Below are 455,458 nucleotides of genomic sequence, written 5' to 3' on the forward strand. Positions count from 1 at the left end.
GCCGGCGGCGGAGGCCCACGGGGTGCGGACGCCGTCGATGGTGACGCCGCCGCTCTCGGTGAGCCGCTGGCCGATGTTGTCCCAGTCGTCGTGGAAGGTGAGCCCCGGGCTGTCGGAGGGCACGATGGCGAAGATGTGCTGGTCGGTGCCTTCCAGGACGCCTTCGAGCACGGTCACGTCGGAGACCTTGCTGCCGGTGGAGAAGGTCTTGGCGCCGGTGAAGACGAGGTCGTCGCCGTCCTCGGTGACGACCACGTCGCTGTCGCGCGGGTTGACCGCGCCGCCGAAGAACCAGGTGTGCCGGACCGCTTCGGCCTCGACGTGCTCCCACTGCTCGCGGGTGCCGACGAGGCGGGCGGCCCAGTTCCAGAGGTAGTGGTAGCCGAGGAGCTGCCCGATCGAGCCGTCGGCCTTGGCCACCTCGCGGATCACCCGGTAGGCGGTCGTCCAGTCCTGTCCGCCGCCGCCGTGCTCGGCCGGGCCGAGCAGGGTGACGAGTCCGGAGTCCTTGAGCAGCTGGATCTCGGTGTACGGGGTGGCGCCCGCCCTGTCGCGGGCGGCGGCGTCGGTGGCGAGGAGCGCGGCGACCTCGGCCGCGCGCTCGATCCAGGCGTCGGGGCTGTCGGGGGACGGGAGGGTCTTCCACTGTGTGGGCGCTGCGGTGCTCATGACGAACCTTCCGACGACTGAGGGGTGGGGTGGTCCTTCGGCTCGTGCTCCTCCAGCTCCCGCACGAGCGGCAGGACGTTCTTGCCGAAGTACTCGACCTCCTCGTGGTAGTGGAGGAAGCCGAGGAGTAGCAGATCCACGCCGAGGCGCTTGTAGGCGACGATGCGTTCCGCGATCTGTTCCGGGGTGCCGATCAGCCCCGTACGGAAGCCGTCGTTGTACTGGACGAGGTCCTCGAAGGAGGAGTCCTGCCACATGCCCTTGCCGTCGGCGGTGGAGCTTCCGGCCTGTTTGACGGCCGAGCCGAAGCCGTGGACGGCCTCGGTGTCGGCCTTGGCGACGATCTCGCGCAGGGTGTCGCGGGCCTCGGCCTCGGTGTCGCGGGCGATGAGGAAGCCGTTGAGGCCGAAGCGCGGCGGGGTGCGTCCGGCGCTCTCGGCGGCGGTGCGGACGTCCCTGATCTGTTCGGTGACGCCGTCGAAGTCCTTGCCGTTGGAGAAGTACCAGTCGGAGACCCGGCCGGCCATCTGCCGGGCGGCGGTGGAGTTGCCGCCCTGGAAGATCTCCGGGTGCGGGCGGTCCGGTGAGGCGATCGGCTTGGGCTTCAGCGAGAAGTCGCGGATGCGGTAGAAGTCGCCGGCGAGTTCGGCGTGGTCCTCGGTCCAGACGGCGCGCAGGGCCCGGATGAACTCCTCGGAGCGGCGGTAGCGCTCGTCGTGTTCCAGCCACGGTTCGCCGAGCGCGGTGAACTCGTCCTTGAACCAGCCGCTGACCACGTTGACGGCGAAGCGTCCGTTGCTCAGGTGGTCGGCGGTGGCGCCGAGTTTGGCGAGGACGCCGGGGTGCCAGAGGCCGGGGTGGACGGCGGCGATGACCTTCAGCCGCTGGGTGGCGAGCAGCAGGGCGAGGCTGAAGGAGGTGGACTCGTGCTGGTACTCGGCGCCGTAGCTGGCCATGTAGCGGACCTGGCTGAGCGCGTAGTCGAAGCCGTTGTTCTCGGCGAGGACGGCGAGTTCGCGGTTGTAGTCGTAGCCCCAGTCGGTGCGCTGTTCGATCGTGCTGGTGACGAGGCCACCGCTGACGTTGGGGACCCAGTACGCGAAGCGCACCGGATCGGCGGAGGGCGGAGGGGACATGAGGTTCTCCCGGAGCAGGAAGGCGGGTCGGGCACGGTGGCGGGCACGGCGCGGCGGCCCCGGTGATCGTGAAACCCGATCAGGGGCGATGGGCGCGGCAGAAGAGTCGCGAGGGCGTGCACGGGCTCACACGGCCGGACATGGGCGTACGTGTGGGGGCGCGGGGGCGCGCAGGAGGGGCCGGGCCCTCGGACCTCGCGTCAGCGGGAACAACAGAAGGCGCTGGAAACGCGGCCGAGGTCGATGTGGCGGCGACGGGTCAAGCGGCGCACATCCCTCTCCTTTCGCGTTCCGCGGCGGGCGCCCGGTGGCTCACGGGGCGCCTTCGGGTTCCAGGGTAGGGCGCGGGAACGCTCCAGGTCGAGAAGGCATCGACGAAGGAGCGATAGGGTTCCCCTTCCACCTCCTCCGAAGATGAGGAAAGGCCATGCGGATCGAACAGCTGGAGTACATCGAGGCCGTCACCCGGCTGGGGTCGCTGCGCCGGGCGGCGGAGGAACTGCACCTGTCCCAGCCCGCGTTGAGCGAGACGGTCCGGAATCTGGAGCGCGAGCTGGGCGTCGTCGTGCTGGACCGGAAGCGGTCGGGGGCGACCATCAGCGAGGCGGGGCGCGAACTGCTGCCGCACATCATCGGGGTGCTGGACGCGGTCGACCGGCTGCGGCGGGCCGCCGACGAACAGCACCGCACCAGCCGCACGGTGCGGCTCGGCACGGTGTTCGCGGCGACGGTCCCGCTGCTGGTCCCGGCGATCCGCGCGTTCCGCGCGCTGCACTCGGCCACCGAGGTCGAGGTGATCGCGGCCCAGCAGTCCGTCATCCACCGCTCCCTGCTGGAGGGCGCGGTCGATCTCGGGCTGGTGAACTACCTGGAAGGCGACGACATCGCGCCGGACCTGGACACCACGGAGCTGATCCGGGGCCGCCCGGTCGTCTGCCTGCGGAAGGACAGCCCGCTGGCCGCGCTGGAGTCGGTCGGGGTGGACGATCTGCTGGGCGAGCCGCTGATCGTGATGCGTTCCGGCTATCTGATGCACCGCTTCACCCACCGGCTGCTGAAGGGCCGGGTGCCCTCGTTCTCGTACTCCGCCGACGGTGCGGAGATGGGCAAGCTGATGGTGGCGGAGGGGCTGGGGGTCACGGTGCTCCCGGACTACAGCGTCGTCGGGGATCCGCTGGAGCGGACCGGGGCGATCACCTGCCGGCCGCTGGCGGGCGATACCACCACGGTGCTGCTGGTGGTGCAGCGCAGCCGTACGGGTTCGGTGTCCCGGGCCGCCCGCGATCTGCACCGGATCTTCGTCGAGCGCTCGGAGGAACACCGTAGGGGCGGCCACGGGACCCCGGGGCCGCCCGGCGGCCGCTAGGGCATCCGCCCGATGCCCGCCGACCGCCTTACTCCGCACCATGAGCCGCACGGAGCGGGTGCGGAGCACGAGGCGGAGGAGGACGGGCGGCATGGGCGGCGCGGGCGGTTCGGCGGTGGGGCGGGTCCTGCGGGACCGGACGGCGGGGCGCTGTCTGGCGGGGGTGGTCGTCTCCGGGTTCGGTACGTCGGCGATGTGGCTCACGGCGGGCATCTGGGTCAAGTCGCTGACCGGGTCGAACAGTCTGGCGGCGCTGACGGTGTGCGCGATGTGGGCCCCGGTGCTCGCCGGGCCCGCGCTCGGCGCGCTCGCGGACCGGACGGACCGGCGGGCGCTGCTGGTCCGGGTCAATCCGGCGGTGGCCTGCCTGCTGGCCACGCTGGTGCTGGTCGACTCGGCCGGCACGGTCTGGCTGGTCTTCGTGGTGCTGGTGCTCTACGGGGCGGCCGGCGTGCTCCTCGACGCGGCGGAGGCGGCGCTCGTCGCCCGCACCGTGCCCGCCTCGCTGCTGGCGGACTTCAACGGGCTGCGGATGACGGCCAACGAGGGCATGAAACTGGTCGCCCCACTGGCGGGCGCGGGCCTGTACACCCGGTTCGGCGGCCCGGCGGTGGCCCTGCTGGACGCGGCGACCTGCGCCCTGGCCGCCCTGGTCTTCGCCCGTCTGCCGGTACGGAGCCCGCTTCGGGACCCGGCCCCGGCGGGGACCTGGCGCGGTGAACTCGCCGTCGGGCTGCGGCGGATACGCGCCTCGGCCGTGCTGCGCCCGCTGGTGGCGGCGGGGGCGGCGACGATGCTGCTGGCGGGGGTGAACGGGGCCGTGACGTTCGCGTACGTCGACGATGTGCTCGGCCGGGCGCCGGCGTACGCGGGGGTGCTGTACGCGGTACAGGGCGCCGGTTCGGTGGCGGTGGGGCTGTTGGTGGGGCCGTTGCTGCGCCGGCTGCCGGAGCGGGTGTTCGCGGCGGGCGGGATTGCGCTGTTCGCGCTGGGGGTGGGTGCGCGGACGGTGTCGCCGGACGGGGTGGCCCTGGCGGCGAGCGCGGCGATCGGTTTCGGACTGCCGTGTGTGCTGATCGCGGCGATGACGGCGGTGCAGCGGGAGACGCCGGACGCGGTACTGGGGCGGACGGCGGCGACGGCGGGTTCGCTGATGACGGCGCCCAACGCGGTGGCCCTGGCGCTGGGGGCGGGGCTGGTCGCGGTGGTGGACGTACGGGTGCTGACGGCGGTGGCCGGGGCGGCGGGGGTGCTGGCCGCGGCGGTGCTGGCGTCGGGGGCGCGACGACACCACCGCCGTACCCCCGCCTCACCCCAGCCGTGAAGCACGACACCGCCGTACCCCCGCCTCACCCCAGCCGTGAGAGTGCCGCGGTGACCGCTTCCAGGTCCGGGCCCGAGGCGAGTCCCGCGTGGTACAGGCGCAGTTGGTCCGCGCCGAGCGAGGCGGCGTGGGCCGCGTCGCGCTCCAGGGTGCGTGGGCTGCCGCCCATCCCGGTGACGATCCCGAAGTTGGCGGCGCGCACCCCGCCCCGCCCGGCGAACGGCCCGAGGACCGCCTCCCGGGCGGCGTCGGACCCGGTGCAGGGCAGCACCACGCCGTCGGCCACGGCGAGGATGTGCTCCGCCTCGACGCCGACGTTGGCGCCGGTGCGGTACGGGGCGGGGTCGGCGTGCAGCAGCACCGGGAAGCCGGGCGGGGCCTCGGCCCGCACCGCGGCGACGGCGGCTTCCTGGAACGCGCGGGCGACCCGGCCGCGCCACCGCAGCGTGGCGTCCGCGTGTTCGGGCCCGAGCAGCTTCCCGATGCCGTCCCGGCCCGACTCCGGGGAGCCCGCGCCGGACCAGGCCGGTTCCAGCGCGCGGCGTACGGCGGCGGCCAGTTCGCCGGGATCGGCGCCGGCCTCCTCGTACCCCTGACGGCACTCCGGGCAGAAGCACAGCGACATCAGATACTGCGCGGCGTCGCCGAGGCCCACCCCGGCGACCTTGTCGTGGGCGTGCAGATGGGCGAAGCCGTACCAGCCGCAGGACTCCAGTTCGGTGCCGTGCGTGCCGGGCCGGGCGGCGGCCTCCGCCGCGAGGTCGACGAGGTGGTCGCGCACGGCGGGGCGGGCGATGCAGGGGGCCCAGGGGTAGCGGTCCCCGTAGGCGTTGACCACGGAGGTGTCCGGGTGCTCCACGCCGAGCCGCGAGTTGTGCGCGAGGACCACCCAGCTGTGCACCTCCAGGCCCGCGGCGGTCAGCGCCTCGGCGGCCTCCCCGTACGGATCGTCGCCGGGTGTCCAGCTCTGGCGGTACGGGGCGAGGCCGCGTCCGGCCCAGCGGTCCGGGTCCGGCGGGTAGAGGACGGCGGCGTGCTCGGCGGTGACGACGCGGTGGGCGGGGTGGCGGGGGGTCAGGGCCCGGGTGGAGTGGTAGGCGGAGGCCAGGGTGACCTGCCGGACGCCGAGGTCCGCGATCCGGGCGGCCGCGTCCGGGTCGCCGACGACGTCCCACGGGTAGAGGAAGACGCCCGCCTTCACGCCCGGCCCCCCGAGGCGGTGTGCTCCTCCAACAGGGCGCGGCCGCTCGCGATGATCTCGATGAGGTCCTTGACGTGTGCGGCGGGCGGTTCGGTGAGCGGGGTGCGTACCTCGCCGACGTCCAGGCCCTGGAGCCGGACTCCGGCCTTGACCAGGGAGACGGCGTATCCGCGGCCCTTGGCGCGCAGTTCGACGAGCGGCCGGTAGAAGTGGTCGAGCAGTGCGTCGACCAGGGCGTCGTCGCCGGAGTCCAAGGCCCGGTAGAAGGCCAGGGCGATGTCCGGGGCGAAGGCGAAGACGGCGGAGGAGTAGAGGGTGACGCCGATGCCCCGGTAGGCGGGGCCGGTGAGTTCGGCGGTGGGCAGCCCGTTGAAGTAGAGGAAGTCGCCGTCGGGCCGGTGGGTGCGGACCGCGCTGACGATGCGCTGCATGAGGTCGAGGTCGCCGTGGCCGTCCTTGAGCCCGATGATGCCGGGGGTGCGGGCCAGGGCGACGACCGTCTCGGGGGTGAAGATCGCGTTGTCGCGCTGGTAGACGATCGTCTCCAGACCGGTGGCCGCCGCGAGCGCCGCGTAGTGGTTCAGCAGCCCTTCCTGGTCGGCGACGACGAGATAGGGCGGCATGGCGAGCAGCCCGTCCGCGCCTGCCTCCTCGGCGGCCCGCGCGAACCGGACGGCGAGCGCCGTGCCGTAGCCGGCCCCGGCGACGACCGGGATCTGTCCGGCGGTCTCCTCGACGGCGGCGGCGACCGCGAGGCGGAACTCCTCGGGGGTCAGCGCATGGAACTCGCCCGTGCCGCAGCAGGCGAACACCGCGGCGGCTCCGGCATCGATCCCGGCCCGCACATGGGCCCGGAAGACGTCGAGGTCGACGGCGCCGTCCGGCCCGAAGGCGGTCACGGGGAAGAAGAGCGGCCCGGCGACTTCGCTGAGCCGGGCGGCAAGGGGGGCTGAGGTCACGGGCGCTCCCTGAGCAGATTCAGGCGTGCACAATTCTGATCGGTGTCCATATTTCTGAACACCGTCACGCTAAGGCAGCTTCCGATGGCAGGTCAAGGTGGACGCAAGCTCTTGACGCACCTCTCCTCCCCTCCCTAACTTGTCCACGCATGTGAATGCCAGCCAGGATTGCGCACAGCGCGCCTCGCGTACGCCCCGAGGAGACCCCCGTATGACCGCTCCCCGTACCGTCCTGCTCACCGGCGCCGCGGGCGGCCTCGGCACCCTGATGCGGGGGCTGTTGCCCGCGTACGGCTACGACCTGCGCCTCCTCGACCTGGTCCCGGTGGACGGCGCGCCCGAGGCGATCACCGCCGACCTGAACGACCGGAAGGCGCTGCGCGAAGCCGTACGCGGAGTGGACGCGATCATCCACCTGGCCGGCATCTCCTTGGAATCCACGTTCGACAAGATCCTCCGCGCCAACATCCAGGGCACGCACGAGCTGTACGAGGCCGCCCGCGAGGAGGGCGTCCGCCGCATCGTGGCCGCCTCGTCCAACCACGTCATCGGTTACACCCCCCGCCCCGGTCCGGGCGATCCGCTCATCGCGCTGGACACCCCGCGCCGCCCCGACACCTTCTACGGCCTGTCGAAGTGCTTCGGCGAGGACCTGGCCCAGCTCTACTGGGACCGGTACGGAATGGAGACGGTCTCGGTGCGGATCGGATCCTGCTTCCCGGAGCCCACCTCGGTGCGGATGCTGTCGGTCTGGATGAGCCCCGCCGACGGCGCGCGGCTGTTCCACGCGGCCCTCACCGCCGTGGACGTCGGGCACACTGTCGTCCACGGCTCCTCCGCCAACACCCGCCTGTGGTGGGACCTGACCTCGGCCCGGGCCCTGGGCTACGCACCGCAGGACGACTCGGAACCGTACGCCGCGAAACTCATCGCCGAACAGGGCGAACTGGACCCGGACAATCCGGCGCACGCCTGCGTGGGCGGCCACTTCCTGACCGACCCGCCGATCTGGCCGCACTGAGCCCGGTCGGGCTGAGCCCGCCCGGAAATCCGGGCGACGCGGGAACGGCCGGGAGGGCAGGATACGGACATGCCGAGACCTTCCGGATTCCAGTACGAACAGCACGGCGACCAGAGCGTCACCATCACCCACCAAGGCCGCCCGGCGGGCACCCTGCGCGGCGGGCGGGCGGAGAAGTTCCTGGCCGAGGTGGTGTCGGGCGACGCGCAGTTGGTGATGGCGCGCTGGACGGGCGCGTACAAGCACGGCAACGAGCGCACCGCCCGCAACCACCCGCGCAACCGCCGCTGAGGCCCTGGCGGACGGCCGAAAAGCATCTGGTCGAAGGCGGCGAAGGTAAGGGAACGGCAAAGCCGGGTCGTTCGTTACCCCGTTCATGACCGCTATGACCCCCGGCTCGAACATTCCTCTCTCCGCCGCCCGCGTGGCGGTGGACGTCGCCGCTCCGGTGCGGCTCGACGTCTCGGGCCTGCTGCTCACCGCCGACGGCAAGGTGCGCTCCGACGACGACTTCATCTTCTACAACCAGCCCTCGGGCCCCGGTGTGACCTACCGCTCCGGCGGGGGCTCCGCACCGGACGCGATCGTGGTGGACACCGCGGCCGTCCCGCCGGGCGTCGAGAAGATCGTCGTCACCGCGAGCCCGGACGCCGCCGGCCAGACCTTCCAGGGCATCGAGCCCACCGCCACCGTGCGCAACGCGGACGACGGCAGCGCGCTCGCCACGTTCACCCCGCCGCAGCTGGGCGCCGAGACGGCGCTCGTGGTCATCGAGGTCTACCGGCGCAACGGCGCCTGGAAGGCCCGCGCGGTCGGCCAGGGCTACGCCGACGGGCTGGCCGGCATCGCCACGGACTTCGGCGTCTCGGTCGAGGAGCCCGCGGCCCCGGCCGCCCCGCCGGTGCCGGTGGCCCCCGCCCCGGTCGCGCCGCCCGCGCCGCCGGCCGCCGCCCCCGTCGACCCGCGGATCGCGCCGCCCGCGCCGCCCGCCCCGCCCGCTCCCCCGGTGGCCCCCGCCGCGCCCGTGGGCTCCGGGAAGATCAACCTGGACAAGGGCCGGGTCAGCCTCCAGAAGAACCAGACCGTGTCCCTCGTCAAGGGCGGCGCCCCGCTGCTCTCGCGGGTCAGGATGGGGCTGGGCTGGGAGCCCGCGTTCCGCGGCAAGGACATCGACCTGGACGCGTCGGTGATCGCGTACGGCCCCAACCGCAACCACCTGGACAGCTGCTACTTCGGCAAGCTGACCATCCTGAACGGGGCGATCAAGCACTCCGGCGACAACCTCACGGGGGAGGGCGCGGGCGACGACGAGACGATCGTCGTGGACCTGGGCCGGATCCCGGCCGAGGCGACGGGCCTGGTCTTCACGGTGAACTCGTTCACCGGCCAGAAGTTCAACGAGGTCGCCAAGGCGTACTGCCGGCTGATCGACGACGCGTCCGGCGAGGAGCTGGTCCGCTTCGATCTCACCGGCGCCGAGCCGCAGACCGGCGTGATGATGGCCAAGCTCATCAAGCAGTTCACCGGCGAGTGGGAGATGACCGCGATGGGCGATTTCGTGAAGTCGCGCACCGTGCGGGGCATGGTGAAGCCCGCCGCCCAGGCGCTGTAGCCACCGTGGGCCCTCCGCCCGGAGGGTCGCAACGGAGTCCGGGGCGCCTGAATCTCTTCAGGCGCCCCGGAACCGGAGAAGGCGGACGCTGCCCAGGAAGGGCACGGGACTCGTCCCGCGTCTCAGAGCTTGGTCAACTTGGAGTACGGGCTCAGGATCCTTCCCTGACGCCCCGAGAAGTCGATGAGGACTGCGTCGTTGTCGCCCTCGACAGCAAGAATCCTGCCGAGCCCGAACTGGTCGTGCGACACCCTGTCGCCCACATCGAAGCATTCGACCGGTGGGGCCTCCTGGGCCGGGCGGTTGAAGGGACTGGAAGGCAGGTGACGCCGGGATCCGGCTGACTGTTTCATTACGTCGAGTATGCGCCCTGTGAAGGCCCGACGCCATGCCCGTCGGTGCCCGGGGCCCCAGAAGTGCCGGATTCGTAATCAGCGCTCACCACGGCCAGTCAGCGCTTCCGCCCGCCTCCAGCAGCGGAACCATGCGGAACGCCGCGTCGGAAAGCCCCCCGAACGTGTGGCGGTTTCCCTCGCCGGACGGGGCGTGGCCGAGGCGGTATCCGGCCAGATTCCAGGTGTAGACGGGCACCGTGTCCGGAACGCTCCGGGTCGCGTCGCCACCCCGCGTGTACGCGGCCTGCTCGTCGGTGACGACGATCACCCGGTCGTGGTCCCGGTAGTGCCGCCGAACCGCCTCCGCCGTGTTCGTACCGCCCAGGTCGCCGAAGCGGTCCAGGACCCGCAGGACGGATTCGCCCCGACGGAAGGAGACCGGCGCGCTGGTCGTGCCGAACTGCACCAGGTCCGCGTCGGCGGCGCGCAGCGCCAGCGCCGCCCCGAAGACGGCCGCGGCGTCGGCCCGGTTCAGCCGCGAGCGCTCGGAGAGCGGCGCCCACATCGAACCGGAACGGTCGACCAGGACCAGGGTGCGGCCGGGCAGCGCGGGCACCTGGCCCAGCGAGTGTCCGAGGGCCCGCTCCAGCGGGTGGGCCCAGCGGAGCGACGGCGCGTGCCGGTACGCGGCGAGGTAGCGGAAGGGGAACTGCCGCGACGCGGCCACGGCCTCCGGGTCGCTGATCCGGGCCGCGGCGAGCGCGGCGACCTCGTCCCGTACGCCGGCCTCGTCGAAGTTCCGGAGGTTCCGGACGAGCGCCATCGTGCCCATCGACGGAATCACCGCCTCCCACACCGCCGCGTCCATCGGCCCCTGCAGCCAGCCCGCCAGCGCTTCCCAGGTCATCCCGGCCTCGGCCAGCCGCTCCGCGCCGCCGGGCCCGGTGACGACGGGGCGACGCTCGGCGACCGGCAGCTCCATCAGCTCCCGGTGGGCGCTCAGGGTGCGGTCGGCGGCGGGCGGCTCGGCGCTCTCCGGCCGGTGCCTGCGGTCCAGCGCGTACCGGAACAGCTCGCCCTGCCAGGGCTTGGCGGGGTCGGGCGCGGCGTGCACCAGGTTGAGCACATCGCCGAACCGGAAGCCCTTGGACGCGGTGTCGTACTTCAGCAGCGCGCGCCGGTGTAGAGGCGGCGCACGGCGTCGGCGATGCCCCGCTTCACGGGCTTCGGCAGGGCGCGCCCGTAGCGGGAGGTCCAGTAGCCGAGCAGTTCGCCCGGCTCGTCGGCGCGCAGCAGTACGGAGTCGATGACCTGCCGGTTCGTGGGCCCCTCGGTGCATCCGGCCGCCAGCCGCGCCGCCACGTACTCCGCGCCGCCGACCAGCGAGGCGGTCCGCATCTGCCCGTCGCGGCGCAGCCAGTGGAGCAGCCCCGCGGTCCACGCCGGGTCCTCCACGGCGAGCCGGCGCACGAGCGCGGCGAAGCGGTCGTCGCGCCGGTCCCCGCCCTCGTAGGCGGTGTCCTGGGCCACGAAGTTGGCGACGGCGAGCAGGAAGAGCTCGGAGCGGGCGTCGCGCTCCTGCCCGATGCCGCCCTGGTGGTTGGGCGCGAGCGTGCCGGTGGTCGTGACGGGCGAGGCGGCCCCGGACCGGGCGGACCGGGGCCGGTGGGTACGGAAATTGAAACGGGCCATGAGAAGAATTCCCCCGAATTCCTGGGGAAGGGCGCGGCGGCGGAACGGGGTGCCCGAGATCAGGAGTCGGCGACGGAGAACAGTCCGATGCTCTGACCGCTGAGCTACCGGCCGAAGCCGGGCGGGAATCGAACCCGCGCACCTCGGATCCAGAAGTATCCGTCGCCTGCGCACCGGGCACCCCGGCGCTCGCGCCTCCCGAGATCAGCAGTGGCTGCGGCACATTTCGTTGAAAGGAAGGAGCCGCCGCCTTCGCACCGGGAGGTGCATGTCCATGACCTTAGGGAACGGCCCGCCCGCACGCGACGGAATTTCGGGGTGCAACCGAACCGATGGGCGCGGGCGTCGCACAGAATGGTTCCGGGGTGATCGTCCCCGGCCCGGACCGGCGGCACGGAACATCGACACGGACCGGCGGCACGGACCAACGGCACGAGGGGGCGCACGGGATGGAGCAGGTCGCGCGGTACCGGCTCGTGGCGCTGCTCGGAGAAGGCGGTATGGGCCGGGTCCATCTGGCGCGTACGGCGTCGGGCCGGCTGGTGGCGGTGAAGACCGTCCATGAACACCTCGCCGCCGACCCGCAGTTCCGGGAGCGGTTCCGGCGCGAGACGCTCGCCGCGCGGGCGGTCTCCGGCCCCTTCACGGCGGCGGTGCTGGACGCCGACCCCGATGCCGTACGGCCGTGGCTGGCCACCGAGTTCTGCGCCGGTCCGACGCTCACCGAGACCGCCGGGGCGCTCGGGCCGCTGGACGCCGGGCCGCTGGCCGGGCTGGGGGCGGCGCTCGCGGAGGCGCTGGCGAGCATCCACCGGGCCGGGCTGGTCCACCGCGATCTGAAGCCGTCGAACGTGATCCTCACCCGGGGCGGCCCCAAGGTCCTGGACTTCGGCATCGCCCGGCGGGCGGCCGACGAGACCCTCACGGACACCGGGGAGGTGATCGGCTCCCCCGGGTTCATCGCCCCCGAACTGCTGACGGCCGACGACGAGCCGTCCCCCGCCGCCGATGTGTTCGCCCTCGCGGCCCTGCTCGCCCGGATGGCGACGGGCCGGGCCCCCTTCGGCTCCGGCCCCGCGCACCAGGTGCTGTACCGGACGGTGCGGGGCGAGGCCGATCTGGACGGGGCGCCGACGGACGAGTGGCGCGCGTTCCTCGCCTCCTGCCTGACGGGCGACCCGGCGGAGCGCCCCACGGTGGCGGAGGTGCTGAGCTGGTGCGCGCAGCGGTCACCGGCCGGCGCGTGGTGGGAGCGGGAGCCGGTGTCCGGCCTGGTCCGCGACCACGAGAACAGCGTCGCGGCACTGGTGGCGGGCGACGGGGTCGAAGCGCGCGACGAGCGGGACGAGCGCGACGGGGACAGCCGCAACGGCCCCCGGACGGAAGCGGCGACCGCCGCACCTGCTCCGGCCGCCGATGCCGATGCCCATGCCGGTTCCGGTGCCGACCCCACGGCCGTACCCGATCCAGGACCTGATCCGCCCCCCGCCGACGCGGCACCCGGCCCCGCAACGCCCGCGACCGCGACCACGACCGCGCCCACCCCGGCCGACGCCGTCCCGTACCGGACCCGTCCCGCCGTCCCGCCGCAGGACGCCGTCCCGTACGACAGAACGCCGGGCCGGGGCCCGACCAGGCGGCGGCTGCTCGCGTTCGGCGGGGCCGCGCTCGTGGCGGGCGGGGGCGTCGGCGGCGCGGCGCTGCTCCGGCTCACCGAGAAGGACGACCCGACCGGCTCGCGGCGGCCCGCACCGCCGCCGGGGACGCGCTGGACCCGGGGCCGTCCGCTGTGGACCAGGACCGTCGGCGAACTCGGCCACACCGGCCGAGTGCTGCGCCACGGCAGCGCGCTCCTGATCACGGACGAGGCCGCGGTGACCGCGCTCGACGCGGCCACCGGCGCGGTGCGCTGGCGGTATCCGGCCCGGGACGTCACGGCCGTCCGGCCGCTCGGCGAGCTGGTGCATCTGCTGCGCTCCGGGCTGCTTTTCGCACCGGAACTCCTCACGCTCGACGCCCGGACCGGCAACCGGCGCTGGTCGGCCGTGCCGGTCCGGCCGATCGCCGCCCGGACGTCGGACGCCCCCGACGGCCAGTCGGCGTTCTTCGCGGTCGACGGCGCGACGACGGCCCTGGTGACCTACGCCTCCGACGCGACCCGGTGGGAGAAGCGCACTCTGGGCGAACGCCCTTGGCGGGCCTACGGATTCGACTCGCGTACGGGAAAGGCTCGCTGGTTCCACGAGGGGACGCGGGCCGCGGTGACCGGCATCGACGCGGCGGGCGGGCGGCTGGCCGTCGGGCTCCGCCCGCCGACCCGTTCCGGTGCTCCCGCCGAGGAACCGTTGCTCGTGCTGCGGACCTCCGGCGCGACACCGGTGAGGGAGTCGGAGATACCCGGCGGCGCCGCGTACCCGCACGCCCACCCCGGCGCCTCGGGCACCCGGTACTACGCGAGCGGCGGCCGGGTCGTCCCGGTCGATCTGGCGACCCGGCGCACCGCCTGGCGCCGGAAGCTCGACGGATCGCCCACGGTCACGCCCATCGCGATCGGCGGTGCGGTGTACGCCGCGACGCCGGGCGGGGTCACCGCGCTGGACGCCCGGAGCGGCCGGATCCGCTGGAGCCGCACCGACATCGGGCGGCTCGACGGCGACGACGGCAGCAGCGTCGAGGCCGACGGGCCGCCGCTGGTGGCGGACGGCACGCTGTACGCCAGCGGGCCGCAGCCGGGCGGCGGCGAGAAGGCCGGGGAGGGCGCGCGCTGGGGTGTGCACGCCCTGGACGCGGCCCGGAACCGCCGGCTGTGGTCGGTGCCCGTCGAGGCGGACGGGGCGCTGCGGGCCGCCGCGGGCGGGGGCCTCCTCCATGTCTGCGTCGGCGGGACCGTGCAGACCTTCACCGGACCGGAGTCCGCGTGACGGGCCCCCTGCTCCCCGGCGACCCCGAACGGCTCGGCACCGTCCGGCTGCTGGGCCGGCTCGGCGCGGGCGGCATGGGCACCGTCTATCTGGGCCGGACGCCCGGCGGGCTGACGGTCGCGGTGAAGACGGTGCACGAACACCTGGCGGCCGATCCGCACTTCCGTGAACGGTTCCGCCGCGAGGCCGCCGCCGCCCGCGCGGTGACCGGTGCGCACACCGCGGCGGTGCTCGACGCGGATCCGGAGTCGTCGCGGCCGTGGCTGGCCACCGCGTATCTGCCGGGCGTCACGCTGCGGCACGCGGTGGCGGCGACCGGACCGCTGGAGCCCGCCGCCGTACGGTCCTTGGGCGCGGCGCTCGCCGAGGCGCTGGAGGCCGTCCACCGGGCGGGGCTCGTCCACCGCGACCTGAAGCCGTCGAACGTGCTGATCACCGCCGACGGGCCCCGGGTCATCGACTTCGGGATCGCCCGCGCGATCAGCGACCACGGGCTGACCGGGGCGGGCGACGTCATCGGCACTCCGGGGTTCATCGCCCCGGAACAGATCACCGGAACCGTCGTCACCGGGGCGGCCGATGTGTTCGCGCTCGGGGCGGTCCTGGTGTTCGCCGCCACCGGGGGCAGCCCGTTCGGTTCGGCGACCCCGGCGGTGCTGCTCTACCGGGCCGTCCATGAGGAGCCCGACCTCACCGACGTACCCGAGGGGGTACGGGAGGTGGTGACGGCCTGCCTGGCGAAGGACCCCGGCCGCCGTCCGACGGTGGGCCAGGTGCTGCGGGCCACCACGGATCCGCGTCCGCCGCTGTGGTGGCGCACGGATCCGCTGCGCGCGCTGGTCCTGGGCGAGGAGGCGGAGCACGCCCCCGGGAAGCCGGCCGAGGAGAGCGGCGGGCCCGACGCCGCCACCCCGGAAACGCAGCCCGCGACAAGGCCGACACAGCCGGCCCCCGCGCCCGCCCGCACCCGCCCCCTGCCCTCGCCGCCTCCCCCGGTCATCGGGGAGAGTCCGGCCACGCGGCGCAAGGAGCTGGCCCGGCGCGGTCTGCTGCTGGCCGGAGGAGGCGGACTCGCCTCGCTCCTCGCGTACGCCTTCCTGCGCGGCGGCGGCGAGGACGACCGGAAGCAGCAGGTGGCGGACCCGCTGCGGGTCCAACCGGGCAGCACCCGGCCAGGGGCGCTGCGCTGGACCCTGGCCCCCGAGGACGACCGCACCACCGTGGACGCGCTACGGGTGGCCGGGGGTGCGCTGCTGGTGCACGGCGTCGCCGCCCAGGACGTCGGCGGCGCGGGCGGCGGTGGCGGTTACGTCACCGCGCGGCGGGTCCGCGACGCCGGGCGCCGGTGGCTGGCCGACGCCGAGGAGACCGCGCCGACCCAGTGGGGCGTGTCCGGGTCCGTGCTGGCGGCGGCCGATGTGGGGCTGGACGCGGTCGACCTGGCGACGGGCGCGGCGCACGGCACACGGGCGGAGCGCCCGACTCCGCTGTGGTTCACCGTCGCCTCCGGAGTCCTGATCTCCGGTTCCGCGACGGTGAACGGCGACGGACCGACGCTGAACGCCGTGGACCTGCGCACCGGTGCGCGGCGCTGGACCGGGGGCACGACGGAGGCCCGGCCGCCCGCCGTGCTGGACCGGTCGGTGCTGCTGGCCGACGACGGCGGTGACGACATCCGGTGCGTGGACGCGGTCAGCGGTGAACTCCGCTGGACGTACGAGGGGTTCGAGGGCCCGGTGGCCGCACTGGCGGCGGTTCCGGAGGCGGGCTGTTTCGCGCTGCTGGGCGGCGGGGGCGCGCTGCACTTCGTCCGGGCGCGGGACGGCGGCCGTCTGGCCGCCGCCGTGCTGAAAGGCGGGGCGAGTTCCGGATCCAGTGCGCTGGCCGCCGTCGGCTCCACGGTGCTGGTGGCCACCGGGGGCCGGGTCCACGCCTACGCGCCCACCACCGGCCGCCCGCTCTGGTCGGCGGGCACAGTGGGCCTGGACACCAGCTGGCCCGCGGGCACGGGCGGCGTCCGGTCCCCGGTGACGGCCGGCGGATCGCTGCTGCACTGGGCGCGGGCGGGCGTCCTCCAGTGCCTCGACCTCCGCGGCGGCGAGGAGCGCTGGGCGGCGACGCTCGGCGGAGTCGGCCAGGTGCCGCCGGCCGTGGCCGGGGGCACGGTGTACGCGGCCACCGGCGAGCTGTGCCGGGCGCTGGAGGTGAACCGGGGTGCGGTGCAGCGCAGTTGGGCGGTGAGCGACATCAGGGACCTGGCGGCGGACAGCTCCGGCTGGTACGCCCGGATCGGCACGACGGCGATCCTGGCGTACCACCACACGGCTACGGCGCCACGGGGTTCCTGAGGCCCGGGGCTCTCAACCCCCCGCGCGCGAGCGGGCCTTGAACGCCGCCTTGCGGGCGTCCTTGGCGGCCTTCTTGTCGCTGTGCAGCCGGCCCATGGCCTCCAGCACATCGGCGGTGGCCGGGTGGTCGACCCGCCAGACCTCGTCGAAGAAGCCGCTGTGCTGCGCGGAGAGGCCCTCGACCAGGCCCTGGAGCTCGTCCAGTTCGCCGTCCGCGTCCAGTTGGGCGGCGATGGTGTCGATGGCCAGCCAGAAGATCATGTCCTCCGGCGGGGCGGGCACATCGGCCGCGCCGCGCTCCGCGAGCCAGACGCGGGCCAGGCCGCCGAGTTCCGGGTCGCCGAGCACCGCGCGTACGGCGGGCTCCGCCTCGGGGCCGGCCAGGGCGAGGGCCTGCTGACAGTGGAGGCGGCGCAGCGGCGCGCCCTCGTCCGTGCCGCGTGCGGCGGCCAGCAGCTCGGCCGCGGCCGCCACCGCGCCCTCGGCGCCGTACCCGTCGAGCCAGAGCTTGACCTCGGCGCGGGCGGCGGACTCCGGGTAGTGGGCGATGCCGTCGAGGAGGGCGTCGGCGCCCTTGCCCGTGAGGTCGCCGACGGCGGGGGCGTCCACCCCGGCCTCCAGCATCCGGGCCCGGATGCCGTACAGACCGAGGGGGGTGAGCTTGACCATGCCGTACCGGGTGACGTCCTCGTCGTCGGCCCCGGCGGCGTCCACCGGCGCCTCGCCCTCCTCGACCAGCAACGCCTCGTCGACCGGCCGGTAGGCGACGATCCCGATGGGTTCGAGGAGCCGGAACTGGTCGTCGAGGCGCATCATCGCCTCCGACACCTGCTCCAGGATGTCGTCGGTGGGCTCGCCCATGTCGTCGGGGACGATCATCGAGGCGGCGAGGGCGGGCAGCGGGACCGGGCCTTCGCCCGCGCCGTTGTCCGCGAGGGTCAGCAGGTAGAGGTTGCCGAGGACGCCGTCGAGGAATTCCGCCTCGGCCTCCGGGTCCCAGTCCAGCGCGTCGAAGTCGACCGAGCCGTCCTCGCCGACGAGGTCCGCGAAGTCGTCCAGGACGGGCGCGGTGGCGTCGGCGTGCACGGCGTCCAGGCCGTCGAGCCAGATGCCGAGGATGTCCTGCGGGGAGCCGGAGGTGAGCAGCGTCAGGTTCTCGCCCGCGGTGACGGTGCCCTCGCCGTCCGGATCCGCGCCGTCCTCGCCGTCCTCCTCCGGGTCGGTGACGTCGAGGAGGCCGGTGTCCACGGCGAGCCGCCAGGCCTCGCTGGCGTACGCGGCGCCGTCCTCGTCGTCCGCGAGTCCGAGGTGCTCGGCGGCCGCCGGGAGCTGCGCCTCGACGAGTTCGCCGCCCGCGCCGACCCGGGTGTCCGGTCCGGCCCAGCGGGCGAGCCTGACGGCGCGGACGAACAGCGGTGCGGCGAGCGCGTCCCGTGCCAGTTCGGCCTCGGAGTTCAGCCGCACCGGCGGCAGGGAGGGGCGCTCTGCGGACATCGGGGGTTCTCCTCGGTGCGGGCTCGGGGGCGTACGGGGTGCGTACGCGGTTCAGCCGCCCAAGCCTAGACGCAACGGGAGGTTTGCCGCCCGCCGCTTCACCGCATGCCGCCCGGCCGCGCGGCTATGCGCCCGCGCCCGGCGCCATGCTGAGCGCGGGGGTGTAGCGGTTCACGCCGCCTCCGGTCATGCCCGGGTACTTCTGGACGCGTTCCCAGAGCGGGGAGGGGGATCCGACGCCTTCTCCGGGTGCGGCGAGGGCCGCGATGTGGTGTTCGGCGCTCTCCCACTCGGCGTAGTTGAGGACCCGGGTGCCGTCGGTGCTCGTGTGGAAGTGCGCGGCGATGCCGCCGGCGGGCAGTTCGGCCTCTTCGCCGAGCGCCTCGAACACGGCGTCCACCCAGGCGCGTTGCCGGTCCGGGTCGGGCCCGTCGAACTCGACGTCGACGATGACGACGCAGCCGGTCTCCCGGGTGTCGCCCTCGGCCCGGAGTCCGGAGCGGTACAGCTCGTACGTGTGCAGGGCGAGGCGTTCGATGCCGGGGACGGCGGCGTCGATCTCGGCGTTGCGGCCGTCGCGGACCTCGCGTACGTACTCCTGGAAGGCCTGTTCGCCGGTCCACTGGGAGTAGTGGAGCAGGGTCGTGCCGTCCTCCCCGGCGTGGACGCTGTAGGAGAGCAGTCCGGGGTGCGGCCATTCCCGGCCCTCCCAGGTCTTCCGGATGGCGTCGACGGCTTCTCGTTGCCGTTGCGGCGTTCCGACGTTCCAGGTGCTGGCCTTGGCGATCCGGGCGTCGGTGCGGGCCGGGTCGGGGCGGTCGGTGAAGTGCGTGGTCATGGCGGTGCTCCCCTCGTCACGCGCGCCGGTCGGTGCGTCGTGGTCACCACCGTCACACCTCAAGTCCGGTCGAGGTCAAGGCCGTTCCCGTGGGTGCGCCCGCGTGTCCCGTTCGCCCACGGCGTGACCGGCCGCGGGTGCGCCCGGAGGCGGCCGGGGAAGGCTGGCCGGCATGACCCTTTCCGTGGCCCACCTGAGCGATCCGCATATCACCACGGGCCCCGGGGCGGCGGCCCCCGCGGCGGGGTTGCGGGCCGCCCTGCGCCGGGTGCTGGCCCTGGACCCGCTGCCGGACTGTGCCGTGATCACCGGTGATCTCACCGAGCGCGGGAAGCCGGGCGAGTACGCGGCGCTGCGCGAGGAGGTCGGCGCGTTCCCGCTGCCGCTGCACCTGGTGGCGGGCAATCACGATGCGCCACAGGCCCTGGTGGACGCGTTCGGCGGGACGCGGTTCCTGGGCGGGGGGACGCTCACGTCGTACGTGGTGGAGCACCCGGCGCTCACGGTCGTGGTCCTGGACTCGCGGGTGGCCGGTGCGCCCGGCGGGCGGCTGGGCGCCGGACAGCTGTCCCGGCTGGACCGGGCCCTCGCCCGGCGGCCCGGCGTACCGGCCCTCGTCTGTCTGCACCACCCGCCGGTCCCGGTCGGCATTCCGTTCCTGGACGCGATGGGTCTGGCGGACGGGCCCGCGCTGGCCGAGGTGGTCGCCGCGCACCCCCGGGTCGTCCGGGTGCTGGCGGGCCATGTGCACCGCCCGGTCACGGCGCCCTTCGTGGGCAGCACGGTGGCCGTCGCGCCGAGCACGTACCGGCAGAGCGGTCTGGTGCTGCGGGAGGGACTGCCGGGCTATCCCGACGAGCCCCCGGCCTTTCTGCTGCACCTGCGGCCCGGGGCTCCGCCGGGCGGGCCGCCCGGGTCATCACCAAGTGCGCCGCCCGGGGTTCCGCCGGGCGCGGCCTGGGTCACCCACACCGTTCCCACCGCCCCCGCCGCTCCACAGACCTGAAGTCCGCCGCTCAGCCGCCGAGTTCGGTGCGCCAGGCCGTGGTGTTGAGTTCGTCCATCAGCCGGATGTCATGGCCCTCCAGCGGGAAGACCCGCACCGGGAGGCCGGGGGCGGCGGAGATCGCCAGGGCGTCGCCCTCGATGAGGTCGCCGCCCTCGGGGGTGGAGACCCAGGCCAGGATCGACTTCACGGTGAGGCCGGGGTCCAGCAGCAGTTTCTTCGGGCCGGGGTCGCCGCCGAAGTACGAGCCGTCCTCGTTGACCTTGACGGGCAGGGGCCGGCCGTCCTCGCCGAGCGCCCGGACCCAGGGGTAGCCGTCGACGGCGTAGGGCTTGCGGCCGCAGTTGGTGAGGGTGAGCACGACGGCCCGGTGCATCATTCCGGTCTCCACCGGGCCCATGTCCACCACGACTCCGGAGGCGGGGCACTTGCCCGGCGGGGCGGAGGTCGGGCCGGTCTGCGCGGGAGCGCCGTAGCCGGGCGCGTCGGCCCCCGGTGTGGGGGTCGGGGGCAGTGTCTCGGCGTGGACGAGGCCGGGCCGGGAGGCGGAGACGGTCGGCGCGGGGTCCGGCTCCTCGCCCTCGCCGGCCGGGACCAGGAAGCCGGAGCAGCCGGTCAGCGCCGTCAGCGTGGCCGCCAGCAGGACGGCCGAGGCCCGTCTCCGTACCCGTACGCGCACACCCATGTCCCCCACCCCTCACCACGCGGCCCGGCACCGCGGGCCTGTCGTCCGTGCGTTCGATCATGTCAGACGCCGTCGCCCGTCACCGGAAACTCTTCAGTGTTCCTTGCCGGTCACCCCAAGAAGATCTAAGTGGACCTACGAGGTTCCAGGAGCCGACACTTCGGGCATGACCGCCACCGCACCGCGCCCCTTCGGCCGCGCACTCTGCGCCATGATCACGCCCTTCACCGCCACCGGCGCCCTGGCCCCGGACACCGCCCGTGCGCACGCCGCGCGCCTGGTGGCCGAGGGCTGCGACGGGATCGTCCTCAGCGGCACCACGGGCGAGTCGCCCACCACGACGGACGCCGAGAAGTCCGCACTGCTGCGGGCCGTCCGGGCGGAGGTCGGCGACGGGGTGCCGCTGCTCTCCGGTATCGGGAGCCCGGACACCGCGCACACCCTGCGCCTGGCGCGGGAGGCCGAGGAGGCGGGCGCGGACGGGCTGTTGGTGGTGCCGCCGTACTACAGCCGGCCGCCGCAGGCCGCCGTCGAGGCGTACTTCCTGCGGGTCGCGGAGTCCACCGGTCTGCCGCTGATGCTGTACGACATCCCCGGCCGCACCGGCGTCCGGATCGAGCCGGAGACCCTGCTGCGGCTGGCGGAGCACCCGCGGATCGTCGCGGTGAAGGACTGCTCCTACGATCTGCTCGGCGCGACGAAGGTGCTGGCCCGCACCTCACTGGCGTACTACTCGGGCTGCGAGGAGCTGAATCTGCCGCTGTACGCGGTGGGCGGCGCGGGTTACGTCAGTACGGTCGCCAACGTGGCCCCGCGCCAGGTGCGGGCGCCGCTGGACGCGTTCGACGCGGGCCGCGCCGACGAGGCGGCCCGGCTGAACGGGCTCACGGCCCGGCTCGTCGAGCTGATGATGGCGAGCGGGCTGCCCGGGACCGTCACGGCGAAGGCCCTGCTGGACGGCGGCCCGGTCCGGGAACCGCTGCAGCCCGCCGGGCGCGAGGCGGCCGACGGGCTGCGGAAGGCGTACGAGGAACTCCTCGCGGCCTGAAAAAGGCGAGCGGGTCAGTTGTGGGCGTGCAGGACCTCGTTCAGCCCGCCCCACACCGCGTTGTTCGGGCGGGCCTCGACGCTGCCGGTGACCGAGTTGCGGCGGAAGAGGATGTTCGAGGCGCCGGACAGCTCGCGGGCCTTGACGACCTGACCGTCCGGCAGCGTGACACGGGTGCCCGCGGTGACGTACAGACCGGCCTCGACGACGCACTCGTCGCCGAGCGCGATGCCGACGCCCGCCTCCGCGCCGATCAGGCAGCGCTCACCGATGACGATGCGGACGTTGCCGCCGCCGGAGAGGGTGCCCATGGTGGAGGCGCCGCCGCCGATGTCGGAGCCGTCGCCGACGACGACGCCCGCGGAGATCCGGCCCTCGACCATGGAGGTGCCGAGCGTGCCCGCGTTGAAGTTGACGAAGCCCTCGTGCATGACGGTGGTCCCGGCGGCGAGGTGCGCGCCGAGCCGGACCCGGTCGGCGTCGGCGATGCGTACGCCCTTGGGGGCGACGTAGTCCGTCATGCGCGGGAACTTGTCGACCGAGGTGACCTGGAGGTGCAGGCCCTCGGCGCGGGCGTTGAGGCGCACCCGCTCCAGGTCGTCGACGGCGACCGGGCCGAGCGAGGTCCAGGCGACGTTGGCCAGGAAGCCGAACTGCCCGTCCAGGTTCAGCCCGTGCGGCTTGACCAGGGTGTGGCTGAGCAGGTGCAGACGCAGGTAGACGTCGTGCGCGTCGAGCGGCTTGTCGTCGAGCGAGGAGATGACCGTGGACACGGCGACGATCTCGACGCCGCGCCGGGCGTCCACGCCGATCGCCTTGGCGGCGCCCTCGCCGAGCCGGTTGACGGCCTCGTCCGGGGAGAGCCGCGTCGTACCGGCCGGGCCGGGGTCGGAGGTCAGCTCGGGGGCGGGGAACCAGGTGTCGAGGACGGTGCCGTCACCGGCGACGGTGGCGAGGCCGGCGGCGACGGCGCCGGTGGTACGGGCAGAGCCCTGGGAAGTCGTGTCGGTCATGAACAGCAACCTAACCGGCCGGGGCCCGCTCGGGCGAACCGGTCTCAGCGTGCGGCCCCTTCCCCGCCACCCGCGCCCCCTCCCCCGGACCGAGCAGCCGCCGCGCCGCCAGCACCGCCGCTCCCGCGCCCGCCGCGAGCAGCGCACAGAGCGGCCAGAGCAGGGCGGGAGCGGCGGCGTACAGGGCGGCGCCCAGCGGCGGGGCGATCACCTGGCCGCTGATCGAGGCGCCGGCGTACAGGCTCTGGAAACGGCCCTGGGCGTGGCCGGGCGCCTGGTCGGCGACGTAGGCGGTGGCGGGGGTCTTGTACAGGATCTCGCCGAGGGTCAGCGAGACCATCATGGTGACGGCGAGGAGCACCCCCGCGCCGGGGATCAGGACGGCGTAGCCGAGCCCGACGAGCAGCATCCCGACGCCGACGAGGCCGAGCGGGGCGCGCCGGCGCAGGGCGTGGGCGGCGGGCAGTTCGAGACAGAGGATGACGCCGCCGTTGACGGCGAGGAGCCAGCCGTAGAGCTGGGTGGAGTGCCCGTGGTCGGCGAGGAAGACGGGCAGGGTCGAGTACTGCTGCCGGTAGACGAGGTCGATCACGACGATCGCGGCGAGCAGCACCAGGACGGCGGGCCTGGCCCGCAGTTCGCGCAGGAGGCCCGGGGCGTCCGGGTCGTGGGCGGGTGCGGAGTGGACGCTGCCGCGGGCGGGCAGGATCCGGGCGGCGTAGAGGGCGAAGAGCAGGGTGCCGACGCCGTCGGCGACGAAGAGCCAGTCGTACGAGAACCGGGTGGCGACCAGGGCGCCGAGCGGCGGGCCGACGGCGAAGCCGCCGTTGGCGGCGAAGCGGAAGAGGGCGAAGCTCTGGCGGCGGCTTCCGCCCTCGGGCACGGAGACCGCGACGAGGGCGGCGTTGGCGGCCCGGACGACGCCGGCCGCGTACTGGGCGACCGGAAGCACCGCGTACAGGGCGGCGACCGGCAGCGTGGGCAGGACGACGAGCGCCGCGCCGCTGACGCAGGCGCCGGTCAGCAGGGCGCGGCGATGGCCGACGCGGTCGCCGAACCAGCCGCCGGTGAAGTTCCCCGCGACCAGGCCGATGCCGCCCACGCCGCTGATCACTCCGGCCTGGGTGACGGTCAGTCCGCGCGGCCCGACGAGGTACACGAAGAGATAGACGAAGGTGAAGCTGACGACGGCGTTGAGGAACGCCCCGAGCGCCAGCAGCCGTACCGTCCTCGGCACCCCGCGCACCATGCCCATCCCCCGCCCCCTCCGTACGACTCCCGCACCCGCAGTGAGTTCCTTATGGGAACGGACTATGGCAGCATGATTGCATCGGGGTCAACCGAAAAGGACCCCGGGCGGGGCGGGGCGGACGGCGGCCACAACCGGAGGAACGACATGCCTCAGCGCACCAGCCTGGCCGACGCCGACTGCTCGATCGCCCAGGCGCTCGACGTCGTGGGCGACTGGTGGACCCTGCTGATCGTGCGGGACACCGCGCGCGGGGTGCACCGGTTCGACGCGCTCCAGCAGGAGTTGGGCGTCTCGCGCAAGGTGCTGACCGAGCGGCTGCGGCTGCTGGTCGACGCGGGGGTGCTGTCGCGGGAGCCGTACCAGGACCGCCCGGTCCGGTACGAGTACCGCCTCACCCCGCGCGGCCGGGCGCTGCTGCCCGTGCTGATCGCGCTCCAGGACTGGGGCGACACCTGGGTACTGGGGGAAGGGGAGACGATGGCGACGACGGCGGAGGCCTCACGGGAGGCGGCCCGGGTGCGGGCGCTGAAGGGGACACGGCTGCCGGAGCTGCTGCTGCCGGGGAACGACGGCCGGCTCCTCGACCCGGTCGCCGACACCCCGTACACCGTCCTGTACTGCTTTCCGAGCGCCTACGCCACCCGCGACGCCTATCCGCCGGGCTGGGCGGGGATCCCGGGGGCGAGCGGCTGCACCCTCGAATCGTGCACCTACCGCGACCAGCTGGCCGAGTTCACGGCGGCGGGCGCGACCGTGCACGGGGTGTCCGCGCAACGCCCGGACGAGCAGCGCGCGTTCGCGGAGAAGGAGGGGCTGCGCTTCCCGCTGCTCTCGGACGCGGACCTGGCGCTGACGGCGGCGCTGCGGCTGCCGACGTTCCGGGCGGCGGGCGTGAGCAGGCTCAAGCGGCTGACGCTGGTGGTGGACCGGGAGCGGACGATCCGCGAGGTGCTGTACCCGATCACGGACATCGGGGCGAGCGTGCACGAGGCCCTGGAAGCGGTCCGCCGCCCGGCGGAGTGAGCGGGGCGTCCTCGGGAGGCCGCTTCAGGCGCTGCCCTCGGCCCGGACGCCGCCGTCGACGATCCGGGCCAGCATCTCGCGGGTGCCGGACACGTCGAACGTGCCGCCGGTCAGCAGGACCTGGAGGCAGACGCCGTCCATCAGCGCGACGAGGGCCCGCGCGGTCCGCGGGTCGGTGCGGCGGGACAGCAGCTCGACGGCCTCCTCGGTCCACTCGGCGGCGACGGGGCGCAGCGCGGGGCGGCGCAGGGCCGCGAGGTAGAGCTCGTACTCCAGCTCGATCGCCCCGCGCTCGCCCGCGAACCACCTCTCCAGCAGCCGGGCCAGCTCCTCCGCGAGGCCGGCGGGCCCCGGGGGTATGGACCCCGGCGCGGCCAGCACCTCGCTGCCGCGCAGGGCCTGGACGAAGTTCTCGTTGCACCGGCGCAGGGCGGCGACCAGGAGTTCGTCGAGGGAGGCGAAGTGGTACGTGGTCGAGCCGAGCGGCACATCGGCCTCGGCGGCCACGGTGCGATGGCTGAGCCCGGCCATGCCGTCGGCCGCGATCACGCGCAGCGCCGCGTCGATGATCCGGGTGCGCCGCTCGGGGTCGTACCGCCGGGCCATCAGTGGGCCCCGCCCAGATTGAGGACGACGACCCCGGCCACGATCAGCGCGATGCCCGCGATCTTGACCAGGTTGCTGGACTCCCCCAGGAACAGGATCCCGATGAGGGCCACGGCCGCGGTGCCGACGCCGGCCCAGATGGCGTACGCGGTGCCCACGGAGAGGGTCTTGAGGGTCTGGGCGAGCAGGGTGAAGGCGATGAGGTAGCCCACCACGGTGCCGAGCGAGGGCCAGAGCCGGGTGAAGCCCTCGCTGTACTTCATGGCCGTCGTCCCGGCCACCTCCGCCGCGATGGCGGCGGCCAGCAGTCCGTATGCGTATCCCATGTGTACGACTGTACCCAACGTTGCGTACGGCCGTACATATCATCGGCCCACGCCAGGGGCGCTACGGTGTGCCGACCGACAACACGGCCCGGCGACGGGCCGACGACACGACGGAGACGCAGTGGCGCAGGACGCAGGGTGGGGCGGTGGCCCGTACGGGGGCGCGCCTCACGGTGGGGGACCCTTCGACGGAGGCGCGCCGGGACCGGCCGGTGGCTGGCACAGCGGATGGGCCGCACCGCCCAAGCCGGGGGTGATACCCCTGGCGCCGCTGAGGATCTCGGACATGCTCAGCGGTGCCTTCTCGACGCTCGGGCGGTACTGGAAGCCGCTGATCGGCATGGCGCTGGCGCTCTTCGGCGCGGCGACGCTCGTGATGATCGTCGCGCTGGTGGTGGCCGGATCCGCCGTCGCCTCGCACTGGGACGAGCTGACGGCCGGCTCCCCCGACGCTCCGGACGCGTCGGAACTGGTCCCGCTGGGCGTCGCGTTCGGCGTACTGATGATCATCGGCATGATCGTCTACCTGCTGGCTTCGGCCGTGGTGCAGGCGGCGGTGCCGGTGGTGCTCCAGGAGGCCGTCCTGGGCCGCCCGATCCGCTTCGGCGCCGTCTGGCGCCGCTCGTGGTCACGGGTCTGGTCGATCATCGGCACGGTGTTCCTGACCGGGCTGATCGCCGTCATCCCGATGGTGCTCTTCATGACCGCCTTCGCCGGGCTGATGATCTACATCGTCTCGCTGGGCGACGAGGACGGCATCCTGCCGCTGATGTGGTTCGGCATCATCGGCACGCTGCTCGTCGCCCCGGTGGCGATCTGGCTCTGGGTGCGGTTCTCCCTGGCCCCCACGGTCGTGGTCTTCGAGAACCAGCGCCCGGTCGCGGCCCTGCGCCGCTCGGCCCAGCTGGTACGCGACAGCTGGTGGCGGGTCTTCGGCGTCGGCCTGCTCGCCTACGCGATGGCGTCCATGATCGGCTACATGATCCAGATGCCGTTCCAGATGGCCGGCATGCTTCCGGGCCTGTTCGACCCCGCGGACATCGACGCCGACCCGAGCGGCGGACAGCTCATCGCCGTGTTCGGCGGGCTGATCGTGCTGTCGTTCGTCAGCCAGATGATCGCCCAGCTGTTCACGGCGATCTTCCCGCCGCTGGTCGTCGGCCTGCTGTACGTCGACCGCCGGATGCGCACGGAGAACCTGGGCCCGGTGCTGGCCCAGGCGGCGGGATCGGTGCTGCCCGAGCAGTACGGTCCGCCGCCCGCCCACGCCTGAGCGACCGGGAACGGCGAATGGCCGTGCCCACCGGAGATTTCCGGTGGGCACGGCCATTCGCTTCGTGCTCGGAATCGCGGGATCAGACGTTGAACCCCAGCGCGCGCAGCTGCTCGCGCCCGTCGTCGGTGATCTTGTCCGGGCCCCACGGCGGCATCCAGACCCAGTTGATCCGGAGCTCGTTGACGATGCCGTCCGTGGCGGACTTCGCCTGGTCCTCGATGACATCGGTCAGCGGGCAGGCCGCGGACGTCAGGGTCATGTCGAGGGTGGCGATGTTGGCGTCGTCGACGTGGATGCCGTAGATCAGGCCCAGGTTGACGACGTCGATGCCCAGCTCGGGGTCGACGACGTCGTAGAGCGCCTCGCGGACCTCCTCCTCGGAGGCCGGCTTCATGGTCACGGTCTCGTTGTCGCTCATGCGGTCTTCCCTTCGGACAGCGCCTTGGCCGTCGCGTCCTTCCACGCCATCCAGCTCAGCAGCGCGCACTTGACCCGGGCGGGGTACTTGGAGACGCCGGCGAACGCGACCGCGTCCTCCAGCACCTCCTCCATCGCGTCGTCCGGCTCCAGCTGGCCCTTGGACTGCATCAGCTCCAGGAAGGTGTCCTGGATCTTCTGCGCCTGGGACAGCTCCTTGCCGACGAGCAGATCGTTCAGCACGGAGGCGGAGGCCTGGCTGATGGAGCAGCCCTGGCCCTCGTAGCTCACGTCGGCGATGGTCTCGCCGTCGTACTTCACCCGGAGCGTGATCTCGTCACCGCACGTCGGATTGACGTGGTGCACCTCGGCGTCGCCGTCCCGCAGGCCGCGCCCGTGGGGGTGCTTGTAGTGGTCCAGGATCACTTCCTGGTACATGGATTCCAGCTTCACCAGTCAGCCCTCAGCCGAAGAAGTTCCGGACGTGCTCCAGGCCGTCCACCAGGGCGTCGACCTCGGCGGGCGTGGAGTACAGATAGAACGACGCTCGCGTCGTCGCGGGAATTCCGTACCGCAGGCAGACCGGACGCGCGCAGTGGTGGCCGACCCGGACGCAGATGCCCATCTCGTCGAGGACCTGACCCACGTCGTGCGGGTGGATGTCGCCGAGCGTGAAGGAGATCGTGGCGCCGCGGTCCTCGGCCGTCGCCGGACCGATGATCCGCAGGTCCGGGACCTCCAGGAGGCGCTTCACCGCGTACTCGGTGATCGCCTTCTCGTGCTGGTGGATCTTCTCCATGCCGATCGAGGAGAGGTAGTCCACGGCCGCGCCGAGGCCGACGGCCTGGGCGATCGGGGGCGTACCGGCCTCGAACTTGTGCGGCGCCGGGGCGTACGTCGACGAGTGCATCGACACGGTCTCGATCATCTCGCCGCCGCCGAGGAACGGAGGCAGGTCCTCCAGGAGCTCCTGCCGTCCCCACAGCACGCCGATGCCCGTCGGACCGACCATCTTGTGACCGGTGAAGGCCACGAAGTCGGCCTGGAGCGCCTGCACGTCGAGCACCATGTGCGGGGCCGCCTGCGAGGCGTCGATGCAGACCAGCGCGCCGACCTGCTGAGCGCGGCGGATGATCTGCTCGACCGGGTTGACGGTGCCGAGGATGTTGGAGACCAGCGTGAAGGAGACGATCTTCGTCTTCTCGGTGATGATCTCGTCGATGTTCGACAGGTCGAGGCGGCCGTCGTCGGTGATGCCGAACCACTTCAGCTTCGCGCCGGTGCGCTGCGAGAGCAGCTGCCACGGCACGATGTTGGAGTGGTGCTCCATCTCCGTGGTGACGATCTCGGTGTCGCGGTCCACCCGATAGGGCTCGTCCGCCCAGCCGAGCATGTTCGCCACGAGGTTCAGCGACTCCGAGGCGTTCTTCGTGAAGATCACCTCGTCGCGGCTGGGTGCGTTGATGAAGGCGGCGACCTTGTCGCGGGCGCCCTCGTACAGCGCGGTGGCCTCCTCGGCGATCGTGTAGACGCCGCGGTGCACGTTCGCGTTGTGCCGCTCGTAGTACTCGTTGAGCGCGTCGAGGACCTGACGCGGCTTCTGCGAGGTCGCCGCGGAGTCCAGGTAAACGATCTTCTTGCCGTCGTGGACCGTGCGGTCCAGGATCGGGAAGTCCTTGCGGATCGCCTCGGTGTCGAGGAGGCCGGTGAGCCCCTGTCGGGCGTCAGTCACGCGGAAGCGCCACCCTTCGTGTAGGCCTCGTAGCCCTCGTTCTCCAGCTGGTCGGCCAGCTCGGCGCCGCCGGACGCGGCGATGCGGCCGTTGGCGAAGACGTGCACGAAGTCGGGCTTGATGTACTTCAGGATGCGGGTGTAGTGCGTGATCAGCAGGGTGCCGACCTCGCCGGTCTCGCGGACCCGGTTGACACCCTCGGAGACGGTCTTGAGCGCGTCGACGTCCAGGCCGGAGTCGGTCTCGTCCAGGACGGCGATCTTCGGCTTGAGGAGCTCCAGCTGAAGGATCTCGTGGCGCTTCTTCTCACCGCCGGAGAAGCCCTCGTTGACGTTGCGCTCGGCGAAGGACGGGTCCATCTGGAGCTCGGCCATCGTCTCCTTGACCTCCTTGACCCACGTACGCAGCTTGGGGGCCTCGCCGCGGATCGCGGTGGCGGAGGTGCGCAGGAAGTTGGAGACCGAGACACCGGGGATCTCGACCGGGTACTGCATGGCGAGGAACAGGCCGGCGCGGGCCCGCTCGTCGACGGACATCTCCAGGACGTCCTCGCCGTCCAGGGTGACCGTGCCACCGGTGATCGTGTACTTGGGGTGACCCGCCAGCGAGTACGCGAGGGTGGACTTGCCGGACCCGTTGGGGCCCATGATGGCGTGGGTCTCGCCCTGCTTCACGGTCAGGTCGACGCCCTTGAGGATCTCCTTCGTGGCGTTGTCGGCCTCGACGGTGACGTGCAGGTCGCGGATTTCAAGCGTTGCCATGGGTGACTCAGGACTCCTGGGTGACGGAGACGAGCACATCGTCCCCTTCGATCTTTACGGGGTATACGGGGACGGGGCGCGTCGCGGGAAGGCCGGACGGCTTGCCGGTGCGGAGGTCGAACGACGATCCGTGCAGCCAGCACTCGATCGCGCAGTCCTCCACCTCGCCCTCCGAGAGGGAGACGTTCGCGTGCGAGCAGATGTCGTTGATCGCGAACACCTCGCCCTCGGTACGGACGACGGAGACCGGTGTGCCGTCGAGCTCCACCCGCTTGGGGGTGTCGTCCTCCAGCTCACTCAGCGCACAGGCTTTGACGAAGGACATCAGACGGACGCCTTCAGCTCGGTCTCGATCTTCTCGATGAGCCGCGCTTCGACGTCCGGCAGGCCGATCTGCTGGACCAGCTCGGCGAAGAAGCCGCGCACGACCAGACGGCGGGCCTCCTCGGCCGGGATACCGCGGGACTGGAGGTAGAAGAGCTGCTCGTCGTCGAAGCGGCCGGTCGCCGAGGCGTGTCCGGCGCCGACGATCTCGCCGGTCTCGATCTCCAGGTTGGGCACGGAGTCGACCCGGGCGCCGTCGGTGAGGACGAGGTTCCGGTTCATCTCGTAGGTGTCGGTGCCCTCGGCCGCGGCCTGGATGAGGACGTCGCCGATCCAGACGGCGTGCGCGCCGTCGCCCTGGAGGGCGCCCTTGTACACCGCGTTGGACTTGCAGTGCGGGGTGTTGTGGTCGACCAGGAGGCGGTGCTCCTGGTGCTGGCCCTTGTCGGTGAAGTACAGCCCGAAGAGCTCGGCCTCGCCGCCGGTGGCCGCGTACGCCACCCGGGGGTGCAGGCGCACGACGTCGCCGCCGAAGGTGACGACAATCGACTTGAAGGAGGCGTCCCGGCCGACCAGCGCGTTGTGCTGGCCGACGTGGACGGCCGTGTCGTCCCAGTCCTGGACGGAGACGACGGTCAGCTTGGCGCCGTCGCCCAGGACGTAGTCGACGTTGGCGGCGAGCACCGCGTCACCGGTGTGGTCGATGACGACGACGGCCTCGGCGAAGGCGCCCAGCTCGATGAGCTGGTGGCCGTAGGCGACACCGCCCTCGCCGTGCACGGCGATCCGGATCGGCTCGGTGAGCACGGCTTCCTTCGCGACCGTGACGACCGAGGCCTGCTCGAAGGAGCTGTACGCCTGGGCGGCGACCCGGTCCACCGGGGTGCCGGCCTTGCCGAGCCGGGAGTCGTCGCGGCCGACGGTCTCGACCGTGACGCCCTCGGGCGCCTCGATGGCGACCTTCACGCCGCCGCCGTTCGCGACCGCGGTGCCGTCGTGCAGCCCGCGCAGCCGCTCCAGCGGTGTGAAGCGCCACTCCTCCTCACGGCCGTGCGGGACGGGGAAGTCCGCGACGTCGAAGGACGGGGGTGCGCTCATGCGGGTGGCGACGGTCGACTCGGCGGCCACCGCGATGGAGCCGGCGGTGGTGGATCCCGCCGGAGTGTTCTGAGCCTCAGCCATGGCTGTCGTAGTGCTCGCTTTCTTAAGTCAAGAACTCGGGGGATTCGGTGGGGCGGGGACGGCCGCGAACGGCCGTCCCGGTGGTCCTCGGGGAAGGACCTAGCCGACCGAACCCTCCATCTGCAGCTCGATCAGCCGGTTGAGCTCCAGGGCGTACTCCATGGGCAGCTCCTTGGCGATCGGCTCGACGAAGCCGCGCACGATCATCGCCATGGCCTCGAACTCGGTGAGTCCGCGGCTCATGAGGTAGAAGAGCTGGTCCTCGGAGACCTTGGAGACGGTCGCCTCGTGGCCCATCGACACGTCGTCCTCGCGGACGTCGACGTAGGGGTAGGTGTCCGAGCGGGAGATCGTGTCGACGAGCAGAGCGTCGCAGAGGACGTTGGACTTCGCGCCCGGCGCGCCCTCGCCGATCTCGATCAGTCCGCGGTAGGACGTACGGCCGCCGCCTCGCGCCACCGACTTGGAGACGATGTTGGAGGAGGTGTTCGGCGCCATGTGGACCATCTTGGCGCCGGCGTCCTGGTGCTGGCCCTCGCCCGCGAAGGCGATGGACAGGGTCTCGCCCTTGGCGTGCTCGCCCATCAGGTAGACCGCCGGGTACTTCATGGTGACCTTGGAGCCGATGTTGCCGTCGACCCACTCCATGGTCGCGCCCTCGTAGGCCACGGCCCGCTTGGTGACCAGGTTGTAGACGTTGTTCGACCAGTTCTGGATGGTCGTGTAGCGGCAGCGGCCGCCCTTCTTCACGATGATCTCGACCACGGCGCTGTGCAGCGAGTCCGAGGAGTAGATCGGGGCGGTGCAGCCCTCGACGTAGTGGACGTAGGCGTCCTCGTCGACGATGATCAGCGTCCGCTCGAACTGGCCCATGTTCTCCGTGTTGATACGGAAGTAGGCCTGGAGCGGGATGTCCACGTGGACGCCCTTGGGCACGTAGATGAACGAGCCGCCGGACCACACGGCCGTGTTCAGCGAGGCGAACTTGTTGTCACCGACGGGGATGACGGTGCCGAAGTACTCCTTGAAGAGCTCCGGGTGCTCCTTCAGCGCGGTGTCGGTGTCCAGGAAGATGACGCCCTGCTCCTCCAGGTCCTCGCGGATCTGGTGGTAGACGACCTCGGACTCGTACTGCGCGGCGACACCGGCGACGAGGCGCTGCTTCTCCGCCTCGGGGATGCCGAGCTTGTCGTACGTGTTCTTGATGTCCTCGGGTAGGTCCTCCCAGGAGGCCGCCTGCTTCTCCGTGGACCGCACGAAGTACTTGATGTTGTCGAAGTCGATGCCCGACAGGTCGGAGCCCCAGTTCGGCATGGGCTTCTTGTCGAAGAGCCTGAGGCCCTTGAGCCGCAGCTTCAGCATCCACTCGGGCTCGTTCTTCTTCTCCGAGATGTCGCGGACGACAGCCTCGGACAGACCGCGCTTCGCCGCCGCGCCTGCCGCGTCGGAGTCGGCCCAGCCGAATTCGTACGTACCCAGACCCTCGAGCTCAGGGTGGGCAGTCTCCGTGGGGAGCGTCATGCGGGGTTCCTCCCGGCCGTGCTTGCAGATGCTGAATGAGTGGTCTGTGGGGGTGCGGCGTGGCCACTGCGTGGCACGTACGTCGTGCACACACCGTCGCCGTGGGCGAGGGTGGCCAGACGCTGCACATGGGTCCCGAGGAGGCTGGAGAAGAATTCCGTCTCCGCCTCGCACAGCTGTGGGAACTGCTCGGCGACATGCGCCACCGGGCAGTGGTGCTGGCACAGCTGCTCGCCCTGCTGCGGGCCCGGCGCGCTTCGCGCCATAGCAGCGTACCCGTCGGCCGACAGCGCCTTGGCGAGGGCCTCGGTGCGGCCTTCGGGCTCCGCGGCCTCGACCGCGGCGCGATACGCCTCGCCCATCGCGGCCATCCGGGCGCGGGCGAAGGCGAGGACCGCCTCGTCGCCCCCGGACTCGGCGATGAAGCGCAGGGCGTCGGCGGCCAGCTTGTCGTAGGACTGGTCGAAGGCGTCCCGGCCGCAGTCCGTCAAGGCGAACACCTTGGCGGGCCTGCCGCGGGTCCGCGCGCCGTAGACCCGCTGTTCGCGGGCTTCGACGACATCGTCGGAGACGAGGGCGTCCAGATGGCGGCGGACGGCGGCCTGGGTGAGGCCAACGCGCTTGGCGAGGTCCGCCGCGGTGGAGGGGCCGTGGTCCAGGATGGAGCGCGCGACCCGGTTGCGCGTCGAGCGCTCACCGGTCGCGAGTTCCTCCTGAGGAGCCCGTCCGTCGTATTTCACAACACCATTGTTGCGTAATTCATTCGACTCTGACAACCACGGTCCGGAACGATCAACGGTGTGGTTCGTCACTTAGGGTTACCTAATCTGGCCCCGGGAGCCGCCCTCTCCGGGACCCTGCCTAGACTTACGCGCCATGGAGAACGAGCCCGTCGTACAGGTCAAGGGCCTGGTGAAGCGGTACGGCACGAAGACCGCGGTGAACGGCCTCGATCTGGTCGTGGCATCGGGCGCGGTGACGGCCGTGCTCGGCCCGAACGGCGCCGGGAAGACCACCACGATCGAGACCTGCGAGGGCTACCGCCGCCCCGACGCGGGCACCGTACGGGTCCTCGGGCTCGACCCGGTCGCCGACGCGGAGCGGCTGCGCCCGCGGATCGGGGTGATGCTCCAGTCCGGCGGCGTCTACTCCGGCGCCCGCGCCGACGAGATGCTCCGCCACATGGCCAGGCTGCACGCCCACCCGCTCGACGTGGACGCCCTGATCGAGCGCCTCGGCCTCGGCGACTGCGGCCGCACCACCTACCGGCGGCTCTCCGGCGGCCAGCAGCAGCGCCTCTCGCTGGCCATGGCGGTCGTCGGCCGGCCCGAGCTGGTCTTCCTGGACGAGCCGACCGCCGGGCTCGACCCGCAGGCCCGCCGCTCCACCTGGGACCTGGTGCGCGAGCTGCGCGCCGACGGGGTGTCCGTCGTGCTCACCACCCACTTCATGGACGAGGCCGAGACCCTCGCCGACGACGTCGCGATCATCGACGCGGGCCGGGTCATCGCCCAGGGCAGCCCGGAACAGCTCTGCCGGGGCGGCGCGGAGAACACCCTGCGCTTCACCGGCCGCACCGGGCTGGACCTCGGCTCCCTCGTCAAGGCGCTGCCCGACGGCTCCGAGGCCGCCGAGCCGCTGCCGGGAACGTACCGGATCACCGGGGCCATCGACCCGCAGCTGCTGGCCACCGTGACCTCCTGGTGCGCCCAGCACGGCGTGATGCCCGAGGGCATCTCGGTGGAGCGGCACACCCTGGAGGACGTCTTCCTCGAACTGACCGGCAAGCAACTGACCGGCAAGGAGCTGCGCGCATGAGCGCCGGTACGTACACCCCGCGCCCCGGCGCCGCCCCGCTCCCCCGGATGATCGCCGCGCAGACCGCGCTGGAGACCCGGATGCTGCTGCGCAACGGCGAGCAACTGCTGCTGACGGTGATCATCCCGACGCTGCTGCTGGTGCTGTTCAGCGCGGTCGACATCGTGGACACCGGCTCGGGCGCGTCGGTCGACTTCCTGGCCCCGGGCGTCCTGGCGCTCGCCGTGATGTCCACGGCCTTCACCGGCCAGGCCATCGCCACCGGCTTCGAACGCCGTTACGGGGTCCTCAAGCGGCTCGGCGCCTCCCCGCTGCCCCGCTGGGCGCTGATGACCGCGAAGACACTGTCGGTGCTGGTCACCGAGGTGCTCCAGATCGTGCTGCTGACGGTCATCGCCTTCGCGCTCGGCTGGTCGCCGCACGGCAATCCGCTCGCCGTACTGCTGCTGCTCGTCCTCGGCACCGCCGCGTTCTCCGGGCTCGGGCTGCTGATGGCCGGGACGCTGAAGGCGGAGGCGACACTCGCCGCCGCCAACCTGGTCTTCCTGCTGCTGCTGGTCGGCGGCGGGGTCATCGTGCCGCTGGACAAGTTCCCGGACGCGGTGCAGTCGGTGCTGGGGCTGCTGCCCGTCTCGGCGCTCTCCGAGGGGCTGCGGGACGTCCTCCAGCACGGTGCGTCGATGCCGTGGGCCCAGGCCGGGATCCTCGCGGTGTGGGCGGTGCTGGGGCTCGGCGCGGCGGCGAAGTTCTTCCGCTGGGAGTAGCACGCGGCGGCTGGGATCTTCCCGGGCAAGCCGCCACGAACACCCCCTCGTGAAAACGCGCACAAGCCCCGTCCTACGATGGTCCGCGTGGAAACCCCCATCTCCCTCATCGCCAAGCGCTGGACGCCGTCCACCAAGGTGGTGAAGCGCGCCGCGCTCTCCGCCGTCCTGATGAGCGTCTTCATCATCATCACCGGCGGAGCCGTCCGGCTCACCGGTTCGGGCCTCGGCTGCGACACCTGGCCCAAGTGCACCGACGACAGCCTGTTCGCGACGCCCGAGCAGGGGCTGCACGGCGCGATCGAGTTCGGCAACCGGATGCTGACCTATGTGCTGTCGGCCGCGGTGGGCTGGGCGATCATCGCCGTCAGTTCGATGAAGCCGCGCCGCCGCAAGGTGACCCGGCTGGCCTGGCTGCAGTTCTGGATCGTGCTGGGCAACGCCGTGCTCGGCGGGATCACGGTCTGGGCGGGCCTCAACCCGTGGACGGTGGCCGGACACTTCCTGCTGGCCAACGTGCTCCTCGCGGTCGCCGTGATCACCTGGGTGCGGATCGGCGAGAGCGACGGCCCGCCGCGGCCCCGGGCCCCGCTGCCGGTGCGTCGGCTGGCCTGGGCGATCGTGGCGACGACGGTGGTGCTGATCGCGCTGGGCACCTCGGTGACCGGTTCCGGCAAGCACGCCGGCGACAGCAGCGACGTACCGCGCATGCCGTGGGACTGGTCGGCCGCCGCCCATGTCCACGCCATCGCCGCCTGGGTGGTCTGCGCCCTGGCCATCGCGATGTGGCTGGCCCTGCGGGTGGTCGACGCGCCCGCCGACACCCGGGCCCGCGCCCGTGACCTGCTGCTCGTCCTGCTCGCCCAGGGCGCGATCGGGTACGTGCAGTACTTCAGCGACGTCCCCGAGATCCTGGTCGGCGTCCACATGTTCGGCTCGGCCATCCTGTTGATCGCCGTGGTCAGGCTCGTCCTGAGCATGCGCGAGCGCGGCGACGACGCGCCCGCCCCGCTGCCCGGCCCGTCCGCCGAGCAGCCTCAGACGGCGCCGGCGACGGCCGTCTGAAACAGACACACGTACGGCGGGTGAGGGGCGGCGGGCCGGGGGGCCGCCGCCCCTCACCGCTGCTCACTCCAGCCCGTACACCCGGCGCGCGTTGCCCGACCCGATCATCGTGGCGACCCGGGCCGCGTCCTCACGGGTCCAGGCGCCGTCCGCGACCCAGTCGCCCAGCACCCGCCCGAGCGCCTCGCGGAACTGCCGCGCGCCCACCAGATGCAGCTCCGGCAGCGCCCGCGCCCCGCTGGAGAACAGCAGTTTGCCGAACGGCGCCAGCTCCATGATCTCCGCGAGCACGCCGGCCGCCCGCGCCCCGGTCCGCGCCGCCACGGCCCCGAGGTCCGCGTAGACATGCGGGTGCCGCCCGGCCAGCGCCGCGGTCTGCCGGTGGTACGGGTAACCGTGCAGGAGCACCAGATCGCAGCCGTGCCCCTCGGTCGCGGCGGCGAAGTCCGCGAGGCGGGCCGGATCCGCGGTGCCCAGGCGCAGTTGGAGCGGCAGCCCGCACGCCACCGCGGACCAGCGCAGATGGTCCAGCAGCTCCGGCTCGACGGACACCGGGCGGCGGTCCCGGTCCCCCGCGCCCCGGCGGGCGTCCCGGCGCTCCGCCTCCCGCCCGGCCAGCCACCGACCGGCCGCCGCCCGCACCCGGACCGGGCCCGGCGGCTCGGGGGCGGCGAAAGGGGCGGCGCAGGGGGCGTTGAAGGGGCCGCCGGTGCCGTCGGAGGTGAACGCGACGGCCGAGGAGGCGGCGGTGTGCACGGCCTCGCCCAGGTTGACGAGGAAGGCGTCGACGGTGCCGGAGGTGTCGGCGACCTGTTCGGCGAGGACTTCCAGCCGGACGATCTCCCGGCCCTGGGAGCCGGCCGCCGAGGCCAGCTCGGCCGGTCCCGTGAGGTCGCCGGCCGGTCCGGTGTCGACGAGGTGGGCGGAGACCCCGGAGGCGCGCAGCAGGCGGCGGGAGGTCTCGGCGACGCCCAGATCCCGGCGGCGGGCCAGGTAGTGGGCGGGCGGGCAGTGCGCTTCGAGGCCGAGCGGCGGCGGGCACCAGCGGCGCACCGCGAAGCCGGTCTGGGTGTCGAAGAAGGTGGTGCCGGGGGCGGGCGGGGCGCCGTCGGCGGCGGTGAGCTGGGCCTCGAAGGTGCCGAGGCCCAGCTCGGTGCGCAGGACGCCGTGGCAGTTCTGGTCGACCAGGTCGGCCACGGGCACGGGGTCGGTCATCCGGGGCTCCCTGGGACGGCGTGCGTATGCACGGCCTAACGGGTGAGCCCCCGGGCGGGACACCGTCCGGGGCGGAAGCCTCAGCGGTCGTTGGACGGGCCGCCGACCTGGATCCCGGCCATCCGGGACCATTCGTACGGGCCGGTGCGGACCTTGAGGGCGAACTCGCCGTCGAACTCCTCGTGCATCGTGATGCCGGACTTCGTGGCCGCGCTCTCGGCCACCGCGTAGGTCGGGGCCACCAGGTCGCCCCAGGCGCCGTCCTGGCCGACCAGGACGATGCGGGCGCCGGCCTCGCCGATGTAGGCGAGCTGCCCCTCCGCTCCGCCGTGTTCCTTGGCGAAGGCGCCGATCTGGTGGGCGAGCTTCGTCGCCCTGCGCTCCGCGCGCGCCGCCTTCCAGGCGTCCGTGCGCGAGGTCTGCCCGGTCTCTGCTGCGTCTGCTGCCGTCTCTGCCATGAACAGGATGCTACCGACGGGTAGATGAACTGGCGACGGGCGGGTCACGTGGCTTGTGCCACGCGACCCGCCCGTACGCCGGAAGCGGGGTGGTCAGGGACTGTCAGCGGAGGAAGGGGTCCACCGCGACGGCGAGGAAGAGGAGCGAGACATAGGTGATGGACCAGTGGAACAGCCGCATCTCCTTGAGCTTGGCCCCGGTCACCCCGGCCTTGGCCCGGTTCTGCAGGCCGTGCGCCTCCCAGAGCCAGGCGCCGCCGGACAGCAGCGCCACCGCGGTGTAGAACCAGCCCGTGTAACCGAGCGGGGTGAGCATCAGGGAGACCGCGACCATCACCCAGCTGTAGAGGACGATCTGCCTGGCGACCACCCGGTTGGTGGCGACGACCGGGAGCATCGGGACGCCGACCCGGGCGTAGTCGTCCTTGACCTTCATCGACAGCGGCCAGTAGTGCGGCGGCGTCCAGAAGAAGATGACGGCGAAGAGGATGACGGCGGCCCAGGAGACCGTGTTCGTCACGGCCGACCAGCCGATGAGGACCGGCATGCAGCCCGCGATGCCGCCCCAGACGATGTTCTGGGAGGTGCGGCGCTTCAGCAGCATCGTGTAGACGACGACGTAGAAGAGCAGCGCGCCGAGCGCCAGGGCGGCCGAGAGCCAGTTGACCAGCAGTCCGAACCAGAGCGTGGAGAACACCGCGAGGCCGATGCCGAAGGCCAGGCACTCGCGGGGGCTGACCATGCCCGTGACCAGCGGGCGCTGGGACGTACGGTCCATCAGCGCGTCGATGTCACGGTCGATGTACATGTTGAGCGCGTTGGCACCGCCCGCGGAGAGATATCCGCCGATGGTGGTCGTGAGAACGAGCCACAGGTCGGGTACGCCCTGGGCGGCGAGGAACATCACCGGAACGGTGGTGATGAGCAACAGCTCGATGATCCGTGGCTTGGTAAGCGCCACGAATGCCTTGACACGGGCCCCGAACGGGCGATGGCCCCCTGGGCTGGGAGTCAAGGCGACCCCTGCGGGTCGGGACTCGACGGCCGTCACGCACACCCCTGACAGAGAAATCCCAGCAAGCTCCGGGCGAGGAGGCCCGGTGAAGACTTGCGCGAACCCGACCACTGTAGACGTTGCGGATACACCGTCCTTCGCGGGGGTGGGGTCGTGTTGAGGGTGACTGTTCGCCGGATGGACGTTCCGTCGGGAGGCAAACTCCACCGGTCGCCCACACCCTGGAAAGTGCACGGAAAGCGTGTCCGGCAACGGGGGTAGGCTCGACAGCGCCCGGTGCGGTAACAGTCACCGGTTTACAACAGTGGAGAGGAGCCCTGACTCAGGGTGAGCATCAAGCCGACCACCACAGACCTCCAGTGGACCGATGTGGACCAGCGGGCCGTGGACACCGCCCGTGTTCTCGCCGCGGACGCCGTACAGAAAGTCGGAAACGGCCACCCGGGCACGGCCATGAGCCTCGCGCCTGCCGCGTACACCCTCTTCCAGAAGGTGATGCGGCACGACCCCGCGGACGCCGAGTGGACCGGCCGCGACCGGTTCGTCCTCTCCGCCGGCCACTCCAGCCTGACCCTCTACATCCAGCTCTACCTCGCCGGATACGGCCTGGAGCTGGACGACCTCAAGGCCTTCCGCACCTGGGGCTCGAAGACCCCGGGCCACCCGGAGTACGGCCACACCACCGGCGTCGAGACGACCACCGGCCCGCTGGGCCAGGGTGTCGCCAACGCGGTGGGCATGGCGATGGCCGCCCGCTACGAGCGCGGCCTGTTCGACCCCGAGGCGGCCCCCGGCACCTCCCCGTTCGACCACATGGTGTGGGTCGTCGCGGGTGACGGCTGCCTCCAGGAGGGGATCTCGGCCGAGGCGTCCTCGCTGGCCGGACACCAGAAGCTGGGCAACCTGGTCCTACTCTGGGACGACAACCACATCTCGATCGAGGGCGACACGGAGACCGCGGTCTCCGAGGACACCATCAAGCGGTACGAGGCGTACGGCTGGCACGTCCAGCGTGTCGACCAGCTGCCCAGCGGCGACCTGGACCCGGCGGGTCTGTACGCGGCGCTGCAGGCGGCCAAGGCCGAGACCGAGCGTCCGTCGTTCATCGCGGCCCGCTCGATCATCGCCTGGCCCGCCCCGAACGCCCAGAACACCGAGGCCGCGCACGGCTCGGCGCTCGGCGACGACGAGGTCGCGGCGACCAAGCGGGTCCTCGGCTTCGACCCGGAGCAGACCTTCGAGGTCTCCGACGAGGTCATCGGCCACACCCGCCAGGCCCTGGACCGCGGCCGCGAGGCCCGCGCCGAGTGGGACAAGTCGTTCGCCGCGTGGCGCACGGCCAACCCGGAGCGCGCCGCCTCCTTCGACCGGATCGCCGCGGGCGAGCTGCCCGAGGGCTGGGAGGAGAAGCTCCCGGTCTTCGAGCCCGGCAAGGGCCTGGCCACGCGTGCCGCGTCCGGCAAGGTGCTCCAGGCGCTCGGCGAGATCGTGCCCGAGCTGTGGGGCGGCTCCGCCGACCTCGCGGGCTCGAACAACACGACGATCGACAAGACGTCGTCGTTCCTCCCGGCGGGCAACCCGCTGCCGGAGGCCGACCCGTACGGCCGGACGATCCACTTCGGCATCCGTGAGCACGCGATGGCCGCCGCCATGAACGGCATCGCGCTGCACGGCAACACCCGCATCTACGGCGGCACCTTCCTGGTGTTCTCCGACTACATGCGCAACGCGGTGCGGCTCTCCGCGCTGATGCACCTGCCGGTGACGTACGTGTGGACGCACGACTCGATCGGCCTCGGCGAGGACGGTCCGACGCACCAGCCGGTCGAGCACCTGGCCGCGCTGCGCGCCATCCCGGGCCTGAACATCGTGCGCCCGGCCGACGCCAACGAGACCGCCATCGCCTGGCGCGAGATCCTGCGCCGCTACACCAAGGTGTTCGGCAAGGGCGCCCCGCACGGTCTGGCGCTGACCCGGCAGGGCGTGCCGACGTACGAGGCGAACGAGGACGCGGCCAAGGGCGGTTACGTCCTGTTCGAGGCCGAGAGGCCCTCCGGGCAGAGCACAGAGCCGCAGGTGCTGCTCATCGCGACCGGTTCCGAGGTCCATGTCGCCGTCGAGGCGCGCGAGCAGCTCCAGGCGGCCGGGGTGCCGACCCGGGTGGTCTCGATGCCGTCGGTCGAGTGGTTCGAGGAGCAGGACCAGGCGTACAAGGACAGCGTGCTGCCGCCGTCGGTCAAGGCGCGCGTCGCCGTCGAGGCGGGCATCGGCCTGACCTGGTACCGGTACGTGGGCGACGCCGGCCGGATCATCTCGCTGGAGCACTTCGGGGCCTCGGCGGACGCGAAGGTGCTGTTCCGCGAGTTCGGCTTCACCGCCGAGAACGTGGCCGCCGCCGCGCGGGAATCTCTCGCCGCCGCCACGCGCTGACGCCGGTATATACGACTAGTAGGAGATGCAACTCATGACAGACGCACTCAAGCGCCTCTCCGACGAGGGCGTGGCGATCTGGCTCGACGACCTGTCGCGCAAGCGGATCACGTCCGGCAATCTGGCCGAGCTGATCGACCAGAGCCATGTCGTCGGCGTCACCACCAACCCGTCGATCTTCCAGAAGGCGATCTCCTCCGGCGACGGTTACGAGCAGCAGCTCACCGACCTCGCCGCCCGCAAGGTCACCGTCGAGGAAGCGCTCCGCATGATCACGACGGCGGACGTCCGCGACGCCGCCGACATCCTGCGCCCGGTCTTCGACGCCACCGGCGGCCAGGACGGCCGGGTCTCCATCGAGGTGGACCCGCGTCTGGCGCACAACACCACCGCCACCACCGCCGAGGCCAAGCAGCTGGCCTGGCTGGTGGACCGGCCGAACACGCTCATCAAGATCCCGGCGACCAAGGCCGGTCTGCCGGCGATCACCGAGACGATCGGCCGGGGCATCAGCGTCAATGTGACGCTGATCTTCTCGCTGGAGCGCTACCGCGCGGTCATGGACGCCTACCTGGCGGGCCTGGAGAAGGCGAAGGCCGCGGGCCTGGACCTCTCCAAGATCCACTCGGTGGCCTCGTTCTTCGTGTCCCGGGTGGACACCGAGATCGACAAGCGTCTGGACGCCATCGGCTCGGACGAGGCGAAGGCGGCCAAGGGCAAGTCCGCGCTGGCCAACGCGCGGCTGGCCTACGAGGCGTACGAGGAGGTCTTCTCCTCCGACCGCTGGGCGGCCCTGGACAAGGCGCAGGCCAACAAGCAGCGTCCGCTGTGGGCCTCCACCGGCGTCAAGGACCCGGCGCTGAAGGACACGCTGTACGTCGACGAGCTGGTGGCGCCGAACACGGTGAACACCATGCCGGAGGCGACGCTGGACGCGGTGGCCGACCATGGCGAGATCACCGGTGACACCGTCTCCGGCGGCTACGACCAGGCGCGCGCCGACCTCGACGCGATCAAGAAGCTCGGCATCTCGTACGACGACGTCGTGCAGGTGCTGGAGGACGAGGGCGTCGAGAAGTTCGAGGCGTCCTGGAACGACCTGCTCAAGTCGACCGAGGCGGAGCTTTCGCGCCTCGCCCCCTCGGAGGGCTGACCACTTTGTCTGCTGTTCCCGGAGCCAACCCGCTCCGTGACGCACAGGACCGACGGCTCCCGCGTATCGCGGGGCCGTCGGGCCTGGTCATCTTTGGCGTCACGGGCGATTTGTCCCGTAAAAAGCTGATGCCTGCCGTCTACGACCTGGCCAATCGCGGCCTGCTTCCGCCGGGCTTCTCGCTCATCGGTTTCGCGCGCCGCGACTGGGAGGACGAGGACTTCGCGCAGGTCGTCCACGACGCCGTCAAGGAGCACGCCCGTACGCCGTTCCGCGAGGAGGTCTGGCAGCAGCTCATCCAGGGGATGCGCTTCGTCCAGGGCAACTTCGACGACGACGAGGCGTTCGAGACCCTCAAGGCGACCATCGAGGAGCTCGACAAGGCACAGGGGACGGGCGGCAACTTCGCCTTCTACCTCTCCGTGCCGCCGAAGTTCTTCCCCAAGGTCGTCCAGCAGCTGAAGAAGCACGGCCTGGCCGACCAGAAGGAGGGCTCCTGGCGGCGTGCCGTCATCGAGAAGCCGTTCGGTCACGACCTGGCCAGCGCGCAGGAGCTCAACCAGCTCGTGCACGACGTCTTCCCGCCCAACGAGGTCTTCCGGATCGACCACTACCTGGGGAAGGAGACGGTCCAGAACATCCTGGCGCTGCGGTTCGCCAACACGATGTGGGAGCCGATCTGGAACCGGTCCTACGTCGACCACGTACAGATCACGATGGCCGAGGACATCGGCATCGGCGGCCGGGCCGGCTACTACGACGGCATCGGCGCCGCCCGCGACGTCATCCAGAACCACCTGCTCCAGCTGCTGGCGCTGACCGCGATGGAGGAGCCCGGCTCCTTCCACCCGAAGGCCCTGGTCGCCGAGAAGCTCAAGGTGCTCACCGCCGTCGAGCTGCCCGAGGACCTCGGTGCGCACACCGTGCGCGCCCAGTACGAGCACGCCTGGCAGGGCGGCGAGGAGGTCCTCGGCTACTGCGAGGAGGACGGCATCGACCCCAAGTCGACGACCGACACCTACGCGGCGATCAAGCTGACGATCAACAACCGCCGCTGGGCGGGCGTGCCGTTCTACCTCCGGACCGGAAAGCGGCTCGGCCGCCGGGTCACGGAGATCGCGGTCGTCTTCAAGCGCGCCCCCTATCTGCCCTTCGAGTCGAGCGCGACCGAGGAGCTGGGCGGCAACGCGCTGGTCATCCGGGTCCAGCCGGACGAGGGCGTCACCGTGCGCTTCGGCTCCAAGGTGCCCGGCACCTCGATGGAGGTCCGGGACGTCACGATGGACTTCGCGTACGGCGAGTCGTTCACGGAGTCCAGCCCGGAGGCGTACGAGCGGCTCCTCCTGGACGTCCTGCTCGGCGACGCCAACCTCTTCCCCCGCCACCAGGAGGTCGAACTCTCCTGGACCATCCTCGACCCGATCGAGGAGTACTGGGAGAAGCACGGCAAGCCCGCGAAGTACGCGGCCGGCACCTGGGGTCCGGCCGAGGCCGACGAGATGCTCGCACGTGACGGACGGAGCTGGAGGCGGCCATGAAGATCGATCTCACGGAAACCACGTCCAGCAAGATCAACCAGGCGCTGGTCTCGGCCCGCCGGGCGATCGGCACCCCCGCCATCGGCATGGTGCTCACGCTGGTCATCGTCACCGACGAGGAGAACGCGTACGACGCGCTCAAGTCGGCCGGTGACGCCTCCCGCGAGCACCCCTCGCGGATCATCGCGGTGATCAAGCGGGTCAGCCGCTCGCCGCGGGCCCGCCGGGACGCCCGGCTCGACGCCGAGGTCCGGGTCGGCTCGGACGCCGGGACCGGCGAGACGGTCGTCCTGCGCCTCCACGGCGAGCTGGCCAACCACGCCCAGTCGGTGGTCCTGCCGCTGCTGCTGCCGGACGCCCCGGTCGTGGTGTGGTGGCCCGAGGACGCCCCCGCCGACCCGGCGAAGGACCCGCTCGGGGCGCTGGCCCAGCGCCGGATCACCGACACCTACTCCGCCGAGCACCCGATCGAGGAGCTGGCGGTGCGGGCGGCGACGTACAGCCCCGGCAGCACCGATCTGGCCTGGACCCGGATCACGCCGTGGCGCTCGATGCTGGCCGCCGCACTGGACCAGCAGCCGGCCGAGGTCATCGCCGCGACCGTCGAGGGCGAGAGCGACAACCCGAGCTGCGAGCTGCTGGCCATGTGGCTCGCGGACCGGCTCGGCGTCCCGGTGGAGCGCACGCTCTCCCAGGGCCCCGGCCTCACCGCGGTCCGGATGGAGACGAAGAGCGGCGTCATCGTCCTGGACCGGGCCGACGGCTCGCTGGCCACGCTCTCCATGCAGAACCAGCCGGACCGCGCGGTGGCGCTCAAGCGCCGGGACACCTCCGAGCTGCTGGCGGAGGAGCTGCGCCGGCTCGACCCGGACAACACCTACGCCTCGGCGGTGAAGTTCGGCGTCGACAAGCTGCACGCGGGCGGCGAGGTCACGGCCAAGCCGGTCGAAGGCGCCGCGGACAAGGCGGACAAGGCGGACCAGGCCGCCGAGCCCAAGGCTCCCGCCGCGAAGAAGGCCCCGGCCAAGAAGGCGGCCTCCAAGTGACACCTCCTCAACTGGTCGTCCACCGCGACAAGGAGCTGATGGCCCAGGCCGCGGCGGCCCGGCTGATCACGAGGATCGTGGACGCCCAGGCCTCCCGGGGCCATGCCTCGGTGGTGCTGACCGGCGGGCGCAACGGCAACGGCCTGCTGGCCGCGCTCGCCGCCGCGCCCGCCCGGGACGCGGTCGACTGGTCGCGGCTGGACCTGTGGTGGGGCGACGAGCGGTTCCTGCCCGAGGGCGACCCGGAGCGCAATGTCACCCAGGCCCGTGCGGCGCTGCTCGGCGCGGTGGATCTCGACCCGGCCCGGGTGCACGCGATGCCCGCGTCGGACGGCCCGTACGGCGACGACGCGGATGCCGCGGCGGCCGGTTACGCCGCCGAACTGGCCGCCGCCGCGGGTCCCGAGGACCACGGCCCGGTGCCCACGTTCGACGTGCTGATGCTGGGCGTCGGCCCGGACACGCATGTGGCCTCGCTCTTCCCGGAGCTGCCCGCGGTACGGGAGACCGAGCGCACCGTCGTCGGTGTGCACGGGGCTCCCAAGCCGCCGCCGGTGCGCGTCTCGCTCACGCTGCCGGCGATCCGCGCGGCGCGCGAGGTGTGGCTGCTGGCCGCCGGCGAGGACAAGGCGGAGGCCGCGGCCATCGCGCTGTCCGGGGCCGGGGAGATCCAGGCCCCGGCGGCGGGTGCGTACGGCCGCAGCCGCACGCTGTGGCTGCTCGACGCGGCGGCGGCCTCGCAGCTGCCGCGCGCACTGTATCCGCCCGCCTCCGCCTGAGCGTTCACCCCCGAAGGCCCGGTCCGCTTCTCCTTGGCGGTCCGGGCCTTCGTCGTGAAAGGCTCGCGCCATGGTGCATATCGGAACCGTGGTGATGGGTGCGACCGACGTGGGCAGGGCGGCCGCTTTCTGGAAGGCGGCGCTCACCTACACCGAGCGCGAACCGGGCACGGACGACTGGGTGGTGCTGGTCCCGGTCGAAGGGCCCGGCGTCGGCGTGTCGCTGGGGCGCTCCACCTCCCCCGTGCAGGAGGTCCCCCGGGTCCACCTCGATCTGTACTCCGACACCCAGGAGGCCGAGGTGGAGCGGCTGATCGGGCTCGGGGCGACCAGGGTCGCGTGGGAGCTCTATCCGCCGGACCCGGACTTCGTGGTGCTCGCGGACCCCGAGGGCAACCGCTTCTGCGTCATCGACACGACGCACGGCGGCTGACCTGCCTCAGACGTCCTTCGGCGGCCGCTCCAGGAAGGGCTCCAGCAGCCCGGGGACGGCCTCGGCGGCGAAGGTGAGGCCCTCGGCGGCGTCGGTGTCGTACGCCGTGTACGCGCCCCCTCCGGCGGCCGTGGTGGCCGTGATGGTCAGCAGTCCGGCCCGGCGCTGGAAGACCGACTGCTTGACCGTCCAGCCGATCACGCCGGCCCGCTCCAGAGCGGCCGTGGAGCGGCGGACCGTGCCGGAGCGGGTGACCAGATAGCGGCCGGAGAGCGTGTGTCCGAGCGCCCGGTACGCGTCCAGGGCGAGCACCACCGCCACCGGGACGGCCACCACCGCACAGCCGAGCGCGATCCACAGCAGCACCGGCGTGAGCAGCGCCCCGAGGAGCGTCAGGACCAGGACCGGGCCGAGGACCGCGGCGAGCGACCAGCGCAGCCGTCGGCCCCGGGCGGCGCGCGGGTGCGGGGTGAGCGCGGCGCCGGTCGGGGTGTCCGTCTCGCGCAGGACGTCGGCGGCGACGGCGTCGGCCCGGGTCCGGGGCGCGGCCGGGAGCAGGGTGTTGTGGTCGGCGTTCCTGGCCTCCTGGTCCTTGGCGAGGCCGGTGGTGATGGCGTCGAGGCGGGCCGCGCCGAGCAGCCGGACACCCAGCGGCTCGACCAGGTCGACGCCGCGCAGCCGGGCCTCCTCGACGGAGATGGACCGGGAGGTGAACAGTCCGCGCCGGACCCGCAGGGTGCCGCCCGGTTCGCGCTCCAGGCGGTAGTTCCACCACATCTCGATCCAGAGGCCGAGCGCTCCGACGACGCCCGCGACCAGGGCGGCCAGGACCAGGACGATGACCACCCAGAGCAGCGGGGTCTCCCGGAAGCGGTCGCCGACCCACTCGATGACCTGGCCCTGGGCCCCGACCCAGTCGCTGACCTGCATCACGGCCCCGGCGGCCGCCCCGCCGAGCATGGGGGCGACGAAGGAGACCGGGGCGTAACGGATCCAGCGGGGGTCCAGGACGGCCAGTTCGCCCTCGCGGTGGACGCCGGGCGGTGCGGTGGCGGCGCGCTCCAGGAGGAGGCGGCGCAGCCGTTCGCCCTCGGTGCGGGTCACCGGGTCCAGTTCGAGGGTGGACTCGGAGCCCTGTTCGCCGGTGCCGATCCTGACGGTGACCAGGCCCAGGAGGCGCAGCAGCAGGTTGGCGGTGAGGTCGACCGTACGGATGCGGCTGCGGGCCAGGGAGCGGCGCTTGACGAGCAGCAGGCCGGTGTGGAGGTCGACGCGCTCCTCGCCGATCCGGTAGCGGGTGCGGTGCCAGCGGACCCGGTCGGCGCCCGCCGCGGCCCCGACGACCAGGGCGGCTCCGGCGAGCACCTGGAGCACGGCGACGGGGAGGCTGAACCAGCGGGTGAGCCCGAGCGTGACGGGGATGGCCGCGCCCGCGACGACCCCCGCCACGACGAGGGCGGTGACCAGGACCGTACGGGGGTCGAGGCGGTGCCAGTCGGCGGGCGGGGCGACGGTGCTCATGTGGCGTCGCCGGGGGTGTCGCGGGTGATCCGGGTGAGCTGCCCGGCGAGGTCGGCGGCGACCTCGTGGTCCAGCCCGGCGATCCGTACCGCGCCCTTGGCGGAGGCGGTGGTGACCGTGACGGTGGCAAGCCGGAAGAGCTGCTCCAGCGGGCCGCGCACGGTGTCCACGGTCTGGATCCGGGACATCGGGGCGATCCGCCACTCCTGCCAGAAGAACCCGGTGCGGACGTACACCGCTTCCTCGGTGACCTCCCAGCGGTGCGTACGGAACCACCACAGGGGGAAGAGGACGGCGGCCGCCGTGCCCGCCACGGCCAGGACCGCGGCGGGCAGCAGCAGCCAGAAGCGGGCGGGCCCGATCAGCGCGCCCAGCACCGCGAGCGGAACGACGGGCACGGCCGTCAGCAGCAGCCACTGGACCCGCCACCAGCCGACGGCCCGCTCGTTCAGCGTGTTGCGCGGCGGCCGCAGCACCACCGCCGTCCCCTCCCCCTGTGGCATCGGCTCAGCGCCCGCGCAGCGTGCGGTAGGCGTCGACCAGGGCGGCGGTGGAGCTGTCGAGCTGCCCGGCGTCCGCGCCGCCGTCACCGGTCAGCAGCGGTTCGATCTTCTTGGCGAGGACCTTGCCCAGCTCGACGCCCCACTGGTCGAAGGAGTCGATGTTCCAGATGGCGCCCTGGACGAAGACCTTGTGCTCGTAGAGCGCGATGAGCTGGCCGAGGACCGAGGGGGTCAGCTTGTCGGCGAGGATCGTCGTCGTGGGGTGGTTGCCCCGGAACGTCTTGTGCGGGACCAGTTCCTCGGGCACGCCCTCCGCCCGGACCTCCTCGGGCGTCTTGCCGAAGGCCAGGGCCTGGGTCTGGGCGAAGAAGTTGGCCATCAGCAGGTCGTGCTGGGCGATCAGCCGGGCAGCAGGTCGTGGACCGGGGCGGCGAAGCCGATGAAGTCCGCCGGGATCAGCTTGGTGCCCTGGTGGATCAGCTGGTAGTACGCGTGCTGCCCGTTGGTGCCGGGCGTGCCCCAGACGACCGGCCCGGTCTGCCAGTCCACGGGGTTGCCGTCGCGGTCGACGGACTTGCCGTTGGACTCCATGTCGAGCTGCTGGAGATAGGCGGTGAACCGGGAGAGGTAGTGGCTGTAGGGCAGCACCGCGTGCGACTGGGCGTCGAAGAAGTTGCCGTACCAGACGCCGAGGAGGCCGAGGAGGAGCGGGGCGTTCTCCTCGGGCGGTGCGGTGCGGAAGTGCTCGTCGACGAGGTGGAAGCCGTCGAGCATCTCGCGGAAGCGGTCCGGGCCGATGGCGACCATCAGCGAGAGGCCGATCGCCGAGTCGAAGGAGTAGCGGCCGCCGACCCAGTCCCAGAACTCGAACATGTTGGCCGTGTCGATGCCGAACTCCTCGACCTTCTCGGCATTGGTCGACAGGGCCACGAAGTGCCGGGCGACGGCGTCCTGACCGGCCTTCAGCTCGGTCAGCAGCCAGTCCCGGGCGGAGGTGGCGTTGGTGATGGTCTCGATCGTCGTGAACGTCTTCGAGGCGATGACGAACAGCGTCTCGGCCGGGTCGAGGTCGCGGACGGCCTCGTGCAGGTCGGCGCCGTCGACGTTGGAGACGAAGCGGACGGTGAGCGCGCGGTCCGTGAAGGAGCGCAGCACCTCGTACGCCATGGCGGGGCCGAGGTCGGAGCCGCCGATGCCGATGTTGACGATGTTCTTGATCGGCTTGCCGGTGTGGCCGGTCCACTGCCCGGAGCGGATCTTCTCGGCGAAGCCGGCCATCCTGTCCAGGACGGCGTGCACGGCGGGGACGACATTCTCACCGTCGACCTCGATCACCGCCTCGCGCGGGGCGCGGAGCGCGGTGTGCAGGACCGCCCGGTCCTCAGTGGTGTTGATCTTCTCGCCGCGGAACATCGCGTCCCGCAGCTCCGCGACCCCGGTGGCGGCGGCGAGCTCGCGCAGCAGGCGCAGCGTCTCGTCGGTGACCAGGTGCTTGGAGTAGTCGAGGTGGAGGTCGCCGACCCGGAGGGTGTAGGCGGTGCCGCGGTCCGGCTGCCGTGCGAACAACTCGCGCAGCTGGGGGGCGCCGAGCCCCTCACGGTGCTCGGCGAGAGCCGTCCACTCGGGCGTCTGGTTGAGCTTGGTTCGGCTTGCTGCGTTCATCCGGGATATCAGCCCACTTCTCACTCGTCATCAGCATCCCCGCTGCCCCACAAACCTAATTGATCGAGGAGCCGGACGGCGTGGAGGAGGGCGGTGGCGCGGAACGCGATACGGCCGGACACCCGTGAGGTGTCCGGCCGGTGAAACGACTGGGTGGTCCGTGGAGCCGTACCGCGGTGGGGTCTCAGATCTCGCCGCGGAGCTTGGCCAGCGCCTCGGCGAGGATCGCCTCGCCGTCCTCGTCGCTGCGCCGCTCGCGTACGTACGCCAGATGCGTCTTGTACGGCTCGGTGCGGGGCGGGTCGGGCGGGCTGTCCTTGTCCTGGCCTGCCGGGAAGCCGCAGCGCGGGCAGTCCCAGATGTCCGGCACCTGCGCGTCATGGGCGAAGCTCGGCTGCGTCTCGTGCCCGTTCGAGCACCAGAAGGAGATGCGGGCGCGCGGCGCGGACTCGCCCCGCTCCGCCTCCCCCATCGGCCCCGCTCCGACCCGGCTTCCCCGGATCGCGTTGCCACTTGCCACGGTCGTAACTCCCTGCGTGAGTCGAGCGATGCCCCAGTCTACGTAAGGCCCAACGCGCGTCCAGTGGAAGGAGTTACACCGTCACCGGCAGGCGCGGACGACGGTCAGCTGTCCAGCTTGACGAGCAGACCGAGTACCACGACGCACGCGAACCAGACCAGACCGACCACGACGGTGATGCGGTCGAGGTTACGTTCCGCGACGGAGGAGCCACCGACGGAGGACTGCATTCCGCCACCGAACATGTCGGAGAGGCCGCCGCCCTTGCCCTTGTGCATGAGCACCAGCAGCATCAGCAGCAGGCTGAAGACGATCAGAGCGATCTGGAACGCCAAAACCACGGCTGGTCCCTACTTTCCGGAATTCTTGACTACTGCCTGTACGTACAGCGGGGGCCGCAGGGGTGGCAACCCCCTCGGCCCCCGCAAGGGTACGACGGATCGGCGCTACCGCATACTCACTGGTCGCGGAAGCGGACGATCTTGACGAACTCGTCGGCGTCCAGCGCGGCGCCGCCGATCAGTGCGCCGTCCACGTCGGGCTTGGCCATGATGGCCGCGACGTTGCCGGACTTCACCGAGCCGCCGTACTGGATACGGACGGCGTCGGCCAGTTCCTGCGAGTACAGCTCGGCCAGCCGGCCGCGGATCGCGCCGCAGACCTCCTGGGCGTCCTCGGGGGTGGCGACCTCGCCGGTCCCGATGGCCCAGACCGGCTCGTAGGCGATCACGATGGACTCGGCCTGCTCGGCCGGGATGTCCTTCAGGGCGCCGTCGAGCTGCGCGAGCGTGTAGGAGACCTGGTCACCGGCCTTGCGGATGTCCAGGCCCTCGCCGACGCAGAGGATCGGGGTCAGGCCGTGCTTGAAGGCGGCCTTCACCTTGGCGTTGCAGATCTCGTCGCTCTCGCCGTGGTACTGGCGGCGCTCGCTGTGGCCGACGGCCACGTAGGTGCAGCGCAGCTTGGCGAGCATGGGGCCGGAGATCTCACCGGTGTACGCGCCGGAGTCGTGCGCCGAGATGTCCTGGGCGCCGTACTTGATCTTCAGCTTGTCGCCGTCGACCAGGGTCTGCACGGTGCGCAGGTCGGTGAAGGGCGGCAGGACGGCGACCTCGACGTCCTCGAAGTCCTTGTCGGCCAGCGCGAAGGAGAGCTTCTGGAGGTGGGCGATGGCCTCGAGGTGGTTGAGGTTCATCTTCCAGTTGCCCGCCATCAGCGGGGTGCGGGTGGTCATGAAAGGTCAGTCCTCCAGTGCGGCGAGCCCGGGAAGCGTCTTGCCCTCGAGGTATTCGAGGCTCGCGCCGCCACCGGTCGAAATATGTCCGAAAGCATTCTCGTCGAAGCCCAGGATGCGGACGGCCGCGGCGGAGTCGCCACCGCCGACGACGCTGAAGGCCGGGGAGTCGACGAGCGCCTGGGCGACCGCGCGGGTGCCGTCGGCGAAGTCGGGGTGCTCGAAGACGCCCATCGGGCCGTTCCAGAAGACGGTGGCCGCGTCGGCGAGCTTCGAGGCGTAGAGCTTGTTGGTCTCCGGTCCGTTGTCCAGCCCCATCTGGCCGGCCGGAATGGCGTCGGCGGCGACGGTGGTGGGGTTGGCCGGGGCCTTGGTCCTCAGGTCGGGGAAGGCGGGGGCGACCACGACGTCGACGGGCAGGACGAACTCGACGCCCTTCTCCTCGGCGCGCCGCAGGTACTCCTGCACGGCCGGGATCTGGTCCTCCTGGAGCAGCGAGCTGCCGACCTCGTGGCCCTGGGCCTTGAGGAAGGTGTACGCCATGCCGCCGCCGATCAGGATGCGGTCGGCCCGCTCCAGCAGGTGGTCGATCACCCCGAGCTTGTCGGAGACCTTGGCGCCGCCGAGGACGACCGCGTACGGCCGCTTCACATCGGTGGTGAGCTTCTTCAGGACGCCGACCTCGGTGGCGATGAGGTAGCCCGCGTAGTGCGGCAGCCGGGCCGGGAGGTCGAAGACCGAGGCGTGCTTGCGGTGCACGGCGCCGAAGCCGTCGCCCACGTAGACGTCGGCGAGCTCGGCCAGCTGATCGGCGAAGGCGCCGCGCTCGGCGTCGTCCTTGGAGGTCTCGCCGGCGTTGAAGCGGAGGTTCTCGATGACGGCGACCTGGCCGTCGGCGAGGCCGGCGACCGTGGCGCGGGCGGACTCGCCGACCGTGTCGGTGGCGAAGGCGACGTCGGCGCCGAGGAGTTCGCCCAGGCGAGCGGCGGCGGGCGCCAGTGAGAAGGCCGGGTCCGGGGCGCCCTTGGGGCGGCCGAGGTGCGAGGCGACGACGACGCGCGCGCCGGCCTCGGCGAGCTTGGCGACCGTCGGGAGGACGGCGCGGATACGGCCGTCGTCGGTGATCGTGGTGCCGTCCAGCGGCACATTGAGGTCGGCGCGGACGAATACCCGCTTGCCCGCGACCCCTTCGGCGAGAAGTTCGTCGATCGTCTTCATCTGTTCCGTTTACTCCTTGGAAGGACCGATGAGCATGCTAAGGGGCTCGCCCGGCGCGTCGTTGCGCCGGGCGAGCCCCTCAGCTCACATCGATGTGCCTGCCGACCCGAGGATCAGAGCTGCTCGCCGACGAAGACCGTGAGGTCGACGAGGCGGTTGGAGTAGCCCCACTCGTTGTCGTACCAGCCGAGGATCTTCACCGAGTTCCCCTCCTGGACCATGGTCAGGGAGGAGTCGAAGGTGCAGGACGACGGGTCGCCGACGATGTCCGAGGAGACGATCGGGTCCTCGGTGTACGTCAGGAAGCCCTTGAGGGCGCCGTCGTCGGAGGCCTTCTTGAACGCGGCGTTGACCTCGTCCTTGGTGACCTCGCGCTGGAGGGTGACGACCAGGTCGGTGGCGGAGCCGGTCGGGACCGGGACGCGCATCGCGATGCCGTCGAGCTTGCCCTTGAGCTGCGGGAGGACCAGGGCGGTGGCCTTGGCGGCACCGGTGGTGGTCGGGATGATGTTCTCGGCGGCGGCGCGGGCACGGCGCAGGTCCGAGTGCGGGAAGTCCAGGATCCGCTGGTCGTTGGTGTACGCGTGGACCGTCGTCATCAGGCCCTTGACGATGCCGAAGTTCTCGTCGAGAACCTTGGCCATCGGCGCCACACAGTTGGTGGTGCAGGAGGCGTTGGAGATGACGTTGTGGTTGGCCGCGTCGTACTGGTCCTGGTTGACGCCCATCACGATGGTGATGTCCTCGTCCTTGGCCGGAGCCGAGATGAGGACCTTCTTGGCGCCGCCCGCGATGTGCTTCTCGGCGTCGGCCTTCTTGGTGAAGATGCCGGTCGACTCGATGACGATGTCGACGCCCAGCTCACCCCAGGGGATGTCGGCCGGGTTGCGCTCCGAGAGCACCTTGATGGTGTGACCATCGACGGTGATGGTGTCGGCGGTGTGGCTCACCTCTGCCTTGAGACGACCCAGAATGGTGTCGTACTTCAGCAGGTGGGCCGTGGTCGCAGTGTCACCCAGGTCGTTGACAGCCACGATCTCGATGTCCGCACCCTGCTCGAGCAGCGCGCGGAAGTAGTTGCGACCGATGCGGCCGAAGCCGTTGATGCCTACGCGGATCGTCACGAACCGATCTCCTCGTTAGGTACGCCGGTTTTCGACGCCGGCGAGTTGTATAGGGATGTCCCCGACCGCTTCCGACCCTACCTCTCCACGGGCTCGGGAGTGACATCGAGAGGGCCCTTGCGCGCCACCGGACACGGCCGGAGGCCCGTACTCGCCAGTAGGAGCACGGACCTCCGTCACGCCCGCCGGGACCTGGGTCCCGGCGGGTCCGGGACCAACGTCCCGCACTCGCCGCCGAGTCGGCAGGTCAGCCGACCAGGCCGTCGGCGAGCTCGTCGCTGAGCGTCGACTCGGTGCCGGGGATGCCCAGATCCTGGGCCCGCTTGTCGGCCATCGCCAGCAGCCGGCGGATCCGGCCGGCCACCGCGTCCTTGGTCAGCGGCGGGTCGGCGAGCGCGCCCAGCTCCTCCAGCGATGCCTGCTTGTGCTCCATGCGCAGCCGTCCGGCGGCGGCGAGGTGCTCGGGGACCTCCTCGCCGAGGATCTCCAGCGCCCGCCCGACCCGGGCCCCGGCGGCGACCGCCGCGCGGGCCGAGCGGCGCAGGTTCGCGTCGTCGAAGTTGGCGAGCCGGTTGGCCGTGGCGCGGACCTCGCGCCGCATCCGCCGCTCCTCCCAGGCGAGCACCGCGTCGTGCGCGCCGAGCCGGGTCAGCAGGGCGCCGATCGCGTCGCCGTCGCGGACCACCACCCGGTCCACGCCGCGCACCTCGCGGGCCTTGGCGGCGATGGAGAGCCGGCGGGCCGCGCCGACCAGCGCGAGGGCCGCCTCGGGGCCCGGGCAGGTGACCTCCAGCGAGGAGGAGCGGCCGGGCTCGGTGAGCGAACCGTGGGCGAGGAAGGCTCCGCGCCAGGCGGCCTCGGCGTCGCAGGTGGCCCCCGAGACCACCTGCGGGGGCAGCCCCCGGATCGGACGGCCGCGGCCGTCCACCAGACCGGTCTGGCGGGCCAGCTGGTCGCCGCCCGCCACCACCCGCACGACATAGCGCGAGCCGCGCCGCAGCCCGCCGGGGGCCATCACGATCAGCTCCGAGCTGTGCCCGAAGATCTCCAGGATGTCGCGCTTGAGGCGGCGGGCGGCGTTGCCGGTGTCCAGCTCCGCCTCGATCACAATCCGGCCGCTCACCAGGTGCAGCCCGCCCGCGAACCGAAGAATCGCCGAGACCTCTGCTTTCCTGCAGCAGGTCCGGGTGACGGGAAGATGAGAGATTTCGTTCTTCACCGCTGGCGTCATCGCCATGGGCCGATCCTTCCATGCATCCGAAAAATACGGTCGTACGCGGCGGCCAACAGCTCCTGATCATGGACCGGAACGCCGTCGGGCGATGCCACCGGCGCCAGCTCGACCGCGGCTCCGAGCCGTTCTGCGGCATCGGCGAGGGACTCACGGTCGGGCACGGCGGCCTCATCGGCCAGCACCACGTCCAAGGCGAGTTTAGGGGCGTGTCGTCCCAAAACCTCCAAATGACGCTGCGGTGAGAAGCCTTCTGTTTCACCGGGCTGGGGCGCGAGGTTCAGCGAGAGGACCTTGCGGGCCTTCGTGGTGACCAGCGCGTCGAGCAGTTCCGGCACGAGCAGGTGCGGGATCACGGAGGAGAACCAGGAGCCGGGACCGAGCACCACCCAGTCGGCGTCCAGGACCGCTTCCACGGCCTCCGGGACGGCCGGCGGGTCGGGCGGGACCACGTGCACGGACTGCACCTCGCCGGGCGTGAGCGCCACGGTGGCCTGGCCGCGCACGGTGACGATCGCGTCGGGCAGGTCGGGGTCGTGGCCCTTGACCAGCGCCTGGAGCTCCAGCGGGACGGCCGACATCGGCAGCACCCGCCCGTGCGCGCCGAGCAGCTTGCCGACCAGGTCGAGCGCCTGGACAGGGTCGCCGAGCTGTTCCCACAGGGCCACGATCAGCAGATTGCCGACCGCGTGTTCGTGGAGGTCGCCCTTGGACTCGAAGCGGTGCTGGATGACCCGGGACCAGGTGCGGCCCCAGTCATCGTCGCCGCACAGCGCGGCGAGCGCCTTGCGCAGGTCGCCGGGGGGCAGTACGCCCAGCTCCTCGCGCAGCCGGCCGCTGGAGCCGCCGTCGTCGGCGACGGTGACCACGGCCGTGAGGTCGCCGGTGATCCGGCGCAGCGCCGCCAGGGACGCCGAGAGACCCATACCGCCGCCGAGCGCGACGACCTTGGGCTGGGCACCGCGCTTGCGGCCCGAGAGCGCCGAGGTGGCGCGGCTCAGGCGCCGCATCCGCAGATTGCGTCCGGTCACTCTCGCCCCATGTCCCGGTGCACGAGGACGGTCTCGACGCCTTCGGCGGCGAGGCGGGCCGAGAGCTTCTCCGACATGGCGACGGAACGGTGCTTGCCGCCGGTGCAGCCCACCGCGATGGTGACGTAGCGCTTGCCCTCGCGGCGGTAGCCGGCGGCGATCAGCTGGAGCAGTTCGGTGTACTGGTTGAGGAATTCCTTGGCGCCCGGCTGGTCGAAGACATAGTCGGAGACCTCCGGGTTGACGCCGGTGAAGGGGCGCAGCTCGGGGACCCAGTGCGGGTTGGGCAGGAAGCGGCAGTCGACGACCAGGTCGGCGTCGACCGGCAGGCCGTACTTGTAGCCGAAGGACATCACCGTGGCCCGCAGCTCCGGCTCCGACTCGCCCGCGAACTGGGCGTCCATCTTGGCCCGCAGCTCGTGCACGTTGAGGCTGGAGGTGTCGATGACCAGGTCGGCGTCGCCGCGCAGCTCGCGCAGCAGGTCGCGCTCGGCGGCGATGCCGTCGACGATGCGCCCGTCGCCCTGGAGGGGGTGCGGGCGGCGGACGGACTCGAAGCGGCGCACGAGGGCGTCGTCGGAGGACTCCAGGAAGACGATCCGCCGGGTGACGTGCTTGGCCTCCAGGTCGGCGAGGGATTCGCGGAGGTTGTCGAAGAAGCGCCGGCCGCGCACGTCGACGACGACCGCGATCCGGGCCACGTTGCCCTGCGAGCGGGCGCCGAGCTCCACCATGGTGGGGATCAGCGCGGGCGGCAGGTTGTCGACGACGAACCAGCCGAGGTCCTCCAGACACTTGGCGGCGGTGCTGCGGCCGGCGCCCGACATCCCGGAGATGATCACCAGCTCGGGGATGGCCGCCTCACCCGTCTCGTTCGGGGTGTTCGTACTCACGTCTGCTGCTCCGTCTGCTCGGTCTGCGGTGTTCTGTGCGGTCTCGTGGCTGTTCTCGGTCATGAGCTGCCCCCGTCGTCCTCTTCAATGATCTCTCCTGTGGCCGTGTTCACGGCAGGCGCCGCGGGAGCGGTCGAGGCGAGGGCCACGGCCACCGATTCCGCCGTCCTTCGCCCTATCCCGGGAACCTCGCAGATCTCGTCGATTGTCGCCTGCCGGAGCTTCTTCACCGAGCCGAAATGCTTGATCAGCGCCTGCTTCCGGGTCTCGCCGAGGCCGGGGACGTCGTCGAGGGGGCTGGAGCGGATGCGCTTGGCGCGTTTGGCGCGCTGGTAGGTGATGGCGAAGCGGTGGGCCTCGTCCCGGACGCGCTGGAGGAGGTAGAGGCCCTCGCTGGAGCGGGGCAGGACCACGGGGTCGTCGTCACCGGGGAGCCAGACCTCTTCGAGGCGCTTGGCGAGTCCGCAGACGGCGATGTCGTCGATGCCCAGCTCGTCCAGGGCGCGCCGGGCGGCGGCGACCTGCGGCTGTCCGCCGTCGACGACGACGAGCTGCGGCGGGTAGGCGAACCGCTTGGGCCGGCCGTCGTCCTCCCGGGGCTCGCCGTCCTCGGCGGCCGGGGCGACGGCGGGGACGGGGCCGGTGGCGGCGGGCCCGGCGGCCGGGGCGTCCGCCGGTTGCTCCTCCCACTCCCCCGTGCGCTCCTTGTCCTGGAGGTAGCGCTTGAAGCGGCGGCCGATCACCTCGTGCATCGAGCGGACGTCGTCCTGGCCCTCGAAGCCCTTGATCTGGAAGCGGCGGTACTCGCTCTTGCGGGCGAGGCCGTCCTCGAAGACCACCATGGAGGCCACCACGTCGTCGCCCTGGAGGTGGGAGATGTCGTAGCACTCGATGCGCAGCGGGGCGGTGTCCAGGCCGAGCGCCTCGGCGATCTCCTCCAGGGCGCGGGAGCGGGTGGTCAGGTCGGAGGCGCGCTTGGTCTTGTGCAGCCCGAGCGCCTGCTGGGCGTTGCGCTGGACGGTGACCATGAGGTCCTTCTTGTCGCCGCGCTGCGGGATGCGCAGGCTGACCTGGGAGCCCCGGCGCTCGGCGAGCCACTGGGAGACCGCTTCGGTGTCCTCGGGCAGGGCGGGGACCAGGACCTCCTTGGGGACGGCGTCGCCGCGCTCCTCCCCGTACAGCTGCTGGAGGGCGTGCTCGACGAGGCCGGAGGTGTCGACCGCCTCGACCTTGTCGGTGACCCAGCCGCGCTGGCCGCGCACCCGGCCGCCGCGTACGTGGAAGATCTGGAGGGCGGCCTCCAGCTCGTCCTCGGCGACGGCGATCAGGTCGGCGTCGGTGGCGTCGGCCAGGACGACGGCGCTCTTCTCCATGGCCCGCTTGAGGGCCTCGGCGTCGTCGCGGAGGCGGGCGGCCCGCTCGTACTCCATCTCCTCGGCCGCCTGCATCATGTCCTTCTCCAGGCGGCGGATGTAGGTGCCGGTGCGCCCGGCCATGAAGTCGCAGAAGTCCTCGGCCAGCTCGCGGTGTTCCTCGGGGGTGACCCGGCCGACGCAGGGGGCCGAGCACTTGCCGATGTAGCCCAGCAGGCAGGGGCGGCCGGTGCGCGCGGCGTTCTTGAACACCCCGGCGGAGCAGGTGCGGACGGGGAAGACGCGGAGCATCAGGTCGACGGTCTCGCGGATCGCCCAGGCGTGGCCGTACGGACCGAAGTAGCGCACGCCCTTCTTCTTGGCGCCGCGCATGACCTGGACGCGGGGGAACTCCTCGTTGAGCGTGACCGCGAGATACGGATAGCTCTTGTCGTCGCGGTACTTGACGTTGAACCGGGGGTCGAACTCCTTGATCCAGGAGTACTCCAGCTGGAGCGCCTCGACCTCGGTGGAGACGACCGTCCATTCGACGGAGGCGGCGGTGGTGACCATCGTGCGCGTCCGCGGATGGAGGTTCGCCAGGTCCTGGAAGTAGTTGGCCACGCGCTGGCGCAGGTTCTGGCCTTCCCGACGTAGATCACCCGGCGGTGCTCGTCGCGGAATTTGTAGACCCCCGGGGAGTCGGGGATCTGTCCCGGCTTGGGGCGGTAGCTGGAGGGGTCTGCCATGTCTCACACCCTACTTGCGGGCGGTGACAGTGCGTCGTCCTCGGGTGGTGCCGGGGGTGGTGCCGCGCTCCGGGGTGCCGTGGGGTGTTCGCACCCCGGAGCGCGGGTCCGCGGGTCCGGTCGAGCCGCCGCTCAGGCGTCCGCGGCCGGGGATCGTCCGGTACGGCTCCGGCGGCGTACGGCGACCGCCCCGCACAGCGCCAGGGCGAGCAGCGCCCCGGCTCCGGCGGTGGTGGAGACGGCGGTCAGGGCCGTGTCCGGCGATCCGGACGCCGCTCCGGCGAGCGCGGGGCCGGCGGCGGTGTCCGGGGCCCGACCGGCGGCCGGGCCCTGGACCGGGCCGGGGGCGGGTGCGGGTGCCGGTCCGCCGGCCGCCTCGGGGCCGTAGCCGCCCGCCTTGCCGGAGCGGGCGTATCCGGAGCCGGGCAGCTTGTCGCCGTAGGCCTTCTGGACCCGGGTCCGGTAGGCGTCGAGCGTGGTGCCCTTCGCTCCGACGGCGGTCGTGGCGTCCTCGTCGAGCGGGAGGACCCGGGAGCCGTCGTGGACGTACCAGGCGTCGATCTGCGGTTCGCGGAACACGGTGCCGCCGGGCAGGGCGCGGGCCCCCTGGGCGGTGTAGCGGGCCTCGTCGTCGCCGGTGGCGATGTTCACCACCTGCCAGTCGCCGCCGCTGTCGGCTCCGGCCGGGACGGTCCACAGGGAGGCCTTCTGTCCGTCGGAGGAGACGGCGGTGGTGGCCAGGTAGTCCAGGGTGCTGGGGGCGGCCCCGGGCTTTCCGGCGACGAACGCGGCGGAGAGCGTACGGACGGGAACCGCCTTCCCCGTGATCCGGGGGGCCGCCTTCGCCCTGCTCACCGCGGACTCCCGGGCGAAGAACCGGGACAGGGTGTCCAGCGTCGCCGGCTCGGTCGCGGCCTCGTGAGCCGCTTCGAGGGTGGCCGCGGTGAGCTTCGGCGCGGCCGCCGGGCCGTCGTCGGCGAGGGCGGGGGCGGCGGCGGTGAACAGGACGGCGCCGGTGAGGGCGGTGGCGACGGCGATGCGCCGGGCGGTGGTGCTGGTGCGCCGGGCGGTGTCGGTGCGACGGGTGGTGGAGTTCATGTCCTCACGCCCCGATCCGGTAGAGCGAGTGGGTCCAGGAGAACTCGTTGTTGTTGACGTACCAGGCGTGCGAGGCCCAGTTGTAGCGGTTGCTGGAGGGCCATGGATCGCCCCAGTAGACCCAGCTGTTGGCGTCGTCGTACCCGTAGACGACATGCATGTGGCCGCCGCCGGACGACCATTGGATACGGGTCTCGATGGGGCGCCGGGCGGATATCTCGGCCTGCACGGTCGGGTAGCGCAGCCAGCCGGTGACGTAACTGCCGGGGCTGATCCCGGCCCAGGACAGACCGGTCTGGGCATTGCCGAGCGTGGCCTGCCAGTTGGGGCACTGGGTGTTCTGGCTGCGGTTGAAGGAGGCGTTGCAGAACTGGTTCTGGGAGTAGGTGCGGCCGAACCAGGAGGCGATGGTGTTGCCCGCGGCGGCCCAGCACCAGTTGGTCTGCTGCTGTGCCTGCATGGTGATGTCGAGCCGCTGGGCGGCGGCGACGGTGGAGCCGGCCCCGGCCGGCGACTGGGCCGCGGTGGCGGTGCCCGCGGGGACGGCGAGCAGGAGGGCGGCCAGAAGGGCGGTGAACGAGAACCTTCCGGGCCTGACTCTTCGGTTGCGCATGGCGTTCCTCCCAAGGCGGGGGGGTGGGGATCGGAGGAGCGCGTCCGGACGCTGACGATGAGCATCCGGCGTTGTCCGGAGCAGGTCAACACGCTTCAATGCGAGGTGACATCACGGTGTGAACGGCACGGCGTCCGTGTGAACGGCCCCGCCCCCGTCACCTGCTCCCCCGCATCCCCCGGGGGCGGTGTCGCCACTCCCCACGTGAACGTTCACCGGAGGCCCGCCATGCGGCAGACCGAGACCGAGCTGGCGCAGGTACTGCGGACCGGACCGTTCCATCTGGCGTTGCGCACCGCCCTGTCCGTACGCGGGCTGCCGCTCCAGCGGGTGCAGCACCATCTGGCGCACCGGGGCGTCAAACTCGGGGTGACCAGTCTCAGCTACTGGCAGCAGGGGGTGCGCCGCCCCCGGCGGGCCGAGTCGCTGCGGGCGGTGCGGGCGCTGGAGGAGGTCCTCGCGCTGCCGGACGACTCGCTGCTCCGGCTGCTGCGGGACGGCGACGCCCCGGCGGAGGGCGACCGTCCGGCGACCCGTTCGTACCGCTCGCTGATGGAGGCGTCGGGCTCGGTGGAGCGGCTGCTCGCGGCGATGGAGTCACCCGTGGACGGCGGGCTGCACACCGTGGGGCACCAGGAGCGGGTACGGATCGGGGCGCGGCGCGAGCTGGCGGGCCGCACGTCGCGGCATGTGGTGCGCGCGCACCGGGACGGCGTCGACCGCTATCTCGCGGTGCACCGGGGCGACCCCGGCTGCGATCCGTCGCGGATCGCGGTGCGGTCCCTGGAGAACTGCCGGACGGGCCGGGTCCGCTGGGACCGGGAGGCGGGGGTGCTGGTGGCGGAGCTGCTCTTCGACACCCGGCTGCGGTCCGGCGAGACGTATCTCTTCGGCTACGGCTTCGACGACGGTACGGGTGGGGCCAGCGGTGAGTATGTGCGCGGCTTCACCTTCGGGGGCGGCCAGTACGTGCTCCAGGTCGGCTTCGACGAGGGGGCGCTCCCGGTGCGGTGCCGCCGGTTCGCCCAGGCGTCGGCGGGGGCGGTGCGCGGGGCCCGCGGTGACCTCACGCTGACCGGCCGGCACCGGACCGTGCACCTGGTGGAGGAGGGCGTACGGCCGGGCCTGATCGGGATCGACTGGGACTGGGAGTGAGCGCCCCGGCGCGCGGGTCCCGGGCGTCGCGGCCCGTCAGGCGTCGGGGCCCGCGACGAGCTTTCCGCCCTCGGCGGTGACCGGGACGGCGGGCAGCGGCACGGTGGCCGGGCCCTTCACCGGCTGGCCGGTGGTCATGTCGAAGCGGCTGCCGTGGCAGGGGCAGTGGCCCTCGGTGCCCTCGACCTTGTCCAGGACGCAGCCGCCGTGGGTGCACTGGGCGGAGAACGCCTTGTACTCGCCCTTCGCCGGGCAGACGACGACCAGGCGCTGCTCGCGGTAGAGCTTGGCTCCGCCGACGGGCACCTCGGAGGCGGCGCCGAGGTCGACGGGTGCGGTGGGCGTGGGGTTCTTGGCGTGGCCGAGCTTGGAATCGGTGGAGCAGGCGGCCGCTCCCAGCCCTGCGGCACCGGCGAGCGCGGCACCCTTCAGCACGGTACGGCGGGCGGCGGGCAGACCGGGCATGCGGACTCCACGGGTCGTTGTTCGGGGTGGATCACGGCGGATCCCAGGGTGGATCGGGTCGCCGGACGGGCGGGGCGGCGACGGCGGCCCCGCGTGCCGGTGACAGAACCGACGATACCGGCGGGGACCGGATCCCCTGCGACCGGGCCGGACCGGGCCGGACCGCCTCCCGCCGACGCGCGACGGCGGCCCCCTTCGTCCTGCAGGGGCCGCCGTCGTCGCTCCTTCGCTCAGGCCTTGCGAGCGCGGGTGGTCTTCTTCGCGGCGGCCTTCTTGCCGGTGGCCGCCTTGGCCGTACCGGCCTTGGCGCCCGTGGCGTTCGCCTTGGCCGTCGTGGCCTTCTTGGCCGCGGCGGCCGCCTTCTTCGCCGGGGCGGTCTTGCGGGCGGCCGCCTTGCGGGCCGTCCCGCGTCCGGAGGGCACCGCCGCCTCGCTGATCCGGTCCGCGTCCAGGATGGACTGGAGGAACTTCCCGGTGTGGCTGGCGGGCACCGAGGCGACCTGCTCCGGCGTTCCCTCGGCGACCACCAGGCCACCGCCGTTGCCGCCCTCGGGGCCCATGTCGACGACCCAGTCGGCGGTCTTGATGACATCGAGGTTGTGCTCGATGACGATCACGGTGTTGCCCTTGTCCACCAGCCCGGAGAGCACGGTGATCAGCTTGCTGATGTCCTCGAAGTGCAGACCGGTGGTCGGCTCGTCCAGGACGTAGACCGTGCGGCCGGTGGAGCGCTTCTGGAGCTCGCTCGCCAGCTTGACGCGCTGGGCCTCACCGCCGGAGAGGGTCGGCGCGGACTGGCCCAGCCGCACATAGCCGAGGCCGACCTCGTTGAGCGTACGGAGGTGGCGGGCGATCGTCGGGACGGCCTCGAAGAACTCCAGGCCCTCCTCGATCGGCATGTCCAGCACCTCGGCGATGGACTTGCCCTTGTAGTGGACCTCCAGGGTCTCCCGGTTGTAGCGCGCTCCGTGGCAGACCTCGCACGGGACGTAGACATCCGGCAGGAAGTTCATCTCGATCTTGATGGTGCCGTCGCCGGAGCAGTTCTCGCAGCGGCCGCCCTTGACGTTGAAGGAGAAGCGGCCCGGCAGATAGCCGCGCACCTTCGCCTCCATCGTCTCGGCGAAGAGCCTGCGGACGTGGTCGAAGACTCCGGTGTACGTCGCCGGGTTGGACCGGGGCGTCCGGCCGATCGGCGACTGGTCGACGTGCACGACCTTGTCGACGAGGTCGTCGCCGTCGACCCGGGTGTGGCGGCCGGGGACCGACTTGGCGCCGTTCAGCTCGCGGGCCAGGTGGGTGTAGAGGATGTCGTTGACCAGGGTCGACTTCCCGGACCCGGAGACACCGGTGACGGCGGTGAGGACGCCGAGCGGGAAGGAGACGTCGATGTCCTGGAGGTTGTTCTCCCGGGCTCCGTGCACGGTGAGGCTGCGGGCCGGGTCGACCGGGCGGCGGATGTCCGGGGTCGGGATGGACCGCTTGCCCGCCAGATACTGGCCGGTGATCGACTCCTTGTTGGCCAGCAGTTCCTTGAGCGAGCCGGAGTGGACGACCTTGCCGCCGTGCTCGCCGGCGCCGGGGCCGATGTCGACGACCCAGTCGGCGACCTTGATGGTGTCCTCGTCGTGCTCGACGACGATGAGCGTGTTGCCCATGTCGCGGAGCCGGACCAGGGTCTCGATCAGCCGGTGGTTGTCGCGCTGGTGCAGGCCGATGGACGGCTCGTCCAGGACGTACAGCACGCCGACCAGGCCGGAGCCGATCTGGGTGGCGAGCCGGATGCGCTGGGCCTCGCCGCCGGACAGGGTGCCGGCCGCGCGGTTCAGCGACAGATAGTCCAGGCCGACGTCGACGAGGAACTTCAGCCGCTCGTTGACCTCCTTGAGCACCCGCTCGGCGATCTTCTTGTCGCGGGCGTTCAGCTTGAGGCGGCCCAGGAACTCGGCGCACTCGCTGATCGACATGGCGGCGACCTCGGCGATGGACTTCTCCATCACCGTCACCGCGAGGACGATCGGCTTGAGCCGGGTGCCCTCACAGGTCGGGCAGGGCACCTCGCGCATGTAGCCCTCGAAGCGCTCCCGGCTGGAGTCGCTCTCGGCCTCGGTGTGCCGCCGCTTGACGAACTGCACCGCGCCCTCGAAGGCGGGGGTGGTGTAGGCGCGCTCGCGCCCGTAGCGGTTGCGGTAGCGGACCTCGGTCTGGATCTTGTGGCCGAAGAGCAGGGCCTTCTTGGCCCGCTGCGGCAGCCCGGCCCAGGGGATGTCCGTACGGAAGCCGAGGGCTTCGGAGAGCGCGCCGATCAGGCGGCCGAAGTATTCCTTGGTGTGGCCGTGGGACCAGGGGTGGATGGCGCCCTCGTCGAGGGACTTCTCCTCGTCCGGGACGATCAGCTCCGGGTCGACCTCCATGCGGGTGCCGATGCCGGTGCAGTCGGGGCAGGCGCCGAAGGGCGAGTTGAAGGAGAAGGAGCGCGGCTCCAGCTCCTCGAAGGAGAGGTCGTCGTACGGGCAGTAGAGGTGTTCGGAATACATCCGCTCGCGCTCGGGGTCGTCCTCGGGGAGGTCGACGAAGTCGAGCACGACCATGCCGCCGGAGAGGCCGAGCGCGGTCTCGACCGAGTCGGTCAGCCGGCGCTTGGCGCTGTCCTTGACGGTGAGGCGGTCGACGACCACCTCGATGGTGTGCTTCTCCTGCTTCTTGAGCGTGGGCGGCTCGGCGAGCTGGATGGTCTCGCCGTCGACCCGGGCGCGGCTGTAGCCCTTGGTCTGGAGGTCGGCGAAGAGGTCGACGAACTCGCCCTTGCGCTCGCGCACCAGCGGCGAGAGGACCTGGAAGCGGCTGCCCTCGGGCAGGCCGAGGACCTTGTCGACGATGGCCTGCGGGGACTGGCGGGAGATGGGGCGGTGGCACTCGGGGCAGTGCGGCTTGCCGATCCGGGCGAAGAGCAGCCGGAGGTAGTCGTAGACCTCGGTGATGGTGCCGACCGTCGAGCGCGGGTTGCGCGAGGTCGACTTCTGGTCGATGGAGACCGCCGGGGAGAGGCCTTCGATGAAATCGACGTCCGGCTTGTCCATCTGGCCGAGGAACTGCCGGGCGTACGAGGAGAGCGACTCCACGTAGCGGCGCTGGCCCTCCGCGAAGATCGTGTCGAACGCGAGGGACGACTTGCCCGACCCGGAGAGCCCGGTGAAGACGATGAGGGAGTCGCGGGGCAGGTCGAGCGAGACGTTCTTCAGGTTGTGCTCGCGCGCGCCACGGACGATGAGACGGTCGGCCACGCCGGTCCGCACCTTTCTAGAGAGAAGCTGGGGGAACTGAGCCCCTCTCCCAGGGTATGGGGGGCGCCACAGCGGTGTAGGAAGCTTTCGATTCCGAGCGTATAGCACGCACATTCGATTTACGGCCGGCCTTCGACTCCTTCACCCGAATGAGTGGCGGAGCTAGGCTCGGTCGCATGATTGATCATGCGCACGACCTGGGAGCTGTACGCGGGGCGACCGAACGGCTGCTCGACGCAGTCGGCAAACTGGACAACGCCTCGGTCGCCGGGGCGTCACGGTTGCCCGGATGGAGTCGGGGCCATGTTCTGGCCCACCTGTCACGTAACGCCGACGCGCTCGGAAATGTTCTCCGGGGCCTCCCGATGTACGCGAGCAGCGAAACCCGGGACGCCGACATCGCCGACGGCGCCCCCCGCCCGGCGGACGAGCAGCTGGCCGACCTGCGGGAGAGCGCGGACGGCTTCCTGGCGGTCGCCGCCGAACCGGCCGACTGGTCCCGTACGGTCACCCTGCGCAACGGCGTGACGGACTCCGCGGCCCGGGTGCCCTTCCGGCGGCTGATCGAGGTGGAGATCCACCACGTCGACCTCGGCATCGGCTACGAGCTGGAGGACCTGCCCGCGGAGTTCGTGTCGCGGGAGATCGCGTTCCTGACGGACCGCTTCTCGGGCAACCAGGACGTGCCCGCGACCGCGCTGACCGATCAGGACGGCCGCACCTGGAGCACGGGCGGCGGACCGCCGAGCGCCCTGGTGACGGTGCAGGGGACCGCCGTCGAGCTGATGGGCTGGCTCTGCGGCCGCCGGGACGGCTCCGCCCTGACGGTGGCCGGAGGCCCGCTGCCCGCCCTGCCCCCGCTATAGGCTGAGCCGTATGACGTACAGCGGAGCGGTGAAGGTCGGCGGACCGGCGAGCGTGCACGAATTGACGGATCTGATGATCTCGAAGGTCGCCGTCGGCGGGATGAACAACAACGCCTATCTGCTGCGCTGCCGGGCGACCGGCGAGCAGCTGCTGATCGACGCCGCCGCCGAGCCGGAGACCCTGCTCGCGCTGATCGGTGACGACGGCATCGCGTCCGTCGTCACCACCCACCGGCACGGGGACCACTGGCAGGCGCTGGCCGAGGTGGTCGGGGCGACCGGCGCCCGGACGTACGCGGGCCGCTACGACGCCGAGGGCATCCCGGTCCCGACCGATGTCCTGGTCGAGGACGGCGGCACCGTCACCGTCGGCCGGGTCGAGCTGACCGCCCGCCATCTGACCGGTCACACCCCGGGCTCCATCGCGCTGGTCTACGACGACCCGCACGGCGCCCCGCATCTGTTCACCGGGGACTGCCTCTTCCCCGGCGGGGTCGGGAACACGCATGAGGACCCCGAGGCCTTCGCGAGCCTCCTGCACGACGTCGAGACGAAGCTGTTCGACCGGCTGCCCGACGAGACGTGGGTCTATCCGGGCCACGGGCACGACACGACGCTCGGCGCCGAGCGGCCCCAGTTGCCGGAGTGGCGCGCCCGCGGCTGGTAGCCCGCCGCGGTTCCTGGATCACGCGCAAGCGGCCGGGGTGGACGGCCTTCGCCGTTTCCGCCCCGGCCGCCGCCGTGGTGTCCCTGTGCCGCTCCGGGCAACCCCGGGTCAGCCGCTGATGCTCTTGCTCTCCTCGTCGGCCGGGCCGGCGGTCTCCGCCTTCGCGGCCTTCGCGGCCTCCTCCGCCTCGGCCGCCACCTGCTTCTTGCTGGCGATGAGGCTGGTGATCGTGGTGATCACCAGGACGCCGCCGATGACGCTGAGCGAGAAGGGGATGGAGATCTCGGGCGTGTTCACCCCGGACTCGTGCATGGCGTGCAGCACCAGCTTGACGCCGATGAAGCCGAGGATCACCGACAGGCCGTAGCTGAGGTGGACCAGCTTCTTCAGCAGACCGCCGATGAGGAAGTACAGCTGGCGCAGACCCATCAGCGCGAACGCGTTGGCCGTGAAGACGATGTACGGGTCCTGGGTCAGGCCGAAGATCGCCGGGATGGAGTCCAGCGCGAACAGCACGTCCGTCATACCGATGGCGAGCATGACCACCATCAGCGGGGTCAGGATGCGCTTGCCGTTCTTCCGGATGAAGAGCTTCGTGCCGTGGTACTGGTCGGCGACGCCGAAGCGGTGCTCGATCTTCTTGAGGAGGCGGTTCTCCTCCCAGTCGTCCTCGTCCTCGTCGGCCCGGGCCTCCTGGATGAGCTTCCAGGCGGTGTAGATCAGGAACGCGCCGAAGATGTAGAACACCCACGAGAAGTTCGCGATCACGGCGGCGCCGGCGGCGATGAAGATCGCCCGGAGCACCAGGGCGATGAGCACACCGATCAGCAGCACGCGCTGCTGGAGGTGTGAGGGCACCGAGAACTTCGCCATGATCAGGACGAAGACGAAGAGATTGTCGACGCTCAGCGACTTCTCGGTGATGAATCCCGCGAAGAACTCGCCGGAGGCCTGGCTCTCGCCGAAGACCATGAGGCCGACTCCGAAGAGGACGGCCAGCGCGATCCAGACGATCGTCCAGATTCCGGCTTCCTTGGTCGACACGTCATGGGGCTTGCGCCCGATGAAGAAGTCGACGGCGATCAGGGCCGACAGACCAAAGATGGTCAGGGCCCAAACGGTCCATGAAACGTCCACTGCGCCTCCGGCAGTTCGCTACGGCAACTGGATCAGCGTCGTCGCTGCCGGAGGTCTCTTCCATCCCTGCGCGCGGTGTGCGCGCCTGGACCGGCGCCCCGGGACCGAAGAACGGTCCGTATTGACGGGACGTCGCGTAAGGAGTACTCCCCTCCGTGCCCGGAACAGTACAGGAATCACCAAGAAAAGGTAAAGAGAAGAGTAAAGGACTCGTCAAAACCGCAGGTCAGGGCAGTTTGCTAGGAACGGCCGGCGGCTCGGCGGGCGGCGGCCACCGCCGCGAGGACCTGCTCCAGGACACGGCTGCCCGGCGGGATCGTCAACGGCTCGTACGTCCAGGCGTGCCCGACCCAGGGGTCGGCGAGATGACTGTCGGCGACCGGCGTGATCCGCAGCAGCGAACGCCACAGCGGGTCGAGGACCGGCCCGTACGCACTGGCCTCCTCCCGGTCCGCGACCATCAGGAGGTGCACCCCGACCGAGGGGCCCTCGTCGGCGAGATAGCGGAGCTGGGTGACGGCCCGGTCGTCGAAGCCGTGCGGGAAGTCGTTGACCACCAGGAGCTGTTCTCCGGTGTCCAGGTCGGGCGGCAGCGAGTCGGCCGCCCCGGCCCGCACCGCCATCTGCACCAGGTCCACCCGCCGGGTGAGGTGGGCGAGGACCGAGGCCACTCCCCCGGGTCCGGCGGCGGGCGGTCCGGCGAGGACGCCCGCCTCGACCAGCGGCGCGAGCGGACCGGCCGCCGAGCCCGCCGAGTCGATGACGTGCACCGCGAACTCCCCGGGCGGATACACCGCGAGCAGCCGCGCCGCGTGGGCGACCGCGGTCTCCATGGCCAGCCGGCGCAGCCGGTCCGTGTCGATCAGGGCGGCCGCCTCGGACGCCGCCCGGCCGCTGTCCACCCAGATCCCGCGCTCCAGCGGCAGCCGGACGAGCAGCGGGATGCGCAGGTCGGTGCGCTCGGGTAGATGGAGGTCGCCGATGCGCAGGGCCATCGGTATCTCCATGGGGATGCGGTGGGCGTGCCAGACGGGGTTGCCCCACCCGGCGTACGCGGCCGGCAGCGCGGGTTCGACGACGGCCGACTCGGCGGCCAGCTGGGCCAGATCGCGGTCGAGGGCCTCCCGGGCCCGGGAGGTCAGCTCGTCGCGCTTGGCGCGGGCCGTCTCGCGGGCGCGGTCGCCCGCGCCGCCGATCCGGTTGCGCGGGTCGGACAGGGCCCGGTCGAGCTCCTGGTCCATCCGGGACTCGGCGAAGTCGACGGCGCTGCGGTAGGCGGCGACGGCGCGGGCCAGGTCCTCGAACATGCCCCAGATCTGGTTGTAGAGGCGCTCGTCCATCGACCAGCCGGTGGCGTCGCCCGCGACCGGCTGCGCGGGCTGTCCGGGCTGGGCCGGGGGCGCGGTGGGCGGCGGCGTCGGAGGCGCGGCGTGCTGCCGCCCCGGGTGCGCGTAGTTGATGGGGCCGCCGCCGGAGGGCCCGGCGGCCGGTCCCGGGGCGGGGTGCGGCGGGGCGCTCTGCGCCGGTCCGGTGGTGGCCGGGTCGGTCAGCGGCTCGGGGGGCTCCGGGGCCGGGGGCGGCGTGGGCGGGCGGTGGTCGGCGGCGCCCGTCGGGTGCCGTACGCGGTCGCCTCCCGGGGTCCGGGGCGGTGGCGGGGCCACCGAGCGGGCCAGGCTCCGGGTGACGGCCTCCTGGATGGATCCGGCCAGCCCGGCGGCCTCGGCCACCCCCTGGTCGGCGAGCATCTCGGCGAGCCCGCCGGCGTACCCCTGGCCGACGGCACGGACCTTCCAGGTGTCCTGGCGGCGGTAGAGCTCCAGGGCGCTGACGGCGGACTCGGCGTCCAGGCCGGTCAGCGTGAAGGTGGCGATCTCCGCGCCGTCGAGACCGGTGACGGCGACGAAGGGGGCGGGGACGGCGCCGAACCGGGTCGGGCCGCCGACTCCGACGGGGAGCGCGAGCAGCACGGTGACCCGGTGGACGCCGTCGGGCAGGGCCTCCAGGTCGACGGCGAGCCGGTGGTCGGCCGCCGCCTGCTGGGAGACCTCCAGGCCGGGGAGCTGGGGCGAGCCGGGGTGGGCGATCCACTCGACGCCGCGCACCGTGCCCCGTTCGTCGCCGAGGGTGGCTCCGGCCACGACGGGCGTGCCCGCCGATACCCGGATCTCCAGACGGGTCTGGGGCAAGGTGTGGTTCTGCCCCCGGACCAGTTCGGCCGTCATTGCCCTGTCCCCCTCGACGATGGCCCGCGCGCCCGTGGGCGCGGTGCCGTGCGATGCCGCGTTCGTGCCGTACGCGTCGGTGCCGTGTGCGTTCGTACTGTCGCGTTCGTGTTGTGCCGTGCGTGGGGCAGCTCCCGGCGGCCGGTGCCGCCGGGAGCTGCTCCCGCCCGTTTCGGTGCCGGTCGTCGCCGACCGGTCCGGGTCCTACAGGTGCGGGAGGATCGACGGCATCAGGTCCTGGAAGGTGCGGCCGTTGGCCGGGTTCCCGAGGGCCGTCATCTGCCATCCGTTGCCCACGCGGTGCACCTTCGCCATGATCTGGGCGGTGTACTGGCCGCCGCCGTCGAGCGTGTACCGGGCGAGCTCCTGGCCGTTGGTCTCGTCGACGATGCGGCAGAAGGCGTTCTGGACCTCCTGGAACGTCTGCCCGGTGAAGGAGTTCACCGTGAAGACGATCTGGTCGATGTGGACCGGCACGCGCTGGAGGTCGACGAGGATCGCCTCGTCGTCGCCGCCGGAGCCCGCGCCGCCGACCAGGTTGTCACCGGTGTGCTTGACCGAGCCGTCGTCGCTGACGAGGTGGCGGAAGAACACGACGTCGACCGGCTGCTTGTCGGCGAAGAGCACCGCCGAGGCGTCCAGGTCGACCTCGCGGGTGCGCGAGCCGAACAGGCCGCGGCGCGGAGCCGCCTGCCAGCCGAGCCCCATCCGTACCGCGGTCAGGGTCCCCCCGTCGCTCTTCTGCAGGCTGATGGCCTGACCCTTGGTCATATTGACCGTCACGCGCTGTCCCCTCTCGGCATTGCCCCGCAACCATCCGTGTGCGGTTTCCCCGCACCCTACGCATTCCACCCCGGGCGGCAGCAGGCTCGGTCCGTTTTTGTGTCGGTCTTGCAACACACCGGGCGGGGCCCGCCCGGTGTGTTGGAAGCGGCGCCGGAACCCGTGCCGGGACCGGTGCGGGAATCGGCAGCGAAGCCTGCCGCGATGCCGGGAATCAGGCGAGGCCCGCTTCCTTCATCTGACGCAGTTCCTTCTTCAGTTCGCCGACCTCGTCGCGCAGCCGGGCGGCCACCTCGAACTGCAGGTCCGCCGCGGCGGCCCGCATCCGGTCGGTCATCTCCTCGATGATCCCGGCCAGTTCGGCGGCGGGCCGGTCGCTGACCACCGCGCCGGGCGAGGCCGCCCTGCCCTTCGCCCCGCTCTTGGCGGCCTTGGCGCCGAGCGTGGGCACCGGGGTCTTGGCCTCCTTGCCCTGCCGGTACCCGGTGCCGAGGAGCTGCTCGGTGTCGACCTCCTCGCGGGCGATGGTCGCGACGATGTCGTTGATCTTCTTGCGCAGCGGTTGCGGGTCGAGGCCGCGCTCGGTGTTGTAGGCGATCTGCTTCTCGCGGCGGCGGTTCGTCTCGTCGATCGCCTGCGCCATGGCCGGGGTGATCTTGTCGGCGTACATATGGACCTGGCCGGAGACGTTGCGCGCGGCGCGGCCGATGGTCTGGATGAGCGAGGTGCCGGAGCGCAGGAAGCCCTGCTTGTCGGCGTCGAGGATGGCCACCAGGGAGACCTCGGGGAGGTCGAGGCCCTCACGCAGGAGGTTGATGCCGACGAGCACGTCGTACTCGCCGGAGCGCAGCTCGCGCAGCAGCTCGATGCGGCGCAGGGTGTCGACGTCGCTGTGCAGATAGCGGACCTGGATGCCGAGCTCCAGGAAGTAGTCGGTGAGGTCCTCCGACATCTTCTTGGTGAGCGTGGTGACCAGGACCCGCTCGTCGCGCTCGGTGCGCTTGCGGATCTCGTGGACCAGGTCGTCGATCTGGCCCTCGGTGGGCTTGACCACGACCTCGGGGTCGACGAGGCCGGTGGGGCGGATGATCTGCTCGACGAACCCGTCGCCGCGCGAGAGCTCGTACTTGCCCGGGGTGGCGGAGAGGTAGACCGTCTGGTCGATCCGCTTCAGGAACTCCTCCCACTTCAGCGGCCGGTTGTCCATCGCGGACGGCAGCCGGAAGCCGTGGTCGACGAGGGTCCGCTTGCGGGAGGCGTCGCCCTCGTACATCGCGCCGATCTGCGGGACCGTGACGTGGGACTCGTCCAGGACGAGGAGGAAGTCGTCCGGGAAGTAGTCGAGGAGGGTGTTGGGGGCGGTGCCGGGGGCGCGGTCGTCGAAGTGCATCGAGTAGTTCTCGACGCCGGAGCAGGTGCCGATCTGGCGGAGCATCTCGATGTCGTACGTGGTGCGCATGCGCAGTCGCTGGGCCTCCAGCATCTTGCCCTGCTTCTCCAGCTCGGCCAGGCGCTGCTCCAGCTCCTGTTCGATGCCGCTGACGGCCTTCTCCATACGCTCGGGCCCGGCGACGTAGTGGCTGGCGGGGAAGACGTGGACCGTGGGGTCCTCGCTGATGATCTCGCCGGTCAGCGGGTGGAGCGTGGACAGGGCCTCGATCTCGTCACCGAACATCTCGATGCGGATGGCGAGCTCCTCGTAGACCGGGAAGATCTCGATGGTGTCGCCCCGGACCCGGAAGGTGCCGCGGGTGAACGCCAGGTCGTTGCGGCTGTACTGCATCTCGACGAAGCGGCGCAGCAGCTGGTCGCGGTCGATCTCCTCGCCGACCTTGAGCTGGACCATGCGGTCCACGTACTCCTGCGGCGTACCGAGGCCGTAGATGCAGGAGACGGAGGCTACCACGACGACGTCGCGCCGGGTGAGCAGCGAATTCGTCGCCGAGTGGCGCAGCCGTTCGACCTCCTCGTTGATGGAGGAGTCCTTCTCGATGTAGGTGTCCGACTGCGGGACGTACGCCTCGGGCTGGTAGTAGTCGTAGTACGAGACGAAATACTCCACCGCGTTGTTCGGCAGGAGCTCACGGAACTCGTTGGCCAGCTGGGCGGCGAGCGTCTTGTTCGGCGCCATCACCAGGGTGGGGCGCTGCAGCTTCTCGATCATCCAGGCGGTGGTCGCCGACTTGCCGGTGCCGGTCGCGCCGAGCAGGACGACGTCCTTCTCATCGGCGCGGATGCGCCGCTCCAGCTCGGCGATGGCCGCCGGCTGGTCGCCGCTGGGCTGGTAGGGACTGACGACCTCGAAAGGCGCCACCGAACGTTCGATCTTGGAAACGGGCCGCATGCAACCACCGTACGGCGCGCCACTGACAACGGCCCCGGATCAGCGGTACCGCGGCCCTCCCGCACCCTCGCGGACCATGCTCCGCGGGTGGTGTCCGGCCCGCGGGTACGGGTCGGGTTCGCCCGTCATGGCCCGGGGGTCGAACAGGAGCACGACGGCGGCGAGGAGCAGGAAGCAGGCGGGTCCGGCCAGCATCGGGCCGATGATCTCGGCGGGCCGGTCGCGGGGCAGGACGTCGGCCAGGTCGTTCGGCAGGGTGGGCGGCAGGTGCAGATGCACATCGAGCGCGGCCATGCCGGTGTAGTGCATACCGGTCACCGCGACGGCCATCAGAATGCTCGCGCCGAGGCCGGAGAGGGCTCCCCGCAGGCTGACGGCCGCCCACAGCGCGCCGGTGGCGGCGACGCCGGCGATCAGCACCGAGAGGACGACGAGGGTCGTGTCGTACGCGAACCGGGCGTCCATGCGCATGCCCGCCATGCCGAGATAGTGCATCGAGGCGATACCGAGGCCGGTGATGGTGCCCCCGGTGATCAACGCCATGCGGGTCGCGCCCCGGTACCCGACAATGAAGATGCCGATGCCGATCATCACCACGGCCACGGCCAGGCCGGAGAAGGTGAGGGGCTTGTCGTAGGAGATCGGAGCCTCCTGGACGGTGAAGCCCGTCATCGCGACGAAGTGCATGGTCCACACCCCGGAGCCGATGGACAGCGAGCCCAGCGCCAGCCAGCCGGCCCGGAAGGAGCGTGCGGTACGGAGGGACCGGGTGGTGCAGCGGAGTCCGAGGGCGGCTCCCAGGGCGGCCATGAGGAAGGCCGCGACCGGAGTCACCAGGCCGTAGGTGAATCCGTCGACTGTTCCCTGCATGCGTACACGCCCTTCGAGAATGCCCGGGGTCGAGGAGGGTCCCCAAGGGGCGAGTCCCGGCAGGCAGACAAAGAAAGCACATTTTATCGGCACGGTGTACTGCCGTGCTCCGCGGTGGTCCCCGGGACCGAAGGTTCCGTTCATTCCGCGGCCACCGCAGCCCCGCCGGGCGTTGGCGGGCCGCTGTCACTCTCTGCGTGTCCGCACACTCCCGACGTGAGGAGTCCCCGTGTTCGTCCGTACCGCAACCGCCTCCACCACGGCCGCCGCCCTGCTCGGCGCCGGCGCCCTGCTGCTGCCCGCCGAGCGGCCCGAGGCCCCGGAGCGGCAGACGGCCCCGGTCGTCGTGGCGCACCGGGGGGCATCGGGCTACGCGCCGGAGAACACCCTCGCCGCCGTCGACGCCTCGGACGCCCTCGGCGTCGACTGGGTCGAGAACGACGTCCAGCGCACCCGCGACGGCGAGCTCGTCGTGCTGCACGACACCGATCTGAAGCGCACGACGGACGCCGAGCAGGTCTTCCCCGACCGGGCGCCGTGGGCGGTCAAGGACTTCACCGCGGCGGAGCTGGCGAAGCTCGACGCGGGCAGCTGGTTCGGAGCGCAGTTCACCGGGGCCCGGATCCCGACCCTCACCCAGTTCCTGAACCGCCTGGAGCGCAACCGGCAGAAGCTGCTCCTGGAGATCAAGAGCCCGGCGACCTACCCGGGCATCGAACGCGACATCATCCGGGTGCTGGGCCGGTCGGGGTGGCTGGACCGTTCCCACCTACGGGACCGGCTGGTCATCCAGAGCTTCGGCGCCGACAGCGTGAAGCAGGTGCACACGCTGCGCCCGGACATCACGACCGGTTTCCTGGGCACCCCGGCGGTGGCCGACCTGCCCTCGTACGCGGCGTTCACCGATCAGATCAACCCCTCGTACGCGACGATCGGCGCCGACTACGTGGCGGCCGTCCAGCGGCTCAAGGGCCCGCACGGCAAGCGGCTGCGGGTGAACACCTGGACGGTCAACAAGGCGGCGGACGCGGTGAAGGCCCGTGACTTCGGGGTCGACGGGATCATCACCAACTTCCCCGACGTGGTGCGCGACGCCACGAGCTGACCCGCCGCTCCGGCGTCGCGTCGGTGGTCCCGGCGGTCCCGTTTCCGCCGCCGGACCGCCGCTGTCAGTGCCCGGTCGTACGGTGGTCGGCATGAACGATTACGGGACCGGCGACGGGCCGGCCGTCGAGTGGGCCGTCGTGGACAGCGGCATCGGCCCGCTGCTGCTCGCCGCGACCGCGACCGGCCTGGTGAGCGTGTCCTTCCACGCCCGTCCCGACGTACGGGACGCGATGCTCGGCCGGTTGCGGACCGGATTCGGCACGGAGCCGGTGGAGGCGCCCGGCTCGGCGCGGCTCGCCGAGCCCATACGCAGGCTCGCGGCGTATTTCGCGGGCGGGCGGGAGGACTTCGACCTGGCTCTGGACTGGTCGCTGACCTCGGGCTTCCACCGTGAGGTGCTGCGCGAGCTGGCGTCCGGGGTGCCTTACGGGACGGTCGTCGGGTACGGGGAGCTGGCGGCGCGGGTCGGCCGGCCGGAGGGCGCGCAGGCGGTGGGCGCGGCCATGGGGGCCAATTCGCTGCCGGTGGTGGTGCCGTGTCACCGGGTGGTGGAGAGCGACGGCGGCCTGGGCGGGTTCGGCGGCGGCCTGGAGACCAAGCGACAGCTGCTGGCGCTGGAGGGGGTCCTGCCGGAGCCGCTGTTCTAGGGGCCTGTCGTGCATGGCGTCGTGAGACGGACCGGAGGGCCGGACAGACTCTGGCCGGGCTTGTTTTCACTCTCCCGGGTGCACGGCGGCGGCCGGGCGGTGGCACACTGCGCCGGTGACGCGACCCCTCTCCCTCCCCCAGGTCCCGGCCGCCGGGCTGCCCGCGCTCCAGCGCCGGACGTCGGCCGTGCTCATCGTCAGCCAGATACTCGGTGGCCTCGGCGTGGCCATCGGTATCGCCCTGGCCCCGATGCTGGCCGTCGAGGTGAGCGGGTCCGAGGCGCTGTCCGGGCTGGCGCCGACCTCTTCGGTCGTCGGCACGGCGCTGCTGTCACTGCCGCTGGCCGCCCTGATGACCTCCCGGGGCCGCCGGTCCGGCCTGGTGCTCGCCTATCTGATCGGTGCGCTGGGCGGTGGGCTGGTGGTCCTGGCCACGATGCTGCCCAGCTTCCCGCTGCTGCTGCTCGGCATGGCCGGGTTCGGCGCGGGGTCGCTGGCCGGTCTCCAGGCCCGGTTCGCGGCGGCCGACTTGGTGGGGCCGGAGCGGCGCGGGCGGGCGATCTCCACCGTCGTCTGGGCCACCACGATCGGCTCGGTGCTGGGGCCCAACATCTCGGCCCCGGCGAGCCGGCTGTTCCGCGGTACGCCGGTGCCCGAGGCGGCGGGGCCGTTCCTCTGCTCGGCCGCGGTGTTCCTGCTCGCCGGGCTCGTCGTGGCGCTCGCGCTGCGCCCGGATCCGCTGCTCACCGCCCGGGCCCTGGCTCCGGAGGGCCCGGTGGGGCCGCCGAAGCGGTCGCTGCGCGCCGGGGTCGAGGCGGTGCGGGAGTCGCCGATGGCGCGGCTGGCCCTGGTGACGGTCACCGTGTCGCACACCGCCATGGTGTCGATCATGGTCATGACCCCGGTCGACCTGGGCCGGCACGGCGCCGGCCTCCAGCTGATCGGGCTCGTCATCAGCGGGCACATCGCCGGCATGTACGCGTTCTCGCCGGTGATGGGGTGGCTGGCCGACCGGTTCGGCCGGCCGGCCGTGATCGGGCTGGCCGTCGGGCTGCTGAGCCTCGCCGCGCTGCTCGCGGGCACCGCCGGGCCCCGGCACGGGCAGACCGCAGCGGGCCTGTTCGTGCTGGGTCTCGGCTGGTCGGCCGGGATGATCGCCGGTTCGGCGCTGCTCACCGACGCGGTGCCGCGGTCCGCCCAGGCGGCCGTGCAGGGGCTGTCGGACCTGACGATGAGCGCGGCGGCGGGCGTCGGCGGGGCGGCGGCCGGGGTGATCGTCGCCCAGTGGGGCTACGGCAGCCTGAACGCGATCGGCGCCGCCCTGTTGCTGCCGGTCGCCGCGCTCGCCCTGCGCCGGGGGCTGCGGCGGCCGGGAGACCTCAACGGCTCGGGAGACATCAGAGGCTGATGTGGTATGCCTTGCGGAGCGTCTCGTGAACGGTCCAGGTCGTCCGGTCGCCCTCGCGCAGGACGCACGCGTCCCCCGGGCCGATCTCCAGCGTCGCCCCGCCCTCGACCGCGACCGTCGCCCGGCCGCTGACGACCACGAACAGCTCGTTCGCCTCGGTGTCGGTGACCACGCCGGGCGTGATCTGCCAGATGCCGCGGATCTGCTTGCCGTCGGGCGATTCCCACAGCACCTTCCCCGTCACCACGGGATCGCCCGAGACGATCTGCGCCGGATCGAGAGGTTCCGGTACGAGCTCGGCGTCCGGGATGTGCACGGCGAAGGAGGCGGGGACCTGGTCGTTTGTCGTCATGGCCGGTCACCTTAGCGACCGCTTCCGGCCACCGGGTGGCCGGGCCCCGCCGGAGAACGTCCGCCCGTGGTTTGCGCCCCTTCCGCCCGCGACAGGGATGGGGCATGCCTCAGAACTCACCGGAACCCTACGAGCCGGTGCTCTCGGCGGAGGTGCGCGCCGCCCTGAGCGCCGGTCTGCCCGTCGTGGCGCTGGAGTCGACGATCATCGCGCACGGTCTGCCGCGCCCGCGCAACCTGTCCGTGGCCCTGGAGCTGGAAGGCCTCGTCCGGTCCGCCGGAGCGGTACCGGCGACCGTCGCCGTGCTGGACGGGGTGGCCCATGTCGGCCTGAGCGAGAGCCTGTTGGAGCGGGTCGCCGGTGATCCGGCGGTACGCAAGCTCGGGCACCGCGATCTCGCCCCGGCGCTCGCCTCCGGAGCGAGTGGGGCGACGACGGTGTCCGCAACGGCGTTCCTGGCGGCACGGGCGGGCATCGGCGTCTTCGCGACGGGCGGGCTCGGCGGCGTACACCGGGAATGGGCCGAGAACCAGGACGAGTCGGCCGATCTGCGGCTGCTCGCCCGCACCGGGATCACCGTGGTCTGCGCGGGCGTGAAGTCGATCCTCGACGTCCCGGCGACCCTCCAGCGGCTGGAGACCCTCGGCGTCGGCATCGTCGGCTACGGCACGGGCCACTTCCCCGGCTTCTACCTGAGCAGCTCCGGCGAACCCGTCGACTGGACGGTGCACAGCCCCGAGGAGGTGGTGGAGGTGATCCGGGCGAAGGAGGCGCTGGGCGGCCCGGCGGCCGCGCTGATCGTCGCCAACCCCGTACCGGAGCACGATCAGTTGGATCCGGCGCTGCACGACCGGGTGCTGGCGGAGGCGCTGGACGCGTGCCGGGAGCGGGGCATCTCGGGGCAGGGCGTCACACCGTTCCTGCTGGACCAGCTGATGCGGCGGACCGGGGGTGCGTCGCTGGAGGCGAACCTCGCGGCCGTACGCGGAAACGTGGCTCTCGCGGCGCGGATCGCCGTCGCGGCGGCGGGCGCCCGGTGAGCGCTGCGGCGGCGGGCGGTGGGCTGCTGGTGGTGGGTGACGTGGTCACGGACGTGGTGGCGCGGTACGGATCGGCGCTCGCCCACGGTACGGACACGGCGGCCCGGATCCGTACGGTGCCGGGCGGCGCGGGGGCCAATGTCGCCTGCTGGGCGGCGCGTTCGGGCTGTCCGGACGTCCGGCTGCTGGCCCGGGCGGGTGCGGAGTCCGCCGACTGGCACCGTCGGGCGCTGGAGCGGGCGGGGGTGCGGGCGTTCCTGGCGGTGGACGACGAGCTTCCGACGGCGACCGTCATCGCGCTGGTCGACGCGGCGGCCGAGCGTACGTTCCTGACGGACGGCGGGGCGGTGCTGCGGCTCGCCGCCGAGGACTTCGCGCCCTCGATGCTCGACGGCGTCGGGCGGCTGCATCTCTCCGGCTATCTCCTGTTCGCCGCGACGAGCCGGGCCGCCGCCCTTCTCGCCCTGCGCAGCGCCGTGGAACGGGGCGTTCCGGTGAGCGTGGATCCCGCGTCGGCCGGGTTCCTCGGTGAGCTGGGGCCGAAGCGGTTCCTGGAGTTCGCGGAGGGGGCGGAGCTGCTGCTGCCGAACGCGGACGAGGCCCGGCTCCTCACCGGGCTGCCCGGACCCGAGGCCGCGGCGGCGGAGTTGAGCCGGTGGTTCCCGCGCGTCGTCGTCACCCTGGGCGCGCGGGGTGCCGTGGTGGCCGCCCGGGGCGAGGTCATCGGCCGCGTCCCCGCCCCGCCGGTGCGCGAGCCGGTCGACTCGACGGGGGCGGGCGACGCGTTCACCGGCGGCTTCCTCGCGGCTCTGCTGGCCGGGGCGGACGACCTGACCGCGGCCGCCGAGGGCTGCCGGGCCGGTGCTGCGGCGGTGGCCACGGTGGGCGGGCGGCCACCGGTCCGCTGAGCGCGGGTGGCGCACCGCGCGTACGGCGAGAACCGCCGCCGGCCCGACCGCGCGGTTCACCCGCCCCCGGGCAGCCCCGACCAGGCCGGGTGCGACGGATCGTCCGCCCGGACCACCACGTCCGCCCGCTCCGAGGGCGCCACCTCCTCCTCGTACCGGGCGAAGGCGGGCAGGGTCCAGCGTTCCGACTCCTGCATACGCCGCCGCAACGCCCCCGGGGACAGCCGCAGATGGACGCTCAGCGCGAACGGGAACCAGTGGCCCAGCAGGAACGGGCCGTGCACGACGACGACGCCGCCCTCGGGCAGCGCGTGGTACGGGGTCCGGGTCGCCCGGTCGGTCGCCGGGTCCCACAGATCGGGCAGCACCCGGCCGGAGCCGCCCGCCTCCAGCGGCCCGAACACCTCGCGCCACAGCGCCCCGGTGTCGAACCAGCCGTCGACGTACGTGTCCGGGTCCTGCTTGCCGTACTCGAAGCGCAGGCTCGCCGGGCGCAGGAAGCCCTCGGTGGAGACGACGAGGACCGAGCGGCCGAGCAGCCGCAGCTCCTGGGCGACGCGTTCGGCGCACTCGCCGGTGCGGGCGGCCGGGGCGCCGTCGATGCCGAGGGCGAGCCAGGGCCCGCCGTCGGCCGCGGACAGTCCGTCGCCGTACCGGGCCAGCTCGCCGGCCAGCCGTTCCCAGGTGATCGCTTCGAGTCGCACGGCTCCATCATCGCCGGATCCGTGCGCGGCCGCTCCCGCGAGCGCTCCGGCCCCCGGAACCCGGCTCAGGCCCCCCGCAGTTCGGCGGCGAGCGGGCTCTCGCCGGACACCTCGACGCGGCCGTCCTTCACCGCTTCCGCGAGTCCCGCCCCGCCCTGCGCGAGCTCCAGGCAGACCCCGGCGTCGAGGACGATCCGGGCGTCGGGGCGGTCGGCGGGGCCGTATCCGTACACCGGTCCGTACGCCTCGGCGCCCGGCAGCACGCTCCCCGCTCCCCCGCCGACATGGAGGTGGAACTCGCCCTCGTCGAGCCGGACTTCGAGGACGCCCTCGTGGGCGAGTCCGGTGAGGGCGCCGAGCAGCGGCAGCGCGAACCAGTGGGCCCGCACCGCGTCGGTCGGGCGGCGCTCGGCGAGGGCGGGCGCGCCCCACGCGGCGAGGGCGGCGAGGACGGGCCGCAGACCGTGGCCGCGTTCGGTCAGCTCGTAGACCGACGCCGCCGAGGGGGGCGGCAGTTTGCGGCGCAGGGCCAGCCCGCTCTGCTCCATGTCCTTGAGGCGGGAGGCCAGCACGTCCGTGCTGACGCCGGGCAGATCGGCGTGCAGGTCCGTGTACCGGCGGGGGCCGCCCAGCAGTTCACGGACGATCAGCAGCGTCCACCGGTCGCCGACGGAGTCGAGGGCGCGGGCGGTGGCGTCGAACTGGTCGTAGCTCCGGCGACGGGCGGGGCGTGCTGCTGGCTGCTGCTGACGTGGCATGCGACGCAGTCTAGACATGTTGTTGGACTTTCCAAGCTGAAGCTTGGTAAAACCAAGTATCGCAATTCGGCTCGGGAGGCAGCGCATGGAGTTCCGGCAGTCCAGCAAGCTCAACGAGGTCTGCTACGAGATCCGGGGCCCGGTCATCGAGCACGCCAACGCCCTGGAGGAGGCGGGCCACAGCGTGCTCCGGCTCAACACGGGCAACCCCGCGCTCTTCGGTTTCGAGGCTCCCGAGGAGATCGTCCAGGACATGATCCGGATGCTGCCCCAGGCGCACGGCTACACCGATTCGCGCGGCATCCTCTCGGCCCGGCGGGCGGTCGTCCAGCGCTACCAGGCCATGGGGCTGACCGAGATCGGCGTGGACGACGTGTTCCTCGGCAACGGGGTCTCCGAGCTGATCTCGATGGCGGTGCAGGCGCTCCTGGAGGACGGCGACGAAGTGCTGATCCCGGCCCCGGACTTCCCGCTCTGGACGGCGGTGACCACGCTCGCGGGCGGCAAGGCCGTGCACTACGTCTGCGACGAGGAGTCCGACTGGAACCCGGACCTCGCCGACATGGCGTCGAAGATCACCGACCGGACCAAGGCCGTCGTGATCATCAACCCGAACAACCCCACGGGCGCTGTGTATCCGCGCGAGATCCTGGAAGGCATTCTGGATCTGGCCCGCCGGCACAACCTGATGGTGTTCGCCGACGAGATCTACGACCAGATCCTGTACGACGGGGCCGAGCACCACAGTGCGGCCGTCCTCGCCCCGGACCTGGTCTGCCTCACCTTCAGCGGGCTGTCGAAGACGTACCGGGTGGCCGGGTTCCGCTCCGGCTGGATGGTGGTGTCCGGTCCCCGCCAGCACGCCCGCAACTATCTGGAGGGCCTGACCATGCTGGCCTCCATGCGGCTGTGCCCCAACGCGCCCGCGCAGTACGCCATTCAGGCGGCGCTCGGGGGCCGGCAGTCCATCAAGGAACTGGTCGCTCCGGGCGGCAGGCTGCACGAGCAGCGCGACCGGGCCTGGGATCGGCTCAACGAGATCCCCGGCGTCTCGTGCGTGAAGCCGAAGGGCGCGCTGTACGCCTTCCCGCGCATCGATCCCAAGGTGCACCCCATCGTCGACGACGAGAAGTTCGTGCTGGATCTGCTGCTGCGGGAGAAGATCCAGGTGGTGCAGGGCACCGGCTTCAGCTGGCCGCGGCCGGACCACTTCCGCATCCTGACTCTTCCGTACGCTGATGATCTCGACGCGGCGATCAGCCGTATCGGCCGCTTCCTGAACGGATATCGCCAGTGACCTGTGCCCTCTGCCCCGTCCCCGTCCAGACCCAGTTCGTCACGCGGGAGCTGGTGCGGGCGATCGTGGAGGGCGGGATGGATCCGGCCGAGGACCCGGGCTGGGCGGAGTCGGGGGCGTCCTCGCCCGCCGAGTACGCGCGGTGGGCAGCTCATCTGTGCGGTATGACCTGTCTGCGCATGGCGCTCGGCGCCGACGCCCCCTCGCTGTTCGCCCTGCGCGACGGGGCGCTGAAGTACGGGGCGTACACGGAGGACGCGGACGGGACCATCCGGGGGCTGGTGTACGCCCCCTTCGCGGAGTACGTGAGCGAGGTGCACGGGCGCGAGGCCACGGTGCACCGGCACCTGGACGTGGCGGAGATCCCCGGGCTGCTGGACGCGGGCCGGACCGTGCTGGCCTCCGTCCACTACGGGATCCGGCACCCGGAGCGGCCCGCTCCGGGGCGGGGCGGGCATCTGGTGCTGGTGACCGCGCGGACGGCCGACGGGTTGGGCGTCCACTTCCACAACCCGTCGGGGACGGACGCCGGGACACGGGCGGCCGTGCTGCCGCTGCCGGAGTTCGAACGGTTCTTCGCGGGCCGGGGCGTGTCGCTGGGAGCAGCAGAGGCCTCGGAAACGGGAGCGGGCCCGGAGGCGTAGCCGGCCTCCGGGCCCTGTGAATGCCGCCCATCTGGCACGCCGGCACGTTTAAGGATCCGGGTCAGTCATGATGTCGTCGCGTCCTGCCTTTGGACCACCGCAGATCGGAGCTCTGCGGGCCGGACTTGAACCGGCATCTCGACGCGCGCGGGCCCGGGCCCGTTCGATCCGGCGATCGGCGGCGAATGCTGAGTCTGGAGCAAGAGTCTGAGATTGACGGCGGCTGCCTCTGCCAACTTGGGCTACTCCGGCCCGTGCCGGAGGGAGGAGTTGAACCTCCACTGGTACCGCGCCTTCACGACAAGCTTCAGTTTCAGCTTGCGCTCCTCGCGCACCCCGGCCCCCTTGATCGGCGGCCGGGGAATCCATGGTCGGTCACCCGAAGAGGTAACCGAATACCGCATCACCCACCCGCTGGTCGGTGACCTCCGCGCCGTTGGCCTCCTCGCGGGCGAACTTCACGGCCTGCTGGAGCTTCTCGATCCGGTCCAGCAGTTCGTTGACGCGCCGCGCGGGCAGCGCACCGGAGAACTTCACGGTCGTCCAGTACCCGACCGGGATGTCCTCGTAGTACACCTCGACCTGCGCCGGGTGCTTGTCGGTGGCCTCCGCCTTGACGTGGTTGCGGGGCACCTTCTTCGTACGGAGCGTGCGGACCGGCTCGGTCTTCCAGGAGTCGGTCGACGGGTCCTGCACCCAGGCCTCGGCGGCGTCCAGCACGGGAAGCTTGCGGATGAAGGTGTTCAGGTCGGTCAGCTGCTTCTCCAGGAAGAGCAGATACGACACCGGCACCTCGCTCACCAGCACCCGTCCTTCGACCTTCACATCGGCCCGGGCCGAGCAGTTCGCCCAGTCCTTCGTGGCGGTCACATCGAAGAGCCGGGTCAGCGTGGCCGCGGTGTCCCGCAGCACGTCCTCCGCCTTGACCTGGACCAGCGTCGACTCGGGCGGAAGCTGCTCGCCCTCCTCGTCCTTGGGCTGGTAGGTCCGGGAGATCCCGGCCAGCAACGCGGCCTTCTGGAGGCCGTGATGTGCCGCCGTCAGGTCCTGGTGTGCCTTGGACTTGACGCCCTTCTCCACTGCGATGATCTGATTGAGTTTCGCCACGTCGAGGACGCTAACAGGGACAACGCCCTGGTGGCCAAGGGTTTTACCGTACGTAGTGGGGGTCGTCGTCCCCGGCGGTGTCCGGGACGGAGTCACCGGCGAGCAGGGCTTCGACGGCGGACACCGGGTCGGGGTCCGGGGCGGCGCGCGGCCACCAGTCGTCGGCGCCGGGGTCGGACTCGTAGCCGTACCAGCGCATGTCCTGGCCGAAGCGGAGCTGGAGCGAACCGGCCGGGTGGGTCAGGTGGTTGCGCCAGGGCGTGAAGCGCGGGAACCCGGCGGCGGCGAGCGCGGGCCTGGCCCGGTCGAAGGGCCCGGCCGGCGGGTCCCAGGGCGTCTCCAGGACCGCGAGGCCCCCGGCAGCGCCCTGCCGCCAGGCGGCGACGGCGCGGGCGAGGTCGGTGGTGGTGCGGCCGGTGGCGTACGCCAGCTCGCGGTAGAGCGCGCGGGTGGTGGCGGTGAGCCCGGCCGTCGGTCGCGATGCGGCGAGGCGGACCGCGTCCTGCCAGGCGGTGAACCCGGCCAGCGGATCGCGGCCCGTGGTCAGCAGGGCGTGGGCGCGGGCGGCGGCGTCGGTGGCGAGGTGGTCCAGGCCCAACGGGTCGCGGGCGCCCGGCAGATCCGGGTACGAAGGCGGCTGGCCGGGGTGCGGCGGGACCGGGAGGGGCGCCGGGAGCGGGGGCAGGAAGCGTCCGGCGAACGCCTCCTCGGCTCCGACCGACGGCACGGCGGGGGCGGCGGGGCGCTCGCGGGCGGAGTGCTCGGCGTTGCGCCGGCCCAGCTCCTCCAGCAGTTCGCGCTCGCCCCGGCCGCGCATCAGCAGCAGGACGAACGGGTCGCTGTCGAGCAGCAGTGCCGTCTGGAAGCAGAGGGCGGCGACATGTTTGCAGGGCCGCCCGTGGTCGGGGCAGGTGCAGCTGGGGTCGAGGTCGTCGGCGGCGGGCAGCAGCCGGACACCGGCCTCCTCCGCCGTACGGGCCAGGGAGTGCGGCATCTCCTTGGCGAGCAGCGCGGACAGATGGCCGGGTTGTTCGGCGACCGCGTCGAGCAGTGCCTCCCAGCCCGGGTCGGCGAAGGTGCGCAGCCGCAGTTCGGCGCGGTAGGGGCGGGCCCGGCTGCCGTGCACATAGGCGACGACGCGGCCCGGGGTGACGGTGATCGCGGCGACCTGGCCGTCGGCGGCGTACGCACGGCCGCGGGCGAGCCGGGCCTCGTCCATCGACAGCGACTCCAGGGCGTCCACCCAGGCCCGGCCCCACCAGCTGTCCGCGAAGGGCTCGCCCTCGGCGGAGGTGCGGGCGGGCACCGCCTCGAAGGTACGCCGCAGATCGTCCGGGCCGATCCGGGCGCGCGGGGCGGACCTGCGGGCGGCGGGGCCGGTGGTCGGGCGCGGGGCCGGGCGCGGGCTCATCCGGGGACTCATGCGGGCCTCCGCAGCGATACGAGGTCGGCGAGGTCCCGGTCGCTCAGCTCGGTCAGGGCGCTCTCGCCGCTGCCGAGCACCGCGTCCGCCAAAGCCCGCTTGGACTCCAGCAGTTCGGCGATCCGGTCCTCCACCGTGCCCTCGGCGACGATCCGGTGGACCTGGACGGGCTGGGTCTGGCCGATGCGGTACGCCCGGTCGGTGGCCTGCTCCTCCACGGCCGGGTTCCACCAGCGGTCGAAGTGGACGACATGGGCGGCGCGGGTGAGATTCAGCCCGGTGCCGGCCGCCTTGAGGGAGAGCAGGAACACCGGGACCTCGGCGGCCTGGAAGCGGTCCACCATCCGCTCCCGCTCGGGCACCGGCGTACCGCCGTGCAGGAGTTGGGAGGGGATCGCGCGGGAGGCGAGGTGTGCGGAGAGGAGCTTCGCCATCGACACGTACTGGGTGAAGATCAGGACCGAACCGTCCTCGGACAGGATCGTGTCGAGCAGTTCGTCGAGGAGGGCGAGCTTGCCCGAGCGGCCCGCGAGGCGGGTGGGCTCCTCCTTCAGATACTGGGCGGGGTGGTTGCAGATCTGCTTGAGCGAGGTCAGCAGCTTCATGATCAGGCCCCGGCGGGCGATGCCCTCCGCCGCCTCGATCTGCGCCATCGTCTCGCGGACGGCCGCCTCGTAGAGCGTGGCCTGCTCACGGGTGAGCGGGACGGGGTGGTCGGTCTCCGTCTTGGGCGGCAGCTCGGGGGCGATGCCGGGGTCGGACTTCTTGCGCCGCAGGAGGAAGGGCCGCACCAGCCGGGACAGCCGCTCCACCGCCTCCTCGTTGCCCAGGCCCGCGGCGGTGTCGGTGTTCTCCACGATCCGGGCGTGCCGGGCCCGGAACGCCTTGAGCGGGCCGAGCAGTCCGGGAGTGGTCCAGTCGAGCAGCGCCCAGAGCTCGGAGAGGTTGTTCTCGACGGGGGTGCCGGTGAGGGCGACCCGGGCCGGGGCGGGGATGGTGCGCAGCGCCTTGGCGGTGGAGGAGTGCGGATTCTTGACGTGCTGCGCCTCGTCGGCGACGACCAGGCCCCAGCTCTGCTCGGCGAGCTGGGCGGCGCTGGAGCGCATGGTGCCGTACGTGGTGAGGACGAAGCCGCCGTCCGGATCGCTCAGGGTGCGGTCCGTGCCGTGGAAGCGGCGCACCGGGACGCCGGGCGCGAAGCGGTTGATCTCCCGGTGCCAGTTGCCGAGGAGGGAGGCGGGGCAGACCACCAGGGTGGGCGAGGGGTGCGCGCGGTGCAGGTGGAGGGCGATGAGGGTGATCGTCTTGCCGAGGCCCATGTCGTCGGCGAGGCAGCCGCCGAGCCCGAGCGAGGTCATCCGGTCCAGCCAGGCCAGACCGCGCAGTTGGTAGTCGCGCAGGGTCGCGTCGAGACCGGGCGGCGGCGCGATCGTCAGGTCCTGGCTGAGGATCCGCGTACGGAGGGCGGCCAGCGCCCCGGCGGGAACGGCGGCCACCCGCTCACCGTCCACCTCGGCGCTGCCGGTCAGCGCGACGGCCAGCGCGTCCACCGGATCCAGCAGCCCCAGCTCCCGCTTGCGCGCCTTGCGTACGAGGGCGGGGTCGACGACCACCCACTGGTCGCGCAGCCGCACCACCGGGCGGTGGGCCTCGGCCAGGAGGTCCATCTCGGCCTCGGTCAGCCGCTCGTCCCCCAGGGACAGCTGCCAGTCGAAGGCGAAGAGGTGCTCGGCGTCGAAGAAGGACGTGCCGTCGGTGGCCGATCCGGGCGCGGGCCGGACGACGGCGGCCGCGGTGAGCGAACGGGCCAGCTCGCGCGGCCAGCGGACCTCCACCCCGGCGGCGGCCAGCCGGGATCCGGCGTCGCTCAGCAGCTCGTACAGCTCGTCCTCGGTGATCGCGAGCACATCGGGGACGGGCTGCCCCAGGAGCCGTTCCAGCGGGGCCCAGACGCGGGCGGCCCGGCGCAGCGCCAGCACCGCGTCGACCTGGGCGCGCGGCCCGAACGGCTCGCCCGCCCCGCCGTTCCACAGGGCCGCCGCGTCCACCACGTACGTCGGGTCGGCGAGGCTGTGGACCTGCACGATCGCCGCGGCGGCGGGGCGGACCGCCGGGTCGTCCGGATGCTCGGGGCGGGCGGCCGCGTCGGCGGCCTCCGCCTCCTCGCGGGCGGCCGTGACCGCGTAGGTGTCGGCGGTGTCGAACAGCTCGTACGCGGAGAGGTCCAGGCGCAGCGAGACCCGCACGCCCGCGTCCAGGCCCGAGGCCACCTCGACGGCCCAGGCGGCGGCGTGCGGCAGATGCTGGGCCTCACGGGCGGCGAACGGGGCGCCCATCGCGAACGCGGCGGCGGGTGTGCGCGGCAGTGTGTCGGCGACGGCGTCCAGGAACGCCCCGATCAGGGCCTCGGGGTCGGGGAGCCGGGGCGGCGCGGAAGCGGGGACCGGCACCGCGTGCCCCTCGGGCGGCAGGGCGGCGGCGACCGCCCGCAGATGCGCGACGTCCTCGGCGTCCCTCGGGCCGGCCCGCCAGGCGTCGTGGCCGTCCCCCGTGAGCCCGGGGAGGAGCCGGCCGCGTGCGACGAGTTGGAGGGCGTGCAGCGCGGCCGCGCCCCAGCAGCGGGCGGCGGGATGGGCGGACGCCCGATGACGGGCACGGACGAGCACGGGCAGCGCGTCGGCCACGGACAGCAGAACCGCGGACACCTCGGCGGTGCGGACGCGCCCGGGGCCCGCCGCCGGGTCCGGCCGGACGACCGTGAGCCGGGTGGTGGTGCACGGGACGGAGTCGGGGCGGCCGGTGGCGTCCCCGTGCCCGGAGGGCGTGCCGCTCCTGCCCCGCGCACCGTCGTCGTGCCACGGGGCGTCGCCGTCCGCGACCCAGAACGCGATGCGGCCGTCCCTGGGCACCGGGCCGGGCAGGAAGACCGCCGCGCGGCGCAGCAGGCGGCCGATGTCGGCGGCGCCGGTCGCGCCCCCGGCGCCCCGCGCTCCGCCCTCATGGGCCCGTGCCGTCATGTCCGCCACCCCCTCCCGCCTGATCCACGGTCTCCGTCGGCACGGAATGTGCTGACTCCGCGAGTCTAGGCGGGAGGTCTGACACTGCGGACAGCCACGGTGTCTCCCCAGCTCAGCGACGTAGGGGCCGGTCGGTCACCGGTCTGGATCCGCGAGTGGACCCACCACGCTCAGTGATGGGCGAACGGCTGCTCCGGGACGGCCGGGTCCGGTGACGGTTGCTGCTGCGCGCGTTCCAGGAACCGGAGCAGCTCCACCGGGAAGGGCAGCACCAGCGTGGAGTTCTTCTCCGCCGCGACGGCCACCACGGTCTGCAACAGCCTCAGCTGGAGCGCGGCGGGCTGGGCGGACATCTCACCGGCCGCCTGCGCCAGCTTCTTCGATGCCTGGAGCTCCGCGTCGGCGTTGATCACCCGGGCACGCCGCTCACGGTCGGCCTCGGCCTGGCGGGCCATGGATCGCTTCATGGTCTCCGGCAGCGAGACGTCCTTGATCTCCACCCGGTCGATCTGCACACCCCAGCTGACCGCCGGGCTGTCGATCATGACCTCCAGCCCCTGGTTCAGCTTCTCGCGGTTGGACAGCAGATCGTCCAGATCGCTCTTGCCGATGATCGACCGGAGCGAGGTCTGGGCCATCTGCGAGACGGCGAACCGGTAGTCCTCCACCGCGATCACGGCGTTCGTCGGGTCGACCACCTTGAAGTAGATGACGGCGTCCACGCGGACGGTGACGTTGTCCCGGGTGATGCCGTCCTGGGCGGGCACCGGCATGGTGACGATCTGCATGTTGACCTTGCGCAGCCGGTCGATGCCCGGCACGACCATCGTGAAGCCCGGCCGCCGCACGTCCTCCCGCAGCCGGCCGAGCCGCAGCACGACGCCCCGCTCGTACTGGCGGATCACCCGCGCCGCCGAGGCCACGTACAGCGCCGCGGCGCAGAGCACCGCCACCAACGCGATCACCAGCTCCTGAGCCATGACGACCCCCTGAGAGGAAGGGAGCGGACACCCACGCGCCCACATAGCACCTTTTGTTATTTTATGCCCGCTATGAGCATCTGGTGAACTCTCGTCGCGTCTCTGGCGAACCGCGGCTCGCCCGGTCGGCCGCGCACAGGATGCCGGGGCTGCCCCGGGCGGGCAGGGTGGCCAGCGCCAGCACGTCTTCCCGACGTACCGATCGCCGGACGAGCACCGGACGAGCAGACGAGGACCCGCCCATGTCCGTGACCGCCACCGTTCACCGTCGACGCCGCCTCGGGATCGCCGCCGGCGCCACGCTCCTCGCTCTCGCCGCCACGGGCTGCTCCGGGCTCGGTCGCACCGCCGTGGGCCCGGTGACGTACACGACGGAGCGCGAAGCGGTGCTGCAGGTGAACAGCCCGTCGGTACGCGGCTGCCACCGGATCGCCCCGGCGGGAGCCCACGAGGTGGAGAACGGGACGCTGGTCGACGTGATCCTCTACCGCACGCGGAACTGCACGGGCGGCGGGACGACCTATGTGCCGACCAGGTTCAGCGATGTGACGGCGCCGGGCAGCGGCCCGTGGCGCAGCTACAGCTTCGTGCACTGAGGAGCGCCCGCACCGCGGAGCGCCACGGCCGGTCAGAGCGCGGGGCGGGCCAGCAGCCAGGTGCCGTCGTCGGTGAGGGTGCGGTCCACCGTCAGCCCGGCCGCCGCGAGATACCCGGCGAGGTCCTCGTCGGACAGCTCCCGCGACAGGAAGGTCTGCGTCCACCGCGCGTCGTCGAAGTGATACTCCGCGCGCACCGAGCGCACGCCGTCGCCCACCGGATCCGCGGAGACGATCCGGACCAGCCCGCCGGACGGGTCGGTCCGCTCCCACGGCAGCTCCGAGCGGTGCGCCACGCCCTCGCGCTGGACGAGGACGATCCCGTCGTCGCGCACATGGGCCCGGCAGACCCGCAGCATCCCGTCGCGCACCCGGTGCTCGCCCGCGTGGACCAGGAAGGACCCGAGCAGCACCACGTCGAACCGCTCGTCGCCCAGGTCCAGCGACTCGATCGGGCTGCGCACCGTGCGCGCCCCGACGATCTCCTCCAGCATCTCCGGCGACTCGTCCACCGCCGTCACGTCGAAGCCGCGCCGCACGAGCGGGTGCGTCACCCGGCCCGCCCCGCAGCCCAGTTCCAGGATGCTCCCACCGGCGGGGGCCACGCCCGCGATCACGTCCGGCTCCTCGCCGACGGCCAGCCGGCGGTACAGCTCCACCGCGCACCCGTCCGGCGTGATCGCTCCGGGACCGGTCCCCGCGTACCCCTCGCGTACCAGTGATTCGCCCATGCCGGACGAACGAGCCGTCGCCGGGCACGGTTCCCCGCCCCGCCGCTGTTCCGTCCGCCGCCGGGTGGGTCCATGCTGGTGAGTGAGGTGATCGCCATGCGTACGGGCAGTGAACCCGTGACCGCCCGCAGTCCGCTGCGGATGCGGCTCTGGCTGAGCCTGTGGGGAATGGCCTGGGCGCTCTTCGGCCTCGTGGCCTTCGCGCTGAACGGGCGGCCCGGCTGGGCTGCGGCCTGCGCGGTCGTGCTGCTGTTCGCGGTGGTGGACCTCGGCGTGATCACGTACCGCATGCGCCAGGGGCCGCACTACCAGCCGGGCCGTGACGTCCCGCCGTACGAACCGGACCACGGAGACGGCCGCCCGCGCAGGCCGGGTGGCGGCGCCGACGGCGGGCGGCCCTGACCCGCTCGGTTCAAGCCCGCTCGGCCCTGACCCGCTCGGTTCAGGCCCGCTCGTCGAACTTCGCGGCCCGCAGGTACTCCGGCTTCGGGTCGAGCGCCGCTGCCAGGCGGAAGTGCCGGGTCGCGCGCTCGGGGCGGCCGGCCCGCTCGAAGGTGCGGGCCAGCGCGAAGTGGGCGAACGCGTTGTCCGGCTCGCGCTCCAGCACCAGCTCGAACTCCAGCTCGGCGGGGCGCAGTTGGGCGGCGGCGAAGAAGGCGCGGGCCCTCAGCAGCCGGGCGGCGGTGTTCTCCGGGTGGGCGGCGATCACCGAGTCGAGGAGCTTGACGGCGCCCCGGGGGTCCCGGGCGTCGAGCAGGTGCTCGGCCGCGCGGAAGTCGATGACGTCGGTCTCCGGGTTCCTCTCGGGCACGGTCCGTCCTTCCTCTTCTCGCGTTCTCCTCGCGCGGGTCCGCCATCGCCTCCCCGCGCGTGTCCAACGCCCGCCCCGGCCACGGTATTCCGGCCGGGGCGCACGCGTACCCGGACTCAGCCGGCGGAGGCCCTGCGGACCAGCTCCTCCCAGACCTCGCGGACCTGCGCGTCCAGCGCCTCGCGCGGCCCGTCGTTGTCCACGATCAGGTCGGCCACGGCCCGGCGCTCCTCGCGGGTCGCCTGGGCGGCCATCCTGGCCCGGGCGTCGGACTCGGTCATGCCGCGCAGCGTCACGAGCCGGTGGAGCTGGGTCTCGGCGGAGGCGTCGACGACCACGACCAGGTCGTAGAAGGGGGCGAGCCCGTTCTCGGTGAGGAGGGGCACGTCGTGGACGACGACGGCGTCCTCGGGGGCCGCGCGTTCCAGCTCGGCGGCGCGGGCGCCGACCAAGGGGTGCACGATCGCGTTGAGCGCGGCCCGCCGTTCGTCGTCGGCGAAGACGAGCGCGCCCAGCGCCGGGCGGTCCAGGGCGCCTTCGGCGGTCAGGACGCCCGGCCCGAACTCCTCGACGACGGCCGCGAGTCCGGGCGTCCCGGGCTCGACCACCTCACGGGCGATCCGGTCGGAGTCGATCAGGACGGCTCCGTACGCGACGAGCATCCGCGACACTTCGCTCTTGCCGGCTCCGATGCCGCCGGTCAGGCCCACTTTCAGCATGGGCCGCAGCCTACGGGCCGGTTCCGGGCGCTCAGCCCTCGCCCTCCCGCTCGGCGAGGAAGCGCTCGAACTCGCGGCCGATCTCGTCGGCGGACGGCAGATCGACCGGCTCGGCGACGAGGTTGCCGCGCGTCTCGGAGCCGGCGACGGCGTCGTACTGGTGCTCAAGGCCCTCGACGAGGGAGACGAGCTCCTCGTCGCCCTGGCCGATCTGCCGGTCGATCTCGGTCTGGGTGCGGTGCGCCTCGGTGCGCAGGGAGTGCGCGAGGGCGGGCAGCACCAGACCGGTCGCGGCCGTGATGGCCTCCAGCGCGGTCAGCGCCGCGTCCGGGTAGGAGGACCGGGCGACGTAGTGCGGTACGTGGGTGGCGACGCCGAGGACGTCATGGCCGGACTCCATCAGCCGGTACTCGACGAGGGCCTCGGCGGATCCGGGCACCTGGGCCTCGTCGAAGGGGCTGCGGTGGCCGGGCATCAGGTCGGTGCGGTTGCCGTGCGGGGTGATGCCGACGGGGCGGGTGTGCGGGACGCCCATCGGGATGCCGTGGAAGTTCACCGCGAGCCGGACGCCGAGGCGCTCGACGATCTGCTCGACGGCGGCGGCGAACCGCTCCCACTCCACGTCCGGCTCCGGGCCCGACAGCAACAGGAAGGGCGCTCCGGTGGCGTCCTGGACCACCCGGACCTCCAGGGTCGGGGCCTCGAAGGACGTCCAGCGGTCGCGCCGGAAGGTGAGCAGGGGGCGCCGTGCGCGGTAGTCGACGAGCCGGTCGTGGTCGAAACGCGCGACGACCTGGTGCGGCAGCGTCTCCAGCAGGCCGTCGACGATCTGCTCGCCGGTCTCGCCCGCGTCGATGTAGCCGTCGAAGTGGTAGAGCATGACCAGGCCGGCCGACTCCTGCGCCAGCGCCATGTCGACGACGGCCAGGCCCTTCGGCTCCCATTCGTACAAACTCTGCGGATCAGGCACGGTTACCGCTCCTCCTCGTGTTCCTAGGAAAGAACGCGACCGGCGGCACGAGCATTCCCCGCAGGCGGACCTTTCCCCGGAACCGGCGGATGACGGCGCGTCAGCCGCCCACGCAGGGTGAGCGTTTCACCGCGCCGGGCAGCCGCCCGCCGATCCTGGTCCAGACCTTGACGCGTCCCGCCGCCATCCCTACCGTCACTGGGCAACACGTTCAGAAACACGTCCCATGTTCATGTACAGGAACATCCTGGACCCCTCCGACGGGAAGGCACCCCCATGCGCACCCGCTCCCCCCTCACCGTCCTGCTCGCCGCCGCCCTGGCCGCGGGCGGTCTCACCCTGGCCGGCGCCGGGCCCGCGAACGCCGCGGTCATCGATGTGAGCACCGCCGCCCAGCTCAAGGCGGCGCTCACCACCGTCTCCCCCGGCGACACGATCCGGCTCGCCGACGGCACGTACACCGGGAACTTCAAGGCCACCCGGCCGGGCACCTCCGGGGCCCGGATCACCCTCACCGGCTCCAGCGGCGCGGTCCTGACGGCGGGCGGCGGCTACGGGCTGCACCTCAACGGCGCCTCGTACTGGACCGTCCAGGGCGTCACGATCAAGGGCGGACAGAAGGGCATCATGGCCGACGCGGCGAACGGGGTCGTGATCGACTCGGTGACCGTGCACGACCTCGACATGGAGGGCGTCCACTTCCGTAAGTCCAGCAAGGACGGCGTCCTGAAGAACTCCCGGATCCACGACACCGGGCAGAACGGGCGCGGCATGGGCGAGGGGGTGTACGTCGGTTCGGCCGGCGATCTCTCCGACCGCAGCGACAACGTACAGATCCTGAACAACACCATCGGCCCGGACGTCGGCGGCGAGTCCATCGACATCAAGGAAGGCACGACCGGCGCGAGGATCATCGGCAACACCTTCGACGGCCACGGGCTGACGGGCGCCAACTACGACGACTCCTGGGTCGATGTGAAGGGCAACAACGTCCTGGTCGAGGGCAACAAGGGGTCCCGCACCACCAACAACGGCTACGAGACGCACACCCAGCAGAGCGGCTGGGGCTGCGGCACCGTCTTCCGGAACAACTCCTCGAACCTGACCGGGGCCACCGGCGACAAGCAGCTCGCCATCAACGTCACCAACAACAGCTCCAGTTGCCGCACCACCGTGTACGCCGACAACACCGTCACCGGCGGCAAGGGGCTGACCAACATCGCCGTCACGCCCTGAGCGTCCGGATACGCGAGTGAGGCCCGCCCCCCGAAGGGAACGGGCCTCACTCAACGCTCTACAGCTACTGCAGCCGATGAGCCGCCGGGGTCAGAGCGTCAGCTCTGGCCGCCCGCGAGCTTCTCGCGCAGCGCGGCAAGGGCCTCGTCCGACGCCAGGGCGCCGGAGTTGTCCGCCGACTCCGAGGAGTACGAACCGCCGCCGCCACCGCTGCCGCCGGAGGCGGCCGGAGCAGCGCCGGCCGGGGCGGCAGCGCCCTCGGCCGCAGCGGCCTCGTCGGCCTCGCGGGACTTGATGACCTGGGCCTGGTGCTGCTCGAAGCGCTGCTGCGCCTCGGCGTACTGGGTCTCCCAGACCTCGCGCTGCGCCTCGAAGCCCTCGAGCCAGTCGTTGGTCTCGGGGTCGAAGCCCTCGGGGTAGATGTAGTTGCCCTGGTCGTCGTACGACGCGGCCATGCCGTACAGCGTCGGGTCGAACTCGACCGAGGCCGGGTCGCCACCGAAGGACTCGTTGGCCTGCTTCAGCGAGAGGCTGATGCGGCGGCGCTCGAGGTCGATGTCGATGACCTTGACGAAGATCTCGTCGTTGACCTGGACGACCTGCTCCGGGATCTCCACGTGGCGCTCGGCCAGCTCGGAGATGTGGACCAGACCCTCGATGCCCTCGTCGACGCGCACGAACGCACCGAAGGGAACGAGCTTGGTGACCTTACCCGGGACGACCTGACCGATCTGGTGCGTCCGGGCGAACTGCTGCCACGGGTCTTCCTGCGTCGCCTTGAGCGACAGGGAGACGCGCTCGCGGTCCATGTCGACGTCGAGGACCTCGACGGTGACTTCCTGGCCGACCTCGACAACCTCGGAGGGGTGGTCGATGTGCTTCCAGGACAGCTCGGAGACGTGCACGAGACCGTCGACGCCACCCAGGTCCACGAAGGCACCGAAGTTGACGATCGAGGAGACGACGCCGGAGCGGACCTGACCCTTCTGCAGGGTCGTGAGGAACGTCTGGCGGACCTCGGACTGGGTCTGCTCGAGCCAGGCACGGCGGGACAGGACCACGTTGTTGCGGTTCTTGTCCAGCTCGATGATCTTGGCCTCGAGCTCCTTGCCCACGTAGGGCTGGAGGTCGCGGACACGACGCATCTCGACGAGCGACGCCGGGAGGAAGCCACGGAGGCCGATGTCGAGGATGAGACCACCCTTGACGACCTCGATGACGGTACCGGTGACGATGCCGTCCTCTTCCTTGATCTTCTCGATGGTGCCCCAGGCACGCTCGTACTGAGCGCGCTTCTTCGAGAGGATCAGGCGGCCTTCCTTGTCCTCCTTCTGGAGAACCAGGGCCTCGATCTCGTCGCCGACCTTGACGACCTCGTTCGGGTCGACGTCGTGCTTGATCGAGAGCTCGCGGCTCGGGATGACACCTTCGGTCTTGTAACCGATGTCGAGGAGAACCTCGTCCCGGTCAACCTTGACGATGACACCATCAACGATGTCGCCGTCGTTGAAGTACTTGATCGTCTCGTCGATCGCCGCGAGGAACGCGTCCGCGTCGCCGATGTCGTTGACCGCAACCTGCGGAGTGGTGGCGGTGGTCTCGGTGCTGCTCGTCATGTGGGAAAGGGCTCCGGTACGGACAGAGAGTCGTAGGTACTGCTACGCCGAAAGCCCGTATCGCCTCTGCAGAAGCCGGACAGCCTGGAAAGCGCCATCCGTTTCCGGAGAGACGCCTCGACAACCGAGGGGACATGCAACAGACGCGAGCGCGGCCTGCTAGGTCTGAGGCGCGCAGGCTCGCAGCGCAACTTGTAGCATACGGGGGCAGCCGGACAGGGTCAATGCGCGAAGGCGCACACCCGGGGCACATCGCCCCAATCCCGGCACAACTCATGTTCTCCGAGGCCAGATCGGGCCGAGAACACTACGGCACAGCGCCGCGGACGCACGTCCGTACCTCCGGGGTGCGCCCCCTGGTACGTACCGCGCGCGGCGGGTGAAGGCAAACTACAACGACGGGCACGATGAGCCAAGAGATCCACGGAACCTACTCCTCCGAACGCCCGGAACACCCGGTACGCCCGGGGCTCTCGGTACCCGAGGAGTCCGCAGAGCCCGAGGCCACCCGCCGCGCGGCGGACGACGCGGAGAGCAGCCGGGCCAGCCGCGGCTGGTGGGACCGGAACGCCGACGAGTACCAGTCGGACCACGGCGGCTTCCTGGGGGACGACCGTTTCGTCTGGGGTCCGGAAGGGCTGGACGAGGCGGAGGCCGCGCTGCTGGGGCCCGCCTCCGCCCTCAAGGGTCTCGACGTCCTGGAGATCGGGGCCGGGGCCGCCCAGTGTTCGCGCTGGCTGGCCGGCCAGGGCGCCCGCCCGGTCGCGCTCGACCTCTCGCACCGCCAGCTCCAGCACGCCCTGCGGATCGGCGAGGGCCTGCCGCTGGTCGAGGCGGACGCGGGCCGGCTCCCGTTCCGGGACGGCTCCTTCGACCTGGCCTGCTCCGCGTACGGGGCGGTGCCGTTCGTCGCCGACCCCGTCCAGGTCTTCCGTGAGGTCCACCGGGTGCTGCGGCCCGGCGGGCGCTGGGTGTTCTCCGTGACGCACCCGATCCGCTGGGCGTTCCCGGACGAGCCCGGCCCCGAGGGCCTTTCCGTCGCCGCCTCCTACTTCGACCGTGTCCCCTATGTGGAGCAGGACGAGAACGGCGACGCCGTCTATGTGGAACACCACCGCACGCTGGGCGACCGGGTCCGGGACGTGGTGGCGGGCGGTTTCCGGCTGGTCGATCTGGTGGAACCGGAATGGCCCGCCTGGAACGACCAGGAGTGGGGCGGCTGGTCCCCGCTGCGCGGCAATCTGATCCCGGGCACGGCGATCTTCGTCTGCGAGCGGGCCTGAGGCATGCGGGTGCGGGCGGGACCGACCGTCCGTACCCGATGCGCCCGTACGACACTGGGGGCGTGATCCGTACCGAAGCCCTGGACCGCCTCCCCGTCCGCACCGCCGTGCCTGCCCTGGAGCGTGCGCTCGACGACCGGGGCGTCGCCGTCCTGTGCGCCCCGCCCGGCACCGGCAAGACGACGCTGGTGCCGTTGGTGCTGGCCGGGCTGACCGGCCCGGGCCCGGTGCGCCGGGTCGTGGTCGCCGAGCCGCGCCGAATCGCCGCGCGGGCGGCGGCGCGGCGGATGGCCTGGCTGCTGGGCGAGCGGCCGGGCGAGCGGGTCGGGTTCACGGTGCGCGGCGAGCGTGTGGTGGGCCCGGGGACCGTGGTGGAGGTGGTGACCACGGGGGTGCTGCTCCAGCGGCTCCAGCGGGACCAGGAGCTGGCCGGGGTGGACGCGGTGATCATCGACGAGTGCCACGAGCGGCATCTGGACGCGGACACGGTGGCCGCGTTCCTCCTGGACGTACGGGAGGCGATCCGGCCCGATCTGCGGCTGGTGGCGGCGTCCGCGACGACGGACGCGGAGGGGTGGGCGCGGCTGCTGGGCGATGCCCCGGTGGTCGAGGCCGAGGGCGTCTCGTATCCGGTGGAAGTGGTCTGGGCGCCGCCCGCGCGGCCGGTGAAGCCGCCGCACGGGATGAGGGTCGATCCGGCGCTGCTGACGCATGTGGCGGCGACCGTGCGGCGGGCGCTGGCGGAGCGGGAGGGCGATGTGCTCTGTTTCCTGCCCGGGGTCGGCGAGATCGCGCGGGTGGCCGGGCAGCTCGCCGGGGTGGACGCGGAGGTGCTGCAGGTGCACGGGCGGGCTCCGGCCGCCGTGCAGGACGCGGTGCTGGCCGGTTCTTCCGAGGGGCGGCGGGTGGTGCTGGCGACCTCGGTGGCGGAGTCGTCCCTGACGGTGCCGGGTGTGCGGACCGTCGTCGACTCGGGTCTCGCGCGCGATCCCCGTACCGACCATGCCCGGGGCCTGAGCGCCCTGACGACCGTACGGGCCTCCCAGGCGGCCGGCCGGCAGCGTGCCGGGCGGGCGGGGCGGGAGGCTCCGGGGGCGGTGTACCGGTGCTGGGACCTGGCCGAGGACGGGCGGCTCGCGCGCTTCCCGTCGCCGGAGATCAAGGTCGCCGACCTCGCCGCGTTCGCGCTCCAGGCGGCGTGCTGGGGCGATCCGGGCGCTTCCTCGCTCGCGCTGCTGGACCCGCCGCCCGCCGGGGCGATGGGCGCGGCCCGTCAGGTGCTGGAGGCGATCGGCGCGGTGGACGGCGAGGGCCGGGTGACCGAGCGGGGCGTACGGATGTCCCGGCTCGGGCTGCACCCCCGGCTGGCGCGGGCCCTGCTGGACGGTGCGCGGGAGGTCGGGGCGCGGCGGGCCGCGGAGGTGGTGGCCCTGCTGAGCGAGGAGCCGCCGAGGGAGTACGGGGACGATCTGGCGGCGGCGCTGCGGATGGCCCGCCGGGGCCAGGACGGGTATGCGACGCGCTGGAAGCAGGAGGTGCGCCGGCTCTCGGCCCAGGTGAGCGGGGCGGGCACCGGCGAAGGCCGCACGGATGACGCCGTCGTGGGGCTCGTCGCCGCGCTGGCGTTTCCGGAGCGGGTGGCGCGGGCCCGGGGCGACGGGGCCTTCCTGATGGCGTCGGGCACGGGCGCGGAGCTGCGGGACGGGTCACGGCTGCGCAGCGCGCCCTGGCTGGCGGTGGCGGTCGCGGACCGGCCCTCCCACGCGGCCTCGGCGCGGGTCCGGCTGGCGGCGGTGGTCGACGAGTCCACCGCGCTGCTGGCCGCCGGGCATCTGCGGGTGCGGGGCGAGGAGGTCCGCTGGGTGGACGGCGAGGTGGTGGCCCGGTCGGTGGACCGGCTGGGGGCGGTGGAGCTGGCGGTACGGCCGCTGAAGCAGCCCGATCCGGAGCTGGTGCGCGGTGCCCTGGTGGAGGGGTTGCGGCGGGAGGGGCTCGGGTTGCTGCGGTGGACCCGGGACAGTGAGCAGCTGCGACTGCGGCTGGCGTTTCTGCACCGGGTGCTGGGGGCGCCGTGGCCGGACGTCTCGGACGAGGCGCTGCTCGCGGAGACCGGGGCGTGGCTGGAGCCGGAGCTGTCGCGGGCGCGGCGCCGCCCGGACCTGGGCCGGATCGACGCGGGCCAGGCGTTGCGGCGGCTGCTGCCGTGGGCGACCGGGGAGGGAGCCCGGCTGGACGAGCTGGCGCCGGAGCGGATCGAGGTGCCGAGCGGTTCGCGGATCCGGGTGGAGTACGGCGGTGAGCAGCCGGTGCTGGCGGTGAAGCTCCAGGAGCTGTTCGGGCTGGCCGAGACGCCGCAGGTGGCCGGGGTGCCGGTCCTGGTCCATCTGCTCTCCCCCGCCGGGCGGCCCGCGGCCGTGACGGCGGACCTGGCGTCGTTCTGGCGGGACGGCTACAAGGCCGTACGGGCGGAGCTGCGCGGCCGCTACCCGAAGCATCCGTGGCCGGAGGACCCCGCGACCGTACCGGCGACGCGGTTCACCTCGGCCCGGCTCAAGCGCTCGTAGGGCCCTGTGATGTGCGCGAGCGCGCCTCCAGCCACAGGGCGAGCGCGAACAGTCCGAGGCCGAGGCCGAGGAAGCCCCAGGGCAGGTACGAGGTGAGCAGGAGGACCAGGACGCGCTGGGACTTCACCAGGTCGACGGTGTCCACGATGTAGTCCTCGCGCATCTTCACATGGCCGGAGAACGCGGTGACGGTGTCCTCGGACATGCCCATCTTCTTGGCGTCGCGCAGCTCTTCCTCGTGGATCTCCTCGCCGTTGACGGGGGCTCCGGTGACCGGGTCGACCCAGAACATGCGCTTGGTGGTGTACCAGCGGGTCATGCCGGTCTGCGCGATCTGCTCGGCGGTGATGCCCGCGATGGGCATCTTCTTCGGCATCGGGACCTCGGTCCACGGGATGGTCTGCTCGAAGTAGTAGACCTCCAGGCCGCGGAAGGTGCGGGTGCCCTGGTAGTGGATGGGGGCGGTGGTGCGGCTCTGGGCGTCGAAGTACTCGTAGTCCCGTTTCTCGGTGAGGAAGGGCCACTTGAACTCGATGCCCTCGCGCCGGACGGGGTCGCCGTCGACCATCTCTCCGGTGGCGTTGACGGGGGCCTGGGTGTGGGCGTCGAAGATGTAGCGCTCGGGTATCTCGGAGACCATCTTGCCGTCGGGGCCCTGGATGTAGGAGAGCGCGTCCCAGACGACGACGTCGCGGCCGGCGCTGCGTTCGATCTTCTCGGACTCCTCGACGTTGCCCTTGAGCGTCTGGACGATGGTGACCTTGTCGACCTTCCTGGCCTTGAGGGTGGTGTAGTCGAGGAGGGTCGCGGGGGACGCCTCCAGAACGACTTCCTGGTACTGGCTCGGCGGGACCTTCGCCAGGCGCGGGAAGGCGTACCAGCGCAGCAGCGGTGACAGGGCGGCGAAGAACACGGCGAAGGCCAGGAGTACGAGACCGGCTCGGCGGCGCATGGTGGTGACCTCTCCCTCTGCGGCGGCTATCTCTTCGGGCCCGGGACGGTGGTCAGGAGGGGTTCGGGCGAGGTCTCCCCGGCCGGTGAGCCGACGGCGGAGAGGGTGAACACGAGCGCGAGGGCGGCGGCCAGTCCGATGGCGGCGGCGACGAGGGCACGCATGCTCGGCCTCCCGGGGCGGTGGTCCGACGACGGCGACCTGATGGGCCGTCAGGGCTGGGGCACCGTAGCAACCGGGGCGCGAGATGAGAACAGAGCGGACAGCCCCTCCACCGGGTGGTGGAGGGGCTGTGCGGCAGCGGTGCGGTGCGGCGGTCTCAGGCCTCGGGGGTTTCCGTCTTCCCCGGCGCCGGCTCCTGCGGGGCGGTCTCCTCGGGCGCGGTCTCCTCCGGGGCCTGGATGGTGAGCTCGATGACGACCGAGGCACCGCCCTCGGTGGTGAGGCGCAGTTTGAAGGTGCCCTCGGTGTCGTCGGCGAAGATCTCCGGGAGCCGGAGCACACCGTCGGCGTCCGTCGTCAGGGTGCTGAGGGTGCGGACCGGCTTGCCGTCCGCGTCCTTGAAGTACGGGCCCTTGTCGTTCTCGATGAGCCCCAGCGGGTCCTTGACCATCGTGGCGGTGACGGCCACTCCGGCCGCGGCGGCGTCCTGGTAGGTGGCCTTGACGGTGACGGCGTATCCGAACTTCTCGCCGGGCGCGGCGACGAGTTCCTTGTCGTCGGTGCGGGCGATCGCGTCGGCCTGGCGGGCGGTGACGGTCGCCGCGTAGGTCAGGGTGCGCGGCCTGCTCTCGCCGGCGACGGCGGTGACCGTGAACTCCCCGGCCTTCTCGCCTGCCTGGAGCGCCGGTGCGGTGGCGGTGCCGTCGGCCCCGGTCGTCACGGTGACGGTCTTCTTGCCGCCGGTGAAGAGCGTGCCGGTGTTCCCGGTGACGGTGAAGGTGACGGGGACCTTGGCGAGCGGGGCGCCGAGGGCGTTGCGGGCGCGGACGGAGACCCGCTCGTCGAACTCCTGGCCCGCGGTGGCGCGCAGCGGTCCGGTGCCCGCGTTCTCCAGGGAGCCGAAGGTCTCGGCCGGCGGCGTCGGCTTGGGGGTGGGCGGCTTCGGCGTCGGGCTGGTGGAGCCGCCGCCGGGCTTCGAGGGGCCGGGGCTCGGCTTTCCGCCCGGCTTGCCCGGGGAGGGCTTCGGGCTCGGGGTGGCGCTGGGGCCGGTGCTCGGGCCCGGGTTCGGGGAGGGGGTGCTCGGGGTGGTGGGCAGCGTTCCGGTGCCGTCGGGGATCTCGTGCGTACCGCGCTGGTAGTACGAGAACCAGGAGCGGACGGTCCGCAGATACTCCGTGGAGCGGTTGTAGCTCAGCACCGCCTTGTCGAGGTCGGCGGCGATGGCCAGATCGCGGTCGTTGGCGCAGAGGTAGCGGCCGGCGGCGAGCGCCGCGTCGTAGATGTTGTTGGGGTCCTTGCGGCCGTCGCCGTTGGCGTCCTGGCCCCAGGAGGCCCAGGTCGAGGGGATGAACTGCATCGGGCCGACCGCGCGGTCGTGGACCGCGTCGCCGTCGTACGCCCCGCCGTCGGTGTCCTTGATCAGCGCGAAGCCCTGGCCGTTGAGGGCCGGGCCGAGGATCGGGGAGGTGGTCGTGCCGTCGGCGTCGACCCGTCCGCCACGGGCCTGGCCGGACTCGACCTTGCCGATCGCCGCGAGGAGTTGCCAGGGCAGCCGGCAGTTCGGGTCGGTGGTCGCGACGGTCCGCTCGGCCTGCTTGTACGCGGCCAGGATCGAGGCCGGAATGCCCGCTTCCGCGCTGCCGGTGGCCGGGAGATTACTGGAGGATCCGGGCTTGTCGGGCGTGACCAAGGGCGGAAGGTCCGTGTAATAGGGCGAGTTGCCGGTCGCGGCGCCGTCGTTGTCGGCGCTCGCGGTGTCCTCGCCCGCCGCCTTGGGGTCACCGCTGCCCGCGGATCCGTCGGCCAGGGTCGCCGCGGGCGCCTGCGAGGCCGCGAGTGCCGCCACGGCGGCCGCCGCCACCGCGGTGGTCGTGGCCCCCTTGCGCAGACGTCGGCGAATGTGCGCTGCCATACGTTCCGGTCCCTCCCCCTCGAAGGCTGCTCGCGCTCCCCAGCGCGAGGACTCCAGCGACCCTACGGCAACTCGTGTCGCCCGGACACCGAGCCCTGACCGCTTCTTACGGTTTTCTCACGTTCTCATTCGCACGTTGTCCGGTCGGCCACGGAAGGGTGCCCTGACGGTCCCGCATACTTGCCGCCATGCCGTTCACGCTCAGTCATGCCGCCGCCGTGCTCCCGGCGATCCGCCGGAACGGGACGGCCCGGTGGCCGCTGTTCCCCTCGGCTCTCGTCGCCGGTTCGTTCGCGCCCGACATCACCTACTTCGCGGACACGGTGGTTCCCGGGGCGATGGAGTTCGGTTCGTTCACCCACACCTTCCTCGGGGTGGTCACGGTGAACGTGGCCATCGCCGCGGTGCTGGTGGCGGTGTGGGCGCTGCTGCGGGAGCCGCTGGTGGCGCTGTTGCCGGTACGGGTACGGGGCCGGGTGCACGCCTTCGTCCGGGGGCAGCGGTGGACGCGCGCCTCCTTCGGGCCGTCCGGCTGGCTGTGGTTCGCCGTCTCCGGCGCGCTGGGGGCGGCCACCCATGTGGTGTGGGACGCGTTCACCCACCACAGCCGGTGGGGGACGGAGCTGGTGCCGGTGCTCAGCCGCAGCGTCGGCGGCCACCCGGTGTTCCAGATCGTCCAGTACGGGAGTTCGGCCCTGGCCCTCGTGGTCATCGGCTGGTTCGCCGCCACCGGGCTGCGCCGCACCGCACCGGCCCCCGCGCCCGCCGAGGTGCCGGTGCTCGGCCGCCGGGAACGGTGGGGTGCGCTCGGGCTGCTGACTCTGTGCGTGCTGGCCGGCGTGGTGCACCGGTGCGTCCGCTGGTACGCCCACTTCGGCCGGGTCGATACCCCGCTCGACATCATCCCGACGGCCTGTTTCGGCGCGGGTGCCGGGCTGGCGGCCGGGTTGCTGCTGTACGGGGTGTGGATGCGGCTGCGGCTGCGCCGGGGAGCGCGGGGTCCGGGCCGGGCCGGGTCCGTACCGGAGGAGTCCCGTACCGGAGAGCCGGCCGGGCGGGTGCGGTAGCGGCAAGGAGCGGGCGGCGAGGAACAAGCGACGAGCGGCTTGAGGGGCGGCGCGTAAAAAGAGGTGGGCCCGGAACCGGGGCACGGTTCCGGGCCCACCCCGTGACGCGGGGGTGCCGGTGGCTCAGTGCGCGGCGGACTCCCAGTCCTTGCCGACGCCGACCGAGACGTCCAGCGGGGCGCGCAGCTCGACGGCGTTCGCCATCTCGTGGCGCAGGATCTCCTCGACCTGCTTCCGCTCGCCCTCGGCGATCTCCAGGACGATTTCGTCGTGGACCTGGAGCAGCATCCGCGAGGTCAGCTTCGCCTCGGTCAGCGCCTTGTCCACCCGCAGCATCGCCACCTTCACGATGTCCGCGGCGGTGCCCTGGATCGGGGCGTTGAGCGCCATCCGCTCGGCGGCCTCGCGGCGCTGGCGGTTGTCGCTGTTGAGGTCGGGGAGATAGCGGCGGCGGCCGAGGATCGTCTCCGTGTAGCCGGTGGCCCTGGCCTCCTCCACGACCCGGTGGAGGTAGTCCCGTACCCCGCCGAACCGCTCGAAGTAGGTGTCCATCAGCACCCGGGCCTCGGCGGGGTCGATGTTCAGCTGCTGGGAGAGGCCGAAGGCGGAGAGACCGTAGGCCAGGCCGTAGGACATGGCCTTGATCTTGCGGCGCATCTCCGCGTCGACCGCGTCCTTCCCGACGCCGAAGACCTGCGAGGCGACCGTGGTGTGCAGGTCCTCGCCGGAGGTGAACGCCTCGATGAGCCCGGCGTCCTCGGAGAGGTGCGCCATGACCCGCAGTTCGATCTGGCTGTAGTCCGCCGTCATCAGCGTCTCGAAGCCCTCACCGACGACGAACCCGCGGCGGATCGCCCGGCCCTCGTCGGTGCGGACCGGGATGTTCTGCAGGTTGGGGTCGGTGGAGGAGAGCCGGCCGGTCGCCGCGACCGTCTGGTTGAACGTGGTGTGGATGCGGCCGTCGGCGGCGATCGTCTTGATCAGGCCCTCGACGGTGACCCGCAGCTTGGCCTGTTCGCGGTGGCGCAGCATCAGGACCGGCAGCTCGTGCTCGGTCTGCGCGGCCAGCCAGGCCAGCGCGTCCGCGTCCGTGGTGTATCCCGTCTTGGTCTTCTTCGTCTTCGGCAGGCCCAGCTCGCCGAAGAGGATCTCCTGGAGCTGCTTGGGCGAACCGAGGTTGAACTCGCGGCCCACCGCGGCGTGCGCCTCCTTCACCGCCTGCTGCACGGTCCCGGCGAACTGCTGCTCCATGCCTTCGAGATGGGCCCGGTCCGCGGCGATCCCGTGCCGCTCCAGGCGGGCCAGCAGGATCGAGGTGGGCAGCTCCATGTCGTGCAGCAGCTCCGCCGCGCCCACCTCCTTGAGGCGGGTGGTGAACGCGTCGCCCAGGTCGAGCACGGCGCGGGCCTGCGCCATCAGGGCGTCCTGCTCGGCCCGGTCGTCCGCGCCGAAGGCCAGCTGTCCGTCGGATGCGGCGGCCGGGGCCAGCTCGCGGCCCAGATACTCCACGGCCAGCGCGTCCAGGGCGAACGAGCGGCGGCCCGGCTTCACCAGATACGCGGCGAGCGCGGTGTCCATGGTGACGCCTTCGAGCCGCCAGCCGTGCTCGGGCAGCACCCGCATCACGTTCTTCGCGTTGTGCAGGACCTTGGGGCGGGCCGGGTCGGACACCCAGGCGGCGAACGCCTGCTCGTCGGCCTCCTCCAGCTGCGTCGGGTCCAGCCAGGCGGCGGCCCCGTCGGCGGCGGCGAGCGCGATCTCGGTGACCGTGCCGGCCCCCAGCGACCAGGTGTCCACCGTCATCACGCCGAGCGGCTGCGCGCCGTGCTCCGCCAGCCACGGGGCGACCTCGCCGGAGCCGAGCACCGCCCCGTCCAGCTCGATCCCGGCGGCGGGCGCGGGCGGCTCGGCCTCCGCCGCACCCGGGTCGACGGCCAGCAGCCGCTCGCGCAGGCTCGGGTTACGGATCTCCAGTATGTCCAGGACGCCGGTGACCGCCGTGCGGTCGTACGGAGCGCGCTCCAGCTCGGCCGGGGTCTTCGGCAGCTCCACGTCCCGGACCATCTCGGTCAGCACGCGGTTCATCTTCACCGCGTCCAGGTGGTCGCGGAAATTCTGCCCGGCCTTGCCCTTGACCTCCTCGGCCCGCTCGACCAGCTCGGCGAAGGAACCGAACTGGTTGATCCACTTCGCGGCCGTCTTCTCACCGACCCCGGGGATGCCCGGGAGGTTGTCCGACGGGTCGCCGCGCAGGGCGGCGAAGTCCGGATACTGCTGCGGGGTGAGTCCGTACTTCTCGACGACCTTCTCCGGGGTGAACCGGGTCAGCTCGGAGACCCCCTTGGTGGGGTAGAGCACGGTCACGTTGTCCGTGATCAGCTGGAAGGAGTCCCGGTCGCCGGTGACGATCAGGACCTCGAACCCGGCCGCCTCGGCCTGGGTCGCCAGCGTCGCGATGACGTCGTCCGCCTCGAACCCGTCCACCGCGAACCGGTCCGCGTGCATCGCGTCCAGCAGCTCGCCGATCAGCTCGACCTGCCCCTTGAACTCGTCGGGGGTCTTGGAGCGGTTCGCCTTGTACTCCGGGAACTCCTGGGCACGCCAGGTCTTGCGGGACACGTCGAACGCGACCGCGAAGTGCGTGGGCGCCTCATCACGCAGGGTGTTCGCCAGCATCGACATGAAGCCGTACACGGCGTTCGTCGGCTGCCCCACCGCCGTCGTGAAATTCTCCGCGGGCAGGGCGAAGAACGCCCGGTACGCCAGGGAGTGCCCGTCCATGAGGAGCAGGCGCGGTCGGTTGTCTGCCGTCTTCTTCGATGCCGTCTCAGCCACGCCCCCGATCCTGCCACGGACCACTGACAATCCGGACCGGCACGACTTCCGCGGGGCCGTGACAGGATCGATGGTGAGGACATGAACATGAGTACGCCGTCACGTGGAAGAGCGCTCGAAGGGGAGCAGCATCATGGCCACCAAGCCGCCGACCGGTGACCCGGTCCAGGACGCCCCGCAGGTCGAGTCGGCCCAGCACGCCGCCGCCGGACTGCCTGCCGTCGCCCACTCCCTGCGCATCGCCCAGCAGCAGATGGGCGTGCGCCGCACCGCGCAGACCCTCCTCAAGGTCAACCAGAAGAACGGGTTCGACTGCCCCGGCTGCGCCTGGCCCGAAGGCGACAAGCGGCACACCGCCGAATTCTGCGAGAACGGCGCGAAGGCCGTCGCGGAGGAGGCGACGCTGCGCCGCGTCACCCCCGAATTCTTCGCCGCCCACCCGCTCGACGACCTCGCCGGGCGCAGCGGCTACTGGCTCGGCCAGCAGGGCAGGATCACTCACCCGGTGTACCTCCCGGAGGGCGCCGACCGGTACGAGGCCATCACCTGGGACCGGGCGTTCGCGATCATCGCCGAGGAGCTGACCGCGCTCGGCTCCCCCGACGAGGCCCTCTTCTACACCTCGGGCCGCACCAGCAACGAGGCCGCGTTCCTGCTCCAGCTCTTCGCCCGCGAGTTCGGCACCAACAATCTGCCGGACTGCTCCAACATGTGCCACGAGTCGTCCGGCTCGGCGCTCAACGAGACCATCGGCATCGGCAAGGGCAGCGTCTCGCTGGAGGACATCCACCAGGCCGACCTGATCATCGTCGCCGGCCAGAATCCCGGCACCAACCACCCCCGGATGCTCTCCGCCCTGGAGAAGGCCAAGAAATCCGGGGCGAAGATCATCTCGGTGAACCCGTTGCCCGAGGCCGGCATGGAGCGGTTCAAGAACCCCCAGACCCCGCAGGGCATGATCAAGGGCACTCCGCTCAACGATCTCTTCCTGCAGATCCGCATCGGCGGCGACCAGGCGCTCTTCCGCCTCCTCAACAAGCTGATCCTGGCCACCGAGGGCGGCGTCGACTCCGCGTTCGTCGCCGAACACACCCATGGTTACGAGGAGTTCGCGAAGGCCGCCGAAGCGGCCGACTGGGACGAGACGCTGAGGGCCACCGGCCTCACCCGCGCCGAGATCGAGCAGGCCCTCGCCCTGGTCCTCGCATCGGAGCGCACCATCGTCTGCTGGGCGATGGGCCTCACCCAGCACAAGCACTCCGTGCCCACCATCCGCGAAGTGGTCAACTTCCTTCTGCTGCGCGGAAACATCGGCCGCCCCGGCGCCGGGGTCTGCCCGGTGCGCGGCCACTCCAACGTCCAGGGCGACCGCACGATGGGCATCTTCGAGCGGCCCGCACCGGCCTTCCTCGACGCCCTCGACAAGGAGTTCGGCATCACCTCGCCCCGCCACCACGGGTACGACGTGGTGCGCTCCATCCAGGCGCTCCGCGACGGCGAGGCGAAGGTCTTCTTCGCCATGGGCGGCAACTTCGTCGCGGCCACCCCCGACACCGCCGTCACCGAGGCCGCGATGCGCCGCGCCCGCCTCACCGTCCACGTCTCGACCAAGCTCAATCGCTCGCACGCCGTCACCGGGACCCGTGCCCTGATCCTCCCGACGCTGGGCCGCACCGACAAGGACGTCCAGGCGGGCGGCAAGCAGTTCGTCACCGTCGAGGACTCCATGGGCATGGTCCACGCATCGCGGGGCAACCTCACCCCCGCGAGCCCCCATCTGCTCTCGGAGCCGGCCATCGTCGCCCGCCTCGCCCGCGCGGTCCTCGGCGCCCGCTCCCGTACCGACTGGGAAGCCTTCGAGCAGGACTACGCCACCATCCGCGACCGCATCTCCCGCGTCGTCGCCGGCTTCGAGGACTTCAACAGCCGCATCGCCGCCCACCCCGGCGGCTTCGCCCTTCCGCACGCCCCGCGCGACGAACGCCGCTTCCCCACCGCCACCGGCCGCGCCAACTTCACCGCCGCCCCCGTCGAGTACCCCGAACTCCCCGACGGCAGGCTCCTGTTGCAGACCCTGCGCTCCCACGACCAGTACAACACCACCATCTACGGCCTCGACGACCGCTACCGGGGCATCAAGGGCGGCCGCCGCATCGTCATGGTCAACCCCGAGGACGCCGCCGCCCTCGGCCTCGCCGACGGCGCGTACACCGACCTCGTCAGCGAGTGGAAGGACGGCGCCGAGCGCCGCGCGGAGGGCTTCCGCATCGTCCACTACCCCACCGCCCGGGGCTGCGCCGCCGCGTACTACCCCGAGACCAACGTCCTGGTCCCCCTGGACTCCACGGCCGACACCAGCAACACCCCGGCCAGCAAGTCGGTCGTCATCCGCTTCGAGGAGCCCCGGAGCACCCCCGGCGACGACTGAAAACCGCTACTCCCTAAGCGTCCGCTCAGCCGTCTGATAAGAACAGTGCAGACACCAACGAACCAGCGCAGCCGAACGGAGCCGGACCCATGGGCGAGCACACCGCACCCCTCTTCCCGCAGGAAGTCATCGACGAGTACGCGGCACTCGGCGTCGACCTGCCCGCCCTCTTCTCCGCCGGCCACCTCGGCGAGCGCATGGGCGTCACCATCGTCGAAGCCTCCGCCGACCGCGTCGTCGGCACCATGCCCGTCGAAGGCAACACCCAGCCCTACGGCCTCCTGCACGGAGGCGCCTCCGCCGTCCTCGCCGAGACCCTCGGATCCATCGGCTCCATGCTCCACGGCGGAGCCGCCAAGCTCGCCGTCGGCGTCGACCTCAACTGCACCCACCACCGGGGCGTCCGCAACGGCCTCGTCACCGGCGTCGCCACCCCCGTGCACCGGGGCCGCTCCACCGCCACGTACGAGATCGTCATCACCGACGAGCAGGACAAGCGGGTCTGCACCGCACGCCTCACCTGCCTGCTCCGCGACGTCCCCAAGCCCGAAGCGGGCTGAACCGCCGCAGCACACGAAACGGCCTGCCGACCGACGTCGGCAGGCCGTTCGTCGTACCGGCAGCGATTCCGCCACGCACGCCACCGACTCCGCCCTCAACCGACCACCCTCCGCGACCGCACCGCGACTCCGGCACACCCCCCACCACGACCACACCGCATTCCGGACCGCGCATTCCCATATCCGAAGCGCGTAGGGGAAGTTGATGGAAACCCACGGTCAACACCCTTGACGGCCGCCCCCGTTCCATGACCTGCTTCAACAGCGGCACCGACCCGGCAAGGCAACACACATATCCCACACATGTAACACTGAGTAATGTTTGTGCGGTACACGAAAAAACCCGCGCCCCCACCTCCGCACCCCCGGCCGGCCTCCCCCGCCGCCCTCGCGCCCCGACCCGCGCGACAGCACCAAGATCGCCTCAAGCCCCTTAGCAGAGCTGCGCGTTCTCACTATGTGGGCACTGCGCAGTCCAGGCGAAACCCGCACATCCCCTCACAGGAACCTCAAGCCTTGCTCAAGGGCATAACAAGAGAGTCACATCCGCAGCCGACCCATCCCGATGGCCCCCGGCTGCGCTTAGAGTCACGGCCAGTCACCGCGCCGCCGGGCGCGTCTGCTGCACGGCCCTGTACCAACCCAGTACGGCCCGGCGATGATCACGGCACCTCATGCCCGAGGAGCGCCGCGCCAGGGAAAGGACCCTCTCGTGCGACACCGTTCTTTGCTCATACTCACCGCAGTGCTCACCACCGGAGCACTGACGCTCACCGCCTGCGGGTCGCGCGACGAAGGCAGCAAGGACAGCGGAGACAGCGGTGGCAAGACCACCGTCGTCATCGGCGTGGACGCGCCCCTGACCGGCTCCCTCTCCGCGCTCGGCCAGGGCATCAAGAACTCCGTGGACCTCGCGGCCAAGACCGCGAACAAGAACAACGAGGTCCCCGGCATCGAGTTCAAGATCGAAGCCCTCGACGACCAGGCCGTCCCCGCCTCCGGACAGGCCAACGCCACCAAGCTCGTCGGCAACACCGATGTCCTCGGCGCCGTCGGCCCGCTGAACTCCGGCGTCGCCCAGTCCATGCAGGGCGTCTTCAACAAGGCAGACCTCGCCCAGGTCTCCCCCGCCAACACCAACCCCGCCCTCAGCCAGGGCGACAACTGGGCCAAGGGCGACATCAAGCGCCCCTTCAAGACCTACTTCCGCACCTGCGCCACCGACGTCGTCCAGGGCAAGTTCGCCGCCCAGTACCTCTTCAACGACGCCAAGAAGAAGAAGGTCTACGTCGTCGACGACAAGCAGACCTACGGCGCCGGCCTCGCCGCCATCTTCTCCGCGGAATTCAAGCGCCTCGGCGGCCAGGTCGTCGGCACCGACCACGTCACGGTCAAGGAGACCGACTTCTCCAGCACCGCCGACAAGGTCAAGAGCTCCGGCGCCGACTCCGTCTACTACGGCGGCCAGTACCCCGAGGGCGGCCTGCTCTCCGACCAGATCAAGAAGACCGGCGCCAAGATCCCCACCATGGGCGGCGACGGCATCTACGACCCCGCCTTCATCAGCGCCTCCGGCGAGGCCAACGACGGCGACTACGCCACCTCCATCGGCTACCCCGTCGAGGCCCTCCCGACCGCCAAGAAGTTCATCGAGGACTACAAGGCCGCCGGCTACAAGGACCCGTACGCGGCCTACGGCGGCTACTCCTACGACGCCGGATGGGCCATCATCCAGGCCGTCAAGACCGTCGTCGCCGACAACGACGGCAAGCTCCCCGACGACGCCCGCGCCAAGGTCGTCGAGGCCATGTCCAAGGTCTCCTTCGACGGTGTGACCGGCAAGGTCTCCTTCGACGAGAACGGCGACACCACCAACAAGCAGCTCACCGTCTACGAGGTCCAGAAGGGCGCCTGGAAGGACGTCAAGAGCGCCACGTTCGAAGACTGATCCCCCCAGCACAGCCCCGCCCCACCTGACCCCAGCCGCGCGAGGGCGCAAACAGCGCCCTCGCGCGGAGTCATATCCGACAAGCTCATCGGAGGCCCTGCGGTGCACGAACTGCCGCAACAGCTGGCCAACGGCCTTGCCCTCGGCGCCCTCTATGGCCTCATAGCCATCGGGTACACCATGGTGTACGGCATCGTCCAGCTCATCAACTTCGCCCACGGCGAGATCTTCATGATCGGGGGCTTCGGCGCCCTCACCACCTACATCATGCTCCCCAGCGGCACCACGCTCCTCGTGGCCATCCCGCTCATGATCATCGGTGGTGCCATCGCCTCCGTCGCCGTGGCCACCGCCGCGGAACGGTTCGCCTACCGGCCCCTGCGCGGCGCCCCCCGCCTCGCCCCGCTCATCACCGCGATCGGCCTCTCGATCGTGCTCCAGCAGCTCGTCTGGGGCTTCTACCCCGACGCCAAGAAGCCCCGCAGCTTCCCCGAATTCCAAGGCGAATCGTTCAAGCTGCTCGACAACCTCTACCTCCAGCGCGCCGACGCCTTCGTCCTCGTCCTCGCCCCGCTCTGCATGCTCGCCCTCGGCCTCTTCGTCGCCAAGAGCCGCAGCGGCCGCGCCATGCAGGCCACCGCCCAGGACCCCGACACGGCCAAGCTCATGGGCATCAACACCGACCGCATCATCGTGATGGCCTTCGCCATCGGCGCCGCCTTCGCAGCCGTCGCCTCGGTCGCCTACGGCCTCGACAAGGGCCAGATCAACTTCGAGATGGGCTTCGTCCTCGGACTCAAGGCCTTCACCGCCGCCGTCCTCGGCGGCATCGGCAACATCTACGGAGCCATGGTCGGCGGCGTCGTCCTCGGACTCGCCGAAGCCCTCTCCATCGCCTACATCGAAGAAATCCCCGGCATGCAGCAGCTCGGCGGCGGCGCCTGGGCCAACGTCTGGGCCTTCGTCCTCCTCATCGTCGTCCTCCTCGTCAGGCCACAAGGCCTACTCGGCGAGCGCGTCACGGATCGGGCGTGATACCGATGACCACCAAGACCAACCAGACCACGCCCGTCCTCGCCATCCCCGCAGCCCGCGCGATCACCGCAGCCGGAGCCGCACTCACCCTCGCCTCCACCTTCCTCGCCTGGACCTGGACCGCCGAATTCCCCGGCGACCTCACCGTCACCGGCTACCCCGGCGGCCTCCAGGTCCTCACCCTGGTCGGCGCAGCCATCACCCTGCTGTTCACCCTCTCCGGGTTCGGCATCAAGGGCCTCGGCTGGCTCACCCCCGGCGGCACCAACAGCCCCGTCCGACTCGCCGCCCTCGGCGTCCTCGGCACCATGGGCTTCACCTTCGCCGCCATCGCCATCGAACTCGGCGGCATCGTCAACCTGGAACCCGGAGCCTGGATCGGCCTCGTCGGCGCCATCATCACCGTCGCCGCCTCCCTCGGCCTCCCCCACGACCAGGACATCACCGACACCACCACCCCCACCCCCACCCCCCTCGAACGATTCCTCAACAGCCTCCGCGCCCCCGCGCCCGGACGCCCCAAGGAACTCCCCTCCTGGGCCGAGATCCTGATCATCGTCGCCGCCTTCGGCATCGGTCTCTACGTCGTCACCTACGGCATCGACACCGAATACCCCGAACTCTTCGTCGGCTACATGATCATCTCCGGCTTCGCGGTCACCGCGCTCTTCAAGGCCGGCCTCATGGCCCGCCTCTCCGCGCTCACCACCAAGTACCGCACCATCGCCGTCGCCGCCGCCTTCGTCGCGGCAGCCGCCTTCCCCTTCACCCAGACCACCGACCAGTTCACCCTCATCGCGGTCAACATCCTCATCTTCGCGACCGTCGCACTGGGCCTGAACATCGTCGTCGGCCTGGCCGGACTCCTCGACCTCGGATACGTCGCCTTCCTCGGCGTCGGCGCCTACACAGCCGCCCTCGTCTCCGGCACCACCGCATCCGCCTTCGGCGTCCAATTCCCCTTCTGGGCCTCCGTCCTCACCGGCGCCGCCGTCTCCCTCATCTTCGGCGTCGTCATCGGAGCACCCACCCTCCGCCTCCGCGGCGACTACCTCGCCATCGTCACCCTCGGCTTCGGCGAAATCTTCCGCATCGCCGTCGGCAACCTCGACGGCGTCTCCGGACCCCAGATCACCAACGGCCCCAACGGCGTACCGAACATCCCCGACCTCAACTTCTTCGGGTACAACTTCGGCGAATCCCACACCGTCCTGGGCTTCGAACTCGGCTCCTACGCCAACTACTACCTGCTCATGCTGCTCGCGATGATCCTCGTGGTCCTCGTCTTCAGCCGAGCCGGCAGCTCCCGCATCGGCCGCGCCTGGGTCGCCATCCGCGAGGACGAGACCGCCGCCACCGCCATGGGCATCAACGGCTTCCGCGTCAAGCTCATCGCCTTCGCCCTCGGCGCCACCCTCGCCGGCATCGCCGGCACCGTACAGGCCCACGTCCAGAGCACCGTCGTCCCCGAGATGTACGTCTTCGCCGGACCCGTGCCGCCCAACTCCGCCTTCCTCCTCGCCGCCGTCATCCTCGGCGGCATGGGAACCATCAGCGGACCCCTCATCGGCGCCACGCTCCTCTACATGATCCCGGCCAAGCTCCAGTTCCTCCAGGACTACCAGCTCCTCGGCTTCGGTCTCGCCCTCATCCTCCTCATGCGCTTCCGCCCGGAAGGCCTCATCGCCAACCGCCGCGCCAAGCTGGAGTACCACGAGACCGGACAGCTCGACGTACCGGACGAAACCCTGACCGGCACCACCTCCGGCACCACGAAGGCGGGGGCGTGAACACCATGACCACCACCACACCCGAAACCGCCACCACCGTGCTCGACGCGAGCGGCGTCACCATGCGCTTCGGCGGACTCACCGCCGTACGCGACGTCGACCTCACCGTCAACGCAGGCGAGATCGTCGGACTCATCGGCCCCAACGGCGCCGGCAAGACCACCTTCTTCAACTGCCTCACCGGCCTCTACGTCCCCACCGAGGGCAAGGTCAGCTACAAGGGCACCGTCCTGCCGCCCAAGCCCCACCTCGTCACCCAGGCAGGCATCGCCCGCACCTTCCAGAACATCCGGCTCTTCGCCAACATGACCGTCCTGGAAAACGTCCTCGTCGGACGCCACACCCGCACCAAAGAGGGCCTCTGGTCCGCCCTCCTGCGCGGACCCGGCTTCAAGAAGGCCGAAGCCGCCTCCCACGCACGCGCCATGGAACTCCTGGAGTTCATCGGCCTCCAGGACAAGGCCGACCACCTCGCGCGCAACCTCCCCTACGGAGACCAGCGCAAGCTGGAAATCGCCCGCGCACTCGCCAGCGACCCCGGCCTCCTCCTCCTGGACGAGCCCACCGCCGGCATGAACCCCCAAGAAACCCGCGTCACCGAAGAGCTCATCTTCGCGATCCGGGACATGGGCATCGCCGTACTCGTCATCGAGCACGACATGCGCTTCATCTTCAACCTCTGCGACCGCGTCGCCTGCCTCGTCCAGGGCGAAAAACTCGTCGAGGGCTCCCCCGGCGAGGTCCAGGCCGACGAACGCGTCGTCGCCGCCTACCTCGGCACCCCCTTCGAAGGCGCCCCCGGCGCCGACGAAGTCGCCGAGGTCGAAGCAGCAGAGGCGCACAGCACCACCCGCACGGAAGGGGAAACCCAGTGACCGCCCTGCTAGAGGTCGAAGACCTCCGCGTCGCCTACGGCAAGATCGAAGCCGTCAAGGGCATCTCCTTCACCGTCGAAGCCGGCCAGGTCGTCACCCTCATCGGCACCAACGGCGCGGGCAAGACCACCACACTGCGCACCCTCTCCGGGCTCCTCAAGCCCTCCGGCGGCCGCATCACCTTCGACGGGAAGCCCCTCGGCAACGTCCCCGCGCACAAGATCGTCGCGCTCGGACTCGCCCACTCCCCCGAAGGCCGCCACATCTTCCCCCGCCTCAGCATCGCGGAGAACCTCCAGCTCGGAGCCTTCCTCCGCACCGACAAGGCAGGCATCGAGAAGGACATCCAGCGCGCCTACGACCTCTTCCCCATCCTCGGGGAACGCCGGAAGCAGGCCGCGGGCACCCTCTCCGGCGGCGAACAGCAGATGCTCGCCATGGGACGCGCCCTCATGTCCCAGCCCAAGCTGCTCATGCTCGACGAGCCCTCCATGGGACTCTCCCCGATCATGATGCAGAAGATCATGGAGACCATCGTCGAGCTCAAGGCGGCGGGCACCACGATCCTGCTCGTCGAGCAGAACGCCCAGGCCGCCCTGTCCCTCGCGGACCAGGGTCACGTCATGGAGGTCGGCAAGATCGTCCTCTCCGGCCCCGGCTCGGACCTGCTCCACGACGAGTCGGTCCGCAAGGCGTACCTCGGCGAGGACTGACACCCCTGCCGTACGGAAGAGGCCCGCACCCGGTTCGTTCCGGGTGCGGGCCTCTCTCGTCGCGTACGCGTACGCCGTGTACGCGGCTACTCCGCCGACTTCTTCTTCTCCTCGGCGTCCTCGATCAGCGCCTCCGCCAGCTGCTGCATCGACATCCGGCGGTCCATCGACGTCTTCTGGATCCACCGGAACGCGGCCGGCTCGGAGAGCCCGTAATCCGTCTGCAGGATGCTCTTCGCCCGGTCCACCAGCTTCCGGGTCTCCAGCCGCTGCGAGAGGTCCGCGATCTCGCTCTCCAGCGCCTTCAGCTCCGCGAACCGGGAGACGGCCATCTCGATGGCCGGCACCACGTCGCTCTTGCTGAACGGCTTCACGAGGTACGCCATGGCCCCGGCGTCCCGGGCCCGCTCGACGAGGTCGCGCTGCGAGAAGGCGGTGAGCATCAGAACCGGGGCGATGGACTCCTCGGCGATCTTCTCGGCGGCGGAGATGCCGTCGAGGACCGGCATCTTCACGTCCAGGATGACGAGGTCCGGCTTGTGCTCCCGGGCCAGCTCGACGGCCTGCTGCCCGTCGCCCGCCTCACCGACGACGGAGTAGCCCTCCTCCTCCAGCATCTCCTTGAGGTCGAGGCGGATGAGGGCCTCGTCCTCGGCGATGACGACACGGGTCGTCAGCGGCGGGACGTGCGACTTGTCGTCGTCGACGGCGTCTACGGGCTGGGGCGACTCGGGGGTGGTCACGGGGCTCCTTGATTCAGGGCAGGCACTGCTGCGAAGCAGCCTACCTACCTGCTGCCGCCTTCTGTCACCAGGTACACTGCTGATCGGCTACCACGCCGGGTTGGCGCAATTGGTTGACGCGGAGGTCTCAAACACCTCTGTCCGAAAGGACATGTGGGTTCGAATCCCATACCCGGTACCACCCTGCGAAGCGGATGTTCACTTTCGCGTGAACATCCGCTTTTTGCTGCCCAGGGCCGCCCCCTCTACACCAAGGGTGGACGAATGAACACACACAGCACTGAGGTACGACAGAAGGCTCTCGCGCTTCTCCGGAACGGCACCAAGAACGCCGAAGTGGCCCGGCGGCTGAACGTGCCGTGCGGCACCGTCTCGTACTGGCTGCACATGGACCGCTCCAAGCGTGGTGAATGCCCCGGGACGCACAATCCGTCGTGCCACCGGTGCGACGGCACGGTGCTCGACGAGCCCGCCTACGCCTACCTGCTCGGGCTCTACCTGGGCGACGGCCACATCAGCCAATACTCGGCGCATCGAGCACCCAGCCTGATGATCACGCTGGACGATGCCTGGCCAGGAATCCAGGACGAGGCGGAGGCCGCGTTACGCAAGGTCTTCCCGCAGAACGCCACAGGCCGGGTCCGCCGGACCGGCTGCCACAACATCAAGGTGTACTCGAAGCACCTCGTCTGCTACTTCCCTCAGCACGGTCCGGGCAGGAAGCACGAGCGCGAGATCGTCCTGGAGCCCTGGCAGCAGAAAATCGTCGATGCGCATCCCTGGCAGCTCGTCCGGGGTCTCGTCCACTCCGACGGCTGTCGGCTCACCAACTGGACGACTCGCATGGTCAGTGGTGAACGTAAGCGCTACGAGTACCCCCGGTACTGGTTCACCAACGTCTCCGACGACATCCGCCGCCTCTACACCGACACCCTCGACGCGCTGGGGATCACCTGGACGCACTGCACCCGCGCGGGAAAGCCCTACAACATCTCCGTAGCCCGACGGGCATCCGTAGCCCTCATGGATGCGCACGTCGGGCCGAAATACTGAGCCGCCCTACTTCGGGCTGTCGTCCTCGCCGATGTGGTGGACGCGGACCAGGTTCGTGGAGCCCGCGACGCCGGGCGGTGAGCCGGCGGTGATGACCACGACGTCGCCCTTCTTGCAGCGGCCGATGCGCAGGAGTTCCTCGTCGACCTGGGCGACCATCGCGTCCGTGGAGTCGACCTTCGGGCCGAGGAAGGTCTCGACGCCCCAGGTGAGGTTGAGCTGGGCGCGGGTGGCTTCGTCGGGGGTGAAGGCGAGGAGCGGGATGGGTGAGCGGTAGCGGGAGAGGCGTTTCACCGTGTCGCCGCTCTGGGTGAAGGCTACGAGGAACTTGGCGCCGAGGAAGTCGCCCATTTCGGCGGCGGCCCGGGCGACGGCTCCGCCCTGGGTGCGGGGCTTGTTGCGTTCGGTGAGGGGCGGGAGGCCCTTGGCGAGGAGGTCTTCCTCGGCGGCTTCGACGATGCGGCTCATGGTGCGCACGGTCTCGATGGGGTATTTGCCGACGCTGGTCTCGCCGGAGAGCATCACCGCGTCGGTGCCGTCGATGATGGCGTTGGCGACGTCGGAGGCTTCGGCGCGGGTGGGGCGGGAGTTGTCGATCATCGAGTCGAGCATCTGGGTGGCGACGATGACCGGTTTGGCGTTGCGCTTGGCGAGCTTGATGGCGCGCTTCTGGACGATGGGGACTTGTTCCAGGGGCATTTCGACGCCGAGGTCGCCGCGGGCGACCATGATGCCGTCGAAGGCGGCGACGATGTCGTCGATGTTGTCGACGGCCTGGGGTTTTTCGACCTTGGCGATGACGGGGAGGCGGCGGCCTTCTTCGTCCATGATGCGGTGGACGTCGTCGATGTCGCGTCCGGTGCGGACGAAGGAGAGGGCGATGATGTCGGCGCCGGTGCGCAGGGCCCAGCGGAGGTCGTCGATGTCCTTCTCGGAGAGGGCGGGGACGGAGACGGCGACGCCGGGGAGGTTGAGGCCCTTGTTGTCGGAGACCATGCCGCCTTCGATGACGGTGGTGTGGACGCGGGGGCCGTCGACGTCGGTGACTTCGAGGGTGACGCGGCCGTCGTCGACGAGGATGCGTTCGCCGGTGGTGACGTCGGCGGCGAGGCCGTCGTAGGTGGTGCCGCAGATGTCGCCGGTGCCCTGGTTTTCGAGGGGTTCGACGGTGATGGTGAAGGTGTCGCCGCGTTCAAGGAGTACGGGGCCTTCGCGGAAGCGTCCGAGGCGGATCTTCGGGCCTTGAAGGTCGGCGAGGATGCCGACGCTGCGGCCGGTTTCCTCGGACGCCTTGCGGACGTGGTGGTAGCGCTCTTCGTGTTCGGCGTAGCTGCCGTGGCTGAGGTTGAAGCGGGCGATGTCCATTCCCGCTTCGACCAGGGCCTTGATCTGGTCGTACGAGTCGGTTGCGGGTCCCAGGGTACAAACGATTTTCGCTCGGCGCATGGTTCGAGACTAAACCTTACCTACGGGTAGGTATTTGGCTCTGCGTGACACCTCAACAACCTTTGAATGAAGGGTTATTGACAAGTGTTGAATTGTGCGGCGGGGTGCTCTGATGAGCGTTTATCCGAGGTTCGGCGGGATGAGGGTGAAGGCCGCTTCGACCTGGGCGTCGACGTTCTGGCGTACGGGTTCGAGGTCGACGGGGGGCGCTTCGGTGGCGGTTTCGGCGCGGGCGGAGCGGAAGGCTCCGGCGCCGCCGTAGGACGCGGTGGCGAAGGTGGCTCCGCCGACGGTGCCGGTGTCGCTGAGTTCGAGGAGGGCGCCGATGCGGGTGTCGAGGGCTTCGGCGTACTCGCGGGCGCGTTGGAGTGCTTCCTGGACGGCTTGGCGGCGGGCGGCGGCGTGGTGGGGGGAGGTGGGGCGCAGGGCCCACCAGGGGCCGTCGACGCGGATGAGTTCCTGGTCGGCGAGGCGCGCGACGAGTTCTCCGAGGATGGTGAAGTCGTTGAGGGTGGCGGCGAGTTGGAGGCTGCCGTGGTAGGCGCGGATGCGTTCGCCGCGGCCGTGGCGGGTGAGTTCGGGGCGGATGGTGAGGGTGCCGGTTTCGAGTTTCTCGACGGTGTCGCCGTGGCCCTTGATGAGGTCGAGGGTGGCCGTGTTGCGGCGGGTGAGGTCGTTCAGGGTGGTGCGGCGGTCGGTGTTGCGGGCGGTGATGGTGACGGTGATGCGGGCGATTTCGGGGTCGACTTCGAGGTGGGCTTCGCCGCGGACGGTGACACGGGGGGCGGTGGGGGTGCCGTGGGAGGGGTGGGGTGCGGGGGTGGGGGTTTCGGTCATGTGTTCACTGTGGCACGGCGGGTGTCACCTCGGGGTGTGTGCCGGGTGGTCATCAGATCGAAACCTGCGCGGGGTGTTGCGGGTGTGGGGTGCTGGGCCAGAATCTACGCGCGTTGCCCTACTGAACGAGGAGTGAAGAGATGCCGTTGAACCGTAGGACGTTTCTGGGCCGTTCGGCTGCCGCCGGTGCGGGTGTGGCGATGGCGGGCGGTGCGGTCGTGGGGTCGGCCGGTGCGGCGGAGGCGGCGGGGCATGGCCACGGGCACGGTCATGGGCGGCCTCCGAAGCGGTACTCGTTCACGGTGATGGGCACGACGGATCTGCACGGGAACGTCTTCAACTGGGACTACTTCACGGACAAGGAGTACGACGACTCGGCGCACAACGATGTCGGTCTGGCGAAGATCTCGACGCTGGTGGATCAGGTGCGCCGGGAGAAGGGCCGCCGGAACACGCTGCTGATCGATGCGGGTGACACGATCCAGGGCACGCAGTTGTCGTACTACTACGCGAAGGTGGATCCGATCACGGCGCGGCGTGGTCCGGTGCATCCGATGGCGCGGGCGATGAACGCGATCGGTTACGACGCGGCGGCGCTCGGGAATCACGAGTTCAATTACGGGATTCCGGTGCTGCGGAAATTCGAGGAGCAGTGCGATTTCCCGCTGCTGGGGGCGAATGCGCTGGATGCGAAGACGTTGCGGCCGGCGTTCGCTCCGTATGTCATCAAGCGGATGCACACGCCGTGCGGGCGTGATGTGCGGGTGGCGGTGCTGGGGCTGACGAACCCGGGTATCGCGATCTGGGACAAGGCGAATGTGGGCGGGAAGATGGTGTTCCCGGGTCTGGAGGAGCAGGCGGCGAAGTGGGTGCCGAAGCTGCGGTCGATGGGTGCGGACGTGGTGATCGTGTCGGCGCATTCGGGTTCTTCGGGGACGTCGTCGTGGGGTGATCAGCTGCCGTACGTGGAGAACGCGGCGGCGCTGGTGGCGGAGCAGGTGCCGGGGATCGACGCGATTCTGGTGGGGCACGCGCATGTGGAGATCGCCGAGCACTTCGTGACGAACAAGGAGACCGGGAAGCAGGTCGTGCTCTCGGAGCCGGCGAAGTGGGGGCAGCGGCTGACGCTGTTCGATTTCGATCTGGTGTGGGAGAAGGGCCGCTGGACGGTGGAGAAGGCCGGTTCGCGGGTGCTGAACTCCAATACCGTGCCGGAGGACCGGAAGGTGACGTCGCTGCTGCGGCGCGAGCACCGCAAGGTGGTGGAGTACGTCAATCAGGTGATCGGTACGTCGGTGGTGGCGATGTCGACGGCCGAGGCGCCGTGGAAGGACGAGCCGATCATCGATCTGATCAACCAGGTGCAGACGGAGACGGTGACGGCGGCGTTGGCGGGTGGCGAGCATGCGGCGCTGCCGGTGTTGTCGCAGGCTTCGTGTTTCTCGCGTACGGCGGGGGTTCCGGCCGGTGATGTGACGATCAAGGACGCGGCGGGGCTGTATCCGTTCGAGAACACGCTGGAGGCGCGGCTGATCACGGGCGCCCAGTTGAAGGACTATCTGGAGTACTCGGCGCGGTATTACGTGCAGACGGCGGCGGGTGGTCCGGTGGACACGGCGAAGCTGACGAACGCGGACGGGATTCCGGACTACAACTACGACGCGGTGTCGGGCGTGACGTACGAGATCGATATCGCGAAGCCGGCGGGTTCGCGGATCGTGGGGTTGTCGTTCGACGGGGCGGCGATCGATCCGGCGGCGCGGTTCGTGTTGGCGGTGAACAACTACCGGGCGAGTGGTGGGGGGAACTTCCCGCATGTGCCGGGTGCGCAGCAGCTGTGGGCGGATTCGGACGAGATCCGGAACACGATCATCGGGTGGGTGCGGGAGAAGGGTTCGGTGGATCCGGCGGCGTTCGCTGCGGTGGGGTGGCGGCTGACGCGTGAGGGGACGCCGGTGTTCCCGTGACTCCGGCGGTTCCACGAACGCCGGTGTTCCCGTAACTCCGGTTGGTGTGTTGTTCGTTCGGCCCGGGTCTCCTCTTCGGTGGGGGCCCGGGCCGTTCGTCGTCCTGGGGGTCAGAGGGTTTGGCTGAGGGGGACGAGGGCGGGGGCCTGGGCGGGGATGCCGGGGGGTTGGGGGGTGAGGCCGAAGGTGGTGAAGGCGGTGCGTTCGGGGAGGGGGTAGGGGTTGGCGCCGGTGAGGTTGTTGAGGATGGTGGCGCTGCGCCAGGCGGCCAGTCCGAGGTCGGGGGCGCCGACTCCGTGGGTGTGGCGTTCGGCGTTCTGTACGTAGACGTGTCCGGTGACGGTGGGGTCGAGGATCAGGCGGTACTGGTCGTCGATGCGGGGGCGGTGGGAGGCGTCGCGGCGGAGGTAGGGGTCGAGGCCGCCGAGGAGGGCGTCGAGGGGGCGTTCGCGGTAGCCGGTGGCGAGGATGACGGCGTCGGTGGTGAGGCGGGTGCGGGTGCCTTGCTGGGTGTGTTCGAGGTGGAGTTCGACGCGGGTGTTGGCGAGGCGTCCCGCGGTGCGGACGTGGACGCCGGGGGTGAGGGTGGCGTCGGGCCAGCCGCCGTGGAGGGTGCGGCGGTAGAGCTCGTCGTGGATGGCGGCGATGGTGTCGGCGTCGATGCCTTTGTGGAGCTGCCATTGGCGGGGGACGAGTTCGTCGCGGGCGGACTCGGGCAGGGCGTGGAAGTAGCGGCTGTAGTCGGGCGTGAAGTGTTCGAGGCCGAGCTTGGAGTACTCCATGGGGGCGAAGGCCTGGGTGCGGGCGAGCCAGTGGATGTTCTCGGCGCCTTCGGGGCGGGCGCGGAGGAGGTCGAGGAAGATCTCGGCGCCGGACTGGCCGGATCCGATGACGGTGATGTGTCCGGCGGCGAGGAGGCGTTCGCGGTGGCGGAGGTAGTCGGCTGAGTGGAGTACGGGGACGGCTTCGGCTTCGGCGAGGGGTTTGAGGGGTTCGGGGACGAAGGGTTCGGTGCCGATGCCGAGGGCGATGTGGCGGGCGTAGGCGCGGCCGAGGGCTTCGGCTTCGCCGTCGCGGTCGAGTTGGGTGAAGTCGACTTCGAAGAGGGCGCGGTCGGTGTTCCAGCGGACGGCGTCGACCTGGTGGCCGAAGTGGAGTCCGGGGAGTTGTTCGCTGACCCAGCGGCAGTAGGCGTCGTATTCGGCTCGTTGGATGTGGAAGCGCTCGGCGAAGTAGAAGGGGAAGAGCCGGTCGCGGGTGCGGAGGTAGTTGAGGAAGCTCCAGGGGTTGGCGGGGTCGGCGAGGGTGACGAGGTCGGCGAGGAAGGGGACTTGGAGGCTGGCGCCGTCGAGGAGGAGGCCGGGGTGCCAGTGGAAGGCGGGGCGTTGTTCGTAGAAGGTCGCGGCGAGGGGGCGGGGGTCGCCGGGGGTGGCGGGGATGTTGTGGGCGAGGGCGGCGAGGGAGAGGTTGAAGGGGCCGATGCCGATGCCGACGAGGTCGTGTGGCTGGTCGGGTTCGGGGGCGGGCCGGTCGGTCATCGCGGGGTGTCGCCTTCCGTGGGGTGAGGGGTGGGGTGGGTGGTGCCGGGGGTGGTGCCGTTCGGGGAGTCCGGGCCGGGGTCGGCCGGGGTGGCGGTGACGAGGTCGGCCGGGGTGGCCGCGGCGGGGCCGGTCAAGAGGTCGGTGGCCGTGACGGGGCCGGTCAGGAGGTCGGTGGTGGTGGCGGTGGCGAGGTCCAGGAGTGCTTGGAGGTCGTCGGGGGTGGTGTGGGGGTTGAGGAGGGTGGCCTTGAGCCAGAGGCGGCCTTCGGCGTGGGCGCGGCCGAGGACGGCGTGGCCGCGTTGGAGGAGGGTGCGTCGGACGGTGGCGACGGTGTGGTCGTCGGTTCCGGTGGGGCGGAAGAGGACGGTGCTGATGGTGGGGCGGTCGTAGAGGTCGAGGGTGGGGGTTTTGGCGATGAGGTCGGCGAGGTGGTGGGCGGTGGCGACGGTGCGGTCGATGAGGTCGGCGAGTCCGGTGCGGCCGAGGGCCTGGAGGGTGATGGCGATCTTGAGGGCGTCGGGGCGGCGGGTGGTGCGCAGGGAGCGGCCGAGGAGGTCGGGGAGGCCGGCTTCGGTGTCGTCGTCGGCGTTGAGGTAGGGGGCGTGGTGGTGGAGGGGGGTGAGGTGGTGGCGTTCGGGTACGGCGAGGAGGCCGGCGGATGCGGGTTGCCAGCCGAGTTTGTGCAGGTCGAGGGTGACGCTGTGGGCGCGGTCGAGGCCGTGGAGGAGGGTGCGGTGGGTGGGGCTGAGGAGGAGGGGTCCGCCGTAGGCGGCGTCGATGTGGAGTTCGGCGCCGTGGGTGGTGCAGAGGTCGGCGATGGCGTCGAGGGGGTCGATCTCGCCGGTGTCGGTGGTTCCGGCGGTGGCGACGACGAGGAGCGGGCGGTGGAGTTCGGTGAGGGCTTCGTCGAGGGCGGCGAGGTCGAGGGTGCCGGTGGGGGCGGGGACGACGACGGGTTCGGGGAGGCCGAGGAGCCAGGCGGCGCGGGCGACGCTGTGGTGGGCGTTGGCGCCGCAGACGGTCTGTACGGGGCCGTGGCGTTCGCGGGCGAGGAGGAGGGCGAGTTGGTTGGCCTCGGTGCCGCCGGTGGTGATGACGGCGTCGGGTGAGGGGGTGTGGGGGTAGATCTCGGCGGCGAGGGCGCTGGTGAGGTCGGCTTCGAGGGCGGAGGCGGCGGGGGCCTGGTCCCAGGAGTCCATGGAGGGGTTGAGGGCGCTGGCGGCGAGGTCGGCGGCGGCTGCCAGGGCGAGGGGCGGGGTGTGGAGGTGGGCGGCGCAGTGGGGGTGGGCGGGGTCGGCGGCGCCTGCGGCGAGGGCGGTGACGAAGGTGCGCAGGGCGTGGTGGGCGCCGGTGCCGTGGTCGGGGATGAGGGGGTGGGTGGCGGTGCGGGTGCGGGGGGTGACGGTGTCGGGTCCGCCGGCGGGGAGGGGGCCGCCGCGGAGGGTCGCGCCGTCGTGGAGTGCGGTGAGGACGGTGTCGATGAGGGGGCGCAGCGCGTCGGGGCCTGCGGTGCCTCCGGCGAGGGGCGGGGTGGGCATGGGTGGGGTGGTCCTTCGGGGTGCGCGGGGGTGGACATGCCAGCTTGTCCCGGGTTTCGGGTGGCGCGGCCGAAGAGGTCAACGATCTGAACTCGAAAGGGGTACTGGCGGTCGGTGTGGCCGGGCCGGCGGGGGTCGGGGTGGTATGGGTGTGCGGGTTCTGGATGGGTGTGCGGGCGGGGTGGTCCCGCGTGGTGTTGCTCAATGAGTGAATTGCGAAATTCTGCAATTCACTACATGCTGTGTGGGCCGTTCCGCCGTCGTGCGCGGACCGCGGCCCCCGCCCGGCTCTTCCGCCCGCGGTGGTGACGTACTGCCGAGGAGAGGTTCCGCCGTGCCGGTCCCCCTGTACCAGGCCAAGGCCGAGTTCTTCCGGATGCTCGGGCATCCGGTGCGTATCCGGGTCCTGGAGCTGCTCCAGGCGGGCCCGTTGCCGGTGCGGGATCTGCTGGCCGCGATCGAGGTGGAGCCCTCGGCGCTGTCGCAGCAGCTGGCGGTGTTGCGCCGGTCCGGCATCGTCACCGCGACCCGGGAGGGTTCCACGGTGGTGTACGAGCTGGCGGGCGGTGATGTCGCCGAGCTGATGCGGGCCGCGCGGCGGATCCTGACGGAGATGCTGTCCGACCGGGACAGCTTGCTCGCCGAGCTGCGGGAGGCCGAGGTGTCCGCGCCGTGAGCGGGTTTTCGGATGTGGCGGCGCGGGGCTGGGGGCGGGTGCGGGCGCTGCTGCCGGTGCGCGCCGACTTCGAGGCCATGACCCGTGCTCCGCGCCGTGATCTGCTGGCCGGTCTGACGGTGGCGATCGTGGCGTTGCCGCTCGCGCTCGGTTTCGGGGTGGCGTCGGGGCTGGGCGCGGAGGCGGGGCTCGCTACGGCGGTGGTGGCGGGGGCGCTGGCCGCGGTGTTCGGCGGGTCGAACCTGCAGGTGTCGGGGCCGACCGGGGCGATGACGGTGGTCCTGGTGCCGATCGTCGCGGAGTACGGTCCGGGCGGGGTGCTGACGGTCGGGCTGATGGCGGGGGGCCTGCTGATCGTGCTGGCGCTGCTGCGGGCGGGCCGGTCGATGCGGTACGTCCCGGCGCCGGTGGTCGAGGGGTTCACGTTCGGGATCGCGTGTGTGATCGCTCTCCAGCAGGTTCCGAACGCCCTGGGGGTGGCCGCCCCGGAGGGCGACAAGGTGCTGGTGGTGGCGTGGCGGGCGGTCGAGGAGTTCGTGGGCGGCCCGAACTGGACCGCGCTCGCGATCACCGTCGGGGTGGCGGGGCTGATGCTGGCGGGGGCGCGGCTGCGTCCGGGGGTGCCGTTCTCGGTGGTGGCGGTGGTCGCGGCGACGCTGGCGGCGCAGCTGTTCCACCTGGACGGGGCGACGCCGATCGGTGCGCTGCCCGCGGGTCTGCCGGCTCCTTCGCTCGGGTTCCTGGATCTGTCGGCGGTGGGTTCGCTGGTGGCTCCGGCGGTCGCGGTGGCGGCGCTGGCTGCGCTGGAGTCGCTGCTGTCGGCGACGGTGGCCGACGGGATGACGACGGGCCAGAAGCACGATCCGGACCGGGAGCTGTTCGGGCAGGGCATCGCGAATCTGGCCGCGCCGTTGTTCGGCGGGGTGCCCGCGACGGCGGCGATCGCGCGGACGGCGGTCAATGTCCGTACGGGCGCGGGTTCGCGGCTGGCGGCGCTGACGCATGCCGGGGTGCTGGCGGTGATCGTGTTCGCGGCGGCTCCGCTGGTGTCGCGGATCCCGCTCGCCGCGCTGGCCGGGGTGCTGCTGGCCACGGCGGTGCGGATGGTCGAGGTGGGGGCGTTGCGGGCGATGGCGCGGGCGACGCGCTCGGACGCGGTGGTGCTGGTGCTGACGGCGGCGGCGACCCTGGTGCTGGATCTGGTGCTGGCGGTCGTGATCGGGCTGGCGGTGGCCGGGCTGCTGGCCCTGCGCGCGGTCGCGGCCGAGGCGCGGTTGGACCGGGTGCATCCGTACGACGACGGCGTTCCGGAGCTGCCGGGCGCACAGACGTACGGCGACGGCGTGCCGGAGCTGCCGGGCACGGAATCGTACGAGGGTGGCGGCGGCGGTGACGGTGAGCTCGCCGGGACGGCCGGGCAGGTGGTGGCGTACCGGGTCGAGGGGCCGTTGTTCTTCGCCGGGGCGCACCGTTCGCTGCTGGAGCTCGGCGAGATCTCCGGCGTACGGGTGGTGATCCTGCGTATGTGCCGGGTGACCACGGTGGACGCCACCGGTGCGCTGGCGCTGAAGGACACCGTGCACCGGCTGAACGGGCGGGGCATCGTGGTGCTGGCCTCCGGGATCCGGCCGGGTCAGCGGCGGGCGCTGGAGTCGGTGGGGGCGCTGGAGCTGCTGCGGCGGGAGGGGCGTGAGTACGCCACGGCGTCCGAGGCGTTCGGCGCGGCCCGGGAGCGGCTGGCGGCGGCCGGGGTGGCGCGGGCCGACGGGGCGGCGGCGGCCGGGGTGGTGCCGGCCCGGGGCGGCCGGGACGTGCCGGTGGCGGCTCCGGCCGAGGAGGCGGCCCGATGATCACGCCTCCGGACACCTTGCCGTACCGGCATGTGCTGACGCTGCCCACCCTGGGTTCGGCCGTGCGCATCGCCCGGGAGACCGCCGAGCAGGTGCTGGCGGAGTGGGGGGTGGCGGCGCAGGATCCGTGCCGGGATCCGGCGCTGCTGATCGTCAGTGAGCTGGTGACCAACAGTGTGCGGCACGCGGCGGTGCTCTCGCCGAATGTGACGGTGGTGTTCGCGGGCGGCCCCGACACGTTCGCGTTCGGTGTGCACGACCGCCATCCGTACCGTCCTGCGCTGTTCGCGTCCGCCGGCATAGCGCCGGGTCGGGGGCTGGCGACCGTGATGGAGCTGACCCACGGTCTGGGCGGCAGCGCGGTGGTGCGGGGCGATGTCGACGAGGGCGGCAAGAGCATATGGATCACGCTGCCGCTGCGGCGGAACGGCCGGTCCCATGACCGTTGAGAGATGTCCGGTGCAAGAGCTGTACCGGGTGGAGAAGGGCAGGAACGCGCCATGAGCGACATCGTCGTGAAGGACAGCAACGGGACCGTGCTGGCGGACGGTGACTCCGTGACCACGGTCAAGGACTTGAAGGTGAAGGGCACGTCGGAGACGCTCAAGCGCGGCACGCTGGTGAAGAACATCCGGCTCACCGGGCGCGCCGGTGAGATCGAGTGCAACACGAAGAAGGTCAAGGGGCTCGTGCTGAGGACCGAGTTCCTGAAGAAGGCCTGACCCGGCCGGTCCCCGGGTTCATCCTCGTGGTGCGAAGGCGCGAGGATGAACCCATGGAGAAGAGTTCTGGTCAGGTGTGGTGCGGCGGTTTTCCGCCGTGCGGAACGGGGCCCCGCCGGTGAGTACGCCGCTGTACCGCTTGAAGGCGGAGTTCTTCAAGACGCTGGGGCACCCGGTGCGGATCAGGGTGCTCGAACTGCTCAGTGAACGCGAGCACGCGGTGTCGGAGATGCTGAACGAGGTGGGGGTCGAGGCCGCCCATCTGTCGCAGCAGTTGGCCGTGCTGCGCCGTGCGGGTCTGGTGACGGCCCGGCGGGAGGGCTCGGCGGTCCATTACACGCTGGCCGACCCGGGGGTGGCGGAGCTGCTGCGGGTGGCGCGGACGATTCTGACCGGGGTGCTGTCGGGTCAGGCGGAGCTGCTCGCCGACCTGCGGTCGGGGAGCGACGGCCCGGACGAGGGTCGTCCGGGCCGTGCGGATACGCCCTAACGGTCGGCCGACGTCCGTACGGCGAGGGCGCGGCGGAGGTCGTCGAGCTGGTCGACGAGCTTGCGGCGCAGGGCGGGGATGAGGGCCGGGTCCTCCAGGGCGCGGGTGCCGGTGGCGAGGCTTTCGGCGTCGACGGCGTACGCGGGGAAGGCGTAGCGTCCGGCGGCCTCGGCGATGGCGGGGCCGCGGCGGGCGGCGAGTGCGGTGGCTTCCGGGTAGAAGCGGGGCACGTAGTCGCCGGTCAGCTCTTCCTGGCCGGGCTGCCAGAAGCCCTGGGCGGTGGCGGTGAAGAGGTAGTTGGACAGGGTGTCGTCGGTGAACAGGGCGTCCCAGGCGGCTGCCTTGGCTTCGGGGGTGGGCAGGGCGGCGCGGCAGCGGGCGGCGCCTTCGCGGCCGGTGGCGCTGGGGTCGGCTTCGAGGGCTGCGGCGATGGTGGTCTCGTCGGTGGCGCCGAGGACGGCGAGCCGGGTGAGGATGCGCCAGCGCAGCTCGGGGTCGAGTTCGGGGCCGCCGTGGACGGTGTCCTCGTCGAGCCAGGTGCGCAGGGTGTCGGGCTGGGTGGCGGCGTCGATGAAGTGGCGTACGGCGATGAGGCGCAGGCCGGGGTTGGAGCCGTCCTCGGTGCGGCGGATGAGGTCGCGGCAGAGGTCGGTGAGGGTGGCGAGGGCGGCCGGGCGGTTCTCGGGGGCGGTGTAGCGGGCGGCGATCTGTCCGGCGGCGAAGGTGAGGACGCCCTGGACGAGGGCGAGGTCGCTCTCGTGCGGGAGGTGGGTGCGGGCGGTCGCGAGGTAGGTGGCCGGGTCGAGTTCGCCGTCGCGGACCATGTCGCGGGCGGTGTTCCAGAGGACGGCCCGGGTGAGGGCGTCGGGGATGCCGGAGAGGCCGGTCAGGACGGTGTCCCAGGAGGCGGTGTCCAGGCGGACCTTGGCGTAGGTGAGGTCGCCGTCGTTGAGGACGACGAGGGCGGGGCGGTGGCCGGGGCGGATCGTGGGGGTGCCGTCGCCGGGTACGTCGATCTCGAAGCGGTCGCGCAGCGCGAGGTGGCCGGGGCCGGCCTGGGTGCCCAGGGCGTGGTCGTAGGCGCCGACGGTGATGCGGTGGGGGCGGGAGCCGTCGCGGGTGACGGTGAGGGACCAGGACTGGCCGTTGCCGTTGCCGTTCGGTGCGGTGGGGGCGGCGGGCTCGGGGGTGCCGGTCTCGGCGGTGAGGGTGTCGATGCCGGTGGTGCGCAGCCACTGTTCGGCCCAGGCGTGGACGTCGCGGTCGGTGGCGGAGGCCAGGTTGTCGATGAAGTCGGCGAGGGTGGCGTTGGCGAACCGGTGGCGGGCGAAGTGGGCGTTGATGCCGGCCAGGAAGTCCTTCTCGCCGAGCCAGGCGACGAGTTGGCGCAGGGCGGAGGCGCCCTTGGCGTAGCTGATGCCGTCGAAGTTGAGGAGGGCGGACGCGGAGTCGGGGACGGCGTCGGGGTCGGGGGCGACGGGGTGGGTGGAGGGGCGCTGGTCGGCGTCGTAGCCCCAGCCCTTGCGGGCGACGCCGAAGTCGACCCAGGTGTCGGTGAAGCGCGTGGCCTCGGTGAGCGTCTGGTAGCCCATGTACTCGGCGAAGGACTCGTTCAGCCAGATGTCGTCCCACCAGGTGAGGGTGACGAGGTCGCCGAACCACATGTGGGCCATCTCGTGGGCGATGACCATGGCGCGGGTCTGGCGTTCGGTGTCGGTGACGGCGGAGCGGTAGACGAACTCGTCGCGGAAGGTGACGAGTCCGGGGTTCTCCATGGCGCCGGCGTTGAACTCGGGGACGAAGGCCTGGTCGTAGGAGTCGAACGGGTAGGGCTCGTCGAACTTCTCGTGGTAGCGGTCGTAGCAGGCGCGGGTGATGTCGAGGATCTCGTCGGCGTCGGCGTCGAGGTAGGGCGCCAGCGAGCGGCGGCAGTGGATGCCGAAGGGCAGTCCGGCGTGCTCGGTGGTGACCGAGTGCCAGGGGCCCGCGGCGATCGCGACGAGGTAGGTGGAGATGAGGGGGGTGGGGGCGATGGTCCAGCGCCCCTGTCCGGTGTGTTCGGCGACGCCGTTGCCGAGGACGGTCCAGCCTTCGGGGGCGGTGACGTCGATGGCGAAGACGGACTTGAGGTCGGGCTGGCAGAAGGCGGCGAAGACGCGCTGGATGTCCTCCATGAACAGCTGGGTGTAGAGGTAGGTCTCGCCGTCGGTGGGGTCGGTGAAGCGGTGCATGCCCTCGCCGGTGCGGGAGTAGTGCATCGCGGCGTCGACGCGCAGTTCGTGGGGGCCGGCGGTGAGTCCGGTGAGGGGGTAGCGGTTGCCGTCGAGGAGGGCGGGGTCCAGGGGGTGTCCGTCGAGGCTGATCGAGCGCAGGGTGGCGGGCTTGACCTCGACGAAGGTGTCTCCGGCCGCGCGGGCGGTGAACCGGATGGCGGTGACGGAGTCGAAGGTCTCCTCGCCGGTGGTGAGGTCGAGGGCGATCGTGTACCGCTCCACGTCGAGGATCTGGGCTCGGGTCTGCGCTTCGTCGCGCGTCAGTACGGACATGGCCCCATGCTGCCGTACGGGGGACGGCGGGCGCAGCGGGGTTCTCCCTGGGCGGACGGGCGGATCTCGGCCGGTCCGGGCGGACCGGCGGCCGGGCGGACGCGTTGCCGTGCGGACGGGGTCGGTCCGGGTGGCGCGCGGGTGCGGGTCTCGCGGGCGCGTCCGCCGTGCCCGGCGGTGGGCGGTCAGGCCCCGGCGCCGTTCCCCGCTTCGTCGGCGATGCGCTCGTGGTGGCGGATCACCTCGGCGATGATGAAGTTCAGCAGCTTCTCGGCGAACGCCGGGTCCAGGTTCGCGCTCTGCGCCAGCTGCCGGAGCCGGGCGATCTGACGGGTCTCGCGGGCCGGGTCGGCGGGCGGCAGCCTGTGGTCCGCCTTGAGGCGGCCGACCTGCTGGGTGGCCTTGAAGCGCTCGGCCAGCATGTGGACGACGGCGGCGTCGATGTTGTCGATGCTCTCGCGCAGCCGGTTCAGCTCGGCCTGGACGGACGGGTCGATTTCGCTCGTGCTCATGGTCAGCGAGCTTAGACGGCCGCCGTCAGGTCGTGATCGTCGGCGGGTCGTCCGGATCGGGCACCCGGTCGCTCCAGCCGCCGGGCACGCTGCGGCCCTGCTGTTCGCGGAAGCGGACGGGGGCGGTGCCGACCCGGCGGGCGAAGAGCCGGGAGAAGTAGGCGGGGTCGTCGTAGCCGACGCGGCGGGCCACGGCGGCGACCGGCAGGTCGGTGGCGGCGAGGAGTTCCTTGGCCCGGCCGAGGCGGATGCCGAGCAGATAGTCCTTGGGGCTGCAGCCGGCTCCGCGCCGTACGGCGGTGCGCAGTTCGGCGGGGGTCATACCGTGCCGGGCGGCGTGCTCGGCGACGGTGAGCGGCTGGTACGCGTCGCGGGCCAGCGCCTGGAGCACCGGGTCGCCGTCGGGCCCGATGTCGGCGCGGGCGCGGCGGAGCGAGACGAGGAGTTCGTGGACGGCGGCCCCGGTCTCCACCTCCAGGAGGGGGTTGCCGCGCCGGGCGGCGCGCACGATGCGGCCGACGGCGGCGCGCGGGGCGGCGGTGTCGGAGAGCGGGACGAGGGGGCGGTCGGGCTCGATGTAGCCGAGTTCGGTGTACGTGGCGGTGGCGGGGCCGGTGAAGTCGACGAAGCTCTCGTCCCAGCCGGTGCCGGGGTCGGCGCCGTAGTGGTGGGGGGTGCCGGGGGTCAGCCAGATCAGGCTGGGGCCGGTGACGGGGGTGCGGCGGCCGTCGGGGCCCTTGAACCAGCCGGTGCCGGAGTTGACGACCACAGCGACGTGGTGGTCGAGGGTGCGGGGTCCGACGGTGGGCAGCGCGCCGTGCTGGAGGCCGACGCCGAGGCAGACGAGGCCCAGCCGGTGGTGGAGCGGGCTCGGCGTGAAGAAGCGCATCCAGGTGTGGTAGGTCGGCATCCCGCTCCTCCTTCCCGCGCACGTCGTCCCGCGCGGCGCGTCCGATGTCCTGCGCGTTGTGTCCAATCAGCAGCGATCTTTGTCCATGGACCCGGTGCGCGCCAGAGGTGAAGGTGGTCGGACCAATTCACCGGAGGGCCGCGGGTGCGGCCGGGCACAGGAGCGTACGAGCGCGATGACCGACTTCACCGTGGGGGACGACGGCTTCCGGTTCGACGGGAAGCCCGTACGGCTGCTGTCGGGCGCCCTGCACTACTTCCGGGTGCACGAGGAGCAGTGGGGGCACCGGCTGGCGATGCTCGCCGCGATGGGGCTGAACTGCGTCGAGACGTACGTACCGTGGAATCTGCACGAGCCCCGGGAGGGCGAGGTCCGGGATGTGGGGGCGCTCGGCCGGTTCCTGGACGCGGTGGAGCGGGCGGGGCTGTGGGCGATCGTGCGGCCGGGGCCGTACATCTGCGCCGAGTGGGAGAACGGCGGTCTTCCGGTGTGGGTGACGGGCCGGTTCGGGCGGCGGGTGCGGACCCGGGACGCGGAGTACCGGGCGGTGGTGGAGCGGTGGTTCCGGCAGCTGCTGCCGCAGGTGGTGCGGCGGCAGACCGGCCGGGGCGGTCCGGTGATCCTCGTCCAGGCGGAGAACGAGTACGGGAGTTACGGCAGCGACGCGGCGTATCTGGAGTGGCTGGCGGGGCTGTTGCGGCAGTGCGGGGTGACGGTTCCGCTGTTCACGTCGGACGGCCCGGAGGACCACATGCTGACCGGTGGTTCGGTGCCGGGTCTCCTCGCGACGGCGAACTTCGGTTCGGGGGCGCGGGAGGGTTTCGAGGTGCTGCGCCGGCATCAGCCGAAGGGCCCGTTGATGTGCATGGAGTTCTGGTGCGGCTGGTTCGACCACTGGGGGGCCGAGCCCGTCGTACGGGATGCGGGGCAGGCGGCCGGGGCGCTGCGGGAGATCCTGGAGTGCGGGGCGTCGGTGAACATCTACATGGCGCACGGCGGGACGAACTTCGCGGGCTGGGCCGGGGCGAACCGCGGTGGCCCCTTGCAGGACGGGGCGTTCCAGCCGACGGTGACGTCGTACGACTACGACGCGCCGGTCGACGAGTACGGGCGGGCCACGGAGAAGTTCCGGCTGTTCCGGGAGGTCCTGGAGGGGTACGCCGAGGGGCCGTTGCCCGCGCTGCCGCCGGAGCCGGAGGGGCTGGCCGGGCCGGTACGGGTGGAGCTGGACGGGTGGGCCGGGCTCGGGGACGTACTGGAGGCGCTGGGCGATCCGGAGACGGCGGAGTCGGGGGTGCCGCCGACCTTCGAGGAGCTGGGCGTGGACCGGGGTCTGGTGCGCTACCGGGTGGCGGTGCCGGGGCCGCGCCAGGCGTATCCGCTGGGGGCCTCGGGGCTGCGGGACCGGGCGGTGGTGTACGTGGACGGGGTGCGGGCCGGGGTGCTGACCGAGGAGTCCGGGCCGCTGCCGGAGCCGGTGGCGGGTCCGGCGGAGGTCGAGCTGTGGGTGGAGTCGCTGGGCCGGGTCAACTACGGGCCGCGGCTGGGTGAGCCGAAGGGCGTCACGGGCGGGGTGCTGCACGAGCGGCAGTATCTGCACGGGGTACGGGCCCGGGCGCTGCGGCTGGACGCCTTCGAGGCGGCGGACGCGGTGGCGGCGGTCCCGTTCGGTCCGGTGGAGGCCGCCGCGGGGGCGGGCGATGCGGGGCGGACGGGCCTGTTCCGGGGGACGTTCACGGTCGGGGGCGCAGCGGGCGTCACGGGCGGCTCAGGCGGCTCAGGCGGCTCAGGCGGCTCAGGCGTGCCGGGTGTCGATCACGCCGGTCTCGAACTGCCGGGCTGGACGCGCGGGTTCGTGTGGGTGAACGGCTTCTGCCTGGGCCGGTACTGGTCGGCGGGCCCGCAGCGGACCCTGTACGTGCCGGGTCCGGTGCTCCGCGAGGGCGTCAACGAGGTGTGGGTGCTGGAGCTGGAGGACGCGGGCGAGCCGCGGGTGGAACTGGGTCCGGGAGCGCCCGTACGTACGGGCGCTCCCGGGGTGGTTCAGCCGTGATCACCGGCCGGACGTGCGGTGACCGGCGGCCGGGCTCCGAGCGAGGTCAGAGCGAGTCGGCCGCGGAGGCGATGTCACCGGCGAAGTGCGAGACCTGGGCGTAGACGCCCGGGTAGTCGGGGCGGGCGCAGCCCTGGCCCCAGCTGACGATGCCGACCTGGACCCACTCGTCGGAGTCGTCCTTGCGGAACATCGGGCCGCCGGAGTCGCCCTGGCAGCTGTCGACGCCGCCGGTGCCGAGGAGGCCGGCGCAGATCTCCTCGTCGGCGACGAGGTCGCCGCCGTAGGCGGACGAGCAGTCGGCGTCGGAGACGAACGGCACGTCGGCCTTCAGCAGGTGGCGCTGCTGGCTGCCGCCCTCGCGGTCGGCGCCCCAGCCCGCGACGGTGAAGGTGCCCTCGTCGTAGGTGTCGTCGGTGGCGATCTTGAGGGTGGGCTGGTCGATCGGCTGGGCGAGCTTGATCAGCGCCCAGTCCTTGCCGGTGCCGTTGTAGCCGGGGGCCTGCAGGACCTTGGTGGACTGGACCTCGACGGCGTCGGGCGACTGGAGGTCGGCGACACCGCCGGTGACGGTGATCGAGGTGTCGTCGCCCGAACCGTCCACGCAGTGGGCGGCGGTGAGGACGATGTCCTGGGCGTAGAGCGCACCGCCGCAGCCCATGGAGAGCCGGACCATGAAGGGGAACTCGCCCTGTTCGGCGCGTTCTCCGCCGACGATCGGCTGGGGGGCCGCGGCGGCGGGCTGGAGGCTGACGGTCGCGAGGGCGACGGCGGCTATGGCGACGGAACACCTTTTCAGCACGCTCAGAAGCTTCACGGAGGCCTTCTTTCGTGGGGGGATTTCGTGTGGGGGGTTGCTGTGGGAGGTTGCGCTGCTGCGTTGTGGTGCAGGAGTCCTGGTACGCGGGGTTTCCGGTACGCGGGATTCCGGTGCTGCTGTGGGGTTGCGCGGTCCGGCACGCACGTCCCGGCCGGGGTGACGACCTCCGGCACCGAAGCCGAATTAGTCATGTACCCGACAAGAACGATCCGATTATCGGTGCCGGGTGACCGCTGCCACAAGGCGCACTTTTCAGCCAAGATCATCGGCAGGTTTCCGCCCCGGCATACAGTGGAGGTCCGTCGACCGTCGCGGATGGGGGGTTCCGACGTGGCGAACAGCCCTCCGGGCGCACCCGTCGTCCATGGTTTTCCGCATCTGGACACGGTCCGCTCCGCCGTCACCGCGCTCTACCGCCGGCTCTCCGCGGACGGCGTCCACGCCTACGCCACCAGCCTCCCGCCCGCCGACGCCGCGTTCGCGGACCAGGACGATCTGCACCTGGGAGCCCAGCGGGTGGCGCGCTCACTGGTCCAGCACCTCCATCTGCCCGAGGCCCGCATGATCGTCGGCTTCCGGGCGATGGAGCACGCGGCGAGCGTGGAACTCACCGCGGGCCCCGAGTACTTCATCGAGCTCAACGACCGCTTCCGCACCCACCGCAGGGACATCGGGGCGGCGCTCGCGCACGAGGTCACCCATGTGCTGCTGCACCGGCTCGGCCTGGAGTTCCCCGGGACCCGCGCCAACGAGATCCTGACCGACACCACGACGGCCTACCTCGGCGCGGGCTGGCTGCTGCTGGACGCGTTCCGGGAGGACGCCACCTCCCGCCAGAAGCTGGGCTACCTCACCCCGGAGGAGTTCGGATACGTCCTGGCCAAGCGGGCGTTCGCCTTCGACGAGGACCCCTCGCCGTGGTTCACCAGCCCCCAGGCGTACACCGCGTACACCAAGGGCCGGGAGCGGGCGCTGCAGGATCTGCGCCGGCCGCCGCTGACCGCCGCGGGCTGGGCGGGCCGACGCCGCTACGCCAAGGACCGCCGGTACGCCCAGGACCACCCCGGCACCGCCCCGGACCCGAACGTTCCGTACGCCTTCGAGACCGGCGACGGCGGTCTGCGCGTCTCCTTCCCCTGCCCCACCTGCCACCAGCGCATCCGGGTCCCCGTCCGGGGCCGGTTCACCGCGCGCTGCGGGCTGTGCCGGACCGCTCTGGAGTGCGACACCTGAGCCGAGGCGTTGTCAGCGGCCCGCCGTAGGATCGAAGCATGACGAACGAGCCGATCAGGGACGAACCATGCCTGTTCGACGCGCTGTACGAGGACGAGAACGCGGTCGTACGGGCCCTGCGCGCGGGTGCGCCGGCCGAGTCGAGCGACGAGGAGGGCACGACGGCGCTCTATCTGGCGTCGGTCCAGGACCGCCTGGAAGCGGTACGCCTGCTGCTCGCCGCCGGGGCCGACCCCGACCGGGCGAGCGGGCCCGGGGCGAGCGACCTGCCGCTGTGCGGGGCGGCGTGCGGCGGGCACACCGCGGTGGTGGAGGCGCTGCTGTCCGCCGGGGCCCGGCCGGATCTGCGCGAGGAGTTCGGCTTCACGGCGCTGCGGTGGGCGGTCGGCCTGGGGCACTCCGCGACGGTGGAGCTGCTCCTCGCCCGTGGCGCGGACCCGCTGCTGCCGGGCCCGCGGGGGGAGTCGATGCTGGTGCTGGCGGCCCAGCGCGGATCCCTGCGCACGGTACGGGCGCTGCTCGCGCACGGCGCGGGCGCGCAGGGGCAGGAGTCCGCGGTCGCCCTGGCGCTGGCCGAGGCGCGGCGCATCGCCGGACTCGATCCGGAGCGGGAGCTGCTGCTGCGGCTGGAGGAGATGTACGGCTCCGGCATCGAGACGGTGACGCTCCACGACCGACGCGACGGCGAGGAGACGATAGCGGTGGAGCTGCTCCGGGACGGGGTGCCGTCGGCGGGCGTGGACCAGCACACGGGCCACGGCGAGATCGCGGCCCTGCTGGGCGCACCGGCGTAGTCACCGCCCGGACCGCCCCCGCCCCCTGCCGGCTCCCGGCTATCGGCTCCGCTCCCACGTCTCCCGGGTGAGTTCGTACTCCACGTCGCCGTGTTCGGAGCCCTCGATGACCTCCGGCCAGTCCTCGGTGTAGGCCCGGAGGAAGGTCAGCCCCGCCTTCTCCATCACGCGCCGGGATCCCGTGTTGACCGCCATGGTGTTGGCGGTGACCCGCTGGACCCCGAGGTCGGTGAACCCCTTGTCGACCAGGGCCCGCGCCCCCTCGGTGGCATGACCGCGGCCCCAGGCGGCCCGGTTCAGCCGGTAGCCGAGCTCGACGACGGCAGGGTCGTGGTCGTCCAGCGGCCGGAGCCCGAACCAGCCCAGAAAGGCCCCGGTGTCCTTCCGCACCGCGGCCCAGTAGCCGCGGGTCCCGGTGCACGGGTAGTGGTGGAGGAGCCTCGGCAGGGTCCGGTCCCGGATGTCCTCGGGGCTGGTGGGCCGGCCGCCGTTGATGTACCGCATGACGGCGGGGTCGTTGTCGAGGGCGAGCAGGTCGGGGGCGTCGGCGGCGGTGACCGGGCGCAGGACGAGCCGGTCGGTCTCCAGGAAGACGGGCATCCGGTCGTCCTCCTGGATCCGGAACGCCAGCCCTTCCGGGCTGCGCAGCCGCACGGCACGACGGCCGCCCTCCTCCCCGGGGAGGGTGGCGGGTTCCTGCCCATGGGCGCGGGCGCGCCGGATCACACCGTCCAGGTCGTCCACGCCGACGGCCAGCTCCCACCGGGGTGCGGAGTCGGGGGCGGCCGGGTCGGGGGCGGCGGTGCGGAAGTCGGCCCGGCCGAGGGGTGCGCCGATCACGGCGGCGTAGAACTGCCGGGCCCGCTCGGGGTCTTCGCAGGCCAGGACCGTACGGTGCGGGCCGGCGGCGACCGTGGCGGGCGCCGGCCACCCGGTGGGCTTCTGCCGCTGCCAGAGGGAGAAGACCGCGCCCACCGGGTCGATCAGCGTGGCGATCCGGCCCTGGTCCCCCGCGTCGAAGGGCGGGAGGACGATCCGCGCTCCGTTGCCGACCGCCACAGCCGTACGGTGGTCCACGTCGTCGGCCGCGAGGTAGTAGGCGATGTGCGGTGGCGTTCCGGGCGGGTACACCGGCTGGGCGAGGTCGCTCACCCCGCCGATCCGGGCGCCTCCGGCAGAGATCGTGACGGCCCGCCGCCGGTCCTCCTCGTCCACGGCGAAGTCCCAGCCCAGCACCGAGGAGAAGAAGGCGGCGGTGCCGGACGGGTCGTGGGTCTTGAGGTCCATCCAGCAGAACTCGTTCATCGGTTCGGGCCCTGTTCCTGTTCGTCGTGTGCTGCGAGGGTGTCCGGTACGGGACGGCCCCCGCAAGCGGGTTTCCCGGCCCGGACGACGGCCCCCGCGCCATGCCCCTCAGGACGCCCCGTAGACCCGCCCCGGCTCCGCCGCCTCCGCCAGCAGTCGGCGCGCCGTCTCGCCCGCCTCGGCCGGTGATCTGCGCGCGCCCCGGTCGTCGGTGGGGCCCGGGCGCCAGCCCTCCATGACGGTGATGCGGCCCGCCTCGGCCTCGAAGACGCGGCCCGTCACCCCGTCGCTCGAAGCGGACCCGAGCCAGACGACGAGGGGCGAGACGTTCTCGGGGGCCATCGCGTCGAACGCGCCCTCCCCCGGGGCCGCCATGGTCGCGGCGAAGGTCTGCTCGGTCATCCGGGTCCGGGCGGCCGGGGCGAGGGCGTTGACCTGGACTCCGTACCGGCCCAGTTCGGCCGCCGCGACCAGGGTCAGGGCGACGATTCCGGCCTTGGCCGCCGCGTAGTTGCCCTGGCCGACGCTGCCGAGGAGTCCGGCGCCGGAGCTGGTGTTGATCACCCGGGCGACCGGTGGGCGGCCCGCCCTGGCCTCGGCCCGCCAGTGGGCGGCGGCGTGCTTCAGGGGCAGGAAGTGACCTTTGAGGTGGACGCGCATCACCGCGTCCCAGTCGTCCTCGTCCAGGTTGACGAGCATCCGGTCCCGCAGGAAGCCCGCGTTGTTGACGAGGGTGTCGAAGCGGCCGAAGGTGTCCAGGGCGGTGGTGACGAGGGAGGCCGCGCCTGCGGCGGTGGCGATGTCGCCGCCGTGCACGACGGCCTCGCCGCCCGCCGCGACGATCTCCTCGACGACCTCACGGGCCGGTCCGCCGGAGCCCCCGCCCCCGCTGCCGTCCGGTCGGACGCCGAGGTCGTTGACGACGACCCGTGCCCCTTCGGCGGCGAAGGCCAGCGCGTGGGCCCGGCCGAGCCCCCGCCCGGCGCCGGTGACGGCGACGACCCGGCCCGCGCAGAGTCCGGCACGGTGTGCGGTGGGTGCGGTCATCTCATCTCCCGTGGAAGTGGTCCTGGTTGGCGGGCGGGGCGCCTGCTACCGTCCACCTAACAAATGTTTGGTGGAAAGGTAGCTGATCCTCCGATGACTGTCTCCACCGCGTCGCCCCCCGGGAACGACGGCGTCCGCGTCGTCACCGTCGACCGTCCGCCCGTCAACGCGCTGCCCGTGCGGGGCTGGTACGACCTGGCGGACGCCGTCCGGGCGGCGGGCCGTGACCCGGAGGTGCGCTGCGTCGTCCTGGCCGCCGCCGGGCGCGGCTTCAACGCGGGCGTCGACATCAAGGAGTTGCAGCGCGATCCGGGGCACGAGGCGCTGATCGGCGCCAACCGGGGCTGCGCCGAGGCGTTCGCGGCGGTGTACGCGTGCGAGGTCCCGGTCGTCGCGGCGGTGCGCGGCTTCTGTCTGGGCGGCGGTATCGGCCTCGTCGGGAACGCCGACGCGATCGTCGCGAGCGAGGACGCGGTCTTCGGCCTGCCGGAGCTGGACCGGGGCGCGCTCGGCGCCGCGACCCACCTCGCCCGGCTGGTGCCGCAGCACCTGATGCGCACGCTGTACTACACCTCGCGCACGGTCACCGCCGCCGAACTGCTCGCCCACGGCTCGGTCTGGCGGGTGGTCCCGGGCGGGCGGCTGATGGCCGCCGCACTGGAGTTGGCGGACGAGATCGCCGCCAAGGACGGCCATCTGCTGCGGCTGGCCAAGGCCGCCCTGAACGGCATCGACCCCGTCGACGTACAGCGCAGCTACCGCTTCGAGCAGGGGTTCACCTTCGAGGCGAACCTCGCCGGGACCGCCGCCCGGGTCCGCGACACCTTCGGCAAGGAGGCCCGACCGTGACCACTCCCCCGCAGGGGCGCGACAAGACGATGACGCCCGAGGAGGTCGTCGGCCGGCTGAGCAGCGGGATGACGATCGGGATCGGCGGCTGGGGCTCGCGCCGCAAGCCGATGGCGCTGGTCAGGGCGCTGCTGCGGTCATCGGTCACCGATCTCACGGTGATCTCCTACGGTGGCCCGGACGTCGGGCTGCTGGCGGCGGCGGGGCGGATCCGCCGTCTGGTCACGGCGTTCGTGACGCTCGACTCGATCCCGCTGGAGCCGCACTACCGGGCGGCCCGGCAGCGCGGGGCGTTCGCGCTGACGGAGATCGACGAGGCGATGTTCATGTGGGGGCTGCACGCGGCGGCGAACCGGCTGCCGTTCCTGCCGGTGCGGGCCGGGCTCGGCTCGGACGTGATGCGGGTCAACCCCGAGCTGCGCACGGTGACTTCACCGTACGAGGACGGCGAGGAGTTCGTGGCGGCGCCCGCCCTGCGGATGGACGCGGCGCTGGTCCACCTCAACCGGGCGGACCGGCTCGGCAACGGCCAGTACCTGGGCCCCGACCCGTACTTCGACGACCTGTTCTGCGAGGCGGCGGACGCGGCGTACGTCTCCTGCGAACGCCTGGTGGAGACCCGGGAGTTGACGGAGGGCGGGCGGCCGCTGGCGACCCTCCTCGTCCAACGGCACGCCGTCACCGGCGTCGTGGAGACGCCGGGCGGGGCGCACTTCACCTCCTGCGTCCCCGACCACCCGCGCGACGAGCCGTTCCAGAAGGCGTACGCGACGGCGGCGGCCGATCCCGCCGCCTGGGCCGAGTTCGCAGCCCGCTTCCTGCCGCCGGACGGCGACGAGAAGAGCTACCGGGAAGCCGTCCGCGTCTGGCACGAGGAGCAGAAATGAACGCGTCCGCCGTGGAGAGCGTCACCCGTGCCGAGTACTGCGTGATCGCCTGCGCGGAGGCCTGGCGGGGCGACGGGGAGATCCTGGCCAGTCCGATGGGCGCGGTGCCGGCGGTGGGGGCCCGGCTGGCGCGGCTGACCTTCGCGCCCGATCTGCTGCTCACGGACGGCGAGGCGAGGCTCGTCGGCCCGGACGGCGAGCCGGAGGGCTGGCTCCCCTACCGCAGACATCTGGCCCTGGTGACCGGGGGGCGGCGGCACGTGATGATGGGCGCGAGCCAGATCGACCGCTTCGGCAACCAGAACATCTCCTGCATCGGCGACTGGGAGCAACCGGCCCGCCAGCTCCTGGGCGTACGCGGAGCACCGGTCAACACCCTGAACAACCCGGTGAGTTACTGGATCCCCCGGCACTCGCCCCGGGTCTTCGTCGAGCGCGTCGACATGGTCTGCGGGGTCGGCCACGACCGGGCGGAGGCGGCGGGCCCCTCGGCCACGCGCTTCCACCGCATCCCCCGGGTCGTCAGCGATCTCGGGGTCTTCGACTTCGCGACGCCGGACCGTTCGATGCGGCTGGCCTCGGTCCACCCGGGCGTCACCGTGGAAAGGGTCCGCGAGGCGACGGGCTTCCCGCTCACGGTCCCCGCCGACGTCCCGTACACCCGCGCCCCCTCCTCCGCCGAACTCGCCCTGATCCGCGAGGTCATCGACCCGGCCCGCACCCGGGACCGGGAGGTCGGGGCCTGATGCGTACCGCCCTGACCGATCTCGTCGGCGTCCGGCACCCGATCGTGCAGACCGGCATGGGCTGGGTGGCGGGCCCCCGCCTGGTCACCGCGACCGCGCGGGCCGGGGCGCTGGGCATCCTGGCGTCGGCGACCATGACGCCGGACCAACTGCGTTCCGCCGTACGGGAGGTGAAGTCCCGCACGGACGCGCCGTTCGGGGTGAACCTGCGGGCGGACGCGGGGGACGCCCGGGAGCGGGTGGGCATCATCATCGAGGAGGGCGTGCGGGTGGCGTCGTTCGCGCTCGCCCCGTCGAGGGAGCTGATCGCGGAGCTGAAGGACGCGGGCGTGGTCGTCGTCCCGTCGGTGGGGGCCCGGCGGCACGCGGAGAAGGTCGCGGCGTGGGGTGCGGACGCGGTGATCGTGCAGGGCGGCGAGGGCGGCGGTCACACGGGGGAGGTCGCCACCACGGTGCTGCTGCCGCAGGTGGTCGACGCGGTGGACATCCCGGTGGTCGCGGCGGGCGGCTTCCACGACGGCCGGGGGCTGGTGGCGGCGCTGGCGTACGGGGCGGCGGGCGTCGCGATGGGCACCCGGTTCCTGCTGACCTCGGACTCCACGGTCCCGGACGCGGTGAAGGCACGCTATCTGGCGGCGGCCGCCCAGGACATCACGCTGACGCGGGCGGTGGACGGGCTGCCGCACCGGATGCTCCGTACGGAGATGGTGGCGGAGCTGGAGGACGCGGGCCGGCTGCGTTCGCTGTACGGGGCGGTGCGCCGGGCGTCCCGCTTCCGCCGGCTGTCCGGCCTGAGCCGGCGGGACATGGTCCGGGACGGACTGGCGATGCGGCACGGCAGGAAGCTGAGCTGGAGCCAGGTGCTGATGGCGGCGAACGCGCCGATGCTGCTGCGGGCGTCGATGGTGGAGGGCCGCACGGACCTCGGCATCATGGCCTCCGGCCAGGTGGCGGCCCTGATCGAGGATCTGCCGAGCGTGGCGGGTCTGGTGGAACGGATCCTGACGGAGGCGGAGGGGGCCTTGGCAGCCCTGGCCCCCACGCCCGACAACCGGGCGGCCACGCCCAGCCCGTCCGGCGCTTGAGGACAAGCCTCGGCCCACATCGGCCCGCACCCGGCGACAGACCGCCCTATCAAGCCCGTCCGGCGATTGAGGACAGTGCCCCGGCCCACCACCAGCCGTCCGGCGATTGAGGACAGTGCCCCGGCCCGGGGCTTTCGGGGCTCTGCCCCGGACCCCGGTCCTCAATCGCCGGACGGCTTGAAATGTGGCCCCGGTCCTCGCCCACCCGGCGGCTTGAAGTGTGGGCCTACGCCGCCCGGCGACCCCGGGCAGGCGCGCCCGAGCGGCCCGTGCCCCCGGAGCGGCCCGCGCCGCCACCGGAACGCGCACCCTGCGCACCCCCGGTCCCGCCGGTCCCGCCGGTCCCGCCGGCACCGCCGGCCCCGCGCCGGCCCCGTCCCCGGCTGCCGGAGCGCACCGCGCCGCCGCCGGAACCCGCCGAACCGCCCGACCGGGCCCTCTGCTTCGGCGGGGTCGGCTGCGGTACCTCGATCACGATCGCGACGCCCGACGGCTCACGCGCGCCCGTGATCCGGCCCAGCTCCGCGTCGCTGGAGGTGACCCGCGTGGTGCGCGGCGCGATGCCCGCGTCCTGCATCAGCCGGGTCATCTCGCGCTTCTCCTCGGGCAGCACCAGCGTGACGACGCTGCCGGACTCCCCGGCGCGCGCCGTGCGCCCGCCGCGGTGGAGGTAGTCCTTGTGATCGGTCGGCGGGTCCACGTTGACGACCAGGTCGAGGTCGTCCACGTGGATGCCGCGGGCCGCGACGTTCGTCGCGACGAGCGCGGTGACCTCACCGGTCTTGAACTGGTCGAGCGTCCGGTTGCGCTGCGGCTGGGAGCGCCCGCCGTGCAGGGCGGCCGCCCGTACACCGCTGGCGAGCAGCCGCTTGGCGAAGCGGTCGGCGGCGCGCTTGGTGTCGACGAACATGATCACCCGCCCGTCGCGGGCGGCGATCTTCGTGGCGACGGCCTTCTTGTCGGTCTCGTCCAGGACGTGGAGCACGTGGTGCTCCATCGTGGTGACCGCACCGGCGGACGGGTCGACGGAGTGCACGACCGGGTCGGTGAGGAACATCTTGACGAGCCGGTCGATGTTCTTGTCGAGGGTCGCGGAGAACAGCATGCGCTGCCCGTCCGCCTCGACCTGCTTGAGCAGGGCGACGACCTGCGGCATGAAGCCCATGTCGGCCATCTGGTCGGCCTCGTCGAGGACGGTGATGGAGACCTGGTCCAGCCGGCAGTCGCCACGCTCGATGAGGTCCTTGAGCCGACCCGGGGTGGCGACGAGGACTTCGGCGCCGCGCCGCAGGGTGGCGGACTGCTTGGTGATCGACATACCGCCGACGACGGTGGCCATCCGCAGGTTCACGGCGGTCGCGTACGGGGTCAGCGCGTCGGTGACCTGCTGGGCCAGCTCCCGGGTGGGGACGAGGACCATGGCCAGCGGGGCGCGCGGCTCGCTGCGGCGCCCGGCGGTGCGGGCCAGCAGGGCCAGGCCGAAGGCGAGGGTCTTGCCGGAGCCGGTGCGCCCGCGGCCGAGGATGTCGCGGCCGGCCAGCGAGTTCGGCAGGGTGGCGCCCTGGATCGGGAACGGCTCGGTGACACCCTGCGCGGCGAGGGTCTTCAGCAGCGCGGCGGGCATGTCCAGGTCGGCGAAGGCCTCGACGGACGGCAGCGCGGGGGTCACGGTCTCCGGCAGAGCGAACTCGGCGGGCTGTGCGACCGCGGGCTTGCGGCGGGCCGCGGGCTTGGAGCCGCCCTGGTTACGGGAGCGGGGTGCGCCGCCCCGGCCGTTCGAGGCGGCCTGGGGGGCCGCGCCCTGGCCGCGGCCTCGGCCACGGGCCGGACGGGAGCGGGGGGTGCGGTCCTGGCGTTCGGAGCTGGTCATACGGAATTGCCCTCCTGGGGGATTCCTGGGCAACTGCCGAATGGGTTTACTGCGATGTGCCGGCCCGGCCGTCCGGGTGCGCCCCCAGGATGTGCGCACAGAACGGGTTGTTGCGACGGGTGGTCGCTCGGACAGCACAAACCGGGGCCCGCACCTTCACGGTGCGGGCCCCGGTCAGCGAGGTACGCGTCCGGCAATTAGGCCGGGACGATGTTCTCCGCCTGCGGGCCCTTCTGGCCCTGCGTGACGTCGAAGGAGACCTTCTGGCCCTCCTGGAGCTCACGGAAGCCCGAGGTGGCGATGTTGGAGTAGTGGGCGAAGACGTCGGCGCCGCCGCCGTCCTGCTCGATGAAGCCGAAGCCCTTTTCCGAGTTGAACCACTTCACGGTTCCAGTAGCCATGTCATTCTCCTAAAAGAGGTGCAGTGCCGGAAATCCGCACTTTACGGATTCCAAGTCGCCGCATTGAGCCCCATCCGGAGAAAGCCGGAAAACAATAATGCGCCTGAGGAAGCATTCCCGTCAGGCGCACATAAAGTTCATGGGTACCAAAACTGCAACGGGAAACACCCTAGCACGTCCTCTCCTCCGGCGGTGGATCACGCCACGCCGCCGGAGGGAAAACTTGGCTGACCAGAAGGTGTATGCCGGGTGTCTCGGAGCCCGGGTGTCTCAGAGCCGCTCGACGATGGTGACGTTGGCCTGTCCGCCGCCCTCGCACATCGTCTGGAGCCCGTAGCGGCCGCCGGTGCGTTCCAGTTCGTGGAGCAGGGTGGTCATGAGCCGCGCGCCGGTCGCGCCGAGCGGGTGGCCCAGGGCGATGGCCCCGCCGTTGACGTTGACCCGCTCGGGGTCGGCGCCGGTCTCCTTCAGCCAGGCGAGGACGACCGGGGCGAACGCCTCGTTGATCTCGACGAGGTCGATGGCGTCGATGGTGAGGCCGGTCTTCTTCAGGGCGTACGCGGTGGCGGGGATCGGGGCGGAGAGCATCCGGATCGGGTCCTCGCCGCGTACGGACAGGTGGTGGATGCGGGCCCGTGGGGTGAGGCCGTGTGCGGCGACGGCCCGCTCGGAGGCGATGAGCAGGGCGGCGGCCCCGTCGGAGACCTGGGAGGAGCAGGCGGCGGTGATGGTGCCGCCCTCGACGACGGGCTTCAGGCCGGCCATCTTCTCCAGGGTGGTGTCACGGCGCGGCCCCTCGTCCGCGGTGACGTCCCCGTACGCGACGGTCTCGCGGGCGAAGCGGCCCTCGTCGACGGCGCGGACCGCCCGCCGGTGGGAGGTGAGGGCGAACTCCTCCATGTCGCGGCGGCCGATGCCCCACTTCTCGGCGATCAGCTGGGCGCCGTGGAACTGGTTGACGGGGGCGTCGCCGTAGCGGGCCCGCCAGCCCTCGCTGCCCGCGAAGGGCCCCTGGGTGAGGCCGAGGGGTTCGGCGGCCCGGCGGGAGGCGAAGGCGATGGGGATCTGGGTCATGTTCTGGGTGCCGCCCGCCACGACGAGGTCCTGGGTGCCGGAGAGGACGCCCTGGGCCGCGAAGTGGAGGGCCTGCTGGGAGGAGCCGCACTGCCGGTCGACGGTGACGCCGGGGACCTCCTCGGGCAGTCCGGCGGCGAGCCATGACGTACGGGCGATGTCGCCGGCCTGCGGTCCGACGGTGTCCAGGCAGCCGAAGACGACATCCTCGACGGCCGCCGGGTCGACGCCCGAGCGGCCGATCAGCTCGCGCAGCACATGGGCTCCGAGATCGGCGGGGTGGGCGGCCCCGAGGCCTCCTCCGCGCCGCCCGACGGGGGTGCGTACCGCTTCGACGATGTAGGCCTCGGTCATGGCTGCTGCTCCTCGGTCATCGAGAGGTGGCTAGATGCGCAGGGCGATGCCGTCCAGCACCATCGAGAGGTACTGGCGGGCGATCTCCTCGGGGCTGTGGTGTCCGCCGGGGCGGTACCAGGAGGCGGCGACCCAGACGGTGTCGCGGACGAAGCGGTAGGTGAGGCGGATGTCGAGGTCGTCGCGGAAGACGCCTTCGGCGACGCCGCGTTCCAGGGTGCCGAGCCAGGCCTTCTCGAACTTGGTCTGCGAGTCGACGAGGTAGGCGAAGCGCGGCTGGGTGGCGAGGTGCTTGGACTCCTTCTGGTAGATCGCGACGGCGGGGCGGTGCCGGTCGATCTCCCGGAAGGACTCGGTGACCAGGGCCTCGATGGTCTCGCGGGGGCCGAGGCCGGCCGCCAGGACCGCGTCGTAGCCCTGCCAGAGCTCGTCGAGGAAGGTGGAGAGGATCTCGTCGATCATCGATTCCTTGGAATCGAAGTGGTAGTAGAGGCTGCCCGCGAGCATCCCGGCCTCGTCCGCGATCCGGCGGACGGTGGTGGCGTTGTATCCCTGGGCGGCGAAGACCTCGGCGGCGGTGGCGAGCAGTTCTCGGCGTCGCTCCGGCGTGGGGGTCACCTGGGGCTTCTTCTTGGTAGGCACCCGCCCATTGTCCGCCCGTGGCCCAGGTGTTCACGCAGGTGCTCACGCATGCTGGCTGCTGACGGGGACGACCTCGCCGGTCATGTACGAGGAGTAGCCGCTGGCGAGGAAGACGATGACGTTGGCGACCTCCCAGGGTTCGGCGTACCGGCCGAAGGCCTCCTTCGCGGTGAGTTCGGCGAGGAGTTCGGCGGAGGTGACCTTGGCGAGGTGCGGGTGCATGGCGAGGCTGGGGGCGACGGCGTTGACGCGTACGCCGTAGTCGGCGGCCTCGACGGCGGCGCAGCGGGTGAGGGCCATGACCCCGGCCTTGGCTGCGGCGTAGTGGGCCTGGCCGCGCTGGGCGCGCCAGCCGACGACGGAGGCGTTGTTGACGAGGACGCCTCCGGTTCCGGCGGCCTTGAGGGAGCGCAGGGCGGCGCGGGTGCAGCGGAAGGTGCCGTTCAGGGTGACGTCGAGGATCCTGGTCCACTGGTCGTCGGTCATCTCGGTGAGTTCGGCGGTGCCGCCGAGGCCCGCGTTGTTGACGACGATGTCGAGGCCGCCGTGGCTCCGTTCGGCGTGTGAGAAGAGGGCGGCCACCTGCTCCTCGTCGGTGACGTCGCAGGTCAGATGGGTGACGCGGTCGGGTCCGAACGCGTCAGCGAGGGCGTGGGCGCTCTCCTTCAGCCGGCGGGCGTGGGCGTCGCTGATCACCACGCGCGCCCCCTCCTCCAGGAAGCGGCGGGCGGTGGCGCCGCCGATGCCGGCTCCGGCGGCGGCGGTGATCACGGCGGTGCGGCCGGCCAGCAGTCCGTGTCCCGGCAGGTACGGCGGTGCGTCCATGGCCCGTTCCCCCGACTTCTCGACGGTGCTTGAGCTGTACGTTAACCTACCAAACACTTGTTAGGGAACGGCCTTACGGAAGGCGGGCTCCATGGATCTGGCGCAGACAGCACGGACCGGGGCGCTGCGGGCCGAGGCCCGGGCCTGGCTCCGCGAGCACGTACCCGCCCGGCCGCTGCCCTCCCTGGAGACCGAGGAGGGGTTCGCCGCGCACCGGGCGTGGGAGGCGGAGCTGTACGAGGGCCGGTGGTCGGCGGTCTCCTGGCCCGAGGAGTACGGGGGCCGGGGCGCGGATCTCTTCGGCTGGCTGGCGTTCGAGGAGGAGTACTGGGCGGCGGGCGCGCCGGGCCGGGTCTCGCAGAACGGGGTCAGCCTCCTCGCCCCCACCCTCCTCGCCCACGGCACGGCGGAGCAGCGGGCCCGGGTGCTGCCCCCGATGGCGGGCGGCGAGGTGATCTGGGCGCAGGCCTGGTCGGAGCCGGAGGCCGGGTCGGACCTGGCGGCGCTGCGCTCGCGGGCGGTGCGGACGGAGGGCGGCTGGCTGCTGTCGGGGCAGAAGACCTGGTCATCGCGGGCGGCGTTCGCGGACCGGGCATTCGGGATCTTCCGTACGGACCCGGGGGCGGCGAAACCGCACCAGGGGCTCACGTACCTGATGTTCGGGCTGCGGGACCCCGGGGTCACGGTGCGTCCGATCGGCCGGCTGGACGGGAAGCCGGCGTTCGCCGAGATCTTCCTGGACGAGGTCTTCGTACCGGACGAGGACGTCATCGGGGAGCCGGGGCAGGGCTGGCGGATCGCGATGTCGGCCACGGGGGACGAACGCGGGCTCACGCTCCGCTCCCCCGGCCGCTTCCTGGCCGCCGCCGACCGGCTGACGGAGTTGTGGCGAGAGGTGGGCGACCCGGCGGACACCGCCGTACGGGACCGGGTGGCGGACGCGGTGATCGGGGCGCGGGCGTACCGGCTGTTCACGGCGGCCTCGGCGGCCCGGTTCGCGGCGGGGGCGTCGCTGGGTCCGGAGTCCAGCCTGAACAAGGTGTTCTGGTCGGACTACGACATCGCGCTGCACGAGACGGCGCTCGATCTGCTGGGCCCGGACGCGGAGCCGGCGGACACCGCGTGGGCGGAGGGGTACGTGTTCGCGCTCGCCGGTCCGATCTACGCCGGGACGAACGAGATCCAGCGCGACATCATCGCCGAGCGGCTGCTCGGCCTGCCGAAGGGACGGCGCTGATGCGTTTCCTGCTCACCGACGAGCAGCGCGAGTTCGGGCGTTCCCTGGACGCGCTGCTGACGGCGGCCGACACCCCGGCGGTCCTGCGGGCGTGGGCGGCCGGGGATCACGGGCCGGGGCGGGCCCTGTGGGGGCGGCTCGCGGACGCGGGGGTGTTCGCGCTGGCGGTTCCGGAGGCGTACGGGGGGCTGGGGCCGCTCCCCGTGGAGAGCGCCGTCGCCTGTGTGGAGCTGGGGCGGCACGCGGTGCCCGGTCCGGTGGCGGAGACCCTGGCGGCCGGGGTGCTGCTGGGCGCGGTGGGCGGCCCGGCGGCGAAGGAGTGGCTGCCGAGGATCGCGGCGGGTACGGCGGTGGTGTCGCTGCTGCTGGAAGGGCACGGGCCGTACGCGCTGGACGCGGACGCGGCGGACGCGGTGTTCACGGTGACCGGCGACGAACTGCGGCTCGCGCCGGGCCTGGGTTCACCGGCGGTCTCGGTGGATCCGGCGCGGCGGCTGTTCCGGCCGGAGCCGGGCGGCGAGGTGGTGGCGGCCGGGCCGGGGGTGCGCGAGGCGGCGCGGGCGGCGGGCGACCGGGCGGCGTTCGCGACGGCGGGCCTGGCCCTGGGCTGCGGGGAGGAGCTGCTGCGGGCGACGGTGGCGTACGTGAAGCAGCGCACCCAGTTCGGGGTGCCCGTCGGCTCCTTTCAGGCGGTCAAGCACCGGCTGGCCGACACCCTGCTCGGCCTGGAGTTCGCGCGCCCGCTGCTGTACGGGGCGGCGGTGGAGCTGGCCGAGGGGCCGTCCGGGGCCGGGGCGGCGGTCGCGGCGGCGAAGGTGACGGCGGGCGAGGCGGGATACGCGGCGGCCCGCACCGCGCTCCAGTCGCACGGCGCGATCGGCTACACCGAGGAGTTGGCCCTCGCCTGGTGGCTGCGCCGGGCCCGGCCGCTGCGGGACGCCTGGGGGACGCCGTCCGCGTGCCGGGCCCGGGTGCTGGCGGGGTGAGCGCCCTGCGGCCGGGCCCGGTCGCGGCCGCAGGGGCTCCCGTCACTTCCGGCGTACGGTGCGCAGCGGCTGCCCCGGCCGCCAGGACCGGATGACCAGCTCGTCGCCGTCGAGCCCGATGCGGACCACCTCGGTCAGCTCGGCCCGGAAGAGGTGGAAGGGCTCGGGCGGGGTGGCCTCCTCGATGAAGCGGGCGATCAGCTCCGGGTCCGTGATCTCCACGGCCCGGCCGCTGACCCGGACGTCGCCGTCGTTCATCTCGGCGTCGGGGCCCGGGTTGGCGTGGAGCGCGAAGCGCGGGTCGCGGCGCAGGTCCAGGGCCTTGAGCGAGTCCGGCATCATGCCGAGCAGCAGCTCACCGAAGCGGAAGTCGGCCTCCAGGCCGGTGACCCGGGGAGAGCCGTCCTTCCGCAGGGTGGCCAGGACGTGGTGCTTGTAGAGGCGGAAGCGGCGCTGGACGGTGTCGGCGAAGTCGGGTTCGGCAGCGGCGAAGCCGCCCCAGGAAAGGGGTGAAGAAGACGTCATGGGCGCCATGGAACACCGGATACCCGACATCCTCCGTCCGGATTCGCCGGGCGATCACACGTCCGAGAACGTGATCAGCACCGCCTGGCCCATCGTCCGCAGCACCCCGGGCGACGCCCCGGCGGCGAGCACCGCGTCGTAACGGTCCAGCCGGGCACCGCGCTCGCCGCCCGCCAGCTCCGCGCCGTCGTCGAGGGAGACGGCGAGCAGCGCACCGCCCTCCGGCGGCAGCAGCCGGACCGTGCCGCAGACGACGGCGGTCTCCGCCCGCGTACGGGCCCTGCGGTACATGACGTTGAGATTGACGACCGGGCCGCTCAGCAGGAAGCCCTCCGTGGGCAGATCGCCGGGGAAACCGTGCGGCCACAGGGGCTCGTCGACGATGTGGTGCTCCCCGCCGACGACGAGGTCCATGCCCGCGCCCTCGACGACGGTCAGGATGCGGTCCACACCGGGGAAGGCGGAGAAGGGCCCGTCGGCGGTGACGTCCGCGAGGCTGACACGCCAGTCGAAGGCGTCGGCCCCCGCGCCCTCGGGGCCGGTGGCGATCTCCCGGGTGAGCCCGCCGCCGTTCCTCCAGGGGGTGGGGGTGAGGTCGGCGGCGCGCAGGATCCGTACGGTCACCGGACGATCCCCTGCTCGCGGGCGGCGGCCAGCCAGAGCGGGAACTCGGCGACGAGCCGGTCGTACAGCTTGCGGTCCGGGACCTTCCGGGGGTCGAGGCCCGCGTGGAAGTACCCGGCGTTGTCGACGGTCCGCTTGGCGGGGACGGCCAGCTCGTCGAGCTTGCGCAGGAAGTCGAACTGGCTGCTCCGCGTGTTGCCGAAGCCGACGAACTGCCAGAACAGCGGCAGCTTCGCGGCCTTGCAGACGTAGCGTTCGGCGGCCAGTTTGCTGCTCGGCCCGCCGTCCGTCTGGAAGACGACCAGAGCCGGGTCTGTGGCCCCGCTCTCCAGGTAGTGGTCGATCACCGCATCCATCGCCACGTGGTAGTTGGTCCTGCCCATGTGCCCGAGATTCGCCACGATCTTATCGATGAGGCCCCGGTGGTTCTCCAGACCGATATCGGCGAAGCCGTCGATGTCCGTGGAGAAGAAGACGACCGGGACCCTGCCGTCGTCGTCGAGATGCGCAGACAGCCCGAGAACTCGCTCCGCCAGCGCCTGCACGCTGCCGTCCTTGTAGTACGTGCTCATCGAACCGGAGTAGTCGAGCACCAGGTAGACAGCCGCCCGTTGACCGCCGAGTCCGCGCTTCTCCAGCGAGGCCCCGGCGCTCTTGTAGAGGCTGACCAGGGCCGGAGCCGTCTCCTGGACCTTGGTCAGGCTGATGGCCGGGCCGCTCCCGCCCACGGCTGTGTCCGCACCGCGCATGACGGCTCCCCCGTTCGGTGTTCGGCAGACCTTGAGCCTAGGCCACCCCCGGACGCGCCACGGCGCCCGCTGGTGTCCGGTCGGGGACGGGCAGGCGCCGCGTTCAGTTCCGTACGCCGTTGTACGGGACGTCTTGTGGGGGCTCCCCCGGGCCGCGTGGCCCAGGGGGAACCCGGGTGGTGCTCAGACCAGCAGGGACCGGTCCGTCGGGCGGATCGGGGCCGGCAGGGCGCTGGTCCCGGTCAGGAAGCGGTCCACTCCGCGGGCGGCGGAGCGGCCCTCGGCGATGGCCCACACGATCAGCGACTGGCCGCGTCCCGCGTCACCGGCGACGTAGACGCCGTCGACGTTGGTCGCGTAGCTCTCGTCGCGGGCGACGTTGCCGCGCTGGTCGAGCTCCAGGCCGAACTGCTGGACCAGACCGTTGGACTGGTCGGTTCCGGTGAAGCCCATGGCCAGGGTGACGAGCTGCGCGGGGATGCGCCGCTCCGTGCCGGGCTTCTGCTCCAGCTTACCGTCCTTGAACTCGACCTCCACCAGGTGGAGGGCCTGGACATTGCCGTCCTCGTCGCCCTCGAAGTGGGTGGTGGAGACGGAGTAGACCCGCTCGCCGCCCTCCTCGTGCGCGGAGGTGACCTTGTAGAGCATCGGGAAGGTCGGCCACGGCTGGCCCGCGTTCCGTTCCTCGCCCGGCTTCGGCATGATCTCCAGCTGGGTGACGGAGGCCGCGCCCTGGCGGTGGGCGGTGCCCACGCAGTCGGCGCCGGTGTCGCCGCCGCCGATGACGACGACGTGCTTGCCGCCGGCGTGGATCGGGGCGACGGTCAGGTCGCCCTCCTGCACCTTGTTGGCGAGCGGCAGGTACTCCATCGCGAAGTGGACGCCGTTCAGCTCGCGGCCGGGGACCGGCAGGTCGCGGGAGACGGTGGCGCCGGCCGCGATGACGACCGCGTCGTAGCGGCGGCGGAGCTTGGCGGCGTCGATGTCCTGGCCGATCTCCACCCCCGTACGGAACTTGGTGCCCTCCAGGCGCATCTGCTCGATGCGGCGGTTGATGTGCGACTTCTCCATCTTGAACTCGGGGATGCCGTAGCGGAGGAGGCCCCCGATGCGGTCCGCGCGCTCGTAGACGACGACGGTGTGGCCGGCCCGGGTCAGCTGCTGGGCGGCGGCGAGTCCCGCCGGGCCCGAGCCGATGACCGCGACGGTCTTGCCGGAGAGGCGCTCGGGCGGCTGCGGGGTGACGTCGCCGCTGTCCCACGCCTTGTCGATGATGGAGACCTCGACGTTCTTGATGGTGACGGCGGGCTGGTTGATGCCGAGGACGCACGCCGACTCGCAGGGGGCCGGACACAGCCGCCCGGTGAACTCCGGGAAGTTGTTCGTGGCGTGCAGCCGCTCGGACGCGGCGGTCCAGTCCTCGCGGTAGGCGTAGTCGTTCCACTCGGGGATGAGGTTTCCGAGCGGGCAGCCGTTGTGGCAGAACGGGATGCCGCAGTCCATGCAGCGGCCGGCCTGCTTGCTGATGATCGGGAGCAGCGAGCCCGGAACGTAGACCTCGTTCCAGTCCTTGACGCGCTCGGCCACGGGGCGGGTCTTGGCGACCTCGCGTCCGGTGGTCAGGAAGCCCTTGGGGTCAGCCATGGGTCGCCGCCTCCATCATCTTCTCGGTGGTCTCCTGCTCGGAGAGACCGGCGAGCTCAGCGGCGTCCTTGGCGGCGAGCACTGCCTTGTACGTGGACGGGATGATCTTGCTGAAGCGGGTCACGGCGGTGTCCCACTCGGCGAGGAGCTTCTCGGCGACGGTGGAGCCGGTCTCCTCCTGGTGGCGGCGCACGACGTCGTGCAGCCACTGCTTGTCGGTGTCGTCCAGCTCCTCGACCGCGCCGAGGTTGCCGACGTTGACGTCGTCGCGGTTGAGGTCGATGACGTACGCGACACCGCCCGACATACCGGCGGCGAAGTTGCGGCCGGTCTCGCCGAGGACGACGGCCTGGCCGCCGGTCATGTACTCGCAGCCGTGGTCGCCGACGCCCTCGGAGACGACCAGCGCGCCGGAGTTGCGAACGCAGAAGCGTTCGCCGGTGCGGCCGCGCAGGAAGATCTCGCCGCCGGTGGCTCCGTAGCCGATGGTGTTGCCGGCGATGGTGGAGTACTCGGCGAGGTGGTCGGCGCCCCGGTCGGGCCGGACGATCACGCGGCCGCCGGAGAGGCCCTTGCCGACGTAGTCGTTGGCGTCGCCCTCCAGGCGCAGGGTGACCCCGCGCGGCACGAACGCGCCGAAGGACTGGCCGGCCGAGCCGGTGAAGGTGATGTCGATGGTGTTCTCGGGCAGGCCCGGGCCACCGAACTTCTTGGTCACCTCGTGGCCGAGCATGGTGCCGACGGTCCGGTTGATGTTGCGGATCGCGACCTGCGCGCGGACCGGCTGGGCGGCCTCGGCGCTCTCGGCGCCCAGCGCGTCGGCGGCCAGCTTGATCAGCTGGTTGTCGAGCGCCTTCGTCAGACCGTGGTCCTGCTCGACGATGCGGTGGCGGACCGCGCCCTCGGGCAGTTCGGGCACGTGGAAGAGCGGGGCGAGGTCGAGGCCCTGCGCCTTCCAGTGGGTGATCGCGCGGTCGGTGTCGAGGAGTTCGGCGTGGCCGACGGCCTCCTCGATGGTGCGGAAGCCCAGCTCGGCGAGGATCTCGCGGACCTCTTCGGCGATGAACTCGAAGAAGTTGACGATGTACTCGGCCTTGCCGGAGAACCGGTCGCGCAGGACCGGGTTCTGGGTGGCGATGCCGACCGGGCAGGTGTCCAGGTGGCAGACGCGCATCATGACGCAGCCGGAGACGACGAGCGGCGCGGTCGCGAAACCGAACTCCTCGGCGCCGAGCAGGGCGGCGATGACGACGTCGCGGCCGGTCTTGAGCTGGCCGTCGGTCTGCACGACGATGCGGTCGCGCAGGCCGTTGAGCAGCAGGGTCTGCTGGGTCTCGGCGAGGCCGAGCTCCCAGGGGCCGCCCGCGTGCTTGAGCGAGGTGAGCGGGGAGGCGCCCGTTCCGCCGTCGTGGCCGGAGATGAGGACGACGTCCGCGTGGGCCTTGGAGACACCGGCGGCGACCGTGCCGACGCCGACCTCGGAGACCAGCTTCACGTGGATGCGGGCCTGCGGGTTGGCGTTCTTGAGGTCGTGGATCAGCTGCGCGAGGTCTTCGATGGAGTAGATGTCGTGGTGCGGCGGCGGCGAGATGAGGCCGACGCCGGGGGTGGAGTGCCGGGTCTTGGCGACCCACGGGTAGACCTTGTGGCCGGGCAGCTGGCCGCCCTCGCCGGGCTTGGCGCCCTGGGCCATCTTGATCTGGATGTCGTCCGCGTTGACCAGGTATTCGCTGGTCACACCGAAGCGGCCGGAGGCGACCTGCTTGATGGAGGAGCGGCGCGCCGGGTCGTACAGGCGGTCGGGGTCCTCGCCGCCCTCGCCGGTGTTGGACTTGCCGCCGAGCTGGTTCATCGCGATGGCGAGCGTCTCGTGCGCCTCGCGGGAGATGGAGCCGTACGACATGGCGCCGGTGGAGAACCGCTTGACGATCTCGGAGGCGGGCTCGACCTCGTCGAGGGAGATCGGCTCGCGGCCGGAGTCGAAGCCGAAGAGGCCGCGGAGCGTCATGAGGCGCTCGGACTGCTCGTTCACCCGGTCCGTGTACTGCTTGAAGATGTCGTAGCGCCGGTTGCGGGTGGCGTGCTGGAGGCGGAAGACCGTCTCCGGGTCGAACAGGTGCGGTTCGCCCTCGCGCCGCCACTGGTACTCGCCGCCGATCTCCAGCGCGCGGTGCGAGGCCGCGATGCCGGATGCGGGGTACGCCTTGGTGTGCCGGGCGGCGACCTCCTTGGCGACGACGTCCAGGCCGGCGCCGCCGATCTTGGTGGCGGTGCCGTTGAAGTACGTCGCGACGAACTCCTCGTCGAGGCCGACGGCCTCGAAGACCTGGGCGCCGCGGTAGGAGGCGACGGTGGAGATGCCCATCTTGGACATGACCTTGAGGACGCCCTTGCCGAGCGCGTAGATCAGGTTCCGGATGGCCTGCTCGGCCTCGATGTTCTCGATGAAGGTGCCGGCGCGGACCAGGTCCTCGACGGACTCCATCGCGAGGTACGGGTTGACGGCGGCGGCGCCGTAGCCGATGAGCAGCGCGACGTGGTGGACCTCGCGGACGTCCCCGGCCTCGACCAGCAGACCCACCTGGGTGCGCTGCTTGGTGCGGATGAGGTGGTGGTGGACGGCGGAGGTGAGCAGCAGCGAGGGGATCGGTGCGTGCTCGGCGTCGGAGTGCCGGTCGGAGAGGACGATGAGGCGGGCGCCGTCCTCTATGGCGGCGTCGACCTCGGTACAGATCTCCTCGAGGCGTGCGGCGAGCGCGTCTCCGCCGCCGCCGACCCGGTAGAGACCGGCGAGCGTGGCGGACTTCATGCCCGGCATGTCGCCGTCGGCGTTGATGTGTATCAGCTTGGCGAGCTCGTCGTTGTCGATCACCGGGAAGGGCAGCGTGACGCTGCGGGCCGCGGCGGCGGTCGGTTCCAGGATGTTGCCCTGGGGGCCGAGCGAGGAGCGCAGCGAGGTGACCAGCTCCTCGCGGATGGCGTCCAGCGGCGGGTTGGTGACCTGGGCGAAGAGCTGGGTGAAGTAGTCGAAGAGCAGCCGGGGGCGCTCGGAGAGCGCGGCGATGGGCGAGTCGGTGCCCATGGAGCCGAGCGGCTCTCCGGCGGTGCGGGCCATCGGGGCGAGGATGACGCGGAGCTCTTCCTCGGTGTAGCCGAAGGTCTGCTGGCGGCGGGTGACCGAGGCGTGGGTGTGCACGATGTGCTCACGCTCGGGCAGGTCGCTCAGCTCGATCTCGCCGGTCTGCAGCCACTCCTGGTAGGGCTGCTCGGCGGCGAGGGACGCCTTGATCTCGTCGTCCTCGATGATGCGGTGCTCGGCGGTGTCGACGAGGAACATCTTGCCCGGCTGGAGGCGGCCCTTGCGGACGACCTTCGCCGGGTCGATGTCCAGGACGCCGACCTCGGAGGAGAGGACGACGAGACCGTCGTCGGTGACCCAGTAGCGGCCGGGGCGCAGACCGTTGCGGTCGAGGACCGCGCCGACCTGGACGCCGTCGGTGAAGGTGACGCAGGCCGGGCCGTCCCAGGGCTCCATCATCGCGGCGTGGTACTGGTAGAAGGCGCGCCGGGCCGGGTCCATCGAGTCGTGGTTCTCCCACGCCTCGGGGACCATCATCAGCACCGCGTGCGGCAGCGAGCGCCCGCCGAGGTGGAGCAGCTCCAGGACCTCGTCGAAGGAGGCGGAGTCGGAGGCGTCCGGGGTGCAGACGGGGAAGATCCGGTCGAGCTGCGCCTGGCCGAAGAGCTCGGAGGCGAGCTGGGACTCGCGGGCCTTCATCCAGTTGCGGTTGCCCTTGACCGTGTTGATCTCGCCGTTGTGCGCGACGAAGCGGTACGGGTGGGCCAGCGGCCAGCTCGGGAAGGTGTTGGTGGAGAAGCGGGAGTGGACCAGCGCGACCGTGGAGGCGAAGCGGCGGTCGGAGAGGTCCGGGAAGAACGGCTCCAGCTGCCCGGTGGTGAGCATGCCCTTGTAGACGATGGTGCGGGCGGAGAGCGAGGGGAAGTACACCCCGGCCTCACGCTCGGCACGCTTGCGCAGGACGAACGCCTTGCGGTCCAGGACGATGCCGGTGGACTCGCCGTCGGCGACGAAGACCTGGCGGAAGGTGGGCATGGTGGCGCGGGCGCCGTTGCCGAGAAGTGCGGGGGTGACCGGGACGTCGCGCCAGCCGAGGACCTTCAGGCCCTCCTGGGCGGCGATCTTCTCGATCGTGCGGACGGCCTCGGTGGAGTCGTCCGCGGGGAGGAAGGCGATGCCCACGGCGTACGAGCCGGCCTCGGGAAGTTCGAAAGGGGTCTCGGCGCGCAGGAAGGCGTCCGGGACCTGGCAGAGGATGCCGGCGCCGTCGCCGGAGTCGGGCTCGGAGCCGGTGGCGCCGCGGTGTTCGAGGTTGCGCAGTACGGTCAGCGCCTGCTCGACCAGCTCATGGCTGGCCACACCGGTCAGAGTGGCCACGAACCCGACGCCACAGGCGTCGTGCTCGTTACGGGGGTCGTACATCCCCTGCTGGGCGGGGCGACCGTCCATGGGCGACCAGGCGTCGATACGCATCGGCTCTCCCGTCGTCGTCGTGGCATTTGCGGTGCCGAGGGACGACGTTGGCCCTCTGCGAAATTTCGTGCAGGTTACATGATGGGGCGCTTCTCAAGAAGCGGAAGGCTTGTTCCAGCATGCGGACACCGTGGTGACCGGAAGTGACTGGGTGACCAGAGGTGACCGGCTCTACCAGCGGGTGGGTCGCAGTCGGAACGATCGGCGCCCGAGGAGTCGCAGAGAGCAGGCGTCGTTGCCTGCGGTGCTTACGGCTCTTGCCCGGCGGCACGGGAAACGAAACCACCGGGTAACGGCTACTTATGTGTAGCGCTGCATAGCGTCTCATTTTACGGCCGCGGAGCCTGTCGCGCCCAGTGGGCGGCGCCAAGACGTACGTCACACGCGTTGCCGGACGGTTGCGCCGTTCGGGCGGCCCGGTTACGCCGTCCGCCCGCCCGCTCCGGAATCAGCCGACCGCCACGCCGAACAGCGTGCCGAGCCCGTACGTCAGGGCCGCCGCCGTGCCGCCGAGGGCGAGCTGGCGCAGTCCGCTGAACCACCAGCTGCGGGCCGTCACCCGGGCCACCACCGCGCCGCAGCCGAAGAGGCCGAGCAGGGCGAGGAGCACCGAGGGCCACAGGGCGCTCGCCCCGAGGAGGTAGGGCAGGACGGGCAGCAGGGCGCCGAGCGCGAAGGCGCCGAACGAGGAGACGGCGGCCACCAGCGGCGAGGGCAGATCGCTCGGGTCGATGCCGAGCTCCTCGCGGGCGTGGATCTCCAGCGCCTGCTCCGGGTCGTGCGACAGCTGCCGGGCGACCTCGCGGGCCAGCGGGGCGTCCACACCGCGGGACTCGTAGAGCGCGGCCAGCTCCGCCATCTCGTCCTTGGGGTGCTTACGCAGTTCGCGGCGTTCGACGTCGAGCTCGGCCTCGACCAGTTCGCGCTGCGAGGCGACGGAGGTGTACTCGCCCGCCGCCATGGAGAAGGCCCCGGCCGCGAGCCCGGCCAGGCCGGTGATCACCAGGGTCTGCTGAGAGACCGCGCCGCCCGCGACCCCGGTCATCAGGGCGAGGTTGGAGACCAGACCGTCCATCGCACCGAAGACGGCGGGGCGCAGCCAGCCGCCGTTCACATCCCGGTGGGTGTGGTTGTCCCGGTGCGCCTCGTGCAGGACGGCGTCGGTCTCGATGATGGCCACGGTGCGCTTCTCCCCATTCCGTACAACTTTCGACAAAGTCCAATGTACGCCGGTCGGGCGACCGCCGCCAGCAAGGCTGGCCTGGCTTACCACCCCTCTGACCTGCGAAGAAAGGCCAGCCTCAGCTATCCGGCCGGGTCATCCGAGTGGCCCTTTTCCGGCCCGTTCCCGCCTCCGACCGCCCTCCGCGTGGCACAGATACGGACAGGGCCCGGATACGGACTCGCCGGACGAGCGGAAGGGCGACGCGATGGACACGGCCGTCGGCAATGACCGGGCCAGGGGTGCGCTGCTGGGACTGGCGGTCGGGGACGCGCTCGGCGCCCCGGCGGAGAATCTGCGGCCCTCCGAGATCCGCCGCCGCTGGGGGCGGATCGAGGGCTTCGTGAGCGATGACCCGGCGGGCACCGACGACACGGAGTACGCGATCTTCTCCGGGCTGCTGCTGGCCCGGCACGGCTCGGCGCTCGACGTCTCCCATGTGGAGCGGGCCTGGCACCACTGGATCGCCGATCTGGACGAGGGTCCGTTCCGGGGGGCCGGGTTCAGCGAGCGCGGCACGCTGGAGAATCTGCGCCGGGGCCTGGCCGCGCCCATCTCGGCCCAGCACCGGCACGCCTGGAGCGACGGGCTCGCGATGCGGGCGGCGCCCTTCGGGGTGTTCGCGGCGGGCCGCCCCGCCGAGGCGGCCCGGCTGGTCGCGGTGGACGGCCGGGTCAGCCATGAGGGCGAGGGGATCTACGGGGGCCAGGCGGTGGCGGCCGGGGTGGCCGCGGCGATGGTGGGCTCGGGCCTCGCCTCGGTGATCGCGGCCGCGCTCTCGGTGGTCCCGATGGACTCCTGGACCGCCCGGTCGCTGCGCCGGGCGGTGGCGGCGGCCCAGCGGCCCTACCCCGACCGGCTCACGATGGAGCGGGCGGTGCGCTCGGCGGTGGTGATCGCCGGTTACCCGTGGACGGACCTGGCGCCGGAGGCGGTGGGCCTGGCGTTCGGGGCGTTCACGGCGGCGCGCGGGGACTTCCGGACGGCGGTGCTCACGGCCGTCAACATGGGCCGCGACGCGGACACGACGGCGGCGGTGGCGGGCGCCCTGGCCGGGGCGCTGCACGGGGAGAGCTCGATCCCGCCGGACTGGGCGGCCGCGATCGGCCCGGTCCGGGGCAGCTGTCTGCCCTCGATGCGCGGCTACCACGTGCTGGACATCGCGGAGCTGCTGACCCCGGACGATCCGGGGGCGGCCGGGGCGGCGGAGCGCCCGCGGGAGCGGGGCGGCGGTCGCGAGCCGTCGGCCGTACGGGACATGGCGTCCGTGGCCGCCGGCTTCGCGCCCGTACGGGAGGAGCGGCGATGACCACAGCGCGCAAGGCGGCCGGGGCCCCGGCGGCGCCCACGACGGCCGCGCCCGGCGGAACGGTCAGGAGCCACCCGGCGACGACCCCCACGGAAGAGGCGGCGATGCCCGCGGCGCACCAGGCTGCCGGGGCCCCGGCGCCCACCCGCCGCGCCCGGATCGAAGGGCTGCTGCTCGGGCTGGCGGCGGGCGATGCCGCCGGGTGGCCCGCGGCCCGGCACCGGGCGGCCCGGATGCCCGAGTGGACCCGGCGGCTCACCCGGGAGCTGGACACCTTCGCCGAGCAGAACGCCACCACCACGCTCCCGGTGCCCATCGCCCTCAACCAGCCGCCCGAGCCGCTGCGGCTCGGGCCGTCCGACGACGCCGAGTGGGCCGCGTTCGCCGCCCGTACGGTGCTGGCTGCGGCGGCCGACGACGCGGCGGGCCTGGCCCCCGGCCGCCGGATGCGGGACGCGGTCGACCGGGCCTGGAACGCGCTGGCCGCCACCGTCGCCGCCGCCAGCGCCCGGGCCCCCGAGGTCGAGGCGGCGGTGCTTCCGCTGCGGGCCCGGATCTCGGTGCGGGCCGGGCTAGGCAACCTGGCCGCCGGGCTGCGGCCGCCCGCCACCGGGCACGACAACCCGCACTACTTCGACGACGCCGCGTGCGTCCGGGCCGCCGTGCTCGCCGTGGTCCACCCGGGCGATCCGGCGGAGGCGGCCGCGCTCGCCGAGTTCGACGCCCGCTACACCCAGGACGGCGACGGGGTGCACGGGGCGCGGGCCATGGCGGCGGCGGTCGCCGTGGCGCTGGCCGGGGCGGACGTCGACACCGTGGTGAACGCCGCCCTGGAGCAGCTCCCCGAGGGCACCGAGATCGCCCGCAACGCCGTGCACGCGGTCCGTCTGGCCCGGGAGTTCGCGGACGAGCCGGCCGGGGCGTTCGCCCTGGTCCCGGTGTTGGAGCACCAGATCGTGGACCACGTCTACAGCTACGGGATCGCGGCGGCGGAGACCGTCCCCGTCGCTCTGGCCCTCACCACCGCCGCCCGGGGCGAGATCGCTGAGGCGCTCCCGGCCGCCGCCTGCCTGTCCCGGGTGGCGGACTCCGCGCCCGCCCTGGCCGGGGCGCTGACCGGGGCGATCGGCTCGATCGCCGCCGTACCGGCCGGCTGGCGCGAGGCCTGCCGGACGCTGGCGGGCTGCGCGCTGCCCCGGCTCGCGGGCACGGACCTGATCGAACTCGCCGGGCTGCTGGCAGCCACGGAACCGGCCACCCTGGGTGGACAATTCCGGCATGACGCCCACAACGGCCATGGAAGCCGCCCCCTCGGCCCCGCACCCCTCCCCCACCACGCCCGGACTCGATGACCGGATCACCCGGGCCCTCGTCGGAGCCGCCGTCGGCGACGCGCTCGGCGGCCCGGTCGAGGGCTGGACCCCCGAGCAGATCACCGAGCGCCACGGCGGCCCGGTGACCGGGATCGTCGGCCCCTGGTACGGCGAGGACTGGCGCACCGCGCGCCCCATCGCGCCGTACCACAAGGGCGACGGACACGTCACCGACGACACCCTCATGACGCACGCGCTGATCCGGGTCTACGAGAAGGTCCGCGACCACCTCGACGCGTACGCCGTCGCGGACCATCTCGTACCGGATCTGCTCTCCCCGCGCTGGATCCCGGAGCTGGAGGCCGAGGCGCTGCCGCTCCAGCGGATCTTCCTGGCGGAGAAGTGGATCGTGGCCCGGCTGCACTACGGGCACATCGACCCGCGCGAGGCCGGTGCGGGCAACATCGTCAACTGCGGGGCGGCGATGTACATGGCCCCGGTCGGGCTGGTCAACGCCGGTCACCCGCGGGCCGCTTACGCCGAGGCGCTGGAGGTCGCGGCCCCGCACCAGTCCTCGTACGGGCGGGAGGCCGCCGGGGTCTTCGCGGCCGCCGTCGCCGCCGCCTGCCGCCCGGGCGCCACACCGGAGACGGTGGTCGACGCCGCGCTCGCCCTGGCGAAGGACGGCACCCGCTCCGCGATCGAGGCGGTCTGCGAAGTGGCCGCGCGCCACGACGACTTCGCCTCCGCGCTCGCCCCGCTGCGGGCGGCGGTGGAGCCCTTCGACACGGTCGGCCCCGACTACCGGGCCCCCTCGCTCGGCGCACGCCGCCCCTCCCGGCTGCACGCCATCGAGGAACTGCCCATCGCGCTCGGCATGTTGCTGGTCGGGGGCGGCGACTACCGGCGTACGGTGCTCGGTTCGGTGAACTACGGGCGGGACTGCGACTCCATCGCGACGATGAGCGGGGCGATCGCGGGCGCGCTCGGCGGTGAGGTCCCGGCCGACTGGGCGGCCACCGTCGCGGAGGCGAGCCGGCTGGACCTGCACTCCCCCGCCCGGACCCTGGCGGAGGTCGCCCGGGAGGTCTTCACCCGGGATCTGGAGCGCCGCCGGGCCCACGAGGAGACGTTCACCGCGCTGGCCGGTACGCGATGAACCTCCGCCTCACCTGGGTGCAGCCGGAGGACCTGGTCGGGCACGAACTGCGACAGGCCGCGCAGGACGGCCGGGACGCCCGGGAGATCGAGGAGCGGTGGTACGCGGCCGGGGGCGCCCCCGCACCGGAGCGCGCGGGCGCGTCCGAACCGCCCGCACCGCCGCGACTGCGCGCACTGGCCGGGCATCTCCTCGACGAACTCGCCCTGCTGGAATCGCCGTTGGCCGCCGACGAGCCCACCGACCTGGACGCGATCGTCGCCGCCTGCCCGCACTGGCCGGGCCCCGTGGACACGCCTTTCCCGGTCGGCCGGGACCGGCTGCACGCGGCCTGGCTGGGCCGGGCGGCGGGCTGTCTGCTCGGCAAGCCGGTGGAGAAGCTGCCGCTGACCGGCATCCGGGCGCTGGCCCGCGCCACCGGCAACTGGCCGCTGTCCACCTGGTTCACCGCACACGGCGTGCCCGCCGAACTGCTCGCCGCCCACCCCTGGAACCGCCGCTCGGCCCCCACCTCGCTCGCCGAGAACATCGACGGCATGCCGGAGGACGACGACCTCAACTACCCCTTGCTGACCCTGCTGTTGCTCCAGCGGCACGGGCGGTCCTTCACCACCGCCGACCTCGCCCGGCTCTGGCTGGACGAGCTGCCGGCCGGACGGACGTTCACCGCCGAGCGCATCGCGTACGGCAATCTCCTCGCGGGCGTCGAGCCGCCGGAGACCGCCCGCTTCCGCAACCCGTTCCGGGAGTGGATCGGCGCGCAGATCCGGGCCGACGTACACGGCTGGACCCACCCCGGCGACCCGGCCGGGGCCGCCGCCCGGGCCCACCGCGACGCGGTCCTCACCCACACCGGCAACGGGGTGTACGGCGCGATGTTCACCGCCGCCGCGCTGGCCGTGGCGGCGGGCGGCGAGAGCGATGTGCACGGCTGCCTGGCCGCCGGGCTGCGGGTGGTCCCGCCGCACTCGCGGTACGCCCGCGCGATCCGCCTCGGCATCGAAACCGCCCGTACGGAAGGGGAGTTCGACGTGGTGGTGGACCGGCTGCACGCCGCGTACGCCGACACCCACCACTGGGTGCACGTGCTGCCCAACGCCGCGCTGCTGGCCGCCGCCCTCACCCACGCCGACGGCGACTTCACCCGGTCGATCGGGTGCGCGGTCTCCGGCGGCTGGGACACCGACTCCAACGGGGCGACCGCCGGGTCCCTGGCCGGACTGCTGGCGGGCGGGCCGGACGCCCTGCCCGAGCGGTGGACGGCTCCGCTGAAGAACCGGCTCGCCACCTCCGTACCCGGCTTCGACCGGACCGGGTTCGACACCCTCGCCGCACTGACCCATCAGGAGGCTCTGCGCCCATGACCCGTATCGCGGTGCTCGGCAGCACCAATATGGACCTCGTCGCGTACACGGCCCGCGCCCCCGGCCGCGGCGAGACCGTCACCGGACGGGAGTTCCGGACGATCCCCGGCGGCAAGGGCGCCAACCAGGCCGTCGCCGCCGCCCGCGCGGGCGGCGAGGTCACGATGATCGGCGCGGTCGGCGACGACGTCTACGGGACCCTGCTGCGCGACGGCCTCGAACACGCGGGGGTGGACACCGATCTGCTGCACACCGCCGAGGGGCCCAGCGGCACCGCGCACATCGTGGTCGACGACACCGGGTCCAACGCGATCGTGGTGATCCCCGGCGCCAACGGCGTGGTGACCGCGCTCGGGCCCGGGGAGATCGCGGCGATCGCCGCCGCCGACCTGCTGCTGATGCAGCTCGAACTCCCGCTGTCCGCCGTCGTCGAAGGAGCCCGCGCGGCCCGCGCCCAGGGCGTCCGCACCATCCTCACCCCCGCCCCCGTGCAGCCCCTGCCCGACGAACTCCTCGACCACATCGACCTGTTGGTGCCCAACGAGCACGAGGCCGCCGAGCTGTCCGGGCAGGCCGAACCGCACGCCGCCGCCCAGATCCTGCTGCGTCGAGTGCCCGAGGTCATCGTCACGCTCGGCGCGAAGGGCTGCCTGTACGCGGCCCGGGGCGGCGAGCCGATGCTCTTCGAGGCGCCTTCGGTGAACGCCGTCGACACGACCGGCGCCGGGGACACCTTCGTCGGGTCGCTGGCGGTGGCGCTCGGCGAGGGGCGGCCGGTGGCGAAGGCGCTGGCCTTCGCCTCCGCGGCCGCCGCGCTCTGCGTCCAGAAACCCGGCGCGTCCACGTCCATGCCCTACCGGAGCGAGATCGAGGCGGAGACCGTATGAGCACGACAGCAGCAGGCCCTACGAGCACGACAGCGGCAGGACCGCTGACCGGGCTGAAGGTCATCGACCTGGCCACCCTCTTCGCCGGACCGCTCGCGGCCACCATGCTCGGGGACTTCGGCGCCGATGTGATCAAGGTCGAGCACCCCCGTAAGCCCGACCCCTCGCGCGGACACGGGCCCGCCAAGGACGGGGTGGGCCTGTGGTGGAAGCTGCTCGGCCGCAACAAGCGCGCCCTCACCCTCGATCTGTCCGCGCCCGGCGGCCGGGACGTACTGCTCCGGCTGGCCGCCGAGACGGACGTCATCGTCGAGAACTTCCGGCCCGGCACCCTGGAGCGCTGGGGGCTCGGCCCCGAGGAGCTGCACGCCGTCAACCCGCGTCTGGTACTGGCCCGGGTCACCGGCTTCGGCCAGTTCGGGCCGTACGCCCACCGCCCCGGTTTCGGGACGCTCGCCGAGGCGATGAGCGGGTTCGCCGCGATCACCGGGGAGCCGGACGGGCCGCCGACGCTGCCGCCGTTCGGGCTCGCCGACTCCATCGCGGCGCTGGCCACGGCGTACGCGGTGATGGCCGCGCTCGCCGGGCGGGAGAAGACCGGCGAGGGGCAGGTGGTGGACCTGGCGATCATCGAGCCGATCCTCACGGTGCTGGGCCCGCAGCCGCTCTGGTACGACCAGCTCGGCTACGTCCAGCCGCGCACCGGCAACCGCTCCCGCAACAACGCCCCGCGCAACACCTACCGCACCGCCGACGGCCACTGGGTCGCGGTCTCCACCTCCGCCCAGTCCGTCGCCGAGCGGGTGATGCGTCTCGTCGGCCGCCCGGACCTGATCGAGGAGCCCTGGTTCGGCGCGGGCACCACCCGGGCCGAGCACACCGAGGAGCTGGACGGGGCGGTCGGCCACTGGATCTCCCGCCACAGCCGCGAGGAGGTGATCAACGGCTTCGAGAAGGCGGAGGCGGCCGTCGCGCCGATCCATGACGTACGGGAGGTGATGGAGGACCCGCAGTACCGGGCGCTGGGCACCATCGCCGAGGTCGACGACCCGGAGCTGGGGCCGCTGCGGATGCAGAACGTCCTCTTCCGGCTCTCGGGGACGCCGGGCGGGATTCGCTGGGCGGGCCGCCCGCACGGCGCGGACACCGACGAGATCGTGGCCGGACTGGGTCTCTCGGAGAACCGGATCGCGGCGCTGCGGGACCAGGGGGCGCTGTGAGCGACTGCACGGCCGCCGCCGTCCCCCCGCTGCCGGAGGACGCTCCCGCGGCGGTCGGCCGGCCGCCGCTGACCTGGCTGTACGTGCCCGGGGACCGGCCGGAGGTGGTGGCCAAGGCGCTGGGCAGCGGGGCGGACGTGGTGATCGTCGACCTGGAGGACGCCGTCGCCCCGGAGCGCAAGGAGTACGCGCGCTCCGCCACCGCCGAACTCCTCGCGGACCCGGTGACCGCGTCGCCGGACGCCGTACCGGTCCATGTCCGGGTGCACGGCGAGGACGACATCCGGGCGCTGACGGGGCTGCCGGGGCTGTCCGGTCTGCGGCTGCCGAAGATCACCCACGCGGTCTCGGTGCACCATGTGGCGGCGGTGGCCCCCGGTGTACCGCTGTATCCGCTGCTGGAGTCGGCGCTCGCCATGGAGCACGCGTACTCGATCGCCACGGCCGACCCCGCGGTCCGGGGCATCGCGCTGGGCGAGGCGGACCTGCGGGCCGATCTGGGCGTACGGGAGGACCGCGGGCTCGACTGGTCGCGCAGCCGGCTGGTGGTGGCGGCCCGGGCTGCCGCGCTGCCGCCGCCCGCCCAGTCGGTGTTCCCGGACGTCCGGGACCTGGACGGGCTGTGGACCTCGTGCGGGCGGGGGCGGGCGCTCGGGATGCTGGGGCGGGCGGCGATCCACCCGCGCCAGCTGGAGGTGATCGAGCGGGCGTTCCGGCCGACGGCCGAGGAGATCGAGGCGGCGGAGGAGATCGTCGCGGCCTCGGCGGTGGAGGCGGGGGCGCTGGCGCTGCCGGACGGGCGGTTCGTGGACGCGGCGGTGGTGGCGTCCGCCCGCCGCACACTGGCGATCGCCGGGCGGTCCTGAGGTTTCCCAGGTCCGCCCGGCGATCGGGGCAGTGCGCGGTGCGCCGTGCGGGGCGCGGGCGGTCAGCTCTGGTCGGCCGCCTCGGGGGCGGAGTCCTTCCGGAGCCGGTCCTTCTTCAGCGGGTCCTCGTCCGCGCCGTCGGCCTCCGGCGCGTCCGCGTCCTCGGCGCCGTCCTTCTCGGTGGCGTCGGCGTCGGCGGTCTTCGCGTCCTCGGTGCTCTTCGTGGCGTCCGCGTCCCGGTCGGGCTCGACGATCTCCTCGCGTCCCGGGCGGATCTTCGCGGAGATCACGATGTAGGCGACGGCGAGGACGAAGACGACGATCGCGGTCCACACGTTCAGGCGGAGGCCCAGCACGTGGTGGGCCTCGTCGACCCGCATGTACTCGATCCAGCCGCGTCCCGCGCAGTAGGCCGCGACGTACAGCGCGAACGCCCGTCCGTGGCCGAGCCGGAAGCGGCGGTCGGCCCAGATGACCAGCAGCGCGACACCGATGCACCACAGCGACTCGTACAGGAAGGTCGGGTGGTACGTCCCGGCGACCCGGTTCGGGCCGTCGCTGATCTCCAGCGCCCAGGGCAGGTCGGTGGGCTTGCCGTAGAGCTCCTGGTTGAACCAGTTGCCCCAGCGGCCGATGGCCTGGGCGATGGCGATGCCCGGGGCCAGTGCGTCGGCCCAGGCGGGCAGCGGGATGCCCCGGCGGCGGCAGCCGATCCAGGCTCCTACGGCGCCGAACGCGATGGCGCCCCAGATGCCGAGGCCGCCCTCCCAGATCTTGAAGGCGTCGACCCAGTCCTCACCGTCGCTGAAGTACAGCTGGTAGTCGGTGATCACGTGGTAGAGCCGGCCGCCGACGAGACCGAAGGGCACGGCCCAGACGGCGATGTCGGCCACGGTGCCGGCTTTGCCGCCCCGGGCGATCCAGCGCTTGTTGCCGAACCAGACGGCGACGAAGACACCGATGATGATGCAGAACGCGTAGCCGCGGAGCGGGATCGGGCCGAGCTCGATCACGCCGGTCGACGGGCTGGGAATGAAGGCAAGGTTCATGGCGAGGTCGACGCTACCTTGCCGGGCGGTGGGTACGGCAAGCCACCCGGCAACGTCTGGGTAACGAGGACCGCGTCACGGGCGGGCGCGGGGACCGGTCAGGAACCGGGGGCGGACGACGGGGCGGCCGGGTCGGAGGAGCCGTCCGCCGGGGTGGCCGGGGCGTCGGTGCCGGGCTTCTTGCCCTTGTTGGCCGCGGCGACCCACTTCTTCAGATTCTCCGGGGAGATCTGCTCGTCGCCCTTGCTCGGGAAGACGGACTCCCCGTTGAGCAGCACCGTCGGCGTGCCCTGGAAGCCGCCCTCGCGGAACGCCGTGTCGGACTTCTTCACCCAGCTGTCGTGCTCGCCGTCCTCCACACAGCTGCGGAAGCCCGGGGTGTCGAGCCCCTCGACCTTCCCGGCCAGCTCGATCAGCCGGCTGTTCTTGCCGAAGGCGTCGTCCGGCTCGGGAGGCTGGTTGCTGAAGAGGACGTCGTGATACGGCGCGAACTTGCCGTCGTCCTGGGCGCAGGCGGCGGCGTTCGCGGCGCGCAGCGAGCCGGTGCCGCCGAGATTGCCGTCGATGATCGTGGCCAGGTGGTACTCCACCTTGACCTGGCCCTCGTCCGCCAGCTCCTTGATGGTGTCCCGGAAGGCGTTCTCGAACTGGGCGCAGACCGGGCAGCGGAAGTCCTCCCAGATGGTGAGGGTGGACGGGGCGTCGGCCGCGCCGACCGGGAGGGTCAGGGCGGCCTCGCCGGTCGCGCCCGACGGGGCGATGGCCGGGCCGGAGGCGGTGTCGCCGCCGTCGTCCTTGCCGGCGTTGGCCGCGATCAGGCCGACCACGGCGGCCAGGGCGAGCACCCCGACCACGGCCGAGGCGACGATCAGGGTCCGGCGGCGCTTCTCGCGCCCCTTCTCCCGCTCGCGCTGCTGGGCCAGGCGCTCACGCGCGCTTCTGTTTCCCTCAGGGATCTTGTCGCTCACACCCGGGGAACGAACCGGGGAGGCACCTCCGCGCCTCCCCGGTCCACAATCCACCCATTCGGGTGGTTCTCGGCTCAGCGCTTTCGAACACCTTCGGCCAGTTCGCCCGCCAGGGAGCGGACGGCGGCGAGGCCGGCGGCCTCGTCGGGGGCGTCCAGCATGGCCTTGACGAAGGCCGAGCCGACGATCACGCCGTCGGCGAACCCGGCGACCTCGGCGGCCTGCGCCGCGTTGGAGACGCCGAGGCCGACGCAGACCGGCAGATCGGTGGTGGCGCGGGTGCGTCCCACCAGGTCCTGGGCCTGGGCGCCGACGGAGGCGCGGGTGCCGGTGACGCCCATCAGCGACGCGGCGTAGACGAAGCCGCTGCCAGCCGCCGTGATGGTGGCGAGGCGGGCGTCCTGGCTGCTGGGGGCGACGACGAACACGGTGGCGAGACCGTGCTTCTCGGCGTGTTCCCGCCACAGCGCGGACTCCTGGACCGGCAGGTCGGGCAGGATGCACCCGGCGCCGCCCGCCTCGGCCAGCTCGGCGGTGAAGCGCTCGACGCCGTACCGGTCGATGGGGTTCCAGTACGTCATGACCAGGATCGGGACGCCGGTGGCCTCGTACGCCTCGCGGACCGTGCGCATCACGTCGGCGATCCGGACGCCGCCGCGCAGGGCGATGTCGTCGGCGGTCTGGATGACCGGCCCGTCGAGGACCGGGTCGCTGTGCGGCAGCCCGATCTCGACGACGTCCGCGCCGCCCGCGATGACGGCCTTGACCGCTTCGATGCCGCCGTCGACGGTCGGGAAGCCCGCCGGGAGGTAGGCGATGAGCGCCGCCCGGTCCGCCGCCCCGGCCTCGGCGAGGGTGGTGTTCAACAGCTCGATGTTGCCGCTCACTTGGCGTCCCCCTCGATCTCGGCGCGGTCGCTGTCGGCGTCCGCCTCGACGGCGGCGTCGGTGTCGTAGAGCCCGAAGTAGCGGGCGGCGGTGTCCATGTCCTTGTCGCCGCGGCCGGACAGGTTGACGAGGATCAGCCCGTCCTTGCCCAGCTCCTTGCCGAGGTCCAGCGCCCCGGCGAGCGCGTGGGCGCTCTCGATGGCCGGGATGATGCCCTCGGTGCGCGACAGCAGGCGCAGTGCCTGCATGGCCGCGTCGTCGGTGACCGCGCGGTACTCGCCGCGCCCGGTGTCCTTGAGGTAGGAGTGCTCCGGGCCGATGCCCGGGTAGTCCAGGCCCGCCGAGATGGAGTACGGCTCGGTGATCTGGCCCTCGTCGTCCTGGAGGACGTAGGAGCGCGAGCCGTGCAGGATGCCGGGCTCGCCCGCGGTGAGGGTCGCCGCGTGCTCGCCGGTCTCCACCCCGTGCCCGGCGGGCTCGCAGCCCACCAGGCGGACGTCGGCGTCGGGGATGAAGGCGTGGAAGAGGCCGATGGCGTTGGAGCCGCCGCCGACACAGGCGACCGCCGCGTCCGGGAGGCGGCCCGCGCGCTCCAGGATCTGGCGGCGGGCCTCGACGCCGATGACGCGGTGGAAGTCGCGGACCATCGCCGGGAAGGGGTGCGGGCCCGCGACCGTACCGAAGAGGTAGTGCGTGCGGTCCACGTTGGCGACCCAGTCGCGGAACGCCTCGTTGATGGCGTCCTTCAGGGTCCGCGAGCCGGACTTCACGGCGACGACCTCGGCGCCGAGCATCCGCATCCGGGCGACGTTCAGCGCCTGGCGCTGGGTGTCGATCTCGCCCATGTAGATGGTGCAGTCGAGGCCGAAGAGGGCGCAGGCGGTCGCGGTGGCGACGCCGTGTTGCCCGGCGCCGGTCTCGGCGATGACGCGGGTCTTGCCCATGCGCCTGGTGAGCAGCGCCTGGCCCAGCACGTTGTTGATCTTGTGCGAGCCGGTGTGGTTCAGGTCCTCGCGCTTGAGGAAGATCCGGGCGCCGCCCGCGTGCTCGGCGAAGCGCGGCACCTCGGTCAGCGCGCTGGGCCGGCCGGTGTAGTCGACCATCAGCTCGTTGAGCTCGGCGGCGAAGGCCGGGTCGGCCTTGGCCTTGTCGTACTCGACGGCGACCTCGTCCACGGCGGCGACGAGCGCCTCCGGGATGAACTTGCCGCCGTACGCGCCGAAATAGCCCTCGGCGCTGGGGATCAGACCCTCGGGGTCCGGAATGAAGAAGTCGGACGACATGCGACGTGCTCCTTGGCATGGCAACGGATGGATGCACCGTATGCGCAAAGGAGCGAGCGCCACCGCGACCGGCGTGCGGTCGGGGCGGTGCGGTCGTACGTACGGGGTGGGGCGGGTGCTGCGGTACGTCGGCCGGGGCTCGCTACTGCGCGGACCCCGGGCGCCATCGCATCCCGTTCACCTGGCCGGGCTCGTCGCCGATGACGTACCGCACGCGCCGTCCGTGCACGCGCCGGGCGGGAGCGCGGCAGCCGCGCGGCCTGCAGCCGCGCGCCAGCGGGGCGTGCGGGTCCCGGGCCGGGGTCCCGGCCGGGCCGAGGCCCGGCCGGGTGCGGGGCACGGGACGTCCGGTCATGGTCGCTGTCGTCCGTTCCCGGTCAGCCGCGGCCGTGGCGGAGTGCCGGGTGGGCGCCCGCGGCGACCAGGTCGGCGACGGCGGCGCGCGGGTCGCGGCCGGTGACCAGGGACTCGCCGACCAGGACCGCGTCGGCGCCGGCGTTGGCGTACGCGATCAGGTCGTGCGGACCGCGGACGCCGGACTCGGCGACCTTGACGATGTGGTCGGGGATCTCGGGGGCGACGCGCTCGAAGGTGGAGCGGTCGACCTTGAGGTCCTTCAGGTTGCGCGCGTTGACGCCGATGATCTTGGCTCCGGCGTCCACGGCGCGCTCCGCCTCCTCCTCGTCGTGCGCCTCGACGAGCGGGGTGAGCCCGATCGACTCGGCGCGCTCGATCAGGGAGACCAGGGCCTCCTGGTCGAGGGCGGCGACGATCAGCAGAGCGAGGTCGGCGCCGTACGCCCGGGCCTCCCACAGCTGGTACGAGGTGACGATGAAGTCCTTGCGCAGGACCGGGATGTCGACCTTGGCGCGGACGGCCTCCAGGTCGGCGAGCGAGCCGCCGAAGCGGCGCTCCTCGGTGAGGACCGAGATGACGGACGCGCCGCCCGCCTCGTAGTCCGCGGCGAGCGCGGCCGGGTCGGCGATGGCGGCCAGGGCCCCCTTGGAGGGGGACGAGCGCTTGACCTCGCAGATGACGGTCACGCCCTCGCCGCGCAGGGCGGCGACTCCGTCCTTGGCCTGGGGAGCGCGGGCCGCGCGCTCCTTCAGCTCGTCGAGGCTGACGCGCGCCTGCCGCTCCGCGAGGTCGGCGCGAACGCCGTCGATGATCTCGTCGAGCACACTCACGCGAGCGGCCCCCTTCCGAACGGTGATGAGGGAACAGGATCAGCCATACCGATGGTATCCGCAGGAGGGCCCGGGGCTCGCATCCGGCCACGCCGCGTCCCACTACCTGGGCATTCAGGGGGCCAGTGCCGAGCCGAACGGCAGGTTCCGGACCACGGTGAAGATCAGCAGGACGGCGCCCACGCCCCACCACCAGGCGGGGGCCAGGGCGATCCGCAGGGGCTGTCCGCGCCAGGCCCTGGTCAGCCAGAGGACCCAGACGGCGGCGAAGAGGAAGTAGCCGACGGTGGCGATCGCGTTGGCCGAGAGCGCCGTGCCGAGGTCGCCGGTGATGAAGGCGTGGGCGCTGCGGAGTCCGCCGCAGCCGGGGCAGAGGACGCCGGTCAGTCTGAGCAGGGGGCAGACGGGGTAGTGGCCGGGGTCGTTGGGGTCGACGGTGCCGACGTAGGTGAAGGCGGCTGTGACGGCGGCGAGAATCCCTACGGGCGTGCCAAGCCGACGCAACCGGCCCACCCGGGCCGCCGGGCGTTCGGCCGTGCCGACCCGGCCCGCCCGGTCCGTCTGACGGTCGGCCGTACCCACCCAGCCTGTCCGGTCCGCCTGGCGTCCGGCCGTACCCACCCAGCCCGTCCGGTCCGTCTGACGGTCGGCCGCGCCCAACCAGCCTGTCCGGCGTTTGAGGACGGAACCGGAGCCTTGGGGGGCGGGCACCTGCGAGGGCCCCTCGCCCGAGGGCGCTGAGAGCTCCGGGCCCATCCCGCCAAGGGTTCCGTCCTCAAACGCCGGACGGGCTGAAACAGCGGGTTCGGACTCACGCGGCGGGTGGGCTGGAGCAGTGGGTTCGGTCTCGGGGCGGGCCATGTCCGGGGTTGGGCAGACCGTCAGGGGCATGTTCCAGGGGCCGACGCCCTGCGGCTCGGTGGCCGGGCGGGCCGGGTCGTGCGCGGCGGAATCACGGTCCGGCGGCTGGGCTGCGGCGGGGGTAGGCGAGGCGTCCACCCGGTGATTGTCCCCCGACGACGCGAAAAGGCGCAGCCCCACCGGGGCTGCGCCTGTCTGCGTGTCGGTCGCCGGGACGGTCCGGCGTCCGGCTCAGTGGGAGATCTGCGCCCGCCCGGCGCGCTCCCGGGCCTCGATCAGCTCGGGCGACTCCTTCTGCATACCGAGACCGGCGGCCCGCATGGCGAGGCCCACGAGACCTCCGGCGAAGACGACGGCGATGCCGGCCCAGAAGCCGAGCGGGTTGGCCGCGACCATGAAGACGCCTGCGACACAGAACCCGATGAACGTGATGATGGCACCGGTCCAGGCGGCCGGGGTGTGTCCGTGGCTCGTGCCCGCCATGAGTTGCTCCTCGTTGGTGTTGCGCCGTGGGTGACGCTGTACGTGTGGCCGCCGCCCGCAGGACGGCTCGGCTCCATTGTCCCGTACGGGACAGCGAGAGGTGAGCGTGGGGTCACGCCTCGCGCGTCGGGTCCTCGCCGCGGTCCAGGGCCTTCCACAGGTCCTCGGGCCGGTCCGGGTCGGGGGCGGTGCGGGACGCCTTGCCGGGGCGGGGCGTGCCGTCGCGCTCGTACTTTCCGGACATGGCGGGCCAGCGGCTGCCGTAGCGCAGGGCGAGGAGCCCGGCCAGCAGGATCAGCAGGCCGCCGACGGCGGTGACGTAGGGCCAGGCGGTGTGGCTGAGGGCGTGGATGGTGGCCGCCGCGTCACCGGTGGTCCTGGCCGCCTCCTCGTCGAGGGCCGTGCTGTCGGAGGCGCCGGCCCAGGCGCTGAGGACGGCGCCGAGGCCGCTCAGGGCCAGGAGCGCGGCGACGATCCGGCGGCCAGCGCCGCGTACCGCGAAGACGGCGACGAGGGCGGCGAGACCGACGATGGCGAGGGCGGCGGGGACGCCCGTGACGTCCCGGCCGTCGGCGGTCAGCGGCAGTGCGCCGCCGCCGGTGGCCGCCTGGCCCTCGGCCCAGGTCTGCCCGGAGGCGAGCAGGACGACGGTCGCACCGGCCGCGCCGAGGAGCAGACCGGCCGCGAGGGAGCGACGGCTCCCTGCGGAGTCGGGCGCGGCGCCGGGCGCGGAGTCGGCGGTTCGGGCACGGGGCTGGGGTACGGGGACAGCACTCACGCCTTCCACTATCCCTTACCGGTTCAGCGGTCGTGGAGGCGGTTGGCCGTATGGACGGCGCGGAGCACGGCGGCCGCCTTGTTGCGGCATTCGGTGTCCTCGGCGACCGGGTCGGAGTCGGCGACGACCCCGGCTCCGGCCTGGACGTACGCGGTGCCGTCGCGGAGCAGGGCGGTACGGATGGCGATGGCGGTGTCGGAGTCCCCGGCGAAGTCGAGATAGCCGACGCAGCCCCCGTACAGACCTCGGCGGCTCGGCTCCAGCTCCTCGATGATCTGCATGGCGCGGGGCTTGGGGGCGCCGGAGAGGGTGCCGGCCGGGAAGCAGGCGGTGAGGACGTCGAAGGCGGTGCGGTCGTCGGTGACGCGGCCGGTGACGGTGGAGACGATGTGCATCACGTGGGAGTAGCGCTCGATCGACATGAAGTCGACGACCTCGACGCTGCCCGGTTCGCAGACCCGGCCCAGGTCGTTGCGGCCGAGGTCGACGAGCATCAGGTGCTCGGCGCGCTCCTTGGGGTCGGCGAGGAGTTCGTCGGCGAGGGCCTGGTCCTCCTGCGGGGTGACGCCCCGGTGCCGGGTCCCGGCGATCGGGTGGACCATGGCCCGGCCGTCCTCGACCTTGACGAGGGCTTCGGGGCTGGAGCCGACGACGTCGAACCCGTCGAAGCGGAAGAGGTACATGTACGGGGACGGGTTGGTGGCCCGCAGCACCCGGTAGACGTCCAGGGCGCTCGCCGTGCACGGGGTCTCGAAGCGCTGGGAGGGCACGACCTGGAAGGCCTCTCCGGCCCGGATGCGCTCCTTGATGTCGTCGACGGCCACCTGGTAGGCCTCGCCACCCCACAGCGCGGTGTACGGGGGCAGTTCGGACGGGGGCAGGACGGCGGGGGCGTTCTCGACCGGGCGACGCAGGTCGCGCTCCATCGCGTCGAGGCGGGCGACGGCGTCCGCGTGGGCCTCGTCGACGCCGGTGTCGAGGTCGTTGTGGTTGATCGCGTTGGCGATCAGCAGGACGGTGCCGTTCTGGTGGTCGAGGACGGCGAGGTCCGAGGTGAGGAGCATGGTCAGCTCGGGCAGCTTCAGGTCGTCGCCGCCGTGCTCGCCGATCTTCTCCAGGCGGCGGACGACGTCGTAGCCGAGGTAGCCGACCATGCCGCCGGTGAACGGCGGCAGACCCAGGTCGCTCACCAGGTCGCGCGGGGTGTGCAGGGTCTCGACGGTGGCGCGCAGGGCGTCCAGCGGGTCGCCGGTCTCCGGGACGCCGACGGGCGGGGTGCCGAGCCAGTGGGCCTGGCCGTCGCGGGCGGTGAGGGTGGCGTCGCTGCGGACGCCGATGAAGGAGTAGCGCGACCAGGTCCGGCCGTTCTCCGCGGACTCCAGCAGGAAGGTGCCGGTGCGCTCGGCGGCGAGCTTGCGATACAGGCCGACCGGGGTGTCGCCGTCCGCGAGGAGGCGGCGGCTGACGGGGACGACACGGCGGTCGACGGCCAGCTTGCGGAAGGTGTCGAGATCCATGGCCGGTGACCTTACTGGTCGAGGAGGGGGAGGACGTCGGCGTCGAAGCAGGTGCGGTCGCCGGTGTGGCAGGCGGCGCCGGTCTGGTCGACCTTGACCAGGACGGTGTCGGCGTCGCAGTCCAGGGCGACGGACTTCACGTGCTGGACGTGACCGGAGGTGTCGCCCTTGACCCAGTACTCCTGGCGGCTGCGCGACCAGTAGGTGCAGCGGCCCGTGGTGAGGGTGCGGTGCAGCGCCTCGTCGTCCATCCAGCCGAGCATCAGCACCTCGCCGGTGTCGTACTGCTGGGCGATGGCCGGGACCAGGCCGTCGGCGCCGCGCTTGAGGCGGGCGGCGATGGCCGGGTCGAGGCTGCTGGCGGGCGGCGTGGCGCCGGGCGTGCTGGTCATGGGCCCATTGTGCCGTGGCCGCGAGGGCTTTCCGGGCGGACGTCCACTGGGCGGACCCCGGGTGACGGTCGTACGCTGGCGGGCATGTCGACCCATGCGAAGCGTGAACGTCTTCTGCTCGCCGATCTGTTGGAAGCGGCCGGTCCCGAGGCCCCGACGCTGTGCGACGGCTGGAAGACCCGCGATCTGGCCGCCCATGTGGTGGTCCGCGAACGCCGCGCGGACGCGGCGGGCGGGCTGCTGGTGAGCGCGTTGAAGGCCCGGCTGGAGCGGGTGCAGGCGGAGTTCGCGGCGAAGCCGTACGAGGAACTGATCCAGCTGATCCGCACGGGCCCGCCCCGGTTCTCCCCGATGTCCCTCAAGCAGATCGACGAGGCGGCGAACACCGTCGAGTTCTTCGTCCACACGGAGGACGTGCGCCGGGCCCAGCCCGAGTGGTCGCGCCGTGAGCTGGACCCGGTCTTCGCCGATGTGCTGTGGTCCCGGACCGAGAAGACCGCCCGGCTGCTGGGCCGCCGGTCCCCGGTGGGGCTGGTGCTGCGCCGCCCGGACGGCCAGACGGCGGTGGCCCACAAGGGGACGCCGGTGGTGACGGTGACCGGGGAGCCCGCCGAGCTGCTGCTGTACGCGTTCGGCCGGCAGGACGCGGCGGACGTCGAGGTGGAGGGCGACCAGGCGGCGGTGGAGCGGCTGAAGTCGGCCGAGCTCGGGATGTAAGCCCGGGCCCTGCCGCACAGGTCCGCCCGGGTCGGGTCCGGTCGGGTCCGGTCGGGTCAGCGGGGCAGTTCGGCGCGGCGGAGCGTGGTGACGGCCAGGCCCATCACGCCGCCGGCCGCGCACACGGCCGCGCTGACCGCGAAGACCGGCCCGGTGCCCCAGAGGGCGACGGCGGCCCCGGTGACGGGGTAGCTCAGCGGGGCGATGGCGTAGGTGAAGAACGTCGATACGGAGGTGACCCGGCCCAGGTACGCCGGGTCGGCGGTGGTCTGGACGAGGGCTCCGCACAGCGCCCCGGCCAGGCCGGCCGTGAGGCCGACGAACGCGGCGATCGCGGCGGCGAGGACCACCGAGGGGACCTGCGCCAGGGCGGCGATGCCCGTGGCGCCGACGAGGGCCATCAGGCACATGACCGTACCGGCGCGCGGCACCCGGCCCCGGACGGCGAGGACGAGGGCGGACCCGGCCGCTCCGCCGGCGAATCCGGCGACGATCCAGCCCATGCCGGCCGCACCCCAGCCGCGCTGCTCGGAGAGCAGGATGAGGCCGAGGTTGAGCGGCCCGACGAAGCCGAGCTCGCTGAGGGCGATGACGAGCATGAGCGGGCCGAGCAGCGGGTGGCGGCGGATGTACCGGAGGCCGTCGACGAGGTCGTGCCAGGCGTTGGGGCTCTTCTCGGCGGCCGGCGCCTCGCCGGAGGTCTCCGGCTCGGGCAGCGGTCTGATCCGCAGCCGCAGGAGCAGCGGCAGGGACAGGGCGAAGAGCACTCCGGCGGCGGCGAAGGCGAGCGCGGGTCCGCCGGTGGCCACGGCGACCCCGCCCAGCGGCGCGCCGATGATCGAGGAGCCGCGTGCGGCCAGTGCGCGCAGGCCCTGGATCCGGGCGAGCTGGCCCGGGCCGCTGATCCGGGGCGGCAGCGCTCCGACGGCGGGCAGGAACAGGGCGTCGACCGCGCCGAAGAGCAGGGCGACGGCCACCAGGACGCCCACGGTGGGCGCGGTGAGGACCAGGGTGGCGGCGAGTCCGAGGACCAGGACCGCGCGGGCGGCGTCGCTGCCGATGACGACGCGGCGGGGCCCGAGCCGGTCGGCGAGCACTCCCCCGCCGAGCATCAGGAGGGCCCGGGGTAGGGACCCGGCGGCGAGGACGAGGCCGGTGCCGGAGGCGCTGCCGGTGCGGGCGGCGGCCCAGGCGAGGGCCATGAAGTAGACGCTGTCGCCGATCATCGACGCGGTGTACGCGCCGAGCCAGCGCAGGACGTTCGGGTCGCGGTGCGCGGGCCGTTCGGGGCATTCCACGGTGCCGGCGGTCATGGGTTCGTCCCTGAGTGAGTGAGGCGGTCCGGAAGGATCGGCGGGTTCACGGGCGGAAGGGGAACCCGTAGGTGTGCAGGGCGACGCTCTCCCTGCCCTCCGTGTCGCCCGCCTCGTCGCGGGCGCGGCCGGCTTCCTCGTAACGGTCGATCAGCGCGCCCATCTCCCGGCCGAGCGAGGCCAGTTCCTCGGCGGTGAGCCGGAGGAGGTTCTCCGAGCTCCAGGAGGCGCTGCGCCATTCCGTGTCCCAGGTGTGCCGGGAGTCCTGGTGGGCGCGGTAGAGCTCGACGTGCTGGTCGAAGGACATCCGGTTGGCGGCGGCGTAGACGGCCGCCTTGTCCGGCGCGTCGTCGAAGTCCTCGTCGCTGAAGGTCAGTCCGCGGGAGGACGGCTGCCACCAGCGTTCCCGGCCGTCGGTGCCCTGTCCTTCGGCGGGTTCGATCAGCCCGCTGTCGGCGAGCTTGCGCAGGTGGTAGCTGACGAGGGAGACCGCCTCGTCGACCAGTTCGGCGAGCTGGGAGGCGGTGGCGGTGCGCTTGATGTGCAGGGCGCGGTAGAGCTTCAGGCGCAGGGGGTGGCCGATCGCCTTGAGGGTGTCGAGGTCGGAGATACGACGTCGCTCTTCACTGGGCATGACACGACCGTAGACGCGCAGGAAAAGTTGCGCAAGAAGAATTGCGCAATATTTGTTGCGGAGTTTTCAGGTGGTGCCGAGCAGCCGTCGGGCGGCCAGCGCGAGCGAGACCTCCACCGCGTCCCGGGGCCGGGTCAGACAGCGGCCGGTGAGCTGTTCGAAGCGGCGGAGGCGGTTGAGGACGGTGTTGCGGTGGCAGTAGAGCCTCGCGCCCGCCCGCTGCGCGGAGCCGTCCGCGTCCAGCCAGGCGGTGAGGGTCTCCACGATGACGTCGCGGTCGGCGGGGTCCAGCCGGTCCAGCGGGCCCAGCACCCGGTCGGCGAGCGCTCCGGCGAGGGCCGGGGAGGAGACGACCAGGGCGTCCGGGAGGTGCTCGTCGAGCAGGACGGTGCCGCCGGACGCGGGGCAGGCGCGCAGCGCGGTCTCCGCCAGCCGGCGGGCGTCGCCGAGCGCGGCCAGGCCCTCGACGGCGGAGCCGATCCCGGCCCGGGTGCCGGCCGGTACGTCCAGCGCGGCGGCCAGCTCGCTCAGCTCGCCGGGCGGGCCCGCCAGCGGCAGGATCGCGAACTCGGCGTCCTGGCCCGGATGCCAGAGCACCACCGCCTCCGGGGCGGTGGGCAGCGTCAGCGCGGGACGGGCGGCGGAACCGGGCCCGCGCGGGTCGGTGGCCACCGCGAGCACGGCGTACCGGCCCTGCTCCGGCAGCCCCAGCATCGCGGCCGCATCGGCGAGGTCCGCGATCCGGGCGGTGCCGTCCAGCAGGGCGGCGACCATGAGCCGCTGCCGGTTCTCGCGCCGCCAGGTCAGCCGCCGCTCGGCCTGCCGGTAGGCGTCCGCGACGATCCCGCAGTGCTCGTCGACGAAGTTCCACACATCGGCGGCGACATGGACGAGCAGCCGTACGTCGTCGGGGTCGCGCCGGGCGGTCTCGTCCACGAGGTCCTGCCAGACCATCGCGCCGCCCATCCGGAAGGCGTGCAGGACGGCGTCGAGCGGTACCCCCTGCTCGGCGCGGATCTCGCCGATCCAGCGGGAGGTGCGGTGGGCGGACTCGCGGAACTCCCGGGGCTGGATCAGCGAGCCCACGTTGTGCCGCAGCGAGTGGTGGACCTCCTGCCAGACCTCGGCCCGGTCGGACTCGATCGCCGCCCGGTAGCCGGGCTCCTGGGCGTACAGGGCCTCGACGAGCCGGTCGGTGAGGGCCGGCAGCGAGGCGACGAGGACCCGGGCGGCCCGGTGCAGCACCTCCACGGCCTCGCGGTCGGCCAGCGAACGGAAGCGGTGCGGCAACGGTGTTGTCGGGGGCGGGCCGGTCAGGGCCCCGATCCGCGGACGTACGACCTGTGGCATGGCGGCCTCCACCGGGATACGGCCGGCCGCGCGCGCGGCGGGCCCGGCGCACCGGCCCGGGCGGGGCGCGAGCGCGGCGACACGATCCTGACGCCCGCAGAATGACATACCGCCCAGTCGGTACCTAGGGGTCTGCGCGGAACTCGTCATCACGGTCTCGCAACCTCCCGGCCTCGCGCGGGGGTCAGGGGCTCAGCAGCCGGGCCAGTTCGGTGCGGGAGCGGATGCCGAGGGCGGCGAAGACGTTACGGAGGTGGTGGTCGACCGTGCGCGGGCTGAGCGACAGCCGCAGCGCCACTTCGCGGTTGGTGGCGCCCTCGGCCACGCAGCGAGCGATGCGCCGCTGCTGGGGTGTGAGCGCCGCCAGCGGTTCGCCCGCCGCGTCCCGCCGCTCCGCGACCGGCTCCCCCGCCGCCCGCAGCTCCCCGGCCGCCCTTTCCGCCCAGGCGCGGGCCGAGCAGCGCTGGAAGGCGACCAGGGCGTCGCGCAGCGGGCCGCGGGCCTCGCGGGTACGCCGACGGCGGCGCAGCCACTGCCCGTACAGCAGATGGGTACGGGCCCGTTCGAAGTCGCCGCCGGCCCGGCCGTGGTGGTCCAGGGCCTCGGCGTAACGGGCGTCGGCCGCGTCGGCCGGGGCCAGCAGAGCCCGGCAGCGGGCCAGTTGGGCGGGCGCGCCCGGGTCGGCGGTCCGGGCGGTCCAGGACGCGAACTCGTCCACGGCGGCGTGGAGTTCGCCGGACTCCTCGGACAGCCGGCCGGCCAGCACGGCGGCCTCGACCCAGCAGGGCACGGCGAGCGTCCGGGCCGCGAAGTGGCCCCGGCCCGGGCCGGTCCCGACCAGCGGGGCCAGCCGGGCGGCCGCCTCGCCGGGCCGCCCGGAGGCCAGGTCCGCGCGGGCCCGGGCCCAGGTCGCGAGGGTGCCGGCCTGGGCCAGCCCGTGCGGCCCCGCCCCGGCCAGCGCGGCCTCGGCATGCGCGGCGCACGCCTCGGCGGGCCCTTCCACGGAGGCGGCGAGGGCGAGCACGGCGTGCAGATGGGCGGAGCTGTTGGGCTGCCCCGTACGGCGGGCGGCGTGCAGCCCCTCCAGCGCGTGGGCCCGCGCACCGGCGTGCCGACCGGCCCGCAGCTCGGCGTAGGCGAGGTGTTCGAGGGCCTGCGGCAGCAGCGCGTCGGGCCCTGCGGTCCGTACGGCGGCGAGCGCACGGGCCCCCGCGCGGCAGGCGGCGGTGACGTCCCCGAGGACCAGCGCCGCGACCCCGGCCCGCAGCAGCGCGGCCGGGGCGCCGGGGTCACCGGGGTCACGGGCGGGTTCGAGGCAGCGGCGGAGCAGGGCGTGGCCCTTGGCCGTACGCCCTTCGAGTACGGCGCACATGCCGGCCCGGTAGTGCTCCAGGTCCGGGTCCACCGGGAAGTGGGCGAGGCGGTTCATGGCGTCGAGGTGGCCGAGGGCGTCCCCCGCCGCCCAGGCGGCCTCGGCCGCGCCGAGGAGGGCGTCGAGGGCCCGGCGGGGATCGTGCGGTGCGAGCAGCCCGGCCGAGGCGAGCAACGCTTCGTGGGCGTCGGCCGCAGGCCCGGAGCGCAGGGCGAGCATGCCGTGCACGTAGGGCGCGAGGCCCGGCCCGGGATCGCCGCCCGGCCCCGCCGCGCCGACCGTACGCGGCCCGGCCCTGGCCAGCAGGGCGCGCGCCAGGCACGGGTCGCCCGCCAGCCCCGCCTGCTCGGCCGCCCCGGCGAACCGGGCCGCCCGCAGCGCCGGTTCGGTGGAGAGCAGGGCGGCACGGGCGAGGGCGGCGGAGCGCTCGGCGTGCGGGAAGGGGGCGATGGCGGCCGCCTCGATCCGGGCGGCCAGCACGGCGTCCGGCCCGGGCGCGGCACAGGCCCGCTGGACCAGGGCGGCCAGCGGGACGGGCGGGGCGGGGGTGGTGCCCGGAGGGGGCGCGGGGGCGGCCTCCGTCAGCAGGGTGGCCAGCAGTTCGTGGGCCGCGCGGCGGTGGGGCCAGGGGGCGCGGTGGAGTACGGCGCGGGCGACCAGGCGGTGGGTGAAGTGGACGCGGCTGCCCGCCCGTTGGAGGATGGAGCCGGTGACGCTCGTACCGAACAGGGCCCGGTCCAGGAAGGTGCGGGGCAGTCCGCTGCGGGTGCCCGCGCGCAGCAGGAGCAGGGCGTCCGCACCGGTGCCGTCCGGCTCGTGCTCCTGGGCCGCGGCGGCGAGCAGGAGCAGGGCGCGGGTCCGGTCCGGGAGGCCGTCGAGACGTTCGGCGTGGGCGGCCAGCACCACTTCACCGCCGGGCAGGGGGAAGGGCAACGGGGTACGGCCGGCGAGCTGGTCCGGGGTGAGGCGGCCGGCGAGTCCGGTGAGCAGGCGGGGGTTTCCGGCCGCCTCTCGGAGGAGTTCGGCGCGCACGACCGGGTCCAGCCCCTCCGTGCCGGAGGTCAGCCGGTCCAGGAGCGCCCCGGCGGCGACTTCGTCCAGGGGCGCCGGCTGAAGCACGGGCAGTCCGGCGAAGGCGGTGGCGTCCGCGGCTGTGAGCAGAACGACGATCCGGCTGCCCGGGCCCAGCCGGCGGGCCGCGAGAGCGAGGGTGGCACGGGATTCCGGATCCCAGGCGTGCGCGTCGTCCACACAGACCAACAGGGGCCGCCCGGCGCCGAGTTCACGCAGTCGGCCGAGCAGCGCGTCGGGGCTGACCACCGGGGGCGGGGCGGCGGACGGCGGGCCGGTGGCGGCGAGCGGACCGAACGGGGCGGAACCGGCCGCCCCCGACCCGAGCAGCGCACCCAACCCGCCCCCGGGCGCCGAGCGCATCGCCCCGGTGGCCGCGGCGTACAGCACCGGCCCCCGGTCGCGGTGCGCCTCCGCCGCCTCGCGCAGCAGCGCCGTACGGCCGAGACCGGGTGGTGCGGCCAGGACGAGCGCACCTCCGTCCCCTCGCCACAACTGCTCCAACAGGCTTGCCAGCACGGCGAGTTCAGCATCCCGGCCGTACAGCCGGAGCGGACTGCGCACGGTCGTCGATGGGGTCACACCGGCACCGTACGTTCGCCTCGGCGAGCAAGGAAGCGACGTGTGCGGGTCCCGTGCGGGGACGGGCCGGTGCGGTGCGGGCTCCCAGCCGGAGGCCCGCCGCGCTGTGCCGGAGCACAGCGCGGCGGGGTCCGGAACGTCGGGGCTACGCCGTGTGCGGGCAGTTGCCCCGGTACTCCGCGATGGTCGGGCTCGGCTGCGGGAGCGGGCAGAGGAACTGCTCGTAGCGGGTGTCGTTGTCGATGAATCGCTTCAGCCAGGAAATGCTGTACTTCGCGATCGTCGTGTTGGAGGTGTTCGGCGTGAAGTGCGAGGCACCGCGCAGCTCCAGGTAGGCCTTGTCCAGGGAGCCGGGCAGCGACGTGTAGAACGGCTTGGAGTGCGTGGCGACCGGCGCGACCGTGTCACCGTCCGCGCCGACCACCAGGGTGGGCGTGCGCAGTTCGGGCCAGGTCTTGTCGGTGTTCCAGCCGGTCAGCGGGATCGCCGCCTTCAACGACGTACGGCTCTTCGCCGCTTCCAGGGAGCCGCCACCGCCCATCGAGTGGCCCATCACGCCGAGCCGGGAGGCGTCGACCCGGGTCCGTACCGAGCTGCGCTGGGTCAGGTGGTCCAGCGCGGCGAGGAGTTGGCGGCCCCGGCTGTCGGGCTGGTCGAGCGTGGTGTTCGTGTCGATCGTGAAGACCACGAAGCCCTGGGAGGCCAGGCGCGGTCCGAGCCAGGCGATGGAGGACTCGTAGGCGGTGAAGCCGGGCGAGATGACCACCGCGCCGAAGGTGCCGTCGGCGGTGGAGGTCGGGTAGTAGATGGTGCCGCCGCCGAATCCGCTCGCGACGAGCGAGGAGACGGAGGTCTGGGAGACGGCGTACGAGCCTCGGCTCACCTCGATGGAGGCGTTGGTGGGGGCCGGGCCGCGCTCGTAGGGATTGGCGGCGACGGCCTGGGCGCCGGGCGCCAGACCGGTCAGCAGGAGGCCGGCCGTGGCCGCGGCGGCGGTCACCAGACCCGTCGACGTACGGGAACAGCCCAGGAACGTACCGGTGCGGCTCGGACGGGAAGGGCGCGGGGGGATGGTGCCGGAGGGGAGGTGCTGCTGCACGGGGGATCCTCTCGGTGGTGGCGGGGGGAACCACACCACGCGAGGCCCCTGAGCCCGTCGTCCGAGGGCTGTCGGGGTGCACCGCGTGGCCGCCGGCGTCGTTCGCCGGCGTTCGCCACTCTCACGGTGCGGCCCGTGGATACGCATCGGCGGTATCACCGGTCTCGGCGGACCGGTGATACCGCCTGGCACTGCGTACGGGATCAGCGGACCGGGTGGCCCGCTTCCCGCAGAGCGCCCTTGACCTCGGAGATCCGCAGGTCGCCGAAGTGGAAGACGGACGCGGCGAGCACCGCGTCGGCCCCCGCCTCGATCGCCGGGGCGAAGTCGGCGAGCCGGCCCGCGCCGCCGGAGGCGATGACGGGGACGGTGACGTGCTTGCGCACCGCCTCGATCATCTCGGTGTCGTAGCCGTCCTTGGTGCCGTCGGCGTCCATCGAGTTGAGCAGGATCTCGCCCGCGCCCAGCTCGGCGGCCCGGTGCGCCCACTCGACGGCGTCGATGCCGGTGCCCTTGCGGCCGCCGTGCGTGGTGACCTCGAAGGTGCCCTCCGGGGTGCGGCGGGCGTCGACGGAGAGCACCAGGACCTGGCGGCCGAAGCGTTCGGCGATCTCGCGGATGAGCTCGGGGCGGGCGATGGCGGCGGTGTTGACGCCCACCTTGTCCGCCCCGGCGCGCAGCAGCTTGTCGACGTCGTCCGGGGTGCGGACGCCGCCGCCGACGGTGAGCGGGATGAAGACCTGCTCGGCGGTGCGGCGGACCACGTCGTACGTCGTCTCGCGGTCGCCGCTGGAGGCGGTGATGTCGAGGAAGGTCAGCTCGTCGGCGCCCTCGGCGTCGTACAGCTTGGCCATCTCGACGGGGTCGCCCGCGTCGCGCAGGTTCTGGAAGTTGACGCCCTTGACGACCCGGCCGTTGTCGACGTCCAGGCAGGGGATGACCCGTACGGCGAGCGTCACTGCACGCCTCCTCGGTAGGCCTCGACCTCGACCTCGACGACCAGGCTCGGGTCCACGAAACCGGACACGATGATCATGGAGGCGGCGGGGCGTACGGCGTCGAACAGCTCCTTGTGGGCGCGGCCGACCTCGTCCACGTCCCGGGCGTGCGTGAGGTACATCCGAGTGCGGACGACGTCCTCGCGGGTCAGGCCCACCTGCTCCAGCGCCGCGAAGGCGACGTCGAAGGAGGTGATCGCCTGCTCGTACGGGGAGCCCGCGGAGATCTGGCCGTTGACGACGGAGGTGCAGCCGGCGACCAGGACGAGCCCGTTGGGGAGTTCGACGGCGCGCGAGTAGCCGAACTTCTCCTCCCAGGGGGCGCCGGTGGAGATCCGGCGTACAGAAGGGGCGGCATCGGTCATGCGGCGACCGCCTTGAGGGCCTCTTCCAGCGTGAACGCCTTCGCGTACAGCGCCTTTCCGACGATCGCGCCCTCGACGCCTTCGGGGACGAGGAGGGAGATCGCGCGGAGGTCGTCCAGGGACGAGACCCCGCCGGAGGCGACGACCGGGCGGTCGGTGGCGGCGCAGACGTCGCGCAGGAGGCCCAGGTTGGGTCCTTCCAGGGTGCCGTCCTTGGCGATGTCGGTCACCACGTAGCGGGCGCAGCCCTCGGAGTCGAGGCGGGCCAGCGTCTCGTAGAGGTCGCCGCCGTCGCGGGTCCAGCCGCGGCCGCGCAGGGTGGTGCCGCGGACGTCGAGGCCGACGGCGATCTTGTCGCCGTGCTCGGCGATGACCTTGGCGACCCACTCCGGGGTCTCCAGGGCGGCGGTGCCGAGGTTGACGCGGCGGCAGCCGGTGGCGAGTGCGGCCTCCAGCGAGGCGTCGTCGCGGATGCCGCCGGACAGCTCGACCTTGATGTCCATGGCCCCGGCGACCTCGGCGATCAGGGCGCGGTTGTCGCCCGTGCCGAAGGCGGCGTCCAGGTCGACGAGGTGCAGCCACTCGGCGCCGGCGGACTGCCAGGCGAGGGCGGCCTCCAGCGGGGAGCCGTAGGAGGTCTCGGAGCCGGACTCGCCGTGCACGAGGCGGACGGCCTGGCCGTCGCGGACGTCGACGGCGGGGAGCAGTTCAAGCTTCGGCATTACAGCGTCTCGATCCAGTTGGTCAGCAGCTGGGCGCCGGCATCGCCGGACTTCTCGGGGTGGAACTGGGTGGCCCACAGCGCGCCGTTCTCCACGGCCGCCACGAACCGTTCGCCGTGCGTGGCCCAGGTGACCTTGGGGGCACGGATCTTGGCGTTGGTGACTTCGAGGGACCAGTCGTGCGCCGCGTAGGAGTGCACGAAGTAGTACCGGGCCTCGGGGTCCAGGCCCGCGAAGAGCCGGGAGTCCTCGGGGGCCTCCACGGTGTTCCAGCCCATGTGCGGGACGATGTCGGCCTTCAGGGGGCCGACCGTACCGGGCCATTCGTCCAGGCCCTCGGTCTCCACGCCGTGCTCGATGCCGCGCTCGAAAAGGATCTGCATCCCGACGCAGATGCCCATCACCGGGCGGCCGCCGGAGAGCCTGCGGCCGACGATCCAGTCGCCGCGGGCCCGCTTCAGCCCGTCCATGCAGGCGGAGAACGCGCCGACGCCGGGGACGAGGAGCCCGTCGGCGTTCATCGCGCGGTCGTAGTCCCGGGTGATCTCGACGTCCGCGCCGACGCGGGCGAGGGCGCGCTCGGCGGAACGGACGTTGCCGAAGCCGTAGTCGAAGACGACGACCTTCTTCTGGTTCTCACTCATGACGTACCTGTCCTCAGTCCCACAGTCCCTGGATCCGCAGGATGCCCGCCACCAGGCACATCACGGAGCCGATCGACAGCAGCACGATGACGCCCTTGGGCATCCCCTGCTTGGCGAAGGAGTAGACGCCGCCGGCCAGGAAGAGGCCGACGACGATCAGGATGGTGTTGAGGCCGGTCACAGGGCGCCCTTCGTGGAGGGCAGGATGCCGGCGGCGCGCGGGTCGTGCTCGCTGGCGTACCGCAGGGCGCGGGCCAGCGCCTTGAACTGGCACTCGACGATGTGGTGGGCGTTGCGCCCGTACGGCACGTGGACGTGCAGGGCGATCTGCGCCTGGGCGACGAAGGACTCCAGGATGTGCCGGGTCATCGTCGTGTCGTACTCGCCGATCATCGGCGCCATCTTCTCGGGCTCGGTGTGCACGAGGTAGGGGCGGCCGGAGAGGTCGACGGTGACCTGGGCGAGCGACTCGTCCAGCGGGACGGTGCAGTTGCCGAAGCGGTAGATGCCGACCTTGTCGCCGAGGGCCTGCTTGAAGGCGGCGCCCAGGGCCAGGGCGGTGTCCTCGATGGTGTGGTGGCTGTCGATGTGCAGGTCGCCCTCGGTCTTGACCGTGAGGTCGAAGAGGCCGTGGCGGCCGAGCTGGTCGAGCATGTGGTCGTAGAAGCCGACCCCGGTGGCGACATCGACCTTTCCGGTGCCGTCGAGGTTGATCTCGACGAGCACGGACGTTTCCTTCGTGGTGCGTTCCACGCGGCCTACGCGGGGGCTCATGCGTCGTGCTCCTTCTTGAGTTCGCGTACCGCATCGAGGAACGCGTCGTTCTCTGCCGGGGTGCCCGCGGTGACCCGCAGCCATCCCGGTACGCCGTTGTCCCGGACCAGGACGCCCCGGTCGAGGATGCTCTGCCAGACGGCGTGGCTGTCGTCGAAGCGGCCGAACTGGACGAAGTTGGCGTCCGAGTCGGTGACCTCGTAGCCGATGGCGCGCAGCTCGGCCACCAGCCGGTCGCGTTCGCTCTTGAGCTGTGCGACGTACCCGAGCAGCGTATCGGTGTGCTCCAGGGCGGCGAGCGCGGTGGCCTGGGTGACGGAGGAGAGGTGGTACGGCAGCCGCACCAGCTGGACCGCGTCGACCACGGCCGGATCGGCGGCGAGGTAGCCCAGGCGCAGCCCGGCCGCGCCGAACGCCTTGGACATGGTCCGGGAGACGATCAGGTTGCGGCGGCCCTCGATCAGCGGGAGCAGCGAGGCATGGTGGCTGAACTCGCCGTACGCCTCGTCGACGACGACGATCGAAGGACCGGCGGCCTGGGCGGCGTCGTACAGCGCGAGGACGGTCTCGGCGTTCACCGCCGTGCCGGTGGGGTTGTTGGGCGAGGTGATGAAGACGACCTCGGGGCGGTGCTCGGCGATGGCGGCGCGGGCGGCGTCCACGTCGATGGTGAAGTCCTCGTTGCGCGGCCCGGAGATCCAGCCGGTGCCGGTTCCCCGGGAGATCAGGGCGTGCATGGAGTACGAGGGTTCGAAGCCGATCGCGGTGCGGCCGGGCCCGCCGAAGGTCTGCAGCAGCTGCTGGAGGACCTCGTTGGAGCCGTTGGCGGCCCAGACGTTGGCCGCCGTCACCGCGTGTCCGGCGGTCCGGGTGAGGTAGCGGGCCAGCTCGGTGCGGAGCTCGACGGCGTCCCGGTCGGGGTAGCGGTTGAGACCGCGGGCGGCCTCGCGGACCCGCTCGGCGATCCGCTCGACCAGGGCTTCGGGCAGCGGATACGGATTCTCGTTGGTGTTGAGGCGTACGGGGACGTCGAGCTGGGGCGCTCCGTACGGGGACTGGCCGCGCAGTTCGTCGCGGATGGGGAGCTCGTCCCAGGGGTTACGGGGGGTGGTGCTGCCGTTCGTCACTGCTGCGGAACCTTCCAGCCGAACCTTGCCTTGAGCGCTGCGCCGTGGGCGGGGAGGTCCTCCGCCTCGGCGAGGGTCACCACATGGTGGGTGACCTCGGCGAGCGCGTCGCGGCTGTAGTCGACGATGTGGATGCCGCGCAGGAAGGACTGCACGGAGAGGCCCGAGGAGTGGCAGGCGCAGCCGCCGGTGGGCAGGACGTGGTTGGAGCCGGCGCAGTAGTCGCCGAGCGAGACGGGCGACCAGGGGCCGACGAAGATCGCTCCGGCGTTGCGGACCCGGTCGGCGACGGCGGCGGCGTCGGCGGTCTGGATCTCCAGGTGCTCGGCGCCGTACGCGTCGACGACCTTGAGGCCGTCCTCGATCGAGGAGACCAGGACGATCGCGGACTGGCGGCCGGCGAGCGCGGGCTCGATGCGGTCCTTGATGTGCTTGGTCGCGGCGACCTGCGGAGCCAGCTCGGCCTCGGTGGCGGCGGCCAGCTCCGCGGAGTCGGTGACCAGGACGGCGGCGGCCATCGGGTCGTGCTCGGCCTGGCTGATCAGGTCGGCGGCGACGTGCACCGGGTCGGCGCCGGCGTCGGCCAGGATCGCGATCTCGGTGGGCCCGGCCTCGGCGTCGATGCCGATGCGGCCCTTGAGGAGGCGCTTGGCGGCGGCGACGTAGATGTTGCCGGGGCCGGTGACCAGGTTGACCGGGGAGCAGTCCTCGGTGCCGTACGCGAACATCGCGATGGCCTGGGCGCCACCGGCGGCGTACACCTCGTCGACGCCGAGCAGGGCGCAGGCGGCGAGGATCGTGGGGTGCGGCAGTCCGCCGAAGTCCTTCTGCGGCGGGGAGGCGACGGCGACGCCCTCGACGCCCGCCTCCTGGGCCGGGACGACGTTCATCACGACGGAGGAGGGGTAGACCGAGCGGCCGCCGGGGACGTAGAGCCCGACGCGCTCGACGGGCACCCACTTCTCGGTGACGGTGCCGCCGGGGACGACCTGGGTGGTGTGCGTGGTGCGGCGCTGCTCGCGGTGGACGAGGCGGGCGCGGCGGATCGACTCCTCCAGCGCGGCGCGGACGGCGGGGTCCAGTTCCTGAAGAGCCTTCGTCAGGGCCTCGGCGGGCACCCGGACCGACTCGATCCGGACACCGTCGAATTTCTCCCCCCACTCGATCACTGCCGCGGAGCCACGATGGCGTACGTCCTCGCAGATGGGCCGCACCGTCTCCAGGGCGGCTTCCACGTCGAACTCGGCACGGGGCAGCAGGTCGCGCAGGGCTCCACCCTCGGGGAGGGTGTCGCCGCGCAGATCGATTCGAGAGATCACACGGCAATTCTCTCAGACCGTCCGGAGCGTCCGGTCGCCCGTATCACTGGCTGATACCGGTCGCTCGCACCACTGGCCGATACGCGTCTCGGCCATGTCCGGCTGTCACTGCTGACCACTGGCTTCACGGCGTCACACCAGGGAATAACGGCACTACAGCATGTGTGCACGGAGGGAGCGGCCGTGACCGAGCCGCACGAAGGCGATATCCCGGACGGCCTCAGCGCAGCGGAGCTGGGCATGTGGCAGTCCTTCCGCAACGGGACCACCTATGACTTACGCAGTTACGACACGACCCACAACGATCCGTTCACCCCGCAGGTGTGGGGGCCCGAGCGGAGCGTCGGCGCGCGCACGGTGGCACGACTGCTGCTGAGCGGGCCGCCCGCCCGGCCCGGCCGGGTGGCGGCGCTGAAGCTCCGGGGGGTGCGGATCACCGGAAAGCTGGATCTGGCGGGCGGCCGGGTGGCTCCGTACGTGGAGCTGACCGGCTGCCGCTTCGAGCAGGAGGTGGTGCTCCCGGAGTGCCACTTCACGACCTTGCGGCTGGTGGGCTGCGCGCTGCCCCGGCTGGAGGCGGCGCGGCTGCAGACCGAGGGCGATCTGCATCTGCCGCGCTGCCGGATCGACCGGGGCATCCGGCTGACCGACGCCCAGATCGGCACGGACCTGCTGATCAACCAGCTCAGCGTCGGCCCGGACCGGCACGGGCGGGCCGTCGTCGGGGACGGCATGACCGTCGCGCAGGACCTCCAGGCCGAGATGATCGAGACGCTCGGCGAGCTGAGTCTGCGCGGGGCGAAGGTGGGCGGTTCGCTGAGTCTGCGCGGCAGCCGGCTGCGCGCCGCGGAGGACCGGCGCGCGCTGAACGCCCCGCAGCTGACGGTGGAGCGCACGCTCTACATGACCGAGGCGTGGGTGAGCGTCGACACGGGGAACCAGGGCACCACTCCCCCGTACGGCGTGGTCTACGCGCCGACCCCGGCGCGCGGCACCCGCTCGCAGATCTTCGAGTGCCGGGGCGGGGTGCGCCTGGACGACGGGCGGTTCGGGGACGCGGTGGACCTGCACAAGGCACGGTTCGTCATGACCCGGCAGGAGGAGTTGTCGCTGCGCCGGATCGTGACGCCGGAGCTGCGGTTCAACGCGGAGCGCCCGGAGGAGGGCCGGGTCGTCCTGAACGGCGCGAAGGTGGTGACCCTGATCGACCTGTCGACGAGCTGGCCGGGCCCCGGCGGTCTGGCGATGGGCGGCTTCGTCTACGAGAACCTCGTCCCCTACGGCCACTTCCCGCTCTCCCGGCGGCTGGAGTGGGTGCAGGCCGCGACGCCGGAGTACGTCCCCGAGCCGTACGAGCGGCTGGCCACGGTGATGCGCAGCAGCGGCGAGGACGCGGACGCGCGCGAGGTGCTGCTCGCCAAGCAGCGCCGCCGCCGCGAGACGCTGCCGCCGGCCGCGAAGGCCTGGGGGTATCTCCAGGACTGGACGGTGGCGTACGGCTACCGGCCGGGGCGGGCGGCGGTGTGGATGGCGGTGCTGTGGGCGGCGGGCACTGCGGCCTTCGCGCAGCACACCCCGCCCGCGGTCAAGGACGACGAGTCGCCGCTGTGGAATCCCGCGCTGTACGCGCTGGATCTGCTGATCCCGGTGATCAACCTCGGACAGGACGGCTACTGGCGGATGGAGGGCGCCTGGCAGTGGGCCGCGGCCGGTCTGGTGCTGGTGGGATGGGTTCTGGCCACCACGGTGGCGGCGGGGGCGTCCCGGATGCTGCGCAGGGGGTGACCTCGGGAGCGTTGCCGGGCGGCCGCGGGCGGTCGGGGCCGAGGTTCCGGCCGTCCACCCCGGGGGGCCACAGGGGCGGGCGGGCCGCACGGGAGAGCGCAATCAAGCCAATAGACGCCCATTCCTTTGCCTTTTCTTGACTCGGCCCGATACAACCCATTCACTCGGCACAGAAGCTTCACAGCACACCCCTGGCGCGGCCCCCACCAGGCCTTTTCAATGGTCTGCACCATGGCCTTCCTTCGCGCTCTGCTCAGTACCGCGCGCATGATCCGGCACAGCCCTCCGCTGTCCGCCGGACTGTCCGCGGATGACGCGGTGCTGCTCGACGCCCCCGACGAGCGGCTCTCTCCCGCGCTGGTCGCCGCTGCCCTGGGCGACCACGAACCGGCCGCCAAGCTGCTCGCCACCACCCGGGACGCCGCCGACTGGGAGAACCGGGACCGCTACCTCGGCCGGCTGGTCACCTTCGCCCGCAGCCGGGACGGCTGGCTCGACCAGTGGCTGGCCGCCGCCCCGCGCGATCCGGACGCCCTGCTGGTCAAGGCGGAGCTGGCGGTCCGCCGGGCCTGGGAGTCGCCCGCCCGCGCGGAACGGCTCCGCGAGGTCGGCCCGCTGATCACCGCAGCCGCCGACGCGGACCCGCGCGACCCCGTGCCGTGGCGGCTCGCCCTGGACCACGCGCGCGGCACCCACGCCACGCACACCTCCTTCGAGTCGCTGTGGGAGCAGGCCGTACGGCGCTCCGCGCACCACTACGGCTGCCATGTGGCGGCGCTGCGCTATCTGTCGGCCGCCTGGTACGGCTCGCACCGCGAGTGCTTCGACTTCGCCGAGCAGGCCGCGGCGGACGCGCGGCCCGACTCCCTGGTGCAGGCCCTGCCGGCCCGGGCGGCCTTCGCGCTGCTCCTGGACGCCCAGGCGATCGGCCGGACCACCTCCGTACTGGAGGAGCGGATCGACGCGGCGGCCGACCTGGCGATCGGGCTCTCCGCCGCCTACCGGCCCGGCGACCCGTGGCCGGCCGAGGTCCGCAACCTCCTCGCGTACGTCCTGCTCGCCCGGGGCCGCTGGGCGGAGGCGCTGCACCAGTTCAACCTGATCGGGCTGCACGCGACGTCGTTCCCGTGGTCGTCGGTGTCCGACGACGCGCTCGGCCGGTTCCTGGACGCGCGGGACGGCGCACGGCTCCAGGTGGCCTCGCTGACCCCGTTGCGCAACCGGGCCGACCACGGCCGCCCCCGGGGCCATTACGCTTGAGCGTTGTGACCACCGCCCGCCTTCCCCTTTTCCCGCTCAACGCGGTGCTGTTCCCCGGCCTGGTGCTGCCGCTCAACGTCTTCGAAGAGCGATATCGCGCCATGATGCGGGAGCTGCTGAAGAGCGACGAGGACGAACCTCGCCGCTTCGTCGTGGTCGCGATCCGCGACGGCCGCGAGATCGCCCCGACGGCCACCGGCATGCCGGACACGGTCGCGGCGGCCCCGCCCGCCGAGCGCGCCCCTGCGGAGGGCTTCGGCCCCGACCCGATCCAGACCTTCCACCGGGTCGGCTGCGTCGCCGACGCGGCGACGATCCGCGAGCGCGCCGACGGCAGCTTCGAGGTCCTGGCCACCGGCACCACCCGGGTCAGGCTGCTGTCGGTCGAGACGAGCGGCCCGTATCTGACCGCCGAGGTCGAGGACCTGGCCGAGGAGCCGCCCGGCGAGGACGAGGGCGACGAGGCCGGAGCCCTGGCGGAGGGCGTTCTGCGGGCTTTCCGCGCCTACCAGAAGCGGCTGGCCGGAGCGAGCGAACGCTCGCTGGCGACCGGCGCCGACCTCCCCGACGACCCGTCGGTGATCTCCTACCTGGTCGCGGCGGCCACGGTCCTGGACGTCCCCACCAAACAGCGCCTGCTCCAGGCCCCGGACACCGCGACCCGGCTGCGCGAGGAGCTGACGCTGCTGCGCAAGGAGACCGCGGTCATCCGGCACCTGCCCTCGCTGCCCGCGACGGACCTGACGCGGGCCCCCACCCACCCCAACTGACGAGGACCGGCCCGCGTTGGCGAAGAAGTCCAAGAAGCAGCAGTCGGGCGGCACCCCCGCCACGGTCGCCCTGACCGCGGCGGGCACCGCCTTCACGGTGCACGCCTACGACCACGACCCGGCGAGCCCGTCCTACGGCGAGGAGGCGGCCGAGGCCCTGGGCGTCTCTCCCGACCGGGTCTTCAAGACCCTGGTCGCGGACGTCGACGGCGCTCTGACGGTGGCGGTGGTCCCGGTGGCCGGCTCCCTGGACCTCAAGGCCCTGGCCGCGGCGGTGGGCGGCAAGCGGGCCGCGATGGCGGACCCGGCGGCCGCGGAACGCACCACGGGCTACGTCCGCGGCGGCATCTCCCCACTGGGCCAGCGCAAGCGCCTGCGCACGGTGCTGGACGCGTCGGCGCGCACGCACACCACGATCTGCGTGTCGGCGGGCCGCCGGGGCCTGGAGGTCGAGCTGGCGGCGACGGATCTGGCGGAGCTGACGGGGGCGACGTTCGCGGAGATCGCGCGCGCCTGAGGATGTTCTCGCGCGCCTGAAAGATGTCCTCAATCGCCGGACGGGCTGGATTTTCCAGCCCGTCCGGCGATTGAGGAGCGGGGTCCGGGGCGGCTGGATTTCCAGCCCCTCCGGCGATTGAGGAGCGGGGTCCGGGGCGGAGCCCCGGTTTCGGGAAGGGGCGGGTAGGGGAACAGGCCCGCCGCAGGCGCCCCTACGCCGGCCCACCGCCCCCAGCAGGCGACGACGGCGCCCCGGAATCCGGCTCCCCGTAATACTTCGCGTACCCCGACCCCGCCCAGTCCGGCTCCATATCCCGCGGCCCGAACGCCGCCGTGAGCAGCAGATGGATCCCCATCGCCGCGAACGGCCAGGCCAGCATCGCCACCCACACCGCGTGCAGCTCCAGCGGCGCGTCGAACGTGACGCCCTGGCCGGCCTCCCGGGCCCGGCCCACCACATCGGACGACGGCCCCAGCCAGATGCCGACCCGCCACGCCAGCAGCGAGCCGAGCACCGCGCCCAGCGCCAGACCCACGACCACGAGGACGCCCCCGCGGCGCAGCCGCCAGAAGACGGCGGCGGCGGAGAGCACGCCGAAGCCGATGGCCAGCAGGACGAACGTTCCGTCCGCGCCGATCGCCTCCTCGCCCTCGCTGTTCTTCAGGAAGACGGCCGTGTCGTCGGAGACCAGCGGAACACGCGGCGCGAGCCACAGCCACAGCAGCCCGAGCACGAGGCCCGCGAGCGCGACCAGGACCACGACGACGGCGGCCTGACGGAGCTCGGTGGCCGTGTCCGGGTCGTCCGGCGAGCCCGGGGAGAGCGCGAGGTGGGAGCCCGAGGGCGGGGCCTGCCACGGATCGTGGGGGCCGGGCTGGTGAGGCGGCGTCAGAGGTGCGGTCACCTTGCCATCGTGCCAGGCCACCCTGTGAGGCGCCTCACCGGCTACCGTACGGCGGCCCGCCGGTACGCCCACGTCGCCACCGCCAGCGAGAGAACCCCCACCACCGCGCAGATCCCGAGGAAGAACGCGATGATCCCCCAGTCCGGGCGGGCGTCGAAGGACCGGGCCAGCGCCTCGACCCCGTACGTCGAGGGCAGCAGATCGCGCGCCCACCCCACCGGCTCCGGCAGCCGCTCGGCGGGCAGCACCCCGAGCAGCAGGGCGGCCGACATGCCCAGCTGACCCAGCAGGGTCGCCAGCTCCGGGCGCGGGGCGAGCAGCCCGAGGGCCGCGCCGAGACCGGCCAGGGCGGCTCCGGAAAGCGGCACGACGGCCACCAGGACCCACAGATGGGTCAGCGGCAGCTGGAACAGCACGCTGCCGGTGATCGCGGTGAAGACCGTGCCGGGCACGGTGAAGGAGGCGTACGCGCCGGCCGCCCCGAGCACCACCGCGGCGGGCGGCACGGGCAGCGTGGCGTAGTGGTCGAGCCCGCCGGACGCCCGGAGCTGCCCGAAGTACTGGGCGAGCAGGTTGAGCGCGACGAACGCGACGACCAGGACGCTGGACCCCGCGACCACCGCGCGGGCCTCCGCGCCGCCGTCCACGACCCCCCGCATCAGGACCATGATCCCGACGGACTGGAAGGTCGCCACGAAGAGCAGCGGGATCCGGGCGACCCGCGCCCGGGAGAGCTGGGCGCGGTAGACGGCGGCCAGCGAGGGCAGCAGCCGGGCGCGCGGAGCGAGGGGCTCGGCGACGGTACGGGCGGGGGGCGCCGCGGAAGGGCCGGACGCGGGCCGGACGCGGGCCGGTACGGTCCTGGCCGGAATGATGCTCGTCACCTGAGGCCGCTCCCCTTAGACACGTCCACCACGTCAAACCCGTCCGGCACGTCCCACACGTCCGGACCGTCCACCCTGTCGAGTACGTCCGCCGCGTCCGCGGCGTTCACGTTCCCGACGCCTGTCCTGTCCCTCACGCCTTCACCAGCCCCTTGGTCGCATTGGCCGCGTCTCCCCCGAGCGCGAGATAGACATCTTCCAGGCTGGGTGTGGCCAGGGTGAAATCGTCGAGCGCGGCGAAGGCCGCGCCGCCCGTCACCGCGGCGACCGCGGCCCGCGCCTCGTCGGGGCTCAGCCGCAGCACCCAGCGCCGCCCGGACTCCTGGGCGGACGGTCGCAGCGCCGCCACCTCGGGGACGTCCAGCGGGGCCCGTTCGCGCCACATCAGCTCGACGCGCACCTCTCCGGCGACCTTCTCCTTGAGCCCGGCCGGGGTGTCGCAGGCGATGACCCGGCCGCGCTCCAGGACGGCGACCCGGTCGAGGACGGTCTCGGCCTCGATCACGTTGTGGGTGACCAGCAGGACCGTGGCCCCGCGCTCGGCGCGGCGGCGGTCGACGGCGGCCCAGACGGCGCGGCGGGCGACCGGGTCCATGCCGGTGGTCGGTTCGTCGAGGACCAGGACGGGCCGGTCGCCGACCAGGGTGGCGGCGAAGCAGGCGAGCCGGCGCTGACCGCCGGAGAGCTTCTTCAGGGGCCGCCCGGCGATCTCGGTGAGGCCCAGCTCCTCCAGGACGGCGTCGCGCTCGGCGCGGGCCTCCCGTACGGCGAGGCCGCGCAGCCGTCCGGTGGTCTCGGCGGCGAGGGAGACGGTCAGTTCGTCGAGGGCGGTGGATTCCTGCCCGAGGTAGCCGATCAGCCGGGACGCCCGCTCGGGGTGGCGTACGAGGTCGTGGCCCAGCACCTCGACGCTGCCGGAGTCGGGCCGCATCAGTCCGGTGAGCTGACGGACCAGGGTGGACTTGCCGGCGCCGTTGGGGCCGAGCAGTCCGAAGATCTCGCCGCGTTCGACGTCCAGGCTGATGCTGTCCGTGGCGCGGATCTCGGGGGTCGCGGGGGTGCCTCGGCGGCCCCGAACGGCGGGATAGGTCTTGACCAGATCGCGCACCGCGCACACGGTGCCGGTGTCCCTCTGCGCCTGTGCTGTGCCCGTACTCACGAGGTACGAGGGTACGGGGTCACCCGCCCCGGCTCGCGTCCGGGGCCACCCCGCGTCGCCTCCGGGGCGGACGGCGGCCGCCCCGCCTACTCCCCCGCCGGTACGTGCTCGGCGGCGGCCCGTACATCGATCTCCCGCCAGAAGCCGGCCCGGATCGCGTAGCGGTCGTGCTCGTCGATCTGGTCGTCCTTGTGGGCGAGGAGCCCGAAGCGGGCCGCGTACCGCAGGAGTTCGCCGTCGATCCGGTGCGGGATGCGCGGGTACATGGTGGAGAGCTTCTGCAGGTGGACCGTTTCCGGCAGCCGTTCCATCCAGCGGCGGGCGAAGACCTGGCCCACCTCGAAGGGGTCGCCGCCGACGGTGGTGATGTCCTCCTCCCGGTCCGCCCAGCGCTGTTCGGCGCTGGTGACCTGGGCGAGGGTCGGCAGGGACGCGGTCTCGGCGGGTTCGCCGAGGGGGCCGCCGCGCTCCACCCACCCTTTGTCGGAGGACCAGCGCAGGGTGGCGCCCGCGGGCTGGGGCGGGTGCTGGCGGTCGGGGTGGGTGGCGTGGGCGCGCAGCGCGGCCAGGTCCTTGGGGGTGGGGACGGTCTTGTGCCCGGGGGCCGACGGGGTGTCCGAGGAGGCGGCGGCGGGGGCGTTCTCGGCGGGGGCCTCGGAGCCGCTCCGGGCGGCGGCGGCCTGTGCCTCGGAGGCGCGTTCGGCGGAGGCGGCGAGGGCCGCCTCGGGCAGCGGTGCGGAGAGGATCGCGGCGATCTCGGGTCGCGGGGCGGGCGGCGGGGCGCAGCTGCCGCCGGTGTCCTTGGCCCGTACCGCCTTGGTGATCCAGGCCCGGTCGAGGACGCGGCGTTCGTCGGCCTCGGCGACCAGGTCCTCGGACTGGTTGTAGTCGCCGTCGGCGGCCTGGACGGCCCAGAGGTGGACGGCGACGCCGTGTTCCTTGGCGGACATCAGACCGGGCAGCAGATCGCCGTCGCCGGTCACCAGGACCACATCGGAGCAGGCCCGGTTCCTGGCCAGTTCGGTGAGCTCGGCGTGCATGGCGGCGTCGACGCCCTTCTGCGCCCAGCGTCCGTCGCTGCGGGTCAGGGCGCCCAGCCGTACGGTCACCCGGGGCATCACGCGGAGCCGGCGGTGCTCGGGCTGGGGCACCCGGTCGGGGGCGCCGTCGAACCAGTAGATGCGCAGCAGGGGCTGTTGGGTGTCGGCCTCGGCGCGCTCGCGGAGCCCCTGGATGAGGGCCGCGTGGTCGACGGTGATGCGGGAACGGGCGGGCTCTCCGGCCAGCAGACTCGCGGCTGCGCCCAGCAAGTAGCCGGCGTCCACCAGGACGACGCAACGGTCCACGCGTTCCACCCTCTTCCAGAATTCGGGAACGGTTCAGCGGCCCGCTCCTCGATGACCGGGTCCGCTTACCCAGGGTTTCCTTCGAGTCTGCCCGACCGCGGAGGGGTTGACGGCCGGAACTGGATCATCGGCGTGGCGGATCCGGAAAGGAATACGGGAAGAAGGCGAAAAGGCGGCGGAACAGCAGGCCACTGCGGAAACCGCTACGCACGGTAATGATCCAACATGCGGTGTTTGCGGCGCTATGTGAGTCTGACAGCGGTCCTGGCCCCCCAGGATTCCCCACAGGAGGCATTCACCATGGCCAAGAACAAGAACCGCAAGCAGGGCAGCCAGCACGACCGCGCGTCCGCGTCGGAGCGTAGTGCGGAGCAGGCCAAGTCGACGGCGTTCGAGTCCCAGAACCAGCCGCAGGCGCAGGCCCAGGGCAGCCCGTCCGACGTGGCGCGCAAGCATCAGCGACGCTTCGGCCACAACTGACCCGTCGGCCGCTCGCGGTAGAGACTGGCGTTGAGGACGGCGAGAGGGGCGCCCCGCACCGGCGGGACGCCCCTCTCGTCATGTCTGTCGTGTCGTGCCCGGGCTCAGCCGGCCAGGCAGGACGGGCCGAGCAGCACCTTCAGGTCGCCGAAGAGCGCCGAGTCGGCCTTGACCCGGTGCCGGTCCAGCCGCAGGACGGTGGTCTTGCGGGGGCCCTGGAGCTTGATGCGTACCTCGGTGTCGCCCCGGTGGTGGCTGAGCACCTCGCCGAGCCGGGTGACCATGGGCGGGGTGATCTTCACGGTGGGGATGGTGAGGACGACGGGGGCGTTGGTCCCGGCGTTGGAGATGTCGGGGACCTGCATCTCCATGGCGACCAGCCGGGGCACGTCCTCGCGCTTGTCGAGGCGTCCCTTGACGAAGACGACGGTGTCCTCGACGAGCTGGGTGGAGACCAGCTGGTAGGTGGCGGGGAAGAACATGCACTCGATGGAGCCGGCCAGGTCCTCCACGGTGGCGATGGCCCAGGCGTTGCCCTGCTTGGTCATCTTGCGCTGGAGGCCGGAGATGATGCCGCCGACGGTGACGACGGAGCCGTCGCTGTAGTCGCCGCCCATGAGCTGGGAGATCGAGGCGTCGGCCTTGTCGGACAGCACGTGCTCCAGGCCGAAGAGCGGGTGGTCGGAGACGTACAGGCCGAGCATCTCCCGCTCCTGGGCGAGCAGATAGGCCTTCTCCCACTCGATGTCGGAGAACTCCACGTCGAGCCCGAAGCCCGGCTCGTCGCTCTCCTCCTCGCCCATGCCGCCGAAGAGGTCGAACTGTCCCTCGGCCTCCTTGCGCTTGACCTGCACCACGTTGTCGATCATCGGCTCGTGGTGGGCGACGAGGCCCTTGCGGGTGTGTCCCATCTCGTCGAACGCGCCGGCCTTGATGAGCGATTCCACGGTGCGCTTGTTGCAGACGACCGCCTCGACCTTGTCCAGGAAGTCGGGGAAGGTGCTGTACTTCCCCTTCGCCTTGCGGGACCGGATGATCGAGTCGACGACGTTCTGGCCGACGTTGCGGATGGCGGTAAGGCCGAAGAGGATCACGTCGTCGCCCTGGGCGGCGAAGTTGGACAGCGACTCGTTGACGTTGGGCGGGAGCACCTTGATGCCCATGCGGCGGCACTCGTTGAGGTAGACCGCGGACTTGTCCTTGTCGTCCTTGACCGAGGTCAGCAGGGCGGCCATGTACTCGGCGGGGTAGTTCGCCTTGAGGTAGGCGGTCCAGTAGGTGACCAGGCCGTACGCCGAGGAGTGCGCCTTGTTGAACGCGTACCCGGCGAACGGCACCAGGACGTCCCACAGCGCCTTGATCGCCGCGTCGGAGAAGCCCTTCTCCTTGGCGCCCTTCTCGAAGAGCACGAAGTTCTTCGCCAGCTCCTCGGGCTTCTTCTTGCCCATCACGCGGCGCAGGATGTCGGCCTCGCCGAGCGAGTACCCGGCGACGATCTGGGCGGCCTTCTGGACCTGCTCCTGGTAGACGATCAGGCCGTAGGTGAGGCCGAGGACCTCCTTGAGGGGCTCCTCCAGCTCCGGGTGGATCGGGGTGATCTCCTGGCGGCCGTTCTTGCGCTCCGCGTAGTTCGTGTGCGAGTTCATGCCCATCGGGCCCGGCCGGTAGAGGGCCGAGACGGCGGAGATGTCCTCGAAGTTGTCGGGCTGCATCTGGCGGAGCAGGGAGCGCATGGGCCCGCCGTCGAACTGGAAGACGCCGAGCGTGTCACCGCGGCAGAGCAGTTCGTACGTCTTGGGGTCGTCCAGCGGCAGCGAGAGCATCTCCAGGTCGATGCCCTTGTTGGACTTCACCATCTTGATGGCGTCGTCCATGATCGTCAGGTTGCGCAGGCCGAGGAAGTCCATCTTCAGCAGGCCGAGCGACTCGCACTGCGGGTAGTCCCACTGCGTGATGGTGACGCCGTCGGTGTGCCGGACCCAGACGGGCGCGTGGTCGACGATCGGCTCGCTGGACATGATGACGCCGGCGGCGTGCACGCCCATCTGCCGCACCAGGCCCTCGACGCCCTTGGCGGTGTCGATGACCTTCTTGACGTCCGGCTCGCTCTCGTACATCCCCCGGATCTCGCCCGCCTCGCTGTAGCGCGGGTGCTTGGGGTCGGTGATGCCGTTGAGGTCGATGCCCTTGCCGAGGACGTCGGCGGGCATGGCCTTGGTGAGGCGGTCGCCCATCGCGTACGGGTAGCCCAGGACGCGCGCGGAGTCCTTGATGGCGTTCTTGGCCTTGATCTTGCCGTAGGTGCCGATCATGGCGACCTTGTCGGCCCCGTACTTCTCGGTCACGTACCGGATCACCTCGACGCGCCGACGCTCGTCGAAGTCGATGTCGACGTCGGGCATGGAGACGCGCTCGGGGTTGAGGAACCGCTCGAAGATCAGCCCGTGCTCGATCGGGTCGAGGTCGGTGATGCCCATCGCGTACGCCACGATCGAACCGGCGGCGGAGCCTCGGCCGGGGCCGACCGCGATGCCGTTGTTCTTGGCCCACATGATGAAGTCGGCGACGACCAGGAAGTACCCCGGGAACCCCATCTGGATGATGATGTCCATCTCGTACTCGACCTGCTTCTGCCGGTCGTCGGGGACCCCGTTCGGGAAGCGGCGGGCCATGCCGACCCGGACCTCCTCCTGGAACCAGGTGATCTCCGTGAAGCCCTCGGGGATCTCGAACTTCGGCATGAGGTTCTTCGCCTCGAACATGCCGGTGGTGTCGATCTGCTGGGCGACCAGGAGGGTGTTGGCACACCCTTCCTGCCAGGCGTCGGAGGAGTCGACGGCGTACATCTCGTCCGTCGTCTTCAGGTAGTAGCCGGTGCCGTCGAAGCGGAAGCGGTCGGGGTCCGAGAGGTTCTTGCCGGTCTGGATGCAGAGCAGGGCGTCGTGGGCGGTCGCCTCGTGCGCGTACGTGTAGTGGGAGTCGTTGGTGACGAGCGGCGGGATGTTCAGCTTCTTGCCGATCTCCAGCAGCCCGTCGCGGACCCGGCGCTCGATCTCGATGCCGTGGTCCATCAGCTCCAGGAAGTACTTGCCCTCGCCGAAGATGTCCTTGTAGTCGGAGGCCGCCTGGACCGCCTCGTCGAACTGGCCAAGCCGCAGCCGGGTCTGCACCTCGCCCGAGGGGCAGCCGGTGGAGGCGATGAGCCCCTCGGACCACTGGGAGATGGTCTCCTTGTCCATCCGGGGCCACTTCTGGAGCCAGCCCTCGGCGTACGCGTCGGAGGAGAGCCGGAAGAGGTTGTGCAGCCCGGTCTTGTTGGACGCCCAGATCGTCTTGTGGGTGTAACCACCGGATCCGGACACATCGTCGCGCTTCTGGTGCGGCTGTCCCCACTGCACCTTGCGCTTGTGCTTGCGCGACTCCGGGGCGACGTACGCCTCGATGCCGATGATCGGCGTGACGTTCGCCTTCTTCGCCGAGTGGAAGAAGTCGTACGCGCCGTGGAGGTTTCCGTGGTCGGTCATCGCGATGTGCGTCATGCCCATCTCGTTGGCCGCCTCGAACATGTCCTTGAGCCGCGCCGCACCGTCCAGCAGCGAGTACTGGGTATGAACGTGCAGGTGCGTGAAGGGCGGCTTGGTCACGGCGTCGGGCCTCCGGGAAGTCGGGCGATGACGGACGGGGGGACAGCGTGGAAGTCTACGACGTGACGGAGTCGAACGACGGGCACTCCCGGCTTCCGCCGAGCGTTGGAGAAGGCGGGACACGTGTCCGTTTTGTCATGCACTCGGTCACCTGGACCCGGGTCCGGCCAGAGACGCCAGCTACAGCAGGAGGCAGCAAGAGATGTCGGAAACGCAGACCGGCGCAGCGCAGCGCGGGGAGCAGATTCTCGCCGTTTTCGACACCGCCTTCGGGGAGCTGCTGGCCGCCGATCCGGCCGCCTTCCGGGTCAAGTTCCGCAAGATGGCGGGCTCGGCCTTCGCGTTCTACCGGGGCACGGCCTGCCTGTTCTACAGCGACCTGGAGCGGGAGCGGCACGGCGGCCCGTTCCTGGACGAGCGCACCGGCCGGGTGTGGATCCACGGCGATCTGCACGCGGAGAACTTCGGCACGTACATGGACGCCAACGGCCGCCTCGTCTTCAACGTCAACGACTTCGACGAGGCGTACGTGGGCCCCTTCACCTGGGACCTGAAGCGGTTCGCCGCCTCCGTGGCGCTGATCGGTTACGCGAAGGCGCTGGCCGACGAGCAGATCACCGAGCTGGTCCGGATCTTCGCCGCCTCCTACCGCGAGCGGATCCACGCGCTGGCGACGGGCGCGAAGAACGACGAGGTGCCGCCGTTCACGCTGGACACCGCGGACGGCCCACTGTTGGGCGCGCTGCGGGCCGCCCGCTCGCGCACGCGTTTCTCGCTGCTGGACTCGATGACGGTGATCCGGGACTTCGAGCGCCGGTTCGCGGACGGCGGCGGGGCGATCGACCTGGACGCCGCGACGCGCTACAAGGTGCTGGCCGCGTTCGACGGCTATCTGGAGACGCTGCCGGAGTCGAGCCTGACCCGGCCGGACTCCTACCGGGTCAAGGACGTGGTGGGCCGCCGGGGCATCGGCATCGGATCCGCCGGGCTGCCCTCGTACAACATCCTTCTGGAGGGCAACAGCGACGCCCTGGAGAACGATGTGGTGATCTACCTCAAGCAGGCGCAGACCCCGGCGGTCTCCCGGCACATCACGGACGCCGCCGTGCGGGAGTACTTCCAGCACGAGGGGCACCGCACGGTGATCTCGCAGCGCGCGCTCCAGGCCCACGCGGACCCGTGGCTGGGCTGGACCGAGCTGGACGGCTCCGGTCAGCTGGTCGCCGAGGTCTCGCCGTACGCGGTCGATCTGGACTGGTCCGACATCGACGAGGTGGACGAGATCGCGGCGGTCGTCGCGGACCTGGGCCGGGCGACGGCCACCATGCACGCGGCCGCCGACGACGAGAGCGGCCACTCGCTGGTGCCGTTCTCCACGGAGCGGGCGATCGACGCGGCCATCGCGGCCGACGAGGAGGGCTTCGCGCCGCTGCTGGTCGACTTCGCCCACAGCTACGGGGCACGGGCCCGGGCGGACCACCAGATCTTCGTGGACCTCTTCCGCAACGGCCGGATCCCGGGCCTGTAGGGCGTGAGAGTCCCCGGGCGGCCACGCCCCGGGGACTCTCAGCCTCTTTTAAGGTCCGCTTACCTCCACGCATGACACACTTTCCGGCGATGGACATCTCAGGGACGCAGCTCAGGGTCGCGCGCGCGGCGGTCTTCACCGCGCTCGTCGTCACCCTGTCCACGGCGTCCCATGTGCTGCTCTCCCGGGTTCCGCTGCCGCTGACCGCGGTCGCGCTGCTGGCCGCCGTCGTCTTCGCGGTGGCGTACGCGCTGGCCGGCCGGGAGCGCGGCTTCGGGGCGATCGCGGGGCTGCTGGTCCCGCTGGAGCTGGCCGCCGACACGCTCTTCACCACGGGCCAGCACCTCTGTTACGGGGCGGCCGGCGGCCCGGTCGCCGGTCCGCTGCGCGCGGTGGGCTTCGACGTCCTGTGCGGCGGCGGCGAGGTCGGCACGGGCGGGGCCCGGATCGCGGGCGTCGGCGCGGTGGGCACCCCGCTGGCCGATGTGGCCGGGGCGGGCGACCGTGCGGCGGCGCTGCTGGCGCAGCCCGGACCGGCCGTGCCGTGGCTGCTGCTCGTCGCCCATGTGGCGGTCGGGCTGCTGGCCGCGGCCTGGCTGCGGCGCGGCGAGGCGGCCCTGGCCGGGCTGGTGCGCGCGGCGGCCCTGCTGGCGTTCCGGCCGCTGCTGACCGCGGTCGCCGTGGTGCGCGCGGGCGTCCGGTCCGCGGCCCGGCGGGCCCGGCCCGCCGGGCGTCCGCACCCGCCGCTGACCGCCCGCTTCCTCGTGCACTGTGTGGGCCGCAGGGGCCCGCCGTCCGCGCTGTACGCCGCTGCCTGAGGGCACGGCGACGCGCGATACACGGCAGGCCCACTCCCCACACACGTACCCACGGAGAACGATCATGAGCAAGCGCAACACCCAGGCGAACAAGGCGGCGGCCCGCGAGCGGCTGCGGGCCGAGCGCGAGCGCCAGGCCAAGAAGGACAAGACCCGCAAGCAGCTCGTCGTGGCGGGCTCGGTCGTCGCCGCCCTCGCCGTGTTCGGCGGCATCGCCTACGGCGTGGCGCAGCTGAACAAGCCGGACGCCTGGGAGGCGGCCGCGGACGCGAAGAACGTCACCGCGCCGAAGAACACCTCGGGCAAGGACGGCACCACCGTGGTGGTCGGCGAGTCCGGCGCGAAGAAGACCCTGGAGCTGTACGAGGACTCGCGCTGCCCGGTCTGCGCCACGTTCGAGCAGGGCGTCGGCGAGACGGTCTCGAAGGACGTCGAGGCAGGCAAGTACAAGGTCAAGTACGTCGGCGCGACCTTCATCGACAACACCGACAACGGCGAGGGCTCCAAGAACGCCCTGAGCGCGCTCGGCGCTGCGCTGGACGTGAGCCCCGAGGCGTTCCTGGAGTACAAGGCCGCGCTGTACTCGGCGAAGTTCCACCCCGAGGAGAGCGACGACAAGTTCGCCAAGGACAGCTATCTGATCGAGGTCGCGGACTCGGTCGACGCGCTGAAGGGGAACAAGGACTTCCAGAAGAACGTGGAGGACGGCACCTTCGACGCCTGGGCGATGAAGATGTCCAAGACCTTCGACAAGAGCGGGGTGCAGGGCACGCCGACGCTGAAGATGGACGGCGAGAAGATCACCAGCGAGGGCAGCGACAACGCCCCCATGACGGCCGACGAGTTCACCAAGGCCATCGACAAGGCGCTCAAGGCGTAGCGCCTCCGGCGCGGTGTAACACCTCCGGCGCGGCGTAACGCCTCCGGACCTCGGCGGCCTCCGGGCGCTCCGGGGTCCGCCGGGCCACCGGCCGGCGACCGTTTCCCGACGGGCGGGCGAACTTCCTCTGTTCGCCCGCCCGTTCGCCGTACGCGCCCGTAGGGTGATCGGCCGTGACCAGTCGACACCTTTCCTCGCCGAGCCGCCGCACCGTCGTACGGGCCGCCGCCGCGAGCGCCGCCGCCGTCCCCGTGCTCGCCACCGCGTCCGTCACCTCCGCGACCCCCGCCCGGGCGGCCGCGGCCCCCGCCTTCCTGCACGGCGTCGCCTCCGGTGACCCGCTGCCCGACGGCGTCCTGCTGTGGACGCGCGTCACCCCCGAGCCCGGCGCGGAGCCCGGCTCGGGGCTCGGTGCGGACACCCCGGTGCGCTGGGAGGTCGCCGAGGACCGGGAGTTCACCCGGATATCCGCGACCGGCACGACGATCGCGTCGGCCGCCTCCGACCACACGGTGAAGGCCGACGTCCGGGGGCTGCGGGCGGCCACCGCGTACTGGTTCCGCTTCACGGCGGGCGACGACACCGCCGACGGCGTGGTCTCCCCCGTCGGCCGCACCCGCACCGCGCCCGCCACCGACGCCGCGGTGTCCGGCATCCGGTTCGGCGTGGTGTCCTGCGCCAACTGGGAGGCGGGCTGGTTCTCCGCGTACCGGCATCTCGCCGCCCGGCCCGACCTGGACGCGGTCGTGCATCTGGGCGACTACCTCTACGAGTACGGGACCGGCGAGTACGGCACCCGTGGCACGGCGCTGCGCGCGCACCGGCCCGCCCACGAGATCCTGGATCTCGCCGACTACCGCACCCGGCACGGGAACTACAAGACCGACGCCGATCTCCGGGCGCTGCACGCGGCGCACCCGGTGATCGCGATCTGGGACGACCACGAGTTCGCCAACGACGCCTGGTCGGGCGGGGCGGAGAACCACACGCCGGGTGCGGAGGGGGCCTGGGAGCAGCGGGTGGCGGCGGCCAAGCAGGCGTACTTCGAGTGGATGCCGGTGCGCGCCTCCACCGAGGGGACCGTCTACCGGCGGCTGCGGTTCGGGCGGCTCGCCGAGCTCCATCTGCTGGATCTGCGCAGCTTCCGCTCCGAGCAGGCGTCGGTCGGCAGCGGGGCGGTGGACGATCCGGAGCGCACGGTCACCGGCCGGGCCCAGCTGGACTGGCTGAAGGCGGGGCTGGCCGGTTCGGACGCGGCCTGGAAGCTGGTCGGCACCTCGGTGATGATCTCGCCGGTCGCCTTCGGCGCGCTCCCCGCGCATCTGCTGGAGCCGCTGGCCGGGCTGCTGGGGCTGCCGAAGGAGGGCCTGGCGGTCAACGTCGACCAGTGGGACGGCTACACCGACGACCGCAGGGAGCTGATCGCGCATCTGCGGGACCGGGGTGTCGCCGACACGGTGTTCCTGACCGGCGACATCCATATGGCCTGGGCCAACGACGTACCCGTGAAGGCGGCCACGTATCCGCTGTCGGCGTCGGCCGCCACGGAGTTCGTCGTCACGTCGGTGACCTCCGACAACCTCGACGACATCCTGCGGGTCGCGCCGGGGACCGTGTCCGTGGTCGCGGCGACGGCCGTGCGGGCGGCCAACCGCCATGTGAAGTGGGTGGACATGGACGCCCACGGTTACGGGGTGCTGGACGTCACCGCGGAGCGGGCGCAGATGGACTACTACACGCTGTCCGACAAGACGGACCCGGAGGCCACCACCGCCTGGACCCGCTCCTACCGCACCCGCCGGGGCACCCAGCGCGTCGAGCGGGCCGACCGTCCGGTGCGCTGAGCGGGCCGGACGCGCCCTAGAGGGTGGCCAGGAAGCCGAGCGCGACCTTCCAGGTCTGCTCGGCGGCCGCCTGGTCGTAGTCGTGCAGATCGGGGTCGGTGAACAGGTGCCCGGCCCCCGGGTAGCGGTAGACCTCCACGTCCGCACCGGTCCGCTGCATCTGGAGGTACCAGCTGTTCAGCCAGTCGTGGGATTCGAAGGGGTCCGGGTCCGCGACATGCAGCTGGACGGGCAGCTCGTCCACCGAGGCGTTCTCCGCGATGTCGGAGGTGCCGTGGAACAGCAGCAGCCCGCGGGCCTTCGCGTCGCCGAGCGCCAGGGTCTGCGCGGTCGCCGCGCCGAAGGAGAAACCGGCGTAGACGAGCCCCTGGTCGGAGTAGGGCGCGGCGGCCAGCACGGCGCGCCTGAGCAGCTCGTCCTTGCCGATCTCGTCCTTGTGGGCCATGCCCTCTTCCACCGTGTCGAAGGTGTGCCCCTCGAACAGATCGGGCACGCGCACCTCATGGCCGGCGTCCCTGAGGCGCGCGGCCGCGGCGTGCACGGCGGGCGTGAGCCCGTACGTCGAGTGGAAAAGCATGATGTTCATGAGGCCCATGGTGCCATTTGTGCCCTGAGGTCCGCCCTACAGCCAGGAGGACGAGGCAATGGAGAGCGTGCTGCGCCCGCTGATCGTCATCGGCGGTTCCGTGGTGATCACCCTGCTGATCGGCTGGCTGGTCGACCTGCTGCTGCGGCGGGCCGACAGCCGTCACCAGGAGACCCCGCTGTGGGGGCTGCTGCGGCGCTGCCGGCCTCCGTTGCAGGTGGTGGTCATCACGGCGCTGCTGCGCGGCAGCTACCGCCAGACGAGGATCGACTGGGTGTGGGACCACCGGGCCGGGATCGGCCAGGTGCTGACCCTGGTGCTGATCGGCGCGTCCGCCTGGCTGGTGGTGCGGATCGCGGCGACGGTCGTGGAGGCCAGCTACGCCCGGTACGCCACGGCCACCCGCGACCCGGCCCGGGTCCGCCGGGTCCGGACACAGGTGACGCTGATCCAGCGGGTGGTGATAGCGGTGGTGACCGTCGTCGCCATCGCGGCGATGCTGCTGACGTTCCCTCCGATGCGGGCGGTCGGCACGTCGATGCTCGCATCGGCCGGGCTGCTCGGCATCGTCGCGGGCGTCGCCGCCCAGTCGACGCTGGGCAATCTCTTCGCCGGGCTCCAGATCGCGTTCGGCGACATGGTGCGGATCGGCGACACCGTGGTGGTGGACGGCGAGTGGGGCACGATCGACGAGATCACCCTGACGTTCCTGGCGGTACGGACCTGGGACGAGCGGCGGATCACGATGCCGGTCTCGTACTTCACCAGCCAGCCGTTCGAGAACTGGTCGCGCGGCGGGGTGCAAATGACCGGCACGGTCTTCTTCCACCTGGACCACTCGGCCCCGGTCGCCGCGATGCGGGAGAAGCTGCGGGATCTGCTCGGCGACATCGCGGCCTGGGACGGCCGGGATTGGTCGCTGGCCGTCACCGACACGACGCCGTCCACGATCCAGGTGCGGGCGGTGGTCACGGCGAAGGACGCGAACGACATCTGGACAGTGCGCTGCGCGGTGCGCGAGCAGCTGATCGGCTGGCTGCGCGACCACCATCCGTACGCGCTGCCGCGGATCGCCACCGCGCCCGCCGTGCTGCCGCCCGGCGAGCAGTGGGCGGAACTGACCGGCTCCGGGGGCCGGCCCGCCCGCAACGGGGCGTCGCCACCCGTCGACCGGGGCGACTCCAAGGCCCCGCGCACGGGCCGCGGCTGAAGCCGCCGGCCCACGGGGAGCGGACGGGGCGGCTCAGCGCAGCGAGCGGAAGTCCAGATACCGCAGCACCCGGTCCACGACCTCCGGGTCGGAGCCGGGCTCGCTGCGCGCGGAGAGCACCTCGTGGCGGGCGGCCGACATCATCTCGCGCTGGACCCGGCTGACCGCCTTGAAGCGCTCGGCCCGCTTGGCGTAGGCCTCACGCCGTTCCTCGTCGACCATGTCCGGGCTGATCCGGGCCCCGATGTCGTACGCGGCGCGCTGGAGCCGCTCCACGACCTCCTCGGGGAAGTCCTCGACCTCCTGGATCTCCTTGAGGCGGTACTTGGCGGCCTTGGCGGCCCGGATGGCGAGGTCCCGCTCCAGCGCCTCCTCGGCGTCGGTGTCGGCCCGGACCCTCAGCTTCCGCACCAGCCAGGGCAGGGTGAGCCCCTGGAAGACCAGGGTGGCCATGATCACGGCGAACGCGATGAAGATGATCTCGTCGCGCCCGGGGAAGGGCTGCCCGTCGTCGGTCTCCAGCGGGATCGCCAGCGCCAGGGCGACCGAGGCCACCCCGCGCATCCCGGCCCACCACATCACGACGGTCTCCCGCCAGCTGGTGGGGATCTCCTCGCTGACGTCGCGTCGGGTGTGCAGCTTCTTGGCGAGCCAGGTCGCGGGCAGCAGCCACAGCAGCCGTACGCCGACGACGACGGCGACGATCGCGAGCCCCCAGCCGACCATCTCCAGGGCATGCCCGTCGGCGGTGCCGAACACGGTGTGCAGCTCCAGGCCGATGAGCCCGAACGCGACGCCGGTGACCAGGGTGTCGACGATGTCCCAGAAGGTACGTCCGGTGAGCCGGCCGAGCACGTCGTCGGCGTCGGCGGTGTGCTCGGCGAGGAACAGCGCGATGGTCAGGACGGCCAGCACGCCGGAGCCCATCAGCTCCTCCGCGAGGACGTACGCGACGAAGGGCACCAGCAGGGTCAGGCCGACCTGGAGGGTGGCGTCGCCGAGCAGGTTCATCAGCTTGATGGTGAGCCAGCCGAGCGCGAGGCCGACGGCGACCGCGACGACGGCGGAGAGGACCAGCAGTCCGAAGGCCTCGGGGAGCGAGAAGGTGCCGCTGACGGCGGCGGCGATGGCCACGTGGTAGAGCACGATGGCGGTCACGTCGTTGAAGAGCCCCTCGCCCTCCAGGATCGACACCAGCCGGCGAGGCAGCCCCACGGAGCCCGCCACGGCGGTGGCCGCGACCGGGTCGGGCGGGGCGACGAGCGCGCCGAGGGCGACGGCCGCGGCGATGGGCAGCCCCGGCACGATGGAGTTGGCGACCGCGGCGACGGCGGCCGTGGTGACGAAGACGAGGGCCACGGCCAGCAGGAAGATCGGGCGTCTGTTGGCGGCGAACTGCCGCCAGGAGGTGCGCTGCACGGTGGCGTAGAGCAGCGGCGGCAGCAGCGCGGGGAGGATGATCTCCGGCGGGACGTCGACGTTCGGCACGAACGGCATGAACGCCATCGCGATGCCGACGAGCGTCATCAGCACCGGTGCCGGCAGCCCCAGCCGTGCTCCGAGCGGCACCGTGACCACGGCTCCGAGCAACAGCAGGAGCAGCAGGGACATCTGTTCCACGAGGGGCCTTCCGGAGCGTGCGGGTCCGGCACGTCACGAGCGGCCGAACAAGAACTCCCACCCTGCCACGCGGCCTGCGCGATTCAGCCGATACCCCCCGCTCGATGCGTTCAGGCCGGGTGGATCTCCCGCCGCATCGCCCGGTGCGGCATGCCCGCGTCGGGGAACTCGGGGCCGTACGCGACATATCCGAGCCGCTCGTAGAAGCCGAGGGCATGGGTCTGGGCGTGCAGGTCGACGGCGGCCAGGCCCAGCTTCCGCGCCTCGTCCTCGATGGCCACGACGAGGGCCGCGCCGACCCCGAGACCGCGGGCGGAGCGGCTCACGGCGAGCCGGCCCAGCGAGCCGACGGCCGGGTCGCCGCCGGTCTTCGCGGCCGCGTCCGCACCGTGCAGCAGCCGGCCCGTGCCGAGCGCCGTACCGTCCGCGGCGACGGCCAGGACGTGCACCGCGGTCGCGTCGTAGGCGTCGTACTCCAGCTCCTCGGGCACGTTCTGCTCACCCACGAAGACGTCCTTGCGGACCTGGAAGCAGGCGGCGAGGTCGCTCTCCTCGACGGCCCTGCGGGTGCTGTACGGGGTGGGCCCGGCGGTCACTGGCTCTCCGCGGAGATGGTGTCGAGGGCGTGCTGGAGGTCGGCCGGGTAGGTGCTGGAGAACTCCACCCAGCTGCCGTCGCTCGGGTGCTCGAAGCCCAGGCGCACGGCGTGCAGCCACTGGCGGGTCAGCCCGAGGCGCTTGGCCAGCGTCGGGTCCGCGCCGTAGGTGAGGTCGCCGACGCAGGGGTGGCGGTGGGCGGACATGTGGACCCGGATCTGGTGGGTGCGGCCGGTCTCCAGCTTGATGTCGAGGAGGCTGGCGGCGCGGTAGGCCTCGATCAGGTCGTAGTGGGTCACCGACGGCTTGCCCTCGGCGGTGACCGCCCACTTGTAGTCGTGGTTGGGGTGGCGGCCGATGGGGGCGTCGATGGTGCCGCTCATCGGGTCCGGGTGGCCCTGGACGAGGGCGTGGTACTTCTTGTCGACGACCCGGTCCCGGAACTGGGCCTTGAGCAGGGTGTAGGCGCGCTCGGACTTGGCGACGACCATCAGGCCGGAGGTGCCGACGTCGAGGCGGTGCACGATGCCCTGGCGCTCGGCGGCGCCGGACGTGGAGATCCGGTAGCCGGCGGCGGCGAGGCCGCCGATGACGGTGGTGCCGGTCCAGCCGGGGCTGGGGTGGGCGGCGACGCCGACCGGCTTCATGATGACGACGATGTCGTCGTCGTCGTGGACGATCTCCATGCCCTCGACGGGCTCGGCGACGATCTGGACCGGGGCGGGCGCCCCCGGCATCTCCACTTCCAGCCAGGCGCCCCCGTGGACCCGCTCGGACTTCCCGGCCACCGAGCCGTCCACCTGGACCTTCCCGGCTGCGGCCAGCTCGGCGGCCTTGGTGCGGGAGAAACCGAACATCCTGGCGATGGCGGCGTCGACACGCTCGCCTTCCAGGCCGTCCGGTACGGGCAGGGTGCGGATCTCGGGGTGCGTACTCACCTGTCGAGTATGCCTTGCGCGGAAAGCTCTCCGCGCGGCCCGGCCCCGCTCAGCACCTGTGCACGGTCAGTCCTTGTGGACGGTCCCGTCGGGGTCGAGGCCCTTGAAGGAGAGGATCACGATGAGGATGCCGCCGCACACGATGGCGGAATCGGCGAGGTTGAAGACGGCGAAGTGCTTGGGGGCGATGAAGTCGACCACCGCGCCTTCGAACACACCGGGCGCCCGGAAGAGCCGGTCGGTGAGGTTGCCGAGCGCACCGCCCAGGAGGAGTCCCAGGGCGATGGCCCACGGCAGGCTGTAGAGCTTGCGGGCCAGCCGGACGATCACCACGATCACACCGGCGGCGATGATGGTGAAGATCACCGTGAACGCCTCGCCGAACCCGAAGGCGGCGCCCGCGTTCCGGATCGCCCGGAACTGCAGCCAGTCGCCGATGATGTCGATCGGCGGCTGGTGCTCCAGCTTCGCGACCACGATCATCTTGCTGACCAGGTCCAGGAGATAGGCCACGACGGCCACGCTCAGCAGAACGAGGACCTTCCGCTTGCCCCGGCCCGCGTTCACGACGGCGTCGGCGGCCGTGCTGCCGCCTTCGTCCGTGCCCTCGGCATCGGGATTTTCCGGCGTACCGATGATGCGCTCCGCCTCTGCCACGTGAATCCCTCGACCTAGGTGCCTGACTGAGGACGAGGGTACGACACACCTGTGCGGATCAGCCGCGCCGCTCCTGCTTCTGTTTGTCCTCGACGCACAGGGTGGCCCGGGGGAAGGCCTGCATCCGCGCCTTGCCGATCGGTTTGCCGCAGATCTCGCAGAGGCCGTACGTCCCCGCCTCCAGCCGGGCCAGCGCCCGCTCGGTCTGCTCCAGCATCTCCTGGGCGTTGGCGGCGAGCGACAGCTCGTGCTCGCGGGTGATGTTCTTGGTGCCGGTGTCGGCCTCGTCGTCGCCCGCACCGTCGCCGGAGTCCCGCATCAGCCCGGCGAGCGCAGCGCCGGAGGCCTCCAGCTCGCTGCGGAGCCGCAGGATCTCGCTGGTGAGCAGGGTGCGCGCCTCGGTGACCTCCTCGGGCGTCCAGGGGTCCTCCCCGGGCCGGACGGCCAGTTCGTCGGGGGCGGCGGCGCGGGCCGGTGGCACCGGGGCCGTGGCCTGTCCGCCTGCCGCGGGACGACTCGCGCTCTTCTTGGCTACCACCGTTGGGGCTCCCGTCTGCTCGGCGGCCGGGGCCGCCTCCGTGGCCGCCGTTGCGGCCTTTTCCGACGTCTTCCTGGCCGCGCTCTTCTTGGCGGCGGTCTTCTTGGCGGCGGTCTTCTCGCCGGCCGCCGTCTTCTTCGCCGCGGCCTTCTTGGCCACGGTCTTCTTCGCCGCCGTCTTCTTGGCCGCCGTCTTCCTGGCGGCGGCCTTCTTCGCCGTCCTCTTCGCGGGCGCGGCCTCCTGGCCGGCCGGTGGCTCGTGGGTGCCGTCGTGCTCGGCCGCGGTCTCTTCCGCCGTCTTCTTCGCCACCATGGCCGCGGCCCCTTCACATATTGTGATCTTGCTCGCGAATCGTGCTGGGACGATAAATCGACTCCAGCCCCGCGGCAACGGGGCACGCCGCCTTCTCGCCCCTCCCCGTATCCGGTCGTGGCGCGCCTGCCTCCGTTGTTCCCAGCTCCCCGCCCGGTAATCCGGCCACCGGCCCCCGCCGGGAAGTCCGCGCGCCCCGTCCCGCCACTCGGGTCACGCCCGCGCGCCGCCGATAACCGGTCGGCCGTCGCCCGTACGGGCCCGTACACTGGGCCCAGCGAGAGGCGTGGATGGGACGAGTAGCGTCGTACGCGGCCAGCAGCGACCCGGGGACGGTGGGAGCCCGGGGGCGAGCGCGACGTGAAGATCACCCCGGAGCCGCCGGAAGAACGCCTGGGACACGTGGGTCACGCCCACGGGCGCCAGGCCACTAGACCCGGCGTCGCGACCCCAATGAGGGGGCCAGGGGCACACGCCCAGGGCCAAGGAGGGTGGTACCGCGGGAGCAGATCCGGCTCTCGTCCCTCCGACGGAAGTGGAAAACGTCCGCCGGAGGAAGCCGCACATGACATCGCCGCAGTACCGCCAGGTACCCGCCCAGGTCGACCTGCCCGCGCTGGAGCACGCCGTGCTCGACTTCTGGCGCGAGAGCAAGGTCTTCGCCAAGAGCCTCGACCAGTCCGAGGGCCGCCCCGAGTGGGTCTTCTACGAGGGCCCGCCCACCGCCAACGGCATGCCGGGCGCGCACCACATCGAGGCCCGCGTCTTCAAGGACGTCTTCCCCCGCTTCCGCACCATGCAGGGCTACCACGTGGGCCGGAAGGCCGGCTGGGACTGTCACGGCCTGCCGGTCGAGCTGGCCGTGGAGAAGGAACTGGGCTTCAACGGCAAGAAGGACATCGAGGCGTTCGGCATCGCCGAGTTCAACGCCAAGTGCCGTGAGTCCGTGACCCGGCACACCGACGCCTTCGCCGAGCTGACGACCCGCATGGGCTACTGGGTCGACCTGGACGACGCGTACCGCACGATGGACCCGGAGTACGTGGACTCCGTGTGGTGGTCGCTCAAGGAGATCTTCAACAAGGACCTGCTGGTCCAGGACCACCGGGTCGCCCCCTGGTGCCCGCGGTGCGGCACCGGCCTGTCCGACCACGAGCTGGCCCAGGGCTACGAGACGGTCGTCGACCCCTCGGTCTTCGTCCGCTTCCCCCTGACCTCCGGCCCGCTGGCCGGCGAGGCGGCCCTGCTGGTCTGGACGACCACGCCGTGGACGCTGGTCTCCAACACGGCCGTCGCCGCGCACCCGGACGTCCGGTACGTCGTCGCGACGAACGGAGAGGAGAAGCTCGTCGTCGCCGAACCCCTCCTGGAGAAGGCGCTCGGCGAGGGCTGGGAGACGACCGGCCAGTCGTTCACGGGCGCCGAGATGGAGCGCTGGACCTACGAGCGCCCGTTCGCCCTGGTCGACTTCCCGGCCGAGGCGCACTATGTGGTCAACGCCGAGTACGTCACGACCGAGGACGGTACGGGTCTGGTCCACCAGTCCCCCGCGTTCGGCGCCGACGACCTCCTGGTCTGCCGCGCGTACGGCCTGCCGGTGGTCAACCCGGTCCGCCCCGACGGCACGTTCGAAGAAGACCTCCCGCTGGTCGGCGGCGTCTTCTTCAAGAAGGCCGACGAGGCGCTCACCGCGGACCTGGACGCACGCGGCAAGCTCTTCCGCCACGTTCCGTACGAGCACAGCTACCCGCACTGCTGGCGCTGCCACACGGCGCTGCTCTACTACGCACAGCCGTCCTGGTACATCCGTACGACCGCGATCAAGGACCGTCTCCTCCAGGAGAACGAGAAGACCAACTGGTTCCCGGACTCGGTCAAGAACGGCCGCTTCGGCGACTGGCTGAACAACAACGTGGACTGGGCGCTGTCCCGTAACCGCTATTGGGGCACGCCGCTGCCGATCTGGCGCTGCGAGGACAACCACCTGACGTGCGTGGGCTCAAGGGCGGAACTCACGGAACTCACGGGCACGGACCAGTCGTCGCTCGACCCCCACCGCCCGTTCATCGACGAGATCACCTTCACCTGCACACACGAGAACTGCCAGCTGGAGGCGTACCGCGTCCCGGAGGTCATCGACGCCTGGTACGACTCGGGTTCGATGCCGTTCGCGCAGTGGGGCTACCCGTACAAGAACAAGGAGATCTTCGAGAGCCGCTACCCGGCGCAGTTCATCTCGGAGGCCATCGACCAGACCCGCGGCTGGTTCTACACGCTGATGGCGGTAGGAACGCTGGTCTTCGACAAGTCGTCCTACGAGAACGTGGTCTGCCTGGGCCACATCCTCGCCGAGGACGGCCGCAAGATGTCCAAGCACCTGGGCAACATCCTCCAGCCGATCCCGCTGATGGACCAGCACGGGGCGGACGCGGTGCGGTGGTTCATGGCGGCGGGCGGCTCCCCGTGGGCGGCACGCCGGGTGGGCCACGGCACGATCCAGGAGGTAGTCCGCAAGACACTCCTGACGTACTGGAACACGGTGGCTTTCCAAGCCCTGTACGCACGTACCTCGTCCTGGGCCCCGTCGGCGGCGGACCCGGCCCCCGCGGACCGCACGGTCCTGGACCGCTGGCTGCTGAGCGAACTCAACGCGCTGGTCGACCAGATGACGGTGGCGATGGAGGGTTACGACACCCAGCGCGCCGGCAAGCTGCTCTCGGCGTTCGTGGACGACCTCTCCAACTGGTACGTACGCCGCTCGCGCCGCCGCTTCTGGCAGGGCGACAAGGCGGCGCTGCGCACACTGCACGAGGTGATCGAGACGGTCACCCGGCTGATGGCCCCGCTGGTCCCGTTCATCACGGAGCGGGTCTGGCAGGACCTGATCGCCCCGGTGACCCCGGACGCCCCGGAGTCGGTGCACCTGGCGTCGTGGCCGAAGCCGGACGCGTCGGCGATCGACCCGGCCCTCTCCTCCCAGATGGCGCTGGTGCGCCGCCTGGTGGAGCTGGGCCGGGCGACGCGCGCCGAGTCGGGCGTGAAGACGCGCCAGCCGCTGTCCCGGGCCCTGGTGGCGGCGAACGGCTTCGACACGCTGCCCGCCGACCTTCGGGCGCAGATCACGGAGGAGCTGAACGTCACATCGCTGGCCTCGCTCTCCGAGGTGGGCGGCTCGCTGGTCGACACGACGGCGAAGGCGAACTTCCGGGCGCTGGGCAAGCGGTTCGGCAAGGGCGTGCAGGCGGTGGCCAAGGCCGTGGCCGAGGCGGACGCGGCGGCGCTCTCCCTCGCCCTGCGCGAGGGTACGGCGACGGTGGAGGTGGAGGGCGAGCAGATCACCCTCGCCCCGGACGAGGTGATCATCACGGAGACCCCGCGCGAGGGCTGGTCGGTCGCCTCGGACTCGGGCGCGACGGTGGCCCTGGACCTGGAGATCACCCCGGAGCTCCGCCGCGCGGGCCTGGCCCGTGACGCGATCCGCCTGATCCAGGAGGCCCGCAAGAACAGCGGCCTGGACGTGGCGGACCGCATCGCCGTCCGCTGGACGACGACGTCCCCGGCCACGGCGGAGGCCCTCACGGAGCACACCCCCCTGATCTCCGAGGAGGTCCTGGCCGTGGACTACGCGGAGGGCGCGGCGGACGAGACGTACGGCGAGACGTTTGAGGACGAGGGCCTGGCGCTCACGTTCCGCCTGCGCAAGCAGTAGGGCAGCCCCGCCCGAAGAAGGCCCGCCGGAATCCGTTCCGGCGGGCCCTTCCGCGTACCCCTCAGGGGCTCCGCCCCCGAACCCCCGCGCCTCAAACGCCGGCGAGGCTGTCTCTCCTCAATCGCCGGAGGGGCTACAAGACGTCCTCAAACGCCGGACGGGCTGGATATGCCCCCGCACCGGCGGTCCGGACCATATCGGTCCCCTCCCGCACCCGAGAAGCGGAGCAGGGCTCGATCAAGCCCCTCCGGCGCCCGAGAAGCGGAACCGGGCCACATCCAACGCCTCCCACACCCCAGAACCCGGACCGGGCCACATCCAGCCCCTCCCACACCCCAGAACCCGGACCGGGCCACATCCAGCCCCTCCCACACCCCAGAACCCGGGCCGCGCCACATCCAGCCCCTCCCACACCCCAGAACCCGGGCCGCGCCACATCCAGCCCCTCCCACACCCCAGAACCCGGGCCGCGCCACATCCAGCCCCTCCTCCACCTCAAAAGCAGAGCCGGGCCACATCCAGCCCCTCCGGCGATTGAGGAGCGGGGTCCGGGGCGGAGCCCCGAAATCAGCCCGTCCGGCGCTTGAGGACAACCCGAGCCCGGCCCGGCTCGCCCCGCCCACGGCAAAGGGCCGGGCCCCGGGAAAACCCGGGGCCCGGCCCTTTGCCTGCCGACGGCTACGCGCTCAGCGAGCGCATACCGCTCAGTTGTCGTCCTCGTCGATCAGAAACCCACGCATCGGCGAAGGCGCCTGCTGCATCGGCTGCGGCGCCTGCGGCCGCACCGGCGCCATCGGCTGCGTCATCGCGGGCGACATCTGCTGCTGGCCGCCGTAGGACGGCGCACCGCCCATGGACTGGCCGCCACCCATCTGCTGGCCACCGTGGCCACCGTGGTTGGAGCCGCCCATGGAGTGACCCATCGCACCCGCACCGGCCGGAGCCAGCGAGGGCGACGGCGGCAGCGAAGCGGCGGCCGGCGTCCGCGGCGGGGCGAGCGAGTCGTCCGCCTGGGTCTCCAGCTGACGCAGCTGGCTCTCCAGGTAGGACTTCAGCCGCGTGCGGTACTCGCGCTCGAAGCCACGCAGGTCCTCGACCTTGCGCTCCAGCGTCGCGCGGGCCGACTCCAGCGAGCCCATCGCCACGCGGTGCTTCTCCTGCGCGTCCCGCTCCAGGGCGTCGGCCTTGGCGCGCGCGTCGCGCTCCAGGCCCTCGGCACGGCTACGGGCCTCGCCGACGATCTTGTTGGCCTCGGAACGGGCCTCCGCGATCGCCTGGTCGGCGGTCTGCTGCGCGAGCGAGAGGACACGGGCGGCGCTGTCGCCACCGGGGCCCTGCCCCTGCTGCTGCATCTGCGGCGGCTGCATCTGCTGCATCTGCTGCTGCTGGGGGTGCTGACCCATGGGGCCGCCCATCGGGCCACCCATGGGACCGCCCTGCATCGGGCCGGGGCCGTGCGGGCCCTGCGGACCGGGGCCGTGGCCGCCCTGGGGGCCGTGGCCACTGGGACCTGCGGGCAGCTGCGGCGCGCCACCGGGCAGCTGGGGCGGACCCATCTGCGGGGGCTGCTGCTGCTGCGGCGGTCCGGATATGGCGGCGGGAACGGGCGCACCGGGGCGGTCCTGCTGCTCCGGAGGCTTGCGCATGCCCTGCTGCTGTTGCTGCTGCTGGTTCTGCGCGGCGGCGCGCGTCGCGGCGGCCAGCTTGGCGCGCAGGTCCTCGTTCTCACGGAGCAGACGGGTCAGCTCCGATTCGACCTCGTCTAGAAAGGCATCGACCTCGTCCTCGTCATAGCCTTCTCGGAGGCGGACGGTCGTGAACTGCTTGTTCCGCACGTCCTCGGGGGTCAACGGCATCTCTTCTTCACCTCTACGTAGTCGTCGGCAGTCGGCAAGACCGTATCGCTCACAACCTGACCACAACGCTGATCAGGATGTAGACGATGATCATCAGAACGAAGAAGGACAGGTCGAGTGCCACGCCCCCGAGACGCAGCGGCGGGATGAATCGCCGCAGAAGCTTGAGCGGTGGATCGGTGACAGTGTAGGTGGCCTCAAGTACGACCACCATCGCCTTGCCGGGTTGCCATGAACGTGCGAACTGGAAGACATAGTCCATGACCAGCCGGAAGATCAGCACGATGAGGAAACACATCAGCGCGATATAGACCACATCCAGTGCGACGCCCATGTCCCGCGGTTCCCTCTCCCCTGGCTCTCGTAGCTCCGGCCTCGTGGCCGGCACCGGCCTCTCGGCCGGGTTGTTCCCGGTGTCGTGTTCTCAGCTCTGGTTGAAGAATCCGCCCTCTGCGATGCGGGCCTTGTCCTCCGCCGTGACATCGACGTTAGCAGGCGACAACAGGAACACCTTCTGCGTCACGCGTTCAATGCTGCCATGGAGACCGAAGACGAGTCCCGCGGCAAAGTCGACAAGTCGCTTTGCGTCCGTATCGTCCATCTCCGTGAGATTCATGATCACCGGAGTGCCCTCACGGAAGTGTTCCCCGATGGTACGGGCCTCGTTGTAGGTCCTGGGGTGCAGCGTGGTGATGCGGTACGGCTCCCGCTCGGACACGACCTTGGGCATGATCACCGGTGCGTTCTTCTCCATGTTCGGGCGTTCAGGTGTGATGGATGCCACGGGGGCGATTCGGGCGGGTCGCCCGCTTTCCGCGGGGAGCTGAACCGGCTCGCGCTGGGCGGGCGGTTGCACCACTCGTACCGGTTCGTCCCTTTCGCGCTCACGCTCGCGATCCCGCTCGCGTTCCCGCTCCACCTGGTGCGGGGGCTGGTGCCGCCGCCGGTCGCGCTCGGGCTCCGGCTCAGGTTCGAATTCGTCATCGGGGTCGAACCCCGGACCGTCGTACCCATCGTCCTCCACGAGGCCGAGGTAGACCGCCATCTTGCGCATCGCGCCGGCCATGCTCCGAGTCCTCCGCTCTGTGGTGGATCGGCATTCGTCACCAAGTGCCCGCGATCCACGGTGGTCTGTCCGCTATGAGCGGTAATGACCATATTTTCTGCTGTGGTCCGACTTGCTTCGCGACGTTACCCGAGCCGGGGTCGGACTCCGAGTACCGCCGTACCGACGCGTACATGTGTCGCTCCGGCCGCCACCGCGTCCTCCAGGTCCCCGCTCATACCTGCGGAGACCATGTTCGCAGCCGGATGACCGGCGCGCAGGCGGGATGAGATTTCCATCAGCCGGTCGAACGCGGCCCGTTGCCGGCCGGCGTACTCCCCGGCCAGCGGCGCCACGGTCATCAGTCCGTCGAGCCGGAGTCCGGGAGCCGCGTCGATCGCGGCCGCCAACTCCTCGACCCCGTCCGGCGCGACACCGCCGCGCTCACCGCGCTCGCCGCTCCCCGCGTCCAGGGCGACCTGGATCAGACAGCCGAGCTCGCGCTCCCCGCGCACCGCGGCGGCGGAGAGAGCGGTGACCAGCTTGGCGCGGTCCACCGACTGCACGACATCGGCATAACTGGTCACAGAACGAACCTTGTTCGTCTGCAATTGTCCGACAAAGTGCCATGTCAGCGAAAGATCCGCACAAGCGGTGGCTTTGGGGGCCGCGTCCTGGTCACGATTCTCCGCGACATGGCGCACACCGAGTTCATGCAGGATCCGCACATCGCTCGCGGGGTAGGTCTTGGTGACCACGATCAGGGTCACTTCCTCGCGCTTGCGACCGGCGGCGGCGCAGGAGGAGGCGATCCTTTCCTCCACCTGTGCCAGATTCGCGGCGAGTTGAGCCTTACGGTCCGTCATGCCCTATCAGTCCAACCAGACATATCCGGCGAGCCGCCCGGTGGTGCGGTCGCGGCGGTACGAGAAGTGGTCGCCCGATTCGAGGGTGCAGTACGGCGAGGAGTGCCGGTCCGTCACCCCGAGGGCGGCGAGCTGGGCGTGGACTCCGCCGGTGACGTCGACCGCCGGGGTGCCCCAGCTGGTCTCGGACCAGGTGCCGGGGACGGCCTCGGCGACCTCGGCCCGCATCGCCTCGGGCACTTCGTAGCACCGTCCGCAGACGGCCGGTCCGGTGTGCGCGGTGATCCGGGAGGGTAGTGCGCCGAGCGCGGCCATGGCCTCGACCACCGCCGGCACGACTCCGGCGACCAGCCCCGGCCGCCCGGCGTGCGCCGCCCCGACGACTCCGGCGACCGGGTCGGCGAGCAGGACGGGGGTGCAGTCGGCGGTGAGGACCGCGAGCGGCAGCCCGCGCCGGGCGGTCACCACCGCGTCCACGGCCGGGATCTCCGCGTCCGCGCCCCAGGGCCCGTCCACCACCGCGACGTCCCGGCCGTGCACCTGGTTCATCCAGACGACGCGGGCCGGGTCGATGCCGAGGTCGCGGGCCGCGCGCTCGCGATTCGCGCCGACGGCGGCGGGGTCGTCACCGACCGCGCCGCCGAGGTTGAGTTCACCGTACGGAGCGGCGCTCACTCCGCCCCACCGGTCGGTGAAGGCGAAATGAGCGCTGCCCGTGACGGATGCCGCCCGATGCTGACCTATCACTTCAAGAAGTCCGGTACGTCCAGCTCTTCGGCCTGGGTGTCCTGGTAGGGACGGGCCGGCGGGACGTGCGGCGGAGAGACCTGCGGCAGCGCGCTCTCGCTCGAAGCCGACGCGGGGGCGGGCTCGGCCGGGGCCGGGCTCTCCTCGCGCGGAGGTACGGAACCGAGTCCGCCCGTCGGACGTGCGGGCTCGACGGAGGACCTGACCGGGGCGGCCGGCTCCTCGCGCTTGTTGCTGTTGGCGCCGAGGACGTTCTCCCGGCGGGCCGGCGGCTGTCCGCCGTCGAAGCCCGCGGCGATCACGGTGACCCGCACCTCGTCGCCCAGGGCGTCGTCGATGACGGCGCCGAAGATGATGTTGGCCTCGGGGTGCGCCGCCTCGCTCACCAGCTGGGCGGCCTCGTTGATCTCGAAGAGACCGAGGTCGCTGCCGCCGGAGATGGAGAGCAGGACACCGCGGGCGCCGTCGATGGAGGCTTCCAGGAGGGGCGAGGAGATCGCCATCTCCGCGGCCGCCACCGCGCGGTCGTCGCCGCGCGCCGAGCCGATGCCCATGAGCGCCGATCCGGCCTCGGACATGACCGACTTGACGTCGGCGAAGTCGAGGTTGATCAGACCCGGGGTGGTGATGAGGTCGGTGATGCCCTGGACACCCGAGAGCAGCACCTGGTCGGCCGACTTGAACGCGTCGAGCACGCTGACCTGGCGGTCCGAGATGGACAGCAGGCGGTCGTTGGGAATGACGATGAGGGTGTCGACCTCTTCGCGGAGTTCGGCGATGCCGTCCTCCGCCTGGTTCGCGCGTCGCCGGCCCTCGAAGGTGAACGGGCGGGTGACCACGCCGATCGTCAGGGCGCCGAGCGAGCGCGCGATGTTGGCGACGACGGGTGCGCCGCCGGTGCCGGTGCCGCCGCCCTCTCCGGCGGTGACGAAGACCATGTCGGCCCCCTTGAGGACCTCCTCGATCTCCTCACGGTGGTCCTCTGCCGCCTTACGACCGACGGCCGGGTTCGCCCCGGCGCCGAGGCCCCGGGTGAGTTCGCGGCCGACGTCGAGCTTGACGTCGGCGTCGCTCATCAACAGGGCTTGTGCGTCCGTGTTGATCGCGATGAACTCGACGCCCTTGAGACCGACCTCGATCATTCGGTTGATGGCATTGACACCACCGCCGCCGACACCGATGACCTTGATGACTGCGAGGTAGTTCTGCGGTGCTGCCACGTCGAAGGCCTCTCGCCTCGAGTTACGTGTCGTCGCTCTGCGGTGGCCCCGCGGCGACGACTGATGTCGATGGGGACGGTCCGAACGCCGACCCAAACCCTAACGCTGAAGTTTAGGGTTACCAGTGTGTCTGCTTCCTGGACTCTTCCGAACAGGACACTAAGTCGACAAGTGGCGCACGTTCAACGAACACGCCGAACCTCCCGTTTTTCTTTTCACCCTATGTGATCACCCGTAGCGCTGACCAACCAGGGTGCTGGCCAGCACAAATACCCGTCAACTCGCCGATACCGCCGGGGCGGTGGGAGCGCTTACGTCGAAGTGTCCCGCTTTGGGGGCGGCTTTCATGAGCGCGCCGAGCACCCGTGCCTTCACCGGCCCGTCCTCGCCGCTCCCCCAGGTCACCACACGATCGCGGGTGAGCCGCAAGGAGATCGCGTCGTACGAGGTGACGCGGACGGCCTCGGTGTCCCGGGCGACGCCCGCCGGAAGGTCGCCGGCCACCCGCACCGCTTCCCGCAACAGACGGTCACCGCCGAAGCGGCGCAGGCTCGCGGACGGTTCGGGGGTCAGCTCCAGCAGGGGCACGCCCTTCGGCGCCTTGTCCACGGTGGCGAAGCGCACGCCCTCGGCATCCACTTCCACGAACTCGCCGTCCTTTTCGACGAGCAGGACCGGCTTCCGTTCGGTCACCTTAAGGCCGATGCCGTGCGGCCAGGACCGAACGACATCAACTGTGTCGATACGAGGCAACTTCTGGCGCAACCGGCGCTCCATGGCGTCGGTGTCCACGGAGACCAGTGGGGCGCCGATCGGAGCGGCGGCAACCGCTTCCACTTCTTCGCGGGTCAGGACCTCGACGCCGCTCGTGGTGACCTTCTCGACGCGGAGCCAGGAGGAGCCGTAGAGCACCCAGACCACGAACGCGGCGAGCAGGGCGGCCGCTACGCCGATCAGGATCAGCAGCAGACGGCGGCTGATCCGGGGCCCCTCGGGGCCGATGTGCGGCGGGCGGGCGGAGGTGTCCGCCCGCCCGGGTGCGCCGCGCTGGGCGGTCGTCGGTCCGGCCACGCTCGCTCCTTCGCCGGACCCGGGGCGCCCGCCCCGGGTCCGCACCGCATCGCGCCGTACGCCTAACGGCGTGCGGCGATCGCTTCGTACACCATGCCGACGAGCAGGTCGTCGGCATCGCGCCGGCCGAACTCGGCCGCGGCGCGGGACATTTCGTACAGCCGGTGGGGGTCCGACAGTACCGGCAGGACGTTGCCCTGCACCCATTCCGGGGTGAGCGCCGCGTCGTCCACCAGCAGGCCGCCGCCGGCGTTGACCACCGGCTGGGCGTTGAGCCGCTGTTCGCCGTTGCCGATGGGCAGCGGGACGTAGGCGGCGGGGAGCCCGACGGCGGAGAGTTCGGCGACGGTCATCGCGCCCGCGCGGCAGAGCATCATGTCGGCCGCGGCGTACGCGAGGTCCATCCGGTCCACGTACGGTACCGGGATGTAGGGCGGCATTCCGGGCATGTTGTCGATCCGCGGCAATTCGTTCTTCGGGCCGACCACATGGAGGATCTGGATCCCGGAGCGCTGGAGCAGCGGCGCGACCCGCTGGACGACCTCGTTGAGGTGGCGCGCGCCCTGCGAGCCGCCGGAGACCAGCAGCGTGGGCAGGTTGGGGTCGAGGCCGAAGGAGGCGCGGGCCTCCGGGCGGACCCGGGCGCGGTCCAGGGTGGCGATGGTGCGGCGCAGCGGGATGCCGATGTAGCGGGCGCCGCGCAGCTTGCTGTCCGGGGTGGAGACGGCGACCCCGTGGGCGTAGCGCGAGCCGATCTTGTTGGCCAGGCCCGGGCGGGCGTTGGCCTCGTGGACCACGATCGGCACACCGGCCCGCTTGGCGGCCAGATAGCCGGGCAGCGCGACGTAGCCGCCGAAGCCGACCACGCAGTCCGCCTTGGTGCGCTCCAGGATCTGCTCGGCCGCCTTGATGGTGCCGCGCAGCCGGCCCGGGACGGTGATCAGTTCGGGCGTGGGCTTACGGGGCAGCGGCACCGCGGGGATGAGCGCCAGCTCGTACCCCCGCTCGGGCACGAGCCTGGTCTCCAGTCCGCGTTCCGTGCCGAGGGCAGTGATTCCCACGGTCGGGTCCTGCCTGCGCAGGGCGTCTGCGAGGGCAAGCGCGGGCTCGATGTGTCCGGCGGTCCCCCCGCCGGCGAGTACGACATGCACCGAAATTCACCGCTCTCCGGACGAACGCTTCTTGACGCGCCGTCTCATCGTCTTCCATCTCACCCCGGGCCTCCGCATGGCCAGGGCCGCCTTCGCGGCGGGATCCTCCCGTGCGAAGGCGATCATCAGCCCGACCGCGAACATCGTCGGCAGCAGGGCCGACCCCCCGTAGGAGAACAGCGGGAGCGGAACCCCGGCGATCGGCAACAGGCCGAGCACCGCACCGATGTTGATCACGGCCTGGGCCGTGATCCACGTGGTCACGCCTCCCGCGGCATACCTCACGAAGGGGTCCTCCGTGCGTCCGGCCACGCGGATACCCGCATAGCCTAGAGCCGCGAACAGGGCGAGCACGGACAGCGTCCCTGCCAGACCCAGTTCCTCACCGGTGATCGCGAAGATGAAGTCGGTGTGGGGTTCCGGGAGTTGACCCCATTTTTCCACACTCGCACCCAGCCCGGAACCGAACCATCCGCCGGACGCCAGAGCATAGATTCCGTGGGCGGCCTGCCAGCAGCCGCCCTCCGGATCGGGTTCGCTCACGCCCATGCAGGCGAGCCGGGACATGCGGTTGGGGCTGGTTCTGATCAGCAGGAACGCGAGGACGGCGGCGAAGCCGAGGACTCCGGCGAAGAGCCGGGTGGGGGCGCCGGCCAGCCAGAGCAGACCGAACAGGATCGCCGTGAGAATGATCGCGGTTCCCATGTCGCCGCCGAGCATGATCAGTCCGAGCAGCATGAAGGCGACCGGGACGAGCGGCACGAGCATGTGCTTCCACTGCGTCAGCAACCGCTTGTCCTGCTTGCGGGCCAGCAGGTCGGCGCCCCACAGGATGAGGGCCAGCTTGCCGAACTCGCTGGGCTGGAGCTGGAACGGGCCGCCCAGGTAGAGCCAGTTCTGGTTGCCGTTGACCGACATCCCTATCCCCGGCACCTGGACCAGGATCATCAGGAAGACGGTGACCATCAGTATCGGGTAGGCCAGCGCCCGGTGGAGCTTCACGGGCATCCGGGCCGCGATCAGCATCAGCCCGCCGCCGATGACGGCGGCGAGGAACTGCTTGCCGAAGAAGTACGTCGCGGGCTTGCTGATGTCCAGCGCCTTGATCATCGAGGCGGAGTAGACCATCACCAGGCCCAGCACGGTGATCAGGAGGCTGGAGCCGAGGATCACGTAATAGGCGGTCAGCGGCCGGTCCCAGGCCCGCCGTGCCCGCTCGTAGGCCCGGCGCGGTCCACCGCCGCGCCCGGAGCGCGGGGTACGGGAGCCGGAGCCGCCGCGTCCGGAACCGCGCGGTGTCTCGGGGCGCCGGGCGCCGGTGGCGAGGCGGCCGCGCAGGGCGAGCCCGGGGGGCAGCGGTACGCCGGCGGGTGCGGGCGCCGCGAGGGGGCGGGGTACCGAGGCCCGTGCGCTCTCCCGCCGTACGGCGAATCTCTCGTCGGCCGGCATTGTCGCTGTCCCCTCCACTGCTCGTGCCCGGGGCCGGTGACCCCGGGCGCGGAGGCCCGGTCGGTCAGGCGCTCTCGTCGGCGCGTGCGCGGACCGCGTCCGCGAACGCCTCGCCCCGCTTGTTGTAGTTGGTGAACATGTCCATCGAGGCACAGGCCGGGGCCAGCAGTACCGTATCGCCCGGCCGGGCGAGCTCGGCGGCCCGCGCGACCGCTTCGGACATCGCCCCAGTGTCGGTCCGGTCGAGGTCGACCACCGGGACTTCGGGGGCGTGTCGCGTCAGGGCTTCGTGGATCAGCGCCCGGTCGGCGCCCATCAGTACGACACCGCGCAGCCGCTTCGCCGCGCCGATGACCAGTTCGTCGAAGGTGGCGCCCTTGGCCAGTCCGCCGGCGATCCAGACGATGGAGTCGTAGGCGGCCAGCGAGGCCTCGGTGGCGTGGGTGTTGGTGGCCTTGGAGTCGTCCACGTAGGCGACTTCGCCGATGTCCGCGACGTGTTCGATGCGGTGGGCGTCCGGCCGGAAGGCGCGCAGTCCGTCGCGTACGGCGGCCGGTTCCACGCCGAAGGCGCGGGCGAGGGCGGCGGCCGCGAGGGCGTTGGCGATGTTGTGCGGGGCCGGCGGGGTGACGTCGCTGACCTCGGCCAGCTCCTGGGCCTGCTTCTGGCGGTTGGCGACGAACGCCCGGTCGACGAGGATGCCGTCGACCACGCCGAGCTGTGAGGGGCCGGGGGCGCCGAGGGTGAAGCCGATGGCCCGGCAGCCCTCTTCGACGTCGGCCTCGCGGACCAGGTCCTCGGTGGCGGGGTCGGCCACGTTGTAGACGCAGGCCACGGTGTTGCCCTCGTAGACGCGGCCCTTGTCGGCGGCGTACGCCTCCATCGAGCCGTGCCAGTCGAGGTGGTCCGGCGCCAGGTTGAGGACGGCGGCGGAGTGGGCGCGCAGCGAGGGCGCCCAGTGCAGCTGGTAGCTGGAGAGTTCGACGGCGAGGACGTCGTACTCCGTATCGCCGAGGACCGCGTCCAGCAGCGATACGCCGATGTTGCCGACGGCCGCGGTGCGCAGGCCCGCCGCCTCCAGGATGGAGGCCAGCATGCGCACGGTGGTGGTCTTGCCGTTGGTGCCGGTGACCGCGAGCCAGGGCGCGGCCTTGCGGCCGTTGTCGCCGCGCAGGCGCCAGGCCAGTTCGACATCGCCCCAGACCGGGACGCCCGCCTCGGCGGCAGCCAGGAAGAGCGGCTTGTCCGGCTGCCAGCCGGGGGCGGTGACGACGAGTTCCGTGGACGGCGGCAGGGTCGCGCCGTCGCCGAGGCGCACGGCGATGCCGAGCGCCTCCAGTTCGGCCGCCTGCGCGCGGGCGCGTTCGTCGTCGCCGTCGTTGACTACGGTGACGAGCGCGCCGCGCTCGTGCAGGGCGCGGGCGGCGGGGATGCCGCTGACGCCGAGCCCGGCGACGGTGACGTGCTTGCCCTGCCAGTCCACGGTGCTCACTTCTTGGCTGCCCATCCCGCGTAGAAGAGGCCGAGGCCGACGATCACGCACATGCCCTGGATGATCCAGAAGCGGACCACGACAAGGACCTCGGACCACCCCTTGAGTTCGAAGTGGTGCTGGAGCGGCGCCATCCGGAAGACCCGCTTGCCGGTCATCTTGAACGAACCGACCTGGATGACCACGGACATGGTGATCATCACGAAGAGGCCGCCGAGGATGGCGAGCAGGAACTCGGTGCGGGACAGGATCGCGAGGCCCGCGAGGGCGCCGCCGAGGGCGAGCGAGCCGGTGTCGCCCATGAAGATCTTGGCGGGCGAGGTGTTCCACCACAGGAAGCCGAAACAGGCGCCCATCAGCGCGGCGGCGACGACGGCGAGGTCGAGCGGGTCGCGTACCTCGAAACAGGCGCTCGGGTTGGTCAGGTTGTCCGCGTTGGCGCAGGACTCCTGGAACTGCCAGAGGCCGATGAAGGTGTAGGCGCCGAAGACCATCACCGAGGCGCCGGTGGCCAGTCCGTCGAGGCCGTCGGTGAGGTTCACGCCGTTGGACATGGCGAGGATCATGAACAGCGCCCAGACGCAGAACAGCACCGGGCCGATCGACCAGCCGAAGTCCTCGACGAACGAGAGCCGGGTGGAGGCGGGGGTGTATTCCATGGAGTTGGGGAACTGGAGCGAGAGCACCGCGAAGGCGATGCCGACGATCAGCTGCCCGGCCATCTTCGCCTTGGCCCGCAGACCCAGCGAACGCTGCTTGACGATCTTGATGTAGTCGTCGAGGAAGCCGACGAGGCCCATCCCGGCCATGAGGAACAGCACGAGGAGGCCGGAGTAGCGGATGTCCTCACCCGTGATGACCTTCGCGAGAAGGTACGCGACGATCGTCGCCAGGATGAAGGCGATGCCGCCCATCGTGGGCGTGCCCTTCTTGCTGCCGTGCGTGCGCGGGCCGTCGTCCCGGATGAACTGGCCGTAGCCCTTGCGGGCCAGCAGCTTGATCAGCAGCGGAGTACCGACCAGGGTCAGAAAGAGCCCGATGGCCCCCGCGAAGAGGATCTGCCTCATCGGCCGGCGACCTCGCCCTCGGTCGAGTTCTCCAGCAGTGCCAGGGCGACCTTCTCCAGGCCGACCGACCGGGACGCCTTCACCAGCACGACGTCTCCCGGGCGCAGTTCACTGCGCAACAGGTCGACGGCCGCCTGTGCGTCGGACACGTGCACCGACTCCTCACCCCACGAACCCTCGTTATATGCGCCCAGTTGCAGCCAGGAGGCTTCTCTCCCCCCGACAGCGACGAGCTTGCTGACGTTGAGCCGGACGGCGAGCCGTCCGACCGCGTCGTGCTCGGCGAGCGACGCGTCACCGAGCTCGGCCATCTGACCGAGCACCGCCCAGGTGCGCCCCCCGTCGGCCCCTCGGGCCTGGCCCATGGCAGCCAGCGCACGCAGTGCGGCTCTCATGGATTCGGGGTTCGCGTTGTAGGCGTCGTTGACGACCGTCACACCGTCCCCGCGCTCGGTGACCTCCATGCGCCAGCGGGAGAGGGTGCCCGCCTCCGAGAGCGCCTCGGCGATCTCGGTCACGGACATGCCCAACTCATGGGCGACGGCGGCCGCGGCGAGCGCGTTCGACACGTGGTGCTCACCGTACAGGCGCATGGTCACGTCGCTGCACCCGGTGGGTGTGTGGAGCTCGAACGCGGGCCGTCCGTCGGGGGTCATCCTGACCTTCTCGCCCCGTACGTCCGCTTCCGGGGCTTCTCCGAAGAGCAGGACGCGGGCCTTGGTGCGCGAGGCCATGGCGCGGACGAGCGGGTCGTCCGCGTTGAGCACGGCGCAGCCGTCCTCGGGCAGCACCTCGACCAGCTCGCCCTTGGCCTGGGCGATGGCCTCCCGGCTGCCGAACTCGCCGAGGTGGGCGGAGCCGACGTTCAGGACGAGGCCGATCCGGGGCGGGGTGAGGTCGGCCAGGTAGTGGATGTGGCCGATGCCGCGGGCGCCCATCTCCAGGACCAGGTGCTCGGTCTCGGCGGTGGCCGTCAGCGCCGTGATGGGCAGTCCGATCTCGTTGTTGAGGGAGCCGGGCGTCCAGACGGTCGGGCCCTTGCGCTGGAGGAGCTGCGCGATCAGGTCCTTGGTGGACGTCTTGCCGGCGGAGCCGGTGAGGCCGACGACGGTGGTGCCGAGGCGTTCCACGACGGCGCGGGCGAGGGCTCCGAGCGCGCCGACGACGTCGTCCACGACGATCGCCGGAACGCCGACGGGACGGGCCGCCAGTACGGCTGCCGCGCCCGCCTCGACGGCGCGCTGGGCGTAGTCGTGGCCGTCGACCCGTTCGCCGGCGAACGCGGCGAACAGGCTGCCGGACACGACCTCGCGGGAGTCGATGACGACGGGTCCGGTCACGGTGACTGCCGGATCCGGTATGTCGTACGACTGCCCGCCGACGATTTCGGCGATCTCGGCGAGGGAAAGGGTGATCACTTGGTCATCCCTGACTGTTGTTCTCGTGGTGAGGGGCACGGTCCGCGGCGCCGGGGCGCGTCAGGGACCGCTCGATGGCTGCGTGCAGGACCTTGCGGTCGTCGAAGGGGCGTACCACCCCGTGGATGTCCTGGCCCTGTTCGTGCCCCTTGCCCGCGACGAGGACGGTGTCGCCGGGTTCGGCGCGGGCGACGGCGGCGGCGATGGCCGAGGCGCGGTCGGCGTCGACCAGCACGTCGCCGCGCTCGTGGACGGGCACTTCGGCGGCGCCGGAGAGCATCGCGGCGAGGATCGCGAGGGGGTCCTCGGAGCGGGGGTTGTCGGAGGTCAGTACGGCGGTGTCGGCGAGCCGGGCCGCGGCGGCGCCCATCGGGCCGCGTTTGGTGGTGTCGCGGTCGCCGCCGCAGCCGAGGACGATGTGCACCTTGCCCTCGGTGACCTTGCGCAGGGAGCGCAGGACGGACTCGACGGCGTCGGTCTTGTGCGCGTAGTCGACGACGGCGAGGTAGGGCTGTCCGGCGTCCACCCGCTCCAGCCGGCCCGGGACTCCGGGGACGGCGGCGACGCCGTCGGCGGCGATCTGCGGGTCGACGCCCGCGACGGCCAGCGTGACGATCGCGGCGAGGGTGTTGGCGACGTTGAACGGGCCGGGCAGCGGGGCGCGGGCGGTGATCCGCTCGCCCTTGGGGCCGACGGCGGTGAAGGTGCTGTCCTGCGGTCCGACCTCGACGTCCTCGGCGTGCCAGTCGGCGTCCGGGTGGCCCTCGGCGGAGAAGCTGGTGACCGGCACCCCGGACTCGGTGAGGAGCCTGCGGCCGTACTCGTCGTCGAAGTTCACGACGCCGCGGTGGCTGCGCTCGGGGGTGAAGAGCCGCGCCTTGGCCTGGAAGTAGTCCTCCATGCCGGAGTGGAACTCCATGTGCTCCGGGCTGAGGTTGTTGAAGACGGCGACGTCGAAGACGCAGCCGTCGACCCGGCCGAGCACCAGGGCGTGGCTGGAGACCTCCATCGCGACGGCCTCGACACCGCGTTCGCGCATGACGGCGAACAGCGCCTGGAGGTCGGTGGCTTCGGGGGTGGTGCGCTCGGACTTGATGCGCTCGTCGCCGATCCGCATCTCGACGGTGCCGATCAGCCCGGTGGGCCGTCCGGCGGCACGCAGTCCGCCCTCGACGAGGTACGCGGTGGTGGTCTTGCCGGAGGTTCCGGTGATGCCGATCTGGAGGAGGCCGATGCCGGGCCGCCCGTAGATGTCGGCGGCCAGCTCGCCCATCACGGCGCGCGGGTTCTCGGTGACCAGGACCGGCAGGCCGGTGGCGGCGGCGCGTTCGGCGCCGGCGGGGTCGGTGAGGACGGCGGCGGCGCCGAGGCCGGCGGCCTGGGCGGCGAAGTCGGCGCCGTGGAGGCGGGCGCCGGGCAGGGCCGCGTACACGTCGCCGGGGCGCACGGCCCGTGAGTCGTGCGTGATGCCGGTGATCTCACCGGACCCGGCCGTTTCGACGCCGAGCCGGCCGGCCAGCTCGCCGAGAGGGGTGGGCCGGAGCCGGTCCGGTCGGGGCGCTCCCGGGTAGGTCACAGGCGCGTCCTTCTGAGAGGTTTGGGACTGATCAGCGTGGGGCACGGCGGTGAGCGTACCGGGCCGGTGCGGGCTCTCGCGAAGCGAGGCACCCTGGTTCCGGCGGTTCTCGTTCCGGTTCCCGGGATCGGGGGTGATGGTTGTCACTGAGGGTTCCCTTGGAGGAGATGCTCGCGCATCCCCGTGTTCACTCGCCGGGCTTGAAGGACACCGGCAGCCGGGGCGGCTCGCTGCCGGACGGGGGGGTCTGGAGCGTCTTGAGCGCGAACTCCATGACCTGCTTGTAGATCGGGCCGCAGATCTGGCCGCCGAAGTAGCTGCCCTTGGTGGGGTTCTGGATCGCGCAGTAGACGGTGACCTGCGGATTGTCGGCGGGGGCGAAGCCCGCGAAGGAGGCGGTGTAGCCCTTGTAGACACCGCGGACGGGGTCGACCCGGTTGGCGGTGCCGGTCTTGCCCGCGACCCGGTAGCCGGGGATGGCGGCCTTGGTGCCGGTCCCCTCGGTGTCGTCGACCACGGACTCCAGCATGGTCGCCAGGGTCTTGGCGGTCTTCTCGCTGACCACCCGGTTCTCCTCGGGCGCCTCGGCCGGGGTGAAGCGGCCGTCGGAGCCCTTGGTTCCGCGTACGAGGGTGGGGGCGACCCGTACGCCTCCGTTGGCGACCGTGGAGTAGACCGAGGCGGCCTGGACGGCGTTGATGGAGAGGCCCTGGCCGAAGGGGATCGTGTACTGCTGCGAGGTCGACCAGTCCTTCGGGTGGGCCAGCAGGCCGGGCGACTCGCCGGGGTAGCCGAGCCCGGTCTTCTTGCCGAGGCCGAACTTCCGCAGGTAGTCGTAGAGGACCTGGTTCGACTCCGCCTGGGTCTTGCCGAGCTGACCGGTCGCCAGGATGGTGCCGATGTTGCTGGACTTGGCGAGGACCCCGTTGAGCGTGAGGTACCAGGTGGGGTGGTCGACGTCGTCCTTGAAGAGCCGGTCGCCGCGGTGCAGCCGGTTGGGGACGGTGACGTGGGTGCCGGGCGTGGCGGCCCCCTCCTCCAGCACGGCGGCCATGGACATGACCTTGCTGGTGGAGCCGGGCTCGTACACGTCCTGGAGGGCCGCGTTGCCGAGGGACGCCGAGGTGGCCTGGGAGAGGTCGTTGGGGTCGTAGCCGGGGGCGTTGGCCATGGCCAGCAGTTCGCCGGTCCTGGTGTTCTGCACGATGACGTAGCCGCGGTCGGCCTTGGACTTGGCGACCTGGTCGCTGATGGCCTTCTGGGCGGCCCACTGGATGTCACGGTCGATGGTCAGCTCGACGTCGGAGCCGGGGACGGCCGGGATCTCGCTGCTGCCCGCGGTGGGGACGCGGCGGCCGCCGGCCTGGGCGTAGCGGATCTTGCCGTCCTCGCCCGCCAGTTCCTTGTTGAGCTGTGACTCCAGGCCGCCGCCGCCCTTGCCGTCGTCGCTGACGAATCCCAGTATCCCGGCGGCGAGATCCCCGTTGGGGTAGACGCGCTTGGTGGTGGGCTCCTGGAGGACGCCGGCCAGCACGTTGGCTCCGGGGCCGCCGTTGAGCTTGTCCTCGGACGCCTTCTCGGCGAAGACGGTCTTGAGGTCCTTGATCTGCTTCCAGACCTGGGGCGTCTGCCGGTAGGCGAGGACGGTGTAGCGCGACTTGGGCGTCGAGAGCTTCTTGACCAGCTCGTCGACGTCCTTGCCGAGGATCGGGGCGAGCAGGGCGGCGGCCTGCTGGGGCGCGTCGGGGGCCTTGCTGTCCTCGGGCGTGAACATCTTCGGGTCGGCGGTGATGTTGTGCGCGTCCACGCTGGTGGCGAGGGCGACGCCCTTGCGGTCGGTGATCTCGCCGCGCTCGGCGGCGACCGTGTACTCCAGGTAGCGGTTCTTCTCGGCCTTGGCCGCGTACGCGCTGGCGTCGACGGCCTGGACCTGGAGCAGCCGGGCCACGAAGGCCAGCATGACCAGCGTCAGCCCGAGGCTGACGAGCCGCAGCCGGGGGCGCGGGCTGCCCAGGCGCAAGGAGCGCGGGGTACCTCCGCGCGCGGTGGTGCGCCCCGGGGCGGGGCGGGGGCGGCGGGCCGGTGGGCGTGCGCCGGAGCGGCCGGAGCCCTGTCCCGCGTTACGGGGGCGGGCCGGTCCGGGTACGCGGCGGCGCGGCGGTTCCTTGGGCGGCACTGCGTCACCTGCCGGGGCTCGTCGGGGGCGGGCTGTTCTCCGCCGAGGGGGCGGCTGCGGGGTCGGGGCCGGTCGCGGACACGGATCCGGAGGGCGACGGGGAGCCGGAGGTTCCGGCCGGGGCCCCGGCCGCGGGGGCGTCGGGGTCCGGGGTGGCGTCGGTGCTCGGGGTGGGGCTGGGGCTGGGGCTGGGCGACGGCGGGGCGGTGGCCTCGGCCGGGTCGCCGCGAACCGTGCCGTCGGGGTTCAGGAAGGCGGGGCTGCCGCCGGGGACCATGCCCAGCTCCCGGGCGCGCTTCTCCAGGGCGTCGGGCTGGGAGCGGCTGTCGACGTCGCGCTGGAGGGCCTGCTGCTCGTCGGTGAGCTCGGTGGTGTCCCGCTTCAGCTCGCTGAGCCTGAACGATCCTTCGTTGAGGGCGGAGTTCAGCAGGAGCAGGGTGATGAGCCCGCCGCCCAGGAGCAGGACGACCAGCAGGACGAAGGGCGTGCGGGCCGCGGTGCTGGGCCCGGTGGACGGCATCAGCCGGGCGAGCCGCGCGGCCCGTCCCTTCAGCGGTGCGGCCGGTTTGCTCACCCCTCGACTCCCCCGGTGCGGTGCCGGGCCCCGGTGGTCACCGCTCCTCCTCGCGGATGCGCTGGGCGCCGCGCAGCCGGGCGGGGGCGGCGCGCCGGTTCTCGGCGACCTCCTCCTCGGTGGGCAGCTCCGCGCCCCGGGTGAGCTGCTTGAGCCGGGGCTGGTAGCGCTCGGGGACGACGGGCAGTCCGGGGGGCGCGGTGTTGGCCGCGCCTGCCGCGAAGACCTGCTTGACCAGCCGGTCCTCCAGCGAGTGGTAGGAGAGCACCGCGATCCGGCCGCCGACGGCGAGGCTGTCGACGGCGGCCGGAATGGCCCGCTCCAGGACGCTCAGCTCGCCGTTGACCTCGATACGCAGGGCCTGGAAGGTCCGCTTGGCGGGGTTGCCGCCGGTGCGCTTGGCGGCCTGCGGCAGCGCGTCGCGGATCAGCTCGACGAGCCGGGCGCTGTTGCTGAACGGCTCCTTCTCGCGCTCGCGCACGACGGCCGAGACGATTCGCTTGGCCTGCTTCTCCTCGCCGTACGCGCGCAGGATCCGGACCAGCTCGCCGGGCGGGTAGGTGTTGAGGACCTCGGCGGCGCTCACGCCGGTGGACTGGTCCATGCGCATGTCGAGCGGGGCGTCCTGGGCGTACGCGAATCCGCGGTCGGCCTCGTCCAGTTGCATGGAGGAGACGCCGAGGTCGAACAGCACGCCCTGGACCTTCGGGACGCCGAGCCGTTCGAGGACCTCGGGGAGCTCGTCGTAGACCGCGTGGACGAGGGTGGCCCGGTCGCCGTAGGGGGCGAGCCGTTCGCCGGAGAGGCGCAGCGCCTCCTTGTCGCGGTCCAGGGCGATCAGCCGGGCGGTGGGGAAGGAGGCGAGCAATGCCTCGCTGTGACCGCCGAGGCCGAGGGTGCAGTCGACGACCACGGGCTCCGGGTGGGCCGGGTCCTGGAGAGCCGGGGCCAACAGGTCCAGACACCTCTGGAGCATCACCGGGACGTGTCGGGTCTGGCTCAATGCGCCCTCTCAGGCTCTGTCCCGCGCGGCCGGCACGTACGTCCTGGTCCCCGCCCGCTCTGAAGGGGAGGTCCGCCGGCGCCGGGGAAGTGGCGTCGGCCGACCGAGAGCGGGAGAGGGCCGGGTCGCACGTACGCCGCACATCACGGGGGAAATACGGAATATTGCAGGAGGTGCGGGGGGTGCCGTGGGGCAGTGGGTACGGAGGTGGATGGTGACTTCGCGTTACTTTAGTCCACCCTGCCATTCGATCGATGCGCGATCAACGAACCGCGCAGCGCGTCGCTCCACCCGTACGGATGCGCCGAACTCACTCGAACAGGCGCGTCCCCCCGAGTTCTGTGGGTTAGCTCACAACAAGCCGTGTTGACGTTCTTTGTCCGCTCTCACAGCACGCCTGTGCCAGGTGGGAACGCTAACGTCGTATCCATGTCGACTTCCGCTACCCCCGCCGCCGAGTCCGTGACGCCCTCCGCTTCGGCGGTCCGCGAAGGGGGCCAGGTCACCGACCGGCTCGTCGCGCTGAACGCCGGATACGCGCAGGACTTCCGCGATCCGGGCATGGACGCGCGCCCGGTCCTCCAGGTCGCCGTGGTCGCCTGCATGGACGCCCGTCTCGACCTGCACGCCGCGCTCGGCCTGGAGCTCGGTGACTGCCACACCATCCGTAACGCGGGCGGTGTGGTCACCGAGGACGTGATCCGTTCGCTGACCATCAGCCAGCGGGCGCTCGGCACCCGCAGCGTGGTCCTCATCCACCACACCAACTGCGGTCTGGAGTCCCTCACCGAGGACTTCCGGCAGGACCTGGAGCGCGAGGTGGGCCAGCGTCCGGCCTGGGCCGTGGAGGCCTACACGGACGCCGACCAGGACGTGCGCCAGTCGATGCAGCGGGTGCGCACCTCGCCGTTCCTGCTGCACACCGACGACGTGCGCGGGTTCGTGTTCGACGTGACCACCGGTCTGCTGCGCGAGATCGACTCCGTTTCCTGAACGCATCCCCCTCGTTTTCCGGCCCTCCGCCGCACCTCACGCACCCAACACCGTGGCTCACGGTGGCGAAATCGTGACAGAAGCTGACTTTTCGCACCCACTTATCCACAGGCGAGTGACACGAAGCGGTAACGGCAACAAGAATGCGGGTGTGACATCCCCCGGGCCTTCCGGAGGAGTGTCCGATTTTTCGGGGTGGGCCGCGCGGGTACGCGCGACGGCCCCTGCGCAAAAGGGCCGAGGAGGGCCGGGTGACGACCTATGACGATCGAGCGAGCCTCACGGATCTGACCACCACAGCAGAGCGGGTGCGCAGGTCGGTGGAGGGTGTGATCGAGGGCAAGCCCGAGGTCGTACGGCTCTCGCTGACCGTGCTGCTCGCCGAGGGGCATCTCCTCATCGAGGACGTCCCCGGGGTCGGCAAGACCATGCTGGCCAAGGCGCTGGCGCGGTCCATCGACTGTTCGGTGCGACGGATCCAGTTCACGCCGGACCTGCTGCCCTCGGACATCACCGGTGTGTCGATCTTCGACCAGCAGCGGCGGGAGTTCGAGTTCAAGCCGGGTGCGATCTTCGCCCAGATCGTGATCGGCGACGAGATCAACCGCGCCTCGCCGAAGACCCAGTCGGCACTGCTGGAGTCGATGGAGGAGCGCCAGGTCACCATCGACGGGCACAGCTACGAGCTGCCCGACCCGTTCATGGTGGTGGCCACCCAGAACCCGGTCGAGATGGAGGGCACCTACCCGCTGCCCGAGGCCCAGCGCGACCGGTTCATGGCCCGGGTCTCCATCGGCTACCCCAGCCCGGAGGCCGAGCTCCAGATGCTCGATGTGCACGGGGGGCTCTCCCCGCTGGACGACCTCCAGCCGGTGGCGCACGCCCACGACATCGTGAAGCTGATCGACGCCGTCCGTACGGTGCATGTCGCCGACGCCGTGCGGCGCTACGCCGTGGAGCTGGTCGGAGCCACCCGGAGCCACCCCGATCTCCGGCTCGGCGCCTCCCCGCGCGCGACGCTGCATCTGCTGCGCGCCGCGAAGGCGTCCGCCGCGCTCAGCGGGCGCGACTACGCCCTGCCGGACGACGTCCAGGCGCTGGCCACGCCGGTGCTCGCGCACCGGCTGCTGCCCACCGCCCAGGCGCAGCTGAACCGCCGCACGGCGGAGCAGGTGGTCCTGGAGATCATCCAGCGCACCCCGGTGCCGACCTCGGCCGGCGGCACCGCGCCGCCCTCGCCCGCCGGGCAGGAGCCGGGCCGCCCGCTGTACAACCAGCAGCACGGCGCACGGCGGCTGTGATGGCGGGCGGCGAGCCCGGCGCCGTGGAGGACGGCGACAGCAAGGGCGGTCTCCGGGCGGCCCTGGGCGGACTGACCACCCGGGGACGCTCCTTCCTGGCCGCCGGTCTGGCCGCCGCCGTCTGCGCGTACGTCCTGGGCCAGGGCGACCTGCTGCGGGTCGGGCTGCTGCTGGCCGTGCTGCCGCTGGTCTGCGTGACCGTGCTCTACCGCACCCGCTACCGGGTGACGGGCACCCGGCGGCTCTCGCCGTCCCGGGTGCCCGCCGGCTCGGAGGCCCGGGTGCACCTGCGCATGGACAACGTCTCCCGGCTGCCCACCGGTCTGCTGATGCTCCAGGACCGGGTTCCGTACGTGCTCGGTCCGCGCCCCCGCTTCGTCCTGGACCGGGTGGAGGCGGGCGGCCGCCGCGAGGTGTCCTACCGGGTCCGCTCCGACCTGCGCGGCCGCTATCCGCTGGGCCCGTTGCAGTTGCGGCTCAGCGACCCGTTCGGCATGTGCGAGCTGACCCGCTCCTTCAGCGCCTACGACACCCTCGTCGTCATTCCGCGTACGGTGCCGCTGCCCGCGCTGCGGCTGGCGGGCGAGGCCTCCGGGTACGGCGACGGGCGGCAGCGGTCGCTGGCGCTCGCCGGTGAGGACGACATCATTCCGCGCGGCTACCGGCACGGCGACGACCTGCGCCGGGTCCACTGGCGCTCCACCGCGCGCCACGGCGAGCTGATGGTGCGCCGCGAGGAACAGCCGCAGCGGGCCAGGTGCACGGTCCTGCTGGACACCCGGCAGATCGCCTACCAGGGCGCCGGGCCCGACTCGGCGTTCGAATGGGCGGTCTCGGGGGCGGCCTCCGCGCTGGTGCACATGCTGGAGCGCGGCTTCGCCGTCCGGCTCCTCACCGACGACGGCAACGCGGTGCCCGGCGAGGGGTCCGGCGGCTTCGCGGGCTCGACCCAGGAGTCCGCGGACTCGGCGGGGCTGATGCTCGACACGCTCGCGGTGGTCGGCCACTCCGACGGCGGGGGTCTCTCCCGCGCCCATGACGTGCTGCGCGGCGGCAACGAAGGGCTGCTCATCGCCTTCTTCGGCGATCTGGACGAGGAGCAGTCCGCGGTCGCGGCCCGGATGCGGCAGCGCGCCGGCGCGGGCGTCGCCTTCGTCCTGGACAGCGCCGCCTGGGCCGGCGAGGAGGCCGCACCGGATCGGACCGAGGAGCGGCTGCGACGGCTGCGCGAGTCGGGCTGGACGGTGGTGCCCGTCGAGCCGGGGGCCGAGCTGCCCGCGCTGTGGCAGCTGGCGGGCCGGATGCGCACGGATACGCCGTCCGCCCCGAGCGGCGGCACGACAGGTTTCGCGGGGGGATGGTCATGAGCGGGCGGGCCAGGCTGGCGCTGTGCGCCTATGCGGCGACACTGCTGGCGGCGGGGTCGCTGATCCCGCTGGTGGAGGGGGTCGGCTGGCTGGTGCAGGCGGCGGTGCTGCTCGGCGTCCAGAGCGGGGTCGGCGCCCTCGCGCGCCGGGTGCCGCTGGCCCGGACGCTGACCATCGCCCTCCAGACGCTGGTCACGCTGGTGCTGCTGACGCTGGTGTTCGCCCGGGACCACGCCCTGTTCGGGGTACTGCCGGGACCGGGGGCCGTGATGCGGCTCGGTGAGCTGCTGGTGGCGGGCGGGGAGGACGTCGGCACGTACTCCACCCCGGCCCCGCTGACCGACGGCATCAAGCTGATGGTGATCGGCGGGGTGGTGCTGATCGGCCTCGTGGTGGACGCCCTGGCGGTGACCTTCCGCAGCGCGGCCCCGGCCGGACTGCCGCTGCTCGCCCTGTATTCGGTCGCGGCCGGTCTCTCCGACGGCGGCGCGAGCTGGCTGTGGTTCCTGCTGGCCGCCTCCGGCTATCTGCTGCTCCTGCTGGCGGAGGGCCGGGACCGGCTCTCCCAGTGGGGGCGTGTCTTCGGCGGCGCCGCGCGGAATACGGGCGGTCTGTCCGACGGGCTGGCCGGGGTGGGCGGCGGCTCCTCCCCCGTCCGCACCGGCCGGCGGATCGGTGTGCTGGCGCTCGGCATCGCGCTGGTCGCCCCGTTGGCGCTGCCCGCGCTGGACAGCGGTCTGCTGGGCGGCAGCGGTCCGGGGAACGGCAGGGGCAGCGGCGGCGGCACCATCTCCGCGGTGAATCCGCTGGTCTCTCTCCAGAACAACCTCAACCAGCCGGACAACCGGGAGGTGATGACGTACCGCAGCAACATCGAGGACCCGCAGAGCCTCTATCTCCGGATCCTGGCCCTGGACGAGTTCAACGGCAGCGAGTGGCGTTCCTCCACCCGGCGGCTGACGGACGTTCCCGAACGTCTGCCGCAACCCACCGGGCTGAGCGGGGACGTCGCGGTCACCGAGGTCCGGACGAACATTTCCGCCTCGCGCTCCTACCAGCAGACCTATCTGCCGCTCCCCTACCCGGCGAGCGAGGTCCGCGTCGGCGGCCGCTGGCGGTACGAGCCCGAGGGCCGCACCTTGGTCGGCGACGACGGGCAGACGACGCGCGGCGCGCAGTACGAGGTCGGCAGCCTGGTCGTCGAGCCCACGGCGGACCAGCTCGCCGCCGCGGGCACACCGCCGGAGGAGCTGGTCCGTGAGTACACCCAGGTGCCCGGCTCGCTGCCGGGTGTGGTCGCCGACACCGCCGAGGAGGTCACCGAGGGCGCGGCCAACGCCTACGAGCAGGCGGTGAAGCTCCAGGACTGGTTCGCGTCCGACGGCGGCTTCACCTACGACACGACGGTCACCTCGGGGACCGGCTCGTCCGCCATCGCCCGGTTCCTCCGCGACAGGGAGGGCTTCTGCGTCCACTTCTCGTTCTCGATGGCGGCGATGGCCCGGACGCTGGGCATTCCGGCCCGGGTCGCGGTGGGCTTCACCCCGGGCACCATGAAGGCCAACGGAGCGACGTCGGTCGGGCTGCGTGACGCGCACGCCTGGCCCGAGCTGTATTTCGAGGGGGTCGGCTGGACCCGGTTCGAGCCCACCCCGAGCCGGGGCAGCGCTCCCTCGTACACCCGGCCCGAGGTCCCCACGGACAGCGCGAGCGACGTGGCCGAGCCCTCCGCGGACACCTCGGACGCACCGTCCGCCGCACCCTCCGCCGATGACAGCTGCCCGCCGCAGCTGCGCCAGGAAGGCGGGTGCGGGCCCTCGCAGGAGGCGGGAGCGGCGCTGCCGACCGACCGGGGCACCCCGGCCGGGACGGTGCTGCTGGTGGTCCTCGCGGCGGTCCTGGCGCTGGTGCTGCCGCTGTCACCGCTGCTGTGGCGGACCCGGACGCGCAACCGGCGGCTGGGCTCCGGGGGCCGGACGCCCGCGGACGCCGCGGCCCGGACCCTGGCCGCCTGGCGGGAGATCACCGATACGGCCTGGGACCACGGCATCGGTCCCGACGAGTCGCTGACACCGCGCAAGGCGGCGGCCAGGGTCGTGCGGCTGGGCCGGCTCGACACGGGCGCGGCCGAGGCCGTGCACCGGATCGCGGGCTCGGTGGAGCAGGTGCTGTACGCCCCCGAGCCGCGCCCCGCGGCCGGACTGGCCGAGGACGCGCTGGCGGTACGGGCGGGTCTGCGGGCGTCGGCGGGCCGGGGCGCCCGGCTGCGGGCGACGCTCCTGCCCCGCTCGTCCGTCCGGGTGGTGTGGGCCGTCGCGGAGCGCCGGACCGCGCTCGCCGAGCGCTGGGCGAACCGTCCGGGAGCCGGTCGCTGGACGGCCCGGCTGCGGCGCCTCTCGCGCCAGCACGGCTGAGGCGGGCACACCCGCACATGGGTGAGGGGCGGTCGCGAAAAGCGACCGCCCCTCACCCATCGGTGTACTGCGTCGTGCTGTGGCACGGCCCGGTGCGGGAACGGCACCGAGACGTTCGGCCGACTGTTACTGGCCCTGTTCGTCGCGGCGGCGCTGCCACCGCTGTTCGATGCGGTTCATCATCGACCGGCGTTGTCTCGGTCGGCGGCGTGCGCCGCTGTCCCCGCTGTCCGCGGCGGCCGGCTGTTGTTCACCGGGCTTGGGCGCTTTGCGCCATCCGGTGACCGCGAGCACGGCACAGCCGAGCATGACGAGGAACCCCACCACGCTGATCCAGATCTGCTGGGCGACCATTCCGGCCATGAGGAGCGCGATACCCACCAGGAAGCCAGCGACCGCCTGGTAGACCCTTTTCCGGGTGTACGTACGCAGTCCGCTTCCCTCGAGCGCTGTCGCGAACTTGGGATCTTCGGCGTACAGCGCTCGCTCCATCTGCTCGAGCATGCGCTGCTCGTGCTCCGAGAGCGGCACGGGATCCTCCTCGTCGTCGGCCGCGGGGGCGACCGGTATGCGGCCCTTCCAGGATAGGCAGGGATTCGCCCCCGTGAAACCCGCCCTCTAGCGTTCAGCCAGTCCGGACCGCTATGTCGGCTCGGCTGCTGAGGCGTAGATTCCCCGACGACCGATCCGCCATGCCGGATGGTGTCACCCGATCATACGGGGCGCACGCCCCTTACGGGGGTCCTGAGTCCCACTCCGTCCACAGCTGCGTTGCTGATCAGCGGCGCTTCTCGCCCAGAACGTGCAGCTGGGTGGCGACGGAATGGAACGCGGGCTGCTCGGCGACGGCCGCTTCCAGCTTGAGGAGCGCCTCCATGGCGCCGGGCTCGGTGTCCACCAGGACGCCCGGCACCAGGTCGGCGAAGACCCGGACGCCGTGCACCGCGGCGATCTCCAGGCCGGCATCGGAGACCAGGTCGGAGAGCTGCTCGGCGGTGAACCTGCGGGGCACCGGGTCGCCCTCGCCCCAGCGGCCGGCCGGGTCGGTGAGCGCCTGCCGGGCCTCGGTGAAGTGACCGGCGAGCGCGCGGGCCAGGACGGCTCCGCCCAGGCCGGCGGCGAGCAGGCTGAGCGCGCCGGAGGGGCGCAGCGCCTCGACCGCGTTGCGTACGCCCTCGGCGGGCTCGTCGACGTACTCCAGGACGCCGTGACAGAGCACCGCGTCGAAGCCGTCGCGCTCCACGACGTCGAACAGCCCGAGGATGTCGCCCTGGACGCCCCGGACCCGGTCGGCGACCCCGGCCTCGGCGGCGCGGCGCTCCAGCGCGAAGAGCGCGTTGGGGCTGGGGTCGACGACGGTGACCCGGTGGCCGAGCCGGGCCACGGGCACCGCGAAGTTACCGGTGCCGCCGCCGGTGTCCAGGACATCCAGGGCGTCCCTGCCGGTCGCCTTGACCTGACGGTCCAGAGCCTCCTTGAGGACCTCCCAGACCACGGCGGTACGGAGAGAGGCGCGGGGGCGCGGCTGGTCCGACACGGCAGATGACTCCTCGGCACGGTGCCGCCGGGGACGGCGGAGCGTGAACAGTGCGGGTGGTGATGTGAGCGGTCACCACCCTATTGCCTCGCACCGTTTCCGGATCACCCGCCGCCAGGGCGCTCCGGACGTGTCCGGGTCACCCGCCGCCGGGACGCTCCTGGCGGGGTTGCGGCAGGACCGGCTGGAGCACCAGCAGCCGTTCCACCAGGCGCAGGAACATGGCCGCGTCGCGGAGCAGATCGTCGGCGTCGCGCTCGCCGGCGGCTCCGGGCACTCCGGCCTCGGCGCGGGCCCGGCGGTCGGCGCCCGAGGCGAAGAGGGCGCTCCATTCGGTCAGTTCGGGCGCTGTTTCCGGGAGGACTTCCCAGGCGCTGCGGATGCGGTCGCGGCGGCGCTTGTTCGTCTCGGGGCGGCCGCGGGCGGCCAGCACGGCCGCCGCGGTGCGCAGGGCGGCGAGGTGGGCGGTGGCGTACCGCTCGTTGGGATCGTGGAGCACGGCGGCCTCGTCGAGGCCGGAGCGGGCCTTGGCGAGCAGTTCGAGAGCGGCGGGCGGCGCCGTGCTGCGGCGCAGCACGGGGTGGACATCGCCGGCCGGACCGGTCAGTGAGGGGGCAGGGCTGACTGCGCGGCGCCGCGGGGCGGCGGCTGCGGACGAGCTGGCCATGACGAACCTCCTGTCGTCGTGTGACGGCTCCGTGGCCGTCTGTGTCCATGGTGGCGGGCACCACTGACAATCGATCCGGGTACGGCCCTGACCTGCCGTTTTGCTTCGAGCGCGAGTTCGGACTACCTTTTTGCACTGACTGGTCAGTTCAATTAGGGGAGGGTCTCTGTGGAGAGCCCGCACGGCGCGGCTGTCAGCGCCGAGGACTTCGGACTGGAGGGACCGCGCGGCCGGGTCTTCCGGAACGTGACGTTCAGTGCCGAGCCAGGGGCGCTGGTGGCCATCGAGGGACCGTCGGGATCGGGCCGCACCTGCCTGCTGCTCGCCCTGACCGGCCGGATGCGCACCACCGAGGGCCATGCGGAGACCGGCGGCCTCCGGCTGCCCCGGCAGGCCGCCGCGGTCCGCAGGATCGCCGCCCTGGGCCCGGTGCCGGGCGTCAGCGAGCTGGACCCCGCCTTCACCGTCGCCGAGCACCTCGGCGAGCGCGCCCTCCTCCAGGGCCGCTACGGCACCTCCCTGCGCACCCTGCTGCGCCCGCGCGCCGAGCGCCGGGCCGCGGCCGAGGCCCGGGTCGACGAGGCCCTGGAGGCCGCGGGCCTCGACCCCGCCACGCTGCCCAAGTCGGGGCGCACCTCCGTACGGGATCTGGAGCGGCTGGAGGCGCTGCGGCTGTCCGTCGCGCTGGCGCTGATCGGCAAGCCGCGGCTGCTGGCCGTCGACGACACCGACCTCAAGCTGTCGGACGCCGAGCGCGACCAGGCCTGGGCGCTGCTGCGCTCCGTGGCCGACGCCGGGACGACCGTGCTCGCCGTGTGCAGCGAGGCCCCGGAGAACACCCAGGTCGTGCGCACCGCACCGGTCACCGGGGAAAGCGCCGCCGAAGAACCCGCCCCCGCACCCACCACCGACGAGGAGACGGCCGATGCGATCGCCGAAGCTGGCCGCGCTTGAGCTGAAGCGGTTCGGCAGGGGGAAGCTGCCGGCCGCCGCGCTGGTGGCCCTGCTGCTCCTGCCGCTGCTCTACGGCGCCCTGTACCTGTGCTCGTTCTGGGACCCGTACGGAAAGCTCGACAAGCTGCCCGTCGCGCTGGTCAACGAGGACAAGGGGGCCACCAGCGACGGCAAGCGCGTCACGGCCGGGGACGAGATCAGCGAGAAGCTGCTCGACTCCAAGGTCTTCGCCTGGCACGAGGTGAGCTCCGCCGAGGCCGAGAAGGGCGTCGAGGAGGGCACGTACTACCTCTCGCTGACGATGCCGTCCGACTTCAGCAGGAAGATCGCGTCCAGCGGCGGTGACTCCCCCGAGACCGGCGCGCTCCAGGTGCGGACGAACGACGCCAACAACTACATCGTCGGCCAGATCTCCAAGACGGTCTTCGGCGAGGTGCGCAACGCCGCCTCCACCAATGCCTCCCGGTCCTTCCTTGACCGCATCTTCATCAACTTCTCCGATCTGCACGACAAGACCGCCGAGGCGGCCAAGGGAGCCGACGACCTCAAGGGCGGCATCTCGAAGGCGAAGAAGGGTTCCAAGGACCTCGCGGACGGCCTCAAGGACTCCAAGGAGGGCAGCAAGAAGCTCTCCGACGGGATCGTCAAGCTGAACAAGGGCTCGCGCGACCTCGCCACGGGCTCCGCCCAGGTCGCCGGAGGCACCCAGGTCCTGGCCGACAAGGTCAACGGCATCGCCACCGACGTACGGCCCTTCTTCCAGGACAACGGGAAGTCCATCCGCGACACGGCACGTCTGGTCGCCGACACCTCCGCGGCCGTACGGCACAACCTCGACCTGCTCGTGAAGAGCGCGCCGACCGCCGCCGCCGGCGCCAAGAAGGCGGCCGACGAGCTGACCGAGATCCACCGCACCCAGTGCGAGGAGGCCGAGGAGCCCGACGCCACGGTCTGCCCGCCGCTGGAGCGCGCCCAGGTCACGGCCGTCGACGTCGCGAAGATCGCCGCCGATGTGAACACCCTGGTCACCAACCAGAACGGCGACCTGAAGAAGCTGAGCACCCAGCTGACCGCCTTCCAGAAGCAGGCCGAGGACCTCGCGAAGCGCGCACCGACGCTGGACGACGACCTGGCGTCGGCCGTATCCAAGGTCAACGAGCTCAACACCGGCGCCCACAAGGTCGCCAAGGGCGCGCAGGCGCTGCACACCGGACTCGGCGGCGCGCAGACCGGCTCCAGCGACCTGGACACCGGCGTCGGCAAGCTGAAGACCGGCGCGGAGAACCTGGACGGCGGGCTGTTCCGGCTCGGCGACGGTTCGGCCGAGCTGGCCCAGGGCCTCAACGACGGCGTGGACAAGATCCCGGACTACGACAAGAAGGACCGCGACGCGCGGACCGACGTCATGGCCGACCCCGTCCAGCTGGCCTCCAAGTCGCTGCACGCCGCACCCAACTACGGCACCGGCTTCGCCCCGTACTTCATCCCGCTGTCCCTGTGGGTCGGCGCGATGGTGGCGTACATGCTGATCCAGCCGATGAACCGGCGCGCCCTCGCCGCCGGGGCCTCCTCCTGGCGGATCGCGTTCGCCGGCTGGCTCCCGGTCGCCGCCATCGGCACGGCCCAGGTCGGCGCCCTGATGGCCGTCCTGCACTGGGGCCTCGGCCTCCAGATGGCCCACGCCGCCGGAACGATCGGCTTCCTGGCCCTGGTGACCTGCTGCTTCGCCGCGATCGTGCAGTGGCTGAACGCCTGCTTCGGCGCGGCCGGGCGGATCCTGGTGCTGGTGGTGCTGATGCTCCAGCTGACCTCGGCCGGGGGTACGTACCCCGTCCAGACCAGCCCCGGCTTCTTCGGCGCGATCCACCCGTACCTCCCGATGACGTACGTGGTCGAGGGGCTGCGCAGGCTGATCACCGGCGGGCCGCTCACCCCGGTCTGGCTGGGCTGCGCGGTGCTGGCGGCCTTCACGGTCGGCGCGCTCGCCCTGACCGCGTTCACCGCCCGCCGCAAGCAGGTGTGGAGCCTGAGCCGGCTGCACCCGGAGCTGAGCCTGTGAGCGCGCCGGGTGCCGGGCCGGTGAGTACGCCGGGGCCTGGAAGAATCGGGCTCATGGAAAGCAGTGGCACCACGCGCCGCCAGGCCACCCGGCAGAAGCTCTACGAGGCTGCGGTGACGCTCATCGCCGAGAAGGGCTTCTCGGCGACCACCGTCGACGAGATCGCCGAGCGGGCCGGGGTCGCCAAGGGCACGGTCTATTACAACTTCAAGAGCAAGACCGAGCTGTTCGAGGAGCTGCTCCGGCACGGCGTGGGGCTGCTCACGGCCTCGTTGCGGGCCGCCGCCGAGGAGTCCGCGGAGCGCGGCGGCACCCGGGTCGAGGCGCTGGACGCGATGATCCGGGCCGGGCTCGCCTTCATCGACCGCTACCCGGCCTTCACCCAGCTGTACGTGGCGGAGCTCTGGCGCACCAACCGCGCCTGGCAGTCCACGCTGCTGGTGGTGCGTCAGGAGGCCGTCGCGGTCGTCGAGGACGTGCTGCGCGAGGCGGTGCGCAGCGGAGAGCTGAGCGAGGAGATCGACATCCCGCTGACGGCCGCCGCGCTGGTCGGGATGGTGCTGGTGGCGGCGCTGGACTGGCAGGCGTTCCAGCCGGAGCGCTCGATCGACGAGGTCCACTCGGCGCTGTCGCTGCTGCTGCACGGGCGGGTCAGCGGGCACTGAGGCCGCACATCCGGTGAGCCACCGGGAAAGCCGAAGACGCCGGCCGCCGAAGTTCGCATCCCCCGCGAACTTCGTCGGACCGGCGTCTTCCGTGCTTGCCGGAAACCCGTTCCCCGTGACCCCGTATGTCCCCCGTGGTCCCCGGGCCTCCGTCGTGCACCCCCGTTGCGTCGGGGGAACCGCGCCGTTCCGCCGCCCCGTGCCGGCGGTCCTGGCGCAGCGCCCCTTCCGTGGTCATCACTCTGCCGTCCGCGCAGGTCGGGGCCTATCCGCGCAGCTACTCATCTGTGTTCCTGAGTACGGATACTCAGGGGTCCGCGCCGAACCCCACCCGGGTCCGGCGCGGGGTCGTTACGATCGCCTGCGTGTCCGTAATCCCCCTGGTGTTCACAAGCGGCTGGGCGAGCGGGATCAACGCGTATGCGGTGGTCCTGCTGCTCGGCCTGTTCGGCGCCACCGGCGTGTCCGACGAGGTGCCCGCCGCCCTGCAGCGCACCGACGTCCTGATCGTGGCCGGTGTGCTGTTCCTCTGCGAGGCGGTGGCGGACAAGATCCCGTACGTGGACTCGGTCTGGGACACGGCGCACACCGTGATCCGGCCGGTGACCGGGGCGGTGATCGCCGCGCTGCTGGCCGGGGAGAGCGGTTCGCTGCCGGAGCTGGCGGCCGGTGCGATCGGCGGGTCCACGGCGCTGATGAGCCATCTGGTCAAGGCGGGCACGCGGATGGCCGTCAACACCTCTCCGGAGCCCTTCAGCAACGTCGGGATGAGCATCGCGGAGGACCTCGGGGTCGCCGGGGTCGTCACGTTCGCCATATTCCATCCGGTGGCGGCCGCCGTCATCGCGGCCGTGCTGCTGGTGCTGGGCATCGTCATAGTGATCTTCCTCGCCTCGCGGATCCGCCGCTTCCTGCGCCGCCGGGCCCAGCGCCGCGAGGAGAAACGGCTGGCCGGAACGGGTGGGCCCTGGCCTCCCGGCTGAGGTGTCGGTGCCGGTCGATAAAGTCACCGGCATGGCACGAATTGCGGTGATCGGCGCCGGGACGGGCGCGATGGCGGCGGCCGCCCGGCTCGCCGTGGCGGGCAACAGGGTGACGGTGTACGAGCGGTCCGCGAGCTACGGCGGCTCGGTGGGCCGCCATGAGCACGAGGGCTTCGTCTTCGACACCGGGCCCGGCCTGCTGCACCTCCCCGCCGTCCAGCGCGATCTCTTCGTGAAGACCGGCAAGGAGTCGCTGGAGCAGTGCGTGACGCTGACCCAGGTCGATCCGGCGAGCCGTCATCTCTTCGCGGACGGCACGGCGGTGTCGCTGCCCAACGCCTCCCGGGCCGGGGTCGCCACCGCCCTGGACGGTGCGCTCGGCGCGGGCGCCGGGGCGCGCTGGAGCGCCTTCATGGACCGGGCCCGGGACAGCTGGGACCGGTCGCGGCGACCGCTTCTGGAGGAGCCCCTGTGGGCGGACCACCAGGTGCTGGGGCGTGATCCGTATCCGGCGGTGCGGCAGCGGCGTCTGCTGCGCGGGGCCCGGCAGGCGGGCACGGTCGCGGAGATCGGCGCGTGGGAGCTGGCGGACGACCGGCTCGCCGCCCTGCTCGACGGGTACGCGCTGTCCCACGGCCTCGACCCGCGCTCCGCCCCCGCGAGCGCCGCGCTGCTGCCGTACATGGAGCAGACCTTCGGCAGCTGGTACGTGCTGGGCGGGATGCGGGAGCTGGCGCGGGCGGTGTACGAGCGGTGCGTGGCCCGCCGGGTGGAGTTCGTCTTCGGGGCCGAGGTGGTCCGGGTCGTCGAGAAGGACGGCCGGGCGGCGGGCGTGGAGCTGGCGGGCGGTGAGGTGGCCGAGGCGGACCGGGTGGTGCTCGGGGTCCGGCCGCGCCCGGATCTGGTGCCGGGTCAGCAGCCGGGGGGCGCGGGCGATGTGCCGGTCCGGGCGGGCTCCGGCGCGGGCGCGGCGGGCCGGTTCATGGTGCTGCTGTCGCTGCGCGGGGCCCGGGAGGCTGACGCGGTGCACCGGACCGTGGTGCACAGCGCGCAGGGGGCGGCGGAGCAGGAGGCGGTGTTCGGGGGCCGGGTCGCCGGGCACCCCACGGTGACGGTGCTGCGCCCCGACGATCCGGCGACCCGGCCGGACGCGGAGCACGAGGCGGTGACGCTCACCGCGACGGTGGCCCCGCAGGGGCCGGTCGACTGGCGGGACGCGGCGGTGCGGAAGCGGTTCGCCGACGTCCTGGTGGAGCGGGCGGCGGCGGCCGTGCCCGGGCTGCGGGAGCGGGTCCTGCACACGGAGATCCGCACACCGGCGGAGACCGAGGCGGAGACGGGGGCCGAGGGCGGTGCGGTGCCGCCGCCCGCGCTGGCCGGGGCGGGCGGCGCGTATCTGCACCCGGGCAATCTCACCCGGCTGCCGGGGCTGTATCTCGCGGGCGGCTGGTCGCACCCCGGCGGCGGGCTCGCGCACGCCGGGATGTCGGGGACGCTGGTGGCCGGACTCGTCGTGGAGGGCGACGACTTCCGCGGCTCGCGCTGAGGGCGCCCGGCAGCCGGGGGCTCAGTAGCGGTACTGCTCGTTCTGGCCGGTGTCGTAGCCGTTGCCGTACGAGGCGGGCCCGGCGGGCTGCTCCGGCTCCATCGGGGGGTACTGCTCGGCGTCGCGCTGCTGCGGGACCCAGACGCCGCCGGGCGGGGTGTCCGTGCCGTACGTCTCCGCGCCGTAGCTCTGGGCGTAGGGGTCGGCGTAACTCTGCTGACCGCCCTGGCTGTCGTAGCCGTTGCCGTAGGCGTCGTAACCGCCGTAGGAGGGGGCTCCGTTGGTGGTGCCGATGTACGGGTCGGAGTAGGCGGCGTAGCTCTGCTGGCCGGTGCCGTAGTCGTACGTTCCGGCGTAGGGGTCCTGGGCGGGCTGCTGTTCGTAGCCGGTGTACGGGTCGTACGCGGCGTACTGCGGCTGTGCCGAGGGGTCGGCCCCGTGGCCCTGGTCCTGGTGGGCGTTGCCGTTCGTGTCGTAGCCGGTGTCCCCGTACACGCCGTACTGGCCGGTGTCGTCGGGCATCGGCTGCGTCTCGTAGACGGACGGCGCGGGCGGGGCGGACGGCACGGGCGGGACCTGGTCGTACCCGGGGTCGGCGACCTCCAGGTCCGAGACCTCCAGCGTGGGTTCCTTCACGGCGGCGCCCTCGCCGCCGCCCTTGCGACGCCGGCTCTCCCCCGGGCTGCCGCCTATGGCCCAGCCGGTGGAGAAGCCGCGCCGGAAGGACAGCGTCACAAAGGTCTGGCCGGTGGCGAAGGCGATCGTGCCGACGACGATGACCGGAACGGAGGCCAGCAGCACCCCGACCACCACGCCGAGGAAGCCGGCGAAGGCGAGGAGCCGCCAGCGCAGTCGTGCCTTGTACTGCAGCAGCACCTCGCCGAGCAGCCACAGGGCCACCAGACCGAATGCGATGTAGAGGACCGTCCAGCCCACGCCCGCCCCCTCCTTCGGCCGTAGCCGCATCGGCGGCGGGTACGACCGGTCACGACTGCTTGTGCAGTCCGAGTTTCTCGTAGATTTCGAGCGTAGCCGTCGAGTTGTTGAGCGTGATGAAGTGCAGTCCGGGCACACCCTCGGACAGCAGCTTCGCGCAGAACTCCGTCGCGAACTCGATGCCAATGGAGCGTACAGCGGCCGGATCGTCCTTGGCTGCGAGGATGCGCTCTTTCAACGACGCGGGCACGGTCGCGTTGCTGAGCTGGGAGAACTTTTCCAATTGCTTCACGCTGGTAAGGGGCATGACCTCGGGGATCACCGGCGTTTCGCAACCCGCAGCGACCACGCGGTCACGCATCCGCAGATAGTCCTCCGGGCGGAAGAACATCTGCGTGATCGCATAATCCGCGCCCGCCCGGCACTTGTCCACGAAATGGCCGATGTCCGTCTCCCAGTCGGTCGACCGGGGGTGCATTTCGGGAAATGCCGCGACGCCGACGCAGAAGTCGCCCGATTCCTTGATGAGCCGGACGAGGTCGGCGGCGTACTTCACGCCCTGCGGGTGCTCCACCCACGGGCCCATCGGGTCGCCCGGCGGGTCGCCGCGGACCGCGAGGATGTTCCTGATGCCCGCGTCGGCGTACTGCCCGACCATGTTGCGCAGCTCGGCGATCGAGTGGTTGACCGCGGTGAGGTGGGCGACGGGGGTGAGCGTGGAGTCCGCCGCGATCTCCTGGGTGGCTTTGACCGTCCCGGCGCGGGTGGAGCCGCCGGCTCCGTACGTCACGGAGACGAAGCTCGGGCGGACCGCCTCGACGCGGCGCAGCGCGTTCCAGAGGTTCCGCTCACCTTTTTCCGTCTTGGGCGCCCAGAACTCGAAGGAGTACGACGTTTTGCCGGTCGCCAGCAGATCACGCACCGTGCGGGCGTGATCCGTCCTGGTGGAAGGTGTGCCAAGGGCCATAAGGGGAGGTTAACCAGGGGGTGGACACTCACCCAACCAGAGCAGCAAACTTTGCGCCGATTTGTCGGTCTCTTGTCCATCCCTCGGACAGGAGACCGAGATATCCCCCATTCGCGTGAGCCGGAACACGTGGGCCGGACGGCCCGGAAGGTCAGAGCGCGTGTGCCCGGATGCGTCGGGCCAGGTCGGCGGTGGCGGCGGCCGGATCGTCGGCCTCGGTGATCGCCCGGACGACGACCGCACGGCGGGCCCCGGCGTCCAGCACCTGGTCCAGATTGCCCGCGTCGATCCCGCCGATCGCGAACCAGGGGCGCGGCTGGCCGAGGGAGGCCGCGTGCCGCACCAGGCCGAGGCCGGGGGCGTGACGGCCGGGCTTGGTGGGGGTGGGCCAGCAGGGGCCGGTGCAGAAATAGTCCACGCCGTCCTGGGCGACGGCCGCGTCGACCTCGGCCTCGGCGTGCGTGGAGCGGCCGATCAGCCGGTCGGCGCCGATGATCGCGCGGGCGGCGGGGACCGGCAGGTCGCCCTGTCCGAGGTGCAGGACGTCGGCGCCGATGGCGTGGGCGACGTCCGCGCGGTCGTTCACCGCGAGGAGCTTGCCGTGCCGGCGGCAGGCGTCGGCGAACACGGCGAGGTGTTCCAGCTCCTCGGCGGCCTCCATGCCCTTGTCCCGGAGCTGGACGATGTCGACCCCGGCGGCGAGCACCGCGTCCAGAAAGGCCGGAAGGTCGCCCTGGCGCTTACGGGCGTCCGTGCACAGATAGAGCCGGGCGTCGGACAGCTGCTCGCGAGGCGTGGACATGGCGGAACTCCCCCGTGGTCGTGACGGGGCACGGGCCGCACCGGGCGGCCCGTGCTCCGCTTTGAGTCGTATCGGTCAGACGGCGAGCGCCTGGGCTCGGCGCTTCACCTCCGTACCGCGATTCTCGCTCAGCGCCTGTGCGGGGGTGCCGGGCAGGGTCGGGTCGGGAGTGAAGAGCCACTCCAGCATCTCTTCGTCGGAATAGCCGTCGTCCTTCAGGAGGGTCAGGGTGCCGGAGAGGCCCTTGACCACCTTGTCGCCGTCGATGAAGGCGGCGGGCACCTGGAGCGTCCGGTTCTCACCACGGCGTACGGCGATGAGCTGGCCCTCCTTGACCAACTGCCGTACGCGCGTCACCTGGACATCGAGCATTTCCGCGATGTCGGGAAGGTGGAGCCAGGCGGGGACGAGAGCATCGGTCTTTGCGTCAATCTCGGTCACAAGGACAAGCGTGCCATCCCGGACTGACAGCCGGTAGCCGGGCCGACCGTACGGGGGTGTCCGCGGCGGCCCCGGGGCGCTCAGAGGGCGGCGGACTTCAGCGGTACGGCCGGGTCGGCCACCTTCTCCGGGTCGAGGACGGCCCCCGACTCGATGAGCCTGCGGCCCTGGGCGAGGTCCCGCGGGCGGCCCACGGCGAGTACGGCGACGAGCGCGCCGTCGCGCAGCCAGCACACCGACCAGGCCGCGTCCGACCCGTCGCCGCGCCACAGCAGGGTGTCGGCGTCCGCGTGGTGGCCGGCGTACTGCACGAAGCGGCCGAACTGCTCGGACCAGAAGTACGGGACGGGGTCGTAGACGGGGAGCGGTGCGCCGCTCTCCGCCGCCAGGATCGCGGCGGCCGCGGTGCGCGGGCCCTGGAGGGCGTTGTCCCAGTGGTGGACCAGCAGGCGGGTTCCGTAGCGGGCGGAGGGGAAGGAGGCGCAGTCGCCGACCGCGTACACATCGGGCAGCGAGGTGCGCAGCGCGCTGTCGGCGGTGACCGAGCCGTCCGGGCCGAGCTCGACCCCGGAGCCGGCCAGCCAGCCGGTGGCGGGGCGGGCGCCGATGCCGACGACCACGGCCCCGGCGGGCAGGGTACGGCCGTCCGTGAGGGCGACGGCCCCCTCCTCGACGCGGTCGACCCGGGCTCCGGTGAGGAGTTCGGCGCCGCTGTCGGCGTACCAGTCGGCCATCGGGGCGGCCACCTCGGCGGGCAGGGTGCCCGCGAGCGGGCGGGCGGCGGCCTCGACGACGGTGACCGCGCAGCCGGCGGCCCGGGCGGCGGTGGCGAACTCCGCGCCGATCCAGCCCGCCCCGACGACGACCACGTCGTGCTGCCGGTCCAGGACGGGCCGCAGCCGGGCGGCGTCGTCGAGGGTGCGCAGCAGATGGACGCCGGGCACGCCCTCGGCGCCGGGCAGGGTGACGGGCTCCGCGCCGGTCGCGAGGATGAGGGAGTCGTAGCGGACGGGGCCCTCGGCGGTGTCCAGCACATGGTCGGCGGCGCGCAGGGCGGTGACGTCCAGGCCGAGGCGCAGGGTGATGTCCAGCGCCTCGAAGTCGACGTCGAAGGCGGAGTGCTCGGCCTTGCCCAGCAGGACGGCCTTGGAGAGCGGCGGGCGGTCGTAGGGCTGATGGGGCTCCGCGCCGATCAGGGTGACGGGCCCGGCGAAGCCCGCCTCGCGCAGGGCCACGGCGCTCTGCACGCCCGCCATGCCCGCTCCGACGACCACGACGTTCCGGTCCGGACTCTTCTCCGTCTGCTGCTCGCTCACCTGTCCACCTTAATCACCTGACGGAGCGTCAGGAAGGCGGTCGGCGGAATGCCGGAACGGCGGCCGTCAGGAGCGCACTTCCTCCACCACGCTCGTCCCGCTGCCCTCCTGCGACTCCCACGCCCACCGCTCCTCCAGCCGCACCCGGCCGTCCGCGAGGTCGACGACGGTGGAGACGCAGTGTCCGGACGAGGTCGTTCCGTCCTGCTTGAGCTGGACGTAGCGGAAGTCCAGCGCGTCCCCGTCCCGGGTGCCGACGAGATGGCCGCGGACCACGTCGCCGCCCGTGTACTCGGCCCAGATCCGGCCGCCTTGCTCGTGGTATGTGAAGCGGGTGCGGGTGCCGACCTGGCCCGGGGCCTGGTCGGCGACGGGCGCGAGGACGAGTCCGTCGAGCGAACGGGCCACGGTGGCTGCTCCCCTACTGGGCGAAAGGCGGGTGGGTTTAGGCTGGCCAAGGTAGAACACTCGCGGGAGCCCGGACGCACCGGGCTGAGAGGGAGGCTGGCCGGCCTCCGACCGTACGAACCTGCTCCGGGTCATGCCGGCGAAGGGAGGGGCTGGACACCCATGCGCGCCTCGGGGAACACCTCAGGAGCCTCACGGAGAACCGCCGGATCCGACGTCCTCGTCATCGGGGGCGGCATCATCGGCCTGGTCACCGCGTGGCGGGCCGCCCAGCGGGGGCTGCGCGTCACGGTGGCGGACCCCGCACCGGGCGGCGCCGCCGCACAGGTCGCGGCGGGCATGCTGGCCGCCGTCACCGAACTGCACTACGGCGAGGAGATGCTGCTCGGGCTCAACCTCGCCTCCGCCGCCCGCTATCCGGCGTTCGTGGCCGAGCTGGAGGAGGCGAGCGGCCGGGACACCGGCTTCCGCACCTGCGGCACGCTCGCCGTCGCGCTGGACGCCGACGACCGCGCGCATCTGCGCGAACTGCACGCCCTTCAGGAGCGTTCGGGGCTGGAGTCGACCTGGCTGAGCGGCCGTGAGTGCCGCCGCCTGGAGCCGATGCTGGCCCCGGGCGTCCGGGGCGGCCTGCGGGTGGACGGCGACCACCAGGTGGATCCGCGCCGCCTCGCCGCGGCGCTGCTGGCCGCGTGCGAGCGGGCCGGGGTCGCGTTCCGCCGGACGACCGCCGAGCGGCTCACGGTCGCCGGGGGCCGGGCGGCCGGGGCGCTGCTCGGCGACGGTACGGAGTTCGCGGCCGATCAGGTCGTGCTCGCCGCGGGCAGCCTCAGCGGCCGGCTCGCGGGGCTTCCGCCGGAGCTCGTGCCGCCGGTCCGCCCGGTCAAGGGCCAGGTCCTGAGGCTCACCGTGCCACCGGCGTACGCCCCCTTCCTCAGCCGCACCGTGCGTGCCGTGGTCCGCGGCGGCCACCTCTACCTCGTGCCGCGCGAGAACGGCGAGCTGGTCGTCGGCGCCACCAGCGAGGAGCTGGGCTGGGACACCACGGTGACCGCCGGCGGGGTGTACGAGCTGCTGCGCGACGCCCATGAGCTGGTGCCCGGCATCACCGAGCTGCCGCTCACCGAGACCCTGGCCGGTCTGCGTCCCGCCTCGCCCGACAACGCCCCGCTGCTCGGCCCGACCGCCCTGCCCGGTCTGCTGCTCGCCACCGGCCACCACCGCAACGGCGTCCTGCTGACCCCGGTCACCGGGGACGCGATGGCCGACGCCCTGACCACCGGCGAGCTGCCCGAGACGGCCCGCCCCTTCGCCCCCGGCCGTTTCGCGGCGACCGCCCCCGCCGCCCCCGTACTCCAGGAGCAGCCCGTATGACCCAGCAGCCCGCCGTCCCGGAAGCCGCCGCCGCGTCGGAAACCGCCGCCGCTTCCGTACCGTCCGGAGCCACCGTTTCCGTCTCGGTGAACGGGGAAGCCCGTGCCGTGGTGGCCGGGACCGCCCTGGACGCCCTCGTCGCCACGGTGACCCCGGCCCGCTCCGGGATCGCCGTCGCCGTCAACGAGAGCGTCGTCCCGCGCGGCCGGTGGGCCGCCACGGCGCTCGGCGAGGGCGACCGTGTCGAGATCCTCACCGCCGTGCAGGGAGGCTGACCATGTCGGACGACGTCTTCTCGCTGGGGCCCGCCGCCTTCGGCTCCCGGCTGATCATGGGCACCGGCGGCGCCCCGAGCCTGGAGGTGCTGGAGCGCTCGCTGATCGCCTCCGGCACCGAGCTGACCACCGTGGCGATGCGTCGGCTGGACCCGACGGTGCGGGGTTCGGTGCTCTCGGTGCTGGAGCGGCTCTCCATCCAGGTGCTGCCGAACACCGCGGGCTGCTACACCGCCGGTGAGGCGGTGCTGACCGCCCGGCTGGCCCGGGAGGCGCTCGGCACCGACTGGGTGAAGCTGGAGGTGATCGCGGACGAGCGGACCCTGCTGCCGGACACCGTCGAGCTGCTGGACGCGGCGGAGACCCTGGTCGACGACGGGTTCGTCGTGCTGCCGTACACCAACGACGATCCGGTGCTGGCCCGGAAGCTGGAGGACGTGGGCTGCGCGGCGATCATGCCGCTCGGCTCCCCCATCGGCTCCGGCCTCGGCATCCGCAACCCGCACAACTTCGAGCTGATCGTCGAGCGGGCCGGGGTGCCGGTGATCCTCGACGCGGGCGCCGGGACGGCCTCGGACGCGGCGCAGGCGATGGAGCTGGGGTGCGCGGCCGTGATGCTGGCCTCTGCGGTGACCCGGGCCCAGGAGCCGGAGCTGATGGCGGGTGCGATGCGTCATGCGGTGGAGGGCGGGCGGCTCGCGTACCGGGCGGGGCGGATTCCGCGTCGCCACTTCGCCGAGGCGTCGTCCCCGGTGGCCGGGCGGGCGGCGTTCGATCCGGAGCGGCCCGCGTTCTGAGCCGGTGATCGTCGGGTGCGCTGCCCCCGAACCCCCGCTCCTCAATCGCCGGAGGGGCTGAAAACCTCCTTGTCACAGGTCGGTAAGGGAACGGCCCCGGGAGTGCCCCGGCCCGTCCGGGGTGTCGGTGGCGGCTCGTAGACTCTCGGGGTGGACACGACCCTCCAGGACCCTCTCGTCGGGCAGCTGCTCGACGGCCGGTATCGCATAGAGGCGCGCATCGCCGTCGGCGGGATGGCCACGGTCTACCGGGCCGTGGACACCCGCCTGGACCGGGTGCTCGCCCTCAAGGTGATGCACCCGGCGCTCGCCACCGACGTCTCGTTCGTCGAGCGCTTCATCCGTGAGGCCAAGTCGGTGGCGCGCCTGGCGCACCCCAATGTCGTCGCGGTCTTCGACCAGGGCGCCCAGGGTGCGTACGTCTATCTCGCGATGGAGTACGTGGCGGGCTGCACCCTGCGCGATGTGCTGCGCGAGCGCGGGGCCCTGCAGCCCCGGGCGGCCCTCGACATCCTGGAGCCGGTCCTCGCCGCACTCGGCGCCGCGCACCGGGCCGGGTTCGTGCACCGCGACATGAAGCCGGAGAACGTCCTGATAGGGGACGACGGCCGGGTGAAGGTCGCCGACTTCGGCCTGGTCAGGGCGGTCGGCACGGCCACCGACACCACCGGCTCGCTGCTGGGCACGGTGTCGTATCTGGCCCCCGAGCAGATCGAGCACGGCACCGCCGACACCCGCAGCGATGTGTACGCCTGCGGGGTCGTGCTGTACGAGATGCTGACCGGCGCCAAGCCGCACACCGGCGAGAACGCCGCCCAGGTCATCTACCAGCACCTCAACTCCGACGTCCCGGCCCCGTCCGCCGTGGTGCCGGGGCTCCCGGTCGCGCTGGACAGCCTGGTGGCGAGCGCGACCGCCCGCAATCCCGAGGTGCGCCCGCACGACGCGGTGCTGCTGCTGGCCGAGACCCGTGAGGCGCGCGCCGCGCTGACCGACGCCGAGCTGGACGCCGTACCGCCGCAGGCGCTGTCGGAGACGCACGACGGCGCGGACGACCGTACGAGCGTGATCCCGCGAGCCCTCCCGGCGGACGGTGACGGGGCCGGAGTGCACCGCACCAGCCGGCTGGAGATGCCGCCCGCGGGCCCCTCGGCCCCTCGGCGCGGGACCGCCCGGCGCGGCCCGTTCGGCGGGCCGCACCGCAAGCTGATCACGATCCTCACCGCCGTACTGCTGACGCTCGGCATCGGCACGGGCGTCTGGTACATCAACTCCGGTCAGTTCACCCAGGTCCCCTCGCTGCTCGGCCAGACCCAGAAGACCGCCGAGCAGCGGCTCTCCGACGAGGGGCTCGGGCTCAAGGGCGTGGACCGGGTCTTCAGCGACACCGTCGAGCGCGGCTCGGTCGTGAGCAGTGACCCTGCCTCGGGCGCGCGGATCCGGGGCAACGGCTCGGTGAAGCTCGTCGTCTCGCGCGGCCCGGAGATCGTGCGGGTGCCCGATGTCGTGGGCAGCTCGCTCGCGGACGCCCGGCGCGCCCTGAAGAAGGTGGGCCTGGCCCCCGGGATGGTGACCAAGGAGTTCAGCGAGGACGTGGCCCGCGGCGAGGTGATCCGTACGGATCCGCGCGCGGGCACGGACCGCAACCCGGACACGGCCGTGGCGCTCGTCGTCAGCAAGGGCGCCCCGGTGGAGGTCCCGGACGTCAGCGGTCTCTCGGTCGAGGACGCCACCGCCGAGCTGGAGGCCGAAGGGCTGAAGGCCGAGGTGCTGCCCGGCCGGGTGCACTCCGCCGAGGCCGAGGGCGATGTCGCCGAGCAGTCCCCCGGCGAGGGCACCGAGGCCGCCGAGGGCGACACGGTCCAGCTGACCGTCTCCAAGGGCCCCCGGATGCTGGACGTCCCGGACGTCACCGGCCGGGACGTCGACGAGGCGCGGAGCACCCTGGAGGAGGCGGGCTTCGAGGTGAAGGTGGAGCGGCCGTTCCTCTCCTTCAGCGACACGATCGCGAGTCAGTCCGTGGACGGCGGCGAGCAGGCCCCCGAGGGCTCCACGATCACGATCAAGACCAAGGGGTTCTAGAAACCAGATGGACGCACTGCGCAATCCGGTCGGCGGCCATGTCCCGGTGGCCGGCGGGCTCGCCAAGGTCGGCCTGGAGTACGCCCGTGAGCTGGCGGCGGAGACCGTGCAGGTCTTCGTGGCCAACCCGCGCGGCTGGGCGACGCCCGTCGGGAACCCGGCGCAGGACGAGCTGTTCCGCGCCGAGTGCGCGGCGGCCGCGATCCCGGCGTACGTCCACGCCCCGTATCTGATCAACTTCGGCTCGCACACCGAGGCGACGGTCGAGAAGTCCGTGGAGTCCCTGCGCCACTCGCTGCGGCGGGCCCGGGAGATCGGGGCGCTGGGCGTGGTGGTGCACACCGGTTCGGCGACCGGCGGGCGGCCGCGTGCCGAGGCGCTGGCCCAGGTGCGGACGCATATGCGCCCGCTGCTGGACGAGCTGACCCACGACGACGATCCGGATCTGCTGCTGGAGTCGACGGCCGGCCAGGGCTTCTCGCTCTGCTCGCGGACCTGGGACTTCGGGCCGTACTTCGAGGCGCTGGACTCCCACCCGAAGCTGGGCATCTGCCTGGACACCTGCCACATCTACGCGGCCGGGCATGATCTGGCCGGCCCGTCGGGGATGCGGCAGACGCTCGATCTGCTGGTGGAGACGGTCGGCGAGGGGCGGCTGAAGCTGATCCACGCCAACGACTCCAAGGACGTGGTGGGCGCCCACAAGGACCGGCACGAGAACATCGGCGCCGGTCACATCGGGGCGGAGCCCTTCCGGGGGCTGTTCACGCATCCGGCGACCGAGGGCGTACCGCTGATCATCGAGACGCCCGGCGGCAAGGAGGGGCACGCGGCGGACGTGGCCCGGCTGAAGGAACTGCGGGGCGCCCGCTAGCCGCTACAACTCGGGGCCGTCGCCCGGCCCCTCCTGGTAGGAGTAGCGCTGCTCGCTCCAGGGGTCGCCGATGTTGTGGTAGCCCCGTTCCTCCCAGAATCCGCGCCGGTCCGCCGTCATGTACTCGATGCCCCGGACCCACTTCGGGCCCTTCCAGGCGTACAGATGCGGGACGACGAGTCGCAGCGGGAAACCGTGCTCGGCGGTGAGGAGTTCGCCGTCCTTGTGGGTGGCGAAGAGGGTGCGTTCGGAGGCGAAGTCCTCCAGCCGCAGGTTCGAGGAGAAGCCGTACTCGGCCCAGACCATCACATGGGTGGTGTCGGGGGCGGGCGGCGCCAGTTCGAGGACCGTACGGGCGGGGATCCCGCCCCATTCGGCGCCGATCATGCTGAACTTCGTCACGCAGTGCAGATCGGCGACGACCGTGGAGAACGGCAGCGCCGAGAAATCCTGGTGGTTCCAGCAGTGCTTGTCGCCGTCGGCGGTGGCCCCGAAGACCCGGAACTCCCAGCGGTCGGGCTTGAACTTGGGAACGGGCCCGTAGTGGGTGACCGGCCATCCGCGTTGCAGTCGCTGTCCCGGCGGAAGCTCGGACTGCTCTGTTTCGCGATTTTCCCGGCTTTCCGGCTGACCCATGCCTCCATGGTGACAGACAGGCAGGGGTGGTCATGACCAGGGAGGACCTCATCCGGGCAACTCGTACTAAGCGTGCACTTACTGGACGGCCGCTGAGCGCGGTGCGAGGATCTGGCCAACTTGCCAGATCGATCACCGGTTGGAAGGAGCCTTTGCCATGCAGGGCGACCCCGAGGTCCTTGAGTTTCTCAATGAGCAGCTGACCGCCGAATTGACTGCCATCAACCAGTACTTCCTGCACGCCAAGATGCAGGACAACTTCGGGTGGACCAAGCTCGCCAAGTACACCCGGGCCGAGTCCTTCGACGAGATGAAGCACGCCGAGATCCTCACCGACCGGATCCTGTTCCTGGACGGGCTGCCGAACTATCAGCGACTTTTCCATGTCCGGGTGGGCCAGACGGTCACCGAGATGTTCCAGGCGGACCGCCAGGTCGAGGTGGAGGCGATCGACCGCCTCAAGCGCGGTATCGAGGTGATGCGCGGCAAGGGCGACATCACGTCCGCGAACATCTTCGAGTCGATCCTGGAGGACGAGGAGCACCACATCGACTATCTCGACACCCAGCTGGAGCTGGTCGAGAAGCTCGGTGAGCCGCTCTACATCGCCCAGCTGATCGAGCAGCCGGAGAGCTGACGCTCAGGCGGCGTCGGAGAGGACCGGGCGGGCGACGGCGGCGACCACGGGCTCCTGCCGCTGGTCGAGCAGCTCGCGGCGCGGGCAGTCGCCGCGTCCCAGCAGAGCCTGGATGCGGCGTACACAACCGCCGCAGTCCGTGCCGGCCTTGCAGGCCGAAGCTATCTGCCGGGGTGTGCAGGCACCGGCGTCCGCATGCTTCTTCACCTGCGCCTCGGTGACGCCGAAGCAGGAGCAGACGTACATGCGGTTCACCTCCCTGCGGGTCGGTCGCTGGTGCCGTCCCGGTCTTCGTCGGTGAGGCTAACCTAACCTTACCCGTCCCCCGGGCGGCGCAAAAGTCCTGGAACGACCTGTGGGGCACGGATCACATCGATCCGTGCCCCACAGGTGTGTCCGGCGGAGACTTCTACTGGTCGCGGTACATCTCGGCGACGAGGAACGCCAGGTCGAGCGACTGGCTGCGGTTGAGCCGGGGGTCGCAGGCCGTCTCGTAGCGCTGGTGCAGATCGTCCACGAAGATCTCGTGGCCGCCGCCCACGCACTCGGTGACATCGTCGCCGGTCAGCTCCACGTGGATGCCGCCCGGGTGGGTGCCGAGGCCCTTGTGCACCTCGAAGAAGCCCTTGACCTCGTCCAGGACGTCGTCGAAACGGCGCGTCTTGTGGCCGGAGGCGGCCTCGAAGGTGTTGCCGTGCATCGGGTCGGTCACCCAGGCGACGGTGGCGCCCGAGGCGGTGACCTTCTCGACCAGCTCGGGGAGCTTGTCGCGGACCTTGTCGGCGCCCATGCGGACGATGAAGGTCAGCCGGCCGGGCTCCCGGTCCGGGTCGAGGCGGTCGACGTAGCCGAGCGCCTCGTCCACGGTGGTCGTCGGGCCGAGCTTGATGCCGATCGGGTTGCGGACCTTCGAGGCGAACTCGATGTGCGCGCCGTCCATCTGGCGGGTGCGCTCACCGATCCAGACCATGTGGCCGGAGGTGTCGTACAGCTCGCCGGTGCGCGAGTCGGTGCGGGTCAGCGCCGTCTCGTAGTCCAGCAGCAGCGCCTCGTGCGAGGCGTAGAACTCGACCGCCTTGAACTCGGCCGGGTCGGTGCCGCACGCCTTCATGAAGTTCAGCGCGTTGTCGATCTCGCGGGCCAGGGCCTCGTAGCGCTGGCCGGCCGGCGACGACTTCACGAAGTCCTGGTTCCAGGCGTGGACCTGGCGCAGGTCGGCGTAACCGCCGGTGGTGAAGGCGCGCACCAGGTTCAGCGTGGAGGAGGACGCGTGGTACATCTGCTTCAGCCGCGCCGGGTCCGGGACCCGGGCCTCCTCGGTGAAGGCGAAGCCGTTCACCGAGTCGCCGCGGTAGGTCGGCAGGGTCACGCCGTCGCGGGTCTCGGTCGACTTGGAGCGCGGCTTGGAGTACTGGCCCGCGATCCGGCCGACCTTCACCACGGGCACGGAGGCCGCGTAGGTGAGGACAGCGCTCATCTGGAGCAGCGTCTTCAGCTTGGCCCGGATGTGCTCGGCGGACACGGCGTCGAAGGCCTCGGCGCAGTCGCCGCCCTGCAGCAGGAACGCCTCGCCCTTGGCGACGGCTCCCAGGCGGGCGCGCAGCTGGTCGCACTCGCCGGCGAAGACGAGCGGCGGATACGACGCGAGGTCCGCGAGTACATCGCGCAGGGCCTCGGAGTCGGGGTACTCGGGCTGCTGCGCCGCGGGAAGGTCTCGCCAGGTGTTGCCACCGGCGACGGAGGTATTGGCGTTCACGGTCACGTGGACAACATTACGGGGTCGCGGAGGGCGTCCATTCGAGCGCTCAATAGTTGAGACACCCGCTCCGATGCCCGGAACGTCCGCTAGGGTCGCAGCATGTCGACGCAACAGATCCAGATCTCGATCCAGAACTGGTGGTGGACCGCTCATCCGGCGGCCCGCTGATTCATCGCGCTGACACTTCGCGAAGGCCGCCCGAGGGGCGGCCTTTTCTGTGTTCAGGAGCCGTTCCTCTCCCTGTGAACCCCGTGCGGATCCCGTTGTGGACCCCGTACGGCCCGTCCGGAAGGAACCTGCTCCCATGTCCCAGACCTCGTCCCGGTCCGCCTCCGCCCTCATCGGCCGGCTGCTCGCCGACGACGCCCCGCCCTTCGCCCTGCTCCGCCGGCGTACGCCCGGCCGTGACCACGATCACGTCGAACTGCTGATCGGCGGGGTGCGGGAGGCGGAGCGGCTGGCCGATCTGCCGGTGGGCGCGTCGCCCGCGCTCGCCCTGGTGCCGTTCCGGCAGATCGCCGAGCGCGGCTTCGACGTACGCGACGACGGCACCCCGCTGAGCGTGCTGGTCGCCGAGGAGACGCATGAGCTGCAGCTCGCGGAGCTGCTGGCGGCGCTGCCCGCCCATGACGTGAGCGTGACGGACCACGGCTTCGACGTGCCGGACGAGGAGTACGCGGACATCGTGCGGCGGGTGATCCGGGACGAGATCGGGCAGGGCGAGGGCGCGAACTTCGTGATCCGGCGGACGTTCCGGGGCGAGATCCCCGGGTTCGGGCGGGCGGACGCGCTGGCGCTGTTCCGGCGGCTGCTGGCGGGCGAGCGGGGCGCGTACTGGACGTTCGTCGTCCACACCGGGGACAGGACGCTGGTCGGGGCGAGCCCCGAGGTGCATGTGCGGATGTCCGGCGGGACGGTCGTGATGAACCCGATCAGCGGGACGTACCGCTACCCGGACGGGGGGCCCACCGCGACGAGCCTGCTGGCGTTCCTCGGGGACCGCAAGGAGAGCGAGGAGCTGTCCATGGTGGTCGACGAGGAGCTGAAGATGATGTGCACGGTGGGCGACATGGGCGGGGTGGTGGTCGGGCCCCGGCTCAAGGAGATGGCCCACCTCGCGCACACCGAGTACGAGCTGCGCGGGAAGTCCTCGCTGGATGTGCGGGAGGTGCTGCGCGAGACGATGTTCGCGGCGACCGTGACCGGCTCCCCGGTGCAGAACGCGTGCCGGGTGATCGAGCGGTACGAGCCCGGGGGCCGCGGCTACTACGCGGGGGCGCTGGCCCTGCTCGGCCGGGACGCCAGTGGGGCGCAGACGCTGGACTCGCCGATCCTGATCCGTACCGCCGACATCGCCCCGGACGGCTCGTTCGGCGTGCCCGTCGGCGCCACGCTCGTACGCCATTCGGACCCGGAGAGCGAGGTCGCCGAGACGCACGCCAAGGCGGCCGGGGTGCTGGCCGCCCTCGGCGTGCGGCCGGGCCGCCCGACGGCGGAGGCGGACCGGCCGCGGCTGGCCTCCGACCCCCGGGTGCGGGCGGCGCTGGACGACCGGCGCGGCTCCCTCGCCCCGTTCTGGCTGCGGATGCAGGAGCGCGTCCGGGACCTGGCCGGGCACGCGCTGGTGGTGGACGGCGAGGACACGTTCACCGCGATGCTGGCCCATCTGCTGCGGGCCTCCGGTCTTGACGTCTCGGTGCGCCGCTACGACGAGCCGGGGCTGCGCGAGGTGGTCCGGGCGCACGAGGGTCCGGTGGTGCTGGGCCCCGGCCCGGGCGACCCGGGCGATCTCACCGACCCGAAGATGCGGCTGCTGCGCGGGATCACCGCCGAGCTGGTGCGGGACCACCGGCACGGGCTGCTGGGCGTCTGCCTCGGGCATGAGCTGATCGCGGCGGAGCTGGGTCTGGAGATCGTGCGCAAGACGGTGCCGTACCAGGGGGCGCAGACCCGGATCGAGCTGTTCGGGCGGCCGGAGACGGTGGGCTTCTACAACAGTTTCACCGCCCGGTGCGACGCTCCGGCCGCCGCCGAGCTGGCCGCGCACGGCATCGAGGTGAGCCGTGACGAGGAGAGCGGTGAGCTGCACGCGCTGCGCGGGCCGGGCTTCGCCTCGGTGCAGTTCCACCCGGAGTCGGTGCTGACCGTGCGGGGCTCGGCGATCGTGACGGAGCTGCTGGCGGGGCTGCCCGTGCCGAGCTGAGGCAGGACCCCCTAGGGGGTCCTGGGTACGAGGACGTTCTCGCTGTGGCGGCGGGCCAGGTAGTCGGTGACGTTCTGGACGGTCGCGTCGACGATCTGGCCCACCGCGTCCTCGGTGTAGTACGCCTGGTGGGAGGTGACGACGACGTTGGGGAAGGTCACCAGCCGGGCGAGGGTGTCGTCGTCGATGCCCTCCAGCGACTTGTCGAGGAAGAACAGCCCGGCCTCCGCCTCGTACACGTCGAGTCCGACGCCGAGGAAGCGGCCCGCGCGCAGTTCGGTGACCAGGGCGGCGGTGTCGATGAGGCCGCCGCGGCTGGAGTTGACGAGGATCGCGTCGTCCTTCATCGCCTTGAGGGCGGCCTCGTCGATGATGTGCTGGGTGCTGGGCAGCAGCGGTACGTGCAGGCTGATCAGGTCTGCCTCGGCGAACAGCCGGTCCTTGTCGACGTACTCCATGCCCAGTTCGACGCAGGCCGGGTTCCGGGCCACGTCCCAGCCGAGCAGCTTCATGCCGAATCCGTGGGCGATCCGGGTGAACGCCTCGCCGATCTTCCCGGTGCCGAGCACGCCGACGGTCCGGCCGCGCATGTCCCGGCCGAGCAGTCCGTCGAGGCGGAAGTCGAAGTCGCGGGTGCGGCTCGCGGCGCGGATGATGCGCCGGTTGACGGCCATGGCGAGCGTCCAGGCGAATTCGGCGACCGAGTACGGCGAGTAGTACGAGACCCGGGCGACGCGCAGGGCCAGGCGCTCGGCGACCTCCAGGTCGATGTTGTTGAAGCCGGTGGAGCGCTGGGCGATCATCTGCGTGCCGCCCGCGGCGAGCGTCTGGAGGACCGGGGAGCCGAGGTCGGCGTTGACGCTGGTGGAGATGATCTCGTGCCCGGCCGCGATGGGCGCGGTGTCCCGGTTCAGGAAGACGTCCAGGCAGCGGACCTCGTACAGCCCCTCGAAGGCCTTCTCGATCAGGGGCTTCTCGTCGGACTGCACACCGAAGGCCAGGATTTCCACGGGTTCTCCCGAGCTGTGTCTGGGGGCAGGACAGGGGCAACGCCGCACATACGCGAATATCGCGCATATTACGGCGCTGCCTCCGGACCCGCCGGATCAGACGTCGTCGAGGCCGCGCTCGATGGCGTAGCGCACGAGCTCCACCCGGTTGTGCAGCTGGAGCTTGCCGAGGGTGTTCTGCACATGGTTCTGCACGGTGCGGTGCGAGATGACCAGGCGTTCGGCGATCTGCTTGTACGAGAGCCCCTTGGCGACCAGCCGCAGCACCTCGGTCTCCCGGTCGGTGAGCTGCGGGGCCTTGGGCTCGTTCGACGCCACGGGTGCGGGGTCGGAGGCGAGCCTGCGGTACTCGCCGAGGACCAGCCCGGCCAGGCCCGGGGTGAAGACCGGGTCGCCGGCCGCGGTGGAGCGGACGGCGTCGGTCAGCTCCTGGGTGGAGGCGGACTTCAGCAGATAGCCGGTGGCCCCGGACTTCACCGCCTCCAGGACGTCGGCGTGCTCGCCGCTCGCGGAGAGGACCAGGACCCGCAGGCCCGGGTGGGAGCCGACGAGTTCCTTGCAGACCTGGACGCCGGGCATGCCGGGGAGGTTCAGGTCGAGGACCAGGACGTCCGGGCCCACGGCCTTGGCCCGGCGGACCGCCTGCGGGCCGTCCCCGGCGGTCGCGACGACGTCGAAGCCGGATTCGGCCAGGTCGCGGGCGACCGCGTCGCGCCACATGGGGTGGTCGTCGACGACCATGACCTTGATGGGCCGGTCCGCCGCCCCCTGCTCGCCCTGTGGTGTGTTCTGCGTGCTCATCGGGCCGATCCTGCCTTCCCCCGGGAAACCTTCGGTGCTTTCGGAACCTTCAACTCGACCTCGCAGCCCTGTCCGGGCACCGAGATCAGCTCTGCCGTGCCGCCCAGGTCGCGCAGCCGGCCGCGGATGGACAGCGCGACCCCGAGCCGGCCCTCCCCCTCCGCCTGGGCGAGCCGCCCCTCCGGGATGCCGGGGCCGTCGTCCCGGACGGTGACGATCACCTCGTCCGGCTCGTCCTCGACCAGGATCCACGCCTGGGCGTCCGGGCCGGCGTGCACCCGTACGTTGTCCAGGGCGGCGCTGACGGCGGCGGCCAGTTCCCGGGCGGACGCGGCGGGCAGCAGCACCGGGGCGCCCGGTTCGGCGAAGCTCGTACGGGATCCGGCGTGCGGGGCGAGCAGGGCCCGGAGGTCACAGGCGGCCCCGTCGCCGGAGCCCTCCGCCCCGTCCGGCTCGTCCACCTCGACCGTGCGGACCACGGCCCCCTCGGCGGCGTCCTCGGAGACCCGGGTCGGCGGGACCAGGCCGCTGGAGACCAGGGTGCGCAGGGCGACCTCCTGTTCCCCGGCCATCCGGCCCAGCTCGGCCGCCTCGCCGCCGATGGCGGTGCCCCGGCGCTGCACCATGGCGAGGACCTGGAGGACGCTGTCGTGGATGTCGCGGGCGAGCCGTTCGCGTTCGCGGGTGGTGGCCTCGATCTCCAGGGCGCGGGCGAGGGTGCGCTCACTGGCGCGGGCGACCTCGACGACGTACCCGATGGCGATGGAGGCGACCCAGACCAGCAGGACGTTGTGGTAGGTGTCCCGGCTGGGCTCGCCGCGCTGGATGATGTTGGCGGCGGCGACGAAGGTGGAGGCGAAGGCCGCCCACCGCCAGCCGCCCTTGATCGCGAAGGCGAGGACCGCGCCGGCCGTCCAGATCGACGGCAGCGTCGGGCCGTCGAAGGACTGGGAGTCGAAGTCGGCGAGCGGGGTGAGCAGGATGCCGGTCAGCGCGACGACCAGGTCCGCGACGAGGAAGCGCTTGGTGCAGCTCGCCGCCGAGCGGACCTTCGGCAGCGTGGCGAGCGTCCAGACGAAGAGGAACGCCAGATACGCGACGGCCACCCAGGGCCGCTCGAACCTCTGCTGGCCGGCGTTGTCCTTGCCGAAGATCGCGAGGAGCACCGCGTAGATCATCGTCAGGACGCGGTAGCCCGTCAGCGCACGCCACAGCGGCAGCTCGACCGACATCCGTACGACCCGCTCACGCTTGGCCATGGCCCACCCCCCGGACGGTGAACGACGCGGTTACGCGCCGGACCGTTCCGTTCCGTTCTCGTCGCTCGCGGCGGCCTGCTTCTGGGCCCGCTTCGTCTCTTCGGCCCTGGCCTTCGCCTCGTCGGCGATCTGGCGCTTGGCGGCGGTGGCGTAGATGTCCACGTACTCCTGGCCGGAGAGCTTCATGATCTCGTACATGACCTCGTCGGTCACCGAGCGCAGGATGAAGCGGTCGCCGTCCATGCCCTGGTAGCGGCTGAAGTCCAGCGGCTTGCCGATCCGGATGCCGGGGCGCATCAGCTTGGGCATCACCTGGCCGGGCGGCTGGATCTTCTCGGTGTCGATCATGGCGACCGGGATCACGGGAGCGCCGGTGGCCAGCGCGACCCGGGCCAGACCGCCGGGCTTGCCCCGGTAGAGGCGGCCGTCGGGCGAGCGGGTGCCCTCGGGGTAGATGCCGAAGAGGCCGCCGCTCTCGACGACCTGGATGCCCGCCCTGATCGCCGCCTCGCCCGCGCCGCGGGCTCCGGAGCGGTCGACGGGGAGCTGGCCGACGCCCTTGAAGAAGGCGGCGGTGAGCTTGCCCTTCACTCCGGGTGCGGTGAAGTACTCGGCCTTGGCGATGAACGTGACCTTGCGGTCCAGCACGGCCGGGAGGAAGAACGAGTCGGAGAACGACAGGTGGTTGCTCGCGAGGATCGCCGGACCGCGCTCGGGGATGTTCTCCAGGCCCTCCACCCACGGCCGGAAGGCGAGCTTCAGGGACCCGCCGATGGAGAACTTCATTGCGCCGTAGATCAACTCTTGTGCCTCCTGTGTGCTGTCGGTCAGACCTTAACCTGTGCGGCCGTCGCGGCCTTTGCCCGGCATGGGAGACCCGGCCGCGTACCCGGGCCGTGCGGGGCGGCCTCCGGGGGCGTGACGGCCCTGGTCGGTGTCGGTCCGGTCGCGTACGGTGAAGTCATCCGTCGAGCACTCCCCCAGGTGCCCCGCCCGCCCCCACCCCGTCCCACGAACAGGAGACCCTGGTGCCGGTCCTCCCTGGAGCCGAGCCGTTCCGCCACGAGGGCGGAGAGGTCGGCGTCCTCCTCTGCCACGGCTTCACCGGATCCCCGCAGTCGCTGCGCCCCTGGGCCGATCACCTCGCCGAGCGCGGGCTGACGGTCTCGCTGCCGCTGCTGCCCGGCCACGGCACCCGCTGGGAGGACATGGCGGTCACCGGCTGGCAGGACTGGTACGCGGAGGTCGACCGGGAGCTGCGGGTCCTCGCGGAGAAGTGCGAGCAGGTCTTCGTCTTCGGGCTGTCCATGGGCGGCGCGCTGAGCCTGCGGCTGGCGGCCAAGCACGGGGACACGATCAGCGGTCTGGTGCTGGTCAACCCGGCCAACAAGGTGCACGGCCTGTCCGCGTACGCGCTGCCCGTCGCCCGCCATCTGGTGCGGACCACGAAGGGCGTGGCCGACGACATCGCGCTGCCGGGCTCGCACGAGGTGGGCTACACCAAGGTGCCGCTGCACTCCGCGCACTCGCTGCGGAAGTTCCTCCGGCTGGTCGACGGGGAGCTGCCCCAGGTGACCCAGCCGGTGGTGCTGCTGCACAGCCCGCAGGACCATGTCGTGCCGCCCGCGGACAGCGCGCGGATCCTCGGCCGGATCTCCTCCACGGATGTTTCGGAGATCCTGCTGGAACAGAGCTACCACGTGGCGACGTTGGACCATGATGCGGAGCGGATCTTCGATGAGAGCTACCGGTTCATCGGCCGTCTCGCACCGAACGTCGGGATGAAGGGGAGCACGTCCGGTGGCTGAGCACGACGCGGAACGCACAGGCAGCGACGAGGAGCGCGAACCGCGCGCCACGGAGCCGGCGGCCGTCCCGGAGGGGACGAAGCCGGCCGGGGACGGGGGCGCGGAGCAGGAGCGGGCGATCGACGAGGACGCGGCATGGGCCGCGATCGTCGCGGGGTACGGGGAGGAGCCGCCGGACCCGCCGGGCGCCAAGCCGTTCAAGTCCATCGAGGACCTGGCCCTGCTGGAGGACGATCAGCGCAATGTGACGGGGCCGAACGACGGCTCCGCCGGTGATCCGGCGGACAAGGGGTCCGGCAAGACGCCCCCGAAGCCGCCGGAGAAGAAGCCGCTGGGCAGTTCCGTGGTCTTCGCGCCCGGTGTCACCGGTCCGCGGGACTACGAGCTGCCCGAGTCCAAGGACGACGGCATCGATGTGCCGGACGACGGGGACGAGGGCCATTTCGTGCCCCCGGAGCCGCCGCCGCTGCCGGAGGCCGACGTCACGGCGAAGTTCGCCTGGCTCGCGGTGATCGGCGGGCCGGTGCTGATGCTGATCGCGGTGCTGCTGCGGTGGGAGATGACGTGGTGGCTCACCACGCTCTGCATCGGCGGCTTCCTCGGCGGCTTCGCCACCCTGGTGGCCCGGATGCCGCACGACGACGATGACGACACCTACGGCGATCCGGGGCGCGGCGCGGTCGTGTAGGTCAGCTCGTGGCGGGGACCCTGAGGGCGGCCAGGACCGGCAGATGGTCCGTGGCCGCCCTCAGGTCGTCCTCGCTCACCCCGGGCAGCCCGGCCGGGACGCCGCAGCCGAGCACCTCGATGCCCGGGGTCGCGAACACCGCGTCGATGCGCTTACGGGGCTCGTCGGGCGGGAAGGTGAGCTCGCCGCCCCACGGGGCGACGGCCCGGCAGTCCTGGAGCGTCCCGGCCAGCCGCCGGAACGCCTTCCCGGTCGGTACGTCGTTGAGGTCGCCGCCCGCCACCGCGTGCTCCACGCCCATGGCCGCCAGCCGCTCCAGCAGCAGGTCCGCCTGGGCGAGACGTTCGTCGCGCTGGAGACTCAGATGGCAGCTCAGCACCCCGAGCCGGGCCCCGGCGATCCGCACCACGGCGGTGGCGAAGCCCCTGCGGTGCAGGCCGGGGGTGAGCGGCAGCAGGACGTCCTCGGTGCGCTCGACGGACGCCCGCAGCGAGCAGAGCAGCAGTGGCCCGGCGGCGGTGGCCCCGCCGCTCAGCACCACCAGATCGCTGCTCTTCGCGAGCCTGGCCGCGGCCTTGCGCCAGCGGAAGAAGCGCGGGGCCTCCTGGACGAGGACCAGGTCGGGCGCGCAGGCGCTGATCACCCGGGCCAGTGCGGCGGTGTCGTCGTGCAGGGAGCGGACGTTGTAGCTCAGCACCCGGATCACGGCCGAACCGTCCGGCTCGGTACGGGAGTCGGGCAGGGGCGTCAGGACCATGCGGGCCACGATACGACGGACGCCCGCCGCTGCCCCGGAGGGCGGCGACGGGCGTGCGTCGTGCTCGGATGCGACCGGGTCGGTCAGCCCTGGCGGGCCAGGTCGGCCGCGCCCACGAGCCCTGCCTTGCCGCCGAGTTGGGCGGCCAGCACCTGGGCGTGCGGGCGCCACTCGCCGCCGATCAGCCAGCGCCGGAACGACTTGCGGATCGGGTCGAGGACGAGCTCGCCCTCGTCCGAGACGCCGCCGCCGACGATGAACGCGGACGGGTCGAACAGCGAGGCGAGGTCGGCCAGTCCGGCGCCGGCCCAGCGGGCCAGCTCGCGGAAGGAGTCGATGGCCACCGGGTCGCCCTGGCGGGCGGCCTCGCTGATGTGCTTGCCCTCGATGCCGTCCACCGAGCCGTCGCCGAGACCGAGCAGCACGGCGGCGTTCTCGGGGGTGGCGTTGGCGCGCTGCTTGGCGTACCGGACGAGCGCGCGGCCGGAGGCGTACTGCTCCCAGCAGCCCTGGCTGCCGCAGCCGCACAGCAGTCCGTCCGGGACGACCCGGATGTGGCCGAACTCGGCGGCCACGCCGAAGCGTCCGCGGCGCAGCTTGTTGCCGATGATGATGCCGCCGCCGAGGCCGGTGCCGAGCGTGATGCAGATGACGTCGTCGTGGCCCTGGCCGGCCCCGAAGCGATACTCGCCCCAGGCCGCGGCGTTGGCGTCGTTCTCGACGACGACGGGCAGGCCGACACGCTGCTCGACCTTGTCCTTGAGCGGTTCGTGACGCCAGTTGATGTTCGGTGCGAACAGGACGGTGGCGCGCTTGTCGTCGACGTAACCGGCGGCGCCGATGCCGACGGCCTCCACGTCGTGGCCCTCGCTCGCCCCGGCCACCGCCGCGCAGATCGCGTCGACGATGCCTTCGGCCGTCGGCGGGGTCGCCACCTTGAACGTCGAGAGGATCCGGCCCTCTTCGTCGACCACTCCAGCCGCGATCTTCGTGCCGCCGATATCGACGCCGATGGTGAGTCCCATGAATCCCTCAGTTTCGGTCGAGCCCCGCTAGGGGCAACCGTACCCGAGGCCGCGCCCGGTACCGGCCGGAGCCGGTCAGTCCAGGTCGATGCGTTCGGTGCCGGAGGGGCCTTCGTCGCGGGGGTCGGACGGGTCCTCGGCGGCCTTCTTCGTGGGTCCCGCGGTGCCCGACGCGCCCTCGGTGGTGCGGGTCCAGCGGCTCTCCTGGCCCTCGACCGCGGAGCGGTAGGCGGCCAGCAGCTCGTTGCCCGCGGCGGCGAGGTGGTCGAAGAGCTCCGGGTTGCGCTCGATGACGGGTTCGACGGCGGACTTCGCCTGCCGGATGGCCTGCTGGACCGCGCCCTGGGCGGCGACGCCGAGCAGCGGGGTCTGGAGGGAGGAGACCTTGTCGGCGACCGCGTCGACCAGCTTGCGCAGCTCCTCGGCGGCCGAGCCGGGCTGCGGGCCGTACTGCGCGCGACGGCGGGCCTTCTCCTCCGCGAGGTCCTCGGCGCAGGCGTCGGCCCACGCGTCGCCGTCGACGGGACGATCGGTGGCTTCACTCATGGCGGACTCCTGCGACGCGGGCGGCCGACGGTCGGCCTGCGGTTCACGTACCACCGACGTTACCCGAATGGCCGCACGCCGTTCAGGAGGTGCGCGGCCACAGGGCCGGATCCGGGGTGAACCGCACCCGCAGCACCCCGTCGGCCAGGGCCGCGCCGGAGACGGTGCAGCGGCGCAGCGCGGAGGCGATCCGGACGATCCGGTGGAAGGGGCCGACGGTCAGGAGCAGTTCGTCGCCCCGGCGGACCAGGCGCAGGTCCTCCTTGACGGCCCCGGGCAGCGGCAGGCACCAGGTGAGGACCATCGGCGCTTCCTCGGCGCCGGGCTCCTCCTCGGTCCACCAGGGATCCTCGACGCGGCCGGGCGTGCGGTCGTCGGGGGCGGGGAGCGCCAGCGCGGCCAGATCGTCCGGGCCCCGCGGGTCGCGGCCCAGGTGGGCGGCCTCGTGCACGGGGACGTCCGGCGCCACGTCCTGGTGCCAGTGGTCCAGGCACTTCTCCTGCTGGGCGGCGAGCGCGGCGAACCAGGGGTCGGACGAGTGCCGGGGCAGTACCCGGGAGGCGACCAGCAGGTCGGCGCCGAGTCCGTGCAGGGCGAGGCCGGTCCGGGCGGTGCGCAGGGCGTCCTCGGCGGCCGGGCCCGGCTCCGCGACCAGCCGGAGCGTGGTGGACCCGTCCTCGATCAGGGCCTGGACGGCGGCCAGCTCCTCGTCCTTGCGGGCGGCGGCCTCGTACAGCCACTGCGCGGGCATCGGGACCCCGGCGAGCTGGGCGAGGACCGGGCGCAGGGCGCGGGCCGCCTGGCGTTCGGCGGGGAGCAGCCGGCGCAGATAGCGGCGCAGCTGCTGCGGCAGGGCGAGCAGGGCGAGGGCCTCGGTGAGCGGCGGGAGGTCGACGACGAGCGTGTCGTAGCCGGACCAGTCGCCCTCGGCGGCCCGGCGCAGGGTGTGCAGCAGGGCGAGCTGCGCGGAGCCGGGGAGTTCGGTGAGCTCCTCGCCCTCCAGCCGGCCGGCGCCGAGCAGGTCGAGGACGCCGGACGCGCGCTTCTGGAGTTCGGTGAGTTCGGCGCGGAAGTGCTCGCCGGAGTCGATACGGGCGTGGTCCAGGCGGTCGGCGACCCGGGTGGGTTCCGCACCGGCGGGGAGGCCGGGTATGACCTCGGCGGAGATCAGGAGGGTGCGGTCGCCCCGTGCGGCGGCGGCCAGTGCGGTGGCCGCGGCGACGGTGCTGCGGCCCGCGCCGCCGAGGCCGGTGACCAGTACCGTACGCACGGCTCTCAGGTCCCCGGGGCGGACTCGACGCGCTTCTTCAGACCGGCCAGGGCGCGGTCGATGATGACCTTCTCGGCCTTGCGCTTGATCATGCCGAGCAGCGGGATCTTGACGTCGACGGCGAGCCGGTAGGTGACCTCGGTGCGCTCGCCGCCGCCGATCGGGGCGAGCGCGTAGGTACCGTCCAGGGAGCGCAGCATCTGGGACTTGACCAGGCTCCAGCTGACTTCGTTCTCGCCGGTCCAGGTGTAGGAGAGGACGTGGTCGTCCTTGATCGCTCCGGCGTCCAGGACGAGGCGGACCTGTTCGGCGCGGCCCTGGTCGTCGGTGGAGAGGACCTCGGCCTCCTTGACCTCGCCGGTCCACTCCGGGTAGCGGGCGAAGTCGGCGATCACGCCCATGACGTCGGCCGGCGCCGCCTCGATCGTGATGCTCGAGCTGGTGTGTTCAGCCATCGCCGTGGCCCTCCAGTGCGGTGTTTCCGGTCGCGTTCGGCAGGAGCCTGCCGCTGTGCAGGCTATCGCGTGCCCGGGGCGCTCCGGTCCACGGCCCGGCCGCCCGCGGTCACCAGGTGAGCGCCCAGGGCTTTCCGGTCGAGGCGAAGTGGCCGACGTTGACGCATTCGGTGGTGCCGATCCGCATCCGGCGGACCAACGGCTGGTGAACATGGCCGAAAAGCGCGTACCGGGGGCGGGTGGCGCGGATCGCCTCCAGCAGGGCGTGGCTGCCGCGTTCGAAGCGGCGGGCGACGGTGTCGTACGTCAGCTCGGGGACCTCGGGCGGGATGTGCGAGCAGAGGACGTCGACCGGGCCGAGCGCCTCGACCTTGGCCGCGTACTCCTCGTCGCTGATCTCGTACGGGGTGTTCATCGGGGTCTTGAGGCCGCCGCCGACGAAGCCGAAGACCCGGCCGCCGATCTCGACGCGTTCGCCGTCCAGCACGGTGGTGCCGGGGCGGGCGTACTCCGGCCAGAGGCCGGGGACGTCGACGTTGCCGTAGGTGGCGTACGTCGGGGTGGGGAAGGCGGCGAAGAGTTCGGCGTACTGCTTGCGTACCGCGCCGAGGATCTCGGTGTTGCGGTCGCGGCCCGCCCACAGCTCGCGGCCGAAGGCGCGGGCCTCGTCGTAGCGGCGGGCGGTGCGCAGGGCGACGATGCGGGTGGCGTTCTCCTTGCCGAACAGGTCGGGGAAGATGCCGCGCGAGTGGTCGGCGTAGTCGAGGAAGAGCACCAGGTCACCGAGGCAGATCAGAGCGTCGGCGCCGTCCCCGGCGCGGGCCAGGGCCTCGGTGTTGCCGTGCACGTCGCTGACCACGTGTATCCGGGTGGACCGGGCGGCCGAGCCCCCGTTGTCCGGTTCGCTGCCTTGCATGGGATCACCCTAGAGTGCCCGTTCCACCGCTGGGTAGACCGTCCGGACCTGCGGTTACTTCCACGTCGGGACAGCGGTGGACTACTGTGCGCGAAAGGGCCATTTATATGTGTGATGCATAAGACATCTGGCCGGAACCCCCTATCCGGAACCGCGTACCGGTGGGTAACGTCCGGGCAGTCCAGTTGTGCTCACCCCGCTGAGCACCCGCCATTCTTGGACCGCAGCCGGTGCGTCACACAGAGCCGTGGCACCGGAGCCCGATGAGGAGCAGCAGTCTTGCGCGAGTTCAGCCTTCCGGCCCTGTACGAGGTCCCGACGGACGGCAACCTGACGGATCTCATCCGCCGCAATGCCGCTCAGCATCCCGATGTAGCGGTGATGAGCCGCAAGGTGGCCGGCGTCTGGACGGACGTCAGTGCCACCCAGTTCCTGGCCGAGGTGAGAGCCGCCGCCAAAGGGCTGATCGCCTCGGGCGTGCAGCCCGGCGACCGGGTCGCCCTGATGTCGCGCACCCGTTTCGAGTGGGTGCTGCTGGACTTCGCGATCTGGAGCGCGGGCGCGGTGACCGTGCCGGTGTACGAGACCAGCTCCGCCGAGCAGGTGCAGTGGATCCTCGGTGACTCCGGGGCGGTGGCGGTGCTCGTGGAGAGCGACGCGCACGCCGCCTCCGTGGCCTCGGTGCGGGACGCGCTGCCGGAGCTGGAGCATGTCTGGCAGATCGACGCGGGCGCCGTGGAGGCGCTCGGCAGGGCGGGGGCCGAGGTCTCGGACGAGACCATGGACCTGCGGATGGTCAGCGCCAAGGCGGACGACCCGGCGACGATCGTCTACACCTCGGGCACCACCGGCCGCCCCAAGGGCTGTGTGCTCACCCACCGCAGCTTCTTCGCGGAGTGCGGCAACGTGGTGGAGCGGCTGAAGCCGCTGTTCCGTACGGGCGAGTGCTCGGTGCTGCTGTTCCTGCCCGCCGCGCACGTCTTCGGCCGGCTGGTCGAGGTGGCCTCGGTGATGGCCCCGATCAAGCTCGGCTGCGTCCCGGACATCAAGAACCTCACCGACGAGCTGGCCTCGTTCCGGCCGACGCTGATCCTGGGTGTGCCCCGGGTCTTCGAGAAGGTCTACAACGCGGCCCGCGCCAAGGCGCAGGCGGACGGCAAGGGCAAGATCTTCGACCGGGCCGCCGACACGGCGATCGCCTACAGCCGGGCGCTGAGCACCCCGCAGGGTCCTTCGCTCGGTCTGAGGCTCAAGCACAAGCTCTTCGACAAGCTGGTCTTCGGCAAGCTGCGCGCGGTGCTCGGCGGCAAGGGCGAGTTCGCGATCTCCGGCGGCGCTCCGCTCGGTGAGCGGCTCGGCCACTTCTACCGGGGCATCGGCTTCACGGTCCTGGAAGGCTACGGCCTGACCGAGACCTGTGCGGCGACCGCGTTCAACCCGTGGGACCGGCAGAAGATCGGCACGGTCGGCCAGCCGCTGCCCGGTTCGGTCGTGCGGATCGCGGACGACGGCGAGGTACTGCTGCACGGCGAGCACCTGTTCACCGGGTACTGGAAGAACGAGGCCGCCTCGGTCGAGGCGCTGGCCGACGGCTGGTTCCACACCGGGGACATCGGCACGCTCGACGAGGACGGCTACCTCGCGATCACCGGCCGCAAGAAGGAGATCATCGTGACGGCGGGCGGCAAGAACGTCGCCCCGGCCGTCATCGAGGACCGCATCCGCGCGCACGCCCTGGTCGCCGAGTGCATGGTGGTCGGCGACGGCCGCCCGTTCGTCGGCGCGCTGGTCACCCTGGACGAGGAGTTCCTGGGCCGCTGGGCCGAGGAGCACGGCAAGCCCGCCGGTTCGACGGCCCTGTCGCTGCGCGAGGACGCGGAGCTGCTGGCCGAGGTGCAGCGGGCGGTGGACGACGGCAACGCGGCGGTCTCCAAGGCCGAGTCGGTGCGCAAGTTCCGTATCCTGCCCGCCCAGTTCACCGAGGAGGCGGGCCACATCACGCCGTCGCTGAAGCTGAAGCGCAACGTGGTGGCGAAGGACTTCGCGGACGAGGTGGAGTCGATCTACCGCGCCTGAGGGGTACGTCGGAGGGGCCCGCGCTTTGCGAAAAGCGCGGGCCCCTTCGCCGTACCGTCACAGCAGCATCTTGAGCTTCTCCGCCAGCAGGTCCCAGCGCCACTTCTCCTCGACCCAGGCGCGCCCCCGCTCCCCCATCCGCTGCCGCAGCTCCGGGTCGCCGAGCAGCGTCACGATCCGGTCCGCCGACTCCTCGGCGCTGCCGCCGCGCACCACCCACCCGGTCTCGCCGTCGAGCACCGCGTCCGGGGCGCCGCCCGAATCGCCGGCCACCACGGGCAGTCCGGTCGCGGACGCCTCCAGGTAGACGATGCCGAGGCCCTCCACGTCGAGCCCCCGCCGCCGGGTCCGGCACGGCATGGCGAAGACGTCACCGGCCCCGTAGTGCGCGGGCAGTTCGGCCCAGGGCACCGGCCCGGTGAAGCGCACCGAGTCCTGGACGCCGGTCTCCGCCGCGAGGCGCTTCAGGTCCTCGGCGTACGGTCCGCCGCCGACGATCAGCAGCACCGCGTCCGGGATCTGCGCCAGGATCGCGGGCATGGCCAGGATCAGGGTGTCCTGGCCCTTGCGCGGCACCAGGCGGGAGACGCAGACGACCACCGGGCGGTCGGAGAGCCCGAGCCGGGCCCGGACCCTGTCGCCGCCGGAGCCCGGGTGGAAGGTCTTCTCGTCGACGCCGGGCGGCAGTTGCACCATGCGGCCGGCCGCGTCCGGGGTGAGGGCGGCGGCGATCCGGGAGCGGGTGTACTCACCGAGATAGGTGATCGTGTCCGTGCCTTCGCCGATGCGGCGCAGCAGTTGCCGGGAGGCGGGCAGCTGCGCCCAGCCGGCCTCGTGCCCGTGGGTGGTGGCCACCAGCCGCCGGGCGCCCGCGCGGCGCAGCGCCGGGGCCATCAGGCCGAGCGGGGCGGCCGCGCCGAACCAGACGGAGGTGCAGCCGTGTTCGCGCAGCAGGGCGGTGGCCCGGCGGGTGACGCGCGGGGTCGGCAGCAGCATCGTCGTGCGGTCGCGGACCACGGTGAACGGCTGCTCGGCGTCGAAGGCGGCGGTGGCCGCCGCGCCCTCCTCGCCGCGCTTCCAGGTGGAGGCGTAGACGACGACCCGGTCGGGGTCCAGGCGCAGCGCCATGTTGTGCAGGAACGCCTGGATGCCACCGGGGCGGGGCGGGAAGTCATTGGTCACGATCAAGGTCTTGTCCATCGCCGCCGACAGTACCCAACGGCCGCGCTTCACCGCTGACGCGCACGGCCCCCGGCATCATGGGGCGCCGGGGGCCCGGCGGCGACGACGAAGGCGGACGGCGATGACGGGACGAGCATCCACCGGCGCGGGACCCTGGCCGTACGCGGTGTGGGCGCTGACCCGGGCCTGGCTGCTGGCCTGTGTGTTCAAGGTGGTCACGGTGCCCGGCCCGGACGTCACGGTGGATGTGTCGGTGATCTACCGGAGCTGGTACGAGGTGCTGCTGACGGGCACGTATCCGCTGGACGACGTCACCTGGCAGTACCCGCCCGGAGCGGCCCTGGCGGTCCTCTCCCCGGCCCTGCTGCCGTTCCTGGAGTACGCGGCGGCCTTCTTCGTCCTCGTCCTGCTCTGCGACGCGCTGACGCTGGGGCTGCTGCTGTACGTGGGGCGGCGGCCGGGGATAAGGGCGGCGGGGGCGTGGGTGTGGGTCGTGGGGGTGCCGCTGCTGGGGCCGACGGTGTACGCCCGGTACGACCTGATGGTGACGGCGGTGGCGGTGGCGGCGCTGCTGGCGGGGGTGCGTCAGCCACGGGCGCTGGGGGCGCTGGCGGCGTTCGGGGCGCTGCTGAAGGGGTGGCCGGCGCTGCTGCTGGTGGGGGTGCGGAAGGGGCGTCCGACACGGGTGGCCTGGGCGTCGGCGGCGCTGGCGGGGGCCGGTCTCGCGGTCTCCTTCGCGCTGTGGATGCCGGGGGCGTTCGCGTTCCTGGCCTTCCAGCGGGACCGGGGCACGGAGGTCGAGTCGCTGGGGGCGCTGGTCTTCCATGTGGCGCGGCAATTCGGCTGGGAGGGGCGGGTGGAGCTGCGCTACGGCTCGCTGGAGTTCGTCGGACCGCAGGTGGAGCTGGTGTCGACGCTGGCGCTGGGGCTCGGCGTCCTGGCGCTGGGCTGGCTGGTGCTGTGGCGGCTGCGGGCGGGGGCGTTCGCGGCGCACACCCCGGCCGAGGCGGCGTTCACCGCGGTGCTGCTGTTCACGGTGACCAGCCGGGTGATCAGCCCGCAGTACGTGGTGTGGCTGGTCGGGCTCGCGGCGGTGTGCCTGGCGTTCCGGGCGGCCGCGATGACGCTTCCGGCGGTCCTGGTGCTGGTGGCGGCGGGGGTGACCGTGCTGGAGTTCCCGATCGGCTTCGGCCATGTGGTGGCGAGCGACGCGTGGGGCGTGACGCTCCTGCTCGTACGGAACGGGCTGCTGGTGGCGGCCTCGCTGATCGCGGCGCGGCGGCTGTGGCGGTCGACGGTGCCGGGCGGGCCGCGTACGGACGCGGCCCCGCTCGCGGTCGACGGTCAGCCGAGCCGGGTGGCGAGGTAGTCGCGCCAGTCGGCGGTGAACTGCTCGGAGGTGGTGTCGAGCACCGCGTCCAGCGCCTGCTCCACCGCTCCCTCGCGCCCGTCGTGCGCTCCCACGGCCTCGTAGAAGGCGATCAGCTTCTCCTTGCCCCATCGCTCCGCGATCAGCTCGCAGGCCAGCCAGCCGCCCTCGTAGGCCCCCGCGAGCTTCGCCGGGTCGCCGTCGAAGCCGAAGTCCGGGTCGGCGGGGAGCTCGGCGGGGGTCCGGCCGTCGCGGACGGCCTCGGCCAGTTCGGGGGCGATCGTGTCGGCGGCGCGGTCCTCGCCCCGGTAGGCGGTCCAGTCGGCGAAGCCCTCGGAGAGCCAGACCGGGGTGGCGGTGGAGGTGCTGGTCCGGGTGGCGACATGGGTCGTCTCATGGGTCAGGACGATCCGCTGCCCGAAACTGCCCAGGGTGGCGTACGCCTGCGGGTTGACGATCACCCGGTCGGCGATGGCCGGGAGCTTGCCGGTGCCGCCGACCTCGCCGGTGGTGACGGCGGCGATGCCCCGGTAGCTGGCCTCCGGCGAGCCCAGCAGCCCCGCCATGTCCTCGACGGAGTCCGGGACGAGGACCACCACGCGGCGGGTCCAGGGCCGCGGCCAGGCGTCCGATACGGCCGGGACGGCGAGGTCCACGGTGTCGGCGATCTGCCGCAGCTCCTCCTCGCCCCGTCCGACGCCCAGGACGATGCTGTGCGCGCCCTCGACGACCGTCACGTCCCCCTGCTGCCAGAGCTGCCCGGAGGAGCCCTTGGCGGGCCGGTCGGCGGTGATGTACCAGCGCTCCCCGTCCCGCATCAGCTCCAGGACGCGGCGGGTGGCGACCGGGGCGGTGTCGTACCCGTCGATCCGGTAGCGCAGCTCCACGTCGGCGGTGGCCCACCGGCCGTCCTGCTTGGTGATGCCCTTGACGTCGTAGCTCCAGGACTTCAGGGGCACGTCGGCGAGATTGGCCAGTTCGGTGCGCTGGGCGGCCCGCAGCTTCGCGGCCTCCGGGGCGAGGGCGTCGAGATAGCCGGTCGTGTCGTGGGCGAGGACGGCCGCCGCACGGCCCGCCAGGGTGGCGTCGAGGGCGCCGGCGGTGAGGAAGGTGTCCGGGTCGTCGGGGGCCGTGCAGGCGGACGCGGTCAGGAGCGTGGCGAGCAGCAGGCCCGCCGCACGCCGCCGTCCCCGGGGGCCTCCCCCACGCGCGTCACGTCCTCGTACGGCCACCCTGCCGATCGTACGGTCAGATCCGGGTGACCGAGGAGACCGGCATCATGCCGACCGGATCGTAGCGGACCGGGGCGCCCGGGTAGGGGGCGTGGATGACCTGGCCGTTGCCGACGTACATGCCGATGTGGCTGGCGTCCGCGCGGTAGGCGACCAGGTCACCGGGGAGCGCCTGGGAGAGGGGCACCATGCGGCCCGCGTAGCGCTGGGCCTGGGAGGTGCGGGGCAGGCTCACCCCGGCCTGGGCGTAGGCCCACTGCATCAGGCCGGAACAGTCGAATCCGGAGGGCCCGTTGGCGCCCCAGACGTAGGGTCTGCCGAGCGCCTGGTGGACGGCGGCCACGGCGGACATCGCGCGGCCCGATCCGGGGGCGACGCCGGAGAGGTCGGGCAGTCCGTCGCGGCCGGTGCGCGAGGCCCGGTCGAAGGAGGCCCGGTCCTCGGGCGGCAGCGAGTCGAGCAGTCGGCGGGCCTCGCGGAGCTTCCCCTCGACGGCGCGCTTGTGGCGGGTGACGGCGGTCCGGTTGCGCTCCAGCTCGGTCAGGGCGCGGGTGGCCTCGGCGCGGGTCTGGGCGATCCTGCGCTGGGCGTGCCGGAGTTTGTCCAGGGTCATCGCCTGGCGGGCGCCGGCCCGGTCGAGGGCGGCGGCCTGCTCCAGATAGCTGTCCGGGTCGGCGGAGAGCAGCAGCGCGAGCGCCGGGTCGATGGAGCCGGTGCGGTACTGGGCGCCCGCCATGGCGCCGAGCGCGTTGCGCATCTGGTTGACGCGTTCCTGGCCCCGGGCCGTGGCGTCCTGGGCGCGGTCCGCCTCGCCGCGCAGCCGCTTCACGCGCTCCCCGGCCTCGTTGAACCGCTCGGTGGCCTGTTCGGCCTCCCCGTAGAGCCGGTCGACGGCGGCCTTGGCGCTCTCCCGGGTGTCCTTCGGGTCGGCGCTCGCCGGGGCCCCGGTCAGGGTCGCGGCCGCGGTGGCGGCGGCCGCCGAGATGACCGTGACCCGGACGCCTCGGTTGAAGCCGGACTGTGTGGAACGGCGATGGGACACCACAGGTAGCCGCACTCCCTTCCGCTGACGCGGTAGTGCGCGGCCCCTGCCGCCCGGGACGGGCGGATCGACGACCGGGAGCCGCACAGCAGCCAGACAGTAATCGGACGACTACGCACCGGCCAAAGACCGCGCCGGTGGCGGAAGGGGTACCCGAACGCCGCCGCCCCGCCGGTGACCTTGGTCTCCGGCGGGGCGGCGGCGTCAGCGTGGTGCGCGGCGATTCCCTCGTTCGGGCGTGCCGTGGCGTGCCGTTGGGCGCGGCACGGTCAGATGCGGACGCCGAACTGGAAGGTGCCCATGTAGTCCATCGACTCGTAGCGGACGACGGTGCCCGGCTTCGGGGCGTGCAGGATCTGGTTGTTGCCGGCGTAGAAGCCGACGTGCGACAGGCCGTTGAAGAAGACCAGGTCGCCCGGCTTGAGCTGGCTGCGGCCGATCCTCGTGCCGTCGTTCTGCTGGGTGTACGTGGTCCGGCTGATGCCGACACCGGCCTGGGCGAAGGCCCACTGCGTCAGCCCGGAGCAGTCGTAGGAGTTGGGGCCGGAGCCGCCGGAGACGTACGGCTTGCCGAGCTGGGTGGCGGCCGCGCTGAGGGCGGCGGCGCCACGGCCGGACGCGGGGGCCTCGTTGCCGAGTTCGACCCGGTCGCTGGCGGCGCGGCTGGCGCGCTGCTCCTCCTGCTGCATCTTGGCCCGCTCGGCCTGGGTCAGCGTGTTGAGGAGCTGCTGGGCGTCGGCCAGCTTGCCCTGGTACTTCTTCTTGTTCTCGCCGAGCGCCTTGCGGACGTCGGCGAGGTCGCCGAGCTTGTCCTGGGCTTCCTTGCGCTGCTGGGCGAGGGTGCGCTGCTTGGACTGGATCTTCTGCAGCGCTTCCGTCTGCTTGACCGTCAGCTGGTCCAGCGCGGAGGCCTGGTCGAGGAAGCTGTCCGGGTCCGAGGCGAGGAAGAGGGCCACCGAGGGGTCGATGCCGCCGGAGCGGTACTGCGCGGTGGCTATCGAACCGAGTTCGCCGCGCAGCGTGTTGAGCTCGGCCTGACCGCGGGCGACCTTGTCCTGGAGCGCGTCGACTTCCTTCTTCAGGTTGTCCTGCTGCTCCTTGGCCCCGTTGTACTTCTCGGTGGCCGCCTCGGCCTCGTGGTAGAGCTTGTCGACCTTCGCCTTGACTTCGCTCTTGCTCGGCTTGGGGTCGGCGTGGGCGGCCTGGGAGGTCAGGGCCACGGCCGCGGCGGCGGTCGCGGTGAGCACGGTCACGCGGGTGCGGCTCGGCTGCTTGGGACGACGGTGGGACGCCACGAAGGCGAGCTCCTTCTTCCTCAGAGCCGCCTACCGGGCTTGTGGGGGAAAGATTCCCCGGCTCCGTGCACATGACGGACTCGGCGGTTCCTTCGCCGTCACCCCCAATGGGTGATCAACCGTGCGAAGGTTCGAGGCCTGACCCTAGTGACCATCTTGTGATCAGTTCAAATCCTCACAGGATTTTTCTCGTCACACCAGGCACTTCTTTACTCTCACCCCACCGCGTGTAGCGGTGACTTGACGGTACGTTCCCAGAAATCCGGCATGTCACACATGCCGTGCAAATCTCTCTAGACGCGCGAAAGGCGCTTGAGGAGCATGACGGACGCGACCGGTCGCGCCCCAGCCTTCGCCACACCGTCCGCCACCTCGCGGTCGGTGGAGACGACGACCACGGGCCGCCCCGGCGGTTCCGCGCGGGCCAGTTGACGGATCACCTCGTCCGCCGTGACGCCGGGCTTGCTGAACAGCACCCGTACGCCTCTCGGCGGGGCGAGCAGCACCGGAGCGGCCAGTTCGGCCCCGTCGAAGACACAGGTCATCTCCGCGCCGGTCTGCGCCGCGAGCACCGAGAGACCGCCCAGCAGCCGCAACCGCTGCTTCTCCAGCGGCATCTGCGGATAGCCGGTCTTGGTGACGTTGTAGCCGTCCACGATGAGGTGCGCCTGCGGCAGCGCCAGCAGCTGGTCGAGAAGGGCCGGATCGGTCTCCGAAAGAGCGCGCGCGGCAATGTCCTTGGGCGACATCCGGCCCGGCTCCAGCGCGTCCACGGTGTCGGCGGGATGGGTGGTCGCCGGGGGCAGCGCCAGCTCGCGGCGCAGCCCCGAGGCCGCGTCCAGCACGGTGTCCAGGAGCAGCCGCAGCCGCATGTCCTCCACCGAGCGGCCCTCGCGGGCGGCCCGCCGGCTCGCCTCCAGGGCCGCCTCGGCCTCCCCCAGCCGCCCCTTGAGCCGCCGCGACTCGCTCTCCACGGCGGAGAGCTGGGCGGCCGCGTCGGCCCGTACGGTGTCGGTCTCGGCGGCGCTGCGGCGCAGGGCGGCCTCGCCGCGCTTCACCTCGCTGAGCGCGCTGCGCAGCTTGCGGTGCAGCGACTCGGCCTCCTTGCGGGCCGCCTCCAGCTCGGTGCGCAGTCGTTCGGTCTCGGTACGGGTGTGGGCGCGGGCCCGCTCCAGCTCCTCGCGCAGCTGCTCCAGTTCGCGCCGGGTCTCCTCGTCCGCCCGTTCCGCGTCGGCGCGCTGGACCTCCTCGCCGGCCGCCTCGACCAGCTTGACCCAGCCGGCCGGGCGCAGCACATAGGCGGCCGCGGCCACGTCGAGGGGATCGGCGGCAGCGGGCGGCGAACCCGCCTCCAGCGCGCCGGTCAGCTCGGGCTGGGACTGGGCCAGCCGTTCACCGATGCGCTGCCGGAAGAGGGCGTCGCTCTCCAGCGCTGCGGCCATCGCGTTCCCGGCGAACTTGGCCCGCCGGGTCGGGGTGAACCGGGCGTACTGCCGCAGCTGGGCGGGCAGTTCGGAGACGGTCAGTCCGCCGAAGGCGTCCGAGACCAGCGCGACGACCCGCCGTCGCACACCCTCGGGCAGCGGACGGCCGAGCGCCTCTGCACCGCCGTCGGCCTCATCGGCCGGTCCGGCGCCGCTGGTCGGCTGATCCACCGTCCGTCACCCCATAGATATGTCGAAGGGTGCGCTCCCTCAGGAAGCGGCACCCGGCCTGTCCACCAGTTCGATCTGATCCACCGCGTTGCACCAACGACAGCGGACCGACTCGATGGTCTCACTGACGACCTCCCGCTCCTCGACACTCGACTCACCGGCCAGGTCGAGGTGCACGTACTCCACGACCTTGGAGGAACGGGTCACGTCGAAGCGCGTGAGGTTGCCGCACAGGGTGCAGCGCCAGCGGGTCGAGTCGGTCGGCAGGGGAACCGTCGTCATCGTTGCGTCCTCTTTCGTCGTCTCCAGGAGCCCGCGCCGGGCGCGCCGCCGCGACTCCACCTGTCTACGTCAAGGATCTCGCGGTGCGCCGTCGAACTGCGGAAGTCCTGGCGTAACCCTACGGCCTCGCGTATAGGCATCGGCACGGCGAGGCGCTCCGTCCCGTTCTCCGCCGGTACGTCATGCTCTGTACATGATCGAGTGGCGGCAGGCCGACTGGCGGACCACGGCGGGGAGGATCCGGGACGCGGCGGCGTCGAGCGGCGCCCCGGTCACGTACGGACTGATCGGCGTCTGCGGCGTGGTCTTCCTGATCAGCCCGCTCTCCGGGTTCGGCGGCGCCGCCCACCGGAGCGAGGACGCGCTGCTCGCCGCGCAGGCCGGGTACTTCGAGCGGTGGGGGGTGATCCCGGCGGAGCTGTGGGAGGGCTCCGCGCACGCCCTGATCACGCCGTTCACCGCGCTGTTCGTGCACGGCAGCTGGCTGCACCTGCTGGGCAACCTGCTGTTCCTGTACGTGTTCGGCGCGATGGCCGAGGAGCGCATGGGCCGGGTGCAGTTCGCGCTGTTCTACGTGGGCTGCGGCTATGTGGCGCTGGTCTGCTACGCGGCGGCGCACGCGGACTCCGGGCAGACGCTGGTCGGGGCGTCCGGCGCGATCTCCGCGGTGCTCGGCGCGTTCCTCTACCTCTTCCCGAAGACCCGGGTGACCAGCCTGTTCCCGTTCCTCTTCTTCCTGCCGCTGCGCTTTCCCGCCTGGATCGTGCTGGTCTTCTGGTTCGCCCTCCAGTGGGCGGCGGCGCAGGGCGCGGACGCCGGGCCGGGAGTGGCGTATCTGGCCCATGTGGCCGGGTTCGCGGTCGGGTTCCTGTACGCGTGGGTGCGTTATGGGCGGAGAGCTAGAGTGAAGGTTCCAGCCACCGAGGGAGACAGTCAGCCGTGATCACCGCGATCGTGCTCATCAAGACCAGCGTGGACCGGATTCCGGAGATCGCCGAGGCCATCGCCGCGCTGGACAGCGTCAGCGAGGTCTTCTCCGTCACCGGCACCTACGACCTGATCGCCATGGTCCGGGTCGCCCGGCACGACGACCTCGCCGATGTCATCCCCGGCCGGATCAGCAAGATCCCGGGCGTCGAGGGCACCGACACCCATGTGGCGTTCCGTACGTACTCCCAGCACGACCTGGAAGCGGCCTTCGCCATCGGCCTCGACGCGTAGGGCCTCGGCACACTTCGGCCGGGGACGGGCTCGCTGCCCGTCCCCGGCCGAAGTGGTTTCCGGGCCTCAGACCTGCGCGGCCTCGCCGCGGTCCGGGACGCAGCGGCCGTCCTCGGTGCGGTACTTCCACTGGGCGCCCTCGCGGACCAGCTCGGTCACCGCGCGCAGGAACCGGTCGATGTGCTCGTCGGGCGTACCGGCGCCGAAGCTGACGCGGATCGCGTTGAGCGAGCGCTCGCCCGGCTCGGCCTCGGGGGCGCCGCACTCGCCCGGGTCCTGCGGGTCGCTGCCGAGCAGGGTGCGCACCAGCGGGTGGGCGCAGAACAGACCGTCGCGGACGCCGATGCCGTACTCGGCGGAGAGCGCGGCGGCGAAGTGCGAGCTGTTCCAGCCGCGCACCACGAAGGAGATGACGCCGACCCGGGGCGCGTCGTCGCCGAACAGCGAGAGCACCTGCACCTCGGGCACCGCGGCCAGACCCTCACGGACCCGGCCCACCAGCTCCTGCTCCCGGGCGACCAGGGAGTCGAAGCCCGCCTCGGTCAGGGCCTTGCAGGCGGAGGCGATGGAGTAGACGCCGATGACGTTGGGCGAACCGGCCTCGTGACGGGCGGCCGTGGTGTGCCAGTCGACGTCCACACCGCCGTCGGCGCGCCGGGCGACCTTGCGGGAGGCGCCGCCGCCGGCGAGGTACGGCTCGGCCGCCCGGAGCCAGTCGGCGCGGCCGGCCAGGACCCCGGAGCCGAAGGGCGCGTACAGCTTGTGGCCGGAGAACGCGACCCAGTCGACGTCCAGTTCGGCGATGTCCACCGGGTGGTGCGGGGCGAGCTGGGCGGCGTCCAGGACGATGCGGGCGCCGTGCGCGTGGGCGGCGGCGGCCAGTTCCCGCACCGGCCACAGCTCACCGGTCACATTGGAGGCGCCGGTGACGCAGACGAGGGCCGGGCCGTAGGGGTCGCGGGCGGCGAGCGCGCGCTCCAGCGTCTCGACGGCCTGGGCCGGAGTGCGGGGCGCGTTGAGGTAGGTGACCTGGGCGTCGCGCCAGGGCAGCAGGGAGGCGTGGTGCTCGGTCTCGTACACGAAGACCTGGCAGTCGGCGGGGATCGCGGCGGCCAGCAGATTGAGGGAGTCGGTGGTGGAGCGGGTGAAGACCACCTGGTCCTCGGCGCGGCAGCCGAGGAACTCCGCGACCGTGCGGCGGCTGTTCTCGAAGAGGTCGGTGGAGAGCTGCGAGAGGTAGCCGGCGCCGCGGTGGACGCTGCCGTAGTACGGGGCGTACGCGGCGACGTCGTCCCAGACCCGCTGGAGGGCCGGGGCGCTGGCGGCGTAGTCGAGCGCGGCGTAGGTGACCTCACCGCCGGTGACGAGCGGAACGGTGACGTCCTGCCCCAGAACGGGCAGCGGGGCACAAACCGACGGGTCGAGGGCAGCGGTGGAGACAGACATGGCGAACTCCCGTAACAGGCAGGCGAAATCCACGCGCCCGCGGATACGCGACGACGCGGAGAAGGAAGGAAAAAAGGTGCGCTGAAGAAGGGCGGTCAGCACAGGGCACGGAAAAGCCCTGGGACGAGCCCTAACGCATTCGCTTGCTCACAGAAGGCTCCCTAGGGACCAGGACCCCGGGGGCTGGCATCCGCTGGATGCCGAGGGGCCCGCGCTTGCCGCAGACCTCGCTGCCTACGGCCTGGTCTTCACCCGGGGCACCCCGCCACGGACGGAGGGTTGCCGGACAGCGGGCCGGGGCCGTAGTCGCTGTCACTCATGACCTGCGCAGCATCTTGCCATACCTGTGCACACGCGCAAGGGCGCAGTCCGGCATCCGGACTGCGCCCTGCGTCACACCGTGTCCGCCTGGGACTCCGCTCAGGCGTTGCTGGCCGCGATCCAGCGCTCCAGAGCACGCTTGGCGGCTCCGGAGTCGATGGCCTCGGCCGCCACCGCGATCTTCGCCGCCAGTTGCTCGGCCAGCGGGCCGGCGCCCGGGTCCAGGGCGACCAGGGCGGCCGCCGAGTTGAGCAGCACCGCCTCCCGTACCGCACCGCTCTCGCCGTCCAGCAGGCGGCGGGCCACATCGGCGTTGTACGAGGCGTCGGCGCCGCGCAGCGCCTCGACGGGCACGATGGGCAGCCCGACGTCGCGCGGGTCGAAGGCCTCCTCGCGGACCGCGCCGTCGCGGACCACCCAGACCCGGGAGGTGGCGGTGGTGGTCAGCTCGTCGAGCCCGTCGTCGCCGCGGAAGACCAGCGCGGAGTTGCCCCGGTCGGCGAGCACGCCCGCGACGATGGGCGCCATCCGGGCGTCGGCGACGCCGACCGCCTGGGCGCGCACCTGGGCCGGGTTGGTGAGGGGGCCCAGGATGTTGAACGTGGTCTGCGCGCCGAGCTCCTTGCGGGCCTTGGCGGCGTACCGCAGGGCGGGGTGGAACTTCACGGCGAAGCAGAAGGTGATGCCCGCCGCCTCGGCGACCTCGACGACCCGCTGCGGGGTCAGCTCCAGGTTGACGCCGAGCTTCTCCAGTACGTCGGAGGAGCCGCTCGCGGAGGAGGCCGCGCGGTTGCCGTGCTTGACGACCTTGGCGCCGGTGCCGGCGATGACGATCGCGGACATGGTCGAGATGTTGACCGTCTTGGCGAGGTCGCCGCCGGTGCCGACGATGTCGACGGTGCGGCCGGGCACCTGGATGGTGTTGGCGTGGGCGTACATCGCGCGGACGAGTCCGGTGACCTCGTCGACGGTCTCGCCCTTGGCCCGCAGCGCGACGGCGAACCCGGCGATCTGCGCGTCGGTGGCCTCGCCGCTCATGATGCGGTCCATGGCCCAGGCGGTCTCGTCGGAGCTGAGGTTCTCGCCGCGCAGCAGGGGGTTCAGCAGGCCGGGCCAGGAGTGGGCCGCCACGCTGTCGCCGCCGTTCGGGGTCACAACGTTCATGGTCCGCTCCAGGGTCCACAGCCGGTCAGAAGGATCGGCTCCACCCTATCCAGCCGGGAGGACCGCGAAGAGCCCCGTCCATCGAATGGACGGGGCTCTCGCGGTGGCGATCAGGTCAGCTGATCAGTGGTGGCTGTGGCTCTCGGTGATCTCCTTGTACTCCTCGGGGGTCGCCTTGGGGATCTGGTTCCCGTCGGCGAAGTACCCCTTGCTGAGCTTGGCGCGCAGCTTCTGTACCGGGGAGATCTTGCGCTTGACGCCGTTCTCGTCGACCGCGGGGCCGAGTTCGAGCGGCGTGTACTGCTCGTGCGCCGTGAGCGTGTGCAGCTGCCCCTGGCTGAGCGGCTCGTGGATCTCGACGAACTCACCGTGCGGCAGGCGCTTGATGATGCCGGTCTCGCGACCGTGCAGCACCTTCTCCTTGTCGCGGCGCTGGAGGCCGAGGCAGATCCGCTTGGTGACGATGAACGCGATGACCGGTCCGGCGAAGAAGAAGATCCGGACGAACCAGGTGATCGAGTTGATCGACAGGTGGAAGTGCGTGGCCCACAGGTCGTTTCCACCGCCGACGAGGCCGACGAAGTACGCCGTGATCCAGGCGACGCCGAACGCGGTACGCGTCGGGGCGTTGCGCGGGCGGTCCAGGATGTGGTGCTCGCGCTTGTCGCCGGTGATCCAGGACTCGATGAACGGGTAGAGCGCGATGACACCGAGCACCAGACCGAAGGCGACCAGCGGGATGAACACGCCCAGGACGAGCGTGTGGCCCCACAGGTTGATCTCCCAGCCCGGCATCACACGGACCAGACCCTCGGCGAAGCCCATGTACCAGTCGGGCTGGGCGCCGGTGGACACCTGGTCGACCCGGTACGGGCCGATCCCCCAGATCGGGTTGATCGTGGCGATGGCCGAGATGGCCGCGATGACGCCGAAGACGAGGAAGAAGAACCCTCCGGCCTTCGCCATGTACACGGGCAGCAGCGGCATGCCGACGACGTTCTTGTTGGTCCGGCCGGGACCCGCGAACTGCGTGTGCTTGTGGTAGAAGACCAGGATCAGGTGGGCCACCAGCAGGCCGAGCATGATGCCCGGCAGCAGCAGGATGTGGATCGAGTAGAACCGGGCCACGAAGTCGTGGCCGGGGAACTCGCCGCCGAACAGGAACATCGAGATGTACGTACCGACGATCGGCACGGACAGGATCGCGCCCTGGGTGAAGCGGACACCCGTACCGGAGAGCAGGTCGTCCGGGAGGGAGTAGCCGGTGAACCCGGTGAACATGCCGAGCACGAACAGCAGGAAGCCGAAGAGCCAGTTGATCTCGCGCGGCTTGCGGAAGGCGCCCGTGAAGAAGACGCGCATCATGTGCACGAACATGCCGGCCAGGAAGATCAGCGCGGCCCAGTGGTGGATCTGCCGGACGAGCAGACCGCCGCGGACCTCGAAGCTGATCTTCAGGGTCGAGGCGTAGGCCTCGGACATCCGGATGCCCTGCATGGGCTCGTACGGACCGTGGTAGACGATCTCGCCCATGCTCGGCTGGAAGAACAGCGTCAGATACACACCCGTGAGGATGATGATGATGAAGCTGTAGAGGCAGACCTCACCGAGCATGAAGGACCAGTGGTCCGGGAAGATCTTGCGCATGTTGGCCTTGGCCAGGCCGTAGATGCCCAGCCGGCCGTCCGCCCAGTCGGCCACCCGCTCGCCGGCCGGAGCCTTGCGCCCGCTCACCGGTTCGGCGCCGGAGGGGTTGTTTGTCGCAGTACTCATCCGCGCTCCCAGAAGGCAGCACCGACGGGCTCGTCGAAGTCGCCGAGCGCCTCGAGGTTGCCCTCGCTGTTGACACCGATCCGCAGCTGCGGAAGGGGGTGGCCGGCCGGACCGAAGATGACGCGAGCGCCGTCGGAGAGGTCGAAGGTGGACTGGTGGCACGGGCAGAGCACGTGGTGCGTCTGCTGCTCGTACAGGCTGATCGGGCAGCCGACGTGGGTGCAGATCTTGGAGAACGCGACGATGCCCTCGTGGGCCCAGTCACGCTGGCGCTTGTCCTTGATGTCGTCCGGCTCGATGCGGACGATCATCAGGGCGGCCTTGCCCATCTGCGTCTGGAAGTCGTGAGACTCCGGGTCGAGCCCCTCGGGCATGGCGAAGGCCAGCGACCCGACGGTGATGTGCTCGGGGCGCAGCGGCTTCATCGTGTTCATGTTGATGAGCTGCTTGCCCTCCGCCCAGAGGGTGTTGCGGAGCTTCTTCTCCGGCAGCGGACCGAGGTCGCGCAGCAGGACCACACCGGAGAGCGGCACCAGGGCCAGCGCACCGAACATGGTGTTGCGGATCAGCTTGCGACGGCCGATCGCGGACTCCTCGGCGCCGGCCGCGAAGTCGGCCATGACCTGGGCCTTGACCTCGGGCTCCGCCTCGATCGGGTGCCGGTCGGCGGCGACCTCGACGTCGGACATCAGGGTGCGCGCCCAGTGGACGGCGCCCGCTCCGATGAAGAAGAGCGCCGCGCCCAGGGTGAGACCCAGGGAGAAGTTGAGCGCGCTCACATGGCCGAAGGGCCAGATGTAGACGATCTTGTCCACCGGGAAGATGACGTAGGAGGCGATGAAGCCCACCGTCGCCAGCATCGAGAGGGTGAACATGAACGCGACGGCGCGCTCCGAGCGGTTCGCGGCGCGTTCGTCGAGGTCCTGGATGCGCGGCTGGTGGGCCGGCAGTCCCGGGTCGGCGAACGGGTCGTCCGTACCCTCGACCGCGCCGTGCGCGGTCTCCTGCACCACGGGCAGGCTGTCTTCTGGAATCTGTTGGCTACTCATGACTTCTTGGCCTTAGCGGTGTGGGCCGCGACCCAAACGGCGACTGCGACGAGCGCGCCGAGTCCGAAGATCCAGGCGAACAGACCTTCGCTGACCGGACCGAGACCGCCGAGGGCCAGGCCGCCGGGGCTCTCCGTCTCGTCACCGTTCACGGACTCGATGTACGCGATGATGTCCTTCTTCTCCTGCTCCGGCATCGTCGTGTCGGGGAAGGAGGGCATGCTCTGCGGGCCGGTCTGCATGGCCTCGTAGATGTGCTTCGGGCTCACGCCTTCGAGGTCGGGGGCGTACTTGCCCTCCGTCAGGGCCCCGCCCTTACCGGTGAAGTTGTGGCACTGGGCGCAGTTGGTGCGGAACAGCTCGCCACCGTTGGCGACGTTCGCGCCCGACGGGTCGACCTGCTTGTCGGTCGGCGTGACCGGACCGGCGCCGAGCGACGCGATGTACGCCGCCAGCTGGTCGATCTCCGCCTGGGTGTAGATGACCTTCTTCTTCGGTACCTGGGCGCCCGGCTGCTGCGCGGGCATACGGCCCGTACCGACCTGGAAGTCGACGGCGGCGGAGCCCACGCCCACGAGGGACGGCCCGTCGGTGGTGCCCTGACCGCCGGTTCCGTGGCAGCTGGCGCAGCCTACGGCGTAGAGCTTCTTGCCCTCTTCGATGGCGAGGGACTGGGCGGTTTCATCGGCCTGCGCCTTGCCCGCAGGCGCAAACGCGGCGTACAGCCCCCCGGTGGCCGCCAGCGCGAGGAGTAGTACGACGACCGCCGCCAGCGGATGGCGTCGTCGTGCGGAGAGCTTTTTCACGGATTACCCCGGTGTCAGGATCTTCTGCGTCGATGGTGGGCGGGTGCGAGCCCGGGTTACTTGATCATGTAGATCGTTGCGAACAGGCCGATCCATACGACATCGACGAAGTGCCAGTAGTAGGACACGACGATGGCGGCGGTGGCCTGATCGTGGGTGAACCTCTTGGCCGCGTACGTTCTGCCGAGGACCAGCAGGAAGGCGATGAGACCGCCTGTCACGTGCAGACCGTGGAAGCCGGTGGTCAGGTAGAACACCGAGCCGTAGGGGTCGGACGAGAGGGAGAGCCCCGCGTCCTTGACCAGCTCGGTGTACTCCAGGACCTGGCCGCCGATGAAGATCGCACCCATCACGAACGTGATGATGAACCAGGTGCGGAGCTTCTTCACATCGCCCCGCTCGGCGGCGAAGACGCCGAGCTGGCAGGTGAGTGAGGAGAGCACCAGGATCGTGGTGTTCGTCGCCGAGAACGGGAAGTTCAGATGGCCGGCCATCTCCTTCCAGTAATCGGGTCCCATCACCGATCGCAGGGTGAAGTACATCGCGAAGAGGGCCGCGAAGAACATCAGCTCGGAACTCAACCAGATGATGGTTCCGACGCTGGTGAGGTTCGGCCGATTGACCGACGGGTGCGCGTGCCCGGTTTCTACTGTCGTTGCTGTCGCCACGACCGACATTATGTCGGTCGCTTATCCCGCCCTCACCCCGGGGGGTGCCGTTCGGTGTGTCCGTACCGTCTGCAGGGGTCCTGCCCTGCGCCGAACGGCCCATCGAATCGTCGTCATTACCGGTGCTGACGGCCGGTCGGGCGGAGTACGATCCGCGCATCGGTTCATGCCCCGAGAGCCCCGACGACGTCGATGTCACGGAGGAACAATGCAGGCGACCGCCACGGTCCTGGTCTACAGCGACGACGCCAACATCCGCGAGCAGGTGAGGCTGGCAGCCGGTCGCAGGCCTGCCGCGGACGTTCCACCGGTGAAGTTCCTGGAGTGCGCGACGCTCCCGGCCGTCCTGAAGGCGCTGGACGGCGGCGGCGTCGACGTCTGCGTGCTGGACGGGGAGACGGCCCCCGTCGGCGGCATGGGCGTCTGCCGCCAGATCAAGGACGAGATCTTCCGCTGCCCGCCGGTGCTCCTGCTGATCGGCCGCCCGCAGGACGCGTGGCTGGCCACCTGGAGCCGTGCGGACGCCGCTGTGACGCTCCCGGTGGACCCGGTGGAGTTCGCCGACGCGCTGGCGGCGCTGCTGCGCCACCGGCTCGCCGTGGAGGCCTGAGCGGCCCCTGTGCCCCGCTGAGGGCCGTTCCGCGCAGCGGGGCACTATCCGGCCCGGGTCAGACGTGGGGACGCAGTCGGGCGGCCTGGAGGGTCTGCGGGCTGTCCGGCGCCCCTTCGTTCAGGGCGCTGCCCTTCTGCCACTTCTCCCAGGAGAGGTTCCAGTCGCCGAACCCGTTGCCGAACGGGTCCATGTCCTCGCCGGCGCTGCCGACGACCTTGACGATGTCGCCCTCGCGCACGGTGTCGAAGAACCACTCGGCGTTGCCGGTGCTCATGCCGGTGCAGCCGTGGCTGACGTTGGCGTTGCCCTGGGAGCCCGTGGACCAGGGGGCGGCGTGGACGTACTCGCCGCTCCAGGTCACCCGGGTGGCCCAGTAGACCGGCAGGTCGTACGACTCCGATGAGCCGGCCGCGATGCCGATGCTCTCGCCGCGCATACGGACGAACTGCTCCTTGGCGAGGACCACCTTGACCCCGTTGCGGGTGGAGAAGCCGGGCTTGCCGGTGGTGACCGGAATGGTGTTGATCACTTCTCCGTTGCGGTACACCGTCATGGAGTGGTCCGAGGCGTCGGTGACGGCCTCGATCCGGTCGCCCGTGGTGAGCTTCAGGGGCTTGGCCTCGGCGCCGTAGAGGGCGTTGGTCACCTTGATGCCCGCCAGGTTGGAGCGCACCTCGATGGTGGCGTTCGCGGGCCAGTACTCCTTCGGACGGAAGTGCAGTTTCTTGTCGTCGACCCAGTACCAGGAGCCGGTGACCGCCGGGGTGGAGCGGACCTTCAGGGCGCGCTCGACGGTGGCCCGGGCCGCCTTGTCGGTGATCGGAGCGCTGAGTTCCGCCGTGATGGGCTGTCCGACGCCGTAGGTGCCCGCCTCCGGGCCGAAGGCGACCTTCAGCAGCTTCTTGGGCGAGGAGGTGCCGAAGGAGAGCGTACGGACGCCTGGGGCGCCGTCGCTGTTCTCGGTGGAGACCCTGACGGTGTATCCGGTGCCGGCCGCGAGCGGGGCGGTGGAGCGCCAGCGCTTCCCGTCCGCGGAGAGCTCCCCCGCGAGGTGGCGGCCGCCGGTGTCCACGGCGCTGACGTCGGTGATGCGCCCGTCGTCACCCTTGACGGTGACTTCCAGGGGCTTGTCGGGGTCGGCCTTCTCCTTCTTGGAGGGGCCGTTGAAGGAGACCTGGTCGCCCGCGTCGTAAGGCTTCGTCGAGAGCGGGTGGCCGTCGGGTGAGCCACAGGCGGTCGCACCCGCGGCGAGGGTCACGACCAGCAGGGTGCAGCTCACTACGGTGCGGATGCGAGGCGTGTGGTTCATGCCGTCCACGCTATGAAGGTTCATCCGTTCCAGCGCGTTCAGTGACTCCGAACGAGCGAAAGGCCCGCGTCGCCTTCGGCGATGCGGGCCTTTCGTGGTGTAGCACATGTCACCGCCGGCGCGGTGGCACGGAGTGCGGTGTCACTGGGTGCGGTTCTCGCCCCGGTAGTACTCGAAGACCCAGCCGAAGAGGCCGATCAGGAGCAGGGGGGCGGAGAAGTACAGGAGCCACCAGCCGAAGACGACGCCCATGAAGGCGAAGGCTCCGCCGACCGCCAGGGAGAGCGGCTGCCAGCTGTGCGGGGAGAAGAACCCCAGCTCGCCCGCCTCGTCGGCGACGTCGGCCTCCTTGTTGTCCTGGGCCATCGCGTCGACCCGGTTGGCCGTGAAGGCCAGGTAGAAGCCGATCATGATGGACAGCCCGAAGGCCAGGAAGAGCGCCGTGGTGCCGACCGGCTCCTTCGACCACAGTCCGTACACGGCGGCCATGGCGAGGATGAAGACGCTCAGCCAGATGAACATCTGTCCCTGGATCTTCACTTGCCTGCCTCCTTGCCGCCGGCGAGGGCCTTGTCCGACTCGGAGAGGTGGTCGAACTGTTCGAGCGCCGTGATCTCCGGGTGGTGCAGGTCGAACGCCGGGGATTCGGAACGGATCCGCGGCAGGGTGAGGAAGTTGTGCCGCGGCGGCGGGCAGGAGGTCGCCCACTCCAGCGAACGGCCGTAACCCCACGGGTCGTCGACCTCGATCTTCTTGCCGTACTTGGCGGTCTTCCACACGTTGTAGAAGAACGGCAGCATCGACAGGCCGAGCAGGAAGGAGGAGATCGTCGAGATCGTGTTCAGCGCGGTGAAGCCGTCGGCGTCGAGATAGTCCGCGTAACGCCGCGGCATGCCCTCGGCACCGAGCCAGTGCTGCACCAGGAACGTGCCGTGGAAGCCCACGAACAGCGTCCAGAACGTGATCTTGCCGAGCCGCTCGTCCAGCATCTTGCCGGTGAACTTCGGCCACCAGAAGTGGAATCCGGAGAACATCGCGAAGACCACGGTGCCGAAGATGACGTAGTGGAAGTGCGCGACGACGAAGTACGAGTCCGAGACGTGGAAGTCCATCGGGGGCGAGGCGAGGATGACGCCGGTCAGACCACCGAAGGTGAAGGTGATCAGGAAGCCGACGGCCCAGAGCATCGGTGTCTCGAAGGACAACGACCCCTTCCACATCGTGCCGATCCAGTTGAAGAACTTCACGCCTGTCGGTACGGCGATGAGGAACGTCATGAAGGAGAAGAACGGCAACAGCACACCGCCCGTGACGTACATGTGGTGCGCCCACACCGTCACGGAAAGGCCGGCGATGGCGATCGTCGCGGAGATCAGACCGATGTAGCCGAACATCGGCTTGCGGCTGAATACCGGGATGACCTCGGAAATGATTCCGAAGAATGGCAACGCGATGATGTACACCTCTGGATGGCCGAAGAACCAGAAGAGGTGTTGCCAGAGCAATGCGCCGCCATTGGCCGCGTCGAATACATGCGCACCGAATTTACGGTCGGCCTCCAGCGCGAAGAGCGCGGCGGCGAGGACCGGGAAGGCCAGCAGGACCAGAACACCGGTCAGCAGGACGTTCCAGGTGAAGATCGGCATGCGGAACATCGTCATGCCGGGGGCGCGCATGCAGATGATCGTGGTGATGAAGTTGACCGAACCGAGGATCGTGCCGAAGCCGGAGAAGGCCAGACCCATGATCCACATGTCGGCGCCGACACCCGGCGAACGGACCGCGTCCGAGAGCGGGGAGTAGGCGAACCAGCCGAAGTCGGCCGCGCCCTGCGGGGTGAGGAAGCCCGCCACCGCGATGAGCGAACCGAAGAGGTACAGCCAGTACGCGAACATGTTCAGCCGCGGGAACGCCACATCGGGCGCGCCGATCTGCAGCGGCATGATCCAGTTCGCGAATCCGGCGAACAGCGGCGTCGCGAACATCAGCAGCATGATCGTGCCGTGCATCGTGAACGCCTGGTTGAACTGCTCGTTCGACATGATCTGCGTGCCCGGACGGGCCAGCTCGGCGCGCATGAAGAGCGCCATGAGTCCGCCGATGCAGAAGAACACGAACGAGGTGACCAGGTAGAGCGTACCGATCGTCTTGTGGTCGGTGGTGGTCAGCCACTTCACGACGATGTTTCCCGGCTGCTTGCGCCGCACGGGCAGTTCGTCCTCGTACGAGTCGTCTGCCGGAGCGGCACCCTGAGGTTCGTTGAGGATGCTCACAGTTGGCTCTTCTCCGCATTCCTGGCCGGGTCCGTCTGCGCGATGCCCGCCGGCACGTAGCCCGTCTGACCCTTCTCAGCGAGCTCCTTGAGGTGCTGCTGGTAACGCTCCGGGGAGACGACCTTGACGTTGAAGAGCATCCGGGAGTGGTCGACTCCGCAGAGCTCGGCGCACTTGCCCATGAAGGTGCCCTCACGGGTGGCAGTGACCTCGAACGCGTTGGTGTGGCCCGGGATGACGTCCTGCTTCATGAGGAACGGCACCACCCAGAAGGAGTGGATGACGTCACGCGAAGTGAGGACGAAGCGGACCTTCTCCCCCTTCGGCAGCCACAGGGTCGGACCCGGGTTGCCGTTCTGCGGGTTACGGGTCCCGGGGATGCCCACGTCGTAGACGCCGCCGGCGCCCTCGGGGAAGTCCTTGCGGAACCGGTCGGGGATGGCGTCGAGTTCCTTGGGGAGCTCGGGGCCCGCCGCGGGCTGGCCGTCCACCTTCTCGATGTAGTTGAAGCCCCAGCTCCACTGGTAGCCGACCACGTTGATGGTATGGGCGGGCTTGTCGGAGAGCTCGAGGAGCTTCGACTCATCACGCGCGGTGAAGTAGAAGAGCACCGAGACGATGATGAGGGGAACCACTGTGTACAACGCCTCGATGGGCAGGTTGTACCTGGTCTGCTGGGGTACCTCCACCTTGGTCCGGCTACGCCGGTGGAAGAAGACGCTCCAGAGGATCAGCCCCCAGACAAGGACACCCGTGACGAGCGCTGCCGCCCACGAGCCTTGCCAGAGGGAGAGGATCCGAGGGGCCTCTTCCGTTACCGGTGTGGGCATTCCGAGGCGGGGAAAATCCTCCCAGTTGTATGAACAACCGGAGGCTGTCGCCAGGACCAGGCCCGCAGTCAGCACCTGCGGCAGCTTCCGCCGCATCGGGCGCCGCGACGAGCGGTCGGAGCCGTTGGGACTCACGTAGCGCCTTCCCGAGAGTCTCGCCCGCACGGTCGGCGCGCCCGTATGTCTCTGGTCGGTCGCCGGCCCTGACGCGGGCAGGGGTTTGGATGTTTATGCGGACCAAACCCTACTGGACGCTATTTGGGGTCGCGCGGGGAGGGTGCCCAACGCGCCGCCCGACACCCCCTGGGGATGGAATCCGGCCCTCCGGCCCTCATCTGACGGCCACTCGCCCGTCCGGAAGGGGCGGCCCCCGCCGAGGTGGGGCCGGGTGCGGGCTAGCGTGGCGGGGTGCCCTACTTCGATGCCGCCTCCGCCGCCCCCCTGCACCCCGTCGCACGCCAGGCGCTGCTTGCCGCGCTCGACGAGGGCTGGGCCGATCCCGCCAGGCTGTACCGGGAGGGGCGGCGGGCCCGGCTGCTGCTGGACGCGGCCCGGGAGGCGGCGGCGGAGGCCGTCGGATGCCGCCCGGACGAGCTGGTCTTCACCTCCTCGGGGACGACGGCGGTGCACGCCGGAATTGCCGGGGCTCTTTCGGGGCGTCGGCGTGTCGGCCGCCATCTGGCCCTCTCCGCGGTCGAACACTCGTCGGTACTCCATTCGGCGGCGGCCCACGAGGCGGCGGGCGGCTCGTTCACCGAGGTCCCGGTGGAGCGGTCCGGTGCGGTGGACCCCGCGGTGTTCGGCGGGGCGCTGCGGGCGGACACCGCGCTGGCCTGTCTCCAGTCGGCCAACCACGAGGTGGGCACCGAGCAGCCGGTGGCCGAGGTCGCCGCGCTCTGTACGGAGGCCGGGGTGCCGCTGCTGGTGGACGCGGCCCAGTCGCTCGGCTGGGGGCCGGTCCCGGCGGGCTGGTCGCTGCTGACGGCGAGCGCGCACAAGTGGGGCGGTCCGGCCGGGGTCGGGCTGCTCGCGGTCCGCAAGGGGACGCGCTTCTCGCCCCAAGGACCGGCCGGGGAGCGGGAGTCGGGGCGGGCGCCGGGGTTCGAGAACCTGCCGGCGATCGTGGCGGCGGCCGCCTCGCTGCGCGCGGTACGGGACGAGGCGGCGGCGGAGGCGGTGCGGCTGCGGGCCCTGGTGGACCGGATCCGGTCGGTGGTGGCCGAGCGGGTGCCCGATGTCGAGGTGGTGGGCGATCCGGTGCGGCGGCTGCCGCATCTGGTCACCTTCTCCTGTCTCTATGTCGACGGGGAGACCCTGCTGCATGAGCTGGACCGTAGGGAATTTTCCGTATCGTCCGGTTCGTCCTGCACCAGCAGCACCCTGACACCGAGCCATGTGCTCAAGGCGATGGGGGTGCTCTCGGAGGGGAACATCCGGGTGTCGCTGCCGCCGGGCACGGCCGGGGCGGACGTGGACCGCTTCCTGGAGGTCCTGCCGGGGGTGGTGGCCGGGGTACGCGAGCGGCTCGGCGCCCCGGTCGCCCCGCGCTCGACGCCCCCCTCCCCCGGCCCCGCCGCGTCCCTGGTGGTCGACGCGCTGGGCCGGCGCTGCCCGATCCCGGTGATCGAACTCGCAAAGGTGATCGGAGAGGTAGCGGTGGGCGCCACGGTGACGGTGCTCGCCGACGACGAGGCGGCCCGGCTGGACATCCCGGCCTGGTGCGAGATGCGGGGCCAGGAGTACGTGGGCGAGGAGCCGACGGACCGGGGTTCGGCCTATGTGGTCCGCCGGCTCGGCTGATCAGGCCAGGTGCTGACGGACGTCGGCGGCGGCCTCGTGACCGTACGCCTTGGTGAAGCGGTCCATGAAGTGGGTGCGGCGCAGGGTGTACTCCTGGGTGCCGACCGTCTCGATCACCAGGGTGGCGAGCATGCAGCCGACCTGGGCGGCGCGCTCCAGGCCGACGCCCCAGGCGAGGCCGGAGAGGAAGCCGGCCCGGAAGGCGTCGCCGACGCCGGTGGGGTCGGCCTTGGTCTCCTCCTCGGGGCAGCCGACCTCGATGACCGGCTCGCCGACCCGCTCGATCCGGACACCGCGGGCGCCGAGGGTGGTGACACGGTGGCCGACCTTGGCGAGGATCTGCTCGTCGCTCCAGCCGGTCTTGGACTCGATGAGCCCCTTCTCGTACTCGTTGGAGAAGAGGTAGGTGGCGCCGTCGAGGAGGATGCGGATCTCGTCGCCGTCCATCCGCGCGATCTGCTGCGAGAAGTCGGCGGCGAACGGGATGTTCCGGGAGCGGCACTCCTCCGTGTGGCGGAGCATCGCCTCCGGGTCGTCGGCGCCGATGGAGACGAGGTCCAGGCCGCCGACGCGGTCGGCGACGCTCTTCAGCTCGATGAGACGGGCCTCGCTCATCGCGCCCGTGTAGAAGGAGCCGATCTGGTTGTGGTCGGAGTCGGTGGTGCAGACGAAGCGGGCGGTGTGCAGCACCTCGGAGATCCGGACCGAACCGGTCTCGACGCCGTGCCGGTCGAGCCAGGCGCGGTACTCGTCGAAGTCGGATCCGGCGGCGCCCACCAGGATCGGCTTGGTGCCGAGCAGGCCCATCCCGAAGCAGATGTTGGCGGCGACACCGCCCCGGCGCACATCGAGGTTGTCGACCAGGAAGGACAGGGAGACCGTGTGCAGCTGATCCGCGACCAGCTGGTCGGCGAAGCGGCCGGGGAAGGTCATGAGGTGGTCAGTGGCGATCGAGCCGGTGACTGCAATACGCACGGGGAGGCTACTCCTGCGGAAGGCGAAGGGCCGTGAGTGCGCCCTCCGGGACGACGTGACAGTTCACGCTACCGGGTGAGCCGACGGCCGGGAAAAGGGAAAACTACCCGATAGTAGGGCTTTCTACCTGAGCTCGACCGTGGTTACGGTGCGGATATGTCGAAGCACACCGCATTGCCCGAGTCGGAATTGAGCCTGGCCGCACTGCGCGGAGACTGCGCGCGGATGGCTCCGCACTGGACGGCGCCGGTGAAGAGCGCGCCGGTTCCGGTGAAGCCGTCCCTGATCAACGGGGTGACGGTGCCGCCCTCGTCGGCGCGGCTGATCGACGCGATGTCCGAGTACGGCGACTGAGGGCGGCCCCGGCCGGGCCGGACGACACCATGTTTCGGCCCTTTCGTTGCAGGTTCCGGCGAAAACCGTACGGCGCCCGCGTCCGGGCCGCCGCCGGCCGGGGGAACCGCACGCTCCTCCGTTCCGTCCCATCGGTGTCCCCGTCCGGGGGCACGCGGTAGGCACCGCGACGGCAACGCAGCCGAAGGAGCGATCCGGTGAGCACCGAGCGACCCGACAACGACGTGACCGGCCCCCGGCGGCGGCGTCCGCCGCTCGCGGTGGCCTCGGTGGCCGCGGCCGTGCTGCTGGCCGGGGGCGGCGGGGCGTACTGGGCCTCGACCGCTTCGGGCGACGGCGGCAGGACGGACAGCGGCGCGGCGGCGAAGGGCGAGGCCCCGCCGCTGGCCCTGGATGCCGCCGCGGACGGCCCGGACCGGGCCGCCTCGTCCTCCGACACCCCTCCCCCGGGCATCGCCCCCGGTGAACCGGATCCGGGCGGCCCGCCCGTGACCTACCGGGCCGACGGCGACCTCCCGGACGGCCCGGACGAGGCGGCCGTCCACCACGCGAAGGGCACGGTCGCGTCGGCCGATGTCGCCCGGCTGGCGAAGGCGCTGGGCATCCCGGGCTCGCCGCGTACCGAGGGCGCGTCCTGGGTGGTCGGCGACGACGACGGCCCCGGTGCGCTCCTGAAGGTGACGAAGCAGGCGCCGGGCACGTGGACGTTCGCCCGCACCACCCCCACCACACCGTGCGAGCCGGGGAAGATGTGCGCGAACGGGCCCACGGAGCCGGGCGGCGACCCGGTGAGCGAGAAGGCGGCGAAGGCGGCCGCGGTCCCGGTGCTCAAGGCGGCCGGGCAGGACGACGCGGCGCTGAACGCTGGCCAGCTGATGGGCGACGTCCGGGTGGTCAACGCCGATCCGAAGATCGACGGGCTGCCGACGTACGGCTGGTCGACCGGGGTCCAGGTGGGCCCGGACGGCAAGGTGACCGGCGGCAGCGGACATCTGAAGGCGCTGGAGAATGGCGCCACCTATCCGACGGTCGGCGCGGACGAGGCGCTGAAGCAGCTGAACGCGGCGAGCCGGGGCAAGGGCGACGCCTCCGGTGACATCGGCGGCTGCGCCACCCCCGTCCCGCTGGAGGGTGAGCAGAAGTCCCCGTCGGACCCGCAGTGCGTGCCGTCGAACGGCAAGCGGGCCCCGGTGACGCAGACGGTCGAGGACGCGGTGTTCGGCCTGGCGCTGAACTACGTGGACGGCCGGCAGACGCTGGTGCCGTCCTGGCTGTTCACGGTCCGGCAGGCGCCGGGCGGTCCCGAGCACACGGTCACGCAGGTCGCCGTGGACCCGAAGTTCATCGAGAAGCCTCAGACGCCGACGCCCTCCGGGGACCGGAAGGTGACCTCGTACGGCGCGGACGGGCGGACCCTCGATGTGACCTTCTGGGGCGGTGTGTGCAGTACGTACACGGCGAGCGCCCAGGAGAGCGCGGGCCAGGTCCGGATCTCGGTCACGGAGAAGCCGCAGGAGGGCAAGAAGGCCTGCATCATGATCGCCAAGGAGCTGACCCGGACGGTGACGCTGGAGAAGCCGCTGGGCGACCGTACGGTGATCGACGCGGCCTCGGGCGGTGCGGTGCCGCGCGGCTGACGCGGACGGCGGCCGACGCCTGCACGGCACACGTACGGCGGCGGCCCCGGGAGTGATTCCCGGGGCCGCCGCCGTATGCCGTGTGTCCCGCCCTCGGCGTTTAGCTGAAGGAGTCGCCGCAGGCGCAGGAGCCGGTGGCGTTCGGGTTGTCGATCGTGAAGCCCTGCTTCTCGATGGTGTCGACGAAGTCGATGGAGGCGCCGCCCAGGTACGGGGCGCTCATCCGGTCGGTGACGACCTTGACACCGTCGAAGTCCTTCACGACGTCACCGTCGAGCGAACGCTCGTCGAAGAAGAGCTGGTAGCGCAGGCCCGAGCAACCGCCGGGCTGAACGGCGACGCGCAGCGCCAGGTCCTCGCGGCCCTCCTGCTCCAGCAGGCCCTTGACCTTGGCGGCGGCGGCGTCGGACAGGAGGATGCCGTCGCTCACGGTGGTGGTCTCGTCCGATACGGACATCTGCTTCTCTCCCGGGTTGTACGGACTGCTTGCCGACGGTTCAACCGCCTCGGCCGCGGATTCATTCCGGGCCAAGCGCTTGTCTGTTCCTTTTCATGCTCGCACACCCGGTCGCCCGGGGGATGCGTCACATCGACGCTATCGGCATCGTCAAAGTGACACGAAGCGGCTATGATAGATAGCGTCAAATAGACGAAAAGGCGCGTTCGCAGAAGCGCAGAGCAGAACGCAGAGAAGAAAGGGTGCGTGACGTGACCACGGCCCAGCCCCTGGACGTACAGCCGACACCCCTCGCGCTGCTGCTGCTCGGCCGCGAGGCCGACCCGAGGAGCGAGCGCGGCGTCGAATGCCCCGGCGACCTCCCCTCCCCGTCCGACCCGGACCTGGTGGAGCGCGCCCGCGCCGCCAAGGAGAAGCTCGGGGACAAGGTGTTCGTCCTCGGCCACCACTACCAGCGCGACGAGGTCATCCAGTTCGCGGACGTCACCGGCGACTCGTTCAAGCTGGCCCGTGACGCGGCCGCGCGCCCGGAGGCGGAGTACATCGTCTTCTGCGGTGTGCACTTCATGGCCGAGTCCGCCGACATCCTGACCACGGACGACCAGGCGGTCGTGCTGCCCGACCTGGCGGCCGGCTGCTCGATGGCCGACATGGCCACCGCCGAGCAGGTCGCCGAGTGCTGGGACGTGCTGACGGAGGCCGGGGTCGCCGACCAGGTGGTGCCCGTCTCGTACATGAACTCCTCCGCCGACATCAAGGCCTTCACCGGCAAGCACGGCGGCACGATCTGTACGTCCTCGAACGCGAAACGAGCCCTGGAGTGGGCCTTCGAGCAGGGCGAGAAGATCCTCTTCCTCCCCGACCAGCACCTGGGCCGCAACACGGCGGTACGGGACATGGGGATGAGCCTGGAGGACTGCGTCCTCTACAACCCGCACAAGCCGAACGGCGGCCTCACCGCCGAGCAGCTGCGGAACGCGAAGATGATCCTGTGGCGCGGGCACTGCTCGGTCCACGGCCGCTTCTCGGTCGAGTCGGTCGAGGACGTCCGGGCCCGGATGCCCGGGGTCAACGTGCTGGTGCACCCGGAGTGCAAGCACGAGGTCGTCGCCGCCGCGGACTACGTGGGCTCGACGGAGTACATCATCAAGGCCCTGGAGGCGGCCCCGCGCGGCTCGAAGTGGGCCATCGGCACGGAGCTGAACCTGGTCCGCCGCCTGGCGAACCGTTTCGCCGCGGAGGACAAGGAGATCGTCTTCCTCGACAAGACGGTCTGCTTCTGCTCGACGATGAACCGCATCGACCTGCCGCACCTGGTCTGGACCCTGGAGTCGCTGGCCGAGGGCAAGCTGGTCAACCGGATCGAGGTCGACCCGGAGACGGAGAAGTACGCCAAGCTCGCCCTGGAGCGGATGCTGGCGCTGCCGTAACGCCGCGCCCGTTCCGGGAACGCCCGGGAGCCCCGGTATGCCGCTGGTCGGCGTACCGGGGCTTTCGCGTGCCGGGCTCCCGTGTGCCGGGGCTTTCCCGTGCCGGGCGCTCGCGGTCCGGTGAGTGGGCGGGTTCCGGTCCGGCCGGTTCCTCCATACGGCAGCCGATGACACCACCGCGTAACTACGCTGCTACTCACCGCAGCGAACTGCGCGCGGGTGAGAACGGCGAGAACGGTGGGGCGGGCATGAACGACCAGGACCGTGGGGCGGGCGTGGGCGACGAGGCGCGTGAAGCGGGTGCGGGCGACGAGGCGCGGGCGGAGGAAGCCGGCGCGTTGGCGCGGGCGGAGCAAGAGGTACGCGACCGGCGCGACGCCGCCGAGCAGGACCCCGCCACCGGTCTGCCCGCCCTGGCCGGAGCCCTGCACCGGCTGTCGAACCTGCTCTCCGCCACCGGGGACCGCGCCGGTGCGCTGGCCACGGCGAAGGAGGCCGCGCGGATCTACGCCGAGCTCGGTACGCGGCGCCCCGGGGACTTCCAGGCCGAACTCGCCCTGGCCATGGGCGCGCTGGGCGACCGCGTGGCCGACACCGGGGACCCGGCGGCCGCCGTGCCGTTCGTGAAGCAGTCCGTACGGCTCCAGCGCGAGCTGGTCGAGGAGGACCAGCCGGGCGCGTCCGTCCCGGCGCTCGCGGAGTATCTCCTGAACTACGCCGCGCGGCTGGCGGACGCCGGGGAGACCGTGGCGGCCGTGCCGCAGGCGGAGGAGGCGGTCGGGCTGCTCCGGGGGCTCGCCGAGGAGGATCCGGACGCCTTCCTTCCACGGCTCTCCGCGGCTCTCCACGCGCTCGGCCACCATCGCGCGGCCGTGAGCGACACCTCCGGGGCGGTCGAAGCGGCCCACGAGGCGCGCGGCCGCTTCCGTCTGCTCGCCGCCCGGCGGCCCGAGTTCCGTCCGGAGCTGGCCGCGGTCATGGACGGCTTCGCCGGTCACCTCAACCAGGAGGGCGACACCGGGGCGGGTCTCCGGGTGGCCCGGGAAGCCGTGGCCCTCCACCGCGAGCTGGTCGCGGAGCGACCCGAGGCCTTCCGCCCGGGCCTCGCCGCCGCGCTGCGCACCCTCGCCCGGAGCCTGGCCGGCGCCGAAGGGCCGAAGGAGGCCTCGGTCCCGGCGCGGGAGGCCGTCGAGCTCCTGCGGGAGCAGGGCGACGCCGTCCTGGGCGAGCTGGCCGCCTCCCTCCAGCTGCTCGGCGCCCACCTGGAGCGGAGCGGGGACGCCGAGGGGGCGGTGGAGGCGTTCCGGGAGGCGCTGGCCCTGCACCGGTCGGCGGCGCTGGAGTCCCCCGGCGGCCCCGACGCCTCGCTGGTCTCCGCGCTCGACGACCTGGCCCGGGCGCTCGCCCGTACCGGCGAACACGCGGCGGCGGTCGAGGAGTTCGACGAGACCGTCAAGGAGTTCGCCGATGCCGCCCCGGCGACCGCCCGGCGGCTCGGCGTCGAGCGGAGCGCCTTCCTGCTGCGCTGCCCCGACCCCCGGCCCACGACCGGGGTCACCGAGCTGGTGACCTGGCTCGACGAGGACGCGGAGTCGGCCGGTGGCGCGGACGCGGTGACCGTACGGGCCCGGCAGGCGCTGCGCGCGTACGGGGACGGCGCTGCGGTGCGCACGGCGTGGGAGGAGGAGACCTTCACACCCGTGCCGGACTGGCTCGTCCTGTCCACGGAGACCCTGGATGTCGTCAGCGCCTGGATGTTCGCGCCGAACTGGCCCCGGTCGCGCGACTTCTGGTCCCGCAACGCCGAAGTCCTCGGCGGTGAGGAGGCGGCGACGGCCCTGGACGAGCTGGCGATCCTGCATCCGCACGGCGCGCGCCAGCACGCGCTGCTCCGCGACGCGGTCCTCGCCCACGGGGTGACCGCCGCCTACGACCAGCTGATCCTGCGGGAGCAGCTGGCCCAGTGGCTGGAGTGCGCGGACTGGAAGGAGTCGCGGGCCTACCTGGAGGAGCACCCGCGGCTGCTGACCGTGCGGCCGCCCGACGCCACGCCGCTGGCCCATGTCGCGATGCTCGACATCGGCCGCACCGAGGGCCTGGACGCCGCGTACCGGCTCGTCGAGGACCGCGAGGCCCTCCAGGCGTACGTGGACCGGGCGTTGGCGGCCGGGGACGGCGTCGCGCTGATGCACGGCGGGGGCATCGAGGGCCAGGTGTTCGGCGACCGGCTCTCCTCGCTCACCCATGCGCAGGTGGCGCTGGTGCTCGCGGGGGCCACCGGCGGCTTCGAACCGGACGACCTGGCCGCGCTCCGGCACAGGGCCCCCGAGGAGACCCGCGCCCGGCTGGTGCGGGAGACGGTCGCCCTGAGCGTCCGGCTCCCCGAGCAGCACGGGAAGGCCTGGCACCGAATCATCCGGGCGCTGGGCGGGGACGCCTGAGATCTCCCCGTACGCCGAAGGGGCCTGCCCCACGCGGATGCGTGGAACAGGCCCCTCCCGGGTTGTGAGGTCAGGCCTGCGCGGGTTCGGCCTCGCGGGCCTCCTCCGGCTCCGGCTGGTCCGCCGTCCCCGCCTTGGCCGCGCGCTTGGCGGCCTTCTTCTTGGCGCGGCGCTCCTTGCGGAGCTCGACCATCGCGTAGAGCGTCGGCACGAGCAGCAGGGTCAGCAGGGTGGAGCTGATCAGACCGCCGATGACCACGATGCCCAGCGGCTGCGAGATGAAGCCGCCCTCGCCGGTGACGCCGAGCGCCATCGGGAGCAGGGCGAAGATGGTCGCGAGCGCCGTCATCAGGATCGGGCGGAAGCGGTGGCGGCCGCCCTCGATGACGGCTTCCATGATGCCGAGGCCCTGGGCGCGGTACTGGTTGATCAGGTCGATCAGCACGATCGCGTTGGTGACCACGATGCCGATGAGCATCAGCATGCCGATCATCGCGGGGATGCCCAGCGGGGTGCCCGTGATGAGCAGGAGGGCCAGGGCTCCGGTCGCCGCGAACGGCACGGAGACCAGCAGGATCAGCGGCTGGATCAGCGACCGGAAGGTGGCCACCAGCAGCATGAAGACGATCGCGATGGCCGCCAGCATGGCGAGACCGAGCTGGCCGAAGGCCTCGTTCTGGTCCTCGGTGACGCCGCCGATGGTGGCGGTGGCGCCCTCGGGGAGGTCCAGCGCGTCGATCTTCTCCGCGAGCTCGGTGCTGACCGCACCGGTGTTGTCGCTGACCGGCTTGGCGGTGATCGTCGCCGAGCGCTGTCCGTCGATCCGGGTCATCGAGACCGGGCCGGGGACGACCTTCACATCGGCGATGTCACCGAGCTTGACCGGTCCGAGCGGCAGGGCCTTCAGCTCGGCCATGGTGGCGGCCGGCTTCGAGGAGCGGATGACGACGTCGCGCTCGGTGTCGTCCAGCGTCGCGGTGCCGGCGGGCGTGCCGCGGACGGCTCCGGCGACGATCCCGCCGAGGGTGGCGGAGTCGAATCCGGCGGCGGCCGCCTTGTCGTTGGCGGTGACGGAGATGCGCGGGACGCTCTGCGCCAGGTCGCTCTGGACGTCGGTGACGTCCTTGACGGTGGCGACCTCGGTGCGGACGGCCTCGGCGGCCTTCTTCAGGACGTCGCCGTCGGCGGCCTTGACCACGACGCTCAGGTCCTGGGAGCCGAAGCCGTCGCCCGCGGCGATGGTGGTGTCGCCGATGCCGTCGAGCTTGCCGAGGGCCTCGTCGATACGGTCCTGGGCGTCCTCGTAGTCCGCGGCGTCCTTCAGGGTGACCTGGTAGGAGGCCTGGTTGGCGCCGGTGCCGCCGCCGAAGGCGGCCATGAAGCCGGAGGAGCCGACGGTGACCTGGTAGTCCTTGACGCCCTTGTCCTCCTGGAGGACCTTCTCGACCTTGCGGGCCGCCTCGTCGGCGGCTTCCAGGCTGGTGCCGGGGGCGAGTTCCTGCTTGACGCTCAGGACCTCCTGCTCACCGGCGTCGAAGAAGTTCGTCTTCAGCAGCGGGACCATCGCGAAGGTGCTGAGCAGCACGGCGACGGCGATGACGAGGCTGGTGATGCGGCGGCGGGTCGCGAAGCGCAGGACCGGGACGTAGATCCGCTGGAGCCGGCTGGCCGCTTCCTTCTCCTCGGCGAGACGGCGGGCTTCCGCCGCGTCCTCGGGGGTGCCCTTGGGGGCGCGCAGGAACCAGTACGACAGCACCGGCACGACGGTGAGCGAGACCAGCAGCGAAGCCAGCAGGGCCGCGGTGATGGTCAGCGAGAACGAGCCGAAGAGCTGGCCGACCATGCCGCCGACCAGACCGATGGGCAGGAAGACCGCGACGGTGGTGAGGGTGGCGGAGGTGACCGCTCCGGCGACCTCCTTGACCGCGGTGATGATCGCCGCGTGGCGCTCCTCGCCGTAGCCGAGGTGACGCTTGATGTTCTCCAGGACCACGATCGAGTCGTCGACGACCCGGCCGATGGCGATGGTGAGCGCGCCGAGGGTGAGCATGTTGAGCGACAGGTCGCGGGTCCAGAGCACGATCAGCGCGAGGACGATGGAGAGCGGGATGGAGACCGCGGTGACCAGCGTCGAGCGGATCGAGGCGAGGAAGACCAGGATCACGACGACCGCGAAGGCCAGGCCGAGCGCGCCCTCCGTGGTGAGGCCCGAGATCGACTTGGAGACGGCCGGGCCCTGGTCGGAGACGACCGTCAGTTCGGCGCCGGCGCCGAGGTCCTTGCGGAGGTCGGGGAGCTTGTCCTCGACGGCGTCCGAGATGGCGACGGCGCTGCCGTCCTTGTCCATCGTCGCCATCACGGCGAGGCTCGGCTTGCCGTTGGTGCGGGTGATGGAGACCGCCGTGGACGGCTCCTGCTTCACCTCGGCGACATCGCCGACGCGCACCGGCTTTCCGGGCTCGCCCGGGCCGGCCGCCGGGTCCTTGGCGACGACCTGGAGGTCCTCGATCTGCTTCAGCGAGGTGAAGGCGCCGCCGACCTGGATGGTGCGGCTCTTGCCGGACTCGGAGAAGGAACCGGCCGGCAGGGTGGCGCCGCCCGCCTGGAGGGCCTGGGAGAGCGTGCCCGCGTTCAGGCCGGCCGCGGCGAGCTTCCGGTCGTCGGGGACGACGGAGACCTGGAGGTCCCGCACGCCGTCCACGGTGACCTGGCCGACGCCCTCGATGTCCTGGAGGGCCGGGACGACCGTGGCATCGAGCTGGTCGGCCAGGATCTGCTGGTCCTTGTCGGAGGTGACGGCGAGGACCACGGTCGGGATGTCGTCGGTGGAACCGGCGATCACCTGCGGGTCGACGCCGTCGGGCAGCTGGGCGCGGGCGCGGTTCACCGCCTGCTGGATGTCCGCGACGAGCTGCTTGGTGCCTTCGTCGCCGAAGTCGAAGGTCGCCATGATGAGGGCGTTGCCCTCACTGGCGGTGGAGGTGATGCCCTCGACGCCGTCGACGGCCTTGAGGGAGTTCTCCAGGGGCTCGACGACCTGCTTCTCGACCACATCGGGAGACGCACCCTGGTAGGGCGCCAGCACCGAGACCATCGGCAGTTCGATGGTCGGCAGCAGCTGCTGCTTGAGCTGCGGGATCGCTATCGCGCCGAAGACCAGCGCGACAATCGAGATCAGCCCGATCAGGGCCCTTTGCGCGAGGCTGAATCTGGACAGCCAGGACATGGGTGGGTCTCTCTTCTGTGGCGTACGCGGCAGAGGGGCGGGGAGGGAAATAGCGGGACACCTCCAGCCCAGTCCTACGATCTCCGCTGCGCGTCGCCGAAACGTCGCCCCCCGGGCTGCTTTCTCACGCCGCGCATACCGCAGCTGGAGTACACCGGAGTACGCCGTACCGCCGTCCGGTCAGTCCGCGCGAGGACGCACCAGGCCCGATTCGTAGGCGATGACCACCAATTGGGCCCGGTCCCGGGCTCCCAGTTTCGCCATCGCCCGGTTCACATGGGTCTTGACGGTGAGCGGGCTGACCGCGAGCCGCTCGGCGATCTGGTCGTTGGAGTGGCCGCCCGCGACCTGCACCAGCACCTCGCGTTCGCGGCCGGTGAGTGCCGCCAGCCGCTCCGCGTACTCCGCGCTGTCCGGCCCCTCTCCCGCGTCGCCGCCCTGGGCCAGGAACGTGGCGATGAGCCCCTTGGTCGCCGCCGGGGAGAGCAGCGCCTCGCCGGCCGCGGCGATCCGGATGGCGTTGAGGAGTTCGTCCGGCTCCGCGCCCTTGCCGAGGAAGCCGGAGGCTCCGGCGCGCAGCGACTGGACCACGTACTCGTCGACCTCGAAGGTGGTGAGCATGACCACCCGCACCGCGGACAGCTCCGGGTCGGCGCTGATCATGCGGGTCGCGGCGAGTCCGTCGGTGCCCGGCATCCGGATGTCCATGAGCACCACGTCGGCGCCCGTGGTGCGGGCCAGCTCCACCGCCTGGGCCCCGTCGGCGGCCTCGCCGACCACCGCCATGTCCGGCTCGGAGTCCACCAGCACCCGGAACGCGCTGCGCAGCAGCGCCTGGTCGTCGGCGAGCAGCACCTTGATCGGCGCCGCCCCGGCTTCGGGCGTCGGCTGGGTCATCGGCAGAACCCCGTCCCGCCCGCTGTGCCCGGCCGCTCCGGTTCACCCGTGCGGGCCTCGACGGGAAGGATCGCATGGACCCGGAACCCGCCGCCGTAGCGAGGCCCGGCGGTGAGGGCGCCGCCGAGCGCGGTGACGCGTTCGCGCATGCCGACCAGGCCGTGGCCGCCGCTGTCCAGGCCGTCGTCGGCCGCGGTGCCGGCCACCCCGGAGCCCGGCTGCCTGCCGGCGCTCCCCCGGCCGTTGTCGAGCACGGTGACCTCGGCGGTGGCGCCCACCCGGACGACGCTCACCTCGGCCTTGGCCCCGGCGCCCGCGTGCTTGCGGACATTGGTCAGGGCCTCCTGGATGACCCGGTAGGCGGCCAGGTCGACGGCGGCGGGCAGCGGGTCGCGGTAGGCGCAGGCCACCTCGACGGGGAGCCCGGCGTTGCGGAAGGTGGTGACCAGTTCGCCGAGGACGGCGAGCCCGGGGGCCGGTTCGGTGGGCGCCTCCGGGTCGCCCTGCTGGCGCAGGAGGCCGACGGTGACCCGGAGTTCGTTGAGTGCGGAGCGGCTGGCGTCACGGACATGGGCGAGCGCTTCCTTGGCCTGGTCCGGGCGCTTGTCCATGACGTGGGCGGCGACCCCGGCCTGGACGTTGACCAGGGCGATGTGGTGGGCGACCACGTCGTGGAGGTCCCGGGCGATCCGCAGCCGCTCCTCGGCGACCCGGCGGCGGGCCTCCTCTTCGCGGGTGCGCTCGGCCCGCTCGGCGCGTTCCCGGATGGCGTCGACGAACGCGCGCCTGCTGCGTACGGCGTCCCCGGCGGCCCCGGCCAGTCCGGTCCAGGCGACGACGCCGAAGTTCTCCTGGCTGTACCAGGGGGTCGAGCCGAAGATCATCGCCGCCCCGGTGAGCCCGCCCACGGTGAGCAGTCCGACCCGCCAGGTGGTGGGGCGGTCGGTGCGCGAGGCGACGGTGTAGAGCGCGATGACCGCGCTCATCACGACCGGGGCCGGCGGGTCCATCAGGACGTACTCGGTGGCCGAGAGGAGCCCGGTGGCGGCGAGCACCGCCATCGGACGCCGTCGCCGCAGCACCAGGGCGAGGGCGGCGAGCACCATCAGGAGGACGCTGAGGGGTTCGGGGGTGCGGGTGCCGAAGGTCGGCCCGTGTCCGGTGCCCGGGTCGGCGAAGGAGCCGCCGATCATCGCGACGAGGGCGCCGAGGGCCAGGGTCGCGTCGAACGCCAGCGGATGGTCCCGGAGCCAGCGGCGGGCGCGCGCGAAGCCGGACGAGAGGGTGGTCACGTCCAGCAACGGTACGCGGCCGCTCCACGGGCCCGCCGGGGGCCGGCCCGTGGAATTCAGCTGGGAATGAGGCCGTCGTCGCTGAGCATGGCGCGTACGTCTTCGAGGGTGGCGTCGGGCGCCGGCAGGATCAGCTCGGACGGCTCCAGGGAGTCGTCCGGCAGCGGAGTGCCGAGCTCGCGCACCTTGTCCAGGAGCGCGTGGAGCGTCGTGCGAAAGCCTGGGCCGTCGCCGCTCTCCATCTCCTTGAGCAGGACGTCGTCGAGCTCGTTCAGTTCGACGAAGTGACTGTCGGCCAGCTTGACCTGGCCCTCCCCCATGATCCGTACGATCATGACGCTGCCCTCACTGCTTGTCGAACTTGTGCGGGGACGACTGCTGCGACTGCTGCGCGCTGTCCTGCGTGCCGCCCTCGATGGCCTGCTGCGAGGACGAGGAGCCGCCGGCCAGCTCGGCCTTCATGCGCTGCAGCTCCAGCTCCACGTCGCTGCCGCCGGAGATCCGGTCCAGCTCGGCGGCGATGTCGTCCTTCGCCGTGCCGGTCGGGTCGTCCAGGGCGCCGGAGGCGAGCAGCTCGTCGATGGCGCCGGCCCGCGCCTGGAGCTGCTGCGTCTTGTCCTCGGCCCGCTGGATCGCGAGACCGACGTCGCCCATCTCCTCGGAGATGCCGGAGAAGGCCTCGCCGATCCGGGTCTGGGCCTGCGCCGCCGTGTAGGTGGCCTTGATGGTCTCCTTCTTCGTGCGGAAGGCGTCCACCTTGGCCTGCAGCCGCTGGGCCGCGAGGGTGAGCTTCTCCTCCTCGCCCTGCAGCGTGGTGTGCTGCGTCTCCAGGTCGGTGACCTGCTGCTGGAGGGCGGCGCGCCGTGAGAGCGCCTCGCGCGCCAGGTCCTCACGGCCCAGCGCCAGCGCCTTGCGGCCCTGGTCCTCCAGCTTGGACGACTGGCCCTGCAGCTGGTTCAGCTGCAGCTCCAGGCGCTTGCGGGACGTCGCCACGTCGGCGACGCCGCGGCGCACCTTCTGAAGCAGCTCCAGCTGCTTCTGGTACGAGTAATCGAGGGTCTCGCGCGGATCCTCGGCCCGGTCAAGGGCCTTGTTTGCCTTCGCGCGGAAGATCATCCCCATACGCTTCATGACACCGCTCATGGGCTTCGCGCGCCCCCTTCTGACGGACTGAGCTCCAGCACTCCCGATAGAACCCACAGTACGGGCCCTGCCTCTATTACCGCACTGTTCGGACGCCGATGTGCTCCTCCCCAAGGACGACTGCACCCGCGGAACGCTCCCGCCCAGGGTGTAGGTGAGGCCCGGGGACCTCTCCGTGACGTACTCCGGAACGGGCGATCAACACCCGTATCCACCCGTCTCCACCCGCTTCCACCTGCCGGAACACTTCCGAGGACGCCGTCCGTTGCCGGATCGTTCCCGCCCGGGGCGACGGGCCCGCGCGAGAACCCCGTACCCTTGGGTTTTGTGTTCCGTAGCCGTGCCAAGACAGAGAAGGCCCCCACCGACAAGGTGACGGCGGACCTCTCCCAGCAGCCCCGCGACCCGCAGGCTCCCAAGGGTCGCCCCACCCCCAAGCGCAGTGAGGCCCAGTCGCAGCGCCGTCGTGCCGCGTCCAGCGCGCCGACCGACCGCAAGGCGGCCATGAAGCGCCAGCGCGAAGCGCGCCGGGCCGACCTGGCCCGGCAGCGTGAGGCGCTCGCGTCGGGCGACGAGCGCTACCTCCCGGTCCGTGACAAGGGCCCGGTGAGGCGCTTCGTCCGCGATTACGTGGACTCGCGCTTCTGCATCGCCGAGTGGTTCCTGCCGCTCGCCGTGATCATCCTGATCCTCAGCGTGATCCAGGTGCAGAACATCCAGAGCATCTCGCTGCTGCTCTGGCTCGGCGTGATCATCCTGATCGTGATCGACTCGATCGGTCTGTCGCTGCGCCTGAAGAAGCAGCTGCGCGAGCGCTTCCCGGACACCCCGAAGCGCGGAGCCGTGGCGTACGGCCTGATGCGCACGCTCCAGATGCGCCGACTGCGGCTTCCGAAGCCGCAGGTCAAGCGCGGAGAGCGGCCCTGAGCACGGAGACCTCCGGCACGACAGAGGTCTCCTCGGCGTGCCCGGCAGGTTCCGTCGGCGTACGCGACCGGGTCCGCCAGGAGCTCGTCGCACGGCAGCTGGACGAGCAGATAGCCGCCCGCTTCCCGGTGGGGCAGCGGCTGCGCGTCCTGGACGTCGGCATGGGCCGGGGCATCCAGGCGCTGCGCCTCGCGCGGGCCGGTCACTCGGTGACCGGCCTGGAGTCCGACGCCGGGCTGCTGACGGCGGCCCGCGCGGCCCTGGCGACCGAGCCGGAGGGCATCCGGGAGCGGGTCAGGCTGATCGAGGGCGACGGCCGGGACACCGGTGTGCACTTCCTGCCCGGCAGTTTCGACGTGGTGCTCTGCCACGGCGTCCTGATGTACGTCGAGGAGCCGGACCCGATGCTGGCCGGGCTCGCCCGGATGCTGGCCCCCGGCGGCCTGCTCTCCCTGCTCGTACGGAACGCGGACGCGCTCGCGATGCGCCCGGGGCTCGCCGGTGACTTCGGCGCGGCCCTGACCGCCTTCGACACCGCCACGTACACCGACCACCTCGGCACCACGGTGCGCGCGGACCGGCTCGACGCACTGCGGGCCACGCTCGCGGGCATCGCCGCGCCGCTGCACGCCTGGTACGGGGTGCGGGTCTTCACCGACGGCGTGGAGAGCGACGCGGAGCCGCCGGCCGAGGAGCTGGAGCGGATCCTGACCCTGGAGGACCGGGCCGGGCGGACCGACCCGTACCGGGGTGTGGCGGCGCTGCTGCATCTGTGCGGGGTACGCGGCTAGCAGCGCCACGGCCTCCCTTTCCGCGCGTACTCCTCGCCCCCCGGTGCTCCCGCCACTGGCGGGGGCCGCAGTCAGGGCGTCGGGACACCTCTGCACGGCCGCCTCCGCCGGGTCACCCTGGCGGTAGGCCGGTATCACGGGTGCACGAGGGGGAGCGAATGACCGTGTCATGCGACGAAGCCACGGCGGTACGGGACGCGGCGGAGGTCCCCGTGCGGTGGCCGGGCACAGCGCGGAGAGGCGGACGGGAGGAGGCGACCCGGGAGATGGCCGACGTGCTGTTCGCCTCCTTCGCCAGGAGCGACCAGCGGCGCAAGGGCGAGCAGTATCTGCGCGGCATGCTGAACACCCCCGGCCGCAAGTCCATCCGCAACATCGCCGCGCACGTCGGCGGTGCGGCGACCGAGCAGAGCCTGCACCACTTCATCTCCAGCTCCACGTGGGACTGGAGACCGGTCCGGCAGGCGCTGGCGGGATATCTCACCCGGATCGCGCCGCCCCGGGCCTGGGTGGTGCACCCGATGCCGATTCCCAAGGCCGGTGACCGGTCCGTCGGGGTCGACCAGGGTTTCGATCCGTGCCTCGGAGCCTTCCGCGGACAGCGGGCCTTCGGTGTCTGGTACGGATCGAGGACCCTCAACTCACCCGTCAACTGGCGGCTGTTCCTGTCCGGTTCCTGGGTTCAGGACCCGGTGCGACGGCGGCAGGCCGAGATTCCGGAAGGCACGCGGGAGGAGACGCTGGAGGAGTGCGCGGCGACCGCGGCGCTGGACGTCCTGGGCTCCTGGGACATGCCGTCGCGTCCGGTGGTGCTGAACACCCACATCGCCCACGCCGCCGCCACCATGGGCCGGTTCACCGAGGCGGGCATCCCGGTGATCGCCCGGATCGGCGGAACGGCGCGGCTCACCGTCCACGATCCCGCACTGCCCGGCCGGGGCGGCGCTCCGGTGCCGGCCGGGCTGATCGCCACGGCCGCGATGCGGTTGCGGCGCGGTGTGGAGTGGGCCGACGAGCCGGGCGCGTACCGCGAGTCGCGGGGAACGCTGACGGCGGCCGTCCGGGTGGGCGCGGAGGGCGGTGGGCGGGGCGGGGCCGATCCGTACCGCGGGGAGCTGTTGCTGCTCGGCGAGTGGGACGGGGCGGGGCACTCTCCGCAGGCCCTGTGGGTGACCAACATGACGTCGGCGCCCGCTCCGGCGCTGCTGCGGCTGACGCGGCTGGGCGGGAGGGCCTGCCGCGATCTCGCCGCCGTCGGGGAGGACGTGGGCCTCAAGGACTTCGAGGGCCGGTCGTTCAACGGCTGGCACCGTCACATCACCCTGGCCTCGGCCGCTCACGCCGTCGCCGCGCTGAGCGGGCCGCGGTCCGTGTCCGCCGGGCGCGGACCCCGGTCCGCCTGATCCGGCGCGGTCCCGGCTCAGGGACGCCGGACGGCCTCGCGGGCGCGTTGGAGACGGAGCGCGAGCTGGATCTCCAGCGCGGTCGCCGACTGCTGCCAGTCGGCCCCGAGGAGGTCGGTGATCCGCTCCAGGCGGCGCGCCACGGTATTGGTGTGCACATGCAGTTCGAGCGCGGCACGGCTGGGGCTGCCGCCGTTGGCGAAGTACGCGTCCAGCGTGCGGACCAGGTCGGTCGAGCGCTGCCGGTCGTAGTCGAGGACCGGGCCGATGGCGGAGGCGACGAAGGCGTCCACATCATGGTCGTCGGCGACCAGCAGACCGAGGAAGCCCAGGTCGCCGGCGGCCGCGACGCCGCCGCGGCCGCCGATCGCGATGAGTGTGTCCAGGCAGCGCACCGCTTCCCGGTAGGCCTTGTCCGCCGAGGCGAAGTCGTGGACCGGTCCGGCGGCGCCGGCCGACACGGCGTGGCCGAGCAGCCCCGTCAGTTCGTCGACCGCGCTCCTGGCCGCGGCCGAGGGGTCCGAGCCCGGCAGGAGCAGCACCAGGCACTCGCGGCGTACGGTCTTCAGACCGGCGTGCCGGTAGGCGTAGGAGGAGGCCCAGACCGCCGCCTCGCCCTGCTTGCCCTCGGGCCGCAGCACCACCATCACGTGGTCGGCCGCCGGGTCGAGTCCCAACCGGTGGGCCCGCTCGGCGAGATGGCGTGGAGCGCCGGAGGTGCCGGAGAGCAGATCGTCGAGGTAGTCGTCGCGGATCGGGCCGGCGGCGGTCGCCAGGTCGTGGCGCAGCAGCACGGTGGCGACGGTCTGCGCGGTGAAGTGCAGCAGGCGTCGCCGCTCCTCGCCGAACGCCTCCCCGGTCCGGCAGATGAGCAGTCCCGGGCCTTCCACGCCGGTGGTCACATGGGCGGCCCACAGGTCGTCCGCGAGTTTCACGGCGGAGGCGCTCTCCCGGGAGTCGACCATGCTGCGCACCATCGCGGCGGTGTCGGCCCGGGGCGGCTCGCCGGTGCCGGCCAGCACGCGTCCGGCCGCGTCGCTCACCGCCAGGTCGCCGCCCAGCATGCCCGCCGCGTACCGGACGATGTCCTGGAGGCTCCGGCCCTCCAGGCACATGCCGGAGAGCGTGGTCTGGGCCTCGGCCAGACGGCGGGCCGCGGCGAGTTCCTCGTCGAGGCGGGTGCTCTCGGCGAGCGCGCGGGTCAGTTCGGAGCGGACCCCGTCCATCCGCCTGGTCGCCTCGATCGCCGGCGCCGACAGGTCGGCCAGCAGACGCAGCAGGCTGACCTCGTCCGGTGAGAAGTGCCGGACCGCCCGGGACGCGCCGTACAGCGCTCCCACCATCCGGCCACCGCTCGACATCGGCACGGCGAGCACCGCGTGCAGGCCTTCGGAACGGACGACCTCGTCGATCTCCTCGGTGTGCGGAAAGCTGTCGTCCGCCAGGTAGTCGGCGGTCCAGTACGGGGCGCTGCGGTCCTGCGCCAGCTCCCCCAGACCGCGTCCCGGTCCATCTCCAGGCCGACGTTGAGGGCCGTGGTGTCACCGTCGGAGTTGTGGACGTAGCTGCCGCCGTCCGCGATCCGCAGGCTGACGTAGGCCATGTCGAGGCCCAGCAGCCGTCGTGCGTGCCGGGTCACGACGTCGAGGCGCTCGTCCAGGCCCTTGTGGCGGAAGATGTCCCGCCCGGTGTCGACCAGGGCCGCCAGGGCGGACTCGCGCCGGCGTTGCCGCTCGGCCGTGGCACGGATGTCCAGCGCCGTACGGACGGCGTGCTGGAGCCGGCTCATCGGGCCGGGTCCGAGGGGAAGCCCGTCGGCCCGGCGGAGCAGGCTCTCGAAGTCTCCGGGAGGGGCGTCCCTGGCCAGCAGGTCGAGAATCTCGCCGACTCCGAAATCGCTCTCCGTGTTCTCCGAGCTCTCTGAGGTCTGTGAGTTCTCTGATTCCGCTGAATCGTTCTCCGAGTCCACCGAATCCCCCCGGCCGAGAAGTCAAGATCGCCGCCGGAGCGTAATCGGCGCTCGCACGACGCGGCAAGCCGTGCCCGTCTTCCGGCGGCCGGCAGCCGCGGAACCGCCGGGTCCCACCGTCGACTTGACATAGTTTCGCGCGCGGCTTCGCTCAGCCGCCTTCGGGTCCGCACCATTTCTCCGCAGCCATCGGACAGCGAACACGGCTGCGCATCCACGCATCCGTTTGTCATGACGGGCGGTCACCACGGAAAGGGCGAAAACGCGATGAGCGCTGTTCGACCGAGCACCTCGCGACCTCAGCGACGACGGCGGTACCCCTCGCGAAAGCCCTCCAGCACGGTGATCGCCTGGCTGTCCTTCGTCACCATGTTCGTCATCGGAACCGACACCTTCCTGGTGGCGCCGATGCTCCCGACGCTGTCCGACGAGTTCGGCGTGACCACCAGCGTCTCCGGCTGGATGGTCAGTGCCTACGCCCTCGGCTTCGCCCTGTTCGCCCTCGTGGCGGGCCCGCTCTCGGACGGCCGCGACCGCCGCAGCGTGCTGCTGCTCGGCTTCGCCGGCTTCGCCGCGGCGACCGCGCTGTGCGGGGTGGCCCAGGGCTTCTGGAGCATGATCCTCTTCCGGGTGCTCGCCGGGATGTCGGCCGCGCTCGTCACTCCGCAGATCTGGGCCTCCATCCCCGTGCTGGTTCCCGGGAACGCGGTGGTCAAGACCATGGGATTCGCCGGCGCCGGAATGTCGATCTCCCAGGTCGTGGGCGTTCCGCTCGGCGGCTGGCTCGCCGCCAGCTCCTGGCACGTCCCGTTCTTCGCGGTGGCCGGTCTCTCCGCGGTGGCCTGGCTCGTCCTCTTCAGGGTCTTCCCCTCGGTCCAGGCCAGCCCCGCCACCGAGCGGACCGGCTTCTTCGCGACCTACGCGGGACTCTTCCGCTCCCGTATCTTCACCTGGTACCTGGTGGGCTATCTCGCCTACCAGACCGGGGTCTTCGAGACCATCTCCTTCATCGGCTCCTGGCTCTCGCGCGACTTCGGACTCGGAGTGAGCGCCATCGGCGCCGCCATGATGGCGCTCGGCGTCGGCATGGCGCTGACCTCGGTGTTCGGCAGTCATGTCATCAAGCGGCTCGGCGAACCGCGCACGCTCGCCTGCACGTTCGTCGCGCTCGTCCTGCTGTACGGCGCCGTTCCGTTCGCGCCGAACCTGGCCGTCGCCGTCACCCTGCTGGCCCTCGGCTCCGCGATGCTCGGCATCAACTACCCGATCTTCATGGCCATGCTGCTGTCCCGGACCACGGCTGCCAGGGGCACGGTCTCCTCGCTGGCGACCACGGCGCTGTACATCGGCACGACCATCGGCGGATTCGTCGGCGGCGTCCTGCTGACCGAGTTCGAGGGCTTCTACGGCGTGGCCGGGTTCACCGTGCTCTGCCTGCTCCTCGCCGCGGTGATCTTCGGCGGCGCGGGCGCCTTCAAGGCGCGGGACCACGCCGGCGACTTCCGCTGAGCAGTCCCGTTCGGCCCATCAGTACGGGCACCCGAACGGGCCGGCGACCAGACTCCGGATATGGACGCATCCCCCTCCCGCAGCCGGGCGCGCAGGCTGCTGATCCCCCTGTCCGCCGCCGTCTGCGCCCTAGCCCTGGCGGGCGGCTGTTCCGGTACGGCGCCGGCCCCGGCGCCCGAGGCCCCCGCGTCGGGCACGGCGCAGGGTGCGGTCAAGCGCGCCCCCGACGATCTGCAGGACGCCTACCAGGCCGTCATCAACGATGTGCTGCCGTCGGTGGTGCAGATCGACGCCTCGGACAGCCTCGGTTCCGGGGTGGTCTACGACGACCGGGGGCACATCGTCACCAATGCCCATGTGGTCGGCGACGAGAAGAAGTTCAAGGTCAGCGTGGCCACCGGGGAGGCGGTGCTGAACGCCTCGCTGGTCTCCTCCTACCCGGAGCAGGACCTGGCCGTGATCAAGCTCGACGACGTGCCGGACGGGCTGAAGCCCGCGAAGTTCGGCGACGCGGAGAGGGTCGAGGTGGGCCAGATCGTGCTGGCGATGGGCTCGCCGCTCGGTCTGTCCAGCAGCGTCACCCAGGGCATCGTCTCGGCGCTCGGCCGGACCGTGAGCGAGAGCCGGGCGGGCGGGGGCACGGGGGCGACGATCGCCAACATGGTGCAGACGTCCGCGGCGATCAATCCGGGCAACAGCGGTGGGGCGCTGGTCAATCTGGACAGCCAGGTGATCGGCATTCCGACCCTCGCGGCGACCGACCCGCAGATGGGCGACAGCGCGGCGCCGGGCATCGGTTTCGCGATCCCCGTCTCCATGGTGAAGACGGTCGCGGACCAGATCATCAAGGACGGCAAGGTCACCGACTCGGGCCGGGCCGCGCTGAACATCACCGGCCGTACGGTCGTCGACGACAACTACCGCCCGGCCGGGGTGGCGCTGGTCAGCGTGGACCGGGGCGGCGCGGCGGACAAGGCGGGGCTGAAGCCCGGCGACACGATCACGAAGATCGGGGACACCCCGGTCACCACGATCACCTCGCTCTCGGAGGCGCTGGCGGGTGACAAGCCGGGCCAGAAGGTGACGGTGACGTACACCCGCGACGGCGACAGCCGGACGGCGGAGGTCACGCTCGGGGAGATCTGATCCCCTGAAGGACCTGAAGGACCTGAAGACAGGGGCGGTACGGGGTTTCCCGTACCGCCCCTTCCCGTGGGCCGGGCGTCAGGCGCTGTCGGCCTGCAGGCTCATCGGGCCGTAGATCTTGGTGGTGTCCTCGAAGAGCGTCACCTGTGCGGCGCCGCCCTCCAGGAGCTCTTTCCAGTACTCACCGATCCAGGACTCCGCGTCGCCCTGGGTGGTGAACTCCTCCGGCTGCAGCGCCGGCTCCGTCTCCGTACCGTCGGACTTCTCGAACCGCCACGTCCACGCCATGCCAGCCTCCCGGGTCGCGTTGCTGCTCCGCAGCCTAGCCGGGCGCGCACCTGGCCGGGGGACGCGGGAGGATCAAGGTGTGGAACTGACTCTGCTCGGCACCGGAGCCCCCGAAGGGCTGCCGCGCCCCTCCTGCCCCTGCGCGGTCTGCGCCTCGGCCCGCGGTCCGTGGGCGCGGGCCGCGACGGCCCTGCTGGTCGACGACGCGCTGCTGCTGGACCTCACCCCCGGAGCGGTGTTCGCGGCCGCCCGCGCGGGGCACTCGCTGGCCGCGGTCCGGCAGGTGCTGCTGACCCATCCGCACGACGGGCCCGCCGTCGAGCTGCCCGCCCTGCTGCCGCCGGCCGCCCGGGTGCCGGACGGCCAGGTCCTGACGCTGATCAGCGGGCACCGGGTGCGGGCGGTGGCGATGGACGCGCCGGGGACCGGGTACGAGGTGACCGCGCCGGAGGGCGAGCGGCTGCTCTACCTGCCGCCGGGGGCCGCGCCCGCGGGGCTCGACGGGCGGGCGGAGCAGCACTACGACATGGTCGTCCTCGATGTGATCGCGCGGCCCGACGCGGTGGCCCGGCTGCGGTCGGCCGGTGCGGTCGGCCCGACGACCGAGGTGATCGCGGTCCACCTGGACCACGACGCCCCGCCGGGCGCGGCGCTGGAGCGGCGGCTCGCGGCGGCCGGGGCGCGGGCGGTGCCGGACGGGACGACGCTGGTGGTGGGCGAGTATCACGCGGTGCCGGACGTGCCGCGCCGGGTGCTGGTGACCGGGGGCGCGCGGTCGGGGAAGTCGCTGGAGGCGGAGCAGCGCCTGGAGACGTTCCCGGAGGTGGTGTACGTGGCGACCGGCGGCCGTCGCGACGGCGACCCGGAGTGGGCGGCCCGGGTCGGACTGCACCGGGAGCGCAGACCGGGCGCCTGGCGGACCGAGGAGACCTGTGAGCTCACGGAGCTGCTGCGGGCGGACGGGCCGCCGCTGCTGATCGACTGCCTGTCGCTGTGGCTGACCGACGCGATGGACCGGGTGGCGGCCTGGGAGGACGAGCGGTGGCACGACGGCGGCGAGAAGGCGTTGCGGGCGCGGGTCGCGGAGCTGGTCGCGGCGGTGCGCGGGACCCGGCGGCCGGTGGTGCTGGTGACCAACGAGGTGGGGTCGGGGGTGGTTCCGGCGACGTCGGCGGGGCGGCGGTTCCGGGACGAGCTGGGGCGGCTGAACGCGGCGGTGGCGGCCGAGTGCGAGCAGGTGCTGCTGGTGGTGGCGGGTCAGGTGCTGGTGCTGCGCGGGTGAGTCGGGCCGTGCCCTTCGGGGCCGGGCCCGCCCCGGGGGCCGACCGGTACTGTTCCGGGCAGGGCGGACACGCCCCAGGGGGCCCGCCGCCGGGTTCCCGCACCGGACCCGACGTGACGACCCGCGAGGCAGACCTCCGTGAACCTGGACGACTTCTCCGACCTGATCCAACGCCCCGACGGGGGTGTGCGGCGCGATGCCGAGGAGCGGCGCGAGCGGCTGACCGTACCGCCGGGGGCGCTCGGGCGGCTCGACGAGCTGGGCGAGTGGCTCAGCGCCGCGCAGCAGTCCGTGCCGGTCAGGGCCGTGGAGCAGCCGCGTCTGGTGCTCTTCGCCGGTGACCACGGGGTGGCGGAGCTGGGCGTCTCCGGCCGGCCGGCGGGAGGCGGGTACGAGCTGGTGCGCTCCGCCCTCGACGGGGCGAGCCCGGTCGCGGTGCTGGCGCGGCGCTTCTCGGTGCCGATGCGGATCGTGGACGTGTCGCTGGACTGCGATCCGGAGCTGCTGCCCGAGTCCGTGGTGCGGCACCGGGTGCGGCGGGGTTCGGGGCGGATCGACGTCGAGGACGCGATGAGCGCCGAGGAGGCCGAGCAGGCCGTCCGGCTGGGCATGGCCGTCGCCGACGAGGAGGCGGACTCCGGCACCGATCTGGTGGTGCTCGGCGACCTCAGCGTGGGCGGGACGACGGCCGCGGCCACCCTGGTCGCCGCGCTCTGCGGAACGGACGCCTCCGTGGTGACCGGGCGCGGTGGCGCGGGCATCGACGACCTGGCGTGGATGCGCAAGTGCGCGGCGATCCGGGACGCGCTGCGCCGGGCCCGGCCGGTGCTCGGCGACCAGCTGGAGCTGCTGGCCACCTCCGGCGGGGCGGACCTGGCGGCGATGACGGGCTTCCTGCTGCAGAGCGCGGTACGCCGGATGCCGGTGATCCTGGACGGGGTGGTCTCGGCGGCCTGTGCGCTGGTGGCGCAGCGGGCGGCGTTCCGGGCGCCGGACTGGTGGCTGGCGGGCCAGGTCAGCGGGGAGCCCGCGCAGACGAAGGCGCTGGACCGGATGGCGCTGACCCCGCTGCTGGACCACGGGGTGACGGTCGGCGAGGGCAGCGGCGCGCTGCTGGCCCTGCCGCTGGTGCAGGCCGCGGCGGCGCTGGCCGCCGAACTGCCGGAGCGCGAGCCGGAGAAGACCGCGGACGAGGACGAGGGTCCGGAGCAGCCGGAAGAGAGCGGGGCGCAGGCTCTCGACGCGACCTGACGGACGAGGTGCTCCGGGCGTCCCGTCGGGTCGCCCGGAAGGTACTAAAACCACATAAGTCCGTATTGGGCCATATGATCACCTCTCATGGGAGAGGTTCGAGCGGTCCAGGAATCAGCCCGGCACAGCACCACCCGGTCCAGGCGGAGCGCGGCGTTCGCCATCTGGTATCTGCGTGTCGTCTCGTTCATCAATTTCCTCAGCGCGATCTGGGTGACCTTCGGCCAGGACCTGCGGCGGCACAACTCCGAGAACTACGTCACGCCCTACCTGCTCACCGCCGGCTTCTCCTCCGGGGTGATCGCGCTGTTCCTGGCGGTCACCATGCGGCGACGCAAGCGGGCCGCCTGGATCGTCAACCTGGTGCTGAGCGGGCTGGTGCTGCTGCTCCTGGTCCTGGCGCTGTTCTTCGCCGAGTTCCGCCAGCACGCCCAGAACTGGATCTCGCTGGCGCTGACCGCCGCGTTCGTCGTGGCGCTGCTGCTGGGCCGGCGGGAGTTCTACGCCAAGGGCGACCGCTCCAACCCGAAGCTGGCGGCCCTGGTCGCCGTGGTGGGTCTGCTGGTCACCTCGCTCGTCGCCGCCGCCCTGGTGACGGTCACCAACACCGCCCACGACGAGTACCGCTCCACCTTCCTGGACCGCTGGCGCTACGGGGCGCTCCGACTGGTCTCGGTGGCCGCCGACGACTCCCGGTTCCCGGGGATCACCACCCCCGGCTGGGTCAACGTCGTCATCAACATCCTGTCCACCCTGCTGCTGATCGCCGTCGTGTACGCCGCCTTCCGCGCCCGCCGCGCGGTCGACCCGCTCTCCGCCGATGACGAGGCGCAGCTTCGGGTCCTGCTCGACAAGCACGGCGACCGGGACTCCCTCGGCTACTTCGCGCTGCGCCGCGAGAAGAGCGCCCTCTGGTCGCCGACCAGGAAGGCCGCCGTCGTCTACCGGGTCGTCGGCGGGGTGTCCCTGGCCTCCGGTGACCCGATCGGCGATCCGGAGGCCTGGCCCGGCGCGATCGACCCGTGGCTGGCCGAGGCCCGGGAGCACGGCTGGATCCCGGCCGTGATGGGCGCGAGCGAGGAGGCGGGCACCGTCTACGCCCGGCACGGCCTGGACGCACTGGAGCTGGGCGACGAGGCCATCGTGGAGACGGCGGAGTTCACGCTCGACGGGCGGGCGATGCGTACGGTCCGCCAGGCCTACAACCGGGTCAAGCGCGCCGGGTACGAGGTGACGATCCGGCGGCACGCGGACATTCCCGAGCAGGAGATGACCGACCTGGTACGGCGCGCCGACGATTGGCGTGACGGGGAGACCGAGCGCGGCTTCTCCATGGCGCTCGGCCGACTCGGTGACCCGGCCGACGGGCAGTGCGTGATGCTGGAGTGCCGCGACGCGGGCGAGGACGGGACCGCCGGCGAACTGCGCGCGCTCCTGAGCTTCGTGCCCTGGGGTCCGCACGGCCTCTCGCTCGACCTGATGCGCCGCGACCGGGACGCGGAGAACGGGCTGATGGAGTTCATGGTGATCCAGCTGCTCCAGCGCTCGGGCGAGATCGGGATCACTCAGGTGTCGCTCAACTTCGCGATGTTCCGGTCCGTCTTCGAGAGGGGATCGCGGCTCGGCGCGGGACCGGTGCTGAGGCTGTGGCGTTCGCTGCTGAGCTTCTTCTCGCGCTGGTGGCAGATCGAGTCGCTCTACCGGGCCAACGCCAAGTACCGACCGATCTGGGAGCCGCGTTTCATGCTGTTCGAGAAGAGCGCCGACCTGGCGCGCATCGCCCTCGCGGCCGGGCGCGCCGAAGGGTTCCTGGAAGCGCCGGGGCTGCCGAAGTGGCTGCACCGCTCGCACCTGGGCGCCCGTAGATGAGCCGTCTCCCGGCCCTGGGCCGGGCGGCGGTACGGGAGTGGGGCCCGCTGTGCGCGACCGTACGGCGGGGGCTCGCCGGACGGTGGGTGCGGGCGCTCGCGCTGACGCTGACCGCGGTGGCGCTGACGGCGACCGTCCAGGTGGTGCAGAACCAGGGGTGGGGCTACCGGCCGGTGCAGAACCTCGGTGCCGTACGGGCCGAGGACCCGCTCTGGCTCGCCCTGCTGCGGACGCCGCTGTCGCTGTTCGTGCCCGCGCTCGATCTGCCGGTGTGGGGCGCGCTGGCGCAGATCCTGCTGGTGTTCGGCATCGCGGAGGTGTGCCTGGGGCGGTGGCGCACGCTGGCCGTCGCGTACGTAGCGACGCTGGCGGGGACGCTGTACGCCCGGATCGGCGTCGCGCTCGGCCCCGGGACGTTCCCCGGGCTGCCCGCATCGGACGCGCAGGTGGTGGACACCGGCCCTTCGGCGGCGGTCGTGGGGCTCGCGGTGTACGTCTGCCACCGGCAACGCGCCTGGTTCACCGGGGCGCTGGTGGTCCTCGCGATGGTGGTGGAGGTCATCGTCAAGGACAACCTGGCGGGCCGCGAGCATCTGGCCGCCATCGCCGGCGTCCTGGTGGTGTGCGGCGTACGGGAGTGGCTCGGGCGGCGGAGCGGCGCTCGGGACCCGGGTGCGGGCGGCTCCGGGGCGCTTCAGGGTCTGGGCGACGGCGGCAGCGGGACCCGGTCCGGGGCGCCGCCGATGAGGTCCTGGAACTTCCGGCGCGGCCCGACCCAGCGCACGTCGTGGTGGTAGGCCCGCAGCAGCGCCCTGGAGCGGGCCCGGTGGCGGTGGCGGTAGAACCGCCTGGCCCAGGGCGAGGTGGGGCGGGCCAGCCGGATCGCGCCGACCAGCGCGACGAACGGGACGAGGGTGCCGAGCACCGCCATCCGCGTCTTGCCCTTGAACAGGGCGATCAGGACGAAGCAGAAGTTGATCACGTACGTGGTGATGACGCCGAAGCGGCCCTGCTGCTCCTCGTCGGTGACGTCGTCGACGCCGAGCGGGGAGAAGCCCGCCAGGACCAGCAGCACCAGCGCGGCGGTCAGCACGACCACCTCCACGCTCTGCCGGCCCTCCTCGGTCCAGTACACGTCGTCCAGATGCAGGATCAGCGCGAACTCGTCGAGCACCAGACCGGCCCCCACCCCGAAGATCACCGCGCAGACCCCGGCGGCCACGCCCTGCCGCCCGCTGGCCACCGCGCCGAACCCGCCGATCACCGAGAGCACGACCCCCGGCACCACGTGGTGGATGTGCACCCCGCCCGGGGTGATGTTGCGGAACGGGCCCTTCCCGGCCCGGATCATGCGGGTGATGGTGCGGGTGATCGCGAAGGTCAGGACGAAGGCGGCCAGCGCCAGGAGCAGCGGCAGCTTGCCCGGCTCCGTGATGTTGTCGTGCCACCAGTGACCCATGCCACCCACTCCCGATACATCCGGTTTCACCGCGATTTGCCGTGTTTCGGCCAATCTATCGGCGGGCGCCGGCGGTAGCCTGCGCGCGGTGACCTCCCTGAACAGCCACGGGCTGCGTTTCGCCTTCGGCACCCTGACCGTGCTCCCCGTCCGCGTGACCCGCTGGGACCGCGCGACCGCCCGCGCCGGGATGCTCTGCGCCCCGCTCGCCGGGCTCGTCGTGGGGCTGCTCGCCGCCGCCCTCGGCTCGCTGTCGCTGCTGGCCGGCCCGGGGCCGCTGCTCGCGGCGGTGGCCTCCGTCGCGGTGCCGGCCGCGCTCACCCGGGGGCTGCATCTGGACGGCCTGGCGGACACGGCGGACGGCCTCGGCAGCGGGAAGCCGGCCGAGGACGCGCTGCGGATCATGAAGCAGTCCGACATTGGGCCGTTCGGTGTCATCACGCTCCTGCTGGTCCTGCTGGCCCAGGTCGCGGTCCTCTTCGAGCTGTACGGGCAGGGCTGGGCGCACGGGGCGCTCGGGGCCGTCGTCGCGGCCGTCGCCGCCCGGCTCGCGCTGACCCTGGCGTCCCGTCAGGGCGTCCCGGCGGCCCGGCCGGAGGGGCTCGGGGCGACGGTGGCCGCCACGGTCCCGGCCGGGCGGGCGCTGCTCGCGGTGGTGGTGACGGTGGCGCTGTGCGCGGCGGCGGGCGCGCTGCTGGGCCCGTACGCGGCGCTGCGCCACGCGCTGGCGGTGCTCGGCGCGCTCGCCGCCGCCGAACTGCTGCTGCGGCACTGCGTACGGCGGTTCGGCGGGGTCACCGGGGACGTCTTCGGGGGCGTCGAGGAGACCGCGGCGACGGCGACCCTGGTGGTACTGACGCTCGGCACCTGACGGCACGGCACTTCGGGGCGATCCCCGGCCCGGCGGCAGGGAACGGCCCGCCGCCGTCACGGAGCAGGAACCGCGCGCGTAGGCTCATTCCCGGCACATCGTCGGGGCGTCTACGATGCGCCGGGCACGGTCGGCCCACCCCTCGACCGAACTCGAACTCAACGGAAGCGAGATTTCACCACCGTGACTGCTCTCACTCTCAGCACTGCCGGTGCGGCGACGCTGCGCGCCGACGCACTCGTCGTCGGCGTCGCCAAGGGCGTCAAGGGACCGGTCCTGGCGCCCGGTTCCGAGGCCGTGGACAAGGCGTTCGACGGAAAGCTCGCCGCCGTCCTCGAGACCCTGGGTGCCACCGGTGCCGAGGGCGAACTGACCAAGCTGCCCGCCGCGTCCGGCCTCAAGGCCCCGGTCGTCGTCGCGGTCGGTCTCGGTCCGGTCCCGGACAAGGAGGACGCGTACGACGCCGAGGCGCTGCGCCGCGCGGCGGGCACCGCCGCCCGTGCGCTGACCGGTTCCAAGAAGGCCGGCTTCGCGCTGCCCGCCGGCTCCGTCGAGGACGCCGCCGCCGTCGCCGAGGGCGCGCTCCTCGGCTCGTACGCCTTCACCGCCTACCAGGGCGGCGAGAACAAGCTGGCCCCCAAGGACGCGAAGTCCAAGGACAACGGCCCGAAGCTGCCGCTCGCCGAGGTGGCCCTGCTCGGCGCCAAGCCGCGCGACAAGGCCTACAAGGCCGCGGTCGAGCGCGCCCTCGCGCTGGTCGAGGAGATCAACCGGGCCCGCGACCTGATCAACACCCCGCCGAACGACCTGTACCCCGAGTCCTTCGCCGCCGTGGCCACCGCCGCGGGCAAGGAGCACGGCATCAAGGTCCAGGTCCTCGACGAGAAGGCGCTCGTCAAGGGCGGCTTCGGCGGTCTCCTGGGCGTCGGCCAGGGCTCCACGCACGGCCCGCGCCTGGTGAAGCTCGCCTACACGCACCCCAAGGCGGAGAAGGCCCTGGCCCTGGTGGGCAAGGGCATCACCTACGACTCCGGCGGCATCTCGCTCAAGCCGGCCGGCCACAACGAGACGATGAAGTGCGACATGAGCGGCGCCGCCGCCGTGTTCGCCGCCGTCGTCACGGCCGCCCGCCTGGGCCTGAAGGTCAACGTCACCGGCTGGCTGGCGCTGGCCGAGAACATGCCCTCCGGCAACGCCACCCGCCCCGGTGACGTGCTGCGCATGTACAGCGGCAAGACCGTCGAGGTCCTCAACACCGACGCCGAGGGCCGGCTCGTCCTGGCCGACGCGCTGACCCGCGCCTCGGAGGAGAAGCCGGACGCGATCGTCGACGTGGCGACCCTGACCGGTGCGATGGTGCTGGCGCTCGGCAACCGCACCTTCGGGATCATGGCCAACGACGACGCCTTCCGTACGTCGATCCACGAGATCGCCGAGGAGGTCGGCGAGCCCTCGTGGCCGATGCCGCTCCCCGCCGACCTGCGCAAGGGCATGGACTCCCCCACCGCCGACATCGCCAACATGGGCGAGCGGATGGGCGGCGGCCTGGTCGCCGGTCTGTTCCTGAAAGAGTTCGTGGGCGAGGGCATCGCCTGGGCGCACCTGGACATCGCCGGCCCGGCCTTCCACGAGGGCGCGCCGTACGGCTACACGCCCAAGGGCGGCACCGGCTCCGCGGTCCGCACCCTGGTGCGGCTCGCCGAGCGCACCGCCGACGGCGACCTCGGCTGAGCCGGACCCCGCCGATGACACGTACGGCCCCGGGCATAGGTCCGGGGCCGTACGTGTTGCCCGGGCGGGACCGTCCGGAGCGGAACCGGTGAGCGGAGACCGGGTTTCGCTCTCGACGAACACCGACCGAATCCGTAGGTATCTACGCAGCAGTAACCCTCCGGAACGGATGATCGTCCGTCCCGGACCCGGGCCCCGCGTCCCGCCCACCGTCGACAAGTGCGAAGATGGGTTCTCGGCAGGACAGGGCCCCCACCACAGGGCCGAAGACAAAAGCGGCCGCACACCAGCCGACCGGCCGGTCACACCCCAGCGACGGGGCCCGGCGTACGGCGCACATGCATGGAGGACGTGACGTGGCGAACGACGCCAGCACCGTTTTCGACCTAGTGATCCTCGGCGGTGGCAGTGGCGGTTACGCCGCGGCCCTGCGCGGAGCGCAGCTGGGCCTGGACGTCGCCCTGATCGAGAAGGGCAAGGTCGGCGGCACCTGCCTGCACAACGGCTGCATTCCCACGAAGGCACTGCTGCACGCGGGCGAGATCGCGGACCAGGCCCGCGAGTCGGCCCAGTTCGGCGTGAAGGCCACCTTCGAGGGCATCGACATGGAGGCCGTCAACAAGTACAAGGACGAGGTGATCTCGGGCCTGTACAAGGGTCTCCAGGGTCTCATCGCCTCGCGCAAGGTCCACTACATCGAGGGTGAGGGCAAGCTCTCCTCGCCCACCTCGGTGGACGTGAACGGCCAGCGCATCCAGGGCCGCCACGTGCTGCTGGCGACCGGCTCCGTGCCGAAGTCGCTGCCCGGCCTGGAGATCGACGGCAACCGGATCATCTCCTCGGACCACGCGCTGAAGCTGGACCGCGTGCCGAAGTCCGCGATCGTGCTCGGCGGCGGCGTCATCGGCGTCGAGTTCGCCTCGGCGTGGAAGTCGTTCGGCACCGAGGTCACCATCGTCGAGGGCCTCAAGCACCTCGTCCCGGTCGAGGACGAGAACAGCTCCAAGCTTCTTGAGCGCGCGTTCCGCAAGCGCGGCATCAAGTTCAACCTCGGCACCTTCTTCGACAAGGCCGAGTACACCCAGGACGGCGTCCGCGTGACGCTCGCCGACGGCAAGACCTTCGAGGCGGAGATCCTCCTCGTCGCGATCGGCCGCGGCCCGGTCTCGCAGGGCCTCGGTTACGAGGAGCAGGGCGTCGCGATGGACCGCGGCTATGTCCTGGTCGACGAGTACATGCAGACCAACGTGCCCACGATCTCGGCCGTCGGCGACCTCGTCCCGACCCTCCAGCTCGCCCACGTCGGCTTCGCCGAGGGCATCCTGGTGGCCGAGCGGCTGGCCGGTCTCAAGACCGTCCCGGTCGACTACGACGGCGTGCCCAAGGTGACGTACTGCCACCCCGAGGTCGCCTCCGTCGGCATCACCGAGGCCAAGGCCAAGGAGATCTACGGCGCGGACAAGGTCGTCGCCCTCAAGTACAACCTCGCGGGCAACGGCAAGAGCAAGATCCTGAAGACCGCGGGCGAGATCAAGCTCGTCCAGGTCAAGGACGGTGCCGTGGTCGGCGTCCACATGGTCGGCGACCGCATGGGCGAGCAGGTCGGCGAAGCCCAGCTGATCTACAACTGGGAGGCGCTGCCCGCCGAGGTCGCCCAGCTCATCCACGCACACCCGACGCAGAACGAGGCGATGGGCGAGGCTCACCTGGCGCTGGCCGGCAAGCCTCTCCACGCCCACGACTGATCCCCCGGTCCCGGGCGCGACGACCGACCACTTCCGCATTTTCGTAAGGAGCAACTGAAACCATGTCGGTTTCCGTAACCCTTCCGGCGCTCGGCGAGAGCGTCACCGAGGGCACTGTCACCCGTTGGCTGAAGGCCGAGGGCGAGCGCGTCGAGGCCGACGAGCCGTTGCTCGAGGTCTCGACCGACAAGGTCGACACCGAGATCCCCGCCCCCGCGTCCGGTGTGCTGGCTTCCATCAAGGTCGCCGAGGACGAGACCGTCGAGGTCGGCGCCGAGCTGGCCGTCATCGACGACGGCTCGGGCGCTCCGGCCGAGGCCGCGGCCCCCGCCGCCGCGGCCCCCGCCGCCGAGGCCCCCGCCGCTCCGGCCGAGGCTCCGGCCCCGGTCGCCGAGGCCCCCGCCGCTCCGGCTCCCGAGGCCCCGGCTCCGGCCGCCGCCCCGGCCGGTGGCGCGTCCGGCACCGACGTCACCCTCCCGGCGCTCGGCGAGAGCGTCACCGAGGGCACCGTCACCCGCTGGCTCAAGGAGGTCGGCGAGGAGGTGGCCGAGGACGAGCCGCTGCTGGAGGTCTCCACGGACAAGGTCGACACCGAGATCCCCGCCCCGGTCGCCGGTGTGCTGCTGGAGATCGTGGTCGGCGAGGACGAGACCGCCGAGGTCGGCGCCAAGCTCGCCGTCATCGGCGCCCCGGGCGCGGCTCCGGCCGCCGCTCCGGCGCAGCCCGCCGCCCCGGCCCAGGAGGCCCCCGCGGCTCCCGCCCCGGCACCGGCCGCCCCCGCCGCTCCGGCTCCGGCCGCCCCGGCACCGGCTCCGGCTCCGGCCCCGGTCCAGGCCCCGTCGGCGCCCGCCGCTCCGGCCCCGGCTCCGGCGCAGCCCGCCCCCGTCGCCCCGGCGCCGGCCGCCCCGGCCGCGCCCACCGGTGACGACGGCGCGTACGTCACGCCGCTGGTCCGCAAGCTCGCGTCCGAGAACAACGTGGACCTGAGCTCGGTCAAGGGCACCGGCGTCGGTGGCCGTATCCGCAAGCAGGACGTCGTCGCCGCCGCGGAGGCCGCCAAGGCCGCCGCCGCTGCCCCGGCTCCGGCTGCTGCTCCGGCGGCCGCCAAGGCGCCGAAGCTGGAGGCGTCCCCGCTGCGCGGTCAGACGGTCAAGATGACCCGCATGCGCAAGGTCATCGGCGAGAACATGATGAAGGCGCTGCACTCGCAGGCCCAGCTGACCTCGGTCCTCGAGGTCGACATCACCAAGCTGATGAAGCTGCGCAACCAGGCGAAGGCCTCCTTCGCCGCCCGTGAGGGCGTCAAGCTGTCCCCGATGCCGTTCTTCGTGAAGGCGGCGGCCCAGGCGCTGAAGGCCCACCCGGTCGTCAACGCCCGGATCAACGAGGACGAGGGCACCATCACGTACTTCGACTCGGAGAACATCGGCATCGCCGTGGACGCCGAGAAGGGTCTGATGACCCCGGTCATCAAGGGTGCGGGCGACCTGAACATCGCCGGTATCGCCAAGAAGACCGCGGAGCTCGCGGGCAAGGCGCGCGGTGGCGGCCTGACGCCGGACGACATGTCCGGCGCCACCTTCACCATCAGCAACACCGGTTCGCGCGGCGCCCTGTTCGACACGGTCATCGTGCCGCCGAACCAGGCCGCCATCCTGGGCATCGGCGCGACGGTCCGCCGTCCGGTGGTCATCGATCACCCGGACCTCGGCGAGACCATCGCGGTGCGCGACATGACGTACCTCTCGCTCTCCTACGACCACCGTCTGGTGGACGGCGCGGACGCCGCCCGTTACCTGACCTCGGTCAAGGCGATCCTGGAGGCCGGTGAGTTCGAGGTCGAGCTCGGCCTCTGAACGCCCCGCTGTAACCAGCCTCACCAGCGGCGCCCCCGTCCGGAACTCTTCCGGGCGGGGGCGCCGCCGTATTGTCTAAACAGCCCGGGAGGCCCACCGCCACCGTGATGATGTAGGCAGCACCGGTCTGCCCTGAAGGAGCACCTCATGACCCCGCCCGTCGTCCACTCGCTGCGCGAACAGATCCGCGAGCACATCGTGGAGGGGATCGTCAGCGGGCGCTGGAAGCCGGGCGAGCGGATCGTGGAGCGCCGGATCGCCACCGAGCTGGAGGTCAGCCAGACGCCCGTGCGCGAGGCGCTGCGCGAGCTGGAGACGCTCCGGCTGATCGAGTCGGCCCCCAACAAGGGCGTCCGGGTCCGCAATCTGACCGCCGCCGACCTGGAGGAGAGCTACCCGGTGCGGGCCGGCCTGGAGCAGATCGCGGCGGAGCTGGCGGCTCCTCGACTCGGCCAGGACTGCTCGGCGCTGGCCCCGCACGTGGCGGCGCTGTACGAGGCGGACCGGCTGGCCGACGGCGAGGCGCAGGTGCGGCACACGGTGGGCTTCCACCGGGAGCTGGTGCGCGCCGCCGGGAACGCGGTGCTGCTGCACACCTGGGAGGGGCTGGGCATCGAGGTGTTCACGGCCCTCTCCATCCGCTGGCTGGGCACGGTGCAGAAGTCGTACGCGGAGGAGCACCAGGCCCTCATCGACGCGTTCCTCGCCGAGGACCCGCAGATCGGGGCCCTGGTGAAGGCGCATGTGCTGGGCTGCGCGCCCCGCGCCTGACCCATCCGCGAGGCTCCGATCATCTGGCGCCCGACCTGCTCTTCCGTGCAGGTCAGCGCCCTATTTGCACGCTATTTCGCGTCACTGCGTGCCCTGTTTCGAGGCACCCCATGCCACTTTTCTTCGTATCGAGAAGTTTTGCCTTCAATCCTTTGATCGATCATCGATCAGCGCCTTACAGTTCACTTCGCGGGCCCACCGGCCCCATCGCTCTGTCCTGCCAGATAGAGCCTTCTCCACCCCCCTCCTCTCCGGAAGGCGGCGATCATGACCGACCCCGTAGGAAAGCTTCCGAGCGAGCTCGACCAGCTCCCGGACCGTGACCCCGAGGAGACCGCCGAATGGGCGGCCTCCCTGGACGCCGTCACCAAGGCTGCCGGCCCGCACCGCGCCGCGTACCTGATGCGCCGCTCGCTGCAGCACGCCGAGGGCGCCGGTCTCGCGCTGCCCAAGCTGCTGGAGACCGATTACGTCAACACCATCCCGACCGCCGCCGAGCCCGCGTTCGACGGCGACCTGGAGATGGAATCGAGGATCACCGCCTGGAACCGCTGGAACGCGGCCGCGATGGTGACCCGTGGTTCGCGGTTCGGGGTCGGCGGCCACATCGCCACCTTCGCCTCGGCGGCCTGGCTCTACGAGACCGGCTTCAACCACTTCTTCCGCGGCAAGGAGGGGGACGGCTCCGGGGACCAGCTCTACATCCAGGGCCACGCCTCCCCCGGCATCTACGCCCGCGCCTTCCTCGACGGCCGGCTCACCGAGCAGCACCTCGACAACTTCCGCCAGGAGGCGGGCGGCGAGGGTCTGCCCTCCTACCCGCACCCGCGGCGGCTGCCCTGGCTGTGGGAGTTCCCCACCGTGTCGATGGGCCTCGGCCCGCTCTCGGCCATCTACCAGGCGCGCTTCAACCGCTATCTGGCCAACCGCTCCATCAAGGACACCGCCAACTCGCACGTCTGGGCCTTCCTGGGCGACGGCGAGATGGACGAGCCCGAGTCGACCGCCGCCCTCGCCCTCGCGGCCCGTGAGCAGCTCGACAACCTGACCTTCGTCATCAACTGCAACCTGCAGCGCCTCGACGGCCCGGTCCGCGCCAACTTCCGCGTGGTCCAGGAGCTGGAGGCGCAGTTCCGCGGGGCCGGCTGGAACGTCGTCAAGACGCTCTGGGGCAACGCCTGGGACGAGCTGTTCCAGCTGGACACCCAGGGCGCGCTGCTGCGCCGGCTGCGCGAGGTCCCGGACGCGCAGTTCCAGACGTACGCCACCCGCGACGTCGCCTACATCCGCGAACACTTCTTCGGCGCCGAGCCCGCCCTCGTCGAGCTGGCGAAACTGCTCACCGACGCGAAGATCGCCGAGTGTTTCTACACCTCGCGCGGCGGCCACGAGGCCCGCAAGGTGTACGCGGCGTACAGGGCGGCCGTGGAGCACAAGGGCGCGCCGACCGTGATCCTGGCCCAGACGGTCAAGGGCTACACGCTCGGCAAGGGCTTCGAGTCCAAGAACGCCAACCACCAGATGAAGAAGCTGTCGATCGACGAGTTCAAGGGCATGCGCGAGCTGCTCGGCCTCCCGATCCCCGACAGCGCCTTCGAGGACGGTCTGGTCCCCTACGGCCACCCCGGCGCCGACTCCCCCGAGGTCCGCTACCTCCAGGAGCGCCGCGCGGCCCTCGGCGGTCCGGCCCCGGCCCGCCGGATACACGCCTCCGCGCCGCTGCCGCAGCCCGAGGAGCGCGCGTTCAAGGCCCTGTACAAGGGGTCCGGCAAGCAGGAGATGGCCACCACCATGGCGTTCGTCCGCCTGGTGAAGGACCTGATGCGGGACAAGGAGACCGGCAAGCGCTGGGTGCCGATCGTCCCGGACGAGGCCCGTACCTTCGGTATGGAGTCGCTCTTCCCGTCGGCCGGCATCTACTCGCCGCTGGGTCAGACGTACGACCCGGTCGACCGCGACCAGCTGATGTACTACAAGGAGGCCAAGGACGGCCAGATCCTCAACGAGGGGATCACCGAGGCCGGCGCCATGGCCGACTTCATCGCCGCCGCCACGTCGTACGCGACGCACGGCGAGACGATGATCCCGTTCTACATCTTCTACTCGATGTTCGGCTGGCAGCGGACCGGCGACCAGATGTGGCAGCTCGCCGACCAGCTCGGCAAGGGCTTCATCGTCGGCGCCACGGCGGGCCGTACGACCCTGACGGGCGAGGGCCTCCAGCACGCGGACGGCCACTCGCACCTGATCGCGGCCACCAACCCGGCCTCGCTCAACTACGACCCGGCGTTCGCGTACGAGGTCGCGGTGATCGTCAAGGACGGTCTGCGGCGGATGTACGGCCCCGACGCCGAGGACGTCTTCTACTACCTGACGGTCTACAACGAGCCGAAGCCCCAGCCCGCGATGCCCGAGGGCGTCGAGGAGGGCATCGTCAAGGGCCTGTACCGCTTCAAGGAGGGCACGCCCGCGAAGGCGGACGCGCCGCGCCTGCAGCTGCTCGCCTCCGGTACGGCGATCCACTGGGCCCTGGAGGCCCAGGAGCTGCTGGCCGCAGACTGGGGTGTCACGGCCGACGTCTGGTCCGCCACCTCGTGGGGCGAGCTGCGCCGCGACGCGCTGGCGGCCGACGAGGCGCTGCTCCGCGGTGAGCAGCAGGTGCCGTACGTGACCCAGGCGCTCGCCGGTGCGCCGGGCCCGGTGCTCGCGGTCAGCGACTGGATGCGCCAGGTCCCGGACCAGATCAGCCAGTGGGTGGAGCAGGACTGGTCCTCGCTCGGGACGGACGGCTTCGGCCTCTCCGACACCCGCGACGCGGCCCGCCGCCACTTCGGCGTCGACGCGCAGTCGATCGTGGTGGCCTCGCTGGCGCAGCTCGCCAGGCGCGGCGAGGTCCCGGCCTCGGCGGTCAAGGAGGCCCGGGAGCGTTACGGGATCTGAGCACCGCTCCCGCAGAACCCAGCCGAACCCCCGGTCACCGGGCGGGCGCGTCCGACAGCGCGCCTGCCCGGCGGCCGGGGGTTTCGCTGCGGTACGGGTCCGCCCTGCCGCCACAATGGGCCCATGCGTGCTGCCCGGCTGATCAAGATGGTGCTGCTCCTGCAGGCCCGCCCCGCGATGACCGCCGCCGAGCTGGCGGCCGAGCTGGAGGTGTCGGAGCGTACGGTCACCCGGGACGCGCAGGCGCTCTCCGACGCGGGCGTCCCGGTCTACGCGGAGCGCGGCCGGGCCGGCGGCTACCGGCTCGTCGGCGGCTACCGCACCCGGCTGACCGGCCTCGCCCGGGACGAGGCGGAGGCGCTCTTCCTCTCCGGACTGCCCGCGGCGCTGCGCGAGATGGGCCTGGAGGACGCGGCGTCGGCGGCCCGCCTCAAGGTGTCGGCCGCGCTGCTGCCCTCGCTGCGCGACGCCTCCTCCTCCGCCGCCCGCCGCTTCCACCTGGACGCGCCCTCCTGGTACCACGAGCCGGAGACCCCCGAACTGCTGCCCGCCATCGCCGACGCGGTCTGGGACGACCGGCTGCTGCGGGCCCGCTACCGCCGGGGCGGGGGCCGCGAGGCGGGCGACGGGGGTACGGAGGTGGCGCGGGAGCTCGCTCCGTACGGTCTCGTCCTCAAGGCCGGCGTCTGGTACCTCTGCGCCCGGGCGGGCGAGGACTTCCGGGTCTACCGGATCGACCGGTTCACCGCGGCGGAGCCCGCCGACGAGCGCTTCGAGCGGGACGAGACCTTTGATCTGCCCGGGTTCTGGGCGGAGCGGGCCGCCGGGTTCGCCCGGTCCCTGCTGCGGACCGAGGTGACCGTACGGGTGTCCGGGCGCGGGGCGCGGATGCTCGCGTACACCGGCGACCGGGCGGCGGCCGCGGCGGCGCTCGCGGAGGCCTCCGAACCGGACCCGGACGGCTGGCGCACGCTCACCTTGCCGGTGGAATCGCCGGATGTGGCGTACGGCCAGCTGCTGGCGCTGGGGCCCGAGTTGGAGGTGCTGGCGCCCGAGTCGCTGCGGCTCCGGTTCGCGGCGGCCGCCGAACGTCTGCGCGAGATGTATCGCTGAAAGGCTTCAATTCGGTGTCTGCGCGTGCGGGAGCCCCCGTCAGGCTGGATGCTGGACCCGTGATGGACGAAACGGAATTCTGGGAGATCATCGACAGCACCCGCGAGGCCGCCGAGGGCGACCCCGAGGACCACGCCGACCTGCTGGTGGAACGGCTGGTGCAGCTCGATCCCGATTCCGTGCTGGACTTCGCCCGGCACTTCGAGGCCCGCTACAACCGCGCCTACGCCTGGGATCTGTGGGGCGCGGCGGCCGTGCTGCTGGGCGGGGCGAGCGACGACGCGTTCGACTACTTCCGCTGCTGGCTGATCGGCCAGGGCCGGGAGGTCTTCGAGGGGGCGCTGCACGATCCGGACAGCCTGGCGGAGCTGCTGGAGGACTTCGACGAGGAGATCGACGGGGACGGCGAGGACCTGGGGTACGCGGCCGACGAGGCGTACGAGCAGCTCACCGGGGTGGTCGCGCCGGACCTGGGGCTGCCGCCGCAGACCACCGAGCCGCTGGGCTCCCCGGTCGACTTCGAGGACGAGGAGGCGCTCGCCGCCCGCTTCCCCGAGCTGTGGGACCGCTTCGGGCCGCAGTGACCTTCGCTGCTCAGGCGGGGCCGAGCGAGCGGCCCATGCAGACGTCGTCGACGTAACGCCCGTTCAGGAAGAACTCCCCGAGCAGCACCCCTTCGACGGCGAAGCCCTCGGAGGCGTACAGCGCGCGGGCCGGGTCGTTGTGCCCGAGGACCCGCAGGGTGATCCGGTTGGCGCCCTGGCGGCGGGCCTCGGCGAACGCGGCCCGCAGCAGGGTCCGCCCGACACCGACCCCGCGCGCCCAGTCCGCCACGGCCAGGCCGCGTATCTGGCGCACATGGGCGTTGGCGGCGAGCGGGGTGGGCGGGACGAGCCGGATGTACCCGGCGATGCCCGCCCGGCCGTCCGCCGTCTCCGCCTCCACCACGAGGAAGTCCTCCGGCGGGTGCCGCTCGCCGAAGAAGGGCTCGTACGGGGGCGTCGGCCGCGGCAGGACCGCGTGCAGCGTCGACCAGGTGGACCGGTCGAGCTCGGCGAGTTCGTCGTCGTCGGCGGGCACGGCGGGGCGGACGGGGCGGAGGGTGAGTGCGGCCATGGGGTCACTGTGCCACGCGGTGTTCCCGGTGTTCGAGGCGTTTCATGGGGCAGGATGGGCCCATGCCGAGCTCCCGTATCGCCGTCAGCGGATCGTCCGGACTCATCGGAGCGGCGCTGGTGCGCTCGCTGCGCGCCGACGGGCACGAGGTGGCCCGTCTGGTGCGCCGGCCCGCCAGAACCGGCGACGAGGTCGAGTGGGACCCCCAGCGGGGGTACGTGGACGTGGCCGGGCTCGTCGGCTGCGACGCCGTGGTGCATCTGGCCGGGGCCGGGGTGGGCGACCACCGCTGGACCGAGGCCTACAAGCGGGAGATCCGGGACAGCCGGGTCCTGGGCACGGCCGCCGTCGCCGAGGCCGTGGCCTCGCTCGACACCCCGCCCCGCGTCCTGCTCTCCGGGTCCGCCATCGGCTTCTACGGCGACACCGGGAACCGGCCGGTGGACGAGAGCGCGCCGGCCGGGGAGGGGTTCCTGCCCTCGGTCTGCGAGGAGTGGGAGGCGGCCACCGCCGCCGCCGAGGAGGCGGACATCCGTACGGTGCACGCGCGGACCGGCCTGGTCGTCGGCCGCGAGGGCGGGGCCTGGGGGCGGCTCTTCCCGCTGTTCAAGGCGGGTCTCGGCGGGAAGCTGGGCAACGGCCGGCAGTACTGGAGCTTCATCGCGCTGCACGACCACGTCGCGGCGCTGCGCCACATCCTGGACACCGAGTCGCTGACCGGGCCGGTGAACCTGACCGGCCCGGAGCCGGTCACCAACGCCGAGGTGACCGCCGCGATGGGCCGGGTGCTGCGCCGCCCGACGCTGTTCCCCGCGCCGGCGCCCGCGCTGCGGCTGGTGCTCGGGGAGTTCGCGGAGGATGTGCTGGGCAGTCAGCGGGTGCTCCCGGCGAAGCTGCTCGACTCCGGCTTCACCTTCGCCTTCCCCTGCATCGACGGGGCGATCCGCGCCGCGCGGCGCTGACCTTCGGCCGCCTTCGCGGCCCGCCCGGCGCGGCGTGTGCGACCCCGTGCCCCGGTGCTCCCCGGCGCGCGTCTGACCCAGTATCAGCCATCCTCCTAGCCTCGATGCGAACTCCGGCATTCCGGGGGCCTGTTGGGGGCAAGAGCCCCCCACCAGTCGCACCGACTCGGGGAGGGGCACGTGCGCAGCACGGCACACCACGCAGACGTGGTCATCATCGGGGCCGGAATCGCCGGCCTGTCAGCGGCCCACCTGCTCATCGGGGCGGGGCTCGGCGTCAGCGTCCTGGAGGCGGCGCCCCGGGTGGGCGGCCGGCTCGCCACCGACGAGGTGGACGGGTTCCGGCTGGACCGGCTCGGCCCGCTCCTCTGCACCTCCTGGCCCGAGCTGACCGGCACCCCGGGGCTCGGCGCCCCGGAGCTGCGGGAGTTCGCGCCGGGGCTCCTGGTCCACAGTGAGGGCCGCCGCCATCTCACCGGCGACATACGGAGCGCGAGGGGCGCACTCAAGGCAGTACGCACCCGTTCGAGCGCCCCCCGAGCGCCCCGCACGCCCTGGGCGGCGCAGAGCGCGTACGGGCACGAGCACGGCGCTCCGGCACGCGGCGGCGGCCGGGGCGGGGTGGTGACCGGGGCGATCGACCGGGCCCGGCTGGGCGCGGCGCTGTCCCGGCTGGCGGCCACCCCCCGGGCCCGGCTGCTGGCCCGCCCGGAGCGCACGGTCGCCGGAGCGCTGGCCGGCGTCGGGCTGCCCGCCCGTACCGTGGACGGCGTCCTGCGCCCGCTCCTCACCGCGCTGCTCAGCGACCCCGCCCTCACCACGTCGAGCCGGTGCGCCGATCTCGCGCTGCGGGACTACGCACGCGGCGGGCTGTGCGTACCGGCGGGCGGTTCGTCCGCGCTGCCGGAGCTGCTGGCGGCCTCGCTGCCGCCGGGCACGGTCCGGACCGGGGTGCATGTGACGGCCGCCGACATCACCTCCGTACGCACCAAGGAACACGGTGAGCTGGGGTGCCGTTCGCTGCTGCTGGCGACCGGCGCGGGGGCGGCGGCCGAGCTGCTGCCCGGTCTGCGGGTGCCGTCCTTCCACCCGGTGACGGTCCTTCACCACACCGCGCCCGCCCCGCCGCCGACGGGCAGGTCGCTGGTGCTGGACGGGGACCGGTCGGGCCCGGTGGCGTACACCGCGGTGATGAGCGAGGTCGATCCCTCGCGGGCGCCGGAGGGCCGGGCGCTGATCACCTCGACGGTGCTCGGCACCCCGCCGCCGGACCTGGACCGCTCGGTGCGGGCGCATCTGGCGTCGCTGTACGGCGTGCCGACGGACGGCTGGGAGCTGCTGGCGGCCCATCACGACCCGGAGGCGGTGCCCGCGATGGAGGCCCCGCACGATCCGCGCCGGCCGGTGCGGGTGCTGGCCGGGCTGTATGTGTGCGGCGACCACCGCGACACGAGCTCGGTCCAGGGCGCGCTGCACTCGGGCCGCCGGGCGGCGGAGGCGATCCTCACCGACCTGGCCGTGCCCGGCGCCCACGAGGGGAGCCTGCCCCGGGCCGCGTGAACCCCGGGCCGCCGTGTCCCGTGAGCCCCGGGCCGCCGCGTGCCGCGGGGCTCAGCCGAGGGCGGCGACCCGGTCGCGGTAGCCGCGTACGGCGACGGCGTCCCGGTAGGGCTCCAGGCTGCGCTCGAAGGCGCGTACGTACTCCGTGGCGCGCACCGAGCGCATCTCGGCCGCCTGCTGGGCCGCCTCCGCGCCCAGCTGGCAGGCCTGATCCAGCTCGCCCAGGCCGAGGCGGGCCGAGGCGAGGACCACCCGGCAGAACAGCCTGCTCCGGGCGTACGCCGGGGCGCGCAGCGCGAGCGACCGTTCGGCGTGCTGGGCGGCGGCCCGGTACTGCTGGAGGTCGCGGTGGCAGTGGCTCAGCTCGTCGGCGAGCTGCGCCTCGTCGAAGGTACGGGCCCAGTGCGGCACCTCGTCGCCGGGGCGGGCGGTCTCCAGGGCGTGTTCGGCCCGGGTCAGGGCGGCGGTGCAGGAGCGCGCCTCGCCGAGCACACCGTGGCCGCGCGCCTCGACCGCGTGCAGCAGTGCCTGGACGAGGGGCGGGGCGGACGAGCCGACCCCCTGCTGGGCGACCCGGGCGAGCTGGACGGCCTCCCGGCCGTGCCCGAGGTAGACCGCCTGCCGGCTCATCGTGATCAGCACATAGGCGCCGTATCCGCGGTCGCCGGCGGCCTGGGCGAGCCGCAGCGCCTGGACGAAGTACCGCTGGGCGAGGCCGTGGGCGGCGATGTCGTACGAGGTCCAGCCGGCCAGCCGGGTCAGATCGGCGACCGCGGCGAACAGCCGCCGCCCGGTGGCCTCGCCGTACGTGCCCCGGAGCATCGGCTCGGCCTCGTGCTCCAGATACCGCACGAGGGCCTGCCGGGCGTGGCCGCCGCCGTACGCGTGGTCGAGGGTGCGGAAGAGCTCGCCGACCGAGCGCAGCGCGGCGACGTCCCCGCTGCCGACCCGCAGCCCCGTGCCGCTGTTGGTCTGCCGCTGGCGCGGGACCACGGGCAGCGCCCCCGCGGTCGTCGGCGGGTGCGCGGCGGGCGGATGTGTGGTCGGCGGGCCCGGGGGTGTGGGCCGCAGCGGTCCGGCGGCCGGGCGCGGCAGGCCCCGGCCCTCGGTGCGCGGCGCCCCGTCCGTACGCCCGGCGGCACCGGCCTCTCCCCCGGCCCGGCGGGCGGCGCCGCCGTCCCGGGCCACCCACTCGTCGGCGCGGCCGATCAGCCAGTCCCGGCTGGGCACGACGAGTCCGGCGGGCGTGAAGGCGATCTTGCGCAGCTCCGTGTGCGTACCGGAGTCCTTGCGCCAGAGGCCGCTGACGATGTCGACCGCCTCGGTGGGCGTGGCCGCGAACTCCAGCCCCGCGTAGACGGGGGCGCAGGCGTCGAGCCCGAGATCCTGCGCGGAGAGCCGTCGCCCGAGCCGCCGGGTGAACACCTCGGCGATCAGCGCGGGCGTGGTGCCGCGCGGCTGCTGTCCCCGGAGCCAGCGGGTGACCGAGGTTTTGTCGTACCGCAGGTCGAGGCCGTGTTCGAGGCCGAGCTGATCGACCCGGCGGGCCAGGCCGGCGTGCGAGAACCCGGCTTCCGCGATCAGTGAGGCGAGTCGGCGGTTGGGCGTGCGCTGCGGGGGTCGTTCCGACATCAGCTGTACGGTCTCCTGCCTTCGGGGCCGGACGGGCAGCCCTCATGGGAACGGCGCGAATTTAGCGGCCGCCGGGGCGGTCACCGCCACCCTTTGCTCCACGTTCATCCGATCGTGTGAGGATTCCGGACAGAGCTGACGGAAACGTCCGACACATGAGTTCGGGGCCGCTACGCCTGTGAGATCCGGGCCGACGCGCTCGGGAGTGCGCGGCCGACGTGCCCACGCGTGCCGTACGGCGTGCCTCGGATGCGGCCGTTCCACCTGCCGGGGGGCCGTTCGGGCGACGGCCGTACAGTGGATGCGGGCGCGATCAGTGCAGGGCGCCGTCATCCCGGGGACACCCCTCCGGGCATGCGGGGCCCACCTAGGGAGGCATCGGTGAGCGAGCTGCGGTTCGTCCGTCTGGGCTTCGGCGAACAGGCCGTCGAATACACGGAGGCTTGGCAGAAGCAGCGGGAGGTGCACGCGGACCGGTTCGAGGACCGGGTGCCGGACACCTGTCTGCTCCTGGAACACCCGCCCGTCTACACCGCGGGACGCCGCACGGCGGACAGCGAGCGGCCGCTGGACGGCACCCCGGTCATCGATGTGGACCGCGGCGGGAAGATCACCTGGCACGGCCCCGGGCAGCTCGTCGGCTACCCGATCCAGAAGCTGCCGCGCCCGGTCGACGTCGTGGCGCACGTGCGTCGGCTGGAGGACGCGCTGATCCGCACGGCCGCCGACTTCGGCGTGGAGACCACCCGGGTCGAGGGCCGCAGCGGCGTCTGGGTGCTCGGCGACCCGGTCGAGCAGCGCCAGGCGCTGGGCGGCCTCTCGCTGGACTTCGACCCGCGACTCCAGGACGAGGAGTTCGACCCGCGGCTGAACGGCCCGGAGTACGCCCCGTCCAACGCCGGCCAGCGCCGCGAGGACCGCAAGCTGGCCGCGATCGGGATCCGGGTCGCCAAGGGCGTCACGATGCACGGCTTCGCGATCAACGTGAACCCGGACAACACCTGGTTCGACCGGATCGTGCCGTGCGGCATCCGCGACGCCGGGGTCACGTCCCTCTCCAACGAGCTGGGCCGGGAGATCACGATCGAGGAGGTGCTGCCGGTCGTCGAGAAGCACCTGCGGGCCGTCCTGGAGAACGCGGAGCTCGCTCCGCGGGCGGTGGAGCAGCCGAAGGCCGCGGCCCCGGCTCGGACGCCCGCCCCGGCGCCCGCGCCCGCCTAGGGCCGACCGGCCGTACCGGCCAGTAGCCCCGACCGCCGCCATCGGCCGGGGAATAGGCCCCGTCGGCCGCAGGTTGGGCAGGCGTAGGACCGTTTGATGTACGGGCGTACCCTGGTGTTCGCCAAAGAATCCAAAGCGCATCCGAACCGCGATTCGAACCGCGAAGCGAACCGCGAATCCAACGCAGCAGATAGCAAAGGGGAGCCGGAGTGTCCGCTGTCGCACCCGACGGGCGCAAGATGCTGCGCCTGGAGGTCCGAAACAGCCAGACCCCCATCGAGCGCAAGCCCGAGTGGATCAAAACGCGGGCGAAGATGGGCCCCGAGTACAAGCAGCTGCAACAGCTGGTGAAGGGCGAAGGGCTGCACACGGTCTGCCAGGAGGCGGGCTGTCCCAACATCTTCGAGTGCTGGGAGGACCGCGAGGCCACCTTCCTCATCGGCGGCGACCAGTGCACCCGGCGCTGCGACTTCTGCCAGATCGACACGGGCAAGCCGCAGGCGCTGGACCGTGACGAGCCCCGCCGTGTCGGCGAGTCGGTCGTCACGATGGACCTGAACTACGCCACCATCACCGGCGTCGCCCGCGACGACCTGGAGGACGGCGGAGCCTGGCTGTACGCCGAGACCGTCCGCCAGATCCACACGCTCACCGCGGAGCGGGAGGCCGGCGCGACCAAGGTCGAGCTGCTGATCCCCGACTTCAACGCGGAGCCCGAGCAGCTCGCCGAGGTCTTCTCCTCGCGCCCCGAGGTGCTCGCGCACAACGTGGAGACGGTGCCGCGGATCTTCAAGCGGATCCGCCCCGGCTTCCGTTACGAGCGTTCCCTGGAGGTCATCACCCGGGCCCGTGAGGCCGGTCTGATCACCAAGTCCAACCTGATCCTCGGCATGGGCGAGACCCGCGAGGAAGTCAGCGAGGCGCTCCAGGACCTGTACGACGCAGGTTGCGAGCTCATCACGATTACGCAGTACCTCCGCCCCTCCGTACGGCACCACCCGGTCGAGCGCTGGGTGAAGCCGATGGAGTTCGTCGAGCTGAAGGACGAGGCCGACGCGATCGGCTACTCCGGCGTGATGTCGGGTCCGCTGGTGCGGTCCTCGTACCGCGCGGGCCGTCTGTTCCAGCAGGCGATGGAGGCGCGCGGCGTCGCCGCCGGGAGCGTCCAGGCCGCACCGGCCGTGTGAATCCGCTCACGAGCGGCTACCGCGCCGTAACCGCGTGACCGAAGCGGTCCGGACGCTCCCCGCAGGTGGGGGACGCGTACGGACCGCTTCGGCGTGCGCGGCACCGGAATCAAGGCTTCATTGGTGTTTGACCGCCCGGTCACGCGCTGGTAACACCAAGCAGTGATCCTAGGTACACGTGCGGCAGCGACTCCGGCAGCCGCCGCCGTCACTGCTTCCCACACTCATCCGCGCCCCCGGGGCGCATCCTTCCGAGGGGGAACACCACGATGCAGGCCGCACCGGTCCGCGCCCACGCTCTTCCGTCCGTCACCACCGCCCTGCGCGCGGTCGAGTCGCTGCTGCTGAGCAGCGGCCAGCGCACCGCCCGCCGCAACGCCTGGACGGCCGTCCTGGAGGACCGCCGCCGCGCCAAGGACCGGGTGGAGGCCCAGCACGTGCTGGAAGCCGTGGCCGACCACCGTTCCTAGGTCGCTCCCACGTTCCTGGACCGCTCCCACGTTCCTGACTCGCTCCCTCGCCACGTAAACTTCGGTACATGGCGAGGAAGGCAAAAACTGAAGGCGCGGACAGCGCCGAGAACGCAGGGCGGCTCAAGCAGATCGCCCTGACCTACAAGATGACCAAGCGGACCGACAGCAAGATCGGTCTTGTCGTCGCGGGTGTCGGAATCCTCACGTTCGGTGTCCTCCTCGGCATCGGCTTCGCGATCGGCCACCCGGTCTATCTGGGCATCCTGGGCTTCGTCCTGGCCGTCCTCGCGATGGCGATCATCTTCGGCCGGCGCGCCGAGCGGGCGGCCTTCGGACAGATGGAGGGCCAGCCCGGAGCGGCGGCCGCCGTCCTGGACCGGATCGGACGCGGCTGGACCACCACCCCCGCGGTGGCGATGAACCGCAGCCAGGACGTCGTCCACCGGGCGGTCGGCAAGGCCGGCATCGTCCTGGTGGCCGAGGGCAACCCGAACCGGGTGAAGAGCCTGCTGGCGGCCGAGAAGAAGAAGATGGCCCGCATCGTGGTGGACGTGCCGGTGCACGACATCATCGTCGGCAACGGCGAGGGCCAGGTGCCCCTGAAGAAGGTCCGCACCAAGATGCTGAAGCTCCCCCGCGTCCTGACCGGCCCGCAGGTGACCTCCACCAACGACCGGCTGCGCGCGATGGGCGACCTGATGAGCAACATGCCGCTGCCGAAGGGCCCGATGCCCAAGGGCATGCGGATGCCGCGCGGCGGAAAGATGCGCTGACGGCGGCGGCCGACGTACGCACACGACGGGGCGGCCCCGGACCGGTGAACGGTCCCGGGGCCGCCCCGTTTCTCACGCCTCTGGGCGGTCCTCACGCTTCTGGGCGGTGGGGGGTCACATCCGCACCTGTACGGAACGCGACAGCCGGTCGTGCAGCCCGCGCCCGTCGCGGTCCCAGACCAGCGCGGGGATGACGAGCAGCAGCAGTACGGTCCGCACGGCCACGCGCACGAGCCCGAGCCGCCCGCCGCCCTCGGCGACCACCCGTACGCCCAGGAGGCGCTTGCCGGGCGTGCAGCCGATGGTCCCGACGGTCAGCAGGCTCATCACGAGGAAGATCCCGAGCGCCCAGTTCCCGGCCGCCTGCTGGTCACCGCGAGCGAACAGCCCGTATGCGATCACCATGCAGAGCGACCAGTCGATGAAGAGGGCCCCGAAGCGCCGCCCGAGCGGAGCGACCGAGCCGGGCCCCTCCTCGGGCAGCCCCAGCCCCTTGCCCCGGTAGCCGAAGTCGGCGCCCATCTGCTCGGCGGCCGCGCGGGGCCCCGAGAGCCACGATCCGATTGCTTGCCTGTTGTCCACCCGTCCACGGTACTGCGCCCATGTTTGCCCCCGGCCGGGCGGGGCACGGAAACAGCCGCGCGGAGACAGCCGCTGAGATGCCGCCCACCACCGCCCCGGTTAACTTGGGCGAAACAAATGGGTCACGCTTGAGAAATCACGCCTGCCTATGGTCGGGTCCAGCGTGCGCCACCGCACTGGCCGCACCACGAGCTACAACCCCGTCCCTCCCGGGCCGGGAGTAGGAGGAGTTGGATGTTCCAGAACGCCGACGAAGTGCAGAAGTACGTAGCGGACAACGACGTCAAGTTCATCGATGTCCGGTTCTGCGACCTGCCCGGGGTGATGCAGCACTTCACGATCCCGGCAGCGACCTTCGACCCGGCCGAGGAACTGGCCTTCGACGGTTCGTCGATCCGCGGCTTCCAGGCCATCCACGAGTCCGACATGGCGCTGCGCGCCGACCTGTCGACGGCCCGGGTGGACCCCTTCCGCCGCGACAAGACCGTCAACATCAACTTCTTCATCCACGACCCGATCACGGGCGAGCAGTACAGCCGTGACCCGCGCAACATCGCCAAGAAGGCCGAGGCCTACCTCGCCTCGACCGGCATCGCGGACACCGCGTACTTCGGCCCCGAGGCCGAGTTCTACGTCTTCGACAACGTCCGCTTCCAGACGTCGGCGAACGAGAGCTTCTACCACATCGACTCCGAGGCCGGCGCCTGGAACACCGGTGCGGTCGAGAACAACCGCGGCTACAAGGTCCGCTACAAGGGCGGCTACTTCCCGGCCCCGCCGGTGGACCACTTCGCCGACCTGCGTGCCGAGATCTCCCTGGAGCTGGACAAGAACGGCCTCCAGGTCGAGCGCCAGCACCACGAGGTCGGCACGGCCGGCCAGGCCGAGATCAACTACAAGTTCAACACGCTGCTCGCCGCGGCCGACGACCTGATGCTCTTCAAGTACATCGTGAAGAACGTCGCCTGGCGCAACGGCAAGACCGCGACCTTCATGCCGAAGCCGATCTTCGGCGACAACGGCTCGGGCATGCACGTGCACCAGTCGCTGTGGCAGGGCGGCTCGCCGCTCTTCTACGACGAGCAGGGTTACGCCGGCCTGTCGGACATGGCCCGCTACTACATCGGCGGCATCCTGAAGCACGCCCCGTCGCTGCTGGCCTTCACCAACCCGACGGTGAACTCCTACCACCGCCTGGTCCCCGGCTTCGAGGCCCCGGTCAACATGGTGTACTCGCAGCGGAACCGTTCCGCCGCGATGCGCATCCCGATCACCGGCTCGAACCCGAAGGCCAAGCGCGTCGAGTTCCGCGCCCCGGACCCGTCCTCCAACCCGTACCTCGCGTTCTCCGCGCTGCTGATGGCGGGCCTGGACGGCGTGAAGAACAAGATCGAGCCGGCCGAGCCGATCGACAAGGACCTCTACGAGCTGGCTCCCGAGGAGCACGCCAACGTCCAGCAGGTCCCGACCTCCCTCCCGGCCGTGCTCGACGCCCTGGAGGCGGACAACGAGTACCTCCAGGCGGGCGGCGTCTTCACGTCGGACCTGATCGAGACGTGGATCGACTACAAGCGCACGAACGAGATCGCCCCGATCCAGCTGCGGCCGCACCCGCACGAGTTCGAGCTTTACTTCGACATCTAGGACTGCCGCGGGTCGGAGGGGTTTCCCTTTCGCCCGGGCCGTCTGTGGACCGTCGGCCGTACCCCTCCGGGGGTACGGCCGACGGTCTTTTTGCTTCCGTCACACCGCGACGGGCACGGCACCGTTGTCATCGTCATTTTCGGCGGCCAGGCGGAACGCCGCGTCGATAATTTTGCGCGCCCGGTCCTGGCTGGGCACATGAGGTGGGTGTATGCCCTGAGCGTGAAGCCCGCCTCCGAGTGCCCGAGGTACTCGGAGAAAGAGCCCGAATGTTCTCCCCTGCGTCGAAGAGAACCGACGTGCACAGGTGCACCCTCAAGCTCCGGAAAGCAGCGAGCCATACATCTTATCTCGCCACTGTACGAAACTTTCCTTCCATGAAGGCTCGGTGGGGGCTACATCGCGGGAAAAATCTCGCATAAAGTTGCACCATTTCCCACGCTTCCTAAGTCCTTCCTCAGCAAGAACCATCAGGGTCGTACGCGGAAAAATTTTCCGCTTTTCCGTCAACCTATCCCAGCAATAGAGTGACAGCGAGAACGCGGCATCGAGGGCCTCCTCTGCCTCAGACCTCGTTGGACTATATCCGCCGTGAACAACTCGGTGACGCAACGTGTAGCACTTGTTAAACCAGTCCGCCACAGGGCCGTCCCCATCAAGCACCCATCGCCCACCGAGAAGTTCAGCAAAGTTGGATTTCACGCGCCGCGCTAGTCGCCCTTCAGCAAATACGCTTGCCGCAGCCCCAGGATTCTCCTTCAACTCCCAATACAGCAAACTTAGCAAGCCGTCAAGGAGAACCTCAGCGGCCGTATTACTAAGTGTCACTGCCGCACCGTAGCGGCCTTCCCGAAAGATCGAATTACGCGCCTCAATAAAACGTTCCTTCCACAGAAACAGAGGATTCCCGCGCTCTAGCATCTCCCTGAAATACTCAATTCGACCTTCATCGGAATTTCCCAACTCGACACCCGCAGGAAGGTCCAAAAAGTTGAAGTGCGCAAGAGTGAAAGCACCGCCACTATCCCACGCGGGCTCCATCAAACCGGATTCAATTCCGTCAACACAGACGGGAACAAGATCTCCGATCTCATACGGGATTACAGGACCGAGCTGCTCGTAGGTGGGGGCCACACAGAGAACCTCGAGAGACGCTCTGTAAGACCTGATGAACTTCGACAATTCGTCGACTCATCGATTAAACGGGTCGTACTGGATAGGGATTTCTTGCGGAGATGAGTAATCACCCGCCACAGCTTGATCACGGTCCTCGATCGTAGAGGCGATGACCGTTGTATACATTGCCTCAATTAGATCATCGTCACGGATATAATCTTCCGACTCTTCGCCCTTAATTCGATGCAAACAATCAATAGCAGCAGACAGCTGCCCCTTCTGCCGGGACACACCGCTCGACTGCATGAAGAACAAATGTACGAACTGGCCAATTCCATTGGGCTCAGGATCACCATAGGTTTTATGCCATGTATACCCGTCGGGAACAGCAATCGGCTCTGGCAACGTTATAACGAACCGAATCATGCGCATCTTTGCGCCTACTCTGCCCGATGAAAATCCCGCCAACTTGCATCGTTCCATAGCTCGTTCATCCCTGCGAGGATTTTTCGATCTGGCCTGGAGTACTCAAAAGATCAACTGGCCATCAGCTAGAGCGAACTGAGGCAGGCACAGCGATGGGCAAGCAAGGACCTCGACGCCTCCCCACCGAGCGTAAATGGCTCTGCCCGTCGCACCAGCGATCCCTGTGGGCCACCCCTGGAGCGTCCCGGGGGTGGCCCACAGGGATCGCTGGTGACTAATGCCTCCGGGTGACTAATGCCCTCCGCTCCCTCTCGGGTCATCGGGAACGCTCAGTCGAGAGCCCGAGGTGACGAAGAGGCATCATCAGTTCTTCGGAATCTAGGACCCCCGCGTGCTGGCTCGCACGCGCCTGAGAATCCGAGAGGCGTACGGTCAGCCGTCCCCGGCCCCGCTCCAGAAGAGCGAGCCTTGCCCAAGATTTCCTTGGTCTCGCCCCCATGGAGTGCCGCGTCGCTCAGCCGCCGGAACGCCTCCCGATAGAGGCCGAGTTCGGCCGGCTCAGTCACCTTCACGCTTGAGGAGACCAGCTCAAGGTGGACCGCGTCCCCGTGCAGGTTGAAGCCATGGGCTGGAAGCATGTTCACGGGCGCTGCGGCAGGGATGATGCCGAGAGTGAGTGAGGGCAGGTCGATGTCGCGGAGGATCCGGTCGATCTGCTCCACCATCACCTCGGACCCGCCGATGTTCGTGTAGAGGGCCTGCTCTCCGAGGACGACGTCGTAACGGTGCTCACCGTCGTACAGCACCTGCTGCCGCTCCATCCGCCGGGCCACACCTGCGGGCACGTCGTTGGGGACTCCGAGGAAGTCGACGACCTGCTCCAGGATCACAGTCGCGTACGCCTCCGTCTGAAGCGTCCCCCAGATCATGTCCGGCACATAAGCCTGGCCGTGGGGCGTCTCCTGGTACCAGCGGATCACTTCTTCCTGAACCGCTTCAGTGCCTGCGGACAAGCGCACCTGCCATGGAACAGAACTGGTCACTTGTATCTCCTCATCCTGATCCGGGGTGGGTCTGTTCGTTCCCGGAAAGCACACGAACGCATCAGCCTCTGCCCAGGGCAGCGCTGGAGGTCACGAGCGTTCGTAGGCCCAGGCCTGCCCGGTCTGCCGGTACTGCTCCACGGGGATGGGGGTGACTCCCGTGTTCATACGCGCGGTGTAGAGCAGCCCGCCGAGGTGATCGATCTCGTGATGGATGAGGCGGGCGAGGCCGCGTTCGTACGCAGTGGTCACGGTCTCGCCGGACTGGGTCGTGGTCTCGACAGTGATTGTCAGGGGGCGGGGTACTAGGCCCCGTACGTCGAAGAAGCTCAGGCAGCCTTCGTAGTGCTCGTCCGACTCTTTGCAGCTGTCAGTGATTCGAGGGTTGAGCAGAACGATGGAGGGCGCGTCGCCGGGCGGCTGGACGACGGCGGCGGCGCGGCTGATCCCGATTTGTGGAGCCGCGAGCCCCATGCCCTTGGCGAAGGGGTGCACCTGGCCGATGCGGTCCATGGCGGCGAACAACTCGTCCACGACCCGTTCTGCTTCGTCCCGTTCGGCGGGCAGGTCGAACGCGCGGGCCCGTTCGGTGAGGATGGCGGCACCCTGTTGGACGACTCCGAGGTCTCGCATCCGCTGGCTGGGCCGCACGTCCGTCACCTGAACTCTCCTTGGTTCGAATCGGGTTCGGGCTGTGCCCGGAACCGCCATTCCAGACGGTACCGAGCATGCAGCGCGGGTGTGGTCGTGATCCACGTGAACGTCCGCTGTTCACCGGCGTCGCTGCGGATGGGCGCGGTGCGCAACGGCGAGGCTTCGGCGGTCATGGATGTCTCGGTGCCCCAGACGACGGGGTCGAGAGAGGCCGGGAAGACCAGTTGGACTTCGAGTTGCTCGGTGGGCAGACGCACGGCTCGTTGGAACCAGTTGCCCCACTTCTCGTGGCCCACGGTGTAGGCGTACTCGATCCAGACCGATTCGCCCGGGTAGAGAGGAAAGCGGCCGTGCTCGTTGTCGAAGAGCAGCCAGACTTCCTTGAAGGCGTCGCGATCGTGCTTCGCCTGCCATCGCATCTTCTCGCCTCGACAGGTCGCAGTGAGATCAAGTTCCTCCCAGGTCAGGGGGTGCGCTCGGTAGTGAGCGTTGGAGCGCTCGGGGTCACCGGGGTAGCGGTCGACGGAGATACGGATCAGGTAGCGGGTCACCGGCTCGGTGCCGGTGTTGCGCAGTAATCGGCGCATGGTGAGTCGGTAGGAACGGCCGTCGTAGTGGAGGGAGGCGGCGTCGTGTTCGACGACGAGCGCCGAATCGGTTGCGTACGGCTGCTCGGGCCGGCGAGGAGCCGGCGGAGCTGATGGCGTGAGGCTGGTGCGTGCCCGTGCCTTCTCGTAGGTGCACCACCGCCGCCAGATGGACTTTCCCGCGTTCAGGGCCTCTTCGGCGAGCCGAGCAAAGTCCTCGCTGGGCTTGTGGCGGCCCGACTCCACGTGGCTCACGTAGGACGGGTCGAAGCGCATCGCCCGTGCCAAAGCCCGCTTCGACATGCCGCGCACCTCGCGCCAGCGTGCCACTTCCGCCGCGAAGTCCTCGGCCGCCTGGTCGACGGTGATCTCTTCGCCTTGCGCGTCCATCGAACGACCCGCCCCCGCGTGATGGTCAGTGAGCATGAATGAACCGTGAGTGATCACAGTTCATCATCCCGTCACGGCCCACGTCACCGGTTTCCTTCCCTCATCACCCCGGACCGACCAATCCGGGCACCTGAGGAAGAGGAAGCTCGATGCACATCTTGTACCTGCTCAACATCTCCAACCCTGATCGTCTGTCCGCTGATTCGGGATGGATCTTCGCGGACCTGCTCGCCCCTGCCCTGGTGGACGCCGGAGCGAGCGTGACAGTAGCCGCGCCGGCGGCAGTCGGGGACGAGCGTTGCGGCTTCTACCTGACCGGGGTGCCGGAAACGAAGTACCGGGCGCGGTTTTCTTCCGATCTCGACGAGTTGGTGGAACTGGTCCGGGAAGAGCGGCCGGACGTGGTGGTGGCGAACCAGATCGAGGAGGCCGCCGCACTACGCATCGCTCTGATGGAGGCCGGATCGAACGCGCTGCTGGTCGGCTACTGCCACTACCTTCCGTTCTCGTTCACTGCCGAAGGGCAGCTTCTGCTCGACCCCGCCATGAACGACGCCGGAATGGGCCGGCCCGTGCTGCTGGCGTTCGCCGCCGGGTTGGCCGCCTGCGACCGGGTGCTGGTCCACTCAGGCGTGGCCGCGTCATGGGTATCTGACGCTGCCGCGCGGATGACGGTGAATCTCGATGACAAGCTGCGCGTCGTACCCGCTCCCCGGGACGAACGGCTCGTCCGAGACCCCGCCCACGCCAGGCCCGAATACAGCGCTGGTTCGATCGGTGTCTACAACCACCGGCTGTACGCGCACTACGGCACTGAGCAGTTCGTGGATCTCGCACGGCAACTCGCCGCATCCGGGACGGTCCGGCTGCGGGTCATGGATCTCTTCGGGCCACGTCGGGCGGGGCGGAAGAGCCTGGACGACAGCCCAGAACGAATGCGCGACCAGCTCGCCGCCTTGCCGCACGTGCAGCTCGTGTCCGACCGAGGTGACCGGCTCCGCTACAAGAACCTCCTGGACGGCGCCCGCTTCGGGATCGCCCCGTTCCGCCCCGGCTGTCCCTGGTCGATGAGCGTGATCGACTGCCAGGGCATGGGCCTGCCGGTCATCGCACCCCGACTGGGCTGGCTCGCCGAGCACATCGATCCCGAGCTCTGCTTCTCCACGGCGGCTGAAGCCGTCGGCCTCGCCGAACGCCTCGCCGATGACGACGAGTTCCACGCCCTGCACGCCAAGCGTGCTTACGCCTCCACCGCTGACTTCACGCCCGCACTGGTCGCGGCACGCTACTTGGAGGCCATGTCGTGACGATCTTCGACGCCGTTCTCCTGTCGTACGACGAGCCCATGGCCGACGCTCTGTACTCGCGGCTGCAGCGAACTCTTGGGGGTTCCGTCAAACGGCTGCACGGGGTGCACGGGATGCGCAGGGCCTACCGGCTGTGCGCCGAGGTCGTGGACCGCGAACAGTTCCTTCTGGCCGACGGGGACTTCGCCATTGCCGCCGACTTCGATGTGGCTGCAGTCGAGCCGCTCGAAGAGGAGGTGTCCATGCGGGTGTGGCAGGCGGTCAACCCGGTCAACGGCCTGGCTTACGGATACGGCGGGCTCAAGCTCATCCGCCGCAGCGCCCTGCGTGAGATGGGCGAGGCCGTGGACGTGCTCGCTGCCCTGCCGGGCCGGATCGAGTTCGCCCAGCAGATCGCGGGGATCACAAGGTTCAACCAGAGCCCCTTCCACGCTTGGAAGGCCGGCTTCCGAGAGTGCGCGATGCTTGCTCGCGGCAGCGAGTACGGCATGGCCGACGATGGCTCCCGCCAGAGAGTGGAGGCGTGGGCCAACAGCCGCAACGGCGAGTTCGCCCCGTACGTCGCCGCCGGAGCTCGCGAAGGGGTCGCCTTTGCAGTGGAGTGCGCGCGCGCCTCCGGACGGTTCGACCACCTGAACGACCCCACGTGGCTGCGGGCTCGGTTTGCCGCCGCTCACGGGGACCAGGCGGTGGCGGGGTGACCGGTCCCCTCGTCCTGATCGAGCCGTACGCCGACCGCCTGGGCGGGCACCACCAGCGCACGCTGGTAGCCCTCGCTCAGGCACGGCCCGGCAGCCTGGTCATTACCCCGCGCGGGATCGCCCGCGACACGGTGACGGCGCTTCGCGAGGCGGACGCCCGGTTGGTGACCTCACCATCCGGGCCCTTCGCAGCCGCACTGCTGGCAGCCTCCCACCTTGCGGCCGGGTTTTCCTCCACTGGACTGCGGGCCTTCCGCTCACGCCGCTGGCCACGCTTCCTGCGGCGGTTTCCGCATCAGGTCACCCTCATCGCCCGGTGCCTTGCGGAGGCGTCGGCCTTGCGGACCGCCCGTCGACTGGAGCCCGGCACTGGAGCGGTGGTGATCCTGAGCGCGAGCGAGGGCCTGCACGGCGGCGCTGCTCTCCTCGGTGGGCTACCGCACCTGCGGTTCGTCCACGAGCAAGTCACCACTGAGGATGCCGCCGTACGGCTTCTCGGTCGGCTCACCCGACGTGGCGAGAGGCAGACCGTAGCGGTCTGCCCGACCCAGGCTGTGGGTGATCAGCTCATGGCTTCCTTCCCGGGCATGCCCATGGTGGTTCGGGCCTTCGCGGTCGACGACGGTAGACGCCTCACCGACACCGAACGCGTCGGCGGCCGTACTGCCTTCGACATCCCCACCGGCGAACCCGCGGTGTGCCTGGTCGGCGGCTGGTGGCCGTACAAGGACATCGGCATCGTCGACGCCGCCCTGATTCGGCTGAAGCGGCCGCTGCACCTGGTGGTCACTGGCACCCCTCTCGATGAAGCCGTGCTCGCCCGATGGCGTGATCTGTCGAACGTACGCCTTCACCGCGTGCCCGGGCCGGTCGGCGAAGCAGTACTACGGCTGGTCTATGCCGCCGTCGATGCCGCTCTGGTCGCTCGCCACCCCGGCATCGGCAAGGAGTCCGGGCTCGTGATGGATGCCGCCCGTCTCGGCGTCCCTCTGGTTGTCTCCGATCACCACCCCGATCTCACCGCCCTCCTCAACGGCAGGCCCTGGGCGCTGACCTTCACCGTCAGCACCCCGGACGCCCTCGCCGAGGCTCTGCACGAAGTCATCCGTCGGCCGCCCGAGCGGCCCGGGCCGGAGGTGCCCTGCCTGCTGGGCATGTGGTCGGCCGCCGGGCAGGCCGACTTCCTCACCCGCACCTTCGCCTCACTGCGTACGAAGGACTGCTGATGCTGAGCACCCCTCCCGCGCTGATCGCCGTCGTCGGCCCTGTCGAACCCCCGCTGCTGGCCGCCTGGCTCCGCCACTACCGGTGGTTGGGCATCGAACGGTTCTTGATCGCCTTCCACTTCCCCGAGCATGTGCCCGTCCAGCAGCGGCACGAACTCCAGGCCACCAGCCGCGAACTGGGCATCGTTCCCACCGGTACCAGCTTGGGCCCATGGCACGAGCACACCAACACTCTGCTCCGTGACGCACTGCGGCATCAGGCCGGCTCGGGCTGGCACCTACTTGCCGACGCCGACGAGTTCCAGCGGTACCCGGTCCCACTGAATGAGGTGATCGCTCAAGCCGAGGACTCAGGCCGTCGGGTGGTTGGCGGATTGATGCTCGACCGGATCGCCGCGAGTGGGCGCCTCGCCGACTGGGCGCCTCATGGCGACTTGGACATCGCCTATCCGTTCGGCGGGCACCTCACCCACCGGCTCCTGCACGGAGACCCTCGCAAGATCGTGCTCGCTCGCCACGATGTGGCCGTGTCGAGTGGCAACCACAGAGCCCCCGGACTGCGTCCGGACGCAGATAGTGTCTGCGCGGTTCACCACTTCAAGTGGCGTTCGGGCGTCCTGGACGACCTCCGTCGGCGAGTGCGGCACTTCTCGACCGGCACATGGCAGGAACAGACTCCGGCTGTACGCGATGAGGCCAGCCGGCTCCTGTCGCACGTCGACCAGCATGGCGGCTTGATCAACACAAGCGATCAGCGATTCGCCTTCCGCCGGGTAAGCCTGGACCGTCAGCCGTACAACTGGTCCGACGAGGCCCGCAGCATCTTCACGACGTGGCGACCGCACGTCGGACACCAACCAGGATTCGAGACAATGAAAGCGCCCACGCACAGCTCCTCGCGGAAGGATTGACGCGTGCCCCTCGCCGTTCTCCTGGTGGGCATCACCGGCTCCGGCAAGACAACCGTCGCGCAAGCCCTGGCCGACCATGGCTACACACGGCTGTCCGTGGACGAAGAGGTGCATCGTCTCCACGGCCGATACGGAGTGGACTACCCCGAGCACACCTACTTCGAGCGCCAACGGCCCGTGGTCGATGCGATCCGGGCACGGCTCGTCAAAGAGCTGGAGGCGGGGAACGATGTCGTTCTGGACCACGGTCTGTGGCGACGCACAGAACGCGACTCCTGGCAGCAAGCCGTCCGCGAAGCGGGCGGCCGCCCGGTCCTGGTCCACCTCCCTGCCGACCGGGAAGAACTACTGAGACGTCTCGCCGAACGCAACCAGCGCGAGGACGCCAATGCCCTCACCGTCACCCCCGAAGCCCTCGACGACTTCTTCGCCCGATATGACTCTCCGGCCAACGACGAAGAAGTCATCGTCTATACCGGAGACCTGGCCGCACTCGTGGCGGCGTTGTCTGTGGTCGGGCGTGGGCGAAGCTAGAGCAGACCCTCTGATCGCCCTCTTGGTATCAGCAGGTACTCAAAGCCCTGTCGTTCTCGACAAAGACGGCGGGGCCAATTCACGTCCAATACCTTGTATGTGCTCAGCGTGTCGCTCGCACGATCAGAGTGCCGATGTGTCCTGTTCTCGGGGCATCGAGGACGCGGGCTTCTGCCTGGCGGAAACCTGATCTGTGGAGAAGATTCCGCCATCGGCGAGGCGTATAGCTGTAGCGGTAGGTGAACAGGGCGGGCCCGGCGAAGCCGCCCTTGTACATGCCCTGGGGTCCGTAGGCGCCGGGGATCGCCGGCGGGTGGGAGAAGGCGAAGACGCCGCCCGGGTTGAGGCTCTGGGCGACGAGAGGGAAGAGCTTGGCCGGGTCGGTGAACCAGGCGGCGCCGAAGACCGAGTAGATCGCGTCGTAGGTGTCGTCGTGGTCGGCCAGGAATGCGAGGACTTCGGCGCACTCGAACCGCGCCCCTGTCTCCTTCCAGCGTTCTCGGATCTTGCCCACCATGACCGGGGACAGGTCGACGCCCGTGGCCTTGATGCCGCGCTCGGCGAGATGAGCCAGGGCACGGCCCGTGCCACAGCCGATCTCCAGGACCGAGGCGGGCACGCCGAGGAGTTCGGGGCCCGGACCGTGGCCGGTGTACTGGGTCCAGCAGAAGGAGGGCTCCGCGTCCGGCTTGAAGGCGCTGTCGGCGTAGGTGTCCCAGAGTTCACGTTCGGCGGCGATGTCGTGCTGTGCGGGCAACGGTTTCCTCCGCGCGGCGTTGGGCTGGCAGTCTGTCTGCCCCATGGCGGGACGTCGGTCCGGGTGGCTGACGCGGTCCGCGGTTCCGCCCTGGGGTGTCCGAGGGTGGAGTCAGTGGGAATCAGGCACCTTGTTGTCGCCGGGCATGACCGCATAGCCCGGCACGGACGGCCAGCGGACCGTCAGGACCACCGACTCCTCCTCCGCGAACCATGAGTGATCGACTCCGCGCCCCCACACGACGTAGTCGCCCTGCTCCGCCAGCAGGACGTCACGGCCCGGCAGTTCGACGCGGAAGCGGCCACTGATGAGAACCAGGAGAGCCGTGCGTTCCTCGCCCCTCACCCACTGCGCTCGCCTGTCGGCACGGGGGTGTACGCCCCATTTGATCTCCACGGCCTCGCTGTGGCGCGGGTCGTCGGCGTCCTTGAAGTGCCCGAGGAGCCATCCTCGGTCCAGTGCCGCGTCCTTGCCCGCGTTGCCCACGTACACGCTGTCGTTCACGTGGGGGAACGCTAGCAGCGCCGGTCATGCGGCGGCGCGGCATCGACGTTCCACTCCTCGGGCAGATCGCTGCCGCAGAAGACACAGACGAAGTCGTCCTCACGCACGATGGTGCACTCGTGGCAGCCGGGACAGCGCCGGAACACCACTTGGTGGGTGAAGTGGGATGGGCGCTCAAGCTCGATAGCGTCCAGCGCGCGGGCGACGGCCGGCCAGGAGACGATGTCCGGGCAGTATCCGGTCGACTGGTTGCTGACGTCGCCCACCACCCAGCGGTCCGCCTCGCGGGAGAAACTGATTTCTCCGGCGCTCAGGACGTTCTCTCCGTCGGCGCATGCCACGTGTTCGCTCCGTCGGGGGGCCAACCTGAGCGCGCCGTCCATGCCGACCACGAAGGTGAACGGTTCGACCAGGTCCACCGCCGTCCGTTCAGCGGCCCAGGCACCGAAGTCGGCCGCCGAGCCGATCCGGCGGCCGCCGCCCGGCCGGACCGCGCGGTTCGCCGGAAGGGCCGGTCTGATCAGGAGGCGTACGACCCTGTCGACTTGGCGTCGCTCCGGAAGTGGAACTGGTACTGCGTGTTGTCCTTGACGTTCGTGGCGATCACTTTCCAGCTGCCCGCCTTCGCGAGCTTGTAGTCGGCCTGGCAGCTCCTGCCACCACTCTGCGGGAGGAAGCAGACCTTCACGTAACGGTCCGTGCCGGTCTTGATGTTGATGTCGGCGCAGCTGCTCGTCGTCTTGAGGTAGTTGAACGTGGGGTAGTTCGGGTAGATCTGCGTGCCCGTCGCCTTCGTGTAGGTCTTGGCGTTGCCGTAGCAGGACTGGGCGACCACCTCCCCCGGGGTGGCCGCGGTGGCGCTGCCGGTGGCGAGCAGGCCACCGCCGATGAGTGCGCCGGTCATGACGACGGTGGCGAACCGCTTGTGGAGGTTCATGGAGGGCCCTTCCCCGTCGGGTGTGCTGACGTGCGTCTCCCGCCACTGTGGCGGGCGTGCGGAGCGGGCCGTACCTACAACATTCCAGGTACCGCGCCCGGGTGCGACCCGCCATCGTGGTCGCCAGTGGTCTTCGGCCCGGTTCAACGGGGGTTGGGTCGCAGGCATCGACAACACGGGGGTTTCTCATGCAGATCCGCAAGCGTTTCCTCGCCGTCGCCATGACCGGCGCGCTCGCCGGGGCCGGTCTCGTCGGCGGTACCGCCGGCGCGGCCGGTGCGGCAGCCCAGGGCGATGTGGGTGCCCAGTCCTGCTACGGCAACGCATGGAGCTACAGCAAGCCGTCGGGCGCCTACCTCCAGCCGCAGAGCGCCACGTACTTCACTACCGGCAACTGCGCCGACATCAACATCAAGACCGGCACCAGCCGCCAGGTGAGGGTCTGCTTCTACAGCAAGAGCGGCGGCCTCAACTACTGCCAGAGCGCCTACAAGACCACCACGGCGGGCCAGTGGAAGGTCATCGCCAGCGACGTACTGGACGGCACCAACTTCAAGTTCGAGTTCAAGAGCTCCGCGGCCTCGACGGGGCAGCGAGCTCACTGATCGCCAGGGGCCTGTACGGGTGGTGTGGGCGCGGCGTCAGCGCAGCGAGGGCCGTGCCCGCCCCGCCCAGTACTCGTCCGCCGTGATGCCCAGCAGGACCACGTCGTGGTACGCGCCCGCGAAGAACTCGTGCTGGCGCAGGCGGCCCTCCTCCACGAAGCCGAGTGTGCGGTAGAGGGCCAGCGAGGCGTCGTTGAAGGCGTAGACCTCCACCTCGCACTTGTGGCAGCGCTGTTCGGCGAACATGTAGGTGAGGATCAGTTCGGTGGCCTCGGCCGCGTAGCCCTGGCGGCGGTGTTCGCGGGTGACCTCGATGCCCGTACGGAAGCGGCCCGCCCTCGCGTCCGTCTCGCCGACCGACACCGCGCCCACGAAGGCGTGCTCGAAGCGGGTCTCGATGACCAGTTGGTACGAGGCCGGGTTCGGGGTGCGGCCGGCGCGTTCGGTGGCCCAGGCGCGGAAGCTCTCGTCCGAGCGCGGGGGTTCGACCACGTCGGCGTTGCGGGCGTCCACGGTGTGCAGGGCCAGGGCCCGGAAGCCCTCCCAGTCCTGCGGTTCGATGCCCCGCAGGCGTACCCTCTCGCCGGTCCACAGGTCGCTCATCGGGCTCCAGACTGGTGTGTGTATGCAGGGGGGGGGCGGTCAGGTCGGTCGGGCGGGTCAGGTTACGTGGCGTGCGATCGTTCTCGCGACGGTCAGGGACTCCGTGTGCGTGGTGTCCACCTCCAGGTCGTACGCCACGCCCCGGTGGACCGTCTCCGCCTGTGCCGCGGCCATGCCCTTCGGGCGGTCGCCCCGGGCGATCTCGCGGGCCTCCGCGACCGCGCCCTCGCAGTGGACGCCCACCCACAGGACGTTCAGGCCCGTCAGCGCCTTTCGCCATGGTTCCTGGGAGGCCGGGCCGCCGAGGAACACGTCGTCGATGATGACCTTCGCTCCCGCCCGGGCCATCGCGGCCACGCCCTCGCGCCAGGCCGCCTCCAGCCTGCGGAACTCCTCGCCGACCGCCACGCCGCCGTCCTCCGCGAACTCGATGCCCTCGCCGCCCGACCTCAGGGACGCGGGCAGCGCGTCGACGAACGTGTCGATCGCGGCGGCGAGCCACGGGGTCGGCAGCTCCGCCTGGAGGCAGCGGACGATGCCGGACTTGCCGGAGCTGGAGCCGCCGTTCAGCACGATCACCTGGGTTGTCACCCGGTCACAGTAGAGGCAACCCGTGCGGTGTTCGACGCGTTTTCGGGCCGCCGCACGCTAGGCGGGCCTGATCGTGGCCAGTTGCGCGAGCAGCAGGATCAGCCGGTACGCCGTCGCGTAGTCGGGGGCCGTGAACGTGACTGTACGGGCGCCGCCGGTGCGCGAGACGCCCGGTACGAGGGTCGCCAGGTCGACCGTGTGCGCGCCCGCGAGGTCGACCTCCACGTCCAGCGGTGCGCGGGCGAGCGTCAGGGGCGGGATCTCCGCGCGGCGCGTGATCGCGTCCGCCGCCGCCCGGCGCAGCCGGTCCCGGGCCTCCTCCGGGTGCAGGGTCACGGCGGCCGCCGCGCCCAGCGCCTCCTTGACCGGGACGGTGACCGCCGCCGGGACCAGCTCGGTCAGCTCGGCGCAGGCCGCGTCGTCGCCGCTGAGCAGGACGACCGGTACGCCGAGGTGGCCGGCCATGGCGGCGTTGAGCCCGATCTCGCCCAGCGAGCGGCCCGCCACCCGTACGTCGAGGATCTCGCCGTTCATCGTGTGCGCCAGCACGCCCGGGCCCTCCCCCGCGCGGACGTGATAGCCGACGAACAGCGCCGCGTCGGTCTCCGCGTCGAGCCCGGCGAGCATGTTCAGCGCGCGCGGCTTGCCCCGTACCAGACGGGCGCGGCGGTCGAGTTGCTCCGGCAGGAGGTTGCGGAAGGTGCCGTGCGCGTCCGCCACCAGGACGTCGGCCGTGGGGTCGGCGTCCAGGACGCCCGCGATCACCGCGTTCGCGTCGGCCGTCATCAGCTCCCGGCCGCGCTGGTAGTCGTAACGCTCGGGGTTCGTCTCGGCCGGGTGGACGATGCCCGAGACGCCTTCCATGTCGACCGAGATCAGCAGCTTCATGGGCCTGGGAGCCTACCTCGCGGACGCGCGGCCGGTCAGGGGCCGGCGAGGCTCGCCCGTGCCGCGTTCATGAACGCGGTCTTGGCCTCCTCCAGGTGCTCGTTGACCTCGACGTCCCCGATATCGCGCCACACGGCGGCGTTCAGCGCGTGGCCGTACGTCCTCACCGGCTCGCGCAGGGCCTCGTCGCACAGGAGCGTGACATTGCCGGACGCGGTCCACAGCGCGGTCATGACCGGGCCCGTCTGCGTCATCCAGCCGTCCTCGTCGTCGCCCCACGGGTCAGGGCGGCGGTAGGCGGCCCGTTCCGCGGCCTGGGCGCAGGAGACGAACTCCTTGAGCACGTCGGCCTGTTCGGCCCGGCGGCTCTCCGTCGTCGCCACTGCCTGACGGCGTTCCTCGACGCGTTCCGCCGAGCGTTGGGTGGCTCGCTGGGCGAGAGCCGTCAGGCCGCCGCCCAGGGCGACCCCGGCGAGCGATATGACCGAAGTCCAGAGGTCGGCTGCCATGGTGATGCTCCTTCGCCCGTCTACCCGTCGGCCGTCGGCCGTTGGCCCGTATCGCCTGTTGCTCTGTTCGGTCGGGCCATGGTCCCGTACTGCGGCCGGTGTCATGCTGGTGCCCCCGGTCCGTCGGACCGGGGGCACAGACGGGTCGGTGGTCGGTGCCGGTCAGCGGCCGTAGCGGATCAGGGCGCGGACCATGCGGCAGGTGGTGTCGGACGGCGAGTGGATGCCCAGGCGCTCGGCGGTGATCCGTATCCGGTGGTTGCCGGCGCTGGAGGGCTGGTAGACCCCGCTGTCGAGCAGGGCGATGGCCAGGCGCATGGCCTTGAGCCGGCGGTTGTGGGAGACGTACCACTCGCGGGGGCGGCCCGCGGGCAGCCGCTTCTTCGCGGGCGGGGCGGGAAGCGGCGGGTGGAAGGGCATCGGGAGCTGTCGGTCGAGCGGCTCGGTCGTGACTGTGGCGATGGCCATCGGCATCCTCCTGGCAGCGTGGTGGAACCCTCACGAACTCCCTCCATTTTACTGCCCCCCACTGACAATCGCCCCTGGCCAGAGGCCCTTTCGGCAGTCCCTCGCGTACCCTTGGCCCCATGGAGATCTGGATCAATCCCGCCTGTTCCAAGTGCCGCAGCGCGCTGACTCTGCTGGACGCCGAAGGGGCCGATTACACCGTCCGCCGCTACCTGGAGGACGTGCCGTCGCCCGAGGAGATCCGGGCCGTGCTGGACCGGCTCGGTCTGGAGCCGTGGGACATCACGCGGACGCAGGAGGCGGCGGCGAAGGAGCTGGGTCTCAAGGAGTGGGCGCGCGACGCCGGTTCGCGGGAGCGGTGGATCGTCGCGCTGTCCGAGCATCCGAAGCTGATCCAGCGGCCGATCATCACGGCGGAGGACGGCACGGCCGTGGTGGCGCGGAGCGAGGAGGCGGTGCGGGACGCTTTGGGGCGTGGTGCCTGAGGGCGTCATGCCTGAGGGCGTCATGCCTGAAGGCCGTGGGCCCGTGACCCGTGGCCCGTAGTCCGTGGTCCGTGGTCCGTGGTCCGTGGTCCGGATGAGGGTCTGCGCACCCGTGCCGTACCGGCTCAGCGTTCGTCCGTGCCCGCGCGCTTGGCCGTGGACAGGGCGATGCGGTTCCAGGTGTTGATCGTGAAGATCAGGGCCAGCAGGTGGGCCAGCTCCTCCTCGCCGAAATGGGCCGCCGCCCGGTCGTAGACCTCGTCCGGCACGCCCGCGTCCCCGATCCGGGTGACCGCGTCCGTCAGGGCGAGGGCGGCCTGTTCCTTCTCCGTGAAGAAGTGGTCCGCCTCCTGCCACACCGCGACCATGTGCAGGCGCTCCTCGCTCTCGCCCGCCCTGCGCGCGTCCGTGGTGTGCATGTGCAGGCAGTACGCGCACCGGTTCAGGTGCGAGGCGCGGATCTGGACCAGTTCGACGAGGGTGGGGTCCAGGTGCTCGCGGGCCGCCGCGTCCAGGCCGATCACGGCGCGGAACGCCTTCGGGGCCGCCTTCGCGAAGTTCAGCCGGGGTGTGGTCGTGGCCGTGTTGGGCCGGACGGTGGTGGCCTCGGTGGTGGTGCGGTCGTTCGTCTTGATCTCCGTCGTCGTCATGGGTACGAATCTAGGGCTACCGGTGACTGGGCATGGGGTGCACTTCTATGACGGATTCATGGGTCAATTCCGCGGAGATCCTGGGCAGCGATCTGCCGCTGGAGCTCTCCGGTACGGGCAATCGCCGGGCCCTCCTGATGGCCGCGCTGCGTGAGGCCGTGCGCAGCGGGCGGCTCGCCCCGGGCACCCGGCTGCCGCCCTACCGTTCGCTCGCCGCCGACCTGGGCCTGGCCCGCAACACCGTCGCCGACGCGTACGCGGAGCTGGTCGCGGAAGGGTGGCTGGCGGCCCGGCAGGGGTCGGGGACGCGGGTCGCCGAGCGGGCCGTCCCGGTGACCCCGGTGCATCGGCCGCGTACCCCCGAGCGCCCGGCCCGCCCGGTCCATGACCTGGTCCAGGGGCAGCCGGACCCCTCGGTCTTCCCGCGCACCGCCTGGCTGGCCTCGGCGCGGCGGGCGCTCGCCGTCGCCCCCGACGACGCCTTCGGGCCCGGTGATCCGCACGGGCGGCCCGAGCTGCGGCGGGCCCTGGCCGGCTATCTGGCCCGGGTGCGCGGGGTGCGGGCCGCGCCGGAGCGGATCGTCCTGTGCTCGGGGGCCGCGCACGGGCTGCGGCTGCTCGCGGAGGTGGTCGGCGGTCCATGGGCGGCGGAGGAGTACGGGCTGCCCTTCCACCGCGAGCTGCTCGCCTCCCACGGGGTCGGCACCCGACCGCTCGGCGTGGACGCGGACGGCGCCCGGGTCGACGGGCTCACCCGCCGCGACCGCGCCGTACTCCTCACGCCCGCCCATCAGTTCCCCACCGGCGGGCCGCTGCACCCCGCGCGGCGTGCGGCCGTGGTCGACTGGGCCCGGTCCACCGGCGGGCTCGTCGTCGAGGACGACTACGACGGGGAGTTCCGCTACGACCGGCAGCCCGTGGGGGCCGTCCAGGGGCTCGATCCCGAGCATGTCGTGCTGGTGGGGTCGGTGAGCAAGAGTCTTTCGCCCGCATTGCGGATCGGGTGGATGGTGCTGCCCCAGCGGCTCGTCGCCCCCGTCGTCGCGGCCAAGGGCGAGCGCGAGCAGTTCTCCAGCGCCACCGAGCAGTTGACGCTCGCGGACTTCGTCGAGTCGGGCGCGTACGACCGGCAGGTACGCCGGATGCGGCAGCGGCACCGCCGCCGCCGGGACCAGTTGGTGGCGGCCCTGGAGCGGCGGGCCCCGCACGTCCGGGTCACCGGGATCGCGGCCGGGCTGCACGCGGTGGTGGAGCTGCCGCCCGGCACCGAGCGTTCGGCGGTCCGGGCGGCGGCCTGGCAGGGGCTGGCGGTGGAGGGGCTGGCCGACTACCGGCACCCGGGGGCGGAGCCCCCCTCCCGCGCCGCCCTCGTCCCCCACCGCGACGGGCTCGTCGTCGGGTACGCGACCCCCGCCGAATCCGCCTACCCGGAGGCGCTGGAGGCCCTGTGCCGCTCCCTGCCGCCGGTCAGCCCGCCTGTGCCTGCTCCTCCGCCGCCGCCAGCAGTTCTGTGAGGTGGAGGCCGAAGCGTACGTCGCAGGCGTGCGGCACCCCCGTGCGTACCGCTTCGGCCAGGGCGTCCACCGCGCCCCGGAACGCGGTCTCCGCCCCGGCCCAGCCGGGGATCGACGCCGTGCCCCGCTCGCCCCGGAACTCGATCTCGACGCCCGCGGCGCCGGGCGGGGCGCTCAGCCCGAGCGTCACCGTGCTGGACGCGCCGGAGGTGTGGCGCAGGATCAGATGCGTGGTGTCGGCCGGACCCCGGGCGGCGGTCAGGTGCTCGACGTCGCCCAGGACCGGGATCAGCACGGAGAGCGCGTGCGGGCCGACGTCCCACAGGCCGCCCTTCTCGCGCCGCCACGGGGAGTCCGCGTACTCGCTGCTCGAACCCTCGGCGTAGAGCGAGCCGAGCCACTGGGCACGGGCCGTGAACCAGCCGTCCACCGCCGCCTGTTCGGCGATCCACGCGGAGGTCTCGGGCGCGAACCGCAGCGTGCAGAAGACGACCGAGGCCACCCCTGCCTTCTCGGCCGCCCCTGCCACCGCACGGGCCCCGGCCACCGTGGTGGCGACCGGCTTGTCCATCAGGAGGTGGCAGCCCGCCTCCGCCGCCCGGACCGCGAGCGGGGCCTGCACGTCCGGCGGCAGCGCGAAGGCCACCGCGTCGCTCGCCTCCAGGAGCGCGTCGATGCCCTCCTCACCGGTGTACGCGCGCGTCCCGTGGGCGGCGGCGAGAGCTTCCGCCGCCTCGGCGCGGCGGCCCCACACCCCGCTCAGCCCGACGCCGGGGTGGGCGGCGAGCGCGGGGGCCTGGGTGTTCCGCGCCCAGGGGCCGGTGCCGAGGAGGCCGATGCGCAGAGGGGTGGTGCCTGCAGTCGTCATGCGTGCCAGTGTGCCGGGTCCGGCGGCCGGCCGGGCAGGGGGCCGGGCCCGGATGCCACCGTGCTCCGGAAGGCGCCGGGCCCGAATGCGGTGGCGCGAGGCGACCTTGCCCCGTTACGTTTCCAGGGCCGGCCGCGGGACTCCGGCGCGACTCCCGAGACGTGCCTGTGAAGCGATGATTTCGTTGTTCGCGCCTCCATTCCCCGGCCGGCACTCCAGCCTCCCGGGGGACGACCATGACGACCACGCCCGACAGCCGCGCCGGCGGCCCCACCGACCTCGTCGCCGACCGCGTCACCGACCTCGTCGCCGCCGAGGACGTCCTGCTCTTCGTGAACGCGGCGATCACCGCGACCGGGCAGCGCGAGTTCCGCTCCGGCGCCGCCGACCAGCAGCTCTCCCTGGACTTCCTGCATACCTACGTACGGGTCAACTACCGCCGGGTGTACGCCGCTTCGCTGGCCCTGGACATCAACCACCACAACGCGGCGCTCATCGTGCGCCGGCTGCTGGAGACGGCGGGCGAGGCGGGCCCCGAGGAGCGGCGCACCGAGGGCCGGCTCATCGCCGCCCGGCTGGCGCTGCTGCCGCCGCCGCGCGTCTACCGGCTCTTCGGCGAGCTGCGGCGGGCCGGAGTCAACAACCGGCGGACGCGCGCGATCATGCGGGACTGGCTGGCGGCCCGGCCGGATCTGGGCCATGACGCCGTGAAGTACCGGGCCGGGCTGAAGACCGCCGCCCGGCACATCCATCTGCCCTGCCCGGAGGGGGCCGCCCCGCTCGCCGAGGTCGGGGCGTTCCTGTTCCGGCCGGGGCGGCTGCCCCGCTACGAGCACGGGTTGCTCGACGCCTGGCGGCGCGCCCACTACGAGCAGGGGGCGGTGGCCGAGCTGCCGTTCACCGTCGCGGAGGGGTTCGCCGCCCGGCACGGGATGAAGCGCGAGGTGTTCCTGAAGCGCGCCGCGCCCCGGATGACCCGGCTGGAGCGGCTGCGTACCCAGGAGCAGCAGGCGGCGGTCCGGCGGCCGAACGCTCCGGCGGCCGCGCAGGTGGATCTGACCGTGATGCCGCTGACCCGGCTCGCGCTGTACGTGCTGTCGCTCGGTTTCGAGCAGCGTGCCGAGCGCCGGGCCGAGCTGACCGGCGCCCTGCGCGCGGCGGCCCGCCGGGCGGCGGGCGGACACGCGGGGAGCTGGGGGCGGGTGCACACCGTGCTGGACGACAGCTTCTCCTCGTCCGGGTCGGGGCAGAAGCGGCGTCGGCCGCTCGCCGTGGCGCTGGCCTGCCACTATCTGTTGGAGGCGCTCGCCGCGCCCGGCGCGTACCGGGGGCTGTGGACCTCGGGCGCGGGCGACGCCCTGCTCGTACGCCCGTGGGGGCCGACCCCGCTGGGGATGCGGGTGCTGGACGCGCTGGAGCCGGGTCCTGGCGGGGCGGCCCCGGACCGGCTGGTGATCGTCTCGGACGGCTGGGACAACGCCCCGGCGGGGCTGGCGGGCGAGGTGCTGCGGGTGTGGCGGCACCGGCTGGATCCGGAGCGGCGGACGGCCGTGGTGCACGTCAACCCCGTATACGACGCCGAGGGTTTCGATGTGCGGCGGCTGGCGGCGGGGGTGGCGACGGCCGGGATCCGGGACGCGGAGGATCTGCCCGCCCTGGTGGAGATCGCCCGGTTCGCGGAGGGGCGTACGGGGCCGGCGGAGCTGTACGCGTATCTGGACCGGCGCGTGGCCCGGTTCACCGGAGAGGGAGAAACAGAAGGCGAAGGGGTGGTCCGGTGAACCGGCTGGAGCTGACCGGGCTCACCGCCCGGCCCTCGCAGGTGTGGGGCGGTGTCCGGCTCGTCCCGCTGGTCCGCGCGGAGCCGGTGGAGGGGCTGCGGCTGCACCGTGAGGTGTACGAGGGCCTGGGCGCGGGGATCGTCGAGCTCGGGCCGCGGGAGCACTATGTCTCCTACATTCCGCACGGTCTGGTCGCCGACTGGTCGGGCGAGGACGGCCGGGAACCGGAGGCGGGCCGGCAGTCGGCCGCGTACGGCACCCAGTTCGGCGGGGGCGGTGCGCCCCGGGCCGCGGTGCTGCCGCCGCTGCCGCATCACCGGATGGCCAAGCGGCGGCCCGGCGACCGGCTGCGGTTCCTGCCGCTGCATCTGGCGCTGGAGGGCTATCTCGCGCTGCACTTCGGCGGTCCGTCGACCGCCTGGGAGGAGTGGTCGCGCACGGCCCTGCGCGACGGGCTCTCGCCGCGCGCCGAGGACGCGTACCTCGGGCGCTCGGTGCGCGGGCTCACGGACGCGCTGCGGATCTTCGAGATCCACCCGGGCCAGTGCGGGGTGATGGTGTACGTCTCCGACGCGCTCGCCGCCGCCTTCGTCGTCCCGCACCCGGACGACTACCGGCTTCTGCACGCCTCGCTGGTGGAGGACCTCTACGGGGAGCTGGTGCACCAGTACGCGCTGTACGGGGCGCCGGTGGCGCAGACTCCGGTACGGATCGGGGGCGCGGAGCACATCCGCGACCTCGGTGAGCTGCGGGCGGCCGCGCGGGCCCAGGAGCGGGTGTGGGAGGAGGCGCACGACACCGTGTTCGCGCGGGAGCTGCTGGACTCCTCGTACGCGTTCGACCAGGTGTACCGGATGAAGTCCTTCACCCTGTGGCGCTTCCTGCCGCCGTTCGTCCGGGACACGGGCGGGCAGCACATCGGGGAGACGATCACCGATCACCGGGGGCGGGTCGCCTACCTCAAGACGTTCCGGCTCTCCGACGCGCAGATCCGCCGCGGCCATCTGCTGCGGACCGTGGCCGGGGCCGACTGGCACCTGGACACGGCGGCCGCCGCGCTGGGGTCGAGCCGGGAGGAGCTGGTGCGCCGGCTGCGGGCGGCCGGGTTCTCCGCGCTGCTCAAGGGCCATGTGTGAGCGGTCGCGACGGCCGGTGACGGGGTGGACCAGGGGCCCCGTCCGGCACGGGCAAAACAGAGGAAACCTCGGTAACACGGGGTTCACATCCGGGCAACGGACGGGAAATCGCGTCTTGCCAAGCTGCGCTGCATAGACCGCTGCACCCGCAAAGGATGGCGTCCGTGACGTTCAAGGCTGAGTACATCTGGATAGACGGCACCGAGCCGACCGCCAAGCTTCGCTCCAAGACGAAGATCATGGACGGTACGCCGTCGGGTGACGTGGCGGATCTGCCCATCTGGGGGTTCGACGGCTCCAGCACCAACCAGGCCGAGGGCCACGCGTCCGACCGGGTGCTGAAGCCCGTCTTCACCTGTCCGGACCCGATCCGCGGCGGCGACGACGTCCTCGTGCTGTGCGAGGTCTTCAACATCGACATGACGCCGCACGAGTCCAACACCCGTGCCGCGCTGCGTCCGGTCGCCGAGCAGTTCGCGGGCCAGGCCCCGATCTTCGGCATCGAGCAGGAGTACACCTTCTTCGACGGCCACCGCCCGCTCGGCTTCCCCGAGGGCGGCTTCCCGGCCGCGCAGGGCGGCTACTACTGCGGGGTCGGCGCGGACGAGATCTTCGGCCGCGAGATCGTGGAGAAGCACCTCGACAACTGCCTGGCGGCGGGGCTCGGGATCTCCGGCATCAACGCCGAGGTCATGCCCGGCCAGTGGGAGTTCCAGGTCGGCCCGCTCTCCCCGCTGGACGTCTCCGACCAGCTGTGGGTGGCCCGTTGGCTGCTCTACCGCACCGCCGAGGACTTCGGCGTCTCCGCCACCCTGGACCCGAAGCCGGTCAAGGGCGACTGGAACGGCGCGGGCGCGCACACCAACTTCTCCACCAAGGCGATGCGCGAGGGCTACGACGCGATCATCACCGCGTGCGAGTCGCTGGGCGAGGGCTCCAAGCCGCTGGACCACGTGAAGAACTACGGCGCGGGCATCGACGACCGGCTCACCGGTCTGCACGAGACCGCCCCGTGGAACGAGTACAGCTACGGCGTCTCCAACCGCGGCGCCTCGGTCCGTATCCCGTGGCAGGTCGAGCAGGACCGGAAGGGGTACATCGAGGACCGTCGTCCGAACGCCAACGTCGACCCGTACGTCGTCACGCGGCTGATCGTCGACACCTGCTGCACCGCGCTGGAGAAGGCCGACCAGGTCTGATCCCGCCGCCGGTCACGTACCGGACACGCGAAGAGGGGCCCGCCGGTTCGCCGGTGGGCCCCTCTTTCGTGGGCCGCGGCGGCCGGGCGTGAGGAACGTAACGCCAAGGGTCCGTATCGACGGGTGAGAGGAGTCTGATGCACAGCCGCAATGTCTGCTTCAATGGAGCACATGGCCAGCTACCAGCACATCGCGTCGGGTCGCAGCGACCTCGAACCGTTCTGGCCTTCCCGTCAGCACCATGATTTCGACCGGGTGTGTTGCCGCGCGTGGAACGCGCAGGCCCACTAAAGCCGCTCACCCCGGCCTTCGGTCCGCGCGCACGACACAAGTCCGTCCCAGACGACTCCTCGCGCGAAAGAGCTGACCCTCATGGCGAACACTCGTACTTTCTCCGCCGCGTCCGCCGCCACCGCGGCGTCCCCGGCACCCGCTGCGGCCCACCCCACCGCCCGCTCCCTCCCCGCCCACCCGAACCGGCACCGGCTGCGCGCGGTCGACCGCGACGAGGTCGCGGCCCCGGCCGATGTGGCGGGCTTCCTCCCGCCCGGGGCCACCTGGCTGCCGGCCCCGCCGCACACCCTGCCCGCGCTGCCGGGCCAGCCGCCGATGATCGGTTACCTGGTGCTCGTGCCGGCCGATCAGCAGCCCGCGCTCGCGGGGGCGGTCGCCGCCTCCCAGCACCGGGCGGGCGGCACGCCGTTCCCCCAGCAGCCGGCGCCCGACCCGGCCGCCGACGAGAAGGCGCCCGCCGGTCCGGTCCGGATCGACGCCACCCGGCGTACGGCCTCGGTCGACGGCGTCGCCCTCGACCTCACGTACCTGGAGTTCGAGCTGCTGGCCCATCTGGTGGCGCACCCGCACCGGGTGCACACCCGTGACCAGCTGGTGACGACGGTCTGGGGCTACGGGCATGTGGGCGACGGGCGCACCGTCGACGTCCATGTCGCCCGGCTGCGCCGCAAGCTCGGTGCGGAGTACCGCCGTTCGATCCAGACGGTCCGCCGGGTCGGGTACAAGTACACGCCCTGACCGGCACCCGCACCCGTGCGGCGGCCCCGGACCACGGTTCCTCCTCACCGTGGTCCGGGGCCGCCCCGTGTTCCCCGTCGTGGCTCTCGTACCGGCGTGTTCTCAGACCCGTACGGTGTCGCGCACGGGCTCGGCCGGCTCGTCGTGCTCCAGGCTGGGCAGCCGCGAAAGGCCGCGCGGGGTACGCCAGTTGCGTTCGCCCAGGAGCAGCATCACGGAGGGCAGCAGCACCATCCGTACGACGGTGGCGTCCAGCAACACCGCGACGGCGAGGCCGACGCCCATCTGCTGCATGTCCTGCATGGACAGGGTGCCGAACACCGCGAACACCGCGACCATGATGGCCGCCGCCCCGGTGACCGCCCCGGCCGTGCGGCGGATGCCGGTCTCGATCGCGGCCCGGTTGTCCAGGCCGCCGCCGCGCGCCTCGCGGATCCGGGAGACGACGAAGACGTGGTAGTCCATGGACAGGCCGAACAGGACGACGAGGACGAACAGCGGCATCCACGCCTCGATCGCGCCGACCCCCTCCGAACCGATGAGCGAGGCGCCCCAGCCGTGCTGGAAGACGGCGGTCATCACACCGTAGGAGGCGGCCACGGAGAGCAGGTTGAGGGCGATGGACGTCACGGCGATGACGTAACTGCGGAAGCAGAGGAGCATCAGCAGGAAGGTGACCGCCGTGATGAAGGCGAAGACCGGGACGATGCCGCGGCGGAGCTGGTCGTTGAAGTCGACGGAGCCCGCGGTCTCGCCGGTGACCTGGGTCTTCGCTCCGGTGCCTTCGAAGGCGGCGGGCAGGGTCCTCTCGCGGAGTTCGGTGAGGTCGGTGGTGCCGCCGGGGAGGGGGATCTCGATCTCGGCGACGTTCTTGTCCCGGTGGACGGTGACGTCCTCGAAGCCGCCGAGCGCCTTGGCGACCTTCGGGGCGGTGATGTCGGGCGCGGTGACCACGACGAGAGCCGGGGCGGGGCCGCCGGGGAAGCTGTCGGTGATACGGGTGTGGGCGATGGAGAGCTGGGAGTCGGAACCGAACTGCTTCTCCAGGCCGAGGGATTCGGTCTTCATGCCGAGGGCGGGCGCGGCGAGGGCGAGCAGCAGGACGACGGCGGCGACGGCGAAGGCGCGGGGGCGGGCGAGCACGGGGCCCAGCACCCGGCCGACGATGCGGCCGCTGCCGGCCTGACCGTGCTTGGCGCGGCGGTTCAGCAGCGGGATACGGCCCGCGTCGATGCGGTCGCCGAGCCAGGAGAGCAGGGCGGGCAGGACGGTGACCGAGCCGAGCATGGCGATGAACACGACGATGATCGTGGCGAGCGCGAAGCCCTTGAACAGCAGGAGCCCGGAGAGGAACATGCCGCCCATCGCGACCATCACGGTGAGGCCGGAGACGAGGACGGCCCGGCCGCTGGTGGCGGCGGCGATGCGCAGGGCGGTCTCGGCGTCGCGTCCGGCGGCGCGTTCGTCGCGTTCGCGGCGCAGGTAGAAGAGGCAGTAGTCGACGCCGACGGCGAAGCCCATCAGGAACATCACCGAGTAGGTGGTCTGGAACAGGTGCAGCTGGTGGCTGGCGATCGAGAGGAGGCCGAAGGCGGCCATGCACGCGGTGAGGGCGAGGCCGACCGGGAGCAGGGCGGCGACGACCGCGCCGAAGGCGACGAGGAGGATGCCGAGCGCCAGGGGTACGGCGGTGAACTCGGCCTTCTTGAAGTCCTCGGCCAGCAGGTCGCCGAGCCACTTGCCCGCGCTGGCCTCGCCGAACTGGTGGATCTCGATGTCCGCGTGGTCCTCGCCGACGGCGGCGACCGCGTCCAGGACGGGCTGGATCCGGTCGGACGAAGTGGCGGCCTCGCCCTTCATCTCGAAGGTGATCAGGGCGTCCCTGCCGTCCTTCGAGGCGACGGGCGGGGCGATGTTCTGCGTCTCGCCGGTCTTGCGTACGGCGTCGGCGAGGGCGTCGGCGGCCGGCTTCCACTCCCCCGCGGCGGGGGCGGAGACCATGACGAGTTCGCCCGCGGGCTTGTCGAGTCCGGCGTCGAGGAGGATCTGTTCGGCGCGGGCGGATTCGCCCGCGCCGTTCTCCGCGTTGGTCATCTCCACCATGCCGGTGGCCCCGCCGATGCCCGTGGCGAGCACGACGAAGAGCAGCCAGCCGAGAACGGCCGTCTTGCGGTGGTGGGTGCTCCACACGCCGATGCGTGCGGCGAGGTTGCGCCTCATGTGGTCTCTCCCCCAGAGGTAGGCGTCGCGTCAGTGGATCGGGACGCTTCGAATCTAGGAATCCGGCGCGGTCCGCCCCAGCCGTCGAAGCCCCCGGTCACGGAGGTGTAGGGGGCGGATAAGGGGGTGGTGCCAGGTACACCCCCGCCGGGTGGCGGACCGGCTGACGCGGCGGGTCCTGCCCGGGTGAGACTGGCTGCGGACCGGGAACAGCCCGGGTCCGGTGAGGGGAGAGGGACCACGATGAAGGTGTTCTCGGGGCGGCTGCGGCCGTCGATGGTGGCGGCGGGGCGGGGGCTGTTCCTTTCGGTCGCCGGTCTGGCGGGTTCCATCACCCTGTTCGTCCTCGCGGTGCTTTCGATCTCCTTCATCCTGCTGGGCATCGGGGTGTTCACCACCCCGGTGGTGCTGGAGGCGGTCCGCAAGCACGCCAACCAGCGGCGGCTGTGGGCGGTGACCTGGTCGGACGTGCGGATTCCGGTGCCGTACCGGCCCTTCCCGAAGGATCTGCGGACGGGCGTCACCGGTCAGGTGGAGCGCACCTCGCTGATGCTGAAGGACCCGGCGACCTGGCGGGACCTGCAGTGGCTGCTGGTCGACATGACGGCGGGCACGGTGGTGGCGTTCCTGGCGGCGGGCCTGATGATCTACCCGGTCGAGGGGCTCGTGCTCGCGGCCGGCCTGTGGCACGTGTTCCGCGACGACCCGTACTGGTACGGGTTCGTGCCGGTGGACAGCCAGCTGACCGGGCTCGCCGCGCTGGCGCTGGGGATCGTGCTGTTCCATGTCGGGCTGTGGGCGAGCCGGCCGCTGCTGCGGCTGCACTTCGTGCTGGCCCGCACCCTGCTGGCGCCCACCCAGGACCAGGAGCTGGAGCAGCGTGTCCAGCGGCTGACCGAGACCCGGCACGAGGCCGTGGACACGGCCGCCTCCGAGCTGCGCCGCATCGAGCGGGATCTGCACGACGGGGCGCAGGCCCGGCTGGTCGCGATGGGCATGAACCTGGGCACGATCGAGGCGCTGATCGAGAAGGACCCGGCGCAGGCGAAGAAGATGCTGGCGATGGCCCGCGAGTCGTCGGCGGAGGCGCTGACCGAACTGCGCGACCTGGTCCGGGGCATCCATCCGCCGGTGCTTGCGGAGCGGGGTCTCGGCGACGCGGTCAAGGCGCTGACGCTGCGGCTGCCGGTCGCATCGGAGGTGACGGTGGAGCTGCCGGGGCGGGCGGAGGCCCCGGTGGAGTCGGCGGCGTACTTCGCGGTCAGCGAGGCCCTGACGAACACGGTGAAGCACGCGGAGGCGACACGGATCTATGTGGACCTGCACCACGCGGACGGCATGCTCCGGATCTCCGTGACGGACGACGGCAAGGGCGGTGCGGTGGTCGGGTCGGGCTCGGGGCTGAGCGGAATCGAACGGCGACTGGGTACATTCGACGGCGTACTGGCCGTCAGCAGTCCCGCGGGCGGTCCCACCATGGTGACCATGGAGATTCCTTGCGAGTTGTCCTAGCCGAAGATCTCTTCCTGTTGCGCGACGGCCTGGTGCGCATGCTGGAGGCGTACGACTTCGAGATCGCCGCGGCTGTGGAGACCGGGCCCGAACTGACCAAGGCACTCGCCGAGTTGGAGCCGGACGTCGCCGTCGTCGACGTCCGGCTCCCGCCGTCCCACACGGATGAGGGCCTGCAGTGCGCCCTGGCCGCCCGCCGGGCCCGGCCGGGGCTTCCGGTGCTGGTGCTCTCGCAGCACGTGGAGCAGTTGTACGCCCGGGAGCTGCTGGCGGACGGCAACGGCGGCATCGGCTATCTGCTGAAGGACCGGGTCTTCGACGCGGACCAGTTCGTCGACGCGGTACGGCGGGTGGCGGCGGGCGGCACGGCGATGGACCCGCAGGTCATCTCCCAGCTGCTGTCGCGCCGTTCGCAGGACAAGCCGATGGGCGGCCTCACCCCGCGTGAGCGGGAGGTGATGGAGCTGGTGGCCCAGGGCCGCTCGAACGCGGCCATCGCCTCGCAGCTGGTGATCACGGAGCGGGCGGTGGCCAAGCACACGTCGAACATCTTCGGGAAGCTCGGCCTGCCGCCGTCGGACGACGACAACCGCCGGGTGCTGGCGGTGCTGGCCTATCTGGACCACGGCTGATCCACCGGCGCCGCCGGGGCCCCGGGCCCGCGCTCAGTCCGTGAACCAGCCCGCCGCGTCCAGCCGGAACGCGCCGCCCGGGGCCATCGTGCGCAGATCCCGCTCCAGGGCGGCCAGCCGCTCCTCGCCGAGCGTCCGGGCCCATTGGTCCCGCAGCCGGTCGAAGCCCTCGGCGGACCGGGTCAGCAGGTCGACGCCGTGCGGGGTGAGGCGGATCAGGGTGCGCCGGCCGTCGGCGGGGTCCGGGGCCCGCTCCACGTAGCCGAGCGCCGCCAACTTCTCGACGGTCTTCCCGGCGGCCTGCTTGGAGACCCCGAGCCGCCGCCCGATCTCGCTGATGGCCGCGCCGTCGCGGCCCACCGCCTGGAGGGCGAAGCCGTACGCGGGGCGGGTTCCGGGGTGTCCGTGCTCGGCGAGGTCCTGGTGCAGGGCGTCGATGATCGAGCGGAAGCCGGCGAGGAGGAGCAGGGGCAGTTCAAAGCCGTTGCGAGACTCGACAACCTGGTTTACCTTTTTTTCGTCAACCATGTTGTCGATCCTAGCGCCGTGAAAGGTTCGCCATGCCCTTTCCCGATCTCACCCCCGAGACCGCCCCGCCCGCATCGCGACGCGCCATGGAGGCGGTGACGGAGCGGCTGGGCTACCGGCCCGCCGCCATCGCCCGGCTCGCCGCCTCGCCGCACGCCCTGGACGGCTTCCTGAGGATCAGCGCGATCTTCGAGGCCTGCACCCTGGACCCGCTCTCCCGCGAGGTCCTGATCATGACGATCGCCACCCGCAACGACTGTCACCTCTGCGTCGCGATGCACACCGCGAAGCTGACCGCCCTGGACGCCGACCCGGCGCTGATCGCCGCCCTGCGCGACCGCGGCGGCAGCCCGCTGCCGGACGAACGGCTAGACGCCGTACGGCGGTTCACCCTGGAAGTGCTCGCCTCGGCGGGGGCGGTGGAGGACGCGGTCCTGCGGGACTTCCTGGCGTACGGCTACACCGAGCAGAACGCCCTCGAAGTGGTCCTGGGCATCGGCGCGTACACCCTGTCGACCCTGGCCAACCGGCTCACGGCGGCCCCGGTGGACGCCCCATTGGCCGCCTTCGCCTGAGAGCCGGTGGTTCGGACCGCTTTCCGGCTGGAGCTTCGCACGAATCGGCCGGAGGGCTGAACGGGTCGCGGGGCCCGCGCGTATGGGACGTCACGCTTCTCCCTCGAAGCAGAGGAGTCCCATGCGACGCACATCGCGCAAGAAACGTTCCACACTGGCCAACCGGGCCATTGCCGCCTCCGCAGCCCTGATCCTGGGGGGAGGTGGGCTGGTCGCGGTCAATGTCTACGCCTCCGCGGGAGAAGGACCGTCTGGTTCTCCGCCCACCCGGACGCAGAACGCCGCCGGCCGGCAGATGTCCACCATCGACTGTCCCGAAGCCGCGAACGGGCTGCCCGAGGTGCCGGACCGGGCACGCGGGGAGGTCGACCGCGAACTCGCGGCGATGGATACCCAGATCACCGACGCCTACCGGCAGTTCGCGGACCGGAAGGAGCAGATAGCCCAGGACCCGGGGCTGGCGGAGAACGCCGTGCTGGGCCCGTTGCGCAGCAAGCGGACCGCGAGCCTCGACCGTATCGGCATCGCGATCGGACGGGTGGGCGAGCGGCCGGCGGGGCTGGAGAGCCTCGCCGGATGCAGCCTGCGCGCCGACGACAACCGCCCGGGCAACGGCGGCAATAACGGTGGCGGTGACAACGGTGACGGCGGTCAGGATGACGGCCAGGACCAGGGCCAGAATCAGGGCCAGGATGGGGGGCAGGGCCAGGACGGCGGCCAGGACCCGGGCGGTCAGGATCCGGGCCAGGGCGAAGACTCCGGGCAGGACCAGGGCCAGGGCCAGGGCGGCAACGGGCCCGTGGCCGCCGATTTCGTCGATATCCAGTCCGTACAGCCCAATGTCGACCGGCCCCGCCAGCGCCGCGGCGCCTCCCGGGGCACCTTCACCACCGACTGCGGCCGTAATGAGAACGGGAAGTTCAACCCGGACAACGTCATCGTCGCGCCCGGCGTGAGCAACGGCGCGCACCATATGCACGATTACATCGGCAACCAGGCCAACGACGCCTTCGCCAGCGACGACGATCTGGCGGACGGCGCGACCACCTGCCGCAACCAGGGCGACCGGTCGACCTACTACTGGCCCGTCCTGCGTCTGCAGAACGGGCAGGACGAGAACGACGTGGACGCCGACGGCGGCGGCCGGGACCAGAACGTCGGCGAGATCCAGACGCCGTCCGAGGTGACGTTGAAGTTCGTCGGCTCGCCCGTCGGCAGGGTCACCGCGATGCCGCGCTTCCTGCGGATCATCACCGGGGACGCGAAGGCGTTCACCAACGGCGACGCCAATGCCAACGCCTCGTGGAGCTGCACCGGATTCGAGGACCGCCAGCTGACGGACAAGTATCCGATCTGTCCCGAGGGCAGTCAGGTGGTGCGGACGTTCGCCTTCCAGAACTGCTGGGACGGGCAGAACACCGACAGCGCCAACCACCGCACCCATGTGGCGTTCGCCCAGGAGAACGGGCGGTGCCCGAACGGGTTCCGGGCGGTGCCGCAGCTGGTGCAGCGCATCGTCTACGACGTGCCGCCGGGGCCCGGTTTCGCCGTGGACTCGTTCCCCGAGCAGTTGCACAAGCCCATCACCGATCACGGCGACTTCATCAACGTCTTCGACGACCGGCTGATGAAGAAGATGGTGCGGTGCATCAACGACGGCCGCCGCTGCCGCTGACGCGGCGCGTGCGGCCCCCGTGAACCTGCGCGGTCAGCCCGGGTGGTGACCGGAGTGCCCGTCCTCGCTCCCCCCTCCGCCACTGTCCCCCGAGTGGTGCGGCGAGGCGGTCTCCACCGTCCCCCCGAGCCGGCCGCGCAGCGCCGCGACCACGTCCGGATCGCCGACGGCCACCCACCGCCGTCCGACGAGGTACGAGCCGCCGTAGTCCTTGGCCTCGTTGATCCACTCCCGCTGCCCGCGGTCGGTGGCGAAGGTGGTCAGGACGTAACGCCCTTCGTCCGTCCTGCAGTTGGCCTGCCGGAGCTCGGCCGCGTCGGTCTGCACGTTCGGGTCGCAGCCGGCCTTCTCCGCCAGCTGCTCCAGCATGCCCGTCGCGGCCGGCTTCGGCGTGGGCCGCCGCTGTCCCGCGCCGTCGTCGGACGGTTCCGTACTGCACCCGGCCAGGAGCAGAACTCCCGCCAGGACCACCGCAGTTGACCCGCCGCGCCGTGCGCCTCGCCATTCCGGTTCTGTCGCCATCGGGCCATCCTGCACCCGAATCCGGGCTCAGGGATGGGCTACGGCAAGACTCACCAGATAGGCCTCCTCGACCTCGCCGTCAGGGAACAGGGCGGTCAGCAGAGCCCGTTCGCGGTCGAAGAAATCGCGGACCTCGACCGGGTCGCCGATCAGGAAGCCGGAGTGGGTGGCCATGTTGGCGATATGGGCGTCGACCGGTACACGGCGGCTCCAGGCCACCTGCCGGGTCAGGAAGTCGAGCCCGTCGGGCAGCACAGCGCGGTAGCGGGCCCGCACGTCGGGGGCGGCCGGGATGTCCACCTTGAAGAAGACCCGCATCCGGTTCTCCTGCTCCACCAGCCACTCCACGGACGGGTCGCCGTCGTTCCACCACAGGGCGAGCGCCCCGCCCGGCCGCAGCACCCGGCGGGCCTCGGGTATCGAGCGGGCGCGGTCGGTCCAGTGCCAGGCCTGGGCGTACGTGATGAGGTCCATCGAGCCGGTCCGCAGCGGGAGGTTGTTCCCGTCGCCCCGGACCAGGGGCACGTCCGGCAGGCTCCGGCGGAACTGCTCGGCCATCCCGTCGCCCGGCTCCACCGCGGTGACCCGGGCGCCGCGCTCGTACAGCCGGGCCGTGCCGAGTCCGGTGCCCGCTCCGACGTCCGCGACCCGGGCTCCGTCGAGCTCCACTCCGGACAGCTCCTCGATCGCGTCGAACAGGGCGGGCGGGTAGCTGGGGCGGTGGGCGTCGTAGGCGGCGGCGATGGCGTCGAAGGACCGGGCCTGCACAGGTTTCGTCATACAAGCAATCATCGCGCGGGCCTCACGGAACGGCACGGAAATCCGTGCACGCCTCTGGTCCCCCCGCATACCCGTCAGTACATTGACACCATGTCTAACACGCAGCCAGCGGCGGTCGCGTCGGAGCGGACGCCCCTCAAGGCCCGCAAGGTGTCCTTCGCCTGGGAGAAGACGCCCCTGCACTGGGTGCCGGGCGACCCGTTCACCACGCACACCATCAACGTGCTCCATCTGCTGCTCCCGGCCGGGGAACGCTGGTTCATCCACGTCTACCGGCAGATACTCCCGTACATCCATGACGACCAACTCCGCGAGGACGTCATCGGGTTCATCGGGCAGGAGGCCGTGCACTCGCAGGCCCATGACGATGTGCTGCCGCATCTGCGGGAGTTGGGCCTCGACCCGACCCCGTACACCGCGCAGGTCGACTGGTTTTTCGAGAAGCTGCTCGGGGACCGGACCCTGCCGCCGGGGCGGGCGTCGAAGTGGTGGCTGATGGAGCGGGTGGCGACGATCGCCGCGATCGAGCACTACACCGCGTTCCTCGGCGACTGGATACTCAACGCCGAGGCGCTGGACCGCCGGGGCGCGGACCCGACCATGCTGGATCTGCTGCGCTGGCACGGGGCGGAGGAGGTCGAGCACCGGTCGGTGGCCTTCGACGTCTTCATGCATGTGGACGGCGGCTACCGGCGGCGGGTGCGCACCTGGGCGGCGGCCTTCTCCGCGCTGGTGTTCCTCTGGCAGCGCGGCACCCGCTTCTTCATGGAGAACGACCCCACGCTGCTGGACGGCAAGGCCAGCTTCAAGGCGTTCCACGCGAGCGGGAAGCAGGGCACGCTGCCCAGCACGGGCGCGATCCTGCGGTCCGTCCCCAGCTATCTCAGCCGGTCCTACCACCCCTCGCAGGAGGGCAGTACGGCCCAGGCCGTGGACTATCTGACCCGCTCCCCCGCCGCCCTCGCCGCCGAGGCCGCCACCACCGGAGGGTCCTGAACCATGGCGCTGCCCCGTCTGCGTACCGTCGTGCTGGTCTCCGGCGCCGCCCTGCTCACCCGGCGGGCCCTGAAACGCCGGATCGCCCGGTCACCGCTGTGGCCGCTGCCCGCGCTGCCCGAGCCGATATCGGGCCACTCCGCACGGCGGGCGACGGCGGTCCGCCGGCTGCTGATCACCGGGCGGACCGTGGTCGCCGACGGTGTCGTGCAGCTCCGGCTGGAAGGCGCCGGACTGCCGCCCTGGGAGCCGTGGGCCCATCTGGATCTGGTGCTGCCGTCCGGTCTGGTGCGGCAGTACTCGCTGTGCGGCGACCCTTCGGACACCGGTGCGTACACGGTGGCGACCCGGCTGGTGGCGGACGGCCGGGGCGGCTCGCGGGAGGTGCACGAACAGCTCCAGGAGGGCCTGGAGGTGGAGGTGCGCGGGCCGCGCAACCGATTCCCGCTCACAGAGGCTCCGGGCTACGTCTTCGTCGTCGGCGGCATCGGGATCACCCCGGTCCTGCCAATGCTGCGGTCGCTGGCCGCGTCGGGGGCCGAGTGGCGGCTGCTGTACGGGGGCCGGTCGCGGGCGTCGATGCCGTTCCTGGAGGAGGTCGAGAAGCTCGGCGCGGACGGGGGCCGGGTCACGGTCGTCGCCCAGGACGAGGCCGGGCACCCGGACGTGGCGGGGGCGCTGGCGGACCTCGCCCCGGACACCGCGGTCTACTGCTGCGGGCCGGAGCCGCTGATGGACGCCGTCGCCGCCGCGCTCCCCGAGGGGCAACCGCTGCACCTGGAGCGGTTCTCGGCCGCGACGGGCCCCGGGGCGAGCTCCGGGGCGTTCGAGGTGGAGCTGCGGCGCAGCGGGCGTACGGTGCCGGTCGCGGCCGGACAGTCGGTGCTGGCCGCCGTCCGCGCGGAGCTGCCCCATGTCGCGTACTCCTGCGAGCAGGGGTTCTGCGGGACCTGCCAACAGCGGGTGCTGGAGGGCGAGATCGACCACCGCGACGAGTTGCTGACCGAGGACGAGCGGGGCGACTCGATGCTGATCTGCGTCTCCCGCTGCCGGGGCGGGCGTCTCGTCCTGGACCTCTAGGCTCTGTGCGACCGCGCCCCGGATAGGCTGTCCGCATGACGACCGGGGTGCGGCGCAGGATGGGCGTCGACGAGCGCAGACAGCAACTGATCGGCGTCGCGCTGGACTTGTTCAGCCGCCGCTCGCCCGAGGATGTGTCGATCGACGAGATCGCCGCCGCCGCGGGGATCTCCCGTCCGCTGGTGTACCACTACTTCCCCGGGAAGCAGAGCCTGTACGAGGCGGCGCTGCGGCGGGCCGCCGACGAGCTGGCGGCCCGCTTCCTGGAGCCCCTGGAAGGGCCGCTGGGGGCGCGGCTGCTGCGGGTGATGGGGCGGTTCTTCGACTTCGTGGACGAGCACGGGCCCGGCTTCTCGGCGCTGATGCGGGGCGGGCCCGCGGTCGGCTCCTCGACGGCGAACGCCATGATCGACGGGGTGCGGCAGGCCGCATACGAGCAGATCATCACGCACCTCGGGGTGAGCGAACCGCCCGCCCGGCTGGAGCTGGTGGTCCGCTCCTGGGTGTCGCTCGCCGAGTCGACGGCGCTGATCTGGCTGGACGGGCGGCGCATTCCGCGCGAGGAGCTGGAGATGCAGCTGGTGCACGACTTCGCGGCGCTGGCCGCCGTCAGCGCCGCGTACGACCAGGAGATGGCGGGCATCGTGCTGCGGGTGCTGTCCCAGGAGCCGGTGGACGGCCCGTTCGGTGAACTGCTGTCCCGGCTCTCCGCGTTCGCCCCGGATGTGCCCGCCGTCCCGGCACAGCGGCTGCCGCGCTGACGCCGCGATCCGCTCAGGCGGGCAGGCCGTTGCGGTGGGAGACGCGGCGGGCGGCGGCCAGCAGGGCGTGGATCTGCGGGCCCGCCTGGTCGATCTCGGTGACCGGGCGGGGGAACGGCAGCCGTACGTCCTCGTGGGTGCGGGGGTATTCGAGCCGCAGGGTCAGCCCGAAGCGGTCCATCGCCAGCGGCACGGCCCGGGTCATGCCGCGCTCGGGGCGGGGGTGGACGAGGCGCAGGAGCAGCGGGACGAGTTCGGCGTGGTCGTCCACCAGATGGGTGAGCATGCCCGCCTCGCAGGGGGCGATCGGGTCGGTCTCGACCTCCTCCAGCTCCTCCAGGGTGACGAAGGTGCGGCCCTCGGCGTCCTCCAGGACGGCCTGCCCGAACTCCATGCAGGTGCTCTCCTGCGTGTCGGTGCTGTACGGGGTGGCCAGCAGCCCGGTGACCGTGACGCGGGCGCGCAGCCGGTCGCGTACGGGAGTGGGGGCGATGTCGGTGAACTCCAGGCGGGCCGGGACGCGTTCGCCGCTCGGCGCGTGACTTCCGTCGTTCGGGGCATGCAGGTGAATGTGGCCCATCGCGCCCGTGCCGTCGAGGCGGCGGACTTCGGTGTGCAGGCCGTCGCTGACCACCGTCATGGAGTGGGCGACGGTCAGGATCGACCGGACACGCTCGGCGCGGGTCGGCTGCGTGGCGCGGGGGCGGGAAAGACGCATCCGAGTTCTCCAGGGAGGGTCAGCGGAACCCAAGCGGCTACTTAGGTATGCCTAACCTTACCCACAAGGCGGCGGATGCGGGTAGTCCGGGGACAGAGAGAAGCTCCCTGCCTGGTCAGAGCTGGAGACCGGTGCGCAGCGCGGCGGCGAGACCGACCTCCGCGTTGTCGGACTGACCGCGCTCGAAGGCGCGCTGGTACGCCTCGTCGCCGACCGCCGCCCGCGCCTGGAGCTCGCAGGTCTCGCGGACCGGACCCAGCTCGGGCGTGCCGCGCTGAGGGTGGCCGACCATCCGCCAGTACGCGTGTCCGGTGCCGTAGACCCGGGCGGCCTGGGCGCCCGCGCCCTGGGCGGCGATGGCGGCGGCCAGGATGTCCAGGCCGAGCGCGATGCCGAAGCTGTCGCGGAGCCGGTGCTTGCCCGCGAGCATCGACCGGGCGTGTGCGGCGGAGTCCGCCGGGCGGCCCTGGAGCAGGGCGATCAGGGCGAGCTGGTAGTCCGCGTAGGAGCGGGTCCAGTACTCGCCGCCGCGTTCGCAGGCCCGGCGCAGCGCGGTGGCCGCCGCCTCGGACTCGGTGAGCCGGCCGAGCGCGGTGAGCGCGAAGACGGTGACGAGGTGGCAGCGCAGCCGGTGGGCCGAGCCCGCCGGGACGCTCCCGGTCATCCGCAGGACGCGCTCGGCCGCCACCAGGGCCGCCGCGGGCTGCCCGGTCATCAGCTGGGTGAGGCCGGAGAGATAGGCCGCGCCGAGCATGCCCTCCTCGTCCCGGTCGTACAGGGCGACGGCCGTGCAGAGCGCGCCGTACTTCTCGGCGGTCGCGAAGTCGCCCTGGAGCAGGGCCGCGACGCCCATGACCCATTGCAGCCTGGTCCGGTGGGGGCCCTCGGCGGGGCCCGCGTCCAGCGCGCGCCGGGCGTAGTCGCGGGCCTCGGAGAGGTGGCCGCAGCAGGCCCAGAAGAAGCCGACCCGGCCCGCCATCTCCTGGGCCCCTTCGACGTCGTGGGCGAGCAGGTGCTCCAGGGCGGCGCACAGGTCCAGGTGGGTGTCGGACACCTTGTGGTACCAGGACACCTGGTCCGGCCCGGTCCAGCCCTCGTGGGCGCGGCGGGCGAGGCCGAGGAAGCTGCTCGCGTGCCGGTCGGCGGCGGCGCGGGCCTCGCCCAGCTCGGTGAGCCACATCCGGCCGTACTCGCGCAGGGTGTCGAGCATCCGGTAGCGGTCGCCGTCGCGCTGGACGACGGACTGGGCGACGAGGCCCTGGAGCGCCCGGTCCACCTCGTCGGCGGTGAGCGGGCCCCCGGCGCAGACCTCGCGGGCGACCTCCTCGTCGAAGTCGGTCCGCAGCGGGGTGAGGCGGGCCCACAGCAGCCGCTCCAGCGGGGTGCACAGCTCGTGGGACCAGCCGATGGCGGTGCGCAGGGTGCGGTGGCGGCGGGGCCACACCGTCGCGTCGGCGAGCAGGTCGAGGCGGGCCGTGCCCGGGTCCTCGCCGGGCCCGCCGAGCCCGTCGGTCCCGCCGGGTCCGCCCGGTCCGCCCGCGCCCGGTGTGCCGGGGCCGAGGGCGAGGCCGCCGCTCCGGCCGGGCGTGCCGAAGGGCCTGCCGAAGGATGTGCCGAAGAGGGTGCCGGAGGGGGCGCTGCGGGCGTCGAAGCGGGTGCCGATCCGGTCGGCGAGCTGGGCCACGCTGTGCCGGCCGATGCCCGCGGCGGCCAGTTCGATGGCGAGCGGGATGCCTTCGAGACGGCGGCAGATCTCGGCGGCGGCCGCCTCGTCGCCGGGGGCGTCGAGACCTGCCCCGGGGTCGGCGGCGCGCAGCCGGTCGGCGAAGAGCTGGAGGGCGTCGGGCGCGCCGTCGACCGGGAGCGGGGGCACCGCGACGACGTGTTCGCCGTGCGTGCCGAGCGGCTGCCTGCTGGTGACCAGGACGGTCAGCCGCGCGGAGGTGGTCAGGATCTCGGCCAGCAGGTGCGAGCAGGAGGCGCGGAGGTGTTCGGCGGAGTCGAGGACCAGCAGGAGGTGCTTGTCGCCGAGCCATTCGCACAGCGCCTCGACCGGCATCCGCAGGGTGTGGTCGGCCAGCCCGACCGCGTCGGAGACGGTGGGGAGCAGCAGTCCGTCGTCGTAGAGCGGGGAGAGGTCGGCCCACCAGGCGCCGTCCGCGTAACGGTCGGCCGCGGCACGGGCGGCCCGGAGCGCGAGCCGGGTCTTGCCGACACCGCCGGGGCCGATCAGGGTGGTCATCCGCCGGGTGGTCAACGCGGTGTGCAGCCGGGCCAGTTCGGCCCGCCTCCCGACGAAGCTGCTCGTCTCCTCGGGAAGGTATCCCACCTTGGTCATCATCACCGTCCGCGCGCTGGGGCAGGGGGCGCCGGCGGGCCGACGGCCGCGGGCCGGCCCCGCCTCCCCCGACGGGGAGAGCGGGACCGGCCCGGTGGACCAGGACGGCTGTCGCGGCACCGTTGCCGACGTCTGCCGTCACCGTAGTGCCGCCCGAGGTCAGCGCAGAGTGAAGACGGCCACCGTGCGTCCCGGGACGGTGAAAGTGGCTGATTTCCCGTCGTACCTGGCTCGTTTGACCGTAGGATCCGCGCCCTTGGCCTGCACCGGGTGCAGTGCGTACGTCTTTCCGGCCGGTGCGGCGAGCCGCTGGGTGGCGGTGTCGGGCGCGGCGTTGAGGACGACGACGTGCTTGCCGAGGCGCATGGTGATCACGCCGGGCGTCTCGTCCTTGCCGGAGAGCGGGAAGGACAGGGCGGACCGCACCTGGTCCGCGGTGCTCAGGGAGAACTCCTTCTCGGTGGAGCGGATGGTGAGCAGGTCGCGGTAGGCGGCCGAAGCCCCGTCGATCTGGGCGCAGTCGGGGGCGATGGTGCCGGTGGCGGCCAGGAGCGGCTTCGCGTACGGCCACTTGTCCTGGTTGTCGGCGGCGGGCGGCAGGCCCCGGCCGAAGCCGTTGCCGTCGCGGCAGTCCCAGTGCAGGGCGTTGAACCAGTCGCCGCTGTCGTAGGAGTTGCGGTCCAGCGACTTGGAGCGCAGCAGGTCGGTGCCCGCCTGGGAGAGCGAGGGTCCCTGGGAGAGGACGGACGCGCCCATGGCGACCACCTGGGCCCTGGCCCGCTCGGCTGCGCTCGTCCCCGCCGGGAGCTTGAAGGCGAGGGTGTCGAAGAGCGTCTCGTTGTCGTGGGCGTCGGAGTAGGCGAGGGCGTCACCGGGGACGGCCGCGTACCCGGCGGGCGCCCCGTTGTAGTCGACGTCGGATCCCTTGACCGTACGCCCGGAGGTGTCGGTGAAGGTGAAGTCGGCGAGGTTGCCGGTGAGGCCGACCTTGATCAGGTCCTGGTAGTGCAGCAGCCGGGCCTTCTGCTCGGCGCGGGTGCCGTTGGCGGGCGAGGAGTTGGGGTCGGTGTAGAGGCCGGTGGCGAAGCCCTGGACGCCGGGGTCCTCGTCGAAGGGGCCGCCGCCGCGTACGGCGTCGCGGGCCCGGTCGGAGAAGGTGGCGATGCCGGTGCCGGCCATGTTCTTCTGGGTGGCCTGGACGAAGCGGGCGTCGTCCGCGATCTCGCCGAAGTTCCAGCCCTCGCCGTACAGGATGATCTTCTTGCCGTCGACGCCGTCCTTGGCGAGCGTGAGGCTGTCGAGCGCCTTGCGGACGGCGAGGATGTTGTCCTTGGGGTGGTGACCCATCAGGTCGAAGCGGAAGCCGTCGACCTTGTACTCCTTGGCCCAGGTGACGATCGAGTCCACGACGAGCTTGCCCATCATGGTGTTCTCGGGCGCGGTGTTGGCGCAGCAAGTGGAGGTGGCGACGGTGCCGTCCTCCAGGAGCCGCTGGTAGTAGCCGGGCACGATCCTGTCGAGGACCGACTTGTCGTCCTGTCCGGAGGCGACGGTGTGGTTGTAGACGACGTCCATGACCGTGCGCAGACCGGCCTGGTTGAGGCCCTGCACCATCTGCCGGAATTCGACCGTGCGCCGGGTGCCGTCCGGGTCGGAGGCGTAGGAGCCCTCGGGCACGGTGTAGTGGAACGGGTCGTAGCCCCAGTTGAAGCCGTCCTTGGCGGCGGCCTCGCTCACGCACTCCTGCTGCTTCTCGGAGTCGGGTGCGGGGGCGGTCAGGTCGCAGTCGGGCGTCGCCTGGTCCTTCTTCTTCTCCGGGATGGTCCCGATGTCGAAGACGGGCAGCAGGTGGACGTAGCTCGTGCCGGAGTCGGCGAGCTTCTTCAGGTGCTGCATGCCCTTGGACCGGGTGTCGGTGAAGGCCCGGTACTCACCGGGGTGCTTCGCCGTCCGGTCCGTGATGGAGAAGTCCCGGACGTGCAGCTCCTGGATCTGGGCGTCCCGCAGCGGGGTGGCGGCGGGCTTCTTCAGGCCGGACCAGCCGCGCGGCGCAAGCTTCGGATCGGTGAGGTCGACGACGAGGCTGCGGGCGGAGTCGGCGGTCAGGGCGGTGGAGTAGGGGTCGGTGACCTTGTTGGTGACCAGCTTCTGGACGGTGGGCGCCCAGACGGTCACGGCGTACCGGTAGGGCTTGCCCTGCCAGCTCTTCTTCCCGGTGACCGACCAGACGCCGGTGCGGTCGTCGCGCTTCATCGGGTGCGTACGGCCGTCGAGTTCGAGGGCGACGGTCGCGGCGGTCGGGGCCCAGACGGACAGGGTGGGCGTCGACTTCCGGAAGACCGGGCCGAGTTCGGCGGAAGCCGCCTTCTTGCCGTACAGGTCGTCCAGGATCCCGGCCGTCTGTACGCCGGTGGCGGCGAGCAGGGCACCGTTGGCGGCACGCTGGGTCGCGATCAGCTGGCCCCGCAGGGACTCACGGACACGGTCGCGGTCGCGGGTGTCGACGGTGAAGGCCGGATAGTCCTTCAGGTGCGGGTACTTGGCCTTCTGCGCGTCACTGAGCGCGGCCTGCGTGAGCCGCAGCCACTGGCCCTCCTCCGAGAGCGCCCCGTCCACGACGGAGATACCGCCCTTCTTCGCGTACACGAGCTGCTGGCTGGTGGCGTCGGTGGCCTTCACCTTCCAGACGACGGTGTTCGCGTCGATCCACTGCGCCTCGGCCTTGGACAGGTCGGGGGCCGCGCCGCCGCCGGTCTGCGGGAGCAGATAGCCGGGCCTGCCGCCGAGCATCCACACCTCGTGGCCGTACGTGGCGAGGTCGAGGGACTGGTCGGTGGGCAGGTCCTTCTCGTCGCCCTTGTGGAGGATGTAGCTGAGCGTGGTGGCGCCGTCGACGAGCGGCACCTCGAAGGTGACCCCGTAGGCGTCCTTCCTCACCGGCGCCAGCGGCTTCGCCCAGTCGGTGGGCTCCTTGGCTCCGGCCCAGGTGTGCAGCCCCCAGCCGTCGTAGTCGCCGTCCGGGCGGTGGTAGTTGAGGACCGCCTTGGTGGTGTCCTGCGGCGGGGCCTCGGGGGCTTCGGCCGTCTGCTCGTCCTTGCCCTGCTCGATCCAGACCTGCCCGGTCGCACCCAGGTCGACGGTCCGCTCCGGGCCGTCGGCCGTGCCGTCCTTCTCGACGGTGTACGGGAGGGAACCCGTGCCCTCCTCCACGTCGATCCAGGCGAACGCGCCGTACGCGTCCCGGCCGATGAACTCGGCCGTCTTCTCACCGGACTTGAGCTGCCATCCGGTGTAGTCGCCGTCGGCGCGCCGGTAGTGGACGACCGCCCGGTCGCGTTCGACGGCGACAGGCTTGCCGGGGTCCGGAGCCTGGCCGGCGGTGGTCGAGGCGAGAGCACCGGAGGTGCGTCCCGTCCGGTCGATCACCACGGCCTTGTAGCGCAGGGGCGTTCCCGCCCGCACCGAGGCGTCCAGATACTGGGTGACCTTGTACGGGGCGTGGTCGGCGCTGCCGAGCGTCTTCCACCTGCCGTCGCCGGTCTGCGCGGCGAAGACGACCCGGTTGAGCTGTCCGCCGTCCACGTCGGCGGTGATCTCGACGGTGCCGGTGGCGCCGGCGGCCGGGGCCTTCAGCGAGATCGCGGGCTTGGCGGCGGGCGCGCCGACGGCCTTGTCCGCCTTCAGCACGATGCTGGAGAGGGCGGGCACGGTGACGGTGACCTTCTTGTCCTTGCCGCTGCGGACCGTACCGGAACCGCCGTACAGGGTAAGGAAGTTCATCTCGGCCGACTCGGTGGCGAGCTGGACCTTCCTCGGGCTCGTGCCGTTGTTGGAGGCGACGAGGTATTCGTACGGCCGCTTCGTCGCGATGCGCGAGGTGGCGTACACCGAGCCGTCCGCGAGCCGCTCGGTCTGGGTGCCGTCGCGCAGCGCCGGGTGCTCCTTCGTGAGCTTCGAGAGCTCGGCGATGGAGCGGTAGACGGGGTGCTTCGTGTCGTACGCGTCCGAGGCGTGGGTGCGGTCGGTGCCGAGCTGGTCGTCGTCGAGGTAGTCGGCGGCCTTGGAGGCGAAGAGGGGCTGGCGGGCGTCCTTGTCGCCGCCCGCGCCGGTGAAGCCCTGCTCGTCGCCGGAGTAGATCACCGGGTTGCCCCGGCCGAGGAACATCAGCTCGTTGGCGAGCCGGGCGCGCTTCAGCAGCTCCGCGTCATCGGCCTCGGGGTTGTCCTGCTTCAGGAACGTCCCGATGCGGCCCATGTCGTGGTTGCCGAGGAAGGTGACCTGCTCGTAGGCGTTGGCCTTGTCGGTGGTGTAGCGGAAGTCGTTGCCGTACACCGAGGCGAGCTTGTCGGCGGGCGCGCCCTGGGAGGCGAACTGCCGGGCGGCGTCCTGGAACGGGAAGTCCAGCGTGGAGTCCAGACGGCCCCGGGTCACGTACGGCGAGGTGATCTCGGGGTCGGCGGAGTAGACCTCGCCGAACATGAAGAAGTCGTCCCGGCCGCGCTTGGCCGCGTAGTCGTCGAGCGCGGTGGCCCACTGGGTCCAGAAGTCCAGGTCGACGTGTTTGACGGTGTCGATCCGGAACCCGTCGATGTCGAAGTCGCGGACCCACTTCTCGTAGATCTTCTCCATGCCCTTCACGACCTCGGGACGCTCGGTCCACAGGTCGTCGAGCCCGGAGAAGTCGCCGTACTCGTTGGACTCGCCGGCCCACGTCGAGTCGCCCCGGTTGTGGTACATGGTCGGGTCGTTGAGCCAGGACGGCACCTTCTTCGCCGTGCCGGGGGCCTGCACCGGGGTGTACGGGAAGGAGTCCCGGTCGACCTTCTTGACGCCCTCGCGGTCGTCGAAGGGACGGCCGTCCTTGTCGAGGTAGGGGAAGGCGCCCTTGGGCTTGTAGCCGTAGGCCTTCTCCGCGTAGTCGACGGTGTCGGCGGTGTGGTTGGTGATGACGTCGAAGAAGACCTTCATGCCCTTGGCGTGGGCCTTGTCGATCAGCTTCTCCAGGTCGGCGTTGGTGCCGAAGTGCGGGTCGACCTGGGTGAAGTCGGTGATCCAGTAGCCGTGGTAGCCCGCCGAGGCGTCCTGGCCGGTGCCCTGGACGGGCCGGTTCTTGAAGATCGGCGCCATCCAGATGGCGGTGGTGCCGAGGCCCTTGATGTAGTCGAGCTTCTGAGTGAGCCCCTTGAGGTCGCCGCCCTGGTAGAACCCCTTGTCGGTGGGGTCATAGCCGTGGTCGAGCCGTGAACCGGTCAGCCCGCCCCGGTCGTTGGAGGCGTCGCCGTTGGCGAAGCGGTCGGGCAGCACGAAGTAGAACTGCTCGCGCGTGAGGTCGTGCCGGGCCGCCTCCTTCGCCAGTTTCGCGTCGGAGGGCGGGGCCGGCGGCCGGGGCGACGCGGCGGCGGTGGCCGCCGGGACGACGGGCAGCAGCGCCGCGCACAGGGCGGCCACCGCCCCTCGTCTCAAGGTGGTTCGGGACACGGAGGGTGCTCCTCGGCTGGTGTCAGGAGGGTGGGCTTGCGGGCCGGTGGCGCTGCCACCGGCCCGCGGAGAAGGGGGTTACGGGTCAGCCGCGCCAGACGTCGGCGGTCAGCGTGACCTTCCCGGAGGCCGGGACGGTCGCGGTGCGGTTCGCCCCGCTCTCCCAGGTGACGTTGCCACTGCCGTCCTTGCGGACGTACTTGTACGCGAACGTGGTCCCGGCGGGCAGGGCCACATCGAGCTTCCACACGGGGTACGCGGCCGGGTCGAGCTTCGGCGCGTTCGCCGGGTTCCAGTTGCCGAGGGCGGCCTGGTCGCCGGTGACGTGGATGTTCTGGCCGGGCTGGGTGGTGGCGTTGACGCCGAAGGAGGCGCCGGAGGAGCCGTCACCGGGGCCCGGGTCGGGGTTCGTGCCGCCGCCTCCGGAGCAGGTCCGGGCATTCACGTGCAGGGCGACGGCCGTGCCGGCCGGGACGGTGGCGGTGAACTGGCCGGAGCCGTTGACGGTGACGCCGTTGCCGGACTGGACGTCGCAGTAGTCACCGGCGGGCAGCGAGGTCTGGAAGGTCCGGTTCAGCGCGGAGCCCTCGTGGTTGATGGCGACGTACGCCTTGTCGCCCCGGCCGAAGGCGATCTGGTCGCCGCCGTTGTCCCACCAGTTGGTGACGGACTGGCCGCGGGCCGCGTTGCGGAAGCCGACCATGGAGGAGATCTCGCGCCAGGCGTGCTGGCACTTCCAGCCGTCGCTGTAGCAGGCGTTCACCTGGCCGCCGCCCGGCGGTCCGGCGTCGTGGTCGCTGAACTCGTAGCCGGAGTGGACGTCCGGGGAGCCGTAGGGGTAGGCCAGCATGAAGACGTTGGCGAGGGTGTAGGCGGAGCCGTTCTTGTAGTTGAGGGTGTCGCCGCCGCGCTCGGTGTCGTGGTTGTCGACGAAGACGCCGGACTTGCCGGACTCCATGAAGCCCCAGCCCTCGCCGAAGTTCTTCAGGTGGGCGAGGTTCTCGTTGAGGAAGACCTGCTTGAGGCTCCGCCCGTAACGGAACTCCTGGACGTCGCCGGTGCCGAGGTATTCGGAGGGCGAGACGGCCTCGCCCGCCCCGAAGATCGCCTCCTGCTTCCAGTAGACGTTCGGGTTGCTCAGCCGGGACTTGATGTTGGCCAGGTCGCCGGCGGGCATGTGCTTGGCGGCGTCGATGCGGAACCCGTCGACGCCGAGCGAGAGCAGGTCGTTCAGGTACCCGGCGATCCTGCCGCGTACGTAGTCCTCGCCGGTGTCCAGGTCGGCGAGGCCGACCAGCTCGCAGTTCTGGACGTTGGCACGGTCGTTGTAGTTGCTGATCTGGGCGCGGCAGTCGTCCATGTCGGCGCCGGAGTAGATGCCCGGGTAGTCGTACTTCGTGTACGCGGAGCCGCCGGTGCCGGTGCCGTTGCCCGCCGCCATGTGGTTGATGACGGCGTCCGCGACGACCTTGACGCCCGCCGAGTGACACGTGTTGACCATGGCGGAGAAGGCGGCACGGTCACCGAGACGGCCGGCGATCCTGTAGCTGACGGGCTGGTAGGACGTCCACCACTGGCCGCCCTGGATGTGCTCCTGGGGCGGCGAGACCTGGACGTAGCCGTAGCCCGCCGGACCGAGGGTGTCCGTGCAGGCCTTGGCGATGGAGGCGAACTTCCACTCGAACATCACGGCCGTGACGTCCTTGTCGCCCGGAGCGGCGGCCTGCGCGGGTGACGCGGCGCCGAATCCGGTGGGGATGACGAGGGCGGCGGCGCCTGCCACGAGGGCGAGCGCGCCAGACAGGGGTCTGCGTGCCATGTCTTTCCTCCTGCGGGTGGGGGAAACGCGGGTGACGGTGCAGCCTCAGCCGGCAACGCGCCATGCCCTCAAGGCTCCTGAAGGTTCTTGCTGCAAGAATGCAAACCTTGCCGCAGCGCAGACCGTACGAGCCCACCCGGCACCGGTCAACCCTTTGGACATCAGCCGCTCACATCCGTGAAACAACGGCGTTTTCTTCCTGACATCCGTCCGATTTCTTGCTGCAAGGTCTTTCGCAAGATATTGCGCGCCTGTTACGTTTCATCCGACTCCGGTCCGGTCGGCCGGGGGTTCCGGCGTCGCTCACGCGGTGGTGGACCCCACGCGCCCGGCCGGCCGGGCCGGTCACGACAAGAGAGGCACCCGGAGTCGCTACAACTCCCCGCCGGCCCTTCCTGGGCCGACTCCTGGTGCCTCTCCTGTGCGTGCTCCCCTGCTTGCCGTGTCCCCCGTGCTTCCTGTGGCCCCGGGGCTCGTCAGCCCTGGGTGCGCACCGCCGCCGTCGAGCCCCGGACGACCAGCTCCGGCTGGAAGACGTACTCCGTGCGCTGCACCGGGTTGCCGCCTATCTCCTCCAGCAGCGCGCCCACGGCGGCCGCCGCCATCGCCTGCACGGGCTGGCGCACCGTCGTCAGCGGCGGGTCCGTGAACGCGATGAACGGCGAGTCGTCGAAGCCCACGACCGAGACGTCGCGCGGCACCTCCAGGCCCCTCCCCCGGGCGGCGCGGACCACGCCGAGGGCCATCAGGTCACTGCCGCAGACGATGCCCGTGCAGCCCGCGTCCAGCAGGGCGCCGGCCGCCACCTGACCGCCCTCGACGCTGAACAGGGTGGAGCAGACCAGCGATTCGGCCGTCGGCCGGTCCATGCCGAGCACCGAGACGGCCGCCTCCACGAACCCGTCGCGTTTGCGGCGGGAAGGGACGTAGCGCTGCGGGCCGATGGCCAGGCCGATCCGGCGGTGGCCGAGGTCGGCGAGATGCCCGAGGGCCATCCGTACGGCAGCGTTGTCATCGGGCGAGAAGAAGGGGGCGCTGATGCGCTCGTTGTAGCCGTTGATCAGGACGAACGGTATGCCGCGCTCGGTGAGCGCGGCATACCGTTCCGGGTCGGCGGAGGTGTCCGCGTGCAGCCCGGACAGGAAGACGATGCCGCCGACGCCCCGCTCCACGAGCTGCTCGACGAGTTCGTCCTCGGTGGCGCCGCCGGGCACCTGGGTGCAGAGCACGGGGGTGTAGCCGTGTCCGGCCAGCACCTGTTCGACGGACTGCGCGAACGCCGGGAAGATCGGGTTGGTGAGTTCGGGCGTCACCAGGCCGATCAGTCCGGCGCTGCGCTGCCGCAGCCGTACGGGCCGCTCGTAGCCCAGGATGTCGAGCGCCGCGAGCACCCGCTGACGCGTGGAGTCCGCGACGCCCTGCTTCCCGTTCAGGACCCGGCTGACCGTCGCCTCGCTGACCGCCGCCTGGCCGGCGATGTCGGAGAGGCGGGGCGCGGCCGTGATCCTGGGCGACGGCAGTGTCACACCGTCCACCAGACCGTGGTGTCGGCGGGCAGCTCGGCCTCGGCGCCGTCCACGGTGACCGGGGAGCTGGCGAGCAGCACCTGGCCGCGGGCGGCGACGCGGACCGGGGCGCCGGTGGTGTTGACGGTGCAGACGAAGCCCGGGCGGGCGAAGGCGAGGACGCCTTCGGGGGCGTCCAGCCACTCGACGCCGGTGCCCGCGCCGAGGCCCGGGTGGTCGCGGCGGGCGGCGATCGCGGCGCGGTACAGCTCCAGGGTGGAGCCCTCCACGCCGGTCTGCGCCTCGACGGACAGCTCGCCCCAGCCGGCCGGCTGCGGGAGCCAGCTGCCGCCGTCGCCGAAGCCGTACGAGGTGCCCTCGCGGGTCCACGGGATCGGGACGCGGCAGCCGTCGCGGAAGCCGTCCTGGCCCGCGGCGCGGAAGAACGAGGGGTCCTGGCGGGCCTCGTCGGGCAGGTCGGTGACGTCGGGCAGGCCGAGCTCCTCGCCCTGGTAGACGTAGGCGGAGCCGGGCAGGGCGAGCATCAGCAGCGAGGCGGCGCGGGCCCGGCGCAGGCCCAGCTCGCGGTCGCCGGGGGTACGGATCTGGGTGCCGAGCCCCGCCGGGTTGGCGAACCGGGTGGTGTGCCGGGTGACGTCGTGGTTGGAGAGCACCCAGGTGGTGGGCGCGCCGACCGGGCGCATGGCGTCGAGCGAGGAGTCGATGACCTTGCGGAGTTCGGCGGCGTCCCAGGCGGTGGCCAGGTACGGGAAGTTGAACGCCTGGTGCATCTCGTCGGGGCGCACGTAGTTGGCGGTGCGCTCGGCGGTGGGCGTCCAGGCCTCGGCGACGGCGATCCTCTCGCCCGGGTACTCGTCGAGGATGGTGCGCCAGCTGCGGTAGATCGCGTGGACGCCGTCCTGGTCGAAGAACGGCATGACGTCGTTGCCGAGCAGCTTGAGCTGGTCGTGGGTGCCGAGGTCGGGCAGGCCCTCGGCCTTGACGAGGCCGTGGGCGACGTCGACGCGGAAGCCGTCCACGCCCATGTCGAGCCAGAAGCGCAGGATGGAACGGAACTCGTCGGCGACGGCCGGGTGCTCCCAGTTGAAGTCGGGCTGCTCGGGGGCGAAGAGGTGGAGGTACCAGTCGCCGGGGGTGCCGTCCGGGTTCACCGTACGGGTCCAGGCGGGGCCGCCGAAGATGGACTCCCAGTCGTTGGGCGGGAGTTCGCCGTCGGCGCCCTTTCCGGGGCGGAAGTGGTAGCGCTCGCGCAGGGCGGAGCCGGGGCCCTCGGCCAGGGCGCGCTTGAACCACTCGTGCTGGTCGGAGGAGTGGTTGGGGACCAGGTCGACGATGACGCGCAGGCCCAGGCCATGGGCCTCGCGGATCAGCGCGTCGGCGTCCAGCAGATTGCCGAACATCGGGTCGATGGCCCGGTAGTCGGAGACGTCGTAGCCGGCGTCGGCCTGCGGGGAGGCGTAGAAGGGGCTCAGCCAGACCGCGTCGACGCCCAGGTCCTTCAGGTGGGGCAGGCGGGCGGTGACGCCGGGGAGGTCGCCCATGCCGTCGCCGTTGCCGTCGGCGAAGCTCCGCGGATAGACCTGGTAGATCACCGCGTCCTGCCACCAGCCGGTGCGGTGGCCCGGGGCGCCGTCGGACGTGCCGGTGGAGGGGGCAGCGAGATGCTGGGTCATGTCGTCCCTGAGGTGTCTGGGTGGGGAGCGGCGCCGGGTCCGGGTCGGGGTTCCGGCGCCGCCGTGACGGGTGCGGTGGTGCGTGCGGGTGCTGGGGTCCGGGAGGTGCTCAGCCCTTGACGGCTCCGGCGGACATGCCGGTGACGAGGTGCTTCTGGGCGAAGAGGAACACCAGGGCGGCCGGGATGGCGATGAGGACGGAGGCGGCGGTCATGGGGCCCCACTGGGCTCCGTACTGGTTGACGAACTTCTGGAGTCCGCCGGCCAGGGTGAGGTTCTCGTCGCCGACCAGGAAGGCGGAGGCGTAGGCGACTTCGCCCCAGGCGGTGATGAAGGAGTAGAACGCGGTGACGGCGAGGCCCGGCTTGGCCAGCGGCAGGATGAGCCGGAAGAAGGTGCCGAACGGGGTGAGGCCGTCGACCTCGCCCGACTCGTCGATCTCGCGCGGGATGGTGTCGAAGAAGCCCTTCATCATCCAGGCGCAGAACGGCACCGAGATGGTGAGGTAGGTGATGACGAGACCGGTGGGCTGGTTGAGCAGTCCGAGGGTCGACATGATGTTGTAGATCGGCACGATGAGGACGGCGACCGGGAACATCTGGGTGATGAGCAGCGTCCACATCAGCCCGCGCTTGCCGGGAAAGCGGAAGCGGCTGACCGCGTATCCGGTGGTGGCGGCGACGAAGACGCCGATCACGGTGGAGAGCGCGGAGATGATCACGGAGTTGGCGAACCAGTTGAGGAACTCGGTGTCGCGGATCAGGTTCGTGTAGTTGACGAGCGTCGTCTCGCGGAAGAAGTCCGTGGTGGTCGCGTACTTCGCGGGCTTGAGCGAGGTCAGCAGGACCCACAGGACCGGGAAGACCGCGATCACCGAGGCGACGATCAGGGTCAGGTGCAGGACCACGGAGGCGAGCGGGGAGCGCTCGCCGCGCAGGCGGACCTTGCGGACGGCGTGCCGGGCGGGGGTGTCGGTCGCGGTGGTCACCAGTTGTCTCCCTGGGAGCGCAGGACCCGCCGGTAGACGACGGCGAAGACCATCAGGAGTGCGAGGATCAGCACGCCCCACGTGGAGGACTGCGCGTAGTCGCGCGGGCTGATCTCGAAGGAGAACTTGTACGCCTGGGTCACCAGGATCTGGGTCGCCTCACCGGGTCCGCCGCGGGTCAGCAGGAAGATCACCGGGAACATGTTGAAGGTCCAGATGGTGGAGAGCAGGACCACCGTGGTGGAGACCGGGCGCAGTCCGGGGAGCGTGATGTGGCGGAAGCGCTGCCAGGCGGTCGCGCCGTCCATCTCGGCCGCTTCGTACTGCTCGGAGGGGATGGACTGGAGTCCGCCGAGGAGGGCCACCATCATGAACGGGACGCCGAGCCAGACGTTGACGGCGATGACCGCGAACTTGGCCCAGGTCGGGTCGTTCAGCCACGGGACGGCGTCGATGCCGGCGCCGCCGAGGATCTTGTTGAGCAGGCCGCGCTCCTCGTTGTAGAGGAAGCGCCAGGCGAAGACGGAGACGAAGCCGGGGATGGCCCAGGGCAGGATGAGGGCCATGCGGTAGGCGGAGCGGCCGGCGATGCGGCGGTTGAGGATGTTCGCCAGGGCCATGCCGAGGACGAACGTGATGCTCACGCAGGAGACGGTCCACACCAGCGTCCAGCCGAGCGTGCCGAGGAACTGCGAGCCGGTCAGCGCGTCGACGTAGTTGTCCGCGCCGACGAACTCGTAGGTGGCGGGGATCTCGTTGACGCCGATGGAGCGGGCGACGTTGCGCTCGTCGGCGTCGGTCATCGAGAGGTAGATGCCGCGGACCAGCGGGTAGCCGATGATCACGCCGATCACGACGACGACCGGGGCGACCATGGCCCAGGCGTACCAGTGGACCGACAGCGCCCGCCTCAGGCGGCCGGGGGTCGGCGGTGGGGTGCCAGTACCGCGGCTCCGGCCGCGGGCGGTGTTCTCGCCCGCGGCCTTCACCACCGACTGGCTGGTGTGGACAGCCATCAGTCGGCCAACCTTCCTGTTACTTCCAGCCCTCGAGGAGCTTGCGGTAGGAGTCGCCGGTGGACTTGGCGGCCTTCTCCGGCGTGGTCTGGCCGGTGAGGACCTTGGTGTACTCGACGCGCAGCGGCTCGAAGAGGCTGCCGCCCTCGGGGATCCAGGGGCGCTCGACGGCGGTCTCGACGACCGGCTTGAAGAAGCCGACGATCTCGCTGTCGACCGCTTCCTTCTTGGCGTACGCGGAGGTGCGGGTCGGCAGCAGGTTCAGCTCGCCGGCGGCGGTGGCCTGACTGTCCACGGACGTCATGTACTCGACGAAGGCGTAGGAGGCCTCGAGGTTCTTGGAGCCCGCGTAGACGGCGAGGTTGTGGCCGCCCTGCGGGGCGCCCTGGGCGGCGGAGCCGGCCGGGACCGGGGCGACGCCCAGGTTGTCCTTGTCGGTGAACTCCTTGCCGGTCAGGGTGTCGGCGACGGCCCAGGGGCCGTTGATCATCATCGCGACGTCGCCGTTCTTGAACGACTGCATCATGTTCTCCCAGCCGTCCGAGGCGTCCGTCTTCGCGGTGCCGTCGTCGACCAGGGCCTTGACCGCCTTGAACGCCTTGACGCCCTCGGGCTTGTCGATGGTGACGCTCTTGGAGGAGGCGTCGACCATGTCGCCGCCCTCGCCGTACAGGAAGGAGAGGAAGTAGTACGGGTCGTCGCCGCGGAGGTAGAGGCCGGTCTTGCCGGTCTTGTCCTTGATCTTCTTGGCGACGGTCTTGAGGTCGTCCAGGTTCGCGGGCGCCTCGACACCGGCCTCCTTGAACAGCTTCTTGTTGTAGAAGATGCCCATGGAGTCGATGACCTGCGGGACGGCGTAGGTCTTGTCCTCGTACTTGGTGGACGCGACGGCCTGCTTGAGGAAGTCGTCCTGGTTCTTCAGGGCGGCGGTGCCGTCCAGCGGGGCCAGGTAGCCGAGGTTGGCGAAGTCCGGCGTCCAGGCGACCTCGGAGCGGATCACGTCGGGCGCGCCGTCGCCGGCCTGGGCGGCGTTCTTGAACTTGTTCTGCGCCTCGCCGAAGGGCACGTTGACGTACTTGACGTCGACCTTCGGGTGCTTCTTCTCGAAGCCCTCGGCCAGCTTCTTGAAGACCTTGTCCTCGCTGCCGACGCTGGAGGTGTCCCACCAGGTCACGGTGCCGGAGAGCTCGCCCGAGCTCTTGCTGCCGCCGGACTCGTCGTCGCTGCCGCAGGCGGTCGCCGCGAGCGCCAGGGCCGCGACCAGGGCGGTGGCCGTTATGCCACGTCGCATCTGAACTCCTTCAACTGCCGTACCGCTCCGTCGCGGCGCCGGGTCGACGTGAACGTAACAAGGATGAAAGACGACCGAAAGACCTTGCGGAGGATTTCTGCAAGCCTTGGCGATCGTTACATTCGCGTGTCCTCAAGGTTGCCGTCAAGCCCCTTGACGGCGGTCATCCGCCCCTGGCAGAGGCAGACACGGCACGGCATATCCGCAGTGCGACGATCTGACCGCAGTCCGCGATCCAGTACCGCAAGTCCTTGCAAGACGTTGCCGGAAAGCCCGCCGAAGACCTCCCCCACGGCCACGCCGCGGCGCCTCCGCACCACCCCGCGCACGGTGGGCAATCCGACACCGGCCCGGTACAGTCCCATCCCATGACCGCACGGCTTGCCGATATCGCAACTCAGGCGGGGGTCAGTGAAGCGACGGTCAGCCGAGTCCTGAACGGCAAGCCCGGAGTCGCGGCGACCACCCGCGAATCCGTCCTCGCGGCGCTCGACGTCCTGGGATACGAGCGCCCGGTGCGACTGCGCAGGCGCAGCGCGGGGCTGGTCGGCCTCATCACCCCGGAGCTGGAGAACCCGATCTTCCCGGCGCTGGCGCAGGTCATCGGCCAGGCGCTGACCCGGCAGGGCTACACCCCGGTGCTGGCGACCCAGACCCCCGGCGGCTCCACCGAGGACGAACTCACCGAAATGCTGGTGGACCGGGGCGTCTCCGGCATCATCTTCGTCTCCGGGCTGCACGCGGACACCTCGGCCGATGTCCAGCGCTACGAGCAACTGCGCGGCCAGGGCGTCCCCTTCGTCCTGATGAACGGCTTCTCGGCCAAGGTGCAGGCGCCGTTCATCTCGCCCGACGACCGGGCGGCGATGCGCCTCGCGGTGACACATCTGGTGGCGCTCGGCCACCAGCGCATCGGCCTCGCGCTCGGCCCCAAGCGCTTCGTTCCGGTGCTCCGCAAGATCGAGGGCTTCCACGCCACGATGCGGGAGCAGCTGGGCCTCGCCCCGGACGAGGTGGAGGAGTTGATCGAGCACTCGCTGTACACCTTGGAGGGCGGTCAGGCGGCCGCCTCCGCCCTGATGGAGCGCGGCTGCACGGCGGTCGTGTGCGCGAGCGACATGATGGCGCTCGGGGCGATCCGGGCGGCCCGCCGGCTCTCGAAGGACGTGCCGCGCGATCTGTCGGTCGTGGGCTTCGACGACTCGGCGCTCATAGCGTTCACGGATCCGCCGCTGACGACGATCCGGCAGCCGGTGACGGCCATGGGCCAGGCCGCGGTGCGCACGCTCCTGGAGGAGATCGGCGGAACCCCGGCCCCGCACAGCGAGTTCGTCTTCATGCCCGAGCTGGTGGTTCGCGGCTCGACGGCCGCCGGACCCGCAGGCGGCTCGGGGTCCCCGCCTCGTCCTTGAGACGCAGGATGTGCGACCCGAACCCGACCGGAGGATGATCGGGGGCAGGGGAATCTCTATGGAAGACTCTCTGCCTATGGGTGAAACACAGGTGACAGCACAGGAAGGCCGGTCGACGGCCGGTCCTTCACCCATCGTGGCCGACCGGACGGCCGAGGCCGGCTGGTCCGCCCGCTTCCGCTCGCTGCGGACGCCCCGGCGTCCCCGGCTCTGGTTCGAGATCCTGCTCATCGCGGTCAGTTACTGGCTGTATTCACTCGTGCGCAATGCCGTTCCGGAGCAGAAGGCGGCGGCCCTGCGCAACGCGGACTGGATCTGGTCGGCGGAGAAGACGCTCGGTCTCGCCTTCGAGGAAACGGTCAATCACGCGGTCAATTCCGTGACATGGCTGATCGTGTCGATGAACTACTACTACGCGACGCTGCATTTCGTCGTGACCATCGGCGTTCTCGTCTGGCTGTTCCGCCGCCACCCGGGCCGGTACGCGGCGACGCGGCTCGTCCTCTTCGCGACGACGGCGGTGGCCCTGCTCGGCTACTACCTCTACCCCCTGGCGCCACCCCGTCTGATGAACGGCGCGAACTTCATCGACACCGTGCTGGTGCACGAGACGTGGGGCTCGATGGCGTCGGGCAACTTCAAGAACATGTCGAACCAGTACGCGGCGATGCCGTCGATGCACATCGGCTGGTCACTCTGGTGCGGCCTGACGATCTTCGCCCTGGCCTCGGCGCCCTGGGCCCGCATCCTGGGCCTGCTCTACCCGACGCTCACCCTCGTGGTCATCGTGGCCACCGCCAACCACTTCTGGCTGGACGCGGTGGGCGGCGTGGCCTGCCTCGCGTTCGGTTACGCGGTCTCCCGCGTCTGGTACGGCTCGCTGCCGCACCGGCTGCCGAAGTGGGTGCCCGCCAAGTCCGGCGACGGGAAGAGCCGGCTGACCGGACTGCGCGCCGCCCGACTGCCACGCCCGGCGTCGGAACCGGAGCCGGAGACGGAGACGGCCGGGGCGCGCAGGGCGTAGTCCTCGTACGGCGAGGAACGGGGTGGCGCGCCACCTCGTTGACGCCCGGCCCGCGCCCCCACCGTCACCGGTGACGTACTTCAGTCGGTCTTGGCCGCCTCGTCGAAGAACCTGACGATTCGAGGCAGTGCTTGCCGCACCGATCCGTTGTGGTCGTAGTCGCCGACGTCGGTCAGCCGGTGTGCGGCGCCGTTCCTCGTCAGCTGGTCGGCACAGTAGGCCGCGTGACCGAAGTCGACGTCCTCGTCGCCCCGACCGTGGAAGATCTCCACCCGTACGCTCGGCCGCCAGTCGCATGTGTTGTCCATCGGGCGCAGCTTTTCCTTCAGGACACCGTCGGGCTTGCGGATCTTGTTGAGGAAGTCCTCGGTGAACAGGTCCTTGGACGCCGGCGGGAGTTCGTTGACGATCTGCTCAGCGGTGTGATGGCCATCGAAAAGACCCTCGACCCTGCCGTCGTAGGGGGAGCGGAAGACATCTCCGGCTGACGTGTAAAGGCCATACATCTTGTTCCAGGCGGTGACGAAGTAGGCCAGGTAAATGCCGGATCTGGCGATCCTGTCATCAGCCGCGGCGGCCTCGAAGGCCGAGAGGTCGTACGGGCCGCTGACCGGGGCGAGTGCCCCCAGCCGGAAGTAGCGGTCGGCACCCTCTTGCTGAAGCGCCCGGCCCACCAGCATGGTCGCGGGGCCGCCCTGCGAGAACCCGCTGACCTGTACCTTGCGCTTCAGCTCCCGGCCGCTCCGGTGGGCGAAGGACCGAGCCGCGCGCAGGCCGTCCACCGAGGCCGCGACGGTGGCCCCGGGGTCGCCGTACGGGTGGAAGCCTTCGCCCGAGCCGAGGCCCACGTAGTCGGGCGCCGAGACGGCCCGCCCGGTCGAGGCGAACAGCAGGGCGACGAGTCGGTCGTTCGACTTCGGATTCTCCGAGGCGACGTCCTTGCGATAGACGGTGGTGCCGTGCAGCCAGGAGACGGTGGACAGGCGGCGCGCCCCGTTCTCGGGCAGGACGACGAGCTGGCTCGCGGTCGTGGGGGCGCCTGCGCTGTCAGTGGTGCGGTAGACAACCCGATAGGCGGTCACACCGAATCGGACCTGGGCCGAGTCGATCTTCCCCCGGAGCTCCCTGGCCACTTCCTCCGCTGTGAGGTCGGCCGCCTGCTCGACGGAGACGACAGCCCCGCCCTGCACCCGCTCATGGTGGGGGCCGGCCACCGCCGAGACCGGAGCCACCAGGGCGGAGACACTGCCGAGGACCGCCGCACCAGCCGCGATCCGGATACTTGTTCGCCGTAAAGTCATGGATGGATCATGCCCGTCGGCCGCTGCGCCGGGCCATGGAGCGACCCCCCGGGCCGCGAAGGGGGTAAGCCCCCTCGGGCCCGTAGGGATGCCGGGGGGGGTGTCCTGTCACCCGCCGGGCGCTTTTCAGCCCGCCCGGCGCTTGAGGGCGTCCTTATCAGCCCCTCCGGCGTTTGAGGAGCGGGGTCCGGGGCGGAGCCCCGAGGGGCCCCGGGGCCGGGCCCCGGGAGCGAACCCCTACGACGCCGCCCCGTAGAACCGCTCCTCCACCACCGCCCGAGCCCTCCGAGTAATCCGCCGATAGTCGTCCAACATGTCCCCGACATGCCCCGGCTCGTACCCCAGGTACCGCCCCACCGCCGTCATCTCCCGCGCCTCGGACGGAAACGTGTCGCCCGGCCGCCCCCGCACCAGCATCACCGCGTTCCGCACCCGCGTGGCCAGCACCCACGCCTCGTCCAGCGTCTCCGCGTCCTCCGCCGGAATCAGCCCCGCCGCACACGCGGCGGCCAGCGCCTCGCGCGTCCGCGTCGTCCGCAGCCCCGGCTCCGACCACCCGTGCCGCATCTGCATCAACTGCACGGTCCACTCGACATCGCTCAGCCCGCCCCGCCCCAGCTTCGCGTGGAGCGTGGGGTCCGCGCCGCGCGGCATCCGCTCGGACTCCATCCGCGCCTTGAGCCGGCGGATCTCGCGTACGGCGTCCTCGCCGAGCCCTTCCATCGGATACCGCAGCGGATCGGCGAGCTCGATGAACGCGCGCCCCAACTCCGCATCGCCCGCCACCGGTTCGGCCCGCAGCAGCGCCTGGCTCTCCCAGACCAGCGACCAGCGCCGGTAATAGGCCTCGTACGACTTGAGCGTGCGCACCATCGGCCCGGTCCTGCCCTCCGGCCGCAGATCGGCGTCGATGAGCAACGGCGGGTCGGCGGTCGGCAGTTGGAGCAGTCTCCGCATCTCCCCCACGACCGCGTTCGCCGCCCGCCCCGCCTCCTCGTCGCTCACGCCCTCGCGCGGCTGATGGACGAAGAGGACGTCCGCGTCGGAGCCGTAACCCAGCTCGTGCCCGCCGAAGCGGCCCATGCCGATGACGGCGAACCGAGTCGGCAGCGTGTCGCCCCACCGCTCGCGGACGGCGGCCCGCAGCGCGCCCGCGATGGTGGCGGCGTTGAGGTCGGTGACGGCCGAGCCGACGCGGTCGACGAGCGCCCCGTGGTCCTGCTCGGCGGGGCTGTCCTCGGTGCCGTACGAGCCGATGAGGTCGGCGGCCGTCGTACGGAACAGCTCGCGCCGGCGCACCCCGCGCACCACCGCGACGGCCGACTCCGCGTCCCCGGCCCGCCCCACCGCGGCCAGCACCTCCTGGTCCAGGTGGGCCCGGGTGCGGGGCGTGAGCCCCTCCGGGTCGCCGAGGATCGCCACCGCCTCCGGAGCCCGCATGAGCAGGTCCGGGGCGAGGCGGCCGGCGGAGAGGACTCGGGCGAGGTTCTCCGCCGCCGCGCCCTCGTCCCGCAGGAGCCGCAGGTACCACGGGGTCTTGCCGAGCGCGTCGGACACCTTGCGGAAGCCGAGGAGCCCGGCGTCCGGGTCGGCGGAGTCCGCGAACCAGCCGAGCAGCACCGGCAGCAGGGTGCGCTGGATGGCGGCCTTGCGGGAGACCCCGGAGGAGAGGGCCTCCAGGTGCCGCAGGGCGGCGGCCGGGTCGGCGTACCCGAGGGCCTCCAGACGGTGGGCCGCGGCCTTCGCGCTGAGCCGGGACTCGGCGGGGGCCAGCTGGGCGACGGCGTCCAGCAGCGGCCGGTAGAAGATCTTCTCGTGCAGCCGCCGCACGACGGAGGCGTGCCGCTTCCAGGCCTTGTTCAGCTCGGCCACCGGGTCGGTGCGCATCCCGAGCGACCGGCCGAGCCGCCGCAGATCCGCCTCGTCCTCGGGGACGAGGTGGGTGCGGCGCATCCGGTAGAGCTGGATCCGGTGCTCCATCGAGCGCAGGAAGCGGTACGCCTCATCGAGCTGGGCGGCGTCCGCGCGTCCGACGTAACCGCCCTCGGCGAGCGCCCGCAGCGCCTCCAGGGTGGAGCCGCTGTGCAGCGAGGCGTCACTGCGGCCGTGCACCAACTGGAGGAGCTGGACCGCGAATTCGACGTCCCGCAGGCCGCCGGGTCCGAGCTTCAGCTCCCGCTCGATGCGGTCGGCGGGGATGTTGTCGACGACGCGGCGGCGCATCTTCTGTACGTCGGGGACGAAGTTCTCCCGGTCGGCGGCGCCCCAGACGAGCGGCGACACCGCCTCGACGTACTCCGCGCCCAGCTCGGGGTCGCCGGCCACCGCGCGGGCCTTCAACAGGGCCTGGAACTCCCAGGTCTTGGCCCAGCGCTGGTAGTAGGCGAGGTGCGAGCTGAGGGTGCGCACCAGTGGTCCGTTGCGCCCCTCGGGGCGGAGGTTGGCGTCGACCTCCCAGATGGTGCCCTCGGCGGTGGTCTCGGAGCAGATCCGCATCATGTGGGCGGCCAGCCGGGTGGCGGCCTGCATGGCCCTGGTCTCGTCGACCCCGTCGCGCGCCTCCCCGACGAAGATCACGTCGACGTCGGAGACGTAGTTCAGCTCCCGCCCGCCGCACTTGCCCATCGCGACGACGGCGAGCCGGCACTGCGCGGCGTCCTCGGGCGCGGCCGTGCGGGCGATGGCGAGCGCGGCGCGCAGGGTGGCGGTGGCGAGGTCGGCCAGTTCGGCGGCGGTCTGGGCGAGGTCGGTGGTGCCGCACACGTCCCGGGCGGCGAGGGTGAGCAGGCACCGGCGGTAGGCGACCCGCAGCGAGTCCGGGTCGACCGCGTCGGCGAGCCCCCGCTCGAACTCGGCGACCCCGGGGTGCAGGTCGATTGCCTCGTACGTGACGAGCGCCTGCCAGTCGCGCGGGTGCCGGGCCAGATGGTCGCCGAGCGCCTCCGACGCGCCGAGCACCCCGAGGAGCCGGTCGCGCAGGGGTTTGGCGGTGACGAGGGTGTCGAGCAGCACCTGCCGCTCGTCCGCCGCCTCGGCCTCCACGATCCGGACCAGTCCCCGCAGGGCCAGATCCGGGTCGGCGGTGGCCCCGAGCGCCTCCAGGAGGACCGGATCCGACCGTACGGAGGCGAGCTCGTCCAGGTCGAGGAGCTGCTCGGCGGCGGACGGGTCGGTGAATCCGTGCCGCAGCAACCGGGTGAACGTACTGCTCCTGCGCCCCGGCACCGTCGTCATTGCACGCTCTCCCGCCGCCCGAACCGATCTGCGTAACTGCTCGGCCGCTTCGTTCGCCGGCGTCACAGCTCTCCGAGCCTAGTCCTGTGCCGATGAATTCGGGGCGGGGGTGGAGTCCACCTACGGGGAAAGCACCTGACAGCACCCCTTGACGCCCTCCCGGAGGAACCATGTCCACGACCGAGCGCCCCCGGCCCGCCCGCCTCCCCGCGACCGAGCTGCACTCTGGCTACAGCAGCGAGGGCGCGACGGCCCGCCCGTGGCCGGAGGCAGCCGCCGTGCTCACCGATGCCCCGCTGTACTGGCTGTCCACGGTCCGCCCGGACGGCCGCCCCCATGTCACCCCGCTGATCGGCGTCTGGTCCGACGGCGCCCTCCACTTCTGCACGGGCCCGCAGGAGCGCAAGGCGCACAATCTGGCGGCCAACCCCGAGGTGGTCCTGACGACGGGCGCGAACACCCTGGACTCCGGCTTCGACATCGTGGTGGAGGGCCGGGCGGACCGGGTGACGGACCACGAGCGGCTGACCGCCCTGGCCCGGGAGTGGGAGGCGAAGTACGGCGCCGACTGGCACTTCGGCGTCGAGGACGGCAGCTTCGTCCAGGCGGAGGCGGGCCACGCCCACGTGTTCGCGGTCCACCCCCGTACGGCCTTCGGCTTCGGCAAGGGGGAGCCGTACAGCCAGACGCGCTACCGCTTCGGGTGATCCTCCGAGGGACTGTACGCCGCCGTCCCGACGAGGACGGTGGCGTACAGCTCCTCGGAGACCAGGACCCGGGGGCTCAGCCCGGCGGCGCGCAGGACCTCGACCGCCGTGTCCCGCTGCCGCTCGCTCGCCTCCACCAGCAGGCTGCCGCCGGGCGCGAGCCATGCGGGCGCTTCGGCGGCGACCCGGCGCATGACGTCCAGGCCGTCGCCGCCCCCGTCCAGGGCGACGCGCGGTTCGTGGACGCGGGCCTCGGCGGGCAGCAGCTCGACGTCGTCGGTGGGGACGTAGGGGACGTTGGCCAGCAGCACGTCGACCCGGCCGCGCAGGGCGGCGGGAAGAGGAGCGAAGAGATCGCCCTCGTACACCTGGCCCAGCTCGCCGACGTTGCGCCGGGCGCAGTGCACGGCGGCGGGTTCGACGTCGCAGGCGTGCAGTTCGGCGGCGTCCGACGCGGCGGCGAGGGCGACGCCGAGCGCGCCGGACCCGCAGCAGAGGTCGACGACGACGGCCCGGCGGGGCGCGAGGGCGGCGGCCTGCGCCACCAGGAACTCCGTACGCCGGCGGGGCACGAAGACGCCGGGGTCGACGGCGTAGCGGCGGCCGTGGAACTCCGCCCAGCCCAGGACGTGTTCGAGGGGCAGCCCGGCGGCGCGGCGGTCGACGAGGGCGGACAGTTCGTCCGGGGAGGCGGCGGCCTCGTGGAGGAGGCGGGCCTCGTCCTCGGCGAAGACACAGCCGGCGCGACGGAGGGCGACGACGGTGGAGGAGAGGGGGAGGGTGGGGTGAACCGGCATACGAGCGAAGCCTTTCGGGAAAACCGATGGGCGCTCCGCGATCGTCCTAGACCGTCCGGTCAGCCGCTGCAGGTGCTGGTGCTGGTGCTGCCGGTCGTCCGATGGGATCGCGCGGGGTGAGCACCCAGCCTGATCCAGCGGTAATGGGTCTCACCTCCTCGGTCGATCTCATCGTTCCCCGTGGCGTACGGGGGTCGCAACAGTACAACAGCCCGCTTCCGCACCCGTGCGAGGGCGCGAAAGCGGGCGGTACGGGCCGGGGCGGGCGGCTCAGAGATCCACGCTGTCCCGCAGCTTGGTGGGCGTCAGGAACAGGGAGGCGATGACACCGACCACGACGATGCCGGCCGAGATGAGGAAGATGTGCCCGGTGGCCTCCCCGTACGCGGCCCGGACGACGTCCTGGACCTGGGGCGGCATGGCGGCGACGTTGAGGGTGGATCCGCCGGATCCGGAGGCCGCCGGATCGATGCCCAGCTTCGTCAGCCCGTCGGCGATCCTGTTCGCGACCTGGTGGGCGAGGACCGCGCCGAGCACGGAGACGCCCATGGTGCCGCCGAGGGAGCGGAAGAAGGTGATGGCCCCGCTGGCCGCGCCGATCTCGCTGAGCGGAACGGTGTTCTGGAGGACGAGCACCAGGTTCTGCATCGACATGCCGACCCCGGCTCCGACGGCGAGCATGCCGGCCGACACCAGGACGAGCGAGGTCCGGTGATCGATGAAGGAGAGCCCGAGGAAGCCGGCGGCGAGCACGACCACACCGGCGACGATGAACGGCTTGACCTTGCCGGTCTTCGACACGAGGCGGCCGGCGACGGTGGAGGAGACGAGCACGCCCGCCATCAGCGGAATGGTGAGGAGTCCCGCCTCGGTCGGCGAGTAGCCGCGGCCGATCTGGAAGTACTGCCCGAGGAAGACCGCACCGCCGAACATGGCCATGCCGACGGCGAGGCTGGCGACGATGGCGAGGGCGGGGTCCCGGCGGCGGACGACGTGCAGCGGAACGACGGGCTCCTTGACGCGCGCCTCGACGAGAACGGCTGCCGTCAGAATGACGACGCTGCCCCCGACCATCAGTCCGCTCTGCCAGGCGAGCCAGCCGAAGTCGTCGCCGACGAAGGTGACCCAGAGGAGCAGAAGGCTGACTCCGGCGGCGATGAGGGAGGCGCCGAGGTAGTCGACCTTGGTGTCGGGCCGGCGGACCTCGGCGAGGTGCAGGGTGCGGGCGAGCATCACGGAGGCGAGCAGCGTGAAGGGCACGGCGATGAAGAAGCACCAGCGCCAGCCGAGCCAGGAGGCGTCGGTGATGAACCCGCCGAGCAGCGGCCCGCCGACGGTGGCGACGGCCATGACACCGCCGAGGTAGCCGTTGTAGCGGCCGCGTTCCTTCGGGCTGATCATCGCGGCGATGATCACCTGCACGAGCACCTGGAGCGCGCCCATCCCGAGCCCCTGGACGGCGCGGAAGGCGATGAGTTGCTCGGTGGACTGAGCGAACCCGCAGGCGACGGACGAGACGACGAAAAGACCGATGGCTATCTGGAGCAGCAGCTTCTTGCTGAACAGGTCGGCGAGCTTGCCCCAGATCGGGGTGGAGGCCGTGGAGGCCAGCAGGGTAGCGGTGACGACCCAGGTGTACTGCGACTGCGTGCCGTCGAGGGACCCGATGATCTGCGGGAGCGCGACCGAGACCACGGTGCTGCTGATCATCGCCACGAACAGGACGATGAGCAGCCCGCTCAGGGCCCGCAGGATGTGACGGTGGTCCATGGGTGCGGCGGCGGGGGCCCCGGCCGGGGCGGCGGTGTCTGCTGCGCTCACGCGCAACCTCCGGAAAGCTCGTACGAGAGGCCCGTACAAGGCGGTGGCCACGGGTTGGTCCGCGTGCGACGCCGGTACGGGAGGGAGAAGACTTCACCATACATGCACACTGCGCAATTTTGCCCACTGCGCAACAATCTCGGACCCGGGGGATAATGCCCCCATGGACAGCAGCACCGCGGGACCGGGCCTCCGGGAACGCAAGAAGGAAGCCACCCGACAGGCCGTGCACGAGGCGACCCTGCGCCTGACGGTGGAACACGGCTTCGACCACGTGACGGTCGAGGCGGTGGCGGACGCGGCCGGAATCTCCCGCCGGACGTTCTCCAACTACTTCACCAACAAGGAGGACGCCCTCCTCTACGGCGAGGAGCAGCAGATCAGGGCCCTGGTCCGCACGGTCCGCGACCGCCCCACCGACGAACCCGCCTGGCCGGCCCTGCGCGCGGCGGTGGCCCAGTTCGCGGAACGCGTGGCACCACCGGAACGCGAATGGGCGGTACGCACCCGCCTGGCGATGCGCCACCCCTCCCTCCTGGCCCGCCAACTGGCCAACCACGCCACCCTGGAACGCGACCTGGCCGAAGCGGTGGCCGCCCGCCCGGGCCCGTCGTCCGCCCCCGTCCGCCCGATCGTCCTGGCGGCGGGCTTCCTGTCCTCGCTCCGGATCGCGATGCGCATGTGGATCGAGGAGGACCTGGCACGGGAGCCGGCGGCGGTGATCGACGAGATCCTGGACGAGATGGGGCGGGGGTTCGTGTGAGGGTGGGGGGTCCGACCTTCCCCGCGAGGCCTCAGCGGCTGACCAGCGCCTCGCGCAACGTGTTCCCCGTACGCCCGGGAAGTGACTGGCACAACGACTCGACCCTGGAGCGGACCAAGCCGCCCCGGTAGGCAGGGGGAAGCTGACGCCAGACATCGAGGGCGAGGCCGGCCGCAGTGGTCGGATCGCCGTCCGCCCGGACGCAGGCCGCACCATCGACGGCGACCAGCGCGCGAGTCATGACGGACGGGGCCTTGGTGAGCGCGAGTGCGGACTCCTGCTCGGCGTACGCCTCGCGGGTCCGCCCCATGAGCGTGAACGCCTGCGAAAGGTGCACGTGGTGCTTCTGCGGCGGGTAGCCGAACCAGGTATCGGCCACCTGCGCCGAATCGAGTCGCGCCGCGGTGGCGCGGGCGTCACCGACCGCTCGCAGCGCTCCCTCCCGGTCCCCGACGGAGGCGAGTGACCTCGCAGTCACGGCCGCGGCCAGAGCAGCGGCAGCACTCGGAGACCGGCCGGCTTCGGCTCGGGCTCGCATGGCCATCACTGCGGCGGCGTTCGGGGCTCCGTAGTTCAGCGGCACCATCGCGTGCCGACTGAGCACCCAGGCGAGCATGTGGCGATCGCCAGACTCGCGAGCGGCCTGCTCGGCCGTGGCGAACCAGCCGACCGCGTCCCGTTGCTCGCCTCGATCATGCTGGATGACAGCCACCAAGCCGGTGATGCCGGCAGCCGTGCGCGCCAGGTCTTTGCGCACCGCAGCCGGGTGCGGACGGCCGAGAAGCTCCCGCAGCAGGTCGAGATCGGCTTTCATCTGCTCCAGCACTTCGTGGGGCGGACGCCCCCGATATCCACCGCGATGACGTTCGAATGCCCCGTTCAGATAGGCGAGATCACTGCCGTCCGAGGCGGACAGGCCCGCATTGATCCCCTGCCGCGCCTCCGAGATGTCCGGCACCCCCGCCATTCCCGTAGCCGCCGCTGCCACGCCGAGAAACTTCCGTCGGTCCACTACCGAGCCCTCCTCCCTCTTTTCTTGATCAATCAGCCGATAGAGCCTTCGATGACGTCGGCTGGCCACGACGGCACGCACGATTTCCTCCGTGGACCTGCCGTAGCACTCGGCGAGCAGTGTGTGCCAGATCGGCGTGGGCAGGCGCCGCTCGGTCTCCCAGCGCTTCAAATTCTCCGGGTCGAACCACTTTCCGCCCTGAGCCGCTTGTAACACCGACGCTTGTTCTTCACGCGTCAGGCCAGCCGCTTCGCGGCTTCCCCTCAGCAGTGCCCCGATGCCTTCCGGTGCCATCATGCCCGCCCCCCAAGCTCCTGGAAGTGTCATGTCGATTTCTGGCCCCCCAAAGCGGCCCCCCGGCAGGAATTTGCACCACTGGATGGCCCACGACTGTTGTCCTGTAACGGAGTTGAGTAAACACCAGCAGGCGTAACGACCGGATGGAACAAGCCTTTCCCGAGAGTGGGCATCCCATTCGAGTCCAGGGCGCGTTCCGACGAAAGGGATTCTCGTGAGGCATGTGAGCTGCCAAAGCTTCTACTTGGTGCGCACCGACACTTCGGCAGCGATCAGCCGTCGGCGGCTGCTCGCCCTCGTCAGCACCTGGCGCCTGCCCAAGGACGAGGACAGCCACCTGGCTATGACCACGGTGGTCTCGGAACTGGTCACCAACGCCGTGTCTCACGGAGCCGGCGACCTGCTCACGGTGACCGTGCGTGCGGACATCGGCCGAGGCAGGCTCTTGATCGAGGTCCACGACAGCTCCCCGGTTCTGCCCCGGTTCCGCCGCCCGAGCCTTGACTCCGAAAGCGGCCGGGGCATGGTGCTCGTCGAGCACCTGTCGATCGCCTGCGGAGCCGAGAACACCTCGCGGGGCAAGCGGGTCTGGGCAGAGCTGGCCCTGCCCATGGAGCCATCGGCCAAGCGACGGTCCCTCGACCTTCGTTGCGCATCGCAAGCCATCGTCCAGCGGTTCCTCAACGTACTCCGGCCTCTCGTCCGTACGGGGCCCGGGGTCCTGACGGCTGTCAGCGACCGCTGACAGATCACGTTCCTCACACCCGACCCGGTCCATTCAGCCCGGCGTCAAGTCACCCATCGCCCAACAGAAGGAGAACGTCATGAACCCACTTCAGATCGCGGAGAACACCGACGAGAACGACCTGCTCCCTGTCGAGATCGGTGAAGCGACCGTGCTCACCGAAGGTCAGGGCGGCGGCCAGAGCGAGGACAAGCGCCGCGCCTACAACAGCTGATTCCTTCTCGTGGGTGCGGGCCCCAGCGCCCGCACCCACGGGCTGACCTCGACTCTGGAGTTCTGACCATGATCTTCGGTGGTAGCGGTTCCCCTTCCCGACCGGGATTCCGGCCCGTGGGATCTCGCCATCTCTCTTCGCGGCTCCACACCTGGGCGCTCGGTGCCGTTCCGGTCCGGTCCGTGACCAGTCCCGGCGGTCGGCGACAGGTGCTCATCCTCGGGCGGTGCGGAGCGAAGGAATCCGATCTGCACCGCCTGAGTCCGGCGCTGCCCGAGGACGTCGCCTGGAGGTGGCCAGGCGCCTACACGGTCATCGAAGAATCCGAAGAAGCCGTCGTGATCCATACCGACCCGGCCTCCGCCCGCCCCATCTATCTCGTCGGCCACGACGACGGGTGGGTATGGTCCAGCTCAGCCAGGGCTCTGGCCTCGCTCACTCGTGCCACGGTGGACGCGGAACGCCTCGCCTGCTCGATCTTCCTGCCGTCGGTTCCCGTGCTCTGCGAGGGACGAACATTCTTCGCAGGTGTCGAACAACTCCCGCCAGGGTGCCGGATCGTTCTGCCGATCGACGGAAGCGCCCCTCGGACGACAACGGCGTGGATTCCAGATCCGGACGAGTCCCAGCCACCCGCAGAACGCTTGCGCACGGCGCTCTTCACATCCGTCACCGAAAGAGTCGTGTCGGACCCGGAGGTCTCCTGCGACCTCTCGGGCGGACTCGACTCCACCTCTGTCACTGCTCTCGCCGCTGTCGCTCTCCCGTACGGCATGCGGCTCAACGCCATCACGGTCCATCCCGAGGGCGACACCGCGGGCGCGGACCTGCGCTACGCACGCCAGGCAGCCCATGCGTACTCCGGGCGGATCAATCACCGTCTGCTGGCGATGTCGGCGAAGCACCTGCCGTACACCGCGATGTCCGCCGTTCCGGCGACCGACGAACCGGCTCCCTCCACGATCACGCAGGCCCGGCTCATGGGGCAGTTCCGCTGGTTGCGGCAGGAATGCGGAACCCGCACCCACATGACGGGCGACGGCGGCGACAGCCTGTTCTTCCAACCACCCGTCCACCTTGCCGACCTCGTCCGCCACGGCCGCGTCAGGCGTGCCGTGAGCGAGGCATTCGGCTGGGCCAGGCTACGCCGCGCGTCTCCCGTACCCATCTTGCGCGACGCTGTCCTCGTCTCGCGGACGGCCCGCGCTCGCGCCCTCTCCGAACTCGTCGATTCCATCGGTGGAAGGCGACGCAACGACCATGGAAGGGTCGGCTGGTTTCCCCTGCTGCCCTGTCCCTCGTGGGCCGGTGCCGCCGCACCTGCCCTGCTGAGCGCCAGCGCGCTCCGAGCCGCCTCGGCCCCGGACGGGATGCCCGGCCTCGACGCCTCGGTACGCACACTGGTGGACGAGGTCCGCGAAGTCGCACGCACCGCTGTCGCGGACGCCGAACTGGCCGCGGCTTCGGGGATCGATCTCAACAACCCCTTCCTCGACCCGTTGGTCGTGGACGCCGTACTCCGGACGCCCATCGACCTACGTCCCCCTCTCCACTCCTACAAACCGCTTCTGGGCAAGGCGATGGCCGGTCTATTACCTCGTGCCGTCGCAAACCGGCAGACCAAAGGCAGCTTCGACGCCGACCACTACGCAGGCCTCCGGGCCAACATGCCCGAACTCCTTGAACTGGCACACGGGCACCTTGCAGAAATGGGGCTGATCGATGCCGCAAAGCTGGTTCCGTCCCTGGGCCAGGCCGCAGCCGGCGTGCCCATGCCTCTGGCCACTCTCGAGCAGGCTCTCGGTGCCGAGGCCTGGCTGGTGGCGCACGCTCGAGAACCTGAGCCCGTGTGGACCTCCACGCCTGCGGGACCGTGTCATGACTGAGGTTTCGCCGTTCGCTCACGCCTCCCGGCACGTCCGTGCCGTCGCCTTCCCTCACGTCCTGGTTCTCATCGACTACCGGACCGGCCATGTGCGGTGTCTGCTGCCGAAGAGTGCGGCTCACTGGCAGGAGGCGGCCCGATCCGGTCGGCTCACCGCAATGCCGCCGCCACTGGCGGCCCACCTGATCCGCACAGGAGTCCTGTCCCCCACACGGAAGCCCACGCCATGGGACGTGCCGCTCTCGGCACCAGCTCCTGCGGCAAGTTGGGGCGGGACCGAGCATCCGGCAGGGCTTACGCGGGGAACCGGCCCCTTCAGTGCGGCGGCGGCCGCTGCTCTCGCCGCAACATGGAGCATCGAGCGAGCCGGTAGCAGGAAGCGGGCGATGAACCGGCTCATCGTGGCTCTCCAGGCCTCCTCCTCCGCGACCCGTCGACCGGCTTCTCCCGCAGAGGCGGTGGAGGCGGTCCTCGCCGTTCGCCGTTCCGCGTGGCATGCACCCGCACGAACTGCCTGCCTGGAAGAATCAGTCGCTGCCACGCTCCTGCTCGCGACCCGGCGGCTCTCCGTGGTCTGGTGTCACGGAATCGCCGCAGACCCTGTCCGGCTGCACGCCTGGGTGCAGACTGCGGACGGGGCTTCGGTCGCCGAACCGTCCTCGACCCTCGCGTACACGCCAGCACTGACCATCGGAGCCCGCCATCAGCACCGCCTCTGAACCCGTTCTTTGGATCGGCACCGACACCTGTGCGCTCGGCCCGTATCGGGCGGACCTGGTGGAGACGTACTGGCGTTGGGAACAGGACCCGGCACTCCTGGTCGGCTACGGACGCCAGCAGCCGGTGTCCCTGGAGTCGCGCACGGAGGGCATCGCCCATCAACTGCGCGGGGACAACATCCGCTTCACGGTGTACGACCTCGCCACCGGCAGTCCGGTACCGGCGGGTGTGGCCACGCTGCTGCCCGACCCGTCCGTACGCACGGCGGAGTACGTCGTGATGCTCGCTCCCGAGGCGCGCGGACGCGGACTGGGCACGGTCGCCACCCGGCTAGTCCTCGACTACGCGTTCCACATCACCAACCTGCGGATGGTCTGGCTCAAGGTCCTCGCCCCCAACAAGGCGGGGGTGCGCGCCTACGAGAAGGCCGGCTTCCGCACCGCGGGAACCCTCCGCGAGGCGGGCTATTGGCTGGGCACCGTCTGCGATGAACTCCTGATGGACGCGCTGGCATCGGAGTTCACCGGACCGTCGGTCATCACGGCCTGACCCGCCGAAGCCGGGCGCGCGGTCACGGACAACGGGTTACGAGTTACGGGCCCGGCTCACGGACGACGGAAGATGCCGGCCCCGAAGGGAGCCCGGCATCAACACCCTCCCCCCCGCTCAGGAATCCGGCTGATCGACGCGGATCTCGTACGCGATCTCCCACCGGATGTCCGGCACGGTGATGTTCGCCGTCTCGACAGGGCGGCCGTCCCGGTCGAAGTACGTGCGCTCGATCTCGATGACCAGGTCGCCGACGGAGATCCCGAGCAGATTCGCCTGCTCACGCGTCGCGCGGGCCGGGCGGGGCAGCTCAATGCCGGTGGCGATGTTCACGTCGATGGAACGCATGCGCTCGACGACGCCGAGCTTGCCGAGCGGCCCCATCTCCGGGAGGAGGACCGGCGTGCCGTCGGTGATGGCCATCGGCTCCCAGCTCTTGGCGAGTTGTACGGGCAGGCCGTCGGCGAGAAACTCGTAGTCGGTCACGACACAGAGGTCGCCGGGCTCGATCGCCAGCCGTTCCGCGACGTCCTCGGGCGCGGGGACGCGCGCCGTGCTGGTGCACTCCCAGTCCGCCTCGTGATCGAGCTCCTTCATGGCCGAGGCGAAGGGGCTCTTGCCGTGCTGCTCGCGCTGGCGTGAGCGGACCATGCGCCGACGCTCGCGGGCCCGGCGGACGTACGTACCGGAGCCGGCGCGGCCTTCGAGGATGCCCTCGATGATCAGGCGCTCCATGGCCCGCTGCGCCACGGACTGGCCGACGCCGTACTCCTCGGCGAACCGGGCCCGGGACGGCAGCTTGTCCCCCACCGCCCATTCGCCGGCCCGAATGCGAGCCCGCAGAGCATCCGCCACCTTCAAGTACGGCGTATCACGTGGCATTTGAGCAGCTCCGTGTGTTCGGCGTCGATATGGGCGTCGCTGTTGACAAAGCTAACCCATCAGGTTGAAGCTGAATATTCAGCATTACATGGAGTGACATTCGGTTCACCAGGGGAGAAGTGTGCGCTCTGCACAAGCGCGGGTTGCGGCGCTGACCGGCATGCTCGCCGCCGCCACAGGCACCGAACCGCGCGTCACCACCGGCCTGGACGCCTTCCGCGTCGAGGCCGATCTCCCCGCCGAGCTGAGTGCCACCGCCCACACGGCCGTCCTGGCCGCCCTGGCCACGGCAGACCGCTACGGCCACACGCTCAACCGCGCCGCCGAATACGTCTGGGCCGAGATCAGCAGAGAGGCGAACGTGACCACGACCGAATCCCCGGACACGGCGTACCGCGCCCTGCTCGGCCACACCATGACCTGCACCGCATGCCGGACGGGCGCGATCTGCCCCGACGCGACGAAGCTCGTCCGCGTCTGGCGGGAGACCCGTCGGTGAGCACCACCAGCCACATCAGCCCCACCAGAGACGGAGGCACCTGATGCGCAGCACCCACCAGGCGTTACCGGCCCCACCCGGGAGGCCCGGATGATCGCCCTCTCCACGACGGACGTCCATACCTGCGAGGCATGCTGGAACGCCCCGGTCACCGCCGCCCGGCAGACCCCCGCCGGCCGTGACCTGATCTGCGAGGAGTGCGCGGAGGGCGACTACCCGCGCCGCGTCGACCTCTTCCCGCCGTTCGGCATCTACGGCCTGACGACCCGCAAGCTCCTGAACGACGGCAAACACGGCAGCGGCCCCCCGAAAACCCCACCGAACCCGGGCCCCCCGCTACCGAACCCGCCGCCCGCACCGTCACCTCGAGGAACACCGCCGGTCTAGCGCCACCGGCCACCTGTCGGCCCGTACCCGTCGCGCGGCGAGTACGGGCCGCAGATGCCGTGAAACCCGAGTGCACCGTGCCTCATGATCGCTAGGCTGGACCGTCGCACGAAGTCGGCCTGTCGGAGGGGGACATGGGTACACCATCAGGTTCAGGAGCGCCGGTTCCACCACCACCGCCGTACCCGCCTGCACCTCCCACGCCTCCGCGCACCGACCCTCCGCGATGGGCCTGGTGGGTCGGAGGCATCGCCATCCCCCTGGTCGGGATCCTGGTGACCGTGGCCTTCGGGGGCAACAACTCCGGGCCGGCCGCCGCACCCGCCCCCGGCCCGGTCGACAGCGTCACCCGGCCCGCCTCCCCCAGCCCGTCCAGCACGCCTCCCTCCGAGGACCCGGACGCGACGGAGCCCGAGACGCCCGCTGCCACGGACAAGACACCGTCCGCCTCCTCGTCAGCGACGCCGGAGGCCGACCTCACGGCACCCGACGGGTACGCGGCGGCGCTCAGCACGATGTGGGGTCTCGCGCCTGTCCCGTGCACGCAGCACGAGCAGCAGCTCGTCGACCTCGACGACGGCACCAGCCGGACGGAGGACGAGGACAACGGCGCGGTCCAGGAGCCCGGCGGCGCGGAGCTGTTGTACTGGCCCGACACCTGCACCGGAATCGCCGACTACATGTTGCGCGCACTGCCCAACACCCGCGTGGGACTCCTCCGCGCCGACGCCCCGAAGTCGTTCGATTCCTGCCGGGCCGCGGCGGGGACCGGCTTCGGCGCTCTGGCCCTCGCACAGCGCCCCGATCGTGAGCGGCGGGGGTTCGTCGAAGGCGCCGCGGTGTGCTCCGTCACGGACAAGGGTGCTGTGGCGATGGCGGTGATCGAGCACATCGCCGACGAAACAACCAACGAAGTCTCGGTCAGCGGACCGCTCCATGTCTGGGCCGCGGCACCCTGACCGCGCCAGAACGTTGCCAACGACTGCGGGCCGACGATGCAACACCGTCGGCCCGCAGTCTTACATCCAGGGCTACAGCACCGGCAGCAGGTTCTTCAGCTCGAAGGCCGTGACCTCGCTGCGGCGCTTCTCCCGCCCCTGATACTTGTTGCAGAGGAAGCGATCCGAGGCGCTTCCGATCTGCGGTCAAGCCTTTATTAGCACCGTGGCGCTTAGCCGAGCTGTCAGCGGTTGTCAACGTTATTCTCGTTGAGCGATCTTCCACGCCCCGGGGACGTCACGCACCGGACGCTCCTGAGGCTGTAACGACACCTGCTTTGTAAGTTCAATCAGACTTCGCTTGAGAAGGCCGCACCCGGTCACCGGATGCAGGTTGCGGAGGTTGTAGACGTCTGATCTTGTTGACGTCAAACGTGAATGCTACAGCGGGTGTCTCCGTCGAGCGTGCCCGAACGTGCGCAACCGGGATCGAGCTTTATCACCCCGACAGGTACTCCAGCACAGCAGTAGTCGCCGCATTCATCATCTGGCGTGACCTCACGGGGCCTACCCCTCTAGCCTGCTGGAAGTCTCTTTCACTGGCTGCCAGAATCTTCCCTACCGTGTTAAACCCGAGCTCCTTCAGTCGCCCCCGTGCGAACACAGTCAGATCGAGATCATCAACTGACCGGTCGAGCTGCGACTTAAGAAATTCCTTCCGACCCTCATCCATCTTCTCTACGTCGAGACGGGCGATACTTTCGTACAGCTCATGATTGGCACCGAACTCGACCATGCGCTTTATCTGGATAGACCGCCTTAGCCACGTGGTACTGGCCACTGGGTCTGCCTCTGGGCTCGTTCGAGTGCCAATGTTCAGCATGTACCGAGTACCCGTAATGCCGCGAGTGGCAACCAAACCACTGCCAGCCTCATGCAGAATACCGCTGTAACAAAGGAGGCGGAGAGCCTCTTTTACTGCCGCAGGTGCATCCCTGTGAATCCAAATGAAGATTCTCCTATCACCTTCACCATCCGGATTGCGATGTTTCTGGCGGAGTACGGGAATCACATGAGACTGAATAAACTGACGCCCCCAATCGATCACCTCACGGTGTCCGACATACCGATCACCCAGCGAGGAGTGTTCACCCCAAATTACATCTCGATAATACTCCCGCATGGTACGCCGAGCGTTTGACGTGTTTAGTGGCACGGTTGATGACATTGTCTTCAGGAGGACGCGCGGGTTACCGCTCGCCGCGAAGGCAAGGGCGTCAAACGCCTCTCCATATTTACTAATCTGCTGTTCAAGATCAGAGTCTTGCCTGATCACAATATCCCGCATGGAACCAAGATAGTTGGCGTCCAAGATATCGCGATTGACGCTGATCATTTCTGCATCGTGGCTTAGCTGAAATGAATCACCATAGTATGTCACGCCAGGGTATACGGCAGCCTTCACCGAGAGGTAGGGACTGCGCAGGTCCCGCATGAGGGTGAAGAACTGCCGTTGCTGCTCAGGAATGAAAACATGCGCCGCTTCGTCGACTAGCAAGACGATGCGACGAACCCCCGCCTGGTCACAGAGATCCTCAACTGCATCCTTGATTACTTCGGGGTCAATTTTAGAATCGACGTCTATTGATGAACCCGAACCCTTCCATGCATCTTCTAGTTTTTGCTCCAGCCCTTGAAGCCTGATCTCGACTGCTTGGTCATCACCGTCATTTGAGAGGGTTGAAAATATTGAACTCTTGTGGTGAATCAAACCCTTCTTCCTGGCTTCGCGGATAATGCGGTTACATATCTTCGCGAGCATCCAGTGCTTGAATCGATCAGCGTCTGAAGACTGGAGCAGCCCAGCCTTATTGAAGGTCACATAGACAGCAAGAGTGCGAGACTCACTGAAGCCTTCGTCAAGTTCCTTTTGCGCAACCCTCAGCAGGAATGATTTGCCCACTCCGCGCGCCCCCTGAAGGACGACAGTCTTCTTGCTCTTGAGCGTGTTGATCGTTTGGCGATCGAAAGGCGTCTCAACAAAGTAGGTTCCGACCTCCTCCAGGGTCAGATCTTCTGTGCGAAAATTCAACTCGTTGGCACTCACTTACTTTCCTCCATCGGTAGATCAAGAAGCGATCGAACTGATCTGAAATTAGAGAAATGCTCTTCCAGGCAAGCTTCGACAGCTTGACGCTGATCCGCCCGAAAGTCCTTGTAATAACGCACCATAAAACAGTGGATAACCGAAAGGAGAGTAGTCTTCGCAGTAGCGATCCACTCCTTCAGGACGGCATCCTTATAAGAAATTTCCGTTGGAAGGAGAAGCGATGTGGACACGTTGCCGTGAATATATTCCGAGCATCTCCTGTATGATTTCTTCAGGTCAGAAATCGCTTGTGTTCGTTCAGAGATCGCCTCAGGGCAAAACTCGCGCAAAAATGCCGTTGAGTACACCCCTTCATCAGGGGAAATGATAGATGACCAACTGATGTCAAGCGTGCCACTGACCCACTGACGACGCTTAAATTCAAGCGAGCTAAGGTACGCAGTGCCGGCCGTGACCTCCAGAAATGACCGCAGGCTTGCAAATGACTGACGATAGAGTCCACTCATTGCACTATAGAGCGCCAAGCCAAAATCTTGATGCGCCGAATTTAGCTGTTGCACTTCAGGCTGCTGCTCTAGCGCGCCGAGCCAAGCTGACACATCGGCCTCAAGGTGCAGGATCTCGTTTATCTGCGGCTCGACTTCCGACGTTGCATGTTTGATGTGCCGCATGCAGGACTCGTGCAGGCGGAGCATCTTTGCCTCGGCGCTGTGGGCGTTTGCGTCGCTTCGTTCCGTCACAACGTATAAATTTAGCAGGCGTGTCCTGAGCTGTCTCCAGCTTGTCTTAGCTACGAGTAGCGCCGCTTTGCGTGTTTCGAGTACCCCAAAGCGGTGGAACGGCTTTGGGGAAGCGATCACCCTCGCTCCCTTCCTGTCCATCTTCAGCCCACAACACCGGCGCGACTGCCCGGCTCTGCCTCGGTCGCCCCACGCCGACCGGCGCTCGGGAGCCAGAGCCGCGTGCCCTGCTCCGGCACAGCTCATATGCGTCAGCCTGACGCGGCCTCGTCGGAGTAGCCATGCCCTTCCTAAGTCCTGTCCCGTAATGATCTTTCGAGGGGGACGTGACGCCCGGTCTCGCTGCTTTGCTGGGAGCTCTACTCATGTACTGCGCCGCTTCAGGCCTTTGCGGGGAAGTCAGGATGGTCGGTGTAGGGCGAGGCAAGGTCACGCAGGTCGTGGCACGGCCAGGGGTCGCGGGCGTGACGGGCCAGGATGCGCCGCTTGGCCTCGATCTCGCGCAGGACGCGGGCCGGGTCGTGCAGAGCCACGTGCAGAGCAATCGTGGGGTGGAAGCCGGCGAGGTCAACCTGGCAGAAGTCGACCGTGTGCCCGTGGGCGGACCACTCCCCGCATCCGTCACCGTCGCAGCGCCGAGCCAAGTCGGCCTCCTCGTCCAGCCGCGCCTCGATGAACCTCACCAGCTCTTCAGTCATAGGAACATTCTCGATGCTGTGCTCGGCATCATGGAATGATCTTGTGGTGTCTGGTGTGATCGCGGCGTCGGAGCCGTCCTGGATAGCTCCGTTCGCCGGGCTGAGCCCTCGCCTGTTCGGGAACTTGGTGACACTTCTGCGGCGTGAGGGTGCGGACGCGGGCCGCAGGGGCCGGCTGTGGGGCCTGCCGCTGGAGAACCGGGCCCTGCTGGTCGCGGCCTACTGGCGCACCAACCTGACCATGCGGCAGCTCGATCCGCTGTTCGGGGTATCCAAGTCGGCAGCGGACCGGATCATCGATCACCTTGCCCCGATGCTAGCCCTCCAGCCCCGCAAGCGGTTCGCGAAGGACACCGTGCTCATGGTGGACGGCGCCCTGGTGCCCACCCGCGATCACACCATCGCCGAGCAGTCCAAGAACTACCGGTACTCCACGAACCACCAGGTCGCTATCGATGCCGACCCCCGGCTCGTCGTCGCGGTCGGCCGACCGTTGCCCGGAAGTCGCAACGACTGCAAGGCGTGGGAGGAGTCCGGCGCGAAGGTCGCCGTCGGCAAGACCATGACGATCGCCGACGGCGGCTATCCGGGCACCGGGCTCGTGATGCCCCACCGACGCCACAGGGGCGAAGAGCTGCCCGACTGGAAACAGGTTCACAACAAGTCCCACAAGCAGATCCGCGCCCGCGTCGAGCACGTCTTCGCCTGCATGAAGACCTGGAAGATCCTCCGAGATTGCCGCCTCAAAGGTACGGCGTCCAGCACGCCCTCCTCGGAATCACCCGGATGCACAACCTCAACCTCGCCGGACAGGCGAGCAGTCGGGTTGGTCACCGACCACGTCCGCACCGGTCAGACATCATTTACGGGACAGGGCTTAGCAACTCCACGATGCTGAAGGCCGATCGGAAGCTGCTGCAAGCGACGCAGCGGAAAATCCACGGATTCCTAGTCCGGCGGAGGTTCGCCCGAACACTTCCATGTGCAACTGCGAGGCCGATCAGCCGAGGTAGGGGTCCTCTCGTTGCTCCAGGAAGTGACGGATGCGGAGCTTCTGCGTGTGGTGCATCGGCAGTTGATCGATGTGCTCCGGTTCGACGAATCGCAGCTCCGTGGACTCGTCCGAGATGGCGAGCCGACCCCCGATCACCCGGGCGGTGAAGCAGACGTTGAACTGTCTGCGCACCTCGCCGTCCGAGTAGGCGATTATGTGGCGAGGGTCGGTGTACGTGCCCACGAGTCCGGTGATTTCCACGTCCAGACCTGTTTCCTCCTTCGTCTCGCGGACCGCTGTTCCCGGGAGTGAATCGGTCATATCCATGCCGCCGCCCGGTAGCGCCCAAAGATCGTTGTCCCGGCGGCGCTGGAGGAGCACGCGCCCTTCGTCGTCGGTCACCACGGCGGACGCGGCGACCACCAGGCTGTTCGGCTCGGGCGCTGCTGGATCGTCGTAGTACTCGGTCCGTGTCATGGTCACCCCTCTCGTACTGGTGTTGCCGTTTCCCACACCGCGTCGAAGCTGCCGGCGTAGGTGTCGAACATGCCGCCCTCTCCGCTACGGCGAAGGTGCCACACAGGCGCAGCGTAGGCATTGACGCCCCATACGTGGGCGTTGACCATCGCCTGGTCATCCGCACGATAGATCGAGTTGTAGAGCGTGGTGGCATGGGTTCGCACCTCAATGCCAGGCACTCCGGCGAGGGCGCCGTAGTGCATGAGCGCGATTCGGCAACGGGGCTCGATTCCGTGGCCGAACCTCTCCTCCTGGCCACGCTGCTGGACGCTGACGCTGTTCGGGTCGCCGATCGCGATACGGACCGCACACCCGTCAGCAGCTCGCTCTCGCAGCAGGTCGTTGAGCCTCGGATACGCCTCGTGCAGGAAGACGGCCGCGTACACCAACACGTCGATGTGCTCACGGGCTTGGGTCAGCATGTCGACGAACGTGGATACGGGGACGTCTGCCCGCTGGTCGTGGAGGGCCACGAGTTCCGGGCTGACGGCGCGGGCCGGGCGTGACTGCCGGAGAGCGGGCCATAGGACATGCACGTCTTCTCCCAGCGTCTTCGCTGCCAGCACGGCCGTCGCCCGACGCGGCGTGCGGCCCAGGTTGACCCATCGCTCGACCGACTTGGGATCGACTTCGACCTGATCCGCGAGCGCGTTGTACGTCCAGCCGCCGACTGCCATGGCAGCACGTAACCTCTCGTTCGGCACCTCGGTCTCCTTACACCCAGGGGCAGTGCTAGGGACGTTCTATCCGATGCGGGACGTCCCCAAGTGGGGTTTGGCGGTGGTTCCGACGTCCCTGTGAGCGGCGCGATGCTCTTCCGCGTGACGAGCAAGCAGCAGGCCGGATCAGACATCGGTGGGTGGGCGGAGAACAACACCGGCAGACGTATCGGCGTCGTCATTCCTGCCTTCCCTCCCCCGGCCCCCGCAGGTGGTGCCTCGGTGACCGATCCGGGCGCACATGCCGGAGCACAGCGACACTCAAGGAGTTTGCGCATGAAGGTAACGGCCAACGGCCCTAAGACCGGTCGCGCGGTAGCCGGCGAGGAGCTGTTCGACAGCCTCACCCACTTCGTGGTGGCCCACAACGGACAGCCGTACGAGCGTGCCGAACGGATCGCGGACCAAGCGGTGGCATTCGTGGTCACCGCTGCGACCGCCACCGTGCCCATGGTTCCTTCGGACGACGTGGACCTCGGCCTGCACGCGCTCATCCTGCATACGAAGGAGTACGCCGAACTGTGCGAGCGGTTCGCCGGTCGCTTCCTCCACCACAACCCGAAGCCGGGTGGAGGCGCGCGTGCCCCGGAGAGGGTCGCCTCCTCCGCACACGCGATGAAAGCTGCCGGGTTCACTGTCTTCGACGAACTGTGGACCATGTGCGGAACGACCTCGCACAGTGCGATGCGGACTGCGGCCGTCCGTACGGTCAGGCGTAGCGGCACGAACCCAGCGGTGCGGCCGACCTCGGTACGGGGCCGGCCAAGCCGTTGGAAGCAGACCGGAAGGAGATCGGAAAGAGAGATGACGTTGTCCAGGACACCCGCGGAACTGCCGGTCGCCGTACTCGATGCGCTCATGCCCACCGCGCAGCGCCTGGTCCTCGATCGCCGGGGCTCCATGGTCTGGGAGGTCGAGAGCCGGCGGGGCCGTTACGCGGTGAAGGTCGGCTACCCCATCGAGGCAACGGCCGACCGGCCTGGCCAGCCATGGACGGCGCTCGCACCCGCACGTGAAGGCGCCGTGCTGGACCGCCTCGGATGCCATGACTTCGCGTACGGCGAGTGGGAAGGCGGAACCTGGAACTTCCAGCCGTGGCGCGAAGGGCCGGACCTCTACCGGTCGTGGGCGGCCTGCCGTACGCCGGACTCATCCACCGAACCCCGCACCGATGTGGCCCTGGGCTGCCTGGAAGCGCTGGCCGAGCTGCACGCCAAGGGCTGGGCACACGGTGACGTCCAGCCCGCGCACTTCATCATCGGGCCCGAACGCACGCACCTCATCGACCTGGCCCTGGCACGGGGTGGGCACATCCCCGAGCCGTACGACTTCCCGTTCCGCGGCTGCCTCGTCCACTACGAAGCGCCGGAAATCGCGCGTAGCGTGCTCGCGAGCGGAGAGGCGGAACCCACGCGGGAAGCTGACGTCTACGCCTTGGGCGCGTCGCTGCTCATCTCCGCCACGGGCCGGCGGGCCGTCGAGTACCCGGACGACGCACCGCGTCCCGAGCAGAGGCGAGCGGTCGCGAGCGGCAAGCGCCGGCCTGTGCGAGCACCGGGTGAGCTGGGCGAGCTGATCGACGCCATGCTCAGTCCGGCTGCCGGTGACCGGCCCACGATCCATGAGGTCCGTGCGGGACTGCGTTGATCATGACTGCGGGCGGGTCGATCCGGCTGGACCGGGCGACCCGCCCGCAGTCGTACTTCCAGGCGCTACAGCACCGGCAGCAGGTTCTTCAGCTCGAAAGCCGTCACCTCGCTGCGGTACTCCTCCCACTCCTGCTTCTTGTTGCGCAGGAAGAAGTCGAAGACGTGCTCGCCCAGGGTCTCGGCGACCAGTTCGCTCTTCTCCATCAGCGAGATCGCCTCGCCCAGGTTCTGCGGGAGCGGCTCGATGCCCATCGCGCGGCGTTCCGCGTCGGAGAGGGCCCAGACGTCGTCGTCGGCGCCGGCCGGGAGTTCGTAGCCCTCCTCGATGCCCTTGAGGCCCGCGGCGAGCAGGACCGCGTAGGTGAGGTACGGGTTGGCGCCGGAGTCGATGGAGCGGACCTCTACGCGGGCCGAGCCGGTCTTGCCGGGCTTGTACATCGGGACGCGGATGAGGGCGGAGCGGTTGTTGTGGCCCCAGCAGATGTACGAGGGGGCCTCGCCGCCCGCGCCGGCCGCGCGGGAGGAGCCGCCCCAGATGCGCTTGTAGGAGTTGACCCACTGGTTGGTGACGGCCGAGATCTCCGCCGCGTGCGTCAGCAGGCCCGCGATGAAGGAGCGGCCGACCTTGGAGAGTTGGTACTCCGCGCCCGACTCGTAGAACGCGTTGCGGTCGCCCTCGAAGAGGGAGAGGTGGGTGTGCATGCCCGAACCCGGGTACTCCGAGAACGGCTTCGGCATGAACGTGGCCTGCACGCCCTGCTCCAGCGCCACCTGCTTCATCACCAGACGGAACGTCATGATGTTGTCCGCCGTCGACAGCGCGTCCGCGTAGCGGAGGTCGATCTCCTGCTGGCCCGGGGCGCCCTCGTGGTGGCTGAACTCCACCGAGATGCCCATCGATTCCAGCATCGTGATCGCCTGGCGGCGGAAGTCCATGCCCACGTTCTGCGGCGTGTGGTCGAAGTAGCCCGAGCTGTCCGCCGGGGTCGGGCGGGTGCCGTCGACCGGCTTGTTCTTCAGCAGGAAGAACTCGATCTCGGGGTGGGTGTAGAAGGTGAAGCCCAGGTCGGACGTCTTGGCCAGGATCCGCTTCAGTACGTAGCGCGGGTCCGCGAAGGACGGCGAGCCGTCCGGCATCAGGATGTCGCAGAACATCCGCGCGGTGCCCGGGGCTTCCGCGCGCCAGGGCAGGATCTGGAACGTGCCCGGGTCCGGCTTGGCGATCATGTCCGACTCGTAGACCCGGGCGAAGCCCTCGATCGCCGAGCCGTCGAAGCCGATGCCCTCGTCGAAGGCCTGCTCCAGCTCGGCCGGAGCGACGGCGACGGACTTGAGGAACCCGAGGACGTCGGTGAACCACAGCCGCACGAAGCGGATGTCGCGCTCCTCAAGGGTCCTGAGGACGAATTCCTGCTGCTTGTCCATTGCCACATCCTTGCAGTTCAGACGGTCCGTGCACCACCGCCCGGGGTAGGGGGACACTGCCAGTATCGCGACCCGGGATTTCACCCACATTACGCACTCGGTGTGAGAGGGAGCACTCGGCCACCCACTACGATCGGCGACCGTGGCGCACGGGGGCGGCGACCGGGTGACGACCGGCATTCCCGCCCGTCCGCGCGCATCGGTCCACGGACCGTTCTCCCGCCTCCCGGCCCCCTTCGCAGAAGGACGCGACGACATGAGCTTCGACCCCCGGTACCCCCAGCCGCAGGCCCCCGACCCGCGCGCTCGCTCCACCCGCAACCGGGCCATCGCCATAGGGCTGAGCGCCGCCGTCGTGGCCGGTCTCGTCGCCTTCGGCTCGTACCTGCTGCTGGAGAACTCCGAGGCGAACGAGAAGTCCGACAACGCCTCCTCCGCCCAGGACGGCAAGCACCCGGACGGGCACGGCGACTCCCACGGCGACGCCAAGGGCGGGGCCATCGAGGGGCTGAAGTCCTGGGACGCCGCGAAGCTCGGCCGCCAGCACGTGGCGGGCGCGGTGGACTACCCGATGAAGCCTCCGGTCGGCGGCGACCACAACGCGTCCTGGATGAACTGCGACGGCGACGTATACGAAAAGCCCCTCCCGGACGTCAACGCCGTGCACTCCCTGGAGCACGGCGCGGTCTGGGTCACGTACAACGGCACGGCCGCCGACGCGGAGGTCTCCAAGCTCGCCGAGCGCGTCAAGGCCACCCCGTTCACGCTGATGAGCCCGTACGCCGGCCAGGAGGGCCCGATCGTGCTCAGCGCCTGGGGCAAGCAGGTCACCGTGGACTCCGCCGACGACAAGCGGGTGGACCAGTTCCTCGCCCAGTACGTCCAGGGCACGCAGACCCCCGAGCCCGGCGCCCCCTGCACCGGCGGGCTGGCCACGGTGCCGCAGTGACGGCCGGGGACGTCACGGACGAGCGGCCGGCAGCCGAAGGCCACGACCCCGACGCCCTCGTGGAGCGGCAGCGGACCCGGCGCGTCCGCCTGGCCGCCGGTGCCGCCGTCGTCCTCGCCCTGCTCTTCGCGGGGGCCGCCACCGTCGCCGCCGCGCGCGGCGAGGACGAGGGGAGCAAAAACGCGCCTGTTCCCGCCGCCTCGTCCGCCGATGCCGGGTTCGCCCGGGACATGGCCGTCCACCATCAGCAGGCCGTCGAGATGTCCTTCATCGTCCGCGACCGCACGGACGACGAGGACGTACGCCGTCTCGCCTACGACATCGCCAACACCCAGGCCAACCAGCGCGGCATGCTCCTCGGCTGGCTCGATCTGTGGGAGCTGCCCAAGGTCGCCCCGGGCGGGGAGCCTCCCATGGCCTGGATGGAAGGCGGGGGCCGGCACGCCCACGGCGGGCACCACCCGGACGGCGACGGCAGCGGTAGTGGCAGCGGCAGCAGTGACGGTGACGGTGACGGCGTGCTCATGTCCGGTATGGCCAGTCGCTCCGAGCTGGCCCGGCTCGGGCGGCTCGACGGCAAGCAGGCCGAGGTGTTCTTCCTCCAGCTGATGACGGACCACCACAAGGGCGGTGTCGCCATGGCCGAGGCCTGTGCGTCGCTCTGCTCGGTTCCGGCCGAGCAGCGGCTCGCCCAAGGCATGGTCGAGGGGCAGCGGTCCGAGCTGGGGCTGATGCGGGACATGCTCGCCGAGCGGGGCGCCGAGCCTCGGTCCTGAGCCGAGGTGCGCCTGAGCCGATGCGGGCCGTGCCGAGGCAGACCTGAGCCGGGGCGGGCCGGGCCGAGGCAGGCCGTGCCGAGGCGCCGGGCCGTGCCAAGGCGGGCCGGGCCCGGACGGCGGGTGAGCGGTCGCCGGTGACGGGTGACCGTGGCCGGTGCCTGGTGGCCGGTGGCGGGTGACCGGTGGCCGCGGGTGCGTCAGTTTGCGTCCTGCCGGCGGCGCACCCGAACGGGTGATTGCGGTCGCGCGGCCCCGGCGGGCCTACGACGATGGGTTGCGCTCGGGGCCGTACGGCAGTGCCATCGGCACGCAGGAGGAAATCCCCCATGACGACCGCCAAAGACATCATGCACAGCGGGGCCCGCTGGATCCCGGCCCACGAGACGCTCGACCGTGCGGCGCAGCTGATGCGCGAGCACAACGTGGGCGCGCTGCCCGTCTCCGCCAACGGTGACTCGGACCGGATGATCGGCATCATCACCGACCGCGACATCGTGGTCGGCTGTGTGGCCAAGGGGCACGACCCGGCGAAGATCACGGCCGGCGACCTCGCGCAGGGCACGCCCCGCTGGATCGAGGCGGAGGCCGATGTGAACACGGTCCTGGAGGAGATGCAGACCCACCGCATCCGCCGACTGCCCGTCGTCGAGAACAAGAAGCTGGTCGGCATGATCAGCGAGGCCGATCTCGCGCAGCACCTCACCGAGGAGCAGATCGCGGGCTGGGCCGAGAAGGTCTACTCCCGCAGCTGACACACGTGACGCACATGAAGCACGTGACGCACGTGACGCACATGAAGCACGTGACGCACGTGACGCACGTGACGCACGTGTACGACTGTGGCCCGGCACCCCATGGCCCGCTCCGGCGGAGGGTGCCGGGCCGCCGTTCGTCCGCATACCCACCGGGGGTAGGGTGGCCCGCATGGCGGGCACGGCGCGGAGCGGCAGCGGGACGTTCGGGCGGCTGATGCTGCTCGCCGCGCTGCTGTTCGGCATCGTCACCATGCATACGGTCGGGCATCCGGCGGAGCACAGCACTGCGTCCTCAGCGGCCACCACTTCCACCGCCGCCGAGCACATGGCCCCGGCCGCCCCCGTCGCCGACCCGTCGCACCCGTCGGCGCACGGCTCCTCCGGCTCCGACGCCCCCATGAGCGGCATGGATCCGCTCTCCGTCTGCCTCGCCGTCCTCGGCGTCTGGGGTCTCGCGCTCGTCGGCGCCTGGCTGCTCGGGCTGCGTGCGGACCGGCGGCCCCTCGGTACGCCGGTGGGGGCGGGGCTTCCGCGTGTGCTGCGGCCGAATCCGCCGCCGCCGATATCGGTGCTCGCCAGCGTTTCGGTGCTGCGTATTTAGGAGTGGGCGTTCACCTCCGCCCTTCTCCCTTTCCGCTTCCTCGAACCACAGTTCCTCAGAGGTGTATTCAGCATGCCCATGCAACCCACCCGACGCTCCGTGCTCGGCGCCGCTCTCGCCGTCGCCGGTACCGGAGCCCTCGCCGCCTGTTCCGGCGGCGGCAGCGGCAGCGGCCACGGTGGCTCCCACTCCCCCGGCGGCGGCGCCCAGGACTCCGGTACGTACGTCTCCCCCGACGGCAAGGAGGTCCGGGCGGCCGAGGCGGCGCGCGGCTCCGGGCCCGTACGCGAGGTCTCCCTCACCGCCACCCGTACCCGGCTCGACCTCGGCGGCGACACCACCGTCGATTCCTGGGCGTACGGGGACCGGCTGCCCGGGCGCGAGGTGCGGGTGAGCGCCGGTGACACGCTCGACCTGACCCTGGCCAACCACCTTCCGCAGCCCACCTCGATGCACTGGCACGGGCTCGCCCTGCGCAACGACATGGACGGGGTCCCCGGGCTCACCCAGCGGGACATCGCGCCGGGGGCCGACTTCCGGTACCGGTTCGCCGTGCCGCATCCGGGGACGTACTGGTTCCACCCGCACTCCGGCGTCCAGCAGGACCGGGGGCTGTACGCGCCGCTCGTCGTCGAGGACCCGAAGGAGCCGTTGGCGTACGACAAGGAGTGGGTCGTCGTCCTCGACGACTGGGTGGACGGGGTGGAGGGGTCGACTCCGGATTCCGTCCTCAAGGAGCTGTCCGGGGGGATGGGCGGCGGGATGGACCATGGTGCGCACGGCATGTCGGGGGCGGAGGCCGAGGCGGCGGAAGCGGAGGATCCGGACGGTGGCTCGCCCTCCCGGATGATGATGGGGGCCCGCAGTGAGCTGCTCGGTGGAGACGCCGGGGATGTCGCCTATCCGTACTACCTCGTCAACGGGCGGGTGGCGGAGGATCCGGAGACGTTCCGGGCGCGGCCCGGTGACCGTGTCCGGCTGCGGATCATCAACGCCGGCGGCGACACCGCCTTCCGCGTCGCGCTCGGCGGGCACCGGCTGACCGTCACCCACACCGACGGCTTCCCCGTCCGGCACGCCCAGGGGGACGCGGTGCTGCTGGGGATGGGCGAGCGGTACGACGTCCTCGTCACCGCCGGGGACGGGGCCTTCCCGCTCGTCGCCCTGGCCGAGGGGAAGAAGGCGTCCGCGCTCGCCGTGCTGCGGACCGGGAGCGGGCGTGCGCCTGCCGCTTCCGTACGGCCCAAGGAGCTGGACGGGAAGCTCGTCGAGGCGGGGCGGCTGGTGCCGGATCCGTCGGTGGCGCTGGCCGGGCGTGCGCCGGACCGGACCATCCGGATGCGGCTCACCGGTGGGATGGCGGAGTACGACTGGGCCTTCGACGGGCAGCCGTACGACGCGAAGCAGCGGCGGCCGGTGGAGGCGGGCGAGCGGGTGCGGGTCGTCTTCGACAACGGGACGGCCATGTGGCATCCGCTCCATCTGCACGGGCACACCTTCGCGCTCGGCGGGAACGCCGCCGGGGCCCGTAAGGACACCGCGATCGTGCTGCCGCACCGGTCGCTGACGGTGGAGTTCGACGCCGACAACCCGGGGCTGTGGATGGTCCACTGCCACAACGTCTACCACGCGGAGGCGGGGATGATGACGGTCCTCGGGTACCGGGACTGAGCCTCAGGAGCTCAGCGGGTCGGCGCCGGTAGCTGCTCCGACCTGCGGTTTCGGTGGGCCCGGGCAGATTTTGCCCGGCCCGCCGGGACATCGCGTCAGAAAGACGATTACACTGGCGGACGTGCCTCAACTACGCCTCGCACTGAATCAGATCGACTCGACCGTCGGCGACCTCGCCGGCAACTCCGAGGCGATCGTCCACTGGACCCGGCACGCCGCCGAACAGGGCGCCCACCTGGTGGCGTTCCCCGAGATGGTGCTGACCGGATACCCCGTCGAGGACCTGGCCCTGCGGTCGTCCTTCGTCGAGGCCTCGCGACAGGCGCTGCGCGCGCTGGCCGCCCGGCTCGACACGGAGGGCTTCGGCGAACTGCCGGTCGTCGTCGGCTACCTGGACCGCTCCGAGCACGCCGCGGCGCGCTACGGGCAGCCCGCCGGTTCTCCGCGCAACGCCGCCGCGGTGCTGCACCGCGGCGGGATCGCGCTCAACTTCGCCAAGCACCACCTGCCGAACTACGGCGTCTTCGACGAGTTCCGGTACTTCGTGCCGGGCGACTCGATGCCCGTCGTCCGGGTCCACGGCATCGACGTGGCCCTCGCGATCTGCGAGGACCTGTGGCAGGACGGCGGGCGCGTCCCGGCCGCCCGGTCCGCCGGGGCCGGGCTGCTGCTGTCGATCAACGCCTCGCCGTACGAGCGGGACAAGGACGACACCCGGCTGGAGCTGGTCCGCAAGCGGGCCCAGGAGGCCGGCTGCACGACGGCCTATCTGGCGATGATCGGCGGCCAGGACGAGCTGGTCTTCGACGGCGACTCGATCGTCGTCGACAAGGAGGGCGAGGTGATCGCCCGCGCCCCGCAGTTCTCCGAAGGCAGCGTCATCCTCGACCTGGAGCTGCCGGCCGCGGCCGCCGTGGCGCCCTCGGGTGTGGTGGACGACGGGCTGCGCATCGACCATGTGGTGCTGTCCGACCGGCCCGTGGACGCGTACGAGCCGGAGCTCTCGGGCGGGTACGCGGAGCGGCTGGAGGACGAGGAGGAGATCTACTCGGCGCTGGTCGTGGGGCTGCGCGCGTACGCCGCGAAGAACGGTTTCAGCAGTGTGCTGATCGGGCTCTCCGGCGGGATCGACTCGGCGATCTGCGCGGCCATCGCGTGCGATGCGCTCGGTGCGCAGCACGTGTACGGCGTCTCGATGCCGTCGAAGTACTCCTCGGACCACTCCAAGGGCGACGCGGCCGAGCTGGCGCGGCGTACCGGGCTCAACTTCCGTACGGTGCCGATCGCGCCGATGTTCGACGCGTACATGGAGTCGTTGCAGCTCACCGGGCTGGCCGAGGAGAACCTCCAGGCGCGGCTACGGGGTACGACGCTGATGGCCATCTCCAACCAGGAGGGGCAGATCGTGCTGGCGCCCGGCAACAAGTCGGAGCTGGCGGTCGGTTACTCCACGCTGTACGGGGACGCGGTCGGGGCGTACGGGCCGATCAAGGACGTGTACAAGTCGGCCGTGTTCCGGCTGGCCAAGTGGCGTAACCGGGCTGCGGAGGAGCGGGGGCAGGTGCCGCCGATCCCCGAGGCCTCGATCACCAAGCCGCCGAGTGCGGAGCTGCGGCCGGGGCAGGTCGACACGGACTCACTGCCGGACTACGACGTCCTGGACGCGATCCTGGAGATGTACGTCGACCGGGACCAGGGGATGGATGCCATCGTGGCGGCCGGGTTCGATGCGGAGCTGGTGGCGAAGACGTTGCGGATGGTGGATACGGCGGAGTACAAGCGGCGGCAGTATCCGCCGGGGACGAAGATTTCGCCGAAGGGGTTCGGGAAGGACCGGCGGTTGCCGATCACCAATCGGTGGCGCGAGTCGTCCTAGCGGGGGTGGGTGGTTGCCGGGGGCGTCCGGCGGCCGCCCTTGTCCTCAAGCGCCGGACGGGCTGGGCTCCCACGTGGGTGTCCGGCCCGTCCGGCGTATCGGGTCCGTCCTCAAACGCCGGACAGGCTGGAGTGGCCCGACCGGGCCGAGGGTGAATTTGCCTCGGGCCCGCCCGGCGTGACGGGTCCGTCCTCAAACGCCGGACGGGCTGGAGTGGGTGCCGGACGGGCTGGAGTGGGTGCCGGACGGGCTGGCCTGAGTGGGGGTCTGGTGGGGGGAATTGGCCACCACTCGGGAGCGCTGCCCGTCGCCCCGGTCCAAGTACCCCGCCGTTGCCGCGATCGCCAGGCCCGCCAGCGCCAGCACCGCGCCCACGAACGCCGGGGACGTCCAGCCCCAGCCTGCCGCGATGGCCACGCCGCCCAGCCAGGCGCCGCCCGCGTTGGCCAGGTTGAAGGCCGAGTGGTTGGAGGCGGAGGCCAGGGTCGGGGCGTCCTTCGCCTTGTTCATCACCAGCATCTGGAGCGGGGTCGTCGTCATGAACCCGACGCCGCCCAGCAGCAGCACCATCACCAGCGCCGCCCACTGCACGTGCACCGTGAACGGGAACGCCACCAGGATCACCGCGAGCGCGCCGAGCGAGCCGTACAGGGTTGGGCGCAGGGCCCGGTCCGTGAGGGGGCCCGCGGCCAGGGCGCCCAGGGTCATCCCGATGCCGAAGAGGGCGAGGACGACCGTGACCGAGGATTCGCCGAAGCCCATCGCCTTCGTGGTCATCGCCGAGAGGTACGAGTACACCGCGAAGACCCCGGCGAAGCCGAAGACGGCGGTGAGCAGGCCGAGGAGCACCTGACGGTTGCCGAGGGCGCGGAGTTCGCGGCGTACGTCCTGATGGGCCTCGACCGGGATGGCCGGCACCAGGCGGGCCAGGGCCGCCATCGCGGTGAGGCCGATCGCGGCGACGACCAGGAAGGTGGCCCGCCAGCCGAGGTGCTGGCCGAGCAGGGTGGCGGCGGGGACGCCGACGATGTTGGCGACCGTCAGGCCGAGGAACATCGTCGCCACCGCCCGCGCCTGCCGGCCCTCGGCGACCAGCCGGGTGGCCACGACCGCGCCGACACCGAAGAACGCGCCGTGCGGGAGTCCGGCGAGGAAGCGGCCCGCGAGCAGCCAGCCGAAGTCGGGGGCGAGCGCCGAGGCCAGGTTGCCGACGGTGAAGAGCGCCATCAGGAGCAGCAGCATCTTCTTGCGCGGGACGCGGGAGCCGAGGCCCGCGAGGAGCGGCGCACCGAGGACGACGCCGATCGCGTACGCCGACACGAGGTATCCGGCGGTCGGCACGGACGTACCGAGGTCGTCCGCCACGTTGGGCAGCAGCCCCATCATGACGAACTCCGTCGTGCCTATGCCGAAGGCGCTCACGGCCAGGGCGAGGAGAGCCAGGGGCATGGGGAGGGGACCTTTCGCGACGCGGGGAGGGCGGGGGCGCGCAGCCGGGAGCCGTCGCCTCGGCACACGGGGTGCTGGGCGACGGCTCACGCCGCCTATATGTAAGTTACCGGAACAAATTCTCGCAGATGTTTATGCCGGGGCGTCTACCGGCAGGTGAACGGCTCGTTGCGCCGGTCCGGCAGCCGCAGCGGTCCGGTCCGTACCTCCGTACGTCACAGCTCCACTCGGGCCGCGATCGGGAGGTGGTCGCTGTCGGTCGCCGAGAGCGTCCAGGAGGACTTCGGCTCGACCCCCTTGACCATGATCTGGTCGATGCGGGCCATCGGGAAGGACGCGGGCCAGCTGAAGCCGAAGCCGTCGCCCGCCGCGCCCTGGGTGGAACGCATCTGGGAGGTGACCGCGTTCAGCGAGCGGTCGTTCATCGTGCCGTTCAGGTCGCCGAGCAGGACGACGCGCTCGACCCGTTCGTCGGCGATGGCCTCGCCGAGCGCGTCGGCGCTGTTGTCGCGCTGGTTGGCGGTGAATCCGGCGTGCAGCTTCACGCGGACGGACGGCAGGTGGGCCACGTACACCGCGACCTCGCCCTGCGGCGTCTTGACCGTGGAGCGCATCGCCCGGGTCCAGCCCATCTTGATGTCGACGGGCCTGGTGTCGGCCAGCGGGTACTTGCTCCACAGGCCCACGGTGCCCTGGACCGAGTGGTACGGGTAGCGGCCGGCCAGCGACTTCTCGTACGTGGAGACCTGCTTGCCCGGGAGTTCCTGGAGCGCCACGACGTCCGCCCCGGAACCGGCGACCTGCTGGGCGGTGCCGTCGGGATCGGGGTTGCCGGCGTTGACGTTGTGGGTGGCGACGGTGAGGTCGCCGCCGCTGCCGGACTTGTCGGTGAGCAGGCCGCCGAACACGTTGAGCCAGACCACGGCGGGCAGCAGCAGCGCGATCAGCGCGGTCGCGGAGCGCCGCACCAGGGCCAGGACCAGCAGCACCGGGATGAAGACCGCGACCCACGGCAGGAACGTCTCGATGAGACTGCCGAGGTTGCCGACCCGGTTGGGGATCCGCGCGTGGACGACCATCAGCAGGGTCAGCAGCACCGAGCAGAGGGCCAGCACGATCCCGCGCCGCCAGATGCCCCGGTCGGACGTCAGTCTGTCCCGCAGGCCCCGGAAGCGGGACCCGCCGGTTTCCGGCTGCTCCGCGCTGCCGTTGCCCGTGTCCGCTCCGTACGCCTGCACCATCGCGCTGTCCTCACTGCCTTGCCCTGCACATCGCCGCGCTCTCGACCCTAGGTGATGAGCGGCGGCATTCTCGCCGTCGACCCCGCCGTCGATCCCGGCGTCGGCCTTTCGACGTGCAGGACGGCGGAGACGGGACGAGAGGTTCCGGGCCGGGGCCGGCCGGGGCGCCTTGTGACAGAACGATCACACTCGTACCGATCGCGCCTGCCCTGATCAGGCACGTGCTGTCGGGGCGAGGCCCTGCAGCAGCGCGGTGATGATGCGGTCCGCGAGGTCGTCGGGCAGCGATGCGTCGGGGCGGTGGACCGTGCGGACGAGCATGGGGCCGACGAAGAGGTCGTCGATCAGTTCCACGTCGAGGTCGTCGCGCAGTTCCCCGGCGGCCACGGCGCGCCGCACCGCCTCCAGCATCGCGACGCGCCGGGGGGCGATCACCGTGCCGTGGTACTCCTCCCACAACTTCGGGTGGCTCTTCATCTGGGCGAAGATGTTGACCAGGAGCACCGAGGAACGCTGGGCGAGGCCCCGGGTGCGCAGCGATTCCAGCATCACGCGCAGATCGGCGAGTCCGGCGGTGCCGGAGACCGGCGGGTCGGTGGGCTCCATGTCGCGTACGACGTCGACGAAGAGCTCCTCCTTTCCGCTCCAGCGGCGGTAGATGGTGGCCTTGCCGACGCCCGCCGTGCGCGCGATGCGCTCGATGGAGAGGCCCGCCAGCGGCTCGCCCGCCTCCAGGAGGGCGATGACGGCGTCCAGGATCGCCCGTTCCGCCGCGGCGGAACGGGGCCGGCCGCGGCGGGGCTCCGGATCCGCCGCCCCGGTCGGCGGCTCACCTCCGGCCCGTGCCCCGCACCGGTCCCGGTCGTCGTCCTGGCCTTGCTGGCCTTGCACCTGAAGCCGCCTCTCCACCCGCGCCGCTCTTCCTCGTACGAGCGCCGTACGAGTGCCGTACGTCCGCCTGACGTCCCGCGTACGTACGAACGTCGCCCCGATTCTCGCCGACCCGGGGTGCGCGGGGCGACGGGCCTCACCGCGGCGTCAGCGCACCGGCTGTTTCTCCGCGGGCCGGTGGTCCGCCGGGGCCGCGGTCTCCGCGGGGGTCCGGCCGGGCAGGAACAGGCCGACGACGACGGCGCCGATCAGGGCGACGGCCGCCGAGCCGAGCGCGGTCACGTGCATGGCGCCGATGAACGCGTCGTTGGCGGCGGCGACCAGAGGCTTTCCGGCCACCGGGCCGAGCTTCTCGGCGACGCCGAGCGTGGCCTCGATGGACTCGCCCGCCACCCCCCTGACTCCGGCCGGTACCGCGCCGAGGTGGCCCTCGATGTCGCCCCGGTAGACGGTCGAGAGCACCGAGCCGAGGACCGCGATGCCGAGCGCGCCGCCGACCTGGCGGAAGGTGTTGTTGATGGCCGAACCGGAACCGGCCTTCTCGCGGGGCAGCGCCTGCATCACGGCGACGGTGACGGGCGGCATGATGTGCGCCATCCCGGTGCCCTGGACGAAGAAGACGAGGCACATCACCCACACCGGCGTACCGGCGCCGAACAGGGCGAACGCGGCGAGTCCGGCGGCGACGAGCAGCATGCCCACCGTGCAGACCGCGCGGGCGCCGAAGCGGTCGACGACCAGCCGGGCCCGGGGCGCGAAGATCATCTGGGCGGCCGCGAGCGGAACGATCAGCAGGCCCGATTCCAGGGCGGTGTAACCGCGCACGCTCTGGAGGTAGAAGGCGGAGAAGAAGGTCACGCCCATCAGCGCGAAGAAGACCAGCGCTATGGCGGCGACGGCGGCGGCGAACGCGGGCTCGCGGAAGTACGAGATGTCGATCGCCGGGTGGCTGCTGCGCTTCTCGTGCCAGACGAATCCGGCCAGGACGAGGAGCCCGCCGACGATGGCGAGGAGGACGGTGGTGTCGGTGAAGTCGGCCAGTTCGCCGCCCCGGATGATCCCGTACACCAGCAGGACCAGACCCACGATGGACAGCGCGACGCCCACCGGGTCGACCTTGCCGGGCTTCGGGTCGCGGGAGTCGGGGACCAGGATCGCCATGGCGACCAGGGCGATCACGACCACGGGGACGTTCACCAGGAAGATCGAGCCCCACCAGAAGTGCTCCAGGAGCAGTCCGCCGGTGATCGGGCCGATGGCGATGCCGAGGCCGACGCTGCCCGCCCAGATGCCGATGGCCCGGGGCTGCTCGTCGCGTTCGAAGACGTTCATCAGGACGGCGAGGGTGGCGGGCATCACGAAGGCCGCGCCGAAGCCCATCAGCGCCCGCCAGGTGATCAGCTCACCGGGCGAGCCGGAGAAGGCGGCCAGCGCGGAGCCGAGGCCGAAGACCAGGGTGCCGGCGAGGAGGACCTTCTTGCGGCCGATGCGGTCGCCCAGCAGCCCGGCGGTGAACAGCAGCCCGGCGAAGACGAGCGTGTAGGAGTTGATCGCCCACTCCAGCTCGCTCTGGGTGGCGCCGATGCCGGTGGGGGCGGGGCTCGCGATCGTCTTGACCGCGACGTTCAGGATCGAGTTGTCCAGCACCACGATGAGCAGGCTGAACATGAGGACGGTGAGGATCCACCAGCGGCGGCGGTGGATCGCCTCGGGAACACGAGGCACGGCGGGCGCGGCGGGAGCGCCGGACGGTATGGACATGGGACGATCCTAGACCCATTTCGATACGAGACCGTCTCGTATTGTTAAAGCTTTGCCCCAGGGCCTCCGGTGCGCCGTGTGCGGGCCCACTTCCCGATCGGCCGGGCGGGATGCCACCATGGAAGGGATCCGGGGACGCCGTCAGGGCGCCTCGAGATGACGAAGGAGCCGTTGGCCATGTCGCTTCAGGCTGCGCAGAATCAGTCCTCCCCCGCAGGTGGCGCCGCTTCCCCCGCCGACAGCAGCAAAGCGCTGTACGGAGGGAAGTCCACCCGCCGCATCACCGTCCACGACATCGCCGCCGCCACCGAGCGCGGCGAGAAGTGGCCCATGCTCACCGCCTACGACGCGATGACCGCGTCCGTCTTCGACGAGGCCGGGATCCCGGTCATGCTCGTCGGGGACTCGATGGGCAATGTCCACCTCGGCTACGAGACCACCGTGCCCGTCACGATGGACGAGATCGCCATGCTGTCCGCCGCCGTCGTACGCGGCACCAAGCGGGCCCTGATCGTCGCCGACCTGCCCTTCGGCTCGTACCAGGAAGGTCCCGTCCAGGCGCTGCGCAACGCCACCCGGCTGATCAAGGAGTCGGGCGTCGGCGCGGTCAAGCTGGAGGGCGGCGAGCGGTCCCACGAGCAGATCCGGCTGCTGGTCGAGGCCGGTATCCCGGTCATGGGCCACATCGGTCTGACCCCGCAGTCCGTCAACGCGATGGGCTACCGGGTGCAGGGCCGCGGCGAGGAGGCCGCGCAGCAGCTGCTGCGCGACGCCAAGGCCGTCCAGGACGCGGGCGCGTTCGCCGTGGTGCTGGAGCTGGTGCCCGCCGAGCTGGCCGCCGAGGTCACCCGTACGCTGCACATCCCGACCGTCGGGATCGGCGCCGGTTCCGCGACCGACGCGCAGGTGCTGGTCTACACCGACATGGTCGGGCTGACCGGCGGCAAGGTGCCGCGCTTCACCAAGCAGTACGCGAATCTCCGCCAGGTCCTCGGCGACGCGGCGAAGGAGTTCGCGGACGAGGTCGTCGGCGGTACGTTCCCGGCGCCGGAGCACACCTTCCACTGACCCGCCGGGCCTCACCAGCCATTTCCCGCACCACCGACAGCCCGCCGACATCCCCCATCGGCGGGCTGTCGCCTGCCCGGCGGCCGCCGCCGGGCCGTGTCGGCGGGCTGTCGGTGAGCTGTCGGCGGGCGCTGGTCTGCTGGTGGACATGGAACGAATCGACAAGAACCCCAGCAGCGGCCGGAACGCCGTCGAGGTGCGGGGGCTGGTCAAGCACTACGGCGAGACCAAGGCACTGGACGGCGTGGACCTCGATGTCCGCGAAGGCACCGTCCTCGGTGTGCTCGGCCCCAACGGCGCCGGCAAGACCACCCTCGTACGCTGTCTGTCCACCCTGATCACGCCCGACGCGGGGCACGCGGTCGTCGCGGGCTACGACGTGGTGAAGCAGCCCCGGCAGCTCCGCCGCACCATCGGTCTGACCGGGCAGTACGCCTCGGTCGACGAGAAGCTCTCCGGCTGGGAGAACCTCTACATGATCGGGCGGCTGCTCGATCTGCCCCGCAAGAAGGCGAGGGCCCGCGCCGACGAGCTGCTGGAGCGGTTCTCGCTCACCGAGGCCGCCAAGCGGGCCTGCATGGAGTACTCCGGCGGAATGCGCCGCCGGCTCGACCTGGCCGCCTCGATGATCGGCAGCCCCGCCGTCCTCTACCTGGACGAGCCGACGACCGGGCTCGACCCCCGGACCCGTAACGAGGTCTGGGACGAGGTGCAGCGGATGGTCGCCGAGGGCGCGACCGTACTGCTGACCACCCAGTACATGGAGGAGGCCGAGCAGCTCGCCAAGGAGCTGACGGTGATCGACCGGGGGAAGATCATCGCCCGGGGCGGGGTCGACGAGCTGAAGGCGAAGGTCGGCGGCCGCACCCTCCAGATCCGGCCGTCGGACCCGGCGGAGCTGGCCGCGATGGCGCAGGCGATCCGGGAGGCCGGGCTCGACGGTGTCGCCGGGGCGCAGGCCGTACCGGACGAAGGACTGCTGTACGTGCCGATCCTCAGCGACGAGCAGCTGACCGCGGTGATCGGGCTGCTGGGCGTCCGGGGGTTCTCCCTCGCCCACGTCGCCACCGCGCTGCCCAGCCTCGACGAGGTGTTCCTCGCGATCACCGGCGACAAGGCCGCACCCCTTTCCGACCAGGCTCCCCAGGAGGTCGCCGCATGAGCACCACGACACTGTCCCCGGCCCCCGCCGGGTCCGCGGGCACCACCCCGACGAAGGCCGCCGCGGCCGAGGAGGGGCGGATCGGCCTGCGGGCCAACCTGCGGCACATCGGGGCCCTGGCGCGGCGCAATCTGCTCCAGATCAAGAAGGACCCGGAGTCGATGTTCGACGTCCTTCTGATGCCGATCATCTTCACGCTGCTGTTCGTGTACGTCTTCGGCGGCTCGGTCGGCGGCAGCCTCGGCGGGGACCGGCAGGACTACCTGAACTACCTGGTGCCGGGGCTGATGGCGATGATGGGCATGAACATCGCCATGGCCGTCGGCACCGGCGTCAACGACGACTTCCGCAAGGGCGTCATGGACCGGTTCCGGACGATGCCGATCGCCCGCTCCTCGGTGCTGATCGCCAAGATCGTGGTCGAGCTGGGCCGGATGATGGTCGCCATCACCATCCTGCTCGCGATGGGCTTCGCCCTCGGCATGACCCTGGGCACATCGGTGCTCGGGCTGCTGGAGGCCGTGGCCCTGTCGGCGGTGTTCGGCGCCGCCATCATGTGGATCTTCATCGTGCTCGGGCTCGCCATGAAGACGGCCCAGGCGGTCCAGGGGATGGGAATGCTGGTGCTGATGCCCCTGCAGTTCGGGTCCTCCATCTTCGCCCCGCCGACGACCATGCCGGGCTGGCTCCAGGCGTTCACCGACTACAACCCGCTGTCCAACCTCGCGGACGCGGTGCGCGGCCTGATGATGGGCGGCCCGGTCGCGAACTCCGTCTGGATCACGCTCGCCTGGGCCGCCGGCATCACGCTGGTGATGGCTCCGCTGGCCGTCTCCAAGTTCCGCAAGAAGGCCTGAGCGAACGGGTCTCAGGCAGGCGGGTGGGCCCGCCGGTACGTCTCCGCCAGGGCGGTGGCCTCGTCGAGAGTGAGGCCGCCGCCCTCCGCGTACGCCGCCGTGTACGCCGCGTCGTCGAGCCGGGCGCGGACGGCCCGGTCGGCGAGCACCAGATTGCGGGCCTCCATCACGCTCGGCACATGGCCCTTCGGCAGAAGCGTCGCCTGGAACGCCAGCAGCCGGGCGCCGTCCCTCGCCGCGTCGGCGTCGCCGAATCCGGCGAGCGCCTGGGCGATGGCCGTCAGATGGGCCGAGGGCATCTGCGGGGCCACCATCATCGACAGCGGCTCCCGCGCGGCGGTCAGCGCGGTCAGCCCGTTGCCGAGGGCGGAGGCGTGGTCGCCGTCGAGGTTGTCCAGCCAGGCCAGCACGCCGTAGACGAAGCCGCCGAAGATGGCGACGTCGCGCGACCTGAAATCCATCCGGACCAGCTCCGCCTGCTCGCGGGCCTCGTCCACCCGCCCCTGGAGCCCGAGGACGAAGACCAGGTGCATACGGGCCATCGGCGTCGCCTCGTGGCCCAACTGCCGGCTGTTCTCGGTGACGTCCCGCAGGATCGTCTCGGCCTCCGGGAGGCGGCCGAGCTCGATGAGGGCGCCGGCGTACCGGGCGCGCAACAGCCCCACCTGGCTCTGGGCGCCGATCTTCCGCGCGTACTCCACGGCGGCCCGGTAGTCGTCGAGGGCCGCCAGGAACTCACCGGCCCGCTCGTTGGCCTCGCCCCGCGCCGAGAGCGCCTCGGCGGCGCCCCAGTCGTCGCCCAGCCGGATGTAGATCTCCAGGCTCTCGTCGGCGTCGGCGCGGGCGTCCGCCACCAGCTCGGGGCTGTTGGCCAGGAGGTTGGCCCGGGTGTGGAGCGCGGAGCCCAGCTCCCACTCGTCGCCGAGGCCCCGGGAGACCCGGACCGTCTCGTCGAGCACCGTGTGCAGCTGGTCCAGATCACCGGTGAGCATGATCGCGAACAGCCAGAACGTTCCGGGCAGCCGGCAGGTCTGCGGCAGGCCGGGCCGGTAGGTGTCCGCGATGATCCTCAGGCGCGCCTTGCCCGCCGGGGTCGACCAGACGCCGATCGCGTCGTCCACACCGGCCAGCTGGATCAGGGACACCCCGCGCCGCGCCTCCGCGAGCTGCTCGTCGTCCATCGGCGGCGGCCGGTCGGTGGCCCGCTCCGACAGCGAGGGGGCCCGGACGCCGGGCGCGGCGAAGGGGTCGGGGCCGAGCGAGGCGGCGGACTCGCCCCACTGGCGGGCGTCCGAGCGCAGATCGCGCAGCATCCAGTACCAGGCCATCGACAGCACGATGCACAGCGCCTCGTGCTCGTCCCGTACGGCGACGGCGTGGCGGAGCGCGGTGCGCAGGTTCTCGTACTCCCGCTGGAAGACCGCGATGGCCGCCCGCTGTCCGCTGCCGCGCACCTTCGGTCCGGTGATCCGGGCCAGCTCGCGGTAGTGGGTCAGATGGCGGCGTCCCACCGCCTCCCGTTCGGCGGCCTCGTCGAGACGCTCGGCGGCGTACTCGCCGACCGTCTCCAGCAGCCGGTAGCGCATCTGCTCGTCGTCGCCCGGCGCGGCCACAACAAGGGACTTGTCGACGAGGGAGCCGAGCAGGGGCGCGACGTCCCAAGCGTCCACGGTGACGCCGTCGGCCGGTGCGGGCAGGGCGCAGACCTCCTCGGCGGCGGCCAGCGAGCAGCCTCCGGCGAAGACGGAGAGGCGGCGCAGCACGGCGCGTTCGGCGGCGTCGAGCAGGTCCCAGGACCAGTCGACGACGGCGCGCAGGGTCTGCTGGCGGGGCAGCACGGTCCGGCTGCCGCTGGTGAGGAGGCGGAAGCGGTCGTCGAGCCGGTCGGCGATCTGGCGCGGGGTGAGCATCCGCAGCCGGGCGGCGGCCAGTTCGATGGCGAGCGGCAGCCCGTCCAGGCGTCGGCAGATCTCGGCGCAGGCGGCCGCGGTCGCCTCGTCCGCGTCGGTACGGAAGCCGGGGCGGGCGGCGGCCCCGCGCTCGGCGAGCAGACGCAGCGCCATCGGGTCGGGCAGCGGTTCGACGGGGCGGACGAACTCGCCCGGTACGCCGAGGGGTTCGCGGCTGGTGGCGAGGACGGTGAGCTGGGGGCACCGGGTCAGCAGATGGTCGGTGAGGGCGGCGGCCGCCCCGACGACGTGCTCGCAGTTGTCCAGCAGGAGCAGCATCCGGCGCGGGGCGCAGTGCTCGGTGAGGCGTACGAGGGGGTCGGCGCCGGTGCGGTCGGTGGCCCGCAGCTCCTCGGCCCCGGCACCGCGCAGCACGGTCTCCCGGGCGCCGAGTGCCGTCAGGACGGCTTCGGGCACGATGTCCGGGTCGTCGACGGGGGCCAGTTCGGCGAGCCAGACGCCGTCGGGCCAGGCCTCGGCGGCGGCCTCCGCGGCCTCCTGGGACAGCCGGGTCTTTCCGGCGCCGCCGGGGCCGAGCAGGGTGACGAGCCGGGCACGGCCGAGGTCCTCGCGCAGGGTGGCGATATCGGTGTCGCGGCCGACGAAGCTGGTGAGCCGGGCCCGGAGGTTTCCGTAGGCGGGCGGAGGCGGGGGTGGGGCCGCCGGTGATGGCGGTGACGGTTGGGCGGGTGGTGCCGGTGCCTGGGCCGGGGGCGGGGTCGCCGGGGTGGGGGCCGTGCCGGTTGCGGGGGCGGTTCCGGAGGCGGGCGCGGGCGCGGTGGCAGGCGCGGGCTCCGGGCCGGCCGGGTCCAAGACCTGGGCCGGGTCCGGGACCTGGGCCGGGTCCGAGGGCTCCGGGCCCGCAGGCGTCGGCTCGGCCGGGTCCTGGTGGAGGAGCTCCGTGTGCAGGGCGCGCAGGGCCGGGCCCGGCGCGGTGCCGAGGCGGTCGTCGAGGAGGGTGCGGACCTCCTCGTACGCGGCCAGCGCCTCCGCGGGGCGTCCGGCGTCCCGCAGGGCCGTGATGCGCAGGACCTGGAGCGGTTCGTCGAGCGGGTGGGCGTCGCAGAGCGCGGCGAGCTCGGGCAGCGCGGCCCCCGGTCTGCCGAGGGCGAGGAGGGCGCCGAACGCGGCGCGGCGCGCGTCGAGCCTGCGGGCCTCCCAGCGGGACGCGGTCGCCGTACGGTCGGGCAGATCGGCGAGGGCGGGCCCGTTCCACAGGGCGAGGGCCTCCCCCAGGACGGCGAGGGCGCTCGTGGCGTCGCCGTCCTCCAGGGCCCGGCTCCCCTCCCCCGCCAGCCGCTCGAACCGGTGCAGGTCCACGGCGTCCGGCGGGGCGGCGAGCCGGTAGCCGCCCGCCACGGACTCGACGGCGCTCCGGCCCAGGGCCCGCCGCAGCCGCCCGACGAGGGCCTGGAGGGCGCCGGCCGCGTCCGCGGGCGGGTCGCCGTCCCACACCTCGTCGACGAGGACGCCGACCGGGACGGTCCGTCCGGGGCGCAGCGCGAGGACGGTGAGCAGGGCGCGCAGCCGCGCCCCGCCGAGGGCGACGGCCGTACCGTCGTCGCGGAGTGCCCGGGTGGTGCCGAGGATGCAGTAGCGCACGGGCCCATTGTCCGTGACGGTGCGGGGCGCGGCGTTGACAGGGTGGAACTCCGTCGCCCTTCCCCGACGTTCCCGCCCTGTCGGAACCGTCGAAACCGTACGATCGCCCTTCCCGGGCCCGCGCCCGGGGCCACCCGCCCTTCGTGTCCCCCACCTCAGGAGTCGAGCACCGATGACCACCGCAACCAGGACCGGCGACCGGAGGATCAGCCCGGTCTTCCTCGGCATCGCCGCCGTCACCGCGGTCGCGGGCTGGGCGGTGTGGACGGGTTTCGCGGACGCCACCGGCTTCGCGGTCTTCCTGTTCGTCACCGGGGCCTGGATCGTCTCGCTCTGTCTGCACGAGTACGCGCACGCCCGTACCGCGCTGCACAGCGGGGATCTGTCGGTCGGCGCGAAGGGCTATCTGACGCTCAACCCGCTGAAGTACACGCACGCGCTGCTCAGCATCGTGCTGCCGGTGCTCTTCGTGATCATGGGCGGGATCGGGCTGCCCGGCGGCGCGGTGTACATCGAGCGCGGCCGGATCCACGGCCGGTGGAAGCACAGCCTGATCTCGGCGGCGGGCCCGCTGACGAACGTGGCGTTCGCGATCGTCTGCACGGCCCCGTTCTGGCTGGACGCGCTGGACGGGGTGCCGCGCGCCTTTCAGTACGCGCTGGCGTTCCTGGCGATGCTCCAGGTGACGGCGGCGATCCTGAACTCCCTGCCGATCCCGGGCCTGGACGGCTACGGGGTGATCGAGCCCTGGCTCTCGTACAAGATCCGGCGTCAGGTGGAGCCGATCGCACCGTTCGGGCTGATCGCGGTGTTCGCGATCCTGTGGATCCCCGAGGTGAACATCGTGTTCTTCGACGCGATCCACGCCCTGCTGCGCGGACTCGGCGTCGAGGAGTACCAGCGGTACTGCGGCTACGACCTCTACCGCTTCTGGCGGGGCCTCTTCGACGAGCAGGATCCGGGCTGCGCGGTGGGCTGACCGCGCGGCCCGGACGGGCGCCGCCGTTCCCGCGTCCTCAGGCCGGGACGGCGGACGTCGGGCGGGGCTCCCGCTTCCGCTTCTCGCGCAGGGCGGCGGCGAGGATCGCCACGGCCACCCCGCCGAACGCCCAGGCGCCGAGGATCCACAGGGCTCCGGTGGTGGCGTTGCCGTCGAAGTAGACGGTGTTGCGCACCACGGTCGTCCCGGCCCCCGGTGGCAGGGCCTGGCCGATCGC

The 455,458-nt window shown here is 71.6% G+C and carries 403 protein-coding genes, 1 tRNA gene, 8 pseudogenes and 2 riboswitches (2 of these 414 cut by a window edge); of the genes and pseudogenes, 177 read left to right on the plus strand and 235 right to left on the minus strand.

The window, feature by feature from the left end; translation table 11 throughout:
• The 3 genes from ACSMXR_RS06695 to ACSMXR_RS06705 all read right to left on the minus strand — a co-directional run.
• Positions 1–669, minus strand: partial view of an acyl-CoA dehydrogenase family protein gene (locus ACSMXR_RS06695; RefSeq protein ID WP_381907822.1) — the 5' portion only. It extends 549 nt beyond the left edge of the window; only the first 669 of its 1,218 coding nucleotides appear in the window; it begins with the start codon at positions 667–669; its stop codon lies beyond the left edge, outside the window.
• Complete coding sequence (gene sfnG, locus ACSMXR_RS06700; protein ID WP_218527947.1) at positions 666–1,805, minus strand: dimethylsulfone monooxygenase SfnG; 1,140 nt, start codon at positions 1,803–1,805, stop codon at positions 666–668. Before sfnG ends, ACSMXR_RS06695 begins: the two co-directional genes overlap by 4 nt.
• Positions 1,806–2,005: 200 nt before the next feature.
• The gene (locus ACSMXR_RS06705) at positions 2,006–2,077 is read right to left on the minus strand and encodes a putative leader peptide (RefSeq protein WP_350310323.1); all 72 of its coding nucleotides are present in this window, start codon (positions 2,075–2,077) and stop codon (positions 2,006–2,008) included.
• A gap of 155 nt (positions 2,078–2,232) precedes the next feature.
• Between ACSMXR_RS06705 and ACSMXR_RS06710 the strand changes: the two genes are divergently transcribed.
• Both ACSMXR_RS06710 and ACSMXR_RS06715 read left to right on the plus strand, forming a co-directional pair.
• Positions 2,233–3,171 carry a LysR family transcriptional regulator gene (locus ACSMXR_RS06710; protein ID WP_473171418.1) on the plus strand — a complete coding sequence of 313 codons (939 nt, stop codon included), beginning with the start codon at positions 2,233–2,235 and terminating at the stop codon, positions 3,169–3,171.
• A 91-nt stretch (positions 3,172–3,262) separates the two neighbouring features.
• Positions 3,263–4,495 (plus strand): MFS transporter, encoded by a 1,233-nt coding sequence (locus ACSMXR_RS06715; protein ID WP_473171419.1) that lies wholly within the window; start codon positions 3,263–3,265, stop codon positions 4,493–4,495.
• Between the two features lie 25 nt (positions 4,496–4,520).
• On the opposite strand, the gene ACSMXR_RS06720 is transcribed toward ACSMXR_RS06715, so the two are convergent.
• Positions 4,521–5,696: a hypothetical protein gene (locus ACSMXR_RS06720; protein ID WP_473171420.1), complete on the minus strand. Its 1,176-nt coding sequence runs from the start codon at positions 5,694–5,696 to the stop codon at positions 4,521–4,523.
• Positions 5,693–6,655 (minus strand): 5-dehydro-4-deoxyglucarate dehydratase, encoded by a 963-nt coding sequence (locus tag ACSMXR_RS06725; RefSeq protein ID WP_364890532.1) that lies wholly within the window; start codon positions 6,653–6,655, stop codon positions 5,693–5,695. The genes ACSMXR_RS06720 and ACSMXR_RS06725 overlap by 4 nt, the downstream gene beginning before the upstream one ends.
• 211 nt (positions 6,656–6,866) lie before the next feature.
• On the opposite strand from ACSMXR_RS06725, the gene ACSMXR_RS06730 reads away from it, so the two are divergent.
• From ACSMXR_RS06730 to ACSMXR_RS06740, 3 genes are all read left to right on the plus strand, one after another.
• Positions 6,867–7,676, plus strand: coding sequence for an NAD-dependent epimerase/dehydratase family protein (locus ACSMXR_RS06730; protein ID WP_473171421.1), 810 nt, complete (start codon positions 6,867–6,869; stop codon positions 7,674–7,676).
• 69 nt (positions 7,677–7,745) lie between these two features.
• Positions 7,746–7,967, plus strand: a complete 222-nt coding sequence (locus ACSMXR_RS06735) for a hypothetical protein (protein WP_030078703.1) — start codon at positions 7,746–7,748, stop codon at positions 7,965–7,967.
• A gap of 85 nt (positions 7,968–8,052) precedes the next feature.
• Positions 8,053–9,288 (plus strand): TerD family protein, encoded by a 1,236-nt coding sequence (locus ACSMXR_RS06740; protein WP_364891863.1) that lies wholly within the window; start codon positions 8,053–8,055, stop codon positions 9,286–9,288.
• Between the two features lie 122 nt (positions 9,289–9,410).
• On the opposite strand, the gene ACSMXR_RS06745 is transcribed toward ACSMXR_RS06740, so the two are convergent.
• Together ACSMXR_RS06745 and ACSMXR_RS06750 are read right to left on the minus strand one after the other, a co-directional pair.
• Entirely contained in the window at positions 9,411–9,641 is a 231-nt protein-coding gene (locus tag ACSMXR_RS06745; protein ID WP_003969918.1) for a hypothetical protein, read from the minus strand.
• Between the two features lie 85 nt (positions 9,642–9,726).
• Positions 9,727–11,315 (minus strand): annotated as a pseudogene (locus ACSMXR_RS06750) (TROVE domain-containing protein).
• Positions 11,316–11,764: 449 nt separating this feature from the next.
• Here ACSMXR_RS06750 and ACSMXR_RS06755 point away from each other — a divergent pair.
• Complete coding sequence (locus ACSMXR_RS06755; protein ID WP_473171422.1) at positions 11,765–14,236, plus strand: protein kinase domain-containing protein; 2,472 nt, start codon at positions 11,765–11,767, stop codon at positions 14,234–14,236.
• Complete coding sequence (locus tag ACSMXR_RS06760) at positions 14,233–16,584, plus strand: protein kinase domain-containing protein (protein WP_473171423.1); 2,352 nt, start codon at positions 14,233–14,235, stop codon at positions 16,582–16,584. The genes ACSMXR_RS06755 and ACSMXR_RS06760 overlap by 4 nt, the downstream gene beginning before the upstream one ends.
• A gap of 12 nt (positions 16,585–16,596) precedes the next feature.
• Here the strand turns inward: ACSMXR_RS06760 and ACSMXR_RS06765 are convergent, their stop codons facing one another.
• A complete protein-coding gene (locus ACSMXR_RS06765) occupies positions 16,597–18,078 on the minus strand; it encodes a hypothetical protein (RefSeq protein ID WP_473171424.1) in 1,482 nt (493 codons plus the stop codon).
• A gap of 124 nt (positions 18,079–18,202) precedes the next feature.
• Positions 18,203–18,916 carry an antibiotic biosynthesis monooxygenase gene (locus tag ACSMXR_RS06770; RefSeq protein ID WP_473171425.1) on the minus strand — a complete coding sequence of 238 codons (714 nt, stop codon included), beginning with the start codon at positions 18,914–18,916 and terminating at the stop codon, positions 18,203–18,205.
• A gap of 172 nt (positions 18,917–19,088) precedes the next feature.
• On the opposite strand from ACSMXR_RS06770, the gene ACSMXR_RS06775 reads away from it, so the two are divergent.
• Complete coding sequence (locus tag ACSMXR_RS06775) at positions 19,089–19,922, plus strand: phosphodiesterase (RefSeq protein WP_473171426.1); 834 nt, start codon at positions 19,089–19,091, stop codon at positions 19,920–19,922.
• A 10-nt stretch (positions 19,923–19,932) separates the two neighbouring features.
• On the opposite strand, the gene ACSMXR_RS06780 is transcribed toward ACSMXR_RS06775, so the two are convergent.
• A complete protein-coding gene (locus tag ACSMXR_RS06780; protein ID WP_218527938.1) occupies positions 19,933–20,607 on the minus strand; it encodes a DUF4232 domain-containing protein in 675 nt (224 codons plus the stop codon).
• A gap of 166 nt (positions 20,608–20,773) precedes the next feature.
• On the opposite strand from ACSMXR_RS06780, the gene ACSMXR_RS06785 reads away from it, so the two are divergent.
• Positions 20,774–21,655, plus strand: coding sequence for a 4-hydroxy-tetrahydrodipicolinate synthase family protein (locus ACSMXR_RS06785; RefSeq protein WP_473171427.1), 882 nt, complete (start codon positions 20,774–20,776; stop codon positions 21,653–21,655).
• Positions 21,656–21,669: 14 nt separating this feature from the next.
• Here ACSMXR_RS06785 and dapD read toward each other — a convergent pair whose 3' ends face one another.
• On the minus strand, positions 21,670–22,668 hold the full coding sequence (gene dapD, locus ACSMXR_RS06790) for a 2,3,4,5-tetrahydropyridine-2,6-dicarboxylate N-succinyltransferase (protein WP_103508272.1): 999 nt from the start codon (positions 22,666–22,668) through the stop codon (positions 21,670–21,672).
• 10 nt (positions 22,669–22,678) lie between these two features.
• Positions 22,679–23,923 (minus strand): MFS transporter, encoded by a 1,245-nt coding sequence (locus ACSMXR_RS06795; RefSeq protein WP_473171428.1) that lies wholly within the window; start codon positions 23,921–23,923, stop codon positions 22,679–22,681.
• A 141-nt stretch (positions 23,924–24,064) separates the two neighbouring features.
• Here ACSMXR_RS06795 and ACSMXR_RS06800 point away from each other — a divergent pair, with 141 nt between their 5' ends.
• Positions 24,065–24,943 carry a winged helix-turn-helix transcriptional regulator gene (locus tag ACSMXR_RS06800; RefSeq protein ID WP_473171429.1) on the plus strand — a complete coding sequence of 293 codons (879 nt, stop codon included), beginning with the start codon at positions 24,065–24,067 and terminating at the stop codon, positions 24,941–24,943.
• 24 nt (positions 24,944–24,967) lie between these two features.
• Here ACSMXR_RS06800 and ACSMXR_RS06805 read toward each other — a convergent pair whose 3' ends face one another.
• A complete protein-coding gene (locus ACSMXR_RS06805) occupies positions 24,968–25,549 on the minus strand; it encodes a TetR/AcrR family transcriptional regulator (protein ID WP_137233837.1) in 582 nt (193 codons plus the stop codon).
• Positions 25,549–25,875 carry a DMT family transporter gene (locus ACSMXR_RS06810; protein WP_137233836.1) on the minus strand — a complete coding sequence of 109 codons (327 nt, stop codon included), beginning with the start codon at positions 25,873–25,875 and terminating at the stop codon, positions 25,549–25,551. The genes ACSMXR_RS06805 and ACSMXR_RS06810 overlap by 1 nt, the downstream gene beginning before the upstream one ends.
• Positions 25,876–26,161: 286 nt before the next feature.
• Between ACSMXR_RS06810 and ACSMXR_RS06815 the strand changes: the two genes are divergently transcribed.
• On the plus strand, positions 26,162–27,148 hold the full coding sequence (locus ACSMXR_RS06815) for a DUF7847 domain-containing protein (RefSeq protein ID WP_381794567.1): 987 nt from the start codon (positions 26,162–26,164) through the stop codon (positions 27,146–27,148).
• An 82-nt stretch (positions 27,149–27,230) separates the two neighbouring features.
• Here the strand turns inward: ACSMXR_RS06815 and ACSMXR_RS06820 are convergent, their stop codons facing one another.
• From ACSMXR_RS06820 to ACSMXR_RS06855, 8 genes are all read right to left on the minus strand, one after another.
• Positions 27,231–27,569: a metal-sulfur cluster assembly factor gene (locus tag ACSMXR_RS06820; protein WP_007448467.1), complete on the minus strand. Its 339-nt coding sequence runs from the start codon at positions 27,567–27,569 to the stop codon at positions 27,231–27,233.
• Positions 27,566–28,021, minus strand: a complete 456-nt coding sequence (sufU, locus tag ACSMXR_RS06825) for a Fe-S cluster assembly sulfur transfer protein SufU (RefSeq protein WP_276609250.1) — start codon at positions 28,019–28,021, stop codon at positions 27,566–27,568. The genes ACSMXR_RS06820 and sufU overlap by 4 nt, the downstream gene beginning before the upstream one ends.
• Positions 28,022–28,031: 10 nt before the next feature.
• On the minus strand, positions 28,032–29,300 hold the full coding sequence (locus ACSMXR_RS06830; RefSeq protein WP_137233834.1) for a cysteine desulfurase: 1,269 nt from the start codon (positions 29,298–29,300) through the stop codon (positions 28,032–28,034).
• A complete protein-coding gene (gene sufC / locus ACSMXR_RS06835; protein WP_030627479.1) occupies positions 29,297–30,061 on the minus strand; it encodes a Fe-S cluster assembly ATPase SufC in 765 nt (254 codons plus the stop codon). The genes ACSMXR_RS06830 and sufC overlap by 4 nt, the downstream gene beginning before the upstream one ends.
• 7 nt (positions 30,062–30,068) lie before the next feature.
• Positions 30,069–30,386, minus strand: a complete 318-nt coding sequence (locus ACSMXR_RS06840; protein ID WP_003969893.1) for a bifunctional 3-phenylpropionate/cinnamic acid dioxygenase ferredoxin subunit — start codon at positions 30,384–30,386, stop codon at positions 30,069–30,071.
• Positions 30,386–31,567 (minus strand): Fe-S cluster assembly protein SufD, encoded by a 1,182-nt coding sequence (gene sufD / locus ACSMXR_RS06845; protein WP_137233833.1) that lies wholly within the window; start codon positions 31,565–31,567, stop codon positions 30,386–30,388. The genes ACSMXR_RS06840 and sufD overlap by 1 nt, the downstream gene beginning before the upstream one ends.
• A 99-nt stretch (positions 31,568–31,666) precedes the next feature.
• Positions 31,667–33,088 (minus strand): Fe-S cluster assembly protein SufB, encoded by a 1,422-nt coding sequence (sufB, locus tag ACSMXR_RS06850; protein ID WP_030078747.1) that lies wholly within the window; start codon positions 33,086–33,088, stop codon positions 31,667–31,669.
• Positions 33,085–33,828 (minus strand): helix-turn-helix transcriptional regulator, encoded by a 744-nt coding sequence (locus tag ACSMXR_RS06855; protein ID WP_137233832.1) that lies wholly within the window; start codon positions 33,826–33,828, stop codon positions 33,085–33,087. The genes sufB and ACSMXR_RS06855 overlap by 4 nt, the downstream gene beginning before the upstream one ends.
• A 136-nt stretch (positions 33,829–33,964) precedes the next feature.
• Between ACSMXR_RS06855 and ACSMXR_RS06860 the strand changes: the two genes are divergently transcribed.
• The 3 genes from ACSMXR_RS06860 to ACSMXR_RS06870 all read left to right on the plus strand — a co-directional run bounded on the left by ACSMXR_RS06860 (position 33,965) and on the right by ACSMXR_RS06870 (position 36,735).
• Positions 33,965–34,906, plus strand: coding sequence for an ABC transporter ATP-binding protein (locus tag ACSMXR_RS06860; RefSeq protein WP_137233831.1), 942 nt, complete (start codon positions 33,965–33,967; stop codon positions 34,904–34,906).
• Entirely contained in the window at positions 34,903–35,670 is a 768-nt protein-coding gene (locus tag ACSMXR_RS06865; protein WP_473171430.1) for an ABC transporter permease, read from the plus strand. The genes ACSMXR_RS06860 and ACSMXR_RS06865 overlap by 4 nt, the downstream gene beginning before the upstream one ends.
• 78 nt (positions 35,671–35,748) lie before the next feature.
• A complete protein-coding gene (locus ACSMXR_RS06870) occupies positions 35,749–36,735 on the plus strand; it encodes a COX15/CtaA family protein (RefSeq protein ID WP_473171431.1) in 987 nt (328 codons plus the stop codon).
• 63 nt (positions 36,736–36,798) lie between these two features.
• On the opposite strand, the gene ACSMXR_RS06875 is transcribed toward ACSMXR_RS06870, so the two are convergent.
• The 3 genes from ACSMXR_RS06875 to ACSMXR_RS06885 form a co-directional block, all read right to left on the minus strand.
• A complete protein-coding gene (locus tag ACSMXR_RS06875; RefSeq protein ID WP_473171432.1) occupies positions 36,799–37,950 on the minus strand; it encodes an amidohydrolase family protein in 1,152 nt (383 codons plus the stop codon).
• Between the two features lie 80 nt (positions 37,951–38,030).
• Positions 38,031–38,408, minus strand: coding sequence for a hypothetical protein (locus tag ACSMXR_RS06880; protein WP_103508253.1), 378 nt, complete (start codon positions 38,406–38,408; stop codon positions 38,031–38,033).
• A 103-nt stretch (positions 38,409–38,511) separates the two neighbouring features.
• Positions 38,512–39,465 carry a heme o synthase gene (locus ACSMXR_RS06885; RefSeq protein ID WP_170994640.1) on the minus strand — a complete coding sequence of 318 codons (954 nt, stop codon included), beginning with the start codon at positions 39,463–39,465 and terminating at the stop codon, positions 38,512–38,514.
• Between the two features lie 285 nt (positions 39,466–39,750).
• On the opposite strand from ACSMXR_RS06885, the gene tkt reads away from it, so the two are divergent.
• The 6 genes from tkt (at position 39,751) to ACSMXR_RS06915 (ending at position 46,802) form a co-directional block, all read left to right on the plus strand.
• Positions 39,751–41,853, plus strand: a complete 2,103-nt coding sequence (gene tkt, locus ACSMXR_RS06890) for a transketolase (RefSeq protein WP_364881179.1) — start codon at positions 39,751–39,753, stop codon at positions 41,851–41,853.
• 34 nt (positions 41,854–41,887) lie between these two features.
• Positions 41,888–43,006 carry a transaldolase gene (gene tal / locus ACSMXR_RS06895; RefSeq protein ID WP_137233826.1) on the plus strand — a complete coding sequence of 373 codons (1,119 nt, stop codon included), beginning with the start codon at positions 41,888–41,890 and terminating at the stop codon, positions 43,004–43,006.
• A gap of 5 nt (positions 43,007–43,011) precedes the next feature.
• Positions 43,012–44,544 carry a glucose-6-phosphate dehydrogenase gene (gene zwf / locus ACSMXR_RS06900; protein WP_030078764.1) on the plus strand — a complete coding sequence of 511 codons (1,533 nt, stop codon included), beginning with the start codon at positions 43,012–43,014 and terminating at the stop codon, positions 44,542–44,544.
• Positions 44,541–45,590: a glucose-6-phosphate dehydrogenase assembly protein OpcA gene (opcA, locus tag ACSMXR_RS06905; protein WP_473171433.1), complete on the plus strand. Its 1,050-nt coding sequence runs from the start codon at positions 44,541–44,543 to the stop codon at positions 45,588–45,590. The genes zwf and opcA overlap by 4 nt, the downstream gene beginning before the upstream one ends.
• Positions 45,587–46,369, plus strand: a complete 783-nt coding sequence (pgl, locus tag ACSMXR_RS06910) for a 6-phosphogluconolactonase (protein ID WP_473171434.1) — start codon at positions 45,587–45,589, stop codon at positions 46,367–46,369. The genes opcA and pgl overlap by 4 nt, the downstream gene beginning before the upstream one ends.
• Before the next feature lie 70 nt (positions 46,370–46,439).
• Positions 46,440–46,802: a VOC family protein gene (locus ACSMXR_RS06915; RefSeq protein WP_473171435.1), complete on the plus strand. Its 363-nt coding sequence runs from the start codon at positions 46,440–46,442 to the stop codon at positions 46,800–46,802.
• 6 nt (positions 46,803–46,808) lie between these two features.
• Here ACSMXR_RS06915 and ACSMXR_RS06920 read toward each other — a convergent pair whose 3' ends face one another.
• The 14 genes and pseudogenes from ACSMXR_RS06920 to ACSMXR_RS06985 all read right to left on the minus strand — a co-directional run bounded on the left by ACSMXR_RS06920 (position 46,809) and on the right by ACSMXR_RS06985 (position 61,551).
• Positions 46,809–48,323 (minus strand): PH domain-containing protein, encoded by a 1,515-nt coding sequence (locus ACSMXR_RS06920; protein WP_473171436.1) that lies wholly within the window; start codon positions 48,321–48,323, stop codon positions 46,809–46,811.
• Entirely contained in the window at positions 48,320–48,826 is a 507-nt protein-coding gene (locus ACSMXR_RS06925) for a PH domain-containing protein (protein WP_242740611.1), read from the minus strand. Before ACSMXR_RS06925 ends, ACSMXR_RS06920 begins: the two co-directional genes overlap by 4 nt.
• 4 nt (positions 48,827–48,830) lie before the next feature.
• Positions 48,831–50,488: pseudogene (pgi, locus tag ACSMXR_RS06930) on the minus strand (glucose-6-phosphate isomerase).
• 184 nt (positions 50,489–50,672) lie between these two features.
• Complete coding sequence (locus ACSMXR_RS06935) at positions 50,673–51,008, minus strand: RNA polymerase-binding protein RbpA (RefSeq protein WP_078566397.1); 336 nt, start codon at positions 51,006–51,008, stop codon at positions 50,673–50,675.
• Between the two features lie 104 nt (positions 51,009–51,112).
• Positions 51,113–51,349 carry a preprotein translocase subunit SecG gene (secG, locus tag ACSMXR_RS06940; protein WP_030078776.1) on the minus strand — a complete coding sequence of 79 codons (237 nt, stop codon included), beginning with the start codon at positions 51,347–51,349 and terminating at the stop codon, positions 51,113–51,115.
• Positions 51,350–51,465: 116 nt separating this feature from the next.
• Positions 51,466–52,242 carry a triose-phosphate isomerase gene (tpiA, locus tag ACSMXR_RS06945; RefSeq protein ID WP_364881195.1) on the minus strand — a complete coding sequence of 259 codons (777 nt, stop codon included), beginning with the start codon at positions 52,240–52,242 and terminating at the stop codon, positions 51,466–51,468.
• A gap of 6 nt (positions 52,243–52,248) precedes the next feature.
• Entirely contained in the window at positions 52,249–53,460 is a 1,212-nt protein-coding gene (locus ACSMXR_RS06950) for a phosphoglycerate kinase (protein WP_473171437.1), read from the minus strand.
• 113 nt (positions 53,461–53,573) lie between these two features.
• Entirely contained in the window at positions 53,574–54,584 is a 1,011-nt protein-coding gene (gene gap / locus ACSMXR_RS06955) for a type I glyceraldehyde-3-phosphate dehydrogenase (RefSeq protein ID WP_030078781.1), read from the minus strand.
• Between the two features lie 247 nt (positions 54,585–54,831).
• Positions 54,832–55,821, minus strand: a complete 990-nt coding sequence (whiA, locus tag ACSMXR_RS06960; RefSeq protein WP_030078784.1) for a DNA-binding protein WhiA — start codon at positions 55,819–55,821, stop codon at positions 54,832–54,834.
• Positions 55,812–56,846 carry a gluconeogenesis factor YvcK family protein gene (locus tag ACSMXR_RS06965; protein WP_137233818.1) on the minus strand — a complete coding sequence of 345 codons (1,035 nt, stop codon included), beginning with the start codon at positions 56,844–56,846 and terminating at the stop codon, positions 55,812–55,814. The genes whiA and ACSMXR_RS06965 overlap by 10 nt, the downstream gene beginning before the upstream one ends.
• Positions 56,843–57,802, minus strand: coding sequence for an RNase adapter RapZ (rapZ, locus tag ACSMXR_RS06970; RefSeq protein ID WP_030627508.1), 960 nt, complete (start codon positions 57,800–57,802; stop codon positions 56,843–56,845). The genes ACSMXR_RS06965 and rapZ overlap by 4 nt, the downstream gene beginning before the upstream one ends.
• Positions 57,799–59,840: pseudogene (uvrC, locus tag ACSMXR_RS06975) on the minus strand (excinuclease ABC subunit UvrC). Before uvrC ends, rapZ begins: the two are co-directional and overlap by 4 nt.
• Positions 59,841–59,972: 132 nt before the next feature.
• Positions 59,973–60,938, minus strand: a complete 966-nt coding sequence (locus ACSMXR_RS06980) for a hypothetical protein (RefSeq protein WP_473171438.1) — start codon at positions 60,936–60,938, stop codon at positions 59,973–59,975.
• 4 nt (positions 60,939–60,942) lie between these two features.
• Positions 60,943–61,551 carry a papain-like cysteine protease family protein gene (locus ACSMXR_RS06985; RefSeq protein WP_137233815.1) on the minus strand — a complete coding sequence of 203 codons (609 nt, stop codon included), beginning with the start codon at positions 61,549–61,551 and terminating at the stop codon, positions 60,943–60,945.
• A 228-nt stretch (positions 61,552–61,779) separates the two neighbouring features.
• Here ACSMXR_RS06985 and ACSMXR_RS06990 point away from each other — a divergent pair, with 228 nt between their 5' ends.
• A complete protein-coding gene (locus ACSMXR_RS06990; protein WP_137233814.1) occupies positions 61,780–62,706 on the plus strand; it encodes a hypothetical protein in 927 nt (308 codons plus the stop codon).
• Positions 62,707–62,742: 36 nt separating this feature from the next.
• Here the strand turns inward: ACSMXR_RS06990 and ACSMXR_RS06995 are convergent, their stop codons facing one another.
• Positions 62,743–63,171 (minus strand): Rieske (2Fe-2S) protein, encoded by a 429-nt coding sequence (locus ACSMXR_RS06995; RefSeq protein WP_030079520.1) that lies wholly within the window; start codon positions 63,169–63,171, stop codon positions 62,743–62,745.
• A gap of 230 nt (positions 63,172–63,401) precedes the next feature.
• Entirely contained in the window at positions 63,402–66,455 is a 3,054-nt protein-coding gene (gene uvrA / locus ACSMXR_RS07000; protein ID WP_473171439.1) for an excinuclease ABC subunit UvrA, read from the minus strand.
• Between the two features lie 176 nt (positions 66,456–66,631).
• On the opposite strand from uvrA, the gene ACSMXR_RS07005 reads away from it, so the two are divergent.
• Together ACSMXR_RS07005 and ACSMXR_RS07010 are read left to right on the plus strand one after the other, a co-directional pair.
• The gene (locus tag ACSMXR_RS07005) at positions 66,632–67,321 is read left to right on the plus strand and encodes a maleylpyruvate isomerase family mycothiol-dependent enzyme (protein ID WP_137233812.1); all 690 of its coding nucleotides are present in this window, start codon (positions 66,632–66,634) and stop codon (positions 67,319–67,321) included.
• A 10-nt stretch (positions 67,322–67,331) separates the two neighbouring features.
• Positions 67,332–67,988, plus strand: coding sequence for an MBL fold metallo-hydrolase (locus ACSMXR_RS07010; RefSeq protein WP_381907866.1), 657 nt, complete (start codon positions 67,332–67,334; stop codon positions 67,986–67,988).
• A 108-nt stretch (positions 67,989–68,096) separates the two neighbouring features.
• On the opposite strand, the gene ACSMXR_RS07015 is transcribed toward ACSMXR_RS07010, so the two are convergent.
• The 5 genes from ACSMXR_RS07015 to ACSMXR_RS07035 all read right to left on the minus strand — a co-directional run bounded on the left by ACSMXR_RS07015 (position 68,097) and on the right by ACSMXR_RS07035 (position 75,344).
• Positions 68,097–69,125, minus strand: a complete 1,029-nt coding sequence (locus tag ACSMXR_RS07015; RefSeq protein ID WP_137233810.1) for a TerC family protein — start codon at positions 69,123–69,125, stop codon at positions 68,097–68,099.
• Between the two features lie 239 nt (positions 69,126–69,364).
• Positions 69,365–71,347 (minus strand): TerD family protein, encoded by a 1,983-nt coding sequence (locus tag ACSMXR_RS07020; RefSeq protein ID WP_473171440.1) that lies wholly within the window; start codon positions 71,345–71,347, stop codon positions 69,365–69,367.
• Positions 71,348–71,551: 204 nt separating this feature from the next.
• Positions 71,552–72,130 carry a TerD family protein gene (locus ACSMXR_RS07025; RefSeq protein ID WP_030079532.1) on the minus strand — a complete coding sequence of 193 codons (579 nt, stop codon included), beginning with the start codon at positions 72,128–72,130 and terminating at the stop codon, positions 71,552–71,554.
• 214 nt (positions 72,131–72,344) lie between these two features.
• On the minus strand, positions 72,345–74,474 hold the full coding sequence (uvrB, locus tag ACSMXR_RS07030) for an excinuclease ABC subunit UvrB (protein WP_103508543.1): 2,130 nt from the start codon (positions 74,472–74,474) through the stop codon (positions 72,345–72,347).
• A gap of 39 nt (positions 74,475–74,513) precedes the next feature.
• Positions 74,514–75,344 (minus strand): MHYT domain-containing protein, encoded by an 831-nt coding sequence (locus tag ACSMXR_RS07035; RefSeq protein ID WP_137233807.1) that lies wholly within the window; start codon positions 75,342–75,344, stop codon positions 74,514–74,516.
• A gap of 229 nt (positions 75,345–75,573) precedes the next feature.
• Here ACSMXR_RS07035 and ACSMXR_RS07040 point away from each other — a divergent pair, with 229 nt between their 5' ends.
• The 3 genes from ACSMXR_RS07040 (at position 75,574) to ACSMXR_RS07050 (ending at position 78,506) form a co-directional block, all read left to right on the plus strand.
• The gene (locus ACSMXR_RS07040) at positions 75,574–76,449 is read left to right on the plus strand and encodes a glycerophosphodiester phosphodiesterase (protein WP_473171441.1); all 876 of its coding nucleotides are present in this window, start codon (positions 75,574–75,576) and stop codon (positions 76,447–76,449) included.
• A 91-nt stretch (positions 76,450–76,540) separates the two neighbouring features.
• Positions 76,541–77,098 carry a methylated-DNA--[protein]-cysteine S-methyltransferase gene (locus ACSMXR_RS07045; RefSeq protein ID WP_473171442.1) on the plus strand — a complete coding sequence of 186 codons (558 nt, stop codon included), beginning with the start codon at positions 76,541–76,543 and terminating at the stop codon, positions 77,096–77,098.
• A gap of 187 nt (positions 77,099–77,285) precedes the next feature.
• Positions 77,286–78,506: an MFS transporter gene (locus ACSMXR_RS07050; RefSeq protein ID WP_473172346.1), complete on the plus strand. Its 1,221-nt coding sequence runs from the start codon at positions 77,286–77,288 to the stop codon at positions 78,504–78,506.
• On the opposite strand, the gene ACSMXR_RS07055 is transcribed toward ACSMXR_RS07050, so the two are convergent.
• Positions 78,496–78,858, minus strand: coding sequence for a cupin domain-containing protein (locus ACSMXR_RS07055; protein WP_030713249.1), 363 nt, complete (start codon positions 78,856–78,858; stop codon positions 78,496–78,498). The genes ACSMXR_RS07050 and ACSMXR_RS07055 overlap by 11 nt on opposite strands.
• A gap of 104 nt (positions 78,859–78,962) precedes the next feature.
• Here ACSMXR_RS07055 and ACSMXR_RS07060 point away from each other — a divergent pair, with 104 nt between their 5' ends.
• Positions 78,963–79,898 carry a pseudouridine-5'-phosphate glycosidase gene (locus tag ACSMXR_RS07060; RefSeq protein ID WP_473171443.1) on the plus strand — a complete coding sequence of 312 codons (936 nt, stop codon included), beginning with the start codon at positions 78,963–78,965 and terminating at the stop codon, positions 79,896–79,898.
• Positions 79,895–80,806 carry a carbohydrate kinase family protein gene (locus ACSMXR_RS07065; protein WP_473171444.1) on the plus strand — a complete coding sequence of 304 codons (912 nt, stop codon included), beginning with the start codon at positions 79,895–79,897 and terminating at the stop codon, positions 80,804–80,806. The genes ACSMXR_RS07060 and ACSMXR_RS07065 overlap by 4 nt, the downstream gene beginning before the upstream one ends.
• Before the next feature lie 56 nt (positions 80,807–80,862).
• Here ACSMXR_RS07065 and ACSMXR_RS07070 read toward each other — a convergent pair whose 3' ends face one another.
• Both ACSMXR_RS07070 and ACSMXR_RS07075 read right to left on the minus strand, forming a co-directional pair.
• Entirely contained in the window at positions 80,863–81,510 is a 648-nt protein-coding gene (locus ACSMXR_RS07070; RefSeq protein ID WP_473171445.1) for a nucleoside/nucleotide kinase family protein, read from the minus strand.
• 65 nt (positions 81,511–81,575) lie between these two features.
• The gene (locus ACSMXR_RS07075) at positions 81,576–82,268 is read right to left on the minus strand and encodes a winged helix-turn-helix transcriptional regulator (protein ID WP_240806006.1); all 693 of its coding nucleotides are present in this window, start codon (positions 82,266–82,268) and stop codon (positions 81,576–81,578) included.
• 85 nt (positions 82,269–82,353) lie between these two features.
• Here ACSMXR_RS07075 and ACSMXR_RS07080 point away from each other — a divergent pair, with 85 nt between their 5' ends.
• On the plus strand, positions 82,354–83,565 hold the full coding sequence (locus ACSMXR_RS07080; RefSeq protein ID WP_473171446.1) for a pyridoxal phosphate-dependent aminotransferase: 1,212 nt from the start codon (positions 82,354–82,356) through the stop codon (positions 83,563–83,565).
• Positions 83,562–84,209, plus strand: coding sequence for a cysteine peptidase family C39 domain-containing protein (locus ACSMXR_RS07085; RefSeq protein ID WP_473171447.1), 648 nt, complete (start codon positions 83,562–83,564; stop codon positions 84,207–84,209). The genes ACSMXR_RS07080 and ACSMXR_RS07085 overlap by 4 nt, the downstream gene beginning before the upstream one ends.
• Positions 84,210–84,584: 375 nt before the next feature.
• On the opposite strand, the gene ACSMXR_RS07090 is transcribed toward ACSMXR_RS07085, so the two are convergent.
• The 4 genes and pseudogenes from ACSMXR_RS07090 to ACSMXR_RS07105 form a co-directional block, all read right to left on the minus strand.
• Positions 84,585–85,316 (minus strand): DUF7873 family protein, encoded by a 732-nt coding sequence (locus ACSMXR_RS07090; protein ID WP_364881238.1) that lies wholly within the window; start codon positions 85,314–85,316, stop codon positions 84,585–84,587.
• A 43-nt stretch (positions 85,317–85,359) separates the two neighbouring features.
• Positions 85,360–86,739, minus strand: coding sequence for an SWIM zinc finger family protein (locus tag ACSMXR_RS07095; RefSeq protein WP_473171448.1), 1,380 nt, complete (start codon positions 86,737–86,739; stop codon positions 85,360–85,362).
• Positions 86,736–89,756 (minus strand): SNF2-related protein, encoded by a 3,021-nt coding sequence (locus ACSMXR_RS07100; RefSeq protein WP_473171449.1) that lies wholly within the window; start codon positions 89,754–89,756, stop codon positions 86,736–86,738. The genes ACSMXR_RS07095 and ACSMXR_RS07100 overlap by 4 nt, the downstream gene beginning before the upstream one ends.
• Positions 89,757–89,947: 191 nt before the next feature.
• Positions 89,948–90,736 (minus strand): annotated as a pseudogene (locus tag ACSMXR_RS07105) (slipin family protein); the annotation flags it as partial.
• 242 nt (positions 90,737–90,978) lie between these two features.
• Here ACSMXR_RS07105 and ACSMXR_RS07110 point away from each other — a divergent pair.
• Positions 90,979–91,332 carry a hypothetical protein gene (locus ACSMXR_RS07110; protein ID WP_030079569.1) on the plus strand — a complete coding sequence of 118 codons (354 nt, stop codon included), beginning with the start codon at positions 90,979–90,981 and terminating at the stop codon, positions 91,330–91,332.
• A 32-nt stretch (positions 91,333–91,364) separates the two neighbouring features.
• On the opposite strand, the gene ACSMXR_RS07115 is transcribed toward ACSMXR_RS07110, so the two are convergent.
• Positions 91,365–92,063: a class I SAM-dependent methyltransferase gene (locus ACSMXR_RS07115; RefSeq protein ID WP_473171450.1), complete on the minus strand. Its 699-nt coding sequence runs from the start codon at positions 92,061–92,063 to the stop codon at positions 91,365–91,367.
• 72 nt (positions 92,064–92,135) lie between these two features.
• Here ACSMXR_RS07115 and ACSMXR_RS07120 point away from each other — a divergent pair, with 72 nt between their 5' ends.
• The gene (locus tag ACSMXR_RS07120; RefSeq protein WP_137233796.1) at positions 92,136–92,465 is read left to right on the plus strand and encodes a DUF6343 family protein; all 330 of its coding nucleotides are present in this window, start codon (positions 92,136–92,138) and stop codon (positions 92,463–92,465) included.
• A 40-nt stretch (positions 92,466–92,505) separates the two neighbouring features.
• Here ACSMXR_RS07120 and ACSMXR_RS07125 read toward each other — a convergent pair whose 3' ends face one another.
• From ACSMXR_RS07125 to ACSMXR_RS07135, 3 genes are all read right to left on the minus strand, one after another.
• Entirely contained in the window at positions 92,506–92,874 is a 369-nt protein-coding gene (locus ACSMXR_RS07125) for a tetratricopeptide repeat protein (RefSeq protein WP_103507705.1), read from the minus strand.
• Between the two features lie 116 nt (positions 92,875–92,990).
• A complete protein-coding gene (gene coaE / locus ACSMXR_RS07130; RefSeq protein ID WP_218527907.1) occupies positions 92,991–93,593 on the minus strand; it encodes a dephospho-CoA kinase in 603 nt (200 codons plus the stop codon).
• A gap of 31 nt (positions 93,594–93,624) precedes the next feature.
• A complete protein-coding gene (locus tag ACSMXR_RS07135) occupies positions 93,625–94,563 on the minus strand; it encodes a PAC2 family protein (RefSeq protein ID WP_030627562.1) in 939 nt (312 codons plus the stop codon).
• A gap of 276 nt (positions 94,564–94,839) precedes the next feature.
• On the opposite strand from ACSMXR_RS07135, the gene ACSMXR_RS07140 reads away from it, so the two are divergent.
• Positions 94,840–95,799: a right-handed parallel beta-helix repeat-containing protein gene (locus ACSMXR_RS07140; RefSeq protein WP_218527906.1), complete on the plus strand. Its 960-nt coding sequence runs from the start codon at positions 94,840–94,842 to the stop codon at positions 95,797–95,799.
• 98 nt (positions 95,800–95,897) lie between these two features.
• On the opposite strand, the gene rpsA is transcribed toward ACSMXR_RS07140, so the two are convergent.
• Positions 95,898–97,415, minus strand: a complete 1,518-nt coding sequence (gene rpsA, locus ACSMXR_RS07145; protein WP_003969826.1) for a 30S ribosomal protein S1 — start codon at positions 97,413–97,415, stop codon at positions 95,898–95,900.
• A 407-nt stretch (positions 97,416–97,822) separates the two neighbouring features.
• On the opposite strand from rpsA, the gene ACSMXR_RS07150 reads away from it, so the two are divergent.
• Positions 97,823–98,698, plus strand: coding sequence for a class I SAM-dependent methyltransferase (locus ACSMXR_RS07150; protein WP_473171451.1), 876 nt, complete (start codon positions 97,823–97,825; stop codon positions 98,696–98,698).
• A 62-nt stretch (positions 98,699–98,760) separates the two neighbouring features.
• Positions 98,761–101,262 carry an ATP-dependent helicase HrpB gene (gene hrpB / locus ACSMXR_RS07155; protein ID WP_473171452.1) on the plus strand — a complete coding sequence of 834 codons (2,502 nt, stop codon included), beginning with the start codon at positions 98,761–98,763 and terminating at the stop codon, positions 101,260–101,262.
• Here hrpB and pgfA read toward each other — a convergent pair.
• From pgfA to ACSMXR_RS07170, 3 genes are all read right to left on the minus strand, one after another.
• A complete protein-coding gene (pgfA, locus tag ACSMXR_RS07160; RefSeq protein WP_381907886.1) occupies positions 101,249–102,214 on the minus strand; it encodes a cell envelope lipid trafficking protein PgfA in 966 nt (321 codons plus the stop codon). The genes hrpB and pgfA overlap by 14 nt on opposite strands.
• 26 nt (positions 102,215–102,240) lie before the next feature.
• Positions 102,241–102,378: an SPW_0924 family protein gene (locus ACSMXR_RS07165; RefSeq protein WP_103537614.1), complete on the minus strand. Its 138-nt coding sequence runs from the start codon at positions 102,376–102,378 to the stop codon at positions 102,241–102,243.
• A gap of 155 nt (positions 102,379–102,533) precedes the next feature.
• Positions 102,534–104,288, minus strand: coding sequence for a lytic transglycosylase domain-containing protein (locus tag ACSMXR_RS07170; protein ID WP_473171453.1), 1,755 nt, complete (start codon positions 104,286–104,288; stop codon positions 102,534–102,536).
• 188 nt (positions 104,289–104,476) lie between these two features.
• Between ACSMXR_RS07170 and ACSMXR_RS07175 the strand changes: the two genes are divergently transcribed.
• Positions 104,477–105,355, plus strand: a complete 879-nt coding sequence (locus tag ACSMXR_RS07175; RefSeq protein WP_473171454.1) for a DUF4184 family protein — start codon at positions 104,477–104,479, stop codon at positions 105,353–105,355.
• Positions 105,356–105,478: 123 nt separating this feature from the next.
• On the opposite strand, the gene polA is transcribed toward ACSMXR_RS07175, so the two are convergent.
• Complete coding sequence (gene polA / locus ACSMXR_RS07180) at positions 105,479–108,190, minus strand: DNA polymerase I (RefSeq protein WP_137233788.1); 2,712 nt, start codon at positions 108,188–108,190, stop codon at positions 105,479–105,481.
• A gap of 133 nt (positions 108,191–108,323) precedes the next feature.
• Between polA and ACSMXR_RS07185 the strand changes: the two genes are divergently transcribed.
• The 7 genes from ACSMXR_RS07185 to ACSMXR_RS07215 all read left to right on the plus strand — a co-directional run bounded on the left by ACSMXR_RS07185 (position 108,324) and on the right by ACSMXR_RS07215 (position 117,539).
• Positions 108,324–110,618 (plus strand): FdhF/YdeP family oxidoreductase, encoded by a 2,295-nt coding sequence (locus ACSMXR_RS07185; protein WP_473171455.1) that lies wholly within the window; start codon positions 108,324–108,326, stop codon positions 110,616–110,618.
• Between the two features lie 89 nt (positions 110,619–110,707).
• The gene (locus ACSMXR_RS07190; protein WP_137233786.1) at positions 110,708–111,178 is read left to right on the plus strand and encodes a PaaI family thioesterase; all 471 of its coding nucleotides are present in this window, start codon (positions 110,708–110,710) and stop codon (positions 111,176–111,178) included.
• A gap of 712 nt (positions 111,179–111,890) precedes the next feature.
• On the plus strand, positions 111,891–113,126 hold the full coding sequence (locus tag ACSMXR_RS07195) for a branched-chain amino acid ABC transporter substrate-binding protein (protein ID WP_376188065.1): 1,236 nt from the start codon (positions 111,891–111,893) through the stop codon (positions 113,124–113,126).
• Positions 113,127–113,228: 102 nt separating this feature from the next.
• Complete coding sequence (locus tag ACSMXR_RS07200) at positions 113,229–114,161, plus strand: branched-chain amino acid ABC transporter permease (protein WP_098026991.1); 933 nt, start codon at positions 113,229–113,231, stop codon at positions 114,159–114,161.
• Between the two features lie 5 nt (positions 114,162–114,166).
• Complete coding sequence (locus ACSMXR_RS07205) at positions 114,167–115,951, plus strand: branched-chain amino acid ABC transporter permease (RefSeq protein WP_473171456.1); 1,785 nt, start codon at positions 114,167–114,169, stop codon at positions 115,949–115,951.
• Positions 115,952–115,956: 5 nt separating this feature from the next.
• Positions 115,957–116,826 carry an ABC transporter ATP-binding protein gene (locus ACSMXR_RS07210; RefSeq protein WP_218528071.1) on the plus strand — a complete coding sequence of 290 codons (870 nt, stop codon included), beginning with the start codon at positions 115,957–115,959 and terminating at the stop codon, positions 116,824–116,826.
• A complete protein-coding gene (locus ACSMXR_RS07215; protein ID WP_103507271.1) occupies positions 116,823–117,539 on the plus strand; it encodes an ABC transporter ATP-binding protein in 717 nt (238 codons plus the stop codon). Before ACSMXR_RS07210 ends, ACSMXR_RS07215 begins: the two co-directional genes overlap by 4 nt.
• An 86-nt stretch (positions 117,540–117,625) precedes the next feature.
• Here the strand turns inward: ACSMXR_RS07215 and ACSMXR_RS07220 are convergent, their stop codons facing one another.
• Positions 117,626–118,282, minus strand: coding sequence for an ANTAR domain-containing response regulator (locus tag ACSMXR_RS07220; RefSeq protein WP_003969810.1), 657 nt, complete (start codon positions 118,280–118,282; stop codon positions 117,626–117,628).
• Positions 118,283–118,376: 94 nt separating this feature from the next.
• Here ACSMXR_RS07220 and ACSMXR_RS07225 point away from each other — a divergent pair.
• A tRNA-Leu gene (locus ACSMXR_RS07225) sits at positions 118,377–118,463 on the plus strand.
• Positions 118,464–118,546: 83 nt separating this feature from the next.
• Positions 118,547–119,335, plus strand: a complete 789-nt coding sequence (locus ACSMXR_RS07230) for a helix-turn-helix domain-containing protein (protein WP_473171457.1) — start codon at positions 118,547–118,549, stop codon at positions 119,333–119,335.
• Positions 119,336–119,341: 6 nt separating this feature from the next.
• Here the strand turns inward: ACSMXR_RS07230 and pyk are convergent, their stop codons facing one another.
• The gene (pyk, locus tag ACSMXR_RS07235) at positions 119,342–120,781 is read right to left on the minus strand and encodes a pyruvate kinase (protein ID WP_030079614.1); all 1,440 of its coding nucleotides are present in this window, start codon (positions 120,779–120,781) and stop codon (positions 119,342–119,344) included.
• A 120-nt stretch (positions 120,782–120,901) separates the two neighbouring features.
• Positions 120,902–121,618 (minus strand): SIMPL domain-containing protein, encoded by a 717-nt coding sequence (locus ACSMXR_RS07240; protein WP_473171458.1) that lies wholly within the window; start codon positions 121,616–121,618, stop codon positions 120,902–120,904.
• Positions 121,619–121,758: 140 nt separating this feature from the next.
• On the opposite strand from ACSMXR_RS07240, the gene ACSMXR_RS07245 reads away from it, so the two are divergent.
• Positions 121,759–123,585: a bifunctional metallophosphatase/5'-nucleotidase gene (locus ACSMXR_RS07245; RefSeq protein WP_473171459.1), complete on the plus strand. Its 1,827-nt coding sequence runs from the start codon at positions 121,759–121,761 to the stop codon at positions 123,583–123,585.
• A 110-nt stretch (positions 123,586–123,695) separates the two neighbouring features.
• Here the strand turns inward: ACSMXR_RS07245 and ACSMXR_RS07250 are convergent, their stop codons facing one another.
• On the minus strand, positions 123,696–125,123 hold the full coding sequence (locus ACSMXR_RS07250; protein ID WP_364881302.1) for a lysine N(6)-hydroxylase/L-ornithine N(5)-oxygenase family protein: 1,428 nt from the start codon (positions 125,121–125,123) through the stop codon (positions 123,696–123,698).
• Positions 125,120–126,664, minus strand: a complete 1,545-nt coding sequence (locus ACSMXR_RS07255; RefSeq protein WP_473171460.1) for a pyridoxal phosphate-dependent decarboxylase family protein — start codon at positions 126,662–126,664, stop codon at positions 125,120–125,122. The genes ACSMXR_RS07250 and ACSMXR_RS07255 overlap by 4 nt, the downstream gene beginning before the upstream one ends.
• Positions 126,665–126,998: 334 nt before the next feature.
• On the opposite strand from ACSMXR_RS07255, the gene ACSMXR_RS07260 reads away from it, so the two are divergent.
• From ACSMXR_RS07260 to ACSMXR_RS07280, 5 genes are all read left to right on the plus strand, one after another.
• The gene (locus ACSMXR_RS07260; RefSeq protein WP_137232603.1) at positions 126,999–127,340 is read left to right on the plus strand and encodes an ArsR/SmtB family transcription factor; all 342 of its coding nucleotides are present in this window, start codon (positions 126,999–127,001) and stop codon (positions 127,338–127,340) included.
• A gap of 77 nt (positions 127,341–127,417) precedes the next feature.
• Entirely contained in the window at positions 127,418–129,190 is a 1,773-nt protein-coding gene (locus ACSMXR_RS07265; RefSeq protein WP_473172347.1) for a SulP family inorganic anion transporter, read from the plus strand.
• Positions 129,187–129,639 carry an ATP-binding protein gene (locus ACSMXR_RS07270; RefSeq protein ID WP_376186036.1) on the plus strand — a complete coding sequence of 151 codons (453 nt, stop codon included), beginning with the start codon at positions 129,187–129,189 and terminating at the stop codon, positions 129,637–129,639. Before ACSMXR_RS07265 ends, ACSMXR_RS07270 begins: the two co-directional genes overlap by 4 nt.
• A 51-nt stretch (positions 129,640–129,690) precedes the next feature.
• Positions 129,691–129,912 carry an alkylphosphonate utilization protein gene (locus tag ACSMXR_RS07275; protein ID WP_031121993.1) on the plus strand — a complete coding sequence of 74 codons (222 nt, stop codon included), beginning with the start codon at positions 129,691–129,693 and terminating at the stop codon, positions 129,910–129,912.
• Positions 129,913–130,030: 118 nt separating this feature from the next.
• Positions 130,031–130,402, plus strand: a complete 372-nt coding sequence (locus ACSMXR_RS07280) for an ArsR/SmtB family transcription factor (RefSeq protein ID WP_381794499.1) — start codon at positions 130,031–130,033, stop codon at positions 130,400–130,402.
• On the opposite strand, the gene pepN is transcribed toward ACSMXR_RS07280, so the two are convergent.
• From pepN to ACSMXR_RS07295, 3 genes are all read right to left on the minus strand, one after another.
• Complete coding sequence (gene pepN, locus ACSMXR_RS07285) at positions 130,399–132,948, minus strand: aminopeptidase N (RefSeq protein WP_473171461.1); 2,550 nt, start codon at positions 132,946–132,948, stop codon at positions 130,399–130,401. The two genes, ACSMXR_RS07280 and pepN, sit on opposite strands and share 4 nt — an antisense overlap.
• 185 nt (positions 132,949–133,133) lie before the next feature.
• Positions 133,134–133,460, minus strand: a complete 327-nt coding sequence (locus tag ACSMXR_RS07290) for a chorismate mutase (protein ID WP_218527893.1) — start codon at positions 133,458–133,460, stop codon at positions 133,134–133,136.
• A 25-nt stretch (positions 133,461–133,485) separates the two neighbouring features.
• On the minus strand, positions 133,486–134,370 hold the full coding sequence (locus ACSMXR_RS07295) for a helix-turn-helix domain-containing protein (protein WP_137232608.1): 885 nt from the start codon (positions 134,368–134,370) through the stop codon (positions 133,486–133,488).
• 175 nt (positions 134,371–134,545) lie between these two features.
• Between ACSMXR_RS07295 and ACSMXR_RS07300 the strand changes: the two genes are divergently transcribed.
• Positions 134,546–136,423 (plus strand): glycoside hydrolase family 35 protein, encoded by a 1,878-nt coding sequence (locus ACSMXR_RS07300; RefSeq protein ID WP_473171462.1) that lies wholly within the window; start codon positions 134,546–134,548, stop codon positions 136,421–136,423.
• Positions 136,424–136,469: 46 nt separating this feature from the next.
• Here ACSMXR_RS07300 and ACSMXR_RS07305 read toward each other — a convergent pair whose 3' ends face one another.
• Complete coding sequence (locus tag ACSMXR_RS07305) at positions 136,470–137,240, minus strand: S1 family peptidase (protein WP_137232610.1); 771 nt, start codon at positions 137,238–137,240, stop codon at positions 136,470–136,472.
• Positions 137,241–137,558: 318 nt separating this feature from the next.
• Here ACSMXR_RS07305 and ACSMXR_RS07310 point away from each other — a divergent pair, with 318 nt between their 5' ends.
• Together ACSMXR_RS07310 and ACSMXR_RS07315 are read left to right on the plus strand one after the other, a co-directional pair.
• The gene (locus ACSMXR_RS07310; RefSeq protein WP_256343243.1) at positions 137,559–138,476 is read left to right on the plus strand and encodes a hypothetical protein; all 918 of its coding nucleotides are present in this window, start codon (positions 137,559–137,561) and stop codon (positions 138,474–138,476) included.
• A 38-nt stretch (positions 138,477–138,514) separates the two neighbouring features.
• Positions 138,515–139,270, plus strand: coding sequence for an ankyrin repeat domain-containing protein (locus tag ACSMXR_RS07315; protein ID WP_137232612.1), 756 nt, complete (start codon positions 138,515–138,517; stop codon positions 139,268–139,270).
• Positions 139,271–139,309: 39 nt separating this feature from the next.
• Here the strand turns inward: ACSMXR_RS07315 and ACSMXR_RS07320 are convergent, their stop codons facing one another.
• From ACSMXR_RS07320 to ACSMXR_RS07330, 3 genes and pseudogenes are all read right to left on the minus strand, one after another.
• Complete coding sequence (locus ACSMXR_RS07320; protein ID WP_473172348.1) at positions 139,310–139,870, minus strand: GNAT family N-acetyltransferase; 561 nt, start codon at positions 139,868–139,870, stop codon at positions 139,310–139,312.
• Positions 139,871–139,897: 27 nt separating this feature from the next.
• Positions 139,898–140,575 (minus strand): annotated as a pseudogene (locus tag ACSMXR_RS07325) (VOC family protein); the annotation flags it as partial.
• 108 nt (positions 140,576–140,683) lie between these two features.
• Positions 140,684–141,622, minus strand: coding sequence for an SDR family oxidoreductase (locus ACSMXR_RS07330; protein ID WP_473171463.1), 939 nt, complete (start codon positions 141,620–141,622; stop codon positions 140,684–140,686).
• Between the two features lie 93 nt (positions 141,623–141,715).
• On the opposite strand from ACSMXR_RS07330, the gene ACSMXR_RS07335 reads away from it, so the two are divergent.
• From ACSMXR_RS07335 to ACSMXR_RS07350, 4 genes are read left to right on the plus strand one after another with little or no spacing between them, the layout of a single operon-like run.
• Entirely contained in the window at positions 141,716–142,471 is a 756-nt protein-coding gene (locus tag ACSMXR_RS07335; RefSeq protein WP_218527886.1) for an enoyl-CoA hydratase family protein, read from the plus strand.
• The gene (locus ACSMXR_RS07340) at positions 142,468–143,358 is read left to right on the plus strand and encodes a CoA transferase subunit A (RefSeq protein WP_381907913.1); all 891 of its coding nucleotides are present in this window, start codon (positions 142,468–142,470) and stop codon (positions 143,356–143,358) included. The genes ACSMXR_RS07335 and ACSMXR_RS07340 overlap by 4 nt, the downstream gene beginning before the upstream one ends.
• Positions 143,355–144,104 (plus strand): CoA-transferase subunit beta, encoded by a 750-nt coding sequence (locus ACSMXR_RS07345; protein ID WP_473171464.1) that lies wholly within the window; start codon positions 143,355–143,357, stop codon positions 144,102–144,104. The genes ACSMXR_RS07340 and ACSMXR_RS07345 overlap by 4 nt, the downstream gene beginning before the upstream one ends.
• On the plus strand, positions 144,104–145,189 hold the full coding sequence (locus tag ACSMXR_RS07350) for an NAD(P)H-dependent flavin oxidoreductase (protein ID WP_473171465.1): 1,086 nt from the start codon (positions 144,104–144,106) through the stop codon (positions 145,187–145,189). The genes ACSMXR_RS07345 and ACSMXR_RS07350 overlap by 1 nt, the downstream gene beginning before the upstream one ends.
• A gap of 226 nt (positions 145,190–145,415) precedes the next feature.
• Here the strand turns inward: ACSMXR_RS07350 and ACSMXR_RS07355 are convergent, their stop codons facing one another.
• The 5 genes from ACSMXR_RS07355 to ACSMXR_RS07375 form a co-directional block, all read right to left on the minus strand.
• Positions 145,416–147,059 carry a DEAD/DEAH box helicase gene (locus ACSMXR_RS07355; protein ID WP_473171466.1) on the minus strand — a complete coding sequence of 548 codons (1,644 nt, stop codon included), beginning with the start codon at positions 147,057–147,059 and terminating at the stop codon, positions 145,416–145,418.
• Between the two features lie 197 nt (positions 147,060–147,256).
• Positions 147,257–147,460, minus strand: a complete 204-nt coding sequence (locus ACSMXR_RS07360) for a cold-shock protein (protein WP_003969786.1) — start codon at positions 147,458–147,460, stop codon at positions 147,257–147,259.
• 270 nt (positions 147,461–147,730) lie between these two features.
• Positions 147,731–148,888, minus strand: coding sequence for an acetyl-CoA C-acetyltransferase (locus tag ACSMXR_RS07365; protein WP_218527881.1), 1,158 nt, complete (start codon positions 148,886–148,888; stop codon positions 147,731–147,733).
• A gap of 30 nt (positions 148,889–148,918) precedes the next feature.
• Positions 148,919–149,530 carry a TetR/AcrR family transcriptional regulator gene (locus ACSMXR_RS07370; RefSeq protein ID WP_179889617.1) on the minus strand — a complete coding sequence of 204 codons (612 nt, stop codon included), beginning with the start codon at positions 149,528–149,530 and terminating at the stop codon, positions 148,919–148,921.
• Between the two features lie 42 nt (positions 149,531–149,572).
• Positions 149,573–150,355, minus strand: a complete 783-nt coding sequence (locus tag ACSMXR_RS07375) for an SDR family oxidoreductase (RefSeq protein ID WP_218527880.1) — start codon at positions 150,353–150,355, stop codon at positions 149,573–149,575.
• Between the two features lie 91 nt (positions 150,356–150,446).
• Here ACSMXR_RS07375 and ACSMXR_RS07380 point away from each other — a divergent pair, with 91 nt between their 5' ends.
• Both ACSMXR_RS07380 and ACSMXR_RS07385 read left to right on the plus strand, forming a co-directional pair.
• Positions 150,447–151,592: an acyl-CoA dehydrogenase family protein gene (locus ACSMXR_RS07380; RefSeq protein ID WP_137232621.1), complete on the plus strand. Its 1,146-nt coding sequence runs from the start codon at positions 150,447–150,449 to the stop codon at positions 151,590–151,592.
• Complete coding sequence (locus ACSMXR_RS07385) at positions 151,592–152,578, plus strand: acyl-CoA dehydrogenase family protein (RefSeq protein WP_473171467.1); 987 nt, start codon at positions 151,592–151,594, stop codon at positions 152,576–152,578. The genes ACSMXR_RS07380 and ACSMXR_RS07385 overlap by 1 nt, the downstream gene beginning before the upstream one ends.
• Positions 152,579–152,620: 42 nt before the next feature.
• Here ACSMXR_RS07385 and ACSMXR_RS07390 read toward each other — a convergent pair whose 3' ends face one another.
• From ACSMXR_RS07390 to ACSMXR_RS07415, 6 genes are all read right to left on the minus strand, one after another.
• Positions 152,621–153,112: a pyridoxamine 5'-phosphate oxidase family protein gene (locus ACSMXR_RS07390; protein ID WP_137232623.1), complete on the minus strand. Its 492-nt coding sequence runs from the start codon at positions 153,110–153,112 to the stop codon at positions 152,621–152,623.
• Positions 153,113–153,157: 45 nt separating this feature from the next.
• A complete protein-coding gene (locus tag ACSMXR_RS07395) occupies positions 153,158–153,727 on the minus strand; it encodes a HutD/Ves family protein (protein WP_376186049.1) in 570 nt (189 codons plus the stop codon).
• Positions 153,724–154,476: a vWA domain-containing protein gene (locus ACSMXR_RS07400; protein ID WP_473171468.1), complete on the minus strand. Its 753-nt coding sequence runs from the start codon at positions 154,474–154,476 to the stop codon at positions 153,724–153,726. Before ACSMXR_RS07400 ends, ACSMXR_RS07395 begins: the two co-directional genes overlap by 4 nt.
• 183 nt (positions 154,477–154,659) lie before the next feature.
• Positions 154,660–156,120: a glutamate synthase subunit beta gene (locus ACSMXR_RS07405; protein WP_473171469.1), complete on the minus strand. Its 1,461-nt coding sequence runs from the start codon at positions 156,118–156,120 to the stop codon at positions 154,660–154,662.
• Complete coding sequence (gene gltB / locus ACSMXR_RS07410) at positions 156,113–160,672, minus strand: glutamate synthase large subunit (RefSeq protein WP_473171470.1); 4,560 nt, start codon at positions 160,670–160,672, stop codon at positions 156,113–156,115. Before gltB ends, ACSMXR_RS07405 begins: the two co-directional genes overlap by 8 nt.
• A 448-nt stretch (positions 160,673–161,120) precedes the next feature.
• Positions 161,121–161,852, minus strand: a complete 732-nt coding sequence (locus ACSMXR_RS07415) for a VIT1/CCC1 transporter family protein (RefSeq protein ID WP_137232628.1) — start codon at positions 161,850–161,852, stop codon at positions 161,121–161,123.
• A gap of 250 nt (positions 161,853–162,102) precedes the next feature.
• On the opposite strand from ACSMXR_RS07415, the gene ACSMXR_RS07420 reads away from it, so the two are divergent.
• From ACSMXR_RS07420 to ACSMXR_RS07450, 7 genes are all read left to right on the plus strand, one after another.
• Positions 162,103–163,203: an ADP-ribosylglycohydrolase family protein gene (locus ACSMXR_RS07420; RefSeq protein WP_473171471.1), complete on the plus strand. Its 1,101-nt coding sequence runs from the start codon at positions 162,103–162,105 to the stop codon at positions 163,201–163,203.
• Positions 163,204–163,307: 104 nt separating this feature from the next.
• Positions 163,308–164,555, plus strand: coding sequence for an ADP-ribosylglycohydrolase family protein (locus ACSMXR_RS07425; RefSeq protein WP_473172349.1), 1,248 nt, complete (start codon positions 163,308–163,310; stop codon positions 164,553–164,555).
• Entirely contained in the window at positions 164,482–165,675 is a 1,194-nt protein-coding gene (locus ACSMXR_RS07430) for an ADP-ribosylglycohydrolase family protein (protein WP_473171472.1), read from the plus strand. Before ACSMXR_RS07425 ends, ACSMXR_RS07430 begins: the two co-directional genes overlap by 74 nt.
• A complete protein-coding gene (locus tag ACSMXR_RS07435; RefSeq protein WP_376186057.1) occupies positions 165,672–167,039 on the plus strand; it encodes an ADP-ribosylglycohydrolase family protein in 1,368 nt (455 codons plus the stop codon). Before ACSMXR_RS07430 ends, ACSMXR_RS07435 begins: the two co-directional genes overlap by 4 nt.
• The gene (gene rbsK, locus ACSMXR_RS07440; RefSeq protein ID WP_473171473.1) at positions 167,036–167,926 is read left to right on the plus strand and encodes a ribokinase; all 891 of its coding nucleotides are present in this window, start codon (positions 167,036–167,038) and stop codon (positions 167,924–167,926) included. Before ACSMXR_RS07435 ends, rbsK begins: the two co-directional genes overlap by 4 nt.
• Positions 167,923–169,146: a CaiB/BaiF CoA transferase family protein gene (locus ACSMXR_RS07445; RefSeq protein ID WP_137232633.1), complete on the plus strand. Its 1,224-nt coding sequence runs from the start codon at positions 167,923–167,925 to the stop codon at positions 169,144–169,146. Before rbsK ends, ACSMXR_RS07445 begins: the two co-directional genes overlap by 4 nt.
• A gap of 29 nt (positions 169,147–169,175) precedes the next feature.
• Entirely contained in the window at positions 169,176–170,012 is an 837-nt protein-coding gene (locus ACSMXR_RS07450; protein ID WP_381794686.1) for an HpcH/HpaI aldolase/citrate lyase family protein, read from the plus strand.
• 62 nt (positions 170,013–170,074) lie between these two features.
• Here the strand turns inward: ACSMXR_RS07450 and lgt are convergent, their stop codons facing one another.
• The 11 genes from lgt to hisI all read right to left on the minus strand — a co-directional run bounded on the left by lgt (position 170,075) and on the right by hisI (position 179,417).
• The gene (lgt, locus tag ACSMXR_RS07455; protein ID WP_137232634.1) at positions 170,075–171,061 is read right to left on the minus strand and encodes a prolipoprotein diacylglyceryl transferase; all 987 of its coding nucleotides are present in this window, start codon (positions 171,059–171,061) and stop codon (positions 170,075–170,077) included.
• 98 nt (positions 171,062–171,159) lie between these two features.
• Positions 171,160–172,029 (minus strand): DsbA family protein, encoded by an 870-nt coding sequence (locus tag ACSMXR_RS07460; protein WP_218527872.1) that lies wholly within the window; start codon positions 172,027–172,029, stop codon positions 171,160–171,162.
• 74 nt (positions 172,030–172,103) lie between these two features.
• A complete protein-coding gene (gene trpA, locus ACSMXR_RS07465; RefSeq protein WP_381907936.1) occupies positions 172,104–172,916 on the minus strand; it encodes a tryptophan synthase subunit alpha in 813 nt (270 codons plus the stop codon).
• Positions 172,913–174,199, minus strand: coding sequence for a tryptophan synthase subunit beta (gene trpB, locus ACSMXR_RS07470; RefSeq protein WP_137232637.1), 1,287 nt, complete (start codon positions 174,197–174,199; stop codon positions 172,913–172,915). Before trpB ends, trpA begins: the two co-directional genes overlap by 4 nt.
• Positions 174,200–174,341: 142 nt before the next feature.
• The gene (gene trpM / locus ACSMXR_RS07475; RefSeq protein WP_137232638.1) at positions 174,342–174,554 is read right to left on the minus strand and encodes a tryptophan biosynthesis modulator TrpM; all 213 of its coding nucleotides are present in this window, start codon (positions 174,552–174,554) and stop codon (positions 174,342–174,344) included.
• A 22-nt stretch (positions 174,555–174,576) separates the two neighbouring features.
• Positions 174,577–175,386 (minus strand): indole-3-glycerol phosphate synthase TrpC, encoded by an 810-nt coding sequence (gene trpC, locus ACSMXR_RS07480; RefSeq protein WP_014045367.1) that lies wholly within the window; start codon positions 175,384–175,386, stop codon positions 174,577–174,579.
• A gap of 114 nt (positions 175,387–175,500) precedes the next feature.
• Positions 175,501–175,899: a DUF2752 domain-containing protein gene (locus ACSMXR_RS07485; RefSeq protein ID WP_473172350.1), complete on the minus strand. Its 399-nt coding sequence runs from the start codon at positions 175,897–175,899 to the stop codon at positions 175,501–175,503.
• A 579-nt stretch (positions 175,900–176,478) separates the two neighbouring features.
• Positions 176,479–176,730, minus strand: a complete 252-nt coding sequence (locus tag ACSMXR_RS07490) for an HGxxPAAW family protein (RefSeq protein ID WP_137232639.1) — start codon at positions 176,728–176,730, stop codon at positions 176,479–176,481.
• 112 nt (positions 176,731–176,842) lie between these two features.
• The gene (locus tag ACSMXR_RS07495) at positions 176,843–177,517 is read right to left on the minus strand and encodes a TIGR02234 family membrane protein (RefSeq protein WP_137232640.1); all 675 of its coding nucleotides are present in this window, start codon (positions 177,515–177,517) and stop codon (positions 176,843–176,845) included.
• A 14-nt stretch (positions 177,518–177,531) separates the two neighbouring features.
• Complete coding sequence (locus ACSMXR_RS07500; protein ID WP_473171474.1) at positions 177,532–179,025, minus strand: anthranilate synthase component I; 1,494 nt, start codon at positions 179,023–179,025, stop codon at positions 177,532–177,534.
• Positions 179,026–179,036: 11 nt separating this feature from the next.
• Positions 179,037–179,417, minus strand: coding sequence for a phosphoribosyl-AMP cyclohydrolase (gene hisI, locus ACSMXR_RS07505; RefSeq protein WP_137232641.1), 381 nt, complete (start codon positions 179,415–179,417; stop codon positions 179,037–179,039).
• An 84-nt stretch (positions 179,418–179,501) separates the two neighbouring features.
• Here hisI and ACSMXR_RS07510 point away from each other — a divergent pair, with 84 nt between their 5' ends.
• Entirely contained in the window at positions 179,502–180,134 is a 633-nt protein-coding gene (locus tag ACSMXR_RS07510) for a TIGR03085 family metal-binding protein (RefSeq protein ID WP_137232642.1), read from the plus strand.
• Between the two features lie 56 nt (positions 180,135–180,190).
• Here ACSMXR_RS07510 and ACSMXR_RS07515 read toward each other — a convergent pair whose 3' ends face one another.
• The 13 genes from ACSMXR_RS07515 to hisD all read right to left on the minus strand — a co-directional run bounded on the left by ACSMXR_RS07515 (position 180,191) and on the right by hisD (position 193,504).
• Complete coding sequence (locus ACSMXR_RS07515) at positions 180,191–181,447, minus strand: MFS transporter (protein ID WP_473171475.1); 1,257 nt, start codon at positions 181,445–181,447, stop codon at positions 180,191–180,193.
• Positions 181,448–181,493: 46 nt separating this feature from the next.
• The gene (locus ACSMXR_RS07520) at positions 181,494–182,081 is read right to left on the minus strand and encodes an ArsR/SmtB family transcription factor (protein ID WP_376186069.1); all 588 of its coding nucleotides are present in this window, start codon (positions 182,079–182,081) and stop codon (positions 181,494–181,496) included.
• A 66-nt stretch (positions 182,082–182,147) separates the two neighbouring features.
• Positions 182,148–183,431, minus strand: coding sequence for a PucR family transcriptional regulator (locus ACSMXR_RS07525; RefSeq protein WP_473171476.1), 1,284 nt, complete (start codon positions 183,429–183,431; stop codon positions 182,148–182,150).
• A 184-nt stretch (positions 183,432–183,615) separates the two neighbouring features.
• Positions 183,616–186,456 carry a helix-turn-helix transcriptional regulator gene (locus ACSMXR_RS07530; RefSeq protein ID WP_473171477.1) on the minus strand — a complete coding sequence of 947 codons (2,841 nt, stop codon included), beginning with the start codon at positions 186,454–186,456 and terminating at the stop codon, positions 183,616–183,618.
• A 145-nt stretch (positions 186,457–186,601) separates the two neighbouring features.
• A complete protein-coding gene (gene bdeA, locus ACSMXR_RS07535; protein WP_473171478.1) occupies positions 186,602–187,555 on the minus strand; it encodes a bis(hydroxyethyl) terephthalate hydrolase in 954 nt (317 codons plus the stop codon).
• A 203-nt stretch (positions 187,556–187,758) separates the two neighbouring features.
• Positions 187,759–188,514, minus strand: coding sequence for an imidazole glycerol phosphate synthase subunit HisF (gene hisF, locus ACSMXR_RS07540; protein ID WP_137232647.1), 756 nt, complete (start codon positions 188,512–188,514; stop codon positions 187,759–187,761).
• A complete protein-coding gene (locus ACSMXR_RS07545) occupies positions 188,511–188,918 on the minus strand; it encodes a RidA family protein (protein ID WP_473171479.1) in 408 nt (135 codons plus the stop codon). Before ACSMXR_RS07545 ends, hisF begins: the two co-directional genes overlap by 4 nt.
• Positions 188,915–189,640 carry a bifunctional 1-(5-phosphoribosyl)-5-((5-phosphoribosylamino)methylideneamino)imidazole-4-carboxamide isomerase/phosphoribosylanthranilate isomerase PriA gene (gene priA, locus ACSMXR_RS07550; protein ID WP_137232649.1) on the minus strand — a complete coding sequence of 242 codons (726 nt, stop codon included), beginning with the start codon at positions 189,638–189,640 and terminating at the stop codon, positions 188,915–188,917. The genes ACSMXR_RS07545 and priA overlap by 4 nt, the downstream gene beginning before the upstream one ends.
• Positions 189,640–190,284 carry an imidazole glycerol phosphate synthase subunit HisH gene (gene hisH / locus ACSMXR_RS07555; protein WP_137232650.1) on the minus strand — a complete coding sequence of 215 codons (645 nt, stop codon included), beginning with the start codon at positions 190,282–190,284 and terminating at the stop codon, positions 189,640–189,642. Before hisH ends, priA begins: the two co-directional genes overlap by 1 nt.
• A 13-nt stretch (positions 190,285–190,297) precedes the next feature.
• Positions 190,298–190,465, minus strand: coding sequence for a hypothetical protein (locus ACSMXR_RS07560; protein ID WP_003969742.1), 168 nt, complete (start codon positions 190,463–190,465; stop codon positions 190,298–190,300).
• Complete coding sequence (gene hisB / locus ACSMXR_RS07565; protein WP_015607963.1) at positions 190,462–191,058, minus strand: imidazoleglycerol-phosphate dehydratase HisB; 597 nt, start codon at positions 191,056–191,058, stop codon at positions 190,462–190,464. Before hisB ends, ACSMXR_RS07560 begins: the two co-directional genes overlap by 4 nt.
• On the minus strand, positions 191,055–192,185 hold the full coding sequence (locus ACSMXR_RS07570) for a histidinol-phosphate transaminase (protein WP_137232651.1): 1,131 nt from the start codon (positions 192,183–192,185) through the stop codon (positions 191,055–191,057). The genes hisB and ACSMXR_RS07570 overlap by 4 nt, the downstream gene beginning before the upstream one ends.
• Complete coding sequence (gene hisD / locus ACSMXR_RS07575; RefSeq protein ID WP_218527862.1) at positions 192,182–193,504, minus strand: histidinol dehydrogenase; 1,323 nt, start codon at positions 193,502–193,504, stop codon at positions 192,182–192,184. The genes ACSMXR_RS07570 and hisD overlap by 4 nt, the downstream gene beginning before the upstream one ends.
• Positions 193,505–193,687: 183 nt before the next feature.
• Here hisD and ACSMXR_RS07580 point away from each other — a divergent pair, with 183 nt between their 5' ends.
• The 4 genes from ACSMXR_RS07580 (at position 193,688) to ybaK (ending at position 197,836) form a co-directional block, all read left to right on the plus strand.
• Positions 193,688–195,289 (plus strand): oxidoreductase, encoded by a 1,602-nt coding sequence (locus tag ACSMXR_RS07580; protein ID WP_137232653.1) that lies wholly within the window; start codon positions 193,688–193,690, stop codon positions 195,287–195,289.
• A 219-nt stretch (positions 195,290–195,508) separates the two neighbouring features.
• Entirely contained in the window at positions 195,509–196,549 is a 1,041-nt protein-coding gene (locus ACSMXR_RS07585; protein WP_218527861.1) for a hypothetical protein, read from the plus strand.
• 5 nt (positions 196,550–196,554) lie between these two features.
• A complete protein-coding gene (locus ACSMXR_RS07590; protein ID WP_030086839.1) occupies positions 196,555–197,319 on the plus strand; it encodes an LON peptidase substrate-binding domain-containing protein in 765 nt (254 codons plus the stop codon).
• A gap of 16 nt (positions 197,320–197,335) precedes the next feature.
• On the plus strand, positions 197,336–197,836 hold the full coding sequence (ybaK, locus tag ACSMXR_RS07595) for a Cys-tRNA(Pro) deacylase (protein ID WP_137232655.1): 501 nt from the start codon (positions 197,336–197,338) through the stop codon (positions 197,834–197,836).
• Positions 197,837–198,029: 193 nt separating this feature from the next.
• Here the strand turns inward: ybaK and ACSMXR_RS07600 are convergent, their stop codons facing one another.
• The 4 genes from ACSMXR_RS07600 to ACSMXR_RS07615 form a co-directional block, all read right to left on the minus strand.
• Entirely contained in the window at positions 198,030–198,743 is a 714-nt protein-coding gene (locus ACSMXR_RS07600; RefSeq protein ID WP_473171480.1) for an ABC transporter permease, read from the minus strand.
• A 20-nt stretch (positions 198,744–198,763) separates the two neighbouring features.
• Positions 198,764–199,606, minus strand: coding sequence for an ABC transporter permease (locus tag ACSMXR_RS07605; protein WP_137232657.1), 843 nt, complete (start codon positions 199,604–199,606; stop codon positions 198,764–198,766).
• Positions 199,607–199,739: 133 nt separating this feature from the next.
• A complete protein-coding gene (locus tag ACSMXR_RS07610; RefSeq protein ID WP_137232846.1) occupies positions 199,740–200,723 on the minus strand; it encodes an ABC transporter ATP-binding protein in 984 nt (327 codons plus the stop codon).
• A 128-nt stretch (positions 200,724–200,851) separates the two neighbouring features.
• Positions 200,852–202,120 carry an NYN domain-containing protein gene (locus tag ACSMXR_RS07615; RefSeq protein WP_170994564.1) on the minus strand — a complete coding sequence of 423 codons (1,269 nt, stop codon included), beginning with the start codon at positions 202,118–202,120 and terminating at the stop codon, positions 200,852–200,854.
• Between the two features lie 291 nt (positions 202,121–202,411).
• Here ACSMXR_RS07615 and ACSMXR_RS07620 point away from each other — a divergent pair, with 291 nt between their 5' ends.
• On the plus strand, positions 202,412–202,591 hold the full coding sequence (locus ACSMXR_RS07620; protein ID WP_010057923.1) for a hypothetical protein: 180 nt from the start codon (positions 202,412–202,414) through the stop codon (positions 202,589–202,591).
• 104 nt (positions 202,592–202,695) lie between these two features.
• On the opposite strand, the gene dnaE is transcribed toward ACSMXR_RS07620, so the two are convergent.
• Positions 202,696–206,235, minus strand: a complete 3,540-nt coding sequence (dnaE, locus tag ACSMXR_RS07625) for a DNA polymerase III subunit alpha (protein ID WP_137232659.1) — start codon at positions 206,233–206,235, stop codon at positions 202,696–202,698.
• A gap of 202 nt (positions 206,236–206,437) precedes the next feature.
• Between dnaE and ACSMXR_RS07630 the strand changes: the two genes are divergently transcribed.
• The 4 genes from ACSMXR_RS07630 (at position 206,438) to ACSMXR_RS07645 (ending at position 211,305) form a co-directional block, all read left to right on the plus strand.
• A complete protein-coding gene (locus ACSMXR_RS07630) occupies positions 206,438–207,763 on the plus strand; it encodes a DUF2252 domain-containing protein (protein ID WP_030086712.1) in 1,326 nt (441 codons plus the stop codon).
• Positions 207,764–207,852: 89 nt separating this feature from the next.
• A complete protein-coding gene (locus tag ACSMXR_RS07635) occupies positions 207,853–208,581 on the plus strand; it encodes a hypothetical protein (protein WP_137232660.1) in 729 nt (242 codons plus the stop codon).
• A gap of 64 nt (positions 208,582–208,645) precedes the next feature.
• A complete protein-coding gene (locus tag ACSMXR_RS07640; RefSeq protein ID WP_137232661.1) occupies positions 208,646–209,461 on the plus strand; it encodes a DsbA family protein in 816 nt (271 codons plus the stop codon).
• Between the two features lie 173 nt (positions 209,462–209,634).
• Positions 209,635–211,305 carry an alkaline phosphatase D family protein gene (locus tag ACSMXR_RS07645; RefSeq protein ID WP_473171481.1) on the plus strand — a complete coding sequence of 557 codons (1,671 nt, stop codon included), beginning with the start codon at positions 209,635–209,637 and terminating at the stop codon, positions 211,303–211,305.
• Positions 211,306–211,321: 16 nt separating this feature from the next.
• Here ACSMXR_RS07645 and ACSMXR_RS07650 read toward each other — a convergent pair whose 3' ends face one another.
• Positions 211,322–211,900: a dienelactone hydrolase family protein gene (locus ACSMXR_RS07650; RefSeq protein WP_137232663.1), complete on the minus strand. Its 579-nt coding sequence runs from the start codon at positions 211,898–211,900 to the stop codon at positions 211,322–211,324.
• A 49-nt stretch (positions 211,901–211,949) separates the two neighbouring features.
• On the opposite strand from ACSMXR_RS07650, the gene ACSMXR_RS07655 reads away from it, so the two are divergent.
• Complete coding sequence (locus ACSMXR_RS07655) at positions 211,950–213,101, plus strand: mechanosensitive ion channel family protein (RefSeq protein WP_137232664.1); 1,152 nt, start codon at positions 211,950–211,952, stop codon at positions 213,099–213,101.
• Between the two features lie 33 nt (positions 213,102–213,134).
• Here ACSMXR_RS07655 and ACSMXR_RS07660 read toward each other — a convergent pair whose 3' ends face one another.
• The 5 genes from ACSMXR_RS07660 to ACSMXR_RS07680 all read right to left on the minus strand — a co-directional run bounded on the left by ACSMXR_RS07660 (position 213,135) and on the right by ACSMXR_RS07680 (position 217,762).
• Entirely contained in the window at positions 213,135–214,721 is a 1,587-nt protein-coding gene (locus tag ACSMXR_RS07660; RefSeq protein ID WP_137232665.1) for a Na+/H+ antiporter, read from the minus strand.
• 110 nt (positions 214,722–214,831) lie between these two features.
• The gene (locus tag ACSMXR_RS07665; RefSeq protein ID WP_103506949.1) at positions 214,832–215,317 is read right to left on the minus strand and encodes a GNAT family N-acetyltransferase; all 486 of its coding nucleotides are present in this window, start codon (positions 215,315–215,317) and stop codon (positions 214,832–214,834) included.
• Complete coding sequence (locus tag ACSMXR_RS07670) at positions 215,314–216,255, minus strand: RluA family pseudouridine synthase (protein WP_030086695.1); 942 nt, start codon at positions 216,253–216,255, stop codon at positions 215,314–215,316. Before ACSMXR_RS07670 ends, ACSMXR_RS07665 begins: the two co-directional genes overlap by 4 nt.
• 66 nt (positions 216,256–216,321) lie before the next feature.
• Positions 216,322–216,912 (minus strand): signal peptidase II, encoded by a 591-nt coding sequence (gene lspA, locus ACSMXR_RS07675; RefSeq protein WP_218527853.1) that lies wholly within the window; start codon positions 216,910–216,912, stop codon positions 216,322–216,324.
• A 58-nt stretch (positions 216,913–216,970) separates the two neighbouring features.
• Positions 216,971–217,762, minus strand: a complete 792-nt coding sequence (locus ACSMXR_RS07680) for a TraR/DksA family transcriptional regulator (RefSeq protein WP_137232668.1) — start codon at positions 217,760–217,762, stop codon at positions 216,971–216,973.
• A gap of 565 nt (positions 217,763–218,327) precedes the next feature.
• On the opposite strand from ACSMXR_RS07680, the gene ileS reads away from it, so the two are divergent.
• Positions 218,328–221,471 (plus strand): isoleucine--tRNA ligase, encoded by a 3,144-nt coding sequence (gene ileS, locus ACSMXR_RS07685; protein ID WP_473171482.1) that lies wholly within the window; start codon positions 218,328–218,330, stop codon positions 221,469–221,471.
• Positions 221,472–222,175: 704 nt separating this feature from the next.
• Here ileS and ACSMXR_RS07690 read toward each other — a convergent pair.
• The 16 genes from ACSMXR_RS07690 to rsmH all read right to left on the minus strand — a co-directional run bounded on the left by ACSMXR_RS07690 (position 222,176) and on the right by rsmH (position 240,182).
• A complete protein-coding gene (locus ACSMXR_RS07690) occupies positions 222,176–223,327 on the minus strand; it encodes a DivIVA domain-containing protein (protein WP_030086687.1) in 1,152 nt (383 codons plus the stop codon).
• Positions 223,328–223,376: 49 nt separating this feature from the next.
• Positions 223,377–223,661 carry a YggT family protein gene (locus tag ACSMXR_RS07695; protein WP_006123846.1) on the minus strand — a complete coding sequence of 95 codons (285 nt, stop codon included), beginning with the start codon at positions 223,659–223,661 and terminating at the stop codon, positions 223,377–223,379.
• A gap of 90 nt (positions 223,662–223,751) precedes the next feature.
• The gene (locus ACSMXR_RS07700; RefSeq protein WP_030086685.1) at positions 223,752–224,393 is read right to left on the minus strand and encodes a cell division protein SepF; all 642 of its coding nucleotides are present in this window, start codon (positions 224,391–224,393) and stop codon (positions 223,752–223,754) included.
• A 125-nt stretch (positions 224,394–224,518) separates the two neighbouring features.
• Positions 224,519–225,238: a YggS family pyridoxal phosphate-dependent enzyme gene (locus tag ACSMXR_RS07705; protein WP_376186078.1), complete on the minus strand. Its 720-nt coding sequence runs from the start codon at positions 225,236–225,238 to the stop codon at positions 224,519–224,521.
• A 6-nt stretch (positions 225,239–225,244) separates the two neighbouring features.
• Positions 225,245–225,985 carry a peptidoglycan editing factor PgeF gene (gene pgeF / locus ACSMXR_RS07710; protein ID WP_381794429.1) on the minus strand — a complete coding sequence of 247 codons (741 nt, stop codon included), beginning with the start codon at positions 225,983–225,985 and terminating at the stop codon, positions 225,245–225,247.
• A complete protein-coding gene (ftsZ, locus tag ACSMXR_RS07715; RefSeq protein WP_030086679.1) occupies positions 225,982–227,205 on the minus strand; it encodes a cell division protein FtsZ in 1,224 nt (407 codons plus the stop codon). The genes pgeF and ftsZ overlap by 4 nt, the downstream gene beginning before the upstream one ends.
• Before the next feature lie 276 nt (positions 227,206–227,481).
• Positions 227,482–228,276 (minus strand): cell division protein FtsQ/DivIB, encoded by a 795-nt coding sequence (locus ACSMXR_RS07720; RefSeq protein ID WP_364881428.1) that lies wholly within the window; start codon positions 228,274–228,276, stop codon positions 227,482–227,484.
• 62 nt (positions 228,277–228,338) lie between these two features.
• Entirely contained in the window at positions 228,339–229,427 is a 1,089-nt protein-coding gene (murG, locus tag ACSMXR_RS07725) for an undecaprenyldiphospho-muramoylpentapeptide beta-N-acetylglucosaminyltransferase (RefSeq protein ID WP_007451369.1), read from the minus strand.
• Positions 229,428–229,433: 6 nt separating this feature from the next.
• On the minus strand, positions 229,434–230,876 hold the full coding sequence (gene ftsW, locus ACSMXR_RS07730) for a putative lipid II flippase FtsW (protein ID WP_240805936.1): 1,443 nt from the start codon (positions 230,874–230,876) through the stop codon (positions 229,434–229,436).
• A 64-nt stretch (positions 230,877–230,940) separates the two neighbouring features.
• The gene (murD, locus tag ACSMXR_RS07735; protein WP_218527847.1) at positions 230,941–232,383 is read right to left on the minus strand and encodes a UDP-N-acetylmuramoyl-L-alanine--D-glutamate ligase; all 1,443 of its coding nucleotides are present in this window, start codon (positions 232,381–232,383) and stop codon (positions 230,941–230,943) included.
• Positions 232,365–233,435: a phospho-N-acetylmuramoyl-pentapeptide-transferase gene (gene mraY / locus ACSMXR_RS07740; protein ID WP_137232675.1), complete on the minus strand. Its 1,071-nt coding sequence runs from the start codon at positions 233,433–233,435 to the stop codon at positions 232,365–232,367. The genes murD and mraY overlap by 19 nt, the downstream gene beginning before the upstream one ends.
• A complete protein-coding gene (locus ACSMXR_RS07745) occupies positions 233,432–234,853 on the minus strand; it encodes a UDP-N-acetylmuramoyl-tripeptide--D-alanyl-D-alanine ligase (RefSeq protein WP_364881434.1) in 1,422 nt (473 codons plus the stop codon). Before ACSMXR_RS07745 ends, mraY begins: the two co-directional genes overlap by 4 nt.
• A gap of 4 nt (positions 234,854–234,857) precedes the next feature.
• The gene (locus tag ACSMXR_RS07750) at positions 234,858–236,576 is read right to left on the minus strand and encodes a UDP-N-acetylmuramoyl-L-alanyl-D-glutamate--2,6-diaminopimelate ligase (protein WP_137232677.1); all 1,719 of its coding nucleotides are present in this window, start codon (positions 236,574–236,576) and stop codon (positions 234,858–234,860) included.
• A gap of 40 nt (positions 236,577–236,616) precedes the next feature.
• A complete protein-coding gene (locus ACSMXR_RS07755; RefSeq protein ID WP_137232678.1) occupies positions 236,617–238,605 on the minus strand; it encodes a peptidoglycan D,D-transpeptidase FtsI family protein in 1,989 nt (662 codons plus the stop codon).
• Between the two features lie 4 nt (positions 238,606–238,609).
• Positions 238,610–239,179 (minus strand): cell division protein FtsL, encoded by a 570-nt coding sequence (gene ftsL / locus ACSMXR_RS07760; protein ID WP_137232679.1) that lies wholly within the window; start codon positions 239,177–239,179, stop codon positions 238,610–238,612.
• 37 nt (positions 239,180–239,216) lie between these two features.
• Positions 239,217–240,182 carry a 16S rRNA (cytosine(1402)-N(4))-methyltransferase RsmH gene (gene rsmH, locus ACSMXR_RS07765; protein WP_030086660.1) on the minus strand — a complete coding sequence of 322 codons (966 nt, stop codon included), beginning with the start codon at positions 240,180–240,182 and terminating at the stop codon, positions 239,217–239,219.
• A 429-nt stretch (positions 240,183–240,611) separates the two neighbouring features.
• On the opposite strand from rsmH, the gene ACSMXR_RS07770 reads away from it, so the two are divergent.
• The 4 genes from ACSMXR_RS07770 (at position 240,612) to ACSMXR_RS07785 (ending at position 246,257) form a co-directional block, all read left to right on the plus strand.
• Positions 240,612–241,175, plus strand: a complete 564-nt coding sequence (locus ACSMXR_RS07770) for a beta-class carbonic anhydrase (RefSeq protein ID WP_137232681.1) — start codon at positions 240,612–240,614, stop codon at positions 241,173–241,175.
• 251 nt (positions 241,176–241,426) lie between these two features.
• Positions 241,427–242,476, plus strand: coding sequence for an AAA family ATPase (locus ACSMXR_RS07775; protein WP_193462314.1), 1,050 nt, complete (start codon positions 241,427–241,429; stop codon positions 242,474–242,476).
• On the plus strand, positions 242,476–243,843 hold the full coding sequence (locus ACSMXR_RS07780; RefSeq protein WP_381794413.1) for a DUF58 domain-containing protein: 1,368 nt from the start codon (positions 242,476–242,478) through the stop codon (positions 243,841–243,843). The genes ACSMXR_RS07775 and ACSMXR_RS07780 overlap by 1 nt, the downstream gene beginning before the upstream one ends.
• Complete coding sequence (locus ACSMXR_RS07785) at positions 243,840–246,257, plus strand: transglutaminase TgpA family protein (protein WP_473171483.1); 2,418 nt, start codon at positions 243,840–243,842, stop codon at positions 246,255–246,257. Before ACSMXR_RS07780 ends, ACSMXR_RS07785 begins: the two co-directional genes overlap by 4 nt.
• A 126-nt stretch (positions 246,258–246,383) precedes the next feature.
• On the opposite strand, the gene ACSMXR_RS07790 is transcribed toward ACSMXR_RS07785, so the two are convergent.
• The 3 genes from ACSMXR_RS07790 to ACSMXR_RS07800 all read right to left on the minus strand — a co-directional run bounded on the left by ACSMXR_RS07790 (position 246,384) and on the right by ACSMXR_RS07800 (position 248,461).
• Positions 246,384–246,788 (minus strand): DUF3040 domain-containing protein, encoded by a 405-nt coding sequence (locus ACSMXR_RS07790; RefSeq protein WP_030586502.1) that lies wholly within the window; start codon positions 246,786–246,788, stop codon positions 246,384–246,386.
• Between the two features lie 247 nt (positions 246,789–247,035).
• The gene (locus ACSMXR_RS07795; RefSeq protein ID WP_137232685.1) at positions 247,036–247,794 is read right to left on the minus strand and encodes a methyltransferase; all 759 of its coding nucleotides are present in this window, start codon (positions 247,792–247,794) and stop codon (positions 247,036–247,038) included.
• A 139-nt stretch (positions 247,795–247,933) separates the two neighbouring features.
• Positions 247,934–248,461, minus strand: a complete 528-nt coding sequence (locus ACSMXR_RS07800) for an SAV_6107 family HEPN domain-containing protein (RefSeq protein ID WP_137232686.1) — start codon at positions 248,459–248,461, stop codon at positions 247,934–247,936.
• A gap of 168 nt (positions 248,462–248,629) precedes the next feature.
• Between ACSMXR_RS07800 and ACSMXR_RS07805 the strand changes: the two genes are divergently transcribed.
• From ACSMXR_RS07805 to ACSMXR_RS07825, 5 genes are all read left to right on the plus strand, one after another.
• A complete protein-coding gene (locus ACSMXR_RS07805) occupies positions 248,630–249,415 on the plus strand; it encodes an ATP-binding cassette domain-containing protein (protein WP_473171484.1) in 786 nt (261 codons plus the stop codon).
• Positions 249,387–251,474 carry a YhgE/Pip family protein gene (locus tag ACSMXR_RS07810; protein WP_137232688.1) on the plus strand — a complete coding sequence of 696 codons (2,088 nt, stop codon included), beginning with the start codon at positions 249,387–249,389 and terminating at the stop codon, positions 251,472–251,474. The genes ACSMXR_RS07805 and ACSMXR_RS07810 overlap by 29 nt, the downstream gene beginning before the upstream one ends.
• A 53-nt stretch (positions 251,475–251,527) precedes the next feature.
• On the plus strand, positions 251,528–252,139 hold the full coding sequence (locus tag ACSMXR_RS07815) for a TetR/AcrR family transcriptional regulator (RefSeq protein WP_098024243.1): 612 nt from the start codon (positions 251,528–251,530) through the stop codon (positions 252,137–252,139).
• Positions 252,140–252,504: 365 nt separating this feature from the next.
• Positions 252,505–253,122, plus strand: a complete 618-nt coding sequence (locus ACSMXR_RS07820; protein ID WP_376188866.1) for a DUF4126 domain-containing protein — start codon at positions 252,505–252,507, stop codon at positions 253,120–253,122.
• A 31-nt stretch (positions 253,123–253,153) separates the two neighbouring features.
• The gene (locus ACSMXR_RS07825; RefSeq protein ID WP_473171485.1) at positions 253,154–254,668 is read left to right on the plus strand and encodes a phytoene desaturase family protein; all 1,515 of its coding nucleotides are present in this window, start codon (positions 253,154–253,156) and stop codon (positions 254,666–254,668) included.
• A 21-nt stretch (positions 254,669–254,689) separates the two neighbouring features.
• On the opposite strand, the gene ACSMXR_RS07830 is transcribed toward ACSMXR_RS07825, so the two are convergent.
• The 6 genes from ACSMXR_RS07830 to ACSMXR_RS07855 all read right to left on the minus strand — a co-directional run bounded on the left by ACSMXR_RS07830 (position 254,690) and on the right by ACSMXR_RS07855 (position 259,538).
• Positions 254,690–255,604: a Bax inhibitor 1 family protein gene (locus tag ACSMXR_RS07830; RefSeq protein WP_218527839.1), complete on the minus strand. Its 915-nt coding sequence runs from the start codon at positions 255,602–255,604 to the stop codon at positions 254,690–254,692.
• 49 nt (positions 255,605–255,653) lie between these two features.
• Positions 255,654–256,571, minus strand: coding sequence for a methylenetetrahydrofolate reductase [NAD(P)H] (gene metF, locus ACSMXR_RS07835; RefSeq protein WP_065488833.1), 918 nt, complete (start codon positions 256,569–256,571; stop codon positions 255,654–255,656).
• 151 nt (positions 256,572–256,722) lie between these two features.
• A complete protein-coding gene (thiE, locus tag ACSMXR_RS07840) occupies positions 256,723–257,373 on the minus strand; it encodes a thiamine phosphate synthase (protein WP_473171486.1) in 651 nt (216 codons plus the stop codon).
• Positions 257,374–257,448: 75 nt separating this feature from the next.
• Positions 257,449–257,814 carry an Rv2175c family DNA-binding protein gene (locus ACSMXR_RS07845; protein WP_137232693.1) on the minus strand — a complete coding sequence of 122 codons (366 nt, stop codon included), beginning with the start codon at positions 257,812–257,814 and terminating at the stop codon, positions 257,449–257,451.
• An 80-nt stretch (positions 257,815–257,894) separates the two neighbouring features.
• Positions 257,895–259,130 (minus strand): NAD(P)/FAD-dependent oxidoreductase, encoded by a 1,236-nt coding sequence (locus ACSMXR_RS07850; RefSeq protein WP_473171487.1) that lies wholly within the window; start codon positions 259,128–259,130, stop codon positions 257,895–257,897.
• Positions 259,131–259,196: 66 nt separating this feature from the next.
• Entirely contained in the window at positions 259,197–259,538 is a 342-nt protein-coding gene (locus ACSMXR_RS07855; RefSeq protein ID WP_473171488.1) for an avidin-fold protein, read from the minus strand.
• A 52-nt stretch (positions 259,539–259,590) separates the two neighbouring features.
• A riboswitch (TPP riboswitch) is annotated at positions 259,591–259,703 on the plus strand.
• Between ACSMXR_RS07855 and thiO the strand changes: the two genes are divergently transcribed.
• The 5 genes from thiO (at position 259,701) to ACSMXR_RS07880 (ending at position 264,940) form a co-directional block, all read left to right on the plus strand.
• Entirely contained in the window at positions 259,701–260,912 is a 1,212-nt protein-coding gene (gene thiO, locus ACSMXR_RS07860) for a glycine oxidase ThiO (RefSeq protein ID WP_473171489.1), read from the plus strand. (Overlaps the previous riboswitch by 3 nt.)
• Entirely contained in the window at positions 260,909–261,187 is a 279-nt protein-coding gene (thiS, locus tag ACSMXR_RS07865) for a sulfur carrier protein ThiS (protein WP_473171490.1), read from the plus strand. The genes thiO and thiS overlap by 4 nt, the downstream gene beginning before the upstream one ends.
• Before the next feature lie 2 nt (positions 261,188–261,189).
• Positions 261,190–261,984: a thiazole synthase gene (locus ACSMXR_RS07870; protein ID WP_381848742.1), complete on the plus strand. Its 795-nt coding sequence runs from the start codon at positions 261,190–261,192 to the stop codon at positions 261,982–261,984.
• Positions 261,985–262,134: 150 nt separating this feature from the next.
• Positions 262,135–264,066 (plus strand): Stk1 family PASTA domain-containing Ser/Thr kinase, encoded by a 1,932-nt coding sequence (pknB, locus tag ACSMXR_RS07875; protein ID WP_473171491.1) that lies wholly within the window; start codon positions 262,135–262,137, stop codon positions 264,064–264,066.
• Positions 264,067–264,073: 7 nt separating this feature from the next.
• Positions 264,074–264,940, plus strand: coding sequence for a deoxyribonuclease IV (locus ACSMXR_RS07880; protein WP_473171492.1), 867 nt, complete (start codon positions 264,074–264,076; stop codon positions 264,938–264,940).
• Positions 264,941–264,943: 3 nt separating this feature from the next.
• On the opposite strand, the gene ACSMXR_RS07885 is transcribed toward ACSMXR_RS07880, so the two are convergent.
• Positions 264,944–265,576: a sulfite oxidase-like oxidoreductase gene (locus ACSMXR_RS07885; RefSeq protein WP_137232701.1), complete on the minus strand. Its 633-nt coding sequence runs from the start codon at positions 265,574–265,576 to the stop codon at positions 264,944–264,946.
• A gap of 157 nt (positions 265,577–265,733) precedes the next feature.
• On the opposite strand from ACSMXR_RS07885, the gene bfr reads away from it, so the two are divergent.
• The gene (bfr, locus tag ACSMXR_RS07890; protein ID WP_007451289.1) at positions 265,734–266,213 is read left to right on the plus strand and encodes a bacterioferritin; all 480 of its coding nucleotides are present in this window, start codon (positions 265,734–265,736) and stop codon (positions 266,211–266,213) included.
• Positions 266,214–266,216: 3 nt separating this feature from the next.
• Here bfr and ACSMXR_RS07895 read toward each other — a convergent pair whose 3' ends face one another.
• Together ACSMXR_RS07895 and ACSMXR_RS07900 are read right to left on the minus strand one after the other, a co-directional pair.
• Positions 266,217–266,459 carry a (2Fe-2S)-binding protein gene (locus tag ACSMXR_RS07895; RefSeq protein ID WP_137232702.1) on the minus strand — a complete coding sequence of 81 codons (243 nt, stop codon included), beginning with the start codon at positions 266,457–266,459 and terminating at the stop codon, positions 266,217–266,219.
• A 163-nt stretch (positions 266,460–266,622) separates the two neighbouring features.
• Positions 266,623–267,969: a class II 3-deoxy-7-phosphoheptulonate synthase gene (locus ACSMXR_RS07900; protein WP_030086610.1), complete on the minus strand. Its 1,347-nt coding sequence runs from the start codon at positions 267,967–267,969 to the stop codon at positions 266,623–266,625.
• A gap of 102 nt (positions 267,970–268,071) precedes the next feature.
• Between ACSMXR_RS07900 and ACSMXR_RS07905 the strand changes: the two genes are divergently transcribed.
• Both ACSMXR_RS07905 and ACSMXR_RS07910 read left to right on the plus strand, forming a co-directional pair.
• Positions 268,072–268,140, plus strand: coding sequence for a trp operon leader peptide (locus ACSMXR_RS07905; RefSeq protein ID WP_106429850.1), 69 nt, complete (start codon positions 268,072–268,074; stop codon positions 268,138–268,140).
• A 136-nt stretch (positions 268,141–268,276) separates the two neighbouring features.
• The gene (locus ACSMXR_RS07910) at positions 268,277–270,175 is read left to right on the plus strand and encodes an anthranilate synthase family protein (RefSeq protein ID WP_473171493.1); all 1,899 of its coding nucleotides are present in this window, start codon (positions 268,277–268,279) and stop codon (positions 270,173–270,175) included.
• An 11-nt stretch (positions 270,176–270,186) separates the two neighbouring features.
• On the opposite strand, the gene ACSMXR_RS07915 is transcribed toward ACSMXR_RS07910, so the two are convergent.
• The 4 genes from ACSMXR_RS07915 to ACSMXR_RS07930 form a co-directional block, all read right to left on the minus strand.
• Positions 270,187–271,185: a 2-hydroxyacid dehydrogenase gene (locus tag ACSMXR_RS07915; protein WP_137232704.1), complete on the minus strand. Its 999-nt coding sequence runs from the start codon at positions 271,183–271,185 to the stop codon at positions 270,187–270,189.
• Positions 271,186–271,281: 96 nt separating this feature from the next.
• Entirely contained in the window at positions 271,282–271,986 is a 705-nt protein-coding gene (locus tag ACSMXR_RS07920; RefSeq protein ID WP_137232705.1) for a response regulator, read from the minus strand.
• A complete protein-coding gene (gene macS, locus ACSMXR_RS07925; protein ID WP_137232706.1) occupies positions 271,983–273,245 on the minus strand; it encodes a MacS family sensor histidine kinase in 1,263 nt (420 codons plus the stop codon). The genes ACSMXR_RS07920 and macS overlap by 4 nt, the downstream gene beginning before the upstream one ends.
• 30 nt (positions 273,246–273,275) lie before the next feature.
• Complete coding sequence (locus ACSMXR_RS07930; protein WP_137232707.1) at positions 273,276–274,046, minus strand: lysophospholipid acyltransferase family protein; 771 nt, start codon at positions 274,044–274,046, stop codon at positions 273,276–273,278.
• Between the two features lie 227 nt (positions 274,047–274,273).
• Here ACSMXR_RS07930 and ACSMXR_RS07935 point away from each other — a divergent pair, with 227 nt between their 5' ends.
• Together ACSMXR_RS07935 and ACSMXR_RS07940 are read left to right on the plus strand one after the other, a co-directional pair.
• Positions 274,274–275,053 (plus strand): alpha/beta hydrolase, encoded by a 780-nt coding sequence (locus ACSMXR_RS07935; RefSeq protein WP_137232708.1) that lies wholly within the window; start codon positions 274,274–274,276, stop codon positions 275,051–275,053.
• The gene (locus tag ACSMXR_RS07940; protein ID WP_137232709.1) at positions 275,046–275,741 is read left to right on the plus strand and encodes a hypothetical protein; all 696 of its coding nucleotides are present in this window, start codon (positions 275,046–275,048) and stop codon (positions 275,739–275,741) included. The genes ACSMXR_RS07935 and ACSMXR_RS07940 overlap by 8 nt, the downstream gene beginning before the upstream one ends.
• A gap of 1 nt (position 275,742) precedes the next feature.
• Here ACSMXR_RS07940 and ACSMXR_RS07945 read toward each other — a convergent pair whose 3' ends face one another.
• The 6 genes from ACSMXR_RS07945 to ACSMXR_RS07970 all read right to left on the minus strand — a co-directional run bounded on the left by ACSMXR_RS07945 (position 275,743) and on the right by ACSMXR_RS07970 (position 280,710).
• Entirely contained in the window at positions 275,743–276,498 is a 756-nt protein-coding gene (locus ACSMXR_RS07945) for an endonuclease/exonuclease/phosphatase family protein (protein WP_473171494.1), read from the minus strand.
• A gap of 83 nt (positions 276,499–276,581) precedes the next feature.
• Positions 276,582–277,523, minus strand: a complete 942-nt coding sequence (locus ACSMXR_RS07950; protein WP_030086593.1) for an ROK family glucokinase — start codon at positions 277,521–277,523, stop codon at positions 276,582–276,584.
• 75 nt (positions 277,524–277,598) lie between these two features.
• Positions 277,599–278,069, minus strand: coding sequence for a DUF5304 domain-containing protein (locus ACSMXR_RS07955; protein WP_376188880.1), 471 nt, complete (start codon positions 278,067–278,069; stop codon positions 277,599–277,601).
• 82 nt (positions 278,070–278,151) lie between these two features.
• A complete protein-coding gene (locus tag ACSMXR_RS07960) occupies positions 278,152–279,339 on the minus strand; it encodes an ArsA family ATPase (RefSeq protein ID WP_473171495.1) in 1,188 nt (395 codons plus the stop codon).
• Positions 279,340–279,344: 5 nt separating this feature from the next.
• On the minus strand, positions 279,345–279,794 hold the full coding sequence (locus tag ACSMXR_RS07965; protein WP_030622669.1) for an SRPBCC family protein: 450 nt from the start codon (positions 279,792–279,794) through the stop codon (positions 279,345–279,347).
• A 109-nt stretch (positions 279,795–279,903) separates the two neighbouring features.
• A complete protein-coding gene (locus ACSMXR_RS07970; RefSeq protein ID WP_137232713.1) occupies positions 279,904–280,710 on the minus strand; it encodes a metallophosphoesterase family protein in 807 nt (268 codons plus the stop codon).
• Between the two features lie 279 nt (positions 280,711–280,989).
• On the opposite strand from ACSMXR_RS07970, the gene ACSMXR_RS07975 reads away from it, so the two are divergent.
• Positions 280,990–282,786, plus strand: coding sequence for an AMP-dependent synthetase/ligase (locus ACSMXR_RS07975; protein WP_473171496.1), 1,797 nt, complete (start codon positions 280,990–280,992; stop codon positions 282,784–282,786).
• Between the two features lie 57 nt (positions 282,787–282,843).
• Here ACSMXR_RS07975 and ACSMXR_RS07980 read toward each other — a convergent pair whose 3' ends face one another.
• On the minus strand, positions 282,844–283,986 hold the full coding sequence (locus tag ACSMXR_RS07980; protein WP_473171497.1) for a glycosyltransferase family 4 protein: 1,143 nt from the start codon (positions 283,984–283,986) through the stop codon (positions 282,844–282,846).
• 103 nt (positions 283,987–284,089) lie between these two features.
• Here ACSMXR_RS07980 and ACSMXR_RS07985 point away from each other — a divergent pair, with 103 nt between their 5' ends.
• Entirely contained in the window at positions 284,090–285,337 is a 1,248-nt protein-coding gene (locus ACSMXR_RS07985; protein WP_381907991.1) for a glycosyltransferase 87 family protein, read from the plus strand.
• On the opposite strand, the gene ACSMXR_RS07990 is transcribed toward ACSMXR_RS07985, so the two are convergent.
• The 5 genes from ACSMXR_RS07990 to ACSMXR_RS08010 form a co-directional block, all read right to left on the minus strand.
• Entirely contained in the window at positions 285,313–286,569 is a 1,257-nt protein-coding gene (locus ACSMXR_RS07990) for a hypothetical protein (protein ID WP_376189176.1), read from the minus strand. The genes ACSMXR_RS07985 and ACSMXR_RS07990 overlap by 25 nt on opposite strands.
• Positions 286,570–286,585: 16 nt before the next feature.
• Positions 286,586–287,614, minus strand: coding sequence for a C40 family peptidase (locus ACSMXR_RS07995; RefSeq protein ID WP_218527824.1), 1,029 nt, complete (start codon positions 287,612–287,614; stop codon positions 286,586–286,588).
• A gap of 266 nt (positions 287,615–287,880) precedes the next feature.
• Positions 287,881–288,906, minus strand: a complete 1,026-nt coding sequence (locus ACSMXR_RS08000; protein ID WP_381848702.1) for a C40 family peptidase — start codon at positions 288,904–288,906, stop codon at positions 287,881–287,883.
• A gap of 293 nt (positions 288,907–289,199) precedes the next feature.
• Positions 289,200–290,561: an NYN domain-containing protein gene (locus tag ACSMXR_RS08005; protein ID WP_137232720.1), complete on the minus strand. Its 1,362-nt coding sequence runs from the start codon at positions 290,559–290,561 to the stop codon at positions 289,200–289,202.
• 39 nt (positions 290,562–290,600) lie between these two features.
• Positions 290,601–290,843 carry a hypothetical protein gene (locus ACSMXR_RS08010; protein WP_003969643.1) on the minus strand — a complete coding sequence of 81 codons (243 nt, stop codon included), beginning with the start codon at positions 290,841–290,843 and terminating at the stop codon, positions 290,601–290,603.
• Between the two features lie 193 nt (positions 290,844–291,036).
• On the opposite strand from ACSMXR_RS08010, the gene ACSMXR_RS08015 reads away from it, so the two are divergent.
• Both ACSMXR_RS08015 and ACSMXR_RS08020 read left to right on the plus strand, forming a co-directional pair.
• Entirely contained in the window at positions 291,037–291,786 is a 750-nt protein-coding gene (locus ACSMXR_RS08015) for a rhomboid family intramembrane serine protease (protein ID WP_137232721.1), read from the plus strand.
• On the plus strand, positions 291,783–292,064 hold the full coding sequence (locus ACSMXR_RS08020; protein WP_003969641.1) for an Lrp/AsnC family transcriptional regulator: 282 nt from the start codon (positions 291,783–291,785) through the stop codon (positions 292,062–292,064). Before ACSMXR_RS08015 ends, ACSMXR_RS08020 begins: the two co-directional genes overlap by 4 nt.
• Positions 292,065–292,130: 66 nt before the next feature.
• Here ACSMXR_RS08020 and ACSMXR_RS08025 read toward each other — a convergent pair whose 3' ends face one another.
• From ACSMXR_RS08025 to ctaE, 6 genes are all read right to left on the minus strand, one after another.
• A complete protein-coding gene (locus ACSMXR_RS08025; protein WP_473171498.1) occupies positions 292,131–293,510 on the minus strand; it encodes an aminotransferase class V-fold PLP-dependent enzyme in 1,380 nt (459 codons plus the stop codon).
• 206 nt (positions 293,511–293,716) lie between these two features.
• A riboswitch (SAM riboswitch) is annotated at positions 293,717–293,834 on the minus strand.
• Between the two features lie 96 nt (positions 293,835–293,930).
• Complete coding sequence (gene trpD / locus ACSMXR_RS08030; RefSeq protein WP_137232723.1) at positions 293,931–294,995, minus strand: anthranilate phosphoribosyltransferase; 1,065 nt, start codon at positions 294,993–294,995, stop codon at positions 293,931–293,933.
• Positions 294,996–295,118: 123 nt separating this feature from the next.
• Positions 295,119–296,768 (minus strand): cytochrome bc1 complex cytochrome b subunit, encoded by a 1,650-nt coding sequence (qcrB, locus tag ACSMXR_RS08035; RefSeq protein WP_137232724.1) that lies wholly within the window; start codon positions 296,766–296,768, stop codon positions 295,119–295,121.
• Positions 296,765–297,817 (minus strand): cytochrome bc1 complex Rieske iron-sulfur subunit, encoded by a 1,053-nt coding sequence (gene qcrA, locus ACSMXR_RS08040; RefSeq protein WP_137232725.1) that lies wholly within the window; start codon positions 297,815–297,817, stop codon positions 296,765–296,767. The genes qcrB and qcrA overlap by 4 nt, the downstream gene beginning before the upstream one ends.
• Positions 297,814–298,623, minus strand: coding sequence for a cytochrome bc1 complex diheme cytochrome c subunit (gene qcrC / locus ACSMXR_RS08045; RefSeq protein WP_137232726.1), 810 nt, complete (start codon positions 298,621–298,623; stop codon positions 297,814–297,816). Before qcrC ends, qcrA begins: the two co-directional genes overlap by 4 nt.
• A 56-nt stretch (positions 298,624–298,679) precedes the next feature.
• Positions 298,680–299,300, minus strand: coding sequence for an aa3-type cytochrome oxidase subunit III (gene ctaE / locus ACSMXR_RS08050; RefSeq protein ID WP_030086558.1), 621 nt, complete (start codon positions 299,298–299,300; stop codon positions 298,680–298,682).
• 199 nt (positions 299,301–299,499) lie between these two features.
• Between ctaE and ACSMXR_RS08055 the strand changes: the two genes are divergently transcribed.
• The gene (locus ACSMXR_RS08055; RefSeq protein WP_137232727.1) at positions 299,500–299,901 is read left to right on the plus strand and encodes a DNA-binding transcriptional response regulator; all 402 of its coding nucleotides are present in this window, start codon (positions 299,500–299,502) and stop codon (positions 299,899–299,901) included.
• A gap of 58 nt (positions 299,902–299,959) precedes the next feature.
• Here ACSMXR_RS08055 and ACSMXR_RS08060 read toward each other — a convergent pair whose 3' ends face one another.
• The 4 genes from ACSMXR_RS08060 to ctaC all read right to left on the minus strand — a co-directional run bounded on the left by ACSMXR_RS08060 (position 299,960) and on the right by ctaC (position 304,451).
• Complete coding sequence (locus ACSMXR_RS08060; protein ID WP_137232728.1) at positions 299,960–301,213, minus strand: L,D-transpeptidase; 1,254 nt, start codon at positions 301,211–301,213, stop codon at positions 299,960–299,962.
• A 141-nt stretch (positions 301,214–301,354) separates the two neighbouring features.
• Positions 301,355–301,753 (minus strand): cytochrome c oxidase subunit 4, encoded by a 399-nt coding sequence (locus ACSMXR_RS08065; RefSeq protein WP_030086552.1) that lies wholly within the window; start codon positions 301,751–301,753, stop codon positions 301,355–301,357.
• Positions 301,750–303,486: an aa3-type cytochrome oxidase subunit I gene (ctaD, locus tag ACSMXR_RS08070; RefSeq protein ID WP_030622653.1), complete on the minus strand. Its 1,737-nt coding sequence runs from the start codon at positions 303,484–303,486 to the stop codon at positions 301,750–301,752. Before ctaD ends, ACSMXR_RS08065 begins: the two co-directional genes overlap by 4 nt.
• Complete coding sequence (gene ctaC, locus ACSMXR_RS08075) at positions 303,483–304,451, minus strand: aa3-type cytochrome oxidase subunit II (RefSeq protein WP_030080655.1); 969 nt, start codon at positions 304,449–304,451, stop codon at positions 303,483–303,485. The genes ctaD and ctaC overlap by 4 nt, the downstream gene beginning before the upstream one ends.
• A 273-nt stretch (positions 304,452–304,724) precedes the next feature.
• Between ctaC and ACSMXR_RS08080 the strand changes: the two genes are divergently transcribed.
• Positions 304,725–306,116 (plus strand): aminotransferase class V-fold PLP-dependent enzyme, encoded by a 1,392-nt coding sequence (locus ACSMXR_RS08080; protein WP_473171499.1) that lies wholly within the window; start codon positions 304,725–304,727, stop codon positions 306,114–306,116.
• Here the strand turns inward: ACSMXR_RS08080 and ACSMXR_RS08085 are convergent, their stop codons facing one another.
• On the minus strand, positions 306,117–307,091 hold the full coding sequence (locus ACSMXR_RS08085; protein WP_137232730.1) for a carbohydrate kinase family protein: 975 nt from the start codon (positions 307,089–307,091) through the stop codon (positions 306,117–306,119).
• A 156-nt stretch (positions 307,092–307,247) separates the two neighbouring features.
• On the opposite strand from ACSMXR_RS08085, the gene ACSMXR_RS08090 reads away from it, so the two are divergent.
• Together ACSMXR_RS08090 and ACSMXR_RS08095 are read left to right on the plus strand one after the other, a co-directional pair.
• The gene (locus tag ACSMXR_RS08090; protein ID WP_030080661.1) at positions 307,248–307,445 is read left to right on the plus strand and encodes a hypothetical protein; all 198 of its coding nucleotides are present in this window, start codon (positions 307,248–307,250) and stop codon (positions 307,443–307,445) included.
• Between the two features lie 197 nt (positions 307,446–307,642).
• On the plus strand, positions 307,643–309,082 hold the full coding sequence (locus ACSMXR_RS08095) for a hypothetical protein (RefSeq protein ID WP_473171500.1): 1,440 nt from the start codon (positions 307,643–307,645) through the stop codon (positions 309,080–309,082).
• A 100-nt stretch (positions 309,083–309,182) separates the two neighbouring features.
• Here ACSMXR_RS08095 and ACSMXR_RS08100 read toward each other — a convergent pair whose 3' ends face one another.
• On the minus strand, positions 309,183–309,539 hold the full coding sequence (locus ACSMXR_RS08100; RefSeq protein ID WP_003969624.1) for a HesB/IscA family protein: 357 nt from the start codon (positions 309,537–309,539) through the stop codon (positions 309,183–309,185).
• A gap of 242 nt (positions 309,540–309,781) precedes the next feature.
• On the opposite strand from ACSMXR_RS08100, the gene nadA reads away from it, so the two are divergent.
• Together nadA and ACSMXR_RS08110 are read left to right on the plus strand one after the other, a co-directional pair.
• Positions 309,782–310,969, plus strand: coding sequence for a quinolinate synthase NadA (nadA, locus tag ACSMXR_RS08105; RefSeq protein ID WP_170994567.1), 1,188 nt, complete (start codon positions 309,782–309,784; stop codon positions 310,967–310,969).
• Positions 310,970–311,217: 248 nt separating this feature from the next.
• On the plus strand, positions 311,218–313,410 hold the full coding sequence (locus ACSMXR_RS08110) for a tetratricopeptide repeat protein (RefSeq protein ID WP_473171501.1): 2,193 nt from the start codon (positions 311,218–311,220) through the stop codon (positions 313,408–313,410).
• Positions 313,411–313,480: 70 nt separating this feature from the next.
• Here the strand turns inward: ACSMXR_RS08110 and ACSMXR_RS08115 are convergent, their stop codons facing one another.
• From ACSMXR_RS08115 to ACSMXR_RS08135, 5 genes are all read right to left on the minus strand, one after another.
• A complete protein-coding gene (locus ACSMXR_RS08115) occupies positions 313,481–316,636 on the minus strand; it encodes an efflux RND transporter permease subunit (protein WP_473171502.1) in 3,156 nt (1,051 codons plus the stop codon).
• Between the two features lie 180 nt (positions 316,637–316,816).
• Positions 316,817–317,533, minus strand: a complete 717-nt coding sequence (locus ACSMXR_RS08120; RefSeq protein ID WP_381848683.1) for a response regulator — start codon at positions 317,531–317,533, stop codon at positions 316,817–316,819.
• Positions 317,530–318,825, minus strand: a complete 1,296-nt coding sequence (locus ACSMXR_RS08125) for a sensor histidine kinase (protein ID WP_137232735.1) — start codon at positions 318,823–318,825, stop codon at positions 317,530–317,532. The genes ACSMXR_RS08120 and ACSMXR_RS08125 overlap by 4 nt, the downstream gene beginning before the upstream one ends.
• Positions 318,826–318,881: 56 nt before the next feature.
• Positions 318,882–319,160 (minus strand): PspA-associated protein PspAA, encoded by a 279-nt coding sequence (gene pspAA / locus ACSMXR_RS08130; protein ID WP_103509775.1) that lies wholly within the window; start codon positions 319,158–319,160, stop codon positions 318,882–318,884.
• 10 nt (positions 319,161–319,170) lie between these two features.
• On the minus strand, positions 319,171–319,956 hold the full coding sequence (locus ACSMXR_RS08135; protein WP_030080680.1) for a PspA/IM30 family protein: 786 nt from the start codon (positions 319,954–319,956) through the stop codon (positions 319,171–319,173).
• 339 nt (positions 319,957–320,295) lie between these two features.
• Between ACSMXR_RS08135 and ACSMXR_RS08140 the strand changes: the two genes are divergently transcribed.
• The 3 genes from ACSMXR_RS08140 (at position 320,296) to ACSMXR_RS08150 (ending at position 323,089) form a co-directional block, all read left to right on the plus strand.
• Complete coding sequence (locus ACSMXR_RS08140; protein ID WP_030080682.1) at positions 320,296–320,895, plus strand: DUF3043 domain-containing protein; 600 nt, start codon at positions 320,296–320,298, stop codon at positions 320,893–320,895.
• A gap of 98 nt (positions 320,896–320,993) precedes the next feature.
• Positions 320,994–321,686, plus strand: coding sequence for a class I SAM-dependent methyltransferase (locus tag ACSMXR_RS08145; RefSeq protein WP_256343373.1), 693 nt, complete (start codon positions 320,994–320,996; stop codon positions 321,684–321,686).
• A 164-nt stretch (positions 321,687–321,850) separates the two neighbouring features.
• Positions 321,851–323,089: an IS701 family transposase gene (locus ACSMXR_RS08150; RefSeq protein ID WP_455431468.1), complete on the plus strand. Its 1,239-nt coding sequence runs from the start codon at positions 321,851–321,853 to the stop codon at positions 323,087–323,089.
• Between the two features lie 17 nt (positions 323,090–323,106).
• Here the strand turns inward: ACSMXR_RS08150 and ACSMXR_RS08155 are convergent, their stop codons facing one another.
• Positions 323,107–324,585 (minus strand): helix-turn-helix domain-containing protein, encoded by a 1,479-nt coding sequence (locus ACSMXR_RS08155; protein WP_473172351.1) that lies wholly within the window; start codon positions 324,583–324,585, stop codon positions 323,107–323,109.
• Positions 324,586–324,644: 59 nt separating this feature from the next.
• Here ACSMXR_RS08155 and ACSMXR_RS08160 point away from each other — a divergent pair, with 59 nt between their 5' ends.
• From ACSMXR_RS08160 to ACSMXR_RS08170, 3 genes are all read left to right on the plus strand, one after another.
• On the plus strand, positions 324,645–325,013 hold the full coding sequence (locus ACSMXR_RS08160; protein ID WP_473171503.1) for a hypothetical protein: 369 nt from the start codon (positions 324,645–324,647) through the stop codon (positions 325,011–325,013).
• Between the two features lie 312 nt (positions 325,014–325,325).
• Positions 325,326–326,567 (plus strand): MFS transporter, encoded by a 1,242-nt coding sequence (locus ACSMXR_RS08165; RefSeq protein WP_473171504.1) that lies wholly within the window; start codon positions 325,326–325,328, stop codon positions 326,565–326,567.
• Positions 326,568–326,627: 60 nt separating this feature from the next.
• Positions 326,628–327,713 (plus strand): S1C family serine protease, encoded by a 1,086-nt coding sequence (locus ACSMXR_RS08170; RefSeq protein ID WP_137232740.1) that lies wholly within the window; start codon positions 326,628–326,630, stop codon positions 327,711–327,713.
• 78 nt (positions 327,714–327,791) lie between these two features.
• On the opposite strand, the gene ACSMXR_RS08175 is transcribed toward ACSMXR_RS08170, so the two are convergent.
• Positions 327,792–328,001, minus strand: coding sequence for a hypothetical protein (locus ACSMXR_RS08175; RefSeq protein ID WP_030080718.1), 210 nt, complete (start codon positions 327,999–328,001; stop codon positions 327,792–327,794).
• A gap of 79 nt (positions 328,002–328,080) precedes the next feature.
• Here ACSMXR_RS08175 and ACSMXR_RS08180 point away from each other — a divergent pair, with 79 nt between their 5' ends.
• The 4 genes from ACSMXR_RS08180 (at position 328,081) to ACSMXR_RS08195 (ending at position 333,200) form a co-directional block, all read left to right on the plus strand.
• Positions 328,081–329,283, plus strand: coding sequence for a bifunctional adenosylcobinamide kinase/adenosylcobinamide-phosphate guanylyltransferase (locus ACSMXR_RS08180; RefSeq protein WP_376184692.1), 1,203 nt, complete (start codon positions 328,081–328,083; stop codon positions 329,281–329,283).
• Positions 329,284–329,421: 138 nt separating this feature from the next.
• Entirely contained in the window at positions 329,422–330,534 is a 1,113-nt protein-coding gene (cobT, locus tag ACSMXR_RS08185) for a nicotinate-nucleotide--dimethylbenzimidazole phosphoribosyltransferase (protein ID WP_218527813.1), read from the plus strand.
• A gap of 87 nt (positions 330,535–330,621) precedes the next feature.
• Complete coding sequence (locus ACSMXR_RS08190; protein ID WP_381794356.1) at positions 330,622–332,403, plus strand: phosphatidylglycerol lysyltransferase domain-containing protein; 1,782 nt, start codon at positions 330,622–330,624, stop codon at positions 332,401–332,403.
• Positions 332,400–333,200 carry a hypothetical protein gene (locus tag ACSMXR_RS08195; RefSeq protein ID WP_473171505.1) on the plus strand — a complete coding sequence of 267 codons (801 nt, stop codon included), beginning with the start codon at positions 332,400–332,402 and terminating at the stop codon, positions 333,198–333,200. Before ACSMXR_RS08190 ends, ACSMXR_RS08195 begins: the two co-directional genes overlap by 4 nt.
• On the opposite strand, the gene ACSMXR_RS08200 is transcribed toward ACSMXR_RS08195, so the two are convergent.
• Positions 333,098–333,862 (minus strand): hypothetical protein, encoded by a 765-nt coding sequence (locus ACSMXR_RS08200; protein WP_137232745.1) that lies wholly within the window; start codon positions 333,860–333,862, stop codon positions 333,098–333,100. The genes ACSMXR_RS08195 and ACSMXR_RS08200 overlap by 103 nt on opposite strands.
• A gap of 88 nt (positions 333,863–333,950) precedes the next feature.
• On the opposite strand from ACSMXR_RS08200, the gene ACSMXR_RS08205 reads away from it, so the two are divergent.
• From ACSMXR_RS08205 to ACSMXR_RS08240, 8 genes are all read left to right on the plus strand, one after another.
• Positions 333,951–334,733, plus strand: a complete 783-nt coding sequence (locus ACSMXR_RS08205) for an adenosylcobinamide-GDP ribazoletransferase (protein WP_473171506.1) — start codon at positions 333,951–333,953, stop codon at positions 334,731–334,733.
• 183 nt (positions 334,734–334,916) lie between these two features.
• The gene (locus tag ACSMXR_RS08210) at positions 334,917–336,464 is read left to right on the plus strand and encodes a leucyl aminopeptidase (protein ID WP_473171507.1); all 1,548 of its coding nucleotides are present in this window, start codon (positions 334,917–334,919) and stop codon (positions 336,462–336,464) included.
• Between the two features lie 356 nt (positions 336,465–336,820).
• Complete coding sequence (gene lpdA / locus ACSMXR_RS08215) at positions 336,821–338,209, plus strand: dihydrolipoyl dehydrogenase (protein ID WP_137232748.1); 1,389 nt, start codon at positions 336,821–336,823, stop codon at positions 338,207–338,209.
• Positions 338,210–338,271: 62 nt separating this feature from the next.
• Positions 338,272–340,065 carry a 2-oxoglutarate dehydrogenase, E2 component, dihydrolipoamide succinyltransferase gene (gene sucB, locus ACSMXR_RS08220; protein WP_473171508.1) on the plus strand — a complete coding sequence of 598 codons (1,794 nt, stop codon included), beginning with the start codon at positions 338,272–338,274 and terminating at the stop codon, positions 340,063–340,065.
• Positions 340,066–340,212: 147 nt separating this feature from the next.
• Positions 340,213–340,836 carry a GntR family transcriptional regulator gene (locus ACSMXR_RS08225; protein ID WP_030080737.1) on the plus strand — a complete coding sequence of 208 codons (624 nt, stop codon included), beginning with the start codon at positions 340,213–340,215 and terminating at the stop codon, positions 340,834–340,836.
• 267 nt (positions 340,837–341,103) lie between these two features.
• Complete coding sequence (aceE, locus tag ACSMXR_RS08230; RefSeq protein ID WP_137232750.1) at positions 341,104–343,776, plus strand: pyruvate dehydrogenase (acetyl-transferring), homodimeric type; 2,673 nt, start codon at positions 341,104–341,106, stop codon at positions 343,774–343,776.
• A gap of 123 nt (positions 343,777–343,899) precedes the next feature.
• Positions 343,900–344,889 (plus strand): helix-turn-helix transcriptional regulator, encoded by a 990-nt coding sequence (locus ACSMXR_RS08235; RefSeq protein ID WP_473171509.1) that lies wholly within the window; start codon positions 343,900–343,902, stop codon positions 344,887–344,889.
• Between the two features lie 62 nt (positions 344,890–344,951).
• Complete coding sequence (locus ACSMXR_RS08240; RefSeq protein ID WP_137232852.1) at positions 344,952–345,473, plus strand: DUF4240 domain-containing protein; 522 nt, start codon at positions 344,952–344,954, stop codon at positions 345,471–345,473.
• Positions 345,474–345,483: 10 nt separating this feature from the next.
• Here the strand turns inward: ACSMXR_RS08240 and ACSMXR_RS08245 are convergent, their stop codons facing one another.
• On the minus strand, positions 345,484–346,005 hold the full coding sequence (locus ACSMXR_RS08245; protein WP_473171510.1) for a GNAT family N-acetyltransferase: 522 nt from the start codon (positions 346,003–346,005) through the stop codon (positions 345,484–345,486).
• Positions 346,006–346,067: 62 nt separating this feature from the next.
• On the opposite strand from ACSMXR_RS08245, the gene ACSMXR_RS08250 reads away from it, so the two are divergent.
• Positions 346,068–346,967 carry a TIGR01777 family oxidoreductase gene (locus ACSMXR_RS08250; protein WP_473171511.1) on the plus strand — a complete coding sequence of 300 codons (900 nt, stop codon included), beginning with the start codon at positions 346,068–346,070 and terminating at the stop codon, positions 346,965–346,967.
• A 180-nt stretch (positions 346,968–347,147) separates the two neighbouring features.
• The gene (locus ACSMXR_RS08255; protein ID WP_364881606.1) at positions 347,148–348,527 is read left to right on the plus strand and encodes an FAD-dependent oxidoreductase; all 1,380 of its coding nucleotides are present in this window, start codon (positions 347,148–347,150) and stop codon (positions 348,525–348,527) included.
• A gap of 51 nt (positions 348,528–348,578) precedes the next feature.
• Here the strand turns inward: ACSMXR_RS08255 and ACSMXR_RS08260 are convergent, their stop codons facing one another.
• Entirely contained in the window at positions 348,579–350,159 is a 1,581-nt protein-coding gene (locus ACSMXR_RS08260) for a regulator (protein WP_376184700.1), read from the minus strand.
• A 381-nt stretch (positions 350,160–350,540) separates the two neighbouring features.
• Between ACSMXR_RS08260 and lipB the strand changes: the two genes are divergently transcribed.
• From lipB to ACSMXR_RS08280, 4 genes are all read left to right on the plus strand, one after another.
• The gene (lipB, locus tag ACSMXR_RS08265) at positions 350,541–351,380 is read left to right on the plus strand and encodes a lipoyl(octanoyl) transferase LipB (RefSeq protein WP_473171512.1); all 840 of its coding nucleotides are present in this window, start codon (positions 350,541–350,543) and stop codon (positions 351,378–351,380) included.
• A gap of 209 nt (positions 351,381–351,589) precedes the next feature.
• Positions 351,590–352,567 (plus strand): lipoyl synthase, encoded by a 978-nt coding sequence (gene lipA / locus ACSMXR_RS08270; protein ID WP_137232756.1) that lies wholly within the window; start codon positions 351,590–351,592, stop codon positions 352,565–352,567.
• 269 nt (positions 352,568–352,836) lie between these two features.
• Positions 352,837–353,037: an SCO2195 family GlnR-regulated protein gene (locus ACSMXR_RS08275; protein WP_003969591.1), complete on the plus strand. Its 201-nt coding sequence runs from the start codon at positions 352,837–352,839 to the stop codon at positions 353,035–353,037.
• Positions 353,038–353,105: 68 nt separating this feature from the next.
• Positions 353,106–353,813 (plus strand): DUF4191 domain-containing protein, encoded by a 708-nt coding sequence (locus tag ACSMXR_RS08280; RefSeq protein ID WP_030080758.1) that lies wholly within the window; start codon positions 353,106–353,108, stop codon positions 353,811–353,813.
• A gap of 114 nt (positions 353,814–353,927) precedes the next feature.
• Here the strand turns inward: ACSMXR_RS08280 and ACSMXR_RS08285 are convergent, their stop codons facing one another.
• A complete protein-coding gene (locus ACSMXR_RS08285; protein WP_170994575.1) occupies positions 353,928–354,335 on the minus strand; it encodes an RDD family protein in 408 nt (135 codons plus the stop codon).
• Between the two features lie 294 nt (positions 354,336–354,629).
• Between ACSMXR_RS08285 and glnA (ACSMXR_RS08290) the strand changes: the two genes are divergently transcribed.
• Positions 354,630–356,039 (plus strand): type I glutamate--ammonia ligase, encoded by a 1,410-nt coding sequence (gene glnA, locus ACSMXR_RS08290; RefSeq protein WP_030080762.1) that lies wholly within the window; start codon positions 354,630–354,632, stop codon positions 356,037–356,039.
• A 315-nt stretch (positions 356,040–356,354) separates the two neighbouring features.
• Here glnA (ACSMXR_RS08290) and ACSMXR_RS08295 read toward each other — a convergent pair whose 3' ends face one another.
• The 5 genes from ACSMXR_RS08295 to ACSMXR_RS08315 form a co-directional block, all read right to left on the minus strand.
• Positions 356,355–357,173, minus strand: coding sequence for a hypothetical protein (locus ACSMXR_RS08295; protein WP_473171513.1), 819 nt, complete (start codon positions 357,171–357,173; stop codon positions 356,355–356,357).
• A 57-nt stretch (positions 357,174–357,230) separates the two neighbouring features.
• Complete coding sequence (locus ACSMXR_RS08300; protein WP_473171514.1) at positions 357,231–357,638, minus strand: hypothetical protein; 408 nt, start codon at positions 357,636–357,638, stop codon at positions 357,231–357,233.
• A gap of 272 nt (positions 357,639–357,910) precedes the next feature.
• Positions 357,911–358,624, minus strand: a complete 714-nt coding sequence (locus ACSMXR_RS08305) for a DUF5753 domain-containing protein (RefSeq protein WP_473171515.1) — start codon at positions 358,622–358,624, stop codon at positions 357,911–357,913.
• 90 nt (positions 358,625–358,714) lie between these two features.
• On the minus strand, positions 358,715–359,284 hold the full coding sequence (locus ACSMXR_RS08310) for a peptide deformylase (protein WP_473171516.1): 570 nt from the start codon (positions 359,282–359,284) through the stop codon (positions 358,715–358,717).
• Positions 359,281–360,291: a helix-turn-helix domain-containing protein gene (locus tag ACSMXR_RS08315; protein WP_473171517.1), complete on the minus strand. Its 1,011-nt coding sequence runs from the start codon at positions 360,289–360,291 to the stop codon at positions 359,281–359,283. The genes ACSMXR_RS08310 and ACSMXR_RS08315 overlap by 4 nt, the downstream gene beginning before the upstream one ends.
• 113 nt (positions 360,292–360,404) lie before the next feature.
• Between ACSMXR_RS08315 and ACSMXR_RS08320 the strand changes: the two genes are divergently transcribed.
• The 5 genes from ACSMXR_RS08320 to ACSMXR_RS08340 are packed head-to-tail and all read left to right on the plus strand — an operon-like array spanning position 360,405 to position 364,934.
• Positions 360,405–361,562 (plus strand): glycosyltransferase family protein, encoded by a 1,158-nt coding sequence (locus ACSMXR_RS08320; protein ID WP_473171518.1) that lies wholly within the window; start codon positions 360,405–360,407, stop codon positions 361,560–361,562.
• Positions 361,559–362,263, plus strand: a complete 705-nt coding sequence (locus ACSMXR_RS08325) for a hypothetical protein (RefSeq protein ID WP_473171519.1) — start codon at positions 361,559–361,561, stop codon at positions 362,261–362,263. Before ACSMXR_RS08320 ends, ACSMXR_RS08325 begins: the two co-directional genes overlap by 4 nt.
• The gene (locus ACSMXR_RS08330) at positions 362,260–363,489 is read left to right on the plus strand and encodes a glycosyltransferase family protein (protein WP_473171520.1); all 1,230 of its coding nucleotides are present in this window, start codon (positions 362,260–362,262) and stop codon (positions 363,487–363,489) included. The genes ACSMXR_RS08325 and ACSMXR_RS08330 overlap by 4 nt, the downstream gene beginning before the upstream one ends.
• Entirely contained in the window at positions 363,489–364,400 is a 912-nt protein-coding gene (locus ACSMXR_RS08335) for a glycosyltransferase family 2 protein (RefSeq protein ID WP_473171521.1), read from the plus strand. The genes ACSMXR_RS08330 and ACSMXR_RS08335 overlap by 1 nt, the downstream gene beginning before the upstream one ends.
• A 3-nt stretch (positions 364,401–364,403) precedes the next feature.
• Positions 364,404–364,934: a P-loop nucleotide/nucleoside kinase family protein gene (locus ACSMXR_RS08340; protein WP_473171522.1), complete on the plus strand. Its 531-nt coding sequence runs from the start codon at positions 364,404–364,406 to the stop codon at positions 364,932–364,934.
• A 103-nt stretch (positions 364,935–365,037) separates the two neighbouring features.
• Here the strand turns inward: ACSMXR_RS08340 and ACSMXR_RS08345 are convergent, their stop codons facing one another.
• The 4 genes from ACSMXR_RS08345 to ACSMXR_RS08360 form a co-directional block, all read right to left on the minus strand.
• A complete protein-coding gene (locus ACSMXR_RS08345; RefSeq protein ID WP_473171523.1) occupies positions 365,038–365,691 on the minus strand; it encodes a class I SAM-dependent DNA methyltransferase in 654 nt (217 codons plus the stop codon).
• A 111-nt stretch (positions 365,692–365,802) separates the two neighbouring features.
• Positions 365,803–366,195: a cupin domain-containing protein gene (locus tag ACSMXR_RS08350; RefSeq protein WP_473171524.1), complete on the minus strand. Its 393-nt coding sequence runs from the start codon at positions 366,193–366,195 to the stop codon at positions 365,803–365,805.
• Between the two features lie 11 nt (positions 366,196–366,206).
• Complete coding sequence (locus ACSMXR_RS08355; protein ID WP_473172352.1) at positions 366,207–366,719, minus strand: hypothetical protein; 513 nt, start codon at positions 366,717–366,719, stop codon at positions 366,207–366,209.
• On the minus strand, positions 366,716–367,132 hold the full coding sequence (locus ACSMXR_RS08360; protein WP_473172500.1) for a hypothetical protein: 417 nt from the start codon (positions 367,130–367,132) through the stop codon (positions 366,716–366,718). Before ACSMXR_RS08360 ends, ACSMXR_RS08355 begins: the two co-directional genes overlap by 4 nt.
• A gap of 188 nt (positions 367,133–367,320) precedes the next feature.
• Here ACSMXR_RS08360 and ACSMXR_RS08365 point away from each other — a divergent pair, with 188 nt between their 5' ends.
• Positions 367,321–367,737, plus strand: coding sequence for a hypothetical protein (locus ACSMXR_RS08365; protein WP_381908021.1), 417 nt, complete (start codon positions 367,321–367,323; stop codon positions 367,735–367,737).
• 36 nt (positions 367,738–367,773) lie between these two features.
• Here ACSMXR_RS08365 and ACSMXR_RS08370 read toward each other — a convergent pair whose 3' ends face one another.
• The 5 genes from ACSMXR_RS08370 to ACSMXR_RS08390 form a co-directional block, all read right to left on the minus strand.
• A complete protein-coding gene (locus ACSMXR_RS08370; protein ID WP_137232762.1) occupies positions 367,774–368,340 on the minus strand; it encodes a GNAT family N-acetyltransferase in 567 nt (188 codons plus the stop codon).
• A gap of 57 nt (positions 368,341–368,397) precedes the next feature.
• A complete protein-coding gene (gene cpt, locus ACSMXR_RS08375; RefSeq protein WP_473171525.1) occupies positions 368,398–368,931 on the minus strand; it encodes a chloramphenicol phosphotransferase CPT in 534 nt (177 codons plus the stop codon).
• A 57-nt stretch (positions 368,932–368,988) separates the two neighbouring features.
• Positions 368,989–369,819 carry a M55 family metallopeptidase gene (locus ACSMXR_RS08380; protein WP_473171526.1) on the minus strand — a complete coding sequence of 277 codons (831 nt, stop codon included), beginning with the start codon at positions 369,817–369,819 and terminating at the stop codon, positions 368,989–368,991.
• A 35-nt stretch (positions 369,820–369,854) separates the two neighbouring features.
• Positions 369,855–370,328 carry a hypothetical protein gene (locus tag ACSMXR_RS08385; protein ID WP_473171527.1) on the minus strand — a complete coding sequence of 158 codons (474 nt, stop codon included), beginning with the start codon at positions 370,326–370,328 and terminating at the stop codon, positions 369,855–369,857.
• Positions 370,329–370,490: 162 nt separating this feature from the next.
• Positions 370,491–370,796: a hypothetical protein gene (locus ACSMXR_RS08390; RefSeq protein ID WP_473171528.1), complete on the minus strand. Its 306-nt coding sequence runs from the start codon at positions 370,794–370,796 to the stop codon at positions 370,491–370,493.
• Positions 370,797–370,915: 119 nt separating this feature from the next.
• Between ACSMXR_RS08390 and ACSMXR_RS08395 the strand changes: the two genes are divergently transcribed.
• A complete protein-coding gene (locus tag ACSMXR_RS08395; RefSeq protein ID WP_218527793.1) occupies positions 370,916–371,281 on the plus strand; it encodes an arsenate reductase family protein in 366 nt (121 codons plus the stop codon).
• Positions 371,282–371,406: 125 nt separating this feature from the next.
• On the opposite strand, the gene ACSMXR_RS08400 is transcribed toward ACSMXR_RS08395, so the two are convergent.
• Positions 371,407–371,931, minus strand: a complete 525-nt coding sequence (locus ACSMXR_RS08400) for a carboxymuconolactone decarboxylase family protein (RefSeq protein ID WP_473171529.1) — start codon at positions 371,929–371,931, stop codon at positions 371,407–371,409.
• Between the two features lie 47 nt (positions 371,932–371,978).
• Here ACSMXR_RS08400 and pdxR point away from each other — a divergent pair, with 47 nt between their 5' ends.
• Entirely contained in the window at positions 371,979–373,445 is a 1,467-nt protein-coding gene (gene pdxR, locus ACSMXR_RS08405) for a MocR-like pyridoxine biosynthesis transcription factor PdxR (RefSeq protein WP_473171530.1), read from the plus strand.
• Here pdxR and ACSMXR_RS08410 read toward each other — a convergent pair.
• Complete coding sequence (locus ACSMXR_RS08410) at positions 373,399–374,313, minus strand: Gfo/Idh/MocA family protein (RefSeq protein WP_381794323.1); 915 nt, start codon at positions 374,311–374,313, stop codon at positions 373,399–373,401. The genes pdxR and ACSMXR_RS08410 overlap by 47 nt on opposite strands.
• Before the next feature lie 236 nt (positions 374,314–374,549).
• On the opposite strand from ACSMXR_RS08410, the gene ACSMXR_RS08415 reads away from it, so the two are divergent.
• From ACSMXR_RS08415 to ACSMXR_RS08430, 4 genes are all read left to right on the plus strand, one after another.
• Positions 374,550–376,094 carry a hypothetical protein gene (locus tag ACSMXR_RS08415; RefSeq protein WP_473171531.1) on the plus strand — a complete coding sequence of 515 codons (1,545 nt, stop codon included), beginning with the start codon at positions 374,550–374,552 and terminating at the stop codon, positions 376,092–376,094.
• Entirely contained in the window at positions 376,091–377,230 is a 1,140-nt protein-coding gene (locus ACSMXR_RS08420) for an ARPP-2 domain-containing protein (RefSeq protein WP_473171532.1), read from the plus strand. The genes ACSMXR_RS08415 and ACSMXR_RS08420 overlap by 4 nt, the downstream gene beginning before the upstream one ends.
• Before the next feature lie 164 nt (positions 377,231–377,394).
• The gene (gene glnII, locus ACSMXR_RS08425) at positions 377,395–378,429 is read left to right on the plus strand and encodes a glutamine synthetase (protein WP_473171533.1); all 1,035 of its coding nucleotides are present in this window, start codon (positions 377,395–377,397) and stop codon (positions 378,427–378,429) included.
• A 372-nt stretch (positions 378,430–378,801) separates the two neighbouring features.
• Positions 378,802–379,461 carry a winged helix-turn-helix domain-containing protein gene (locus tag ACSMXR_RS08430; protein WP_137232772.1) on the plus strand — a complete coding sequence of 220 codons (660 nt, stop codon included), beginning with the start codon at positions 378,802–378,804 and terminating at the stop codon, positions 379,459–379,461.
• Between the two features lie 102 nt (positions 379,462–379,563).
• Here the strand turns inward: ACSMXR_RS08430 and ACSMXR_RS08435 are convergent, their stop codons facing one another.
• Entirely contained in the window at positions 379,564–381,681 is a 2,118-nt protein-coding gene (locus tag ACSMXR_RS08435; protein WP_473171534.1) for an MMPL family transporter, read from the minus strand.
• Positions 381,682–381,924: 243 nt separating this feature from the next.
• Between ACSMXR_RS08435 and ACSMXR_RS08440 the strand changes: the two genes are divergently transcribed.
• Together ACSMXR_RS08440 and ACSMXR_RS08445 are read left to right on the plus strand one after the other, a co-directional pair.
• Positions 381,925–383,193, plus strand: coding sequence for a sensor histidine kinase (locus tag ACSMXR_RS08440; protein ID WP_473171535.1), 1,269 nt, complete (start codon positions 381,925–381,927; stop codon positions 383,191–383,193).
• Positions 383,178–383,825 carry a LuxR C-terminal-related transcriptional regulator gene (locus tag ACSMXR_RS08445; protein ID WP_137232774.1) on the plus strand — a complete coding sequence of 216 codons (648 nt, stop codon included), beginning with the start codon at positions 383,178–383,180 and terminating at the stop codon, positions 383,823–383,825. The genes ACSMXR_RS08440 and ACSMXR_RS08445 overlap by 16 nt, the downstream gene beginning before the upstream one ends.
• Positions 383,826–383,858: 33 nt before the next feature.
• Here ACSMXR_RS08445 and ACSMXR_RS08450 read toward each other — a convergent pair whose 3' ends face one another.
• Positions 383,859–384,353 carry a MarR family winged helix-turn-helix transcriptional regulator gene (locus tag ACSMXR_RS08450; RefSeq protein ID WP_137232775.1) on the minus strand — a complete coding sequence of 165 codons (495 nt, stop codon included), beginning with the start codon at positions 384,351–384,353 and terminating at the stop codon, positions 383,859–383,861.
• Positions 384,354–384,385: 32 nt separating this feature from the next.
• On the opposite strand from ACSMXR_RS08450, the gene ACSMXR_RS08455 reads away from it, so the two are divergent.
• Both ACSMXR_RS08455 and ACSMXR_RS08460 read left to right on the plus strand, forming a co-directional pair.
• Complete coding sequence (locus ACSMXR_RS08455; protein WP_473171536.1) at positions 384,386–384,928, plus strand: carboxymuconolactone decarboxylase family protein; 543 nt, start codon at positions 384,386–384,388, stop codon at positions 384,926–384,928.
• 121 nt (positions 384,929–385,049) lie between these two features.
• Positions 385,050–386,603, plus strand: coding sequence for a DUF1996 domain-containing protein (locus tag ACSMXR_RS08460; RefSeq protein WP_473171537.1), 1,554 nt, complete (start codon positions 385,050–385,052; stop codon positions 386,601–386,603).
• 33 nt (positions 386,604–386,636) lie between these two features.
• Here the strand turns inward: ACSMXR_RS08460 and ACSMXR_RS08465 are convergent, their stop codons facing one another.
• Both ACSMXR_RS08465 and ACSMXR_RS08470 read right to left on the minus strand, forming a co-directional pair.
• Positions 386,637–387,125 carry a hypothetical protein gene (locus ACSMXR_RS08465; protein WP_473171538.1) on the minus strand — a complete coding sequence of 163 codons (489 nt, stop codon included), beginning with the start codon at positions 387,123–387,125 and terminating at the stop codon, positions 386,637–386,639.
• Between the two features lie 27 nt (positions 387,126–387,152).
• Positions 387,153–387,905, minus strand: coding sequence for a class I SAM-dependent methyltransferase (locus ACSMXR_RS08470; protein WP_137232779.1), 753 nt, complete (start codon positions 387,903–387,905; stop codon positions 387,153–387,155).
• A 90-nt stretch (positions 387,906–387,995) separates the two neighbouring features.
• Between ACSMXR_RS08470 and ACSMXR_RS08475 the strand changes: the two genes are divergently transcribed.
• The 3 genes from ACSMXR_RS08475 to ACSMXR_RS08485 are packed head-to-tail and all read left to right on the plus strand — an operon-like array spanning position 387,996 to position 390,742.
• On the plus strand, positions 387,996–388,901 hold the full coding sequence (locus tag ACSMXR_RS08475) for a metal-dependent hydrolase (protein WP_098026377.1): 906 nt from the start codon (positions 387,996–387,998) through the stop codon (positions 388,899–388,901).
• Positions 388,902–388,904: 3 nt separating this feature from the next.
• Positions 388,905–389,981 (plus strand): PDR/VanB family oxidoreductase, encoded by a 1,077-nt coding sequence (locus tag ACSMXR_RS08480; protein ID WP_473171539.1) that lies wholly within the window; start codon positions 388,905–388,907, stop codon positions 389,979–389,981.
• Positions 389,982–390,016: 35 nt separating this feature from the next.
• A complete protein-coding gene (locus ACSMXR_RS08485) occupies positions 390,017–390,742 on the plus strand; it encodes a TetR/AcrR family transcriptional regulator (protein ID WP_164616221.1) in 726 nt (241 codons plus the stop codon).
• Between the two features lie 13 nt (positions 390,743–390,755).
• Here ACSMXR_RS08485 and ACSMXR_RS08490 read toward each other — a convergent pair whose 3' ends face one another.
• The 9 genes from ACSMXR_RS08490 to ACSMXR_RS08530 form a co-directional block, all read right to left on the minus strand.
• Positions 390,756–391,460 (minus strand): DUF2470 domain-containing protein, encoded by a 705-nt coding sequence (locus ACSMXR_RS08490; RefSeq protein ID WP_137232783.1) that lies wholly within the window; start codon positions 391,458–391,460, stop codon positions 390,756–390,758.
• A gap of 115 nt (positions 391,461–391,575) precedes the next feature.
• Complete coding sequence (locus tag ACSMXR_RS08495) at positions 391,576–393,801, minus strand: ATP-binding protein (protein WP_473171540.1); 2,226 nt, start codon at positions 393,799–393,801, stop codon at positions 391,576–391,578.
• Between the two features lie 156 nt (positions 393,802–393,957).
• Entirely contained in the window at positions 393,958–399,276 is a 5,319-nt protein-coding gene (gene pulA / locus ACSMXR_RS08500; RefSeq protein ID WP_473171541.1) for a pullulanase-type alpha-1,6-glucosidase, read from the minus strand.
• An 85-nt stretch (positions 399,277–399,361) separates the two neighbouring features.
• Positions 399,362–401,095, minus strand: a complete 1,734-nt coding sequence (locus ACSMXR_RS08505) for a carbohydrate-binding module family 20 domain-containing protein (protein ID WP_473171542.1) — start codon at positions 401,093–401,095, stop codon at positions 399,362–399,364.
• A gap of 476 nt (positions 401,096–401,571) precedes the next feature.
• Positions 401,572–402,633, minus strand: a complete 1,062-nt coding sequence (locus tag ACSMXR_RS08510; protein ID WP_473172353.1) for a LacI family DNA-binding transcriptional regulator — start codon at positions 402,631–402,633, stop codon at positions 401,572–401,574.
• Entirely contained in the window at positions 402,618–404,294 is a 1,677-nt protein-coding gene (locus ACSMXR_RS08515; RefSeq protein WP_381848585.1) for a glycoside hydrolase family 13 protein, read from the minus strand. The genes ACSMXR_RS08510 and ACSMXR_RS08515 overlap by 16 nt, the downstream gene beginning before the upstream one ends.
• Before the next feature lie 109 nt (positions 404,295–404,403).
• Positions 404,404–405,282 (minus strand): sugar ABC transporter permease, encoded by an 879-nt coding sequence (locus tag ACSMXR_RS08520; RefSeq protein WP_218527770.1) that lies wholly within the window; start codon positions 405,280–405,282, stop codon positions 404,404–404,406.
• Positions 405,279–406,298, minus strand: coding sequence for a carbohydrate ABC transporter permease (locus tag ACSMXR_RS08525; protein ID WP_103509061.1), 1,020 nt, complete (start codon positions 406,296–406,298; stop codon positions 405,279–405,281). Before ACSMXR_RS08525 ends, ACSMXR_RS08520 begins: the two co-directional genes overlap by 4 nt.
• Positions 406,299–406,317: 19 nt before the next feature.
• Positions 406,318–407,589: an extracellular solute-binding protein gene (locus tag ACSMXR_RS08530; RefSeq protein ID WP_137232789.1), complete on the minus strand. Its 1,272-nt coding sequence runs from the start codon at positions 407,587–407,589 to the stop codon at positions 406,318–406,320.
• 368 nt (positions 407,590–407,957) lie between these two features.
• Between ACSMXR_RS08530 and ACSMXR_RS08535 the strand changes: the two genes are divergently transcribed.
• Together ACSMXR_RS08535 and ACSMXR_RS08540 are read left to right on the plus strand one after the other, a co-directional pair.
• Complete coding sequence (locus ACSMXR_RS08535) at positions 407,958–409,001, plus strand: LacI family DNA-binding transcriptional regulator (RefSeq protein WP_218527768.1); 1,044 nt, start codon at positions 407,958–407,960, stop codon at positions 408,999–409,001.
• A 76-nt stretch (positions 409,002–409,077) separates the two neighbouring features.
• Positions 409,078–410,025 carry a phosphatase PAP2 family protein gene (locus tag ACSMXR_RS08540; RefSeq protein ID WP_473171543.1) on the plus strand — a complete coding sequence of 316 codons (948 nt, stop codon included), beginning with the start codon at positions 409,078–409,080 and terminating at the stop codon, positions 410,023–410,025.
• An 80-nt stretch (positions 410,026–410,105) separates the two neighbouring features.
• Here the strand turns inward: ACSMXR_RS08540 and ACSMXR_RS08545 are convergent, their stop codons facing one another.
• A complete protein-coding gene (locus ACSMXR_RS08545) occupies positions 410,106–411,326 on the minus strand; it encodes a lipase family protein (RefSeq protein ID WP_473171544.1) in 1,221 nt (406 codons plus the stop codon).
• Between the two features lie 237 nt (positions 411,327–411,563).
• Complete coding sequence (locus tag ACSMXR_RS08550; RefSeq protein ID WP_473171545.1) at positions 411,564–414,560, minus strand: bifunctional [glutamine synthetase] adenylyltransferase/[glutamine synthetase]-adenylyl-L-tyrosine phosphorylase; 2,997 nt, start codon at positions 414,558–414,560, stop codon at positions 411,564–411,566.
• Between the two features lie 170 nt (positions 414,561–414,730).
• Between ACSMXR_RS08550 and ACSMXR_RS08555 the strand changes: the two genes are divergently transcribed.
• Positions 414,731–415,267: a pyridoxamine 5'-phosphate oxidase family protein gene (locus tag ACSMXR_RS08555; RefSeq protein WP_473171546.1), complete on the plus strand. Its 537-nt coding sequence runs from the start codon at positions 414,731–414,733 to the stop codon at positions 415,265–415,267.
• Here ACSMXR_RS08555 and ACSMXR_RS08560 read toward each other — a convergent pair.
• Complete coding sequence (locus ACSMXR_RS08560) at positions 415,252–416,064, minus strand: putative protein N(5)-glutamine methyltransferase (RefSeq protein ID WP_473171547.1); 813 nt, start codon at positions 416,062–416,064, stop codon at positions 415,252–415,254. The two genes, ACSMXR_RS08555 and ACSMXR_RS08560, sit on opposite strands and share 16 nt — an antisense overlap.
• A gap of 270 nt (positions 416,065–416,334) precedes the next feature.
• Positions 416,335–417,885, minus strand: coding sequence for an MDR family MFS transporter (locus ACSMXR_RS08565; RefSeq protein WP_473171548.1), 1,551 nt, complete (start codon positions 417,883–417,885; stop codon positions 416,335–416,337).
• Positions 417,886–418,048: 163 nt separating this feature from the next.
• Between ACSMXR_RS08565 and ACSMXR_RS08570 the strand changes: the two genes are divergently transcribed.
• Positions 418,049–418,648, plus strand: a complete 600-nt coding sequence (locus ACSMXR_RS08570) for an acyl-CoA-like ligand-binding transcription factor (protein ID WP_137232798.1) — start codon at positions 418,049–418,051, stop codon at positions 418,646–418,648.
• A gap of 31 nt (positions 418,649–418,679) precedes the next feature.
• Here the strand turns inward: ACSMXR_RS08570 and ACSMXR_RS08575 are convergent, their stop codons facing one another.
• Positions 418,680–419,957, minus strand: a complete 1,278-nt coding sequence (locus ACSMXR_RS08575; RefSeq protein ID WP_376184737.1) for a twin-arginine translocation signal domain-containing protein — start codon at positions 419,955–419,957, stop codon at positions 418,680–418,682.
• A 247-nt stretch (positions 419,958–420,204) separates the two neighbouring features.
• Between ACSMXR_RS08575 and ACSMXR_RS08580 the strand changes: the two genes are divergently transcribed.
• The 5 genes from ACSMXR_RS08580 to ACSMXR_RS08600 all read left to right on the plus strand — a co-directional run bounded on the left by ACSMXR_RS08580 (position 420,205) and on the right by ACSMXR_RS08600 (position 424,070).
• A complete protein-coding gene (locus ACSMXR_RS08580) occupies positions 420,205–420,702 on the plus strand; it encodes an ATP-binding protein (RefSeq protein ID WP_473171549.1) in 498 nt (165 codons plus the stop codon).
• Positions 420,703–420,781: 79 nt separating this feature from the next.
• The gene (locus tag ACSMXR_RS08585; protein WP_107057946.1) at positions 420,782–420,916 is read left to right on the plus strand and encodes an albusnodin family lasso peptide; all 135 of its coding nucleotides are present in this window, start codon (positions 420,782–420,784) and stop codon (positions 420,914–420,916) included.
• Positions 420,917–420,984: 68 nt separating this feature from the next.
• Positions 420,985–422,802 (plus strand): albusnodin/ikarugamycin family macrolactam cyclase, encoded by a 1,818-nt coding sequence (locus ACSMXR_RS08590; protein ID WP_473171550.1) that lies wholly within the window; start codon positions 420,985–420,987, stop codon positions 422,800–422,802.
• Between the two features lie 157 nt (positions 422,803–422,959).
• Complete coding sequence (locus ACSMXR_RS08595) at positions 422,960–423,520, plus strand: lasso peptide biosynthesis B2 protein (protein WP_473172354.1); 561 nt, start codon at positions 422,960–422,962, stop codon at positions 423,518–423,520.
• A gap of 13 nt (positions 423,521–423,533) precedes the next feature.
• Positions 423,534–424,070 (plus strand): GNAT family N-acetyltransferase, encoded by a 537-nt coding sequence (locus tag ACSMXR_RS08600; RefSeq protein ID WP_050495592.1) that lies wholly within the window; start codon positions 423,534–423,536, stop codon positions 424,068–424,070.
• A gap of 117 nt (positions 424,071–424,187) precedes the next feature.
• Here ACSMXR_RS08600 and ACSMXR_RS08605 read toward each other — a convergent pair whose 3' ends face one another.
• Entirely contained in the window at positions 424,188–424,952 is a 765-nt protein-coding gene (locus tag ACSMXR_RS08605; RefSeq protein WP_218527760.1) for a GntR family transcriptional regulator, read from the minus strand.
• A gap of 160 nt (positions 424,953–425,112) precedes the next feature.
• Between ACSMXR_RS08605 and ACSMXR_RS08610 the strand changes: the two genes are divergently transcribed.
• The 3 genes from ACSMXR_RS08610 to ACSMXR_RS08620 all read left to right on the plus strand — a co-directional run bounded on the left by ACSMXR_RS08610 (position 425,113) and on the right by ACSMXR_RS08620 (position 426,797).
• Entirely contained in the window at positions 425,113–425,451 is a 339-nt protein-coding gene (locus ACSMXR_RS08610; RefSeq protein ID WP_473172355.1) for a hypothetical protein, read from the plus strand.
• A gap of 90 nt (positions 425,452–425,541) precedes the next feature.
• Positions 425,542–425,838: a hypothetical protein gene (locus tag ACSMXR_RS08615; protein ID WP_376184741.1), complete on the plus strand. Its 297-nt coding sequence runs from the start codon at positions 425,542–425,544 to the stop codon at positions 425,836–425,838.
• A gap of 281 nt (positions 425,839–426,119) precedes the next feature.
• Positions 426,120–426,797 carry a hypothetical protein gene (locus ACSMXR_RS08620; RefSeq protein WP_473171551.1) on the plus strand — a complete coding sequence of 226 codons (678 nt, stop codon included), beginning with the start codon at positions 426,120–426,122 and terminating at the stop codon, positions 426,795–426,797.
• A gap of 72 nt (positions 426,798–426,869) precedes the next feature.
• On the opposite strand, the pseudogene ACSMXR_RS08625 reads toward ACSMXR_RS08620, so the two are convergent.
• The 4 genes and pseudogenes from ACSMXR_RS08625 to ACSMXR_RS08640 form a co-directional block, all read right to left on the minus strand.
• Positions 426,870–426,962 (minus strand): annotated as a pseudogene (locus ACSMXR_RS08625) (glutamine synthetase); the annotation flags it as partial.
• Positions 426,963–427,275: 313 nt separating this feature from the next.
• Positions 427,276–428,883: an ORC-CDC6 family AAA ATPase gene (locus ACSMXR_RS08630; protein ID WP_473171552.1), complete on the minus strand. Its 1,608-nt coding sequence runs from the start codon at positions 428,881–428,883 to the stop codon at positions 427,276–427,278.
• On the minus strand, positions 428,880–429,626 hold the full coding sequence (locus tag ACSMXR_RS08635; protein ID WP_473171553.1) for a hypothetical protein: 747 nt from the start codon (positions 429,624–429,626) through the stop codon (positions 428,880–428,882). The genes ACSMXR_RS08630 and ACSMXR_RS08635 overlap by 4 nt, the downstream gene beginning before the upstream one ends.
• A 380-nt stretch (positions 429,627–430,006) precedes the next feature.
• On the minus strand, positions 430,007–430,324 hold the full coding sequence (locus ACSMXR_RS08640) for a DUF6221 family protein (protein ID WP_364886051.1): 318 nt from the start codon (positions 430,322–430,324) through the stop codon (positions 430,007–430,009).
• 46 nt (positions 430,325–430,370) lie between these two features.
• Between ACSMXR_RS08640 and ACSMXR_RS08645 the strand changes: the two are divergent.
• Positions 430,371–431,134: pseudogene (locus tag ACSMXR_RS08645) on the plus strand (transposase); the annotation flags it as partial.
• 190 nt (positions 431,135–431,324) lie between these two features.
• Here the strand turns inward: ACSMXR_RS08645 and ACSMXR_RS08650 are convergent.
• Positions 431,325–431,795: an NUDIX domain-containing protein gene (locus tag ACSMXR_RS08650; protein ID WP_137232803.1), complete on the minus strand. Its 471-nt coding sequence runs from the start codon at positions 431,793–431,795 to the stop codon at positions 431,325–431,327.
• Positions 431,796–431,797: 2 nt separating this feature from the next.
• Positions 431,798–432,541 (minus strand): helix-turn-helix domain-containing protein, encoded by a 744-nt coding sequence (locus ACSMXR_RS08655; RefSeq protein ID WP_473171554.1) that lies wholly within the window; start codon positions 432,539–432,541, stop codon positions 431,798–431,800.
• A gap of 291 nt (positions 432,542–432,832) precedes the next feature.
• Between ACSMXR_RS08655 and ACSMXR_RS08660 the strand changes: the two are divergent.
• A pseudogene (locus ACSMXR_RS08660) lies at positions 432,833–433,275 on the plus strand (glycine-rich domain-containing protein).
• A gap of 91 nt (positions 433,276–433,366) precedes the next feature.
• Positions 433,367–434,203 carry a protein kinase domain-containing protein gene (locus ACSMXR_RS08665; RefSeq protein WP_473172356.1) on the plus strand — a complete coding sequence of 279 codons (837 nt, stop codon included), beginning with the start codon at positions 433,367–433,369 and terminating at the stop codon, positions 434,201–434,203.
• Between the two features lie 65 nt (positions 434,204–434,268).
• Here the strand turns inward: ACSMXR_RS08665 and glnA (ACSMXR_RS08670) are convergent, their stop codons facing one another.
• Complete coding sequence (gene glnA, locus ACSMXR_RS08670) at positions 434,269–435,630, minus strand: type I glutamate--ammonia ligase (RefSeq protein WP_003969536.1); 1,362 nt, start codon at positions 435,628–435,630, stop codon at positions 434,269–434,271.
• 256 nt (positions 435,631–435,886) lie between these two features.
• On the opposite strand from glnA (ACSMXR_RS08670), the gene ACSMXR_RS08675 reads away from it, so the two are divergent.
• The 6 genes from ACSMXR_RS08675 (at position 435,887) to ACSMXR_RS08700 (ending at position 442,261) form a co-directional block, all read left to right on the plus strand.
• Positions 435,887–436,579 carry a DUF3105 domain-containing protein gene (locus tag ACSMXR_RS08675; protein ID WP_473171555.1) on the plus strand — a complete coding sequence of 231 codons (693 nt, stop codon included), beginning with the start codon at positions 435,887–435,889 and terminating at the stop codon, positions 436,577–436,579.
• Positions 436,576–437,355, plus strand: coding sequence for a DUF305 domain-containing protein (locus tag ACSMXR_RS08680; protein WP_473171556.1), 780 nt, complete (start codon positions 436,576–436,578; stop codon positions 437,353–437,355). The genes ACSMXR_RS08675 and ACSMXR_RS08680 overlap by 4 nt, the downstream gene beginning before the upstream one ends.
• Before the next feature lie 329 nt (positions 437,356–437,684).
• Positions 437,685–438,110, plus strand: a complete 426-nt coding sequence (locus tag ACSMXR_RS08685; RefSeq protein WP_473171557.1) for a CBS domain-containing protein — start codon at positions 437,685–437,687, stop codon at positions 438,108–438,110.
• A gap of 172 nt (positions 438,111–438,282) precedes the next feature.
• Positions 438,283–438,714 carry a DUF6153 family protein gene (locus ACSMXR_RS08690; protein ID WP_473171558.1) on the plus strand — a complete coding sequence of 144 codons (432 nt, stop codon included), beginning with the start codon at positions 438,283–438,285 and terminating at the stop codon, positions 438,712–438,714.
• 72 nt (positions 438,715–438,786) lie between these two features.
• A complete protein-coding gene (locus tag ACSMXR_RS08695) occupies positions 438,787–440,385 on the plus strand; it encodes a multicopper oxidase family protein (RefSeq protein ID WP_473171559.1) in 1,599 nt (532 codons plus the stop codon).
• A 121-nt stretch (positions 440,386–440,506) separates the two neighbouring features.
• Positions 440,507–442,261: an NAD+ synthase gene (locus ACSMXR_RS08700; protein ID WP_473171560.1), complete on the plus strand. Its 1,755-nt coding sequence runs from the start codon at positions 440,507–440,509 to the stop codon at positions 442,259–442,261.
• 192 nt (positions 442,262–442,453) lie between these two features.
• Here ACSMXR_RS08700 and ACSMXR_RS08705 read toward each other — a convergent pair whose 3' ends face one another.
• From ACSMXR_RS08705 to ACSMXR_RS08720, 4 genes are all read right to left on the minus strand, one after another.
• Positions 442,454–443,710 (minus strand): MFS transporter, encoded by a 1,257-nt coding sequence (locus ACSMXR_RS08705; RefSeq protein WP_473171561.1) that lies wholly within the window; start codon positions 443,708–443,710, stop codon positions 442,454–442,456.
• Positions 443,711–443,925: 215 nt separating this feature from the next.
• Complete coding sequence (locus tag ACSMXR_RS08710) at positions 443,926–444,951, minus strand: endonuclease/exonuclease/phosphatase family protein (protein ID WP_137232813.1); 1,026 nt, start codon at positions 444,949–444,951, stop codon at positions 443,926–443,928.
• Between the two features lie 213 nt (positions 444,952–445,164).
• On the minus strand, positions 445,165–445,842 hold the full coding sequence (locus ACSMXR_RS08715) for a TetR/AcrR family transcriptional regulator (protein ID WP_473171562.1): 678 nt from the start codon (positions 445,840–445,842) through the stop codon (positions 445,165–445,167).
• Between the two features lie 147 nt (positions 445,843–445,989).
• The gene (locus ACSMXR_RS08720) at positions 445,990–447,603 is read right to left on the minus strand and encodes a DHA2 family efflux MFS transporter permease subunit (RefSeq protein WP_473171563.1); all 1,614 of its coding nucleotides are present in this window, start codon (positions 447,601–447,603) and stop codon (positions 445,990–445,992) included.
• A gap of 177 nt (positions 447,604–447,780) precedes the next feature.
• Here ACSMXR_RS08720 and panB point away from each other — a divergent pair, with 177 nt between their 5' ends.
• From panB to ACSMXR_RS08735, 3 genes are all read left to right on the plus strand, one after another.
• Positions 447,781–448,671: a 3-methyl-2-oxobutanoate hydroxymethyltransferase gene (panB, locus tag ACSMXR_RS08725; protein WP_137232816.1), complete on the plus strand. Its 891-nt coding sequence runs from the start codon at positions 447,781–447,783 to the stop codon at positions 448,669–448,671.
• A 148-nt stretch (positions 448,672–448,819) separates the two neighbouring features.
• Positions 448,820–449,833, plus strand: coding sequence for an ATP-binding cassette domain-containing protein (locus ACSMXR_RS08730; RefSeq protein WP_137232817.1), 1,014 nt, complete (start codon positions 448,820–448,822; stop codon positions 449,831–449,833).
• Positions 449,830–450,690, plus strand: a complete 861-nt coding sequence (locus tag ACSMXR_RS08735) for an ABC transporter permease (RefSeq protein ID WP_137232818.1) — start codon at positions 449,830–449,832, stop codon at positions 450,688–450,690. The genes ACSMXR_RS08730 and ACSMXR_RS08735 overlap by 4 nt, the downstream gene beginning before the upstream one ends.
• An 11-nt stretch (positions 450,691–450,701) precedes the next feature.
• On the opposite strand, the gene ACSMXR_RS08740 is transcribed toward ACSMXR_RS08735, so the two are convergent.
• Entirely contained in the window at positions 450,702–454,241 is a 3,540-nt protein-coding gene (locus ACSMXR_RS08740) for an AfsR/SARP family transcriptional regulator (protein WP_473171564.1), read from the minus strand.
• A 172-nt stretch (positions 454,242–454,413) separates the two neighbouring features.
• On the opposite strand from ACSMXR_RS08740, the gene ACSMXR_RS08745 reads away from it, so the two are divergent.
• Positions 454,414–455,220, plus strand: coding sequence for a site-2 protease family protein (locus ACSMXR_RS08745; RefSeq protein WP_364881752.1), 807 nt, complete (start codon positions 454,414–454,416; stop codon positions 455,218–455,220).
• Between the two features lie 37 nt (positions 455,221–455,257).
• Here the strand turns inward: ACSMXR_RS08745 and ACSMXR_RS08750 are convergent, their stop codons facing one another.
• Positions 455,258–455,458, minus strand: the end of a protein-coding gene (locus ACSMXR_RS08750) for an ABC transporter permease (RefSeq protein WP_473171565.1). The gene runs 912 nt beyond the window's last position; only the last 201 of its 1,113 coding nucleotides appear in the window; its start codon lies off the right edge, out of view; it ends in the stop codon at positions 455,258–455,260.

Source organism: Streptomyces sp. DSM 106670 (genome assembly GCF_055792845.1).

Bases quoted from the DNA above. Each gene is read 5' to 3' on its own strand.
- ACSMXR_RS08235 (WP_473171509.1), top strand. From the start codon at position 343,900: ATGCGTGCTGCCCGGCTGATCAAGATGGTGCTGCTCCTGCAGGCCCGC.
- ACSMXR_RS07620 (WP_010057923.1), top strand. From the start codon at position 202,412: ATGGCCAAGAACAAGAACCGCAAGCAGGGCAGCCAGCACGACCGCGCG.
- ACSMXR_RS07185 (WP_473171455.1), top strand. From the start codon at position 108,324: ATGGCCACCAAGCCGCCGACCGGTGACCCGGTCCAGGACGCCCCGCAG.
- ACSMXR_RS08365 (WP_381908021.1), top strand. From the start codon at position 367,321: ATGCAGATCCGCAAGCGTTTCCTCGCCGTCGCCATGACCGGCGCGCTC.
- mraY (WP_137232675.1), bottom strand. From the start codon at position 233,435: ATGAGGCAGATCCTCTTCGCGGGGGCCATCGGGCTCTTTCTGACCCTG.
- ACSMXR_RS07700 (WP_030086685.1), bottom strand. From the start codon at position 224,393: ATGGCCGGCGCGATGCGCAAGATGGCGGTCTACCTCGGCCTCGTGGAG.
- ACSMXR_RS07045 (WP_473171442.1), top strand. From the start codon at position 76,541: ATGAACGATTACGGGACCGGCGACGGGCCGGCCGTCGAGTGGGCCGTC.
- ACSMXR_RS07175 (WP_473171454.1), top strand. From the start codon at position 104,477: ATGCCGTTCACGCTCAGTCATGCCGCCGCCGTGCTCCCGGCGATCCGC.
- ACSMXR_RS08415 (WP_473171531.1), top strand. From the start codon at position 374,550: ATGACGACCACGCCCGACAGCCGCGCCGGCGGCCCCACCGACCTCGTC.
- ACSMXR_RS06875 (WP_473171432.1), bottom strand. From the start codon at position 37,950: ATGACCGACCCCGTGCCCGTGGCCGACCTGGTCGACCAGAACTGCCAC.
- ACSMXR_RS08315 (WP_473171517.1), bottom strand. From the start codon at position 360,291: ATGCTCACTGACCATCACGCGGGGGCGGGTCGTTCGATGGACGCGCAA.
- sufB (WP_030078747.1), bottom strand. From the start codon at position 33,088: ATGACGCTCCCCACGGAGACTGCCCACCCTGAGCTCGAGGGTCTGGGT.
- trpB (WP_137232637.1), bottom strand. From the start codon at position 174,199: ATGTCGTCCGACTTCTTCATTCCGGACCCCGAGGGTCTGATCCCCAGC.
- thiS (WP_473171490.1), top strand. From the start codon at position 260,909: ATGACCCAGCAGCCCGCCGTCCCGGAAGCCGCCGCCGCGTCGGAAACC.
- ACSMXR_RS06870 (WP_473171431.1), top strand. From the start codon at position 35,749: ATGGTCCGCGTGGAAACCCCCATCTCCCTCATCGCCAAGCGCTGGACG.
- ACSMXR_RS07880 (WP_473171492.1), top strand. From the start codon at position 264,074: ATGGACGCACTGCGCAATCCGGTCGGCGGCCATGTCCCGGTGGCCGGC.
- ACSMXR_RS08370 (WP_137232762.1), bottom strand. From the start codon at position 368,340: ATGAGCGACCTGTGGACCGGCGAGAGGGTACGCCTGCGGGGCATCGAA.
- ACSMXR_RS08010 (WP_003969643.1), bottom strand. From the start codon at position 290,843: ATGACGACGGTTCCCCTGCCGACCGACTCGACCCGCTGGCGCTGCACC.
- ACSMXR_RS07585 (WP_218527861.1), top strand. From the start codon at position 195,509: ATGGTCTGCACCATGGCCTTCCTTCGCGCTCTGCTCAGTACCGCGCGC.
- ACSMXR_RS07140 (WP_218527906.1), top strand. From the start codon at position 94,840: ATGCGCACCCGCTCCCCCCTCACCGTCCTGCTCGCCGCCGCCCTGGCC.
- ACSMXR_RS07420 (WP_473171471.1), top strand. From the start codon at position 162,103: ATGGACACGGCCGTCGGCAATGACCGGGCCAGGGGTGCGCTGCTGGGA.
- bfr (WP_007451289.1), top strand. From the start codon at position 265,734: ATGCAGGGCGACCCCGAGGTCCTTGAGTTTCTCAATGAGCAGCTGACC.
- ACSMXR_RS08400 (WP_473171529.1), bottom strand. From the start codon at position 371,931: ATGACGACGACGGAGATCAAGACGAACGACCGCACCACCACCGAGGCC.
- ACSMXR_RS07245 (WP_473171459.1), top strand. From the start codon at position 121,759: ATGCCGTTGAACCGTAGGACGTTTCTGGGCCGTTCGGCTGCCGCCGGT.
- ACSMXR_RS07265 (WP_473172347.1), top strand. From the start codon at position 127,418: ATGACCCGTGCTCCGCGCCGTGATCTGCTGGCCGGTCTGACGGTGGCG.
- ACSMXR_RS07080 (WP_473171446.1), top strand. From the start codon at position 82,354: ATGGAGTTCCGGCAGTCCAGCAAGCTCAACGAGGTCTGCTACGAGATC.
- ACSMXR_RS06860 (WP_137233831.1), top strand. From the start codon at position 33,965: ATGGAGAACGAGCCCGTCGTACAGGTCAAGGGCCTGGTGAAGCGGTAC.
- ACSMXR_RS06865 (WP_473171430.1), top strand. From the start codon at position 34,903: ATGAGCGCCGGTACGTACACCCCGCGCCCCGGCGCCGCCCCGCTCCCC.
- ACSMXR_RS06715 (WP_473171419.1), top strand. From the start codon at position 3,263: ATGGGCGGCGCGGGCGGTTCGGCGGTGGGGCGGGTCCTGCGGGACCGG.
- ACSMXR_RS06880 (WP_103508253.1), bottom strand. From the start codon at position 38,408: ATGGCAGAGACGGCAGCAGACGCAGCAGAGACCGGGCAGACCTCGCGC.
- ACSMXR_RS08165 (WP_473171504.1), top strand. From the start codon at position 325,326: ATGAGCGCTGTTCGACCGAGCACCTCGCGACCTCAGCGACGACGGCGG.
- ACSMXR_RS06770 (WP_473171425.1), bottom strand. From the start codon at position 18,916: ATGACCACGCACTTCACCGACCGCCCCGACCCGGCCCGCACCGACGCC.
- ACSMXR_RS07290 (WP_218527893.1), bottom strand. From the start codon at position 133,460: ATGAGCACGAGCGAAATCGACCCGTCCGTCCAGGCCGAGCTGAACCGG.
- ileS (WP_473171482.1), top strand. From the start codon at position 218,328: ATGACATCGCCGCAGTACCGCCAGGTACCCGCCCAGGTCGACCTGCCC.
- ACSMXR_RS07500 (WP_473171474.1), bottom strand. From the start codon at position 179,025: ATGGATCTCGACACCTTCCGCAAGCTGGCCGTCGACCGCCGTGTCGTC.
- ACSMXR_RS06780 (WP_218527938.1), bottom strand. From the start codon at position 20,607: ATGGGTGTGCGCGTACGGGTACGGAGACGGGCCTCGGCCGTCCTGCTG.
- ACSMXR_RS06735 (WP_030078703.1), top strand. From the start codon at position 7,746: ATGCCGAGACCTTCCGGATTCCAGTACGAACAGCACGGCGACCAGAGC.
- ACSMXR_RS06990 (WP_137233814.1), top strand. From the start codon at position 61,780: ATGCGGCAGACCGAGACCGAGCTGGCGCAGGTACTGCGGACCGGACCG.
- trpD (WP_137232723.1), bottom strand. From the start codon at position 294,995: ATGAACGTTGTGACCCCGAACGGCGGCGACAGCGTGGCGGCCCACTCC.
- ACSMXR_RS07705 (WP_376186078.1), bottom strand. From the start codon at position 225,238: ATGACGGACCGTAAGGCTCAACTCGCCGCGAATCTGGCACAGGTGGAG.
- ACSMXR_RS07165 (WP_103537614.1), bottom strand. From the start codon at position 102,378: ATGCGTGCCCTCGTCGCCGCCGCCATCGGACTGGCCGCCGCCCTCGCG.
- ACSMXR_RS08490 (WP_137232783.1), bottom strand. From the start codon at position 391,460: ATGCGTCTTTCCCGCCCCCGCGCCACGCAGCCGACCCGCGCCGAGCGT.
- ACSMXR_RS07910 (WP_473171493.1), top strand. From the start codon at position 268,277: ATGTCCCAGACCTCGTCCCGGTCCGCCTCCGCCCTCATCGGCCGGCTG.
- ACSMXR_RS08710 (WP_137232813.1), bottom strand. From the start codon at position 444,951: ATGGTGCAGGCGTACGGAGCGGACACGGGCAACGGCAGCGCGGAGCAG.
- ftsW (WP_240805936.1), bottom strand. From the start codon at position 230,876: ATGCCGGCCGACGAGAGATTCGCCGTACGGCGGGAGAGCGCACGGGCC.
- ACSMXR_RS07315 (WP_137232612.1), top strand. From the start codon at position 138,515: ATGACGAACGAGCCGATCAGGGACGAACCATGCCTGTTCGACGCGCTG.
- ACSMXR_RS08200 (WP_137232745.1), bottom strand. From the start codon at position 333,862: ATGGGTCACTGGTGGCACGACAACATCACGGAGCCGGGCAAGCTGCCG.
- ACSMXR_RS08525 (WP_103509061.1), bottom strand. From the start codon at position 406,298: ATGGCTGTCCACACCAGCCAGTCGGTGGTGAAGGCCGCGGGCGAGAAC.
- ACSMXR_RS07770 (WP_137232681.1), top strand. From the start codon at position 240,612: ATGTCGACTTCCGCTACCCCCGCCGCCGAGTCCGTGACGCCCTCCGCT.
- ACSMXR_RS08550 (WP_473171545.1), bottom strand. From the start codon at position 414,560: ATGACGACGGTGCCGGGGCGCAGGAGCAGTACGTTCACCCGGTTGCTG.
- ACSMXR_RS07650 (WP_137232663.1), bottom strand. From the start codon at position 211,900: ATGGGCCTCATGAACATCATGCTTTTCCACTCGACGTACGGGCTCACG.
- ACSMXR_RS07780 (WP_381794413.1), top strand. From the start codon at position 242,476: ATGGCGGGCGGCGAGCCCGGCGCCGTGGAGGACGGCGACAGCAAGGGC.
- ACSMXR_RS06925 (WP_242740611.1), bottom strand. From the start codon at position 48,826: ATGCCACAGGGGGAGGGGACGGCGGTGGTGCTGCGGCCGCCGCGCAAC.
- ACSMXR_RS07210 (WP_218528071.1), top strand. From the start codon at position 115,957: ATGACCACCACCACACCCGAAACCGCCACCACCGTGCTCGACGCGAGC.
- ACSMXR_RS08435 (WP_473171534.1), bottom strand. From the start codon at position 381,681: ATGAGGCGCAACCTCGCCGCACGCATCGGCGTGTGGAGCACCCACCAC.
- pyk (WP_030079614.1), bottom strand. From the start codon at position 120,781: ATGCGCCGAGCGAAAATCGTTTGTACCCTGGGACCCGCAACCGACTCG.
- glnA (WP_003969536.1), bottom strand. From the start codon at position 435,630: ATGGACAAGCAGCAGGAATTCGTCCTCAGGACCCTTGAGGAGCGCGAC.
- ACSMXR_RS08485 (WP_164616221.1), top strand. From the start codon at position 390,017: ATGACGACCGGGGTGCGGCGCAGGATGGGCGTCGACGAGCGCAGACAG.
- rbsK (WP_473171473.1), top strand. From the start codon at position 167,036: ATGACCCGTATCGCGGTGCTCGGCAGCACCAATATGGACCTCGTCGCG.
- ACSMXR_RS07690 (WP_030086687.1), bottom strand. From the start codon at position 223,327: ATGCCGTTGACCCCCGAGGACGTGCGGAACAAGCAGTTCACGACCGTC.
- priA (WP_137232649.1), bottom strand. From the start codon at position 189,640: ATGCCGAAGCTTGAACTGCTCCCCGCCGTCGACGTCCGCGACGGCCAG.
- sufC (WP_030627479.1), bottom strand. From the start codon at position 30,061: ATGGCAACGCTTGAAATCCGCGACCTGCACGTCACCGTCGAGGCCGAC.
- ACSMXR_RS08385 (WP_473171527.1), bottom strand. From the start codon at position 370,328: ATGGCAGCCGACCTCTGGACTTCGGTCATATCGCTCGCCGGGGTCGCC.
- ACSMXR_RS07825 (WP_473171485.1), top strand. From the start codon at position 253,154: ATGGCACGAATTGCGGTGATCGGCGCCGGGACGGGCGCGATGGCGGCG.
- ACSMXR_RS08470 (WP_137232779.1), bottom strand. From the start codon at position 387,905: ATGACGAAACCTGTGCAGGCCCGGTCCTTCGACGCCATCGCCGCCGCC.
- ACSMXR_RS06775 (WP_473171426.1), top strand. From the start codon at position 19,089: ATGACCCTTTCCGTGGCCCACCTGAGCGATCCGCATATCACCACGGGC.
- ACSMXR_RS08545 (WP_473171544.1), bottom strand. From the start codon at position 411,326: ATGACTTTACGGCGAACAAGTATCCGGATCGCGGCTGGTGCGGCGGTC.
- ACSMXR_RS08360 (WP_473172500.1), bottom strand. From the start codon at position 367,132: ATGAACCTCCACAAGCGGTTCGCCACCGTCGTCATGACCGGCGCACTC.
- ACSMXR_RS06745 (WP_003969918.1), bottom strand. From the start codon at position 9,641: ATGAAACAGTCAGCCGGATCCCGGCGTCACCTGCCTTCCAGTCCCTTC.
- tpiA (WP_364881195.1), bottom strand. From the start codon at position 52,242: ATGACCACCCGCACCCCGCTGATGGCGGGCAACTGGAAGATGAACCTC.
- ACSMXR_RS08610 (WP_473172355.1), top strand. From the start codon at position 425,113: ATGCTCGCCGCCGCCACAGGCACCGAACCGCGCGTCACCACCGGCCTG.
- ACSMXR_RS06810 (WP_137233836.1), bottom strand. From the start codon at position 25,875: ATGGGATACGCATACGGACTGCTGGCCGCCGCCATCGCGGCGGAGGTG.
- ACSMXR_RS07405 (WP_473171469.1), bottom strand. From the start codon at position 156,120: ATGGCTGACCCCAAGGGCTTCCTGACCACCGGACGCGAGGTCGCCAAG.
- ACSMXR_RS08530 (WP_137232789.1), bottom strand. From the start codon at position 407,589: ATGCGACGTGGCATAACGGCCACCGCCCTGGTCGCGGCCCTGGCGCTC.
- ACSMXR_RS08025 (WP_473171498.1), bottom strand. From the start codon at position 293,510: ATGTCTGTCTCCACCGCTGCCCTCGACCCGTCGGTTTGTGCCCCGCTG.
- hisH (WP_137232650.1), bottom strand. From the start codon at position 190,284: ATGAGTGAGAACCAGAAGAAGGTCGTCGTCTTCGACTACGGCTTCGGC.
- ACSMXR_RS07375 (WP_218527880.1), bottom strand. From the start codon at position 150,355: ATGGACGCACCGCCGTACCTGCCGGGACACGGACTGCTGGCCGGCCGC.
- ACSMXR_RS07055 (WP_030713249.1), bottom strand. From the start codon at position 78,858: ATGACGACAAACGACCAGGTCCCCGCCTCCTTCGCCGTGCACATCCCG.
- ACSMXR_RS06805 (WP_137233837.1), bottom strand. From the start codon at position 25,549: ATGGCCCGGCGGTACGACCCCGAGCGGCGCACCCGGATCATCGACGCG.
- ACSMXR_RS07115 (WP_473171450.1), bottom strand. From the start codon at position 92,063: ATGGGCGAATCACTGGTACGCGAGGGGTACGCGGGGACCGGTCCCGGA.
- pgfA (WP_381907886.1), bottom strand. From the start codon at position 102,214: ATGCGCCGCCGAGCCGGTCTCGTACTCCTGGCCTTCGCCGTGTTCTTC.
- ACSMXR_RS08195 (WP_473171505.1), top strand. From the start codon at position 332,400: ATGAGCCGTCTCCCGGCCCTGGGCCGGGCGGCGGTACGGGAGTGGGGC.
- ACSMXR_RS08535 (WP_218527768.1), top strand. From the start codon at position 407,958: ATGACCGCACGGCTTGCCGATATCGCAACTCAGGCGGGGGTCAGTGAA.
- ACSMXR_RS08320 (WP_473171518.1), top strand. From the start codon at position 360,405: ATGCACATCTTGTACCTGCTCAACATCTCCAACCCTGATCGTCTGTCC.
- ACSMXR_RS07095 (WP_473171448.1), bottom strand. From the start codon at position 86,739: ATGAGTCCCCGGATGAGCCCGCGCCCGGCCCCGCGCCCGACCACCGGC.
- ACSMXR_RS08560 (WP_473171547.1), bottom strand. From the start codon at position 416,064: ATGCCGGTTCACCCCACCCTCCCCCTCTCCTCCACCGTCGTCGCCCTC.
- ACSMXR_RS08585 (WP_107057946.1), top strand. From the start codon at position 420,782: ATGAACCCACTTCAGATCGCGGAGAACACCGACGAGAACGACCTGCTC.
- ACSMXR_RS08705 (WP_473171561.1), bottom strand. From the start codon at position 443,710: ATGCCCCTGGCTCTCCTCGCCCTGGCCGTGAGCGCCTTCGGCATAGGC.
- ACSMXR_RS08060 (WP_137232728.1), bottom strand. From the start codon at position 301,213: ATGAACCACACGCCTCGCATCCGCACCGTAGTGAGCTGCACCCTGCTG.
- glnA (WP_030080762.1), top strand. From the start codon at position 354,630: ATGTTCCAGAACGCCGACGAAGTGCAGAAGTACGTAGCGGACAACGAC.
- ACSMXR_RS07330 (WP_473171463.1), bottom strand. From the start codon at position 141,622: ATGACCGCACCCACCGCACACCGTGCCGGACTCTGCGCGGGCCGGGTC.
- ACSMXR_RS07515 (WP_473171475.1), bottom strand. From the start codon at position 181,447: ATGACCGCCGGCACCGTGGAATGCCCCGAACGGCCCGCGCACCGCGAC.
- ACSMXR_RS08640 (WP_364886051.1), bottom strand. From the start codon at position 430,324: ATGACTGAAGAGCTGGTGAGGTTCATCGAGGCGCGGCTGGACGAGGAG.
- aceE (WP_137232750.1), top strand. From the start codon at position 341,104: ATGACCGACCCCGTAGGAAAGCTTCCGAGCGAGCTCGACCAGCTCCCG.
- ACSMXR_RS06915 (WP_473171435.1), top strand. From the start codon at position 46,440: ATGGTGCATATCGGAACCGTGGTGATGGGTGCGACCGACGTGGGCAGG.
- ACSMXR_RS07170 (WP_473171453.1), bottom strand. From the start codon at position 104,288: ATGGCAGCGCACATTCGCCGACGTCTGCGCAAGGGGGCCACGACCACC.
- ACSMXR_RS08335 (WP_473171521.1), top strand. From the start codon at position 363,489: ATGCTGAGCACCCCTCCCGCGCTGATCGCCGTCGTCGGCCCTGTCGAA.
- ACSMXR_RS07785 (WP_473171483.1), top strand. From the start codon at position 243,840: ATGAGCGGGCGGGCCAGGCTGGCGCTGTGCGCCTATGCGGCGACACTG.
- ACSMXR_RS08515 (WP_381848585.1), bottom strand. From the start codon at position 404,294: ATGACCCAGCATCTCGCTGCCCCCTCCACCGGCACGTCCGACGGCGCC.
- ACSMXR_RS06710 (WP_473171418.1), top strand. From the start codon at position 2,233: ATGCGGATCGAACAGCTGGAGTACATCGAGGCCGTCACCCGGCTGGGG.
- ACSMXR_RS07310 (WP_256343243.1), top strand. From the start codon at position 137,559: ATGGGGGGTTCCGACGTGGCGAACAGCCCTCCGGGCGCACCCGTCGTC.
- ACSMXR_RS08735 (WP_137232818.1), top strand. From the start codon at position 449,830: ATGAGCACCACGACACTGTCCCCGGCCCCCGCCGGGTCCGCGGGCACC.
- ACSMXR_RS07635 (WP_137232660.1), top strand. From the start codon at position 207,853: ATGGACATCTCAGGGACGCAGCTCAGGGTCGCGCGCGCGGCGGTCTTC.
- ACSMXR_RS06800 (WP_473171429.1), top strand. From the start codon at position 24,065: ATGCCTCAGCGCACCAGCCTGGCCGACGCCGACTGCTCGATCGCCCAG.
- ACSMXR_RS06820 (WP_007448467.1), bottom strand. From the start codon at position 27,569: ATGAGCGACAACGAGACCGTGACCATGAAGCCGGCCTCCGAGGAGGAG.
- ACSMXR_RS08460 (WP_473171537.1), top strand. From the start codon at position 385,050: ATGCGACGCACATCGCGCAAGAAACGTTCCACACTGGCCAACCGGGCC.
- ACSMXR_RS07525 (WP_473171476.1), bottom strand. From the start codon at position 183,431: ATGCCACAGGTCGTACGTCCGCGGATCGGGGCCCTGACCGGCCCGCCC.
- ACSMXR_RS08225 (WP_030080737.1), top strand. From the start codon at position 340,213: ATGACCCCGCCCGTCGTCCACTCGCTGCGCGAACAGATCCGCGAGCAC.
- ACSMXR_RS07870 (WP_381848742.1), top strand. From the start codon at position 261,190: ATGTCGGACGACGTCTTCTCGCTGGGGCCCGCCGCCTTCGGCTCCCGG.
- ACSMXR_RS07255 (WP_473171460.1), bottom strand. From the start codon at position 126,664: ATGCCCACCCCGCCCCTCGCCGGAGGCACCGCAGGCCCCGACGCGCTG.
- ACSMXR_RS08285 (WP_170994575.1), bottom strand. From the start codon at position 354,335: ATGGGCGCCGACTTCGGCTACCGGGGCAAGGGGCTGGGGCTGCCCGAG.
- ACSMXR_RS08615 (WP_376184741.1), top strand. From the start codon at position 425,542: ATGATCGCCCTCTCCACGACGGACGTCCATACCTGCGAGGCATGCTGG.
- ACSMXR_RS08745 (WP_364881752.1), top strand. From the start codon at position 454,414: ATGACCACCGCAACCAGGACCGGCGACCGGAGGATCAGCCCGGTCTTC.
- ACSMXR_RS07980 (WP_473171497.1), bottom strand. From the start codon at position 283,986: ATGGACAAGACCTTGATCGTGACCAATGACTTCCCGCCCCGCCCCGGT.
- ACSMXR_RS08275 (WP_003969591.1), top strand. From the start codon at position 352,837: ATGCAGGCCGCACCGGTCCGCGCCCACGCTCTTCCGTCCGTCACCACC.
- ACSMXR_RS07695 (WP_006123846.1), bottom strand. From the start codon at position 223,661: ATGGGCGTCGCACTGGATGTGGTCTATATCGCGCTGATGTGTTTCCTC.
- ACSMXR_RS07895 (WP_137232702.1), bottom strand. From the start codon at position 266,459: ATGTACGTCTGCTCCTGCTTCGGCGTCACCGAGGCGCAGGTGAAGAAG.
- hisB (WP_015607963.1), bottom strand. From the start codon at position 191,058: ATGAGCCCCCGCGTAGGCCGCGTGGAACGCACCACGAAGGAAACGTCC.
- coaE (WP_218527907.1), bottom strand. From the start codon at position 93,593: ATGCTGAAAGTGGGCCTGACCGGCGGCATCGGAGCCGGCAAGAGCGAA.
- ACSMXR_RS07885 (WP_137232701.1), bottom strand. From the start codon at position 265,576: ATGGGTCAGCCGGAAAGCCGGGAAAATCGCGAAACAGAGCAGTCCGAG.
- ACSMXR_RS08115 (WP_473171502.1), bottom strand. From the start codon at position 316,636: ATGTCCTGGCTGTCCAGATTCAGCCTCGCGCAAAGGGCCCTGATCGGG.
- sufD (WP_137233833.1), bottom strand. From the start codon at position 31,567: ATGGCTGAGGCTCAGAACACTCCGGCGGGATCCACCACCGCCGGCTCC.
- ACSMXR_RS07815 (WP_098024243.1), top strand. From the start codon at position 251,528: ATGGAAAGCAGTGGCACCACGCGCCGCCAGGCCACCCGGCAGAAGCTC.
- ACSMXR_RS08240 (WP_137232852.1), top strand. From the start codon at position 344,952: ATGGACGAAACGGAATTCTGGGAGATCATCGACAGCACCCGCGAGGCC.
- ACSMXR_RS07435 (WP_376186057.1), top strand. From the start codon at position 165,672: ATGAACCTCCGCCTCACCTGGGTGCAGCCGGAGGACCTGGTCGGGCAC.
- ACSMXR_RS07510 (WP_137232642.1), top strand. From the start codon at position 179,502: ATGTCGACCCATGCGAAGCGTGAACGTCTTCTGCTCGCCGATCTGTTG.
- ACSMXR_RS08590 (WP_473171550.1), top strand. From the start codon at position 420,985: ATGATCTTCGGTGGTAGCGGTTCCCCTTCCCGACCGGGATTCCGGCCC.
- sfnG (WP_218527947.1), bottom strand. From the start codon at position 1,805: ATGTCCCCTCCGCCCTCCGCCGATCCGGTGCGCTTCGCGTACTGGGTC.
- ACSMXR_RS08675 (WP_473171555.1), top strand. From the start codon at position 435,887: ATGAGCTTCGACCCCCGGTACCCCCAGCCGCAGGCCCCCGACCCGCGC.
- ACSMXR_RS08100 (WP_003969624.1), bottom strand. From the start codon at position 309,539: ATGTCCGTATCGGACGAGACCACCACCGTGAGCGACGGCATCCTCCTG.
- ACSMXR_RS08695 (WP_473171559.1), top strand. From the start codon at position 438,787: ATGCCCATGCAACCCACCCGACGCTCCGTGCTCGGCGCCGCTCTCGCC.
- ACSMXR_RS07075 (WP_240806006.1), bottom strand. From the start codon at position 82,268: ATGCCACGTCAGCAGCAGCCAGCAGCACGCCCCGCCCGTCGCCGGAGC.
- ACSMXR_RS08390 (WP_473171528.1), bottom strand. From the start codon at position 370,796: ATGGCCATCGCCACAGTCACGACCGAGCCGCTCGACCGACAGCTCCCG.
- ACSMXR_RS08170 (WP_137232740.1), top strand. From the start codon at position 326,628: ATGGACGCATCCCCCTCCCGCAGCCGGGCGCGCAGGCTGCTGATCCCC.
- ACSMXR_RS07355 (WP_473171466.1), bottom strand. From the start codon at position 147,059: ATGACCAGCTCCGAACGCCAGGACCGCACCCCCCGCTCCCGTCCGGCC.
- ACSMXR_RS07520 (WP_376186069.1), bottom strand. From the start codon at position 182,081: ATGCCCAGTGAAGAGCGACGTCGTATCTCCGACCTCGACACCCTCAAG.
- ACSMXR_RS07005 (WP_137233812.1), top strand. From the start codon at position 66,632: ATGATTGATCATGCGCACGACCTGGGAGCTGTACGCGGGGCGACCGAA.
- ACSMXR_RS07295 (WP_137232608.1), bottom strand. From the start codon at position 134,370: ATGCCGACCTACCACACCTGGATGCGCTTCTTCACGCCGAGCCCGCTC.
- ACSMXR_RS08720 (WP_473171563.1), bottom strand. From the start codon at position 447,603: ATGTCCATACCGTCCGGCGCTCCCGCCGCGCCCGCCGTGCCTCGTGTT.
- ctaE (WP_030086558.1), bottom strand. From the start codon at position 299,300: ATGTCGGTCGTGGCGACAGCAACGACAGTAGAAACCGGGCACGCGCAC.
- ACSMXR_RS06985 (WP_137233815.1), bottom strand. From the start codon at position 61,551: ATGCGCAACCGAAGAGTCAGGCCCGGAAGGTTCTCGTTCACCGCCCTT.
- ACSMXR_RS08430 (WP_137232772.1), top strand. From the start codon at position 378,802: ATGGCGAACACTCGTACTTTCTCCGCCGCGTCCGCCGCCACCGCGGCG.
- ACSMXR_RS07920 (WP_137232705.1), bottom strand. From the start codon at position 271,986: ATGAGCACGCAGAACACACCACAGGGCGAGCAGGGGGCGGCGGACCGG.
- sucB (WP_473171508.1), top strand. From the start codon at position 338,272: ATGTCGGTTTCCGTAACCCTTCCGGCGCTCGGCGAGAGCGTCACCGAG.
- ACSMXR_RS07490 (WP_137232639.1), bottom strand. From the start codon at position 176,730: ATGGCGGGCACGAGCCACGGACACACCCCGGCCGCCTGGACCGGTGCC.
- ACSMXR_RS07365 (WP_218527881.1), bottom strand. From the start codon at position 148,888: ATGACCGAGGCCTACATCGTCGAAGCGGTACGCACCCCCGTCGGGCGG.
- ACSMXR_RS08605 (WP_218527760.1), bottom strand. From the start codon at position 424,952: ATGCCACGTGATACGCCGTACTTGAAGGTGGCGGATGCTCTGCGGGCT.
- ACSMXR_RS07630 (WP_030086712.1), top strand. From the start codon at position 206,438: ATGTCGGAAACGCAGACCGGCGCAGCGCAGCGCGGGGAGCAGATTCTC.
- ACSMXR_RS06980 (WP_473171438.1), bottom strand. From the start codon at position 60,938: ATGAACTCCACCACCCGTCGCACCGACACCGCCCGGCGCACCAGCACC.
- pspAA (WP_103509775.1), bottom strand. From the start codon at position 319,160: ATGATCGTACGGATCATGGGGGAGGGCCAGGTCAAGCTGGCCGACAGT.
- ACSMXR_RS08090 (WP_030080661.1), top strand. From the start codon at position 307,248: ATGTCGAAGCACACCGCATTGCCCGAGTCGGAATTGAGCCTGGCCGCA.
- murD (WP_218527847.1), bottom strand. From the start codon at position 232,383: ATGGGCAGCCAAGAAGTGAGCACCGTGGACTGGCAGGGCAAGCACGTC.
- ACSMXR_RS08455 (WP_473171536.1), top strand. From the start codon at position 384,386: ATGCCCTTTCCCGATCTCACCCCCGAGACCGCCCCGCCCGCATCGCGA.
- ACSMXR_RS08450 (WP_137232775.1), bottom strand. From the start codon at position 384,353: ATGGTTGACGAAAAAAAGGTAAACCAGGTTGTCGAGTCTCGCAACGGC.
- macS (WP_137232706.1), bottom strand. From the start codon at position 273,245: ATGGCCAAGCGTGAGCGGGTCGTACGGATGTCGGTCGAGCTGCCGCTG.
- ACSMXR_RS06755 (WP_473171422.1), top strand. From the start codon at position 11,765: ATGGAGCAGGTCGCGCGGTACCGGCTCGTGGCGCTGCTCGGAGAAGGC.
- ACSMXR_RS08595 (WP_473172354.1), top strand. From the start codon at position 422,960: ATGCCGCCGCCACTGGCGGCCCACCTGATCCGCACAGGAGTCCTGTCC.
- ACSMXR_RS08465 (WP_473171538.1), bottom strand. From the start codon at position 387,125: ATGGCGACAGAACCGGAATGGCGAGGCGCACGGCGCGGCGGGTCAACT.
- ACSMXR_RS08730 (WP_137232817.1), top strand. From the start codon at position 448,820: ATGGAACGAATCGACAAGAACCCCAGCAGCGGCCGGAACGCCGTCGAG.
- ACSMXR_RS07250 (WP_364881302.1), bottom strand. From the start codon at position 125,123: ATGACCGACCGGCCCGCCCCCGAACCCGACCAGCCACACGACCTCGTC.
- ACSMXR_RS07400 (WP_473171468.1), bottom strand. From the start codon at position 154,476: ATGCGCGGTGCGGACACAGCCGTGGGCGGGAGCGGCCCGGCCATCAGC.
- ACSMXR_RS06730 (WP_473171421.1), top strand. From the start codon at position 6,867: ATGACCGCTCCCCGTACCGTCCTGCTCACCGGCGCCGCGGGCGGCCTC.
- ACSMXR_RS07360 (WP_003969786.1), bottom strand. From the start codon at position 147,460: ATGGCTACTGGAACCGTGAAGTGGTTCAACTCGGAAAAGGGCTTCGGC.
- uvrB (WP_103508543.1), bottom strand. From the start codon at position 74,474: ATGCGGCCCGTTTCCAAGATCGAACGTTCGGTGGCGCCTTTCGAGGTC.
- ACSMXR_RS08190 (WP_381794356.1), top strand. From the start codon at position 330,622: ATGGGAGAGGTTCGAGCGGTCCAGGAATCAGCCCGGCACAGCACCACC.
- ACSMXR_RS07240 (WP_473171458.1), bottom strand. From the start codon at position 121,618: ATGACCGAAACCCCCACCCCCGCACCCCACCCCTCCCACGGCACCCCC.
- ACSMXR_RS06995 (WP_030079520.1), bottom strand. From the start codon at position 63,171: ATGCCCGGTCTGCCCGCCGCCCGCCGTACCGTGCTGAAGGGTGCCGCG.
- ACSMXR_RS07100 (WP_473171449.1), bottom strand. From the start codon at position 89,756: ATGACGGCACGGGCCCATGAGGGCGGAGCGCGGGGCGCCGGGGGCGCG.
- ACSMXR_RS07020 (WP_473171440.1), bottom strand. From the start codon at position 71,347: ATGACGGCCGAACTGGTCCGGGGGCAGAACCACACCTTGCCCCAGACC.
- ACSMXR_RS08175 (WP_030080718.1), bottom strand. From the start codon at position 328,001: ATGGCGTGGACGTGGCGGTTCGAGAAGTCCGACGGTACGGAGACGGAG.
- ACSMXR_RS08440 (WP_473171535.1), top strand. From the start codon at position 381,925: ATGAAGGTGTTCTCGGGGCGGCTGCGGCCGTCGATGGTGGCGGCGGGG.
- ACSMXR_RS08260 (WP_376184700.1), bottom strand. From the start codon at position 350,159: ATGTCGGAACGACCCCCGCAGCGCACGCCCAACCGCCGACTCGCCTCA.
- ACSMXR_RS06785 (WP_473171427.1), top strand. From the start codon at position 20,774: ATGACCGCCACCGCACCGCGCCCCTTCGGCCGCGCACTCTGCGCCATG.
- ACSMXR_RS08505 (WP_473171542.1), bottom strand. From the start codon at position 401,095: ATGGCACGCAGACCCCTGTCTGGCGCGCTCGCCCTCGTGGCAGGCGCC.
- metF (WP_065488833.1), bottom strand. From the start codon at position 256,571: ATGGCCCTTGGCACACCTTCCACCAGGACGGATCACGCCCGCACGGTG.
- ACSMXR_RS06740 (WP_364891863.1), top strand. From the start codon at position 8,053: ATGACCGCTATGACCCCCGGCTCGAACATTCCTCTCTCCGCCGCCCGC.
- trpM (WP_137232638.1), bottom strand. From the start codon at position 174,554: ATGACCGGACGTCCCGTGCCCCGCACCCGGCCGGGCCTCGGCCCGGCC.
- ACSMXR_RS07230 (WP_473171457.1), top strand. From the start codon at position 118,547: ATGAACACACACAGCACTGAGGTACGACAGAAGGCTCTCGCGCTTCTC.
- ACSMXR_RS07190 (WP_137233786.1), top strand. From the start codon at position 110,708: ATGGGCGAGCACACCGCACCCCTCTTCCCGCAGGAAGTCATCGACGAG.
- ACSMXR_RS08395 (WP_218527793.1), top strand. From the start codon at position 370,916: ATGGAGATCTGGATCAATCCCGCCTGTTCCAAGTGCCGCAGCGCGCTG.
- ACSMXR_RS07380 (WP_137232621.1), top strand. From the start codon at position 150,447: ATGGATCTGGCGCAGACAGCACGGACCGGGGCGCTGCGGGCCGAGGCC.
- ACSMXR_RS08570 (WP_137232798.1), top strand. From the start codon at position 418,049: ATGGACAGCAGCACCGCGGGACCGGGCCTCCGGGAACGCAAGAAGGAA.
- ACSMXR_RS07320 (WP_473172348.1), bottom strand. From the start codon at position 139,870: ATGCCCGTCTTCCTGGAGACCGACCGGCTCGTCCTGCGCCCGGTCACC.
- ACSMXR_RS07640 (WP_137232661.1), top strand. From the start codon at position 208,646: ATGAGCAAGCGCAACACCCAGGCGAACAAGGCGGCGGCCCGCGAGCGG.
- ACSMXR_RS06950 (WP_473171437.1), bottom strand. From the start codon at position 53,460: ATGAAGACGATCGACGAACTTCTCGCCGAAGGGGTCGCGGGCAAGCGG.
- thiE (WP_473171486.1), bottom strand. From the start codon at position 257,373: ATGTCCACGCCTCGCGAGCAGCTGTCCGACGCCCGGCTCTATCTGTGC.
- ACSMXR_RS06795 (WP_473171428.1), bottom strand. From the start codon at position 23,923: ATGGGCATGGTGCGCGGGGTGCCGAGGACGGTACGGCTGCTGGCGCTC.
- ACSMXR_RS07545 (WP_473171479.1), bottom strand. From the start codon at position 188,918: ATGACCGATGCCGCCCCTTCTGTACGCCGGATCTCCACCGGCGCCCCC.
- whiA (WP_030078784.1), bottom strand. From the start codon at position 55,821: ATGGCGATGACGCCAGCGGTGAAGAACGAAATCTCTCATCTTCCCGTC.
- panB (WP_137232816.1), top strand. From the start codon at position 447,781: ATGTCGCTTCAGGCTGCGCAGAATCAGTCCTCCCCCGCAGGTGGCGCC.
- ACSMXR_RS08410 (WP_381794323.1), bottom strand. From the start codon at position 374,313: ATGACGACTGCAGGCACCACCCCTCTGCGCATCGGCCTCCTCGGCACC.
- ACSMXR_RS07655 (WP_137232664.1), top strand. From the start codon at position 211,950: ATGGAGAGCGTGCTGCGCCCGCTGATCGTCATCGGCGGTTCCGTGGTG.
- ACSMXR_RS07335 (WP_218527886.1), top strand. From the start codon at position 141,716: ATGACTGTCTCCACCGCGTCGCCCCCCGGGAACGACGGCGTCCGCGTC.
- rpsA (WP_003969826.1), bottom strand. From the start codon at position 97,415: ATGACGAGCAGCACCGAGACCACCGCCACCACTCCGCAGGTTGCGGTC.
- ACSMXR_RS07970 (WP_137232713.1), bottom strand. From the start codon at position 280,710: ATGCAAGGCAGCGAACCGGACAACGGGGGCTCGGCCGCCCGGTCCACC.
- ACSMXR_RS07060 (WP_473171443.1), top strand. From the start codon at position 78,963: ATGCCTCAGAACTCACCGGAACCCTACGAGCCGGTGCTCTCGGCGGAG.
- tal (WP_137233826.1), top strand. From the start codon at position 41,888: ATGACAGACGCACTCAAGCGCCTCTCCGACGAGGGCGTGGCGATCTGG.
- thiO (WP_473171489.1), top strand. From the start codon at position 259,701: ATGCGCGCCTCGGGGAACACCTCAGGAGCCTCACGGAGAACCGCCGGA.
- gltB (WP_473171470.1), bottom strand. From the start codon at position 160,672: ATGCGTATCGACGCCTGGTCGCCCATGGACGGTCGCCCCGCCCAGCAG.
- ACSMXR_RS07430 (WP_473171472.1), top strand. From the start codon at position 164,482: ATGACGCCCACAACGGCCATGGAAGCCGCCCCCTCGGCCCCGCACCCC.
- ACSMXR_RS08650 (WP_137232803.1), bottom strand. From the start codon at position 431,795: ATGACACGGACCGAGTACTACGACGATCCAGCAGCGCCCGAGCCGAAC.
- ACSMXR_RS07350 (WP_473171465.1), top strand. From the start codon at position 144,104: ATGCGTACCGCCCTGACCGATCTCGTCGGCGTCCGGCACCCGATCGTG.
- ACSMXR_RS07300 (WP_473171462.1), top strand. From the start codon at position 134,546: ATGACCGACTTCACCGTGGGGGACGACGGCTTCCGGTTCGACGGGAAG.
- ACSMXR_RS07345 (WP_473171464.1), top strand. From the start codon at position 143,355: ATGAACGCGTCCGCCGTGGAGAGCGTCACCCGTGCCGAGTACTGCGTG.
- ACSMXR_RS07800 (WP_137232686.1), bottom strand. From the start codon at position 248,461: ATGGCCAGCTCGTCCGCAGCCGCCGCCCCGCGGCGCCGCGCAGTCAGC.
- ACSMXR_RS08685 (WP_473171557.1), top strand. From the start codon at position 437,685: ATGACGACCGCCAAAGACATCATGCACAGCGGGGCCCGCTGGATCCCG.
- ACSMXR_RS08300 (WP_473171514.1), bottom strand. From the start codon at position 357,638: ATGGAACGATGCAAGTTGGCGGGATTTTCATCGGGCAGAGTAGGCGCA.
- qcrA (WP_137232725.1), bottom strand. From the start codon at position 297,817: ATGAGTAGCCAACAGATTCCAGAAGACAGCCTGCCCGTGGTGCAGGAG.
- ACSMXR_RS08110 (WP_473171501.1), top strand. From the start codon at position 311,218: ATGAACGACCAGGACCGTGGGGCGGGCGTGGGCGACGAGGCGCGTGAA.
- ACSMXR_RS07680 (WP_137232668.1), bottom strand. From the start codon at position 217,762: ATGGTGGCGAAGAAGACGGCGGAAGAGACCGCGGCCGAGCACGACGGC.
- pepN (WP_473171461.1), bottom strand. From the start codon at position 132,948: ATGTCCGTACTGACGCGCGACGAAGCGCAGACCCGAGCCCAGATCCTC.
- ACSMXR_RS07270 (WP_376186036.1), top strand. From the start codon at position 129,187: ATGATCACGCCTCCGGACACCTTGCCGTACCGGCATGTGCTGACGCTG.
- ACSMXR_RS08495 (WP_473171540.1), bottom strand. From the start codon at position 393,801: ATGATGACCAAGGTGGGATACCTTCCCGAGGAGACGAGCAGCTTCGTC.
- ACSMXR_RS06815 (WP_381794567.1), top strand. From the start codon at position 26,162: ATGCTCAGCGGTGCCTTCTCGACGCTCGGGCGGTACTGGAAGCCGCTG.
- ACSMXR_RS07985 (WP_381907991.1), top strand. From the start codon at position 284,090: ATGACGGGACGAGCATCCACCGGCGCGGGACCCTGGCCGTACGCGGTG.
- ACSMXR_RS08380 (WP_473171526.1), bottom strand. From the start codon at position 369,819: ATGAAGCTGCTGATCTCGGTCGACATGGAAGGCGTCTCGGGCATCGTC.
- ACSMXR_RS08245 (WP_473171510.1), bottom strand. From the start codon at position 346,005: ATGGCCGCACTCACCCTCCGCCCCGTCCGCCCCGCCGTGCCCGCCGAC.
- ACSMXR_RS07035 (WP_137233807.1), bottom strand. From the start codon at position 75,344: ATGCAGGGAACAGTCGACGGATTCACCTACGGCCTGGTGACTCCGGTC.
- ACSMXR_RS08015 (WP_137232721.1), top strand. From the start codon at position 291,037: ATGATCGAGTGGCGGCAGGCCGACTGGCGGACCACGGCGGGGAGGATC.
- ACSMXR_RS07150 (WP_473171451.1), top strand. From the start codon at position 97,823: ATGAGCCAAGAGATCCACGGAACCTACTCCTCCGAACGCCCGGAACAC.
- ACSMXR_RS07010 (WP_381907866.1), top strand. From the start codon at position 67,332: ATGACGTACAGCGGAGCGGTGAAGGTCGGCGGACCGGCGAGCGTGCAC.
- ACSMXR_RS07425 (WP_473172349.1), top strand. From the start codon at position 163,308: ATGCCCGCGGCGCACCAGGCTGCCGGGGCCCCGGCGCCCACCCGCCGC.
- ACSMXR_RS08475 (WP_098026377.1), top strand. From the start codon at position 387,996: ATGTCTAACACGCAGCCAGCGGCGGTCGCGTCGGAGCGGACGCCCCTC.
- ACSMXR_RS08480 (WP_473171539.1), top strand. From the start codon at position 388,905: ATGGCGCTGCCCCGTCTGCGTACCGTCGTGCTGGTCTCCGGCGCCGCC.
- ACSMXR_RS07445 (WP_137232633.1), top strand. From the start codon at position 167,923: ATGAGCACGACAGCAGCAGGCCCTACGAGCACGACAGCGGCAGGACCG.
- rapZ (WP_030627508.1), bottom strand. From the start codon at position 57,802: ATGACCGAGAACAGCCACGAGACCGCACAGAACACCGCAGACCGAGCA.
- dapD (WP_103508272.1), bottom strand. From the start codon at position 22,668: ATGACCGACACGACTTCCCAGGGCTCTGCCCGTACCACCGGCGCCGTC.
- opcA (WP_473171433.1), top strand. From the start codon at position 44,541: ATGAAGATCGATCTCACGGAAACCACGTCCAGCAAGATCAACCAGGCG.
- ACSMXR_RS08120 (WP_381848683.1), bottom strand. From the start codon at position 317,533: ATGACCCAGCCGACGCCCGAAGCCGGGGCGGCGCCGATCAAGGTGCTG.
- ACSMXR_RS06765 (WP_473171424.1), bottom strand. From the start codon at position 18,078: ATGTCCGCAGAGCGCCCCTCCCTGCCGCCGGTGCGGCTGAACTCCGAG.
- ACSMXR_RS07810 (WP_137232688.1), top strand. From the start codon at position 249,387: ATGCGATCGCCGAAGCTGGCCGCGCTTGAGCTGAAGCGGTTCGGCAGG.
- ACSMXR_RS07955 (WP_376188880.1), bottom strand. From the start codon at position 278,069: ATGAGTGAAGCCACCGATCGTCCCGTCGACGGCGACGCGTGGGCCGAC.
- ACSMXR_RS07275 (WP_031121993.1), top strand. From the start codon at position 129,691: ATGAGCGACATCGTCGTGAAGGACAGCAACGGGACCGTGCTGGCGGAC.
- ACSMXR_RS08540 (WP_473171543.1), top strand. From the start codon at position 409,078: ATGGGTGAAACACAGGTGACAGCACAGGAAGGCCGGTCGACGGCCGGT.
- pdxR (WP_473171530.1), top strand. From the start codon at position 371,979: ATGACGGATTCATGGGTCAATTCCGCGGAGATCCTGGGCAGCGATCTG.
- hisI (WP_137232641.1), bottom strand. From the start codon at position 179,417: ATGACCAGCACGCCCGGCGCCACGCCGCCCGCCAGCAGCCTCGACCCG.
- ACSMXR_RS08055 (WP_137232727.1), top strand. From the start codon at position 299,500: ATGCAGGCGACCGCCACGGTCCTGGTCTACAGCGACGACGCCAACATC.
- ACSMXR_RS08250 (WP_473171511.1), top strand. From the start codon at position 346,068: ATGCCGAGCTCCCGTATCGCCGTCAGCGGATCGTCCGGACTCATCGGA.
- ACSMXR_RS08690 (WP_473171558.1), top strand. From the start codon at position 438,283: ATGGCGGGCACGGCGCGGAGCGGCAGCGGGACGTTCGGGCGGCTGATG.
- ACSMXR_RS07950 (WP_030086593.1), bottom strand. From the start codon at position 277,523: ATGGGACTCACCATCGGCGTCGATATCGGCGGCACGAAGATCGCGGCT.
- ACSMXR_RS08555 (WP_473171546.1), top strand. From the start codon at position 414,731: ATGTCCACGACCGAGCGCCCCCGGCCCGCCCGCCTCCCCGCGACCGAG.
- ACSMXR_RS06840 (WP_003969893.1), bottom strand. From the start codon at position 30,386: ATGTCCTTCGTCAAAGCCTGTGCGCTGAGTGAGCTGGAGGACGACACC.
- ACSMXR_RS06920 (WP_473171436.1), bottom strand. From the start codon at position 48,323: ATGAGCACCGTCGCCCCGCCCGCCGACTGGCACCGCCTCGACCCCCGT.
- ACSMXR_RS07110 (WP_030079569.1), top strand. From the start codon at position 90,979: ATGTCCGTGACCGCCACCGTTCACCGTCGACGCCGCCTCGGGATCGCC.
- ACSMXR_RS07385 (WP_473171467.1), top strand. From the start codon at position 151,592: ATGCGTTTCCTGCTCACCGACGAGCAGCGCGAGTTCGGGCGTTCCCTG.
- ACSMXR_RS07945 (WP_473171494.1), bottom strand. From the start codon at position 276,498: ATGGTCCTGACGCCCCTGCCCGACTCCCGTACCGAGCCGGACGGTTCG.
- ACSMXR_RS08280 (WP_030080758.1), top strand. From the start codon at position 353,106: ATGGCGAGGAAGGCAAAAACTGAAGGCGCGGACAGCGCCGAGAACGCA.
- lgt (WP_137232634.1), bottom strand. From the start codon at position 171,061: ATGAACCTTGCCTTCATTCCCAGCCCGTCGACCGGCGTGATCGAGCTC.
- ACSMXR_RS07120 (WP_137233796.1), top strand. From the start codon at position 92,136: ATGCTGGTGAGTGAGGTGATCGCCATGCGTACGGGCAGTGAACCCGTG.
- ACSMXR_RS07965 (WP_030622669.1), bottom strand. From the start codon at position 279,794: ATGGCTGAACACACCAGCTCGAGCATCACGATCGAGGCGGCGCCGGCC.
- qcrB (WP_137232724.1), bottom strand. From the start codon at position 296,768: ATGAGTACTGCGACAAACAACCCCTCCGGCGCCGAACCGGTGAGCGGG.
- ACSMXR_RS08575 (WP_376184737.1), bottom strand. From the start codon at position 419,957: ATGATGGCACCGGAAGGCATCGGGGCACTGCTGAGGGGAAGCCGCGAA.
- ACSMXR_RS08135 (WP_030080680.1), bottom strand. From the start codon at position 319,956: ATGAAGCGTATGGGGATGATCTTCCGCGCGAAGGCAAACAAGGCCCTT.
- ACSMXR_RS07390 (WP_137232623.1), bottom strand. From the start codon at position 153,112: ATGGCGCCCATGACGTCTTCTTCACCCCTTTCCTGGGGCGGCTTCGCC.
- ACSMXR_RS07205 (WP_473171456.1), top strand. From the start codon at position 114,167: ATGACCACCAAGACCAACCAGACCACGCCCGTCCTCGCCATCCCCGCA.